This is a genomic window from Rhizobium sp. BK313 (assembly GCF_014193655.1).
Lineage (GTDB): Bacteria > Pseudomonadota > Alphaproteobacteria > Rhizobiales > Rhizobiaceae > Rhizobium.
The window spans coordinates 1-458353 of record NZ_JACHZQ010000005.1; the positions used below are offsets into that span (position 1 = coordinate 1).

At 60.6% G+C, this 458353-nt stretch carries 437 protein-coding genes, 3 tRNA genes, 2 pseudogenes, 1 riboswitch and 1 other annotated feature; of the genes and pseudogenes, 204 read left to right on the plus strand and 238 right to left on the minus strand.

The genetic code is table 11. The annotated features are described in order from the left end of the window. The first annotated feature begins 444 nt into the window (after window positions 1-444). Complete coding sequence (locus tag FHT86_RS23440; protein ID WP_133709252.1) at window positions 445-2394, plus strand: M23 family metallopeptidase; 1950 nt, start codon at window positions 445-447, stop codon at window positions 2392-2394. Between the two features lie 318 nt (window positions 2395-2712). Here the strand turns inward: FHT86_RS23440 and clpB are convergent, their stop codons facing one another. The 8 genes from clpB to FHT86_RS23480 form a co-directional block, all read right to left on the minus strand. Then, window positions 2713-5313 (minus strand): ATP-dependent chaperone ClpB, encoded by a 2601-nt coding sequence (gene clpB / locus FHT86_RS23445; protein WP_133709251.1) that lies wholly within the window; start codon window positions 5311-5313, stop codon window positions 2713-2715. A 268-nt stretch (window positions 5314-5581) separates the two neighbouring features. After that, window positions 5582-5959, minus strand: a complete 378-nt coding sequence (locus FHT86_RS23450) for an HIT family protein (RefSeq protein ID WP_208116673.1) — start codon at window positions 5957-5959, stop codon at window positions 5582-5584. A 212-nt stretch (window positions 5960-6171) separates the two neighbouring features. After that, on the minus strand, window positions 6172-6864 hold the full coding sequence (locus tag FHT86_RS23455; protein WP_133709250.1) for a DUF4167 domain-containing protein: 693 nt from the start codon (window positions 6862-6864) through the stop codon (window positions 6172-6174). 346 nt (window positions 6865-7210) lie between these two features. Beyond that, on the minus strand, window positions 7211-8086 hold the full coding sequence (gene prmC, locus FHT86_RS23460; RefSeq protein WP_133709249.1) for a peptide chain release factor N(5)-glutamine methyltransferase: 876 nt from the start codon (window positions 8084-8086) through the stop codon (window positions 7211-7213). Further along, window positions 8083-9162 (minus strand): peptide chain release factor 1, encoded by a 1080-nt coding sequence (gene prfA / locus FHT86_RS23465; RefSeq protein WP_133709248.1) that lies wholly within the window; start codon window positions 9160-9162, stop codon window positions 8083-8085. Before prfA ends, prmC begins: the two co-directional genes overlap by 4 nt. Before the next feature lie 32 nt (window positions 9163-9194). Continuing rightward, window positions 9195-11462 (minus strand): phosphoenolpyruvate--protein phosphotransferase, encoded by a 2268-nt coding sequence (ptsP, locus tag FHT86_RS23470; RefSeq protein WP_133709247.1) that lies wholly within the window; start codon window positions 11460-11462, stop codon window positions 9195-9197. Window positions 11463-11563: 101 nt separating this feature from the next. Further along, a complete protein-coding gene (locus tag FHT86_RS23475) occupies window positions 11564-12838 on the minus strand; it encodes an aspartate kinase (protein ID WP_133709246.1) in 1275 nt (424 codons plus the stop codon). Window positions 12839-13009: 171 nt separating this feature from the next. After that, complete coding sequence (locus tag FHT86_RS23480) at window positions 13010-13636, minus strand: hypothetical protein (RefSeq protein WP_246779637.1); 627 nt, start codon at window positions 13634-13636, stop codon at window positions 13010-13012. A 237-nt stretch (window positions 13637-13873) separates the two neighbouring features. On the opposite strand from FHT86_RS23480, the gene FHT86_RS23485 reads away from it, so the two are divergent. From FHT86_RS23485 to ubiG, 3 genes are all read left to right on the plus strand, one after another. Further along, a complete protein-coding gene (locus tag FHT86_RS23485; protein ID WP_133709245.1) occupies window positions 13874-14491 on the plus strand; it encodes a TetR/AcrR family transcriptional regulator in 618 nt (205 codons plus the stop codon). A gap of 81 nt (window positions 14492-14572) precedes the next feature. Continuing rightward, window positions 14573-15817, plus strand: coding sequence for a YbfB/YjiJ family MFS transporter (locus FHT86_RS23490; protein WP_183868892.1), 1245 nt, complete (start codon window positions 14573-14575; stop codon window positions 15815-15817). A gap of 303 nt (window positions 15818-16120) precedes the next feature. Next, window positions 16121-16867: a bifunctional 2-polyprenyl-6-hydroxyphenol methylase/3-demethylubiquinol 3-O-methyltransferase UbiG gene (gene ubiG / locus FHT86_RS23495; protein ID WP_133709243.1), complete on the plus strand. Its 747-nt coding sequence runs from the start codon at window positions 16121-16123 to the stop codon at window positions 16865-16867. 35 nt (window positions 16868-16902) lie between these two features. Here ubiG and FHT86_RS23500 read toward each other — a convergent pair whose 3' ends face one another. The 5 genes from FHT86_RS23500 to FHT86_RS23520 are packed head-to-tail and all read right to left on the minus strand — an operon-like array spanning window position 16903 to window position 19857. Next, entirely contained in the window at window positions 16903-17487 is a 585-nt protein-coding gene (locus FHT86_RS23500) for a DUF3291 domain-containing protein (RefSeq protein WP_133709242.1), read from the minus strand. Then, entirely contained in the window at window positions 17487-17915 is a 429-nt protein-coding gene (locus FHT86_RS23505; RefSeq protein WP_133709241.1) for a DUF1178 family protein, read from the minus strand. Before FHT86_RS23505 ends, FHT86_RS23500 begins: the two co-directional genes overlap by 1 nt. Further along, window positions 17912-18769: a carbon-nitrogen hydrolase family protein gene (locus FHT86_RS23510; RefSeq protein WP_133709240.1), complete on the minus strand. Its 858-nt coding sequence runs from the start codon at window positions 18767-18769 to the stop codon at window positions 17912-17914. The genes FHT86_RS23505 and FHT86_RS23510 overlap by 4 nt, the downstream gene beginning before the upstream one ends. Window positions 18770-18792: 23 nt before the next feature. Continuing rightward, window positions 18793-19050: a glutaredoxin 3 gene (gene grxC, locus FHT86_RS23515; RefSeq protein WP_133709239.1), complete on the minus strand. Its 258-nt coding sequence runs from the start codon at window positions 19048-19050 to the stop codon at window positions 18793-18795. Window positions 19051-19080: 30 nt separating this feature from the next. Next, window positions 19081-19857 (minus strand): ComF family protein, encoded by a 777-nt coding sequence (locus tag FHT86_RS23520; protein WP_133709290.1) that lies wholly within the window; start codon window positions 19855-19857, stop codon window positions 19081-19083. A gap of 97 nt (window positions 19858-19954) precedes the next feature. Here FHT86_RS23520 and FHT86_RS23525 point away from each other — a divergent pair, with 97 nt between their 5' ends. Then, window positions 19955-20839: a class I SAM-dependent methyltransferase gene (locus FHT86_RS23525; protein WP_133709238.1), complete on the plus strand. Its 885-nt coding sequence runs from the start codon at window positions 19955-19957 to the stop codon at window positions 20837-20839. A gap of 21 nt (window positions 20840-20860) precedes the next feature. On the opposite strand, the gene FHT86_RS23530 is transcribed toward FHT86_RS23525, so the two are convergent. Then, a complete protein-coding gene (locus FHT86_RS23530) occupies window positions 20861-21043 on the minus strand; it encodes a Flp family type IVb pilin (protein WP_133709237.1) in 183 nt (60 codons plus the stop codon). Between the two features lie 84 nt (window positions 21044-21127). Then, on the minus strand, window positions 21128-21442 hold the full coding sequence (locus tag FHT86_RS23535) for a hypothetical protein (protein WP_133709236.1): 315 nt from the start codon (window positions 21440-21442) through the stop codon (window positions 21128-21130). A gap of 387 nt (window positions 21443-21829) precedes the next feature. Between FHT86_RS23535 and FHT86_RS23540 the strand changes: the two genes are divergently transcribed. Next, on the plus strand, window positions 21830-22165 hold the full coding sequence (locus FHT86_RS23540) for a hypothetical protein (RefSeq protein ID WP_133709235.1): 336 nt from the start codon (window positions 21830-21832) through the stop codon (window positions 22163-22165). A gap of 50 nt (window positions 22166-22215) precedes the next feature. On the opposite strand, the gene mutT is transcribed toward FHT86_RS23540, so the two are convergent. The 4 genes from mutT to FHT86_RS23560 form a co-directional block, all read right to left on the minus strand. Further along, on the minus strand, window positions 22216-22629 hold the full coding sequence (gene mutT / locus FHT86_RS23545) for an 8-oxo-dGTP diphosphatase MutT (protein ID WP_133709234.1): 414 nt from the start codon (window positions 22627-22629) through the stop codon (window positions 22216-22218). Then, window positions 22626-23435 (minus strand): N-acetyltransferase, encoded by an 810-nt coding sequence (locus FHT86_RS23550; protein ID WP_166656876.1) that lies wholly within the window; start codon window positions 23433-23435, stop codon window positions 22626-22628. Before FHT86_RS23550 ends, mutT begins: the two co-directional genes overlap by 4 nt. After that, a complete protein-coding gene (argJ, locus tag FHT86_RS23555) occupies window positions 23416-24657 on the minus strand; it encodes a bifunctional glutamate N-acetyltransferase/amino-acid acetyltransferase ArgJ (RefSeq protein ID WP_133709233.1) in 1242 nt (413 codons plus the stop codon). The genes FHT86_RS23550 and argJ overlap by 20 nt, the downstream gene beginning before the upstream one ends. A 61-nt stretch (window positions 24658-24718) precedes the next feature. Further along, the gene (locus FHT86_RS23560) at window positions 24719-25621 is read right to left on the minus strand and encodes a peptidylprolyl isomerase (RefSeq protein WP_133709232.1); all 903 of its coding nucleotides are present in this window, start codon (window positions 25619-25621) and stop codon (window positions 24719-24721) included. A 245-nt stretch (window positions 25622-25866) separates the two neighbouring features. Between FHT86_RS23560 and secA the strand changes: the two genes are divergently transcribed. After that, the gene (gene secA / locus FHT86_RS23565; RefSeq protein WP_133709231.1) at window positions 25867-28587 is read left to right on the plus strand and encodes a preprotein translocase subunit SecA; all 2721 of its coding nucleotides are present in this window, start codon (window positions 25867-25869) and stop codon (window positions 28585-28587) included. Window positions 28588-28682: 95 nt separating this feature from the next. Here secA and FHT86_RS23570 read toward each other — a convergent pair whose 3' ends face one another. Next, complete coding sequence (locus FHT86_RS23570) at window positions 28683-29576, minus strand: LysR family transcriptional regulator (protein ID WP_133709230.1); 894 nt, start codon at window positions 29574-29576, stop codon at window positions 28683-28685. Between the two features lie 124 nt (window positions 29577-29700). On the opposite strand from FHT86_RS23570, the gene FHT86_RS23575 reads away from it, so the two are divergent. Next, on the plus strand, window positions 29701-29910 hold the full coding sequence (locus FHT86_RS23575) for a 4-oxalocrotonate tautomerase (protein ID WP_133709229.1): 210 nt from the start codon (window positions 29701-29703) through the stop codon (window positions 29908-29910). A gap of 238 nt (window positions 29911-30148) precedes the next feature. On the opposite strand, the gene FHT86_RS23580 is transcribed toward FHT86_RS23575, so the two are convergent. After that, the gene (locus FHT86_RS23580) at window positions 30149-30778 is read right to left on the minus strand and encodes a glutathione S-transferase family protein (RefSeq protein WP_133709228.1); all 630 of its coding nucleotides are present in this window, start codon (window positions 30776-30778) and stop codon (window positions 30149-30151) included. Between the two features lie 249 nt (window positions 30779-31027). On the opposite strand from FHT86_RS23580, the gene FHT86_RS23585 reads away from it, so the two are divergent. Together FHT86_RS23585 and FHT86_RS23590 are read left to right on the plus strand one after the other, a co-directional pair. Then, window positions 31028-32443 carry an oligosaccharide flippase family protein gene (locus FHT86_RS23585; RefSeq protein WP_133709227.1) on the plus strand — a complete coding sequence of 472 codons (1416 nt, stop codon included), beginning with the start codon at window positions 31028-31030 and terminating at the stop codon, window positions 32441-32443. A gap of 2 nt (window positions 32444-32445) precedes the next feature. Continuing rightward, window positions 32446-33717, plus strand: a complete 1272-nt coding sequence (locus FHT86_RS23590; RefSeq protein WP_133709226.1) for a GNAT family N-acetyltransferase — start codon at window positions 32446-32448, stop codon at window positions 33715-33717. On the opposite strand, the gene FHT86_RS23595 is transcribed toward FHT86_RS23590, so the two are convergent. Both FHT86_RS23595 and FHT86_RS23600 read right to left on the minus strand, forming a co-directional pair. Continuing rightward, a complete protein-coding gene (locus FHT86_RS23595; RefSeq protein WP_133709225.1) occupies window positions 33714-34556 on the minus strand; it encodes an LssY C-terminal domain-containing protein in 843 nt (280 codons plus the stop codon). The two genes, FHT86_RS23590 and FHT86_RS23595, sit on opposite strands and share 4 nt — an antisense overlap. Before the next feature lie 342 nt (window positions 34557-34898). Next, window positions 34899-36545 (minus strand): AMP-binding protein, encoded by a 1647-nt coding sequence (locus tag FHT86_RS23600; protein WP_133709224.1) that lies wholly within the window; start codon window positions 36543-36545, stop codon window positions 34899-34901. A 359-nt stretch (window positions 36546-36904) separates the two neighbouring features. Here FHT86_RS23600 and FHT86_RS23605 point away from each other — a divergent pair, with 359 nt between their 5' ends. From FHT86_RS23605 to FHT86_RS23615, 3 genes are all read left to right on the plus strand, one after another. Then, a complete protein-coding gene (locus FHT86_RS23605; RefSeq protein ID WP_133709223.1) occupies window positions 36905-37885 on the plus strand; it encodes an aldo/keto reductase in 981 nt (326 codons plus the stop codon). 191 nt (window positions 37886-38076) lie between these two features. Continuing rightward, window positions 38077-38132: a sequence feature (sul1 is cis-regulatory element that is thought to sense ions involved in sulfur or methionine metabolism; They are found in Alphaproteobacteria), on the plus strand. A 74-nt stretch (window positions 38133-38206) separates the two neighbouring features. Continuing rightward, window positions 38207-39658, plus strand: a complete 1452-nt coding sequence (locus FHT86_RS23610; protein ID WP_133709222.1) for a SulP family inorganic anion transporter — start codon at window positions 38207-38209, stop codon at window positions 39656-39658. Window positions 39659-39802: 144 nt separating this feature from the next. Continuing rightward, complete coding sequence (locus FHT86_RS23615; RefSeq protein ID WP_133709221.1) at window positions 39803-40597, plus strand: class I SAM-dependent methyltransferase; 795 nt, start codon at window positions 39803-39805, stop codon at window positions 40595-40597. A 21-nt stretch (window positions 40598-40618) separates the two neighbouring features. On the opposite strand, the gene FHT86_RS23620 is transcribed toward FHT86_RS23615, so the two are convergent. Then, on the minus strand, window positions 40619-41188 hold the full coding sequence (locus FHT86_RS23620) for a TetR/AcrR family transcriptional regulator (RefSeq protein ID WP_133709220.1): 570 nt from the start codon (window positions 41186-41188) through the stop codon (window positions 40619-40621). A gap of 262 nt (window positions 41189-41450) precedes the next feature. Here FHT86_RS23620 and FHT86_RS23625 point away from each other — a divergent pair, with 262 nt between their 5' ends. From FHT86_RS23625 to FHT86_RS23645, 5 genes are all read left to right on the plus strand, one after another. Continuing rightward, complete coding sequence (locus tag FHT86_RS23625) at window positions 41451-42749, plus strand: MFS transporter (protein ID WP_133709219.1); 1299 nt, start codon at window positions 41451-41453, stop codon at window positions 42747-42749. A gap of 139 nt (window positions 42750-42888) precedes the next feature. Continuing rightward, window positions 42889-42973 (plus strand) — tRNA-Leu (locus FHT86_RS23630). A gap of 171 nt (window positions 42974-43144) precedes the next feature. Continuing rightward, window positions 43145-43423 (plus strand): hypothetical protein, encoded by a 279-nt coding sequence (locus FHT86_RS23635; RefSeq protein ID WP_133709218.1) that lies wholly within the window; start codon window positions 43145-43147, stop codon window positions 43421-43423. A gap of 137 nt (window positions 43424-43560) precedes the next feature. Further along, window positions 43561-44154: a YqaA family protein gene (locus FHT86_RS23640; protein WP_133709217.1), complete on the plus strand. Its 594-nt coding sequence runs from the start codon at window positions 43561-43563 to the stop codon at window positions 44152-44154. 16 nt (window positions 44155-44170) lie between these two features. Beyond that, on the plus strand, window positions 44171-44683 hold the full coding sequence (locus tag FHT86_RS23645) for a disulfide bond formation protein B (RefSeq protein ID WP_133709216.1): 513 nt from the start codon (window positions 44171-44173) through the stop codon (window positions 44681-44683). Between the two features lie 36 nt (window positions 44684-44719). On the opposite strand, the gene FHT86_RS23650 is transcribed toward FHT86_RS23645, so the two are convergent. Together FHT86_RS23650 and FHT86_RS23655 are read right to left on the minus strand one after the other, a co-directional pair. Continuing rightward, on the minus strand, window positions 44720-45277 hold the full coding sequence (locus FHT86_RS23650) for an HNH endonuclease (protein ID WP_104824507.1): 558 nt from the start codon (window positions 45275-45277) through the stop codon (window positions 44720-44722). Between the two features lie 111 nt (window positions 45278-45388). Further along, window positions 45389-46078, minus strand: coding sequence for a DNA-3-methyladenine glycosylase family protein (locus tag FHT86_RS23655; protein ID WP_183868894.1), 690 nt, complete (start codon window positions 46076-46078; stop codon window positions 45389-45391). On the opposite strand from FHT86_RS23655, the gene gluQRS reads away from it, so the two are divergent. Further along, a complete protein-coding gene (gene gluQRS / locus FHT86_RS23660; protein WP_133709214.1) occupies window positions 46077-46958 on the plus strand; it encodes a tRNA glutamyl-Q(34) synthetase GluQRS in 882 nt (293 codons plus the stop codon). The genes FHT86_RS23655 and gluQRS overlap by 2 nt on opposite strands. On the opposite strand, the gene FHT86_RS23665 is transcribed toward gluQRS, so the two are convergent. After that, window positions 46923-47855, minus strand: a complete 933-nt coding sequence (locus FHT86_RS23665) for a YihY/virulence factor BrkB family protein (protein ID WP_133709213.1) — start codon at window positions 47853-47855, stop codon at window positions 46923-46925. The two genes, gluQRS and FHT86_RS23665, sit on opposite strands and share 36 nt — an antisense overlap. Window positions 47856-47953: 98 nt before the next feature. Here FHT86_RS23665 and FHT86_RS23670 point away from each other — a divergent pair, with 98 nt between their 5' ends. The 6 genes from FHT86_RS23670 to FHT86_RS23695 all read left to right on the plus strand — a co-directional run bounded on the left by FHT86_RS23670 (window position 47954) and on the right by FHT86_RS23695 (window position 52533). Next, window positions 47954-48787 carry an SDR family oxidoreductase gene (locus FHT86_RS23670; RefSeq protein WP_133709212.1) on the plus strand — a complete coding sequence of 278 codons (834 nt, stop codon included), beginning with the start codon at window positions 47954-47956 and terminating at the stop codon, window positions 48785-48787. A gap of 19 nt (window positions 48788-48806) precedes the next feature. Continuing rightward, window positions 48807-49010 (plus strand): twin transmembrane helix small protein, encoded by a 204-nt coding sequence (locus FHT86_RS23675; protein WP_133709211.1) that lies wholly within the window; start codon window positions 48807-48809, stop codon window positions 49008-49010. A 13-nt stretch (window positions 49011-49023) separates the two neighbouring features. Further along, on the plus strand, window positions 49024-49602 hold the full coding sequence (locus FHT86_RS23680) for a cob(I)yrinic acid a,c-diamide adenosyltransferase (protein ID WP_133709210.1): 579 nt from the start codon (window positions 49024-49026) through the stop codon (window positions 49600-49602). Window positions 49603-49802: 200 nt separating this feature from the next. After that, on the plus strand, window positions 49803-50552 hold the full coding sequence (locus FHT86_RS23685) for an electron transfer flavoprotein subunit beta/FixA family protein (RefSeq protein WP_133709209.1): 750 nt from the start codon (window positions 49803-49805) through the stop codon (window positions 50550-50552). 24 nt (window positions 50553-50576) lie between these two features. Further along, window positions 50577-51506, plus strand: a complete 930-nt coding sequence (locus FHT86_RS23690) for an electron transfer flavoprotein subunit alpha/FixB family protein (protein ID WP_133709208.1) — start codon at window positions 50577-50579, stop codon at window positions 51504-51506. Window positions 51507-51654: 148 nt separating this feature from the next. After that, window positions 51655-52533 (plus strand): 3-hydroxybutyryl-CoA dehydrogenase, encoded by an 879-nt coding sequence (locus tag FHT86_RS23695; RefSeq protein WP_133709207.1) that lies wholly within the window; start codon window positions 51655-51657, stop codon window positions 52531-52533. Here FHT86_RS23695 and tlpA read toward each other — a convergent pair whose 3' ends face one another. Continuing rightward, entirely contained in the window at window positions 52534-53211 is a 678-nt protein-coding gene (gene tlpA / locus FHT86_RS23700) for a thiol:disulfide interchange protein TlpA (protein WP_133709206.1), read from the minus strand. It abuts the gene before it with no gap. Between the two features lie 23 nt (window positions 53212-53234). On the opposite strand from tlpA, the gene argH reads away from it, so the two are divergent. From argH to FHT86_RS23720, 4 genes are all read left to right on the plus strand, one after another. After that, a complete protein-coding gene (gene argH / locus FHT86_RS23705; RefSeq protein WP_133709205.1) occupies window positions 53235-54635 on the plus strand; it encodes an argininosuccinate lyase in 1401 nt (466 codons plus the stop codon). Window positions 54636-54735: 100 nt separating this feature from the next. Beyond that, the gene (gene lptM / locus FHT86_RS23710) at window positions 54736-54930 is read left to right on the plus strand and encodes an LPS translocon maturation chaperone LptM (RefSeq protein ID WP_133709204.1); all 195 of its coding nucleotides are present in this window, start codon (window positions 54736-54738) and stop codon (window positions 54928-54930) included. 10 nt (window positions 54931-54940) lie between these two features. Beyond that, complete coding sequence (gene lysA, locus FHT86_RS23715) at window positions 54941-56212, plus strand: diaminopimelate decarboxylase (protein ID WP_133709203.1); 1272 nt, start codon at window positions 54941-54943, stop codon at window positions 56210-56212. Window positions 56213-56462: 250 nt separating this feature from the next. Then, a complete protein-coding gene (locus tag FHT86_RS23720; RefSeq protein WP_133709202.1) occupies window positions 56463-59243 on the plus strand; it encodes a TIGR02302 family protein in 2781 nt (926 codons plus the stop codon). 54 nt (window positions 59244-59297) lie between these two features. Here the strand turns inward: FHT86_RS23720 and FHT86_RS23725 are convergent, their stop codons facing one another. From FHT86_RS23725 to FHT86_RS23735, 3 genes are all read right to left on the minus strand, one after another. Continuing rightward, on the minus strand, window positions 59298-59657 hold the full coding sequence (locus tag FHT86_RS23725) for a response regulator (RefSeq protein WP_133709201.1): 360 nt from the start codon (window positions 59655-59657) through the stop codon (window positions 59298-59300). 186 nt (window positions 59658-59843) lie between these two features. Beyond that, complete coding sequence (gene hpt, locus FHT86_RS23730) at window positions 59844-60386, minus strand: hypoxanthine phosphoribosyltransferase (protein ID WP_133709200.1); 543 nt, start codon at window positions 60384-60386, stop codon at window positions 59844-59846. Window positions 60387-60472: 86 nt separating this feature from the next. Then, window positions 60473-61138: a hypothetical protein gene (locus FHT86_RS23735; RefSeq protein WP_133709199.1), complete on the minus strand. Its 666-nt coding sequence runs from the start codon at window positions 61136-61138 to the stop codon at window positions 60473-60475. 209 nt (window positions 61139-61347) lie between these two features. On the opposite strand from FHT86_RS23735, the gene ftsE reads away from it, so the two are divergent. The 4 genes from ftsE to FHT86_RS23755 all read left to right on the plus strand — a co-directional run bounded on the left by ftsE (window position 61348) and on the right by FHT86_RS23755 (window position 64737). After that, on the plus strand, window positions 61348-62007 hold the full coding sequence (gene ftsE, locus FHT86_RS23740) for a cell division ATP-binding protein FtsE (RefSeq protein ID WP_133709198.1): 660 nt from the start codon (window positions 61348-61350) through the stop codon (window positions 62005-62007). Window positions 62008-62098: 91 nt separating this feature from the next. Continuing rightward, the gene (locus FHT86_RS23745) at window positions 62099-63046 is read left to right on the plus strand and encodes an ABC transporter permease (protein ID WP_133709288.1); all 948 of its coding nucleotides are present in this window, start codon (window positions 62099-62101) and stop codon (window positions 63044-63046) included. Between the two features lie 75 nt (window positions 63047-63121). After that, window positions 63122-63838 carry a YdcF family protein gene (locus FHT86_RS23750; RefSeq protein WP_409527620.1) on the plus strand — a complete coding sequence of 239 codons (717 nt, stop codon included), beginning with the start codon at window positions 63122-63124 and terminating at the stop codon, window positions 63836-63838. Window positions 63839-63936: 98 nt separating this feature from the next. Further along, window positions 63937-64737 carry a 1-acyl-sn-glycerol-3-phosphate acyltransferase gene (locus FHT86_RS23755; RefSeq protein ID WP_133709196.1) on the plus strand — a complete coding sequence of 267 codons (801 nt, stop codon included), beginning with the start codon at window positions 63937-63939 and terminating at the stop codon, window positions 64735-64737. On the opposite strand, the gene FHT86_RS23760 is transcribed toward FHT86_RS23755, so the two are convergent. After that, window positions 64734-65267 carry a gamma-glutamylcyclotransferase gene (locus tag FHT86_RS23760; RefSeq protein ID WP_133709195.1) on the minus strand — a complete coding sequence of 178 codons (534 nt, stop codon included), beginning with the start codon at window positions 65265-65267 and terminating at the stop codon, window positions 64734-64736. The genes FHT86_RS23755 and FHT86_RS23760 overlap by 4 nt on opposite strands. A 51-nt stretch (window positions 65268-65318) precedes the next feature. Between FHT86_RS23760 and FHT86_RS23765 the strand changes: the two genes are divergently transcribed. After that, the gene (locus FHT86_RS23765) at window positions 65319-66332 is read left to right on the plus strand and encodes a DUF2125 domain-containing protein (protein ID WP_133709194.1); all 1014 of its coding nucleotides are present in this window, start codon (window positions 65319-65321) and stop codon (window positions 66330-66332) included. 20 nt (window positions 66333-66352) lie between these two features. On the opposite strand, the gene FHT86_RS23770 is transcribed toward FHT86_RS23765, so the two are convergent. The 4 genes from FHT86_RS23770 to FHT86_RS23785 form a co-directional block, all read right to left on the minus strand. Then, entirely contained in the window at window positions 66353-66769 is a 417-nt protein-coding gene (locus tag FHT86_RS23770; RefSeq protein ID WP_133709193.1) for a GNAT family N-acetyltransferase, read from the minus strand. A 26-nt stretch (window positions 66770-66795) separates the two neighbouring features. Then, window positions 66796-67725 (minus strand): prephenate/arogenate dehydrogenase family protein, encoded by a 930-nt coding sequence (locus FHT86_RS23775; RefSeq protein ID WP_133709192.1) that lies wholly within the window; start codon window positions 67723-67725, stop codon window positions 66796-66798. Beyond that, a complete protein-coding gene (gene hisC / locus FHT86_RS23780) occupies window positions 67722-68831 on the minus strand; it encodes a histidinol-phosphate transaminase (protein ID WP_133709191.1) in 1110 nt (369 codons plus the stop codon). Before hisC ends, FHT86_RS23775 begins: the two co-directional genes overlap by 4 nt. Window positions 68832-68933: 102 nt before the next feature. Next, window positions 68934-69713 (minus strand): class I SAM-dependent methyltransferase, encoded by a 780-nt coding sequence (locus FHT86_RS23785; RefSeq protein ID WP_133709190.1) that lies wholly within the window; start codon window positions 69711-69713, stop codon window positions 68934-68936. A 53-nt stretch (window positions 69714-69766) separates the two neighbouring features. Between FHT86_RS23785 and gloB the strand changes: the two genes are divergently transcribed. From gloB to FHT86_RS23800, 3 genes are all read left to right on the plus strand, one after another. Then, window positions 69767-70537, plus strand: coding sequence for a hydroxyacylglutathione hydrolase (gene gloB, locus FHT86_RS23790; RefSeq protein WP_133709189.1), 771 nt, complete (start codon window positions 69767-69769; stop codon window positions 70535-70537). Beyond that, window positions 70537-70962 (plus strand): cupin domain-containing protein, encoded by a 426-nt coding sequence (locus FHT86_RS23795; protein ID WP_133709188.1) that lies wholly within the window; start codon window positions 70537-70539, stop codon window positions 70960-70962. Before gloB ends, FHT86_RS23795 begins: the two co-directional genes overlap by 1 nt. 134 nt (window positions 70963-71096) lie before the next feature. Beyond that, window positions 71097-72254, plus strand: coding sequence for an esterase (locus FHT86_RS23800; RefSeq protein ID WP_133709187.1), 1158 nt, complete (start codon window positions 71097-71099; stop codon window positions 72252-72254). 24 nt (window positions 72255-72278) lie between these two features. Here the strand turns inward: FHT86_RS23800 and FHT86_RS23805 are convergent, their stop codons facing one another. Both FHT86_RS23805 and FHT86_RS23810 read right to left on the minus strand, forming a co-directional pair. Further along, window positions 72279-73193: a DMT family transporter gene (locus tag FHT86_RS23805; RefSeq protein ID WP_183868896.1), complete on the minus strand. Its 915-nt coding sequence runs from the start codon at window positions 73191-73193 to the stop codon at window positions 72279-72281. Window positions 73194-73242: 49 nt separating this feature from the next. Beyond that, entirely contained in the window at window positions 73243-74019 is a 777-nt protein-coding gene (locus FHT86_RS23810; protein WP_133709185.1) for a DUF3108 domain-containing protein, read from the minus strand. Between the two features lie 236 nt (window positions 74020-74255). Between FHT86_RS23810 and rpmB the strand changes: the two genes are divergently transcribed. Both rpmB and FHT86_RS23820 read left to right on the plus strand, forming a co-directional pair. After that, the gene (gene rpmB, locus FHT86_RS23815; protein WP_133709184.1) at window positions 74256-74561 is read left to right on the plus strand and encodes a 50S ribosomal protein L28; all 306 of its coding nucleotides are present in this window, start codon (window positions 74256-74258) and stop codon (window positions 74559-74561) included. Window positions 74562-74679: 118 nt separating this feature from the next. Continuing rightward, on the plus strand, window positions 74680-75315 hold the full coding sequence (locus FHT86_RS23820) for a queuosine precursor transporter (RefSeq protein ID WP_133709183.1): 636 nt from the start codon (window positions 74680-74682) through the stop codon (window positions 75313-75315). A 47-nt stretch (window positions 75316-75362) separates the two neighbouring features. Here FHT86_RS23820 and FHT86_RS23825 read toward each other — a convergent pair whose 3' ends face one another. The 4 genes from FHT86_RS23825 to FHT86_RS23840 form a co-directional block, all read right to left on the minus strand. Next, entirely contained in the window at window positions 75363-76379 is a 1017-nt protein-coding gene (locus tag FHT86_RS23825) for an esterase-like activity of phytase family protein (RefSeq protein ID WP_133709182.1), read from the minus strand. An 88-nt stretch (window positions 76380-76467) separates the two neighbouring features. Further along, entirely contained in the window at window positions 76468-78366 is a 1899-nt protein-coding gene (gene cobT, locus FHT86_RS23830; protein WP_133709181.1) for a cobaltochelatase subunit CobT, read from the minus strand. Window positions 78367-78384: 18 nt separating this feature from the next. Then, a complete protein-coding gene (gene cobS, locus FHT86_RS23835) occupies window positions 78385-79374 on the minus strand; it encodes a cobaltochelatase subunit CobS (protein ID WP_107109528.1) in 990 nt (329 codons plus the stop codon). A 309-nt stretch (window positions 79375-79683) separates the two neighbouring features. Beyond that, a complete protein-coding gene (locus FHT86_RS23840; RefSeq protein ID WP_133709180.1) occupies window positions 79684-80304 on the minus strand; it encodes a J domain-containing protein in 621 nt (206 codons plus the stop codon). Between the two features lie 106 nt (window positions 80305-80410). Here FHT86_RS23840 and FHT86_RS23845 point away from each other — a divergent pair, with 106 nt between their 5' ends. Then, window positions 80411-80698 carry a BolA family protein gene (locus tag FHT86_RS23845; protein WP_133709179.1) on the plus strand — a complete coding sequence of 96 codons (288 nt, stop codon included), beginning with the start codon at window positions 80411-80413 and terminating at the stop codon, window positions 80696-80698. A 4-nt stretch (window positions 80699-80702) separates the two neighbouring features. Here FHT86_RS23845 and FHT86_RS23850 read toward each other — a convergent pair whose 3' ends face one another. Genes FHT86_RS23850 through FHT86_RS23860 form a run of 3 tightly spaced genes read right to left on the minus strand, consistent with a single transcriptional unit; the run spans window position 80703 to window position 83730 of the window. Beyond that, on the minus strand, window positions 80703-82013 hold the full coding sequence (locus tag FHT86_RS23850) for an HlyC/CorC family transporter (RefSeq protein ID WP_133709178.1): 1311 nt from the start codon (window positions 82011-82013) through the stop codon (window positions 80703-80705). Beyond that, window positions 82013-83143, minus strand: a complete 1131-nt coding sequence (gene aroB / locus FHT86_RS23855) for a 3-dehydroquinate synthase (protein ID WP_133709177.1) — start codon at window positions 83141-83143, stop codon at window positions 82013-82015. Before aroB ends, FHT86_RS23850 begins: the two co-directional genes overlap by 1 nt. Beyond that, the gene (locus FHT86_RS23860) at window positions 83140-83730 is read right to left on the minus strand and encodes a shikimate kinase (protein ID WP_133709176.1); all 591 of its coding nucleotides are present in this window, start codon (window positions 83728-83730) and stop codon (window positions 83140-83142) included. Before FHT86_RS23860 ends, aroB begins: the two co-directional genes overlap by 4 nt. Before the next feature lie 160 nt (window positions 83731-83890). Here FHT86_RS23860 and FHT86_RS23865 point away from each other — a divergent pair, with 160 nt between their 5' ends. The 5 genes from FHT86_RS23865 (at window position 83891) to FHT86_RS38155 (ending at window position 87787) form a co-directional block, all read left to right on the plus strand. Further along, complete coding sequence (locus tag FHT86_RS23865; protein WP_166656875.1) at window positions 83891-84058, plus strand: hypothetical protein; 168 nt, start codon at window positions 83891-83893, stop codon at window positions 84056-84058. Window positions 84059-84072: 14 nt separating this feature from the next. Continuing rightward, complete coding sequence (xerD, locus tag FHT86_RS23870; RefSeq protein WP_133709287.1) at window positions 84073-85029, plus strand: site-specific tyrosine recombinase XerD; 957 nt, start codon at window positions 84073-84075, stop codon at window positions 85027-85029. A 63-nt stretch (window positions 85030-85092) separates the two neighbouring features. Further along, entirely contained in the window at window positions 85093-86046 is a 954-nt protein-coding gene (locus FHT86_RS23875; protein WP_133709175.1) for an acetyl-CoA carboxylase carboxyltransferase subunit alpha, read from the plus strand. A gap of 231 nt (window positions 86047-86277) precedes the next feature. Continuing rightward, window positions 86278-87561: a murein L,D-transpeptidase family protein gene (locus tag FHT86_RS38150; RefSeq protein ID WP_133709174.1), complete on the plus strand. Its 1284-nt coding sequence runs from the start codon at window positions 86278-86280 to the stop codon at window positions 87559-87561. Continuing rightward, window positions 87554-87787, plus strand: a complete 234-nt coding sequence (locus FHT86_RS38155; protein WP_133709173.1) for a sulfurtransferase TusA family protein — start codon at window positions 87554-87556, stop codon at window positions 87785-87787. The genes FHT86_RS38150 and FHT86_RS38155 overlap by 8 nt, the downstream gene beginning before the upstream one ends. Before the next feature lie 6 nt (window positions 87788-87793). Here FHT86_RS38155 and FHT86_RS23885 read toward each other — a convergent pair whose 3' ends face one another. Both FHT86_RS23885 and FHT86_RS23890 read right to left on the minus strand, forming a co-directional pair. Then, window positions 87794-88978 carry a GTP-binding protein gene (locus FHT86_RS23885; protein ID WP_133709172.1) on the minus strand — a complete coding sequence of 395 codons (1185 nt, stop codon included), beginning with the start codon at window positions 88976-88978 and terminating at the stop codon, window positions 87794-87796. 13 nt (window positions 88979-88991) lie between these two features. After that, window positions 88992-90158 (minus strand): D-alanyl-D-alanine carboxypeptidase family protein, encoded by a 1167-nt coding sequence (locus tag FHT86_RS23890; RefSeq protein WP_133709171.1) that lies wholly within the window; start codon window positions 90156-90158, stop codon window positions 88992-88994. 217 nt (window positions 90159-90375) lie between these two features. On the opposite strand from FHT86_RS23890, the gene FHT86_RS23895 reads away from it, so the two are divergent. The 4 genes from FHT86_RS23895 (at window position 90376) to FHT86_RS23910 (ending at window position 93077) form a co-directional block, all read left to right on the plus strand. Further along, window positions 90376-91536, plus strand: a complete 1161-nt coding sequence (locus FHT86_RS23895; protein WP_133709170.1) for a M20 aminoacylase family protein — start codon at window positions 90376-90378, stop codon at window positions 91534-91536. Window positions 91537-91655: 119 nt separating this feature from the next. Beyond that, window positions 91656-91732 (plus strand) — tRNA-Arg (locus FHT86_RS23900). Window positions 91733-91813: 81 nt separating this feature from the next. Beyond that, window positions 91814-92428 (plus strand): 3'-5' exonuclease, encoded by a 615-nt coding sequence (locus FHT86_RS23905; RefSeq protein WP_133709169.1) that lies wholly within the window; start codon window positions 91814-91816, stop codon window positions 92426-92428. Window positions 92429-92474: 46 nt separating this feature from the next. After that, a complete protein-coding gene (locus FHT86_RS23910; protein WP_133709286.1) occupies window positions 92475-93077 on the plus strand; it encodes a GNAT family N-acetyltransferase in 603 nt (200 codons plus the stop codon). Window positions 93078-93112: 35 nt separating this feature from the next. On the opposite strand, the gene FHT86_RS23915 is transcribed toward FHT86_RS23910, so the two are convergent. After that, window positions 93113-93379, minus strand: coding sequence for a BON domain-containing protein (locus tag FHT86_RS23915; RefSeq protein ID WP_133709168.1), 267 nt, complete (start codon window positions 93377-93379; stop codon window positions 93113-93115). Window positions 93380-93585: 206 nt separating this feature from the next. Here FHT86_RS23915 and dxr point away from each other — a divergent pair, with 206 nt between their 5' ends. Together dxr and FHT86_RS23925 are read left to right on the plus strand one after the other, a co-directional pair. Next, window positions 93586-94779, plus strand: a complete 1194-nt coding sequence (dxr, locus tag FHT86_RS23920; RefSeq protein ID WP_133709167.1) for a 1-deoxy-D-xylulose-5-phosphate reductoisomerase — start codon at window positions 93586-93588, stop codon at window positions 94777-94779. A gap of 136 nt (window positions 94780-94915) precedes the next feature. Continuing rightward, the gene (locus FHT86_RS23925) at window positions 94916-95830 is read left to right on the plus strand and encodes a pyridoxal-phosphate dependent enzyme (protein ID WP_133709166.1); all 915 of its coding nucleotides are present in this window, start codon (window positions 94916-94918) and stop codon (window positions 95828-95830) included. 29 nt (window positions 95831-95859) lie between these two features. On the opposite strand, the gene hemA is transcribed toward FHT86_RS23925, so the two are convergent. The 4 genes from hemA to FHT86_RS23945 form a co-directional block, all read right to left on the minus strand. Beyond that, entirely contained in the window at window positions 95860-97071 is a 1212-nt protein-coding gene (gene hemA / locus FHT86_RS23930) for a 5-aminolevulinate synthase (protein ID WP_133709285.1), read from the minus strand. A 218-nt stretch (window positions 97072-97289) separates the two neighbouring features. After that, complete coding sequence (locus tag FHT86_RS23935; RefSeq protein ID WP_133709165.1) at window positions 97290-98084, minus strand: FAD binding domain-containing protein; 795 nt, start codon at window positions 98082-98084, stop codon at window positions 97290-97292. A gap of 20 nt (window positions 98085-98104) precedes the next feature. Further along, the gene (locus FHT86_RS23940; protein WP_133709164.1) at window positions 98105-100450 is read right to left on the minus strand and encodes a xanthine dehydrogenase family protein molybdopterin-binding subunit; all 2346 of its coding nucleotides are present in this window, start codon (window positions 100448-100450) and stop codon (window positions 98105-98107) included. 83 nt (window positions 100451-100533) lie between these two features. Continuing rightward, window positions 100534-101022: a (2Fe-2S)-binding protein gene (locus FHT86_RS23945; RefSeq protein ID WP_133709163.1), complete on the minus strand. Its 489-nt coding sequence runs from the start codon at window positions 101020-101022 to the stop codon at window positions 100534-100536. A gap of 299 nt (window positions 101023-101321) precedes the next feature. Here FHT86_RS23945 and FHT86_RS23950 point away from each other — a divergent pair, with 299 nt between their 5' ends. The 3 genes from FHT86_RS23950 to FHT86_RS23960 all read left to right on the plus strand — a co-directional run bounded on the left by FHT86_RS23950 (window position 101322) and on the right by FHT86_RS23960 (window position 108159). Next, on the plus strand, window positions 101322-101618 hold the full coding sequence (locus tag FHT86_RS23950) for a YMGG-like glycine zipper-containing protein (RefSeq protein ID WP_133709162.1): 297 nt from the start codon (window positions 101322-101324) through the stop codon (window positions 101616-101618). Between the two features lie 419 nt (window positions 101619-102037). Further along, window positions 102038-103906, plus strand: coding sequence for an autotransporter assembly complex protein TamA (locus FHT86_RS23955; RefSeq protein WP_133709161.1), 1869 nt, complete (start codon window positions 102038-102040; stop codon window positions 103904-103906). A gap of 62 nt (window positions 103907-103968) precedes the next feature. Further along, window positions 103969-108159 carry a translocation/assembly module TamB domain-containing protein gene (locus FHT86_RS23960; RefSeq protein ID WP_133709160.1) on the plus strand — a complete coding sequence of 1397 codons (4191 nt, stop codon included), beginning with the start codon at window positions 103969-103971 and terminating at the stop codon, window positions 108157-108159. Between the two features lie 36 nt (window positions 108160-108195). Here the strand turns inward: FHT86_RS23960 and FHT86_RS23965 are convergent, their stop codons facing one another. Further along, a complete protein-coding gene (locus FHT86_RS23965; RefSeq protein ID WP_133709159.1) occupies window positions 108196-108624 on the minus strand; it encodes an Lrp/AsnC family transcriptional regulator in 429 nt (142 codons plus the stop codon). 137 nt (window positions 108625-108761) lie between these two features. Between FHT86_RS23965 and rocF the strand changes: the two genes are divergently transcribed. The 3 genes from rocF to FHT86_RS23980 all read left to right on the plus strand — a co-directional run bounded on the left by rocF (window position 108762) and on the right by FHT86_RS23980 (window position 111583). Continuing rightward, window positions 108762-109697: an arginase gene (rocF, locus tag FHT86_RS23970; RefSeq protein ID WP_133709158.1), complete on the plus strand. Its 936-nt coding sequence runs from the start codon at window positions 108762-108764 to the stop codon at window positions 109695-109697. A 72-nt stretch (window positions 109698-109769) separates the two neighbouring features. Then, complete coding sequence (gene rocD, locus FHT86_RS23975) at window positions 109770-110972, plus strand: ornithine--oxo-acid transaminase (protein WP_133709157.1); 1203 nt, start codon at window positions 109770-109772, stop codon at window positions 110970-110972. 134 nt (window positions 110973-111106) lie between these two features. Beyond that, on the plus strand, window positions 111107-111583 hold the full coding sequence (locus FHT86_RS23980) for a chemotaxis protein CheW (protein WP_133709156.1): 477 nt from the start codon (window positions 111107-111109) through the stop codon (window positions 111581-111583). 62 nt (window positions 111584-111645) lie between these two features. On the opposite strand, the gene FHT86_RS38495 is transcribed toward FHT86_RS23980, so the two are convergent. The 9 genes from FHT86_RS38495 to FHT86_RS24020 all read right to left on the minus strand — a co-directional run bounded on the left by FHT86_RS38495 (window position 111646) and on the right by FHT86_RS24020 (window position 120580). After that, window positions 111646-111774, minus strand: a complete 129-nt coding sequence (locus FHT86_RS38495) for a hypothetical protein (protein ID WP_281413721.1) — start codon at window positions 111772-111774, stop codon at window positions 111646-111648. A gap of 10 nt (window positions 111775-111784) precedes the next feature. Further along, window positions 111785-112042 carry a formate dehydrogenase subunit delta gene (locus FHT86_RS23985; protein ID WP_133709155.1) on the minus strand — a complete coding sequence of 86 codons (258 nt, stop codon included), beginning with the start codon at window positions 112040-112042 and terminating at the stop codon, window positions 111785-111787. Next, window positions 112032-112859 (minus strand): formate dehydrogenase accessory sulfurtransferase FdhD, encoded by an 828-nt coding sequence (gene fdhD, locus FHT86_RS23990; RefSeq protein WP_133709154.1) that lies wholly within the window; start codon window positions 112857-112859, stop codon window positions 112032-112034. The genes FHT86_RS23985 and fdhD overlap by 11 nt, the downstream gene beginning before the upstream one ends. Window positions 112860-112902: 43 nt before the next feature. Further along, window positions 112903-115782 carry a formate dehydrogenase subunit alpha gene (fdhF, locus tag FHT86_RS23995; protein WP_133709153.1) on the minus strand — a complete coding sequence of 960 codons (2880 nt, stop codon included), beginning with the start codon at window positions 115780-115782 and terminating at the stop codon, window positions 112903-112905. A 6-nt stretch (window positions 115783-115788) separates the two neighbouring features. Beyond that, on the minus strand, window positions 115789-117345 hold the full coding sequence (locus tag FHT86_RS24000; protein WP_133709152.1) for an NADH-quinone oxidoreductase subunit NuoF: 1557 nt from the start codon (window positions 117343-117345) through the stop codon (window positions 115789-115791). Beyond that, window positions 117342-117821, minus strand: coding sequence for a formate dehydrogenase subunit gamma (locus tag FHT86_RS24005; protein ID WP_133709151.1), 480 nt, complete (start codon window positions 117819-117821; stop codon window positions 117342-117344). The genes FHT86_RS24000 and FHT86_RS24005 overlap by 4 nt, the downstream gene beginning before the upstream one ends. 117 nt (window positions 117822-117938) lie before the next feature. Further along, window positions 117939-118835, minus strand: coding sequence for a LysR family transcriptional regulator (locus tag FHT86_RS24010; protein WP_133709150.1), 897 nt, complete (start codon window positions 118833-118835; stop codon window positions 117939-117941). Between the two features lie 138 nt (window positions 118836-118973). Next, window positions 118974-119417 (minus strand): SRPBCC family protein, encoded by a 444-nt coding sequence (locus FHT86_RS24015; protein ID WP_133709149.1) that lies wholly within the window; start codon window positions 119415-119417, stop codon window positions 118974-118976. 269 nt (window positions 119418-119686) lie between these two features. Beyond that, complete coding sequence (locus FHT86_RS24020) at window positions 119687-120580, minus strand: LysR family transcriptional regulator (RefSeq protein ID WP_133709148.1); 894 nt, start codon at window positions 120578-120580, stop codon at window positions 119687-119689. Window positions 120581-120770: 190 nt separating this feature from the next. Between FHT86_RS24020 and FHT86_RS24025 the strand changes: the two genes are divergently transcribed. Further along, on the plus strand, window positions 120771-122072 hold the full coding sequence (locus FHT86_RS24025) for an MFS transporter (RefSeq protein ID WP_133709284.1): 1302 nt from the start codon (window positions 120771-120773) through the stop codon (window positions 122070-122072). Between the two features lie 79 nt (window positions 122073-122151). On the opposite strand, the gene FHT86_RS24030 is transcribed toward FHT86_RS24025, so the two are convergent. The 3 genes from FHT86_RS24030 to FHT86_RS24040 all read right to left on the minus strand — a co-directional run bounded on the left by FHT86_RS24030 (window position 122152) and on the right by FHT86_RS24040 (window position 124083). After that, window positions 122152-122352, minus strand: a complete 201-nt coding sequence (locus FHT86_RS24030; protein ID WP_133709147.1) for a hypothetical protein — start codon at window positions 122350-122352, stop codon at window positions 122152-122154. Between the two features lie 232 nt (window positions 122353-122584). After that, entirely contained in the window at window positions 122585-123469 is an 885-nt protein-coding gene (locus FHT86_RS24035) for a GyrI-like domain-containing protein (protein ID WP_133709146.1), read from the minus strand. Window positions 123470-123621: 152 nt separating this feature from the next. After that, the gene (locus FHT86_RS24040) at window positions 123622-124083 is read right to left on the minus strand and encodes a MarR family winged helix-turn-helix transcriptional regulator (protein ID WP_133709145.1); all 462 of its coding nucleotides are present in this window, start codon (window positions 124081-124083) and stop codon (window positions 123622-123624) included. A gap of 127 nt (window positions 124084-124210) precedes the next feature. On the opposite strand from FHT86_RS24040, the gene FHT86_RS24045 reads away from it, so the two are divergent. Next, the gene (locus tag FHT86_RS24045) at window positions 124211-124588 is read left to right on the plus strand and encodes a nuclear transport factor 2 family protein (protein ID WP_133709144.1); all 378 of its coding nucleotides are present in this window, start codon (window positions 124211-124213) and stop codon (window positions 124586-124588) included. Between the two features lie 364 nt (window positions 124589-124952). Here the strand turns inward: FHT86_RS24045 and FHT86_RS24050 are convergent, their stop codons facing one another. From FHT86_RS24050 to FHT86_RS24060, 3 genes are all read right to left on the minus strand, one after another. Then, on the minus strand, window positions 124953-125270 hold the full coding sequence (locus tag FHT86_RS24050; protein ID WP_133709143.1) for a hypothetical protein: 318 nt from the start codon (window positions 125268-125270) through the stop codon (window positions 124953-124955). Between the two features lie 329 nt (window positions 125271-125599). Continuing rightward, a complete protein-coding gene (locus FHT86_RS24055) occupies window positions 125600-125938 on the minus strand; it encodes an ArsR/SmtB family transcription factor (RefSeq protein WP_133709142.1) in 339 nt (112 codons plus the stop codon). 102 nt (window positions 125939-126040) lie between these two features. Beyond that, window positions 126041-126811: an SDR family NAD(P)-dependent oxidoreductase gene (locus tag FHT86_RS24060; protein ID WP_133709141.1), complete on the minus strand. Its 771-nt coding sequence runs from the start codon at window positions 126809-126811 to the stop codon at window positions 126041-126043. A 98-nt stretch (window positions 126812-126909) separates the two neighbouring features. Between FHT86_RS24060 and FHT86_RS24065 the strand changes: the two genes are divergently transcribed. The 3 genes from FHT86_RS24065 (at window position 126910) to FHT86_RS24075 (ending at window position 130413) form a co-directional block, all read left to right on the plus strand. Further along, complete coding sequence (locus tag FHT86_RS24065; protein WP_133709140.1) at window positions 126910-127683, plus strand: DeoR/GlpR family DNA-binding transcription regulator; 774 nt, start codon at window positions 126910-126912, stop codon at window positions 127681-127683. A 118-nt stretch (window positions 127684-127801) separates the two neighbouring features. Further along, window positions 127802-129313 (plus strand): glycerol-3-phosphate dehydrogenase, encoded by a 1512-nt coding sequence (gene glpD / locus FHT86_RS24070; RefSeq protein ID WP_133709139.1) that lies wholly within the window; start codon window positions 127802-127804, stop codon window positions 129311-129313. 122 nt (window positions 129314-129435) lie between these two features. Then, window positions 129436-130413: a squalene cyclase gene (locus tag FHT86_RS24075; protein WP_133709138.1), complete on the plus strand. Its 978-nt coding sequence runs from the start codon at window positions 129436-129438 to the stop codon at window positions 130411-130413. Window positions 130414-130425: 12 nt separating this feature from the next. Here the strand turns inward: FHT86_RS24075 and soxR are convergent, their stop codons facing one another. Continuing rightward, window positions 130426-130884, minus strand: a complete 459-nt coding sequence (soxR, locus tag FHT86_RS24080) for a redox-sensitive transcriptional activator SoxR (RefSeq protein ID WP_133709137.1) — start codon at window positions 130882-130884, stop codon at window positions 130426-130428. Window positions 130885-130958: 74 nt separating this feature from the next. Here soxR and FHT86_RS24085 point away from each other — a divergent pair, with 74 nt between their 5' ends. The 6 genes from FHT86_RS24085 (at window position 130959) to FHT86_RS24110 (ending at window position 136364) form a co-directional block, all read left to right on the plus strand. Continuing rightward, window positions 130959-131534: an NADPH-dependent FMN reductase gene (locus tag FHT86_RS24085; RefSeq protein WP_133709136.1), complete on the plus strand. Its 576-nt coding sequence runs from the start codon at window positions 130959-130961 to the stop codon at window positions 131532-131534. A gap of 160 nt (window positions 131535-131694) precedes the next feature. Next, window positions 131695-131809: riboswitch (TPP riboswitch) on the plus strand. Continuing rightward, a complete protein-coding gene (locus FHT86_RS24090; protein ID WP_133709135.1) occupies window positions 131800-132408 on the plus strand; it encodes a YkoF family thiamine/hydroxymethylpyrimidine-binding protein in 609 nt (202 codons plus the stop codon). Its footprint overlaps the riboswitch before it by 10 nt. A 16-nt stretch (window positions 132409-132424) precedes the next feature. Next, complete coding sequence (locus tag FHT86_RS24095) at window positions 132425-133231, plus strand: ABC transporter permease (RefSeq protein ID WP_133709134.1); 807 nt, start codon at window positions 132425-132427, stop codon at window positions 133229-133231. Window positions 133232-133257: 26 nt separating this feature from the next. Continuing rightward, on the plus strand, window positions 133258-134013 hold the full coding sequence (locus FHT86_RS24100; RefSeq protein WP_183868915.1) for an ABC transporter ATP-binding protein: 756 nt from the start codon (window positions 133258-133260) through the stop codon (window positions 134011-134013). 12 nt (window positions 134014-134025) lie between these two features. Then, window positions 134026-135042 carry an ABC transporter substrate-binding protein gene (locus FHT86_RS24105; protein ID WP_183868901.1) on the plus strand — a complete coding sequence of 339 codons (1017 nt, stop codon included), beginning with the start codon at window positions 134026-134028 and terminating at the stop codon, window positions 135040-135042. A 71-nt stretch (window positions 135043-135113) separates the two neighbouring features. After that, the gene (locus FHT86_RS24110; protein WP_133709283.1) at window positions 135114-136364 is read left to right on the plus strand and encodes an acyltransferase; all 1251 of its coding nucleotides are present in this window, start codon (window positions 135114-135116) and stop codon (window positions 136362-136364) included. A 40-nt stretch (window positions 136365-136404) separates the two neighbouring features. Here FHT86_RS24110 and FHT86_RS24115 read toward each other — a convergent pair whose 3' ends face one another. Genes FHT86_RS24115 through FHT86_RS24125 form a run of 3 tightly spaced genes read right to left on the minus strand, consistent with a single transcriptional unit; the run spans window position 136405 to window position 140194 of the window. After that, a complete protein-coding gene (locus FHT86_RS24115) occupies window positions 136405-137526 on the minus strand; it encodes a mandelate racemase/muconate lactonizing enzyme family protein (protein WP_133709133.1) in 1122 nt (373 codons plus the stop codon). Window positions 137527-137547: 21 nt separating this feature from the next. After that, window positions 137548-139047, minus strand: a complete 1500-nt coding sequence (locus FHT86_RS24120; RefSeq protein ID WP_133709132.1) for an aldehyde dehydrogenase — start codon at window positions 139045-139047, stop codon at window positions 137548-137550. 1 nt (window position 139048) lies between these two features. Next, on the minus strand, window positions 139049-140194 hold the full coding sequence (locus FHT86_RS24125) for an iron-containing alcohol dehydrogenase (RefSeq protein WP_133709131.1): 1146 nt from the start codon (window positions 140192-140194) through the stop codon (window positions 139049-139051). 115 nt (window positions 140195-140309) lie between these two features. Between FHT86_RS24125 and FHT86_RS24130 the strand changes: the two genes are divergently transcribed. After that, the gene (locus FHT86_RS24130) at window positions 140310-141215 is read left to right on the plus strand and encodes a LysR substrate-binding domain-containing protein (RefSeq protein ID WP_133709130.1); all 906 of its coding nucleotides are present in this window, start codon (window positions 140310-140312) and stop codon (window positions 141213-141215) included. A gap of 75 nt (window positions 141216-141290) precedes the next feature. Here the strand turns inward: FHT86_RS24130 and FHT86_RS24135 are convergent, their stop codons facing one another. From FHT86_RS24135 to FHT86_RS24175, 9 genes are all read right to left on the minus strand, one after another. Next, window positions 141291-141698 carry a F0F1 ATP synthase subunit epsilon gene (locus FHT86_RS24135; protein ID WP_133709129.1) on the minus strand — a complete coding sequence of 136 codons (408 nt, stop codon included), beginning with the start codon at window positions 141696-141698 and terminating at the stop codon, window positions 141291-141293. A 75-nt stretch (window positions 141699-141773) separates the two neighbouring features. Further along, window positions 141774-143204, minus strand: a complete 1431-nt coding sequence (gene atpD / locus FHT86_RS24140; RefSeq protein ID WP_133709128.1) for a F0F1 ATP synthase subunit beta — start codon at window positions 143202-143204, stop codon at window positions 141774-141776. A gap of 23 nt (window positions 143205-143227) precedes the next feature. After that, window positions 143228-144112, minus strand: coding sequence for a F0F1 ATP synthase subunit gamma (locus FHT86_RS24145; protein ID WP_133709127.1), 885 nt, complete (start codon window positions 144110-144112; stop codon window positions 143228-143230). A gap of 29 nt (window positions 144113-144141) precedes the next feature. After that, window positions 144142-145671 carry a F0F1 ATP synthase subunit alpha gene (gene atpA / locus FHT86_RS24150; protein ID WP_133709126.1) on the minus strand — a complete coding sequence of 510 codons (1530 nt, stop codon included), beginning with the start codon at window positions 145669-145671 and terminating at the stop codon, window positions 144142-144144. Beyond that, window positions 145671-146237 carry a F0F1 ATP synthase subunit delta gene (locus tag FHT86_RS24155; RefSeq protein WP_133709125.1) on the minus strand — a complete coding sequence of 189 codons (567 nt, stop codon included), beginning with the start codon at window positions 146235-146237 and terminating at the stop codon, window positions 145671-145673. The genes atpA and FHT86_RS24155 overlap by 1 nt, the downstream gene beginning before the upstream one ends. A gap of 262 nt (window positions 146238-146499) precedes the next feature. After that, complete coding sequence (locus FHT86_RS24160; protein ID WP_133709124.1) at window positions 146500-146883, minus strand: DUF4345 family protein; 384 nt, start codon at window positions 146881-146883, stop codon at window positions 146500-146502. A gap of 99 nt (window positions 146884-146982) precedes the next feature. Further along, a complete protein-coding gene (locus tag FHT86_RS24165) occupies window positions 146983-149214 on the minus strand; it encodes a primosomal protein N' (RefSeq protein WP_133709123.1) in 2232 nt (743 codons plus the stop codon). 177 nt (window positions 149215-149391) lie between these two features. Then, window positions 149392-149835, minus strand: coding sequence for a GNAT family N-acetyltransferase (locus tag FHT86_RS24170; RefSeq protein WP_246779638.1), 444 nt, complete (start codon window positions 149833-149835; stop codon window positions 149392-149394). A gap of 27 nt (window positions 149836-149862) precedes the next feature. Further along, the gene (locus FHT86_RS24175; RefSeq protein WP_133709122.1) at window positions 149863-150819 is read right to left on the minus strand and encodes a GNAT family N-acetyltransferase; all 957 of its coding nucleotides are present in this window, start codon (window positions 150817-150819) and stop codon (window positions 149863-149865) included. 245 nt (window positions 150820-151064) lie between these two features. Between FHT86_RS24175 and FHT86_RS24180 the strand changes: the two genes are divergently transcribed. Then, the gene (locus FHT86_RS24180) at window positions 151065-152000 is read left to right on the plus strand and encodes a tyrosine recombinase XerC (RefSeq protein ID WP_133709121.1); all 936 of its coding nucleotides are present in this window, start codon (window positions 151065-151067) and stop codon (window positions 151998-152000) included. Window positions 152001-152130: 130 nt separating this feature from the next. Continuing rightward, on the plus strand, window positions 152131-153222 hold the full coding sequence (locus FHT86_RS24185) for a TraB/GumN family protein (RefSeq protein ID WP_133709120.1): 1092 nt from the start codon (window positions 152131-152133) through the stop codon (window positions 153220-153222). On the opposite strand, the gene FHT86_RS24190 is transcribed toward FHT86_RS24185, so the two are convergent. The 20 genes from FHT86_RS24190 to sdhC form a co-directional block, all read right to left on the minus strand. Further along, window positions 153200-153847 carry a DUF2867 domain-containing protein gene (locus tag FHT86_RS24190; protein ID WP_312862493.1) on the minus strand — a complete coding sequence of 216 codons (648 nt, stop codon included), beginning with the start codon at window positions 153845-153847 and terminating at the stop codon, window positions 153200-153202. The two genes, FHT86_RS24185 and FHT86_RS24190, sit on opposite strands and share 23 nt — an antisense overlap. A 23-nt stretch (window positions 153848-153870) precedes the next feature. Beyond that, a complete protein-coding gene (gene lpdA / locus FHT86_RS24195) occupies window positions 153871-155277 on the minus strand; it encodes a dihydrolipoyl dehydrogenase (RefSeq protein ID WP_133709119.1) in 1407 nt (468 codons plus the stop codon). 28 nt (window positions 155278-155305) lie between these two features. Beyond that, entirely contained in the window at window positions 155306-155944 is a 639-nt protein-coding gene (locus FHT86_RS24200) for a LysE family translocator (protein WP_133709118.1), read from the minus strand. Window positions 155945-155962: 18 nt separating this feature from the next. Continuing rightward, window positions 155963-156718 carry an SDR family oxidoreductase gene (locus tag FHT86_RS24205; protein WP_210297915.1) on the minus strand — a complete coding sequence of 252 codons (756 nt, stop codon included), beginning with the start codon at window positions 156716-156718 and terminating at the stop codon, window positions 155963-155965. After that, window positions 156715-157221, minus strand: a complete 507-nt coding sequence (locus FHT86_RS24210) for a hypothetical protein (protein ID WP_133709280.1) — start codon at window positions 157219-157221, stop codon at window positions 156715-156717. The genes FHT86_RS24205 and FHT86_RS24210 overlap by 4 nt, the downstream gene beginning before the upstream one ends. Window positions 157222-157241: 20 nt before the next feature. Next, window positions 157242-157991: a DUF4241 domain-containing protein gene (locus FHT86_RS24215; RefSeq protein ID WP_133709117.1), complete on the minus strand. Its 750-nt coding sequence runs from the start codon at window positions 157989-157991 to the stop codon at window positions 157242-157244. A 14-nt stretch (window positions 157992-158005) separates the two neighbouring features. After that, entirely contained in the window at window positions 158006-159226 is a 1221-nt protein-coding gene (gene odhB / locus FHT86_RS24220; protein WP_133709116.1) for a 2-oxoglutarate dehydrogenase complex dihydrolipoyllysine-residue succinyltransferase, read from the minus strand. 31 nt (window positions 159227-159257) lie between these two features. Further along, window positions 159258-159578 (minus strand): YciI family protein, encoded by a 321-nt coding sequence (locus FHT86_RS24225; protein ID WP_133709115.1) that lies wholly within the window; start codon window positions 159576-159578, stop codon window positions 159258-159260. Between the two features lie 72 nt (window positions 159579-159650). Continuing rightward, window positions 159651-162635: a 2-oxoglutarate dehydrogenase E1 component gene (locus FHT86_RS24230; protein ID WP_133709114.1), complete on the minus strand. Its 2985-nt coding sequence runs from the start codon at window positions 162633-162635 to the stop codon at window positions 159651-159653. 175 nt (window positions 162636-162810) lie between these two features. Further along, on the minus strand, window positions 162811-163713 hold the full coding sequence (gene sucD / locus FHT86_RS24235) for a succinate--CoA ligase subunit alpha (RefSeq protein WP_133709113.1): 903 nt from the start codon (window positions 163711-163713) through the stop codon (window positions 162811-162813). Window positions 163714-163725: 12 nt separating this feature from the next. Beyond that, window positions 163726-164217 (minus strand): DUF1579 family protein, encoded by a 492-nt coding sequence (locus tag FHT86_RS24240; protein ID WP_133709112.1) that lies wholly within the window; start codon window positions 164215-164217, stop codon window positions 163726-163728. Between the two features lie 5 nt (window positions 164218-164222). Then, window positions 164223-165416, minus strand: coding sequence for an ADP-forming succinate--CoA ligase subunit beta (sucC, locus tag FHT86_RS24245; protein WP_133709111.1), 1194 nt, complete (start codon window positions 165414-165416; stop codon window positions 164223-164225). A gap of 27 nt (window positions 165417-165443) precedes the next feature. Beyond that, window positions 165444-166406, minus strand: a complete 963-nt coding sequence (gene mdh / locus FHT86_RS24250) for a malate dehydrogenase (protein WP_133709110.1) — start codon at window positions 166404-166406, stop codon at window positions 165444-165446. 180 nt (window positions 166407-166586) lie between these two features. Then, window positions 166587-167750: a cell division protein ZapE gene (gene zapE / locus FHT86_RS24255; RefSeq protein WP_133709109.1), complete on the minus strand. Its 1164-nt coding sequence runs from the start codon at window positions 167748-167750 to the stop codon at window positions 166587-166589. Between the two features lie 62 nt (window positions 167751-167812). Then, window positions 167813-168328: a protease inhibitor Inh/omp19 family protein gene (locus FHT86_RS24260; RefSeq protein WP_133709108.1), complete on the minus strand. Its 516-nt coding sequence runs from the start codon at window positions 168326-168328 to the stop codon at window positions 167813-167815. Between the two features lie 141 nt (window positions 168329-168469). Then, window positions 168470-169276 (minus strand): DNA polymerase beta superfamily protein, encoded by an 807-nt coding sequence (locus FHT86_RS24265; RefSeq protein ID WP_133709107.1) that lies wholly within the window; start codon window positions 169274-169276, stop codon window positions 168470-168472. A 49-nt stretch (window positions 169277-169325) separates the two neighbouring features. Continuing rightward, window positions 169326-170105 (minus strand): succinate dehydrogenase iron-sulfur subunit, encoded by a 780-nt coding sequence (locus tag FHT86_RS24270; RefSeq protein ID WP_133709106.1) that lies wholly within the window; start codon window positions 170103-170105, stop codon window positions 169326-169328. A 17-nt stretch (window positions 170106-170122) separates the two neighbouring features. Beyond that, complete coding sequence (gene sdhA / locus FHT86_RS24275; RefSeq protein ID WP_133709105.1) at window positions 170123-171979, minus strand: succinate dehydrogenase flavoprotein subunit; 1857 nt, start codon at window positions 171977-171979, stop codon at window positions 170123-170125. Window positions 171980-171985: 6 nt separating this feature from the next. Next, window positions 171986-172366, minus strand: a complete 381-nt coding sequence (sdhD, locus tag FHT86_RS24280) for a succinate dehydrogenase, hydrophobic membrane anchor protein (protein ID WP_133709104.1) — start codon at window positions 172364-172366, stop codon at window positions 171986-171988. 86 nt (window positions 172367-172452) lie between these two features. Next, a complete protein-coding gene (gene sdhC, locus FHT86_RS24285) occupies window positions 172453-172851 on the minus strand; it encodes a succinate dehydrogenase, cytochrome b556 subunit (protein WP_133709103.1) in 399 nt (132 codons plus the stop codon). Window positions 172852-173160: 309 nt separating this feature from the next. On the opposite strand from sdhC, the gene FHT86_RS38160 reads away from it, so the two are divergent. Continuing rightward, window positions 173161-173739: a hypothetical protein gene (locus tag FHT86_RS38160; protein ID WP_246779639.1), complete on the plus strand. Its 579-nt coding sequence runs from the start codon at window positions 173161-173163 to the stop codon at window positions 173737-173739. 6 nt (window positions 173740-173745) lie between these two features. Here FHT86_RS38160 and FHT86_RS24295 read toward each other — a convergent pair whose 3' ends face one another. From FHT86_RS24295 to tsaD, 7 genes are read right to left on the minus strand one after another with little or no spacing between them, the layout of a single operon-like run. Beyond that, the gene (locus tag FHT86_RS24295; protein ID WP_133709102.1) at window positions 173746-174396 is read right to left on the minus strand and encodes a methyltransferase; all 651 of its coding nucleotides are present in this window, start codon (window positions 174394-174396) and stop codon (window positions 173746-173748) included. A gap of 19 nt (window positions 174397-174415) precedes the next feature. Beyond that, the gene (locus tag FHT86_RS24300; protein WP_133709101.1) at window positions 174416-174847 is read right to left on the minus strand and encodes an EVE domain-containing protein; all 432 of its coding nucleotides are present in this window, start codon (window positions 174845-174847) and stop codon (window positions 174416-174418) included. A 2-nt stretch (window positions 174848-174849) separates the two neighbouring features. Beyond that, window positions 174850-175143, minus strand: a complete 294-nt coding sequence (locus tag FHT86_RS24305) for a YciI-like protein (protein WP_133709100.1) — start codon at window positions 175141-175143, stop codon at window positions 174850-174852. Between the two features lie 54 nt (window positions 175144-175197). After that, the gene (locus FHT86_RS24310) at window positions 175198-175632 is read right to left on the minus strand and encodes a PIN domain-containing protein (RefSeq protein ID WP_133709099.1); all 435 of its coding nucleotides are present in this window, start codon (window positions 175630-175632) and stop codon (window positions 175198-175200) included. Further along, entirely contained in the window at window positions 175629-175928 is a 300-nt protein-coding gene (locus FHT86_RS24315) for a hypothetical protein (RefSeq protein ID WP_133709098.1), read from the minus strand. The genes FHT86_RS24310 and FHT86_RS24315 overlap by 4 nt, the downstream gene beginning before the upstream one ends. A 58-nt stretch (window positions 175929-175986) precedes the next feature. Further along, window positions 175987-176976: an NAD(P)H-dependent glycerol-3-phosphate dehydrogenase gene (locus tag FHT86_RS24320; RefSeq protein WP_133709097.1), complete on the minus strand. Its 990-nt coding sequence runs from the start codon at window positions 176974-176976 to the stop codon at window positions 175987-175989. Continuing rightward, a complete protein-coding gene (tsaD, locus tag FHT86_RS24325) occupies window positions 176973-178070 on the minus strand; it encodes a tRNA (adenosine(37)-N6)-threonylcarbamoyltransferase complex transferase subunit TsaD (RefSeq protein WP_133709096.1) in 1098 nt (365 codons plus the stop codon). The genes FHT86_RS24320 and tsaD overlap by 4 nt, the downstream gene beginning before the upstream one ends. Before the next feature lie 84 nt (window positions 178071-178154). On the opposite strand from tsaD, the gene hemC reads away from it, so the two are divergent. The 6 genes from hemC (at window position 178155) to FHT86_RS24355 (ending at window position 184005) form a co-directional block, all read left to right on the plus strand. After that, window positions 178155-179084 carry a hydroxymethylbilane synthase gene (gene hemC, locus FHT86_RS24330; protein WP_133709095.1) on the plus strand — a complete coding sequence of 310 codons (930 nt, stop codon included), beginning with the start codon at window positions 178155-178157 and terminating at the stop codon, window positions 179082-179084. Window positions 179085-179090: 6 nt separating this feature from the next. Further along, a complete protein-coding gene (locus FHT86_RS24335) occupies window positions 179091-179819 on the plus strand; it encodes a uroporphyrinogen-III synthase (RefSeq protein WP_133709094.1) in 729 nt (242 codons plus the stop codon). A 79-nt stretch (window positions 179820-179898) separates the two neighbouring features. Continuing rightward, on the plus strand, window positions 179899-181164 hold the full coding sequence (locus FHT86_RS24340; RefSeq protein ID WP_133709093.1) for a COG4223 family protein: 1266 nt from the start codon (window positions 179899-179901) through the stop codon (window positions 181162-181164). Between the two features lie 14 nt (window positions 181165-181178). Next, the gene (locus tag FHT86_RS24345; RefSeq protein ID WP_133709092.1) at window positions 181179-182783 is read left to right on the plus strand and encodes a heme biosynthesis protein HemY; all 1605 of its coding nucleotides are present in this window, start codon (window positions 181179-181181) and stop codon (window positions 182781-182783) included. Window positions 182784-182795: 12 nt separating this feature from the next. Beyond that, window positions 182796-183281, plus strand: coding sequence for a TerB family tellurite resistance protein (locus FHT86_RS24350; protein ID WP_133709091.1), 486 nt, complete (start codon window positions 182796-182798; stop codon window positions 183279-183281). Continuing rightward, window positions 183274-184005, plus strand: coding sequence for a glutamine amidotransferase (locus tag FHT86_RS24355; protein WP_133709278.1), 732 nt, complete (start codon window positions 183274-183276; stop codon window positions 184003-184005). Before FHT86_RS24350 ends, FHT86_RS24355 begins: the two co-directional genes overlap by 8 nt. Before the next feature lie 29 nt (window positions 184006-184034). On the opposite strand, the gene FHT86_RS24360 is transcribed toward FHT86_RS24355, so the two are convergent. The 3 genes from FHT86_RS24360 to FHT86_RS24370 are packed head-to-tail and all read right to left on the minus strand — an operon-like array spanning window position 184035 to window position 187450. Continuing rightward, window positions 184035-185135 carry an FUSC family protein gene (locus tag FHT86_RS24360; protein WP_133709090.1) on the minus strand — a complete coding sequence of 367 codons (1101 nt, stop codon included), beginning with the start codon at window positions 185133-185135 and terminating at the stop codon, window positions 184035-184037. Continuing rightward, window positions 185132-186145 (minus strand): biotin/lipoyl-binding protein, encoded by a 1014-nt coding sequence (locus tag FHT86_RS24365; RefSeq protein ID WP_133709089.1) that lies wholly within the window; start codon window positions 186143-186145, stop codon window positions 185132-185134. The genes FHT86_RS24360 and FHT86_RS24365 overlap by 4 nt, the downstream gene beginning before the upstream one ends. A 48-nt stretch (window positions 186146-186193) precedes the next feature. Continuing rightward, window positions 186194-187450, minus strand: coding sequence for an MFS transporter (locus tag FHT86_RS24370; RefSeq protein WP_133709088.1), 1257 nt, complete (start codon window positions 187448-187450; stop codon window positions 186194-186196). Window positions 187451-187564: 114 nt separating this feature from the next. Here FHT86_RS24370 and FHT86_RS24375 point away from each other — a divergent pair, with 114 nt between their 5' ends. Together FHT86_RS24375 and FHT86_RS24380 are read left to right on the plus strand one after the other, a co-directional pair. Beyond that, window positions 187565-187888: a YggT family protein gene (locus FHT86_RS24375; protein WP_133709087.1), complete on the plus strand. Its 324-nt coding sequence runs from the start codon at window positions 187565-187567 to the stop codon at window positions 187886-187888. Continuing rightward, window positions 187885-188199: a DUF167 domain-containing protein gene (locus FHT86_RS24380; protein WP_133709086.1), complete on the plus strand. Its 315-nt coding sequence runs from the start codon at window positions 187885-187887 to the stop codon at window positions 188197-188199. Before FHT86_RS24375 ends, FHT86_RS24380 begins: the two co-directional genes overlap by 4 nt. On the opposite strand, the gene ppa is transcribed toward FHT86_RS24380, so the two are convergent. From ppa to FHT86_RS24400, 4 genes are all read right to left on the minus strand, one after another. After that, complete coding sequence (gene ppa, locus FHT86_RS24385; RefSeq protein WP_133709085.1) at window positions 188200-188736, minus strand: inorganic diphosphatase; 537 nt, start codon at window positions 188734-188736, stop codon at window positions 188200-188202. A 124-nt stretch (window positions 188737-188860) separates the two neighbouring features. After that, window positions 188861-189367, minus strand: coding sequence for a GNAT family N-acetyltransferase (locus FHT86_RS24390; protein ID WP_133709084.1), 507 nt, complete (start codon window positions 189365-189367; stop codon window positions 188861-188863). 208 nt (window positions 189368-189575) lie between these two features. After that, window positions 189576-191402 carry a translational GTPase TypA gene (typA, locus tag FHT86_RS24395; RefSeq protein ID WP_133709083.1) on the minus strand — a complete coding sequence of 609 codons (1827 nt, stop codon included), beginning with the start codon at window positions 191400-191402 and terminating at the stop codon, window positions 189576-189578. Window positions 191403-191640: 238 nt separating this feature from the next. Further along, window positions 191641-192324: a glutathione S-transferase family protein gene (locus FHT86_RS24400; protein WP_183868917.1), complete on the minus strand. Its 684-nt coding sequence runs from the start codon at window positions 192322-192324 to the stop codon at window positions 191641-191643. 121 nt (window positions 192325-192445) lie between these two features. On the opposite strand from FHT86_RS24400, the gene FHT86_RS24405 reads away from it, so the two are divergent. After that, entirely contained in the window at window positions 192446-192910 is a 465-nt protein-coding gene (locus FHT86_RS24405) for a MarR family winged helix-turn-helix transcriptional regulator (protein WP_133709082.1), read from the plus strand. A gap of 98 nt (window positions 192911-193008) precedes the next feature. Here the strand turns inward: FHT86_RS24405 and FHT86_RS24410 are convergent, their stop codons facing one another. Beyond that, window positions 193009-195072: a M3 family metallopeptidase gene (locus FHT86_RS24410; RefSeq protein ID WP_133709081.1), complete on the minus strand. Its 2064-nt coding sequence runs from the start codon at window positions 195070-195072 to the stop codon at window positions 193009-193011. A 97-nt stretch (window positions 195073-195169) separates the two neighbouring features. Continuing rightward, entirely contained in the window at window positions 195170-195811 is a 642-nt protein-coding gene (locus FHT86_RS24415; RefSeq protein WP_133709080.1) for a LysE family translocator, read from the minus strand. 161 nt (window positions 195812-195972) lie between these two features. Between FHT86_RS24415 and FHT86_RS24420 the strand changes: the two genes are divergently transcribed. After that, window positions 195973-196455, plus strand: coding sequence for a MarR family winged helix-turn-helix transcriptional regulator (locus FHT86_RS24420; RefSeq protein WP_133709079.1), 483 nt, complete (start codon window positions 195973-195975; stop codon window positions 196453-196455). A 77-nt stretch (window positions 196456-196532) separates the two neighbouring features. Here the strand turns inward: FHT86_RS24420 and FHT86_RS24425 are convergent, their stop codons facing one another. Next, entirely contained in the window at window positions 196533-197756 is a 1224-nt protein-coding gene (locus FHT86_RS24425) for an argininosuccinate synthase (protein WP_133709078.1), read from the minus strand. 104 nt (window positions 197757-197860) lie between these two features. Between FHT86_RS24425 and FHT86_RS24430 the strand changes: the two genes are divergently transcribed. The 3 genes from FHT86_RS24430 to FHT86_RS24440 all read left to right on the plus strand — a co-directional run bounded on the left by FHT86_RS24430 (window position 197861) and on the right by FHT86_RS24440 (window position 199933). Continuing rightward, window positions 197861-198115, plus strand: coding sequence for a hypothetical protein (locus FHT86_RS24430; RefSeq protein WP_133709077.1), 255 nt, complete (start codon window positions 197861-197863; stop codon window positions 198113-198115). Window positions 198116-198368: 253 nt separating this feature from the next. Continuing rightward, the gene (locus FHT86_RS24435) at window positions 198369-199226 is read left to right on the plus strand and encodes an SDR family oxidoreductase (RefSeq protein WP_133709076.1); all 858 of its coding nucleotides are present in this window, start codon (window positions 198369-198371) and stop codon (window positions 199224-199226) included. Between the two features lie 65 nt (window positions 199227-199291). Then, complete coding sequence (locus tag FHT86_RS24440; RefSeq protein ID WP_133709075.1) at window positions 199292-199933, plus strand: LysE family translocator; 642 nt, start codon at window positions 199292-199294, stop codon at window positions 199931-199933. Here FHT86_RS24440 and FHT86_RS24445 read toward each other — a convergent pair. From FHT86_RS24445 to FHT86_RS24465, 5 genes are all read right to left on the minus strand, one after another. Beyond that, the gene (locus tag FHT86_RS24445) at window positions 199917-200345 is read right to left on the minus strand and encodes a hypothetical protein (protein ID WP_133709074.1); all 429 of its coding nucleotides are present in this window, start codon (window positions 200343-200345) and stop codon (window positions 199917-199919) included. The genes FHT86_RS24440 and FHT86_RS24445 overlap by 17 nt on opposite strands. Before the next feature lie 5 nt (window positions 200346-200350). Then, window positions 200351-201586, minus strand: a complete 1236-nt coding sequence (gene rlmN, locus FHT86_RS24450; protein WP_133709073.1) for a 23S rRNA (adenine(2503)-C(2))-methyltransferase RlmN — start codon at window positions 201584-201586, stop codon at window positions 200351-200353. Window positions 201587-201849: 263 nt separating this feature from the next. Then, window positions 201850-202410, minus strand: coding sequence for an invasion associated locus B family protein (locus FHT86_RS24455; RefSeq protein ID WP_133709072.1), 561 nt, complete (start codon window positions 202408-202410; stop codon window positions 201850-201852). 333 nt (window positions 202411-202743) lie between these two features. After that, window positions 202744-203133, minus strand: a complete 390-nt coding sequence (locus FHT86_RS24460; RefSeq protein ID WP_133709071.1) for a YkvA family protein — start codon at window positions 203131-203133, stop codon at window positions 202744-202746. A 65-nt stretch (window positions 203134-203198) separates the two neighbouring features. Then, the gene (locus FHT86_RS24465) at window positions 203199-203504 is read right to left on the minus strand and encodes a 4a-hydroxytetrahydrobiopterin dehydratase (protein ID WP_133709070.1); all 306 of its coding nucleotides are present in this window, start codon (window positions 203502-203504) and stop codon (window positions 203199-203201) included. 36 nt (window positions 203505-203540) lie between these two features. Between FHT86_RS24465 and FHT86_RS24470 the strand changes: the two genes are divergently transcribed. Then, window positions 203541-204023, plus strand: a complete 483-nt coding sequence (locus tag FHT86_RS24470) for a low molecular weight protein-tyrosine-phosphatase (protein WP_133709069.1) — start codon at window positions 203541-203543, stop codon at window positions 204021-204023. Here the strand turns inward: FHT86_RS24470 and thpR are convergent. Together thpR and FHT86_RS24480 are read right to left on the minus strand one after the other, a co-directional pair. After that, window positions 203954-204550, minus strand: coding sequence for an RNA 2',3'-cyclic phosphodiesterase (gene thpR / locus FHT86_RS24475; protein WP_133709068.1), 597 nt, complete (start codon window positions 204548-204550; stop codon window positions 203954-203956). The two genes, FHT86_RS24470 and thpR, sit on opposite strands and share 70 nt — an antisense overlap. A 68-nt stretch (window positions 204551-204618) precedes the next feature. Next, window positions 204619-205269: an arylesterase gene (locus FHT86_RS24480; RefSeq protein ID WP_133709067.1), complete on the minus strand. Its 651-nt coding sequence runs from the start codon at window positions 205267-205269 to the stop codon at window positions 204619-204621. A gap of 74 nt (window positions 205270-205343) precedes the next feature. On the opposite strand from FHT86_RS24480, the gene FHT86_RS24485 reads away from it, so the two are divergent. From FHT86_RS24485 to FHT86_RS24500, 4 genes are all read left to right on the plus strand, one after another. Then, the gene (locus FHT86_RS24485; RefSeq protein ID WP_133709066.1) at window positions 205344-206054 is read left to right on the plus strand and encodes an ABC transporter ATP-binding protein; all 711 of its coding nucleotides are present in this window, start codon (window positions 205344-205346) and stop codon (window positions 206052-206054) included. Continuing rightward, the gene (locus FHT86_RS24490) at window positions 206051-208597 is read left to right on the plus strand and encodes an ABC transporter permease (RefSeq protein WP_133709065.1); all 2547 of its coding nucleotides are present in this window, start codon (window positions 206051-206053) and stop codon (window positions 208595-208597) included. The genes FHT86_RS24485 and FHT86_RS24490 overlap by 4 nt, the downstream gene beginning before the upstream one ends. A 247-nt stretch (window positions 208598-208844) precedes the next feature. Next, a complete protein-coding gene (locus FHT86_RS24495; protein ID WP_133709064.1) occupies window positions 208845-209588 on the plus strand; it encodes a Bax inhibitor-1/YccA family protein in 744 nt (247 codons plus the stop codon). 121 nt (window positions 209589-209709) lie between these two features. Continuing rightward, window positions 209710-210267, plus strand: coding sequence for a GNAT family N-acetyltransferase (locus FHT86_RS24500; protein WP_133709063.1), 558 nt, complete (start codon window positions 209710-209712; stop codon window positions 210265-210267). A 15-nt stretch (window positions 210268-210282) separates the two neighbouring features. Here the strand turns inward: FHT86_RS24500 and FHT86_RS24505 are convergent, their stop codons facing one another. The 3 genes from FHT86_RS24505 to acnA all read right to left on the minus strand — a co-directional run bounded on the left by FHT86_RS24505 (window position 210283) and on the right by acnA (window position 214689). After that, window positions 210283-210684, minus strand: a complete 402-nt coding sequence (locus tag FHT86_RS24505; RefSeq protein WP_133709062.1) for a DUF2794 domain-containing protein — start codon at window positions 210682-210684, stop codon at window positions 210283-210285. A gap of 306 nt (window positions 210685-210990) precedes the next feature. Then, on the minus strand, window positions 210991-211734 hold the full coding sequence (locus tag FHT86_RS24510; RefSeq protein WP_133709061.1) for a DUF1223 domain-containing protein: 744 nt from the start codon (window positions 211732-211734) through the stop codon (window positions 210991-210993). 264 nt (window positions 211735-211998) lie between these two features. Next, window positions 211999-214689 (minus strand): aconitate hydratase AcnA, encoded by a 2691-nt coding sequence (gene acnA / locus FHT86_RS24515; protein WP_133709060.1) that lies wholly within the window; start codon window positions 214687-214689, stop codon window positions 211999-212001. A 274-nt stretch (window positions 214690-214963) separates the two neighbouring features. Here acnA and ccmA point away from each other — a divergent pair, with 274 nt between their 5' ends. The 5 genes from ccmA (at window position 214964) to FHT86_RS24540 (ending at window position 218073) form a co-directional block, all read left to right on the plus strand. Next, on the plus strand, window positions 214964-215611 hold the full coding sequence (gene ccmA / locus FHT86_RS24520; RefSeq protein WP_133709276.1) for a heme ABC exporter ATP-binding protein CcmA: 648 nt from the start codon (window positions 214964-214966) through the stop codon (window positions 215609-215611). 199 nt (window positions 215612-215810) lie between these two features. After that, complete coding sequence (gene ccmB, locus FHT86_RS24525) at window positions 215811-216470, plus strand: heme exporter protein CcmB (RefSeq protein ID WP_133709059.1); 660 nt, start codon at window positions 215811-215813, stop codon at window positions 216468-216470. 58 nt (window positions 216471-216528) lie between these two features. Continuing rightward, window positions 216529-217290 (plus strand): heme ABC transporter permease, encoded by a 762-nt coding sequence (locus tag FHT86_RS24530; protein WP_133709058.1) that lies wholly within the window; start codon window positions 216529-216531, stop codon window positions 217288-217290. A gap of 1 nt (window position 217291) precedes the next feature. Beyond that, complete coding sequence (gene ccmD / locus FHT86_RS24535) at window positions 217292-217465, plus strand: heme exporter protein CcmD (RefSeq protein ID WP_133709057.1); 174 nt, start codon at window positions 217292-217294, stop codon at window positions 217463-217465. Next, on the plus strand, window positions 217462-218073 hold the full coding sequence (locus tag FHT86_RS24540; protein ID WP_133709056.1) for a DsbE family thiol:disulfide interchange protein: 612 nt from the start codon (window positions 217462-217464) through the stop codon (window positions 218071-218073). Before ccmD ends, FHT86_RS24540 begins: the two co-directional genes overlap by 4 nt. Window positions 218074-218114: 41 nt before the next feature. Here the strand turns inward: FHT86_RS24540 and FHT86_RS24545 are convergent, their stop codons facing one another. From FHT86_RS24545 to dapF, 6 genes are all read right to left on the minus strand, one after another. Then, window positions 218115-218510, minus strand: coding sequence for a hypothetical protein (locus tag FHT86_RS24545; protein ID WP_133709055.1), 396 nt, complete (start codon window positions 218508-218510; stop codon window positions 218115-218117). Between the two features lie 126 nt (window positions 218511-218636). After that, window positions 218637-219227, minus strand: coding sequence for a DUF2585 domain-containing protein (locus FHT86_RS24550; RefSeq protein ID WP_166656873.1), 591 nt, complete (start codon window positions 219225-219227; stop codon window positions 218637-218639). Then, window positions 219227-219943, minus strand: coding sequence for a septation protein A (locus tag FHT86_RS24555; protein WP_133709053.1), 717 nt, complete (start codon window positions 219941-219943; stop codon window positions 219227-219229). Before FHT86_RS24555 ends, FHT86_RS24550 begins: the two co-directional genes overlap by 1 nt. Continuing rightward, complete coding sequence (gene ftsY, locus FHT86_RS24560; protein WP_133709052.1) at window positions 219940-221412, minus strand: signal recognition particle-docking protein FtsY; 1473 nt, start codon at window positions 221410-221412, stop codon at window positions 219940-219942. The genes FHT86_RS24555 and ftsY overlap by 4 nt, the downstream gene beginning before the upstream one ends. A 23-nt stretch (window positions 221413-221435) precedes the next feature. After that, window positions 221436-222710 (minus strand): tRNA (N(6)-L-threonylcarbamoyladenosine(37)-C(2))-methylthiotransferase MtaB, encoded by a 1275-nt coding sequence (mtaB, locus tag FHT86_RS24565; protein WP_133709051.1) that lies wholly within the window; start codon window positions 222708-222710, stop codon window positions 221436-221438. Beyond that, on the minus strand, window positions 222707-223612 hold the full coding sequence (dapF, locus tag FHT86_RS24570) for a diaminopimelate epimerase (protein ID WP_133709050.1): 906 nt from the start codon (window positions 223610-223612) through the stop codon (window positions 222707-222709). The genes mtaB and dapF overlap by 4 nt, the downstream gene beginning before the upstream one ends. A gap of 185 nt (window positions 223613-223797) precedes the next feature. On the opposite strand from dapF, the pseudogene FHT86_RS24575 reads away from it, so the two are divergent. Together FHT86_RS24575 and FHT86_RS24580 are read left to right on the plus strand one after the other, a co-directional pair. After that, window positions 223798-223929 (plus strand): annotated as a pseudogene (locus FHT86_RS24575) (DUF1214 domain-containing protein); the annotation flags it as partial. A 31-nt stretch (window positions 223930-223960) separates the two neighbouring features. Next, entirely contained in the window at window positions 223961-224992 is a 1032-nt protein-coding gene (locus FHT86_RS24580; RefSeq protein WP_133709049.1) for a DUF1254 domain-containing protein, read from the plus strand. A gap of 29 nt (window positions 224993-225021) precedes the next feature. Here FHT86_RS24580 and FHT86_RS24585 read toward each other — a convergent pair whose 3' ends face one another. After that, entirely contained in the window at window positions 225022-226041 is a 1020-nt protein-coding gene (locus tag FHT86_RS24585; protein WP_133709048.1) for an MBL fold metallo-hydrolase, read from the minus strand. A gap of 306 nt (window positions 226042-226347) precedes the next feature. On the opposite strand from FHT86_RS24585, the gene ffh reads away from it, so the two are divergent. From ffh to trmD, 5 genes are all read left to right on the plus strand, one after another. Next, on the plus strand, window positions 226348-227934 hold the full coding sequence (gene ffh, locus FHT86_RS24590; RefSeq protein WP_133709047.1) for a signal recognition particle protein: 1587 nt from the start codon (window positions 226348-226350) through the stop codon (window positions 227932-227934). A gap of 18 nt (window positions 227935-227952) precedes the next feature. Continuing rightward, window positions 227953-228261, plus strand: coding sequence for a chorismate mutase (locus tag FHT86_RS24595; protein WP_133709046.1), 309 nt, complete (start codon window positions 227953-227955; stop codon window positions 228259-228261). A 48-nt stretch (window positions 228262-228309) separates the two neighbouring features. Next, window positions 228310-228669: a 30S ribosomal protein S16 gene (rpsP, locus tag FHT86_RS24600; RefSeq protein ID WP_133709045.1), complete on the plus strand. Its 360-nt coding sequence runs from the start codon at window positions 228310-228312 to the stop codon at window positions 228667-228669. A gap of 122 nt (window positions 228670-228791) precedes the next feature. Continuing rightward, the gene (gene rimM, locus FHT86_RS24605) at window positions 228792-229364 is read left to right on the plus strand and encodes a ribosome maturation factor RimM (RefSeq protein WP_133709044.1); all 573 of its coding nucleotides are present in this window, start codon (window positions 228792-228794) and stop codon (window positions 229362-229364) included. Window positions 229365-229371: 7 nt separating this feature from the next. Then, on the plus strand, window positions 229372-230064 hold the full coding sequence (gene trmD, locus FHT86_RS24610; protein WP_133709043.1) for a tRNA (guanosine(37)-N1)-methyltransferase TrmD: 693 nt from the start codon (window positions 229372-229374) through the stop codon (window positions 230062-230064). Window positions 230065-230237: 173 nt separating this feature from the next. On the opposite strand, the gene FHT86_RS24615 is transcribed toward trmD, so the two are convergent. Beyond that, the gene (locus FHT86_RS24615; protein WP_133709042.1) at window positions 230238-230705 is read right to left on the minus strand and encodes an Lrp/AsnC family transcriptional regulator; all 468 of its coding nucleotides are present in this window, start codon (window positions 230703-230705) and stop codon (window positions 230238-230240) included. A 94-nt stretch (window positions 230706-230799) separates the two neighbouring features. Between FHT86_RS24615 and FHT86_RS24620 the strand changes: the two genes are divergently transcribed. The 6 genes from FHT86_RS24620 (at window position 230800) to leuC (ending at window position 236274) form a co-directional block, all read left to right on the plus strand. Continuing rightward, window positions 230800-231771, plus strand: a complete 972-nt coding sequence (locus tag FHT86_RS24620; protein WP_133709275.1) for a threonine/serine dehydratase — start codon at window positions 230800-230802, stop codon at window positions 231769-231771. Between the two features lie 411 nt (window positions 231772-232182). Further along, window positions 232183-232728 carry a 50S ribosomal protein L19 gene (gene rplS, locus FHT86_RS24625; RefSeq protein WP_133709041.1) on the plus strand — a complete coding sequence of 182 codons (546 nt, stop codon included), beginning with the start codon at window positions 232183-232185 and terminating at the stop codon, window positions 232726-232728. A 215-nt stretch (window positions 232729-232943) separates the two neighbouring features. Beyond that, window positions 232944-233741 (plus strand): basic amino acid ABC transporter substrate-binding protein, encoded by a 798-nt coding sequence (locus FHT86_RS24630; RefSeq protein ID WP_133709040.1) that lies wholly within the window; start codon window positions 232944-232946, stop codon window positions 233739-233741. A 34-nt stretch (window positions 233742-233775) separates the two neighbouring features. Further along, window positions 233776-234600: an amino acid ABC transporter permease gene (locus tag FHT86_RS24635; protein WP_133709039.1), complete on the plus strand. Its 825-nt coding sequence runs from the start codon at window positions 233776-233778 to the stop codon at window positions 234598-234600. Window positions 234601-234674: 74 nt separating this feature from the next. Further along, complete coding sequence (locus FHT86_RS38500) at window positions 234675-234797, plus strand: hypothetical protein (RefSeq protein WP_281413727.1); 123 nt, start codon at window positions 234675-234677, stop codon at window positions 234795-234797. Window positions 234798-234864: 67 nt separating this feature from the next. Next, window positions 234865-236274: a 3-isopropylmalate dehydratase large subunit gene (gene leuC / locus FHT86_RS24640; protein ID WP_133709038.1), complete on the plus strand. Its 1410-nt coding sequence runs from the start codon at window positions 234865-234867 to the stop codon at window positions 236272-236274. 96 nt (window positions 236275-236370) lie between these two features. Here the strand turns inward: leuC and FHT86_RS24645 are convergent, their stop codons facing one another. Next, window positions 236371-237273 carry an EamA family transporter gene (locus FHT86_RS24645; RefSeq protein ID WP_133709037.1) on the minus strand — a complete coding sequence of 301 codons (903 nt, stop codon included), beginning with the start codon at window positions 237271-237273 and terminating at the stop codon, window positions 236371-236373. Window positions 237274-237355: 82 nt separating this feature from the next. Here FHT86_RS24645 and FHT86_RS24650 point away from each other — a divergent pair, with 82 nt between their 5' ends. Next, window positions 237356-237892 carry a MarR family winged helix-turn-helix transcriptional regulator gene (locus FHT86_RS24650; RefSeq protein ID WP_133709274.1) on the plus strand — a complete coding sequence of 179 codons (537 nt, stop codon included), beginning with the start codon at window positions 237356-237358 and terminating at the stop codon, window positions 237890-237892. Window positions 237893-237928: 36 nt separating this feature from the next. On the opposite strand, the gene FHT86_RS24655 is transcribed toward FHT86_RS24650, so the two are convergent. Both FHT86_RS24655 and FHT86_RS24660 read right to left on the minus strand, forming a co-directional pair. Next, window positions 237929-238918 (minus strand): aldo/keto reductase, encoded by a 990-nt coding sequence (locus tag FHT86_RS24655; protein ID WP_133709036.1) that lies wholly within the window; start codon window positions 238916-238918, stop codon window positions 237929-237931. A 13-nt stretch (window positions 238919-238931) separates the two neighbouring features. Next, a complete protein-coding gene (locus tag FHT86_RS24660; protein ID WP_133709035.1) occupies window positions 238932-239327 on the minus strand; it encodes a cupin domain-containing protein in 396 nt (131 codons plus the stop codon). Window positions 239328-239451: 124 nt separating this feature from the next. On the opposite strand from FHT86_RS24660, the gene FHT86_RS24665 reads away from it, so the two are divergent. Beyond that, window positions 239452-240345, plus strand: a complete 894-nt coding sequence (locus FHT86_RS24665; RefSeq protein WP_133709034.1) for a LysR family transcriptional regulator — start codon at window positions 239452-239454, stop codon at window positions 240343-240345. Between the two features lie 141 nt (window positions 240346-240486). Here the strand turns inward: FHT86_RS24665 and FHT86_RS24670 are convergent, their stop codons facing one another. Continuing rightward, the gene (locus FHT86_RS24670) at window positions 240487-241317 is read right to left on the minus strand and encodes an aldo/keto reductase (RefSeq protein ID WP_133709033.1); all 831 of its coding nucleotides are present in this window, start codon (window positions 241315-241317) and stop codon (window positions 240487-240489) included. Window positions 241318-241470: 153 nt separating this feature from the next. Next, window positions 241471-242019: a L,D-transpeptidase gene (locus tag FHT86_RS24675; protein WP_133709032.1), complete on the minus strand. Its 549-nt coding sequence runs from the start codon at window positions 242017-242019 to the stop codon at window positions 241471-241473. A 148-nt stretch (window positions 242020-242167) separates the two neighbouring features. On the opposite strand from FHT86_RS24675, the gene FHT86_RS24680 reads away from it, so the two are divergent. Further along, window positions 242168-242851, plus strand: coding sequence for a response regulator transcription factor (locus FHT86_RS24680; RefSeq protein WP_133709031.1), 684 nt, complete (start codon window positions 242168-242170; stop codon window positions 242849-242851). Between the two features lie 8 nt (window positions 242852-242859). Next, window positions 242860-243315 carry a cyclic nucleotide-binding domain-containing protein gene (locus tag FHT86_RS24685; RefSeq protein WP_133709030.1) on the plus strand — a complete coding sequence of 152 codons (456 nt, stop codon included), beginning with the start codon at window positions 242860-242862 and terminating at the stop codon, window positions 243313-243315. 57 nt (window positions 243316-243372) lie between these two features. On the opposite strand, the gene FHT86_RS24690 is transcribed toward FHT86_RS24685, so the two are convergent. The 6 genes from FHT86_RS24690 to tesB all read right to left on the minus strand — a co-directional run bounded on the left by FHT86_RS24690 (window position 243373) and on the right by tesB (window position 251041). Then, window positions 243373-244176: an exodeoxyribonuclease III gene (locus FHT86_RS24690; protein WP_133709029.1), complete on the minus strand. Its 804-nt coding sequence runs from the start codon at window positions 244174-244176 to the stop codon at window positions 243373-243375. A gap of 205 nt (window positions 244177-244381) precedes the next feature. Further along, window positions 244382-245038 carry an outer-membrane lipoprotein carrier protein LolA gene (locus tag FHT86_RS24695; RefSeq protein WP_133709028.1) on the minus strand — a complete coding sequence of 219 codons (657 nt, stop codon included), beginning with the start codon at window positions 245036-245038 and terminating at the stop codon, window positions 244382-244384. 134 nt (window positions 245039-245172) lie between these two features. Next, window positions 245173-247842 (minus strand): DNA translocase FtsK, encoded by a 2670-nt coding sequence (locus FHT86_RS24700; protein WP_133709027.1) that lies wholly within the window; start codon window positions 247840-247842, stop codon window positions 245173-245175. Window positions 247843-248120: 278 nt separating this feature from the next. Then, complete coding sequence (locus FHT86_RS24705; protein ID WP_133709026.1) at window positions 248121-249563, minus strand: ammonium transporter; 1443 nt, start codon at window positions 249561-249563, stop codon at window positions 248121-248123. Window positions 249564-249591: 28 nt separating this feature from the next. Beyond that, window positions 249592-249942 (minus strand): P-II family nitrogen regulator, encoded by a 351-nt coding sequence (locus FHT86_RS24710; RefSeq protein WP_166656872.1) that lies wholly within the window; start codon window positions 249940-249942, stop codon window positions 249592-249594. 214 nt (window positions 249943-250156) lie between these two features. After that, complete coding sequence (tesB, locus tag FHT86_RS24715; protein ID WP_133709024.1) at window positions 250157-251041, minus strand: acyl-CoA thioesterase II; 885 nt, start codon at window positions 251039-251041, stop codon at window positions 250157-250159. A gap of 83 nt (window positions 251042-251124) precedes the next feature. Between tesB and FHT86_RS24720 the strand changes: the two genes are divergently transcribed. Next, window positions 251125-252339, plus strand: coding sequence for a ubiquinone biosynthesis hydroxylase (locus FHT86_RS24720; RefSeq protein WP_133709023.1), 1215 nt, complete (start codon window positions 251125-251127; stop codon window positions 252337-252339). A gap of 25 nt (window positions 252340-252364) precedes the next feature. On the opposite strand, the gene FHT86_RS24725 is transcribed toward FHT86_RS24720, so the two are convergent. The 4 genes from FHT86_RS24725 to FHT86_RS24740 all read right to left on the minus strand — a co-directional run bounded on the left by FHT86_RS24725 (window position 252365) and on the right by FHT86_RS24740 (window position 255111). After that, window positions 252365-252553: a Trm112 family protein gene (locus FHT86_RS24725; RefSeq protein ID WP_133709022.1), complete on the minus strand. Its 189-nt coding sequence runs from the start codon at window positions 252551-252553 to the stop codon at window positions 252365-252367. A 9-nt stretch (window positions 252554-252562) separates the two neighbouring features. After that, complete coding sequence (locus FHT86_RS24730) at window positions 252563-253222, minus strand: LON peptidase substrate-binding domain-containing protein (RefSeq protein ID WP_133709021.1); 660 nt, start codon at window positions 253220-253222, stop codon at window positions 252563-252565. 243 nt (window positions 253223-253465) lie between these two features. Next, on the minus strand, window positions 253466-254443 hold the full coding sequence (gene trxA / locus FHT86_RS24735) for a thioredoxin (protein ID WP_133709020.1): 978 nt from the start codon (window positions 254441-254443) through the stop codon (window positions 253466-253468). Window positions 254444-254601: 158 nt separating this feature from the next. Next, window positions 254602-255111, minus strand: coding sequence for a prolyl-tRNA synthetase associated domain-containing protein (locus tag FHT86_RS24740; protein WP_133709019.1), 510 nt, complete (start codon window positions 255109-255111; stop codon window positions 254602-254604). Window positions 255112-255354: 243 nt separating this feature from the next. On the opposite strand from FHT86_RS24740, the gene FHT86_RS24745 reads away from it, so the two are divergent. Together FHT86_RS24745 and FHT86_RS24750 are read left to right on the plus strand one after the other, a co-directional pair. After that, window positions 255355-255429, plus strand: a tRNA-Gly gene (locus FHT86_RS24745). A gap of 269 nt (window positions 255430-255698) precedes the next feature. Then, window positions 255699-256340 carry a DUF1007 family protein gene (locus FHT86_RS24750; RefSeq protein ID WP_133709018.1) on the plus strand — a complete coding sequence of 214 codons (642 nt, stop codon included), beginning with the start codon at window positions 255699-255701 and terminating at the stop codon, window positions 256338-256340. A 110-nt stretch (window positions 256341-256450) separates the two neighbouring features. Here FHT86_RS24750 and FHT86_RS24755 read toward each other — a convergent pair whose 3' ends face one another. Then, window positions 256451-256708 carry a DUF1344 domain-containing protein gene (locus tag FHT86_RS24755; RefSeq protein WP_166656871.1) on the minus strand — a complete coding sequence of 86 codons (258 nt, stop codon included), beginning with the start codon at window positions 256706-256708 and terminating at the stop codon, window positions 256451-256453. Between the two features lie 360 nt (window positions 256709-257068). Here FHT86_RS24755 and FHT86_RS24760 point away from each other — a divergent pair, with 360 nt between their 5' ends. The 5 genes from FHT86_RS24760 to FHT86_RS24780 all read left to right on the plus strand — a co-directional run bounded on the left by FHT86_RS24760 (window position 257069) and on the right by FHT86_RS24780 (window position 261333). Beyond that, window positions 257069-257326, plus strand: coding sequence for a hypothetical protein (locus tag FHT86_RS24760; protein ID WP_133709016.1), 258 nt, complete (start codon window positions 257069-257071; stop codon window positions 257324-257326). A 24-nt stretch (window positions 257327-257350) separates the two neighbouring features. After that, entirely contained in the window at window positions 257351-258154 is an 804-nt protein-coding gene (locus tag FHT86_RS24765) for a hypothetical protein (protein ID WP_133709015.1), read from the plus strand. Between the two features lie 146 nt (window positions 258155-258300). Then, complete coding sequence (locus FHT86_RS24770; protein WP_133709014.1) at window positions 258301-258978, plus strand: response regulator transcription factor; 678 nt, start codon at window positions 258301-258303, stop codon at window positions 258976-258978. Then, a complete protein-coding gene (locus FHT86_RS24775; protein ID WP_133709013.1) occupies window positions 258965-260326 on the plus strand; it encodes a sensor histidine kinase in 1362 nt (453 codons plus the stop codon). Before FHT86_RS24770 ends, FHT86_RS24775 begins: the two co-directional genes overlap by 14 nt. A gap of 164 nt (window positions 260327-260490) precedes the next feature. Next, window positions 260491-261333 carry a MipA/OmpV family protein gene (locus FHT86_RS24780; protein WP_312862499.1) on the plus strand — a complete coding sequence of 281 codons (843 nt, stop codon included), beginning with the start codon at window positions 260491-260493 and terminating at the stop codon, window positions 261331-261333. Here FHT86_RS24780 and FHT86_RS24785 read toward each other — a convergent pair. From FHT86_RS24785 to FHT86_RS24840, 12 genes are all read right to left on the minus strand, one after another. Next, window positions 261274-262614 carry an SAM-dependent methyltransferase gene (locus FHT86_RS24785; RefSeq protein ID WP_133709011.1) on the minus strand — a complete coding sequence of 447 codons (1341 nt, stop codon included), beginning with the start codon at window positions 262612-262614 and terminating at the stop codon, window positions 261274-261276. The genes FHT86_RS24780 and FHT86_RS24785 overlap by 60 nt on opposite strands. Further along, window positions 262614-263042 carry an EamA family transporter gene (locus FHT86_RS24790; protein ID WP_133709010.1) on the minus strand — a complete coding sequence of 143 codons (429 nt, stop codon included), beginning with the start codon at window positions 263040-263042 and terminating at the stop codon, window positions 262614-262616. Before FHT86_RS24790 ends, FHT86_RS24785 begins: the two co-directional genes overlap by 1 nt. Further along, on the minus strand, window positions 263039-264187 hold the full coding sequence (locus FHT86_RS24795) for a GNAT family N-acetyltransferase (RefSeq protein ID WP_133709009.1): 1149 nt from the start codon (window positions 264185-264187) through the stop codon (window positions 263039-263041). The genes FHT86_RS24790 and FHT86_RS24795 overlap by 4 nt, the downstream gene beginning before the upstream one ends. After that, a complete protein-coding gene (locus FHT86_RS24800; RefSeq protein WP_133709008.1) occupies window positions 264168-264983 on the minus strand; it encodes an alpha/beta hydrolase in 816 nt (271 codons plus the stop codon). The genes FHT86_RS24795 and FHT86_RS24800 overlap by 20 nt, the downstream gene beginning before the upstream one ends. Continuing rightward, entirely contained in the window at window positions 264973-265845 is an 873-nt protein-coding gene (locus tag FHT86_RS24805) for a fatty acid desaturase family protein (RefSeq protein WP_133709007.1), read from the minus strand. The genes FHT86_RS24800 and FHT86_RS24805 overlap by 11 nt, the downstream gene beginning before the upstream one ends. Continuing rightward, the gene (locus tag FHT86_RS24810) at window positions 265842-266195 is read right to left on the minus strand and encodes an EamA family transporter (RefSeq protein WP_133709006.1); all 354 of its coding nucleotides are present in this window, start codon (window positions 266193-266195) and stop codon (window positions 265842-265844) included. The genes FHT86_RS24805 and FHT86_RS24810 overlap by 4 nt, the downstream gene beginning before the upstream one ends. Continuing rightward, entirely contained in the window at window positions 266192-267145 is a 954-nt protein-coding gene (locus FHT86_RS24815; RefSeq protein WP_133709005.1) for an arginase, read from the minus strand. The genes FHT86_RS24810 and FHT86_RS24815 overlap by 4 nt, the downstream gene beginning before the upstream one ends. A 4-nt stretch (window positions 267146-267149) precedes the next feature. Next, window positions 267150-268571, minus strand: a complete 1422-nt coding sequence (locus FHT86_RS24820) for an aspartate aminotransferase family protein (RefSeq protein WP_133709004.1) — start codon at window positions 268569-268571, stop codon at window positions 267150-267152. Window positions 268572-268591: 20 nt separating this feature from the next. Beyond that, window positions 268592-269275, minus strand: coding sequence for an MtnX-like HAD-IB family phosphatase (locus FHT86_RS24825; RefSeq protein ID WP_133709003.1), 684 nt, complete (start codon window positions 269273-269275; stop codon window positions 268592-268594). 101 nt (window positions 269276-269376) lie between these two features. Beyond that, window positions 269377-270756 carry a sensor histidine kinase gene (locus FHT86_RS24830; RefSeq protein ID WP_133709002.1) on the minus strand — a complete coding sequence of 460 codons (1380 nt, stop codon included), beginning with the start codon at window positions 270754-270756 and terminating at the stop codon, window positions 269377-269379. Next, window positions 270753-271409 carry a response regulator transcription factor gene (locus tag FHT86_RS24835; RefSeq protein WP_133709001.1) on the minus strand — a complete coding sequence of 219 codons (657 nt, stop codon included), beginning with the start codon at window positions 271407-271409 and terminating at the stop codon, window positions 270753-270755. Before FHT86_RS24835 ends, FHT86_RS24830 begins: the two co-directional genes overlap by 4 nt. A 588-nt stretch (window positions 271410-271997) precedes the next feature. Beyond that, entirely contained in the window at window positions 271998-273419 is a 1422-nt protein-coding gene (locus FHT86_RS24840; protein WP_133709000.1) for a PLP-dependent aminotransferase family protein, read from the minus strand. Between the two features lie 106 nt (window positions 273420-273525). Between FHT86_RS24840 and FHT86_RS24845 the strand changes: the two genes are divergently transcribed. The 3 genes from FHT86_RS24845 to FHT86_RS24855 all read left to right on the plus strand — a co-directional run bounded on the left by FHT86_RS24845 (window position 273526) and on the right by FHT86_RS24855 (window position 275515). Next, the gene (locus FHT86_RS24845) at window positions 273526-274389 is read left to right on the plus strand and encodes a DMT family transporter (protein ID WP_133708999.1); all 864 of its coding nucleotides are present in this window, start codon (window positions 273526-273528) and stop codon (window positions 274387-274389) included. Window positions 274390-274476: 87 nt separating this feature from the next. Further along, window positions 274477-274941: a DUF1348 family protein gene (locus FHT86_RS24850; protein ID WP_133708998.1), complete on the plus strand. Its 465-nt coding sequence runs from the start codon at window positions 274477-274479 to the stop codon at window positions 274939-274941. A 10-nt stretch (window positions 274942-274951) separates the two neighbouring features. Continuing rightward, window positions 274952-275515 carry a TetR/AcrR family transcriptional regulator gene (locus tag FHT86_RS24855; RefSeq protein WP_133708997.1) on the plus strand — a complete coding sequence of 188 codons (564 nt, stop codon included), beginning with the start codon at window positions 274952-274954 and terminating at the stop codon, window positions 275513-275515. Window positions 275516-275590: 75 nt separating this feature from the next. Here the strand turns inward: FHT86_RS24855 and FHT86_RS24860 are convergent, their stop codons facing one another. Further along, entirely contained in the window at window positions 275591-276145 is a 555-nt protein-coding gene (locus tag FHT86_RS24860) for a hypothetical protein (protein ID WP_133708996.1), read from the minus strand. A gap of 123 nt (window positions 276146-276268) precedes the next feature. On the opposite strand from FHT86_RS24860, the gene FHT86_RS24865 reads away from it, so the two are divergent. Continuing rightward, window positions 276269-276901, plus strand: coding sequence for a TetR-like C-terminal domain-containing protein (locus tag FHT86_RS24865; RefSeq protein ID WP_133708995.1), 633 nt, complete (start codon window positions 276269-276271; stop codon window positions 276899-276901). Window positions 276902-276975: 74 nt separating this feature from the next. Here FHT86_RS24865 and FHT86_RS24870 read toward each other — a convergent pair whose 3' ends face one another. Then, a complete protein-coding gene (locus FHT86_RS24870) occupies window positions 276976-277893 on the minus strand; it encodes a LysR family transcriptional regulator (protein WP_133708994.1) in 918 nt (305 codons plus the stop codon). Between the two features lie 115 nt (window positions 277894-278008). Between FHT86_RS24870 and FHT86_RS24875 the strand changes: the two genes are divergently transcribed. Both FHT86_RS24875 and FHT86_RS24880 read left to right on the plus strand, forming a co-directional pair. Beyond that, on the plus strand, window positions 278009-278764 hold the full coding sequence (locus tag FHT86_RS24875) for an SDR family NAD(P)-dependent oxidoreductase (RefSeq protein WP_133708993.1): 756 nt from the start codon (window positions 278009-278011) through the stop codon (window positions 278762-278764). 157 nt (window positions 278765-278921) lie between these two features. Next, window positions 278922-280247, plus strand: coding sequence for a glucoamylase family protein (locus FHT86_RS24880; RefSeq protein ID WP_133708992.1), 1326 nt, complete (start codon window positions 278922-278924; stop codon window positions 280245-280247). Between the two features lie 6 nt (window positions 280248-280253). Here the strand turns inward: FHT86_RS24880 and FHT86_RS24885 are convergent, their stop codons facing one another. The 3 genes from FHT86_RS24885 to FHT86_RS24895 all read right to left on the minus strand — a co-directional run bounded on the left by FHT86_RS24885 (window position 280254) and on the right by FHT86_RS24895 (window position 284294). Further along, complete coding sequence (locus FHT86_RS24885; RefSeq protein ID WP_133708991.1) at window positions 280254-281243, minus strand: Ldh family oxidoreductase; 990 nt, start codon at window positions 281241-281243, stop codon at window positions 280254-280256. An 88-nt stretch (window positions 281244-281331) separates the two neighbouring features. After that, window positions 281332-282867: an aldehyde dehydrogenase family protein gene (locus tag FHT86_RS24890; RefSeq protein ID WP_133708990.1), complete on the minus strand. Its 1536-nt coding sequence runs from the start codon at window positions 282865-282867 to the stop codon at window positions 281332-281334. A 143-nt stretch (window positions 282868-283010) separates the two neighbouring features. Continuing rightward, window positions 283011-284294, minus strand: coding sequence for an FAD-binding oxidoreductase (locus tag FHT86_RS24895; RefSeq protein WP_133708989.1), 1284 nt, complete (start codon window positions 284292-284294; stop codon window positions 283011-283013). Between the two features lie 178 nt (window positions 284295-284472). Here FHT86_RS24895 and FHT86_RS24900 point away from each other — a divergent pair, with 178 nt between their 5' ends. Both FHT86_RS24900 and FHT86_RS24905 read left to right on the plus strand, forming a co-directional pair. Continuing rightward, on the plus strand, window positions 284473-284709 hold the full coding sequence (locus tag FHT86_RS24900; RefSeq protein WP_133708988.1) for an Lrp/AsnC ligand binding domain-containing protein: 237 nt from the start codon (window positions 284473-284475) through the stop codon (window positions 284707-284709). A gap of 217 nt (window positions 284710-284926) precedes the next feature. Continuing rightward, the gene (locus tag FHT86_RS24905) at window positions 284927-286129 is read left to right on the plus strand and encodes a glycosyltransferase family 4 protein (RefSeq protein ID WP_133708987.1); all 1203 of its coding nucleotides are present in this window, start codon (window positions 284927-284929) and stop codon (window positions 286127-286129) included. Here the strand turns inward: FHT86_RS24905 and FHT86_RS24910 are convergent. After that, window positions 286096-286950 carry a glycosyltransferase family 2 protein gene (locus tag FHT86_RS24910; RefSeq protein ID WP_133708986.1) on the minus strand — a complete coding sequence of 285 codons (855 nt, stop codon included), beginning with the start codon at window positions 286948-286950 and terminating at the stop codon, window positions 286096-286098. The two genes, FHT86_RS24905 and FHT86_RS24910, sit on opposite strands and share 34 nt — an antisense overlap. Before the next feature lie 187 nt (window positions 286951-287137). Between FHT86_RS24910 and FHT86_RS24915 the strand changes: the two genes are divergently transcribed. The 5 genes from FHT86_RS24915 (at window position 287138) to FHT86_RS24935 (ending at window position 294348) form a co-directional block, all read left to right on the plus strand. Next, window positions 287138-288652 carry a lipopolysaccharide biosynthesis protein gene (locus FHT86_RS24915; protein ID WP_133708985.1) on the plus strand — a complete coding sequence of 505 codons (1515 nt, stop codon included), beginning with the start codon at window positions 287138-287140 and terminating at the stop codon, window positions 288650-288652. A gap of 10 nt (window positions 288653-288662) precedes the next feature. Further along, on the plus strand, window positions 288663-290450 hold the full coding sequence (locus FHT86_RS24920; RefSeq protein ID WP_133708984.1) for an alpha/beta fold hydrolase: 1788 nt from the start codon (window positions 288663-288665) through the stop codon (window positions 290448-290450). A gap of 487 nt (window positions 290451-290937) precedes the next feature. Continuing rightward, entirely contained in the window at window positions 290938-292092 is a 1155-nt protein-coding gene (locus tag FHT86_RS24925) for a GNAT family N-acetyltransferase (RefSeq protein WP_166656870.1), read from the plus strand. A gap of 182 nt (window positions 292093-292274) precedes the next feature. After that, window positions 292275-292943 carry a response regulator gene (locus FHT86_RS24930; RefSeq protein ID WP_133708982.1) on the plus strand — a complete coding sequence of 223 codons (669 nt, stop codon included), beginning with the start codon at window positions 292275-292277 and terminating at the stop codon, window positions 292941-292943. Next, window positions 292933-294348, plus strand: a complete 1416-nt coding sequence (locus FHT86_RS24935) for a sensor histidine kinase (RefSeq protein WP_133708981.1) — start codon at window positions 292933-292935, stop codon at window positions 294346-294348. The genes FHT86_RS24930 and FHT86_RS24935 overlap by 11 nt, the downstream gene beginning before the upstream one ends. 40 nt (window positions 294349-294388) lie before the next feature. On the opposite strand, the gene FHT86_RS24940 is transcribed toward FHT86_RS24935, so the two are convergent. The 3 genes from FHT86_RS24940 to FHT86_RS24950 form a co-directional block, all read right to left on the minus strand. Continuing rightward, a complete protein-coding gene (locus FHT86_RS24940; protein ID WP_133708980.1) occupies window positions 294389-295102 on the minus strand; it encodes a DNA helicase in 714 nt (237 codons plus the stop codon). Between the two features lie 476 nt (window positions 295103-295578). Then, window positions 295579-296478 (minus strand): NmrA family NAD(P)-binding protein, encoded by a 900-nt coding sequence (locus tag FHT86_RS24945; RefSeq protein ID WP_312862501.1) that lies wholly within the window; start codon window positions 296476-296478, stop codon window positions 295579-295581. 18 nt (window positions 296479-296496) lie between these two features. Continuing rightward, the gene (locus tag FHT86_RS24950; RefSeq protein WP_133708979.1) at window positions 296497-296919 is read right to left on the minus strand and encodes a DoxX family protein; all 423 of its coding nucleotides are present in this window, start codon (window positions 296917-296919) and stop codon (window positions 296497-296499) included. Between the two features lie 118 nt (window positions 296920-297037). On the opposite strand from FHT86_RS24950, the gene FHT86_RS24955 reads away from it, so the two are divergent. Next, window positions 297038-297943: a LysR family transcriptional regulator gene (locus tag FHT86_RS24955; protein WP_133708978.1), complete on the plus strand. Its 906-nt coding sequence runs from the start codon at window positions 297038-297040 to the stop codon at window positions 297941-297943. 290 nt (window positions 297944-298233) lie between these two features. On the opposite strand, the gene FHT86_RS24960 is transcribed toward FHT86_RS24955, so the two are convergent. The 3 genes from FHT86_RS24960 to FHT86_RS24970 all read right to left on the minus strand — a co-directional run bounded on the left by FHT86_RS24960 (window position 298234) and on the right by FHT86_RS24970 (window position 301055). Beyond that, the gene (locus tag FHT86_RS24960; protein WP_133708977.1) at window positions 298234-299115 is read right to left on the minus strand and encodes an ABC transporter permease; all 882 of its coding nucleotides are present in this window, start codon (window positions 299113-299115) and stop codon (window positions 298234-298236) included. Window positions 299116-299128: 13 nt separating this feature from the next. After that, window positions 299129-299947: an ABC transporter ATP-binding protein gene (locus tag FHT86_RS24965; RefSeq protein WP_133708976.1), complete on the minus strand. Its 819-nt coding sequence runs from the start codon at window positions 299945-299947 to the stop codon at window positions 299129-299131. A gap of 94 nt (window positions 299948-300041) precedes the next feature. Beyond that, on the minus strand, window positions 300042-301055 hold the full coding sequence (locus tag FHT86_RS24970; RefSeq protein WP_133708975.1) for an ABC transporter substrate-binding protein: 1014 nt from the start codon (window positions 301053-301055) through the stop codon (window positions 300042-300044). A 1423-nt stretch (window positions 301056-302478) separates the two neighbouring features. Here FHT86_RS24970 and FHT86_RS24975 point away from each other — a divergent pair. From FHT86_RS24975 to FHT86_RS25000, 6 genes are all read left to right on the plus strand, one after another. Next, on the plus strand, window positions 302479-302937 hold the full coding sequence (locus tag FHT86_RS24975) for a helix-turn-helix domain-containing protein (RefSeq protein WP_133708973.1): 459 nt from the start codon (window positions 302479-302481) through the stop codon (window positions 302935-302937). Window positions 302938-303277: 340 nt separating this feature from the next. Continuing rightward, entirely contained in the window at window positions 303278-305245 is a 1968-nt protein-coding gene (locus tag FHT86_RS24980; protein WP_246779640.1) for a BTAD domain-containing putative transcriptional regulator, read from the plus strand. A gap of 27 nt (window positions 305246-305272) precedes the next feature. Then, on the plus strand, window positions 305273-305569 hold the full coding sequence (locus FHT86_RS24985; RefSeq protein WP_133708972.1) for a hypothetical protein: 297 nt from the start codon (window positions 305273-305275) through the stop codon (window positions 305567-305569). 20 nt (window positions 305570-305589) lie between these two features. Beyond that, window positions 305590-306843, plus strand: a complete 1254-nt coding sequence (locus FHT86_RS24990) for a YcaO-like family protein (RefSeq protein ID WP_133708971.1) — start codon at window positions 305590-305592, stop codon at window positions 306841-306843. Beyond that, entirely contained in the window at window positions 306840-307565 is a 726-nt protein-coding gene (locus tag FHT86_RS24995; RefSeq protein ID WP_133708970.1) for a TfuA-like protein, read from the plus strand. Before FHT86_RS24990 ends, FHT86_RS24995 begins: the two co-directional genes overlap by 4 nt. Window positions 307566-307697: 132 nt before the next feature. Continuing rightward, window positions 307698-307940, plus strand: a complete 243-nt coding sequence (locus FHT86_RS25000; protein ID WP_133708969.1) for a hypothetical protein — start codon at window positions 307698-307700, stop codon at window positions 307938-307940. A gap of 190 nt (window positions 307941-308130) precedes the next feature. Here the strand turns inward: FHT86_RS25000 and FHT86_RS25005 are convergent, their stop codons facing one another. Then, entirely contained in the window at window positions 308131-308814 is a 684-nt protein-coding gene (locus FHT86_RS25005) for a TetR/AcrR family transcriptional regulator (RefSeq protein WP_133708968.1), read from the minus strand. 83 nt (window positions 308815-308897) lie between these two features. Between FHT86_RS25005 and FHT86_RS25010 the strand changes: the two genes are divergently transcribed. From FHT86_RS25010 to FHT86_RS25020, 3 genes are read left to right on the plus strand one after another with little or no spacing between them, the layout of a single operon-like run. Continuing rightward, window positions 308898-310214, plus strand: a complete 1317-nt coding sequence (locus FHT86_RS25010) for an efflux RND transporter periplasmic adaptor subunit (protein ID WP_133708967.1) — start codon at window positions 308898-308900, stop codon at window positions 310212-310214. 9 nt (window positions 310215-310223) lie between these two features. After that, a complete protein-coding gene (locus FHT86_RS25015) occupies window positions 310224-313370 on the plus strand; it encodes an efflux RND transporter permease subunit (protein WP_133708966.1) in 3147 nt (1048 codons plus the stop codon). Between the two features lie 38 nt (window positions 313371-313408). Continuing rightward, the gene (locus FHT86_RS25020; RefSeq protein ID WP_133708965.1) at window positions 313409-314431 is read left to right on the plus strand and encodes a zinc-binding alcohol dehydrogenase family protein; all 1023 of its coding nucleotides are present in this window, start codon (window positions 313409-313411) and stop codon (window positions 314429-314431) included. 2 nt (window positions 314432-314433) lie between these two features. Here FHT86_RS25020 and FHT86_RS25025 read toward each other — a convergent pair whose 3' ends face one another. From FHT86_RS25025 to FHT86_RS25080, 12 genes are all read right to left on the minus strand, one after another. After that, a complete protein-coding gene (locus FHT86_RS25025; RefSeq protein WP_133708964.1) occupies window positions 314434-317541 on the minus strand; it encodes an efflux RND transporter permease subunit in 3108 nt (1035 codons plus the stop codon). Continuing rightward, on the minus strand, window positions 317538-320657 hold the full coding sequence (locus FHT86_RS25030; RefSeq protein ID WP_133708963.1) for an efflux RND transporter permease subunit: 3120 nt from the start codon (window positions 320655-320657) through the stop codon (window positions 317538-317540). The genes FHT86_RS25025 and FHT86_RS25030 overlap by 4 nt, the downstream gene beginning before the upstream one ends. Beyond that, a complete protein-coding gene (locus FHT86_RS25035; RefSeq protein ID WP_133708962.1) occupies window positions 320654-322156 on the minus strand; it encodes an efflux RND transporter periplasmic adaptor subunit in 1503 nt (500 codons plus the stop codon). The genes FHT86_RS25030 and FHT86_RS25035 overlap by 4 nt, the downstream gene beginning before the upstream one ends. Window positions 322157-322410: 254 nt before the next feature. Continuing rightward, window positions 322411-323397: an MDR family oxidoreductase gene (locus tag FHT86_RS25040; protein WP_133708961.1), complete on the minus strand. Its 987-nt coding sequence runs from the start codon at window positions 323395-323397 to the stop codon at window positions 322411-322413. Window positions 323398-323463: 66 nt separating this feature from the next. Continuing rightward, complete coding sequence (locus tag FHT86_RS25045) at window positions 323464-324501, minus strand: ABC transporter ATP-binding protein (RefSeq protein WP_133708960.1); 1038 nt, start codon at window positions 324499-324501, stop codon at window positions 323464-323466. After that, window positions 324498-325472 (minus strand): ABC transporter ATP-binding protein, encoded by a 975-nt coding sequence (locus FHT86_RS25050; RefSeq protein WP_409527622.1) that lies wholly within the window; start codon window positions 325470-325472, stop codon window positions 324498-324500. The genes FHT86_RS25045 and FHT86_RS25050 overlap by 4 nt, the downstream gene beginning before the upstream one ends. 65 nt (window positions 325473-325537) lie before the next feature. Continuing rightward, on the minus strand, window positions 325538-326437 hold the full coding sequence (locus tag FHT86_RS25055) for an ABC transporter permease (protein WP_208116672.1): 900 nt from the start codon (window positions 326435-326437) through the stop codon (window positions 325538-325540). Then, the gene (locus tag FHT86_RS25060; protein WP_133708958.1) at window positions 326437-327372 is read right to left on the minus strand and encodes an ABC transporter permease; all 936 of its coding nucleotides are present in this window, start codon (window positions 327370-327372) and stop codon (window positions 326437-326439) included. Before FHT86_RS25060 ends, FHT86_RS25055 begins: the two co-directional genes overlap by 1 nt. 25 nt (window positions 327373-327397) lie before the next feature. Continuing rightward, window positions 327398-329002 carry an ABC transporter substrate-binding protein gene (locus FHT86_RS25065; protein ID WP_133708957.1) on the minus strand — a complete coding sequence of 535 codons (1605 nt, stop codon included), beginning with the start codon at window positions 329000-329002 and terminating at the stop codon, window positions 327398-327400. 19 nt (window positions 329003-329021) lie between these two features. Further along, window positions 329022-330134, minus strand: a complete 1113-nt coding sequence (locus FHT86_RS25070; protein ID WP_133708956.1) for a mandelate racemase/muconate lactonizing enzyme family protein — start codon at window positions 330132-330134, stop codon at window positions 329022-329024. 403 nt (window positions 330135-330537) lie between these two features. After that, a complete protein-coding gene (locus FHT86_RS25075) occupies window positions 330538-331371 on the minus strand; it encodes a hypothetical protein (protein WP_133708955.1) in 834 nt (277 codons plus the stop codon). Between the two features lie 7 nt (window positions 331372-331378). Then, a complete protein-coding gene (locus FHT86_RS25080; RefSeq protein WP_133708954.1) occupies window positions 331379-333793 on the minus strand; it encodes a CaiB/BaiF CoA transferase family protein in 2415 nt (804 codons plus the stop codon). Window positions 333794-333966: 173 nt separating this feature from the next. On the opposite strand from FHT86_RS25080, the gene FHT86_RS25085 reads away from it, so the two are divergent. Further along, window positions 333967-335022, plus strand: coding sequence for a LacI family DNA-binding transcriptional regulator (locus tag FHT86_RS25085; protein WP_133708953.1), 1056 nt, complete (start codon window positions 333967-333969; stop codon window positions 335020-335022). 3 nt (window positions 335023-335025) lie between these two features. Here FHT86_RS25085 and FHT86_RS25090 read toward each other — a convergent pair. The 3 genes and pseudogenes from FHT86_RS25090 to FHT86_RS25100 all read right to left on the minus strand — a co-directional run. Next, window positions 335026-335313: pseudogene (locus tag FHT86_RS25090) on the minus strand (amidase family protein); the annotation flags it as partial. Between the two features lie 30 nt (window positions 335314-335343). Next, window positions 335344-336189 (minus strand): amidase family protein, encoded by an 846-nt coding sequence (locus FHT86_RS25095; RefSeq protein ID WP_133708951.1) that lies wholly within the window; start codon window positions 336187-336189, stop codon window positions 335344-335346. Window positions 336190-336289: 100 nt separating this feature from the next. Beyond that, a complete protein-coding gene (locus tag FHT86_RS25100; RefSeq protein ID WP_133708950.1) occupies window positions 336290-337387 on the minus strand; it encodes an RHE_PE00001 family protein in 1098 nt (365 codons plus the stop codon). A gap of 173 nt (window positions 337388-337560) precedes the next feature. Between FHT86_RS25100 and FHT86_RS25105 the strand changes: the two genes are divergently transcribed. Together FHT86_RS25105 and cueR are read left to right on the plus strand one after the other, a co-directional pair. Further along, window positions 337561-340065: a heavy metal translocating P-type ATPase gene (locus tag FHT86_RS25105; RefSeq protein ID WP_133708949.1), complete on the plus strand. Its 2505-nt coding sequence runs from the start codon at window positions 337561-337563 to the stop codon at window positions 340063-340065. 10 nt (window positions 340066-340075) lie between these two features. Then, window positions 340076-340462 (plus strand): Cu(I)-responsive transcriptional regulator, encoded by a 387-nt coding sequence (cueR, locus tag FHT86_RS25110; RefSeq protein WP_133708948.1) that lies wholly within the window; start codon window positions 340076-340078, stop codon window positions 340460-340462. Window positions 340463-340722: 260 nt separating this feature from the next. Here cueR and FHT86_RS25115 read toward each other — a convergent pair whose 3' ends face one another. Next, complete coding sequence (locus FHT86_RS25115) at window positions 340723-341913, minus strand: acetyl-CoA C-acyltransferase (protein ID WP_133708947.1); 1191 nt, start codon at window positions 341911-341913, stop codon at window positions 340723-340725. Between the two features lie 196 nt (window positions 341914-342109). Here FHT86_RS25115 and FHT86_RS25120 point away from each other — a divergent pair, with 196 nt between their 5' ends. Together FHT86_RS25120 and FHT86_RS25125 are read left to right on the plus strand one after the other, a co-directional pair. Further along, a complete protein-coding gene (locus FHT86_RS25120; protein WP_133708946.1) occupies window positions 342110-342340 on the plus strand; it encodes a type II toxin-antitoxin system VapB family antitoxin in 231 nt (76 codons plus the stop codon). Next, entirely contained in the window at window positions 342340-342735 is a 396-nt protein-coding gene (locus FHT86_RS25125; protein ID WP_133708945.1) for a type II toxin-antitoxin system VapC family toxin, read from the plus strand. The genes FHT86_RS25120 and FHT86_RS25125 overlap by 1 nt, the downstream gene beginning before the upstream one ends. Before the next feature lie 25 nt (window positions 342736-342760). Here the strand turns inward: FHT86_RS25125 and FHT86_RS25130 are convergent, their stop codons facing one another. The 7 genes from FHT86_RS25130 to hutI form a co-directional block, all read right to left on the minus strand. Continuing rightward, complete coding sequence (locus FHT86_RS25130; protein ID WP_133708944.1) at window positions 342761-343063, minus strand: hypothetical protein; 303 nt, start codon at window positions 343061-343063, stop codon at window positions 342761-342763. Window positions 343064-343165: 102 nt separating this feature from the next. Beyond that, on the minus strand, window positions 343166-344605 hold the full coding sequence (locus FHT86_RS25135) for an MFS transporter (protein WP_133708943.1): 1440 nt from the start codon (window positions 344603-344605) through the stop codon (window positions 343166-343168). Between the two features lie 232 nt (window positions 344606-344837). Beyond that, window positions 344838-345500 carry a sulfite oxidase-like oxidoreductase gene (locus FHT86_RS25140; RefSeq protein WP_133708942.1) on the minus strand — a complete coding sequence of 221 codons (663 nt, stop codon included), beginning with the start codon at window positions 345498-345500 and terminating at the stop codon, window positions 344838-344840. A gap of 122 nt (window positions 345501-345622) precedes the next feature. Then, window positions 345623-346186, minus strand: a complete 564-nt coding sequence (locus FHT86_RS25145; RefSeq protein ID WP_133708941.1) for a HutD family protein — start codon at window positions 346184-346186, stop codon at window positions 345623-345625. A gap of 1 nt (window position 346187) precedes the next feature. Beyond that, complete coding sequence (gene hutU / locus FHT86_RS25150; protein WP_133708940.1) at window positions 346188-347873, minus strand: urocanate hydratase; 1686 nt, start codon at window positions 347871-347873, stop codon at window positions 346188-346190. Window position 347874: 1 nt separating this feature from the next. Further along, window positions 347875-349410: a histidine ammonia-lyase gene (hutH, locus tag FHT86_RS25155; protein WP_133708939.1), complete on the minus strand. Its 1536-nt coding sequence runs from the start codon at window positions 349408-349410 to the stop codon at window positions 347875-347877. Continuing rightward, window positions 349407-350663: an imidazolonepropionase gene (hutI, locus tag FHT86_RS25160; RefSeq protein ID WP_133708938.1), complete on the minus strand. Its 1257-nt coding sequence runs from the start codon at window positions 350661-350663 to the stop codon at window positions 349407-349409. Before hutI ends, hutH begins: the two co-directional genes overlap by 4 nt. 101 nt (window positions 350664-350764) lie before the next feature. Here hutI and FHT86_RS25165 point away from each other — a divergent pair, with 101 nt between their 5' ends. Further along, on the plus strand, window positions 350765-352108 hold the full coding sequence (locus FHT86_RS25165) for a formimidoylglutamate deiminase (RefSeq protein WP_133708937.1): 1344 nt from the start codon (window positions 350765-350767) through the stop codon (window positions 352106-352108). Window positions 352109-352190: 82 nt separating this feature from the next. Continuing rightward, window positions 352191-352910: a histidine utilization repressor gene (gene hutC, locus FHT86_RS25170; RefSeq protein ID WP_133708936.1), complete on the plus strand. Its 720-nt coding sequence runs from the start codon at window positions 352191-352193 to the stop codon at window positions 352908-352910. Window positions 352911-352921: 11 nt separating this feature from the next. Here the strand turns inward: hutC and FHT86_RS25175 are convergent, their stop codons facing one another. Then, entirely contained in the window at window positions 352922-353074 is a 153-nt protein-coding gene (locus FHT86_RS25175; RefSeq protein WP_166656864.1) for a hypothetical protein, read from the minus strand. 244 nt (window positions 353075-353318) lie between these two features. Between FHT86_RS25175 and FHT86_RS25180 the strand changes: the two genes are divergently transcribed. The 5 genes from FHT86_RS25180 (at window position 353319) to FHT86_RS25200 (ending at window position 356933) form a co-directional block, all read left to right on the plus strand. Beyond that, window positions 353319-353903: a TetR/AcrR family transcriptional regulator gene (locus tag FHT86_RS25180; RefSeq protein WP_133708935.1), complete on the plus strand. Its 585-nt coding sequence runs from the start codon at window positions 353319-353321 to the stop codon at window positions 353901-353903. 205 nt (window positions 353904-354108) lie between these two features. Further along, window positions 354109-354732, plus strand: a complete 624-nt coding sequence (locus FHT86_RS25185; RefSeq protein ID WP_133708934.1) for a hypothetical protein — start codon at window positions 354109-354111, stop codon at window positions 354730-354732. Window positions 354733-354935: 203 nt separating this feature from the next. Further along, window positions 354936-355793 (plus strand): cytochrome b/b6 domain-containing protein, encoded by an 858-nt coding sequence (locus FHT86_RS25190; RefSeq protein ID WP_133708933.1) that lies wholly within the window; start codon window positions 354936-354938, stop codon window positions 355791-355793. Beyond that, window positions 355790-356566 (plus strand): molybdopterin-binding protein, encoded by a 777-nt coding sequence (locus tag FHT86_RS25195; protein ID WP_133708932.1) that lies wholly within the window; start codon window positions 355790-355792, stop codon window positions 356564-356566. The genes FHT86_RS25190 and FHT86_RS25195 overlap by 4 nt, the downstream gene beginning before the upstream one ends. A 112-nt stretch (window positions 356567-356678) precedes the next feature. Next, window positions 356679-356933, plus strand: coding sequence for a hypothetical protein (locus FHT86_RS25200; RefSeq protein WP_133708931.1), 255 nt, complete (start codon window positions 356679-356681; stop codon window positions 356931-356933). Between the two features lie 172 nt (window positions 356934-357105). Here FHT86_RS25200 and FHT86_RS38170 read toward each other — a convergent pair whose 3' ends face one another. The 4 genes from FHT86_RS38170 to FHT86_RS25215 form a co-directional block, all read right to left on the minus strand. Next, window positions 357106-357471, minus strand: a complete 366-nt coding sequence (locus FHT86_RS38170; protein WP_246779641.1) for a hypothetical protein — start codon at window positions 357469-357471, stop codon at window positions 357106-357108. 11 nt (window positions 357472-357482) lie between these two features. Then, the gene (locus FHT86_RS25205; RefSeq protein WP_246779642.1) at window positions 357483-358538 is read right to left on the minus strand and encodes a cation:proton antiporter; all 1056 of its coding nucleotides are present in this window, start codon (window positions 358536-358538) and stop codon (window positions 357483-357485) included. 161 nt (window positions 358539-358699) lie between these two features. Beyond that, a complete protein-coding gene (locus FHT86_RS25210; protein WP_133708930.1) occupies window positions 358700-361855 on the minus strand; it encodes an efflux RND transporter permease subunit in 3156 nt (1051 codons plus the stop codon). After that, window positions 361855-362925 (minus strand): efflux RND transporter periplasmic adaptor subunit, encoded by a 1071-nt coding sequence (locus FHT86_RS25215; RefSeq protein WP_246779659.1) that lies wholly within the window; start codon window positions 362923-362925, stop codon window positions 361855-361857. Before FHT86_RS25215 ends, FHT86_RS25210 begins: the two co-directional genes overlap by 1 nt. A gap of 300 nt (window positions 362926-363225) precedes the next feature. On the opposite strand from FHT86_RS25215, the gene FHT86_RS25220 reads away from it, so the two are divergent. Continuing rightward, window positions 363226-363846, plus strand: coding sequence for a TetR family transcriptional regulator (locus FHT86_RS25220; protein ID WP_133708928.1), 621 nt, complete (start codon window positions 363226-363228; stop codon window positions 363844-363846). Here the strand turns inward: FHT86_RS25220 and FHT86_RS25225 are convergent. Next, window positions 363843-364322: an Lrp/AsnC family transcriptional regulator gene (locus FHT86_RS25225; protein WP_133708927.1), complete on the minus strand. Its 480-nt coding sequence runs from the start codon at window positions 364320-364322 to the stop codon at window positions 363843-363845. The two genes, FHT86_RS25220 and FHT86_RS25225, sit on opposite strands and share 4 nt — an antisense overlap. A gap of 148 nt (window positions 364323-364470) precedes the next feature. Between FHT86_RS25225 and FHT86_RS25230 the strand changes: the two genes are divergently transcribed. Next, the gene (locus FHT86_RS25230; RefSeq protein ID WP_133708926.1) at window positions 364471-365223 is read left to right on the plus strand and encodes a tryptophan 2,3-dioxygenase family protein; all 753 of its coding nucleotides are present in this window, start codon (window positions 364471-364473) and stop codon (window positions 365221-365223) included. A gap of 20 nt (window positions 365224-365243) precedes the next feature. On the opposite strand, the gene mntR is transcribed toward FHT86_RS25230, so the two are convergent. Continuing rightward, on the minus strand, window positions 365244-365699 hold the full coding sequence (gene mntR / locus FHT86_RS25235) for a manganese-binding transcriptional regulator MntR (protein WP_133708925.1): 456 nt from the start codon (window positions 365697-365699) through the stop codon (window positions 365244-365246). A gap of 202 nt (window positions 365700-365901) precedes the next feature. Between mntR and FHT86_RS25240 the strand changes: the two genes are divergently transcribed. The 9 genes from FHT86_RS25240 to FHT86_RS25280 all read left to right on the plus strand — a co-directional run bounded on the left by FHT86_RS25240 (window position 365902) and on the right by FHT86_RS25280 (window position 377356). Continuing rightward, a complete protein-coding gene (locus FHT86_RS25240) occupies window positions 365902-367257 on the plus strand; it encodes an Nramp family divalent metal transporter (RefSeq protein WP_133708924.1) in 1356 nt (451 codons plus the stop codon). Window positions 367258-367389: 132 nt separating this feature from the next. Then, a complete protein-coding gene (locus tag FHT86_RS25245) occupies window positions 367390-369204 on the plus strand; it encodes a M23 family metallopeptidase (protein WP_133708923.1) in 1815 nt (604 codons plus the stop codon). 251 nt (window positions 369205-369455) lie between these two features. Further along, window positions 369456-370592: a transporter substrate-binding domain-containing protein gene (locus FHT86_RS25250; protein WP_133708922.1), complete on the plus strand. Its 1137-nt coding sequence runs from the start codon at window positions 369456-369458 to the stop codon at window positions 370590-370592. Further along, window positions 370589-371170, plus strand: a complete 582-nt coding sequence (locus FHT86_RS25255) for an ANTAR domain-containing response regulator (protein WP_133708921.1) — start codon at window positions 370589-370591, stop codon at window positions 371168-371170. The genes FHT86_RS25250 and FHT86_RS25255 overlap by 4 nt, the downstream gene beginning before the upstream one ends. Further along, window positions 371170-372018, plus strand: coding sequence for an ABC transporter permease (locus tag FHT86_RS25260; protein ID WP_133708920.1), 849 nt, complete (start codon window positions 371170-371172; stop codon window positions 372016-372018). The genes FHT86_RS25255 and FHT86_RS25260 overlap by 1 nt, the downstream gene beginning before the upstream one ends. Beyond that, on the plus strand, window positions 372019-372939 hold the full coding sequence (locus FHT86_RS25265; protein ID WP_133708919.1) for an ABC transporter permease: 921 nt from the start codon (window positions 372019-372021) through the stop codon (window positions 372937-372939). It abuts the gene before it with no gap. Between the two features lie 30 nt (window positions 372940-372969). Continuing rightward, window positions 372970-374604, plus strand: a complete 1635-nt coding sequence (locus FHT86_RS25270) for an ABC transporter substrate-binding protein (RefSeq protein ID WP_133708918.1) — start codon at window positions 372970-372972, stop codon at window positions 374602-374604. A 116-nt stretch (window positions 374605-374720) separates the two neighbouring features. After that, window positions 374721-375665 (plus strand): acetamidase/formamidase family protein, encoded by a 945-nt coding sequence (locus FHT86_RS25275; protein WP_133708917.1) that lies wholly within the window; start codon window positions 374721-374723, stop codon window positions 375663-375665. Next, window positions 375665-377356, plus strand: coding sequence for an ABC transporter ATP-binding protein (locus FHT86_RS25280; RefSeq protein WP_210297933.1), 1692 nt, complete (start codon window positions 375665-375667; stop codon window positions 377354-377356). The genes FHT86_RS25275 and FHT86_RS25280 overlap by 1 nt, the downstream gene beginning before the upstream one ends. Here the strand turns inward: FHT86_RS25280 and FHT86_RS25285 are convergent. The 7 genes from FHT86_RS25285 to FHT86_RS25315 all read right to left on the minus strand — a co-directional run bounded on the left by FHT86_RS25285 (window position 377353) and on the right by FHT86_RS25315 (window position 385419). After that, entirely contained in the window at window positions 377353-378276 is a 924-nt protein-coding gene (locus FHT86_RS25285) for an SMP-30/gluconolactonase/LRE family protein (RefSeq protein ID WP_133708915.1), read from the minus strand. The genes FHT86_RS25280 and FHT86_RS25285 overlap by 4 nt on opposite strands. A 155-nt stretch (window positions 378277-378431) precedes the next feature. Continuing rightward, window positions 378432-379946 carry a carboxypeptidase M32 gene (locus FHT86_RS25290; protein WP_133708914.1) on the minus strand — a complete coding sequence of 505 codons (1515 nt, stop codon included), beginning with the start codon at window positions 379944-379946 and terminating at the stop codon, window positions 378432-378434. Further along, window positions 379943-380974, minus strand: a complete 1032-nt coding sequence (locus FHT86_RS25295) for an ABC transporter ATP-binding protein (protein ID WP_133708913.1) — start codon at window positions 380972-380974, stop codon at window positions 379943-379945. The genes FHT86_RS25290 and FHT86_RS25295 overlap by 4 nt, the downstream gene beginning before the upstream one ends. After that, the gene (locus FHT86_RS25300) at window positions 380971-381975 is read right to left on the minus strand and encodes an ABC transporter ATP-binding protein (RefSeq protein ID WP_133708912.1); all 1005 of its coding nucleotides are present in this window, start codon (window positions 381973-381975) and stop codon (window positions 380971-380973) included. The genes FHT86_RS25295 and FHT86_RS25300 overlap by 4 nt, the downstream gene beginning before the upstream one ends. Next, window positions 381972-382829 (minus strand): ABC transporter permease, encoded by an 858-nt coding sequence (locus tag FHT86_RS25305; RefSeq protein ID WP_133708911.1) that lies wholly within the window; start codon window positions 382827-382829, stop codon window positions 381972-381974. The genes FHT86_RS25300 and FHT86_RS25305 overlap by 4 nt, the downstream gene beginning before the upstream one ends. Continuing rightward, entirely contained in the window at window positions 382826-383764 is a 939-nt protein-coding gene (locus tag FHT86_RS25310; protein WP_133708910.1) for an ABC transporter permease, read from the minus strand. The genes FHT86_RS25305 and FHT86_RS25310 overlap by 4 nt, the downstream gene beginning before the upstream one ends. 77 nt (window positions 383765-383841) lie before the next feature. Then, window positions 383842-385419 carry an ABC transporter substrate-binding protein gene (locus tag FHT86_RS25315; protein ID WP_133708909.1) on the minus strand — a complete coding sequence of 526 codons (1578 nt, stop codon included), beginning with the start codon at window positions 385417-385419 and terminating at the stop codon, window positions 383842-383844. Between the two features lie 241 nt (window positions 385420-385660). On the opposite strand from FHT86_RS25315, the gene FHT86_RS25320 reads away from it, so the two are divergent. The 5 genes from FHT86_RS25320 to FHT86_RS25340 all read left to right on the plus strand — a co-directional run bounded on the left by FHT86_RS25320 (window position 385661) and on the right by FHT86_RS25340 (window position 390644). Next, complete coding sequence (locus FHT86_RS25320) at window positions 385661-386707, plus strand: GntR family transcriptional regulator (protein WP_133708908.1); 1047 nt, start codon at window positions 385661-385663, stop codon at window positions 386705-386707. A gap of 91 nt (window positions 386708-386798) precedes the next feature. Then, window positions 386799-387500 carry a creatininase family protein gene (locus FHT86_RS25325; protein ID WP_133708907.1) on the plus strand — a complete coding sequence of 234 codons (702 nt, stop codon included), beginning with the start codon at window positions 386799-386801 and terminating at the stop codon, window positions 387498-387500. Next, window positions 387497-388516, plus strand: a complete 1020-nt coding sequence (locus tag FHT86_RS25330) for a ketopantoate reductase family protein (RefSeq protein ID WP_133708906.1) — start codon at window positions 387497-387499, stop codon at window positions 388514-388516. Before FHT86_RS25325 ends, FHT86_RS25330 begins: the two co-directional genes overlap by 4 nt. Further along, window positions 388513-389271 carry an SDR family NAD(P)-dependent oxidoreductase gene (locus FHT86_RS25335; RefSeq protein WP_133708905.1) on the plus strand — a complete coding sequence of 253 codons (759 nt, stop codon included), beginning with the start codon at window positions 388513-388515 and terminating at the stop codon, window positions 389269-389271. Before FHT86_RS25330 ends, FHT86_RS25335 begins: the two co-directional genes overlap by 4 nt. Next, entirely contained in the window at window positions 389268-390644 is a 1377-nt protein-coding gene (locus FHT86_RS25340; protein ID WP_133708904.1) for a dipeptidase, read from the plus strand. The genes FHT86_RS25335 and FHT86_RS25340 overlap by 4 nt, the downstream gene beginning before the upstream one ends. A gap of 66 nt (window positions 390645-390710) precedes the next feature. Here FHT86_RS25340 and FHT86_RS25345 read toward each other — a convergent pair whose 3' ends face one another. Then, window positions 390711-391706 carry a LacI family DNA-binding transcriptional regulator gene (locus tag FHT86_RS25345; RefSeq protein ID WP_133708903.1) on the minus strand — a complete coding sequence of 332 codons (996 nt, stop codon included), beginning with the start codon at window positions 391704-391706 and terminating at the stop codon, window positions 390711-390713. Window positions 391707-391889: 183 nt separating this feature from the next. Between FHT86_RS25345 and FHT86_RS25350 the strand changes: the two genes are divergently transcribed. The 7 genes from FHT86_RS25350 (at window position 391890) to FHT86_RS25380 (ending at window position 403158) form a co-directional block, all read left to right on the plus strand. Then, the gene (locus FHT86_RS25350) at window positions 391890-393815 is read left to right on the plus strand and encodes an ABC transporter substrate-binding protein (protein WP_133708902.1); all 1926 of its coding nucleotides are present in this window, start codon (window positions 391890-391892) and stop codon (window positions 393813-393815) included. 162 nt (window positions 393816-393977) lie between these two features. Then, window positions 393978-396086: an alpha-amylase family protein gene (locus FHT86_RS25355; RefSeq protein WP_133708901.1), complete on the plus strand. Its 2109-nt coding sequence runs from the start codon at window positions 393978-393980 to the stop codon at window positions 396084-396086. A gap of 106 nt (window positions 396087-396192) precedes the next feature. Further along, entirely contained in the window at window positions 396193-397179 is a 987-nt protein-coding gene (locus FHT86_RS25360) for an ABC transporter permease (protein WP_133708900.1), read from the plus strand. 12 nt (window positions 397180-397191) lie between these two features. Further along, window positions 397192-398397: an ABC transporter permease gene (locus FHT86_RS25365; protein ID WP_133708899.1), complete on the plus strand. Its 1206-nt coding sequence runs from the start codon at window positions 397192-397194 to the stop codon at window positions 398395-398397. A gap of 10 nt (window positions 398398-398407) precedes the next feature. Continuing rightward, entirely contained in the window at window positions 398408-400117 is a 1710-nt protein-coding gene (locus FHT86_RS25370) for an ABC transporter ATP-binding protein (protein ID WP_133708898.1), read from the plus strand. An 11-nt stretch (window positions 400118-400128) separates the two neighbouring features. Then, window positions 400129-400908 (plus strand): 2-oxo-tetronate isomerase, encoded by a 780-nt coding sequence (otnI, locus tag FHT86_RS25375; protein ID WP_133708897.1) that lies wholly within the window; start codon window positions 400129-400131, stop codon window positions 400906-400908. A 147-nt stretch (window positions 400909-401055) separates the two neighbouring features. Further along, window positions 401056-403158 carry a beta-galactosidase gene (locus tag FHT86_RS25380; protein WP_133708896.1) on the plus strand — a complete coding sequence of 701 codons (2103 nt, stop codon included), beginning with the start codon at window positions 401056-401058 and terminating at the stop codon, window positions 403156-403158. A gap of 68 nt (window positions 403159-403226) precedes the next feature. Here FHT86_RS25380 and FHT86_RS25385 read toward each other — a convergent pair whose 3' ends face one another. From FHT86_RS25385 to FHT86_RS25395, 3 genes are read right to left on the minus strand one after another with little or no spacing between them, the layout of a single operon-like run. Next, window positions 403227-405515: a xanthine dehydrogenase family protein molybdopterin-binding subunit gene (locus tag FHT86_RS25385; RefSeq protein WP_133708895.1), complete on the minus strand. Its 2289-nt coding sequence runs from the start codon at window positions 405513-405515 to the stop codon at window positions 403227-403229. Continuing rightward, entirely contained in the window at window positions 405512-406495 is a 984-nt protein-coding gene (locus FHT86_RS25390) for a xanthine dehydrogenase family protein subunit M (RefSeq protein ID WP_133708894.1), read from the minus strand. The genes FHT86_RS25385 and FHT86_RS25390 overlap by 4 nt, the downstream gene beginning before the upstream one ends. Continuing rightward, window positions 406492-406959, minus strand: a complete 468-nt coding sequence (locus FHT86_RS25395) for a (2Fe-2S)-binding protein (protein ID WP_133708893.1) — start codon at window positions 406957-406959, stop codon at window positions 406492-406494. Before FHT86_RS25395 ends, FHT86_RS25390 begins: the two co-directional genes overlap by 4 nt. A gap of 303 nt (window positions 406960-407262) precedes the next feature. Here FHT86_RS25395 and FHT86_RS25400 point away from each other — a divergent pair, with 303 nt between their 5' ends. Together FHT86_RS25400 and FHT86_RS25405 are read left to right on the plus strand one after the other, a co-directional pair. Continuing rightward, window positions 407263-407907: a TetR/AcrR family transcriptional regulator gene (locus FHT86_RS25400; protein WP_133708892.1), complete on the plus strand. Its 645-nt coding sequence runs from the start codon at window positions 407263-407265 to the stop codon at window positions 407905-407907. A 68-nt stretch (window positions 407908-407975) separates the two neighbouring features. Then, window positions 407976-408353, plus strand: coding sequence for a DUF427 domain-containing protein (locus FHT86_RS25405; RefSeq protein ID WP_133708891.1), 378 nt, complete (start codon window positions 407976-407978; stop codon window positions 408351-408353). Here the strand turns inward: FHT86_RS25405 and FHT86_RS25410 are convergent. The 4 genes from FHT86_RS25410 to FHT86_RS25425 all read right to left on the minus strand — a co-directional run bounded on the left by FHT86_RS25410 (window position 408350) and on the right by FHT86_RS25425 (window position 412605). Beyond that, window positions 408350-409420 (minus strand): ABC transporter ATP-binding protein, encoded by a 1071-nt coding sequence (locus FHT86_RS25410; protein ID WP_133708890.1) that lies wholly within the window; start codon window positions 409418-409420, stop codon window positions 408350-408352. The genes FHT86_RS25405 and FHT86_RS25410 overlap by 4 nt on opposite strands. Before the next feature lie 23 nt (window positions 409421-409443). Continuing rightward, on the minus strand, window positions 409444-410292 hold the full coding sequence (locus FHT86_RS25415; RefSeq protein ID WP_133708889.1) for a carbohydrate ABC transporter permease: 849 nt from the start codon (window positions 410290-410292) through the stop codon (window positions 409444-409446). Next, window positions 410285-411175, minus strand: coding sequence for a carbohydrate ABC transporter permease (locus FHT86_RS25420; protein ID WP_409527623.1), 891 nt, complete (start codon window positions 411173-411175; stop codon window positions 410285-410287). The genes FHT86_RS25415 and FHT86_RS25420 overlap by 8 nt, the downstream gene beginning before the upstream one ends. Before the next feature lie 119 nt (window positions 411176-411294). Next, complete coding sequence (locus FHT86_RS25425; protein ID WP_133708887.1) at window positions 411295-412605, minus strand: ABC transporter substrate-binding protein; 1311 nt, start codon at window positions 412603-412605, stop codon at window positions 411295-411297. A gap of 220 nt (window positions 412606-412825) precedes the next feature. Between FHT86_RS25425 and FHT86_RS25430 the strand changes: the two genes are divergently transcribed. Genes FHT86_RS25430 through FHT86_RS25440 form a run of 3 tightly spaced genes read left to right on the plus strand, consistent with a single transcriptional unit; the run spans window position 412826 to window position 415838 of the window. After that, window positions 412826-414031, plus strand: coding sequence for an ROK family transcriptional regulator (locus FHT86_RS25430; RefSeq protein WP_133708886.1), 1206 nt, complete (start codon window positions 412826-412828; stop codon window positions 414029-414031). A gap of 40 nt (window positions 414032-414071) precedes the next feature. Then, a complete protein-coding gene (locus FHT86_RS25435) occupies window positions 414072-415172 on the plus strand; it encodes a Gfo/Idh/MocA family protein (RefSeq protein ID WP_133708885.1) in 1101 nt (366 codons plus the stop codon). A gap of 24 nt (window positions 415173-415196) precedes the next feature. Then, window positions 415197-415838 (plus strand): ThuA domain-containing protein, encoded by a 642-nt coding sequence (locus FHT86_RS25440; protein WP_133708884.1) that lies wholly within the window; start codon window positions 415197-415199, stop codon window positions 415836-415838. A 112-nt stretch (window positions 415839-415950) separates the two neighbouring features. Here the strand turns inward: FHT86_RS25440 and FHT86_RS25445 are convergent, their stop codons facing one another. Further along, complete coding sequence (locus FHT86_RS25445; protein ID WP_133708883.1) at window positions 415951-416796, minus strand: oxidoreductase; 846 nt, start codon at window positions 416794-416796, stop codon at window positions 415951-415953. Between the two features lie 103 nt (window positions 416797-416899). On the opposite strand from FHT86_RS25445, the gene FHT86_RS25450 reads away from it, so the two are divergent. Together FHT86_RS25450 and FHT86_RS25455 are read left to right on the plus strand one after the other, a co-directional pair. Further along, entirely contained in the window at window positions 416900-417841 is a 942-nt protein-coding gene (locus FHT86_RS25450) for a LysR family transcriptional regulator (RefSeq protein WP_133708882.1), read from the plus strand. Between the two features lie 126 nt (window positions 417842-417967). Further along, window positions 417968-419011: a CorA family divalent cation transporter gene (locus FHT86_RS25455; protein WP_133708881.1), complete on the plus strand. Its 1044-nt coding sequence runs from the start codon at window positions 417968-417970 to the stop codon at window positions 419009-419011. A gap of 115 nt (window positions 419012-419126) precedes the next feature. Here the strand turns inward: FHT86_RS25455 and FHT86_RS25460 are convergent, their stop codons facing one another. From FHT86_RS25460 to FHT86_RS25500, 9 genes are all read right to left on the minus strand, one after another. Next, window positions 419127-420182, minus strand: a complete 1056-nt coding sequence (locus tag FHT86_RS25460) for an ABC transporter ATP-binding protein (RefSeq protein ID WP_133708880.1) — start codon at window positions 420180-420182, stop codon at window positions 419127-419129. A gap of 30 nt (window positions 420183-420212) precedes the next feature. Continuing rightward, entirely contained in the window at window positions 420213-421028 is an 816-nt protein-coding gene (locus FHT86_RS25465) for an aldo/keto reductase (protein WP_133708879.1), read from the minus strand. Between the two features lie 4 nt (window positions 421029-421032). Next, entirely contained in the window at window positions 421033-421863 is an 831-nt protein-coding gene (locus FHT86_RS25470; protein WP_133708878.1) for a carbohydrate ABC transporter permease, read from the minus strand. After that, window positions 421860-422717: a carbohydrate ABC transporter permease gene (locus tag FHT86_RS25475; protein ID WP_133708877.1), complete on the minus strand. Its 858-nt coding sequence runs from the start codon at window positions 422715-422717 to the stop codon at window positions 421860-421862. The genes FHT86_RS25470 and FHT86_RS25475 overlap by 4 nt, the downstream gene beginning before the upstream one ends. A 113-nt stretch (window positions 422718-422830) precedes the next feature. Beyond that, window positions 422831-424051, minus strand: coding sequence for a sugar ABC transporter substrate-binding protein (locus tag FHT86_RS25480; protein ID WP_133708876.1), 1221 nt, complete (start codon window positions 424049-424051; stop codon window positions 422831-422833). Window positions 424052-424116: 65 nt separating this feature from the next. After that, entirely contained in the window at window positions 424117-425238 is a 1122-nt protein-coding gene (locus tag FHT86_RS25485) for a mannonate dehydratase (RefSeq protein WP_133708875.1), read from the minus strand. A 115-nt stretch (window positions 425239-425353) separates the two neighbouring features. Further along, the gene (locus FHT86_RS25490; RefSeq protein ID WP_281413726.1) at window positions 425354-426592 is read right to left on the minus strand and encodes a mandelate racemase/muconate lactonizing enzyme family protein; all 1239 of its coding nucleotides are present in this window, start codon (window positions 426590-426592) and stop codon (window positions 425354-425356) included. Beyond that, window positions 426579-427016 (minus strand): VOC family protein, encoded by a 438-nt coding sequence (locus FHT86_RS25495; RefSeq protein ID WP_133708873.1) that lies wholly within the window; start codon window positions 427014-427016, stop codon window positions 426579-426581. Before FHT86_RS25495 ends, FHT86_RS25490 begins: the two co-directional genes overlap by 14 nt. Window positions 427017-427038: 22 nt before the next feature. Continuing rightward, a complete protein-coding gene (locus FHT86_RS25500) occupies window positions 427039-427734 on the minus strand; it encodes an RraA family protein (RefSeq protein WP_133708872.1) in 696 nt (231 codons plus the stop codon). A gap of 154 nt (window positions 427735-427888) precedes the next feature. On the opposite strand from FHT86_RS25500, the gene FHT86_RS25505 reads away from it, so the two are divergent. The 9 genes from FHT86_RS25505 (at window position 427889) to FHT86_RS25545 (ending at window position 437913) form a co-directional block, all read left to right on the plus strand. Further along, on the plus strand, window positions 427889-428674 hold the full coding sequence (locus FHT86_RS25505; RefSeq protein ID WP_133708871.1) for an IclR family transcriptional regulator: 786 nt from the start codon (window positions 427889-427891) through the stop codon (window positions 428672-428674). A 79-nt stretch (window positions 428675-428753) separates the two neighbouring features. Further along, window positions 428754-429950, plus strand: a complete 1197-nt coding sequence (locus FHT86_RS25510; RefSeq protein WP_133708870.1) for a mandelate racemase/muconate lactonizing enzyme family protein — start codon at window positions 428754-428756, stop codon at window positions 429948-429950. A gap of 672 nt (window positions 429951-430622) precedes the next feature. Beyond that, on the plus strand, window positions 430623-431705 hold the full coding sequence (locus FHT86_RS25515) for an ABC transporter ATP-binding protein (RefSeq protein ID WP_133708869.1): 1083 nt from the start codon (window positions 430623-430625) through the stop codon (window positions 431703-431705). A 15-nt stretch (window positions 431706-431720) separates the two neighbouring features. Beyond that, a complete protein-coding gene (locus tag FHT86_RS25520; RefSeq protein WP_133708868.1) occupies window positions 431721-432791 on the plus strand; it encodes an ABC transporter ATP-binding protein in 1071 nt (356 codons plus the stop codon). A gap of 2 nt (window positions 432792-432793) precedes the next feature. Then, window positions 432794-433666, plus strand: coding sequence for a carbohydrate ABC transporter permease (locus tag FHT86_RS25525; RefSeq protein ID WP_133708867.1), 873 nt, complete (start codon window positions 432794-432796; stop codon window positions 433664-433666). A gap of 47 nt (window positions 433667-433713) precedes the next feature. After that, window positions 433714-434586, plus strand: coding sequence for a carbohydrate ABC transporter permease (locus FHT86_RS25530; protein ID WP_246779662.1), 873 nt, complete (start codon window positions 433714-433716; stop codon window positions 434584-434586). Between the two features lie 12 nt (window positions 434587-434598). Beyond that, entirely contained in the window at window positions 434599-434886 is a 288-nt protein-coding gene (locus FHT86_RS25535) for a DUF2160 domain-containing protein (protein WP_133708865.1), read from the plus strand. 128 nt (window positions 434887-435014) lie between these two features. Further along, complete coding sequence (locus FHT86_RS25540) at window positions 435015-436745, plus strand: ABC transporter substrate-binding protein (protein ID WP_133708864.1); 1731 nt, start codon at window positions 435015-435017, stop codon at window positions 436743-436745. Window positions 436746-437052: 307 nt separating this feature from the next. Further along, complete coding sequence (locus tag FHT86_RS25545; RefSeq protein ID WP_133708863.1) at window positions 437053-437913, plus strand: 5'-nucleotidase, lipoprotein e(P4) family; 861 nt, start codon at window positions 437053-437055, stop codon at window positions 437911-437913. 78 nt (window positions 437914-437991) lie between these two features. Here the strand turns inward: FHT86_RS25545 and FHT86_RS25550 are convergent, their stop codons facing one another. After that, window positions 437992-439287, minus strand: coding sequence for an ABC transporter substrate-binding protein (locus FHT86_RS25550; RefSeq protein WP_133708862.1), 1296 nt, complete (start codon window positions 439285-439287; stop codon window positions 437992-437994). 161 nt (window positions 439288-439448) lie between these two features. Between FHT86_RS25550 and FHT86_RS25555 the strand changes: the two genes are divergently transcribed. The 4 genes from FHT86_RS25555 (at window position 439449) to FHT86_RS25570 (ending at window position 444081) form a co-directional block, all read left to right on the plus strand. Continuing rightward, window positions 439449-440471 (plus strand): LacI family DNA-binding transcriptional regulator, encoded by a 1023-nt coding sequence (locus tag FHT86_RS25555; RefSeq protein WP_133708861.1) that lies wholly within the window; start codon window positions 439449-439451, stop codon window positions 440469-440471. 42 nt (window positions 440472-440513) lie between these two features. Beyond that, a complete protein-coding gene (locus tag FHT86_RS25560; protein ID WP_133708860.1) occupies window positions 440514-442370 on the plus strand; it encodes a DUF2264 domain-containing protein in 1857 nt (618 codons plus the stop codon). Then, entirely contained in the window at window positions 442367-443392 is a 1026-nt protein-coding gene (locus FHT86_RS25565; protein WP_183868904.1) for a hydroxyacid dehydrogenase, read from the plus strand. The genes FHT86_RS25560 and FHT86_RS25565 overlap by 4 nt, the downstream gene beginning before the upstream one ends. 101 nt (window positions 443393-443493) lie before the next feature. Continuing rightward, window positions 443494-444081 (plus strand): hypothetical protein, encoded by a 588-nt coding sequence (locus FHT86_RS25570; protein WP_133708859.1) that lies wholly within the window; start codon window positions 443494-443496, stop codon window positions 444079-444081. A gap of 43 nt (window positions 444082-444124) precedes the next feature. Here the strand turns inward: FHT86_RS25570 and FHT86_RS25575 are convergent, their stop codons facing one another. The 4 genes from FHT86_RS25575 to FHT86_RS25590 all read right to left on the minus strand — a co-directional run bounded on the left by FHT86_RS25575 (window position 444125) and on the right by FHT86_RS25590 (window position 449181). Then, entirely contained in the window at window positions 444125-445387 is a 1263-nt protein-coding gene (locus tag FHT86_RS25575; protein ID WP_133708858.1) for a Gfo/Idh/MocA family protein, read from the minus strand. A 263-nt stretch (window positions 445388-445650) separates the two neighbouring features. Beyond that, the gene (locus tag FHT86_RS25580; RefSeq protein WP_133708857.1) at window positions 445651-447072 is read right to left on the minus strand and encodes a mandelate racemase; all 1422 of its coding nucleotides are present in this window, start codon (window positions 447070-447072) and stop codon (window positions 445651-445653) included. Window positions 447073-447194: 122 nt separating this feature from the next. Next, on the minus strand, window positions 447195-448340 hold the full coding sequence (locus FHT86_RS25585; protein WP_133708856.1) for a Gfo/Idh/MocA family protein: 1146 nt from the start codon (window positions 448338-448340) through the stop codon (window positions 447195-447197). Window positions 448341-448485: 145 nt separating this feature from the next. Beyond that, entirely contained in the window at window positions 448486-449181 is a 696-nt protein-coding gene (locus FHT86_RS25590; protein WP_133708855.1) for a TetR/AcrR family transcriptional regulator, read from the minus strand. Between the two features lie 182 nt (window positions 449182-449363). On the opposite strand from FHT86_RS25590, the gene FHT86_RS25595 reads away from it, so the two are divergent. The 6 genes from FHT86_RS25595 to FHT86_RS25620 all read left to right on the plus strand — a co-directional run bounded on the left by FHT86_RS25595 (window position 449364) and on the right by FHT86_RS25620 (window position 455801). Further along, on the plus strand, window positions 449364-450650 hold the full coding sequence (locus tag FHT86_RS25595; RefSeq protein ID WP_133708854.1) for an ABC transporter substrate-binding protein: 1287 nt from the start codon (window positions 449364-449366) through the stop codon (window positions 450648-450650). A 43-nt stretch (window positions 450651-450693) separates the two neighbouring features. Continuing rightward, on the plus strand, window positions 450694-451623 hold the full coding sequence (locus FHT86_RS25600; RefSeq protein WP_409527624.1) for a carbohydrate ABC transporter permease: 930 nt from the start codon (window positions 450694-450696) through the stop codon (window positions 451621-451623). After that, a complete protein-coding gene (locus FHT86_RS25605; protein ID WP_133708852.1) occupies window positions 451616-452500 on the plus strand; it encodes a carbohydrate ABC transporter permease in 885 nt (294 codons plus the stop codon). Before FHT86_RS25600 ends, FHT86_RS25605 begins: the two co-directional genes overlap by 8 nt. 73 nt (window positions 452501-452573) lie before the next feature. Next, the gene (locus tag FHT86_RS25610; protein WP_133708851.1) at window positions 452574-453599 is read left to right on the plus strand and encodes a Gfo/Idh/MocA family protein; all 1026 of its coding nucleotides are present in this window, start codon (window positions 452574-452576) and stop codon (window positions 453597-453599) included. A gap of 7 nt (window positions 453600-453606) precedes the next feature. Continuing rightward, the gene (locus tag FHT86_RS25615; protein ID WP_133708850.1) at window positions 453607-454677 is read left to right on the plus strand and encodes a Gfo/Idh/MocA family protein; all 1071 of its coding nucleotides are present in this window, start codon (window positions 453607-453609) and stop codon (window positions 454675-454677) included. Window positions 454678-454721: 44 nt separating this feature from the next. Next, a complete protein-coding gene (locus FHT86_RS25620) occupies window positions 454722-455801 on the plus strand; it encodes an ABC transporter ATP-binding protein (RefSeq protein WP_133709269.1) in 1080 nt (359 codons plus the stop codon). A 68-nt stretch (window positions 455802-455869) separates the two neighbouring features. On the opposite strand, the gene FHT86_RS25625 is transcribed toward FHT86_RS25620, so the two are convergent. Continuing rightward, on the minus strand, window positions 455870-458341 hold the full coding sequence (locus tag FHT86_RS25625) for a glycoside hydrolase family 2 protein (RefSeq protein ID WP_133708849.1): 2472 nt from the start codon (window positions 458339-458341) through the stop codon (window positions 455870-455872). Window positions 458342-458353 lie beyond the last annotated feature (12 nt).

The window sequence follows — 458353 nt, forward strand, 5'->3', positions numbered from 1 at the left end:
AGGAAACACTAGAGCGAAGGACTTCGTCGCCAGCAGCGCCGCCGCCCTCGTTCAGTGAGTGGGCTTATAATCCCACACCTTTCCTCCAGTCAACAGCCGATTTTGAAAAAAATCAAAAAACGGATAAATGATTGATTCTTATGAGATATTTGTGAAGGCCATTAAAAACCGGACAGACCAGGCACCGAAAATCCCCGATATCGCCATCCCCGCGTGCCGCCGCCTCCACGCTACACGCAGAAGGTCGTAAAATATGACGGCAACCGGCTATTGAACCGTGGTCCGTCGACACCAGATATCGCCGACCTCCACCGGAAACAGACCACTTATAGCACTCAGACACTTCACAAGCGAGATATGCTCGATTTGACTCCCTCGTCATAAATATGCACATCTTCGCCCCCAGCCATACGGCTCGCATAAAGGAACCGGATCTCGATTGGCATGATGACGGACAAAATGATGCTCCGATCGCTCGGCAACGAGCCGCCAATCTTGGCCGATGGCAGGCGAGCGCCGGACCGGCGCGAAGTTTCTTTACGTTGGCTTTCGGGCACGTTCCTCACCGGCATCACTTCCAGCATATTGATGGGCGTAGCGCTGTTTGCCGCCCTTGACGGACGCCAGCAACTCGCCATCCCTGCCGAAGCCTATGCAACGTCCGACAGCGGCAACCATGACAGCACAGAGGATCAGGTGACCCGCGGCGGCCGCCTGGTACCCACGGCGATCGCATCCAAGCCTTCCGACCGGAGTATCCTGGAAGTCTCGACCGTGGTGCGTGACGGCGACAAGGAAGTGGTGCGTCGGCAGCCCTTCGCGCATGTAAAGATCGCGCTCGCCACCAACCGTGTCGCCGCCGAGAGCTATCCCGCCTTCGATCCGCTGGCGATCTTCTCCGCCGATGAGAATATCCCGCCGGCGGCCAACCGCACGGGTGCGATCTATGGCTCCGACGTGGAATCCGAGGTCAGCCTGAAGACCGTGCCCTTTCCGGCCAAGGATGTGCCCTTTCCGCTTGCCGGCTCGATGTCACTCGATGAGGTCGAGGCGAATGTTCGCTCCAACGGCTCCGTGCTGATTGATGGCAATACCCAGCTTTCCGCGCTCTATTATGTCGATCCGCGCCGCTTTGCGACAGATGACACCGATGTCGACCTGACGGCGGGACTTGCCGCTCGCGTCGTTGAGGAGAACATGTCGGTATCCGCTCCCGAAGCGGTTACCTCGCAGACCCAGGAATTCGCCGACGACATCATTCCGGTGCGCGAAGATACACCGATCGAGACGGCGCTCACAAATGCTGGCTACCTCAAAGCGGATGCCGGTGACATTGCGGCCAAGATCGAGCCGCTGTTCGGTTCCTCTGATCTTTCCGCCGGTGACGTGTTGCGCATCGGCATCCTGCAGAAGGGCGAACAAGCAAAGATCATCCGCGCCAGCATCTATCGCGGCACCAAGCATGTGCTGACCGTCGCCGAGAATGATCGTGGCGATTTTGTCGCCGGCAGCGAGCCTCCGATGCTCGACGCCATCGCCACCGCCTTCGACAATGACGCACCTGCAGTCGCCGCCGGCCGTGACCTGCCGAGCGTCTATGACGGCATCTATCGTGCTGCCCTTTCCTATGGCATGACCAGGGAGATGGTGGCGCAGATCGTCAAGCTGCTCGCCAGCAACGTCGATTTCCAGGCGCAGTTGAAACCGACGGATTCACTCGAAGCCTTCTTCTCCGTCGCCGACGAAAACGGCCAGGCGACGGCCGATTCCGAACTGCTCTTCGTCAACGCCAAATTCGGCGACACGGTCACCCGCTTCTATCGTTTCGAAGATCCGGACGATCATTCGATCGATTACTTCGACGAGAACGGCAAGAGCATCCGTCAATTCCTGCTGCGCAATCCCGTCCCGACCGGTATCTTCAAATCCGGTTTCGGCATGCGCCGCCATCCGATCCTCGGGTTTGCGCGCATGCACACCGGCGTCGATTGGGCTGCGCCCCGCGGCACGCCGATCATTGCCGCCGGCAACGGCATCGTCGAAAAGGCCGGCTGGGATTCCGGCGGCTTCGGCAACCAAACATTGATTCGCCATGCCAACGGCTATGTCTCCTCCTACAACCATCAGAGCGCCATTGCCAAGGGCATCGTGCCGGGCGCGAAGGTGGTGCAGGGCCAGGTGATCGGCTTCATCGGCTCGACCGGTCTCGCAACCGGCCCACACCTGCACTATGAACTGATCGTCAACGGCACCAAGGTCGACCCCCTGCGCATCCGCTTGCCCGGCGGCAAGACCCTGGACGGCGATGCACTCGCCAAATTCGAGGACGAGCGCAAACGTATCGACACGCTCTTGAGCGACGAGAAATCGAAACAGGTCGCAAGCAAGGATTGATTTCCCGCCTTTCTCCGGCCATCGCCATGGCAACCGGGAATTTCAAGTGATATCGCGCCCCAGCAGAACAATGAACTCAGCAACCGCACCGTCTGCGGTCTTGTCAGCAGTATCGACGATGATCTGACGTCCATCCCAATTGCCCGGCAGACCGGCGAAGATAACTAGCAGATTCCCCGTCTCAGAACGTTTCCCCAAACTCCATGGCAACATCACAGAAGCGGAATGCCGCGGCAAGGTGATTGCGACACAGGTCCCGAAAACGAAATGGCGGCCCGAAAGCCGCCATCTCATGGGTTCATGTTGCGAAGCAATCGACTATGCCGCCTCGCTGACCGGCTGACGCGCGCGGAACAGCAGTCTGTCGGAGCCGCTGGTGACCTTGACCACCGATCCGTCCGGCACTTGACCCGACAGGATCTGTTCGGCAAGCGGGTCCTGGACATATTTCTGGATCACACGCTTCAACGGCCTTGCGCCGTAAACGGGATCGTAGCCCTTGTTGGCAAGCCAGTTGCGGGCATCGTCGTCAAGCTCGAGGATGATCTTGCGTTCGGACAACAAAGCCAGCAGCCGTTCCAGTTGGATATTGACGATCGCACCCATCTCCTCGCGCTTCAGGCGATGGAACAGGATGATCTCGTCGACGCGGTTCAGGAATTCCGGCCGGAAATGTGCCCGTACCACATCCATCACCTGCTCGCGCACCAGATCGCTGTCATCCCCTTCCTTCAATTGGGTCAGGTATTCGGCGCCGAGGTTCGATGTCATGATGATCATGGTATTGCGGAAGTCGACCGTGCGTCCCTGTCCGTCCGTCAAGCGCCCGTCGTCCAGAACCTGGAGCAGGACGTTGAAGACGTCGGGATGCGCCTTCTCGATCTCGTCGAACAAGACGACCTGATAGGGCCGGCGGCGGACGGATTCGGTCAGCGCGCCGCCTTCCTCGTAGCCGACATAGCCGGGAGGGGCACCGATCAGCCGGGCAACGGAATGCTTTTCCATATATTCCGACATGTCCATGCGCACCATCGCCGTCTCGTCATCGAAGAGGAAGCGGGCAAGCGCCTTGGTGAGCTCCGTCTTGCCGACGCCGGTCGGGCCGAGGAAGATGAACGAGCCGATCGGCCGGTTCGGATCCTGCAGTCCTGCACGCGAGCGACGAACGGCGCGCGATACCGCCTGGACGGCATCGCCCTGTCCGACGACCCATTTCGCCAGTTCGTCTTCCATTCGAAGCAGCTTATCCCGTTCGCCTTCCAGCATCTTGTCCACCGGAATCCCGGTCCAACGGGAGACGACATGGGCAATATTGTCGGCGGTGACGACTTCCTGCACCATGGAATCGCGACCGCCATCCTGCTGTTCGGCAGCCTGAAGCTCCTTTTCCAGGTTCGGGATCACGCCATAGGCAAGTTCGCCGGCGCGCTGGAATTCACCCTTGCGCTGGGCGATCGCCAACTCGTTGCGGGCTTCGTCGAGTTGCTTCTTCAGATCGGCAGCAAGACCGAGCTTCTGCTTCTCAGCCTGCCAGCGTGCGGTCAGCGCATCGGCTTCCTCTTCCAGCGCGGTAAGGTCGGTTTCCAGCCGCTTTAGCCGGTCGGCCGAGGACTGATCGGTTTCCTTCTTCAGCGCCTCGCGCTCGATCTTGAGCTGGATGATGCGGCGATCGAGTTCGTCGAGTTCTTCCGGTTTAGAATCCACCTGCATGCGTAGCCGGGCAGCGGCTTCGTCCATCAAGTCGATGGCCTTGTCCGGCAGGAAGCGATCGGTGATGTAACGGTTCGACAGGGTCGCGGCAGCCACCAGGGCGGCATCGGCGATGCGGACCTTGTGATGCTGCTCGTATTTTTCCTTCAGGCCACGCAGGATCGAGATCGTGTCCTCGACGGTCGGCTCTTCGACCATGACGGGCTGGAAACGGCGGGCAAGCGCCGGATCCTTCTCGACGTGCTTGCGGTATTCGTCGAGCGTAGTCGCGCCGACGCAATGCAGCTCGCCGCGGGCAAGCGCGGGCTTCAACAGGTTCGAGGCATCCATCGCGCCATCGGCCTTGCCGGCACCCACCAACGTATGCATCTCGTCGATGAAGAGGATGATCTCGCCGTTTTCCGACTGTACTTCGTTGAGCACGGCCTTCAGCCGCTCTTCGAACTCGCCGCGGAATTTCGCGCCGGCAATCAAGGCACCCATGTCGAGCGCCATGAGCTTCTTGTCCTTCAGCGATTCCGGCACGTCGCCATTGACGATGCGCAGCGCCAGACCTTCGACGATCGCCGTCTTGCCGACGCCGGGTTCGCCGATCAGCACCGGATTGTTCTTCGTGCGGCGGGACAGGACCTGGATGGTGCGGCGGATTTCGTCATCGCGGCCGATCACCGGATCGAGCCTGCCCTCGCGGGCCTCGGCGGTAAGGTCGCGGGCATACTTCTTCAAGGAGTCGAAGCCCTGTTCCGCATTGGCGGAGTCGGCGGTACGGCCTTTGCGGATATCGTTGATGACTTGATTGAGCCCGACGGGCGTAACGCCGGCCTTCTTCAGCGTGGCTGACGTCGATGCCGATGGCTCGATAGCCAAGGCCTGCAACAGGCGCTCGACAGTGACAAAACTATCACCGGCCTTCTTGGCAGCCTCTTCGGCCGTGGTGAACACCTTGGCGAGCGGCTGTGCGAGATAGACCTGGCCGTCGCCACCGGACACCTTTGGCAATTTGGCCAGTGCGGCGTCATTGGCAAGACGCGCGGCCTTGGCATCGCCGCCGGCACGTTCGATCAGCGACGCAGCCATGCCCTGGTCGTCGTCCAGAAGCACTTTCAGCACATGCTCGGGAGTGAATTGCTGATGACCCTGCGCCAGCGCATTGGTCTGCGCGGATTGCAAAAAGCCACGCACTCGCTCGGAGTATTTTTCAATATTCATATCGGACCTCCATGAATCGCCCTGCCCTGACTGGCGCAGACCGATGACTGAGATTGAGCCCCCTGAAAAGGCAGACCCCGCCCGCCGCCTATTGAGATTTGCGGCAAGGCAACTGGGGAGAATATGGGACCGATTTTGAAAAGTTTAAAGGGTGACGAGAGGGAAAAACCCAGTGCCAAACTCCATCCTAGTTTGACTGAGGAATCACCGTCCCAACCGCCTACGGCAGATTTGGCGCATCAACTCCTTGCGAAAGGCAAACGACGAATTAGCCACGGATGACCGCGCGTATCCCCTTGCCGGCATTGGGTTCGCCGGTAAAACGGGCAATGACGTGCAGATGAGCGTGAAAGACGTGTTGGCCGCCGGCTGCGCCAACATTCCAGCCAACGGTAAAGCCATCCGGATCGGCTGGCGCCAGATAGGCTTTTGCGGTCGCCAGCATTTCCTCCAGGTCCATCCATTCTTCGGACCTGATATCGAAAGGACTTTCCGCATGTCGACGGGGGATAATCATAGCGGCATGCGCCAGCGTCGGATCGATGCTGCCAAGCATGTAGAAGGAACGGTTCCCGCCCAATGGCTGATCGATAAGCAGCGCGTTTTCAAGGCAGAAACGGCAGCCGGCTTTACCGCTCGAAAGCATCAAATATCTCCGCGCAAAGCATCAAGTGGAATATGGAATTCGGCTTTAACCGCGATTGATGACATTGACGAGAAGCCTCTGCCTCCTCAGAGCGAGAAAAAATAAGGCAGCGGGAAAAGCAAAAACCGGAAGGGCGGCATTGAACATGCTGCCTTTCCGGTTTTTGAGCTGATCAAAAGTCAGCACCCTCTCCCGAAGGAGAAGTAAATCGCTTATTCCGAACCAGCTTCCACCAGAGCGGGAGCGTCGGTCGGAGCAGCCTCGCCCTGGCCTTCTCCATCGGCGCTGCGGCGCGGCTGGCGGCGGGGACGGTTGCCGGCGTTGCGGCGGCGGGGCTGACGTTCGGCGGAAGCAACGGCGGGCGTTTCTTCCTCGATCGCCACTTCGGCCGGAATGCCTTCGATCACCGGCTGGGGGCCAGTACCATCGATAGCCTCGGGCTCGGGTGCAGGGACGACGACCGGGGCCTGTGCCTGTGCACGCACCGGAGGGGGAGGGGGAGCCATCTGCGGCTGATCGTCCATCTCGTTCGCATCCATGTCATCCATGTCGCGATCGGCGTTGTCACGATCGTTGTAGTTATGATGCTCGTCGCGCTGGTAGCGTTCCTGCATCTGCGCCTGAGCACTGGCAATGATCCGATTGTAATGTTCAGCGTGCTGAAGATAGTTTTCCGCCATGACGCGGTCGCCGGAGCTTTGTGCATCACGGGCGAGAGCCGAATATTTCTCGGCAATATGCTGTGCGGTTCCGCGGATTTTCACATCGGGACCGGAGCTGTCGTAAGTCCTGGTCAGCGGGTTCGAGCCCTTGCGGTTGAAATTGTTGTTGTTATTTCCGCCGCCGCCGCCGTTATTGTTGTTACCACGCCCCCGACCGCGCTTGTTCTGCTGTCCTGGCCTCATAGATCCTTCACCTGAATTCTCTTAGTTGGGATGAAATTATGCACGGCACCTGCTGCCATGGCCGGATACTTCCAAGCCAAGGCCTGCGTACCGCAAGCAAACCGCGCCTTAAGCGCCTGTCTGCCGCTCGACTACGTCAGATTAACTGATCACGCATTGGGTTATCTTCAACCTTTGACACTCTTACCAGAGAGCGGATCCCCGAGGCTGTCCAAGACAGGTGAATCGTTTCACCTATTCCCAGCCGCCCAACGCGTGAGCGCAACCTATATCGCTTCCTCAGGAAATCCAAGCCTTTTCTTTGCGATAACAACAAGGTTCCATGAACCTGCAGCAAATTGTCGCGTCAATCATGATGTTTAAACACGAGAGTCCGGTCGTTATGGCCGTAATCCCGAACTGCTTCGATAAGGAAAAATCCTGCTCCTTCAAAAACCGAAGTCACCGTTTTGCGCTGATTGTAACCGATCTCCACCCCGACAATACCGTCTCGGTGTAGAAACCGCGCCGCATCCTTTGCGATTGCTCTGTATGCATCCAGCCCGTCAAGGCCACCGTCGAGAGCTGCCGGAGGATCGAAATTCTTTACTTCTGGAGCGAGAGTGGAAATGACACTGGACTCAATATAGGGCGGATTTGAGACAATCACGTGAAATCGACCGTGGATGGCTTCAAACCAACTTCCCTGCACGGTTTCAAACCGTGCCGCCAAGCCATTACGCACTGCATTCGCCTGCGCCGTTTCCAAAGCTTCGCTGGAAATATCGGAACCGACACCTGTCGCTTGCGGGCATTCGTGAAGTAACGCGAGACATATGGCCCCGGTTCCCGTTCCTAGATCCAGTATATGGATATTCCCATGTTCTTCTGCAAGGCGTCGCGCATACGGCAACGCGGTATCGACCAAGATTTCCGTATCGGGCCGCGGTTCCAGCGTTGCCGGCGACAGCTTCAACGGCAGGCCGTAGAACTCCCGCTCACCCAGGATACGGTGCACCGGCTCGTGGTTGAGGCGCCGCGCGATCGCCGCACGCGCTGTTTCCACGCGGTCCAGCGCCACCACATCAGCGCCTCGTGTGACCAGCTCCGTCGATGAAAGATCGAGAAGACCGCCGACGAGAATGCGGGCCTCCGTAGCGGGATCATCGAGGTCAGCCTCGATAAAGCGGGCACGCACCTCCTGGAAAAGTTCCGCGACGGTCGGCCCCTGCCCGCTGGTCATGCCTGTTCGCCAAGCTGGGCGAGTTGGCTCGCCTGATAATCCGCCAAAAGCGCATCGACCACTTCATCGATTTCGCCTTCCATCATCCTGTCGAGCTTGTAGAGCGTAAGGTTGATGCGGTGGTCGGTGACCCTGCCTTGCGGGAAATTGTAGGTGCGGATGCGCTCGGAACGGTCGCCGGAGCCGACCTGGCTCTTGCGATCGGCCGACCGTTCGCTGTCGGCGCGCTGGCGCTCCATGTCGAACAGGCGCGAGCGCAACACCTGCATCGCCTTGGCGCGATTTTGATGCTGCGATTTTTCCGAACTCGTCACCACGATCCCCGAGGGAAGATGGGTTATGCGCACCGCCGAGTCCGTGGTGTTGACGTGCTGGCCTCCGGCGCCGGAGGAGCGCATCGTATCGATGCGGATATCTTCGGGGCGGATTTCGATATCGATTTCCTCGGCTTCCGGCAGGACAGCGACCGTTGCCGCCGAGGTATGGATACGCCCGCCCGCCTCGGTCTCCGGCACGCGCTGCACGCGATGCACGCCGGATTCGAATTTCAGCCGCGAGAACACTCCCTTGCCGCTGATCGTCGCGATGATTTCCTTGTAGCCCCCGGCTTCGCCTTCGCTGGCCGACAGGATTTCGACCTTCCAGCCGTTGTTCGCCGCGAAACGCTCATACATGCGGAAGAGATCGCCCGCGAAGAGCGCAGCTTCCGAACCGCCGGTGCCGGCGCGAATTTCCAGGATCGCGCTCTTTTCGTCGGCGGCGTCCTTCGGCAGCAACAGGATCTGCATCTCCTGCTCCAGCGCCTCGATCCGCTCCTTGACCTCCGGCAACTCCATCTCGGCGAGATCGCGCATCTCACGGTCGACCGACTTGTCGATGAGCATGGCTTCCAGATCCGAAGCCTCGGCGATCGCCTTCTCGTAATCGCGGATCTTGGCGACGACCGGCTGCAGTTCGGAATATTCGGACGCAAGCTTCACATAGACATCCGCCGACGGCCCGGCCGACATACGCGCTTCGATCTCGCCGAAACGGCGTTCCAACTCGCGCATTTTTTCAATGGGAAGATTCGCCACCCCACACTCCGATTCTTCTTATTCGTTCTGTTCTACAATGGAATATTGTGGCTCTCGGCGAAGCGGACAAGGATGTCGCGCATCGACGTCGTCGGATGCGTGTCGTTCAGCGCCTCTTCCATGACCTCAGACAACGCCTGGAGATCGAGACCCAGCAGCATCGCCTTGACCGGACCGATGGCTGCCGGCGACATCGACACCGAGCGGAAGCCGACGCCGAGCAGCGCCATGGCCGAAATCGTCTTGCCGGCAAGTTCGCCGCAAAGCGTCACCGGCGTCTTGTTGCGCTCACCGGCGCGCACGATGTCCCGCAAGATGCGAAGGAACGGGCGACCGAGCGGATCGAAACGGTCCGACACGCGAGCATTGCCGCGATCGACCGCCATCGAGAACTGGAAGAGATCGTTGGAGCCGACCGAAACGAAATCGACAGCGGCCATCAGCTCGTCCAGTTGCCACAACAGCGCCGGCACCTCCAGCATCGCTCCGAACTGCAGCTTGCGCGGCAGGCTGTGCCCGAAGCGCGACAGATGCTGAACTTCCTTCTGCACGAGTTCGCGCACTGCTTCGATCTCGGAGACCTCCGTGACCATCGGCACCATCATTTTCAATTCGCCGTCTGCCGCTGCCTTCAGCATGGCGCGCAACTGCGTACGCAGCAGGCCGGGCCGATCGAGCGACAGGCGAATGGCGCGCCAACCGAGCGCCGGGTTCTCTTCCTCATGGGCGCGGAAATAGGGCACGACCTTGTCGCCGCCGATGTCGAGCGTCCTGAAGGTGACCACGCGGCCGCCCGCCTGCTTCATGACATTGCGGTAGAAGGCTTCCTGCTCCTCCGCCTTCGGCATGGTCGATGCGATCATGAATTGCAGCTCGGTACGGAACAGGCCGATGCCTTCCGCGCCGGATTCGGCAAGCTGCGGCAGATCGACCAGCAAGCCGGCATTCATCAGCAGAGAAATCCGCTGCCCATCCTTGGTGACCGGTTCGACCGAACGCAGCGCCCGGAACTGTTCCTGCCGGCGGGCGCGGAAGCGCACCTTTTCTTCATAGGAACGCTGGTGATCGGCCATCGGCCGCAGGTGTACATGACCCCCATCGCCGTCGATGATCACGGGATCGCCGTTTTCGGCAAGGGCCACAACTCCCGCCGCCTGGCCGACGACCGGAATGCCCATGGCGCGGGCGACGATGACGACGTGGCTGGTGACCGCACCCTCTTCCAGCACCAGGCCACGAATATTGGCGCGGGGGTAGTCGAGCAGCTCGGCAGCGCCCATGGCGCGCGCAAAGATGATCGCATCGTTCGGGAAACCCTCGGCGGTCGTGCGGCCGGAATAGCCGATCAATTGCCTGAGCAGCCGGTTTGCCAGATCCTCGAAATCATGCATGCGCTCGCGCAAATACGGATCGGTCAGGCGCATCATGCGCGCCTTGGTATCGCTCTGCACCTTCTCGACCGCGGCTTCCGCGGTCAGGCCGTTGCGGACAGCCTCTTCGAGCTTGCGCACCCAGCCCTGGTCATGGGCGAACATGCGGTAGGTCTCCAGGACCTCGCGATGCTCGCCTTCCATGGAGACGTCACGGCGCGACAGCATGTCGTCGATGGATATGCGCAGGGAACCAAGTGCATCCGCCAGTCGACGGATCTCTTTTTCGGTATCCTCGTTCAGGAGATTGGTGACGACGATGCGCGGCTCGTGCAGCACGACATAGCCGAGGCCGATGCCTTCATTATAGCTATCGCCGTCGATGGTGACCGAACGGGTGAGATCGAGCTCGAGACCCGGCTTGGTGATCTTCTTCAGCTCGCCGGTGGCGATCATCTCGGCCAATACCATCGCCGTCGTTTCGAGCGCCTCAAGCTCTTCCTCGCGATAGTTGCGGCTCGCCTTGTTCTGGACGACGAGAACGCCGAGCGAGCGGCCCGTGCGCAAGATCGGGACACCGAGGAAGGAGTGGTAGACCTCTTCACCGGTTTCCGGCAGGTAGCGGAAGGCGGGATGCGACTGCGCGTCGGAGAGATTGAGCGGCTGGGCGGAAGCTGCGATCGTGCCGACCAGGCCCTGGCCCATCTTCAGTTGCGACAGGTGGACGGCTTCTTTCTTAAGACCTTCGGTGGCGTAGAGCTCGAGCACGCCATCGGCGCGCAACACGTAGACCGAGCAGACTTCGGCGACCATATTGCTGGCAATCTGGCGGACGATCCGGTCAAGACGCTCTTGCGGCTCCAGCGGCTCCGCCATGAGTTCGCGCAGCCGCTTGAGCAGAACGCGTGGACCGCCGGATAGGTCTCTCATTGCGTCTCTAGCTCCCGAAATCAAGATATTATGCCAGTCTTGCCCACTTCAGGGCCGGCCGAAACTCCCCTCCGTCGCGGTCCGTCGTCAGCAGTCCTGAATCAACTCTTATCCAGACCGTAGCAGGAATGCAAAGTCCTGACTGCCAGTTCTGCATAAGGACCGTCGATAAGGATGGAAATCTTGATTTCCGACGTCGTAATAGCCTTGATGTTGATGCCTTTTTCGGCAAGTGCCCGGAAAGCAGTCGCAGCAACGCCAGCGTGCGAACGCATACCGATGCCGATGACGGAGACTTTGACGAGACCCGATTCGTTTTGGATGACGTCGTAGCCGATCTTTTCCTTGTTCTCGCCGAGAACGCGCAGCGCCTTTTCGACATCGCCCGAAGGAACCGTGAAGGTCATATCGGTCTTGGAACCGTCCTCAGAGATGTTCTGGACGATCATGTCGACGTTGATGTGGCTTTCGGCCAACGGCCCGAAGATCGCGGCGGAGACGCCCGGCCGGTCGGCGAGACGGCGCAGCGAGATCTGGGCTTCATCCTTGGCATAGGCAATGCCGGTGACTACTTCCTGTTCCACGATTTCTTCCTCGTCACAAATCAGCGTTCCGGGCGGGTTCAACAGATCGCCCATGCCCGGAGCATCGGGATCTTCGAAAGAGGAGCGCACGAAAGTGCGGACCTTAAAGACCATGGCCAACTCGACCGAGCGCACCTGCAGCACCTTGGCGCCGAGCGAGGCCATTTCCAGCATTTCTTCGAAGGCGATCTTCTTCAGACGCCGCGCCTTCGGTTCGATACGCGGATCGGTCGTGTAGACGCCGTCTACATCGGTATAGATATCGCAGCGATCAGCTTTCACCGCGGCGGCGATCGCCACCGCCGAGGTATCGGAACCACCGCGGCCGAGCGTCGAGACGCGGTTGTCGGGGCCAAGGCCCTGGAAGCCGGCGACGACGGCGACCTGGCCTTCCTTCATGCGGCGGATCATTTCGCTGCCGTCGATTTCGAGAATGCGTGCCGCGCCGTGGGCGTTGTCGGTCTTGATCTGGATCTGCCAGCCCTGCCAGGAGCGGGCATTGATGCCCATCGCCTGCAGCGCGATCGCCAGGAGCCCGGAGGTTACCTGCTCGCCGGAAGCGACGACGGCGTCATACTCGCGAGCGTCATAGATCGAATGATCGGCGCCGGCGACTTTCGGCATATTCTGTACCCAGCCGACCAGTTCGTTAGTCTTGCCGGACATGGCGGAAACGACGACTGCGACCTCATGGCCCGCGTCGACCTCACGTTTCACATGGCGGGCGACATTCTTGATACGGTCCAGATCCGCGACGGACGTCCCGCCGAATTTCATCACGATGCGTGCCATGTGCCTCTACCAGTACCAGCGCCGGGCGGCCGAAACGCTATGAGCCCGGCATGCAAAATCGCCCTTCCGGTGCGATACCCGGAAAAGCCTGATCTCAATGGGGGCGTCTCTTAGCGAGTTTGGCTGGCGGGTGCAATAGCGCGGGTCAGTTGGCTTTCGCGCCATCCACCCTCAATAATCCACCTTCAGGCTCGACCAGAGCCTGTCGAGGATTACACCTTCCTTGGCGATATTTTCCTTGTTGATGAAGGTGGCGACGAGAATGCCGCCGTCGGGACGGCCGATCGCGGCGATTTCGTAATCCATGACATCGTTGGCCGTTGCCGTCTCCGCTTTGACGCCCTTCAACACGTTGCCGGCGGCAAGCGTTCGCTGCGTGGTTTCCTTCGTCATCTTTGCGCCGCCGTCGAGGCTTTCCTGAACCATCTGCTGGAGGACGAAATCGGTGATGCTGGAAGGATTGAGGCCCTTGTATTGCTGCACGACGACTCCGGTGCCGATCGGTGTGATCAGGGCATATTGGGTGATGCCTTCGCTCAAATCACTTTTTGCGACGGTGAATTGGCCGTCATGGTCGAAGGAAAATTTGTCGCCGGCAAAGGTGACCGTATCGCTGCGCTGCAGTTCCACCGAAAGCTTGCGTCCGTCCTTGGTGGTCACATCCAGCGTATCGCCAGGATTGATGCCCACTTCAACGCCGTCGATCGTCAGACGAAATCCCTTGCCGTCACCGGCAAACGCAGAGCTCACCGCAAAGCCAGAAATGACAATTACAGCCGGATGAAAGAATGATCGCATGAAGGGCTTCCCGTGACCTGACGCGTCACAATAGCTTTGGATGTAAACGCACATTTGACAATCGTGATAATTGATCGGTCGCAGACCTCCCCGAATGTCAAGCAATTCGCTGTCACCCTCTTTTTGCGGGGCGTCAATCCCCTTGCCATTTTAGAGCAGTTGCTCTATATCGCGTTTTAGAGCGTACGCTCCACAACTAAAACACCGTCGACTTGGGCAGATTCAGCGAGAATTCCAATGGCAAGACCCCGGCAATTCGATGAGAACAGCGTTCTGGAAGCAGCGGGCGAGATATTCTGGTCGAGAGGCTATGAGGCGACCTCGACCCGCGATCTGACCGACCGCATGGGGCTGACGCATGCGAGCCTCTATAATGCTTTTGGTGACAAGCGTGGCCTCTATCTGAAGGCGCTCAAGCACTATCTCGATCGGAACCTACATAGCCGCATCGCGCGGATGGAGGCAACCTATTCGCCGGGCCTCACCATTGTCGGCTATTTCCAGGAGATCGTCGAACGTTCCCTGGCCGATGCCGAACATCGTGGCTGCTTACTGGTCAACACGGCCCTGGAGGCCCGCTCCGAAGATCCGGAGATACAGCGTGTCGTCGCCGATGAGACGGCCGAGATCGAAGCCTTTTTCCTTCGCTCGGTCACCGCCGCGCAGGCAAGCGGCGAAATCCCAGCAAACCAGCCGCCGGCGGATATCGCCAAATTGCTGCTCTCCGTGCAATTCGGTTTGCGCGTCCTTGTCCGCGTCCGCCCCGAACGCGAGTTGCTGGATGGTATCCTGCGGCCAGCAATGGCCATGCTGACCTTGCCGTGGCCACTGCCCGAAAGCAGGCCTGACGGATAAGTCTCCGTCATAAAACTCCCCCTCTTCAAGAAACACCAAACCGGAGACGGCAAGCCGCTCCGAACAGAGAAGCTTTTTGCCATGTCCGCTCCCTTACGCCATTCGAGCCGCTCTCACTCCGTTACCGAACCCGCGCCCCTTAACGCCGCTGCCTGGTACGCCACGACAGCCGGCCTCTGCGGCAGCCTCGTCACCATCGGTCTCGCCCGCTTCGCCTATACGCCGCTGATCCCACCGCTCATCGACGCACACTGGTTTTCTGCCAGCGATACGGTGACGTTGGGCGCTGCCAATTTTGCCGGATATCTCGCCGGGGCGCTGCTCGGTCGGCCATTGGCTGCTGGTCTCGGCAACCGTCAAGCGCTGCGCCTGCTGATGGTCGCCGCCACCGCCGCCTTCTTCGCCTGTGCCTTCCCTGTCTCCGTCACATGGTTCTTTGTCTGGCGCTTCCTTTCCGGTCTTGCCGGCGGCGCCATCATGGTGTTGGTCGCCACCAGCATCCTGCCACATATCCCCGTCGCCCGCCGCGGCTTCGTCAGCGGCATGATTTTCCTCGGCCTCGGTCTCGGCATCGCCGCCTCGGGAACCCTGGTACCGGCACTGCTGCGCCTTGGCCTTCGCGAAACCTGGATCGGCTTAGGGGTCTTGTCGCTCATCCTGACCGCCGTCAGTTGGTTTGGCTGGCCGGCAACCAATCCACCGTCGCCGGCGACACATGCTGCGACCCACCACCATCTCGCAGCCAAGAGCGAATGGTCGCTGCGCATCCTCTACGGCCAATATGCCGCCAATGCCCTTGGCCTCGTGCCTGCCATGGTGCTGCTGGTCGACTATGTCGCCCGTGGTCTCGGTCGTGGCGCCGACATCGGTGCAGCCTGCTGGGTGCTCTACGGCGTTGCCGCCATCACCGGTCCGGTTCTGGCCGGCTATGCTGCCGATCGCATCGGCTTTGCGTCCGCCTATCGCGGTGCGCTGCTGCTTCAGGCGGTCGCCGGCGCCATTCTGGCCACATCGGGCAATCCTTGGCTGGTCGCTTTTGCCACGGTACTGCTCGGCATCTTTACTCCGGGCATCGTGCCGTTGGTGCTCGGTCGCATTCAGGAAATCCTGCCGCACAGCCATATCGACCAGCGCGCCGCCTGGAGCCGGGCAACGACGGCTTTCGCTCTGTTCCAGGCGCTCGGCGGCTACGGCTATTCCTATCTCTTCATCCATACCGGTGAAAATTACGGCATCATCTTCCTTTGTGGTGCAGTGGCGCTTGTCCTGGCCTTGCTGGCTGATGTCTTCAACGGCGTAAAGCACAGTCGGAAACACCGGGCATGATGAAAAATTGAATCGCCCAATGCTGCTTCAGGCCAGTGTCAGATGTGGAAAGGCCTGGGCAACCCTGCATTCATCATCCTCATTGGCCTGCATGCTGCAGCTGCCCTCTGCCATCAGTTCCTTTTGAAAGATGGAACGCTGCGCCGGATGCTTGTTCCTGCGCGCTGAGGCATAGTCGCCGCAGGCAGTCGAGACAGCCGGACCCTTGACATCGGCTTCTGATCGTCCGACTTCACATCTACCAGGGTGTCACCCGTGCAATTGTTCAGGCGGGTGACGCGGCGTAGACCAAGGAGCGAGACCATGACGGAAGCGGCGAAAAGCACGATCGACCAGAGCGAAGTGGATCGCTTTTCTGCGATGGCGGCGGAATGGTGGAGCCCGACCGGCAAGTTCAAACCGCTGCACAAGTTTAATCCGGTGCGCCTGGCCTACATCCGCGACCACGCCTGCGAGAATTTCGGGCGAGATCCGAAGAGCGCACGGCCGCTGGAGGGCCTGCGCGTGCTCGATATCGGCTGCGGCGGCGGATTGCTGTCGGAGCCGGTGGCGCGCATGGGCGCCTCGGTCGTCGGCGCCGACCCCTCCGAAAAGAACATCGGCATCGCCTCGACGCATGCGAAAGCCTCCGGCGTTCCCGTCGATTATCGCGCCGTCACCGCCGAGCAGCTGGCGGAGGCCGGCGAGACTTTCGATATCGTGCTCAATATGGAAGTGGTCGAGCATGTTGCCGATGTCGAATTTTTCCTCTCGACCTGCGCCAAGATGGTGCGCCCCGGCGGTCTGATGTTCGTCGCCACCATCAATCGGACCATGAAAGCAGCGGCGCTGGCCATCTTCGCCGCCGAAAACGTCCTGCGCTGGCTGCCGCGCGGCACGCATCAATATGAGAAGCTTGTCCGCCCGGAAGAGATCGAAAAGCCGCTCGCCGCAAACGGACTCGACATCATTGCCCGCACTGGCGTCTTCTATTCGCCGCTGCAGGATCGATGGAACCTGTCGAAGGACATGGATGTCAACTATATGCTGCTGGCAAAGCGGGCGGAGTGAAATCACCCTGCCACGGGAGGCTAGGTATTTTTCCGCTAAGCTTTCAGCGTCAGGACATGCGCCAGCAGATCACTTTGCCTTTCGGCATTCAACGCTGTGATCTCCTTCACTCTGCTGCGGTCGATCGTCGCCGGGGCACCGTTGGCAACATAGGGCTGCTTAAACGAAAACGCCGCAGCACTCGGTCCCTCGTCGTGAAGCCGTTCCAGCCGCTCGACACCGTCTTTCCATTCCGGAATGATATTGGCATCCACCCACCAAAGCACCAGCGGCGGCCATAGCTGTTTCACGTTCCAGTACCGTGCATGCTTGAGCGCATCGGCATGAACGCCATTGTAGGAAAATGCCATCAGGGATTCGATATCGGTCCAAAGCGATAAGGAAGATGGCGCCGTCGCAAAACCGCTTCCTTCGATGAAGCGCGGGAAAACCTGCTTTCCCCAGCATGCCGGCCCCGGTTCGCCGTCGTAGCCGGAGCGGCCGACGAAGCCATGGGCTCGGGCGGCCGCCTCGAAATTTGCCGCTTCCCGCACACGAAATCCTTCGACCGCAGGGCTATCATAGGACGCGACATGCAGCCCGAAATTATACATGGCGAGATGTTTGCCGCCACGCGGCATCAGTTGATATCGTCCGGCAACACCGGGATGGCGGCGATCTCGATGCCTTCTTCGACCAGGGCCTGCGCCTCGTCCGGCGTCGCCTTGCCGATGATGCCCCGCGCGTCCGCCTCGCCGTAGTGGATCTTGCGGGCTTCTTCCGGGAATTTCGTGCCAACGTCCTCGGCGTTAGCCTTGATGGCGTCGACGGCCTCCTTCAGCTTGATCAAGGCTTCCTTGCGCGCAGTGTCCATGGCAAGCGTCTGCAATTCCTCCTTCTTGCGCGCGGTGGAAACCGACGGCGCCATCAGGAGTTTGGAGATCGCCCCCGAATTGCAGACGGGGCAGGTCAGGAAACCGCTTGCGACCTGTCGGTCGAAATCGGCGCTTTCCGAAAACCAGCCCTCGAACTCGTGGGCGTTGTCACATCTCAGCGAATAACGGATCAAGCAGCGACGCCTCCAGCCGCCGGCGTCGCGATCTTCTCCAGCGAAAACTCGCGCGCATTTTTAAGGTTGGGGATCTTGTCGTGAGCGGATTTGACTGCGGCGACATCGATCTCGGCGACGACAACCGCTTCGCCGGTGCCGCCGGCCGATGCGAGCACCCTGCCCCAGGGGTCGATAATCATCGAATGGCCGAAAGTCTCGCGGCCGTCCTCATGCAATCCAGCCTGAGCAGCGGCAATGACGAACATCCCGTTTTCAATGGCGCGGGCCCGGAGCAGGATTTCCCAATGTGCCTCGCCTGTCTGCCTGGTGAAGGCGGCCGGTACCGTCATCACCTCGGCGCCGGCAACGGCCTGCGCGCGGAATAGCTGCGGAAAGCGGACATCGTAGCAAATGGAGAAACCGAGCTCAGCAAAGGGCAGCGACACGATGCGCGCCTCGGAGCCGGGACGATAGACCGCGCTCTCGCGCCAGCTCTCGCCATTGTCGAGATCGACGTCGAACATGTGGATCTTGTCGTAGCGGCTGAGCAGCTTACCGTCCGGACCAAAGAGGAAGCCGCGATTGGCGATCTTGCCGTCGTCGAGCGCGATCGGTGTCGAGCCGACATGCAGATGGATGCCGAGCTCCTGGGCGAGCTCTGCGGCTGTCTTGACGATGATATCATTGGTCTCGTCTCGCAGGACGGCGCGCAGACCCGGCCGATCCTTCTGCACCGCTCCGGTCATTTCCGGTGTCTGCACATAAACTGCGCCTTGCGCCGCAGCCTCACGAACCAGCCGCACCATATCGGCAGCGTTCTTTACCGGATCGACACCGGAGCACATCTGGATGGCGGCGGCTTTGAAGGTCATCTTTCTCTCCCGTTTGATCCGGTTCAGGCGGCAAGCAGCGGATCGAGCTTGCCGGCCCGGTCAAGCGCATGAATATCATCGCATCCGCCGACATGCTCGCCATTGATGAAGATCTGCGGGAAGGTCGAATGGCCCTTCGCCTTCGAAATCATCTCCTGACGCAGCTCGGGCGAATAGGTAGCATTGTGTTCGACATATTCGACGCCCTTGGAGTCAAGCAGGGATTTCGCCCGGGCGCAATAGCCACAGAATTCACGCGTATAGATGACAACGGATGCCATGATCCACTCCGAAAAAAGACAGGTTTACTGTCATATAGGATCGCCGACAGCCCTTGCAAAGGTCAAAACCGTCACGTCAGCCGCGCCTGCTTTTTTCAACACCCGCGTCGCCGCAGCCACCGTAGCACCCGTCGTATAGACATCATCGATCAGGACGACACGACGGCCAAAAACATCGCCGGCGCGACCCTCGGCAATGGCGAAGGCACCACGCACATTGTCCTGGCGCGCCCTCGCCCCGAGACCGACCTGCTGGCTCGTCCGCTTCGTGCGCAACAGCGTCGCGGCGAGCAGCGGCTTGCCGGAAAGCCGTGCCAGATGACGAGCAAGTTCCGCCGCCTGATTGTATTTGCGCGAGAACAGCCGCGCCCGATGCAATGGCACCGGAATGATGGCATCACAGGCGGCGATCGCGCCGTCGCTGGCGCGCAGCATCCAGCCGGCCATCATCGGCGCCAGATCGGTGCGATCGCGATATTTCAATCCAAGCACCAGATCGCGGACGACGCCGTCGTGAATTGCCGCCGAGCGCAGCCGGTCGAACACGGGTGGATCGGCGATCGCCTCGGCGCTCAGGATCCCCGTTCCGAGATCATGGGAAAACGGACTGCCCAGCACCTCGCAATAGGGCCGCTCGATGAAACGGATGCCGGACCAGCAGGCAGGGCAAAGACTGCGATGTGCGCCCGTGGAAACGCCGCAGCCGGCGCAAGCCGGCGGATAGATGATATCGGCCAGCACCGACCACGGCTTTATCAAGCCGGTCCGCAGCATCGATGCCGTGATTTCGCGTCCCATCATCCCCATATGGTTGACACTAGCTTTTTCCTGGCGCCTTTGCGAAGGGAAAAACAGGCGCACGCAACGCCTCCGCCATAGACATTCATGACTGCAGGAATCCGCCATGGAAATCGTGTTCGACCAATCGCTGCTTGCCGCCCGCAGGCGCCGCGCGCTCGCTCAAGGAGATCAGAAAGCCGCTTTCCTTTTGGAGATCGCCGCCCGCGAGCTGGCCGAACGGCTCTCCGTCATCGAGCGGCATTTCGATGAGGCGGTCGAGCTGCATGGCGCGACCGGAATTGCCGCGCGCGAGGCGTTCGCGACCGGCAAGATCGGCCATATCAGACGCATCGAAAGCGAGCCTGGTTTTGCAGCACCGGGCGAAAGGCTAGTCAAAGCCCCATTGGAAGAGCTGCCGCTGGAAGCGGAGTCGGTCAATCTCGTGCTGTCGCCGCTCAGCCTGCATGTCACCAATGATACACCCGGCGTCTTCATCCAGGTGCGCCGCGCGCTGAAGGCCGATGGCCTGTTTCTGGCCGCGATCCCCGGCTCCGGCACCCTGCAGGAGCTGCGCGACGTGCTGCTAGCGACCGAGATCGAACTCACCGGCGGCGCCAGCCCACGCGTCATTCCCTTTGCCGATGTTCGTGATGTCGGCGGCCTGCTGCAGCGTGCGGGGTTCACCTTGCCGGTGATCGATGCCGAGACCTATACGGTGCGCTACGACAACCTTTTTGCGCTGATGCGCGACCTGCGTGCCATGGGCATGACCAATCCGCTGGCCGACCGCAGCCGCAAGCCGCTGACACGCACCTTCTTCCTGCGCGCCGCCGAACTCTATGCCGAACGTTATTCCGATCCCGACGGTAGAATAAGGGCGACCTTCTCGATCATCTACGCGTCCGGCTGGACGCCGCATGAAAGCCAGCAGAAGCCTTTGCGGCCAGGTTCGGCGAAGGCGCGGCTCGCCGATGCGCTGAAGGTCGAGGAGCACAAGCTGAAGCAATAGAGCTGAATTGGGCGAGCCACGCTAGTTCGTGGACGTAGCGGGTCCGTTGATCGCGTCGGAGACATGATTGAACACGCCCGACAGGCTGTCGCCGAAAGCACCGACACCGCTGATGATCGCGACCGAAAGAAGCGCGGCGATCAGGCCATACTCGATGACCGTACTGCCGGTCTTGTCATTGAAAAAACGCCGTACGGAACGCATACGCTTCAGGCTCCTAGAGCAATTCCCGGTAAAGTGCGAATCCGGCGCGTTCATGGCACCCGATAGGCTGTACTCGTATAACGATCAGCAGCCGCTGTCGGCGCCATAGCCCTGAATAATGCAAACTGAACCCGGCTCCTGCTGCAGCACGCTGCGGCGGATGGTGTAACGCTTGCCGTTTTCCGTCTGCGGGATGGAACCGGTGGTGATGTTGTCAAGATCCGGCGCACTGGCAAGCACGCGTGACCTGGACTTGTCGGAAAGCATTGGCGTCAGGATAAGCGAAAGCGCCACCGCCGCCGTTCCGAACAGCAAGGCGATATTCAACGCGCCCGTCTTGCGCGACGAGGAATATGACTGTTCTTTTTCTTGAACAGCTTTCCAGAAATCGTCGTCCATAATGTCAAGCCTTCTTTAACGCACACACCAACCGCTTGATTGAGATCATTCAATGCCAGAAGGTCATAAACGATCCCTTAATATCCACATGCAAATTAAAGAGACCTAAAGTTCTGGGACAGTGCCCGATTCGGGCTACCAGCCTGATTTAAAATGGCTAATTTTCGTTAACCATACTTGCTGTGTGGCGCCCTGGACGCACCGAACGGTATGCTAGAAATCCGCTAAACCATTCGCCCTGCTTTTAGGCATCCAATCCGATCGGCTGAGACAGCCATAAGAAGCAAGATTCTATAATGCACTGAAAAATTGAACTACTACCTCCACCCGTCTTGATAGGACGCATAAAATGGATATCATTACTATAAGTTGTGTGGAGCTAATATAATGGTAGGTTTACTCAAAGCCGCAGGTGGCTTGCTTATTGTCGTTGCGATCCTAGCTGCCGTCGCGATGTTTTTCATTGGAAATACAACCGGCCTTATCGCGGTGCTGCCCGGCGCCATTTCAGCCGCTTTTGGCGGCATCGTGACCATCGCCTTCGGATTAATGCTCGAATATCTGGAAACGATCAGCCGGCATTCAACGAGACAGACCGAGCTATTGACGGAGCTGCTACGCCAAGGCTCAAAGGAGGATTCATCTCATAAGGCTTCGAGTAAAGCTTCCAGGCCAAGTGTCGATCAGCTCGCCAAATCGAACTTCCGCTTTAAGGAAATCTAACAAAAGGCAATTCCGGCAAAGCTAAATGGGGGAAATGCTCGAAATGGCTCTCAGAGAAGGTCCTGCAAAAACGGGATCAGCGGCTCATCGGCGGGCGGCATCGGATAATCGCGTAGCGCCAGCGGCCGCACCCATTTGATTGCCTGGCCCTCGCGGCCATGCGGAATGCCCTCGTAGCGACGGCATACATAAAGGGGCATCAATAGATGGAAGGTTTCGTAGGTATGGCTGGCAAAGGTCAGCGGGGCGAGGCAAGCAATCTTCGTCTGGATGCCGAGCTCTTCCTGAAGCTCGCGCACCAGCGTTTCCTCCGGCGTCTCGCCAGGCTCGACCTTGCCGCCGGGGAACTCCCAGAGGCCGGCAAGCGATTTGCCTTCCGGCCGTTGCGCCAGCAGGATGCGGCCATCGGTGTCGATGAGCGCGCAGGCGGCGACGAGAATGATCTTGCGGCCGGTCTCGCTCATGCTTCCCCCGGAGAGCGCCAGTAGCAGTAACGATAGGCCTCGCGGAAACCGAAACGGGCATAGAGCGCCAGCGCCGGTTCATTGGACACGCCGACCTGAAGCCACGCAGTCCTGGCACTGCGCATACGAGCCCAGCGCAACGCAGAGGTCAGTATCTCAATCGCCAGGCCCTTGCGACGATGCTCCGCCGCGACCGAGACCGACATGATGCCGGCAAGATCGTTGTCCTGCACGCAGAGCGTCGTCGCCACCGGTCCGGCCTCATCGTTCTCAATGACGAAAAGACCCGATGGCGGCTTGATGCCGCTCACTACTTCGGCAAGCGCCGGCTTCAAGATCGGATCGGCCCCGTCCACCAGCAGGCTGGCGTCCACATAACGGCCGACATCATGGCTCGGCAGGTGATCCAGCGCATCCGGCAATTCGAGATCGATGAGATCGGCGGTCATGACGATGTTCTCATCGAACCGCGTCCAGCCCTGGCCCTTTAAAAGATTGATCAGCATCGGCGAGGCCAGCGGCGTCTCGCGCACCACCATCGGCCGGCCATAGGCTTCGAACTTGCGCTGCGCCTTTGTCAGCCGGATTTCCAAATCGCGATGGTCGGAGGGGTCGAGCGGTACGACACAGTTCAGCCGTTTCGACGGATGCCCCGCCGTCAACCGCACTTGCCAGCTGCCGTCATACTGCACGGATGAAGCAGGCCATGCCCGGAAGCCGACCGCTTCGAGTCTGCGCACCAAAGGCAGCTTGTTCATTGTGGACTGCACATGCATCGGCAGGGTATCAGCTCCGGTAGTCGCCATTGATGGCAACATATTCCTTGGTGAGATCGCAGGTCCAGACCGTCGCGCGGCCATTGCCGAGCCCGAGATCGACTTTCACAGGAATATCCTGCCGCTTCATCACGTTGGAGGCTGCTTCCTCGGAATAGGAGGCGTCACGTTCGCCATTGACGGCGACACGGACATCGCCGAACCAGATGGCGAGCTTGTCGCGGTCGGCCATTTCACCGGCCTTGCCGACAGCCATGACGACGCGGCCCCAATTGGCGTCCTCGCCGGCGGCGGCGGTCTTGACCAACGGCGAGTTGGCGATCGAGAGCGCAATGCGCTTGGCGGCCGCGTCATTCTCGGCGCCGGTCACGGTGATCTCCAGCATCTTGGTGGCGCCTTCCCCGTCGCGAACAACCTGGACGGCGAGATCCTTCAGGAGCTCGTTCAGCGCGGTGCGGAAAGCGGCAAGCTTCGGATCGTCGGCACGCTCGATACGAGCCTGGCCGTCAGCGGCGGCGGCACCGGTGGCAAACAGCATCAGCGTATCCGACGTCGAAGTGTCGCTGTCGACCGTCATCGAATTGAAGCTCGGACCGACACCTTCGGACAGCAGCGTCTGCAGGGCAGTGGAGGTGATATCCGCATCGGTGACCACGAAGGAGAGCATGGTGGCCATGTCAGGCGCGATCATGCCGGCACCCTTGGCGATACCGTTGATGGTTACCTTGACGCCGCCGATCTCGGCGCTGCGGGTCGCGACCTTGGGATAGGTATCCGTGGTCATGATCGCCTTGGCGGCCTCGAACCAAAAGTCGCTGGTCGCATCCTTTGCCATGGTGTCGAGAACGCCTGCGAACTTGGTCGCATCCAGCGGCTCGCCGATGACGCCAGTCGAGGCGAGGTAAACTTCGTTTTCGCCGCAGCCGACGGCAGCCGCGGCCGACTTGGCAGTGAGCTCGGTCGCCTGACGGCCCTTCAGGCCGGTGAAGGCATTGGCATTGCCGGAATTGACGACGACAGCCCGGGCGCTGCCATGCGGCAAGTTGAACCGGCAGAAATCGACGGGGGCCGATGGGCACTTCGAGCGGGTGAAGACACCCGCGACGGCGGCCGGCCTGTCGAAAACCATGAGCAGGACGTCGGTCCGGTTCTTGTATTTGATACCGGCGGATGCCGTGGTCATGCGCACGCCGCGCAAAGCCGGCATGGAAACGAAGGATTTGGGAGCGAGCGGAGAGACAGAACCGGACATGAGGCCACCTGATAGTGAAGGGCCCGGAAAAACCGGGCCCTGATGGTTTGACTGCTACTGCTTACTGCTGCGGCTGGGCGTCAGGTGCGACTGCGTCGCCGGCCGGTGCCTGATCCTGCTGCTTCTGCGCATCCTCATAGGCCTTGCTCAGCGCCGGGTCATTGATGACGACCTTCGACTCCTGCTTGGCCTTGTTCAGGAGATCAAGATACTTGTCGCGCATGACGAGCTGACGAACCTGATCCTTCACCTGGTCGAACGGCGGCGGCGGAGCGTCGCGCTTGTCTTCGACCTTGATGACGTGCCAGCCGAAATCGGACTTCACAGGAGTCTTGGTGTAGGTACCGACCGGCAGCGCGAAGGCTGCATCTTCGAATTCCTTGACCATGCGGCCGCGGGCGAAATAGCCGAGATCGCCGCCGTCGGCCTTGTTCGGGTCGGTCGACTTTTCCTTGGCGAGTTCAGCAAAATCCTTGCCGGCGTCGAGTTCCTTGATGACTTCCTTGGCTTCATCCTCGGTCTTTACCAGGATGTGGCGAGCATGGACTTCTTCCTGCTTCGGCAGGGCTGCGACTTCCTTGTCGTAGCGAGCCTTGACCTCATCGTCGGTGATCGCATCTGCAACATGCGCCTTGAAATAGGCGTTGTGCAGCTCGCGGTCGCGCAGGTAGGCCATGTGCGACTGGAAATCCGGCGTCTGGTCGAGCTTTTCGGCAGCCGCATCCTTGGCGAGAAGCTTGACGTCGATCGAAGCCGAAAGTGCTGCCACCTTCTTCTGGTCGTCGGAAAGCTGGCCGAGCTGCGGGTCGAGGTTGGCGATCGCGAGATCGAGCTCGGACTGGTGGATTTCGACATCGCCGACCTTGGCGACTACGGGGTCTTTGGCGTCAGCGGCAAAGACCGGCGCCTGCAAGGTGACGAATGTTGCGAACGCAACCGCAGCAAGTTTGTTGTAGCTCAACATAAAATAACCTTTCGGTGGTCTCGACCGGCTCGACAGCTGTGAATCCGGTAGGAAAAGCCTTCAGCAGGAGAATGTGGCCTTTCTGTATCGGCCAATTCCCGTTGACATCAATCGACCCCCCTCTTATCTGTCACGCAACCTCGCGTCCAGAACAGTTTCCGGGCGTTTTGTGCTAAACTCCCGATTTTTTCGGAGACGGACAAAGCAGAAAACGACAGGATGAAATCTCAGAAAGGACCAGTCATATGGTCAGCCTAGGTGGAATTGCCCGCAAGTTGTTTGGCTCGTCCAACGACCGTCGGATCAAGTCATTCCAACCGAATGTCGATGCGATCAACGCGCTCGAAGAACAGATGCGCGCTTTGTCTGACGAAGCCTTGGCCGCCAAGACGGTCGAGTTCCGCCAGCAACTCGCCGACGGCAAGACGCTAGACGATCTCCTTGTACCCGCCTTTGCCGTGGTGCGCGAGGCCTCGCGGCGGGTTCTCGGCATGCGACCTTTTGACGTACAGCTCATCGGCGGCATGATCCTGCATTCAAATGCCATCGCCGAGATGAAGACGGGTGAAGGCAAGACGCTGGTCGCGACCCTGCCGGTCTATCTGAACGCCCTTGCCGGCAAGGGCGTGCATGTCGTCACGGTCAACGACTACCTGGCGCAACGCGACAGCGCCAATATGGGCCGGATCTACGGCTTCCTCGGCATGCGCACCGGCGTCATCATCCACGGCCTGTCGGATGATGAACGCCGCGACGCCTATGCCTGCGACATCACCTACGGCACCAACAACGAACTCGGCTTCGACTACCTGCGCGACAATATGAAATATGAGCGCGGCCAGATGGCCCAGCGCGGTCATAATTTTGCGATCGTCGACGAAGTGGACTCGATCCTCATCGACGAAGCGCGCACGCCGCTGATTATTTCCGGGCCGCTCGACGACCGGTCCGATCTCTACACCACGATCGACGCCTTCATTCCGCGCCTGTCGAAAGAAGACTACGAGATCGATGAAAAGCAGCGCTCGGCCAACTTCTCCGAAGACGGCACCGAGAAGCTGGAAAACATGTTGAGCGAGGCCGGCCTGCTGAAGGGTGAATCGCTCTACGACGTCGAAAATGTCGCGATCGTTCACCACATCAACAACGCCCTGAAAGCCCACAAGCTTTTCCAGCGCGACAAGGACTATATCGTCCGCAATGACGAAGTCGTCATCATCGACGAATTCACCGGCCGCATGATGCCGGGCCGCCGCTATTCGGACGGCCAGCACCAGGCGCTGGAAGCCAAGGAACGGGTGCAGATCCAGCCGGAAAACCAGACGCTGGCGCAGATCACCTTCCAGAATTATTTCCGCATGTACGGCAAGCTCGCCGGCATGACCGGTACGGCATCGACGGAAGCGGAAGAATTCGGCAACATTTACGGCCTCGACGTGATTGAAGTGCCGACCAACCTGCCGATCCAGCGTATGGACGAAGACGACGAGGTCTACCGGACCCACGAAGAGAAGTTCAAGGCGATCATCGCCGAGATCCTGGACGCGCATAAACGCGGCCAGCCGGTTCTGGTCGGCACCACCTCGATCGAAAAGTCGGAACTTCTTGCTGGCCTCATGCGCAAGCAGGGCTTCAACGACTTCCAGGTCCTCAACGCCCGCTACCACGAGCAGGAAGCCTACATCGTCGCCCAGGCCGGCGTTCCCGGCGCAGTGACGATCGCCACCAACATGGCTGGCCGCGGCACCGACATTCAGCTTGGCGGCAACCTCGAAATGCGCGTCGAACGCGACCTGCACGAGATGGAGCCGGGCCCCGAGCGCGACGCGGCGATCGCCGCAATCGTCGAGGAGATCAAGGAACTCAAGCAGCGGTCGCTTGCCGCTGGCGGTCTCTACGTCATCGCCAGCGAGCGTCACGAAAGCCGCCGCATCGACAATCAGTTGCGTGGCCGTTCCGGCCGTCAGGGCGACCCTGGTCGCTCCAAATTCTACCTGTCGCTCCAGGACGACCTGATGCGCATCTTCGGCTCCGACCGCATGGACGGCATGCTGCAGAAGCTCGGCCTCAAGGAAGGCGAAGCCATCGTCCATCCTTGGATCAACAAGGCACTGGAACGCGCCCAGAAGAAGGTCGAAGCCCGCAACTTCGACATCCGCAAGAACGTCCTGAAGTATGACGACGTGCTGAACGATCAGCGCAAGGTCATCTTCGAGCAGCGCGTCGAACTGATGGATGCAACGGATCTTTCCGAAACCGTCGGCGACATGCGCCACGAGGTCATAGAAGATCTGGTTTCCAAGCATATCCCAGAGCGAGCCTATGCCGAGCAGTGGGATGCGGACGGCCTGAAAGCTGCCATCGCCAACTTCTTCGACATGGACATGCCCGTGCATGACTGGGTCAAGGAAGAAGGCATCGCCGAAGATGATATCCGCGCCCGCCTGACGGAAGCCGCCGATAAGGCCGCCACGGAAAAGGCCGAGCGTTTCGGCCCTGAGATCATGACCTATGTCGAGCGCTCCATCGTGCTGCAGACGCTGGACAATCTCTGGCGCGAGCACATCGTCAACCTCGACCATCTGCGCTCCGTCATCGGCTTCCGCGGTTATGCTCAGCGCGACCCGCTGCAGGAATACAAGGCCGAAGCCTTCGAACTTTTCCAGTCGCTTTTGAACAACCTGCGCCAGGCCGTCACCGGTCAGTTGTCGCGCGTCGAACTGGTGCAGCAGCCGGCCGAGCCGCAGCCGCTGCCGATGCAGGCGCGCCATATCGACGCCACGACCGGTGAAGACGAATTCGCACCGCTCAGCCTCGTCAACGAAACCGTCGTCGCCCCGGAAAATCGCGATCCGCAGAATCCGGCAACCTGGGGCCGCATCGGCCGCAACGAAACCTGCCCCTGCGGTTCCGGCAAGAAATACAAGCATTGCCATGGGGCGTTCGAGAGCAACGAGGTCGTTTGAGGCTTCGCAATCTTTCGGCAATGATCAAAATGCCGCCCTTGGGCGGCATTTTTTGTGCGCGATTTTGCCGGAGCCTACGGATATGCCGTGGATAGCTATTCAGCGGGTGTGCCAAAGCGTTTCAGCAAGAAATCGATCATGCTGCGCAGTTTCGCGGTGGGCCGACGGTCCAGTGCATATAGCAAGTACATCGGCGAGGCGACCGGCGTCCATTCGGGCAAAACCTGCACAAGGCGACCTCTGGCGAGATCATCGGCAAGCATGACTTCCGGCTGAAGGACGACACCCGCGCCATTTAGCGCCGCGACGCGCAACGCGTCGCCATTGTCAGCGGACAATCGTCCGCTCACATCCGACCGCCATTCGCCATCCGGACCGAACAAGTGCCACTGGTCCCGGTGGCGCCAATAGGAGAGGCCGAGGCAATCATGCGTGGACAAATCCTTTGGGTGTACCGGCGTACCCCGCCGCTCCAGATAGGCCGCAGACGCGGCCATTATCCTTCGATAGGGCTGTAGAGGGCGCGCTACCAGATCAACCTCGGCGACCTGACCTATCCGAATTGCGAGTTCGCATCCTTCTTGCGACAGGTCTGGCACTCCGTTGTCCAGCATGACGTCCACGCTAACGGCAGGATACATGACGAGATAGTCCGAAAGCGCCGGCATCAGGCGATGACTTCCGAACGTGACGGGGGAAACGATGCGCAGGAGGCCACGAGGCTCAGCCTGCAATTCGCTCGCGCTTGCGTCAGCCAGTTGCACGTCGGCCAACACTTGCTTGCAGCGCTCGTAATATAGGCGACCGATTTCTGTCAGCTGCTGACGCCGGGTGGTTCGGTGCAGCAGGCGAGCTCCCAAGCGCGCCTCTATTGCACGCACTTGCTTGCCCGCCATGGTCGGAGACACCCCGGCAGCGTCGGCTGCCGCACTAAAGCCGCCGTGTTCAACCACCCGCACGAACATGGCCATAGCGGATAATTTGTCCATATTATAAACCCAGAGGTTCTAAATGAATGAACATAGAGCACGTTTATCAAAGGGAAGCTAGCGGCCATAGTTCCTTTGCCTCAGCCATCTCAATTCGAGAAGGCAGTGAAACAGGAGCTTTCCAATGCCAACAATTCATCTCGAAATGCATCCGGGCCGAACGCTCGAGCAAAAGCGTGATTTCGTCCGCAAGGTCACTCAGGTTACCGCTGAGACGCTTGCTTGCCCGACGGATAGTGTGGACGTGTTGATCAGCGAAATTTCTCGCGAACACTGGGCCAAGGGCGGCCAGCTGGTATCGGATAAGGATACGCCTCAGAAAATCGCGCGATGACGCGATGATGGTCCGCAGCTGAATTTGACGGCCATCTCCGTCAACGCGAACCGGCTGCGGCCGCATTGCCATGGGGTTCGAGAGCAACGAGGTCGCTTAAGGTTTTGCCTCTTCCTATCGATCCACAAATGTCGCCTTCGGGCGGCATTTTCATTTGCGCAACTGTCGAACGACAATCAGGAAGACACGTCGCCTTACCTAAAATCCGACCAACCCGATCGAAGCAAGGTGGATCCGCTTAGGCGGCGGAATGCGGATCGTCGCTGTATGGATAGATGGGATAGCCGGAACCTATCGCATCCCGCACACGGTCAAACCAGGACAAGAGCGCCGGATAGTCAGCCAGAACGAAGCCGCAATCTTCCGCTCGGTGGCCGTAGGCGTAGACTGCAATGTCTGCGATCGAAAATTCTTTCCCGGCAAGAAACAGCGTATCTGTGAGGCTACGCTCCAGCGCGGCGAGGGTCCGGGCTGCGGCCGCGCGTTTGGCTGCTACCATCGCCTGATTGATTTCAAGGCGTCCTGTCAACGTCCAGAAACGCAGCGTACCGATGACCGGTTCAACATGGTATTGCTCGAAAAACAGCCACTGCATGACCTTGGCGCGTTGATAGCGGTCCGTCGGAAGAAACGGAGTGCCCTCGGCGAGATAGGTAAGAATGGCATTTGATTCCGCAATCGTCCGCCCATCCTCCAATTCAAGAACGGGAATGCTACCCGCCGGGTTAAGATCGAGAAAGGCGTCCGTGCGACTCTCTCCCTCGAAAATCGACACCAAACGGCTGCGGTATGGGATATTCAGCAGTCCGAACAGAACCCTGGCCTTCCAACCATTCTGCGACGGCAAATAATCGTGAAGCGTCAGCATGGCAGTTCTCCCAAATGATCGGTCAACTCTGCGCGCAGCCCAGCCAGATACCACCCGATTCCTGCGCGGAGACCATCGAGATGGCGAAACGTCGGGCAGTTGATCGCATTGCCTCTAAACGGTGCATTTGGTCAATACACCCACTTACATCCATGATGTTTTCCCGCACCCGCAGGAACTGATTCTTAACCCGCCTCTGCCAAGACTAACGTAAGGTTACGATCATGTTTTAAGTATTGCGTATCGATCATGGCGGTCTTTCAAACAGCAGAGAGAATGCTGCCGTCCGGGCTGCGGACTGCGCTATCGCCATATCTGCGCAAACTCGCCCCGCTATTCACCGGCAGTGACGAGAAGGCCGTCTCGCAGCGCATGGCGCTGATCGCCTTCGCCATCCGCATCGCTGGCGCCGCTCTCGCTTTCGTCTCGCAGATCGTACTTGCCCGCATGATGGGCCGGTTCGAATATGGTGTCTTCGTTTTCGTCTGGGTGCTGATGATCCTGTTCGGCAATCTCGCCTGCCTCGGCTTCCCGACAGCTATCATCCGTTTCTTGCCGCAATATGATGCAAGCGGCAATCATGACGCCATCCGTGGTGTGACCGCTACCGCCCGCCTCTTCGTTCTGGCCGTTGCCGGCGGGTTGGCGTTGATCGGAATGGCGGCGCTCTATGCCTTCAGCGGCATGGTCGAAAACTATTACATCATGCCGATCTTTCTTGGCCTGATCGCAGTACCGATGATCGCGCTCGGCGACGTGCTGGACGGCACGGCGCGCGCCAATCACTGGCCGGTCATGGCGCTGAGCCCGACCTTCCTCATCCGCCCGACGCTGATCCTGCTGTTCATGCTGGCCGCCATCCTTTTCGGCGCGGCTCATACTGCGGTGACGGCAATGGCGGCCGCACTTGCTGCCGCCTTCGTCACGGTGTTTTGCCAGTATCTCGCGGTCACCTTCCGCCTGCGCCGCCACTATCCCAACGGCCCGAAAACGATCGAGTTCAACGCCTGGTTTGCCGTCGCTTTCCCGGTCTTTCTGGCCGAAGGTGTCGGCTATCTCCTGACGAATTCCGATGTCGTCGTAGTGGGCATTTTCCTTGATCCCGCAGAGGTCGCCGTCTATTTCGCCGCTGCCAAGATCATGGCTCTGGTGCATTTCGTCTATTTCGCCGTCAAGGCCGCAATCGGCCCGCGGTTTGCCGCCATCATCGCCGAAAACGACCGGACCAAACTTGCAGCCTTCGCCACGGAGGCCGCGCGCTGGACCTTTTTCCCGGCCCTTGCCATCGGTCTTGTCGTGTTCGCGGCTGGGCAATTTCTGCTCTCGCTCTTCGGCGCAGCATTTACCGAAGGCGAGGTCGTCATTGCCATCCTGCTTGCCGGGGTTCTCGCCAAGGCTCTGGTTGGTCCAGCCGAGATTCTGCTGATGATGGCAGATCGGCAGATGCTCTGCGTCTATCTCTATGCCGCGGCACTCGTCGCCAATATCGGTCTTAACGTCGTGCTCATTCCACATTTTGGTATCGAAGGCGCGGCCATTGCCACCACCAGCGCCATGGTGATCGAGGCCGTGTTGTTGCATATCGCAGTCCGCAGTGCTCTCGGCATCGTACTCTTCGCCCTTATCCGTCGACCGACGACACCAGCAACGAACGGGGCACTCTGATCATGGCGCGCCCTCCCTTTACCGAAAGCACCGACAGCCAAGTGAACGCCCTGACGCACACGCTCGCAGCGCTGCATTTCGAACCGCCCAAGGCCGACGCCCGCGTCGAGGTTGGCCGGACAGGCCGCGAACTCTGCCTCTATCCCGGTAAGCTCGGCTACGAGCTGCAGGACGAGCTGGACTTTCTCTCCAATCGCGCAATGGAGCCGAACGTCTTCTTCTCCGGGCGTTTCCTGGCGCCTGCCATGCCGCGCCTGGAAGACCGGCAGATCCGCCTCGCGCTGATGCGCGACGACAACGGCGCCCGCAGCCGCATGCGCTTGCTGATGCCGTTTACAGTCGACAAGCCGGGCTTTGCGATTGGTCCCTCGATCATCCGCGTCTGGTCGAATTCCTTCGGCCCGCTCGGCACGCCGCTGGTGGACGCCGAGGAGGCCGGCGAGACGCTCGACAATCTCTTCGAGGCATTGACCCGGCGCGAACTGCAACTGCCGACGACACTGGTGCTGCCGGATATCAGATTGAACGGCCGTTTCGCCCAGATGGCAAAGGCTGTCGCCATCGGGCGCAACCTGCCCCTCACCGTCGCCAATCCCTATCGACGGCCGATGCTCGATAGCAGCGAGGACGCACTCGCCTATCTCAAGCGCACGATCTCGAACTCGCATCTGCGCGAAATGCGGCGCCAATGGCGTCTCTTGGAAAGTCATGGCGACGTCGTCTATACCGTCGCCCGCCAGCCTCGCGACATTCACCTACGCATGGAAGAATTCCTGGCATTGGAGGCGAGTGGCTGGAAGGGCAAGAAGCGCAGCGCTTTGGTCGCCGACCGCCACCATGCGGCCTTTGCCCGCGAAGCCGTTTCCAATCTCGCTGCGGTCGATGCCGTGCGCATCCACACCATCGACCTGAACGGCAGAGCAATCGCCTCAATGATCGTTCTGATGATGGGCGGCGAGGCCTATACCTGGAAGACTGCTTATAACGAGGATTACGCCCGCTTTTCGCCGGGTAAGCTGCTGATGGGCGAGCTGACGGAATGGCACCTCGACGACGCCAATATCGTCCGTTCCGATTCCTGCGCCGTGCCGGATCATCCGATCATGAGCCGCTTCTGGCAGGAGCGCGAGGACATGGGCACGCTGGTCATCGGCCTGACGCAGAATGGCGACCGCGACGCCCGACAGGTGGCAACGCAACTGCATATGTACCGCAGCACGCGCAACATGGCGAAGCTGCTGCGTGAGAAGATATTGTCGCTTACGAAGCGCTAGAGCGCATCAGCCGTTTCACCAACAGTCAAGCTGGCAAACGCGATCTCACCATCGGTAATGTAGTGGTTAACCTTTCCCGTCATCAAGCGTGAACCAGACTGGTGCCACGCGACTTCCCCGATTACGCACTTTGCTCTCAGCTCATTGACTATGTAGTCTCGCTCGGCATTCGTATCGGAATCGGTAGCATGTGTAACTTGGAACGTTAGCCAAGTTAGAGAAAGCCCGGTATCTCTCGTGCCCGCCCCAACCCATAGTACACGCTCTTCGGGCGATGGCCTGTCGGTGTTCAACCAGAAGCTCGCTGCGCTCATGTCGTCCTCGGAATGGGCGAGACCAAGGGCCCAGAAACGGATGTGATGGCGCTTGCGGGGGCTATCGTCGATGGGTTCTTGGAATCCTATGTCTTGCCTTCGCCCAAAAAGATAGAAAGTGCTGAAAGGTGCGGTGGGATAGGCAGAGTTCATCAGAAATGCTCGTATCATTCGCAACGTGCTTGCGATCCCCAAACGGTCGGACGTAGACCAGCCCGCCGTTGCAAAGGCATCCCGGAGTTGTTGAAGAGTGCCGACGAGGACGAAATTGACAGGATCGCCGGGCAAACCATCAGCCGCGATCGTGTATCTCGGGATAAGCCCCCGATGAAGAACCTTCAGGGACAATCGGACCACGTTCGGCAGGATGACGTAAGCAGCCAAGCCATATGTAAGGCACGCCGCAAGAACCCATGGAAGTCTGTGATCCGCAGTATCGAAAACGACGAAGACTATCAGCCAAACGCTAAGTACACCCAGACAAAAAACCAGGAACCTCTGGAAAAGGCGCATCAGCAACCTCACAACACTTTCTCCCGTCTAAAGCAATTCCAGGAAAAGTGCGAAGCGGTTTTCCGTCCGGAATTGCGTAAAAACAAAGGGATAGAGCAGGAATGCGATTCCGTGAAACGCTGAACCGCTCTAGCGTCTGATGAACTCGCCGTCGTCCTCGCTCTTCGTCACCGGGAATTTTACACTGAGAATATCCAAAAGGTAGCGCCGCCGCCCTAGTTGCGGGCAATTTTTCGGCGCTATCGAGTAAGCGCTCACCATACGTGCGGAGTCATGTGGCAGTTGCTCCATAATGCCGGACTTTTGCGCGACATGCATTGAGCTGCGCGTTTAAATGCCCATCCAAGGCATGCCCTAGCCTTTCGAATCCCGACCCTCGGCAATCGCACGCTCGCGCAGCAGGCGGCGAATGACCTTGCCGGAGGTCGTCAGCGGCAGCTCGTCGACAAACTCGATCTCGCGCGGATATTCATGCATGGAAAGCCGCGTCTTCACCCAGTCGCGGATTTCGGCGGCCAGTCCATCGTTCGGCTCACGGCCGGGAACGAGGACCACATAGGCCTTGACGATTTCGGTGCGCACCGCATCCGGCTTGCCAACGGCGGCCGCGAGTTGCACGGCCGGATGGCCGCCGAGGCAGTCCTCGATCTCGCTCGGACCGATACGATAGCCGGACGACGTGATGACATCGTCGTCGCGGCCGATGAAGGAAATATAGCCGTCCGCATCCTGCCGCCCGAGATCGCCGGTCAGCAGCCAGTCGCAGGCGAATTTCGCCTCCGTCGCCTTCTCATCTCGCCAATAGCCGAGAAACATCACCGGATCCGGTCGCTGAATGGCGATCTGCCCACTCTCGCCTACCGGCATCTCCCTGCCCTCCCCATCGACGATCGCGACGCGATGACCGGCCACCGGCTTGCCGGTCGCGCCAGCACGGCTGACGCCGAAGGCGGCGCTTGAGGACAGAACGAAATTGCATTCGGTCTGGCCGAAGAACTCGTTGACCGTGACCCCAAGGGCGGAACGCGCCCATTCATAGGTCTCGCGCCCGAGCGCCTCGCCGGCCGAGCCGATGGTGCGCAGTTTGAGATCATAGAGCGCTCTGGGATTGTTGATCGACTTCAACAGCCGCAGCGCCGTCGGCGGGATGAAGGCATTGCGCACTCCCATTTCGGCCATGATGCGGAAGGCCATATGCGCATCGAATTTCTGCGCCGGCGAGGAGACGACGGGCACGCCGAGCATCAGGCTCGGCAGCAGCGCATTCAGCAGCCCGCCAGCCCAGGCCCAATCCGACGGCGTCCAGAGCTTGTCCCCCGCCTGCGGAAAACCTTCATGGGCGAACTGCATGCCCGGAATGTGCCCCGGCAGAACGCGGTGGCCATGCAGCGCGCCCTTCGGCGGCCCGGTCGTGCCAGACGTGAAAATCATCAGCGCCGGATCGTCCGGTCCGGTATCGACCGCTTCGAAAAGCGGCGGATGAGCTGCGACGAGCTCGGCAAAACCCGCCACGCCCTCGTCGCCGCCATCGATGCTGATCACATGCGCCAGTTCCGGCAGGCGATCGCGGATCGGCCGTAGCCGTGTGAGACCAAATTGATTGGTAACGATCGCGGAGGTTCCCGAATTCGCCAGCCGATATTCCAGCGCTTCACCGCCGAACAGCAGCGCCAGCGGCAGCGCAATCGCTCCCATCTTGTAAATGGCCACATGCGCGATGACGGTCTCGAAACTTTGCGGCAAAAGCAACGCAACCCGATCGCCCGGTCGCACGCCGAGCGCCGTCAACGCATTGGCGAAGGCTGCGGAGCGATGGCGAAGCTCGCCATAGGTCATCCTCAGATGACTGCCGTCCGGACTGAAATGCTCGAGGCAGACCCGGTCCGGCTCCCGTTCAGCCCAATCGTCGCAAACCGCGCGTCCGATGTTGAATTTCGCCGGAATCTCCCAGCGAAAATCGCGGTATAGAGCCTCATAGGTGTCGCGCGGGGGTAGTTTCATACCAAATTCCAGGAAAAATGCTGCGGCGCAGCTAACACCGGTGGCGCCAAGGGTTCAAGGAAACAATTGTAGCAGTCGCCGCCCTGCACGCGGAAATCGCCGTCTTTAATTAGCGCCGCTTCAAAGCCTATTGCGAATTATTGAGCTAATCGGCGGAGCTTTGCTCCGCTAGTCTGCCCTCGATGACACATCCACTCTGCCTCCGATCCGGCGGCGGAGCGTTTCCTATCGGACCCGTAGAGCATCCCGCTTTCAGGTGGAACCATCTGCAAGCGGGATGCTCTATATTCAAAAGAGTAGAGCGACCTTTGTGCGTTCAAAGGAAGGCACAACGCTCTAGAACAGGATGGAGACTATCGATGGAATACACAAAGCTTGGAAAAACCGGCCTTGAAGTGTCCCGCATCTGCTTGGGCTGCATGACCTATGGCGACCCGAACAAGGGCACGCACGCCTGGTCGCTGAAGGAAGAAGACAGCCGCCCGCTGCTCAAGCAGGCGATCGAGGCCGGCATCAACTTCCTCGATACGGCGAACACCTATTCCAACGGATCGTCCGAGGAAATCGTTGGCCGCGCCATCAAGGATTTCGCCCGCCGCGAGGACATTGTGCTGGCGACAAAGGTGTTCAACCGCATGCGTCCCGGCCCGAACGGTGCCGGCCTGTCGCGCAAGGCGATCTTCGACGAAATCGACAACAGCCTGCGCCGCCTCGGCACCGACTACGTCGACCTCTATCAGATCCATCGCTGGGACTACACGACGCCGATCGAAGAAACCTTGGAAGCGCTGCATGATATCGTCAAGGCCGGCAAGGCCCGCTATATCGGCGCCTCCTCGATGTATTCATGGCAGTTCGCCAAGGCGATCTACACCTCGCGCCTCAACGGCTGGACCGAATTCGTCAGCATGCAGAACCACCTGAACCTGCTCTACCGCGAAGAAGAGCGCGAAATGCTGCCCTTCTGCGAAGACCAGAAGATCGCCGTCATTCCCTGGAGCCCGCTTGCCCGCGGCCGCCTTACCCGCGACTGGGACGAGGCCACGGCGCGCTCGGAAACCGACGAATTCGGCAAGACGCTTTACACCCAGGCGATCGAAGCCGACCGCAAGGTCGTCGAAGCAGTCGGCACTATCGCCAAGGCCCGCGGCGTGGCCCGCGCCCAGGTCGCTACCGCCTGGATCCTGCAGAAGAGCGCCGTTTCCGCCCCGATCATCGGCGCCTCCAAGTCTGGCCACATCGCCGACGCCGTCGCCTCGCTGTCGATCAAGCTGACACCGGAAGAGACCCAAGCGCTGGAATCACCTTATATCCCGCACGGAGTTGCCGGGTTTAAGTAAGCACTTAGTACTGGTCAGGCGCGCATGCCGTTGCGCAACTGAGCGCCTGACCTTTCTCCTCGGCTCCAAAGACTGTTCGACGCTTCAAGGGTATCAGGATGCTGCGAAGCAAGTAACGCGGTACGCCCTATCGCCACCTGCAAATTCCATGTTGCATTGCAATAAAGGCGCGGCATATAAGGACGCATTCGACTGGACCCGGTGAAATTCCGGGTGGCTATTCCGGCCGCCGATCCGCCGGACCACGCAAAACCTGCATGCCATACGCTCCCTTCCGCTCGACAGAGTGCGTTTTGCCATAGCTTTGCGAGACCTTAATAAATGCAATTTCAATCCATTCGCCGGGACTGGTCAGCCAATCCCATGCGCGAAATGCTCGCCGGAGCCGTCGCAACATTCGCCTTGATCCCGGAAGTCATCGCCTTCTCATTTGTAGCTGGGGTGGATCCGCAGGTCGGATTGTTCGCTTCCTTCGTGATCGGCATCGTGATCGCTTTCACAGGTGGCCGGTCAGCCATGATCTCGGCCGCCGCGGGGTCGGTTGCGTTGGTCGCTGCACCGCTGGTGCACACCCACGGATTGCCTTACCTCTTCGCTGCCGGCCTGCTGGCTGGCATGATCCAGATCCTCTTCGGACTGCTCCGCCTTGGCGTTCTGATGCGTTTCGTTTCGAAGTCCGTCCGCACCGGCTTCGTTAACGCGCTCGCGATCCTAATTTTCTGGGCGCAAATGCCGCATATCATCGGTGGCGACTGGATCGCGTATTCTGTTCTGGCGGCCGGACTGGCGATCATCTACGTCGCCCCTCGGATCACGACATCTATTCCTTCCCCCCTCATATGCATCCTGATTCTCACCACGGCGTCCGTAACGCTGCACCTTCCCGTTCAAACCGTCGCCGATCTCGGACAACTGCCTGATTCGCTCCCGATCTTTAGCTGGCCTGCCGTTCCGCTGACCCTTGAGACGTTGACAATTATCGCTGGTCCCGCTCTCGCCATCGCAATGGTCGGCCTGCTCGAATCCATGATGACCGCCAGCGTCGTAGACGATCTCACCGACACTCCGAGCTCGAAGAACAGGGAATGTACAGGCTTGGGCATCGCTAATGCCGCATCAAGCTTGTTCGGAGGCATTGCCGGCTGCGGGATGATCGGCCAGACTGTCAGCAACGTGAAATACGGTGGCCGGGGCCGCCTCTCCACCCTTTTTGCGGGCGCTTTCCTGCTGGTCCTAATGGTCCTGCTGAAACCATGGGTATCGCAGGTTCCGGTCGCCGCTCTGGTGGCGATCATGGTCATGGTGTCGATCGACACGTTCGACTGGTCGTCATTGCGGACGGTAGTTATTCATCCGAAAATGTCGAGCACGGTCATGGTTGCGACGGTTGTCGTCACAGTGTTCAGCTCCAACCTAGCCCTTGGGGTCACCGTCGGCGTCCTGCTCAGCGGCGTGTTTTTCACACTAAAGGTCGCTCGCCTGCTTCGGATAGACGTCGATTCCGACAAGGCAGCCGGACGTCAAATCTACCGCGTCTCCGGACAGGTGTTCTTCGCTTCCGCAGACGCATTTATCGAGTCGTTCGACATTCAGGATGCCCACGGAATGGCGGTCACGGTCGACGTGTCGCAAGCTCACTTTTGGGACATCACCGCGGTTGCGGCCCTCGACAAGATCGTTCAGCGGTTCAGGGCGCATGGCGTTGCGGTCGATGTGACAGGTCTCAATCAGGCGAGTACGAGGTTGATCGAACGACTCGCCACGACGGGGTGAGGTAGATTCCGCCACTGTGGCGTTGGGTCGCAGAGAATGTCGAAGCCTTTGAATCCGTTAGGAATCGCGCAAAGGATACTTCACGAACCGGTCACAGTTGAGTCTTAACAGATTGAGGCTCCCTATCCCCGAGGACAACGGCCCATGACCACCATCCCCTTCGAAGCGCGACGTTTCCAATCCACCGCTGCCTATTATCTGCGTTATCGCATCCCCTATCCGGACGCGCTTATCGATCGCGTCGCCGAACGAAGCGGCCTGAAGGCCGGGGATCATGTGCTTGACCTCGGCTGCGGCCCCGGCCAGCTCGGTATCGCCTTTGCGCGGCTTCAAGGCGCCGCCGTTACCGCCATGGACCCGGAGCCGGAAATGCTCGCCGCCGCCGAAGCCGGCGCCAAGGACGCCGGCGTCGACATCACCGTCCGCCAAGGTTCGTCCTATGATCTCGGTCCTGATATCGGCAAATTGCATCTCTGCATCATGGGCCGCTCGTTCCACTGGATGGATCGCCCCGCCACTCTCGCCGCTCTCGACGCTTTGATCGAGCCGGGCGGCGCTGTCGTGCTGTTCCATGACAAAAATGTGCTGGCCAGCCCGGATTGGCGCAGCATCGTCGAAAAGCTGGCGGAGACTTTTTCGCCGGAACGGCACGAAGAACGCCTGCTGCGCAAGAGCAAGGCCTGGGCGCCGCATGAGGCCATGCTGCTCGCCTCGCCCTTCCGCAATCTCGAGCGCATCGGCATCGTCAGGGAATATCAGAGGGATATCGAGGATATAGTCGGCCGGGTCTTCTCGATGTCCTCCACCTCGCCGCAGGCGCTCGGCGACAAGCTTGCAGATTTCGAGGCGGCATTGCGCGCCGAACTGCTGGAAGTCGCTCCCGACGGCAAGTTCACCGAGATCGTCGAATCCGCCGGCCTGCTTGCCTTCCGCGGCTGATCGAGCCGCCCGCCTCGTCTTTCAACGCGAAGCGAGCTCCTGCCGGGTCGCCGCCAGGAGCTCCTCGGAAAGAGCGGGCGTATCCAGGGCGCGGGCGAGAATGACCGCGCCGACCATGGTAGACAGATCGGCAAGCGCCTTGCGCCGCCGCTCCTCCTGAGTTTCCCCGGGCGTGATCTCTTCCAGGATTGCTGCCAGTCCCATCAGGCCGTTGGTGAAAGTGGACTGCATTTCAGGACCATAGCGGCTGACCTCCTGCGTCAGCGCCGCGAAGACACAGCCGGTACCATGCTCAACGACGTTACGGTGCGAGAGATAGTGCGCGAGCAGTGCGTCGCGCGGCGCCTCCGGCGCCCCTTCGACCACCTCCTGCCAGCGTTCCTGCGAGCGTGCCACCAGCGCCTTGCTGGCTTCGCAAGCCAACTCATCCTTCGATTCGAAATGGCCGTAGAAGCCGCCATGCGTCAGCCCCGCGGCCTTCATGATGTCGGCCACGCCTATGCCGTCAAAACCCTTTTCGCGAAAAAGCTCGCCCGCGACCGCGAGGATCTTCTCGCGGTTCTCGGCGAATTTTTCCCGGCTCACTCTCATCGATCGATCTCCGAACCTTACTGCGCCATGGATTCCCGTTTTCGGGCTTATGCGCAAGCCGTCAAAACGACCCTTGACAATTTATATGATAGCCATCATCAATAAGCAACAAATATGATAGCCATCATCTAAATCCCTATACAGCCACCTTGCACAATCGTTCAAGCCGGGAGAGGAACGTTGCGATACAGGCATCTTCAACAGTATCGCGCCCCAATCCGGCCGCAGCGCTGAAACTCGAACCCCCATCGGAACAATATCTATGGTCTCCACAGTCCTTGCTTCGACGCTTGCCCGGCGCAACATCCACTATGGATGGGTCGTCGTCGGCGCCACATTCCTGACCATGCTGGTCACCGCCGGCGCCATGGGCGCGCCCGGCGTGCTCATCAAGCCGCTGGAAGACGAGTTCGGCTGGAGCACTTCGTCCATCTCCTCCGCGCTTGCCGTTCGCCTCTTGCTGTTCGGCCTGATGGGACCCTTCGCCGCCGCTTTCATGAATTATTTCGGCGTCCGCAAGGTCATCGTCTTCGCGTTGATCACCATCGGCGTCGGGTTCATCGGCTCGCTGTTCATGACGCAAGTCTGGCAGTTGCTGCTCTTCTGGGGCATCATCGTCGGCTTCGGCACCGGCCTGACCGCCATGGTGCTCGCCGCTACAATATCGACACGCTGGTTCACCAAGCATCGCGGCCTCGTGGTCGGCATGCTCTCGGCAAGCTCAGCCACCGGCCAGCTCGTTTTTCTGCCGCTGATGGCGGAGCTGACGGAACGCTACGGCTGGCGCACCACCGTCATCTTCGTCTGCGGCATGATCGTCGTCGCCGCCTTGGTCGTGCTGCTGCTGATGCGCGATCGGCCGTCTGACGTCAACCTGCCGCTCGTCGGGGAAATCCACATAACCCCGCCGCCACCAGCCACCAAAAATCTGAAGGCCGCCCTGGCCTCGCCGATCGTCATTCTGAAGGAGGCATCCACGAGCTCCACCTTTTGGATCCTCTTCGCCACCTTCTTCATCTGCGGGCTGTCGACCAATGGCCTGATCCAGACGCATTTCGTCACACTCTGCGGCGATTTCGGTATCGTGCCGGTCGCAGCCGCGAGCGTGCTTGCCGTCATGGGCATCTTCGATTTCTTCGGCACGATCGGCTCGGGCTGGCTCTCCGACCGCTTCGACAATCGCTGGCTGCTCTTCTGGTATTACGGCCTGCGCGGCCTGTCGCTGATCTATCTGCCCTTCAGCAACTTCACCTTCTACGGCCTGTCGATCTTTGCCGTCTTCTACGGCCTCGACTGGATCGCCACCGTGCCGCCGACCGTCAAGATTGCCGCCGACCGTTTCGGCCGTGAAAGAGCCGGTCTGGTCTTCGGCTGGGTCTTCGCCGGCCATCAGCTCGGCGCCGCCACCGCCGCCTATGGCGCCGGCCTGTCGCGCACCGAGCTCAACACCTATCTGCCTGCCTTCTTCGTCGCCGGCGCTTTCTGCGTGCTCGCCGCAATCCTGGCGCTGACGATCAACCGGTCCAGTTCGACGGACAGGGCCCCGGCAATGGCGCACTGAAGCCAATCAAAAGCCCATGGCGTCAATTCGCCGCCATGGGCCAAAGCGCAACCCTGCGGAAACACTCGCAATAACTCATCCACCCGACTTGCGCGCGCGGGCGATCACATGTTAGACACCCGCCTCGTCAGGATCCGTTGCCCCATTGGCGGAATTGGTAGACGCGCTCGACTCAAAATCGAGTTTCGAAAGAAGTGCTGGTTCGACTCCGGCATGGGGCACCACCCGGCTTCCCCGCGAAGTCAGTAGCCGCTCCCCCGATAGAATTGCGCCACTATGCGATTTTAACGAAATCGCCCGCAGCTCCATCTCGAAAACTTATGTGCTTTCCGCTATCTCGGTGGGTGATATCAGTCGTTTCCCTCCGGGCAACGCTCAAGCCGGCACGAGAGAATATGAGTCGCGGCCTTCTCGTCCTTGTCCTGCAGTTCTTCGTCTGTATCGCCGTTTTCTCGATCGGCCTGTGGACCTTCGTGCGCCCAAGAAGCTTTCAGCAGTTCTTGAACCTCAATTTCGGTCTTCTTCCGGCAGCCGGAGCCGGTACTGCGCTGACGCCGATCCTGATCAGGCTCTCCTCGGTCTTTTTCCTCTGGTACGGCTATCAACTCGGCGAGGCGTTCAGCGCCGAAATCCTTTGGCTCATAGGGCTTGTCGGCCAACTGGTCGGACAGTGACGACCAGGCGAAGTCTCAGCGCCGAACACGACACTCTCACGAAAAATTTTGATTTTATGCCACTTCTGCGAGCCACCGACCATTTACAGCCATAATCCTCCCCCCTAAAGGTGTGCAACGCAGCAAAAGGGGGCAGAATGCTTCGTAGACTTTACGACTGGACCATGTCGCTGGCCGGCCGCAAATCAGCGGAAATTTGGTTGGCCGTTATCGCCTTCGTTGAAAGCTCGATCTTCCTCGTGCCCGCCGACGTCTTGTTCCTGCCGATGTCGCTCGCAAAGCCCGAACGCGCCTGGCGCTACGCGTTGACGGCGACCGTTGCCTCGGTACTCGGCGGCATTGCGGGCTGGGCGCTCGGCTATTACGCCTTCGAGGCAATCGCCAAGCCGATACTGGTATTCTACGGCAAGCTCGACGCCTTCAATCAGATGAGTGCCGGCGTCACTTACGAAACCATCGTCTTGCTGCTCGTCACCTCGGGCCTGGCGCATCTGCCGCCGATCAAGGTGGTGACGATCCTCTCCGGCGTTGCCCATGTGAATCTCGGCCTGTTCATCATCTCGGCCATCATCGCCCGCGGCGCCCGCTTCTTCGTGCTCGCATGGCTGCTGCGCCGCTATGGCGAGTCGATCCGGCATTTTATCGAGAAGCGCCTCAGCCAGATTGCAACGGCGGTGGCAGGTGTCCTTATTCTTCTCTATATCGCCTTCCATTATGTCCTGGCGCAGTGACCACGGAGCCCGCCGCATGTCCCAGACCCTAACCTCCTCTCGCGCCGGCCTAGGTTATTCCGCGCTGCTTGCGATCGGTATGATTATCGTCATCGGCTCGGCGCTCGGTTTCCAGTATATCGGCGGCTATATTCCCTGTGCGCTCTGCCTTGATCAGCGCCAGCCCTATTATTACGGCATTCCGGTCGCAATCGTCGCGGCCCTGACGGCGGTCGCAGGCATGCCCTCTTGGATCACCCGCACGCTGCTGGCCATCGCCGGCATCATGATGGTGGTCGGTGGCGGCATTGGTGTCTACCACGCCGGCGTCGAATGGCATTTCTGGGCCGGTCCGACCACGTGCTCCACCACGGCCAGCAGCATGACGCAGAACGCCGGCGACCTGCTGAACGAACTGAACACCATCAAGGGTCCGTCCTGCACGGATGCTGCGCTCCGCGTTCTCGGCATTTCGATGGCCGGATGGAACGTGGTCGCCAGCGTGATCCTCGCAGCGATTGCGTTTGTCGGCGTGAAGAAAGCTGGTTGAGGAATTCCTTCGCCCCCACGGGGAGAGGGTGAAGCCCTACGGCTGCAGTTCCGTATCCCAGTAGAGATAGTCGAGCCAGCTATCGTGCAGATAGTTCGGCGGGAACAGGCGGCCGTTGTTGTGCAGGTCCTGGACCGTCGGCTGATACGGCTTCTGCGCCGGGAACATGCCCGCCTGCTTCGGCAACTTGCTGCCCTTGCGCAGATTGCATGGTGAGCAGGCTGCGACCACGTTTTCCCAGGTCGTCTCGCCGCCATGGGCGCGCGGGATGACGTGGTCGAAGGTCAGGTCGTCATGAGCGCCGCAATACTGACATTCGAACCGGTCGCGAAGGAAGACGTTGAACCGGGTAAAGGCCGGATTGCGGGAGGGCTGAACGTAAGTCTTGAGACAGACGACACTCGGCAGCCGCATCGAGAAGCTGGGCGACGACACGGACTGATCGTATTCTGCGATGATATTCACACGGTCAAGGAAAACCGCCTTGATCGCGTCCTGCCAGGACCAGAGCGACAAGGGGTAATAACTCAGCGGCCGATAGTCAGCGTTCAGCACGAGCGCTGGCAAGGACTGCGGTGAGACTGCAATCGTCAAGGAACCCTCCTGATCGATTCGGCATCTGTATCTGTATATTAGGCCGGTTGTTACAGGATTGTGAAGTCCAATAAATTCAGTGCATAGCGGCGAATCTGCGAGACCCGCCGATCAATCGATAGGCAGCGCGTCACGCCGGGTTTTGACGGCGTAATAGGCCCAGAAGAGCCGGGCCGCGACGGAGCGCCAAGGCATCCAAACCGCCGCCTCCCTGGCCAAAGCCTTGGGCAAGGGCCTGACATCAAGCCCAAATGCCATGCCGAAGGCAGCCTGCAAAGCGACGTCGCCAACAGGGAACACATCTGCGTGACCGCCGCAGAACATCAGATAAACCTCCGCTGTCCACGGACCGATTCCCTTGATGGCGGTCAGCTCGGAAAGCGCCTTTTCCGGGCTCTCGGCGCTCAACGAATGAAGATCGAGGCCGCCGTCGACGACGGCATCGGCGACGCGAGACAGGGTTTCCGCCTTGATTCGCGACAGGCCGAAAGCGCGCCAGGCATCCGGTTCCAGCCCGGCATACGCCTCGGCCGTCACCCGGCCGGTCCTCGCCGTCATCCGCCCCCAGATCGCATCGGCACTTGCCCGGGACACGACCTGCGACACGATGATATGTGCAAGCCCCTCGAAGCCCGGTTCGCGCAGGCGGAGCGGCACGGGGCCGGCCTCGGAGACAATCTGCCGCAGGCGCGGATCGAGTTCGACCAGCGCTGCCAGCCCTTCCTGGATATCGTCTTCACCGCGAATGATGTGCATGGCTTCTCGTAGTCCAGGATTAGAATTCGTGGCAGAAGAAAGCATGAACGCGATTCCCCGTCAAAAGCCGATATTCCGTTTCGCGCCGAGCCCGAACGGGCCGTTGCATCTCGGACATGCGCTGTCGGCGATCCTCAACCACGACATGGCGAAACAGGCCGGCGGCCGTTTCCTCGTGCGTATCGAAGACATAGATCAAGCCCGTTGCACACCCGAATTCGAAGCGGGCATATTTGCCGATCTCGCCTGGCTGGGCCTCACCTGGGAAGAACCGGTGCGCCGGCAGTCCGACCATTTCCGCGCCTACCAAAGTGCTCTGCAGTCGCTCATCGAGCGCGACCTCGTCTATCCCGCCTTTCTGACGCGGGGCGAGGTGAAGGCGCGAGTCGCAACAGGCGAAACCAGCGACAGGCCCTGGCCGCGCGATCCGGACGGCACGCCGCTCTATCCGCCCGACGACCGCGCACGTAGCAACGAGGAGCGGAAGCGATTGCTGGACGCCGGCCTCAAACATGCCTGGCGGCTCGACATGGACAAGGCCATCGCCGAAGCCGGAGGGCCTCTCCATTGGCGCGAAACCGGCGATGGCGAGACGGGCGATATCCCTGCCGATCCCGCCGCGTGGGGTGATGTCGTGCTGTCACGCTCCGATGCGCCGTCGAGCTATCATCTGTCCGTGGTCGTTGACGATGCGGCGCAGCGCGTCACCCATGTAGTTCGCGGTCTGGACCTCTTTCACGCCACCTCGATCCACCGCCTGCTGCAGACCCTGCTCGATCTGCCGCAGCCCCTCTATCACCATCACCGGCTGATTCTCGGCGAAGACGGGAAAAAGCTTTCGAAGAGCCTGGGCGACACCGGCATTGCCGAATGGCGCCGACAGGGTTGGTCACCTGCGGAGCTTCGCCGCCGCATCGGCCTCTGATTGTTTGTCTGTTTCTTGTTTATCCGCTGCCGGACCGCTTGCTGCCTTGCCAAAGAGCATGCGCCGCACCTTGAACTTCATCAGCGCCGCGTTGATCTCCGCGCCCAGGATGAAGATCACCGCGAGCATGTAGAGGAAGACGAGCACAATCATTACCGAGGCAAGGCCGGCATAGGTGGCCGTGTAATTGGCGAAGGTCGCGAGGTAATAGGCGAAGATCAACGCGCCGAGCGACCAGAAGAGCAGTGTCAGAAGCACGCCGGGGATGACGTCGAACAGCCGTCGCCGACCGGCTGCCAGCCACAGATGCAGGATCAGCAGTCCGGCAAGCAGCAGGAAGATCGTGCCGTAGATGCGCCAACTGAAGACGACATCTAGAATATCGGCAAGTCGCGGCAGCCACTTCCGCGTATAATTCAGCACCAACGGCACGGCAACCAGCATGATGCTGAGAAGGGCAAAGATCAAAACCGCCATCAGCACATAACCGAGGCTCGCGAGGCGGTTGAAATACCAGGGTCGCGTTTCCGGCACTCGGTAGGCGCGGTTGAGTGAGATGCGCAGTGCCTCGACGCCGTTGGAAGCGAAATAGGCGGCGGCCAGGACAGAGACGGTCAACAGCCCGCCGCGCGGAATGGTCAGAACCTGCACCACCTGGTCCGCCAGCGGCTTGGCGATCGCTTCCGGCCAGGTATCGAAAATCAAGTGCACCGCCGTCGACGAAAACTGGCTGGCGCCGAGGAAGCTTGCGAGCGCCGTGCCGAAGATCAGAAACGGGAAGACAGCCAGCAGCGTCGAGAGCGCCACATGGCTTGCCATCGCGAAACCGTCGTCCTCGACGAAATGGAACACCGCGTCGTAGACGACCTTATAGAACGTACGAACGAATATCGGCATTCCATCTCCGCTTGAGCCCGGTTCTCGTCCGCCGGTTGTCGATTGTGTCGGGCCCATGAATATGGGAAACGACTCCCAGTTTGTACAGGAATCATTCCATGGCAGATCAACGCACAATCATCGTAACAGGTTGCTCTTCCGGCATCGGCGCTTTCTGCGCTCGTGCATTGAAGGCCGATGGCTGGCGCGTTTTCGCCACCGTGCGCAAGGAGGCGGACCGCGCTTCCCTCGAAGCCGATGGGATCGAAACACTGCTGATGGATTATGCCCAGCCGGAAACGATCTCGGCCTTGGTCGCGACCGTGCGCGAACGGACCGGTGACCGCGTCGACGCCCTGTTCAACAATGGCGCCTATGGCCAGCCGGGTGCGGTCGAGGACCTCTCAACGGATGTGCTCCGCGAACAGTTCGAGACGAATTTCTTCGGCTGGCATGAGCTGACGCGGCAGGTGATCCCGCTGATGCGCAGGCAGGGCCAGGGCCGCATCGTCAATGTATCCTCCATTCTCGGCCTGATCCCCTATCGCTTCCGCGGCGCCTACACGGCTTCGAAATTCGCACTGGAGGGCCTGATGATCACTCTCAGGATGGAACTGCAGGACAGCGGCATCCATGTCAGCCTGATCGAACCCGGCGCGATCGCCACGCGCTTCACTGCCAACGCGCTCGCCAAGATCGAGGAGCATATCGATCTCGAACATTCGGCCCATGCGGTCGAATACCGGCGGCAATTGACGCGGCTGAATGGCACAGGGCCGGTTAACAGGCACAAATTGGGACCCGAAGCGGTCTATGACGTGTTAAAATCCGCGTTGAACGCCAAAAGTCCGCGCCCGCATTATGTTGTGACCATGCCCGCAAAACAGGGCGTTCTTCTGAAAAGGCTGTTGCCGGCTAACCTTTTCTATCGTCTGATGCGCCGGTTGGATTGAAAGACGAAGGCCCGAAGCAATGTCTACCGTTACTTATATCGCCGCCATCATCGTCATGGGCCTGGTCGTGATCGTCCTCATCCGCGGCCTGTTCAACATGATGAAGGGCGACAACCCGAACCTGTCGAACCGCCTGATGCAGCTTCGCGTGCTGTTGCAGGCAATCGCTGTCGTTCTGATCATGCTGACGCTGTGGCTGACCGGCGGCGGCCGCCCGACCTGATTGCAGGATCAAGATGGTCAAGCTCAACAAGATCTACACCAAGACCGGCGATGACGGCACGACCGGCCTCGTCTCCGGCCCGCGTCGGCTGAAGCACGATCTGCGGGTGGAAGCCTATGGCACCATCGACGAAACCAACTCCGCCATCGGCGTCGCGAGGCTGCATGCCACGGGCATGCCCGAACTCGACGCCATGCTGATGCACATCCAGAACGACCTTTTCGACCTCGGCGCCGATCTCTCGACGCCGGAAACGGACGAGCCACTCTCTTACGAACCGCTGCGCATCATCGACAGCCAGGTCGAGCGCATCGAACATGATATCGACAGGCTCAATGCCGATCTCGAACCATTGAAATCCTTCGTTCTGCCCGCCGGCAGTTCCGCCTCAGCGCATCTCCATCTCGCCCGCACGATCGCACGACGCGCCGAGCGGCTGATGGTGGCTCTGTCACGCGGCAAGGGAGAGCGGGTGAGCCCGGCGGCACTGAGATACGTCAACCGTCTCTCGGATTTTCTGTTTGTCGCCGCGCGCCATGCCAATGATCGGGGGCGCGCCGATGTGCTCTGGGTTCCGGGGAAGAATCGATAGGTGAGTCAAACTATCTCTAGTGGCAGCCGATCATATTGACGTTAACGTAAACGTTATTTACAGCCCTAAAGCAATTTGCCTGTCTGCGGCATGGAAGCGTTGTAATTGGGAAAAAAACGCGTATCCATGTCGCCATTCGACAAACGGAGCGGCGCTGAACAGGCCATGTTCTTTGGGCGCAGTGTTGAAGGAAGGATTCCATGAAGATTCTCGTCCCCGTGAAGCGGGTTGTTGATTACAACGTCAAGATACGCGTGAAGCCGGATGGTTCGGGCGTTGAGCTTGCGAATGTGAAGATGTCGATGAACCCGTTCGACGAGATATCGGTTGAGGAAGCGCTTCGGCTGAAAGAGGCCGGCAAAGCCGAGGAAGTGGTGGTGGTCTCGATCGGTCCGGCCAAGGCCGAAGAGACGCTGCGCACCGCGCTCGCCATGGGCGCCGACCGCGCAATCCTCGTCGAGACCGACGATCAGGTCGAACCGCTGGCCGTGGCGAAGATCCTCAAGGGTGTCGCCGATGCCGAACAGCCGGGTCTGATCATCGTCGGCAAACAGGCGATCGACGACGACAGCAATCAGACCGGTCAGATGCTGGCCGCCCTTCTCGGCGCGGCGCAGGCGACCTTCGCCTCGAAGATCGAGATCGGCGACGGCAAGGCAACCGTGACCCGCGAAGTCGACGGCGGCCTGCAGACGATCGAGATCAAACTTCCGGCCGTGGTCACCACCGACCTTCGTCTCAACGAGCCGCGTTATGCCTCGCTGCCGAACATCATGAAGGCGAAGAAGAAGCCGCTCGACAAGAAGGCTCCGGCCGATTTCGGCGTCTCGACGACGCCGCGCCTAAAAGTGCTGAAGACGGAAGAGCCAGGCGGCCGCAAGGCGGGCGTCAAGGTCAAGTCGGTCGCCGAGCTTGTCGAAAAGCTCAAGACCGAAGCCGGCGTGCTCTAGGGACAGGAAAGGGACACAATCATCATGGCCATTCTTCTTCTGGCTGACCACGACAGCAACCACCTTTCCGACCAGACCGCCAAGACGTTGACGGCGGCCACGCAGATCGGCGGCGAGGTGCATGTTCTCGTTGCCGGCGCCGGCGCCAAGGCTGCAGCCGAGCAGGCCGCGAAACTCTCCGGCGTCTCCAAGGTGCTGGTTGCCGAGGATGCGAGCCTTGCCAACAACCTCGCCGAACCGCTTGCCGATCTGATCGTTTCGTTGGCCGGCGGCTACGACACCATCCTCACAGCCGCCACCTCGGTCGGTAAAAACGTCATGCCGCGCGTCGCAGCTTTGCTCGATGTTGCCCAGGTCTCGGAAATCATCGAGGTTGTCTCGCCAGACACCTTCAAGCGCCCGATCTATGCCGGCAACGCCATCCAGACGGTGCAGGCAACCGACGCCAAGAAGGTGGTCACCGTGCGCACCGCCTCCTTCGCCTCGGCTTCAGAAGGCGGCTCGGCTGCCGTCGAGGCGATCCCGGCGGTGGCCAACCCAGGTCTTTCGACCTTCGTCAGGGACGCGCTGTCGGCCTCCGACCGTCCGGAATTGACCTCGGCGAAGATCATCATCTCCGGCGGCCGCGCGCTCGGTTCGGCGGAAAAGTTCCGCGAGGTCATCCTGCCGGTGGCCGACAAGCTCGGCGCCGCCGTTGGCGCCTCACGCGCTGCCGTCGATGCCGGTTACGCGCCGAACGACTGGCAGGTGGGACAGACCGGCAAGGTCGTCGCCCCGCAACTCTACATCGCCTGCGGCATCTCCGGCGCCATCCAGCACCTCGCCGGCATGAAGGATAGCAAGGTCATCGTCGCGATCAACAAGGACGAAGAGGCTCCGATCTTCCAAATCGCCGACTACGGCCTCGTCGCCGACCTCTTCGAGGCGCTCCCAGAACTTGAAAAGGCGCTGTGATCGCGCTGTTTGATCTCTTTCGCAGTTGCGAAAGACTGGAAAATTGTCCTTTATGGGGCTATCAATCTTGCCGGGCTAGAAATAGTCCGGCAAATTTATGACGAAAAGCATGGCGCGCCACCAAGAGCGCGCCGCCGGGGAGTTGGCAATGAGTTCGCTGAAGACGATCGGTATTATCGGCGCGGGCCAGATGGGCTGCGGTATTGCCCATGTGTCCGCCGTGGCCGGTTACAAGGTTCACATTTACGATCTATCTCAGGATCGTATCGAGAGCGGCCTCGCCACCATCAATGGCAACCTTGCCCGCCACGTCTCTTCCGGCAAGATGAGCGACGAGGATCGCAAAGCGGCGCTGTCACGCATTACCGGTTCCTCCGATCTCAACGATCTCGCCCAGGTCGATCTTGCCATCGAGGCCGCGACCGAGGACGAAAGCGTCAAGCGCAAGATCTACGCCCAGGTCTGTCCTATCCTGAAGCCCGAGGCGATGCTCGCCACCAACACCTCATCGCTGTCGATCACGCGGCTCGCGTCCGCGACCGACCGCCCGGAGCGCTTCATGGGCATTCACTTCATGAACCCGGTGCCTGTGATGAAGCTGGTCGAACTGGTGCGCGGCATCGCCACCGAGGAGTCGACCTTCTCCGCCGCCAAGGAATACGTCACCTCGCTGGAAAAGACGATCACGGTGGCCGAAGACTTTCCGGCCTTCATCGTCAACCGCATCCTGCTGCCGATGATCAATGAGGCTATCTACACGCTCTATGAAGGCGTCGGAACAGTCGATGCCATCGACACCGCCATGCGGCTCGGCGCCAACCATCCGATGGGACCGCTGCAGCTTGCCGACTTCATCGGCCTCGATACGTGCCTGTCGATCATGCAAGTGCTGCATGACGGCCTGGCGGATTCGAAATACCGCCCCTGCCCGCTGCTGGTGAAATATGTCGAAGCCGGCTGGCTCGGTCGCAAATCCGGCCGCGGCTTCTATGACTATCGCGGCGAGACGCCTGTTCCGACACGGTGATCAGACGCCGGTTTTGGCGTCGACGGCAGCCTTGATCAGCTTTTTCGCGTCGTCGCTGTCCCATGCGGCCGGGCCATTCATGGCCGAGACAAGGCAACCCTTGTCGTCGATCAGCAGCGTCACTGGCAGTCCGAAGGCGAGGCCCTGTTTCTTCAGGGCGTTGAAGACGCCCATCGTGCTGTCACGATAGTAGCCGAGCTTGTCGATGCCGTAATCCGTGCGGAAAGCCTTCGGCTTTTCATCGTCGCCGGTGTCGATGTTGACGGCAACGACCTCGAACTTGTCGTTGCCCATGCTTTTCTCCAGCGCGTTCAGCGCCGGCATTTCCTCGCGGCAGGGCACACACCACGTTGCCCAGACATTCAGCAGCACGGTCTTGCCGGAAAAATTGCCGATTGATAGCGACTGGCCGTCCGGCCCCTTGAAGGCAACGTTCTGTAGCGAGATCGGCGTCTGCGGCGCAGCCATTGCCGCGACCTGACCCGTGGTAAAGGGCGTCAGAGCCGCAGCGCGATCCTTCGCCGTCTCGCACTGTCCAGACGATGCCAATTCACCGATGCCATTGCCATACCCCGCCTCCTTCACGTATACCGCTGCCGCACCGGCGACGACCCCGGCGACGGCGGCAAGCAGAACAAGTTTCACGGACGGCAGACCGAACGGCTTCTTTGCTGTCATTTCATTCTCCAGGTAGGCATCTCATGGCTGACGGCACGGACACCAAATCCTCCAACCAGATGTGGGGCGGACGTTTCGCCTCCGGCCCCGCGGCAATCATGGAGGAGATAAATGCATCGATCGGTTTCGACAAGAAGCTGTTTGCACAGGATATCCGCGGCTCCATCGCCCATGCCACCATGCTCGCCCATCAAGGCATCATTTCAACCGAGGATAAAGACAAGATCGTTCACGGGCTGAACACGATCCTGTCAGAGATCGAAGCCGGCAATTTCGAATTTTCCCGTCGCCTCGAAGACATCCACATGAACGTCGAAGCGCGGCTCGCAGCCCTGATCGGCGCTGCCGCCGGTAGGCTGCACACGGCCCGTTCGCGCAACGACCAGGTGGCACTGGATTTCCGCCTCTGGGTCAAGGAAGAGCTGCAGAAATGCGAGCAGGCGCTGACCGGTTTGATCGCCGCGTTCCTCGACCGCGCCGAAGAGCACGCCGAAACTGTCATGCCCGGCTTTACCCACCTGCAGACGGCACAGCCCGTCACCTTCGGCCATCATTGCATGGCCTATGTCGAAATGTTCGGCCGCGACCGTTCGCGTGTGCGCCACGCCATCGAGCATCTGGACGAATCGCCGATCGGTGCTGCCGCGCTTGCCGGCACCGGCTTCCCGATCGACCGTCACATGACGGCCAAGGCGCTCGGCTTCCGCGAGCCGACCCGCAATTCGATCGACACCGTCTCCGACCGCGATTTCGCCATCGAGTTTCTCTCTATCGCCGCCATCGCCGGCATGCACCTGTCGCGGCTTGCGGAAGAGATCGTCATCTGGTCGACGCCGCAGTTCGGCTTCGTGCGCCTCTCCGACGCCTTCTCGACTGGCTCCTCGATCATGCCGCAGAAGAAGAACCCGGATGCGGCCGAGCTGGTGCGCGCCAAGACAGGCCGCATCAACGGCTCGCTGGTGGCACTTCTGACCATCATGAAGGGCCTGCCGCTCGCCTATTCCAAGGACATGCAGGAAGACAAGGAACAGGTCTTCGACGCTGCCGAGAGCCTGGAACTGGCGATTGCCGCCATGACCGGCATGGTGCGCGACATGACGATCAATACTGCTCGCATGAAGGCCGCCGCCGGCTCCGGTTATTCGACAGCGACCGACCTTGCCGATTGGTTGGTGCGCGAAGCGGGCCTTCCCTTCCGCGACGCCCATCACGTCACCGGCCGCGCCGTGGCGCTTGCTGAGAGCAAATCCTGCGATCTCGCCGAACTGTCGCTCGATGAGCTGCAGGCGATTCATCCTGCGATCACCGCCAAGATTTTCGACGTTCTGACCGTCGAAGCTTCGGTCGCCAGCCGCAAGAGCTACGGCGGTACGGCGCCTTCGGAAGTGCGCAAGCAGATCGCCTTCTGGCGCGCCCGCAACTGAGCAAATCGCCGAAAACCACAACCTAACAATCAGGGTGCACAAGGCGCGGAAACTTCGCTATGAAGGACTGCTTCCGCGTTTGCCGCCCAAGAGGATTTCGATGCAGATCAACATGCCGCACATCATCCGCCTGACCGTCGTGCTTTCGGTCATCGGCCTTGCCGTCGTCGGATGTGGGCGCAAAGGCGATCTCGATCCGCCGAGTGCAGCAGCGACCAAAGGCGGCGACGTCTCGAAGCCGACAAAACAGCCGGGCACGGAAGACAAGAAGTTCTTCCTCGATCCACTTCTTTAAGGCCTCGACCGTGAACCATTTTCAGTACCGCGACGGCATTCTCTACGCCGAGAATGTTCCCGTTCCCGAGATCGCCAAGGCGGTCGGCACGCCATTTTACGTTTATTCGACAGCAACGCTCGAGCGCCACTACCGCGTCTTCTCCGAAGCCTTCGGCGATGTCGACGCTATGGTCTGCTATGCGATGAAGGCCAACTCCAATCAGGCGGTGCTGAAGACGCTCGGCCGGCTCGGCGCCGGTGTCGATGTCGTTTCCGTCGGCGAACTGCATCGCGCCCTGGCTGCCGGTATTCCGGCAAGCCGTATCATGTTCTCCGGTGTCGGCAAGACAGCGCAGGAAATGGATGCCGCACTCGAAGCCGGCATCTACTGTTTCAACGTCGAATCCGAGCCGGAACTGGAAGTGTTGAACCAGCGCGCCCTCCGCGCCGGCAAGATCGCTCCGGTCTCTTTCCGCATCAATCCCGACGTCGATGCCCGCACGCATGCGAAGATTTCGACCGGCAAGAAGGAAAACAAGTTCGGCATCTCGTGGGAGCGCGCCCGCGCCGTCTATGGCCGTGCCGCCAGTCTGCCGGGCATCAAGGTCACCGGCATCGACATGCATATCGGCAGCCAGATCACGGAGCTGCAGCCCTTCGAAGACGCCTTCAAGTTGCTGCGCGACCTCGTCGAGACACTGCGCGGCGACGGCCATGACATTCATCATGTCGATATCGGTGGCGGCCTCGGCATTCCCTACCGCGACGACAACAATCCGCCGCCGCTGCCGGACGCCTATGCCCACATCGTCAAGAACCAGTTGCGCGGCCTGAATTGCAAGATCGTCACCGAGCCAGGACGCCTGATTGTTGGCAATGCCGGCATCCTCGTGACCGAAGTAATTTATGTGAAAGACGGAGGCCATAAGACCTTCGTCGTTGTCGACGCCGCCATGAACGACCTGATCCGCCCGACGCTTTACGAGGCCTATCACGAAATTCGCGCAGTCGAGATCACCGCTGCCAATGCCCCGCGCATCAAGGCCGACGTCGTCGGCCCGGTCTGCGAGACCGGCGATTACTTGGCTCTCGACCGTGAAATGGCGATGCCGAAGCCCGGCGATCTGCTGGCTATCAGCTCCGGCGGCGCTTACGGTGCGGTACAGGCCGGCACTTATAATAGCCGGCTTCTGGTGCCCGAAGTGCTGGTCAAGGGCAGCGATTTCCACGTCATTCGCCCGCGCAAGACCTATGAAGAGCTGATCGGCCTCGATTCGATTCCGGCTTGGCTCGGCGCTTAATTTCGAAAATCGGACTGATTTTCGGATAGACTTTATCGGTCACGCCCAATCGAAGAGCTTGATCACGTTTCGGCGAAATCCGATGAAAAAGTGGCCTTTGCTGCCGCCTGCCCTCGTCTTCGCCACAAAGAATGTTATCTTCTTATGAAAGGCGTCTCGCCGGGCGCCGTGATTGCGGGCGTATGGGACGCCCTATCATTTCCAACGGGCAGATAGCCATCAACGTCAGATCGGGGAGAAAACCGGACCGATGACCAGCCCCAGCAACCCAAAGAAGGGCGCTTTCGCCACCCGTCCGGCGCTGGCGCGGCTGGTTGCGATAAAGCGCCTCTTTGCGCGGCTGGTATTGATCTCGGAACAGACCCTGCCCCTCTTGCTGCTGCCGCTTTCGATCCTGGCACTTTTCCTTTCGGCAGCCTGGTTTGGCATTTTCCGCATCGCGCCGGATGCACTGCGCCTTGTCCTGCTTGGCGTTTTCGCTATTGCCTTCGCCGTCTCCATCTTCCCTTTCCGCCGCCTGCGCTGGCCAACGGTCGGGCAAGCCGACCGGATGCTGGAGGAGCGCAACGGCCTCGCCCACCAGCCGGTCACGGTGCAGGAAGACGAGCCGGCTTTCGACACGCCGTTCGCCCGGGCGCTGTGGCGGGAGCACCAAACCCGCATGGCGGCGCGGATCGCGGCCCTGGACGCCGGCCTGCCGCGCCCTGACATCGCCCGTTACGATCGCTTCGCGTTGCGTACCATTCCAGCGCTGCTTCTGGTGACGGCTTTCAGCTTCTCCATGTCCAACAGCGGCGGCTCACTGACCGATGCCTTTACCGCTCCGGCCGTGACATCGAGCAATCCGGACCTGCGTGTCGACGCCTGGGTGACGCCTCCCTATTACACCGGCGAAGCGCCGGTCTACCTGACGGGCAGTGCTGCAAACACGGGCGACAGCGTCAACGTACCGCAATTTTCCGAGCTAACCGTGCGTGTCACCGGCGCCTCGACGGATGAAAAAGTACTGTTCCAGGCCGCCGGCAGCGACACGGGCGCCGAGATTCCCGAACAGGTGGCGGATGCCGGCAAGCAGCCGCCGGCAAACGGCAATGCCGCCACGCCTCCGGCCGTGCAGCCGGTCTCGGATACCGGCGCCGCTCCAGCTGGCGCCGACGCGATGATCGCCCGCACCCATGTGCTGAAGCTCGAAAAGGGCGGCAAACTGACCGTCAACGGCAAGACCTGGTCTTTCAAAGTGGTCGCCGACAAGCCACCGGAAATAGCTTTTGACGGCATTCCGCACGCAAACCCCAACGGCGCGCTCGAAATCGGCTTCAAAGTCAAGGACGACTACGGCATCGAGGAAGCCCACGCCGAAATCGTACCTGTCGATGCCGATCCCAAGGCGACGCCGCTTTACGGTCTGCCGGATTTCAAGCTGGAGATTTCGCGCCGCGACCGCCGCAACGGCAAAGGGCTGGCAAGCCATGACCTGACGCAGGACCCGCTTGCGGGCAAGCAGGTGCGCGTTACCCTCGTCGCGCGCGACGGCGCTGGCCAGACCGGCCGCAGCGCGCCCTATGAGATGACCCTGCCCTCGCGCAATTTCAGCGAGCCACTTGCAGCGGCCGTCGCCGAAGAACGTCAGGTTTTTGCGCTGGACACCCGCAAGATGCCGGAGGCGATCGAACTCAATCAATCGCTGACGATCCGGCCGGATGAAACGATCCCGGATCTCAGCAACTACCTGCTGCTCGAATCGGCGCTGACGCGCATGAAGCTCGCCAGCGGCGATGCCGCGCTGAAGGATACCGCCGACTACCTCTGGCAGATCGCGCTCGGCATGGAAGACGCGCAACTGACCGATGCGGAGAAGGCCCTGCGCGACGCGCAGCAGAAGCTCTCCGACGCCCTGCAGCGCAATGCGCCCGACGCCGAAATCAAGAAGCTGATGGACGAGCTGCGCAAGGCGATGAACGACTATATGAAAGAGCTCGCCGAGCGCATGAAGAACATGCCGGCGCAGCCGAATCAGAAGTCGGCCAATATTCTGCGCCAGCAGGATCTGCAGCGGATGATGGACCAGATCGAGAATCTGGCTCGCTCCGGCAACCGTCAGGCAGCGCAACAGATGCTGTCCGAGCTGCAGCAGATGATGAACAGCCTTCAGGCCGGAAGGCCGCAGCGCGGCCAGAACCAGCAGCAGGGTGAAGCAAACGACAAGATGCGCCAGCAGATGGACAAGCTCGGCCGCATCCTGCGCGACCAGCAGAAGCTGATGGAGCAGACTTTCAAGCTAGACCAGGCCATGCGCGACCGCATGCAGCGCGGCGATCCCAATGAGGACGGTGACGATGCACTGAACCAGCCGATGCCGGATCTGAACGATCCGTCGCAACCCGACATGGGGCAGCAGGATCAAGGCCAACAGAATCAGCAACAAGGTCAGAACCAGCAGGGCCAAAATCAGCAAGGCCAGCAACAGAGTCAGAAGCAGCAGGGTGACAATCAGACGGACAACATGACCGCCGATCAACTGCGCGATGCGCTGAAGCAATTGCGCAAGCAGCAGGATGAACTCGGCAAGCAGCTCGGCGAACTACAAAAAGACCTGGGCTCCATGGGCATGAAGCCGAACCAGAATTACGGCAAGGCCCAACAGGAAATGAAGGGCGCCTCCGGAAATCTCGGCCAGGGCAACGGCGAAGCCGCCGTGCAGGATCAGGGCCAAGCACTGGACGCCTTGCGCAAGGGCACGCGCGATATGATGAACCAGCTTATGGCGCAGATGCAACAGCAGCAGGGGCAAGGCCAGGGCCAGCAGCAGGGGCAAGTAGGCCAGGGTAACCAGAACGGCCGCGATCCGCTGGGACGCCAACGCAACGACGGCAATTTCTTTGATGATACAAACGAGAATAAAGTGCCGAGTATTATCACTGCGCAGCGGGCTCGCGAAATCCTCGATGCCATCCGCGAGCGGCTGAGCAACAATCCGTCCCTGTCCGAGGAACGACGCTATCTGGAGCGTCTGCTCGATATGGGGCAGTAGGTTGCTCTTCCACCTTCGCCCCGGCGGGGAGAAGGTATTCTCAGCATAGACCGGTCAAGCAGCCAGCGCGCGCGCAACCGCCTTGCGGATGTCCGGCAGCGCGAATGGCTTGGCGACGACATCAACGATCTTTTCCATGAGGTCGTCGGCGCGTTCGCGCTGCTCGGCGTAGCCGGTCATCAACAGGATCTTCATGCCGGGGCAGGTGGATGCCGCCTGATGTGCGAGTTCGATGCCGTCCATCACAGGCATGCGGATATCGGAGAGCAGCAGGTCAAAGCCGCCCTGCTTCAGCTTTTCCAGACCCTCGGCGCCATCGGCCGCCTCTTCGGTCTCGTGGCCGTCCAAGCGCAGGGCGCGGGCGACAAAGATGCGAAGAGAGTCCTCGTCTTCCGTGATCAGAATTTTTGCCATGGTCTATGCTCCGTGGTCCGTCATGTTCCGCGAACGAAATCACCAGAATTCCGTTTGCGATCGGTAAACGACGGCAGTGCGATCCGGCTCCGTGGTTAATGAGTCGTCATCGCTGGAGCGAATTGGGACAGCCTGGCAGAGCATCGGATTGTCCCAAAACGGGTTGCCACTTCTGACCCCGATACCTCAAGCGTCCCCGGTTACCACACCGACAAAGGGCAGCTCGCGGAAGGCATAGGCGACATCCATGCCGTAACCGACGACGAAATAGTCGGGGCACTCGAAGCCGACATAATCGGCCTCCAGCTCTTCCTGGCGCTTGACGCTCTTATCGAGAAGCACCGCGAGTGTGACGTGGCGGGCGCCGCGCTCGTAAAGCAATTCCTTGGCGAATCGCAGCGTGCGGCCGGATTCCAGAATGTCGTCGATCAGCAGTACGTCACGATCCCGTACATCGCTGTCGATGTCCTTGACGATGCGTACGCCCTGGGAGACCGTGCCCGCGCCGTAGCTCGACAAGGTGATGAACTCGACTTCCGGCGCCAGTCCCGTCTCATGCAGCGCGCGTAGCAGATCGGCGGCGAAGATGAACGAGCCCTTGAGAATAGCGATGACGAGGAGATCCTTCGTCGGCCCGCTGGCGATCTCCATCGCCATGGAGCGATTGCGCTCCGCGATCTGCTCGGCGGTGAAAAGCGGCTCGATATTCTTCCCGCGTACGACAGGCATTGATTGGCATGCTCCATGGCTGTTGCGGCACTTGTCCGCTGATCAAGCTTTAGCCCGTAGCACAATCATCAAGGTCGACACACCCCCTAGGGCATGAAGGAAAGGCGAACATCCGGCATTTTTCCACCGGGATGCTGCAATCGCGTCGAAAATCCGCGGCTCTCATGCGGTCCGATGCGGTTCACCGGCGGATTCACCACAACACTCGTCAGCAATTGAGTACCGGAGAAGATATCCGCGCGGACAGGCGGCACGGAGAGCGTGGCCCCGGTCTCATTCTCGATGATGCCGTTGACAGTGAGCACCCGCATGCCGTTCTCGTCGTGCGGTGTGAGCGTCACGTGCGAGAACTGTAGCGGCTCCGACGTCGCCTGTGCCGGGGTACCGGACAGCCCTGAAAAACCGCCGGCAAGGCCGAAGACCAGGACGGCGAGAGCAACGATGAGTGCCACGAAGCTGCGGCGCGAGGCCTGCTGCAGCCAGCGTTCGGCAACGCGCAGGCCCGTGAGCGCATGAAGGAGAGCGCCTTTGGGAGCCGGCCGCGACTGCTGTCCGGCGCGAGAAAGCCTGTCGCCGGTGTTGCTGGTCGAGGCGTTCTTGGTGCGGCCGGGGATGACCGTCACAAACTCGGCGTCGACAACATCCGGCTTCGGACCGAAGCGGCGCGATAGTCCCGAACCCAGTCCGCGTTCGGGCGGCAGCAGGTCATAGATCAATCCCGCCTGTTGTTGGCGGTGGCGAAAAGCGCCCATGACGACCTCCCTTTCCGGTGATCCACATGGTTTCCAGCCCACCTGAATTCTGGGCATTGAAACGAATCCTGCCCAGTCGTAAATTTTAATGGTTAATGCTTCGCAAAGATCGCCATGAATCGGGCGCCTTTCCAGCAAAATTTACCGTCTGTTAACGCCGTTGGTTAACAAGTCACCTGATTGAACACTGCGGAAGAGTGGACTGCCCGTTGATTCATTTTGAGAACGTCGGTTTGCGCTATGGTATGGGCCCGGAAATCCTCCGGGACCTGACCTTCGACATTCCGAAAAAATCGTTCCAGTTCCTGACTGGCCCCTCGGGCGCCGGCAAGACGACGTTGCTTCGGCTGCTTTTCATGTCGCTGCAGCCGACCCGTGGACTGATCCGCATGTTCGACCGCGAGATTTCTTCCATCCCACGCAACGAGCTGCCGCTCCTGCGCCGCCGCGTCGGCATCGTCTTCCAGGACTTTCGCCTGCTCGATCATCTAACGACCTATGAGAATGTCGCGCTCCCCTTGCGCGTGCGCGGCAAGGACGAAAACACCTATCGCACCGACGTTCTGGAACTGTTGAAGTGGGTCGGTCTCGGCGAACGCATCAATGTGTTGCCGCCGGTGCTGTCGGGCGGCGAGAAGCAGCGCGCCGCCATTGCCCGCGCGCTGATCGATCGCCCGGAGATCCTGCTAGCCGACGAGCCGACCGGCAATGTCGATCCACCCATGGCGCGACGACTGCTCAACCTGTTCCTTGAACTTAATCGCCTGGGCACGGCTGTCGTGATCGCCACGCACGACCTCACCCTCATGGATCAGATCGAGGCGCGGCGCATGATTTTATCGGGAGGGCATCTCGATATCTATGACTAAGCCCGCCCCCCGCAAGAAAGCCCCGAACGCGAGGGCAACCAACAACACGGAAAGGCCCGTCGCGCCGCCGCCGGAGAAGAGACGGCCGGAAATGCGCGTGCGCCCGACCGGCCCCATCGTGCCCTCCTCCAATATCCAAGGCAATGCGCTGATCGTCGTCATCGCCATCATGGCTTTCCTGGCCTGCCTGACGCTCGGCGCCGTCAGCATGGTGCGTTCGACAGCGGCAAGCTGGGAAAGCCAGATTTCCCGCGAGATCACCATCCAGATCAAGCCGGACGACAATCTCGACATGGACAAGGCGCTTGCCAGCGCCCGCGACATCGCGCTCAGTTTCGTCGGCACCAAAAGCGGCCAGATCGTCGACGAGGCGGCGACGGCTCGCCTGCTCGAACCCTGGCTCGGCGCCGGCCTCGACCTCAAGGAGCTGCCCGTTCCGCGCCTGGTGATCGTCACCATCGACGAGACGCATCCCCCCGATTTCGACGCGATGCGCAACCTCCTCAAGGATCAGATTCCGCAGGCAAGTCTGGATGACCACCGCACCTGGGTCGATCGGCTCGTCTCGATGGCGCACACCACCGTTCTCATCGGCACCGGCGTCCTGCTGCTGGTCTTTACCGCCATGGTGCTGACAGTGGTTTTCGCGACGCGCGGCGCGCTATCCGGCAACCGCCACATCGTCGAAGTGCTGCACTTCGTCGGCGCCGAGAGCACTTTCGTCGCCACGGAATTCCAGAAGCATTTCCTGAAGATCAGCCTGAAGGGCTCGGCCGCCGGCAGTGCGCTCGCTGCCCTGTTCTTCGCCAGCGCCGGCTTTCTGCAAAGCCGCACGATCGCAACGCCGCAGACCGATCAGGCGACGGCTCTGTTCGGCACATTCTCGGTCGGTGCGCTCGGCTATCTCGGCATTCTCGCCACCATGATCATCATCGCCCTGCTCACCACGATCACGGCGCGTTTCACCGTCATGCGCACCATCTACGAGATCGATTTGATCCGCTCCGACCCGGGGAGGACCGAAAGTGTGCAGAACTGACGCTACGGCAACGATTTTTTACGATCTGATGGCCCGTTCCTTGCCGCAATTTGCGGATAATAACGAATCATGAGCATGGACCTGACGACTCGCAAAACCGTGAGTTCGCAGACACTGAGGGAGCGATCCCGCAGCGACAGGCCTGTGCGGCGCAGTCTTTTCCGTCGCTTCCTGCGCTGGGGCGGCTTCGGCTTTATCATCCTCGTCGCCATCGTTTTCGGCGGCTTCCTGCATTTCGCCGATTCGATCACCACGCTGAGGCCACCACCGGAACCGAAGGCGGATGCTATCATCGTGCTCACCGGCGGCTATCAGCGCATCGACCAGGCCGTGGAACTGCTGCGCACCGGCGCCGGCAACCGGTTGTTGATCTCGGGCGCGCACCCGACCACCACGCCGTCACAAATCCGCAAGCTGACCCAAAGCCCCGTCAGCCTCTTCAATTGCTGCGTCGATATCGGTTATGACGCAATCGACACCATCGGCAACGCCCGTGAGGCGGCGAAATGGATCCACGCCAAGGGCTACAAGAGCATATTGGTGGTGACCAACAACTATCACATGCCACGCAGCCTGGCTGAGCTGAAATATGTCGATCCGGCCACGGATTTCATTCCCTATCCGGTGGTCAATTCCGATCTCAAGACCAAGAACTGGTTCACCGATCCCAATGCGCTGCGCACCATGGTCTCCGAGTATGCCAAGGTTCTTCTCGCCGGCGCCCGCAATCTCACGGGCCTGGGACGCCCGCTCGGCCTGCGCTCTCGCGAGCCGGGCGATGATCCGGGTTGAGATATCAGACGGCACGCGGACCGACTTTTTATTGACAGCGTAACCGTGTAGGCAAAGCTTCGGATGCCGGCGCAATCCGGCGTGTTGGGAAAGCCTTGATGATTACCTTGCGTTCGATCCTGTTCAATACGACCTTTTATGCCAACCTGATCATTCGCATGATCGTGCTCTCACCGATCTATTTCCTGATGCCGCGCAAAGCCGGCTATGCGATCCCCAAGGCCTGGGCGAAATCCAGCGTCTGGCTGATGAAGAAAATCGTCGGCACCACTTTCGAAATCGAGGGCCTGGAGAATATCCCCCCCGGCAGCTACATCTTTGCCCCGAAGCATCAATCCTTCTGGGATACGTTCGCGCTGCTGCCCTATCTCGATGATCCCGTCTACATCCTCAAGCGGGAGTTGATGTGGATTCCGCTGTTCGGCTGGTATGCGAAGAAACAGCGCATGATCCCGGTCGACCGCAGCGCTCGCGGCAAGGTCATGTTTGACGTGCTGAAGCGCACGCGGGAAGAGCTTTCCACCGGCCGCCAGTTGATCATCTATCCCGAGGGTACCCGCCGTCCGCCGGGCGCCGAGCCGGTCTACAAATACGGCATCGCCCGTATGTATCGCGATCTGAACATTCCGGTCGTTGCAGTAGCCATGCATCCCGGGCTATTCTGGCCGCGCCGCACCTTCCGTAAATATCCCGGCCATTTCAAAGTGCGCATCCTGCCGCCGATCCCGCCGGGCATGGATCCGGATGCCTTCTTCGCGCGATTGATGGAGGAAACGGAAAAGGCAAGCGACGAATTGCTGGTCGAAACCATCGCCAACAATCCGCATCTGCCTGTCCCGCCTACGGCGGCCCAGCGCTTGGCGGAGATCGCGAAGGCGAAGGTGGCGGCCGCGGTTTAAGAGGCTTCCCGCATCCGCTCGATCTCGCCCGCCACCAGCTCAAGCCATTGATCGCGAATGCCCATCTCGCGCAAATGCGCCAGCGTGTTGAAGACATAGGCATCGTTCGGTCCTGATTGGCCGACGGAGGATTCGACGATATGCGCAGCCTCCATGGCGTCGAGCGCTCCGGCATATTGCTGGTGGCTGCGGTCGACAATATAGGCAACAGCGGTCACCCGCCGGCCATCCGCGAGGCGAATCGGCAGCGTCTTTTCCAGATAGACGTTGGTGACCAGCTCTCGCTCGCGCAGATAGGCCAGCACCTCGTCCCGCTCGTCGGCGGATATGCTGAATGCCATGCCGCGGCAGGAGCCGCCGCGATCGAGGCCAAGCACCAAGCCGGGGCTTGCCTCCGTGCCGCGGTGAACCCAGGAATGGACGCAAAGGGAGCGGCGATAGCCGAAAATCAGCGCCTCTGCTTTTTCGACATAGCTAAACCCCGGATTCCACATAAGCGATCCGTAGCCAAACACCCAAAATTCGTCCATATCCAACGCCAAATCATTGTGAACACATCGGTTCAACCATTGGAGAACAACATGGCAGCGTCAAGCCAGAGCTTGGGGTCCGGCAGAGGCAAACGCATGTGGCTCATCGGGCTGGGCCTGATCGTGATCCTCGCCGGGCTTTACACCGGCGGTTGGTTTTATGCGACAACGACGGTGAAGGCGACCGTGCTGAAGGCGCTCGGCCAGCAGAACACCGCCGGTATCTCGGGCGAATGCACCGACATGGCCTTCAGCGGCTTTCCCTTCTCCATCGGCCTCTCCTGCGCCAAGGTGACGGTCGACGATCATGTGAAGGGCGTTTCCGCCTCTTTTGACAATCTCAATGCCTCAGCGCCTGTCTATCAGCCGAACCATATCGGATGGAACCTGAAGTCGCCGGCGGAATTCCGCACCGCCCAGGGCCTGACGGTGTCGGCCGAATGGACCGACCTACAATCGAACCTCGTCGCCAAGGGCCGCGGCATCGCGCAGAGTGAGACCGTCATCAATGGGCTGAAGGCCAGCATCCTCTCCTCCTTCACCGGCCAGAGCGCCGATGTGACCGCCGCTCGCACCGAGATGCGCGCGCGCCAGAACGGCGACGATCTGGAGCTTGCGATCGGCATCGAAAATGCCAATGCAGTAATCAAGGATTTTCCGCAGACGCTGCCGACGGCATCGACAAGTGCCGATATCACCTTGACCGGCAAGGCCGGCTTGCTCGACGGGAGTGACGGACACGGCCTTTATGGCGCGGCCGGCGTTCTCCGTCAGGTGGTGATCGATATCGGCGACGGCCGGGTCATGACCCTTTCCGGCCCCTTCAATTTCGACGATCAGGGCTTTTTGTCCGGCCAGTTCAAACTGGAGATCAATCAGATCGGGCCATGGGGCGACAGCCTGAAAGCAACGATCCCCGCGGCAAAAAACATGATCGAAACGGCCGCAAAGCTCCTGAAGTCGCTCGCGGCCGGCGGCGATAAAGTCTCCGTCGATCTCACCGCCGATCGTGGACGCCTATCCCTGAGCGGCTTCATCCCCCTCGGGAAAATTCCACCGATCTGAGCCACCGGAACCACACGGTTCTAGGCGATCGTCTTGAGGAAAAATACTTCGGGCGTCGGCTGAATGCTCAGGAAGTCGATTTTGCCGGCCTCGCAAAAACCGTTTCGCTTATGCCAGGCTTGGGGTTCGATCTCACCGAGCTCGCTCGATGTCATAAGCAGACGGGCCCTCTCACCGATCATGGCGTTTTCCCATTCGTGAAACAACGCGGTACCAACACCAGAACGCCGGTGCTCCGGCAGCACACGAATCATCTCCATGTAGGGAATCTTGCCCCAGAAACGGCTGAACCGAAGAAAACCGATCAGCTCGACGTTTAGTTCAGCAACCAGATACTCGCCGGACTCAATGGACTGCTTGATCCATTGCCGGCCTACGCAGTCGTCATGGCTGATAAGCCAGGGGAAGTCCTCGGAGCGTCCATGCCTGATGATCATGACCGCTCCTCTTTCTGCTTGAATACCTACTTCTTCACATCCAGTGCGTGGCGGCCAAAGTCCGGAGCGTCGACATCCTGGCCCGCTTCGACGATCGAGCGGCGGATGGCGCGGGTGCGGGTGAAGAGTTCGAAGATCTTGTCGCCCTCACCCCAGCGGATGGCCCGCTGCAAATAGGCAAGGTCTTCCGAGAAACGCGCCAGCATTTCCAGAATGGCATCGCGATTGTGCAGGCAGACGTCGCGCCACATGGTTGGGTCCGAAGCTGCGAGACGGGTGAAGTCGCGGAAGCCGGAGGCGGAATATTTGATCACTTCCGATTCCGTCACCGTCTCCAGATCATCAGCCGTGCCGACAATGTTGTAGGCGATGAGATGCGGCAGATGCGAGACAATCGCCAGCACCTTGTCGTGATGAGCGGCATCCATTTCGTCAACGCGCGAACCGAGGCTTTCCCAGAAATGGCGAAGCCTCTTGATTGCCTGTTCATCCGTGCCGGGGATCGGCGTGAAGATGCACCAGCGGCCCTCGAATAGCCCGGCAAAACCGGCGTCAGGCCCGGACTTTTCTGTGCCTGCAATGGGATGGCCGGGAATGAAATGCACGTTGTCGGGCATGTACGGCTGCATCTGTGCGATGACGGAAGCCTTGGTAGAGCCGACATCGGTGACGATGGCGCCGGGCTTCAGATGTGCGGAGATTTCCGCGGCAACACTTCCAGACGCACCAACGGGCACGGAGACGACGACGAGGTCGGCGTCCTTGACGGCGTCGGCTGACGACGGCGTATAGCGGTCGCCAAGCTTGAGCTCCTCGGCGCGCTTCAACGTTTCTGCGCTGCGCGTCGAGATCACCACGTCCTTGGCAAGGCCGAGCCGCTTGATATCATGGGCGATCGACGAACCGATCAGCCCGATGCCGATCAGCGCGATGCGGTCGAACTGAACACTGCTCATGCCTTGCGTCCCATAAATTCGGTCAGTGTGTCGATGACACCCAGATTGGCTTCTTCCGTACCGATGCTCATGCGCAGCGAATTCGGGAAGCCGTAAGCACGCACTGCGCGCAGGATATAGCCGCGGCTGGTCAGGAAATCGTCGGCATCGGCGGCGCGCTTGCCCTCGGTATCGGGGAAGTGGACGAGCACGAAGTTGGTGACCGAGGGCGTCACCTCGAGGCCGATCGATTCGAGAGCCTTCGTCACCTTCTCGATCCACAGCGTATTGTGCGCAACCGCATGTGCAATGAAGGCCTGGTCGCGCATCGCGGCGGCACCAGCGGCAATGGCGGCGCCATTCATGTTGAACGGCATGCGGACACGGCTCAGCGCATCGACGATATCGACCGGCCCGTACATCCAGCCGACACGCAGCGCTGCCAGCCCGTAGATCTTCGAGAAGGTGCGGGTCATGACGACATTGGGGTTGGCGGATACGAGTTCGAGGCCCGCCTCATAGTCGTTGCGGCGAACATATTCGGCATAGGCTGCGTCGAGCACGAGGATAACATGCTTCGGCAAGCCCGCCTGCAGACGGCGGATTTCGCTGACCGGCACATAGGTGCCTGTCGGATTGGCCGGATTGGCGATGAAGACGATCTTGGTCTTGTCGGTAACGGCGGCGAGGATCGCGTCGACATCGACGGTGCAATCCTTCTCCTTCACCGTGATCGGCGTCGCGCCGGCGCCCATGATCTGGATCTTGTAGATCAGGAAGCCATGCTCGGTGACGATGCCTTCATCGCCGGCGCCGAGATAGACATGGCAGAGCAGAGCGAGCAGCTCATCGGAGCCGTTGCCGCAGAGGATATTGGCGGTATTCAGGCCATGGACGTCGGCGATCGCCTGGCGCAGCTCCTTGGCCTGCCCGTCCGGATAGCGTTCCAAGTGCTCGCCAGCAGCGCGGAAGGCCTCCATGGCCTTAGGGCTCGCGCCGAACGGCGTCTCGTTCGAGGAGAGCTTGAACACCCGCGCCACACCCGGCGCATGTTCCTTGCCCGGCACATAGGCGGCGATATCGAGAATGCCGGGGCGCGGGACAGGCTTGCTCATTTCCATGCTCATGGGATCGACCTTGGGAAGGGCCGGAAAATTCCGGCTTTAGACACCCCGTGGCATTAATGCGGATTGATGAATTTGTCGAGAGTTTGCCGGCCGGCAACAAGATCATGCACCGTCGCGCGTCGTTGGTATGCCGCGCGGCGCCAGCACCGGCACGAAGACGCGGCGCGAGGCGCGGACGGCAACCGGCAGGCCCTGATAAAGCCGTTTCTGCGCCTCGACGATGATGACGCCGGAGAAAGCCGGCCAGAGAGTACGCCCGACCCGCTCGAAAGCACGTCTGAGACGCAAGACAGCGCGCAGCTTCGAGGGAGGAAAGAACAGCGCCTCGGCGGTCGCTCCCGGCGTGAAATTGGTCTCGCGCAGCAGCGAGGTGAGCTGCCCGCGCGAATAAGGCCGGCCGGAACCGAAGGGCGTGTGCTCCATGCGCGCCCACACACCTCTGCGGTTAGGCACGACGATGACAAGCCGGCCGCCAGGCGCCAGTACCCGCCAAAGCTCTTTCAGCGTCTCGCGCGGGCTCTCGGCGAATTCCAGCGAATGCACCATCAGCACCCGATCGATGGAGCTGTCCGGCAGCGGCAATTCCTCATCGAAGATCAGCGCTGTCGACGATACCGAATCCATCGGCCAATTCACGGCCCCCTGCCCCGCCGGCATGAAGGCGAAGGTGCGCTCGGTGTCGGCGCGAAAACGATCGAGATAGGGAACGGCATAGCCGAGGCCGACGAGACGCTCTTCCGGCAGCCGCGACCAGATCGAGGAAAGCGCCATGGCGATAGACTGCTCCGCCAAGCGACCGAGCTCGGAATGATAGAATTGGCGGAGATCGACGATATCGGCGTGCATCGCCATAAATGTTATCAGCCGCCCGTTGGACTTCAAGGCCGAACCGCCTACATTCCGATTCAACCGCATCGATGAGGACTATTTCGACCATGAAACCCTTGGAATTAGAGGTATTTATCTGCCGCTCCGACAATTTTGGCGTGCTCGTCCATGACTCCGAGAGCGGATATACGGCGTCGATCGACGCCCCCGAGGCCGGGCCGATTCTGGCGGCCGCCAAGCGTCGCGGCTGGACGATCACCCACATCCTCACCACCCATCATCATACCGACCATGTCGAGGCCAATCTGACGCTGAAAGAGCAATACGGCTGCGAGATCATCGGTCCGATCAACGAGGCCGTCGCCATTCCCGGCCTGGACCGCGCCTTCGGCGATGGCGACAGCTTCGAGTTCGGCAGTCACACCGTCAACGTCATCGAGACACCAGGCCATACGGCCGGCCATATCTGTTACCACTTCGTCGACGACAAGCTGCTTTTTGCCGCCGACACGCTCTTTGCGCTTGGCTGCGGCCGGCTGTTCGAACGGCCGGCGGCTGACATGTGGGCGTCGCTGCAGAAGCTTGCCGTGTTGCCGGACGAGACGGCCATCTATTTCGGCCATGAATATACGCTCTCCAACGCCCGCTTCGCGCTGACGATCGATCCCGACAATGAAAGGCTGAAAGCCCGCGCTGCGGATATCGAGGCGCTAAGGGCCGAAGGCAAATTCACGATCCCGACGACGCTCGCGCTGGAGAAGGAAACCAATCCCTTCCTGCGCGCCGCCGACCCGTCGATCCGCAGGCATCTGCTGATGGAAAGCCGCAGCAATGAGGAGGTCTTTGCCGAAATCCGCAAGCGCAAGGACAATTTCTGATGCAGCCGAAAGAGATCATCGAGGCGCTTTCCATGCAGCCGCATCCGGAAGGCGGTTGGTATGTGCAGACATTTCGCGACGAGCATGGCGGCGCACGCGGCCACTCGACCGCGATCTACTACCTGTTGCAAGCGGGCGAGCGCTCGCATTGGCACCGGGTGCGCGATGCCGCGGAGGTCTGGCACTATTATGCCGGTGCGCCGCTCGCGCTGCATCGCTCCGCCGACGGCAAAGTGAGCGAGACGATCGTCCTCGGCATCGACCTCGCAAAAGGCGAACGTCCGCAGGCGATCATCCCCGCAGACTGGTGGCAGGCCGCCGAAAGCCTCGGCGATTTCACGCTCGTCGGCTGCACGGTCGCGCCAGGTTTCGAATTTTCCAGCTTCGAAATGGCAGCCCCAGGCTGGAAGCCTGCTTCGGCCTGAACTTTTTACGATGGATTGATATCGCGTACGACCCAAGGTGGCTGCTTTGCACGCAGCCGTCTTGAAAAAGCTTCACGCTGCGTCAGCTTTACACGGGGAGAGAGAGAATTGATTCATTCGGAGGAGATTTTTTCGTGCGTTTGTTGTTTCCCTTGTTTGTTCTGGCGGGCTGCGTCATGAGCCTTCCCGCTGCTGCCCTTGACGCTCCCGCCGCGCCGCCGGCGGAGCGACCACTGAAGGAATTCGTCACCTCGGTCGAAAAGGACGGGTCGATCAGCTTCCGCCTTTACGCACCCTCGGCCAAAGCCGTTTCCGTCGTTCTCGGTTCGCACGATCCGATGGCGATGCAGCGCAGCGACGATGGCGTATGGAGCGCCAAATCCGAGCCGCTGAAGCCCAATCTCTACGAGTATTATTTCAACATCGACGGCTTTCGCAGCATCGATACCGGCACCAATGCACCCAAGCCGCAGAGGCAGGTCAACACCAGCCTCATTCTGGTGCCCGGCAGCATCCTGGACATCCGCAATGTTCCGCACGGCGACCTGCGACTGGTGACGCTGCATTCCAAGGCGCTCAATTCGGAGCGTCAGATGTATGTCTATACCCCGCCAGGCTATAGCGATGCGTCAAAGCCTCTGCCGGTCCTCTATCTCTATCACGGTTTTGGCGATACCGCCGGCTCCTGGGTGGAGCAGGGTCGAGCACCGCAAATCCTCGACAACCTTCTCGCCGAGAAAAAGATCGAGCCGATGATCGTCGTCATTCCGGACACTGAAACCGATGTTTCGGAAGCGATTGCGGAGAATTTCCCTGCCTCGGATCGCCGCAAGATGTTCTACCCCACAAACGCCGACGCAGCGGATCGGGAGCTTATCGAAGACCTCATTCCCTATATGCAGAAGCACTATCGAGTACGCAACAATGCCGACGGACGCGCGGTCGTAGGCCTGTCACAGGGCGGATACCAGGCACTCGTCTCCGGCCTCTCGCATCTCGGCACCTTTGGCTGGGTGGCGACTTTCAGCGGTGTCAGCACGACCACTGTACCGAACAAGGCGGTCGACGCCGCGCTGAACAATCCTGACAAGATCAACAAGGCATTGCGCAGCTTTACTGTCACGGTGGGAACGAAGGATCAGGTCGTCGGCAAGGATGTGGCCGGCCTCAAGGCAACACTGGACGACAAGAAGATCGTCCACGACTACCAAGACTATCCGGACCTCCAGCACGAGATGGATGTCTGGCGGCCGTCGCTGGTCGCATTTCTGGAGAAGGTCTTCAAGAAATAGCAAGCTGGTGGCGGCTTGGGTGCCTCAGCCGCCAAAAGCCTTTTCCGCCGCTTCCGCCTGCGCCGCTCCACCGCTGTTGCGGCGCAGGATCATCCGGTGCGCCGCCAACACGGCGCCACCGGTCACCAGAAGGCAGGCAATCGCAATACCCCAACTCGGCGCGGCAAAGCCGAAGAGGGTCAGGATCAGCGTCGAGAGCAGCGGAGCGGCATAGCTGGCCGCGCCGAGAATCTGGATATCGCCGTTCTTGACGCCGTAATCCCAGGCATAGAAGGCAGCCCCCACCGGAAAAAGACCAAGCCCGAGGACGGCGATCCATTGCGAAGCCGTTTCCGGCCAGATGGTATCCTCCAGCCCGAGATGGCAGACCAAGGAAAGCGCTGACGTCACCAGGCAAAAGATGGTGACTACGTCGGTCGACACTGCCTCGAACCGGCGCGTGATCAGCGAATAGCCGGACCACGTGAAGGCGCAGAGGAATGCCGCGCCATAGCCGATGGCATAGGCTCCCTCGAAGTGAAACCCGTTGCGCCCGACGATCAGCACCGTGCCGGCAAGCCCCATCAGCGCGCCGACGATGTGGTACCAGCGCAGCCGCTCGCCTGGTAGGAGCGCTGAACCGACGACGATCAACAACGGCCAGAGATAGGCGATCAACCCCGCCTCGACCGCCGGCGCATGGCGAAGCGCAGTGAAATAGAGGAAATGGTAACCGAACAGCCCGCCGACGCCCGTAATCCAGACCTTGGCCGGCTGGCGCAGCAACTGCAGGCGCTCCGGCCTCAGCGCGAAAACAACGATGCCGGGGACGCTGCCGATGGCGAAACAGATGGCGAGCAGTTGGAACGGTGGTATCTTGCCCGACGCCACCGTCAACAGCGCCAGAAACGACCACATCACGATGGCCGCAAACCCCGTTAATGTCGCACGAAACTTCAACTCCGCCCCCAGTCTGTCGCCGCGGGCCGCTTCTGGATCGAACGCCCGTTTAGCTGCCGTACTTCACGGCGGTGATCGTCACCGTCCCATACTGCGTCGGGATACGGACGTAGACAGGCGCATATACATTCATGGCATCGGCCTTGGCAAACCAGATCTCCATGCCGTCGCTCTTGGCGAGATAAAGGTAATCCTTGCGCGTTCCCTTGTAGCCGCTCTTCGGCATGAAACGGACGCCACAGGCAATCGTCTTGCCCTTGAAACCATTCGTCGAAAACGGATGTGATCCCTTCGGCGACAGTTTCAGATCCATGCGCATTTCGCCGTCGAAGACAGGCAAGGTCTGATTGCAGAGATTGAGATTCGCGGTAGCGGGAAAGATCATGCCGGAAATCGGGTCGAGCACCGAGTGTAGATCTCCGTCGCTGATCGGTATCCAGCTCTGCGGGCGCTTCGGCTCCGGCGTGATCGTATTCGACGTTACATTTCCATTGGTATAGGCGACATCATAGGTGCGTTCCTTTCGGCCGCTCTTGTAATAGAGTGTGTAGTGCGTCGCCTGCAGCTTGTTGTCGCCGACAATGCCGGTCACGTCGGTTTTCGCATCGATCGACGTCACAAGATCCGCGAGACCGGCCGACGTGATATCGCCCCGGATGGTAAACTGCTTGTCCCTGACCTCGGTCTTGAAATCCGCCCTCGCGATCGGAAAGCCGGCAAGCGACACGCGGTATTGGGTTTCATGCCGCAGCTCCTCGGCCGATACCGCGAGGGGCATCGAGGCCATCAGGACCGAAATGAAAAGCCAACTTCGAAAATGAACCATGACCAGAGCCTTCAACAAGAGCAGACAGCATATATAGGCGCTTTATGCGCTTGCTGCGACACTCAGAAAACAGCAGCTTTTTGACGGAATTGCGGGAAAGCTCAAGGTTTGGCTTGACGTAGCCGGCCGCTCTGACTATAGAACCGCAACTTTCCAATTATGGCCTGTTGGATTGCGCGCCGGGTGTTGCCCGGAATGACTTTCTGATGGCCAAGAAAAACAAAAGTAGGTGTTTCATGTCCCGCATGTGCGAATTGACCGGCAAGGCCGTCCTCGTGGGCAACAATGTCAGCCACGCCAACAACAAGACCAAGCGTCGGTTCCTGCCGAACCTCTGCCAGGTCACGCTGATCTCTGACGTTCTTGGCCAGCGTTATCGTCTGCGCGTTTCCGCTGCAGCACTCCGCTCGGTCGAGCATCGCGGCGGCCTGGACGCTTTCCTTATCAAGGCAAGCGAAAACGAACTCAGCATGCGCGCTCGCCTGCTGCGTCGTCAGATCGTCAAGAAGACCGCTGAAGCTGCCGTAGCTGCTGCTGCATAAGCAGTTCTAGCGCTTCGCGATATCATACGGGCTTAAAGGCTTGCACGGATCATCTCCGGACAAGCCTTTTTCCATGTCCGGCTTCCTCCAACTGGTGGCATCACCCAGGATAAAAAAAATGCTGAAGTCACGCTTTACCCTTATCTACGTTCTGCTGATGACGCTGGTCGTCGTCGCCTCCAATATCCTAGTGCAGTATCCGTTGCAGGCCGAGCTCGCCGGCATCAATCTTGCGGATATCCTGACCTGGGGCGCCTTCACCTATCCCGTCGCCTTCCTGATCACCGACCTGACCAATCGCCAGTTCGGTCCGAAGGCCGCGCGCAGGGTGGTGTTCGCCGGCTTCGTCGTCGGCGTTACACTGTCCTTCTTCACCGCTCAGCCGCGTATCGCGATCGCCTCCGGCTCGGCCTATCTCGCCGGTCAGCTTCTCGACATCTCCGTGTTCAACCGCTTGCGTCGCATGGCCTGGTGGCGCGCGCCGCTGTTCGGTTCGCTGATCGGCTCGATGTTGGACACGGTGATGTTCTTCTCCTTCGCCTTCGCGCCCTTCTTCGTCTTCTTCGGCCCGAACGATCCCTTCGCGATCGACTGGGCGCCGATCCTCGGTGTCTTCCAGACGTCGGCTCCGCGCTGGATTTCCTGGGCGATCGGCGATTTCGGGGTGAAGATGACCGTCGGCCTGGTCATGCTGCTGCCCTACGGCGCGCTGATGAACGTGCTGAAGCCGATGCAGCCTGTCCGAACTGCGTAAACGGTCACCGACGCAATTCCCTGAAAGCCCGCGTGTCGCGGGCTTTTTCATTTCTGGCTGACAAGATTCTCGTCCCTCAGCCGGAATTCCAGCATCAGGCTTCGCTGCAGGATCGAATGGTTGTCGTCGGAGACCATGATCAGATGGATCGTGCCATCGGCGGCGCGGAAAGCGTCCAGCCCTTCCATATTGTCAATCTGCAGATTGGAACCTGCCTGGAAGATGACGTTGCCGTCGACGACCGCGCCCGGCTTGATGTCGCCGCCGGCAATGCGACGGATACGCACGCCGATTCCATGCGCCAGATCGAAGCGCCGCTCCAGCAGAAGCAGATCGCCATCGGGTAGAAAAACGCCGTCGCTGGCGTCGAAATCATCATCATGGCGCACGGTGAAGCGGCCCTTCAGCGGTCCGTCCAGGATCGCCGCCAGCATGTTCCCTTGATCGTCCAGGCTGCGCTCAGCGACGATCACCGCCGCCCCTGCGAGGGGGCTCGATTGCGGCGCGATCATAAGGGCTTCCAGGCTGCGGTTGGCGCGCAACTGCCTCCTCGGGATCAGGATCGGAATGCTACCATCGGGCGGCGATGTCTCGAAACCGGGATCGGGATAGGCATCGACGCGGTGATTCTGCTCATAGCTGACAAGCACGTGGTTGCCCCGGAGCGCCAGCCCCTCAGCATCCATTGCGCCCTTGCCGGCATCCGTCTCGCCGAAACGATCGATCATTGGCATGATGCGGGCATCGGTGATGCCCTTAAGCCTGCCGTCCTCATCGCGCTCGATAGCCCCGGTCAGCCAGTGGCCGGTATCCAGGACCGAGATGAAGTGACGCTCATCCGGACGGAAGCGGATGGCGGAAAGGGCGCCGAGGAGCGCGTTGCTGGAACTGAGTTCGAGACCGCCGAGGAACTCGAGCGCACCGAACCGTGTCTGCTCGGAACCGGGCTTGAACGCCGAAATCGCCGTCCCATGGATTTCCGCCGGTCCGCCCTCCGACGTATTCATAGAGCCACAGCCGGCGAGCAGCATCACAAGCATGGTCGCGCGGCAAAGGCGTTTCATGGGCTCTCGCGGGGGGCCTTCAGGGTCGAGACGGCATATCGATGAAGCACCGGCCGAGCGGCCGATGCAGGTAGGAACTATAGGCTAATCAACTTGCGCGACGCATACGCGAGCGCGGCAGGCTTGCCTGATCCTCGAACAGCGATGCGAGCTGCTCGGTCATGGCACCCGCCAGCTCGTCGGCATCGACGATCGTCACGGCGCGACGATAGTAGCGCGTGACGTCATGGCCGATACCGATCGCCAGCAGCTCCACCGGCGAGCGTGTTTCGATCTGCTCGATCACCGCACGCAGGTGCCGCTCCAGGTAATTGCCCGGATTGACCGACAGCGTCGAATCGTCGACCGGCGCGCCGTCCGAGATCATCATCAGGATGCGCCGCTGCTCGCGGCGACCCAGCAGGCGGTTATGCGCCCAGATCAATGCCTCGCCGTCGATATTTTCCTTGAGCAGGCCTTCGCGCATCATCAGGCCGAGATTAGTTCGCGCCCGCCGGTAGGGCTCGTCGGCGGATTTGTAGATGATATGGCGGAGATCGTTGAGCCGGCCCGGCGTCTGCGGCTTGCCGCCGGCAAGCCATTTCTCACGTGCCTGTCCGCCCTTCCAGGCCTTGGTAGTGAAACCGAGGATCTCGACCTTGACTCCGCAGCGTTCCAGCGTGCGCGCCAGAATATCGGCACAGGTGGCGGCAACGGTGATCGGCCGGCCGCGCATGGAACCGGAATTGTCGATCAGCAGCGTCACGACCGTATCGCGGAACTGCGTGTCGCGCTCCATCTTGAAGGATAGCGCCTGCATCGGATCGATGATCAGGCGCGGCAGCCGTGCCGGATCGAGATAACCTTCCTCCAGATCGAAATCCCAGGCACGGTTCTGCTGCGCCATCAGCCGGCGCTGCAGACGGTTGGCAAGCCGCCCCACGGCACCTTGCAGGTGCGCCAGCTGCTTGTCGAGGAAGGCACGCAGGCGTTCGAGTTCCACCGCATCGCAGAGTTCCTGCGCTGTCGTCGTTTCGTCGAATTCCTCGGTGAAGACGTGATAATCGACCTTTTCGTTGAAGTCGGCGAAGGGCGTGTTCGGTCGGCGGGTCTCGCCCGGCGTCTCCGAATCCTCTTCACCCTCTTCGCTCATGTCGTCGTCGGAGATTTCGGCGCCGTCCATCTCGCCGTCGTCCATCTGCTCGTCGGAGGCTTCGCTGTCCTCGGCGGGCGCGGCGTCTGAACCGGCGTCGTCCTCGACTTCGTCTTGATCCTGCTCCTGACCGCTCGGCTGGTCCTCTTCGCTGGACTCCTCATTGGAATCCGGCTCCATCTCCTCGTCGCCGTATTCCTCGGCCATTTCCATGGCCGACAGCATATGGCGGACGACGCGGGCGAAGCTTTGCTGGTCGTTGATGGTGGAAAGCAGATTGTCGAGTTCGCCGCCGGTCTTGTCCTCGATGAAGGAACGCCAGAGGTCGAGCACCTTGCCAGCGCTGGCCGGCGGCTGCTGGCCGGTCAGCTTCTCGCGCACGATCATCGCCATGGCCTCGCCGATCGGCGCGTCCTCCTGCCGCTCGATGCCGGAGAAATTCGCCTTGGCGTATTTTTCGGCATTCATCGAGTTGAGGTTGGCGGCCATACCGCTCATGCGCAGCGCACCGATCGATTCCACGCGCGCCTGTTCGACAGCGTCGAAAATCGCACGCGCATCGGCGCCCTGCGGCGCCATGGTGGCGTGCACACGGGCGTCGTGGCAGGCGAGCCTGAGCGCCATCGAATCGCCGAGGCCGCGGGTCACGGCCAGCTCATGCGCCGTCGGCCGCTTCGAAAGCTCCGGCAGGCGAATGCGCTCGCCCGTCATCCCGGGGCGTTCGTTGGCGAAAGCCACCTCGACCTCGGCATCGCCGGCGATCGAACGCACGCAGCCGGTAATCGCCCGACGCAACGGCTCCATGTCCACCGGGGCGCCCGGCTTCGCTCTGGAATTGTCTCCGCGACCTGACATGACCTGATGGCTTCTCTCTTAGGCTTCGAGCACGATGTTGGCGGCGCTTTCCTTCAGCTCGACGCCGAAGGCGCGCTGATATTGCTCGGCGACCAGCGGCCGCTCCAGCTCATCGCACTTGTTGAGGAAGGTCACGCGGAAGGCAAAGGCGACATCGCCGAAGATTTCCGCATTTTCCGCCCAGGTGATGACCGTACGCGGGCTCATGACGGTGGAAAGATCGCCGTTCATGAAGGCCGCGCGGGTCAGATCGGCGACACGCACCATCTTGGACACGGTGTCGCGGCCTTTCTCCGTACGGAAAGACTTCACCTTCGCGAGCACGATGTCGACTTCGTTGTTGTGCGGCAGATAGTTCAGCGTCGTGACGATCGACCAGCGGTCCATCTGCGCCTGGTTTATCTGCTGCGTGCCATGGTAGAGGCCGGTCGTATCGCCAAGACCGATCGTGTTGGCAGTCGCGAACAGACGGAAGGCCGGGTGTGGACGGATGACGCGGCTCTGGTCGAGCAGCGTCAGGCGGCCCGAAGATTCCAGCACGCGCTGGATAACGAACATCACGTCCGGGCGACCGGCATCGTATTCGTCGAAGACGAGCGCGACATTGTGCTGGTAGGCCCAGGGCAGGATGCCATCCTTGAATTCGGTGATCTGCAGACCGTCCTTAACGACGATCGCATCCTTGCCGACGAGGTCAATACGGCTGACATGGCTGTCGAGGTTGATGCGCACGCAGGGCCAGTTGAGGCGGGCTGCGACCTGCTCGATATGCGAGGACTTGCCGGTGCCGTGATAGCCGGAGATCATCACACGACGATTGTGGGCAAAGCCGGCGAGGATGGCGAGCGTCGTCTCTCGGTCGAACAGATAGTCTGTGTCGAGGTCGGGCACATAGGCATCGCCCTTGCTGTACGCCGGAACGCGAATATCGGAATCGATGCCAAAGACTTCGCGGACCGAAACGGTGGTGTCGGGAAGCTCGGAAATATCAAGGTCAATCTTGCTCATCATGTCTCCAAGGCGGGCGACTGTCACCCAGCCATATCAATCTCAGCCATTTGTATCCGTGACGCCGCAGCTTGTTGCCCGCATCCGTCCGGTCGGAACAGCGGCGATACTTCTCCGGGACTGAAGCGAAACCTCGGTGCGATGAAATGACCGCTTGCGAGCATTCTTGAACAGAGTCCCGGACAAGAAACGCCGCGTCCGGAAAGTTGGCCGAGGTGCAGCCAGCCAAATGCGCACCTTGCCGCAGTCGCCTGCGGCCCCAGCCGATTTGGACCATACCTGATTGAAGACGGAGAGCAAGGACAGGAATTAACAAAAACCGTTCTGCTTCAACAATTGATAGGCCTGAATGACGGCGCGAAACCGTTCTTCCGAGCCGCGATCGCCGCCATTGGCATCAGGATGGTGCTTTTTTACCAATTCCTTGTAGCGGCTCTTGATCTCGGGGCCAGTGGCATTGGCGCCCAGCCCCATCGTGTCGAAGGCTTTCGCCTCGAGCGTCTTCAGCTTGCGCTCCTGCGGGAAACGCGGTCCGCGACCCTGGCCCTGCCCGTCCTTGACGAAACCGAAGGGATCGCGCACCCGGGCATAAGAACCGGAGCGGACGTCGGAATGCAGCGGGCTGTTGCGCGCCGCCTTGTTGACGCCGACGGTCCAGGTCGGGCGATGGCCGGTGATGGCCTCCTTCTGGTAACGCGCGATCTCACCGTCCGAGAGGCCGGAGAAATAATTGTAGCCCTTGTTGTATTCCTTGACGTGCTCGAAGCAGAACAAAAAGAACTGCCCTTCCGCATTGCGCCCGACCGGAGCGCGATGCGTACCCTTTTTGTCGCAGCCGTCCCATTGGCACGTCGGCGGGGCCTGTTCGGCCTCCGGCTCGCGTTTGCGGCGGGTTCGAATACGATCGAAATATTTTGAATCGAGTCTCATGGCACCCTAATTATGGGGCCTCAGCTACCCCACAACAAGAATTGACAAATAGGAATGTTGCAGGCTTTGTGGGAACCTTTTTCGCGAACAAGGTGATGGCGGGAATATGGAAACGACACTTCAATCCCGCATTGAAAAAAAACTCAATGACGCCTTCGCGCCCGAGCGTCTCGCCGTGATCAACGAAAGCCACATGCACGCCGGCCATCAGCCCGACATGACCGGAACGGGCGAGACTCATATAAGAGTTCGCATCGTCTCCGCCAAGTTCATCGGCATGACGCGTCTTGCCCGCCACAGGGCCATAACCGAGCTTTTGAAGCCGGAATTGGATACCGGGCTGCATGCCCTGGCCGTCGAGCCGGCAGCACCGGGCGAAGCGGTGCGGTGGTAACCAGCTATTCCGGCTTGCCTTCTTCCGTCTCCGCCGGCCTGATCCTGATTTTGGTGATGCGGTTCTTTTCCCGCTTCATGACGATGAAGCGCTTGCCGTAGAAGGTGAAGGCTTGGCGCTCTTCCGGAATGGTCATTGATTCGTGAATGACGAGGCCCGCGATCGTCGTCGCCTCCTCGTCCGGCAGATCCCAGTCGAGGGCGCGGTTCAAGTCGCGAATCGGTACAACGCCGTCGACAACGATCGAACCATCTGCCTCCTGCCGCACGCCCTGTATATCGAGATCGTGCTCGTCGGCAATATCGCCGACGATTTCCTCCAGAATGTCTTCAAGCGTGACGATGCCCTGCACTTCGCCATATTCGTCGACCACGACGGCGAAATGCTGCTTGCGGCGCAGGAAGGCATTGAGCTGATCTTCGAGATTGGTGCTGTCGGGCACGAACCAGGGCTTCTGCGCGATCTTGACGATATCCAGGTTTTCCGGCTCGACATTCCGCTCAGCCAGCGCCCTCAGGAGGTCTTTGGCGTGCACGACGCCGATGATGTTATCGATCGTACCGCGCCAAAGCGGCATGCGCGTATAGGGGCTGTCGAGAATGGCACGGACGACGACTTCTGGCGGGTCGTCGGCATTGATGGCGCGCATCGCCGTGCGGTGGACCATGATGTCGGAAAGCTCGAGCTCGCCGAGATCGAGCACGCCGCCCAGACGGTCGCGGTCGGCCTTGACCACCGAACCCTCGCGATGCAACAGATCCACGGCGCCGCGCAGCTCGTCATACGCCGACAGCATCGACACTTCCTTGGAGAGATTGATGCCGAAGACACCAAGAATCTGCCGGACAATGGCGTTGACGAAGCTCGATATCGGCCCGACGACGGCAACGAAGAGACGCACAGTGCCGGCAACGCTGAGAGCAAAACGATCCGGCGTCGAGATCGCCCAGCTTTTCGGCAGGACTTCCGCGAAGATGACGAGGATGACGGTCATAGCCACCGTCGCCAGCGCGACGCCGGAACTGCCGAACAGGCCGAGAAACAGGCTGGTCGCGATCGAGGACGACAGGATGTTGGCGAGGTTGTTGCCGATCAGCAGCGCGCCGATCAGCCGGTCACGGCGCTCGATAAGCTGCCGCACGATCCCCGCCTGCTTGTCGCCATTCGCCTCCAGCGTATGGATGCGGCTGCGCGAGGCCGCCGTCAGCGCCGTTTCCGAACCGGAGAAAAATGCCGAGAGCAGCACAAGCGCGATGATCGAGATGATCTCGGGCCAATATTCCCACAGAACAGCCAGCGTGCCTTGAACCGTCATTACGGATGTTTTTCCCTTAGGAAACTGAGAACTTCGGAGGCTGGAACGTCATCGGCGACGAAGGATTCGCCGATGCCGCGGGTAAGGATGAAAGTGAGCTTGCCGCTCTTGACCTTCTTGTCCTGCGCGATCGCGTCCATCAGCACCTCGGCCGGCGGCAGCTCGCCTGGAATATCGCCCATCCGCGTCGGCAGGCCGACCGCCTTTAGATGTGTCTCGACTCGCTTGGCATCATCCGGGCTCGCCAGATTGAGGCGCGAGGAAAACTCATGCGCCAGCGCCATGCCGATCGAAACACCCTCGCCATGCACCAGCCGCCGGCTGTCATACGCGGTGGCCGCCTCTAACGCATGACCAAAGGTATGGCCGAGATTAAGCAGCGCCCGCGGGCCGTTTTCACGTTCGTCGGCAACGACGACATCGGATTTCGCCTGGCAGCTCGCAGCAATCGCCTCGATGCGCGCAGCACCGCCGGAGAACACCTCCTTCCAATTGGCCTCCAGCCACGCGAAGAAGTCCGGCTTGTCGATCAGGCCGTATTTGGCAACCTCGGCATAGCCGGCGCGGAATTCGCGTTCGCTTAGCGTATTCAGCACGTCGGTATCGGCCAGCACGAGATCGGGCTGATGGAAGACGCCGATCAGGTTCTTGCCGTGATGGGTATTGATGCCGGTCTTGCCGCCGACGGACGAATCCACCTGCGACAACAGCGAGGTCGGTACCTGCACGAAACGGACACCACGGCGCACGATGCCGGCGGCAAAGCCGGCAAGATCGCCGATCACCCCGCCGCCGAGCGCGATGACGGCATCGTTGCGCTCGACGCGGGCGGTGAGCACGGCATCGCAGACAGCCATCAAATGCTCGAAGCTCTTGGTTTTCTCGCCGGGCGGCAGTACCAGCTTGGATGACTGAATACCGGCCTCTTGAAGGCTTGCGACCAGCGCATCGAGATAGAGCGGCGCTACGTTTTCGTCCGTAATGATAGCAGCTCTGCGACCTTTCAGCCTTGCTGAGATTTCTTTGCCGGCGCGCGCAATCAGGCCGGGGCCGATCAGAATGTCATAGGCGCGCTCGCCGAGGGGCACGCGGACAAGGCGCTCTGTCGACGCCGGTGTGATCGCATTCATGGTATCTTGCTCTCTTCTTTCCCCTCAGCGATGGCGGCAAGGACTTCTTTGACCATGACATCCTTACCCACATCGCGGGACAAAACCGTGAGATCGGCTTCCGCATAGATCGGATAGCGCGCATTCATCAGCTTTTCGAGGGTCTGTTTCGGATTCTCGGTTTTGAGCAGCGGCCGCGTATCACGCTTGTTGACACGCTCCCAGAGTACATCGAGATCGGCCTTCAGCCAGACCGACAGGCCGCTGCGTTTGACGTGCCGGCGCGTGCGGTCGTTGATAAAAGCGCCGCCGCCGGTGGAAACGACGCGCGGGCCGCCCTTAAGCAGCCGCTTGATCACCCGCGTTTCCAGCGCCCGGAACTCCTCTTCACCGTAAGCGTCGAACAGCTCGGTGATCGTCATGCGCGACACGCGCTCAATCTCGATATCAGTATCGACGAAGGGAATACCGAGCTGATTCGCGACCAACCGGCCGATCGAGGACTTTCCTGCCCCCATCAACCCGACGAGGACAAGATTGCGCGTACCTAACGCAGCGCGCGCTCTGTCTCTAAGGCTTTCTGCAAGGGTCAGCACTTGTTCGCTCATCAGCCCATTCACAATTTGTTTGGAAACGGTATCGTCAAATGCACCTGTAGCGTCAAGACGCCGCAACATAAACATGTCTGCAATATCCTTCGGCTAACGCTTGGCGGATATGATTACAGTATATCGCCGGACCAATGGTTGGGACGAGGAGAGTTTCTGAATGCCGACCCTGTTTCGCTTCCTTGTCATCTGTGCGGTGATCGCCGGATCGGTCTATGGAGCAATGTGGGCGCTGGTGCTCTTCGTCGATCCGCAGCCGCGCGATGTAACGATCCGCATCCCATCGGAACGCGTCAACCCGCCGTCTACCGGCTCGGTGAAGCCGTGAGCACGGGGATCGTCGTGAAGGATCTGAGCCGCGTCCATATGGAAGCCTTCCTTGAAATGATGAGCGCCGAACGCGGCGCGGCGGTCAACACGCTGCAGTCCTATGAGCGCGACCTCGACGATCTCCATTCCTTTTTGTCCGAGCGCAGTGTCCGCCTGACGGAGGCGGGATCGAACGATCTCGGCGCCTATCTCGCCTGCCTCTCGCGCCAGGGCTTCAAGCCGTCGTCGCAGGCACGCCGACTTTCGGCCATGCGCCAGTTCTACAAATTCCTCTATGCCGAGGGTCTGCGCACGGATGATCCCACCGGCATTCTCGACGCGCCGAAGAAGGGCCGCGCTTTGCCGAAGACCATGGGGGTGGACGAGGTGACGCGTCTTCTCGCCCAGGCAGAACAGGAAGCGGCCGTGGAAGGCCCCGATCAATTGCAGCACCTGCGCATGCTGGTGCTGCTGGAACTGCTCTATGCCACCGGTATGCGCGTCAGCGAACTCGTTTCGCTGCCGGCCAAAGTGCTGGATCAGGAAGGACGTTTCCTGATGATCCGCGGCAAAGGCAACAAGGAGCGGCTGGTGCCGCTGTCGCAGTCCGCCATCGCTGCGCTTAAGACATATGGTCGCCGTCAGGCACTGGACGCGACAAGCGCCAAGCAGCCGGCCCCGGAAAGCCCGTGGCTCTTTCCGGCAGCCTCCAAGCAGGGCTATCTGCCGCGGCAGGTCTTTGCGCGGGACCTGAAGGATCTCGCTATTCGTGCCGGGCTGACACCCTCACTGATCTCGCCGCATGTCATGCGCCACGCCTTCGCAAGCCACTTGCTCGCCAATGGCGCGGACTTGCGCGTGGTGCAGGAACTTCTCGGCCATTCCGACATTTCGACCACACAAATCTACACTCATGTGCTGGAAGAACGGCTTCACCAACTGGTGCAAACGCATCACCCCCTTGCCAAACAGGCTAAAAAACAGGAATAGGACCGGCACACAGGCTATACGTGCCGTCTCTCGTCACGGGCAAAAGGATCGGAAACGCACCTCATGCACAACTATCTCGACTTCGAAAAACCCATCTCGGATCTCGAAGGCAAGATTCACGAGTTGAAGAAACTGGCAAGCGAAGACGAGAGCATCGACACGTCAGACGAAGTCGGCCGGCTCGAAATCCGCGTCCGCGAGGCGATGGCCGACATCTATTCCAAGCTCAACGCCTGGCAGAAGACGCAGGTTGCCCGCCATCCGCAACGCCCGCATTTTGTCGACTACGCCGGAGCGTTGTTTACGGAATTCACGCCGCTGGCGGGCGACCGCAAGTTTTCTGAGGATGCCGCCATCCAGGCGGGCTTCGCCCGTTTCCGCGGCCAGCCGATCGCCATCATCGGCCAGGAAAAGGGTAACGACACCAAGACGCGCCTGAAGCACAATTTCGGCAGCGCCCGCCCCGAAGGCTACCGCAAGGCGATCCGCATGCTGGAAATGGCCGACCGCTTCGGATTGCCTGTAATCACTTTGGTCGACACGGCGGGCGCCTATCCCGGCGTCGGCGCCGAAGAACGCGGCCAGGCGGAAGCGATTGCCCGCTCGACGGAAATGTGCCTGGGCGTCAAGGTGCCGATCATCTCCGTCGTCATCGGCGAAGGCGGGTCGGGCGGCGCGATTGCGATCGCCACCGGCAACCGCGTCTATATGCTCGAACATTCGATCTACAGCGTGATTTCACCCGAAGGTGCCGCCTCGATCCTCTGGCGCGATTCCACCCGCGCTAAGGAAGCCGCCACCAACATGAAGATCACTGCCGACGACCTGAAGGGACTCGGCATCATCGACGGCATTATCCCCGAACCACTCGGCGGCGCGCATCGCGATCCGCAGACGGTGATCGCGGCAACCGGCGACGTGATTTCCAACGCGCTCGGCGAACTCTCCAGCCGTTCGGGCGAACAGTTGCGCGGCGACCGCCGTCAGAAATTCCTCAATATGGGTCGCAATCTCTAACTTAAGTTTGAGAAACGTGATCTCCCAAAACGGGAATGAGGCCAAATCTTGGCCACATTCTTGTTATCGAAACATTTATGGCAAAGAAAAGCTTGCGGGTGCGCCGCAGGCGCGTCATAGGCTGGTAAGGAATTCTCAAGTATAACCCGTCTATGAATCTGTTTCATGTTTCGATTGGGGGCGGCGAAACAGATCGTGCGGCCGCTCTTCGCATCTATGGGCTAAGTCAGAATGCGCATCCGTCACCTCGCCTATATATCCCTGATGGCGCTGGCTCTCGCTGGCTGCAACGACACGTTGGAATCCGCGTCGATCGATCTGTCGACGGTGAAAAACAAGGTCGAGCAGCCGCTTCCCAGCCATATCCTCGCCGACATGGCGAAGAAGGGTATGGACCGCAATTCGCCGATCATGATCCGCATCTTCAAGGAAGAAGGCGTGATGGAGATCGTCAAGGCGAACCAGAACAATCGCTTCGAGGTGATCGCCAGCTACAATATTTGCGCCTGGTCGGGCCGTCTCGGTCCGAAGGTGAAGGAAGGGGACCGGCAAGCGCCGGAAGGCTTCTACATGCTGACGCCGGCCAACCTCAATCCGAACTCCAAATATTATCTCGCCATCAACACCGGTTTTCCAAACCGCTATGACGCGGCCAATGGCCGCAGCGGCGCCAATCTGATGATCCACGGCGCCTGCTCGTCGTCGGGCTGCTATTCGATGACCGACCAGCAAGTGCTGGAAATCTATGCCTTCGCGCGTGACGCTTTCAAGGGCGGCCAGAAGGCGATCCAGCTTGAGGCCTTCCCCTTCCGCATGACGGCAGAAAACATGGTCAAGCATCGCCTCAGCCCGAATATCGAATTCTGGAAGATGCTGAAGGACGGCTACGACAATTTCGAAGTGACGAAGCGTCCGCCGGAAGTCGAGGTTTGCGAAAAGAAATACGTCTTCAACCAGCAGGCCAGCGGCCCCTTCAACGCCAGCAGCAAATGCCCTGTCATGACCACGCCGGCGGCCTTGCAGACCGCGCTGCTGACCTATGACAAGCAATACGACGCCGACTATGCCACCGCGATGAAGAAATACAGCGACATGGCCTGGTACGACCCGACCGAAGCCGAACGCAAGGCCATTGTCGCCAAGCAGCGCAAGGGCCATGACATCGCCTATGCTCCGACCGGCACCGCGCTTGCCGCCGGCAAAATGATGAAGGTGGCCGATCTGGAGTCGATGATGGCGAACCAGTCGGGGCAGCAGCTTGCCCGCGGCGCCACCGTCGCCAATCCGTCGACGGCTAGCATCCGCATGGCGACAGCCGCTCCGGGTCTCACTGGAAGGCAGGGCGCTCAACCCGCAGACATCGCCGTGGCAGCCAACATTCCGGCGAATGTGCCGGTCCCAACGGCAAACCCCATGGTCAATCCGCTCGCCTACGCACCTTCGCCCGTCGAAACCGCACAGACAGAGCCGGCCAAAAAACCGCCCTTCTGGAAGTTCTGGGCAAAGAGTGAATAGCCTGGACGATAAGGTTTACGATTTGCGCGGGCTGAAATGCCCGCTGCCTGTCCTGAAAACGGAAAAGCGCCTGCGCAGCATGCCGTCAGGGGCGATACTCACAGTCGAAACCAGCGATCCGCTGGCGATCATCGATGTTCCGCATTTCTGCAATGAAAATGGCCACACCCTGCTGTCGAGCGATAAGACCGACGGCGGCCACCGCTTTGCGATCCGCAAAGCATAGCTTTCTTCAGAGACGCATGCCGGGGATAGCCAGCGGATTGTCCTGAAGGGCCGCGCGATCCGGCGTGTCGATGCGCGGCTTGCTGAGGAACGCATCGAACAGGCCTTTCACGAAATCCTCGGTCAGATCCTTGGTGATGATCACCATGCGCGTACGCCGGTCGTCGGGATTAGGCCAGGCGGGCAGGCGGACGGGCGGATGGAAAATATTCTGCACGCCATGCAGTACGACCGGACGCTCCGGCCTGTCGGACGTGGCGACGATCGCCTTCATCCGCAGGAGCTTCTCGCCATGCGCGGAGCGCAGGAGGTCGATAAACATTTCCAGGGCGATCGGATCGATCGGCTGGTTCTCGATAATCGAGAAGGAGCGGATCGATTGGTCGTGACGGTTCACGTCATGGGCGTGCTGATGGCGGTGGCCATGATGATGATGGCCGTGGCGGTGGTGGCCATGCCCGTCATTGTGATGGTGGTGATCGTGCCCATGGTCGTGATGATGATCGTCATCCGCATCCAGCTCGTCCCGCAGCCAGCGGCCGACATCGGCAATCTTCGACGCCGGATCGTAGAGGCCGTTGACGAGAATGGCGGCACGGCCGGCCTCGTCGCTGTCGGCATTCATCATCTGCGCCCGCGGATTGAGCGCCCTCAGCCGGCTCTCCAACGTATCGACAGAGGCCGCACCTTCCAAGCCGGTCTTGGAGACGATCAGCCGGTCGGCGACCGCCACCTGCTTGCGTGCCTCTTCGTGATTGTCCAGCGTCTGCAACCCGTTGACCGCATCGACGACGGTGATCACGCCATCGAGGTCGAAATTGGTGGCGATAATCGGATTACCCATGATCGACTGCATCACCGGCGCCGGATCGGCAAGGCCGGTGGTCTCGATGACGACGCGCTTCAGCGGCCGGATGCGGCCGGTCTGCATGGCATCCATCAGGTTCGCCAGCGTATCCACCAGCTCACCGCGCACGGTGCAGCAGAGGCAGCCATCGGAGAGCTCGATGATGGAATCGCCGGAGCTCTCGACCAGCAGGTGGTCGATGCCGACATCGCCGAACTCGTTGATGATGACAGCCGCATCCCGCATCTCTGCATCCTTGAGGATGCGGTTTAGCAAGGTCGATTTGCCGGCTCCGAGAAAACCGGTCAGGATCGAAACTGGCACCCTCTGCTGCAGAATGCTCATGGTTCAGGTCCGATCAGAAAGTAGGACGCGGCGACGGGACGGGAACGCCGACGATATCGGTCGTGGCGACAATTTTACTGCCCTTCGCGGTCTTGTCGCCCTTCGCGGTCTTATCTTCCTTATCGCCTTTGCTGGCAGTTGCAACGTCCTGGCCGCCGATCAGGCCCGCATAGACGAAATTCGGATCGTGATCCATTTCATGGATATAGGGCGATTGAACCTTCGTGCGGCCCGTCGGGTCGCGCGTCTCGCTGCGAGCCTGCGCGCCCTTGGCGCTGCAGATGTCGGCGGTGATGTCGGCGACCTGATCCTGGCCCGGCCCATAGGGCTGCAGGCTTGCCAGAGTGTCTCGCCCAGAGAACTGGTTCTCGAAGCCCTTTTCCAGGAAATTGGCGGAATCATCGGCGCGTGCCGCAAGGCTGTCCGTGCCGAGAACAACGGAGACCAGCGTACGGCCGTTGCGGGTGGCCGAGGCGATCTGATTGAAACCGGAAGCGCAGATGAAGCCGGTCTTCATGCCGTCGGCGCCATCGAAGCGGCCGATGAGCATGTTGATGTTCGGCACCTGCTTGACGCCGTTGGTAAAGCCCTCCAGCGAGAAATAGCCGGCATATTGCGGGAACTCGCGGCGCAGCGCGACGCTGACGATCGCGAGGTCTCGCGCCGTCGTGTACTGACCCTTGCCCGGCAAGCCGTTGGGGTTGATGTAATGCGTGTCGCGCATGCCGAGGCGTGCTGCTTCGGCATTCATGCGCACGACGAAGCCCTGCTCGGAACCGCCGACCGTCTCGGCGATCGCCATGGCGAGGTCATTGGCGGATTTGACCAGCATCATCTTCAAGGCATTGTCGAGCGTCATCTTCTGGCCCGGCTTGAAATACATCTTCGCCGGCGGCTGCGAGGAGGAAAGCTTGGACATGACGACCGGCGTATCGAGCGTGATCTGGCCGGATTGGATGGCGCGGAAGGTGACATAGACCGTCATCAGCTTCGTCAGCGACGCCGGATACCACTTGCGGAAGGCTTCTTCATGATCGAGCACGCGCCCGGTGCTGACATCGACGAGGATATGCGGATTGGCTTCGGCCACATGCGCGGTCGACAGGAAAAGCATGGATGCGGCTGCGGCCATGGGAACAAGCCGCATGGCGGCATACAAACGATTCTGCTTCGTCGGCACGGTCTATCCTTCAGAAGTCCGGAATTTTCTCGAAAGCTCCGCCTATTTAACCTATATGGCTAGGAGAAGGCAAAGGCGATTGACGAGTTTATTACCAACGGATCACAGCCTTGTGATCACCCGCACCGCATCGAAAAGTGCGATGTGATGTCCAGGGTTGTGTGCCAGACTAAATTGCTAAACCCGAATCCGATATTGAGCAGCAGGAAAAATCAGCATGCCGATTTTGAACAGAGCCGCCGAACTCCAGGACGAAGTGACGGAATGGCGCCGCTATATCCACACAAGGCCTGAGCTGATGTATGCGGTGGAAAATACCGCCGCCTTCGTCGCCGAGAAGCTCAGGGCGTTTGGTGTCGACGAGGTCGTCACGGGCATCGGGCGCACCGGCGTCGTCGGCCTGATCCGTGGCAAGGGTGAAGGCCGCACTGTCGGCCTGCGCGCCGACATGGACGCCCTGCCGCTCACCGAAATCACCGGCAAGCCCTGGGCTTCCACCACGCCCGGCAAGATGCATGCCTGCGGCCATGACGGCCACACCGCCATGCTGCTGGGGGCTGCGAAATATCTCGCCGAGACCCGCAACTTCAACGGCAACATCGCCGTGATCTTCCAGCCGGCCGAAGAGGGTGGCGCCGGGGGCGATGCCATGGTCAAGGACGGCATGATGGAACGCTTCCGGATCGCCGAAGTCTACGGCATGCACAATCTGCCGGGCCTGCCGGTTGGCCAGTTCGCCATCCGCAAGGGCGCGATCATGGCCGCGACCGACGAGTTCACCGTTACGATCAAGGGGCGCGGCGGCCACGCCGCCATGCCGCACAAGACGATCGACCCGATCGCCATCGGTGCGCAAATCGTCACCAACCTGCAGCTGATCGCCTCGCGCAGCGCCAATCCGCTGAAATCGGTGGTCGTCTCGGTCACCAAGTTCAACGCCGGCAACGCATACAATGTCATTGCCAACGACGCCAGCTTCGCCGGCACCGTGCGCACGCTCGATCCGGAGATCCGCGACCTCGCCGAGCGGCGCTTCAGGCAGATCGTCAGCGGCATTGCCGCAAGCCACGACGCCGAAGCGGATATTCAATTTCACCGCAACTATCCGGTGACCGTCAACCATGCCGACGAGACGGAGCATGCCCTTGCCGCCGCGCGCGACATCGCCGGCACGAACAACGTTATCCCCGACGTCGATCCCATGATGGGCGGAGAGGATTTCTCCTACATGCTGAACGCCCGCCCCGGCGCCTTCATCTTCGTCGGCAACGGCGACACCGCCGGCCTGCACAACCCGGCCTACGACTTCAACGACGAAGCGATCGCCCACGGCATCTCCTACTGGGTCCGGCTGGCCGAGCAGCGCCTGGACGCCTGAGGCACCGCCACATTTCCGTGCGCCTAGTCATGGCGCACGGCACGGCGAAAGCAGATTGTCCTAGAGACGGGAAAAGGGCTTGGCTTCAGGCCCTTGCTTTTGTATGGATCAATTTAAGTGGTCCCGTAGCTCAGCAGGATAGAGCATCAGATTCCTAATCTGAGGGTCACGCGTTCGAATCGCGTCGGGATCACCAATACCACTTATCTTCTTCCTGAAACGATCACAGCAGCCTTTGCATCGATGCCCCGATCAAAGTTACAGACGAGTGTTGACCATGAAGACGGCAATCGTATTCGACTGCGAGTTTCTCTGCCTCGAAGGCTCCCAACGTAGGTTCTGGTGCGCGGCTCACGATCCCGATCCGGTTATCGCGCAAATCGGTGCCGTGAAGCTTGGGCTGGAGGGCGATTATCCTCTCCTGGATACATTCAAAGCCTACGTTCAGCCGATCGACCGATTTGGCGACCGATATGCACTTGATCCGTTCTTCACCAAACTGACCGGCATCACTGAAGAAAACATACAGGCCGAGGGGGTTGCGTTGCAGGACGCTCTTGCGGGCGTTGATCGCTTCTCGGACGGGGCGCGGTTCTGGTCGTGGGGCAAGGACGAACTGAACATGGTCGCGATCAGTTGCTATGTCGCTGGCATTGCGCCTTCCATCCCCGCCTACCGGTTCGACAATGCGGTCAAGCTGCTGATAGCGGCAGGGATGCCGATAGAGGATTTGGCGAGGACACCCAGCAACAAGCTCGCGGACTATTATGGTGTCGAGCATCCTCCCTTGCAGGGGCATGACGCATTGGATGACGCCCTCTCCGTGTCATATACGCTGCAATATTTGCTGAGGACCGGGAAGTTGCAGCCGGATGTCTTCGACCGAACCTGACCCTCATGCCGATACGAATCTCCACTTGGCTGGCGATGGGTCACAAATGGCAGAGCACCAAGCTCCAATTGCATCGATGACCGCCGTGGTCCTGGCTGAGCCAAGCTTGCTCAACTTGGCTGGCTTCGAAGAGGCGCTGGCAAGAGGATGGTCACCTGACCCCAGGCGCCAGCAGGACAAGGCCTATGTCGACGCCGAACTCGAGGGGCTCAGAAAAGACAAGGCAGGTTTTCTGACGCGATTCACATCCGGGGATGTCGTTGCCACGTCGGTGTCCAATCGCGAGCCTCAACGTCTTGTCCTCCGGCTATTCTGGATCTGGGACGGAGAATTCTGCGGTTACATCACACTTCGTCATCTGCCGGGAACAGTCCAGTTGCCACTTCATGTACCGGGTCATGTGGGCTACTCGATCGTCGCGTGGAAACAGCGCAAGGGATATGCCACGCAAGCGCTTCGGCTCTTGCTGCCAATTGCTGCGAAAGCGGGCTTTGAGAGGATAAACGTCATTTGCAACGAAGATAATCTTGCGTCGAGACGGGTTATCGAGACAGCAGGTGGCGTGCTCCACAGCACGGGTGCCGATCCATCGGATGCCCCGGATATGATCAAACTGTCCTTTTGGTTGGCAACGGCGGGCGACGCATAAATCTGTCTTCCATGCTCACCGTTTCCTCGTGCCCTTCACCCCACCAAAATCCTGTTCCTCACCAGTCTCACCCCCGGAATCGCCTCGGCCACGGCGGTCGCCCGGTCAATTTCCTGAGGTGTCGCCACCGTTCCATCCAGTCGGATTTCCTGGCCTGCGGCGGTCACCGTAACGTCGGAGGCGTCCAGACCGCCGGCGACGGCGAGCGCGTTTGCGACTGTCGATTCCAGCGCCGAACGCTTGACATTTTCGCTTTCTATATTTGGTTCGATGCCATGAAACGTTGCCGCTTTGAAAACCATCGCCCCCATCTCCCCGCACTTCTGCTGGACGGGGAAACGCGGTATCTGCGTATTGGTTCATAAGGCGCCTGTAAATTACTGTTAAAATCAGTAATTTCAGGAGTGGTAGACCGAAGGTAGCGGCTCGCCGCCATGGCTGCGGACTTGCCGCCTCTCGCGATCCCCTGTAGAGCCTTGGGCGACGACAGCAAGATGCGGATACTTGGATGACAACCGGGAGCAAGGCGCCGCGCCGCCTGACGATATTGGGTTCCACCGGCTCGATCGGCCAAAACACGCTCGACGTCGTTGCCCAATTGGGCGGGCGTGAAGCGTTCGATATCGCCGCAATCACCGGGCACGACAATATCGATCTCCTGGCAAGCCAGGCAAAGGCCTGCGGCGCCGCGCTTGCTGTCACCGCCAATGAAGATCGTTATCAGGCGCTCAAGGAAGCGCTTGCCGGCACCGGCATTGCCGCGGCCGCTGGCAGAAACGCCCTGATCGAAGCCGCCTCCATCCCTTCCGACTGGGTGATGGCGGCTATCGTCGGCACGGCGGGATTGGCGCCGACGTTGGAGGCTGCGCGCCGCGGCGCCGATATCGCGCTCGCCAACAAGGAATGCCTGGTTTCCGCCGGCGATCTCTTCGTCCATGCCGTCAGCGAAGGCGGCGGGCGGCTGATTCCGGTGGACAGCGAACACAGCGCGATTTTCCAGGCGCTGGAAGACGACCAGCAGCATGCGGTGGAGCGCATCATCCTGACGGCCTCGGGCGGCCCCTTCCGCACCTGGACGCGCGAGCAGATGGCCAATGTCACGGCTGCGACCGCACGGGCGCATCCGAACTGGTCCATGGGCCTGAAGATCTCCATCGGCAGCGCTTCGATGTTCAACAAAGCACTGGAGATGATCGAGGCCAAACATCTCTTCAACGTCCGTCCGGATCAGATCGAGGTTATCGTCCATCCGCAATCCGTGGTCCATTCGATGGTCGGCTATACGGACGGCTCGGTGCTGGCTCAGCTCGGCTGTCCGGACATGCGCACCGCCATCGGCTATGCGCTGACCTATCCGTCCCGGTCGAAGCTCAGTGTCGACCGGCTGGATTTTGCAAAACTGGCCCGCCTGGATTTCGAGGCGCCGGACGAGGTTCGTTTTCCCGCACTGCGCCTGGCGCGCACCGCGCTGGAACGCGGCGGGCTGCAGGGCGGCGTCATGAATGCCGCCGAAGAAATTGCCTTTCAAGCCTTCGTGGACGGACGTATCGGCTTTCTCGAAATGGCCGATATTGCCGAAGCGGTCATGGACCAGATGATCGGCAGCGGCAGCGCCGAAACGATGGATGCGGTCTTTGCCGCCGATCAAGAAGCCCGCAATCGGGCGGCCGTGCTCGTGAAGCAAAAGGAAAAAGCTGCGTAACCCGCCTGCGAAAAGGTGCAAAAGTCAGAGGTAGGTGACTGCGCTCACTGGCAGATCTGCGAATGTGTTTGTCACCGAGAGTCTTTCAACATATTCGGTGGACATCACCAACGTCGCGCTCTGGATAAGGCATTCTATGGCACTTCATCTTGAAACTCCGCTACTCGAATCCAGTCCCCTAAGCCTGGCGTCGGGGCGATCTGTCTGGTTGAAGATGGATGCGCTTCAGCCGCCCGGTTCGTTCAAAATCCGGGGCATAGGAGCAGTCTGCGAGCATCACGCCAAAAGCGGAAAGCGGCGTTTCATATCATCCTCAGGAGGCAATGCGGGCATTGCAGTGGCTTATGCCGGACGCCGTCTTTCGATCCCGGTGGCGGTCTTCGTTCCCGAGACAACAACGGAACGGGCAAAGTCGCTGATCCGCCGGGAGGGCGCCGAGGTCTTCGTCCATGGAGCGTCCTGGCAAGAGGCAAACGAGCACGCTCTTGAGGCGGTCGATGCGGAAACCGCGTTCATACACCCGTTTGATGATCCGCTTCTGTGGACAGGGCATGCGACGATCATCGATGAGGTTGTCAGAGCGGCCATCCCGTTCGACACGGTCGTTCTTTCGGTTGGCGGCGGAGGGCTTCTAGCCGGCGTTGCGGAAGGGCTGGCGCGCAATGGACTACAGGGTATTCCGATCATTGCAGCCGAAACCGAAGGTGCAGCATCCTTGGCAGCCTCCGTGAAGGCTGGCAAGCTCACCGAATTGCCCGCCATTACCAGCATTGCAACTTCGCTTGGCGCCCGAAAGGTCTGCCAGCGCGCCTTCGAGATCACACAGACCCGGCCGGTCGATTGTGTCGTCGTCGATGATCGAGTTGCCGTTGATGCATGCATGCGCTTCCTCGACGATCATCGAGTGGTCGTGGAGCCGGCTTGCGGCGCAGCATTGGCGGTCGCATATACACATGCCGATCGATTGGCACGTTATGAGCGAATCCTGATCGTCGTTTGCGGCGGGGCGACGGCTCCGGTCGCTCAGTTGCAAGCCTGGCAAGCATCCTGATCAGAGAGTCGTCACCGTAAGCGGCGGCTTTACGCCACCGCCCTTGCCAGCGCGCAGCGCGACCAGAGCGCATGCAGCGCGCCGACGAGATGCTCTATATCGGCATCGGAATGCAGCGGCGTCGGCGTGATGCGCAGACGTTCGGTCTTCTTCGGCACGGTCGGATAGTTGATCGGCTGGACGTAGACACCGCAATCGAGCAACAGATCCGAGATCCACTTGCACTTGGCGGCATCGCCGACCAAAACCGGCACCACATGGCTCGGGTTCGGCATATGCGGAATGCCAGAGGCGTCGAGCTGGGCGCGCAGCCTGCGGACCCGGTCCTGATGGCGGGCGCGTTCGAACTGGCTGACCTTCAGATGCCGGATCGAGGCGACGGCGCCTGCCGCCAATGCCGGCGGCAACGACGTCGTGAAAATGAAGCCGGATGCAAACGACCGGATGAAATCGCAAAGTGCCGCCGATGCGGCAATATAGCCGCCCATGACGCCGAAGGCCTTGCCGAGCGTGCCTTCGATGACCGTCAGCCGGTCCATCAGCCCTTCGCGCTCGGCAATGCCGCCGCCGCGCGGGCCGTACATGCCGACGGCATGCACTTCGTCGAGATAGGTCATAGCGCCATATTTGTCGGCGAGATCGCAGATCTCCTTGATCGGAGCGATGTCGCCGTCCATCGAATAGACGCTCTCGAAAGCGATGAGCTTCGGCGCCTTCGGATTGGCTGCCTTGAGCTTGGCTTCGAGATCATGCAGGTCGTTGTGCTTCCAGATGACCTTGTCGCACTTCGCGTAGCGAATTCCCTCGATCATCGACGCATGGTTCAGCGCATCCGAGAAAATGATCAGGCCGGGAATCTTTGCACCAAGCGTGCCGAGCGTCGCCCAGTTGGAGATATAGCCGGAGGTGAAGATCAGCGCCGATTCCTTGCCGTGCAGATCGGCAAGTTCCTGCTCCAGCAGAACGTGGTAGTGGTTGGTGCCAGAAATATTCCGGGTGCCTCCCGCACCCGCGCCACAGTGATCGATCGCCTCTTTCATCGCTTCGATTACTTTCGGATGCTGCCCCATGCCGAGATAGTCGTTCGAGCACCAGACCGTTACGTCCTTGGAGCCTTCGGGCGTATGCCAGGTCGCACGCGGAAAGCTGCCCCGCTGACGCTCGAGATCGGCGAACACGCGGTACCGGCCTTCCTGATGTAGACCGTCCAGTTCGCCCTTAAAAAATGCTTCGAAATCCATCATCTGCTCCAGAACCATGCGACCGTTTTTCATGATTGCCGGTCTGCACGTCAACCCCTCCGCATTGCTTTCACGCCCCGCTGCGGCAAATGGCCCATAATTTTGAACAATTCCAGACAAGAATAGCCAATCACCGAGAATTGACAACCGAGCCATGTCCAGAACGCACGAAACCGGAAGAACGGATAGGCCCGTCCTCCCGGCTTTCTATGAGAGATTTACGCCGCGGCCACAGCGCGCTTGGCCATGACCTTGATCAAATTGGCGCGGTATTCGGCCGTGGCATGCAGATCGGACATCAGCGCCGACGAATCGACAACTGCGGTGGCGAGCGCATCCGGCGACCAGTTCGCCGCAAGCGCCTGCTCCATGCCTGCATGACGGAACACGCCATCTGAACCCGCACCGGTGACCGCCACTCGGACACCACCCGTCCCCTGCGTGACGAAAACACCGGTCATGGCGTAGCGCGAGGCCGGGTTGGGGAATTTGGCGTAGCCGGCCTTTTCCGGCGCCTCGAAGGTGATGGCGGTGATCAACTCACCGTCTTCGAGCGCCGTCTCGAACAGGCCGGTGAAGAAATCATCGGCCGCGATCTGCCGCTTGTCGGTGACGATGGTAGCCCCCAAACCCAGCATGGCCGAAGGATAGTCCGCCGCCGGGTCGTTGTTGGCGACCGAGCCGCCGATCGTGCCCATATTGCGGACATGTGGATCGCCGATCATGCCGGCAAGATCCGAGAGCGCCGGACAGACGGCGCGGATCGCCGCCGAGGAGGCGACCTCCGCATGCGTCGTCGCAGCCCCGATCGTCACTCTGCGGCCGTCGACGCGGATACCCTTCAACGTCGGGATATGCCGGAGATCGACAAGATCGCTCGGCGAGGCCAGACGCTGCTTCATGGTGGCGATTAGCGTCATTCCACCTGAAACATATTTGCCCTCCGGCGCATCAGACAGAAGCTTGACGGCTTCGTCAACCGAGGAGGCACGGTGATAGTTGGTTGCATACATGGTCTTCTCCTCCTCTTGTCTCAGGCCACGGCCCGCGCCGCTTCCCACACCTTCAGCGGTGTGGCCGGCATGGTCAGGGTATTATTGCCGATCGCATCGGTGATGGCGTTAATCAGCGCCGGCGGCGAGCCGATGGCGCCCGCCTCGCCGCACCCCTTGACCCCCAGCGGATTGCCGGGGCAAGGCGTGTTTTGATGCGACAGATTGAAGGACGGCAGGTCGTCGGCGCGCGGCATGGCGTAATCCATGAAGCTCGCCGTCAGCAATTGGCCGCTGGCATCGTAGTGCACCCCCTCGAGCAGCGCCTGGCCGACCCCCTGCGCGATGCCGCCATGCACCTGACCTTCGACAATCATCGGATTGATGATATTGCCGAAATCGTCGGCCGCGACGAACTGGATGATCTCGGTCTTACCCGTCTCCGGATCGACCTCGACTTCGCAGATGTAGCAGCCGGCCGGGAAGGTGAAGTTGGACGGATCGTAGAAGGCGGTTTCCTTCAGGCCTGGCTCCATGCCGGAGGGCAGGTTATGCGCCGTATAGGCCGCCAGCGCCACCTGGAACCACGGCAGCGACTTGTCGGTACCAGCGACTTTCACCTCGCCGTTCTCGATGACGATATCGCTTTCATCGGCTTCCATGAGATGCGCGGCGACTTTTTTCGCCTTGGCCTCGACCTTGTCTAGCGCCTTCACCACGGCGGACATGCCGACGGCGCCGGAACGGGAACCATAAGTACCCATGCCCATCTGCACCTTGTCGGTGTCGCCATGAACGATCGACACACTGTCGATCGGCACGCCGAACCGGTCGGCGACGAGCTGCGCGAACGTCGTCTCATGACCTTGGCCATGGCTGTGCGAACCGGTGAGCACCTCGACGGTACCAACGGCATTCACCCGCACTTCCGCCGATTCCCATAGGCCGACACCGGCGCCGAGCGATCCGACCGCCTGAGACGGCGCAAGGCCGCAGGCCTCGATATAACAGCTCATGCCGATGCCACGCTTCATGCCGCGGGCTTCTGCCGCCGCTCTGCGGGCCGAAAACCCGTTCCAGTCGGCCTGCTGCATGGCAGCATCGAGAGATGCCTCGTAGTTGCCTGCGTCATAATTCATGATGACTGGCGTCTGATGGGGGAAGGAGCGAATGAAGTTGGTTCGCCTAAGTTCCGCCGGTGAAACGCCGAGCTCGCGTGCCGCAGTTTCTATCGTACGTTCCAGAAGATAGGTCGCTTCCGGACGCCCGGCGCCGCGATAGGCGTCGACCGGCACCGTATTGGTATAGACGGTGCGGACATTGGCGTGGATCGCTGGGATCGCATACTGGCCGGACAGCAATGTCGCATAGAGATAGGTCGGCACGCATGACGAGAAGAGCGACATGTAAGCGCCGAGATTGGCGATGGTATCGACCTTGAGCGCCGTGATGCGGTTCTGGGCATCGAAGGCCATCTTCACCTTCGAGACATGGTCGCGGCCATGGGCGTCGGTCAGGAATGCCTCGGTACGGTCGGCTGTCCACTTGACCGGCACACCGGTCTTCTTCGAGGCCCAAAGGCAGACGACCTCTTCCGGATAAATGTAGATCTTGGAGCCGAAGCCGCCGCCGACATCGGGGGCGATGACGCGTAGCTTGTTTTCCGGCGCGACATTATAGAAGGCGCTCATCACCAGCCGCGCCAGATGCGGGTTCTGGCTGGTGGTGTAGCAGGTGTAGTGTTCGTCCCCGGCATCATATATGCCGAGGGTCGCCCGCGGCTCCATGGCATTCGGCGACAGCCGGTTGTTATGGATTTCGACCTCCGTCACATGGGCGGCCTCTCCGATTGCCTTGTCGGTCGCAGCTGCGTCGCCGAGCTCCCAGTCGAAGATCAGATTATTTTCCGCTTCCGGATGAAGCTGTGGCGCACCGGGCTTCAACGCCGCGACCGCCTCGACAACAGCCGGAAGCTCTTCGTAATCCACCGCCACGGCTTCGGCGGCATCGCGGGCCTCCCCAAGTGAATCGGCAACGACGATCGCCACGGCATCGCCCACATACCGCGCCGTCTCGACAGCCAACGGCCGCCAGGCGCCCATTTTCATCGGTGAACCATCCTTGGAATGGATCATCCAGCCGCAGATCAGATTGCCGATGCCGTCGGCAAGCAATTGCTTACCGTCCAGCACGCCAATCACGCCCGGCATGGCGAGTGCCGCCGACGCGTCGATCCCGGCGATCTTCGCATGCGCATGCGGGCTGCGGACGAAATAGGCATATTTCATGCCCGGCACGACCATATCGTCGGTGTAGCGCCCCTTGCCCGTCAGAAATCGTTTGTCTTCCTTGCGCGCAACGCGCGCGCCAATGCCTTCAACGCCCATGACATCCTCCCATTGGGGTTCCGGGCCCGGCAATCCGCCAAGATAACAGTCGTTGGCGTTCGCCAGACAATCTCGGTGAAATCTTATTCAGCCGCCTGTTTAGCGGCGTGCATCTCAGCATTGGCAGAAAGAACTGCCTTGACGATATTATGGTAGCCGGTGCAGCGACAGATATTGCCGTCGAGCTCGGCCCGGACCGTCTTTTCGTCCAGCGCACCCCCGTGGCGACTGATCATGTCGACCGCCGTCATCACCATGCCGGGCGTGCAGAAGCCGCATTGCAGGCCGTGATGCTCCTTGAAAGCAGCCTGAACGGGATGCAATTCGCCATTGGCAGCGAGACCCTCGATGGTTGTAATATTTGAGCCGGACGCTTGCACGGCAAGGAGCGAACAGCTCTTGATCGATTTGCCATCCATGTGAATCACACAGGCGCCGCACTGGTTGGTGTCACAGCCGACATGGGTACCCGTCAGGCCAAGTTTTTCCCTGATAAAATGGACGAGCAGAGTGCGATCCTCGCACTCGCCGCTGACCGTCCGGCCGTTCACCGTCAAAGTCACTCTCGACATATTTTCCTCCTCGCCTCTCCTCCAGAGGCAACAGCCATCATTTGACTTTTTTGAAGTGCGATCAACCTCTACTTTAGGAAGGACGTGGATTTTTCTCTCCGCCTCGTTCCTTTTGTTTACCGAATGTAGATGCGGCTAGTTTAGCACCAAAAAAACCGCAAGTGCCCAATGGACAAACATATTTTGCACGATATTTCTTCGTAGCTGCAGGACTGCAAGGACAGCCCATCGTGGTGGAGCTGGAAAAATTGGGACGGCGTTTGCCGGGGTACCGGCTTAACTAACGTTGGAGAGAGTAAATGAAGAAAGCTCTTATGCTCGCATTGGTCGGCTTGTCTATCGCAAGCTGCACCCCGACTGAACAAGGCGCCGGCATCGGCGCTGCGTCCGGCGCCATCATCGGCGGCGCCGTCACCGGCAATGTCCGTGGTGCAGCCGTCGGCGCCGCGATTGGCGGTGTTTCGGGCGCGGTGATCGGCAGCGTGGCCGAACAGCCCGGCCAGTGCTACTACCGTGACCGCTATGGCCGTCGCTACATCGACGATTGCCCGCGCGGTGGTTATCGCCGCAGCAGCTATTACGGCGGCGGCTACTGATCGATCGCCGATTGAGATATGGAAGTCCCGGGCAGAAGTCCGGGACTTTTTGATTCCGGTCCTTACCTCCTCATCTGTGAGGAGTTGCAAATATGCCGCGACCAGCGAAAATGACGTCAGTTTCAACGCTGGATCGAAAGCCGCGATTGCAAAAACGACGACCATCACCCCTTCTGCATAAATTGCTGAAATGCCCTAAGTCCCGGATGAAAATCCGGGATTTTTCATTTCGGAAGCGGTCCTTTGCAGGTTTTTGACTCTAAAGTGGTACACGCGGGACGCTTTTGCCTCTATGGTGGCCGCGCGTTAACCCGGGGGAAACGCCAAACTGAGAAAGTTCTTATATAACCGTAAAGCGGCGCATGCATAAACGAACGGGCCCGAGGAAGAGTATTGCGTATCGGCGAGCAGGCACCGTAATGGCGGTCGCGGCAACGCTTGCGTTCGGCCCGCTCTATGCTGGAAACGCACTCGCTTTCAAGCTGTTCGGTATGACGCTCTGGGGCGAAGACGAGACGGCAGATCAGGTTTCGGATCCCGTTCACTACACCGTCGATTTCAAGACGGGCAATCTCGATAAGGATCTCAAAGAGGCTCTGACCGAAAGCTCGATGCTGGTCTCCGACAAGAAGAAACCCGTCTCCGGTGATCTCGGCGTCGTCATCAAGGCGCGCGATGATCGCGAACGGCTGATCGCCACGCTCTATGAAAAAGCCCGCTATGGCGGCGTGGTCACCATCACGGTCAATGGCACCAACATCGACGCGCTGCCGCCGAACCCCAGCTTCAGCCGTTCGAAGCCTGTGGCCGTGACCATCAGCGTCGACCCTGGCCCTGTCTTCAAACTCGGCAAGATCAGCCTGCTTGGGGATGCAAGCAGACTGGATGCCGCTCAATACGGGCTTGTGACCGGCGGCGATGCCGGCTCACTGACTATCCTGAAAGCTGGAGACAAGATCGTCGCCGACTTCAAGAACGAGGGGCATCCGCTCGCCAAGCTGACCAAGCGCGATGTCGTTGCCGACCATGAAACGAATGAGGTCGATGTGACGCTGACGGTAGACAGCGGACCGCTGGCGCCCTTCGGCAATGTCGGCGTCACCGGTCAGAAGTCGGTCGATCCGGATTTCATCAAGCGCTATGCCCGCATCAACGAGGGCAAGCCCTATTCACCGGACGAACTGAAGAAAGCCTCTGACCGCCTGCGCAAGCTTGGCGTCTTTTCCAGCGTCACCATCCGCGAAGCCGACAAGCTGGCGCCGGACGGCAGCATTCCCATGACCATCGAAGTATCGGAAGGCAAGCAGCGCTATTTCGGTTTCGGCGCGCAATATTCCACCATCGACGGTTTCGGTCTACAGGGCTATTGGGGCCATCGCAACCTGACCGGCCGGGCGGACTCGCTGCGCATCGAAGGATCGGTCGCCCGTCTCGGCGAAACGACCGATGTCGGCCAGCTCGACTATAGCGCCGGCATTACCTATGTCCGACCCGCCACCCTCTATCCTTCAGCAACCTTCACCACCGGCCTGAAGATGCAAAGCCTGCATCCGGATGCCTACGATGCCGATACCGTCACTGCGAGCGCCGGCCTTGCCTACGAGCTGTCCGATCAGGATACCGTCTCGGGCGGCGGCGAATTGACCTATGAGCAAGACAGCACCGACGCCTATGGCGATCAAAACTATCTAACGCTGGCGATCCCGCTCGAATATATCAGGGACACGCGCGACAACAAACTGGACCCGACCGAGGGCTACCGCGCATCGATCAGCGCCAAGCCAAGTTATGAAGCATTGGGCAGCTCGGTGTTCAGTTCCTTCGAAGGTTCGATTTCCGGCTATCAGGGCGTCGGCGCCAATAATAATGTCGTCTTCGCCGGCAAGCTTTCTCTCGGCTCGCTGATCGGCGCCAACAGTATCGCGGATATTCCGGCGACCCGGCGTTTCTATGCCGGCGGCGGCGGGTCGGTGCGCGGCTACGCCTATCAGGAAATCACGCCCTACGACTCCAACGGCAACGCACTCGGCGGCCGCTCCTATGCCACCGCCTCTCTTGAAGCCCGCGTCAAGATCACCGATACGATCGGCATCGTGCCTTTCGTCGACTTGGGCAGTGTCACCGGCAGCACTTTTCCTGACTTTTCCGATGTTCGCATTGGCGCGGGCGTCGGTGTGCGCTACGCTACACCCTTCGGCCCCATCAGGCTCGACGTTGCCGTCCCACTCAACAAATATCCAAACGGCACGGCATACGGTATCTATGCCGGCATCGGCCAAGCCTTCTGACAAGCCGTACAGTCGGAGACGGTTCAGCACGCGGTTACAAAATTGAGGTTACTGTCGCTCTCATGAGCACGTTGATTCGAATTCTCGGGAGATTGGTACGCCTCATCGCCTATGCGGTTGTGGCAATCCTCGCGCTTGCGATCGCCGTCGTGCTCATTGTCGGCTTCGTGCCCGCAGCGACCGGTTATGCCGTCAACCAGGTGGCGAGGCTCGTCTCGACGCCCGACCACACCATCACAATTACCCAGCCGTCGGGGCTCCTGACCGGCAGCCTTAGGGTCGGCTCGATCGCGGTTGCCGACACTAAGGGCACTTTCGCCAAGGTTCAGAACCTTGCCATCGACTGGTCGCCGACCTCGCTGCTGACGGGCACTTTCCATGCCGACCGCGTTGCCGCCAGCGCCGTGGATTTTCAACGCTTGCCGGTCACGACCGCGAAGGCGGCGCCGGAGCCGCAAGCAACTACGAACGAAAGCAAAGGCTTCTCGCTGCCCATCGCCGTCGATATCGCAGCCATTGCATTGCCCGATCTCCGCATCGGGCAAGCTGTGGCCGGCCAGGATTTCGCGCTTACCGCCAACGGCAGCGTCAAGGCGGACAGCAGCAGCATCGACCTCATCCTCAATGCCAATCGCCAGGATGTCCCCGACGCCAAGCTCTCCACCGACATTGCGTTCGCACCGGCAGAAAACCGGCTGAACCTCAGGGCCGAGATCGCCGAACCTCGTGATGGTATGCTCGCCGGGATGCTGCATCTGCCGGGCGGTCCGGCGATCAATATCAACCTCTCCGGCGAGGGCCCGTTGTCGAACTGGGCCGGCAAGTTGCAGGCCGCACTCGACGGCAAGCCGACGGTGTCGATAGATGGCCATCACGCCATTTCCGCCGACGGGCTGCACCATATCGACGTGAAGGGCGGCGGCGACGTCGATTCACTGCTGCCGCCGACCTTCCGCCCGCTCTTCGCCGGCCAGACGACGATTGACCTTTCCGCCACTTTCGATGGCAAGGGCAAGATCGATATCCAGACCGGCAATCTCGCAACCGGCAGCGTTGTCATCGCCGCCTCTGGCACGCTTGATCCCTCAGGCAATAACAGCCTCAACGCCAACCTGCTCGGCACATCGGGGCCAGTCGATTTCCGCTGGCCGATGGAAGACGGCGAGGTGCGGGCAATGATTTCGCGTGTCGATGTCGCGCTGACGGGCGCTGCGCAGTCCGTGAAGATCGACGCCAAGGCCTCGCTCGAAAGCGCCAGCACGCCGCAAGGCCAGATCGGCCAGGTGAACCTCAGTGCCAAGAGCGACGCCTTCAACCTGACCAATGGGTCCGGCCCCCTGCAGCTTCGCCTCGTTATCGGCCAGACCGCTTTCATCAGCCCCGATCTCAACCGCCTGATCCGTGCGCCGATCGCGCTGACGGCGCCGCTGCAGCTTTCGCCGGACACGATTGGCTTCAACAACACGACGCTGGAAAGCGCCAGCATCGGCGGCACAGTCAACGGCAAATATACGCTGTCGTCGAAGTCGCTGACCGGCAACTTCAAGATCTTCGCGCTGCCTGCCGTGCTGCCGGACGGCGTGTCGGACAAGTTCGAGGGAACGATTTCGCTCGAGGGTCAGGTTGCCGGTACCGTGCCGACGAAAATGAACCTCTCCAACCTGGCCCTGAAATCCAACATTGGCGAGATAAACGGCAATGCCGCGCTCGATGGCCAAACACTGACATCCGACATCACTGGCAAACTGCTCGATCTCTCCAAGCTTGTCCCGAATGCCGAGGGGCAGGCGGATATCGGCGTCAAGGCAAAGGGTCCGCTGACAGCGCTCGGCATCGAAGCGACGGTAAAGGCCGTCAACGTCAAGCTCGCCGGCCGCCTGCTGGACACGCTCGACGTTGCTCTGACCGGAACAGCGGATCCGAATGCGCCGCAGGCGAACGTGCAGGCAAATGGCGCAATCGACGGTAAACCGATCAGCATTACCGCCAATGCCACCTCCCAGAGCGGCCGTACCAGCATCCCTAAGCTCGCCGTCGAAGTCGGCCCCAACAAGCTACAGGGCAGGCTGGAGCTTTCGCCGAGTTTCGAACCATCAGGCACGTTGAACTTCGATCTTCCCGACCTCAGCCTGCTTGCCGCCCTGGCCGGCCAGAAAGCTGACGGCGATCTCAAGGGCTCGGTCGATCTCTCCAACGCCAATGGCAAGATCGGTCTGAAGGTCAACGCCAGCGGCAGCGGCATCCGCCGTGACGATCTCTCGATCAACAAGCCGGCCATCGCGCTGACCGTCGACGACCTCAAGGCCTTTTCCGCCAATGGCAGCATCCGCGCCGATGCCATTGCTTCCGGCGCCAACCGTATTGCCAATCTCGGGCTGACCTTCACGCAGCAGGGCAGCCGTACGGTTTTCGATCTCAAGTCGAACTATGACAACGCTCCGCTGACTGCCAATGGTAATGTCGAGACCGGCGGTGGCCAGACGGTCGTCAGCCTCGACAATTTCGCCGCCGCGCCGCGCACTATCCCGGTCAAACTGGCGTCGCCGACCAAGATCTCCATCAAGGATGGCACGGCATCGTTGAACGGCCTTACCATCCAGACCGGCGGCGGTTCTGTGATAGTCAACGGCACGGCTGGACAAGCGCTGAACATCACCGCGCAGATCGCCAACTTGCCCGCCAGCCTCGCCAATGTCTTCGTGCCGACTCTTGCGGCAGAAGGGGTGATCTCCGGTACGGTGACCGTGACCGGCAAGCCGGCTGCACCCGTCGTCGGCTTTCAGACCAATTGGTCAGGGGCGGCGACCAGCCAGACGAAATCGGCCGGGCTCGGCCCGCTCGGCATCAGGGCGAACGGCCAGTTCGCCAACAATACGGTCACCATCGACACCAGCCTCACCGGCCAGAATGGCTTGGCGCTCAACGGCGGCGGCACAGTTGCCGTAGCAGGCAGCAACGCCCTGGCGATGAAGTTCTCCGGCACTCTGCCCTTCGATGCGATGGCCGGACAGCTCGCCGCTCAGGGCCTCAGCATGACGGGCGCGGCGAGGATCGACATACAGATCGCCGGCACGACAGCAGCACCTTCCGTGAGAGGCACGATCTCCACCGACGGCGCCAAGCTCGTCGATGTCCGCCGCAACCTCACCCTTAACGGCCTGGCCGTCACTGTCACCCTCGACGGCAGGCAAGCGGTGATCTCGCGGCTCAACGGCAATCTCGCCAGCGGCGGTAGCGTATCGGCAAGCGGCACGATCGGTATCGCTCCGGGTAGTGGCTTTCCCGCCGATATCCAGTTGAGATTCAATAACGCCACCTATGTCGACGGCACGCTGGTGACCGCAACCATCAACGGCACAATCGGAATCAAAGGGCCGCTTTTGACCGCGCCGGTGCTCACAGGCAGTCTGAAGCTCAACAGAGCGTCCATCACAGTGCCGGAAAAACTGCCGGCCTCGCTCTCCGAGATCAACATCAGACACAGGAACGCACCTGCCGCCGTCAGCGCCCAGTTCAGGGACCAGAAGTCACAAGGCCCGAGAGATAAGTCCACCACCCTCGGCATCGACCTCCAACTCGACGCGCCTTCGCAGATCTTCGTCCGCGGCCGCGGCATCGACGCGGAACTCGGCGGCAGCATCACCATTCGCGGCACGGCGGCGAACCCCATCGTCTCCGGCGGTTTCACCATGAGGCGCGGGCGCCTGACCATCCTCAGCCGTCGCCTGGATTTCACCAATACCAGCAAGATCACTTTCGGCGGCGACCTGACGCCTGCCCTCGACATGGAAGCTACGTCGACCGTGAGCTCCACCACCATCACTGTCGACGTCACCGGTTTGGCCACCGACCCGCAGATCAGTTTCTCGTCCTCGCCTGCCCTGCCTCAGGACGAGGTTCTGGCACAACTGATCTTCGGACAATCGATGTCGAAGCTTTCAGCCCTGCAGATCGCCCAGCTCGCCGATGCTGCAAGCCAGCTCGCCGGCGGCCACTCAACCTCGTTGTTCGAGGGCCTGCGCAGCCATCTCGGTGTCGACGATCTCGACATAACGACAGACGCAAAAGGTCAGGCGCAGGTGGGCGCCGGCAAATATCTGAACAAGCGCACCTATATCGAGCTGCAGCAGGGCGCCGCCAACAACACCAAGGCGATCATCAATCTCGACGTCGGGCGCGGAGTAAAGCTGCGGGGAGCGGCCGGCTCGAATGGCGCGGGCGAAGCCGGCATCGTCTATGAGCGTGAGTATTGAGGCCTTCTTCGCCCCACCGGGAGACGGAGAAACGACCTAAAATCCCATCTTGCTCGTCTTCAGCAAAATATTAGACTCCGTCGTGTTGATGCCGTTGATCAGCCGGATGCGGCGCAGCGTTTCGTCGAAGGAGGCGAGGTCGCGGTCTTCCAGTTCAGCGATGAAATCCCATTTGCCGTTGGTGCTGTGCAACGCCCTTACCTGCGGCAGGCCGCGAAGCTGGTCGGCGACCTTGTCCGCCATCTTGCCGAGCACCTCGATCATGATGATGGCGCGCACGCCGGCGGCGCGGGTTTCATGGCCGGTTCTGATGGTGAAGGCGGTGATGGTGCCGCTATCGACCAGCCGTTCGATGCGCGCGGTCACGGTGGCGCGTGAGGCGCCGGTCGCTGCCGCCAGCGATGAGACGGAGGTACGGGCATTGTGGCGCAGCGCGCTCAGGAGGTCGCGATCGAGATCATCCATGGACTTGTCATTCTGCTAGATAGCACTATTCAATTTGTCGAAGACTACTCGATTTTCGACAATTTTCCATCTTTTTGCTGTCATCTCCCTCACTGATAATCGAGATCGACAGCCCCTAACTCTCTGGAGCGCCGCCGATGAACGTAGAATCCACATCCATCACACTGATCGGCGTTCCGCTTGAGGAAGGCTCCGGCCGCCGCGGCGCCGGCATGGGCCCAACAGCCCTGCGCATTGCCGGCATCGAGACGATGCTGACGGAGCTCAACCACCGCGTCACCGACGCCGGCGACCTGCGTCCGGCCCCGGCCGCCGATCTGCCGGACCATCCGAAGGCACATAATTTGAAGATCGTCGGCGCCTTCACCCGTGCTCTGGAAGCCAAGGTCTACGAAGTTGCCTCGTCGGGCGGTTTCCCGCTGATCCTCGGCGGCGATCACAGCCTCTCCATGGGCAGCGTCTCCGGCATGGCGCGCTATGCGGCTAGGGTTGGCCGGCCGCTGTTCGTGCTTTGGCTGGACGCGCATTCGGACTTCAATTCCCCGGCCACATCGCCCTCGGGCAATATTCATGGCATGCCCGTCGCCTTCTTCTGCGGCGAAGCGGAAATCGCAGATATCCTGCCGGCCAGCCGGCCACTGGTCGATCCGAAGAAGGTTTTCCAGGTTGGCATACGCTCCGTCGATCCGCACGAGCGCCAGGAAATCCGCGAGCACGGCGTCAACGTCTTCGACATGCGCTCGCTCGACGAACAAGGTGTGGCGGCGATCATGCGCCGGGTGCTCGACACGATCAGCGCCGCCAACGGCCTGCTGCATGTCAGTTTCGATGTCGATTTTCTCGATCCGGATATAGCGCCGGGTGTCGGAACGACCGTACCGGGCGGCGCGACCTTCCGCGAGGCCCATCTCATCATGGAAATGCTGTCCGACAGCGGCCTCGTTTCATCGCTCGATCTGGTCGAACTCAATCCGTTCCTCGACGATCGCGGCAAGAGCGCCCGCGTCCTGGTGGAAATGGCAGCAAGCCTGTTCGGGCGGCGCATTTTTGATCGCCCGACAAGGGCGGCCTAGGTTTTCAATCTGGCATGATCTTACCCAAAGCCATCTACACTTTGGGGAGTATTTACTCCGCGGGAGACTACCATGAGCGCATCTGCCGATCTTATCGCCACCGAACAGCGCCTCGGCGCCCACAATTACAAGCCGCTCGATGTCGTGCTGAACCGCGGCGAAGGCGTCTACGTCTGGGATACGGACGGCAAGCGCTACCTCGATTGCCTGTCGGCCTATTCGGCGGTCAACCAGGGTCACTGCCATCCGAAGATCCGCGAAGCGATGATCGAGCAGGCCGGAAAGCTGACGCTCACCTCCCGCGCTTTCCGCAACGACCAGCTCGCCTATCTCTATGAAGAGCTGGCGGCGCTGACCGGCTCGCACAAGATCCTGCCGATGAACTCCGGCGCAGAGGCCGTCGAAACCGCGATCAAGGCCGTGCGCAAATGGGGCTATGAGGTGAAAGGCGTTCCGGAAAACCAGGCGGAGATCATCGTCTTCTCGAACAATTTCCATGGCCGGACACTCAGCATCATCAGCTTTTCGACCGATCCGGATGCCCGCACCGGCTTCGGCCCATATACGCCAGGCTTCCGCACTGTTCCCTTCGGCGATGTCGATGCCTTTGCTGCCGCAATCAACGGAAATACCGTTGCCGCGCTGATCGAGCCGATCCAGGGCGAGGCCGGCGTCATCATTCCCGCGCCCGGCTACTTCACCCGCGTGCGCGAACTCTGCACCGTCAACAACGTCACCCTCATCCTCGATGAGATCCAGACCGGCCTGGGCCGCACCGGCAAGCTGCTCGCCGAAGAGCACGAGGGCATCGAGGCCGACGTGACGCTGATCGGCAAGGCTCTGTCGGGCGGCTTCTATCCGGTTTCCGCGGTGCTTTCCAATTCTGAAGTGCTCGGCGTCTTGAAGCCCGGCCAGCATGGCTCCACCTTCGGCGGCAATCCACTCGCCTGCGCCGTCGCTCGCGCCGCACTGCGCGTCCTGACCGAGGAAGGCATGATCGAGAACGCCGCTGTCATGGGCGATTATTTCCTTGAAGGCCTGCGCTCGATCCGCTCGAACATCGTCAAGGAGGTGCGCGGCCGCGGGCTGATGATGGCGGTGGAACTGGTGCCGGAGGCCGGCGGCGCGCGGCAATATTGCTACCAGCTCAAGGATCTCGGCCTGCTCGCCAAGGACACGCACGATCACACGATCCGTCTTGCGCCGCCATTGGTCATCACCCGCGATCAGGTCGATTGGGCGCTGGAACAGATCGACAAGGTACTGGCTAAATAAGCCAAACCTTTGGAAGTGGCCAAAGTATATCCTGTCGAAATCTCTTCTACAGGTTTAGGTTTGAGCAACATTCTTGCGTTATCGTCGTGATAACGCGTCAGTTTTGGCGCCGTGCTCCAATGGGAAGAATGTTCATGGCCACGATCAATTCCACCAGCTTCAGCGGCGACACTTTGGAGATCATTGCCTTCCGGCTTCATGATCAGGAGTTCTGCGTCAAGACCACCACGATCCGCGAAATTCGCGGCTGGGCGCCGTCCACGCCGATCCCGCATGCGCCGGCCGATGTCATCGGCGTCATGAACCTGCGCGGCTCAGTCATCCCAATCATCGACCTCGCCTACAAGCTTGGCATGAAGAGCACGGTCGCCAATGAACGCAGCGCCATCGTCGTCGCCGAAGTCCACAACATGGTCATCGGCATGCTGGTCGACCGCGTCTCCGATATCCTGACGATTTCCTCCAGCCAGGTCCAGCCAGTCCCCGAAGTCACTGCCTCCTTCGATCGCGCCTATTGCGAAGGCATCATCGCCACCGAAAGCGGCATGATCTGCTTCCTGAACCTCGCCAAGATGTTCAAGGAAAGCGAAGCGGAAGAACTCGCCGCCTAAGCGCCTGTTTTTCATTCCACCCTCCATAAATAAAACCGCCCGGTTTTCCAGGGCGGTTTTCTTCATGCAAGCAGCGTGCCGGGTTCAGCCGAATAGCGCATATTGATCCTCACCCAGACACCCCAGAGCAGCGGAATGCCGACGATTGCCCAGGCGATCAACGCATTGGCGATCAGACCCAGCGCCAACATTAAGGCCGGATCAGTCTTGTTTGACCGGCTCCGGTCTATGGATCAAGGGGGCTGCCTCCAGCACCAGAGGATTCAACCCACTGTCTCCCTGATCGATCATCTCGAAAAGCTGCCGCCGCATGCGCGGTTCCCAGAACTTATTGATATGCGTCGCAACGCCCTGCACCGCTTCGTTGGCCGGCTGCGTCTTGAAGAAGGTGGCGATCTGGTTCGCCATATAGACGAGCTTGGTCGCGGTTTTTCCATGAGGTGTGTCGTCAGGCGACATCGGCGATGCTCCCCGGGATAATGCGCTGCGGGTGGGTGAAAATCTCGAAATCGTCGCCGCGCACCAGTGCCACCAACGTCATGCCCGCCTCCTCGGCCGTACGGATAGCAAGTGCCGTCGGCGCGGAAATGGCGACGAGGACGGAGCTGCCCAATATCGCCGCCTTCTGCACCATCTCGACGGACAGCCGGCTGGTGACGGCAACGACGCCCTCAGAGCCCTTATGGCCGGAACGGATGACGGCGCCGCAGAGCTTGTCCAGCGCATTGTGCCGCCCGACATCTTCGCGCACCGCGATCAATCCCTCGGCCGGGATATAAAAGCCCGCCCCATGCACGGCGCGGGTCTCGCGGTTCAACAACTGCGCGTCGCTCAAAAGAGCGACTGCCTTGACGATATCTCCATGCGAGACCGTCAGCGAGACCGTCGAAACATCCGGCACCTTGCGCACCGCCTGCTCGATCGATTCGATGCCGCAGAGCCCACAGCCGACCGGTCCGGCCATATGCCGTCGCCGGACGCGCAGCGCATCGGCCGCGTCATCGACCAGGGTGATCTGCACGTCAATCCCCTGCTCGTCTTCAACCGGCTCGACCGCGGCAATCTGATCGATATCGGTAATGATGCCCTCGGTCAGACTGAATCCAACCGCAAAATCCTCAATGTCGGCCGGCGTTCCCATCATCACCGCATGCGAGGAGCCGCCATAGGAAAAAGCGATCGGCACCTCTTCCGGCACGATGCGCGATCCGGAGCGAACAACGCCGTTGCGACGCACAGTCTCGGGGGCGGTGGTGGTGGGAGGGAAACGGGTCATAGGCTGACGGGGCGTGTAGTACCCCCCTCTTTCGCTCTCGATCTCACTCCGCCGCCTCCAACTTCCCAGCAATCCGGCGAGACTGTCGCGCCTGTTCGTCGTAGTCGATCTGCCATTGCGACGGACCGTTGGAGGGCGAGACCTGTACGGCCGTCACCTTGTATTCCGGGCAATTAGTCGCCCAGTCGGAATAGTCCGTCGTGATGACGTTCGCTTGCGTATCGGGATGGTGGAAGGTCGTATAGACCACGCCGGGGGCCACGCGGTCAGTGATCAGCGCACGCAGCGTCGTATCGCCGGAGCGGCTGGCGAGCTTGATCCAATCTCCATCGCGGATGCCGCGCTGTTCGGCATCGTGCGGATGGATCTCCAGCCGGTCCTCGGCATGCCAGACGACATTCTCCGTGCGCCGTGTCTGCGCCCCGACATTGTACTGGCTGAGAATGCGTCCCGTCGTCAGCAGCAGCGGGAAGCGCGGTCCGGTGCGTTCATCAGTCGCGACGTACTCGGTGCGGATGAACTTGCCCTTGCCGCGCACGAAACCGTCGACATGCATGATCGGCGATCCCAGAGGCGTCTTTTCGTTGCAGGGCCACTGCACGGAACCCATCTTCTCGAGATAATCGTAGGAGACCAGCGCAAAGCTCGGCGTCGTCGCAGCGATCTCGTCCATGATCTCCGATGGGTGCTGATAATTCCAGGCAAGACCCATGGCCTGCGCCATCTTCTGCGTCACTTCCCAGTCGGCATAGCCGTTGCGTGGGCTCATCACCTTGCGCACGCGGTTGATGCGGCGCTCGGCATTGGTGAAGGTGCCGTCCTTTTCCAGGAAGGTCGAGCCCGGCAGGAAGACGTGGGCGTAGTTGGCCGTCTCGTTCAGGAAGAGATCATGGACGACGACGCATTCCATGGCGGCAAGGCCGGCCGCGACATGCTTGGTGTCCGGATCGGACTGCAGGATATCCTCGCCCTGGATGTAGATGCCCTTGAAGGTGCCATCGACGGCGGCATCCAGCATATTGGGGATGCGCAGGCCCGGCTCCTTGTCGAGCTTCACACCCCAGAGCTTCTCGAAGATATCGCGCGTCGCATCGTCGGAGATGTGGCGATAGCCCGGCAGCTCATGCGGGAAGGAGCCCATGTCGCAGGAACCCTGGACGTTGTTCTGGCCACGCAGCGGGTTCACGCCGACGCCCGGACGGCCGATATTGCCGGTCGCCATGGCAAGATTGGCGATGGCCATGACAGTCGTCGAGCCCTGGCTATGCTCGGTGACACCCAGGCCGTAATAGATCGCGCCATTGCCGCCCTTGGCATAGAGACGGGCCGCACCGCGAACGAGATCGGCGGGAACGCCAGTGAACTTTTCCGTCTCCTCCGGGCTATGCTGCGGCTCGGCAACGAAAGCTGCCCAGTCCTCGAATTCCGACCAGTCGCAGCGCTCGCGGATGAACTTCTCGTCGAACAGACCTTCCGTGACAATGACATGGGCAAGTGCCGTTAACACGGCGACATTGGTGCCTGGCTGCAGTGGCAGGTGGAAGCTTGCCTCCACATGCGGCGTACGAACCAGATCGATGCGGCGCGGATCGATGACGATAAGCTTCGCGCCTTGGCGCAGCCGCTTCTTCAGCCGCGAGGCGAACACCGGATGGCCGTCCGTCGGGTTGGCGCCGATGACGATGACGACGTCGGATTGTTCGACGCTGTCGAAATTCTGCGTGCCGGCCGAGGTGCCGAACGCCTGGCCAAGGCCATAGCCGGTCGGCGAATGGCAGACGCGGGCACAGGTATCGACATTGTTGTTGCCGAAGCCGGCGCGCACCAGCTTCTGCACCAGGAATGTCTCCTCGTTGGTGCAGCGCGACGAGGTGATACCGCCGACGGAATCGCGGCCATATTGATATTGGAGGCGCTTGAATTCGGTGGCGATATGCGCAAACGCCTCATCCCAGGTGACTTCGCGCCAGGGATCGCTGATCTTCTCACGGATCATCGGATTGAGGATGCGGTCTTTGTGAGTCGAGTAGCCATAGGCGAACCGGCCCTTGACGCAGGAATGGCCGCGATTGGCCTGGCCGTCCTTCCACGGCACCATGCGCACCAGTTCCTCGCCGCGCATCTCCGCCTTGAAGGAGCAACCGACGCCGCAATAGGCGCAGGTGGTGACGACCGAATGCTCCGGCTGACCGATCGATATCACCGATTTTTCGGTCAACGTCGCCGTCGGGCAGGCCTGCACGCAGGCGCCGCAGGAGACGCATTCCGAATCGATGAAACTCTCGTGCATGCCCGCGGAGACGCGCGAGCCAAAACCGCGGCCCTCGATGGTCAGCGCGAAGGTGCCCTGCACCTCCTCACAGGCATTCACGCAACGGGAGCAGACGATGCATTTGGACGGGTCATAGGTGAAATAGGGATTGGACTCGTCCTTCGGCATCCATTTCAGATTGATCTCGCCACTGTTGCGCGCCGTAACGTGATTGTCGCCGTCATAGCCGTAGCGGACGTCGCGCAGACCGACGGCGCCCGCCATGTCCTGCAATTCGCAATCGCCATTGGCGGCGCAGGTCAGGCAGTCGAGCGGATGGTCGGAGATATAGAGCTCCATCACGCCGCGGCGGATATCCTTCAACCGGCCGGTCTGTGTGTGCACCACCATGCCCGGCGCCACCGGCGTCGTGCAGGAGGCCGGCGTGCCTGCCCTTCCCTCGATCTCGACCAGACAGAGGCGGCAGGAGCCGAAGGCATCGATCATGTCGGTGGCGCAAAGCTTCGGTACCATGATCCCTGCTTCTCTCGACGCGCGCATGACCGAGGTGCCTTCCGGCACGGAGATCTGCTGCCCGTCAATGGTCAAGGTCACCATGGTTTCGGAGCGGGAGGCGGGCGTGCCGTAGTCGATTTCGGAAACAAGGGACATCTGGTCTTACTCCGCCGCTTCAATCAGGGGGACCGGAGAGAAATCCTCCGGGAAATGCGTCATCGCGCTCATGACCGGATAGGGCGTGAAACCGCCCAAAGCGCAGAGCGAGCCGAATTTCATCGTGTTGCAGAGATCGGCAAGCAGCGCCCGGTTCTTTTCCGGCTCGATGCCGCGTGCGATCTTGTCTGCCGTTTCGACGCCGCGGATCGAGCCAATACGGCAGGGCGTGCACTTGCCGCAGCTTTCCACCGCGCAGAATTCCATGGCGAAACGCGCCTGCTTCAACATGTCGGCGGTATCGTCGAAGACGACGATGCCGGCATGACCGATCAGCCCATCCTTCGCCGCAAAGGCTTCATAGTCGAAAGGCGTGTCGAAGAGCTCACGTGGGAAATAGGCTCCCAGCGGCCCGCCGACTTGCACGGCCTTCACCGGACGGCCGCTCCTCGTGCCGCCGCCGATCTTGTCGACGATATCGCCGAGCGACAGGCCGAAGGCCGTTTCATAGAGGCCGCCGTGTTTGACGTTGCCCGCGATCTGGAGGGGAATGGTGCCGCGCGAACGGCCCATGCCGAAATCGCGGTAGAAGGTCGCGCCCTTGTCCATGATCACGGGGACGGACGCGAGCGAAATGACGTTGTTGATGACGGTCGGACAGTTGAAGAGGCCCTTATGCGCCGGCAGCGGCGGCTTCGCACGCACGACGCCGCGCTTGCCTTCGAGGCTGTTGAGCAGCGCGGTTTCCTCACCGCAGACATAGGCGCCAGCACCGGTCCGCACTTCCATGTCGAAGGATTTGCCTGAGCCGAGAACGGAAGGGCCGAGAATGCCGGCCTTGCGTGCTATTTCGACCGCTTCCGTCATCACGGCGATCGCATGCGGATATTCCGAGCGCGTATAGACGAAGCCCTTGGTCGCGCCGGTTGCCAGACCGGCAATCGCCATGCCCTCGATCAAAACGAAGGGATCACCCTCCATGATCATGCGGTCGGCGAAGGTGCCGCTATCGCCCTCGTCGGCATTGCAGACGATGTATTTGCGCTCACCCGGCGCGTCAAGCACCGTCTTCCATTTGATGCCTGTCGGAAAGCCGGCGCCACCGCGACCGCGCAGGCCGGAGTCGGTAACTTCTTTCACGATGTCTGCCGCAGCCATATCGGCAGCGCGGCGCAGCCCCTTGAGACCGCCATGGGCTTCGTAGTCTTCCAGCGAAAGAGGATCGGTGATGCCGCAGCGGGCGAAGGTGAGACGGGTCTGTTCCTTGAGGAATGGGAGGTTTTCAACCTCCCCAAGACAGAGCGTATGATCGCCGCCGGTGATCAGCCCGGCATCGAATAGCATAGAAACGTCGTTAGCCTTCACCGGCCCGTAGCCAATACGCTTGCCGTCGACTTCGACCTCGACCAACGGCTCCAGCCAGAACATGCCGCGCGAGCCGTTGCGCACGATCTGCGCATCGAGGCCTCGGTTGGCGAGCTCCTGTGCGATAGCCTTGGCCACTTTCTCGGCGCCGAGAGAAAGAGCGGCTGCATCGCGGGGGATGTAAATCTTCACCGTCATCGGCGCGCCTCCATCACGAGCTCTTCGGCGGCCTCGTTGTCCAGACGGCCATGGAGCTCGCCGTCCAGCATCGCCGCTGGCGAGCAGGCGCAGAGGCCGAGGCAATAGACCGGCTCCAGCGTCACGCTGCCATCCGGTGTCGTCTGGTGGAAATCGATACCGAGCAGCTGCTTGATGCGATCCGCCAGCGCGTCGCCGCCCATCGACTGACAGGATTCGGCGCGACAGAGCTTCAGGACGTGGCGGCCGGCGGGATGATCGCGATAATCATGGTAGAAGGTCATGACGCCGTGCACTTCGGCGCGCGACAGGTTCAAGGCTTTGGCGATCAGTGGCAGCGTATCCTGCGGCACGTACCCGAATTCCTCCTGGATCCCATGCAGGATCGGCAGGAGCGGACCTTCCATGGACTTCATGCTGTCGATGATGACGCCGGCGCGGGCCGCGATCTCGCCCGAACCAAGATGCAAACTCATAAGCAGCCTCCCAGGCTTCTCCTCCGCAAACACGCGTCGATGCATGCTCACAGAGGAAAAATCGCAGGGAAGAACCGGGGGATCAATAAGGCAGTCCCGTCGCCCGATAGAAAATTTCTATCGACCCTTGCCGCCTTCCGCGAGCAATCGCGCTTCGTGCAACAAAGCCGATACAAGCGGCGTAAATGGTTCACGGTGCGTGGCCACCAGGCCGACGAGATGCTCGGCATCCGGCTCGGTGATCGGGATCTTGTGAATATCGGCGGGAAAGCCGAAGGAATCGGCGACATTCTTCGGCATGATGCTCGCCCAGCGCCCGGTCAGGACATGAGAGAACAACACGATCATCGAATTGGATTCTAGCGTCGGCTCCACCGTGGCGCCGGCTTCGGCGAGATGCCGGTTGATGATCCGGCGATTCTGCATGTCGGCGGTCAATAGACAAAGCCGAAGATCGCCTACTTCCTTCCAAGTCACACTAGTGCGTTCAGCCAGCGGACTGCCGGCCGCCGTGATCAGATGATAGCGCTCGGCATAAAGCGGTACGCTGGTGACACGGCCAAGCGGCTCGTTTTCCAGATAGGTGATGCCGGCATCGATCTCGAGATTTTCAAGCAGGCTCAGCACCTGCAGCGAATTGCGCGAGGTGATGGAGAAGGTGACGTCAGGATGCCGCTCCTGAAACGGCGCGGTGATCTTCGGTATCATGGCAAGCGCCGTCGGGATGGCGGCGATCCGGATATGCCCGGCAAGCCCCTTGCGCGCCGCCCGCATTTCCTCGCGCATGGTCCTGGTATCGCCGACGATGCGCCGCGCCCATTCCAGCACGCGCTGACCCTCCGGCGTCAGCCCCTGAAAGCGCGAGCCGCGACTGACGAGAATGACGCCGAGCTGATCCTCCAATTGCCTTATCGCTGCCGACAATGTCGGCTGCGTCACCCCGCATTCTTCGGCAGCACGGCCGAAATGCTTCTGGTTGGCAAGCGCGATGAAGAATTCCAGCTTGTCGATCATTCAACTCTCCCAAATGAGACAGTTAAATGGGCCGGGGCATGAGCGCAACATTGGAAAAACAGCACACCCATCCAACATCGGATCGCGAGTATCGTCAACGCGATCCGATCCCGACCGCCTTTGTTTAATCTTGATGCGCTATTCGTTGATCTCCGGCTCGACAAGCCTTGCCAAGTTTCGCAGCGACTCCTGCCATCCGAGATAGCAAGCCTCGGGTGGAATGACGTCCGGCACACCTGACTGCGTTATATACAGCTCGGTCCCCACGGAAACTTTCTTCAACGTCACAGTGACTTCCATTTCGCCAGGCAGGTTGGGGTCGTCGAACTTGTCCGTGTAACGTAGGCGTTCGCCTGGAACGAGTTCGACATATTCGCCACCAAAGGCGTGGCTTTTGCGCGTTGTAAAATTGCGGAAGGACATTCTGAACTTGCCGCCGACTGTCGCTTCCAAGTGATGCACTGTACAGGCAAAGCCGTTGGGGGGAAGCCACTTGGCGAGCGCGTCCGCTTCGACGAACGCGCGATATACCTTCTCTGGGCTGGTTGCCAGAACGCGGTGCAAGCGTATGGTGTTCGGCATAGTCGTGATCCTTTTGAATTGGCGGAATAGACAACTCTAAGGACGAAAGAGGCTTTGCCAAGCCGACACCGGTTCGATTAAAAATTTCCCGGACTTCCCGCCGCACGATTTTGACCGAGATCGAGCCTCGGCGGAAAATCATACTCATCCGCTCTGTGCCATACTCGGACGATATGGAAAGCGCCGTACCGCTCGATACGGCCAGCGTTCAGACAGCAGCGGATATCTTTTGGGAATCGCACGGGGTTTCCACCGTATAAGTGGTCGGTCTATGACTTGAATGCATCGAAGATCAATGCCCGCAGCCATCGATGCGCAGGGTCTGCGTCCATACGAGGATGCCACGTTTGCGCGATAACGAAGACAGGGGTGGCCACGGGCAGTTCAAACATTTCGATCTGCCGCACAGCACCCGCCTGGCAATACGAACGCGGTACCAAGCCAACAAGATCGGTTGCGGCCGCGACGGCCATAACTGCCGGATAGCTCGCCACCACGAGGTTGACTCTCCGCGAAAGACCAAGTTCGGCAAGAGCTTCATCGACGGGGCCCTTGAAATGTCCTCGCCTGGAGGAGATGACATGTCCGCACTCCGCGTATCGCTCGGGGGTTATATGCTCCGCCTTCAAAAGAGGATGCCCAGCCCGCGCCACGCCGACAAAGGAGTCTTCGAACAGTGTTTGGCCACGCAGCTCCGCGCCATCGCCGGAAATGACCCCAATGTCTAGGTCAATCGTCGCATCTCTCAGCGGCTGAATTTCCTTGTTTGGCTTGGGCGCGAAACGCAGCCGCACACCAGGCGCAGCGTTCGCGACGGCGACGCTTAGACGCGCAGCATGCAAAAGCACGAATGCTTCGTTGGCACGGATCGTGAAATCGCGCTGCAACTCGCGAATTTCCACCACTGCCGGTGGGCCTAGCACGGTCTGGACAGCCGCGGTCAGCAAACGCACTTGATCCCCTATCGCTTCCGCATGCGGTGTCGCAACCATCGCACGGCCGGCCGGAACCAGAATGGGATCGCTTAACGCAGTCCGTAGCCTCGACAGCGTCCGGCTCATGGCGGACGTACTTAGTCCGAGCTTTCGCGCAGCAGCCGATACGCTTTGCTCACGAAGCAAAGCGTCCAAGGCTACCAGCAGGTTCAAGTCTATATCGGGCATAGGTAGGGTTTAACGAAGCGAGGCGTTTAACGCAACGGTCAGTTTCCCATGTTGCGTCTGGTGCAAATCTTGGGTCCGAGATATCCATGGCGCAAACGAACGACCAAGGTGAGCCCCAATGTCCGTAACATCCCTCGCAGTCCCTGCCTCCGACGGCCTCCCCTATCCGCGACGATACCTGGCAGTCGGCGTGCTTCTTGTGACGCTCGTTCTTGTCGTGTTGGACGGCGCCATTGCCAATGTCGCGCTGCCATCGATCGCGGCCTCGCTTGGTGCCGACGCCAGCGACACTGTCTGGGTCGTATCCAGTTACCAGCTTGCTGTGCTTGTCGCTCTCCTGCCCTGCGGTGCGCTGGGTGAAATTCACGGGCCTCGACGTGTCTTCCTGATGGGCGTCGCTCTCTTCACGGCGGCTTCTGCCGCGTGTGCCTTCGCTGAAAATCTTCCCGTCCTGGTCGCGGCGCGATTTGCGCAGGGATTGGGCGCCGGCGCGATCATGGCACTGGGAATAATGAACCTGCGCTTTGCAGTGCCGCAGCGGCTGTTGGGGACCATCATCGGCATCAACGCAATGGTCATTGCGATTTCTTCGGCCGCAGGGCCAGGTGTTGCCGGGGCAATCCTCTCCGTCGCCAGTTGGCCTTGGTTGTTTGCCGTCAACATACCGCTTGGCGCAATCGTGCTGTTGTGTGGCGGTCTTCTCGGCCACTTGCAAGGTGTCAAGCGGCAACTGAACGCAGCGGCACTGCTGGCCAACACGCTGATGTTCATTTTGTTCTTCTCTGGCGCAGACCGGATAGCCAGTGCGCCGATCAGCGGCTCCGTTCTGATTGGCGCTTCTATTCTGTCCCTCCTCGCGCTGCTGCGGCTTGAACGCAAGAACACTGCGCCCATCGTCCCAACGGACCTTTTGGCCGATCCTGCCTTTCGGGTTGCCGTCATCGCGTCCATCGCGTGCTTTACGGGCCAGATGCTGGGCTATGTCGCGCTGCCGTTCTACCTTCAGCATACCCTGCACATGACCCCGGCTTTGGCGGGGCTTTACATGATGCCTTGGCCCGCCGCGGTGATTGTCGTGGCCCCGATTTCAGGACGGTTGGCCGGTCGCGTCAAGACGGCGTGGCTCTGCGCCTCCGGAGGCGCGCTGCTGGCCACAGGTCTCCTCATAGCGGGCCTATGCCCGTCCGATTCAAGAGGAATTGCATTTCTGGTCGGTACGGTTATCGCCGGTGTCGGGTTCGGTCTCTTCCAGACCCCTAATAACCGCGTTCTCCTTCTCACCGCACCGAAGGCGCGCAGCGGCGCAGCGGGAGCTATGCAAGGCACGGCACGCCTTCTTGGACAAACCTTTGGTGCCATTTCCATGTCGATCATTTTCGAAACCATGCCGGAGACAAGCGCGCCTAGCTTCGCGCTTGTTTTGGCCGGCATCTGCGCGGCGGTCTCTAGCTGCGTCAGCTTCAGCCGCGCGCGCTATGAGACGGTCGGATAAAGATCGTTGTATTCGTAGGTTCACGATCCAAGGACTGCTTCGGACCAAAAACCGGCGGCTGCGCCTCTCCGGAAACTCTTTAGAGACCCGCCTCGCTACCCGCAGATGGACGTTCAATGAGAACGCGAGGCATGAGCGCTATTGCACCCTCTTCGGCAGAGGCTGCATTTCTTGCGCGGGCCGTTTTTTCGAGAAGCTTGGCAAATTCGCTCAACGACACGCGGTCGGCACGGAGCATCTGCCGGATCATCGGATCTCGCAGAACTTCCGAAATCGTCATTTCACTATCCTGCACGGCCTATCCTCCTTTTATCTTATAAAGGAGTATTAGCGTACCTGCATAACACTGTCGTGTCGGGGAGTTGACGATACGATGATGAATTGAAGGCTAAAACGAGGCGTCGGAATATTCGGGTCTTATCTAGGCCGTGAACCCAGATAGACCGAGATTGGGTGGATCGCGGCCTGTCGGCTTCTTGCGATCGGAAGAGACAGGCCGCCGTCAGAGGGCGCTATTTCAGCGGCAAAAACAGTTCCACGACGACATCATGAACCGGCACGTTCGGGAAGAACGAAAAATGTCGCTGGCAATAGATCGGGAAGTCACGCGCTTCCTCGCCGCTGGCCGGAAGCCAATCCCGATAAAGGTAGAGTGCAGCGGGCTCCAGATTGTGGGTATCGTGAACGACGCGCAGAACCGCGCAGCGTCCGCCGGGGATCACCCCAGCCTTCATCACCTCGTCATCGACGTCGATCGGCCGGTCGGTTCCCACGCACAGGTCCATGCTGTAATCGGCCGGGACCGCGGGTGTCCTCTCCGAACGGAAGATGTTGAAGGTCGCACTCGTCTCGGGCGATAGGCCGGCGGCCTTGCGCCAGGCGATGAACCGCTCGATGGTGGCGCCGAGCGTCGCCCGGTCGCCCCGATGTTCCAGGATCGCCACCGGCGTCGGCGGCACATCGCGGATCGTCACGTCATCGCTTGCATAGGTAATCTGCATGAGTTTGCTCCTGGCGTTGTTGAGAGGCCCGAAGGCCGCAAGCCACGGCGCCCAGTCGGGCGACTTCCGGAACGACGAAGGTGATTGCCCGAACCGTTGCCGAAAGGCGCGGGCGAAAGCATCCGGTGCGTCGTAACCGGCATCCATCGCTATATCCGTGACGCTTTGGGCATCCCTGTCGGCCAGCCTGTATGAAGCGCGCTTCATGCGGGCGAGTTGGATATAGCGATGCACGGACAGACCGAAGGTCGCCGTGAACTGCCGGTGGAAATGATATTTCGAGTAGGCTGCGACGCTGCTCAGCGCATCCAGGTCCAGATCGTCATCCAGATGCCGGTCTATGTGATCCAGCACCCGCTGCATCCGGGCATGGTAGTTTTGAAGCGCCGCCTTCATCGTTCTGTCCTCCGTGGCCGCACCAGCTAAGCGCATGCAGACATGACGCGCTCGACCGATCTTGCGGTTTTCTCACGGGTCACAGAATGTCGCCAACGACACCTTTCGGCTCGAGACGGACATCGCCGCGGCATGCTTCGTCGTCACAAAACTCATGAACCGGGTAACGAAGACTCTGCACTCGCAATTTGATCCAGATTTTCGATCAGTCGCATAAGAAAATGGACAAGTTGTGCCGCTTCCGCATCCGTGAACCCGATCAATGCCTCCCTATTCCCTTGGAACAAGGTCTCAATTGCCTCAGGCATGCGTTCCTGTGCAGCCTTCGTAAGCACGATGCGGCTGCTTCGACCGTCAGCCGGGTCGCGTGTCCGCTGTATCGAGCCGTCCCTCTCCATGCGAGCGAGCATTTGCGCCATCGGCGGTTGCTCTACCCTGGCAAAGCGGGCGAGATCACGCTGCGTGCTTGCATTACCATTTTGCAGCGCGACCAGTACAGGCAAGTGGCCAACACCGAAGCCCAGCGGTTTAAGGCGTGACTCGCTAAGGCGGGCGAACCCCCGCGCCGCAAGACTGATGAGATGGCCCGGTGTAGAAAGCACGTCTTCGTCCATTCCGCTTACCCCTTGCCTGCGCTCGATTACAAGATATATATGCACGTATATATCTAGATGCATGGCATTAGACAATGTCGCTTCGATGCCGCCCAGCTAATCTTTCAGTCTATGTTGAGGAAACGATATGTCGGAAACTGACGTCGAAATGATCAAGCGCATCTATCACAGCTTCAACGCAAGAGACATCGACGATGTACTCGCCGTGCTTTCCGATGATGTTGCTTGGGCCAACGGTATGGAAGGTGGCCACGTTCATGGTCGTGAGGCTGTGCGAGACTATTGGACACGCCAGTGGGCTGTCGTTAGTCCACACGTTGAACCGGTGACATTTGAAAAAACGGAAGATGGTGCCGTAGCTGTCGAGGTGATCCAGTCAGTATTTGACCTCAATGGTCGGCCTCTAGACGGGCAAACCCATGGCCTGAAGGACAAGACCGTGACGCATATCTTCCGCATGGAAGGCGATAAGATTGTTCGCTTCGATATCCAGGATGCCCTGTAAGCATTGTCCTGAACTATGCCTGGATGGCCGCTCCTGGTGCAAAGTTACCGGCAGAAAATGTGGCGCAGACCAAACGATTGTCGCAAACGACACATCATCGTACAGCATCGCACGATTTGGCTGAGATCCGTCCGTCAAATCGGAAAAGGCCCGGATGAGGACACCGAGCCTTTCACGCGATCCAAATGTCGGATCTCTTCAGACGACAGGGAACATCTAGTCCCGTGCATTCTGCCGGCACACGCGGCGACTTCGAAAGCGAGAACGACAGGAACATTTACTCGTGCCGTGACAGGGCAAATGATCCGCCGATATCGTGTCGCTCGGGAAGTCCACTCAAGAACGTGTGCTTCGGCCAGTCACCTCAGTGGTGATTTTTATTCGGTCCTTTTCCAGTGACGGGGGTGCAGGTCCTGACCTTGCAGTTCGGATCGTCGCTGGTTGGAACGGTGGCACTTGCCATCGCCCCTTGCCCAGCGCATGTCATCGAATTCGAGACATACCGATTGTACATCATCAAATTTGGATAGAGGTGCGACGGATATTGCAGCACCACTGAGCCATGTTGGGCCATCTTGTCATGAACGGATGAACAGGTAAGCGATTGGGAGTCGTACCTGGGCATTGCCACCGCGTTTGTGGAAAACAGTCCAATTGCCGCGAGTAAAATGATCTTCTTCATGGGGTTTCCTTTATTCAGCCCTCCGACATCGCTGTCGAAGACACCCCACCATTAAGGCCTCCGTGACATTGCCTTTGTGACAGTAAGGCTTACTTACTATCTGTCCTCGTGAAATGACTGTTCGAATTTCAGAATAAACGCAAAGGGCAGTCGACGGCGGCATAATTGATGCAGCAAGTCGGCAGATGACGGCCCCGCCAGCCCGGTATGAGCTCGTGCCGTGATCCATAAAGTCGACAGGATATCCCTGACTGGCAAAGTCCCGGGCGAAACTGAGGTCCCGTTTGTAAAAGGATGTCAGCTACTGGCCAACACGCCGGCAAAGACGATCAGCAGCCAGCCTTGCAGAAGACCTCCTGCAACGAATTGACCACGCTGCAGATTTCGGAACTGGCGACGGCATAGTAGACGAGCCGGCCCTCACGACGCGTATCGACCAGCTTTTCCAGCCGCAACCGCGCCAGATGCTGGGAAACCACCGCTTGTTGCAGACCGAGAAGCCCCTCGATCTCCGTCACGGTCTTTTCGCGCTTGGCCAGCATGAAGAGAATGATCAGCCGCGTCTCGTGCGACAGAGCTTTCAACAAGATGCTAGCCCTTTGAGCCTTCGCAGTCAGTTCCTCAACATTATGCTCGGCAGCACCGCTAGGCGGTGGAGACAGCGACATATGATAGCCTCGGCGATAAACTCACATAGAGATATGCGTATAATATTATGAATCCAGAAGCTGGTTCAAAAAGTCGCAGAACACCAAAAAAGGTCCGATTTGTCAGCAGATAAGCTGTCCGCCGTTGATCTCGAGCACCTGTCCGGTGATGTAGCCGGAGAGCGTAGGCGCGGCGAGGAAGAGATACGCAGGCGCGCAATCTTCCGATGTGCCCAGACGCTGTAGCGGGATGGAGCGGCGAGTCTGTTCAAGCTTTTCCTTCGACGAGTAACGCTCGTGGAAATCGGTGGCGATAGTCCCGGGCGACACGCAATTCACCCGGATACCGTCCGGTGCCAGCTCGCGCGCCAAAGCCTTCGAATAGGTGGCGACGAAAGCTTTTGAGGCGGAATAGATCGCCGATCCCGGACTGCCGCCGGTCAAAGCCGAGATCGAAACCGTGTTGACGATCGCGGCCTGACCCGCCACCCGAAGCATAGGCAACAGCGCCCTCGTCACCTCGACGACGGAGGTCTGGTTGAGCTGGACGATCCGGTCATACTGCTCGTCGGTCAATTCGCCGGCCGGAAAGCGACCGAGCATGGTACCGGCATTGTTGACCAACACATCGATGCGGTCGAACACATCAGCGGCGGCGAGGGCAAAATCCCTCGTGCCGTTTTCGCTCGTGAAATCACCGGGAACGAGAAAGGCGCGGCGATCGAGCTCGGCCTCCATCAGAAAATCGGGCAGCTCGCGGCCGGCGTCGCGACCGACATGAACGAGAACGCGTGCGCTGCAATCGAGAAACTGCCGCGCCACCTCCAACCCGATGCCGCGGCTGGCGCCGGTGACCACGACATTGCGATTTTCGAATAGCTTCGGATGAAACACGATGACCTCCCCAAATCGCAGAATCCGCGCGCCGGCAATTGCGGAATTTTCACTTTATCATATGATGACGAAAAAACGAAAGAAAGGGAGCGTCGACAATGTTCCTATCCGGACGCCAGACGGAGATTCTGGAAATCGCCAAAGCTGAGGGGCGCGTGCTGGTGGAGGAACTGGCGCTTCGCTTTTCGGTAACGCCGCAAACCATCCGCAAGGACCTGAACGATCTCTGCGACGGTCGCGTTCTATCGCGCGTGCACGGAGGCGCGATCTTTCCGGGCGGTACGGAAAACGTCAAATACGAGGCGCGCCGCTCCATCGCCGCCCCCGAAAAGCAGGCGATCGGCCGCGCCGCCGCGGGCCTCATTCCCAATAATACCTCCCTTTTCATCAATATCGGCACGACGACAGAAGCCGTAGGCGAGGCTCTGCTTGGCCACCACGAACTGATGGTCATCACCAATAACATCAACGTTGCCAATAAGTTACGCATCTTCCCATCGATCGAGGTCGTCATCGCCGGCGGCGTCGTGCGCGGCTCGGACGGCGGCATCGTCGGAGAAGCAGCGGTCGATTTCATCAGGCAATTCAAAGTGGACTACGCGGTCATCGGCACCTCGGCCGTCGACGCCGATGGCGCGCTTCTGGATTTCGATTTCCGCGAAGTGAAAGTGGCGCAGGCAATCATTGCCAATGCTCGCCACGTCATCCTGGTGGCCGACAGCACCAAGTTCGAACGCACCGCCCCGGTGCGCATCGGCCATCTCTCGCAAGTCCATACATTCGTCACCGACGAGTGTCGCGTCGAGTCCGTTCGCGCCGCAGCGGCGGAACACGGCGTTCGTCTGGTGGAAACCTCGCGCCGGCAGAATTGATCATCTCATCGCTTTCGTCACGAAACGTTCGTTTGACATTCGTATTGATTTCGTTTTAGATGAATTAATTTTCGGATTTTCCATTTCCCCAAAATGGCAGACCTTTTCGGAGGGGCGCGTGAGCGAGCAGATTTACGACATTTTCGTTATCGGCGGCGGCATCAATGGCTGCGGCATCGCCCGTGACGCGACCGGACGCGGCTACAAGGTCGCGCTCGCGGAAATGAATGATTTCGCCTCCGGCACATCTTCCGGCGCTACCAAGCTCATCCATGGCGGCCTTCGCTATCTCGAACATTACGAATTCCGCCTCGTGCGCGAATCGCTGATGGAACGCGAAGTGCTCTGGGCGATGGCGCCGCACATCATCTGGCCGCTGCGTTTCGTCCTGCCTTATCACAAGGGCGGCATCCGCCCGGCCTGGCTCATACGCCTCGGCCTCCTGCTCTATGATCACCTCGGCGGCCGCAAGCTATTGCCCCCGACGGCGACGCTGAACATGAAAACCGATCCAGCGGGGAAACCGCTGAAGGCGCTGTTTACCAAGGCTTTCGAATATTCCGACGGCTGGGTGGACGACGCGCGCATGGTCGTGCTCAACGCCCGCGATGCGGCCGATCGCGGCGCCACCATCATGCCGCGGACCAAGGTGATTTCCGCGCGCCGCGAGGGCGCCATCTGGGCGATCGAAACACAGGACACCGTCACCGGCGAGAGGCGCGCCTTTCAGTCGCGTATGCTGGTCAATGCCGCTGGACCCTGGGTCGACCATGTTCTGTCCGACGCCTTCGGCAAGAACCAGGTGCACAATGTCCGCCTGGTGCAGGGCAGCCATATCATCGTCCGTAAGAAGTTCGACGACCCGCGCGCCTATTTCTTCCAGAATCCGGATAACCGCATCATCTTCGCCATCCCCTATGAGCAGGATTTCACCCTGATCGGCACGACTGACCGGGACTACAAGGACGACCCGAAGGATGTGAAGATTTCCGACGAGGAAACCACCTATCTCTGCAACGCTGCCAGCGAATATTTCAAGGAGCCGGTCCGGCGCGAGGATATCGTCTGGACCTATTCCGCCGTGCGTCCGCTCTATGATGACGGCGCCTCCAAGGCGCAGGAAGCGACGCGCGATTATGTGCTGAAGGTCGAAGGCATAGAGGGGCAGGCGCCGCTGCTCAATGTCTTTGGCGGCAAGCTCACCACCTATCGCCGGCTGAGCGAACATGCGCTGGAAAAGATCGGCGAGGTCATCGGCCTCAAGGGCACGCCGTGGACAGCCAAGAGCTCCCTCCCAGGCGGCGACTTCCCGGTTCGCGGCTATGAGGCGGAAGTCGCCAAGCTGAAGGCGCGTTATCCCTTCCTCGCCGATCCGCATGCCCGACGGCTAGTGCGCCGTTACGGCACTCGCGCCGCGACGATCCTCGGAGAGGCGAAAACCACGGCGGATCTCGGCCGCAGCTTCGGCAGCGATCTCTACGAGGCGGAAGTCCGCTATCTCATGGCACATGAATGGGCCTATACCGCCGCCGACGTCCTTTGGCGCCGTTCGAAGAAAGGTCTTTATCTCTCGAAAGACGAAGCCGCCGCGCTGGATGACTACATGGCCGGCACGCGGGTTCACGCTTGAGCAAGCGTTTCGGGAGCTTAGCACTACGGTTCGGATCCCCCGCGGGTGCATGACACTGGCGTGGTCCGACGGAAGCGTCTAAAAAGACAGCCATTAACCTGATCGCTCATAGGCTTGCCCGCATGACTGACTCTGGTGCGGTGATCAACTGGCTTCTCGACTCTGATCCATCGATCCGATGGCAGGTGATGCGCGACCTGCTCGACGCCCCGGAATCGGAGTGGATGGCGGAGCGGGCCAAAGTGGAAACCGAGGGCTGGGGAGCCAGACTTCTCTCTTGTCAGGACGCGGACGGGCAATGGGCAGGCGGCGCCTTCTTGCCGGGTGATTTCGACCCTCGCGAGTGGCAGGAACGCGGTCAGCCTTGGACGGCCACGACCTTCTCGTTGTCGCAGCTCCGAGAGTTTGGTCTCGATCCATTGTCGGATCGGGCAAAACGAACTGTCGAATTGATCGGCGCAAACTCACGGTGGGATGAAGGCGGCCAGCCCTACTGGGAGGGCGAAGTCGAAGAGTGCATCAACGGGCGAACCGTTGCCGATGGCGCCTATTTCGGGATCGACGTCTCGCCCATAGTTCGCAGGCTGGTAGGCGAACGCCTCGATGACGGCGGCTGGAACTGTGAGAGAGCCAATGGCTCGGTCCGTTCGTCCTTCGCCAGCACGATCAACGTGCTGGAGGGGCTCCTGGAATACGAGAGGGCCACCGGGGGCACGCCTGCATCCCGTGAGGCGCGCAGATCAGGCGAAGAATATCTCCTGGAGCGCAACCTCTTTCGCCGTCTCGGCACCGGTGAGCCTGCGGACGAGCGATTTCTGCGCTTCGTGCATCCCAACCGTTGGCGCTACGACATTTTGCGTGCGCTCGATTATTTCCGCTTCGCCGCAATATTGACCGGCGCTGATCCGGATCCGCGGCTCGGTGAGGCGATCGATCATGTTCGCTCCAGACGCCTCGAGGACGGCACGTGGCCGCTCGAATGGAACCCGACAGGACGAGTGTGGTTCGAGGTCGACGACGGGCAAGGCAAGCCCTCGCGCTGGGTCACATTGCGAGCGATGCGGGTGCTCAGATGGTGGGAGAGTGGTGCGTTCAAATGAACGCATGGCGCCCTAGGGATCGAGCAACCGCGGCCCCTGCCCCTCTTCTGCCAGCACATCCCAGGGATTACGCAGCGGACAGCTTTGGAGCGAGAGACAGCCACAGCCGATGCAGCCGTCGAGCTGATCACGCAGCCCCTGCAACCGCCTGATCCTGTTATCGAGATCATCCTTCCACTGCGCCGAAAGCGCCCGCCAATCGGCGCCCGTCGGCGTGCGGCCTTGCGGCAGCGTATCGAGTGCCGCTTGAATCTCGGCAAGCGGGATGCCGACACGCTGCGCCACCTTGATAACCGCCACCCGGCGCAGGATTTCCCGGGCGTAACGCCGCTGATTGCCGCGGCTACGGTGGCTCTCGATCAGCCCTTTCGCCTCATAGAAATGCAGCGCCGAAACCGCGACGCCGCTGCGCGCTGCCACCTCGCCCACGGTCAGCAATTTGGAAAATTGATCGGATTCGATTTTTCCCATGACGAGCCCTTGACCTCAACATTACTTGAGGTTCTATAGCTCCTGCTCCGAAGCGCGTAAAGCAGGAGCAACGCATGACAGAACCAACCCGGCTGGCAATTCTCTACGGCAGCACCCGCAAGGGCCGACTATGTGACCGCGTGGTCAATTGGGTCGCCCGCGAGCTGGCGAACTATCCGCTGATCGACATCGACATTATCGATCCGCTCGAATTCGGCCTGCCCGTCCTGCACGATAAGGAGCATCCGGCTGTTGCGGCCCTCGCCGAGCGGCTCTCCGAGGCTGATGCCTTCATCGTCGTCACGCCGGAATACAATCATAGCTTCACGGCCTCGCTGAAATTCGTGCTCGACCTTGTCTACGAGCCGTGGCAGGGCAAGCCGGTTGCCTTCGTCTCCTATGGCGGCATTTCCGGAGGGCTTCGCGCCGTCGAACAGTTGCGGCTGGTCTTTGCCGAATTACACACCGTCACGGTCCGCGACACCGTCAGCTTCGCCAACCCCTGGGGCCGGTTCGCCGAAGACGGCTCTCTCGAAAACCCGATCGAAGCGCGGCAATCGCTGGTGCGGATGATGGCGCGGTTGCATTGGTGGAGCGCGGCATTGAAGCCAGCCCGGGCAATGCAACCCTATCGCTCCCTCGCGGCCTAAGCGGCGTTCATCCACGATAACCAACGCCGATTCTCCGTTTCTGGCAGGTACGGAGGACCGCCCGGCGCCCGGGCTTGCATTGCAGGAGCCCGGGCGTCTTTGTGCAGCCGGCACCTGAATTTTTGTCGTTGCGTTGTCAAAAGACCGGTGTTAGCTTCCGCGCCATTCACAGGGGAGCTCCGAAAAGCCGGGGCTGAGATGTGAGGCGACATGCCTCCGGACCCTTCAAAGCTGATCTGGGTAATGCCAGCGGAGCGAGGTTAAAATGTTCTCAGGCGCGCAAGTATCTCTGTATCCTATGTCCGGCAATTTCGCCGGCATCATCCTCGGAGCCATCAAGGGGCTCGACCCCTACCGCGATGCGCTTCGCATCGAAACCGACGATATTTCCACCCTTCTGGTCGGCCCGCCCGATGTGCTGTTCGCAGCGATGCGAGACCTCTTCGTCTTTGCCGCACGATCCGGCGAACATTGCGTGCTCTCGGCCGCCGTCTCGCGCGGCTGCCCGGGCGAACCGGACGATCCGATCTGCGGCATCAATCTCGGGGAGGGTGTAAGAGCACCGCTTGCCGAGCGCATCGATGCGGCGCTCACCGCCGTTGCCACCACGCCGGTCACCGATCAGCCGTCCGCCGCGCAGTTCTCGCTCTATGTCATGGGCACCGGCGACCATATGGACGAGATCTATGGCTGCATCGACTTCCTGAAGCGGTCGGGCACATTCGACAAGGCCAAGAATTTCTCCACCAAGCTGCGGGGCGACGCCGGCGCGATCTTCGCCACCTTGCAGCAAGCCTTCGTCAATTTCGGCCCGCCCGAAGGCCACGTCACCCTGGACATTACAGTATCCGCAAACAGCCCGACCAAAGCCTGATCAGAGCTTATCGGTCATGTCACGACGTCCGTCCGCTTTTGCGCCATCCGCGCTTCCCACTGCCATTATCGGAGCCCTGCCGGCGATTGCCGCTGCCGTCGGTTTCCTCGCCCTTTGGGAACTCTACGCCGACTTCTCCGGCATCCGCCCGTCCATCCTGCCGGCGCCCTCGCGCGTCCTGGCGCAGGGCTGGATCAACCGGCAGGCGCTGATCGACAACACATGGCCGACGCTCAGCACCACGCTTGCGGGCTTCGGCTGCTCGCTCGCCGTCGCTTTCGTCTTCTCCGTGCTGATGGACTTCGCCCGGCCGGTGCGCCGCGCGCTGTTTCCGCTCTTCGTCATCAGCCAGACCTTGCCGCTGGTGGCAATCGCTCCGCTCGTCGTGCTCTGGTTCGGCTTCGGCCTGGTGCCGAAGATCCTGCTAGTCGCCCTCGTCACCTTCTTCCCGATGCTGGTGGCGCTGCTACAGGGCTATGAAGCGACCGACAAGGATATCCACGAGCTGCTGATCTCGATGAAGGCCTCGCGCTGGAGGATATTCTTCCTGGCCCGTTTGCCTTCGGCGCAACCCTATTTCTTCGCGGGCCTGAGGATTGCGATCACCTATGCCGTCGTCGGCGCCATCTTTGCCGAATATGCCGGCGCCGCCAAAGGGCTGGGCATCTACATTCTCAACGCCAAGAACAATTTTCGCCCCGATCTCGTGCTCGCCGCCGTCTTCGTCAGCGCCGGCCTGACGCTCGTACTGTTTGCGATCACAGTTCTGCTCGGCCATCTGGCGATGCCCTGGCGCCATACCGAAAGGCCGACATCGCCATGACCTTACGAGCAATGACCTTGCAGGCAATGACTACGCCCAGATTGGAATTCCGCGGGGTCTCCAAATCCTTCGGCGCAATGACCGTGCTGGACGACATCTCGCTCACCGTCAACGACGGCGAATTCGTCACCATCGTCGGCCCCTCCGGCGCCGGCAAATCCACCATCCTGCGACTCTTGACCGGCACTGAAAAGGCGGGCGGTGGTGACATCTTCTTCGATCGCAAACCGCTTTCAGAAAGTGCCGCCAGCTTCGCCTTCATGCCGCAGCGCGACGCATTGATGCCCTGGAGCAGAATCATCGACAATGCCACGCTCGGTCTTCGCGTCCAGGGCATGGACTGGAAGGCGGCGCAGGCCATCGTCAAACCATTGTTCGAGCCCTTCGGCCTTGCGGGTTTCGAAAATTATTATCCGGCTCAGCTTTCCGGGGGCATGCGTCAGCGCGTCGCCCTGCTGCGCACCGTCGTGCAGAAGCATGACATGCTCCTGCTCGACGAGCCCTTTGGCGCACTCGATGCGCTGACGCGCACGCAGATGCAGGAATGGCTGCAGACCATGTGGGCCGATCACCGCTGGACGGCGATGCTGATCACCCACGATGTCCGCGAGGCTGTTTTCCTCTCCGACCGCATCTATGTGCTCTCGCCCCGTCCGGCGCGGATCATCCGCGAAATCCGCGTGCCGCTGCCGCGCCCGCGAAAGCTCGCCGATCTTGCCGACGCCTCCGTCCGCGATATCGAAGCCGACATTCTCGAAACCCTGCTTCATCGACCCACTTAAAAGGAGATCGCCATGCCGCTTCTGACGCGCCGCCAGGCTCTTGCCCTGACGCTTGCCTCCGCCACCCTGCCGCTCGCCCGTACCGCATTTGCGGCTGCTGAACCGGCTCAGGTCAAGATAGCCCTCGACTGGACGCCGAATACCAATCACATCGGCCTCTTTGTCGCCCAGGCGAAAAACTTCTACAAGGATGCCGGGCTCGATGTGCAGATCCTGCCCTATACCGACACCGATGCCGGCACGCTGGTTGCCAATGGTGTCGCCGATTTCGGCATCACCGGGCCGATCGGGGTCTTCACCCAACGCGCGGCAGGCGCCGACATCAAGAGCGTTTATGCCATCGTGCAGACCGAGACCGGCCGCGTCATCTTCAACGACGGCCGTAAGGACATCCAGCGCCCGAAAGATCTCGACGGCAAGACCTATGGCGGTTTCGGCAGCGCCTGGGAAAACGCCCTGATCTCCGCCATCATCCGCAATGACGGCGGAGAGGGCAAAATCAACACGGTGACGCTCGGCACCTCTGCCTACGAGGCACTTGCCAACGGCTCGGTCGATTTTACGCTTGAGGTCTATACATGGGAGGGCATCGAGGCTCAGCTTGAGAAGAAGGCGCTGCGCCGCTTCCGCTATGCCGATTACGGCGTTCCGGACGAGCAGACGACGTTGATCGCCTCCAGTGACGCCTATATCGCTGAGAATCCCGAGGCAGCCAAAGCTTTCATCCAGGCGACCAAGCGCGGCTTCGACTACTCCATCGACCATCCTGACGAATCCGCAGATCTGTTGATCGCAGGCGCCAATGGTGCGCTCACCAACACCGATCTCGTCAAGGCGTCCCTGAAAGAGCTAATCGCCGGCCATTACCTCAAGACAACAGACGGCAAAAGCGGCGTCATCGATCCCGCCAAGACGCTGGCACTCGGCGATTTCCTGTTCGCCCACGGCATCCTGCTCGACGGCCAGGGCGTGATTCTGAAGGATAAGCCGGATTTCGGCACTTACTACACCAACGCGCTCTTTGGCTGAGCTCACCCATACTTGCCGACACCTTCGCGATGCCCTAACCAAGTGTCGAGGAAGGTGTCTGCGGGATGAGAATCGAGAAAGAGGCGCGGCTGGGAGGAGCGGATTTCATGCGCGCCGTCGCGTGCCTGATGGTGCTTGCCCATCATCTCGTGCTTCGAATGGATTTCAACAAAATCCCCCCGACATTGGACCTGACCTTCTTACTGGCCCGGTTTGGCAATCACGGCGTCTCGGTTTTCTTCGTTCTCAGCGGCTTTCTTCTCTCTCGTCCCTTCTGGCTGGCGCTGGATAGAGCCCAGCCCTTACCTTCATTGAAGATCTACGCCATGCGCCGCGCTGCGCGCATCCTGCCGGGCTTCTGGGTCGCCCTCACCGTCGGTTTCGTGATCAGCTTTACCGTCTATGGATTTCCGCTCGATGGAGAGCTGATCGGCCGCTATGTCGCCGGCTTCTTCCTGATGAGCCAATGGCATTGGCGCACCTTTTTCCCGGTGCAGGGTGACGGACCGTTATGGTCGATTCCCTTCGAGACAACCTGCTATGTCCTTTTGCCGATCGGCTTCCTGCTGCTGTTCCATGCGAAGCTGAGATTGCGCTCCGCTCTCGTCTGCCGCCTGCTATGGATCGGCATTATCGCGGCATCATTGCTCGGCCACTGGTTAGTAGTCACTTACCTCCCGACAGACAACGTCGGACGAGGATGGCAATATGGCTTTCAGGGGGGCGCCAAGGAATGGATGCCGCGCTATAATCCCATCGGCTTCTTCGCGGTATTCGCACTCGGGGTATTGGCGGCCGGAATCCAGACCATAATCCCGGCCCGGCGCTCGGCAATATGCGATATTATCGGAGCGCTCGCGATCATCATGGGCGCATGGCAGTTGCCACAGTCCATCGGTGGCCCAGGAGAAGGCTATGCCTGGCTTGGCATTCCCTATCAATTCCCGCTGTTTCCCTTGGCGGTCGCCATCGCCCTCTGTGCGCTTCCGCAGTCGGTTTTTCTGGGAAGAGTTCTCGATAACAGCCTCAGCCGCTATGTCGCCACCGTCTCCTTCGGCGTCTATATCTGGCAGGATATCGTGCTGACGCTGATGACGACGCTCTTACCCTGGACCTTCGGCACCGGCTCCGACGATGTTCTAGGGGGATGGATCACGTCCAGCCTCGTCGCGATCGTCATTATTTTCGCGATCGGCACCATCAGTTACTTTTTCCTGGAACGCCCCGTCATGCGTTGGGCCCGCAGCCGCGAGCAGGCGAGACGGATGCCGTCCACATCCGACAAAAAAGCCGTCCAACGGAAACCGTTGGGCGGCAGATAAGGCGGGAAACGAAACTCGACCAGGGAGGCCGAGCATCATGTCAGATGCGGGTGGCTTTCAGACGCTCTTCATCGAGAACAACGCCGAGGCCGGGAGATAGCCCCAAATCCAGCCAGCCCTCATCGTGCTTGAGCGGCATCGCCATCGGATAGTCACGACGGGCCTCGCTCCACTCCGGATTGTCATACGGATATTCGAGCCAAGGCGCATCGCCGACACCCGCGGTCAAATGCGCGTTCGCCAGCACACCGATACCGTTCGTCCATGAGTGCGGCGTAAATTGGACACCCGCCTCGCGCGCCTGGTAGACCAGCCGCCGGCAGCCGGTGATGCCGCCGACCAGCGCCACATCCGGCTGGATGACATCGAAGGCACGTTCTTCGATGATGTCCCGGAACTCGTAAAGTTCGCGCGTCATCTCGCCGCCAGCAATGCGCACCGAAGTTGCCTGCTTCAGCTCCTTCATGCCCTTGCGGTCGGAGCGGTGCAGCGGCTCCTCCATCCAGTAGATGCCGAGCCGCTCCAGTTCTTTCGCAACCGTCAGCGCATCCTTGAATGTCCAGGGCAATGTCGTATCCCAGGGCATGCGCCAACCCTGGTTACAGTCGACCATCAGCTCCAGCTTGCTGCCGACACGGGCACGGATCGCCTCCAGGGCCTTCACATCGTCCCGCCAACTGCTGCGCCCGCCTACAGATGAGGAGAAGCGGACCTTCATCGCCGGAAAGCCTTCCTCGAGATAGCGCTCCGCCTGTTCCGCCATCGCAGCCGGCTCCCGCAGCACGCCGGAGGAAGCATAGAGCCGCACACGGCTCGCGCGGCCACCGAGCATCCGCCAGACCGGTTCGCCGGTGATCTTGCCGGAGAGATCCCACAGCGCCAGGTCCATCGGCCAGCAGCGGCCATAGTGGAAGTTGATATGCGACAGGACTTCGTAGTGACGCTCCAGATGCCGCGGGTCCTGACCGATGAACAGGTCCTCATGACCTTCGAAGCCCTTCATCAGGTCGCCGGAGCCGATGCCCTCATGGCCCTCGTCGTCCCTGACACGGACGATCGTCGCATCGAAATGTCGGCGCGGCCGCCCATCCCAGCTCGCCTTGAACGGCGGATCGAGCGCCAGTCTGTGATGACTGATTTCGATGGAAACGATCTCGCTCATGGTCTTGCCTCCCCGCAAACCTCAGCCGAACTGCTGCCAGATGGTCTTGTAGTCGCAATATTTGTCGATCGCATGCACGGAGCGGTCGCGACCGAAACCGGATTGCTTGAAGCCGCCGAAAGGGGTGGCGAAATTCGACATGTCGTAAGTGTTGATCCACACCGTACCCGCATGGATCGCCTCGGAAAAGCGGTGCGCGCGGTCCATATCCTTGGTGAAGACCGCGCCGGCAAGGCCATAGATCGTATCGTTGGCGATCGTGAGCGCCTCCTCCTCGGTGTCGAAGGGAATTGCGGCGAGCACCGGTCCAAAAATCTCCTGCCGCGCAAGGCTCATATCGTTGGTCATATCGACGAAGACGCCGGGAGAGACATAGTAACCGCCGGTTTCACTCAGCACCCGTTCAGCACCAAAAGCGCGTCGAGCACCCTCCCTCTCGCCGGCAGCAATCATGGAAAGCACCTTGTTCATATGCTCTTCCTCGATCAGCGCGCCGATCTGCGCCGAGGGGTCGAGCGGATGCTTCAGCGCGATATCCGAGCGCGTCACCGCCTCGATCTTCTCGATCAGTCTGTCCTGCACCGAGCGCTGCACGATCAGCCGCGTCGAGGCATGGCAGGTCTCACCGGAATTGTAGAAGCAACCCCAGGCAGCCGCGCTTGCCGCAGCGTCGAGATCGGCGTCTTCGAAGACGACCAGCGGCGACTTGCCGCCGAGTTCGAGCGCCACGCGCTTGACGTTCGACTGTGCCGCATAGCCCATGATCAGCTTGCCGACCTCGGTCGAGCCGGTGAAGGCGATCATGTCGACATCCATATGCAGCGCCAGCCGCTTGCCGGTCTCCTCGCCATAGCCGGTGACAACATTGAGGACGCCGGCGGGCAGACCCGCTTCGAAAGCCAGTTCCGCAAGACGGATGGCCGAGAGCGATGATTGCTCGGCCGGCTTCAGCACCACGGAATTGCCGGCGGCAATCGCCGGGCCAAGCTTCCAGGCATCGATGATCATCGGATAGTTCCATGGTGTGATCGCACCGACGACGCCGATCGGCACCTTGCGCACCAGGGCGCGGGCATTCGGGCCGGTTGGAGCGATCTCGTCGTACATCTTGTCGATCATCTCGCCGTAGAACTGGATGCCGTCGGCGCAAAGGCGCACATCGACAGTGAGCGAGGCCATGATCGGCTTGCCGACATCCACCGTTTCCAGCATGGCGAGCTCTTCGCCATGGGCGCGGATGAGTTCGGCCCACTTCAGCATGATCCTCTTCTTTTCCAGCGGCTCCTTCCCACGCCAGACGCCGCTCTCAAATGCCGTGCGCGCGGCGGCCACCGCTGCATCGACGTCAGCCGCATTGCCGCGGGCCAAGTCCGCGCCTGGTCTGCCGTCCATTGGACGGATGCGGGTAAAGGTCGCGCCGGAAGAAGAGGCGCGATAGGCGCCATCGATGAAATGCCGCCCTTCGAGCTTGAGGCCGGACAGAACGCTTTCCCAATAGTCGCGCGTGTAATTCTTGGTCATCTCAGATTCCTTTCGGCAACGCCATGACGGCGGCGGCGAAGCGGTCGATATCGGCATCCGTCACATCGCGGATGGTCGAGCGCCGCATCGGCTGGTTTTCCGGAGCGCGCATTTCTCGTGCGAGATCGGTCGCCGCGAATGGCATGAACGCTGCCGGCAGGGCGCGGACGATACCGCAGCGGCCCATCCAGTCGGAGACGAAAGCAGGCAGTGCCTCAGCACTTTCGAGACCGCAAGCCTTCGCGGCAGCGGTGACATCGTTCGTATCCGCCTCGGCCAGCCAGGGTAGAGTCGCTTCAAAGCCAAGGGCGGTTGCGAGTCCATGGTGAACCGGCGCAAGACCCGCCAGCGCATGGCTGATATTGTGAGCAATCGCCGTGCCGCAATTGTCGATGGCAATGCCGGCGAGGCAGGAACCGAGGAGTACATCGCCCCGCGCCTCGATATTGTCGGGCTCCTTCACAGCCGTTTCCAATGCGCTGGTGATCAGCCGTAGCGCCTGATGCGCATAGAGCTGCGCGCCGCGGTGCGTGTTGCGGTTCGTCGCCGCCTCGAAGGCATGGATGAAAGCGTCGAGGCCGCACCAGGCGGTGAGATCGGCCGGCAGCGTGGTCGTCAGGGCCGGATCGAGGATGACGAGATCGGCCTTGGTTTCCGGCCCCCAGATCCAGAGTTTCTTGCCCTCCGGACCTGCAAAAATATTGGTGGCCGAAGTCTCCGAGCCGGTGCCGGCTGTCGTTGGCACCATGATCTTCTTCAGAGGATTCTTCGGGAGAGGATTGGCGGCCAGTGCATAAAACATCGGATCTTCGCCCGACGCTGCGCAACCGGCGACGATCTTGGCGATATCCAGCGCCGAGCCGCCGCCGACGCCGATCACCATATCCGCGCCCTTGGCCGCCTCTATCGCCGCGCGGATATGCGCGAGCTTCGGTTCGCCGGAGAAATCCGAGAAGATCTGCATGGCGAAGCCCGCTTCAGTCAGATCGGCCTTGATCTTATCCGCAAGACCGGATCGGGCCAAGAACGTATCGATCACCAAAAGAGCGGCGGAAACGCCATCGAAGGATTTGACGGCTGCGGCAAGGCCGGACAGCGCACCGCTGCCAAAGCGGATGTCTGGAATGGCAGAAATGGAAAAGGACACGAGATCACCTGGAAAAGCGCAGCAAATTCGATGCCATGATCCTGCATCACAATTTCAACTCTTCAAATCTGGCCATTTATCAGGAATATTGATGATCTGAAGTTATGGAGAGACAATGCTCGAAAAGATACCGCTGGAGGCCTTCCGCGTGTTCGACGCCGCTGCCCGCGCAATGAACTTTTCCCGCGCAGGCCGCGAACTGAACATCACCCAGGCCGCCGTCAGCCGGCGCATCAAGGGGCTGGAGGATCATCTGGGCGCTGCGCTCTTTACCCGGCGCGGTCGAAACTTGGCGCTGACGCCGGATGGCGAGCGGCTGTTCCAGCGCGTGCGGGCGACGCTCGAATATCTCGAAGAGAGCCTGGAACCTTTCCGCGCCGGCACGGGCGAGATCATTTCGATCGCCGCCAGCGGCTCGGTCTCGCATCTCTGGCTCGGGCAGCGGCTTAAGGATTTCGGCAAGGAGAGCCCCGGCATCTCCGTGCGCCTGCTGACAACGGACTCGCCCTCGGAGCTCGCGTCGGAGACCAACGACCTCGTCATTCTCTATTCCACCGGTGAACACCCGCGCTGGAACCTGACGCTCCTGATGAAGGAAGTGCTGGTGCCGATCGCCTCGCCGGATTATCTGGCCAGCCGCGCCTTGGAACCACAAGCGTTGACATCGGCTGATATCGCCGGGCTCGATCTGATCGACTACGAGCGTTTCAACGCCCATTGGATCAGCTTTCGCCAATGGTTCGGCCGCATCGGCAATCCACTGAAGGGCAAGCTGCCACGACCGCGGTTGTCCTTCTCCACCTATATCATGGCAGTCGAGGCCGCATTGCGCGGCGAAGGCATCGCACTTGGCAGTCTCGGGCTCATCGAGGAACACCTGCGCTCCGGCGCACTGATCACCATCGGCAACGACCGTGTCGAAAGCGGCTTCGGTTACTATCTCGGCGCGCCCCGCTTCCGTTCCCTCTCGCCGGAAGCGGGTCAGTTGCATCGGCATCTGCTGGGCGGCTATCAGGGTTGATACCGACCAAGCCGCGCAACAAAAAAGCGGCCCCAAAAGGCCGCTCTCATTCGAAACCCAAGACTAGATACCGGATCAATCTTGCCCGATTGCGCCGCGCAGACGCGTCATTTCCATGATGTAGTGTTCAAGACGCGACTTGTGCTCGTGATGTTCGACATCTTCGAGTTCTGCTTTGGCGATATCGATACGACGCGTCAATTCGTCCTGTCTAAGGTCTTCAACAGGAATTGCGGATTCCGCAAGCAGCGTGCAGCCGGTCGGCAGGATGTCGGCAAAACCGCCGAACACGACGTAGTCCTGCTTCTTGCCCGTGGCCATATGCACCTTGACGACGCCCGGCTTGATCGTAGTCATCGTCGGCGCATGATGGGCCATCACGGTCATTTCGCCTTCGCTGGCGGGAATGACGACATCGATGACGGATTCCGACAGAAGCAGACGCTCCGGAGACACCAGTTCGAAATTGAAATTGTCAGCCATGACCGGTCACTTCTCGATTGTCTTTATTTTAAGGCAACGGCGCACGAGATACCGCGCGCCGTTGGATTGGCCTTATCAGGCAGCCAGCTTCTTGGCCTTTTCCATCGCTTCTTCGATCGAGCCGACCATGTAGAAAGCAGCTTCCGGCAGGTGGTCGTATTCGCCGTTGACCAGGCCCTTGAAGCCCTTGATCGTGTCTTCGAGCGCAACGAGCTTGCCCGGCGAGCCGGTGAAGACTTCAGCGACGAAGAACGGCTGCGACAGGAAGCGCTCGATCTTGCGGGCACGGGCGACAGCCAGCTTGTCTTCTTCAGACAGTTCGTCCATGCCGAGGATGGCGATGATGTCCTGGAGAGCCTTGTAGCGCTGCAGGGTCGACTGGACCTTACGAGCGATTTCATAGTGCTCTTCGCCAACGACCAGCGGGTCGAGCATGCGCGACGTGGAGTCGAGCGGGTCGACGGCTGGATAGATGCCCTTTTCAGCGATCGAGCGCGACAGAACCGTCGTTGCGTCCAAGTGAGCGAACGAAGTAGCCGGTGCCGGGTCGGTCAAGTCGTCGGCCGGAACGTAAATGGCTTGAACCGAAGTGATCGAGCCCGTCGTCGTGGTGGTGATGCGTTCCTGCATCTGGCCCATGTCGGTGGCGAGCGTCGGCTGGTAGCCCACGGCCGAAGGAATACGACCGAGCAGAGCCGACACTTCCGAACCTGCCTGCGTGAAGCGGAAGATGTTGTCGACGAAGAACAGAACGTCCTGGCCTTCATCGCGGAAGTTTTCGGCAACGGTCAGACCGGTCAGAGCGACGCGAGCGCGGGCGCCTGGCGGTTCATTCATCTGACCGTAAACGAGAGCAGCCTTGGAGCCTTCGCCGCCGCCGTGCTTGTTGACGCCGGATTCGATCATTTCGTGGTAGAGGTCGTTGCCTTCGCGGGTACGTTCACCCACGCCAGCGAATACCGAGTAACCACCATGTGCCTTGGCGACGTTGTTGATCAGTTCCATGATGAGAACGGTCTTGCCGACGCCGGCGCCGCCGAATAGGCCGATCTTGCCGCCCTTGGCGTAAGGTGCGAGCAAATCGACGACCTTGATGCCGGTGACCAGGATCTGGCCTTCGGTGGACTGCTCGACGTAAGACGGAGCGTCCTGGTGGATCGAGCGCTTGTGGGCGGTCACCAGCGGACCGGCTTCATCGACCGGCTCGCCGATGACGTTCATGATACGGCCGAGCGTTTCGTGACCGACCGGAACCGAGATCGGCGCGCCGGTGTCGGAAACGGACTGACCGCGAACGAGACCTTCGGTGGAGTCCATGGCGATCGTGCGAACCGAGTTTTCGCCGAGGTGCTGTGCGACTTCCAGAACAAGGCGGTTGCCGTGGTTGTCGGTTTCGAGAGCATTCAGGATCTTCGGCAGATCGCCATCGAAAGAAACGTCCACGACGGCGCCGATAACCTGCGTAACCTTGCCGACCGAAACTGCGGCCATAGCTGCGTCAGCCATATTCTTACCCTCTTTCCCTAACCTCAGAGCGCTTCCGCGCCCGAAATGATTTCAATCAGTTCCTTGGTGATCTGCGCCTGACGCTGACGGTTGTAGTTCAGCGTCAGCTTGTTGATCATCTCACCAGCATTTCGCGTCGCATTGTCCATCGCGCTCATCTTCGCGCCCATCTCGCCGGCAACGTTCTCAAGGAGCGCGCGGAAGATCTGGACCGAGATATTACGCGGGATCAAGTCCGCGAGGATCGAAGCCGCATCCGGCTCGTATTCATAAACAGCGCCCTTGTGAGCGGCATCTTCTTCAACAACATCCGGAGCCGAAGCCGGAATGAGCTGCAACGCCGTCGGCACCTGGCTGATCACCGACTTGAACTCGGAGTAGAACAACGTGCAGACGTCGAACTCACCAGCCTCGAACATCTCGATGATGCGCTTGCCGATCTGATCGGCATTGTCGTAGCCGATCCGTTTGACGTCGCGCAGTTCCTTACGCTCGATGATCAGCGAGGCGAACTCACGACGCAGGATGTCATAACCCTTCTTGCCGACTGTGAAGATCTTCACGGTCTTGCCTTCGGCAAGCAGCTTGCGAACGTGGTCGCGGGCAAAACGCGCGATCTGCGAGTTGAAGCCACCACAAAGGCCGCGTTCCGCACTGCAGACAACGAGCAGATGAACGTCGCTCTTGCCGGTGCCGGTCATCAGCAGCGGGGCATCGTCAGCATCGCTGACGGCAGCCGTGATGTTTGCAAGAACAGCACCCATGCGCTGCGAGTAGGGCCGTGCAGCCTCAGCCGCCTCCTGGGCGCGCCGAAGCTTCGCCGCGGCGACCATTTTCATCGCCTTGGTGATCTTCTGCGTCGCCTTGACGGAGGCGATCCGGTTTTTCAGATCCTTAAGTGAAGGCATCCGGTATCCGTCCTAGAAGTGAGGCCCGATCAGGCGAAAGACTTGGCGTAGCTGTCGAGAGCAGCTGTGAGCTTGCCCTTGGTCGCGTCGCTGATGGCCTTTTCGGTGCGGATCGCGTCGAGGATGTCCTTGCCTTCCGACCGCAGGTAGGAAAGCAGCCCCTGCTCGAACTTGCCGATCTGCGGAACGGTGATCTTGTCGAGATAGCCGTTGACGCCAGCAAAGATCACAGCAACCTGCTCTTCCGTCTTCAACGGCGAGAACTGCGGCTGTTTCAGGAGCTCGGTCAGGCGAGCGCCACGATTCAGCAGACGCTGCGTTGCGGCATCGAGGTCCGAACCGAACTGAGCGAAGGCAGCCATTTCACGATACTGGGCGAGCTCGCCCTTGATCGAGCCGGCAACCTGCTTCATCGCCTTGATCTGTGCCGACGAGCCAACGCGAGAAACCGACAGACCGACGTTAACGGCTGGACGGATGCCCTGATAGAACAGGTCGGTTTCGAGGAAGATCTGGCCGTCGGTGATCGAGATCACGTTGGTCGGAATGAAGGCCGAAACGTCGTTGCCCTGGGTTTCGATGACCGGCAGAGCGGTCAGCGAGCCGGCGCCCTTTTCATCGTTCATCTTTGCAGCGCGCTCGAGCAGACGCGAATGCAGGTAGAAGACGTCGCCCGGATAGGCTTCGCGGCCCGGCGGGCGGCGCAGCAGCAGCGACATCTGACGGTATGAAACGGCCTGCTTCGACAAATCGTCATAGCCGATCAGGGCGTGCATGCCGTTGTCGCGGAAATATTCGCCCATAGCGCAGCCGGCGAATGGCGCCAGGTACTGCATGGGGGCCGGATCCGACGCCGTCGCAGCGACGATGATCGAGTACTTCAGCGCGCCGCGCTCTTCGAGCACCTTGACGAACTGAGCGACAGTCGAACGCTTTTGACCGATAGCAACGTAGACGCAGTACAGCTTCTCGCTCTCAGGGCCAGCATCGTGGATGGCCTTCTGGTTCAGGATCGTGTCGAGAAGGATTGCGGTCTTGCCGGTCTGGCGGTCGCCGATAACAAGTTCGCGCTGGCCGCGGCCAACCGGGATCAGCGCGTCGATGGCCTTGAGGCCGGTCGACATCGGCTCATGCACCGACTTGCGCGGAATAATGCCCGGAGCCTTGATGTCGACACGCGAACGGCGGGTCGCATGGATCGGGCCCTTGCCGTCGATCGGATTGCCGAGGGCGTCAACGACGCGGCCGAGCAGTTCCGGGCCAACCGGAACGTCAACGATCGCGCCTGTGCGCTTGACGGTGTCGCCTTCCTTGATGTCGCGGTCGGAGCCGAAGATAACCACGCCGACATTGTCGGATTCGAGGTTCAGGGCCATACCACGGATGCCGCCGGGGAATTCGACCATTTCGCCGGCCTGGACATTGTCCAGACCATAGACGCGGGCGATACCGTCACCGACGGAAAGAACCTGGCCGACTTCGGAGACTTCGGCTTCTTTGCCGAAATTTTTAATCTGATCTTTCAGAATTGCGGAAATTTCCGCGGCGCGGATATCCATCAGCCGACCTCTTTCAATGCAAGCTTAAGGGTAGAGAGTTTGGTACGAAGAGACGTATCAATCTGACGGGACCCGACCTTCACGATCAGACCACCAAGAATCGACGGATCGACCGTAACGGCAATCGCCACGTCCTTGCCGGTGACGCCCTTCAGCGCCGCCTTCAATTCGTCTTCCTGCGCCAGAGTCAGCGCATGCGCCGAAGTGACCTCGGCAGAAACTTCGCCGCGATGCTTCGCGGCAATGATACGGAAAGCCTTGATCATGCCCGGCAGCGCAAAAAGGCGCCGGTTGCCTGCCACGACCTTGAGGAAATTAGTGACGTAGTTGCCGAAGCCCGCCTTTGTCGCCAGCGCCTGGACGGCACCGACCTGCTCTTCTGCTGAAAAGACTGGGCTCAAGACGAAACGCTTCAAATCATCGCTGTCATCCAGCATGGCTTGGAACCGATCAAGATCGGCGGTCACTGTCGGGACAGCACCCTCCTCGAGGGCCAGTTCGAACAATGACGAGGCATATCGCTCTGCAACACCAGAAATATGCTGGGATGTGTCTGCCACGGGCACAAAATTCCCTGATTTCAACCCAAGAATTCGGCTTCCGAGAGACGGAAGTCACATGCTCTTGAATTCGTTTTGATTTCCCCCAGAAATCAGCAGGGGCTTCCCCCTACCTCATCCGAAATTCGGGGTTCGTCTAACATAGGATATTGAGACTCGCAACACGCGTATTCGCCGAATACGCTATTCGGGTGAATTTATGATGGCAAAAATTCAAAACCACGGGGATAGCGCAGGCAATGCTAGCTGATGCGAAAGCATTTTCGCTTCAAATGTAGCCCAATCCGTAAAGAAGCGGTAGAGCCGCCAGGGCCGCCTGAACAACCAGAAGTAACAGATTCAAGATCACGCTCCCCCGATCCGACATGATAGAAAGGATGCGGCCAAAGGCGGCAACAGCGAAGGACGCCCCAAGCGCCAGATAGATCATCGGCTGGGCCAGCAGAATAGCGACAAGCCCGAAACCGAGATAGAAGCCGCCCATCGAACGCCCCTCGGCATAGGCTTCCGGCCGCCCCTCGCGCACCTGCAGCTTGAGAAAACGATAGGCGTAGCCTGGAGCAAACATCATGATGAAGCCGATGAGCGCCGTAAACGCCGCCGAGCAATAGGCAAGCTGCTCGCCCAGGTCAGTCGGAAAATAAAGCTCCATCGGTCGTCCCCAAAATCGGCCCAAATCATCAAGAGGCTGACTTATGACATGAAGCGGCGGAACAGGGGAAGACGCTGGAAAGGCGTCGTTCTCGCGAAACTACAAGAAACTCTGTGGATCGATGTCCAATTGCACATGCACGGAGCCACGCTCCTTCGGTGCCTGCGCCAGCATAGCCTTGAGAAAACCCTGCATGTCGGAATTGCGCTTGCCGTGCACCAGCAGGCGGAAGCGATGGCGGCCGCGCACCAGGGCGAGCGGCGCTTCGGCGGGACCAAGGACGGAGATCCCCTGCACCTGTGGCGCGGCGCTCCGCATGCCGCGGGCGTGGGTCTCGGCATCCTGGCGGGTTTCGGCGGAAACGATGATCGATGCAAGCCTGCCGAAAGGCGGCAGTACCGCCCTCTCACGCTCGGAAATCTCGCGCTCGTAGAATGCGCTGGCATCGCCGGAAACGATCGCCTGCATGACCGGGTGCTGCGGCTGATAGGTCTGCAGCAACCCGTGGCTCTTGAGGCCGGTTCGCCCGGCGCGTCCCGTTACCTGCGACAGCAATTGGAACGTCCGCTCGGCAGCGCGCGGGTCGCCATTGGCAAGGCCGAGATCGGCGTCGACAATGCCAACCAGCGTCATCAGCGGGAAATTATGGCCCTTGGCGACGAGCTGCGTGCCGATGACGATATCCGCCTCTCCCTTGGCAATGGCCTCGAGTTCAAGCCGCAGCCGCTTGACGCCGCCCATGATGTCGGAGGAGAGCACGATCGTCCGCGCCTCGGGAAAATGCCGCTCGACTTCCTCGGCGATGCGCTCGACGCCCGGCCCACAAGCGACGAGATGGTCGAGCGTGCCGCATTCCGGGCAGGCCTCGGGCGTCCGCTCGGCGTAGCCGCATTGATGGCATTGGATCTGGCCACGGAAACGATGTTCCACCAACCAGCTCGAACATTGCGGGCACTGGAAGCGGTGGCCACAAACCCTGCAGAGCGTCAGCGGCGCATAGCCCCGCCTGTTGAGAAACAGCAGCGATTGCTGGCCCTTCTCCACCGTCTTGCCGATCGCCCGGATCAGCAGCGGCGACAGAAAGCCGCCACGCTCCGGTGCATGCCGGCGCATGTCGATCAGATGCAGATCCGGAAGAGCCGCATCGCCGAAGCGAGTCGGTAGGTGGATGGTGCTATAGCGCCCGCTCTGCCCATTCACCTGGCTCTCGACCGAGGGCGTGGCCGAGACCAGCACCACTGGAAAATCGCCGATCCGGCCGCGCACGACCGCCATGTCACGGGCATTGTAATAGACGCGATCCTCCTGCTTGTAGGCGGGATCATGTTCTTCGTCGACGATGATCAATCCCAAGTCTTCGAAGGGCAGGAACAGCGCAGAGCGTGCGCCTGCAACGACCCGAACTTCGCCGGTCACCGCCTGCCGCCAGACCTTTTCACGCATGCGCGGTGCCAGGTCCGAGTGCCACTCGGCCGGCTTGGCGCCAAAACGATCCTGGAAGCGCTCGAGAAAACTCGCCGTCAGCGCAATTTCCGGCAGCAGAATCAACACCTGCTTGCCGCGCTTCAGGGTCTCGGCGATCGCCTCGAAATAGACCTCGGTCTTGCCTGAGCCGGTGACGCCGTCGATTAGCGAAACGGAAAACTCCCCCTTGCGCACCTCGGCTAGGATCTCATCGGCCGCTTCGCGCTGCGGTCCTTCGAGCCGCGAGCCGATGTAGTCGGGATCGGGCGTGGCGACAACGGGCGGCGGCGGCAAGAACACCGTTTCGAAAATGCCTTGCGTGATCAGCCCGTCGATGACGCTCACCGAGACGCCGGCGGCATGTGCCAGCCCGCTGCGCGTCCAGGATAGGCCGTCGTTTGCCGCCTCCATCACCCGGGCTCGAGCCGGTGTCAGCCGTTCCGGCGCGCCGCCGACAAAACGAAGGCCCTCGACCATTGGTTCGGGATCGAAGGCAGCCGGCGCCCGCAACGCCATGCGGGCGACGAGACCGGGCGGCGACAGTGTATAGGCGGCCACCCAGTCGATGAAATCGCGCATCTCCCTGGTGAGCGGCGGGCAGTTGAAGACGTGGCTGATCGGCCGCAGCTTCTTCGGATCGACGCCACCCTCGTCGCCGCCGTCCCAAACGACGCCGATCACCTGCCTCGGCCCGAGCGGCACCTGCACGACCGAGCCGGGCTCGACCGCCATGCCTTCCGGCACCGCATAGGAATAGGGCTTCGGTGCCGGCATCGGCACCAGAACCGGGACCGTGCGGCTCATGGTCGAGTTTACGGGCGCGGCTTCGAAAAGCGCGCCAAACAGATCGGACGAATCTTTACTCATTGCGCCAGACCATGCCCCGAGCGGCGACAAAAGAAAACCCATGTTGCCATGTTGTTCTTATTCTTCACCTTCACCGCGGATGGAACGCAGGGAACGGTACTGGGTGTGCGGACATGGAGCGAAGCTGCATACTGAAGGCCTAATCTATTTTGTCAGGCAAGAGAACGGTGCGCGTGGTCAATCGAACCGAAGGAGATGCGAATAACCGTTGCCGAGGTGCGGCTGAAAGCCAAGCGCCTGCCAAAACGCCGATGCATCTTCGCTTCCCGAATGAACGGTGAGCAGCGTCGTCGCCTGTCGGGCCTGATCGATCAGAGCATCTGCCAGCATGCGGCCGATGCCCTGGCCCCGCACCGATGGGTGGACATAGAAGCGACGCATACGCAACGCGTCGGCAATCGTAGGCTCTGCTGAAAGGCCGCCAATGCCAACCGGCGCTTCACCCGCAAAAGCCATCAAGAGGCACTCGCCGTCGCGATCGAAGCGATTGCTTCCATCGAACCATTCGTCGATCAACCGATCGATAAAACGATAGCCTTCCCGCCGCGCCTCGATTGCAAGTGAATGTACGTGCGGTGGCAATGCACCGACGATAGGACGAATATCGACCTCAATTGCCAATGATGTGCCTCTCGACGAACGCAGTCGTCAAACGGAATGCTCCGCGACGGCAGCGGCCATATCCTGCGCCGCAGCCGGAGTGCTGACCGGCGTAAAAGTTGCGTTCCCGTCCGCCGCCAGATCGAACACCGTGTGCTTTTCCAGCGCCTTCGTCACTTCGTTGACGTCGCCGTCCAGTTGCTCGACCGGAATGAGATTGCCGATCAGGAAATCGAAGCGGTCACCGCGCTTGTTGAGGAGTTCGTGGAACACCGTCATGTCCCGCAGTTCCGTTGACCATTTGGCGAACCAGTAGAACAGCCCCGAATTGCGCGCCGTCAGATGCACCGGCAGGATCGGCAGATTGTATTTGCGCGCCAGTCCCACGGCTGACGTTTTCCAGGGCCGCTCGTTCAACTTGCCGTTTGCCCAATAGGCGATGCGGCCGGAAGGGAACAGCACGGTGACCTTTCCCTCGGCAACGGCCCGATTGGTGAGCTGCAGCGTTTCACGGGTCTTCAGCTTGCTCTTATATTCCTCGCGCCATTCGACAGGGATGATCATCTCAGCGAAACGAGGATTGACGCGGACGGCATCGCGATTGGCGAAAACCATCATGTCGGGCCGACGCGTCTTCAGGAGATCGAAAACCGCGACGCCATCGGCAATGCCGGTCGGATGGTTGCTGACGAGAATGAAGCCGCCGGAGGCCGGTATGCGCTCGGCATGCGTCACCCCGATATCGAGTTTCAACAGATCGCTCATATATTCGAAGCACTGGAAACCCGGCAGCTTGGCGACATCGTTGGCAAATTCGATCGCCTTGTTGTAGCGCAGCAGCGTGTAGAGAAAGGGCCTCATCAACGGCCAGAGCGGGTTGCGGACGATCTTCTGGCCGCGCTCGGCGATCAGCGTATCGACGATGTGTCCAGGCTGGCCCTGGGACACCAAAGCGATCGCTTCTGCAAGTTGCCCCAATGCAGTTATCGAACCGCGACGTGCCATGAAATGCCCTGGATGGTTGGGTTATACTCTATCGCAATCGAATATGATCGAAGCATGACAAGCGCCTCGCGTATAACCGCTTAAATCGAATTTGATTTAAGGAATGGCTTATACGCAGTTGAAAAAATACTACCGCGTTCGTCCGCACTCAAAGGAGAGGCACGGCGCAGTAGGAATGTTAGCGATTCCATAACCTTCCCTGCTTCAAAGTGGCAGAATGAATTTGAATTTCAAGGGGTTTTCCACTGAACGAGTTGCTGATTATCGCCGATCCCGGGCTGATGGCCGAGCGCAACCGTTGGCTGGATGCTCTCGGCCAAGAGCGGCGGCTTTCCGCCCACACGTTGAACGCCTATGAGCGCGACACACGGCAATTCCTGACGTTTCTGACCGGCCATCTCGGCGGTCCGGCGACGATCAAGGATATTCACGCGTTGCGCCCCGCCGACTTCCGCGGTTTTCTCGCCACTCGTCGCAAGGATGGCGCGGGTGCACGTTCGCTCGGGCGCAATCTCGCCGGCCTTCGTTCCCTGCTGCGTTACCTCGAAAAGAAGGGGCTGGTGAATGCGGCCGGCGCCGGCGCGGTGCGGTCGCCGAAACAGCCGAAATCGCTGCCGAAACCGCTGTCGGACACCCAGGCAATCACCGTCGTCAGCGATGAGGCGCAGATGCATGACGAACCCTGGATCGCCGCGCGCGACACGGCCGTGCTGACCTTGCTCTACGGCTGCGGCCTGCGCATCTCCGAAGCGCTGAATCTGACGCCGGAAGATGTGCGCCCCGGCGCGACGGCGCTGCGCATCACCGGCAAGGGCAACAAGACCCGGCTGGTGCCGCTGCTGCCGATCGTTCTCGAAGCGGTCGAAAAATACCGCGCACTCTGCCCCTATCATCTCGACGCGGGCACTCCCCTCTTTCGCGGCGCGCGTGGCGGCAAACTGCAGGCCGGCATCATCCAGCGCGGCATGCAGAAGCTGCGCAGCGCCTTCGGCCTGCCGGACACCGCTACGCCGCATGCGCTGCGCCATTCTTTCGCCACGCATCTGCTCGCAGGTGGTGGTGACTTGCGCACGATCCAGGAATTGCTCGGTCATGCCTCTCTTTCGACGACCCAGGTCTATACCGGCGTCGATTCATCGCGGCTGCTGGAGGTCTATGATCGGGCTCATCCGCGGGCGTAAGAAAATATTAACCCCTCGCGTTAAGGGAATATGCGTGTCCGAAGGGTAGTGCAGAAGCATGTATGGGCATGTCTCGCGAAAGCCACGTTCGCGCTTTAGGAGTCGTGCCCTCTGCCAGCGGAAGGTTTAGATGATTTCTGCCCTCGAACCTAAGACGATGCAGTCGATGAAACCGGCAATCGGCGACCTCCTCCTTTGGCTCGCCACAGCCTTTCCATTGATGCTGGCAGTTCTGTTGATCACAACCGTACTCAGCTTGCAGCCGGCGCATGCCGACGAGACGGCATCCGACAGCTGCGGCGGCAAAGATCTGATGGCTGAACTGCAGAAAAGCGATCCCGCGAAATATGCCTCCGTCCTCGCCGAGGGTGCCAAAGTAGCGAACGGCAAAAGCATCTTCTGGAAGATCGAAAAGCCCGGCCTGAAACCTTCCTGGCTGCTCGGCACCATGCATGTCAGCGACGCGCGCGTGCTGACCATGCCGAAGGGTGCAGCCGAAGCAAGTGCTGCCGCCGATACGATCGTCGTCGAATCCGATGAAATCCTTGACGACAAAAAGGCGGCGGCGGCTCTCTTCGTCAATCCGTCGCTGACCATGCTGACCGACGGCTCGACCATCAGCCAGCATCTGTCTCCCGAAGACAATGCCAAGCTGGAAGCGGGCCTAAAACAGCGCGGCGTGGCGCTCGCCGCCGTCTCCCATATGCAGCCCTGGTTGATTTCGAGTTCTTTCGAAATGACCGCCTGTGAAGTCCGCCGCAAGGCGACCGGGATGAAATTCCTCGATCAGAAGCTGGCCAGTGACGCCGCCGCTAAGGGCAAGCAGGTCAAGGGCCTGGAAACACTGGCCGAACAGGCCAAGGCCATGAGCGATCTGCCGATCGAACTGCATCTGAAATCGCTGATCCAGACGCTCGAACTCGGCGACAAGATCAATGACATCAACGAAACCATGACCGATCTCTATCTCGCCGGCAATATCGGTGCGATCATGCCGATGCTGAAGAATATCGTGCCGGACCAGAACTTGTCCGACGACGATACCGCCGCATTCGAACAGCGCATCATCCTCGATCGCAACAAGGTAATGGCGGAGCGCGCCGCGCCTATCCTTGCCCAGGGCAATGTGTTCATCGCCGTCGGCGCGCTGCATCTGGCGGGCGATCAGGGTCTCGTCGAATTGCTGCGCAAGCAGGGTTTCACGGTGACCGCTGCCGACTGAGTGCTCCCATTCGTTTGCCGAAGTCCGTCAGCATTGTCTTGACAATCAACCGATGGAACGGCGTGATCACAGCGATATAGATCCGGCCGAGCAAAATCTTCCGCTTCACGAGCGTTGTCGTATCGATGAGTTGACGCCCCTGACCATCATCCCGCACGTCGATCACGATACGAAAATCAAGGTGCTTGTCGTCGAAACCGAGAACAACTTGGTTCTCCGATTTGCTGACGATCGGAAAGAAGCCGATTGTATCCGACGTATGTGGGGAATGATGTCTCGTGGATTTCAGGCCGAAGACACCGACAATCGTATCACGCAGCCTTAACAGTGACCGCACCCAGAAAGGAAATTTGCCGAACATTGCGCGTGCTGCGACAACCGCCGTAAAATCCGATTGCTGTACCTGCAACTCGTAACAATCGGCCCAATCCGCGTCCGGCAACGCGGGATGCGGCATATGTGGTTCAATCATTATGGGCTTTGCCGACATTCTGTCGTCCGCTGTTTCATTCTCTGCAAAGTAGCATAACCAACGTGCTGCCAGACATACAAACAGCAGCTGCGGCAATTCGTTCACGACAACCGGCAAAAAGAAACGGCGGCCGTCATCACGGCCGCCGCTCACATCAAAAGTAACGTCTCTATACCTTACATATGGATCGGCTTGAAGAAGGTCGCGAGTGCCGCTTCCTTCACGGCTTCCGACATGGTCGGATGTGCATGGCAGGTACGGCCGAGATCTTCCGACGAGCCGCCGAATTCCATCAGCACGGCAATCTCGTGAATCATCTCGCCGGCGCCGAAGCCGACGATGTGGCCGCCGAGAACGCGGTCGGTGTCCTTGTCCGCCAGGATCTTGACAAAGCCATCCGTCGCCAGCATGGCGCGGGCGCGTCCGTTGGCGGTGAAGGGGAATTTGCCAACCTTGTAGGCGACACCCGCGGCCTTCAGTTCTTCCTCGGTCTTGCCGACGGAGGCGACTTCCGGCTGCGTATAGACCACGCTCGGAATGACGTCATAGTTCACATGGCCCGCCTGGCCGGCTAGGATTTCGGCGAGCGCCACGCCCTCGTCTTCCGCCTTGTGCGCCAGCATCGGACCCTTCACCACGTCGCCGATGGCATAGATGCCGGGAACATTGGTCTTGAAGTGGCCATCGATCTCGACGCGCCCCCGATTGTCGAGGACAACGCCAGCCTCTTCCAGGCCGAGACCGGCCGTGTAGGGCTTGCGGCCGGTGGACACCAGCACGACATCGGCATCGAGCACCACCTTGTCGCCGCCCTTGACCGGCTCGAAGGTAACCTTGGCACCGTTGCCGACCTTCTCGACGCTGGTGACCTTGGCACTGAGATGGAAGTTGATGCCCTGCTTGGCCAGCATGCGCTGGAACTGCTTGGAAACTTCGCCGTCCATGCCGCCGAGGATGGTGTCGAGATACTCGACCACGGTGACCTTGGCGCCGAGGCGCGACCAGACCGAGCCGAGTTCGAGACCGATGACGCCGCCGCCGACGACAATCATGTTTGCCGGCACCTTGTCGAGCGCGATACCGCCGGTGGACGAAATGATCACCTTCTCATCGATTTCGAGGGGCACACCCGGAATGCCGGCAACGTCGGAGCCAGTCGCGATGACGATGTTCTTGCCTTCGATCTCGGTCACCTTGCCATCTTCGGCTGTCACGGAGACCTTACCGGCAGCGACGATCTTGCCCGTGCCCTGGAAGGCATCGATCTTGTTCTTCTTGAAGAGGAAGGCAACGCCGTCGACGTTCGACTTCACCGTCGCATCCTTGTGCGCCATCATCTTCGAAAGGTTGAGCGTCGGCGCGGCGACTTCGACGCCGAGCGCATCCATGCCATGGCCGGCATGATGGAACATTTCGGAAGCATGCAGCAGCGCCTTGGAGGGGATGCAGCCGACGTTGAGGCAGGTGCCGCCAAAGGTGGCGCGCTTTTCGACGACTGCCACCTTGAGGCCGAGTTGTGCCGCCTTGATGGCGCAGACATAACCGCCGGGGCCGGTTCCGATAATGATCACATCGTAGGACATTGTTTAATTTCCTTGTTTTCTATCTCTGTTAGTCAGTCGCCCGCGCCAATGCGAGGCGGATGCCGAAGCCGACAAGAGCCGCTCCGGTGATGCGGTTGAACCATTTGCCGCTGGCGATGAAGCGATCGCGGACCGGCTTGACGGTGAAGAAAATGGAAACGCCGGCGAACCAGGCGACGAGCGCCGTCGCCATGCCGATGCCATAGCTGAACTGGATCAGCGCCGGTGTGTCGTGACGCACGAGCGTCGAAAACAGCGACAGGAAAAACAGCACCGGCTTCGGATTGAGCGCATTGGTGATGAAACCCGTCGCCAGGCAGCGCCAGATGGAAACCGGCTTGCGGTCCTCGTCGCTGATCTCGATCTCCTTCACCTTGAAGCCCGGCTCCCGGAAGGACTTGATGCCGAGATAGACGAGATAAAGGACGCCAGCCCATTTGATCAGGCTGAAGAGCATCAGTGATTTCGAGACGATGAGGCCAAGGCCGAGAATGGTGTAGCTGACGTGGAAGAGCAGCGAGAAGCCCATGCCGAGGCCGGTCATGACAGCCGCGCGGCGGCCATGCACAATGCTTTGGCGCAGGATGACGGCAAAATCAGCGCCCGGTGCGACGATGAAAATCGAAAACACCGCCATCAAGCCGAGGAATTCCAGAAGATATTGCATGATCTCCGCCTTTCCCGATCAACGGCCGCCGCTCACATCGAGGACGGCGCCCGTTATATAGGATGCCTGGGAGCCCAAGAGGTAGAGGATGGCATCAGCCACTTCTTCCGCCGTCCCCGCCCTCTTCATCGGCAGTTGCGGGGCGATTTCGCGCGCCCGGTCGGGCAGGCCTGCGGCCGCGTGGATGTCGGTATCGATAATGCCCGGCCGCACCGCGTTGACCCTTATGCCCTCGGCTGCCACCTCTCGCGCCAGACCGAGCGTGAACGTATCGATCGCGCCTTTGGACGCCGCATAGTCGACATATTGCCCGCCGCCGCCCAGAGTGGCTGCCACGGAGGAGACGTTGACGATCGCGCCGCCCTTGCCGCCATGGCAGGTCGACATGCGGCGAACAGCTTCCGCGGCCGCGAGCATCGAGCCGGTGATGTTGATGCGAAACATGCGGTCAAGCCGCTCCGGCGTCATCTCGTCCAGTCGCTGCACACGATCCACGATGCCCGCATTGTTGACGAGACCGTCCAGCCGGCCGAAATGTTGGTCGACGGTGGAAAAGATGGATCGGATTTCGTCGGCCGAACCAACATCGCCGGCGATGGCAATCGCCTCACCGCCGGCATCGCGGATCGCAGCGACGACCGTCTCCGCCGCCACCTTGTTCGAAGCGTAATTGACGGCCACGGCCCAGCCTTGTCGGGCAGCGGCGATCGAAACCGCCGCCCCGATACCACGGCTGCCGCCGGTGACGAGAAGAACAGGAGATTTGCCAATCATTCGCCGCATCCTTTCAAGGTTAAGACATCCCACGGAGCGACGGTTGCTTTGCCCTCGCCCCAGATAGAGGATTCACGGATCGAAGGCCCGAGTGCCGGTAGGAACAGCCGTGCCGCGGCCCCGGCACCCTCCGCCGGCAGGGCACTGATGTTGCCCGTCAGGTCGGAGGCATAGATCATGCCCTGCCACACGGTGCAGGCGCGGAGATCTGCGCCTGTCACATCGCCTTCCGGACAATTGAACATGATCATGCCATTAGCACGCAGTAGATCGTCCGAGCGCATCACCACGCCATCCGCCACGATCGGTGTGTTGCGCACGGCGAATTTGAACTTGTTGCTGGTGGCGGCCGCCTGGGAGCCGACTGGTTCGAAACGCAGCTCGTAGGCGTCGTCCATGTCGCCGTAAACAGCCTTTTCCTGCACGCATTCATCCGCCAGCGCCGGGGCGGGAATGGCCGTAAACGCCATCATCGCCCAGTGCACGGGGGTCAATCGTGCCATCGCCCGGTTCACCCGCATGATCACCCTCCCCCCGGCTCGTGCCGGCCATCTGCATTTTCGGTCACCCCGAAATCCGTGAACAGCACCAGCGGGCGATCATTCGCATCGAGACCCCAGAACACTGGATAGAAACCGTCCCCCCAACCGCTCCAGAAGATCGCGACATTGCCGCGTTTCCCGATCACCGGCCGATGCATGACATATTTATCGTCATTCACGTTGATTTCGGAAGCCAGCACATCGTCGTAATAGTTGATGTCCGAAGAGGACTTCTGCGTGCGGACCTGCTGCTCCCGCTCCTGAATCAGCGCATATGTATCCGCATCCATGTAGCAGCCGAGACCGGCGTCCACCGGATAGCCAAAGAACTCGTCGCCCTTCAGCGACTTGATATCCTGGTCGGGAATAAGCGCCAGCTCCCAGCGCACCGGCTTGCCCTCGGCAAAGCGCAGGCTGGCGGCGGCGATGCGGCCGAAGGCTTCATAAAGCGTCACGGGATAGTTGCCGGGCGGAACGGTCCTGACGAAAGCCCTGCGATCCGGCCCGACCAGAGGATCGCTGGCGACAATGCGACCGGACGTCAGTTCGACATCGCCCATGCGAAAGACGGTGATCGACCGAGCGGCGAGATCGGCGTCGCTCAGCGACGCCAGATCGAGATTACTGCTGAGCTTTGCAGCTTCGAAATCATCCGCGACAGCGGAGGATGGCATCCACGCGGCAACAGCGCAAAAGAGTCCGCGCATCGTCCGCATGGGCCATTTCGACATGAGCCAGCGCTCCCTTAGAGATCGAGAACCAGACGTTCCGGATCTTCCAGGCTTTCCTTGACACGCACGAGGAAGGTGACGGCTTCCTTGCCGTCGACCATACGGTGATCGTAGGAAAGCGCCAGATACATCATCGGGCGAATGACGACCTGGCCGCCGATGGCGACCGGGCGCTCCTGGATCTTGTGCATGCCGAGAATGCCCGACTGCGGCGCATTGAGAATCGGCGAGGACATCAGCGAACCGTAGACACCGCCATTGGTAATGGTGAAGGTGCCGCCCTGCATATCAGCCATTGACAGCGTACCGTCGCGGGCAGCCTTTGCCAGACGGCCAAGCTCCTTCTCGACCTCCGCGATCGACATCTGGTCTGCATCGCGAATGACGGGAACAACAAGGCCTTTGTCGGTGCCGACTGCCATGCCGATGTGGCAGTAGTTCTTGTAGACGATGTCGGTGCCGTCGATCTCGGCGTTGACCGCCGGGAGTTCCTTCAGCGCATGCGTGACGGCCTTGGTGAAGAAGCCCATGAAGCCGAGCTTCACACCATGCTTCTTCTCGAAGATGTCCTTGTACTTGTTGCGCAGGTCCATGACGGCCTTCATGTCCACCTCGTTATAGGTGGTGAGCATGGCCGCGGTATTCTGTGCATCCTTGAGGCGCTTGGCGATCGTCTGGCGCAGGCGGGTCATCTTGACGCGCTCTTCACGGCCGGCGTCTTCGACAGCGGTCGGGGCACGGACGGCAACCGGAGCAGCCGGTGCGGCGGCAGGCGCCGAAGCCGCCTTGGCAACAGCGGCAATGACATCGCCCTTCAGGACCTGGCCGCGCTTGCCGCTGCCGTCGACCTGATCGGCCGACAGGTTATTTTCTGCAAGCAGCTTGGCGGCAGCAGGCGCCGGCGGCATGGCGGAAGCGGGGGCGGCAACGGCTGGAGCTGCAACCGGGGCGGTAGCGGCAGGCGCCGCAGCCTGGGCCGGAGCGGCAGCAGCGCCGTTGCCGGCGGAGATCTGGCCGAGCAGCGCGCCGAGGCCAACGGTTTCGCCAGCCTGGGCGACGATTTCGCTAAGCGTACCAGCTGCGGGCGCGGGAACTTCGATCGTTACCTTGTCGGTTTCCAGCTCGAGAATCGGCTCGTCGGCCTTGATGGCATCGCCGACCTTCTTGAACCAGGTGCCGACGGTCGCCTCGCTGACGGACTCGCCGAGGGTAGGAACGCGGATTTCAGTGGCCATTGTTCAGATCCTGATTTTTCGTCGTTATACGTTAAGTAGATGATCCGGCAGCAGACGGCCGGAGAATGACAGATGGCATCGGCGAGATTTCGGTACGGAAGCCGAGCCCGGCAAGCAGGACGGGATCAGCATCGCAGAGCGCCTTCGCGGCGTCGGCATCTGCTGTCTCGATGATCGCCATGCCAAAGGCACCGTCGGCAGCGAAGACCGGGCCGACGACAATGGCCACCCCGGTTTGTGCATGTCCGTGCCAATAGGCAGCATGTTGTTGCATGACGGCCATCTCCTCCCCAGTGGCGTCATGTGGAAAGCTGGGACGCGGCGGCACAAGTTTCATATGAAAATAAGCCATCGTCCCGCCTCCCTATCGTCTTTGCTCGATGATCTTGTCAGAAAACCGCTTCGCACTTTTCTGGATCATGCTTCAACCGCCAAGCGCATCCTCAAGGAACGCGGCAAGCTGCGCCAGATGCTTGGACATCAGGCCCGTCGCCGGGGAGGCGGCGGCCGGACGGCCAGTGTAGCGAACGCGCTGGTACTTGGCATCGATATGGGCGAGCACCCATTCCAGATAGGGATCGATGAAGGACCATGCGCCCATGTTCTTGGGCTCTTCCTGGCACCAGACCATCTCCGCATTGCGGAAGCGGCTGAGCTCGTTGATGAGCGCCTTGGCCGGGAACGGATAGAGCTGTTCGATGCGCAGCAGATAGATGTCGTCGATGCCGCGCTTCTCGCGCTCTTCCAGCAGGTCGTAATAGACCTTGCCCGAGCAGATGACGACACGACGGATCTTGTTGTCCTTCTGCAGCTTGATCGGGCCGTCCTTGATGACTTCCGCATCGTCCCAGAGCAGACGGTGGAAGGAGGTTTCTCCCGCCATTTCCGCCAGGCTCGACACGGCGCGCTTGTGGCGCAGCAGCGACTTCGGCGTCATCAGGATCAGCGGCTTGCGGAAGTCACGCTTCAGCTGACGGCGCAGGATGTGGAAGTAGTTCGCCGGCGTCGTGACGTTGGCGACCTGCATGTTGTCTTCAGCACAGAGCTGCAGATAGCGTTCCAGACGGGCCGAGGAGTGTTCCGGGCCCTGACCTTCATAGCCATGCGGCAGCAGGCAGACGAGGCCGGACATGCGCAGCCACTTGCGTTCGCCCGACGAGATGAACTGGTCGAAGACGACCTGTGCGCCGTTTGCGAAGTCGCCGAACTGGGCTTCCCAGAGCGTCAGCGCATTTGGACGGGCGAGCGAATAACCGTATTCGAAGCCGAGAACCGCCTCTTCCGAGAGCATCGAGTTGATGACCTCGTAACGAGCCTGGGTCGGCGACAGGTTGGCGAGCGGGATGTAGCGCTCTTCGGTTTCCTGATCGTAGAGAACCGAGTGACGCTGCGAGAAGGTGCCGCGTTCGCAATCCTGGCCGGACAGACGGATCTTGTGGCCCTCGACGACGAGCGAGCCGAAAGCGAGCGCTTCCGCCATTGCCCAGTCGATGCCTTCGCCTGTCTGGACCATGCTGGCGCGGTTTTCCATGAAGCGCTGGATGGTACGATGCGCATGGAAACCGGTCGGGATTTCAGACAGCTTCCGGCCAATGTCCTTCAGCGTCTTCATCGGCACGGCCGTCTTGCCGCGGCGCTGCTCGTCGGCATTGTCAGCCGTGTGCAGGCCCGACCATTCGCCATCCAGCCAGTCGGCCTTGTTCGGCTTATAGGATTGGCCGGCCTCGAACTCCTGTTCGAGATGGGCACGCCAGTCGGCCTTCATCTTCTCGACTTCGCCCTCGCTCAACACTCCTTCGGCGACCAGCCGCTCGGAATAGAGCTGCAACACCGTCTTGTGGGCGCGGATGACCTTGTACATCTTCGGCTGCGTGAAGGACGGCTCATCGCCTTCATTGTGGCCGTAGCGGCGGTAGCAGAACAGGTCGAGGACGACGGGCTTGTGAAACTTCATGCGGAATTCGGTAGCGATCTTGGCCGCATAGACCACAGCTTCCGGATCGTCGCCGTTGACATGGAAGATCGGCGCTTCGATCATCTTGGCGACGTCGGACGGATAGGGCGACGAACGCGAGAAGGCCGGATTGGTGGTAAAGCCGATCTGGTTGTTGATGATGACGTGCATCGTGCCGGCGACCCGGTGGCCGCGCAGGCCCGACAGGCCAAGGATTTCAGCAACCACACCCTGGCCGGCGAAAGCGGCGTCGCCGTGGATCAGCAGCGGAACGACCTTGGAACGCTCGGAGAGCGGAATGACGTCGCCGTCCCAGACGGTAGCGCTCATATCCTGCTTGGCGCGGGCCTTGCCCATGACGACAGGGTTGACAATTTCCAGATGCGACGGATTAGCCGTCAGCGAAACGTGCACCTTGATGCCGTCGAAATCGCGGTCCGAGGAGGCGCCGAGATGGTACTTGACGTCGCCTGAACCTTCGACCTCGTCCGGCGCGTAGGAGCCGCCCTTGAACTCGTGGAAGATCGCCCGATGCGGCTTGGCCATGACCTGGGAGAGCACGTTGAGGCGGCCGCGATGGGCCATGCCGAACACTGCTTCCTTAAGGCCAAGCTGGCTACCGCTCTTGAGAATCTGTTCCAACGCCGGGATCAGCGATTCGCCGCCGTCAAGGCCGAAACGCTTGGTGCCCTTGAACTTGACGTCGAGGAACTGTTCGTAGCCTTCGGATTCGATCACCTTCTGCAGGATCGCCTTTTTGCGCTCCTGGCTGAAAGCAATACCCTTGTCGACACCCTCGATGCGTTCCTGAATCCATGCCTTTTCTTCCGGATTGGAAATATGCATGAACTCGACGCCGAGCGTCGAGCAATAGGTGCGCTCGAGGATTTCCATCATCTCGCGTATGCTGGCATATTCGAGGCCGAGCACGTTGTCGATGAAGATCTTGCGGTCGAGGTCGGCCTCGGTGAAGCCATAGGCTTCCGGCGACAACTCCTTGTAGTCTTCTACCGCGGCGGCGATACCGAGCGGATCAAGTTTGGCGTGAAGGTGGCCGCGCATGCGATAGGCGCGGATCATCATGATGGCGCGAACGGAATCGCGCGTCGCCTGCAGGATGTCGGAGGTATCGGTCGGCTTGCCCGCGGCTTCGGCCTTGGCCTTCACCTTGGTCTCGATGACCTTCTCGACGACGCCCCAGTTGCCATCGAGCGCCGAAACGAGTTCGCCGTTTGCCTGGATGGGCCAGTTCTTCCGCTGCCAGGATGCGCCCTTGGCCGCCTTCTTCACATCATCCGGACTGTCGTCCAGCGCCTTGAAGAACGACCGCCACTCGTCGGAGACCGACGAAGGGTCGTCCTCGTAGCGCGCATAAAGCTGCTCGATATAGGCAGCGTTGGCGCCATCCAGGAACGAGGTAATCTGAAACTGCTCGTTGGCTTCTTGCCTTGCCATGGTGATATGCGGACGCTCTCGTCCGCCTCCCGACTTGTTTGCTTTGCCGGCTTATGGATATCCGGCGACCATATTTCGTCTGCGATCCTCGGACCGCATATCTACTTCTAAGAATTCGAAAACCGGACGGGATATGCGGCTGCCGCTGCCCGTCCGGGTCTTGCTATAGGTAGGATCAGCCCTTCAGGACTTCCACCAGCGTCTTGCCGAGACGCGCCGGCGATGGCGACACGCGAATGCCTGCCGCTTCCATCGCTGCAATCTTGTCTTCCGCGCCGCCCTTGCCGCCGGAGATCACGGCGCCGGCATGACCCATGGTGCGGCCGGGAGGTGCCGTGCGGCCGGCGATGAAACCGACCATCGGCTTCTTGCGGCCCTTCTTGGCTTCGTCCTTGAGGAACTGTGCGGCTTCTTCTTCGGCCGAACCGCCGATTTCACCAATCATGATGATCGACTTGGTTTCGTCGTCGGCGAGGAACATTTCCAGGATGTCGATGAACTCGGTGCCCTTGACCGGGTCGCCGCCGATACCGACAGCCGTCGTCTGGCCGAGACCTTCGTTGGTGGTCTGGAACACGGCTTCGTAGGTCAGCGTGCCCGAACGCGAGAGAACGCCGACAGAGCCCTTCTTGAAGATGGAGCCCGGCATAATGCCGATCTTGCATTCGTTCGGCGTCAGAACACCCGGGCAGTTCGGTCCGATCAGGCGGGACTTCGACTTCTGAAGGCGATCCTTGACCTTGACCATGTCGGCAACCGGAATGCCTTCCGTGATGCAGACGATCAGCGGGATCTCGGCTTCGATCGCTTCGAGGATCGCAGCCGCAGCGCCTGCCGGCGGCACGTAGATGACCGAGGCGTTGGCGCCGGTCGCATCCTTGCCTTCAGCGACCGACTTGAAGATCGGCAGCTTTTCGCCCTTGGCGCCGGTCCAGGTTTCACCGCCCTTGGAGGGGTGGATACCGCCGACCATCTTCGTGCCGTGATAGGCAAGCGCCTGTTCAGTGTGGAAAGTACCGGTCTTGCCGGTCAGGCCCTGAACCAGAACCTTGGTGTCTTTGTTGATGAGAATAGACATGCGAGGCCTTTGTTACGAGAGGTTGGAAGACGCGGAGGCAACGCGACGATAGACGCCGCTGACGACCTCCTGCCATGTATCGCTGCCGGCGGGCGAGAAAGTGACGCCCATGCGGTAGCAGTCTTCATTTTCGAACTGGAAGAGAGTGCGTTGCGCACCGCGCGGCGAAACCTTGGTCAGGACAAGTTCGTCGTCGATCCACTCGCCGGAGGCAGGCGCGGCGGGCACGAAGCCCACCGTATCGAACTGATAGAGCTTGTAGGCCTGATCCGCAGCGTCGAAGCCGAGAATGTTCCGGGCTTCAAACGATGTGCTGCCGTCCCGCGTCTGCACGTAGCGCTGTTCGACGAAAACTCCGCCGAACAGACACTCGGCCGAGAGCCGCGCGGTTGCCGTTCCTTCCTTCGTCCAGGCCGAAGCCGCGACGAGCTCTTCCCCCTCCCAGGTGCCGGCAAAGGCACCGAGGCGAAGATGAGCAGCCGTTGGAGCGAAGGAAGTAGCCATCCCGATCAGCCCTTGACTGCCTTGACGATCTTCTGGGCGGCATCGTCCAGGTCATCAGCGGAGATGACATTGAGACCGGATTCGTTGATGATCTTCTTGCCAAGCTCGACGTTGGTACCTTCGAGGCGCACGACGAGCGGAACCTTCAGACCAACTTCCTTGACGGCTGCGAGCACGCCCTCGGCGATGACATCGCACTTCATGATGCCGCCGAAGATGTTGACCAGGATGCCTTCGACAGCCGGGTCGGCGGTGATGATCTTGAAGGCCGCAGTGACCTTTTCCTTGGACGCGCCGCCGCCGACATCGAGGAAGTTCGCAGGCTCGGCGCCGTAGAGCTTGATGATGTCCATGGTTGCCATGGCGAGGCCGGCGCCGTTGACCATGCAGCCGATGTTGCCGTCGAGGGCGACATAGGCGAGGTCATACTTGTGCGCTTCGATTTCCTTGGCGTCTTCTTCGGTCGTGTCGCGCAGCGCAACGATGTCCTCGTGGCGGAACAGCGCGTTGCCGTCGAAGGAGACCTTGGCGTCGAGGACACGAAGATGGCCGTTGGTCATGACGATCAGCGGGTTGACTTCGAGCAGGGCCATGTCCTTATCGACAAACGCCTTGTAGAGGATCGGGAAGAGCTTGGCGGCATCTTCGCGGGCAGCCCCTTCGAGCTTCAGCGCATCGGAAAGCGCAGCCGAGTTGGCAGCCGTAACACCCGTCGATGGGTCGATGTCGACGGTGATGATCTTTTCCGGCGTATCGTGAGCGACGGTCTCGATGTCCATGCCGCCTTCGGTCGAAACGACGAAGGCAACCTTGCCGACCGAGCGGTCGACCAGGATCGAGAGGTAGAGTTCACGGTCGATATCGGCGCCGTCTTCGATGTAGAGGCGGTTGACCTGCTTGCCAGCCGGACCAGTCTGCTTGGTCACCAGCGTGTGGCCGAGCATTTCCTTGGAGTTGGTCACTACGTCTTCGATCGACTTGGCAAGACGAACGCCGCCCTTCGCATCAGGGCCGAGTTCCTTGAACTTGCCCTTGCCGCGACCGCCGGCATGGATCTGGCTCTTGACGACGTAAAGCGGGCCAGGAAGCTGCTTTGCAGCGGCCTCGGCTTCGTCAGCGGTGAAGATGGCAACGCCGTCCGCGACCGGTGCACCATAGCTCTTCAGAAGAGCCTTGGCCTGATATTCATGAATGTTCATGGGCTTATCCCTGTTGGAAGGCGGAAATTACTTCAGCGACGGTGCAATCGTGGCGCAGGCTTCGCAGAGGCCAGCAACAGCTGCGACCGACTTGTCGAAGGCTTCCTTCTCGGCCTTGTTCAGGTCGATCTCGATAACGCGCTCGATGCCGCCGGCGCCGATGACCGTGGGAACGCCCACATACATGTCCTTAACGCCGTACTGGCCGGAAAGGTAGGCAGCGCAGGGCAGAACGCGCTTCTTGTCCTTGAGGTAGGATTCGGCCATTGCGATGGCGGAAGCGGCCGGAGCGTAGTAGGCCGAACCGGTCTTCAGGAGACCGACGATTTCGGCGCCGCCGTCACGGGTGCGCTGGATGATTTCTTCGAGGCGTTCCTTGGTGACCCAGCCCATGGTGATGAGGTCGGTCAGCGGAATGCCGGCAACGGTGGAGTAGCGAGCGAGCGGTACCATCGAGTCGCCGTGACCGCCGAGAACGAAAGCGGAGACGTCTTCGACGGAAACATTGAATTCCTTGGCAAGGAAGAGGCGGAAGCGCGACGAGTCGAGCACGCCGGCCATGCCGACGACCTTGTTGGTCGGCAGGCCCGAGAACTTCTGTAGCGCCCAGACCATGGCATCGAGCGGATTGGTGATGCAGATCACGAAAGCGTCCGGGGCATACTTCTTGATGCCCGCGCCGACCTGTTCCATGACCTTGAGGTTGATGCCGAGAAGATCGTCGCGGCTCATGCCCGGCTTGCGGGGAACACCGGCGGTGACGATGCAGACGTCAGCGCCTTCGATCGCGGAATAGTCGCTGGCGCCGGTGAGGTTGGCGTCGAAGCCTTCGACGGGCGAAGACTGGGCGATGTCGAGACCCTTGCCCTGGGGGATGCCGTCCGCGATGTCGAACAGGACGATGTCGCCCAGTTCTTTCAGGCCGGCGAGATGCGCCAGCGTGCCACCAATCATGCCAGAACCAATAAGTGCGATCTTGTTGCGCGCCATTTCGGTGTATCCTTTGCGATCAAAATCCGTGGCGGGACACCTTGCAAGGCATCCACCATTGCCGCCAATCGCATAGACCCAAAGGCCGAAATTGGCAATTGATTATTTTGAGATCAGGAATTTCAATCGGTTAGATCCATAATTTCTTACGTAAACGTAAGAAATTCTGTCACCGATTTGTTACTCGGCGGCGCGCTTTGCATGAGTCTGGGCGAGGTATTCCGCGCTTCGCATTTCGAAAAGCCGCGATGCCGTTCGATCGAATTCGAAGCCTTCCGTGCCACGTCTTTCGACCAGAAGATCCTCCGGCATCGCCTCCGCAGAAACATAAAGCCGGATGGCATGATCGTAAAGCGTGTCGATGAGGATGATGAAACGCTTGGTCTGGTTGCGTTTTTCCGGTCCGAGCTTCGGAACGCGGTCGAGAAAGATCGTGTCGAACCGATTTGCGATGGCCAGAAAATCGGCCGCACCCAGCGGCGCTTCGCAGAGATCGGCGAAGGAGAAGCGTGCCATGCGATCGACGGCGAGCGGCACATGGATGGAACGTCCCTTCATGGGAATGTCCAGCGGCTGAGCCTTGCGCCCGTGCAGCGCCTGCATCCAGGACGCATCCATCGCCATATCGGTGCGCTCGTTGATCGGTATCAGATAGACCGGCTGGCTGTTCAACTTCTCCAGGCGGTAGTCCGTCGGTGAATCCAGCGTGACGACATCGACATACCGCTGCATAAGATCGATGAAGGGCAGGAACAGGCCCCGATTGAGGCCGTCGCGATAGAGATTGTCAGGCTCGACATTGGATGTGGCGACCAGTACACAGCCCAACGAAAACAGCTCGGAAAACAGCCGCGACAAGATCATCGCATCGGCGATATCGGTTACGGAGAATTCATCGAAGCAAAGCAGCCCTGCCTGGCTATAGAGGTCGGCTGCGACCGGGGGCATCGGATCGGCCTGCTTGGTCTCGCCGTTCTTGAACTTCAGCCGGTGAGCGGCGATGCGGTTGTGCACGTCCGCCATAAACTCATGGAAATGCGCCCGGCGTTTCCTGCTGCAGGGCGCCATGGCGAAAAACATGTCCATCAGCATGGTCTTGCCGCGCCCGACGCTGCCATGGATATAAAGGCCACGGACGATCTCGGTCGGCTTCTTGCGCGCGGCAAACATCCAGCCGAGTGCGCTCGATTTGGTCGCCGGCCGCTTCCGCTTGAGATCGGCAAGCACGCGATCGAGGGATTTCGCCACATCCATCTGCGCCGAATCCACCTGAAGCGATCCGGAAGCCGTCAGCGCCTTAAGATGTTCGACGACGCTGATGGAATAGTCGGGCATGGGCTGCATGGGGAGATACCCGCCTGTGCAAGAGGGAAGCGGTCGGATGGCCCAACCGCTTCAAAAGAGCTTTATCGGCTGAGGCTGAGCGGCTGGCCGGACGCGGTGGAGCCGTCGAAGCGTGAATCGGCCGTCTTGTAGAGCGTGCCGATCTGGCTGCCATCACGGTTCTTGAGGATGACCTGCTTGCCGGAAACTTCCCACGAGCCCATGGTCGTCAGCTCGCCCGCACAACCGCGCGTGCCGCCGCGCGAGCCGCTGCCGAGATTGGTGAGTGTCAGGAACATGTCGCAGCTCGCTCCACCGTTGCTGACCTTCCAGCTACCGACCATCGATTCCTTGGTCACGTCTTGCGCCGAAGCGGCCATCGCCTGCTGTTGCTGCTGATTGCCCGCGTTCGGCGTGTTCGTCGGTGCCGCCGGAAATTGCGATGCGCCGGCAGTGGGCGGAAGCTGGCTGGATTGGACGGAGGGAACGGGCTGGGCCTGCAGTGGCGGGGGAGAATAGTCGTCGTTGTATGCTGTGCGCTGGCAACCGGCAAGCGACAGACCTATCGCCGCAGCCGTCACTGCATATCTCAATTGCATCATCATACTCCTAATTGTCCACCATCGATGTTTGCAAACTGGCGCTTAATTAAGTTGGAATTATCGTATTTCACTTTGGTTAATCAAGTCGCTACGGGCATAAATCGCTGGAGGCCATACCTCCGCAAGAATCCGGTAGTTTCAAGGCTTAACCCGGCAAACCTCATCCAGATAGAAATGATCGGCCAGCCTCTGCATGATTTTGTCGCGTTCCACGTCATGGCGGAGATTGCCTGAGAAATCGGAATAGCGTGCGAGCGAAGCTGATAAAAATTCCGTGAGTTCGGCCGGCGGCACGCCCTCGCCCATCTCGCGCGTCTCTTTCTTGAGAGCCACCATTTGCAGAATGGTTTCCCGTATGTTCCGGGCTATGTCGATACCTTCGAGGCATTCGAGCATGTTCATCGGCGGCAGCTTGGCGAAATTGGTCTGCCGCATCCATTCGAGTGCGATCGCCGGACGAATGGAATAAAGCAGCTTCTTTAAGCGAACTGTTTCGGATCCGTCGCTTGGCTGATGCCGTTTCATCAGGCCAATATAGTGCTGGGCAACCTTTTCGGGCACCATGATCGCATCCAGCAGTGCGGCGAGGCGATCGCGAAAGCCGGGTTCTTCCTCATAGATGATGGGGGATTTCAGCCATTCGACGAGAACGGCATTGCCCTTCAGCGCCAAAAGCAGCGCCTTACGCAAATCCCACCCGCCGGTGTCGATGTCACCGACGATCGGAAACTCGATCACGTCGCGATGCGAGAACAAAGTCAAATGATCCCGCTCCGGCCTGACATAGACGAAGCGGCAATCATAATCACTGTCGGGCGAGGCAAATCCCCAGGCGCGACTGCCGCTTTCGATGGCAAGACCGATACGAATACCCTCGGCTTTGACCGAAGCAAGCCGCAACCGAATTTCTGCGACCGCTTCCGGCGCGAAGCCTTCCATCGTCATGCAGCCATAGTCCTTCTCGCCCGCGGCACAGACGAACGGTCGCCGGCGGTTAGACCCGCCGTTCGACCATCATCTTCTTGATTTCAGCGATCGCCTTGGCCGGGTTCAAACCCTTGGGGCAGGTCTGGGCGCAGTTCATGATCGTGTGGCAGCGGTAGAGGCGGAATGGGTCCTCGAGATTGTCGAGACGCTCGCCTTTTGCCTCATCGCGGCTGTCGATCAGCCAACGATAGGCCTGCAGAAGAACGGCCGGACCGAGATAGCGGTCGCCGTTCCACCAATAGCTCGGACAGGAGGTTGAGCAGCAAGCGCAGAGGATGCATTCGTAGAGGCCGTCGAGCTTCTGGCGGTCCTCGTGGCTCTGCTTCCATTCCTTTGCCGGCGGCGGCGACACCGTCTTCAGCCAGGGCTCGATCGAGCGGTGCTGCGCGTAGAAATTCGTCAGGTCAGGTACGAGGTCTTTGACAACGGGCAAATGCGGCAGCGGGTAGATCTTCACTGTACCCTTGATCTCGTCCAGACCCTTGATGCAGGCGAGCGTATTGGTACCGTCGATGTTCATCGCGCAGGAGCCGCAGATGCCCTCGCGACAGGAACGGCGTAACGTCAGCGTCGGGTCGATCTTGTTCTTGATGTAGAGCAGACCGTCGAGCACCATCGGGCCGCAATCGTCGACATCAATGTAATAGGTGTCGATGCTCGGGTTCTGGCCGTCATCCGGGCTCCAGCGATAGACGCGGAATTCGCGCGTATTCTTCGCGCCTGCCGGCTTCGGCCAGACCTTGCCTTCACGCATCTGAGAGTTCTTGGGGAGAGCGAGTTCAACCATAGTCAGTTCCTCTCAGATCAATACACGCGTGCCTTCGGCTCGATCTTGTGCGGATCGATACCTTCGGCAATCAGTTCGGTATGAACGGGGCGATAGTCCAGCTTGACATCGCCGGCCTCATTGACCCACGCGAGCGTGTGCTTGCGCCAGTTTTCGTCGTCACGGCCGCCGAACTTGCCTTCCGTGTAGTCCTCGCGGGCATGTGAGCCGCGGCTCTCCTTGCGGGCTTCGGCGCCATAGATCGTCGTGATGGCGTTAGCCATCAGGTTGTGCAGTTCCAGCGTCTCGACAAGGTCGGAATTCCAGATCAGCGAACGGTCGGTGACCTTGATGTCGGGCAGCTCGTTCCAGATCGCCGAGAGGCGGCGGCAGCCGGATTCCAGCGATTCCTGCGTGCGGAACACCGCCGCGTCTTCCTGCATGGCGCGCTGCATCTTTTCGCGCAACACCGCCGTCGGCGTCGAGCCGCTGGCATGGCGCAGTCGGTCGAAGCGCTCCATGATCTTGTCGCAGGCGGCAACATTGACCGGCGGCACTGGGCTCGCCCGGTCAATGACCTCGCCGGCGCGAATGGCGGCGGCGCGGCCGAAGACCACAAGGTCGATCAGCGAGTTGGAACCGAGGCGATTGGCGCCGTGCACCGAGGCGCAACCGGCTTCGCCGACGGCCATCAGGCCCGGCAGAATACGCTCCGGATTGTTGCCGTCGGCGTTCAATACCTCGCCCCAATAGTTCGTCGGAATGCCGCCCATATTGTAGTGGACGGTCGGCAGAACCGGGATCGGCTCGCGTGTGACGTCGACGCCAGCAAAGATCTTGGCGCTCTCGGAGATGCCCGGCAACCGCTCGTGCAGCACAGCCGGATCGAGATGGTCGAGGTGCAGGAATATGTGGTCCTTGTTCTTGCCCACGCCGCGGCCTTCGCGGATTTCCAGTGTCATGCAGCGCGAAACGACGTCGCGCGAGGCAAGATCCTTGGCCGAAGGCGCGTAACGCTCCATGAAGCGCTCGCCCTCGGAGTTGACGAGATATCCGCCTTCGCCGCGCGCACCCTCGGTGATGAGACAGCCGGAGCCGTAAATCCCGGTCGGATGGAACTGCACGAACTCCATGTCCTGAAGCGGCAGCCCGGCACGGGCAACCATGCCACCACCGTCGCCGGTGCAGGTGTGGGCCGACGTCGCCGAGAAATAGGCGCGGCCGTAGCCGCCGGTCGCCAGCACCACCATCTTGGCGGCAAAGCGATGGATCGTGCCGTCATCCAGGCACCAGGCGACCACGCCAGTACAGCGGCTGCCGTCATCGGACATGATCAGGTCGAGCGCGAAATATTCGATGAAGAATTCGGCATTGTTGCGCAGCGACTGGCCATAGAGGGTATGCAGAATGGCGTGGCCGGTACGGTCGGCGGCAGCGCAGGTGCGCTGCACCGGCGGGCCTTCGCCGTAGTTCTGCATGTGGCCGCCGAACGGACGCTGGTAGATCTTGCCTTCTTCGTTGCGCGAGAACGGCACACCGTAATGCTCGAGCTCATAGACCGCCTTTGGCGCTTCCATGGTGAGATATTGCATGGCGTCGACGTCGCCGAGCCAGTCGGAGCCCTTGACGGTGTCATAGAGATGCCATTGCCAGCTATCCGGCGTCATGTTCTGCAACGAGGCGGCGATGCCGCCCTGGGCTGCGACCGTATGCGAGCGGGTCGGGAATACCTTGGTGATGCAGGCGGTGCGGAAGCCCTGCTCTGCCATGCCGAGCGTGGCGCGCAGGCCGGCGCCGCCGGCGCCGACGACGATCACATCATAGGAGTGATCAACATACTTGTAGGCTTTCCCATTTTGGGCAGGCCCATTCTGAGCGGATGAGTTCGGTGCCATCTGTAATTATCCTACGAACGCGATCTTCAGAATGGCGAAGAGACAGAGCCCCGCCACGATGACCGCGAAAAACGTGTTGAGCATGAGAAGGACGATCTTGCCGAATTCGCCGTGCACATAGTCCTCGATGATGACCTGCATGCCGAGCCTCATATGAATGACGCCGGAGATCACCATCAGGCCCATGATGACGGCAACGAACGGATTCGACAGCGCGCGCACGACATCCGCATAAGGAGCGCCGGCATAGATCATCAGGAAAATGACGAAGAAAATGATGAGCGGAACATTGGCGACGGCGGTCAGGCGCTGACGCCAGAAATGATCGGTGCCTTCCTTGGCGGAACCGAGGCCGCGGACTTTGCCCAAAGGGGTGCGCATATCCATGAGAAGTATCCTTTACAGCAATGATCTCGAACCGAAGGACCGCGAAGCGAAAAATGAGAAGCGGTTTTCGGACAAGATCATGCCAATCAAATCAGCCGGATGGCGATGCCGATGATCCAGACCATCGCGGTAAGACAGAGCGAACCGACGAGCGTCGCCTTGGCCATCCTGGTCGAGACGGCGGGGTCGAAGCCGTATCCGAGGTCCCAAACGAAATGGCGGAAGCCGCCGAGCATGTGGTGCAGCAGCGCCCAGGTATAGCCGAGCAGGACGAGCCGGCCGATGATCGAACCCATGATCCAGTTGACCAAGTCGAAATAGCCCTGACCGGTCGCCGCCGCGATCAGCCACCAGGCGACCAGCAGCGTGCCGAAATAGAGCGCGCCCCCGGTAATACGGTGAATGATCGACATGACCATGGTGGGAATAGGCTTGTAGATTTGCAAATGCGGCGACAGGGGCCGGTTTTGTGTGACGTTCGCCATCAGAACCTCGCGGCGTTACGATACGCTTCGATCCCGGATATTTCCGGGGCAACACACTTGGGGAAATCCTGTGTGCGTTGCATCAATTGCGACCATTAATCACGGAAAGGCATGTCGACAAGCACAATTGCTGTCTGCCTCGAATTTAATCGATTCGGGTCGTCAGACATCTTTAGCGAGTGCGCGGATACGACATTCTCCGATTGGCCGATCGATACGATTTTCCCGCCCACCGAGTGGACTTAACACCGTTCTTGCGGCACTCTGTTCTTCATATTTTATTAAGGATTTAGAGCGCGAGGCGAACCCATGGGACGGCATCTTTTCAAGGCAACAACGCTCGTTTTGGCGGCAGCCGCCGCTCTCTCGTCCGTTTCGGCCTCGGCGGGCGACAATCGCCATGGACACCGTCAGTTCCGCCATCCTGGCTCGGTTCCGCTGCATGAAATCTCCTGGACGCAACGCCATGCGCAACCGCATCCGGCCAGAATTGTCCCCATGGACCGGCGATCCCCGGCTCATATCGGTGCCTTTGCCGGCACGACGGCCGCCTTTTCGGGCGGCTATGGCCACGGACACCGGCCGTTCCGCTATCCTCGCCCGGTGCGGCTGGATGAAATCTCGTGGCCGCAGCGCTACACGCAGCCGCAACCGGCCAGAATTGTCCTCATGGACCGGCAATACGCGGCCGACGTCGGTACCTACGCCGGCACGGCGGATATCTATCAGGCCGATGGCGGCACTTATGTCGTCGGCTATGGCGGCTACGGATCCGATCAGTATCAGGGCAGACCCGTTACGCTAAGGCCGCGCGCGAAGGTCATCGACGTCAAACTTGCCCGCAATGCCTGTTCCTATGAAGCCGGCGTGTGTGTGATTCGCCCCTGACAGCCCTTAGCCGGCAAGAAATTGCCAGACCGTCGTCTTCTTCACTTCGCTGTCCTCCAGCGCTCGCGTCACCGGCACCTGATAGCTAGCACGGGCCTCCAAATGGTCCTTGGGCAGGTAGGCTCTGCCGGGATCGCCCACCAGAACGAGATGACCCTCTCCCACCAACTGCTGGAACCAGGGAATCAGGCGATCGGCGAAATCGCGATCGTAAAAGACATCGCCGGCGAGAACGACGTCGGCATTCGTCGTCTGGCCAATGAGATTGTCGCCGGTGAAGTCGAGCGTGACATCGTTCTCCGCAGCGTTCAGCCGTACCACCGTCTCCGCCCAGGGATCGATATCGGCGGCGAACACATGGCTTGCACCCGCGAGCTTGGCAGCAATCCCGACCAGGCCGGAGCCGCTGGCGAAATCCAAAACCCGTTTTCCGGCAACCGTGTCGGGATGATCGAGGACATAGCGCGCAAGTCCCTGTCCGCCGGCCCAGGCAAAAGCCCAGAAGGGCGGCGGCAGGCCGATCTCTTCGAGCTCCTCCTCGGTCTTCAGCCAGAGATCATGGGCTTCACTCGCCAGATGAAGCCGGATTTCCGGCACATGCGGCGGCGCCATGAGACTGGTGTTTGCACGGATGAAACTCTCCGGTTCGGTCTTCAAATCGTCCTCGAGTCAGGGGTCAGATGGGCGGATTGTCGAGTTCGCCCATGCGGCAGACTTCGAGCCATTCGTCATCGGTCACCGGTTGAACGGAAAGCCGCATCGAAGTGACGAGCGCCATCTGCGAAAGTTTCGGATTGGCCTTGATATCCTTCAGCGACACCGGCTTCGGCATATCGCGCACGGCGCGAATATCCACGCAGTCCCAGCGCGGATCGTCCTTGGCAGTCGAATCGGGATGCGACAGCGCGCAGACCTCGACGATACCGACGATCTCCAGACCGTCATTGGAATGGTAGAAGAAACCCTTGTCGCCGATCTGCATCGCCCGCATGTTATTGCGGGCGAGATAGTTGCGCACGCCAGTCCATTCCGTGCCCTTCTCGCCGGCTTTCTTCTGCGCCTCCCAGGACCACGAGGACGGCTCGGATTTGTACAGCCAATGCGCCATGCTTATGCCTCCGGATTGTTGAAGACCCAGTTGAATGGCTTGACCTCGACGCTCTCGAACAGGCCGGCCTTGGTGTAAGGATCGGAATCGGCAATCGCCTTAGCCGCTTCGATCGTTTCGGCGCTGACGATGACGAGGCTTCCATTGGGCTTGCCTTCGGCATCGAGGAAAGGACCCGCCATCTTCAGAGTACCCTCGGCATTGAGCCTGTTCAAATGCTCAAGATGGACAGGGCGGGTGTCCATGCGGACATTCAAGTGACCGGGCTTGTCCTTACAGACAAAAGCAAACAGCATGGTTTCATTCTCCTGTGGAAATCAGAATTGAGATATCATTGGCCTTCGGCGCAATTATCCAGTGCCCCTCCGGAGAGGATTGACGATATCCAGACCCCAAAAATCTCTTTCGTTGTCTGTTACCAAAACACAATCATTTACGACTGCAACCGAGGCTGCGATCATATCAAAGGGATCGCGTGGCCGACCCGCCGCTCTTCCTTCGGCCATAAGTGCTGCCCAGACCAACCCGGCACGCTCGTCAAAAGGAAGAATCCGGCCGGTAAACACTGCCTGTGGCCCCGCACGGCTTGAAAACCACGCTTCCAGCAAATTGCGTTTGCGTCCCGCCGGCATGATCAAAATACCGCGCTGAATCTCGGCAACTACAAGTGACGGAACAAACAAATCGCTATCTACCTGCTCCTCATACCATGCCAGAAGAGCAAGCGAGGGTTCAGGCTTAATCGCATTGCTGACGATATTGGTATCAAGCAAATAGCGCTTCACAGATCGATCTCTCGCGGCTGAGTTCGTGGCCGTTCGAGATCGAGTTCCGCGTCCTCAAGAGGAAAGCTCCGCAGTGCGGCGATGACGCCGCCCTTCTTTGGCGGATCACTCGATATCGTCTTGGCGACGACATCGCGAATGCGGGCCGATTCAGGACTGTCCTCCGCCAAACGTCGCGCCAGCGAGCGAATGAGAGCACGATCGCCATCAAGACCGAGCACCTCGAAACGGGCTAGACCACGTTCGCCAAGGCGAGAACGGTAATTCTGAATCGCGCGTTTTTGTGAGCTGCCCATCGCGGCCTCCAGTTATATCCAGTAATATATCCAGTGCGCCATTGATGTTCAAGCTTTCTTATTCCGTGGTGATCGGCCGCGTCATCAGTTGCTCGATAGCAGTCGGGATATCCAGCTTGCCGTCGATGATGGCCGAGACCGCTTCTGTGATCGGCATGTCGACACCGAGCCCCCTTGCTAGGCGCGCCGCGATGGAGGCGGCATAGGCGCCTTCGACGAGATCGCCATGCGATGGATCGGCCGTCTCGCCGCGGCCGAGCGCAATGCCGAAGCGCAGGTTGCGGGATTGGTGGCTGGTCGCGGTCAGCACGAGATCGCCTAGGCCGGAAAGCCCGCGCACCGTCTCTGCCTTGCCGCCCTTGGCAAAGACAAAGCGCGACATTTCCGCAAGGCCACGGCTGATCAGCGCCGCGCGCGCCGAATCGCCGATGCCGCGCCCTTCGACAATGCCGCAGGCAATCGCCAAAACATTCTTCAGCGCACCGCCAAGCTGCACGCCCACGCGATCGTCGGAAGCATAGAGACGGAATGTCGGCCCTGAAATCGCCTGCGCCAGCCGTTCCGCCACCGCCATATCCGCAGCCGCGATCGCCATGGCCGTCGGCAAGCCCTTGGCAATATCAGTGGCAAAGCCCGGCCCGGAGAGAACGGCGATGGCGTGGTGCGGCAATTCCCGCTCCAACATGTCGGTCAGCAGGTCGCCGGAGACCTTGTCGATGCCCTTGGCGCAGGTGACGACGATGGCATCCTGCGCCAGATAAGGCCCGTAATGACGTGCAGCATCCGCCTGGGCCTGCGACGGCATGGCGAAAAGCACGATGCCGGCATCCGAAATCGCGTCAGGCTCGGCGGAAAATTGCAGCGAGTCCGGCAGATCGATGCCCGGCAAGGCCGTGTCATGCATCCGGTCAGCCCTGAGATCTGCCATCAGCGCCGCCTTGCGCCCGACCAGCGTCACCTGGCTCTTTCCGGTCAGGGCGATGACGGCGGCGAGCGCCGTGCCGAAGGCGCCGGCGCCGACCACCGCGATCCGCTCATTGTCGCTCATGCCTTCGCTCCTCGTTTGCCGTGCCCCAAAAGAGTTTCCGCCTTCTGATCGAGCGGCCAGCGCGAGCGCGGCTGCACATCGAGGCCGTCGGGCGCTGCGCCTGTCGCCATGCGCTCCAGGCCCGCCCAGGCGATCATCACGGCGTTATCGGTACAGAGCCTGAGCGGCGGCGCGATGAACCGGAAACCATTGAGATCGCAGAGCTCTTGCAGCGTGCGACGCAGCTCGAGATTGGCAGCGACGCCGCCGGCAACAACCAACGCCGGCTTGTCCGCTGTCTTCGGAAAATCCCTTTTGAAACGCTGCAGGCCGCGCCCGATGCGGTCCTTCAATGTGCGCGAGATCGCCTTCTGGAAGGAAGCACAGATATCTGCGACATCCTGCTCGGTTACCGGCGCGATTGCCGTTGCCGCCTGTCGCACCGCAGTCTTGAGCCCGGAGAAGGAAAAGTCCAGACGGGTCTCGCCGACCAGCGGCCGCGGAAAATCAAATCGATCCGGATCGCCGTTCTTCGCAGCCGCTTCGACCGCCGGGCCGCCGGGATAAGGCAGTCCGAGCAGCTTCGCCGTCTTGTCGAAGGCTTCGCCCAACGCATCGTCGATGGTCGTGCCCCAGCGCTCGTATTCGCCGACGCCGCGCACCAAAATCAGTTGCGTATGGCCGCCGGAGACGAGCAGCATGAGATAAGGAAAGGTGAGCCCGTCCGTCAGCCTTGCCGTCAGTGCATGGCCCTCTAGATGGTTGATGGCGTAGAGCGGCTTGCCGGTCGCCCTCGATATGGCCTTGCCGGTCATCAGCCCGACGAGCAGGCCGCCGATCAGACCGGGGCCGGATGTGGCCGCAACGGCGTCGACATCGGACAGCGACACATTGGCGCGCTTGAGCGCCTCGTCGATCAGGGTATCCAGCGCCTCGACATGCGCCCGCGCAGCAATTTCCGGCACGACGCCGCCATAGGCGCTATGCTCGTCCAGTTGGCTCAAAACCACGTCGGAGGCAACCGTGGCGGTGCCGTCGTCCCGGCGCTCGACAATGGCCGCGGCGGTTTCGTCGCAACTTGTTTCGATGCCGAGAATGCGAAGAAAGGGCGCCATGGAAGCGGTTCGTTACCTGTTGGTCGATTGCGATGAAGCGGAAATATGGTTACGGGAACTGTCGGTAACAACGGATCAAAGCGGATGCAAACAAAACCTTTCCGGATCGGCACGCGCGGCAGCCCACTTGCGCTGGCGCAAGCGCATGAGGCCCGCGATCGCCTGATGGCGGCGCATGGCCTGCCCGAGGAAATGTTCGAGATCGTCGTTCTGACCACCAAGGGCGACCGCATCACCGATCGTTCATTGGCGGCGATCGGCGGCAAGGGCCTGTTCACCGAGGAGCTGGAACAGAAGCTGAGCTCGGGGGAACTCGATTTCGCCGTCCACTCTGCCAAGGACATGGCGACGAAGCTACCGGAAGGATTGGCTCTATCAGCCTACCTGCCTCGCGAGGATATCCGCGATTCCGTGATCGGTCGCACGGCGCCGAGGCTGATCGACCTGCCGCATGGCGCGACCGTCGGTTCTGCGTCGCTGCGTCGCCAGGCGCTCATTCGCCGCCTCCGTCCGGATATCAAAGTCATCACCTTTCGTGGCTCGGTCGAAACCCGGCTGCGCAAACTCGAAGAGGGCCAGGCCGACGCGACGCTATTGGCGCTTGCCGGCTTGAAGCGGCTCGGCAAGGTGGATGTGATCACCGACATTCTCGATCCGGACGAATTCCCACCGGCGCCGGCACAAGGGGCGATCTGCATCGAAAGCCGCATCAGCGACAACAGGATGAACGACCTGCTCTCCGCTATCAATGATGGACCGACCTTCGACACCGTTTCCTGCGAACGCGGCTTCCTGGCTGCACTCGATGGCTCCTGCCGCACGCCGATTGCCGGCTATGCCGTCTGCGAGGGTGATCACATCAGGTTCTTCGGCATGATCCTGACGCCCGATGGCCAGCAGGTGCACACCACCACTATCGAAGGCCATCGCCGGGACGCCGAGGCGCTCGGCACCAACGCCGGCCAGGCGATTCGTGCCGAGGCCGGCAGCACCTTCTTTGAAGATTGGACCTGACATCCGATGCGCGTCGTCGTCACCCGTCCTGAGCATTCGGGTGAACACACCGCCCAGCGGCTTGCGGAGATGGGGCATGAGGCGGTGCTTTTGCCGTTGTCGAAGCCTGTGCGCCATCCCGGCACAGCCCAGCAAGCCCTATCGAACACTCAGGGCGCTATTGCCGTCACCAGTGCCGAAGCGATCCGCACGATGGGTGCATTAGGCCAGCTCCTCGAGCCTCATCTCAGCCGCCCGCTTTTCGCAGTCGGCAAAGCGACCGCCGAGGAGGCCAGGGACCTTGGTTTCACCAGTGTTTTTGTATCAGAGGGCAGCGGCACCGAGCTCGCGGAACTGATTTCCCGCGAATGGACCGATATTCCTCAAGCCCCCTTGCTCTATCTTGCAGGCTCGCCGCGCGCCGCGGGTTTCGAGGCAAGATTGACGGGGCTGAATATCCCATTCCGGACGGTCGAATGCTACCGCATGCAGGATATCGTCATCGACGATGCAACCCTTCGCCGGCTCTTTCTCGATGCTTGCGCCGATGCCGTACTGCTCTATTCGCGTCAGACGGCGATACGATTCTTCAGCCTGCCCCTCCTGCAGCAACATCCGAGTTCCCTCGCCCGGATAAGATTCCTTTGCCTAAGCGAAGCGATTGCCCAGGCCGTCCCGACCTCCCTACATTCTCATGTGGATATCGCTAATATACCGGACGAAGACAGTCTTCTGGCGCTTCTGGCAGCGGAGTGACGCCGCAATTTTGATCTAAGCTCTTTCCATAATCGACTTGTCTGTCTAACTTCGCTGCAGCGCATGAAAAGAGGACCTCATGGTATCGGGAAACCCGCCAAACCATTCGAAGCCCAACGACGAGCCGATCACGATCGACCTGGAAGCTGAGGAAACTACTCAAGCCGCGGCCTCCGAAGAGATGACGGAGCGAAACCACAGCGAACCCGGCAGCTCCTCCGCCGATGAGGTGGAAATGCCGCTGGAAACCGAGAAGGAGACGCTGGGGGAAGAGGTCGATGAGCCCATCGCAGAAGCTCCGGCAGATAAGCCCAAAGCCGCGAGCGCGCAGGAACCTGAGCCCACCCGCGCCGAGCAAACCTCGGCTTCCCCGCGACAGCAAGGCGCAACATCGGGCCTGATCGCCGCGGGCATTGTCGGCGGCCTGATCTCCCTCATCTGCGTCGGCGCCATCCAATATGCGGGGCTCCTGCCCGGTGGCAGGCCTGCAAATGATAATTCTGCCGATATCGCTGCGCTCACAGCCGAAATCGACGGGTTGAAACAGACGGTTTCCAATCTCGCCGCCGCTCCCGCTGCAACACCTGATGCGACGCTTGCAGCCCGCGTCGCAGCACTCGAGACAGCGGCTGCCAATACCACGGCCGCAAGCGGATCGTCCGATGCAAGCAGCAGCGATGCCGACCAGAAGATTGCCGCGCTCGGCGCGGAAGTGGATCAATTGAAGGCGACCCTCGCTCAGGCGACGCAAAGCCAAGCCTCGTCCGACGCCGATGTCAGCAAACGTCTGGCGGACGCAGAGAAGAAGCTGAGCGGCCCGAGCCAGGAAAGCGCTGTCGCCCGGGCCATTGCGGCGGCGGCACTGAAGGCGGCGATCGATCGCGGTGGTCCCTTTCAGCCTGAGCTCGACACCTTCGCCAATGTTGCGCCCGATGACCCCGCAGTTACCGATCTGAAGGCCTTCGCCCAGACCGGCGTTCCCTCGCGCGCCGATCTCATTCGCCAGGTATCCGACGTTGCGACGGCGATCGTCAGTTCGACGCAGCAGGACGACCCCAACCAGAGCTGGAGCGACCGCTTGCTGACAAGCGCCAAATCTCTGGTGCAGGTGCGCCCGGTCGGCAACGTCTCTGGCGACAGTGTCGAGGCTATCACCGCCCGCTTCGAGGACAAGGTGAAGAACGGCGATCTGCCCGGCGCCGTCACCGAGTGGAATAGCCTGCCGGACGCCGCCAAGTCGGCTTCCGCCGCCTTCAAGCAATCGTTGGAAGCTCGTACCCGCGTCGAAGATCTGGTTGGTGCAGCGCTATCGAAGGCGATCGCCGACACCGGAAAACAGAGCTGAGGACGGGTGAAAGAATGACAAGACTGCTTATTTTCGCCGTTCTCGTCCTGGTACTCGGCTATGGCTTTTCCTGGCTGGCAGATCGTCCCGGCGATCTTTCGCTGGTTTGGGGCGGTGAACTCTATCAAACCAAGCTTATCGTCGCGGCCGGTATCCTGATTGCGCTCATCGCCGCCGTCATGGTGGTCTGGTGGTTCATCCGCTTGATCTGGACCTCGCCGCATTCCGTCACCCGCTATTTCCGCGCCCGCAAACGCGACCGCGGCTATCAGGCTCTGTCGACCGGACTGATCGCCGCCGGGGCCGGCAATGCGCTGCTCGCTCGCAAGATGGCGGCGCGGACGCGCGGCCTCATCCGCGCCGACCAGGAGCCGCTGATCAACCTGCTCGAAGCGCAGGCCGCGCTGATCGAGGGCAAACATGACGAGGCCCGGCAAAAATTCGAGTTAATGGCCAACGACCCGGAAACTCGCGAGCTCGGCCTGCGCGGCCTCTATCTCGAAGCCAAGCGCCTCGGCGCGCACGAAGCCGCGCGGCAATATGCCGAAAAGGCGGCCGACCAGGCCCCCTATCTCCCTTGGGCAGCGCAAGCGACGCTGGAATACCGCAGTCAGGCCGGTCATTGGGACGAAGCCATCAAGCTTCTAGACCAACAGAAGATCGCTCGTGTCATTGATAAGGATACCGCCAACCGCCAACGCGCCGTGCTGCTGACTGCGCGCGCCAACGACAAGCTCGAAAGCGATCCGGCCGGTGCCCGAGACGATGCGCTGGCCGCGCTGAAGCTGTCCTCCGATTTCGTGCCGGCAGCACTTACGGCCGCCAAGGCATTGTTTCGCGAAGACAAGGTCCGCAAGGCCGCATCCATTCTCGAACAGGTCTGGAAAGCAGAGCCGCATCCGGAGATCGGCAGGGCCTATGTCCGCGCCCGCAGCGGCGATTCCGTCGCCGATCGCCTGAAGCGTGCCGAGAGGCTGGAGGCGATCCGCCCGAACAATGTCGAAGCGCTGCTGATCACGGCAAAGGCGGCACTCGACGCCCGCGACTTCGCCAAGGCCCGCGCCAAGGCCGAGGCAGCGGCCCGCATCGACGCCCGCGAAGGCGCCTTCCTGCTGCTGGCCGATATCGAAGAGGCCGAGACCGGAGACCAGGGCCGCGTCCGCCATTGGATGGCGCAGGCACTACGCGCGCCGCGTGATCCGGCCTGGGTAGCCGATGGCTTCGTCTCCGACAAATGGCTGCCGCTGTCGCCCATCACCGGCAGGCTCGACGCCTTCGAATGGAAGGCGCCCTTCGGCCAACTCGAGGGGCCGGTGGAAGAGGGCACGGCCGTCTCGGTCGATGCCGCGCTGCGGTCGCTGCCCCCGGTGAGCGAGGCGGCTTCCCCAACCGCTGCGACAAAATCGGCTTCACCAACAGTTGCTTCGCCGGCTGCCGGTACCTCTGTTATAGAATTGGAACCGATCGCGACGAAGCCGGCGCCAGCCCCATCCGCCGCCAAATTCGAGCCGACAAAGGAGCCCGAACCAAGGCCCTTCTTCGGCGGTGCGCCCGATGATCCGGGCGTGAAAGATCCCAAGCTTGAACCGGAACCCAAGACACGGCTCAAGCTCTTCTAAGAATGGAATCGAATGTTTGAACGCTTTCAGGAATTCTTTCAGAATCTGACCAAGGACCACCCCAAATCCGGTTTTGCTCCCGACGATCCGCGCATCGCGGTTGCGGCGCTCTGTTTTCAGGTGATGGAGGCGGACGGCAAGATCGAGGAAAGCGAGAAGAAACGGCTTCGCAAGCTGCTGAAGAGCCAATACGGTCTCGACGGCCGCCAGCTTGACGCACTGATCGCCGCGGGCCAGGAGGCCGAGAGCGAGGCGGTCGATTATTATCGCTTCACCTCCGACCTGAAGCGTCACCTCAACAGCGAACAGCGCCTCGAGCTTCTCGGCATCCTCTGGGACATCGTCTATGCCGACGGCGAACGCAGCGAAATGGAGGACCATGCCATCTGGCGGATAGCCGATCTCATGGGCATTTCCGACCGCGAGCGCGTTATCAAACGCCAGGAGGCTGCTGCCCGCGCCCCTGGTCGTAAGATGGAGACCGGGGATGATGATTGAGGCGCCGAAAGGCCGCAAACATCATCCGATATTGATCGTCCTGCACGGGGAGCGCTCCAGCCCCGGCCGGGTCGGCCAGATGCTCTTGGACAAGGGCTACGATCTCGACATTCGCCGGCCGGTGCTCGGTGAGAGGCTGCCGACGACGATGGAGGGTCATGCCGGCGCGGTGATCTTTGGCGGACCCATGAGTGCCAATGATCCGGACGATTTCGTGAAGGCCGAGATCAATTGGCTCGACGTGCCGCTGAAGGAAAACCGCCCCTTCCTCGGCATCTGTCTCGGCGCGCAAATGCTCGCCCGCCACCTCGGCGCCAAGGTGAGGGCCCGCGACGACGGCAAAACCGAAATCGGCTGGTATCCGCTACAGCCGACCGAAAAGGGACGCCTTTTGATGCGCCGCTGGCCGCAAATGGTTTATCACTTCCACCGCGAAGGCTTCGACCTGCCGCGGGGTGCCGATCTGCTGGCGACCGGCGAGACCTATCCCAACCAGGCCTATCGCTATGGCGCCAACGCCTGGGGCTTGCAGTTCCACGCCGAACTCACCCGCGCCATGATGCAGCGCTGGGTCGTGCATGGCGAACACCGCTTCTGCATGCCGAACGCCCAGCAGGGCCGCGAACATCTGGAAGGCCGCATGATCTTCGACCCGGCGCTCAAAGCCTGGCTTTCCGAATTCCTCGACCTCGTTTTCGAGGGCAAGCAGGCGATGGCGGCGTAAGCTGCCCCACATTATGCTGTCCCTATGCGTCAGCCCTGCTTTTCTTCGCTCGCCGACTGGGCACCGATCGGCGGGCCGAGCAAAAGGTTGATAAGTACCAAAAGCCCTATGGCCCCAATCATACCGGCGATGCGGTTGAAGGCCGGTAGCAGACTGACCGCAGGACCCGTATCCTGCACAAGCGTCAGGATCAATGCGATAGCAGCCTGCGCACCGACGCCAGGGATGCCATGGCTCCCGTTCTGGATCTGCATGGCAAGCCAAGTACCTGCCATCAGCAGTAGAAGCCAGGGCACGAAAGATTGGCTGATCGGCAAGAATAGCACCATCGCGCCGAAACAGCCGCCCAATATACACCCGGCTACCCGGTGCAACATGCGCTGGGCTATCGCCGACTGATCCTTTTCCGAGATGCCGGTGAGGGTGGGGACGGCCATGACCGCGCCGATCGAAATCGCCATCTGACTGAGATTAGGCAATTCCAGTTGCCGCCAAACCAGAGGCACGGCGGCAACCGCCATTCCGGTCCGCACGGCATGTGACAGTACATGCCAGTTGCGACCCAACAAACTGTGCCAGCCGGGCGGCGGCGCCGCGGCTGCGCTTTCTGCCGGCGCCAACAGCCATGTCACAAGCAAGGCCGTGGCGGTGCCGAGCATGATCTCGGCGGCGCGATAGAAGGCGATGGAAAGGGCCATGGTCGGATCGTTCAGCGAACCGAGGGTGACCATCATGGCCGTGATCCCGCCGAGCAGCCAAGCATAGCCATGCGGGCTCAGCAACGCACCGAGGATGGCAAGCGTGCCGGCGGTAAAAAGAAGCAGCATCGTTGCCACCGGATCATAAACTGCCAAGGGTACAAGAGCGAAACTCGCGATCGCGCCGGCCAGCGTGCCGACGATTCTCATCCCGCCCTTTTGCCAGGATTGCGGATGGCTCGCCTGCACGCACATGAAGGCACTGATCCCGGCCCACCAGGGATTGTTGAGCCTCAGGATCAGCGCGAGGACGAGCGCGAGCCCAACCGCCAGTGCCGCGATATTGGCTTGCCGCAAGCGCGGACCGGAAAGGCTCAACTCCGCCAGCTCGCCGCGGACCGCACCGACGAGCTCTGCAAGAGCCTGCCTCATGGGAAGATCAGCGTGCTGGCATCCGATCCCATGTAAAGGGTCAGGTCGGATGGAGGATCGACCAGCTTCAGCGTTACCGGAAAGCGGCGCCGCAACCTGATCCAATCGGTGGTGGGGGCGACATAGGGCAGGAGTCCGTCCTGTTCGGGGCCTCTGCTGATGCCGCGCGACACACCCTCGATACGAGCGCGATAGAGACGCCACGGATGCGTGTCGAGCCGTACCCAGGCGGCGTTGCCGGGCTGCAAATTCCTGATGTAGTTCTCCTTATAGTTCGCGACGATGCGCCAGCCTGCCGCATCGACGATGCCGACGAGCGCCTTTCCGGCCGAGGCCGTATCGCCCACGCTCACGGAAAGATTGTTGACCGTACCGTCGACGGGTGCGCGTATCTCGGTTTGGCCAAGTTGCCATTCAGCCAAGGCGAGCGCGGCCTGAGCCTGCGCGACGATCGCCTCCTGACTAGCCGCCAACTGGGATGCCTTGTCGACCGCCTCGCGCGCCGCCGCCGCCTCAATGGTCGCCCGCTCCTTGGCGGAAACCGCATCGTCAGCAGTCAAGGCCACTTGCTTCTGGTCATCGCCGGCCTGTTGGAGTGCGGCCGTCGCAGCCGCCAGCCGATTCTGAGCGGCGGCAAGATCGTCGCTGACAAGCTTGTGGTTCGTATCCGCTTCCTGCACGGCTGCTTTGCGTTGATCAACGACGAGTTGGAAGGGCACCTTGTCGATCACCGCCAAAATATCGCCGCGCCGCACCTCTCGGTCGTTAGCGACATTGACGCTCACGATCACGCCCGTCACTTGCGGGGCGACCGCCACGAAACCCGTTGTGACATAGGCATCGTCCGTATAAGCGATAAACGACGTCAAAATCTCCCAGACCACCAATAGCGCCAGCAGGCTGGCTAGACCCACGGCAAGCCGGAACGCTCGCCGGCGCTCGGTCGGCGCCGCCGGTGGCGGAGCAGATGGTTCTGGCTCGATCGGTTCGTTGCTCGTCGTGTTGCTCATGGCGACAACATGCACGCGCGCTTACCATCATGACAAGAAAATTGTGGCTTACGCCACCTGCGGCTCGCCCTCGCGGTCCGGCGCGTTCAGATTGTCGATCCGACGCAATTGCGGGAAACCGCTTGCCCAGATGATCGCCACTGCCAACGTGCCGATGCCGCCGATGACGACGGCAGGGACGGCGCCGAAATAGTGCGCCATAGTGCCGGCGCGGAACTCGCCAAGTTCGTTCGACGCACCGACGAAGACCATATTCACGGCGTTGACGCGGCCGCGCACATGGTCCGGCGTCCAGAGCGTGATCAGAGTTTCGCGGACATAGACGGAAATCAGATCGGACGCGCCCATGATGGCGAGTGCCGCAATTGACAGCCACGGCGTATGCGAGATGCCGAAAATCAAAGTTCCCAGCCCAAACATCCCGACGCCGATGAACATGCAAATCCCAGCCCGATGCCGGATGGGATAGGTTGCCAGAAACAGGCCCATGGCAATGGCGCCGAAGCTCGGAGCAGCGCGCAGCAGGCCGAGACCCCAGGGACCCAGCGTCAAAATATCACGCGCGTAGACCGGCATCAGCGCCACCGCACCGCCGAGCAGCACGGCAAAGAGATCGAGCGAGACGGCACCGAGCACGACCTTTTCCGACCAGATAAAGCGAAAACCGGCGAGAATTTCGGTCAGGCTTCTCGATTCATGCGCGATACGCTGCTGCGGCTTCGGAATCAGGAACGTCAGCAGCGAACCGGCGGCAAAAAACAGAACAGCCACACTGTAGGAAACGCTCGCTCCGACACCGTAGAGCAAGCCGCCGGCGACGGGACCGAGAATGGCGGCCGCGTCCCAGGACATCGAATTCCAGGTGATCGCGTTCGACAGGTCCTTCGGCGGGATAAGATTCGGAGCGAGCGACTGCATCGCCGGCGTCATGAAAGCGCGCTCGACGCCGAAGACCGCAAGGATCATGAAGACCAGCAGCGGCGCGAAAGCGTTGGTAACGGTCAGGAACAACAGCGCGGCGGTGCAGAGCGTGCCGACAAAAATGCAGATCGCCGAGACCATGCGCCTGTTATAGCGGTCGGCAACCGTGCCGGTCACCAGGATCAAAAGCAGGGACGGGAGGAACTGCACGAGGCCGATCAGGCCGAGATAAATCGGATTGCCGGTATGATCATACATCTGCCAGCCGACGGAGACGCTGACGACCTGTGTGGCGAAAGCCGTCAGAAAACGGGCGAAGAAGAAATAGGTGTAGGCGATATGCCTGAACGCGGCAAATCGGTCTCCGCTGGCAACCAACGACATGAGGTGAGGCTTTCCGACCAGGGCAAATGCGCGGAACGCGCTTGCTCGGCCTGTTAAACATGATTCAGCGTGCTTCAAAGCATGGGACTTGCCCGTTAAGTCGCCAATGTCTACATGTCTGTCAACCGCGAAATGGAGACGGATATGCTTGCCTTATTTCAAACCATTGATCTGGCTTTGAATCTTTATACCTGGGTGCTGATCGCGAGTGCCATTTTCTCATGGCTCTATGCTTTCAATGTCATCAATTCGAGCAATCAGTTCGTCAACTCGGTTGGAAGTTTCCTCTATGCGGTCACGGAGCCTGCGCTCCGCCCGATCCGGCGCGTGTTGCCCGATCTTGGCGGCATCGACATTTCGCCCATCATTCTGCTGCTGATCATCTTCTTCTTCCGTTCCCTGATGTGGAACACGCTTTACCCGCTCTTTGGCCGGTGAGCGAGGCCTGGCAAGCTTTTGCCGACCACGTGAGACTATCCGTCCGGCTCACGCCCAATGGCGGGCGTGACGCCATTGAAGGCGTCGAGGCCGGCGCCGACGGCGAGCCCTATCTCAAAGCGCGTGTTTCCGCGGTGCCGGAAAAGGGCAAAGCCAACAAGGCGCTGATCGCGCTCATTGCCAAGAACCTCGGCATCGCCAAATCCGCGGTCAGCCTGATCTCCGGCGATACAGCGCGTAAAAAAATCCTCCGGATCGATGGCGACCCGGAGGATTTAATAGGCAAACTTAGGGCTCTGCTGAAAGTCTGATCAGACCTTCGCCTTCTTGGCGCGCTCGATAGCTTCAACAATGAGCTCACCAGCTTCCTTGGAGCCGCCCCAGCCATAGATTTTCACCCACTTGCCGGGTTCCAGATCCTTGTAGTGCTCGAAGAAGTGCTCGATCTGCTTCAGCGTGATCTCCGGCAGGTCAGTATGTTCCTTGACCTTCTCGTAGCGCAGCGTCAGCTTCGGCGAGGGAACGGCGATGATCTTTTCGTCCTTGCCGGAATTGTCCTCCATCTTCAGCACGCCGATCGGGCGGACATTGATGACGCAGCCCGGAACCAGCGGACGGGTGCTTGCGATGAGTACGTCGATCGGGTCGCCGTCTTCGGAGAGCGTGTGCGGGACGAAGCCATAATTGCCCGGATAGGTCATCGGCGTGTAGAGGAAACGGTCAACGACCAGCGTGCCGGCCTCCTTGTCCATTTCATACTTGATCGGATGACCGCCGACCGGAACTTCAACGATGACGTTGACGTCTTCGGGCGGGTTCTTGCCAATGGAAATCGCGTCGATGCGCATGCGTGTCCCCTAATAAGGATGGTTGCTGCAGCCAGATAATCGGAATCATGACGCAACGCAACAAGGCATTGGGACGATGCGGGATTTTAATCGATCAACGTGGCGAACGCCGCAGCGGGCGGCCTTAGGGCCAGACGAAGCCGATCTTTTTGAGCTGCTTGCGGTCGAAGGTCTCGATGCCCTCGCAGAAATCGGCGCCACCCTGACCGCGATAGAAGCGGTCGCCATTCTCGTTTTCCTCAAGGCACCAGACGACAAGTCCCTTGCAGCCGAGCGACTTCAGGAGCCGACGCGCCTCACCGAAGAGAAGCCGGCCAAGGCCAATGCCTTGATACTCCGGGCGAAGATAGAGTTCGTAGATCTCGCCTTCCTGCGGCAGCGCGCGGGCGCGGTTGAGGCCAAGCGTGGCGTAACCGGCGATCTCGCCGGCGACATCGAGAACCAGGAGCGTCGCCGGGCCACTGGTCGCCTTGCGCCACCAGGCTTCGCCACGGCGCTCGATCATCTGGCTAAGCGCACGATGCGGAATGATGCCAGTATAGGTGTACTGCCACGACTGGCGGTGCACCTCGGAAATGGCCCGGGCATCATGCGGTTCAGCCCGCCGAACATCAATCGACAACGTCTTCATAACGGCTACTCTGGTCCCGCCAGCGAAAACTAACCATCCACAAATCATGCGGATCAACGACTTGCCCACAGTCTTTATCCGTGGACGACTGCTGAAAATTAACGCCTTTTTAACCTTTGCTACAAGGGCTCAAAAATCGAACACACAAAATAAAACCCCGGCACAAGGCCGGGGTCAATTGATCAGAAAGCGGTACAGACTTGCCCTATTAGGCAGAGCGGGCCTTTTCGAAGCGCTTGCGCTCGTTCGGATCGAGGTACATCTTGCGCAGACGGATCGACTTCGGGGTCACTTCCATCAACTCGTCGTCCTGGATCCACGACAATGCGCGGTCGAGCGTCATGCGGATTGGCGGCGTCAGCTTCACAGCTTCGTCCTTGCCGGCGGCGCGGATGTTGGTCAGCTGCTTGCCCTTGAGCACGTTCACTTCGAGGTCGTTGTCTCTGGAGTGAATGCCGATGATCATGCCGGCATAGACCTTTTCACCCGGTTCGATGATCATCGGACCGCGGTCTTCCAGGTTGAACATCGCGTAGGCGACGGCTTCGCCGGAGGCATTGGCGAGAAGGACGCCGTTGACGCGACCGCCGATCGCGCCCTTGAAGGGCTGATAATCATGGAAGAGGCGGTTCATGATGGCGGTGCCACGCGTATCCGTCAGCAGTTCCGACTGATAGCCGATGAGACCACGGGTCGGCGCGAAGAATTTCAGGCGCAGGCGATTGCCGCCGGACGGACGAAGCTCGACCATTTCGGCCTTGCGCTCCGACATCTTCTGCACGACGACACCGGAATGCTCTTCGTCGACGTCGATGACGACTTCTTCGATCGGCTCCAGCATCTGGCCGGTCGCCTCGTCCTTGTGCATGACGACGCGCGGACGCGATACGGCAAGCTCGAAGCCTTCACGGCGCATGGTTTCGATCAAAACGGCGAGCTGCAATTCGCCACGGCCGGAGACGTAGAACGAATCCTTGCCTTCGGCTTCTTCGATCTTCAGCGCAACGTTGCCTTCGGCTTCCTTGAACAGGCGATCGCGAATGACGCGCGAGGTAACCTTGTCGCCTTCGGTCCCAGCCAGCGGGCTGTCGTTGACGATAAAGGACATGGTGACGGTCGGCGGATCGATCGGCTGGGCGTGCAGTGCCTCGGTGACGGACGGATCGCAGAATGTGTCGGCGACCGTACCCTTGGACAGGCCGGCGATGGCGACGATATCGCCTGCATGGGCTTCCTCGATGGGCGTACGCTCGATGCCCCGGAAGGCGAGAATCTTGGAAATGCGGCCGGTTTCGATCAGCTTGCCATCCTGGCCCAGAACCTTGACGGACTGGTTCGGCTTGATCGAGCCGGAATGAATACGGCCAGTGATGAGGCGGCCGAGGAACGGATTGGCTTCGAGAAGCGTGCCGATCATGCGGAACGCGCCGTCTTCTTCGCCGACACTCGGCTCCGGCACATGCTTCAGCACGAGATCGAGAAGCGGGCCAAGGCCATCCTCAACTGGGCCTTCCGGTGAATAGTTCATCCAGCCGGCGCGGCCCGAGCCGTAAAGGATCGGGAAATCGAGCTGCTCGTCGGTGGCGTCGAGCGCTGCGAAGAGATCAAAGACTTCGTTGATGACTTCTTCGTGGCGAGCGTCCGGACGATCGATCTTGTTGATCGCGACGATCGGGCGAAGGCCGACCTTCAGCGCCTTGCCGACCACGAACTTGGTCTGCGGCATCGGGCCTTCCGAGGAATCGACCAGCACGATGGCGCCATCGACCATCGAAAGGATGCGCTCGACTTCGCCGCCGAAGTCGGCGTGGCCGGGCGTATCGACGATGTTGACGCGAACGCCCTTCCAGACGACGGAGGTTGCCTTGGCAAGAATGGTGATACCGCGCTCTTTTTCCAGATCGTTGGAATCCATCATGCGCTCAACGGTGCGCTGGTTCTCGCGGAAGGAACCGGACTGCTTCAGAAGCTCGTCAACGAGGGTGGTTTTCCCATGGTCAACGTGCGCGATGATCGCGATGTTGCGAAGTGCCATATGTTGTATCTCTGAGGCTGGGGCGCTGTATGAAGTGAACACGCCAATTACATTTGGCGCGCTCATACCCTTTTTTTTGCATTTGCGAAAGGGGGGACGCGCGAAAGCGGCAGTAAGCTCGCCTTCACGCGCCACCGATACGTCAATTTCGCGGTAGCCGATAACAAAAGTCTCCGTTCTGCGATGTCGCCAATATCGGATGTACGCAGTCGCCTTAGTCGGGATTTCCGCGAATCCCTCAGGCAGCGCGCTTCAGCAACCAGGCATCACGATCCATCAGGAAGACTTTGAGGCGATGGGGATAGTCGTGCGTCACCGCATCTCGCACGCTTTGCCGTGAAGCCAATTCTGCACGCCATGCCCTGACACGCGGCAGCGCATCGAATATGCCGGTCGGTGTGATGGTATCGAAGACGTCAAAGTAACGGAAGATCGGTGCGAAGACCGCATCGACCAGGCTGAACACCCCGCCAGCGAAAAATGGTCCGTCGTTCAGTTCGGTCTCAACACGCCCGAACTTGTCGATCAGCGCCTTGCGCTTGGCCTCGTAGGTCCCTTCATCTGTGGCGGTCTCAAAACCCCACAAATCCGAAAGGATGGAAGAGCCGAACTCAATCCAACCGCGATGCCTGGCACGAGTCAGCGGATCGGCCGGATGGAGCCTGGCGCCCGATTGGGTTTCCTCAAGATATTCGCAGATTGCTGCGCTTTCGAACAACACCGTTTCTGCCCCGTCGCCCTGCCGCACGATCAGGAGCGGCACCTTGCCGAGCGGAGAAATGGTGAGAAACCAATCCGGCTTCGCCGACAGATCGACATAACGGAGCTCGAATGCCACGGCCTTTTCAGTAAGCACGATGACGGCCCGCTGAACGTAGGGGCAAAGGTAGTGGCTGACGAGGGTCAACTTTGCGTCGAACATGATCAAATCTCCTTTTGTCTGACACAGCGAATGGGGCAGGGACGTATCTGCATTCGAGATACATGCAATTGCATCTATATCCAGACTTGCCAGATTGGTCAATATAGATGTAATTGCATCCATGTCCGATTGTTCAGATGTCGAACCCCCAAAGCCCTCCCCCGCCATCACACGAGCATGGGTGCGCCTCATGCGTACTCAGCAGATCGTCCTGGCGGCGATCGAGCAGGACTTGAAAGCGGCCGACCTGCCGCCGCTCGGTTGGTATGACGTACTGCTGGAACTGGCACGGGCCGCGGGCGGCAGGCTGCGGCCCTACGAGATTGAAGAGCGCACGCTCCTAGCCCAACATAACCTGTCTCGCCTTCTCGACCGGATGGAAAAGGCTGGTTTTGTTCACCGCGAGGTATTTTCCGAGGACGGCCGAGGCCGCTGGGTGGTTATCACTGAGGCAGGGAGTGCCATGCGGAGCCACATGTGGACCGTCTATGCCTCGGCGCTTCAACGCCACCTGGGCGACAAGCTAGACGACGCCCAAGCCGATCAACTGGGCGAACTGTTAGCAGTGCTTTCGCGCAAATCCTGATTTACCAGGCAAAATCAATCCAAACCGGACGCTGCCGCACATCGGCCGCAAAAGTTGACCTTTCGCGACTGACTTTTGCGACATACCGAAAGCAAGAATCAGGCCGCCAGCCCCTTCTTCTTCAGCATCGCATCCGGGCTCGGCAGCTTGCCGCGGAAGGCCTTGTAGGCATCTTCCGGGTCGATCGAGCCGCCGACGGAATAGATGTTGGCCTTCAGTTTCGCAGCCGTCTCCGGATTGAACGCGTCGCCGGTTTCCTCGAAGGCGGAGAAGGCGTCCGCATCCAGCACCTCCGACCACATGTATGAATAATAGCCGGCCGAATAACCATCGCCGGAAAACACATGCTGGAAGTGCGGCGTGGCGTGGCGCATGACGATCGATTTCGGCATGCCGATCTCCGATAGTACCTCGACCTGCACCGCCATCGGGTCTTCAACGGGACCCCGGGTGTGGAACGCCATATCGACGAGCGCCGACGAGGTGAATTCCACGGTGTTGAAACCGGCATTGAAGGTGCGGGCGGCGAGAACCTTGTCGAGCAAAGCCTGCGGCATCGGCGCGCCGGTCTCGTAGTGCACCGCATATTCCTTCAGGATCGCCGGTACGGTCAGCCAATGTTCGTAGAGCTGCGATGGCAACTCGACGAAATCGCGGGAAACGCCGGTGCCGGAAACCGAGGGATAAGTGACGTTAGAAAGCATGCCGTGCAATGCATGGCCGAATTCGTGGAACAGCGTGCGGGCGTCGTCGAGCGACAGTAGCGCCGGCTTGCCTTCGGCCGGCTTGGCGAAATTGCAGACGTTATAGATGATCGGCAGTTCGCCGATATGGCCGTTCTTCAGCGGCAATTTATGCTGCGACTGAAACGAGCTCATCCAGGCGCCGGAGCGCTTCGAGCTGCGGGCGAAGTAGTCGCCGAGGAACAGCGCCACCAGCTTGTCCGAGCGATCGCGGATCTCGAATACGCGAACATCGGGGTGATAGGCGGAAACTCCCTTCTGCTCGACGGCGCGGATGCCGAAAAGACGTCCGGCGACGTCGAAGCAGGCCGCGATGATCTTTTCGAGCTGCAGATAGGGCTTAAGCTCCGTTTCCGAGAAATCGAACTTCCGCGTCCTGATCTTCTCGGCATAGTGCCGCCAATCCCAAGGCATGACCTCATGATTGCGGCCCTCCTCGGCAATCAGCGCCGCGATATCGCCCTCTTCCTCGCGTGCGCGTTCTACGGCTTTCGCCCAGACCGCTTTCAGGAGCTGGCTTACCGCCTCGGGCGTTTTCGCCATGGTGTTGTCGAGCTTGAGCTCGGCATAATTGCCATAGCCCAGTAGCTCGGCTTTCTCGGCCCTCAGCGCTAGCGTCTCTTTGATAATGTTGCGATTGTCGGTCTTGCCGCCATTCGCGCCGCGCGCCACCCAGGCCCTGAAGGCCCGTTCGCGGAGATCCCGACGCTCCGACGACGTCAGGAAGGGTTCGATGATCGAGCGCGAAAGTGTAACGGCATATTTGCCCTCTTCGCCGCGCTCGCGCGCCGCCGCAGCCATCGCATCCCTAAGAAAATCGGGAAGACCGGCAAGATCGGCTTCCTCGGAGAGGATCAGCGCCCAGCCCTTCTCGTCGGCAAGAACATTCTGCCCGAACTGCGCGCCGAGGCCCGCCAGTTTCTCGTTGATCTCGGCGAGTCGCTCCTGTTCCGCCTTCGGCAGCTTGGCGCCCGACTTCACGAAACCCTTCCAGTGCCGTTCCAGCACGCGGGTCTCTTCCAACGTCAGGCCGAGGTCTTCACGCGCCTCCCATAGCGCGTCGATGCGGGCGAAAAGCGCGGCATTCATGCCGATCTTCGAATAGTGCCGCGACATCTTCGGCGCAATCTCGCGCTCCAAGGCCTGGATCACCTCATTGGTATGCGCCCCGGCCCGGTTCCAGAACAAAGCGGAGACTCGCGACAGCGCGTCACCGGCGCTTTCGAGCGCGGTGACGGTATTGGCAAAGGTCGGCGCCTCGCCATTGTCGGCAATCGCATCGATCTCCGCATCGTGGGACGCAAGAGCTGCTTCAAAGGCAGGTGCAAAATCAGCGTCTTTCACAGCGTCGAAACGTGGCAGTCCTTGGTGTCCGGTCCATTCGACGAGCGCGGGGTTGACGGCAGTTTGGGAAGACATGCGAAGCGTCCTTTCGGCAGGCATCTGATCGAAGCACGATATAAGACCCTATCCGCCAAATTGGTATGGCGAGGGCAGAACAAATAACGAGGAATGGTCAGGCTTTACGCCAGCCGAGCAACCCGGGCGTCGCATGCCACAGCGCCTGCGCCGCAAAGCCCATGAACAGCACGCCGGAGCAGCGCACGATCAGCCGCTCGTGAGCGCGATAGAAACGCCGAACCGTGCCCGCGCCGATGATGCCGATCAGGATGATGTCGGCGCTAACGAAGCCGACAAAGGAAACGGTGAGCAGCAGCGGCAGCGCGCTGAACGTCAATGCGCCGGCCGAACCCGCCACCAGCGCCGTAAACGTTGCCAACGCCACGGGATACCCTTTTGGATTGGTGACGCCGAAGATCAGGCCACGGCGGAACGGACGGTCGACATTGAGCAGCGCCTTGCCGTCTCCTTTCGGCTTGGCGGTAACGGCGTTCCAGCCGATCCAGGCCAAGTAGAAGCCACAGAGCAATCCGAGCAGATCGAAGACGAAGGTGCCGATAGTTTTCGCACCAACGATTGCAACCAGAGCGAGCGACGACCAAATCAGGTCCCCGACGAGATGGCCGCTCATGAAGAAGGCGCCGGCCTTGCGCCCCTGCCCCGCCCCGATACCAAGCAGCGCCAGAAAAGCCGGGCCAGGAATAAGCACATAGAACAGCGCCGCCAGGAAGGCACCGACGATAAGTGATTGCGTCATATTGGAAGTTCCCTCTGGTAATCGTGACAGATTAACAACGCCCTGAATCCGGTCAAGCTAAACAAGTTGCTTGCAGAATGAAGAATCCGTTGTGTTCGAGGAGCGAAATCAATAAAGAATTTATCGGGGCCTAAAAAACAAGCGTAGGTAGGGAAGCGCTTATGAGCAGCAGGATAGATACGGATTCGCTTGCCTTTCTTGTGGCAGATTGTGCGCGGCTAATGCGAGCGGCTTTCGAGCGGCGCATTATGGCTGCGGGTCTCGGTCTGACAGCAGGTGAAGCGCGAACGCTGATCCAGGTTGCCGCCGTCAACGGCAGCCGTCAACTCGATATCGCCACTCGCATGGGGCTGGAGCCGATGACGGTTAGCGCCTTCCTCGACAAGTTGCAGGCGCGTGGCCTGATCGAGCGTCAGCCCGATCCACTCGACCGCCGCGCCAAGCGCATCGTTTTGTCGGAAGCGGCCAGCGCCAAGCTGAAGCAGATCGGTTGTGAGATCTACGCCGTAGAGCAGGATGCGATGCAGGGCTTCGATCATGGCCTGCAGGATGAACTGCATCATGCGCTCCGCGCTTTTCGCAGCAATCTGCAGAATGCGGAGCTGCCGGCGGAGATGGAGCGGGAATTGAGGGCCGCGGAATAAATCCGTCACCATCCCCATACAGGAAGAAAGACCCGCTTTCGCACAGGAAGCGGGTCCGCATTTTGTAGCAAATTTAATTATTTCGACAGATTGCGCTTGCCGAGCGTGCGCAGACGCAGCGCATTGAGCTTGATGAAGCCAGCCGCATCCTTCTGATCGTAGGCACCCTGATCGTCTTCGAAGGTTACCAGCTTGTCGGAATAGAGCGACTTCGGGCTTTCGCGGCCGATGACCATGACGTTGCCCTTGTAGAGCTTCAGCGTCACTTCGCCTTCGACATGCTCCTGGCTCTTGTCAATCAGCGCCTGCAGCATTTCGCGCTCCGGCGAGAACCAGAAGCCGTAGTAGATCAGCTCCGCATAACGCGGCATCAGCTCATCCTTGAGGTGAGCGGCGCCGCGATCGAGCGTGATGGACTCGATGGCACGGTGGGCTGCGAGCAGGATCGTGCCGCCGGGGGTCTCGTAAACGCCGCGCGACTTCATGCCGACGTAGCGGTTCTCTACGAGATCGAGGCGGCCGATGCCGTTGTCGCGGCCGTAATTGTTGAGCTCTGCGAGCAGCGTTGCCGGGCTCATGCGCTCGCCATTGACCGAAACGGCATCGCCCTTTTCGAAGCCGACCTTGATGACGGTTGCCTTGTCGGGCGCGGCCTCCGGCGAAATCGTGCGCATATGCACATATTCCGGAGCTTCCTGCGACGGATCCTCGAGGACCTTGCCTTCGGACGAGGAGTGCAGGAGGTTGGCATCGACTGAGAACGGCGCTTCGCCCTTCTTGTCCTTGGCAACCGGGATCTGGTGCTTTTCGGCGAATTCGAGCAGGTCGGTGCGGCTCTTGAACGACCAGTCGCGCCACGGTGCGATGATCTTGATATCCGGGTTCAGCGCATAGGCGGACAGTTCGAAGCGAACCTGATCGTTGCCCTTGCCGGTCGCACCATGCGCGATGGCATCGGCGCCGGTCTTCTTGGCGATCTCGATCAGGTGCTTGGAGATCAACGGACGGGCAATCGACGTGCCGAGCAGGTAGACGCCTTCGTAGACGGCATTGGCACGGAACATCGGGAAGACGAAATCGCGCACGAACTCCTCGCGCACGTCCTCGATATAGATCTCCTTGATGCCGAGCAATTCGGCCTTCTTACGCGCCGGCTCCAACTCTTCGCCCTGGCCGAGATCGGCGGTGAAGGTGACGACTTCAGCGCCCAGTTCGGTCTGCAGCCACTTCAGGATAATCGAGGTGTCGAGGCCGCCGGAATAGGCGAGAACGACTTTCTTCACGTCTTTATGTGATGCCATGATGATGAGGTCCGTTAGAGTGCGGGCTCGCGGAAAGTGCCGTAAACCCCGTATCGCGGCACTTTTAGCGAGATTATCGCGAGGCGCAAGGGAAAGTGCGACCGGTGGCGTCCGGCGATGATAGCCATCCGTCACTCGAAAAGATCGCGTTCATCGCGAAAGACGTCCATCATGAAATCGGCAACCGTCCTGATCGAAAGGTCCTTGCTGTCCTGTCGCCGCGTAACCAGCCAGAGTTCGCGAGGGCTTGGCGATCAGATCCCCATCCTGAGGACGCCCAAACTGCCATGGCGAGCAAGCGCGATGAAAATGCGAATATCCTCCCACTCGAGGCCTGTGCAAATTTGATCAGCCATTGAGAGAGATTAGCGAATTTTATCACAGGGTGCGACCGCCTAGTCTGCGTCGTGTGAAAACCCTCCGCTGCCTGTGCCACGCTCGGTGCTGCGTCCAGGCTGGCCGGGCTCGAACGGGGCAAGCCGACCCGGTTTCAATGGTAGGCCGGTTTCCAGATAAATTATATCCTTAGCGAGGCTCACGCCCGGTTTGACTTGGTTCCGGAAAGAGCCATATTCGGCCGCGATCGAACCATGCCTAGGGAGGGCTTCGCCCGTGACTGATATTCAAGAGATTTTCAAGAAGGCCAGTGTCGCCGTCATCACCGGCGGCGCGTCCGGCATCGGCTTTGCCGCCGCAAAGCATTTCGTCGGCCTCGGGATGAGCGTCGCTATCGCCGATCTCGGCGGGGAGCGGCTGGTAAGCGCTCGTGACGAGCTGATCGCACTTGCCGGCAGCGACGAACATGTCATGGCGATCGAGACCGATGTCTCCAAGAAGGAGCAGCTGGAAGCCCTGGAACGCGTCGTCCTCCAACGTTTTGGCCGCGTGCACGTGCTGATGAACAATGCCGGCATCGGCCCGGAAACCTCGATCTTCAGCCCACAGGCGGGTTGGGACGATATTCTCGGCGTCAATCTTCTCGGCGTCATCAACGGCACCCGGACGTTCGGCCCCGGCATGCTGGCCCATGGCAAGCCGGGCCTCATCATCAACACCGGCTCGAAGCAGGGCATCACAACCCCGCCAGGCAACCCGGCCTATAATGTATCCAAGGCCGGTGTGAAGGTCTTCACCGAGGCGCTGCAGCATGAGCTGCGCAACACCGAAGGTGGGAAAATCTCCGCCCATTTGCTCATCCCCGGTTTCGTCTTTACCGGCCTGACCAAAGGCGACCGCAGAGAAAAGCCGGCAGGAGCCTGGACGCCGGAGCAAACGGTTGAATTCATGATCCAGAGTCTGGCACGTGGCGATTTCTACGTCCTTTGCCCCGATAACGACGTTGCGAGGCCGATCGACGAACGCCGTATGCTCTGGGCCGCAGGCGATATCATCGAAAACCGCCCGCCGCTGTCACGCTGGCATCCGGACTACGCAGACAAGTTCAAGGCGTTCCTTGAAAAGAAGGATTGATTTGCAAATATCCGAAAGCCGGATAAGAAAACGCCGATACTCTTGTCCGGCTTTCGGAGCATGTCATGCACTTCATACCCAGCCTGCCGACCCTTCTCGCTTTTGCCGCCGCGAGCTTATTGCTGGCGGCAACCCCCGGGCCCGATATGACCCTGTCGATCAGCCGCGCATTGGCGCAGGGCAAGAAGGCAGCACTTTTCGTGGTCCTCGGCACCAGCCTCGGCATCGTCGTTCATACATTCCTGGTGGCTTTCGGCATTTCAGCATTGATTACTGCCTCGCCGCTTGCCTTCACCATCCTGAAAACCGGCGGCGCCGGCTATCTGCTGTGGCTGGCGATCCAGGCGATCCGCTTCGGCTCCAGCCTGTCGGTCAAGAAGGTCGACGAGGCCAGGGGCACACCGCTCGCCAACGTCTCGACCGGCTTCTGGGTCAATCTGCTGAACCCGAAGGTCATCATCTTCTTCATGACCTTCCTGCCGCAGTTCGTCACGGCGGGTGATCCGGCCGTCACACAGAAGCTTCTGTTCCTGGGCTTCTTCTTCATCTTGATCGGCATGCCGGTCAACACGATCGTCGTGCTCGCCGCTGACGGTCTGGCATCCTGGCTGCAGAAGAACCGCAGCGTCATGCGCGGCCTCGACTATGCCTTTGCCAGCGTCTTTTCAGTGTTCGCAGTGAAGATCTTTTTCACCCATTCCCGTTGAGGACGGGGCGGCGCCCGGCGAACCGGCCTGCGATCCACCAGTACACCGTGGCGCTTGCCGCTCCAAGAAAAGCAAAGCAAACAACGACGGTGATGAGGTTCAGAGTCTGCGGCCTGTCCAGACTGCCCGAGATGAGAACCGACGCCGCTGCCGACAGCAAGGCGCCATAGATGGCGTAACCGTACCAGCGGCGCATGCCGCGCCATTCGAAAATCGCAATGACGAAAAGCGACGGCAGGATGCTGACGATCATCGCAAGCTTGGTCAGCGCGACGGTGAGCGCGAACAATTCAGGCGCGGCCATCCCCGGCATCGTCCAGGCGGTAACGCAGGCCAGCACGAAGCCCATCAGAACACAGGCACCGAGATAGCCCCACAGGAGCCGCATCGGCCTGCGCAAACCGAGAATCATCGATCTCAATCCTCGCCATGGTTGGCGATCATCATGGCTTCGAAGGCCAGCCGTTCGGTTTTGCGCATGCGCTCCGATTCCGACTTCAACTGGCCGCAGGCAGCGAGAATGTCGCGGCCGCGCGGCGTGCGGATCGGCGAGGCGTAGCCGGCCGAATTGATGAAATCGGCAAACTTCTCGATCTGCTCCCAGTCGGAACACTGGTAGTTCGTGCCCGGCCAGGGATTGAAGGGGATCAGATTGATCTTGGCTGGAATGCCTTTCAGAAGCTGGATCAGCCCCTTGGCATCCTCGAGGCTGTCATTGACGCCCTTCAGCATCACATATTCGAAGGTGATGCGCCGCGCGTTCGAAAGGCCGGGATAGGCGCGGCAGGCGTCCATCAGCTCCTTCAGCGGATATTTCTTGTTGATCGGCACCAGCATGTCGCGCAGGTCATCACGGACTGCATGCAGCGAGATTGCCAGCATGACGCCGATCTCGTCACCGGTGCGGTAGATTTCCGGCACGACTCCGGAAGTGGAAAGCGTGATGCGGCGCTTGGAGAGCGACAGGCCATCCCCATCGGAGGCGATCAGCAGCGCCGTCTTGACGCTTTCGAAATTGTAGAGCGGTTCGCCCATGCCCATCATCACGATATTGCTGACCTTGCGGCCTTCCGCGGGCATGACCGTCCCTTGCGGTGCCTCACGGTCCGGAAAATCGCCGAGCCGGTCACGCGCCAGGAGCAATTGCGACAGGATCTCCTCCGCCGTCAGGTTACGAACGAGGCGCTGCGTACCGGTGTGACAGAAGGAACAGGTGAGCGAACAGCCGACCTGGCTGGAAATGCAGAGCGTGCCTCGGCCTTCTTCCGGAATATAGACGGCCTCGATCTCGACGGGACGCCCGGCGCCGCGCGGCGGGAAACGCAGCAGCCATTTGCGCGTGCCGTCGTTGGAAACCTGCTCCTCGACGATCTCCGGGCGGGCGATGGTGAAATGCGTCTTCAGCATTTCGCGCATGTCCTTGGAGACATTCGCCATGGCGTCGAAATCGGAGACGCCGCGCACGTAGATCCAATTCCAGAGCTGGCTGACGCGCATCTTGATCTGCTTGTCGGCGACACCCTTTTCCTTGAGTGCTGCCCCCATCTCTTCACGCGTCATGCCAATCAACGACGGTTTCGGCGAAAGCTCGACCGGCTGCGACACGGGCATCGGCTTCAGCTTGGGTGGAGTCATGACATCGATCGCGGACATAGGATCATTCCAATGGTTCATATCGGCGATGCCCCCAAAAGCTCGAAAGCTGTGGGCGCGGGCAAGGCACTGAGATCAGAAGGTTCATCTGGTGCGGGGCAAGGAAATTGCGAATACACCGCTCATGGGCGCGGCCTTTAGCACTAATTTCAGCCCGCGTCATCCCTCCTGAAAAAGCAAAGGGCCAGCCACCGGGCCGGCCTCATCGCTTCGGTCTCGATAGAGCCTGCGATCACTTTGACGTGATCGCGGGCGCTTCGATCTTATTTGCAGCTTTCGATCTGCTTCAGCGCGGCGGTAACGCCCTTCAGCGAGTAGGTGTAGGAGGTACCGGTGCCCTTCTTCGAGGTCGCGGTGACCTTCAACGAATGGCCGGACTTGAGCGCAGCGACCAGCGCCGGCTCCTGTGCCGCATTCTCGACCCAGGCGGCCTTGTCCTTGGTGAACATGACGAAGGTCTTGTTGTCGATGACGACGTCGACCTTGGAATTTTCCTTCAGCGGATACCCCATCATCGCCTGCGGCTCGTAGGAGATGTTCTGACCCGGACGCTGGGAAACGATGAAGAAATTGTCGCCATGATCGATACCTGTGGCCGGCAGCTTGGCCGTCGGCACGGAGAGAACGTAGCAGACCTTGCCGGCCCCGGACTGGTAGGAATAGGCGCCCCATGCGTCGAACTGCTGGATGCGCGTCGGGGCCACGGGTGCCGCCGCCTGCGCCTGTGTGGGGGTTGCCTGCTTCTTGATCTTGGTCTGCGCGGATGCGATGCCGGTGCCGGCCAGAACGAGCGAGAGGGCGATTGCGAAGCTTTTTACAAACATGGTTTCCTGCCGATTTCTTGCGGTCCAGAGCTCGAGGCGATTTGAGTAACGCACACCTATGCTCATGAGCTGCCCTATTTTGACTTTATTTAGGTTACCAAACCGTCAACGGAGCGGTGACTGCCCCTGGTCTGTGCCATTTCGATTCAAGTGCCACGCCAGGCCTGAAATGCATCAGGAGGAATTGGAAAACCCGGATGGCAAAACACCATCCTGCGGGATCGATTTAAGACAGAAAGATTCAGGCAAGAGTTTGACCTCTCTAAAATCAGGAGGACCTCATAAAGGTCTGGAAACCCGGCAAGAATCCCGTCGGCACCGATCTGACCGGGATCAAGCGGTTTTTGCGGCCTCGGGCTCGTTGGCCAAGGCTCGGTCGGCGGCGTCATAATGCTCCTGGCGGATATGGCCCCTGATCATGCTGAAGGCCAGCGTCAGCACTGCGACATCATCCGAAAAACCGATGACAGCGAAAAAATCCGGAATGATGTCCACTGGCATAACGAAGTAACCGAGCGCGGCCAGCAGAACGCCGCGAACCCGCGTCGGCGTCTGTGGATCGAGCGCGCAATAGAATGCTGCGACCACATCGCGGGAAAACGGGATATACCGCGCTGCCTTGCGCAAGGTCGGCCAGAACTTGCTGCGCACCGACTTCTCCTGCCGATCTTGGGTCTCTTCGTCACCAGGCATCAGGATTTCCCCATACTTGATGTCATCCATTCCATTCATCCCTATAGAAGCCCTGTCCTGGGCCGCATAAACATATGGTGATCGGCACCTGCGATTCAATCAACTCGCCGAGCCGCGGCCTTTTCCATCGCCTTGGCAAGTTTGATGTCCTGCTCCGTCAGGCCGTTGGCGTCATGCGTCGTCAGTTTCACGTCGACACGGGAATAGACGTTGAACCATTCGGGATGGTGATTGAACTTCTCCGCCGCCAAGGCCGCCTCGGTCATGAAACCGAAGGCTTCGACGAAATTGCGGAATTTGAAGCTCTTCGAAATCGAGAGGCGATCGGCCGCCAAAGTCCAGCCGCTAAGGCCAGCCACGTTTTCATCGATTGTCGCCGGTTCCAGCTTTTCGTATTTCATGACAAGATCACTCCTCTCAATCGGTTGAACGATACCATGGCCCACCACAGGATTCTTTTTGTTTGCGCCGGCAATATCTGCCGTTCACCGCTTGCCGAAGGCATTTTCCGGCATCTCGCGACCGAAGCGGGCCGCGGCTCCGAATTCGAGATCGATTCGGCCGGCACCGGCGGCTGGCATCAGGGCGAAAGGCCGGACCGTCGCTCAATAGCCGCGGCAGCAGGCCATGGCGTCGATATTTCCGGTCAACGTGCACGCCGCATCGAAGCCGCCGACTTCGATCGGTTCGACCTGATCCTGGCAATGGATCAAGACAATTTGAAGAATTTACGCAAAATCGCGCCTGCCGATGCGCTCGGCAAGCTCCACCTATTCAACGCCTTCACGCTTGGAAGCGTCAAAGACATTCCCGATCCCTACTATGGGGGCCACGAGGATTTCGAAGCGGCCTACACCATGCTCTTGGCCGGCTGCAACGCGCTGTTGCCCATCGCGGGAAAAGCACTGCGGGCCTCGTGAAGCGGGAAGACCTCTTCGGTGAGGTAGGGGCCGCCACCGACTGATTCGCGCGAGGACAGCAGCACGAAGCGCCCTACCGTGAACGGCGCGGTGTGGAAGTTGCCGCGGCCGGAGAGATAGTGCACGACGTCGTCGACACGCGAGGACTTCAGCCGCGCGAGCGTGACATGCGGCGTGAACTTGCGCGGATCCGGCGGCAAGCCGATGCGTTGGCAGATGCGCTCGATTTCGCCCTGCAGCGCGTACATATCGGGCGTTTGCGTGACACCGGCCCAGACCGAATGCGGCTTCTTCGAGCCGAAAGAGCCGATTCCTTCTAGCCGAAGCTGGAATTCCGGCCGATCGATGCGATCTAGTCGCTCGACGATTTCATCGGCGGTACGACCGTCGACATCGCCGATGAAACGCAAAGTGATGTGATAATTTTCGACGTCGATCCACCGGGCTCCGGGAAGACCGCCGCGCAACAACGAAAGGCTCATGGCCGCGTTGCGCGGAATTTCGAGGGCGGTAAAAAGTCTCGGCATAACGAGCACTCCCCGAATCTCTTGCAGATATCAGCAGGGAATCATGCAATTGCAGCCGGTGCAAGCTCCTATTTCGCGACTGCGACAATCGTCCCAATGAAACTCGTCGCTACGGGTTGGAAGCGTTGCACCATCACCTCGACACCCTGCGGGTTCGGATGCATGCCATCGTTTAATTGTAAGTCCGCATGCGTGGCGACGCCATCGAGAAAAAACGGATAGAGCGGGAGTTGATACTTGTCGGCGAGCCGCTTGTAGATCGGGTTGAACCTGGCTGCATAATCCGGTCCCATGTTCGGCGGCGCCAGCATGCCAGCGAGCAGGACGGGAATGTTGCGCGCCTTCAGCCGGCTGATGATTGTGTCGAGATTCTTTTCCGTCTGTTCGGGCGGAATGCCGCGCAATGCGTCGTTTGCGCCGAGCTCGAGGATCACGCCATCCGTTCCATCAGGCACCGACCAGTCGACGCGCGACAGGCCGCCGGAGCTGGTGTCGCCGGACACGCCGGCATCGGCGATCGCCACATCCAGCCCCTTGGCCTTCAGCGCCGCCTCCAGCTTGGCGGGAAATCCGTCGCCCGGCGGTAGCTGGTAGCCGGCCATCAGGCTGTCGCCGAGGCCGACCAATTGGATCGTTCGCGCATCGGCTGCACCCGCAGCGCCAAACAAAAGACCGAAAGCAATGACAGCGAAGTGAAACGCGGCAACTTTAAAACTCATGATCTGTTCCCTAAATTCGCCGTGAGGGCCAAATCGCGCCCGCCATGGTCTCTGATGTATATAGGGCGTTCGCATTGGCAAAAACCATCATCGAGCTGAAGAAGGCGGATTTGACGCTCGGCAACGCTGCCGCCTCCGTCCACGTGTTGAAAGGCATCGACCTCACCGTGGCAGAGGGCGAATCCGTCGGCATTGTCGGTCCCTCCGGCTCCGGCAAGTCGACGCTGCTGATGGTGCTCGCCGGCCTTGAAAAGCTCGACAGCGGCGAACTGTTGATCCGCGACACGCCGCTGCATAGCTTGAGCGAAGACCGCGTCGCCGATTTCCGCGGCCGCAATATCGGCATCGTCTTCCAGTCCTTCCATCTTATCGCCAATATGACGGCGCTGGAAAATGTCGCCGTGCCGCTGGAGCTCGCCAATGTTCGCGACGCCTTCGACATAGCCCGACGCGAATTGCAGGCCGTTGGCCTCGGCGAGCGGCTGAGCCACTATCCCGGGCAACTTTCGGGCGGCGAACAGCAACGCGTGGCGATCGCCCGCGCACTCGCCCCGTCGCCTGCCCTTTTGATCGCCGACGAGCCGACCGGCAATCTCGATACCGATACCGGCCGACAGATTGCCGACCTGCTTTTCGCCCAGCAGGCCGAGCGCGGCACGACGCTGCTGCTCGTCACCCATGACCCGGCGCTTGCCGCCCGATGCTCGCGCCAGATTCACGTTCGTTCTGGCGAAATCGAGGCCGACAGCGCCCCCGCGCGGACCAATCAGACGGCGATGGCATGACCGCGGCGGGGTCGCGTATTGCGCTTGCCTTTCGCCTTGCCCTGCGCGAATTGCGCGGCGGTCTAGGCGGCTTCTACATCTTTCTCGCCTGCATCGCTCTCGGCACCGGCGCGATCGCCGCCGTCAACTCCGTCTCGCGCTCGATCACCGACGCGATCTCGACACAGGGCCAGTCGCTGCTCGCCGGCGACGTCCGCTTCGAGCTCAACAATCGCGAGGCGACGCCGGACGAATTGACCTATCTCAACAGCCTCGGCCAGCTCTCCCAATCCACTGGCCTGCGCTCCATGGCCCGCCTGCCCGATGGCTCCGACCAGGCGCTGGTCGAGGTCAAGGCGGTCGACGGCGCCTACCCGCTCTACGGCACCTTCGAGGCCAATCCGGATCAGCCGCTATCAACGCTGCTTGCTGTCAAGGACGGGACCTATGGCGCGGTCGTTGCCCCCCTGCTGCTGGAGCGGCTGAACCTCAAAATCGGCAGCGAGCTGCTGCTCGGCAACACCAGGCTGCGAATCACCGGCACGGTGAAGACCGAGCCGGATTCGGTATCCGAAGGTTTCGGCTTCGCCCCGCGATTGCTCACCAGCCGTGACGCCTTGGTCGCCTCGGGCCTTATCACGACCGGAAGTCTCGTCGAACAGGTCTACAAGATCCGCATGGACGATCCTGCGAGCGGCGTGAGCAACATCGCTGCCCGCGCCACTACCGCCTTCCCGCAGGCCGGCTGGTCGATCCGCACCAGCAGCCGGGCGGCACCCGCGCTCGCCGATAATATTACCCGCTTCTCGCAATTCCTGACATTGGTCGGTCTGACCGCCCTGATTGTCGGCGGCGTCGGCGTCGCCAACGCCGTGCGCGCGTTCCTCGATTCCAAGCGTACCACCATCGCCACCTTCAAATGCCTGGGCGCGCCAGCCTTGGTCGTGGTGATGATCTATATGATTCAAATCGCCCTGATTGCGCTGGCCGGCATCGCCGTCGGTCTCGTCCTCGGTGCCATCGCACCGTTGCTCGCTTCGCAGTTCATGGCCGAATTCCTGCCGATCTCGACCGCGCCACGGCTTTACCCCGGCCCGCTGACGCTCGCAGCGCTCTTCGGCCTGCTGACCACGCTCGCTTTCGCGATCCTGCCGCTCGGCCATGCCCGCGAGGTGCCGGCAACAGCACTCTTCCGGGAGCAGGGTTTCGAGACCCGCCGCCTGCCGAGCTGGCCATACCTGCTCGCAGCCGGTCTGCTGATGGCAGCTCTAGCGGCACTCGCGATCTTTACCGCCTATGACCGCTTCATCGCCGTCGTCTTCGTCGTCTCCATAGCCGTAGCTTTCGTCGTGCTGCGTGCCGTCGCCGCCTTGCTGTCGTGGCTCGCCCGCCGCAGCCCGCGCGTGCACTCGCCGGCGCTGAGATTGGCGATCGGCAATATCCATCGACCGGGTTCGCTCACCGCCTCCGTCGTCCTCTCTCTCGGTCTCGGCCTGGCACTCCTGGTGACCTTAACGCTGATCGACGGCAATATGCGTCACGAGCTGACCGGGCGCATGAGCGAGCAGGCTCCGAACTTCTTCTTCGTCGATATCCAGGGCTCGGAACTCGACGGCTTCCGGAAGGTCGTGCAGGCCCAAGCGCCTGAGGGAAAGTTGGTCGAAGTGCCGATGCTGCGCGGCCGCATCGTCGCCTTCAATGGCGAAGACGTGATCAAGATGAAGGTGCCGCCGGCCGGCCAATGGGTGTTGCGCGGCGACCGCGGCATCACCTATGCCGAAACCATGCCCGAGAACGCCGCCCTGACGGAGGGGCAGTGGTGGGGTAAGGATTACAGCGGCGAGCCTCTGGTCTCCTTCTCCGACGAAGAAGGCAAGGCGCTCGGCCTGAAACTCGGCGACACCGTGACAGTCAACGTGCTCGGCCGCAACGTGACAGCCAAGATCGCAAGCTTCCGCAAGGTTCAATGGCAGTCGCTATCCATCAATTTCGTCATGATCTTTTCGCCCAACACCTTCAAGGGCGCACCGCATGCGTGGCTGGCGACCCTCACCGATCCCACCGCTACGTCGACGCAGGAAGCGGCGATCTTGAAGAACGTCACCAACACCTATCCGACGATCACCAGCGTCCGAGTCAAGGATGCGCTCGATATCGTCGACACGCTGGTCGGCCAGCTTGCCGCGGCTATCCGCGCCGCTGCGTCCGTCGCGCTCATCGCATCCGTGCTGGTGCTTGCGGGCGCACTCGCGGCTGGAAATCGCGCACGCACGCATGACGCGGTCGTGCTGAAAACGCTTGGCGCGACGCGGGCCATGCTGATCCGCGCCTTCAGCTACGAGTATCTGATCCTGGGTGCGGCGACCGCTGTCTTCGCACTGCTCGCCGGTTCCGTGGCCGCCTGGTACATCGTCAGCCGCATCATGCACCTGCCGTCGACCTTCCTTCCCGATGTTGCCTTTTCGACCCTCATCATCGCTCTGCTGCTGACGGTCGGCATCGGACTGATCGGCACCTGGCGCGTCCTCGGCCAGAAGGCAGCGCCTGTCCTGCGTGAACTCTGAGCGCATAACCCCGAAAATCGCGCGGATTTTCGCAAAGGCTTTTACGTCGCCAAGACGCCTCGAGCATTAACCGAGCACCGGGAAATTACCCGATATTACACCGATTTAACCCTGCCGCCGCCGCTTAGCCCTTGTGCACCCGGCTTGAAAGCCTCATATTCTCTACAGGCATGCTGGAGCTCCGCAGCGGCGCCCGGGACCAAAGCGCCCGACACCGTACTCACATCGGAGCTTAAAAGAGGAAAACATGGCTGACTTTCGCAACTACCAAAACCGGACGCCGCAGGCAGGCGTGCAGACCGGCGCGATGATCGATGAGGGCCTTCGAGCTTACATGCTCAAGGTCTACAACCTGATGGCGCTGGGTCTGGCGATCACGGGTTTGGCTGCCTATGGCGCCTTCTCGCTCGCATTCGCTGACGGACAGATTACGGCTTTCGGCCAGGCGATCTACCTGAGCCCGCTGAAGTGGGTCGTTATCTTCGCGCCGCTGGCGATGGTGTTCTTCCTGAGCTTCAGGATCAATCGCATGAGCGTGGCCGCCGCGACAACGACCTTCTGGGTCTATGCTGCGCTGGTGGGCCTGTCGCTGTCGTCGATCTTCATCATCTACACCGGCCAGAGCATCGTGCAGGCCTTCTTCGTGACCGCCGCGTCTTTCGGCGCGCTGTCGCTTTACGGTTACACGACGAAGCGTAGCCTTTCGGCTATGGGCTCGTTCATGATGATGGGTCTCTTCGGCCTGATCATTGCCATGCTCGTCAACATCTTCCTGCAGTCTTCTGCCGTACACTTCGCCATCAATATCCTTGGCGTTGTGATCTTCGCCGGCCTCACCGCCTGGGATACGCAGCGGATCAAGGAAATGTACTTTGAAGCCGACGACGTTGCCGTTGCTGGCCGCAAGGCGATCATGGGCGCGCTGACGCTCTACCTGGACTTCATCAACCTGTTCATGTTCCTGCTGCAGTTCATGGGCAACCGCAAATAACTGCTGCGACGTGAATGATCGTTCGAAAAGGCGGCTTCGGCCGCCTTTTCTGTTTGCCTTGGCGCTTCGCACACGGCTTTATATCTGCTTCTTGGAATCGCAGATCAGGCAATAAACACAAATGTCCTTCCGCCTTCGCAATGCCACTCCGGCCGACCTTCCCTTCATCACCGCCATCTATCGCGACTCCGTTCTGAATGGCACGGCAAGCTATGAGATCATACCGCCTGGCGAAGAGGAGATGGCAGGTCGCTTCCAGGCGATCCAGGATAAAGGCTATCCCTATATCGCTGCTGAAGATGAAGGCGGCGCCTTTCTGGGCTATGCCTATGCCTCGGCATTCCGCACGCGGCCGGCCTATCGCTGGATGGTGGAGGATTCGATCTATCTTGCGCCCGGGGCCCGCGGCCGCGGCCTCGGCAAGGCGCTGCTGGCAACCCTGGTGGAAACCTGCCAGACCCTCGGCTTCCGCCAGATGATCGCCGTTATCGGCGGCGCCCACCCGGCGTCCGTCGCCCTCCACAGCGCCGCCGGTTTTGTGGAGACCGGCCTGTTGAAGGGCACCGGTTACAAGCACGGCCGCTGGCTGGATACGATGCTGATGCAGAAAGCGCTCGGCGAAGGTGCGGAAAGTGACCCAGATCCCTCGATTTATCCGGGGACGTTGTTCAGCGAGTAGCGCAGCAGGAGGGGATCACTTCTCCACCAGCTTCAATTGCTTATCGAAAACCTTCAGCACTTGGCTCAGGTCGTGGCCGCGCTTCAGGATCATGCCGCTGGTATTGACCACGGAAAAAGCGCCCTGCTTGGCGGCCAGCTTGGGGTTTTTCTCGATGCGGAAGAGCGGCAATTCGCCCGAGCGCTTGAAGACCGAAAACACTGCCTTTTCCTTGAGATGGTCGATGGCGTAATCGCGCCATTCGCCCTCGCCGACCATGCGGCCGTAGATCCACAGGATCGCGTCCAGCTCCCTACGATGAAAGGTTACCGGCAGCGGATCCCTGCTCTGTTTGTATTCTCTGAGATCAACGACGACGGAAGAAGTGGTGTCGACGGAACGGCTTTCGCCGTGTCGCAAATCCGGCTGATCAGTCATCAATCCCCCAGGGGTTGTGTCATGACAAGAGGATGACAGTTTGCCTCAGCCACGCGAAATTGCAAGACCAAGGATCGCTCACAATTTTTTGCTTATGAAGTAAAGCGTCTTGTCAACGCCGCATTTTAGTCAAAACGACGCCCCATTTGGCGGAACTATAGGCACCGGTTTGGCGCCGCCGCGCCAAACGGCCCGGCCGGGGCGCATCGACCGAACCCCAGCCCCGAATGCGCCCTCGCCGGGCACCCCCTCTATTTGGCGAAAGCCGAAATGGAGATCTTTTCGGCGCTAGCCGAAAAGGCTTGATCAGCCATCCGTGCCGATCGTCAGTACGGTCGCCCCGATGATCGCCGCCGGGTCACCCGACGGCGTCGAGGACTGCAACAGTACCGCCAGGCCGCGCCGGCCGGCCTTGTCCATGACATTGGCAGGCAGCACGACATTCATTTCCTTACCATCCCACATGCCGACGGTTTCGACGTCCGAAACCGCATGCAGATAGGTGATCTGCTGGCCATTGTTTTCGCCCGCCTTCGGAGAAACCTGCTGTTCCTTGTCGAAATAAGCAACGACCACATTGGCCCGGCCCTGGCCGGCGCCGATCTTGATCTCCAACTCGTCACCCTTCATGGCAGCACTCACGGGGACCGTCAGGCCCTTGCCCTGGCGGCGGAAGTCGTCGAGCTTGAAGTTGATGGCGTCGAGATCAGCGCCGTTCAGATGATCGCGGCCGTTGATAATCGCCTGCGGCGTATAAACCCCACTGCGGCCGAGCGTACGGGCATAGGCATATTGCCGAGCCGTATTGTCCTTGGACGCCATCGTGTCGTTCCAGCCGAGATAGTTCCAATAATCGACGTGATAGGCGAGCGCGACGACGTCGCCCTGGCGGATCAGCTTCTCAAACGCAGCATCAGCCGGCGGACAGGAGGCGCAGCCCTGAGACGTGAAGAGCTCGACGACGCCCTTGATCTTGGCAAGCTCCTGCGCATGCAGCGAACTTGCCAGCGCGATGCCTGCTAGAAGTGGAACCAAAAACCGTAAGCGCATGCCGTTGTACCTCTTTCTCAGACCTTGAAAGCCATGTGCTGGCGCGACCCCCGAAACCGCTTCGCGCTTTTCGGGGTATCCGTAAGGCCCTCATCAAGCCTGATAAATCTGAAACAAGAGATAATCGCTAAGCACGATGACGCAAAGTCACGAAGGGGTGAGACGAAGGTCCGGAGACGGTAGCGTCGTACACATCGGCGTGAAAAACAAGACGCCGCCGGAGAGGTTTGCTCCGACGGCGTGTATAAGTGGTTTCAACGCCAATTAGGCCGCGAGATCGCGCAGAACCGTCTGCAGGATGCCGCCATTGTTGACGTAGGTAACCTCATCCAGCGTGTCGATGCGGCAGATGATCGGAATGTCCTTCACCGTGCCGTCGCCATAGGTAACCTTGGCGATCTTGCGCTCGCGCGGCTTGATGTTTTCCAGGCCCTCGATCGTCACGGTCTCGTCGCCCTTGAGGCCGAGGCTTGCCCAGGTGGTGCCGTCCTCGAAGACGAAGGGGATGACACCCATGCCGACCAGGTTCGAGCGATGGATGCGCTCGAAGGACTGGGCGACGACGGCGCGCACGCCGAGCAGGTTGGTGCCCTTGGCAGCCCAGTCGCGCGACGAGCCGTTGCCGTATTCGACACCGGCGAAGATCACGAGCGGAACGCCTTCGGCCTTGTACTGCATGGCCGCATCGTAGATCGACATCTCTTCCTTGGACGGATAGTGGAAGGTGTAGCCACCTTCCTTGCCGTTCGGGCCGAGCATGTGGTTGCGGATGCGGATATTGGCGAAGGTGCCGCGCATCATGACCTCATGATTGCCGCGGCGCGTGCCGTACTGGTTGAAGTCGGCAACGCCGACGCCATGGCCAATAAGGTAGGAGCCGGCCGGTGAGGCAGCCTTGATCGAACCGGCCGGAGAAATATGGTCGGTAGTGATCTTGTCGCCGAAGAGGCCGAGAACACGGGCACCCTTGATATCGGAAACGCCGGCGCCGGTCTTGCCCATGCCAACGAAGTAGGGCGGGTTCTGCACATAGGTCGAGTTGTCGTCCCAGGCATAGGTCTGGCCCGGAGGAACCTGCACGGCCTGCCAGTTGGCGTCGCCCTTGAAGACGTCGGCATACTTGGTTTCGTACAGCTCGCGCGTGACGTACTTCAGGATGAATTCCTGTACTTCCTGCGAGGTGGGCCAGATGTCCTTGAGGAAGACCGGCTTGCCGTTCTGGTCTTCGCCGATGGGCTCATTGGTCAGGTCCATCTGCACGGTGCCAGCGAGCGCGTAGGCCACGACGAGCGGCGGAGAGGCCAGGTAGTTCGCCTGGACGTCGGGCGAAATGCGGCCTTCGAAGTTACGGTTGCCGGACAGCACGCCCGATACGATCAGGCCCTTATCGTTGATCGTCTTCGAGATCGGGGCCGGAAGCGGACCGGAATTGCCGATGCAGGTGGTGCAGCCGAAGCCGACGAGGTTGAACCCGAGCTTGTCGAGATCGGCCTGCAGTCCCGACTTGGCCAGATATTCACCGACGACCTGCGATCCAGGCGCCAGCGAGGTCTTGACCCACGGCTTCGTCTTCAGGCCCTTGGCGACGGCATTGCGGGCGAGGAGGCCGGCCGCGATCAGTACCGACGGATTCGACGTATTGGTGCAGGAGGTGATGGCGGCAATCGCCACGTCACCATGACCGAGATCGAAATCCGTGCCTTCGACGGCATAGCGGTTCGAAAGCTGGCCCGGCTTCTTGTATTCGGTCTCCATCGAACCGGCGAAACCGGAAGCGATGTTTTCCAGTGCGATACGGCCTTCCGGGCGCTTCGGGCCGGCCATGGACGGCACGACGTCGCCGAGGTCGAGTTCCAGCGTGTCGGTGAAGACGAGATCGGCACCGTCATTGTCGCGCCACATGCCCTGAGCCTTGGAATAGGCTTCGACCAGCGCGATACGATCCTTCGCACGGCCCGACATGTTGAGATAGTTGAGCGTTTCCTTGTCGACCGGGAAGAAGCCGCAGGTCGCGCCATATTCCGGACCCATGTTGCCGATGGTGGCACGATCGGCGAGCGGCATGTTGTCGAGACCCGGGCCGAAGAATTCGACGAACTTGGAAACAACACCCTTCTTGCGCAGCATCTGAACGACGGTCAGCACCAGGTCGGTCGCGGTGACGCCTTCCTTGAGCTTGCCGGTCAGGCGGAAGCCAATGACCTCAGGCAGCAGCATGGAGACGGGCTGGCCGAGCATGGCGGCTTCAGCTTCGATACCGCCGACACCCCAGCCAAGAACGCCGAGGCCGTTGATCATCGTCGTATGCGAATCGGTACCGACGCAGGTGTCCGGATAGGCGATCGTCTCGCCGTCTTCTTCCTTCGTCCAGACGGTCTGGCCGAGATATTCGAGGTTGACCTGGTGACAGATGCCGGTGCCGGGGGGAACGACCCTGAAGTTCTGGAACGCCTGCTGGCCCCACTTCAGGAAGCGGTAGCGTTCGCCATTGCGCTGATATTCCAGCTCGACGTTGCGGGCGAATGCCTGCGGCGTGCCGAACTCATCGACGATGACCGAATGGTCGATGACGAGGTCCACGGGAACGAGCGGGTTGATCTTTTCCGGATCGCCGCCAAGCGCCACCATGGCATCACGCATAGCGGCAAGGTCGACCACGGCCGGGACGCCTGTGAAGTCCTGCATCAGCACGCGGGCGGGGCGATAGGCGATTTCGTTCTCGACGGTGCCCTTGTTGGTGAGCCATTCGGCGACCTGGGCGATATGTTCCTTGGTGACCGACTGCCCGTCTTCGAAGCGCAGAAGGTTTTCCAGAATGACCTTCATCGAATAGGGAAGGTTGGAAACACCGGGCAGACCATTGGCCTCAGCCTTTGGCAGGCTGAAATAGGTATAGTCTTTCCCGCCCACGGTCAGCGTGGAACGACAATTGAAACTGTCAAGAGATTTAGACACGAGAGACCCCGTTTCTGATAGCCAACACAGTCGTGCGAACGCCTATGCACTTAATGCACATCAGGATGCGGGTGCGGCCATTTCCGCTGTCCGCACGTAAGGCAGAAAACCTTATGTTCGGCGCAAGGATGAAATTCACGCCGACCGCTGGCGTGGTTGCGGGTCTTATAGATAATTTCGTAAAGACTTGCCAGAGTGGCCAAGCTCAAAATCGGACAATTTTTTGAGCCTGCGACAACGAGAACTGGACCGGAAACGGGGAAAGCCTGAGCTGATGCATCTAAGCGCTGAAAACCTGGCGGCAAGGCGGGGCGAAGACCTGATTTTCGCGAATGTTTCCTTTGACTTGAGCAATGGTGAGGCACTGATCCTGACTGGTCGCAACGGCTCGGGAAAATCAACACTTTTGCGTGTTGTCGCAGGCCTCCTCAGACAGGAAAAAGGCCGCGTCGTTTTCACCGATTCCAAGGGCGAATCGGACCGGGCGGCAGGCGAAATCAGCCACTACCTGGGCCACCGCAACGCGATGAAGTCAGAACTTACGGTTGCAGAGAACCTGATTTTCTGGAAAGAGTTTTTCGGAGACATGATGGGCGGCGCCGGTCTTGCGATCGAGGACGCGGCGGAAGCCGTCGGTCTTGCCGGCATCACCCACCTTCCCTTCGGGTACCTCTCCGCCGGCCAGCAACGCCGATTCGCATTTGCAAAACTGCTGGTCGCCTATCGTCCCGTCTGGATCCTCGATGAACCCACCGCAGCACTGGATGCAGCAGCAGACCGGCTGTTTGCGGATCTGATCTCGGCGCACCAGAAAGCGGGCGGCATCGTGTTGGCGGCGACACATCAGCCGCTCGGGCTCGCAAATGCGCGGGAAATGCGGATGACGGGATTTGCCGGAGTTGGTGAGGGGGTTTGGGGATGATATTACGTCCCTCATGGCCCCTCATCCGTCCTTTCCCGGCTTCGCTGCGCGCAACCGCTCATGTCCACCTTCTCCCCGTTTTACGGCGCGAAGGCGCTTGGTTGGCTCCGTCGTCCTCTCTCCCCGCCGGCGGGGAGAGAGCTAGGGTGAGGGGCAAAACCGCTCTCTCCATTGATAATGAAATCAAGGGGCTCGCCGCATGACCGCCCTCTTCCTCCGCGACTTAAGACTCTCGGTCCGCGCCGGCGGCGGTGCCCTCATCGGCATTCTCTTCTTTCTCACTGTCGTCGCCGTCATCCCCTTCGGCGTCGGCCCCGACCTTAAGCTGCTGTCTCGCATCGGCCCGGCCATCGTCTGGATCGGCGCACTGCTATCCGCCCTGCTCGGCCTCGACCGCCTGTTTCAGGCCGAACGCGACGACGGATCGCTCGATCTGCTGGTGATGCAGGAAACCCCACTGGTACTGACGGTGCTCACCAAATGCGCAGCACACTGGACAGCGACCGGCCTGCCGCTGGTGATTGCCTCGCCGCTGCTCGGCCTCTTTATGAATATGAACGAAGCGGCGATCGGTGCGACGGCCTTGACCCTGCTGGTCGGCTCGCCGGCGATCACTTTCATCGGTGCGGTGGGGGCGGCAGTCGCCGTGGCATTGCCACGTGGCGGATTGCTGGTGTCGATCCTGGTGCTGCCGCTGGCCATTCCCGTGCTGATCTTCGGCGTCAGCGCGACTTATGCCGTGGTCGAAGGTCCGCAGCCCTTCCTGCCGCCCTTCCTGATCCTGATTGCACTCACCTTGTTTTTCGCCGTGCTCGGCCCGGCAGCGGCCGCGCTCGCCTTGCGCAACACGACGGATTGATCGGCCTGAGACGATGGGATCGATTGCCGTAAAAGGGATATCGGGTTAAACAAGCCGCATGAGCGATATCAGCCCTGCGATCAGCCGATTTTCCGACCTCGCCAACCCGACCCGGTTCCTGGCGCTTTCGGCGCGTCTCATTCCCTGGCTGGCGGCGATCACGGCCGTGCTTTTCGCGATCGGCCTCTATCTCGCCTTCTCGACCGAGGGAGACTACCAGCAGGGCGATACTGTCCGCATCATGTATATCCATGTGCCGGCGGCATGGCTGTCGATGATGTGCTACACGATCATGAGCATGTCGGCGATCGGCACGCTCGTCTGGCGTCATCCGCTGGCCGATGTCGCCGCCAAGGCTGCTGCGCCCCTCGGCGCCGCCTTTACCCTTGTTGCCCTCGTCACCGGCTCGCTCTGGGGCAAGCCGATGTGGGGCACCTATTGGGTCTGGGACGCGAGGCTCACCTCGGTGTTCATCCTCTTCCTGATGTATCTCGGGCTGATCGCGCTGAACCGCGCCATGGACGATCCGTCCAAGGCAGCGCGTGTCACCGCCGTGCTGATCCTTGTCGGCTTCATCAACATTCCGATCATCAAGTTCTCGGTCGACTGGTGGAACACGCTGCACCAGTCGGAAAGCATCATGCGCCTCGACGGCCCGACCATCGATGCGCAATTCCTCTGGCCGCTTTTCACCATGGCGCTTGCCTTCACCCTGCTGTTCTTCACGCTGCATCTGATGGCGATCCGCAACGAGATCTGGCGTCGCCGCATCGCCGCGCAGCGCCGTCTCGCCGCCCGCATGGCCGCCCGAGAGGAATAGCATGACGCATCCCTTTTACGTCTACGGTTCCTATGGCTTTGCCGCCGCCATGATCATCGCCGTCATCGCCTGGACATGGATCGACGGCCGTCTGCGCCGCAAGGAAATCGCCGCGCTCGAAGCCTCAGGCATCCGCCGCCGGTCGCAGCGTCCCCCAGAAGGCAAAGCGAAATGAGCTTGGGTACCGAAGAAGGCAAAAAGCCGAAATCGGGTAGCACCAGTCGCTATCTGCTGGCGCTCATTCCGCTGATCGTCTTTGCCTGCATCGCGCTGGCCGTCGGCAAGGTAATGTACGACCAGGAAGTCCACGGGACCGATATTTCCGCCATTCCCTCGGCACTGATCGGCACGAAAGCCCCGACGCTGGCGCTGGCGCCGCTCGACGGCTCCAATCTGCCGGCGCTGACCGACAGTGCCATCAGGGGCAAGCTGACGCTCGTCAACGTCTTCGCGTCGTGGTGCCTGCCCTGCCGCGAAGAACATCCTGTCCTCAAGGAACTCGCCAAGGACGGCCGGCTGAACATCGTCGCGATCAATTACAAGGACACGGGTGAAAACGCCCTGCGTTTCCTCGGCGAACTCGGCAATCCCTACAACGCCATCGGCATCGATCCGAACGGTTCGGCCGCGATCGACTGGGGCGTCTACGGCATCCCTGAATCCTACCTCGTCGCCCCCGACGGCACGATCCTCTACAAGCAGGTCGGCCCTTTTACCGCCACCAGCCTCAAAGAGGGGCTGTATCCAGCCATAGCGAAGGCCCAGGGAAAGCCGATATCTTGAAACCGGGCGCCTGCTTCACTCTTCGCGGGATGATCCAAAAGCTATTTCTCGTCGCATGAGAAATTCAGCCCCGTGAACGTGCTCATGACATCCTCTGCCGGCACGTCCCTAAGCGTTGGATTGTGAATCAGGAAATCACAGAACATGGCGGTGATCTTTGCGGCATCAACTTGCGCCGGGATACAGATATCCACGCCGACGGACTCACCGAAATAAGCCCAGTTCGTCATCGCCCTGGCGTTGGGGATCGACTGGGCGATGCCGCGACGGGCGACAAAATCATCGCGATTCCACTTATCCAGCCAGCCGATGACGTAGCCGGAGACAAGCTGCCGGGAGGCGCCGCAATCGGCAGACAACTGGCTCACATCGGAAAAGCCGGCCGGCGCTTTGGATGCGATCACGGCCAACAAGGTTGCAACTGCTATACTCGACATCCGCCCCTCGCGAAATCGTCAGCGCTGCCAGTGGTCTACGGCAGCATCACGACGGCGAGGTTAGATGCAACTTTATGGCGATTTTCGGCAGGAATTGCGGGTAAAAATCATCAAATCCAGGGACAGTTAAAGGCCGCCCTGCCAGGTCTTGATCGCTTCTACCGGCCAGACCAGCATGATGACGTTCAGCGTGAGATTATCGCGGATGATCCAGCCGGTGAGCAGCTCGAAGAAAATGGCGATCGCGATGGTCAGCATGACCGGCGCGCGCGACGCGAACAGGAAGCCGACGACCATGAGCACCGCATCCATCGCGGAGTTGAGGATGCTGTCGCCGAAATAGTCGAGCGAGATCGTCGCCGTGCGATAGCGATTGATGATGATGGGTGAGTTCTCAAGCAGCTCCCAGCCGGATTCGATCAGCAGGGCGACGAACAGGCGCATCGAGAGCGGTTTGCGGCGCATGATCAGATGCGTCAGCCCGAAGAACAGGAAGCCATGGATGATGTGCGACGGCGTATACCAGTCGGAGATATGCTGCGAATTGCCGCTGGAATTGACGACGGGTTCGAAGAGCTTGACATAGCCGCAAGTGCAGATAGGCACCCGCCCCATCATATACTCAGCGACGATCTGGACGACCAGAACCACCGTGCAGGCAATGAACCAGAAGCTTTGCGGGCGATAGCGACTTTCGGCGTCTGCAAGCGCCGTCATTATTCGGTTTCCGCCGGCGGATTGATCGTGTGCTTCATGATCAACGGCATCTGCGACAACGTGAAGATGATGGTAATCGGCATCGTGCCCCAGACCTTGAAGAGCACCCAGAGATTATCCGCGGCCTTGACATCGGGCAGGTAATACCAATTCGACCCGCGCCAGACGACTTCGTTGAGTACGGCGAGAAACAGGAAGAAAATGCCCCAGCGAAGGGTGAGCTTGCGCCAGCCCTCCGCATCGAGCTGAAAAGCCGCGTTGAAGACGTAACCAAGCAGCGATCTGCCGAAAGCAAGCCCGCCGAGCAGCACCACACCGAACAGGGCGTTGATGATGGTCGGCTTCATCTTGATGAAAGTCTCGTTCTGCAGATAGATGCCGAGTGCGCCGAAGGTGACGACGACGATACCGGAGACGAAGGGCATCAACGGCAGATGGCCGAGCATGATCTTCGAGACGACGAGCGAGATCACCGTCGCCGTCATGAACAACGCCGTTGCAACGAAGAGCGGACCGCCGAGCGCCGATAGTGCCGGAAAATGCTGCACCAGCCAGTCGCCTCGGAGATTGCCGAAGAAGAAGATCATCAGCGGCCCGAGTTCCAAAACCAGCTTCAACAGCGGATGATGCTTGTCGGCAGCACTCGGGGTTAGGTCACTGTCGCTGGTCGTCATTGCTGGACTCTCATTGTCATCGAATTTGGTCTTGTCGTTCATTGACTAATTCCGGCGATGGCCTGGGCAAAATCCTCAGCCTCGAACGGCTCGAGATCGTCTACACCTTCGCCGACGCCGATGAAATAGACCGGCAGCTTGTGCTTGGCGGAGATGGCGACCAGAATGCCGCCCCTCGCCGTTCCGTCGAGCTTGGTCATGATCAGGCCGTTGACCCCTGCAACATTGCGGAAGATTTCCACCTGGTTCAGCGCATTCTGGCCGGTCGTCGCGTCCAGCGTCTGCAGGACGGTATGCGGCGCGTCCGGATCGAGCTTGCCGAGCACGCGGACGATCTTTTCCAGCTCCGCCATCAGCTCCGTTTTGTTCTGCAGCCGGCCGGCAGTGTCGATGATCAGCACGTCGCTCTTGCTGGCCTTGGCCTGCTGGAACGCGTCGAAGGCGAGGCCGGCGGCATCGGCGCCGAGCTTGGTGCCGATGAATTCCGACTTGGTGCGGTCGGCCCAGATCTTCAGCTGCTCGATGGCCGCGGCGCGGAAGGTATCGCCGGCGGCGACCATGACCTTCAGACCCGCACCGGACAATTTCGCCGCCAGCTTGCCGATCGTCGTCGTCTTGCCCGTACCGTTGACGCCGACGATGAGGATGACATGCGGCTTGTGGCTGAGATCGAGCTGCAATGGCTTGGCGACCGGCCTCAGCACCTTGGCGATTTCTTGCGCCATGATCCGGCTGACATCCTCGCCTGTCACATCCTTGCCGTAGCGCTCCGAGGCCAGCGTATCGGTGACCCGCATCGCCGTCTCGACGCCAAGATCGGCCTGGATCAACAGATCCTCCAGATCCTGCAGCGTCTGATCGTCCAGCTTGCGCTTGGTGAAAAGCGCCGTGATCTGGCCGGTGAGCTGCGACGAGGTGCGCGCAAGACCGGCACGTAGGCGCTGGAACCAGGTCTGCCTTTGTTTTGGGGCTTCGGGGGCAGGCTCGGGGAGCTTGGAGGCGGTGGCGAAGCCTTTGGGGAGGATTGGGGGCGCCGCATCGTCGATCTTCGACGAAAGTTCCGAATCTGCCGAGCCTTCGTCACCCCCCTCTGTCCTGTCGGACATCTCCCCCACAAGGGGGGAGATCGTTTCGATCGCGGTATCCTTTGAGGACACATCAACCTCAGCATTCTGGGCTTGCTCAGGTTCGGCAAATTTATTCTCGCTGACCGGCTTCCAAGCTGCTGACTCGGGCGAAACAGCTGTCTCTACGGACTCTTTGGCTTCTTGCTCGTGTTCATGCGGCGCAGCACTCTCCAAACGATCTCCCCCCTTGTGGGGGAGATGTCCCGAAGGGACAGAGGGGGGTTCCACAGGCTCGGCAAACTCGGACACCTCCGGAACCTCCGCAACAGGCGCTTCCAGCGGAGCAGCGGACTCCTCAACAGACCTAACCTCCTCCGGCGCCTGCTCTTCCACCGGCTTTTCGCGGCCGAAGGTGAAGACTTTTTTGATGAAACTGAGCGCCATGAAAATTCCGTGAGCGAGTAGGATCAGGCCGCGTCGGCGGCCGCAAGTTGCATGTCGAGATGCTTGCCATTGTGGCCGGTGATCGCCACCTGCACAAGGTCGCGCGGCCGAAGACCGGGCACTGCGACAAGCGTGAAGTTTTCCGTATGCGCCAGCCCGTTGTTCTCCACGAGCAGCCATTGCCGCGTGCCGACCATAGTGTCGAGATGGGACTGATGCAGCTTTTGTCCAGCCAGGCGCAGCCGTGCTGCTCGTTCCTTGATCACCGTCCGGTCGAGCTGCGGCATCCTCGCAGCCGGCGTGCCGGGACGCGGGCTGTATGGAAAGACATGCAGATGCGCGATGCCGGTCTCCTCCGCGAGGCTGACAGCGTTTTCGAACATCGCTTCCGTTTCGGTCGGAAAACCAGCGATCATATCGGCGCCAAAGCTCATCTCCGGCCGAAGACGACGAACGTCATCGATGAAACGAATGGCGTCGGCGCGTGAGTGCCGCCGTTTCATCCGCTTCAGGATCATGTCGTCGCCGTGTTGCAGCGACAGATGCAGATGCGGCATGAAGCGCGGCTCATCGGCGATCAGATCCATCAGATGCCCATCGGCCTCTATGCTGTCGATCGACGAGAGCCGCAACCGGCGGATCTCAGGGATCTGCTTCAGCAGCGTCTTCGCCAGAAGGCCGAGCGACGGCTGACCGGGCAGGTCGGCGCCGTAGCTGGTGGCATCGACGCCGGTCAACACGATCTCGCGGTAACCGCTTTCGACCAGATTGCGCGCCTGGCTCGCCACCGCGCCCATCGGCACGGAGCGGGAATTGCCGCGGCCATAGGGGATAATGCAGAAGGTGCAGCGATGGTCGCAGCCGTTCTGTACCTGGATGAAGGCGCGCACATGTCCATCGATATGCCTGATCATCTGCGGCGCGGTCGCGCGCACGCTCATGATATCATTTACGCGCATCTTCTCTTCGGCCGAGACGCCGAAATCCGGCAGCGAGCGATAGGAAGCGCTCGTCAGCTTCTCCTCGTTGCCGAGCACGGCGTCCACTTCGGCCATTTCGGCGAAAGCATGCTTTTCCGTCTGCGCGGCACAGCCGGTGACGATTATGCGGGCATGCGGATTGTCGCGCCGCGCGCGGCGGATTGCCTGGCGCGCCTGGCGCACGGCCTCGCCGGTGACTGCACAGGTATTGACCAGGATGGCATTGTTGAGCCCGGCTTTTTCTGCCTCGGCCCGCATCACTTCAGATTCATAGGTGTTGAGACGGCAGCCGAAGGTGATGACCTCGACCCCGCTCACCGCGCCTGAGCCCCCTGCTCCTGATCGCGCGTCCAATGACCCGTCGTGGGATCGACTACACCGGACCACTCCCATTCCGCTGGACCTTTCATGACGACGTGATCGTCGCTCTCCCGCCATTCGATAGTGAGTTGGCTCGGTGCCGGGGCGGAGGCGACGTCGATCGTCACCTTACGGCCGGTGCGGCCGGTGCGCGCCGCGCTGACGGCGGCCGAACAGGCGGCCGAACCGCAGGCAAGCGTCAGCCCCGCGCCGCGCTCCCAGGTGCGCGTGCGCACCGTAGTCGGCGAAAGCACCTGCGCCAATGTGATATTGGCGCGCTCGGGAAACATCGGATGATTTTCGAGCAGCGGCCCGAAGCGGGCGAGATCGTAGGACATCGGGTCCTTGTCGACCCAGAAGATCGCATGCGGATTGCCCATCGACATGGCCGAGGGCGAATGCAAGACGGGGTTGTCGATCGGCCCGATCTGCAGCTCGATGCGGCGCGTATCGGCGAATTCCTCGGCGAGCGGAATCTTGTCCCACGCGAAAACCGGCTTGCCCATGTCGACCGAAATCGTACCGTCCTCGTGCTCGACCGCATTCAGAATGCCGGCAACGGTCTGGAACGTGAACATCTTCTTGCCGGTCTCGGCCGCAAGCGCCTGCACCACGCAGCGCGTGCCGTTGCCGCAGGCCTGCGCCTTGGTGCCATCGGAATTGAGAATATCGATCCAGGCGTCGGTGCCTTGAGCCTTCGGATCGTGGATCGCCATGATCTGGTCGAACTGGGTGGCCGCATCGGCATTCAGCGCTATCGCCGCCGCCGCCGTCACCACGTCTTTCCGGCCGCGCATGTCGACAACCAGGATCTTGTTGCCAAGCCCGTTCATCCTTGCGAATTCGACCGTGTTGCTCATGATGGTATGTCCGTCAGTGTTTTCGAGCTGTATATGGCGGAATTGCGGGGGAATTACCAGTGGGTAAGCGCCCTCTCCTCGGGGTAGAGGGGTGGGCGAGCCGCCGCCGATACATTGTTACGTCGGCATTTACTGTAACGTACTTGGTTTCTCGACCCCCGCGCGCAAGACTTCATCAACTGAATCAGCATGAATCACCAGGCAAAGACGAGGAGGCCAACTGGTTGCCCGCTCCCAATGGGCCGTTCTTCGCTGCCATGCGCCTCTACTGGCCAAAACAAGAGGCACTTGAAGGCAAAGGAAAGCACCGCCGCTGAAACACGGAGCTGACACCGGGAGGAGAACGAGATGACCAACAAGCTTTTGACCGCGACCGCCTTTCTGGCCCTGGCCGCCATCAGCCATGCGGCGGCCCAATCCGCGAAGGGTGATACCATTCCCGTGACGCCCGACAATTTCACCCGCGCCGAATCCGATCTCTACTTCGGGAACATCGTGAAGGACGATGGTTTCGGAAAATTCAAACATCACCGCGAACTCAGCTCGATCGACCACCAGCTTGTCATCCGTACAAACCGCGACACGCTCTACTCGGCTGGGGTCTTCGATCTCGACGCGGGACCCGTGACGATCACGCTCCCCGATGCGGGCAAGCGTTTCATGTCCATGCAGGTGATCGACGAAGACCAATACACGGCGGAGGTCATCTATGGGTCGGGCAGTTACACCTTTTCGAAGGAAAAAATCGGAACTCGCTATGTGCTCGTGGGTGTGCGAACCTTAGTCGATCCGCAAGACGCCGATGATGTGAAGAAGGTGCATGACCTGCAGGATGCCATCAAGGTGGAACAGAAGGCGCCTGGAAGTTTCGATATCCCGAAATGGGATCAGGCAAGTCAGTCGAAGGTAAGGGCCGCTTTGCTCGAGCTCGCCTCGACACTCCCGGATACCAACCGCATGTTCGGCAGGAAAAATGAGGTCGATCCTGTTCGTCGTCTGATCGGCTCGGCGTCGGCCTGGGGCGGAAACCCGCAGAAGGATGCGATATATCTCAATATCACTCCGCAAAAGAACGACGGCAAGACAGTCTACAAGCTCGCCGTCGAGGATGTGCCGGTGGATGGGTTCTGGTCGATCAGCGTCTATAATGCCAAAGGCTACTACGAGCCGAACAAGCTGAATGCCTACACATTGAACAACGTCACCGCCAAACATGACGATGACGGAACGGTGCATGTCCAGTTCGGCGACTGCAATGGAAAGGTATCCAACTGCCTGCCTATAACGAAAGGGTGGAATTACATGGTGCGCCTCTACCGACCCCGCGCCAATATTCTCGATGGAACATGGACGTTCCCGCAGGCGATGCCGGAGGGATAGCCTCCCCTCATAACCAGACTTGCCGGCGCTCAGACAACAGGTACGTCGAAGACTTCCCCTGCCCGCAGCGGCCTGAAGCGATCCGGCTCCACCCCGTGCTCCCTAAGCGCCGCATCCAGCGCCTTGACCGGCGCATCGATCGCCTCGTCCGTGAGCTGAAAGGTCGCGAAATGGTGGCCGGCGACGTGAGCCGCGTTGCAGAGTTTCATGCCGTGAACCGCCTCCGCCGGATTCTGGTGTTGGCCTTTCATGAACCAGCGCGGTTCGTAGGCGCCGAAAGGCAGGATGGCGAGGCGGAAGCCGCCATGCTTTTGCCGCGCCGCCTCATAGTTGACGCCGCGATGAAAGCCGGTGTCACCGATATGGTAGATCTTGCCGGCGGGAGTCGTGATGACGAAGGCGGCCCAGAGCGCCATGCGGCGATCGCCGGCGCCGCGCGCCGACCAGTGATGACATGGCTCGGCGTCGACGGTCACCTTGTCCGTGATCGCGATGCGATCGCCCCAATCCATCGTCGTGATCCGGGCATCGGATACTGTGCGGCGGATAATGGCGTCGTTACCGAGCGGCGTAAGGATTTTCGGCGCGTGCGTCTCGTGCAGCCGTTTCAGCGTCGCGATATCGAGATGGTCGTAGTGATTGTGCGAGACTAGCACGAGATCGACCGGCGGCAGGTCCTCGAACCGGATGCCGGGCTGAACCGCCCGTTTCGGGCCGATGAAGGTGAACGGGCTGACACGCTCCGACCACACCGGATCAGTCAATATGTTGAGGCCCGCCACCTGGATCAGCATCGAGGCATGGCCGACCATGGTCACCCGCAACGCGTCGCCGAAAACGTGCCTGTCGGGCCTGGCCGGCGGAAACAGGCTGACGACCGGATTCGGCCAGCGCGTCCGCCCGCCCCCAAGTTTCCATCTCAGCAGGTCCCCGAACCCACCGGGTTCCACGCCGCCTGGATTGAAGAAGCGTAGCCCGTCGAAGTGATCGGAGATTGGGCCTTGATAGTAGGGGTTCGATGTCTTCCGGGAGCCGGATGTATCTGTCATGAATGCGCCGATGGATTTTCTGTCGGCTCAGATGTGAGCCAAACATCAAGCTTTTGAAAGCCTTTCCACCCTCTCGGCTTGACTTTCCCACTCGTTTCCTGTTTATCCCCGCCATCTGCGACGAGCACAAGCCTCCGAGCCACCGACCGGGACCCGTCAAGGTATAAAGAGATCCCGGAGGTCAACACCCGACAGCGCGATGCGCCCTCGGGTGCTTTTTGGCTTTGCGTCTTGTTTTCGTCATGGAAAAGCACGACGTTTTGGGCCTTACGAAACCAGCCCGAAACGTTACCCAAGGAAGAACCGATGTTTGAAAACCTCCAGGACCGTCTTGGTTCCATTCTGAATGGACTGACAGGCCGCGGCGCGCTTTCGGAAGCCGATGTTTCCGCTGCGCTGCGCGAGGTTCGCCGCGCGCTGTTGGAAGCCGACGTGGCGCTGGATGTCGTGCGTTCCTTCACGGATCGCATCCGCGAAAAGGCCGTCGGCGCCGAGATTCTGAAGTCGATCAAGCCCGGCCAGATGGTCGTCAAGATTGTCCATGACGAGCTCATCGAAATGCTCGGCGGCGAAGGCGTCGGTATCGACCTCAATGCACCGGCCCCTGTCGTCGTCATGATGGTCGGCCTGCAGGGTTCCGGCAAGACGACGACCACGGCGAAGATCGCGAGCCGCATGACGAGCCGCGACCGCAAGAAGGTCCTGATGGCCTCGCTCGACACGCGCCGGCCGGCAGCGCAGGAGCAGTTGCGCCAGCTCGGCGTCCAAACCGGCGTCGACACGCTGCCAATCATTGCCGGCCAGTCGCCCACCGATATCGCCGCCCGCGCCGTGCAGGCAGCAAGGCTCGGCGGCCATGACATCGTCATCCTCGATACTGCCGGCCGTACGCACATCGACGAGCCGCTCATGGTCGAGATGGCGGATATCAAGAAGAAGTCGAATCCGCACGAAATCCTGTTGGTCGCGGACTCGCTGACCGGTCAGGATGCCGTTAACCTCGCCCGCAATTTCGACGAGCGCGTCGGTATCACCGGCCTGGTGCTGACCCGTATGGACGGCGACGGCCGCGGCGGTGCTGCGCTTTCGATGCGCGCCGTCACCGGCAAGCCGATCAAACTGATCGGCGTCGGCGAAAAGATGGGCGAGCTGGAAGAATTCCATCCCCGCCGTATCGCCGACCGTATCCTCGGCATGGGCGACATCGTCTCGCTGGTGGAAAAAGCGGCTGAGAACATCGACGCCGAGAAGGCGGCCGCCATGGCCGCGAAGATGGCCAAGGGCAAGTTCGATTTGAACGACCTCGCCGACCAGCTCAAGCAGATGCAGAAGATGGGCGGCATGGGCGGCATCATGGGCATGATGCCCGGTATGGCCGGCATGAAGGACAAGATGGCAGCCGCCGGCCTCAACGACAAGCTTTTCGGCCGCCAGCTCGCCATCATCTCCTCGATGACCAAGGCCGAGCGCGCCAATCCTGATCTCCTCAAGCATTCCCGCAAGAAGCGCATCGCCGCCGGCTCCGGCACCGACGCCTCCGACATCAACAAGCTTCTGAAGATGCATCGCCAGATGGCCGACATGATGAAGATGATGGGCGGCAAGGGCAAAGGCGGCATGATGAAGCAGCTGATGGGCGGCCTTGCCGGCAAGATGGGCCTCGGCGGCGGCATGGGCGGCATGCCCGACCTATCGAACATCGACCCCAAACAGCTGGAAGCCCTGCAGAAGCAGGCGGAAGCCGCTGGCCTCGGTCGGCCGGGCGGCGGCATGCCAGGTGGCTTGTCGGGTCTCGGCGGCGGTGGTGGTGGTTTGCCCGGCCTGGGCGGCGCCAAGCTCCCCGGCCTCGGCGGTGGCTTCCCGGGACTGCCCGGTTTACCGAAGAAGAAGTGAGAAGGATCGCTAACCCCCATGATTGATCCAGACGTCAAAGCCCAATTGGGCAACTACCGCCAGTCGATCGACAATGTCGATGCTGCGCTCATCTACATGCTGGCCGAACGCTTCCGCTGTACCAAAGAGGTCGGCGTGCTGAAGGCCAAATACAATCTGCCGCCGGCCGATCCGGCGCGCGAGGAATTCCAGATCGAACGTCTGCGCCGCCTGGCAAACGACGCCAAGCTGGACCCGGATTTCGCCGAGAAGTTCCTGAACTTCGTCATCAAGGAAGTTATCCGGCATCATGAACAGATCGCTGCTGATCTCAGCAACAGCAAATGAACATACCGCCAAAACGAAGCGGTCAAGAAAAGCCTAAGGAGTAGAAACATGGCACTGAAAATTCGTCTCGCCCGCGGTGGCTCCAAGAAGCGCCCGTATTACCACGTTGTTGTAGCCGACGCCCGTTCGCCGCGCGATGGCCGCTTCCTGGAGAAGGTCGGTTCCTGGAACCCGATGCTTGCCAAGGACGACGCCAAGCGCATCGAACTCGATGCCGACCGCATCAAGCATTGGCTCGACAACGGCGCTCAGCCGACCGACCGCGTTCTGCGCTTCCTTGATGAAGCCGGCGTTGCCAAGCGCGAAGCCAAGAGCAACCCGGAAAAGGCAAAGCCGGGCAAGAAGGCCCAGGAACGCGCCGCTGAAAAGGCACAGAAGGCTGCTGACGCCGCCGCTGCTGCTGAATAATTGGCCGTAACGGCTATTTGAAACGGGTGGCATGGCGACATGCCGCCCGTTTTTTGTTCCCATCTGCGAGCGTTCATCTTATGAGAGAACGCAATCGATCCTCTGGCAGTCGGCACAGGACCATGACGAAACTTGAAAACCCGGTATTGATGGCCACCATCGGCGCCGCACAGGGCCTGAGAGGCGAAGTGCGCGCCCGCGCATTTACCTCCGATCCCACAGCGCTCGGCGACTACGGCCATCTGCACAGCCTCGACGGCCGCACCTTCGAGGTACTGGAAATCCGCGAAGCCAAGAACGTGGTGATCGTCCGCTTTCGCGGCATCAATGACCGCAATGCCGCCGAGGCACTGAATGGGCTGGAACTCTATATCGAGCGCAACAACCTGCCCGATGACGAGCTGGAGGACGATGAGTTCTTCTATGCCGATCTCGAAGGCCTGGAAGCGATCGACGACAAGGGCATCGGTTACGGCACCGTCAGTGGCATCTATGATTTCGGCGCCGGCGACCTCTTGGAGCTGAAAGGGCCTGGCAAGCGCCCAGTGCTTATCCCCTTTTCCGAAGCCGCCGTGCTGGAAATCGACCTTGAAGGCGGCAAGATCCTGATCGATCCGATGGCCGCTGGCTTGATCGACAGCCCCGACGATTTCTCCGGCAAGCCGCCGAAGCCTCCGGGCAAAGCGAAGAAGTGATCAGGCTATGAGTTTCCGGGCGACCATCCTGACGCTGTACCCCGAGATGTTTCCCGGTCATCTCGGCGTTTCGCTCGCCGGCAAGGCGATGGAACGCGGGCAATGGTCGCTGGACACCGTGCAGATCCGCGATTTCGCCACCGATAAGCACCGTACTGTGGACGATACGCCCGCCGGTGGCGGCGCCGGCATGGTGTTGAAGCCGGACGTACTTGCCCGCGCCATCGACCATGCCAGCGAAAATGACGACCGCCCGCGCCTGTTGATGAGCCCGCGCGGAAAGCCGCTGACACAGAAACGCGTTCGGGAACTTGCTGATGGCAACGGCGTCATCATCGTCTGCGGCCGTTTCGAAGGCGTCGACCAGCGGGTGATCGACGGACGCGATCTCGAAGAGGTCTCGATCGGCGACTACATCCTATCCGGCGGAGAGCCGGCGGCGCTGATCCTGCTCGACGCCATCGTCCGCATCCTGCCGGGCGTCATGGGCAACGATCTTTCGGGCCTGCACGAAAGTTTCGAGGGCGGCCTGCTGGAGCATCCGCAATACACCCGGCCGCAGGTCTGGGAAGGCCGCGAAATCCCTGCGGTACTGACCTCAGGCAATCATGGCGCCATCGCCAAATGGCAAAAGCAGGAAGCCGAGAAGCTGACGAAAGAACGCCGGCCGGATTTGCTCGAGAAGCCGCTTGCGAAGTAGCGGCGATAAACTGGACTGCTGATACGATGCCATTTGATGCCGCCGCGCTAGGCAGTAGCAAGTGGCCGCTTTGCGCCGCCATGAGCTGTCGTTCGGCACATCAAGAAACTCGGGTTTTCAAGTTAGTCGGTACCGGTGGGGCCTGTTCATCGGTGACGACGACTGGCGAGATCCTATTCATCTAACGAAAGAGCCATCCCATGCTTGATAGTTTTGAGCGCGATCAGGCTTTTGTACTTGCGAACAAGCTCTTGCTGATCTGTCATCATCCGCTCAATGAAGGCATTATATTCATCAATATCCCGCACCGTTACCAACAGGACTAGGTCAGTGTCGCCAGTGACGTACCAACATGACTGGACTTCCGGCGCTCGGATAAGCCAACGTTGGAAAGCTTCAAGATTATGGCGATACTCGTTTTGTATTTCGATCTCGACCAAAATTCTTAGGCTCCGACTGACAGCGGCAGGACTGACAACAGCGATGATCCGGTCGATCACGCCCTCGCGTTTAAGCTTGCTGACACGCCGCTCAACTGCAGAAGGCGAAAGGTTGACGGCTTGCGCGATGGCTTTCGCGGGCTGGTCAGCGTTGTGCTGCAGGATCAACAAAATTTCGCGATCTTTCTCATCCACGCGCATCTCCCTCGATTATATGGTTCCACATGCGGAAAAACAGCGCATCTACTGCGATAATCGATAATTTTCCGCGCAAATGAAATCTATCATCGCCTCCATGACAAAACAATCTCAACCGTCTTTTTTGAATATCGTAGATGCCAGAAGTCGGATCGATCCAATATTCCTAGACACAGCACTGCTCACGGACGCCACCCTCGGCCTGACACTCGCAGCCAAGGATGAAACGGATAATCCAATCCGTTGCTTCAAAGGCAGGGGTACCGGCTATTATCTGGCGTGCGCGAGCGCGGAGAGAGGACCACTGGTCACAGCGTCAGCAGGCAACTTTGGCCAAGGGCTCGCCTACGGCGCGGCAAAATTGGATCGTGAATTGACTGTATTCGCTAGCCTTTCCGCAAACCCGCTGAAGATCGAGGCTATGCGCATGCTCGGGGCGGAGGTCATTCTGTTTGGGGATGACTTCGACGCAGCGAAAGCAAGAGCCCGGGAATACGCCTCAGAAAGCCGGGCAACGTTCGTGGAGGATGGTGCAAGCGCCAGCATCGCAGAAGGTGCCGGAACGATCGCGGCCGAACTCAGCGAGGCATTCGGCAATATCGATGCGGTCTTTGTCCCTCTCGGAAATGGTGCGCTGGCGGCAGGGATCGGCTGCTGGTTCAAAACAACATCGCCCGCCACCAAAGTAATCGCTGTCGCCGCGAAAGGTGCTCCCTGCATGCAGCTTTCATGGCTGGCAGGCCAACCCGTTCCGACAGATAAGGCGACGACTATCGCGGATGGGATCGCTGTGCGCGATCCGGTTCCGGTTGCCGTCGATTGGCTGGCCACGACGATCGATGACGTCGTGCTTGTCGACGATGCTTGCATAGTCGATGCCATGCGGTTCGCGCATTCCAAGTGGAATCGGTTCGTTGAACCAGCAGGCGCTGCGGGGTTGGCTGGTGTTTTGGCGACGGCTGCGACCATGCAGGGGGCTAGGGTTGCAACGATACTGTGCGGAGGAAATCTTACGCCAGAGCAAATTGCCCAGTGGCTGCCAGAAGCCGATGCGGGATTTGTCCCGTAGAATATCGAATGGCCGCTTCGAGACCTACCAGCAAAGCGGCCAAGGCGTTTCTCCTGCATGCGCAGAATGCGTTGCTGGAATGGATAGTCGGCTGAGCCTTTTGACACCGACGCTCATCTTGCAGCCGACCTTCATCTCTTGGTATTCCAATTGCCTAGGCGCCCCCCGACACAGAAGAAGCCCTGAAATGCGGCGTTTAACGCACGAAATTCCCAGCCAAGGGGTGACAAACCCACAGCAATAGGATATGTGCGCGCCCGGCATGGGAAATTTCCCATCAACCACCAAAGAATAGCAGACGTATTCGCTCCTGCCTTCACGGGCATATATCCAAGGCGAGACCGCAAGGTCCGACCAAAGATAGATCGTTTAGGGCGCTCTGGCTGTTGAACCAACAAAGAGGTTGATAACATGAATATCATTCAGCAGTTGGAAGCCGAACAGGCTGCCAAGATCGAAGCCAAGCGCACGCTCCCGGAATTTTCGGCCGGCGACACCGTCCGCGTCAACGTGAAGGTCACGGAAGGCAACCGTACCCGCGTTCAGGCCTATGAAGGCGTCTGCATCGCCCGCTCCGGCGGCGGCCTGCAGGAAAACTTCACCGTTCGCAAGATCTCCTATGGCGAAGGCGTCGAGCGCGTATTCCCGGTTTATTCGCCGATGATCGAAAGCGTCGAAGTCGTTCGCCGCGGTAAGGTCCGTCGCGCCAAGCTCTACTACCTGCGCGACCTGCGCGGTAAGGCTGCCCGTATCGTCGAAAACACGGGCACCCGCGCCCGCAAGCTCAACGATTCCGAGCGCCAGGCTGTTGCCGATGAAAAGGCTCGCATCGAAGCTGAAAAGGTTGCCGCAGCCCAGGCTCTCGCAGCCGAAAAGGCAGCAGCCGAAGCCGCCGAAGCAAAGGCAGCAGCCGAAGCAGCCGCTGCTGCTGCAGCCGCGGAACCGGCAGCAGAATAAGCTTTCGATCCCATCGGATTGCAGAAATCAGGCGGCCTTCGGGTCGCCTTTTTTATTGCGAAGGAAAAAGAAGAGGGGCGCGAGAAGGAAATTTCTCCGCAGGTCATCAGCTTTGGAGCGGCATTTCTGTTTTTGTGGTCATGGTCATGGCAATAGCCTTGCAATCCGCTTTCTAAGTATGACAATTTTCCATTGCGCTATCTGGGGAGATTTCCATGGCATTCCGTCGTTCGTTCCTTCTGGGCCTTACTGCCCTCGTGCTTGCACCTTTCGCGTCCTTCGCCGCCGACCTGCCGAACTTGAACGGCAAGACCGTCGTCGTCGTCACCGAGAATGCCTATCCGCCGCTGCAATTCGTCGACCCCAAGTCCGGCAAGGCGATCGGCTGGGAATATGACGCGATGACCGAGATCGCCAAGCGGCTGAACTTCACCGTCCAGTACCAGAACACCAGCTGGGATGCGATGATCCAGGCGGTCTCCGACGGCCAGTACAACATCGGCATGACCGGCATCACCATCAAGGAAGACCGCAAGCAGAAGGTCGACTTCTCCGATCCCTACATGCGTTCGCAGCAGTTCATGCTCGTGCGCGGCGATGAAAACCGCTTCACCGACGCCAAGAGCTTCGCTGCCTTCAAGGAAGGCCTGATCGGTGCACAGCCGGGCACGACGCCTTTCTACACCGCCGTCTATGAAGTGCTTGACGGCAACGAGCAAAACCCGCGCATAAAGCTCTTCGAAACCTTCGGTGCTACCGTGCAGGCGCTGAAGACCGGCGATGTCGATGTGGTGCTGACAGACGGTACCGCCGGCAAGGGCTATGTCGACGCCTCGAACGGCGGATTGAAGCTGATCGGCGATCCGCTCGGCACCGAGGATTTCGGCTTCATCTTTCCGAAGGGCTCCGACCTCGTCGCTCCGGTCAATGCCGCCATCGCCAGCCTGAAGGCCGATGGTACCTTCGATGCGCTGAACAAGAAGTGGTTCCTCGACTACAAGATGGGCCAATGAGCCTTATGCCTCTGCAGCCGGGAATGCCGCTCTGATGGCGCAACAAGCGGGGTCGGGCGGGCACCATATCAAGGACGACTATCCCTGGTGGCTGGTCGTCCTCGTTTTGTTAGGGATCGCGATCGCGGTCGCCATTATCGTCAGCGACCTCTATACCCAGGTCTTCTTTACGGTCGTTCAGGGTGTCTACGTCACGGTGTTCGTGACGCTGGTCGCATTCGCGTTGGCGGTCATCCTCGGCCTCTGCATTGCGCTGCTCGGCCTCTCCGACAATATCGTGCTGCGCCAGATCGCGCGCTTCTACATCGAAGTCATTCGCGGCATCCCGATGCTGGTGCTGCTCTTCTACGTCGCATTCGTCGGAGCACCGGCGATCGTCGCACTCTATAACACCGTGACGGTGCCGCTCGTCGATGCCGGCTGGGCAAGACCGATGCTGGTGCGCGATCTCTCGTTGATGTGGCGAGCGATCATCGCCCTAATGATCGGTTATGCTTCCTTCATCGCCGAAATCTTTCGCGCCGGCATCCAGGCCGTCGACCACGGCCAGATCGAAGCGGCGAAGGCGCTCGGCCTGTCGCGCTATCGACGCTTCCGCCATGTGATCGCGCCGCAAGCGATCCGCGTCATTTTTCCGCCGCTCTCCAACGATTTCGTCTCGATGGTCAAGGATTCCTCGCTGGTTTCCGTTCTTGGAGTCGCTGATATCACGCAGATGGGCAAGGTCTATGCCTCAGGCTCGTTCCGCTTTTTTGAAACCTATTCGATCGTCACCTATATCTATCTCATTCTGACGGTTGGCCTGTCGCTGTTGCTGCGCCGGCTTGAGAAACGGATGCGCAAGGCACACGAGCGTTGAGGGACTAACATGCGGCAGAATGTGGCCAGTGGCCACCATTGCCGAAGGTTTCGAAAATTGATATGAGCATCGGCATGACAAGGATCATGAGCAAGGACGGAAAAGTCGTCACGGCTTTCGTGCTGCAGGACCATAAGCGCCTGCCGGCCCGTTTCTTTGCGATGATTTCGGGCGCGCTCAACAGCCGACTTCGCTGACCACTCCCGAGGCCGGCGGTCCCTCCGCCATCCCCTATTTCGACAATGCCAATATGGATCTATAGCCATGAGCGCTCCGCGTACCCTCTACGACAAAATCTGGGATGATCATCTCGTCGACAGCCAGGACGACGGCACCTGTCTTCTCTACATCGACCGTCACCTCGTTCATGAGGTGACGTCGCCGCAGGCCTTCGAAGGCCTGCGCATGACGGGCCGCAAGGTGCGCGCCCCGGAAAAGACGCTCGCCGTCGTCGACCACAATGTCCCGACCTCTCCTGATCGCCATCTCGGCATCAAGAACGAGGAAAGCCGCATCCAGGTCGAAGCGCTCGCGAACAACGCTGCTGAATTCGGCGTCGAATATTATTCGGCAAGCGACAAGCGCCAGGGCATCGTTCACATCATCGGCCCCGAGCAGGGCTTCACCCTGCCCGGCATGACGATCGTCTGCGGCGATAGCCACACCTCGACGCACGGCGCCTTCGGCTCGCTGGCACACGGCATCGGCACCTCCGAGGTCGAGCACGTCCTCGCGACCCAGACGCTGATCCAGAAAAAGGCGAAGAACATGCTGGTGCGTGTCGACGGCCAGCTGCCGGCAGGCGTCACGGCCAAGGATATCATCCTCGCCATCATCGGCGAGATCGGCACCGCCGGCGGCACCGGCTACGTCATCGAATATGCCGGCGAAGCCATTCGCGCGCTGTCGATGGAAGGCCGCATGACCATCTGCAACATGTCGATCGAAGGCGGCGCCCGCGCCGGCCTCATCGCCCCCGACGAAACGACTTTCGAATACATCAAGGGCAAGCCGCGCGCTCCCAAGGGCGAAGCCCTGGAGCAGGCGATCGCCTATTGGAAGACGCTGCAGACAGACGAAGGCGCGCATTACGACCGCGTCGTCGTGCTCGACGCCGCAGCGTTGCCACCGATCGTTTCCTGGGGTTCCTCGCCGGAAGACGTTGTCTCCGTGCAGGGCATCGTTCCCAACCCCGACGAGATCCAGGACGAAAACAAGCGCACCTCCAAGTGGCGCGCGCTCGACTATATGGGCTTGAAGCCAGGCACCAAGATGACCGACATCACGCTTGACCGCGTCTTCATCGGCTCCTGCACCAATGGCCGCATCGAGGACCTGCGCGCCGTCGCCAAGGTCGTCGAAGGCAAGAAGGTGGCATCCACCGTTGATGCGATGATCGTTCCGGGTTCCGGCCTTGTGAAGGAACAGGCGGAAGCCGAAGGTCTCGACAAGATCTTCAAGGCCGCTGGTTTCGACTGGCGTGAGCCGGGCTGTTCCATGTGCCTCGCCATGAACGACGACCGCCTGAAGCCGGGCGAACGCTGCGCCTCGACCTCGAACCGCAACTTCGAAGGCCGCCAGGGCTTCAAGGGTCGCACACACCTAGTGTCGCCCGCCATGGCAGCAGCCGCCGCGATCGCAGGGCACTTTGTCGATATTCGCGAATGGAACTGATTGATTTCAGGCAATAAAATGGAAAGGCGGCTGTTGGGCCGCCTTTTTTGTTTGTCTCGACGGATGGAGCATTTATCAGATCCCCATCCCAGTCCACTATCGTTTCAAGGCGATTGCCGGACGATCGGTGGGCGTTGATTTCCCGGCGGAAGGAAGCTGTTGCGCGCGCTGGCTCAGCCACACGCTGCCAAGCACGATGGCAATGCCCAGGAACTGTATCGGGCTGAGCTGCTGGTCCAGCACCCACCAGCCGAGGATCACGGCCGTCGTTGGGCTGAGGAAGCCTAGCGGCGAGACGACGGATGGCTCCAGACGCGACAGGCCGCGAAACCACAGAATATAGGTGAGCGCAGCTCCGATCAGGCCGAGATAGGCGAAACCCAAAAGATTGGCAGCGGTCGGAAACGGAAGCGGTGGCTCCATCATTATGGCGAAAGGCAGCAACAGCAAGCCTCCGGCCGTCAGTTGCCAGGCGGTGAAGGTGAGCGGCGAGACATCGGGCCGCCAGCGGCGGCTAAGCACGGTGCCGGCCGCCATGGAGACGGCGCCGCCGATACCCGCCGCAATGCCGACCGGATCAAGCTTTGCCTGCGGCGTCAAGATGAGGAGTGCGACGCCGACGATACCGGCAAGTGCCGCCATGATGGAAAGGCCGCGGATCCGCGAGCCAAGCAAGAGACGGGCCAGCATGATGACGATGAGCGGCTGGATCGCACCGACAGTGGCCGCCACCCCACCCGGCAGCCGGTATGCGGACATGAACAGCATCCACCAGAAAATGGAGAAATTCAGAGCGCCGAGGACGAGCGATCTCGACCACCAGATGCCGCGCGGCAATCGCCTGACGACGCCCAGCAGCAGCAGCCCCGCGGGCAGCGCACGCAACATGGCAACCGTCAGCGGATAGCCGGCCGGCAGGAGCTCGGTCGTCACCAGATAGGTGCTGCCCCAGATGGCCGGCGCGATTGCTGTCAGCAACAGGTCGAAATTGCGCCTCATGTCGCACCTTTGGAATTTATCTCGACCTCAAGATAACCGAGAATATCTTGACGTCAAGATTTTTCCATGGCGATGTCTCCGCATGGATCGCATCGACAAGATTCTCGCCCAATGGAACCGGGAGCGGCCCGATCTCAACGTCGGCCCGATGGGCTTGATCGGCCGCATCAGGAACCTTGCCCACCATCTCGGCCGCGAGATGGACAGGACTTTCGCGCAGTTCGGATTAAACGGCGCCACCTTCGACGTGCTGGCGACCCTGCGCCGCTCGGGAGCGCCCTATGCGCTTTCCCCCAGCGATCTGATGGCAGCCATGATGGTGGCCTCCGGCACTATGACCAATCGCATCGATCAACTGGAAAAGGCTGATCTTGTCACCCGCAGCGCCAATCCCGAGGACGGTCGTAGCTTCCTGGTGTCGCTGACCGAAAAGGGCTTCGCGCTAATCGACGCCGCGGTGGCCGCCCATGTCGAAACGCAGGCCCGTCTCGTCTCAGGTCTGTCGGAGGAGGAGAAAGCAACGTTGAACGCGTTGCTTGGCAAATATTTAGCGGGCTTCGAGATCCCTGCGACGGAGAAACCCGCCGCAGGAAAAGATGCTCTAGATTTAAATGACTAGAGCGACCTTTGTGCGTTCATAGGAACGCACGGCGCTCTACCGGTTGACCCTTGCTTGCAGGTGCGCCGGATAGCGGTCCCCTTGCACAGCGATCTGGGAAAGCGCGCCCTCGATATTGCGAAGATCATCGGCGGTGAGCACGACGTCTGCCCCTCCGATGTTCTCTTCAAGCCGGTGCATCTTGGTGGTGCCGGGGATCGGAACGATCCAGGGCTTTTGAGCGAGCAGCCAGGCAAGGGCGATCTGAGCCGAGGTCGCCCGCTTCTGCGCAGCGATTGCGCCAAGCAGATCGACGAGAGCCTGGTTGGCCTTTCGGGCTTCCGGGGTGAAGCGCGGGACGATGTTGCGGAAGTCCTTGCTGTCGAACGTGGTGTTCTCGCTGATTGCGCCGGTAAGGAAGCCTTTCCCTAGAGGGCTGAAAGGAACGAAGCCGATGCCAAGCTCTTCGAGGGTCGGCAGGATCTCCTGCTCAGGCTCCCGCCACCAGAGTGAGTATTCGCTCTGAAGGGCTGCGACCGGTTGGACCGCATGGGCACGCCGGATCGTCTGTGCACCGGCCTCCGACAATCCGAAATGCTTGACCTTGCCCTCCTGGATCAAATCCCTCACCGCACCGGCAACATCCTCGATCGGGACGTTCGGGTCTACGCGATGCTGATAGAACAGATCGATGACATCGGTCTTCAGGCGTTTCAAGGCGGCTTCGGCGACCTCGCGGATGTGCTCCGGGCGGCTGTTCATGCCGCTCTGGCCGCCGTTCGCATCGAATTCAAAGCCGAACTTCGTTGCGACCGCGACCTTTTCCCGAATGGGTGCCAGAGCTTCGCCGAGAAGTTCCTCATTCTTGTATGGGCCGTAGGCTTCGGCGGTATCGAAGAACGTAACGCCGCGCTCGAAGGCCGAACGGATCAGCTTGATTGCCTCCTGCGTGTCCGTTGCCGGGCCGTAGCCATAACTAAGGCCCATGCATCCGAGTCCAAGGGCGGAGACTTCGAGACCGCTGTTTCCAAGTTTACGCTTCTGCATGGTTCTTTCTCCCTCAAGCCTGATACTGCTCGTTGCTGACATGCTCCATCCAGTCGACAACCTTGCCGTCGTGATGTTCCTGGATGGCGATATGGGTCATGGCCGTAGTGGGCGAAGCACCGTGCCAATGTTTCTCACCCGGAGCGAACGAGACAACGTCCCCCGGCCGTATCTCTTCGATCGGACCGCCCTCGCGTTGCACCCGGCCCAGACCGGCCGTCACGATCAGGGTTTGACCGACAGGGTGGGTGTGCCACGCCGTGCGGGCGCCCGGCTCGAATGTGACGCTGGCACCGGCCGCGCGAGTGGAATTGTTGGCTTGAAACAGCGGGTCCACACGGACCGTTCCGGTAAACCAGTCGGCCGGTCCCTTGCCCGATGGCTGCGAACCGTTTCGTTTGATTTCCATGATCTTTGTCCTCTGCCCGAAAAACAGCACGATGAATTCGGCTGCTGATAACAGACATTTAGTGCGTGTGATTGGCTTCGATTAGATGGTAGAAGTGGCAAGCGCCTATGAGAAAGATTCATGAATGCCGCGTCAGCCTGTCAACGACCTCATCGCTTTCCTAGCCGTCGCGCGGGAAAAAAGCTTCACCAAAGCGGCCGCAAAACTCGGGGTTTCGCAGTCGGCGCTTAGCCATACTATCCGGGGGCTTGAGGCTCGTCTGGGTCTTAGGCTGCTGACGCGCACCACCCGTAGCGTCTCGCCGACCGAAGCCGGGGAGCGACTGCTTGTGACCATAGGCCCGCGGTTTGATGAGATCGAAAGTGAATTGGCCGCGCTTAGCGAATTTCGCGAGAAGCCGGCGGGCACCATTCGCATCAACGCCGGTGAACACGCGGCCGAAACTATCATTTGGCCGGCCCTGGAAACATTGCTGCCGCAATATCCGGACGTCCATGTGGAGATCATCGTCGACTATGGCCTGACCGATATTGTCGCTGAACGATACGACGCGGGCGTGCGGCTGGGTGAACAGGTGGCGAGAGACATGATCGCGGTTCGCATCGGTCCGGACATGCGCATGGCCGTCGTCGGGGCTCCCATGTATTTTGAGAATCGGCCGAAACCACAAACACCTCAGGATCTGACCGATCACAATTGCATAAACCTGCGCCTGCCGACCTATGGCGGCATCTACGCTTGGGAGTTCGAGAAGCAGGGGCGAGAGCTGAAGGTGCGGGTCGAGGGCCAACTCGTGTTCAACAACATTGCGCTCAGGCTGAACGCTGCGTTGACAGGTTTGGGACTGGCTTACCTACCAGAGGATGTCGCGCAGCCCTATCTTCGCGATGGGCGGCTCATCAGGGTTCTCGAGGATTGGTGTCCGCCATTTACCGGATATCATCTCTACTATCCGAGCAGACGGCAGGCCTCGCCGGCCTTCGCTCTGGTCGTGAATGCCCTTCGTCGCCGTGTTTGAAGAGATTTCAATTCTAAAACCGTTATTGCCGATGCATCTGCCCGGCCTGCGGCATGCTCGTCAATGCTAGAAAGGCCCGGAGCACCGGCTCCGAGCCTCAGAATGCCAGGCGGAGAAACAACTCTCCGCAAACACCAACCGTCAGAAGGTCGCCTTCACCGGGTCCGGCCCGATACGCCCGCTGGTGGAATCGAGCTTGGCAATTTCGGCGAGATCATCCGCATCGAGCTTGAAGTCGAACACGTTGAAGTTTTCTTCGATGCGGCTCGGCGTCACCGATTTCGGAATGACGATCAGGCCGTTGTCCATGTGCCAGCGAATGACAACCTGGGCCGGCGTGCGGCCATGCTTGGCGGCAACCTTGCCGATGACGGCATTGCCGAGAAGCTTGCCTTGGCCGAGCGGGCTCCAGGACTGCGTCTTGATGCCGAGCTTGTCGTGGACCTCGCGCAAGGCCTTCTGCTGGAAGGTCGGATGCAGCTCGATCTGGTTCAGCACCGGAGTGACGCCGGTTTCGCCGATGATGTGATCCAGATGTTCCTTGGCGAAGTTGGAGACGCCGATCGAGCGGGCGCGGCCCTCTTCCTTGATACGCAGGAAAGCCTTCCACGTGTCGAGATATCGGCCGCGATGCGGCGACGGCCAATGGATGAGGTAGAGGTCGACATAATCGGTGCCAAGCCGCTTCAGGCTTTCATCGAAGGCCTTCAGCGTCGAGTCGAAACCTTGGGCTTCGTTCCAGAGCTTTGTGGTCAGGAAGATATCCTTGCGGGCGACGCCGGACTGGCGCATGCCTTCGCCCACGCCGTCTTCATTGGCATAGATGGCAGCCGTGTCGACATGGCGATAGCCGGCCTTCAAAGCTGTGCTGACGGCCAACGGTGCGACGTTTTCCGGCGTCTGCCAGACACCGAGGCCGACCTGCGGAATGGAATTGCCGTCGTTGAAAGTGATTGTCGGTTGAGTGGTCACAATATGTCTCCAAAAGACTTGGGAGTGGATGGAGTGAAGGCGTGAATTGAACCCGGACGGGAACCCCGGATTTCCCTGCGCGCATCGCAGCCGCTGCGCCGGTCGGAAACCTATATAATATAGGATTACAGGATTATCACCCCACAGCACATATCAGATGACGCGAACTGTTGTTCCCCTGCGGAAAAAGCGGATGAGCCGCTGCATATCCTTGAGGCTGACGGCGACGCAGCCGGCGGTCGGCTCGTAGCCTGGCCTGATCAGATGAAAGAAGATCGCCGAGCCGCGATGGCGCCGGCGCGAGCGGATGTTCCAGTCGAGCACCAGGCAGATGTCATAGAGCCCGTCACGCCGCAGCATCTCCTCATGGCTTGGCTTGAACGGCGCTTTGACAAGGCGATTGTAATTGGCATCTTCCGGCTGATCGCACCAAAGCATGTCCCCGCGAATGCGCCGCATCGGCAAAGCTGTGCGCAGGAAGCGGACATGATCGCCCCGCGTGAAACCGTAAAGCAGCTTCATCGCCGCAATCGGCGTCGCGCCGTCCCCTTCGCGCTTCAGCACGCTGCGCCCGGATCGGCCGATCGCCGCCGGTATCGTCAGCGGCCCTACCTGCACCAGAGCACGCGTCGGCTTGCCCGGTGCCGGACGGACGACGATTGTAGAAACGGACCGCCTGCCGCCTGCCCTTGCTTTTTCCATTTTCCTCACATGTTTTTGCTTTGCGTGTGATTTCTTTTGAAATCATAGCAGTTTCAATTGGACGACCAAGCCTGAGCCGCCTCACGACTTGCTAAAAATGCAATTTGGCGTAGGACTTAGGAGGCAATAGAACGAGGACCGCAACGGCATGACCGCACGCACCATTTTGCTGGTGGATGATGACAACGACCTGCGTGAAATGCTGGTCGAACAACTGTCCCTCTACGAAGAGTTCACGGTTCTGCAGGAGGCGACCGCCGGCAAGGGCGTCCAGGCCGCCCGCGCCGCGCCCGTCGATCTGCTGATCATGGACGTGGGCCTGCCCGACATGGACGGCCGCGAAGCTGTGAAGCTGCTGCGCAAGAACGGCTTCAAGGCGCCGATCATCATGCTGACCGGCCATGACACCGATTCCGACACTATCCTTGGCCTCGAGGCCGGCGCCAACGATTATGTCACCAAGCCCTTCCGTTTTGCCGTGCTGCTCGCCCGCATCCGTGCGCAGTTGCGCCAGCACGAACAGAGCGAAGACGCGACCTTCACCGTCGGCCGCTATCTCTTCAAGCCGAGCCAGAAGCTGCTGACTACGGAAGACGGCCAGAAGATCCGCCTGACGGAGAAGGAAGCGGCGATCATCCGTTATCTCTATCGCGCCGACCAGAAAGTCGTCACCCGCGATATCCTTCTCGAAGAGGTCTGGGGTTACAATTCCGGCGTCACCACCCACACGCTGGAAACCCATGTCTATCGCCTGCGCCAGAAGATCGAGCGCGATCCTTCCAACGCCGAAATTCTGGTGACGGAAAACGGCGGCTACAAGATCATTCCATAGGCGATAAGATGGCGCTCAATGACGATATCCGCCTGCTGTCGCAACTGCCGCTGTTCCACGGCATGGGCGACGAGCCGTTGCGGCTGATCGCCTTCGGCGCCGATCGTCGTCATGTCGCGGCCGGCCTGACCCTCTTCCGGGAGAAATCGCCGGCCGAATGCGCCTATGTCGTCGCCCGCGGTAGTTTCGAGCTGAGCACCGTCGATGCTGCCGGACAACCTCATGTCGAAGCCACCGTGCAAGCGGGCACTATGCTCTCCGAGTTGGCACTGGTGACGCTGGTGGAGCGCAAATATACTGCGGTGGCGCTGGAGGACTCCGATGTCATCCGCATCACCCGTGCACTGTTCCTCCGGCTGATCGAGGAATATCCCGACGCCGGTCTGCTTATTCAAAACCGCGTTCGCGAAAATTTCGCCGTCCTCGCCAAGCAGGCCGCGGCATTGCTTCACCGGTTTTCGTGACGCACCGCTCCCAGTAACCTGGAGCGACGCTGGAATAAAACCTCACGCGAAATCGCCTTAGAGATTGAAATGCGCGGTCACCGGCACATGGTCGGACGGGCGATCCCAACCGCGCGCCGCCTTCAGGATGTCGATACGCTGCAAGAGCGGGCCGAGATCGGACGACGACCAGATATGGTCTAGACGACGGCCGCGATCGGCGGCTTCCCAATCCTTCGCGCGATAGCTCCACCACGTATAGAGCTTCTCGTTCTCTGGCACCTTCTGGCGCATCAGATCGAGCCAGGCGCCGCGTTTCATCACCTCGATCAACCCGTCGGTTTCGACCGGCGTGTGGCTGACGATCTTGAGCAACTGTTTGTGCGACCAGACGTCATGCTCAAACGGCGCAATGTTGAGATCGCCGACGAGGATTGCGGAGGTACTCGGCTCGGCATTCGCATGCAGCCGCTTCATCTCCTCGATGAAATCGAGCTTATGGCCGAACTTGGGATTGATCGTCCGATCCGGCTCGTCGCCGCCGGCCGGAACGTAGAAATTATGCAGCCGGATGCGCCGGCCGCCGCGCTGGAAGATCGCCGAGATATGGCGGGCATCGCCGACGTTGCAATAATCCTGCCGATGATCCTCGGCCAATGGAATACGCGAAGCGATGGCGACGCCATGATAGCCCTTCTGGCCATGGACGATGATGTGCTCATAGCCGAGTGCCCTCAGCGGCGACAGCGGGAAGAGCTCGTTCGGGACCTTGGTCTCCTGCAGGCAAAGAATATCGGGCCGGTGCTGCATCACGAATTGCTCGACGATCGGCATACGCAGCCGCACCGAGTTGATATTCCAAGTCGCAATCGAAAATCCCATGCCCAAACCCTTATCTCAATCCCGCTAGAGCATCCCGCTTTCGGGTGGCATCACCTGCAAGCGGATAAGATGCTCTAGATTCAAAAGATTAGAGCGACCTTTGTGCGTTCAAATGAACGCACGACGCTCTAGGGGTTTAGCCCGGCAAGAAGAGAAAAGGAAGATCATTCAACATCTTCGCACGATGTCGAAGCGGGAATGAGAACTACCGGTTCTGCGTGCCCGAATAATCGATCCGGAAGACGCTGTCGTCGAAGGAAAGATTGGTCTTCACATTATTGACGATGACATCGGTGGTCTTGCCCTGAGGGTCGATGACGGTCCATTGGCGCAGATCGTAAGTCTTGGAATCGAAGATCATGGCGATGGTCGAATCGCCGAAGACCGTGCGGTTGCCGAGGGTAATCTTGGTCAGATCCGACTGCGTTTGGACATTGCGCACCATGTCGGCGGAAAGGTCGATCCTGTTGGCAAGCAGCAGGCTGAGCGGCGTCTTCGAGAGCTGATACATATTGTTAGTGCGCGTCTGGTCGTTGATGACCTGGACGTTGTTACCGTCGCAGATGACACGCATGCGTGACGGCGGATCATAGTTGAAGCGCAGCTTGCCGGGACGCTGAATGTAAAAGCTACCGCTCAACTGGTCGCCGCGCGGCCCGATCTGCAGGAAGCCGCCCTTCATGGTCTTGATGGACGAGAAATGATCAGCAATTGCCTGTGCAATGTCGGGATTGAGAGCCGCAGCCTGCGCGAAGGCCGCGACGGGTACCACGCTTGCCGCGCCCGCCGCCACCACAGCGCCGAGGAAATGACGGCGAGTGAGGTTCAAGTGGATCAAGGGCTGCGCATCGGTCTTTTTCATCGAATTCTCCTTCATGCTTTGTCCATGGCGCGCAAAATCGGCGTCTTCATGGCGCGGCGGCCCATGCTCGGTCACGAGCCGCGATCAAATCTCCGAAAGCATATTCGGGACATGTGACACGGGCTCACAACCCGTTAGCGATCGAGAACATCCGCTTCTGTCGGCACGAGAATCTCGCGCTTGCCGGCATGGTTGGCCGGGCCGATCAGACCTTCCTGTTCCATACGCTCGATCAGCGACGCGGCGCGGTTATAGCCGATACCGAGCCGGCGCTGGATGTAGGAGGTCGATGCCTTGCCATCGCGCAGCACGATCGCCACCGCTTGGTCATACGGATCCTCAGAGTCGGAGAGGTTGGCCGTACCCGCCGGACCGTGACCATCGTCGTCGTCATCCTCGTCGGCGGTGATTGCATCGAGATATTGGGGCGAGCCCTGCGTTTTCAAGTAGGAGACGATGTCTTCCACTTCGCCATCGGCGACGAACGGACCGTGGACGCGCTGGATGCGTCCACCACCGGCCATGTAGAGCATATCGCCCATGCCAAGGAGCTGTTCTGCGCCCTGTTCGCCGAGGATTGTGCGGCTGTCGATCTTCGAGGTCACCTGGAAGGAAATGCGGGTCGGGAAGTTCGCCTTGATCGTGCCGGTGATGACGTCGACCGAGGGGCGCTGCGTCGCCATGATGACATGGATGCCGGCCGCGCGTGCCATCTGCGCCAGACGCTGTACGGCGCCTTCGATGTCCTTGCCGGCGACCATCATCAGGTCGGCCATTTCGTCGATGATGACGACGATGTAGGGCATGGGCTTCAGATCGAATTCCTCGGTCTCGTAGATCGCCTCGCCGGTCTGGCGGTCGAAGCCGGTCTGAACTGTACGGCTGATCGCCTCGCCCTTGGCGACGGCCTGCTCGACGCGGGTATTGAAGCCGTCGATGTTGCGCACGCCGATCTTCGACATCTTCTTGTAGCGCTCTTCCATCTCGCGGACGGTCCATTTGAGAGCGACCACAGCCTTCTTCGGATCGGTGACCACGGGCGAGAGGAGGTGCGGAATGCCATCATAGACGGAGAGTTCGAGCATCTTCGGATCGATCATGATCAGGCGGCACTGTTCCGGCGTCATCCGGTAGAGCAGTGACAGGATCATGGTGTTGATGGCGACCGATTTGCCCGAGCCCGTGGTGCCGGCAACGAGCAGATGCGGCATCTTGGCGAGATCGGCGATGACTGGCTCGCCTCCGATCGTCTTGCCAAGCGCCATAGCGAGCTTGGCCTTGGAGCTTTCGAAATCGCGGCTGGCAATGAGCTCGCGCAGATAGACGGTTTCACGCGTTGAATTCGGCAGTTCGATGCCGATGGCATTACGGCCGGGAACGACGGCAACGCGGGCAGCGATCGCGCTCATCGAGCGTGCGATATCGTCGGCAAGGCCGATCACGCGTGAGGACTTGATGCCCGGCGCGGGCTCCAGCTCGTACAGCGTCACGACCGGGCCGGGACGGACATGAATGATCTCGCCCTTGACTCCGAAATCCTCGAGTACGCCCTCGAGCATACGGGCATTCTGCTCCAACGCATCGGAAGACAGCGTTGCGTCTCGCACGATCGTCTTCGGCTCGGCGAGCAAATGCACGGCCGGAAGCTGGAAGCCATAGGGGCGAATGAAGGAGGTCTGCGCCTCACGCTCGGCACGTACGCCGGGCTTCGGCCGCTGAGCGGGGGGAACGACCCGGTGACCGGCATGACCGCCCGGAACCTTCGGCGAAGCGGCGCGTAGCGCCCATTCGTCCTCTTCGTCGTCTGGCAGGATGCCGGCCGGACGGGGCAGCTCGCGTTCATAAGTCGGATCGTCTTCCTCGTCCTCGTCATCGTCGCCGATATTCATGGACGGCGGGGAAACGACGCGGCGTGGCGCCGGGCCGTCCAGCGACGGCTCGACACGCTCGCCGCGGACAACAGGCGCCTTCGCGCGCACCGGCTCGTTCAGCGTACCAAACTCGTCGTCGTTGAAATCGTAGGGCGCATCGAAGGCATGATCGCGGCGCTTACGCGGACCCATGCCGAACAGGCGGCGAAGCCGCGCGTGCGTATTGTACCAGGCATGCATGAGGGCACCGAAGGCCAGGAAGCCGCCGCGGTCGTCATCCTCGTCGTCATCTCCGACGTTGCGGGCACGGCTCTGCGTGTTTTCGTATTCCTCTTCCTCATCCTCGTCTTCCGGCAGGCTGCGGCCGATAATGCCGGCGGCAAACAGCATGAGCCAGGCCGCGGGGATCGCGAGAACAGAGCCGAACACGGTAGCGAAGACGCCGCTCGGATAGGTGCCGATGAAAAGAGCGGGAAAGCGCAGAACGATGTCGCCGATGACACCGCCGATACCGTTCGGGATCGGCCAGGTCGGAGGGGCGGGGAAACACGCGATGGAACCGGCAGCGACGATGGAGCCGCCGACCCAGGCACCGAGACGAGCTGGCACGCGATGGACCCTGCGGTTGGAAATCAACGCGAAGGCCCAGGCGACAATCGGCAGCAGCGCGACGACGGAGGCGAGACCAAGCGCCTGCATCATGATGTCTGCAAAGGCAGCCCCCGGAAAGCCCAGTATGTTCGTTGGCGTGTTGCTGGTGGCGTAGGAATAGCTGGGGTCCATGACGTTCCATGTCGCCAGCGCTGCAACCGCGAGCGCCAGCAGGAACAGCAGCGCGAAGCCGCTGAGGCCCCTCAGCTGCCGCCAAACGACTCCCGAAAGCGAGAAGCGGTCGGGACGACCGCCCAACGCTGCCGAATTGCTTCTGCCCATAATATCCAGCCCGTTCGTTGTCGAAAGCACCAGCGAATCGGCGTCATGCCCGCTCACCCAGTACGTCAGCTCTACCTAATCAGAGGAGGGTTAATGGCATGTTAACCATGCGGGCTGCGCTGCGCGAATCAACGAATTTATGGGCGCGAGGCGGTCGCGCCCATAAAAAAGGCCCGAACCAAGGTCCGGGCCAAGAGCGGCTTATTTTCAACAAATAGGCCGCGACGGGATGTTCAGCGGCGCCAGGGGATTTTGTCCCGGCGCCGCAAGCTCCAGATTTAAGAAGCGTGGTAAGCGGCTTCGCCGTGGGAGGCGAGGTCGAGACCTTCGCGCTCGGCTTCGACGGGAACACGCAGGCCGACGATGATGTCGACGATCTTGTAGAGGATCGCCGAACCGATGCCGGACCACAGCAGCGTCGTCAGCACGCCCTTGAACTGGGCGAGCAACTGCGTTGCGGTGCCGGGATAGGTGGCTGCGAAGTCAGCCGTCGAATAGTCGACGATGCCTGCGCCGCCAAGCGCTGGGTTGACCAGGATGCCGGTTGCCAAAGCGCCGAAAATACCACCGACGCAGTGTACGCCGAAGACGTCAAGGCTGTCGTCGTAGTTGAACTTGTTCTTCACGACGTCGACGAAGAAGTAGCAGATCGGCGAAACCAGCAGGCCGAGGACGATGGAGCCCATCGGACCGGCAAAGCCGGCAGCCGGCGTGACGGCGACGAGACCGGCGACCGCGCCCGAAGCTGCACCGAGCATCGAAGCCTTGCCGCGAGTGAAGGTTTCAACGACGCACCACGAAAGAGCGGCGGCAGCGGTGGCGACGAAGGTGTTGATCATGGCGAGCGAAGCGTAGCTGTTGGCTTCGAGGTTAGACCCGGCATTGAAACCGAACCAGCCGACCCACAGCAGCGAAGCGCCGACCATGGTAAGCGTCATCGAATGCGGTGCCATGATCTCCTTCTTGTAGCCGGTGCGCTTGCCAAGCATGATCGCGCCGACCAGACCGGCGATACCGGCATTGATGTGAACGACCGTGCCGCCCGCGAAATCGATCGCGCCAAAGCCGAAGACCATGCCCGACGCAGCCGTGTAAGCGCTCGGACCACCCCAGAACCAGACCATATGAGCGATCGGGAAGTAGATGAACGTGACCCACAGGAAGACGAAGAGCATGACGGCCGAGAACTTGATACGCTCGGCGAAGGCACCGACGATCAGGCCCGGCGTGATGCAGGCAAAGGTCATCTGGAAGCAGACATAGGTGAGCTCGGGAATGCCGACACCCTTGGTAAAGGTTTCGACGAGATCCTTCGGATCGGTGCTGACGCCAGCAAGGAACGCCTTGGAGAAGCCGCCGACGAAGCTGTTCAGCGAGCCGCCGTCAGTGAAGGCAAGCGAGTAGCCGTAGACGCACCAGATGATCATGACCATCGCGGTGATCATGAAGACCTGCATGAGAACGGACAGCATGTTCTTGGCGCGGACGAGACCACCATAGAACAGCGCCAGGCCTGGAATGGTCATCAGGAGAACGAGGACCGTGGAAACCATCATCCAGGTGTTGTCACCCTTGTCCATCGTGATCGCCGGTGCTGCGGCAGCGGCTGCCGGGGCCGCGGCCGGCGCGGCTTGCTGCGCAAAGGCAATCGCCGGCGCGAGCAAGGCCGCAGACAGCGTGCCCACCCGTGCAAGAGTGGAGGAAAGCTTAGTAGATGTCATTGCAAATAACTCCCTGATCGGCCGTGTCTTACAGCGCTTCTGAATCGGTTTCGCCCGTACGGATGCGCACGGCATGGTCAATCGAATAGACGAAAATTTTGCCGTCGCCGATCTGACCGGTCTTGGCGGACGCTGCGATGGCTTCGACTGCCTTGTCGACGATTTCGGATGCGACCGCGACTTCGATTTTCAGCTTTGGCAGGAAGCTGACGGCATATTCGGTGCCGCGATAGATTTCGGTATGCCCCTTCTGGCGCCCGTAGCCCTTCACTTCGGTCACAGTCAGGCCCTGGATGCCGACAGCCGTGAGGGCCTCACGGACCTCATCGAGCTTGAACGGCTTGATAATGGCCATCACAATTTTCATCTGGTTTCCCATCCTTTGTTTACCCTCGGCGCGGAGCCGACTCTCCTTGCCGCTGACGAGTGTTTCAGCAGCGACCAGCCATACACATTCAAGGGGCGTGCCAGATTCATGACACACTTATAACTAATTGAATTTTAATGGATTTACTTGAGGCAGCTAATAAAGCGGCACGTCTTGGCGCGTCACACGCCCAAATTAATAGCAATTTTATAAATTTGCATATTATTTAATCATTTGCCTTTTTACGAATCAACCCCTCCTGCGCAACCGACGCAATCAGGACACCGGATCTCGTAAAAAGACTACCGCGAGCCAGGCCTCGCGCGCCTGAAGCGCTCGGACTGTCCTGAGTATAAAGCAGCCAGTCGTCGAGCTTGAAAGGCCGATGGAACCACATGGCATGGTCGAGGCTCGCGACCTGCAGACCCTGGTCGAAGATCGACGTGCCATGCGCATGCAACGCCGCATCGAGCAAGGTCATGTCCGAGAGATAGGCAAGCACGGCATTCTGATAGACACGGTCGCCCGGAACGGGGCCGGTCAGGCGGACCCAAATGTCTTGCCGCTGGCTGGGCCGCGAACGGGAGAAATAATGATCGAGCGACACCGGCCGGATTTCGATGGCCCGCTTCCGTTCCCAATAGCGGCGCACATTCTCCGGCGCGTTGGCGATATAGTGTTCCTTGATCTGCTGCTCGTCCATCAGCTCTTCCGGAGCCGGCACCTTCGGCATCTCGCCCTGGTGCTCGAAGCCGGGCTCATCGATCTGGAAGGAAGCCGTCAGGGCGAAGATCGCCTTGCCGTGCTGGATCGCCAGCACGCGGCGCGTATTGAAACTCGAGCCGTCGCGCAGACGGTCGACCTGATAGAGGATCGGCACCGACGGATCGCCTGGCAACATGAAATAAGCGTGCAACGAATGCACATGCCGCTCGCGTTCCACTGTGCGCTGCGCCGCCATCAGCGCCTGGCCGATCACCTGTCCGCCGAAGACGCGCTGCCAGCCGACCTGCGGGCTGTTGCCGCGAAACAAGTTCATCTCGATCGTTTCCAGATCCAGCGTGGCGAGCATGACTTGCATGGCGGTCAGTTTCTCGTTCTCGCGCGACATTTTGAATGGACTCCGACGGTAGGAACCACGAATGGGATGCTCTATATAGAACAGGAAATGACAGTAGGACACGGGGAAGCGCGATGTTGGACATGCTGGTAGTGGGTGGCGGTTATGTGGGTCTTGCCGCCGCGGTCGCCGTCAAGCAGGCCGCCCCCCATCTTGACGTCATGGTCATAGAGGCCGCTCCGGAAACCGCCTGGAAAAAAGACACGCGCGCTTCCGCGATCATCGCCGCCGCCTCGAAGATGCTGGAGGTCTTCGGCGTCTGGGACGAGATCAAGCCGGAGGCGGAGCCGATCACCCGTATGATCGTCACCGATTCGCGCACCGGCGATCCTGTGCGCCCCGTCTTCCTCACCTTCGACGGCGAAGTGGCTGATGGTCAGCCCTTCGCTCATATGGTCCCGAACCTTACCATGGTCGGCGCATTGCGCGGCGCTTGCGAACGCCTCGGCATCACAATTCGCCATGGTGTCAGCGCGACGGACTTCAAGACGGAGGACGCCAACGTCACGCTGACTCTCTCGGACGGCAGCATGCTGGAAGCGCGGCTGCTGGTCGCCTGCGACGGCGTGCGCTCCAAGCTCCGCGACATGGCGGGCATCAAGACCGTGAGCTGGGACTATGGCCAGTCCGGTATCGTCGTTACCGTCGAGCATGAGCGGCCGCACAATGGCTGCGCCGAGGAACATTTCCTGCCCTCCGGCCCCTTCGCCATCCTGCCACTGAAGAACAATCGCTCCTCGCTCGTCTGGACCGAGCGCAAGTCCGATGCCGACCGGCTCGTAGCCTCCGACGATCTGGTGTTCGAAGAGGAATTGGAGCGCCGTTTTGGCCATAAGCTCGGCGCACTTCACACGGTCGGGGACCGCCGCGCCTTCCCGCTCGGCCTGACGCTTGCCCGCGCCTTTGTCGCACCGCGCTTTGCCCTGGCCGGCGACGCGGCCCACGGCATCCATCCGATCTCTGGCCAGGGCCTCAATCTCGGCTTCAAGGATGTTGCGGCACTCGCCGAAACCGTGGTCGAAGCCGACCGCCTTGGGCTCGATATCGGCTCGATCAACATTCTCGAACGCTATCAAACCTGGCGGCGTTTCGACACCTTCCGCATGGGGGTGACCACCGACGTGCTGAACCGGCTGTTTTCCAATGACATCACGCCCGTGCGCGTCGCCCGCGATTTCGGTCTCGGTCTCGTCGACCGGCTGCCGAAACTCAAATCCTTCTTCATCGGCCAAGCTGCAGGCACGGCCGCCAGGGATAATCCACGGCTTCTTGCCGGCGAAGCGATCTGAATTAGCGGTATCGGGAAGGCCGGCCTCATTCTTCGATGCGCCGCGCCTCCGAGATCAGCATGATCGGAATGCCGTCGCGGATGGGATAAGCAAGCCGCGCCTTTTCTGACACCAGCTCATTCTTCTCGCGATCGTAAGTCAGACGCCCCTTGGTGAGGGGGCAGACGAGCAGATCGAGCAGTTTCGGGTCCACTTTGCTCACGGTAATGTCCATCGCGAACCCCTATTGCAGCACGGAATCGGTGTCGCCGAAGCGCGCAAGCACGATTTCGATGATGGCGATGAAGGTTTCCGCCCGGGTCTTCAGGTCTGGCGCTTCAAGGAGCGCCTGCTTTTCGGCCGGGTCGAAGGGCGCCATCATTGCCAGCGAATTGACCAGCGTCATGTTGCTGGCCCGTTCCACGCTCTCCCAATCCGCCTCCAGCTTGTTGGCATCGAGATAAGCCCGGAAAGCCGACAGGAGTGCTGAGCGATTGACGCCCTCCTCCTCGTCGCGCGACTTGAGGTCGGCGATGAACGGCGCAATACGGAAGCTGCGATAGGGCTGGTGCCCGGTAATCTCATCCATCAGCCGGAAGCGGCAGATGCCGGTCAGCGAGGTGATGTAACGGCCATCGCCCGTCTCGGCGAAGGACGTGATACGCCCGAGGCAGCCGACATGCGAAAGATGCGGCGTCTCCGGCGACTCGCCAAGCGCCGGCTGCACGACGCCGACCAGCCGGTTGCCAGCAATGGCAGCGTCAAACATGGCAAGGTATCGGGGCTCGAAAATGTTGAGCGGCAACTGCCCGGTGGGCAACAGCAGAGCTCCAGACAGAGGAAAAATGACCACCGAATCCGGCAGGTCGCCCGGCTTTAGATACCTTGCATTGCCAACTTGCATGATTTCCGTCCCGCTACATCACTGCGCCGCACATCTTGTGACGACACGCCAGAACGATATTCCCGCGGCGATTGTTCCGTCACGCCAGCGTCACAGAACAATGTGGCCCCCTCGCCCGAAAACACAAGAGAATTTCCCGGCGAAATGCGGAAGCATTCCGCTTTCCTACGGAATTGACCCAGCACCCGGACCCGGATCGAGTGGTCGGATCATTGTCCAGCCGACCGCCCCATCCTTTGGACCTTACGAGAACAGGATCGAGGAAAGCTTCCGGCGTGCCGAGATCGTCGCCGGGTCCTTCGGACCCCAAACCTCGAAGAATTGCAGCAATTGGCGGCGCGCACCATCGTCGTCGAAGGCGCGGTCGCGGCGCATAATCGTCAGCAGATGCTCGGCCGCCTCGTCGCGCTTGCCCTCGACATTGAGGATCTTGGCGAGTTTGACGCGCTCCTCGTGATTGTCGGGATCGAGCGCCAGCTCCTTCTCGATGGCGATGGGATCGCCGAGTTTGCGGGCTTCTTCTATCTGATCGAGCTTCTTCACCACGGCCTGAATGCCGGCATCGTTGGCAAGCGTTTCCGGAAGATCCGTCAGCGCCTCGCGCGCGCGCTGGCTCTGGCCAGCAGCGATCATGCATTCGGCCATGCCGGCAAGCGCCTTGGCGTTTTCCGGATCGGCCTGCAGCACCGCACCGAACAGCTCGGCCGCGCCATTGATATCGCCCCCTGCAAGAAGACCGGTTGCCTCTTCCAGAATCGCTTCGATCTCCGCCGCCTGATCGCCCGCACCGTCAGTCGGGCCACCGAGGCGATCGATGAACTGACGAACCTGGCTTTCAGGGATAGCGCCCATGAAACCATCGGCTGGACGGCCGTTGACGAAGGCGATAACAGCCGGAATCGACTGGATGCCGAGTTGACCGGGAATGGCTGGATGATCGTCAATATTCATCTTGACCAGCTTGACGCGGCCCTTGCCCTCGTTGACGACCTTTTCCAGAACCGGCGTCAGTTGCTTGCACGGACCGCACCAAGGCGCCCAGAAATCCACCAGCACCGGCTGGTTACGTGATTCCTCGATAACGTCCCGGGTGAAATTCGCCGTCGTGGTGTCCTTGATGGGCGAGGCGCCGCCGGATGACGCAGGTGCAGCACCGTATGATGCCGAGGCCGACATCTGGCCGCCGAAAGAAGCGTTATAGGGATTGTTTGAACCGCTCATGAGTATCTCCCGCTTACCGGCATTCTGGACCTTTAAAGCATGATTCCAAAAAGAACGAAGCGAATTTTGGATAAAATCACGCTCAATGAAATAGGTTGAGCGACAGGACAATTCGAAGACAAGTCATCTCGCTCTAATCGTAGCGCTAAAATCGTATGTCAGCCCGTCACTTTCAAGACTAACGGCGCATGACCTGTCGCTTCCATGAAGCGCAGGAGATCGCCGCTGGCAATCGAGGTCGTCGCATCATTCGACAACGGATGGCAATTGACGATGTCGTGTTCCATCAATTCGGCATCGAGGATGAACGTAACGTTCTTGCCGGTATCGTTGATCGCGCCGAACGCCGTCACCGAGCCCGGAATGACACCCAGGTATTCTAGCAGCTTTTCAGGTTTGCCAAAGGAGACTTTGCTGGCCGCGCCGATCAGTGTGTGCACCGTCTTCAAATCGACGGTCGCATTCTCTTCCACCGTCAGAAGGAAGAAATTATCCTTCTTGTCCTTCACGAACAGGTTCTTCGTATGCCCGCCGGGGATCTCATCGCGCAGCGACACCGATTCGGCGACAGTGAACACCGGCGCATGATCCTTGGTGCTGTGGGGAATGCCGAGCCCGTCCAGGAATCGGAAAAGATCGTCGCGGGTTTTCGGGCTGTTCTCGGTCATGGCGTCTCGCAATAGAAAATGACCCGCCCCTGATACGTCGCCCACAAATCCTTTGCAATCTTCCAGACGACAAAGCCAGGCGCCCTCGGGCTTTCCAGCGGACAGTACAAAAAATGCAGATTTTTCTTCCCGACCTCGTCATTTCCCTGTTGCATTTGAAAAATGGTTAGGCCATATAGCGCCCGTCGCCGCAAGACGACGCCCAGCGGTCCAACACACTACCCCGGACAGCTGCGGATATGAGCGGGTGTAGCTCAGGGGTAGAGCACAACCTTGCCAAGGTTGGGGTCGAGGGTTCGAATCCCTTCGCCCGCTCCAATTTTCTCAAGAATATTAGCTAGCAAAAACCATCCGATCCCGAAGGATGGTGGCGGCTTGCATATCCCCGATTTTCGCCAGGAGCTGCGTTCGACGACCATGATCGCGGCGCGAATGCCCTCTCCGGGAAGTTCGAGCCGGTTGGGCCAAATGCTGTGAAAGTTCGGACTGCAGCCACCGTGATCCGAACCTCCAGGGTCTCAAATCAGTCTCAATTGAAGCTCAGGCCTTGGTATCGGAGCCGCAGACGAATCACGTATAGAGGCTGAATGAAACGACAAACGATTTTGCCGATCGCGATACTGTCGCTCCTGCCTGCCCCCGCCTTCGCCCACCCGCATATATTCATCGACGCGAAGTTCGAGGTAGTTGCGGCACCGGATGGCTCCATCAGCGAGCTTCGCAACGTCTGGCGCTTCGATGAGGTCTTCTCCTCATCGGTGCTGTTGGATTTCGACAAGACCGGAAATCTGACACTCGACGCGAGCGAGCTCAAAGCGGTGGGTAAAACGGTCAGAAACTCCCTCGCACAGTACAATTACTATACGAACGTCACCAGCAACGGCAAAACGGTTGCGATGGCGAAGCCGGAGGCGATACAGGCGGACTATAAGGACAATGCCCTGATACTGACCTTTTCGCTGAAGCCGCAGCAGAAGACATTCCTCAAGGGAACGACGATTTTCGGGATTTACGATACGACGCTTTATACGGCGGTCGATTTCGCCGCCGACAGTGACATGGCCACCTCCGGCGAGACGTTTGCCCGCTGCAAGCGCAAGGTGGTGAGGCCCAATCCCGACGAAATCCTCGCGCAAAATCAGGCAACACTCACCAGCATGTTCTTCAACGACCCGATGGGAACGAATTATTCGCAGCTCGTGGCAACGAGGCTGGAAGTCCAGTGCTGAGATCGCCGTCGATCTGAGGAGCCGTCCCTCGCGCCGGAATGCGCTTACGGAAACATAGCCCCTCGACCCGTGTTGAGTTAAGGAGCTATGCGCACCCGAGCAGCCTATGCCTACATAACCGGACGGATACTTGATACCGTCGTTCTGCCGGCTTTCGTCGTTGAGTAGTTGACCCTGACCTTCTCACCGGCCTTGAAGCGTTCCACTTCAATCTTCTCCGGCAGCTTGAAAACCCTTCCGTTCATCAGCGTAATCGAATCGCCCTTTTTGTCGACGCTCTTGATCGTATCGGTAATTCCCTTTGCCAATGCTCCCGTCGACGAAGCGACCGCAAATATTGCCGCTGCGATGATGACCGATCTTTTCATCTTCTTGATCCTGTTCGAGTTGACTGTTTCACCGAGGACCTCACCGGTGCCAGAACGGCAAAGCCGACGCCCCATTGCGTTTGACCTCAGTAGGCATTCGCAGCGTTGGAGGCGACAGATCCAAGGTAAACAGGCAATTTTGCAGCGAGATTGCCTGGACTATACGGATACGTAACCTCGCCGGGCGGAGGCCGTTCAGCAACTTCCAATGGACTGGCGACCGACCAACCTTACGAAACCGTATCCTTGCGGCAAGGCCACTGTAGAGGCGCTGCGCTAGATCGCTTGTTCACCGGCAAGAGAGAGTTTCGCCGGTCGATCAATTGGCCTGCCAGCCTGTCAGAACACAAGGAATCTTCCATGAAAAAGATTATCGCCGTCACCATTCTCACCGCCGTCGCGAGCCTCGGGTTCGTCGCATCCCAAGCCCGCGCGGCCGCACCCTGCGAAGAAATGTTGAAGGATATGCGCGCTGCCAAGGCAACGGCCAAGCTCAGCGATGCCGACATGAAAAAGGTCAACGACCTCGAAGCCAAGGCCATCGAACGCTGCAATGCCGACGACGACACCCGCTCGGACAAGTTTCTGGCCGACGCCATGAAGATCATGGGCAAATAAACCCCAGCGAACTGGAGAAATCCTATGACACATATTCATACGGCCCCGGTTCGACAGAACCGGGTTCCCGAGGTCACTATCGATTTCTGGCTGATCAAGCTGATGGCCGTGACCATGGGTGAGACGGCTGCCGACTATCTTGCTGTTAATCTCGGTCTCGGCCTGACCGTCACCTCCCTGCTGATGACTGCAGTGCTGATTGTCGCCCTGGTGCTCCAGTTCGCGCAGAAGCGCTATGTTCCACCGTTCTACTGGGCGGCCGTCGTTCTGATCAGCATCGTTGGCACGCTGGTTTCCGACAATCTCGTCGATAACTTGGGGGTAACACTCCAGACCACCGCTATCGGTTTCACGATCGCGCTCGCCGTGACCCTTGCGGTCTGGTACGCGGTCGAGAGGACACTATCGATCCATTCCATCTTCACGACGCGCCGGGAAGCCTTCTATTGGTTGGCCATCCTGTTCACCTTCGCTCTCGGAACGGCCGTGGGCGACTTGGTGGCGGAAGTCTTCGCCCTCGGCTATCTCACCACCGGCGTTCTCTTCGGAGGCATCATCGCCGTGATTGCGGTCGCCTATTATGTCTTCAAATTGAACGCAATCCTGGCCTTCTGGCTCGCCTATATCCTGACGCGGCCGCTCGGCGCCTCTTTCGGCGATCTGCTGTCGCAGCCGCAGGAATATGGCGGCCTGGGTTTCGGCACGATCGTCACCAGCCTGCTCTTCCTCGCCGTGATCGTTTGCTTGGTCATCGATATGACCATCGTTCACAAACCTATGGCTCAAGAACCTATGGAGGCGGAACTCGAGGGTTCCCGGGAGATATGACCTGCCGCGCTTCAGGTTGGTGAAATGACTTTGCAGTATTCGATATTTTCGCGGTCGCCCGCTAGCGATGAGACATCGATGCAAGACGGATGGACTCACTTCGAAGCGGCATCATTGAACTGCCGACATGGGGAATGGATCGTTTCATGCGCATACTGCTCATAGAAGACGACACCAAAATTGGAGAATTCGTCTCTCGCGGCCTGCGGGAGGCAGGCCATGTCTGCGACATGCTGTCGGATGGGCAGGACGGACTTTTCCATGCCATCCGCGAGACCTATGACGTCTATGTCATCGACCGGATGTTGCCCGGTCTCGACGGCCTGTCGATCGTACGCTCGATGCGCGCGGCCGGCGTCAAGACGCCTGCGCTTTTTCTAAGCGCGATTGCAGGCATAGACGATCGGGTTGAAGGTCTCGAGGCGGGCGCCGACGACTATCTCGTCAAACCGTTCGCGTTCTCCGAACTTCTGGCGCGGGTCAACGCGCTCGCCCGGCGTCCGCCCGCCATTTCCGAGAAAACATTGTTGCAGGTCGCCGACCTGACGATGGACGTGATGAAACGCCGCGTCACCAGGGCCGGGGTCGAGATCGAACTGCAGCCGCGGGAATTCACGCTTCTGGAGGTGCTCGCGCGCAACGAAGGCCGGGTTGTCACCCGGACGATGCTTCTCGAGCGCGTATGGGATTTCCATTTCGATCCGAAGACCAGCGTGGTCGAAACGCATATCAGCAGGCTGCGCGGCAAGATCGACAAGCCCTTCGACGTGCCGCTCCTGCATACGATCAGAAACACCGGTTATTCGTTGCATGCGCCGCGATAGCATTCTGCGCAGCACATCGTTTCGACTGGCGCTGATCTTTTCGCTGATGTTCATCAGCGCCTTCATACTGACCGGCTTGATCGTCTATCAGCTTGTCAAATGGGAGTTTCAGCAGCGTCAGGACCAGACGATCCAGGAGACCTTTGCCGTGATTGCCGCGGCCTATGGCGATCAGGACATCAAGGATCTGCTCGATACGGTCCAGACCTACACCAGGGCAACCGGCGACCGCCAGCGCGTATTTTCGCTGGTCGATCCCTCGGGAAAGGTTCTCGCCGGCAACATCCCCGCTCTCAGATTTCCGGACGGCTGGAGCGATGCCGACGGTGACGAGATGCAATTGCCCGGCGACCAGCAATATCGGATTTTCTCCGGTACGGTCGACGGAAATCGCCTGACCGTCGGCCTCAGCCAGAGGGAAACCGAAAACATTGAAGCGATCATGCTGCAAAGCTTCGGCTGGGCCTCCATCATTGTCCTGCTGCTCGCAATTTTCGGCGGCGGATTGATTGCGCTACGCGTACAACGGCGTTTTGGCGCCGTTCGGAATACGATGGAACATGTGGCACGTGGAAACCTGGAGGCGCGCGTCCCCATCGTTGGGCGCGGCGATGACGTCGATTTATTGTCCCATGACATCAATGACGCCCTTGCCCGCCTCGCGGCGACCGTCGAAGGAATGCGGCAAGTCAGCACTGATATTGCCCATGACCTGAAATCCCCACTCAACCGCCTCAAGATGACCGTCGACGAGGCGCTCGCGAAACAGGAAACCGGCCTGTCAGTCGTTCAAGAACTTGAGGCAGCAAGTTCCGAGGCCGACCGAATCAACGAGACTTTCGAAGCATTGCTGCGGATTGCGCAGATCGAAGCGGGAGCCCGTAAATCCAGATTCGGCAAGGTCGACCTCGGCGATGTGCTACAATCGCTTGACGACATCTATTCCAGTGTCGCCGAGGACAACGGCCAACGGCTTAAAACCAGCCTTGACCAGCCCAACGAAACCATTTTGGGCGATCGAGAGCTTCTAACCCAGATGTATGCCAATCTGATCGAGAACGCCATTCGCCATTGTCCTGAAGGAACCGACATCGTGATCCGGAGTGAAGCAGATACCGAAACGATCACGACGAGCGTCGAAGACAACGGCCCCGGCATTCCGGAGCAGGAACACGGCAATATCTTCCGCCGCCTCTACAGGCTGGAAAAAAGCCGTACGTCCCCAGGCAGCGGCCTCGGTCTCAGCCTGGTAAAGGCCATCGCCGATCTCCATGGCGCCAGAATCCTGGTGGAGAACTCCCGGCCTGGCTTGCGGGTAAAGGTCATCTTTCCGAGGATCGTTCAATGAAGCTTCAAGGGTGCTGCAACGTATCTCCGGCGAAACGCCAGCCGAGCACAGCTATCGCCTCCCAAGTTTTTTCTGTTTTTGGAGCCGCAGGCCGTGCTAGTAATGCGGCCGGGGGCGAGCTGTCTGTAAATCGGTTTCGGCTATCAGGGATGGGTGTTGGCAGAGTGTTCAGCGTCAAAACATCTTTCTTCGCCAGGTTCTTGGCGCTTGCGGCAATGGTCCTGCCTGCAGCATCCATGATCACGGCGTTTTCGGCCTTGGCGCAGGAAGCGGCGAAATCTGCTTCAAACACCTGGGTCGTGACGCTTGGCGGCACCGTGGAATACGGGCCGTCCTACGAAGGCTCGAAGCATCTCTCCTTTAGCGGCATGCCATCTTTCGACTTCCATCGCCTTGGCGAAACTCCGGAATACAGTGCCCCGGACGACAATATCGACTACAGCCTGTTCGACGTTGGCGGCATCGAAGCCGGTCCGGTCGTCGGCCTGAGGGGCGGGCGCTCGGCATTTGACGATTCCGATCTGAACGGCCTGCACAGGGTTCATTGGAATTTCGACGCGGGCGCGTTCGCGCAATATTGGCCGATGGAAAATCAGTTGCGGCTGCGGGCGGAGATGCGCCAGGCTCTGTGGGGTGGCGATGGTCTCCTCGCCGACCTGTCACTCGACTGGTTCCAGCCCGTCGGAGACAGGTGGCTCTTGTCCGCGGGGCCGCGCATGTCGCTGGCAAACTCCACCTACATGCGCAACAATTTTGGAATCTCCGAGAGCGAGGCGGCGAAGAATGGTCATCTCGACGCCTTCGACGCCAACGGCGGCCTGAAATCCGTCGGCTTCACGGTGGCCGCGACATATACGATCTCGCCCGCCTGGAGCGTGCAGGTCTATAACAAATATAACCGGCTGGTGAGCGATGCCGCCGACAGCCCCATCACCTCACAGATCGGCTCACCCAACCAGAACATCATCGGCTTTACGCTCAACAGAACGTTCGATGTCCGATTTTGAAGCTCGGGACGCTTCGTTACGGGCGATGTAGTCGCGGGTGACCGGGACGACGTCGTTGCGCTTGCTCATCTGGATCTGGAAGACGACGAGGTCTTCGTAGCGGAACGCAGCTTCCGCTGTCGAAAGATAATATTCCCACATGCGGCAGAAACGCTCGTCATAGAGTTCCGCCACCTCCGCCCAGCGCGCCATGAAGCGCTCGCGCCAGCTGGCGAGCGTCCAGGCATAGTGCAGGCGCAGCACCTCGACATCGGTGATCGACAATCCCGCCGCCTCGATTTCCGGTACGATCTCCGAAAGTGCGGGAATATACCCGCCGGGGAAGATGTATTTGTCGAGCCAGGGCGTGGTGAAGCCGGGTGTTGCCGAACAGCCGATGGTGTGAAGCACCATGACGCCGTCATCCTCCAGCAGTTCCGCGCATTTGCGGAAGAAGGTTCGATAGGATGCCAAGCCGACATGCTCGAACATGCCGACCGAGACGATCCTGTCGAAATGGCCCGTCAGGCTGCGATAGTCCGTGAGCGCGAACTGAATCTCCGCCGGCGACCCGTCGAAGGTGCTCGGCACCCGTTTCGAGGCATACTCGTGCTGCTCCTCGGACAGAGTAACGCCGAGGACATAACCGCCCGGCGCCTGCTCGGCCAGATGCAGTGCAAGGCCGCCCCAGCCGCACCCGATATCGAGAATGCTGTTGTCCGGCTCGATCAGCAATTTGGCTGCAAGATGCCGCTTCTTCGCCAGTTGCGCCTCTTCGAGGGATTGGTCGGGATTCTCGAAGTAGGCACAGGAATATTGCCGGTCCGCATCCAGGAAAAGTTGGTACAGCCGGCCGTCGAGATCGTAATGATGCGCGACATTGGTCTTCGAGCGCCCCGGCAAATTGCGATGACGGAAAATCCGCAACTTTGTACGGATATGATCGATGACGCGGGCAATGAGTGGATGTGTGCTGTTCTGCGCCTCCCGCAGCATCATAGCGACGAAATCGTAGAGCGAGCCTTGCTCGACGAGGAAACGGCCATCCATGTAAAGTTCGCCGAGCCTCAGATCGGCGTCGACCAGGAAGGCCCATTGGGCGCGCGTATCAGTAAAGCGGACGTGAACCGGCTGACCGGTGCAATCGCCGAACGTTAGGACGCGACCGCTCGCAGTCGTCACCGTCAACGATCCCCGCGTCACGATATGCGACAGCGCGCGTTTCAGACTCCAGTCCGCAAAGCGGGACACAACGGCAACGCCTTTATCTTGGCGATGGTCTTCAGCTTGCAATCGGGACATTACCTATCCTCACCGCCGTTGGCGCGCAGCGAATTGCGCTTCGTGTCCCAACCACCCTGCTCGGATGCTTCGCCCGCAGCGCTTGCGATCAGCCAGACGCCCGCCAGGATCAACCCGCTGCCGATCACCTGCAGGCCGACGATCGGCTCGCCGAAGACGAACCAGCCGGTGGCGATGATCAGCACATAGCTGATGCCGGAAAGGGGAAAGGCCCGGCTCAGGTCAAGTTCGGCGAGCACATTCATCCAGATGAAGAAACAGCCGATCTCGACGGCGATCGCCGCCAGGATCCAATGCGACGCGAGTGCCTGCCACAGCCAGCCTGCTCCGGCAGCACCGTCCAATTGCGCGGCTCCGTGCTTGATGAAGAATTGGTACAACGTGTTCAACACCGGTACGGCGAGCCAGGATAAGCGCATCGACATCACTGGCCCGCCTCGTCTGTCGAAAACAGCGGGGAAACCAGCCGCAGTATTTTCTGAAGAACAGGATTGCGATGGCGGAAGAACATCGCGTTGGCAGTGAGCTTGCTGCCAAGCCGCACCTTGTTTTCATAGTAGGCCTGGCCGCTCTGATAACGACCAATGCCGTGTTCCAGGCAATAGCGCAGATTGGTGAACCAGCTCAGGAAATAAAGATTGTAGGGCCGCCCCTCCTCGCCATCCATGCAGAAGAATTTGTCGATGGCGACGCGTCCGTCATGGACGATCAGATTGGCGGCGAGCAGCCTGTCCTCTACGAAATAGAAGGCGCAGAAAGAACGACCGCGCATATGGGAAAGGATTCCCTCGAAGTAGTCGATGGTGAGCTCCTCGAACTGCCATTCGCTGCGATTGCGGGTATCGTGGTAGAGCGCCATGACCTCCGGCAGGAAATCGCCGAAATCCGTCCTTATCTCGACCCTGACCTGCGCGAAGGATTTCAATTTGCGGCGCATGTCCTTGCGGGTGCCGGAGGAAAGCCTGGCGAGATATTCGTCGATCGACTTGAAATCGATGTCGAGCCAGGCGGTCGGCAAGCCGCCAATCATGGCGTAGCGACGGGCCGAGAGCGGGCCATCGAGCGCGGCTGCAACAGGTTGGGGAATGTCCTTGAGGCCCATCAGCGCACAGTCTTCCGTCGCGGCAAGCTGCTCAAAGTATGACAGCAACTCGGCAAACAGCACTTCGCGGCGTTCTGGCGGCACATCGGGATGAAAGCCGACCGTGCCCGTTTCCGTGCAGGGCGAGCCGAGGCAGGCAAGCCGCAACGTCAAAAAACCTGGGAAACGCTGCCGCACGCGGCGCACCGCCTTTCGGAGCAGACCGTCTTCCAGAGTCGTGTCCAAGGCATACAGGCAGAGAAATGCCGGCATGACGGCACTGACCCGCCCGTCTTCGACGATGGTTATGTATCGCCATTCGAAACCGCCGATGCCGGCCTCCTCGATGGCCAGCAGGCAATCATAGTCCTCGACCTGGTCGTGAAAGCAGGCGTTCCAGGCATCGCGGCCGACGGCGCGGATGCTGAAATGCACCTCGGCGATTGGATCGAGTGCGGGCGGCGGCGAAGGGCTAGGCGAGAGCTGGAGCATGGCTCGCCTCAAAGAAATCCGCGGTGAAGTCCGCCACCTGCCGATGCTGACGGTCGACATGGATCATGTGGTAGCTGTCCTTGATCCATCGCAGTTCATGCGGACCACCTATATGGTCAGAAATGTAGCGCGCATGTTTCGGACTGCTGAGATCGTCGTCCTCGGCATGCAAAATCAGCGTCGGCGTCCTGATCTGCGGTAGCCTGCCCCTGAGGGCCTTGCCCAGCCGATGCATCTCGACGAGCCCTTTGCCGGGGAATTTATCGAGAATGCCCTCTCCGGCCATGCTTTCGATCAGTCGGCGCATCCGCTCGTCCTTGATCCCGAGGGACGCGGTCTCGCGAAAACTGAGGCGATCGAGGAAAGGAACGCGGGAAAGCCAGCCGATCTGCGACGATAGCAGCGGATAATAGAAGGGGACATCCCAGCCGTCATAATGAAAGCAGGGGGAATAGATGGCCACGGCACGGATCGTCTCCGGACGTCTTTCCGCCGCCAGCATCGAAAGCTTGCCGCCGACACAAATGCCGGCCGCAAAGACCTGCTGCGTTCTCGCCGCAAGGAATTCGGACGCCTGCACGACGCTTTCCAGCCAATCCTCCCATCGCGAACGCCGCAGCGTGCCCGCGTCGACGCCATGGCCGGCCAGCAGTGGCGCATAGACATTGTAGCCCTTGCGATTGAGATGGCGGGCGACCAGCTTCATCTCAGCCGGAGCGCCCGTCAGCCCGTGAATCAGCAGGACGCCTTTGTCATTCGAGCCCTCCAGAAAGAAGCTCAATCCATCAGCCTTCATGAGAAAGCTCCGCCTGCCTATTTTCCTTGGCCATGAAGCCAAGCGCGTGGCAGGTGCTGATGACGTGCGTACCAGCGTGTTCCTGCTCTTCCCTGATCTGTTCGTGCAGCGTGCGCAGTCTCGTCCAGTGGGTCCGCGGCCGGTAGTGGTGTTCGGCGTGATAGCCGTTGCCGAACCACAGCCAGTTGTAGAACGACTTGTGGCTGGAAACGCCCCATGCGATCGGCTCGTCCGGATCGCCATGCAGATGTTCGTAATAGCCATTGAGCGACGACAGGCAGTTGCCGAAATAATAGAAGGGCACGAAGAACAGCACGGCCTTCCAGTCGTAGATCAGCGCAATCGCGGCAAGGCCGAGGAAAAAGAAGAGCTCGAACCGGCCCCACTTCGCATCGAATGGGCGGGTACGGGCAATGGCCTTGTGAATGTCACCGAGACTATCGCGAAAGAAGCTCAAAAGCGTATAGGACCACACATTCTCCGGCTCGCCGTTGCGGCCGTGACGATAGATCGACAGCAGATCGATCGTATCGCCTTTTTCGTCCGGCCGGTCGCTGTTGCCGGAGTGATGGCGCATATGTACCCAATGATAGTAGGTCTGGGAGAAACCGATCGCGACCGATTCCAGCAGGCTGAACGCGTAGTTCATCCAGCGCGGCTTGAAATAGGGCGTATGGATGAAATTATGGGATATGCTGTTGATGTTCCACGAGATCGACACGGCGTACAGGCAGCCGAGAACAGCAGAGAGCCACAGCGGCCGGCTTTCGAAACCGACGATCAGATAGACGTCGAAAACGAGATGCGCTACAGCGGCCAGAACCGGTGCCGCATCCCATCTGGTATGAGCAAAGATTTTCATAGTCCGGTTACTCCCACACAAGCCACGCCGGCGGTCACGAGGAACACGCCCGTCGCGTGGCGGAGGTTGATGTTTTCCTTGAAGATGAGGGCGCCGGCGAAGACGATGACGACATAGCTCAACGCCATCAGCGGAAAGGCTATGGACAGAGGTACGTGCTCGAGCACGGCGGTCCAGGCCAGCAGCTCCACCGCCCAGAAAACAATGCCCAGCCATGTGACGGGCTTGGTCAGCGCCGAGAGCAACGCGTTTTCGCTTGCCGCCTGCTTGAAGCAGACCTCGCGCGCCGTTTCCGCCAGCACACAGAAGAGGATCAGCCCCAGCATGGGAAGGGTCAGGCTGCCGCTCATGCCATGTACTCCGCCAGGACCTCCAGCAACGCGTGATTTGCGGCGCTGTTGATGTTTCTGGTCGTTTCGGCCTTTGGCCGGACATGTGGCTGATCGACAAAAATCTCGGCCTTTTTCAAAAGCCGGGTTCGAAAATCGCCGGTATAGTTCGGCGCGGAGTAGTCACCGATGACATCGGCGCCGATAATGCGATGGCGGCTGCCAATCTCGCTGATCAGCGCCAGCAGATAGGGCAATCGCATGCGACCCTGGTCCCAGTTCGTCACGGCGTCGTCTGCGGCCAACACATCCTTGTCGATCGTCAGATAGACGGCCTCGGTGCGAATTCGGCTCAGCATCCGATCGATGAAATTTTCCTCGCCGATCTCCGAAATGGATTTCCAGTGCAACGCCCCTTTCTCCTGCCGGTAGCTGGCGCCGCTGCCATAATCGGCCAGCACACGGCTCGGCGGGTGTTCATAAGGGTAGAGTTCCAGCTTGCCTTCGCCGAGCCAATGCAGATTGGCGCCCTTGCGCTCGGGGCTACGAAGGTCGCTGCTGCACACGCCGATGGTGATAACCTTCTGGATATTGCGGTTGGCCAAGGCGCTGTTGACCCAGGATCCGCAATGCATGCCACCGTTGAAGGTGACCCAGTCCGGATGATTGTCGAAATGAATGAGCGTCGCCCCAACGGACTGCCGCTCCAGCGCCGCATCAAGAAGCAGCGCCGTCACATGATGAAAGTCGCCCGAACCCATGAAACAGAGCTGCGGATCCTTGCCGTTTGCGGGGGTATTCCTGACAATATCGCGGCCGAGTTCGGCAAGCGCCTTCTGCTTGCTCCAGAGCCGGACCACTTTGCCGGTTGCTTTGTCGACGTGCTCGCACGCGCCGGCAAATTGGCAGGCGCGCACGAAGTCTGGCTGCAACTCCAACGCATCATCGAGATGAAGAAGAAGGAGTTGCACTGTCTTATCTCCGGGCTGCGCGCGTGAGAAGCTGATCAAGCAGGGCGATCGCCAGGTCTATCTCCTCACGGGTAATGAGCAGGTTCGGCGCGAAGGTGATGACGTTCTTGTGGTAGCCGCCGACATCAAGCACGAGGCCGTACATTTTTGCGCCGACCTGCAGATCGCCCTTCATGCCCTCGTCGCAAAGCCAATCCATCGTGGCCTTGTCCGGCGTGTAGCTGTCGTCCTTGCAGATTTCCATCCGCAAGGCCAAGCCCAGCCCGTCGACCTCGCCGACGATGGCATGGCGCTTCTGCAATTGTTTCAGCCCATCGAGGAAATAGGCGCCCTTGGCCATGATGGCCGCGCCGAAATCCTCCTCTTCCAACATTTTCATCGTTTCGAGAGCCACGGCGGTCCCCATCGGATTGCTGGCGAAGGTGGAATGCGTAGAGCCGGGCGGGAAGATCGTCGGGTTGATCATCTCTTCCCTCGCCCAGACGCCTGAAAGCGGATTGAGCCCGTTGGTGATCGCCTTGCCGAAGACGAGAACATCGGGCGAGACGCCGAAATGTTCGATCGACCAGAGCTTGCCGGTGCGGTAGACGCCCATCTGAATTTCGTCGACGACGAGCAGGATGCCGTATTGGTCGAGCACCTTCTTGAGCTCGATGAAAAAGTTCATCGGCGGAATGACGTAGCCGCCCGTGCCCTGGATCGGCTCGATGTAGAAGGCGGCATATTCCGCCTTGCCCGCCTTGGGGTCCCACACGCCGTTATATTCGCTCTCGAACAGACGGGCGAACTTCTGGACGCAGTGGTGTCCGTATTCTTCCTTCGACATGCCCTTCGGGCCGCGGAAATGATAAGGGAATTCAACGAACTGCGCCCGCTCCCCGAAATGACCATAACGACGGCGATAGCGGTAGCTCGAGGTGATCGCCGAAGCGCCGAGGGTGCGGCCGTGATAACCGCCCTCGAAGGCGAACATCAGGCTCTTGCCGCCGGTATAGTTGCGCACCAGCTTCAGAGAATCCTCGACTGCCTGCGAGCCGCCGACATTGAAATGAACCCGTCCCTTGCGCCCGAACTTGCGCTCGGCGTCCTGGGCGATCATGGCCGCCAGTTCCACCTTTTCGCGGTGCAGGTATTGCGAGGCCACCTGCGGCAGCCGGTCGAGTTGCCGATGTGCGGCGGCGTTCAGGCGTTCGTTGCGATAGCCGAAATTGACGGCGGAATACCACATCTGCAGATCGAGAAACGGCGTGCCGGCCTGATCATAGACGTAGGAGCCTTCGCATTCCTCGAAGAATTTCGGTTTTGCCGTGTAGTGGACCGTATCGCCATGGGAGCAATAGGCCTCCTCAAGGATACGCAACTCCGCCTCAGATTTGACGGGCAATTGCATCTCGCCACTGAAGGCTTCGGCTACATTGGTTTTCATTAAATGCCTCTCGGTCTGGTTCATGCGGTCTTCGAATGCAGCAACGCGCGGTGTTCCCGCGTGACACTGGGAAGAATGGCTTTCATCTTTGGAAGTAGGTCGGTGAAATTTTCGAAGCCGACATACGGAATGCCGCGGTCGTCGCAATAATCGGCGAGCTTGGCTTTTGCGAAAACAAGGTCGACCTTGTCGGCAACACAGAAATCGCTTCGCCCATCACCGATGTAGATCTGCAGTTCGGCGCTTTTGACAACTCGGCATTTGCAGACGCCTGAACCGGACATGCAGCCGGTCGCCGTGGGCGACGGAAATAGAGAATACGACTCTCGGCCTTGAGCGAAGCGATAGGAGAGGACGTTGGCGACAATCCGCAAGTCGTCGATGCCCTGGCGTGCCAGGATATGACGAATGAAATAGTCGACACCGTCGCTGACGATCGTCACGGGTAGATCACTGAGACTGCAGTAGGACAGAAACTCCTTAAAGCCTGGGTCGATGGACACCGTGTTGAGGAGGGCGTCGAGATCTTTCCGGCTCGCCTGAATGAGGGCGATCTGCCGGCGCATGCACTCTCCCGAGCCGATAAACCCCTGTTTCCACTGCCGTTCTATGTCTTCCCATTCGGAACCGGCGAAGCGGGACAACACCATATCCGTCGCGTCTTCGATGGATATGGTTCCATCAAAATCGCAAAACACCTGCATGAAACACCTCTTCGCCTTATCCTTGAGTTGCGTCTAACAACCGTAGATGAGCCGGACGTGAGGGGAGGATGATGCGAAAATGAAAAATGCAGAGAAGTTGATTATCTGCTTTTGGGCAATCGCAGGTCGACACGCAGACCCGTGCCCCAGCGCGGCGTCGATAGCTGGATCGTCGCGGCGAGCCGTTCTGCCGTATCGGCAACAATCGCAAGACCGAGCCCCGCTCCCTCGGTATGAAGCGTATCGAGCCGATAGAACCGCTGAAAGACCGCCGCACGTTCATCGGGTGGGATACCAGGCCCGCTATCGCTGATCGATATCCGCCAAAGTTCGCTTTCGGATGTGACCGCCACTTCAATCCTGCCGGCGACAGGCGTGTATTTGATCGCGTTGTCCAATAAATTGCTGATCATCATGTGCAGCAATGAATCATCCGTTTTGACCTGCGCCGTTTCATCCCCTTCCAGCAGGACATCGAGCTGCCGGCTGGTGATGATGTTGCCGAATTCCGCAAGCACCGACGCCACCATGTGGTACAGCTGGACGGGGGTCGGATTGAGAGGATGATGGCTTACTCTGGCCAGTCGCAGCAATTGCTCGATCAGATGTATGGCGCGATTGTTGCTGGCCACGAGATTGGCGATGATCGTCTGCCGTTCCTGCTCGCTGTCGCTGTTGCCCAGCATCTGCAGCAACAGCTTCACGCTGGCTTGCGGGGTACGCAACTGATGTGCCGCAAGATCGGAGAAGCGTCGCTCGAGCGTCAGGGAGTGACCCAGTTTCTGCAGAAGCTGGTTGATCGAGCGGCCGAGCGGCAACAGGTCCCTCGGCAGACCTTCGACGGGGATGGCGGAGAGATCGTCGGGCGATCGGGTGCGGATCTGGCGCACCAGCCCGTGGATCGTGCGCAAGCCGCTGTTGATGCCGAGCCAGATGAGAAAGCCGATGACCGGCACGAGCACGAGCAGCGGAAAGAAGAGATTGAGCAGGATATTGGAGACCAGCGTTTGCCGCAGAGCGATCTTTTCGCCGATCTCCATTACGATGGTCGTGCTAGGTATCGGTAGCGAATAGACGCGCCAATCCTCTCCCTTGTAGGTGATCGTGGTGAAGCCCACCTTCTGCTGCGGCACGTCGGATAAAAACGCCGTGCTGCTGTAGAAGCGGATACGACCGTCCACCCAGGCGCGAAACATGTGAGCGTCGGCATAGTCGTCAGCGTCCTCATTGAAGGATAGCTGATTGTCCATGTTGAAGTCGATGTCGTCGATCTGCCGCGGAGAACGATCCGGCGCTCTTTCCAGAGGGCGACGCAGCAGGCTCCAGATAACGTTCGCATCGTCGATGAGCTGGGCGTCGTAAATATTATTGATCTCGCGCGTCGCGCTGTTGAACGCGAAGGCGCCGATCACCACGATCGTCACCACCACGACCGGCGCGATCCTGAAGAAGAGCTTGCGGGTTAGCGTTGAGTTATTCATCGCTCGATCATGTAGCCAACGCCGCGGATCGATTTGATGAAATCGGTTCCGAGCTTCTTGCGGAGATTGTAGATCGTCACTTCGATGGCGTTGCTCTCGACGGTGTTCTCGGCATCGTAAAGCGCATATTCGATATCGTTCTTGGTCACGTACCGGCCGCTGCGCTCCATCAGCAGCTTCAGCAGATGGAATTCCTTGGCCGTGGTATGAACCTGCGCATTGCCTTTGCGGGCGACCATCGCCGATGGATCGACCTCGACATCGCCGCATCGTATGAGGCTTTCGGTCCGCCCGTCGCGGCGACGGATCAGCGCTCGCAGGCGGGCAAGCAGCTCGTCGAGATCGAACGGCTTGACCAAATAGTCGTCGGCGCCCTCGTCGAGCCCTTCGACTTTCTGGCGTACGGCATCGAGCGCGGTCAGCAGCAGAACGGGCACGGAATTGCCTCTCTGCCGAATGCCTCTCAGCACCTCCATGCCGTTGAGCTGCGGCAGGTTGATATCGAGGATAACAGCCGCGAAATGCGAAAGCTGCGCGGCTTCAAGACCGGACTCGCCGTCGCGCATCCAATCGACGCCGTAAGCGTGCTTCTCCAAAGCTTTCTTGAGGGATGATCCGAGAATATTGTCGTCTTCAACAAGCAGAACACGCACGGTCGATCTCATTTCGCCGATAGGGATTGTGCAGCCGATGTGAACCGCAATTGGAGCGGCCTTAAGGCAGAGGTATAACGGAAGGCTTCAGTCCAACAAGAGCTGCAAGAGCGCATTCGAGCCGCTTGATAGCGGCCGATTCTCTTTCCCGTCTCTCTCCTGGCGGTTTGAGCATATCCAGAGACAGTTGGTTATATGCCTTATCTATGGATGGCGAACGGAGCTGAGGGATGCAGGGACTCGCTCTTGTCGTTCCGTCGCTTATCTCTATCGCCTTCGTCCTTCCCTCCACTGCCTTAGCCGCCAACACCGCCACTACCGGAAGCAGCAATTCAGCGCCATGCGCTAGAATGGTGGACAACATCAATGATGGGTTGAAGACATCGGCGGTCAGCGCTGCTGGCAGAAGGAAGGCGCGCGTTGGTGGCCGAAGGTCTTAAGCGCTGCAAGGCCGACGACTATTCCGGCGCCGACAGCTATTTCATCGAGGCCTTGAAGACGCTGCACAAGTAACCCGTCGGACACCGTCGCCGATGGGGACAAGGTCCATTGTCGATTGCAAACCGAACGCAAGGGTGCGGACGGAGGTTAGATGCTCGCGCCCAGTCTCCGCATCGACGCCGCCAGCACGTCAAAAATCCTCGTGTCCGTCGATTGCGCCACATTGAAGCGGAGAAAATTGCTCGCGGTATCCCTCTGGCTGAAGGCGTTGCCGGGCGCGAGGATGATACCTTCGGCGAGGCAGGCACGGGCGACTTCGGCCGCATCAAGGCCCTCCGGCAGCCGGCACCAAAGGAACATTCCTGCCTGTGGCCTCAGCCAGGGCGTGATGCCGATTGACTCCAATCGGGACATGGTTTCGCCCATGGCCTTGGCAAGCCGGACCTGCAGCGCCTCGATATGCTTGCGATAACCGCCGTCCTTCAGCGCCGAAAACAATAGTTCAGCCGTCAATTGGCCGCCGCTGAAGTTGGTGGCGATCTTCAGATCGACGAGGCCGTCGATCCAGTCCCGCCGCGCAGCGATGAAGCCGCAACGCACCGAGGCTGACAACGTCTTCGAAAAGCTGCCGATATGGATCACACGGTCGAGGCCGTCATAGGCGGCGAGCCGCGGCGCCGGCGTGGGTTCGAAATCGGCAAAAATGTCGTCTTCGACGATGATCAGTTTGGAAGCATCAGCCAGTTTCAACAGGCGATGCGCCGTCACTGGCGACAACACGGCGCCGGTCGGATTGTGAACGGCAGAATTGGTGATGTAGAGGCGCGGACCGTGTCTTTCGAGTGCCTGGCCGAACAGCTCGACATCAGGTCCCGTCGGCGTGAAGGGCACGCCGACAATATTGGCCCGGTGCGCCCGCAAGAGGGCATGGAAATTGAAATAACAGGGATCGTCGACCAGTACGGTATCGCCGGGTTCGAGCAGGAACCGGCAGAGAAGATCGATCGCCTGCGTGCCGGATTCCGTGAGCATGATCTGATCGGGCGATGCGGCGATGCCGTGCTCGCCCATCCGCCTTGCCAGAAGCTGCCGCAACGGCGGCAAACCTAACGGCGTTCCATAATTGGTGAGAATGCCGCTCCCGCCGGCCCGCGCTAGAGTTCGCATCGCACGACGCAGCGCCGCTTCCGGCATCCAGGAGGGCGGAAGCCAGCCGCAACCGGGTTTCAGCACGTCGTCGCCCACCTCCAGCGATTGCCGCGAAATCCAGAGCGGATCGACATCGCGCTCCAGCCTGGGGCCGATCTCGGATAAAGAAAGCGGCGCGAGCGGCCCGCAGACATAAAAGCCGGAACCGGGCCGCGAGCGGATCACGCCTTCGGCCGCAAGCCGCTCATAGGCCTCGACCACCGTGGAAACCGACACCTGCATCGTCCTGGCGAAGCTGCGCACCGACGGAAGCCGCGCCCCCGGTTCCAAGCTGCGCGCTGCGATGCGGTCCGCAATCGCCGCCATCACGCCCTCGATGCGCGTGCCGCTGATCCCCATTGTTGCGATCGTATCGCCCATCCGTACTGCACCTCATACCATAACAGTTTGCAAAAATTGTACTGCACCGTCTCTGGAATGACCAGCCGACTTCGCCGATACCGGCCAGCAAACTTGGAGCATGGACATGGACAAGACGACGGGTGGCTGGATTTACGGAATGATGGGCGTGCTGATCTTCAGCGGCTCGTTGCCGGCAACGCGGGTGGCGGTGATGGATTTCGATCCTGTCTTCCTCACGGTCGCCCGTGCCGCGATCGCCGGCATCCTGGCGCTGTGCCTGCTGCTCGCCTTTCAGGAGAAGCGACCCGTTCGCAGCGACGTCATTCCGCTTACCATCGTCGCGCTCGGTTGCGTCGTTGGCTTTCCGCTGCTGACGGCGCTGGCGCTCAAGCATGTCACCTCGGCCCATTCGATCGTCTTCATCGGATTGCTGCCGCTTGCCACAGCCATATTCGGAGTGCTGCGCGGCGGCGAACGGCCACGGCCGGCCTTCTGGATATTTTCCGCCATTGGCAGCGCCATCGTCTGCGGTTATGCGTTCGCACAGGGCATTTCCGCATCGCCGGTCGGCGATCTGCTGATGCTGGCGGCAATTCTCGTCTGTGGCCTCGGCTATGCCGAGGGGGCGGTGCTGTCGCGCCGGCTGGGCGGCTGGCAGGTCATTTCCTGGGCGCTGGTCCTGTCGCTGCCGGTGATGATCGCGCTTTGCCTCCTCACCATGCCGCAGGCGATCGGCGGCATCGGCGAGCCAGCCTGGATCGGTCTGATCTATGTCTCGCTCTTCAGCATGCTGATCGGCTTCATCTTCTGGTATCGCGGTCTGGCGCAGGGCGGCATCGCCGCGGTCGGGCAACTACAACTGCTGCAGCCTTTCTTCGGCCTCGCGCTCGCCGCGGCACTGCTGAAGGAGAGCGTCAGTTGGTCGATGCTTGCGGTGACCCTTGGCGTCGTCGCCTGCGTGGTGGGCGCAAAGAAATTTGCGCGATAGCGAGCCTCTCGGAAAAACGCATAGCGTCCTCTTGCCCTTCTAAACCGATCGGTCTATACAAATCCAATCAGTCTAAAGGAGCAAGTCATGGCCACCCCACTCGTACCGCCATTTACCCGCGAAACCGCTATCGCCAAAGTTCGTCTGGCAGAAGACGGCTGGAACAGCCGCGATCCGGAGCGCGTTTCGAAGGTCTATACCGAAGACAGTCAATGGCGGAACCGCGCCGAATTTCCGCGCGGCCGCAAGGAAATCGTCGAATTTCTCACCCGCAAATGGGCCAGGGAGCTGGACTACCGGTTGATCAAGGAGCTATGGGCCTTCGACGGCAACCGCATCGCCGTGCGTTTCGCCTATGAATGGCACGATGACAGCGGTCACTGGTTTCGTTCCTATGGCAATGAGAATTGGGAATTCGATGCCGACGGCCTGATGCAGCGCCGCTTTGCCTCGATCAACGACATGCCGATCAAGGAGCAGGACCGGAAATTCCATTGGCCGCTCGGCCGCCGCCCGGACGATCATCCGGGGTTGTCCGATCTCGGCCTCTAAGACAAAAACGATGCCGCGAACCATCTTCGAAAAATCGGACGCCATAACCCTCGTCGCCGAAGTCTTTCGCGAACTTGGCTACGAGGGCGCGTCGATGAGCAACATCACCGCGCGCACCAAATTGTCGAAGGGCAGCCTCTATCACTTCTTCCCTGGCGGTAAGGAGGAGATGGCGGCAGAGATCATGGCCAATATCGACGCTTGGTTTGTCGAGGAAATGTTCAAGCCGCTCGAAGAGGACGAACCGCGCGTCGCCATTGCTCGAATGTGGGAAACGTCAGACGCTTACTTCCGCTCGGGTCGACGCGTCTGCCTCATCGGCGCCTTCGCGCTCGACGAAACACGCGATCGTTTCCCATCGGCGATCCAGGGCTATTTCAAACGTTGGATCGAAGCGCTTGCCGGCGCGTTGACGAGAGCCGGCGTCGACGCGTCGGAGGCGCAAGAGCTCGCCGATGAGGCTGTTGTTGGCATCCAGGGTGCGCTGACCCTTGCCAGGGCGCTCGGAAACGATGAGATTTTTGGGCGGACGCTTCGAAGATTGAGGGAGCGGGTGGAAGCCGGGTTGACGTGAGTCATGCGCCCGAGCCCGGCTACAAACCAACAATTCGATGCTTCAAGCCCGCCAACGCAAAAACCCCGCGAGAGCCTAACGCTCCGCCGCTTGCTGGCGTACTCGCTCCGGATACCATCCCGTAAATCTGATCGCGCCAACAAGCGCCACGATAGTTGCGATTATCCCAACCTTCGCCGGCACGTCGGGCGCATAGAGCAAAAGAACATCGGCGGCGGCCATCACCGCGAAGGCAAGCGCCCAGACTGAGGTGATGACATAGTTTGTCCTAATGAAGACCTGGCTGTCCCATAATTCGCTTGCTACCTGCTCGCGGGCATATTGCAACGTGAACGGGCGGCGGATGGCGATGGAGATCAGGACGACGGCCAGTAGGCCGGTATCCACAGCCAGACGGACGGCAAAAATCGACCCCATGGGACCGCCGAGCAGAGCGTAGAGCGCAAGGCCGCTGAAAAGGATAGTCGTGCCGATCTCCAGAATTTTCGGCGCCTTGCCGAGAATGAACCAATCACGCAGCAAGAGAATGAACGAGACGAGCGCAGCCAGCAGCAACGCCTCGGTCGGGCCAACGAACCGGTCCACAATCGCAAAGACGATGAAAGGCAGAAATGCCAGGAGAAGACCCATGGGATTTTCGTTCGCTGAAGAGGTGGAGCGAAACGAAAAACTCGCCCACGTCAAATGTTGACGGTGACAATATCCAGCGTCACCCACTTGTCAACAGAAATGTTTCCATCGTAAATATTCGACATGGTTCATGAAGTTGCCGATGTTGTCTCCCGCCGCCCCTATCACCATGGTGACCTGAAAGCCGCCCTGCTTGCGGAGGCGGCGATAATTTTGGAAAAGGAGGGCATTCAAGCTCTGACGCTGCGCGCCGCGGCAAGAGCCGCCGGTGTCTCGCATGCCGCTCCCAAAAACCATTTCGGCGATCTGACCGGTCTGCTGAGCGAACTGGCGGCCCTCGGTTTTGTCCGCTTCGGCGCGGCACTTGCCGATGCGATGGCTGAAGCCGGAGACGATCCGCGTCAGCGGATCAAAGCGATGGGTCGCGGTTATGTCGGCTTTGCCGCCGCCCATCCCGGCCTCTTCGCCCTGATGTTCCGCAGTGAAGCGCTCGATCACGACCGGCCGGCGCTGCGCGATGCGGTCCTCAACGCCCGCCAGGCCCTTGCCGCCGCCGTCCGTGCCCGTACGCCCGACAAAACGATGGAGCCGCTGCAGATGGCCGCACAGGCGACAGCGCTCTGGTCACTGGTGCATGGCTTCGCCATGCTGCTGCTGGAGGGACGCCTGAACGGCATGATCAGACCGCTTCCAGGCAACGAGACAGCAGATACTTTGCTGGACGCGGTGCTGGCGGCCATCCATGTCGGCGATTGAGCCTCTTGGACGTCGCCGCTGAGGCCCGCGGCGGTTCCGGCGGTGCGTTGATGCCGAGCTCGGCGGCAGTCATATCACCGCGGCCATCTCCACGACGGCTGCGACAGACGTGTTGTCAGAAACTCCGCCAACGCCTCAATCTTGGCCGGGCGGGCGCGGGCGGATGGGGTCACCAGATAGAGGCCGCCGCTTTTGATCGACCAGTCAAGCAAAAGTGATTCCAGCCGACCATCTGCAAGATATTCCGCAGCGACGAATTCCGGCAGTTCGGCAATACCGAGACCGGAAAGCGCCATAGGGATCAGAGCATCGACATTGGTGACCCGGAGCTGTCCGCGCGGCGACACCGTCTCCTCTTCGCCGGCCCCATTGACGAGGCGCCAGACATCCTGGCGAGCGCGATAGGCATAGCCAAGACAATGGCGCTCATCGAGATCGTGCGGATGCGAAGGCCTGCCATGTCGGTCGATGTAATCGGGCGATGCGCAAACGAAACGGGCGACGGAAGCAATCTTGCGGGCCACCAGCGAGGAATCCGGCAGGACGGCTATCCTGAGCGCCGCGTCGAAGCCGTCCGCCACGAGGTCGACCACGGCATCGCTCAAATGCAGGTCGATCGAAACATCGGGATAGGCGCGGAAGAAATCCGGCAGGATTGGCGCAAGCCAGCGCAGCCCGAAGGACATCGGCACGGCAAGGCGGATCAAGCCACGCGGCATGCCCGCCATATCGCGCGCCTCATTCTCCGCTTTTTCCGCCTCGCAATAGATTTGGCTGGCGCTCGCGGCAAGCGTGCGGCCAGCATCCGTGAGGGAGAGCTGACGCGACGTGCGGTTCAGCAACCGGACGCCCAGGCTGTCCTCCAGCCGGCTGACGCCGCGCGACACAGTCGCGACGGAAACGTCCATGACCCGCGCCGCGCCCGCAAAGGATCGCTCCTCGGCCACTTTGGCGAACATCGCCATTCCTTCGAAATCCGGCAGCTTCGACATCGACAATTCTGCAATGATAGTTTTCGTTTCTTTCTATTTCGAAACGATGGTCGCGTCCATACCTGTTCGTCAGGCATTCCGCCCAAACCGAATGAACAGAGAAATGGAACGAGACATGACCCGCAAACTCGAAGGCAAGATCGCCGTCGTCACCGGCGCCACCACTGGCATCGGCCTCGCCATCGCCAAACAATTCGCCGAGGAAGGTGCTACCGTCGTCCTCACCGGCCGCCGCAAGCCGGAACTCGATGCCGCCGTTGCCGCCATTGGACCGCAAGCTTCCGGCATCCAGGCCGACTCTGCCAAGCTCGCCGATCTCGATAGTCTCTACGCCCAAGTGAGCGCCGAGAAGGGCCGGATCGACGTACTCGTTGCCAATGCCGGCGGTGGCTCGATGCTACCGCTCGGCGAAATCACCGAGGAGCAGTATGAGGACACCTTCAACCGCAACGTCAAGGGCGTGCTCTTTACCGTACAAAAGGCGCTGCCGCTGCTTGCCGACGGCGCATCCGTCATCGTCACCGGCTCGACCGCCGGCAGCACCGCGACGCCGGCCTTCAGCGTCTACGCCGCCTCGAAGGCCGCCAGCCGCAACCTCGTGCGCAACTGGATCCTCGACCTGAAGGACCGCAAGATCCGCGTCAACACGCTGAGTCCCGGTCCGACCAAGACGCCTGGTCTCGTCGACCTCGCTGGCCCCGATGCCGCCAACCAGCAAGGCCTGCTCGACTATCTCGCCTCGCTGGTGCCGCTCGGCCGCGTCGCCGAACCGGTTGAAATCGCCAAGGCCGCCGTCTTCCTCGCCTCCGACGATTCAAGCTTCATCACCGGCAGCGAACTTTTCGTCGACGGAGGCCAAGCCCAGGTCTGATACATCATTTTGGGAGCACCGACTGGTATATCCGGCCGGCGCTCCCATCTTAAACAATCGTCCACAAAAACGTGGCAGCATCAATCATCTTTGATTTGCAACTGTCCAAGCTCCTGTGCTCAGCAGAAAACGGGGGCGCCGAGGAGATGGATAGACCATGCTGCAACAGACCAACGAAACCGACGATGCGCTGATCGATCGACTGCAACGTTCGGCCTTCGACTATTTCATGCTTCACACCAATCCGGAAAACGGGCTGGTGGCGGACACCTCGATCAAGACGAGCCACTGCAGTATCGCCGCGGTCGGTTTCGCGCTGTCGAGCTATCCGGTCGCTGTCGAACGCGGCTGGATCAGCCGCGCAGACGCTGCACAGCGCGTGCTGACTGCGCTCAATTTCTTTGCCGAAAGCCAGCAGGGCGAAGAACGTGGCGCCACCGGTCATCGCGGCTTCTATTATCACTTCCTCTATATGGCGACCGGCAACCGCGCCTGGAACAGCGAGCTCTCGACCATCGATACCGGCCTGTTCCTGATCGGCGTGCTAACGGCGGCCGCCTATTTCAAGGGTTCCAGCCAGGACGAAAAGAATATCCGCGCGCAGGCGCAGTTTCTCTATGAGCGTTGCGATTGGCATTGGGCACTGAACAGGGGGCAGACGATCAGCATGGGCTGGAAGCCGAGCAGCGGATTCCTGCGCTGGCGCTATCAAGGCTACGACGAGGCGATCTTCCTTTACGTCCTGGCGCTCGCTTCACCTACGCATCCCGTTCCGTCATCGAGCTACGACGCCTTCGCCTCGACCTATACTTGGATGATGTTCAAGGACACGCCCTATCTCTACGCCGGGCCGCTGTTCATCCATCTCTTCTCCCATGCTTGGATCGATTTCCGTGACATCCGCGACCGGCATGTGGCCGACAAGGAAACCGATTATTTCCGCAACACTCAGACGGCGATTGCCGTTCAGCGCGACTACACCGACCGTAATCCCGGCCACTTCGTCGGCTATGCCAAGGACATCTGGGGTCTGTCGGCCTGTGACGGCCCCAATCCGACCGGCACCAAGCATAGCCGCCGTTACAGCCCGAAAGTACTTGGCTATGCCGCACGTGGCGCGCCGCTCGGTCCCGATGATGGCACCATCGCGCCTTGGGGGCCGCTCTCCTGCCTGCCGTTCGACCGGCAAGCCGCGCTCGACGGCACGAAAGCCCTGCTCGACGCCTATCCCAACCTGTTGCTGGACGGCCGCTTTCCCGGCGGCTTCAACCCCAGCGTCAAAGGCCCTGGCCCGGAAGGCTGGGTCGACGACCGCTCCGTCGCCATCGACCAGGGCCTACTCGTCATGATGATCGAAAACGAGCGTACCGGGCTGATCTGGAACCTGATGCGGCAATCACCAATCCTGCGCCGCGGCCTGGAACGCGCCGGCTTCACCGGCGGCTGGCTCGACAAAAAGCAGGCTGCACCGGCGATCGCCTGATCTTTCTCAAAGCTTCTCGATCGCCGCGATCACGTCGTCCTCAACGGAAATTCCGTTCGCCAGCGCCGCGCGGCGCGCCGTCTGGCCACGCCGGCCGGGCAGGCGGACATTGGGATCATTGGTGATTTCGCTCGCCAACAGGGCCAGCCGCGTTGCCGTGTCGGCGGCACTCATCGCAGCCGGATTGATGGCGATGATCGTTTGGCCGAGTGCGGGTGGCGGGCCTTGGTCGTCGAAGAGCGACGACGCTTCGAAAGCATAGTTGGCGCCGGTCAGACCGGCCGACAGGATTTCCACCATCATCGCCAGTGCCGCCCCCTTTGATTCACCGGCGGGGATCATTGTGCCGGCCAGCGCCTCCTCGGCATCGGTCGTTGGCTTGCCGTTGCGGTCGAAGGCCCAATCGGACGGGATCGGCGCGCCCTTCTGCCGGGCAGCCATGACCTTGCCGCGTGCGACTTTCGACAGCGCCAGATCGATGACGATGGGATCGGCATCCGGCAGTGGCGCCGCAAAGGCGATCGGGTTGGTGCCGAAGACCGGCTTCTTGCCGCCCCAGGGCGCCATCGCGGCCGGCGCATTGGCGACCATCAGCGCCACCAGCCCCTGATCGGCAAAGCGCTCGACGGTAAGGCCCATCACGCCGGCATGATGGGAGCGGTTGATGGCGGCGAGCGCAATCCCCTGCTCACGGGCAACGACGGAAAGCTCGGCAACGGCAAGATCGAGCGCCGGATAGGCATAGCCGTTGCCGGCATCGATGCGCAGCACGGCAGGATAGGGCCGGGTCAGCTGCGGTATGGCGAAACCATCGGTCTTGCCGATCTTTGCCTGCGCAGCATAGGCAGGCACACGACGCAGACCATGGCCGCCCTGCCCCGCAGCCTCCGCCGCGACGAGGGCGACGGCTACCGAACGAGCATTTTCCGGACTGACCCGATTGCGCCGCAACGCTTCCACGACCAGCGTTTCAGCCTCGGCGAGCGACAGATGCATGATGAAGAACCTTGAAATGAATAAGGAGGGCGAAGACGTTTCTACGCCCTCGCCCTCCTCATCGCAATGCAACAATTGTTCGCTTGCCTTACGCCACGTCGAACTTGACACCCTGCGCCAGTGGCAGCGTTCTGCCGTAGTTGATGGTGTTCGTCGCCCGCCGCATATAGGCCTTCCAGGCATCCGAACCGGACTCGCGGCCACCGCCGGTCTCCTTCTCGCCACCGAAGGCACCGCCGATTTCAGCGCCGGAGGGCCCGAGATTGACATTGGCGATGCCGCAATCCGAACCGCGCGCCGAGACGAAGGCTTCGGCCTCGCGCATATCATTGGTGAAGATCGACGACGACAGACCCTGCGGCACGGCGTTATGCAGCGCCAATACCTCGTCGAAATCGACGTACTTCATCACGTAGAGGATCGGCGCGAAGGTTTCTTGTTCGACTGGGCCGGTCTGTGTAGGCATCTCGACCAGGGCGGGACGGACGTAGAAGGCATCGGCCGAGCCGTTTTCGACGCGCTCGCCACCGGTAACCTTGCCGCCGGCCGACTGCGCTTGGCCGAGAGCCACCTGCATCTTGTCGAAGGCATGCTTGTCGATCAGCGGGCCGACGAGCGTACCCGTTTCCAGCGGATTGCCGATGGTGACCGAGCCATAGGCCTTCTGCAGGCGCGGCACGAGCTGATCGTAGACGCTTTCATGCACGAAGAGGCGGCGCAGCGTCGTGCAGCGCTGGCCGGCGGTACCCATGGCGGAAAAGGCGACGCCGCGCAGCGTCAAGTCGAGATCGGCCGTCGGGCATACGATCGCGGCGTTGTTGCCGCCGAGTTCGAGGATGGCGCGGGCGAAGCGATTGGCGAGGCGCGGTCCGACAGCGCGGCCCATAGCCGTCGAGCCGGTCGCCGAAACCAACGGAATTTTTGGATGATCGACCAGAATCTCGCCGACATCACGGCCGCCGATGATCAGGGTCGAGAGATTGACCGGCGCCTCGCCGCCCTCGGCGACATAGCGCTTCAGCGCTTTCTCGAACAGGGCCTGCACCGCAAGCGCCGTCAGCGGCGTCTTTTCCGATGGCTTCCAGACAGTGGAATTGCCGCAGACGATGGCAAGTGCTGCATTCCACGACCAGACGGCAACCGGGAAATTGAAGGCGGAGATGATGCCGATCGGCCCCAACGGATGCCAGCTTTCCATCATACGGTGTTCGGAGCGCTCAGTGGCGATGGTCAGGCCGTAGAGCTGGCGCGACAGGCCAACTGCGAAATCGCAGATGTCGATCATTTCCTGCACTTCGCCAAGACCTTCGGAGGTGATCTTGCCGACTTCGATGGAGACGAGGCGACCGAGCGCCGCCTTGCCGACGCGCAACTCTTCGCCGAGCAGGCGGATCAGCTCGCCGCGCTTCGGCGCCGGCACAGCGCGCCAGGAAAGAAACGCCTCATGCGCCTTGTCAATCGCTGTTTTCGCTTCAGCAGCCGAATGCTCCCTGAGCCGGCCGATCTCGGCGCCGGTCACGGGTGAGGTGACGGCAAGTGTTCCGCCCGTATAGCGATCGGCGGCAACGCCGAGTTCGGTCAGAATTGCCTTGGTCTCGGTGGCGAGATCGAGTGTGGCGGTCATGTCATCTTCCTCTTCTTGTTATGATGGTCCGGTTCCCGTCCCTAGCATCCCGCTTTCAGGTGGAATCACCTGCGAGCGGATAAGATGCTCCAGATTCAATAGACTAGAGCGACCTTTGTGCATGCAAATGAACGCACGGCACTCTAGACCCTTGCGCCGACAAAATGCGCAGCCTGGGCGCCGGCTTCGTACCACATTTCCTTCAGCGCCCGAAAGCCGGGCTCGCGGGGATCGGTTAGTGGTAGCGGCAAGTCGGCTTCGGAGACGTGGCCAAGAATATGGTCCGACACTATCTTCCCGAACACCGTTCCCGGCGCGATGCCACGGCCATTATAGCCCGAAAAGCCGATGACATTCGGCGCGAACCTGTGGAAGCGCGGCAAGGCATTGTCGGTCATGCCGATCTTGCCGTACCACTCATTTTCAAAGGCGATGTCTCCAAGCTGAGGAAACAGCTTCTTCAGCGAACGCCGCGCCCAGTTCTTGTGGACGGCGAGCCCGGTATTGCGCAATGCCCCAACGCTGCCGAAGACAAGGCGGCCGGCCTGGTCCATGCGGAAGGACGACAAGATTTCCTTCGTATCCCAAGCACCCTCCCGGCCGGGCAGGACCGACTTGCGAAGGTTGTCTCCAAGCGGCACGGTAGCGAAATTGAAATAGGGCAGATGCACCTGCTCATTGCGCACCTGCTCCCAAGGGCCGGTGCTATAGGCATCCGTCGCGACGACGATCCAATCCGCGCTGACACTGCCGCCCGACGTCCTGACGATCCATCGCCCACCATTTTTCTCCGTCGCCGTCACTTGGGCGCCGGTATGGATCATAACGCCGGCCTTGGCCGCAGCATGCGCCAGACCACGAACATAGGCCAGCGGCTGCAACGTGCCGGCGCGCATATCGAGCAGCGCCCCCGCGTAAGCAGAACTCCCCACCCGCCGCGCCGTTTCGCCAGCGTCGAGTATGGAGACGGGAGCGCCGCGTTTGCCCCATTGCTGGACCCGCTCCTCAATCTCCTTCAGCCCCTCAGAGCCAACGGCGCAATGCAGCGTACCGTTACGCTCCAGCTCACAGGCGATGCCATGCTTGTCGATCAGCGCCATCACCAGCTTCGGCGCATCGCCCAGGAGCCCCAGCAGCCGTTCGCCATGGACCGGACCGAGCACGCCGGGCAGGTCATCCGGCATGACCCACATGCCGGCATTGATCAGGCCGACATTGCGCCCCGCGCCACCAAAGCCGATTTCGTTGGCTTCCAGCAACACGACCCTGGTTCCGGCTTCGGCCAGGTGCAGCGCCGAGGACAGCCCGGTATAGCCGCCGCCGACCACCACCACATCAGCCGAAACATCGCCGGCAAGCGGCTCCGTCGCAGGCGGCGGCGGTGCGGTCTTCTCCCAGAGTCCGTGAGAGCGAGGGTCGTTCAGCATAGAGTCGATCCAATTGCCTAAAAGAATCCGGCCAATCTAGCGCCACCTCCTGACTTACGGAAGCGGCAACAGCGACATCCGGTGGACAGAGAAAAACTTGCATGGCCATGCCGCTTTCGACCATTATAGGGCGAAGCGCCGGCCGGCATCGCGGCCGCGACAGAGTCAGGACAATCTCATGAAGCCCATTTTCGTTCAGCTCCAATGCGCTCCCGGCAAGACCTATGAGGTCGCGGACGCCATCTACCAGACGGAGCTGGTCTCGGAGCTCTATTCCACCAGCGGCGATTACGACCTGCTGCTGAAGGTCTACATCAAGGACGAGCAGGATGTCGGCAAGTTCATCAACGACAACATCGCCAATATTCCGGGCATCGTCCGCTCGTTGACCACGCTGACGTTCAGGGCGTTTTGAGAGGTCGGGCTGGGTTGACGGGCTCACCGACCAGCCCAGCCGCCCTTGCCGAAGGCACGCACATTAACCCTCTTGCACGAAACCGCTTGGCCTCTCCTCCGCAATTAAGCTCTTTTTAACCGGCAAAATGGTCTGGTTTGAGCGCTGATCAACGGACGGCGCTTTCGTGCGCCTGATCGCCGCGGCTTAGCGCGGCCCAAAGATCGAGGGCGGATCGATGACATCGGTTATTTCGGATATTCAGGCACAGAAACCGGCGGGACCGCTGATCGTGCATGTTGTGCGCCAGTTCCTGCCCAACAAAGGCGGGCTGGAGGATGTGGTCGCCAATCTCTGCCGGCAGTTGATCGGCCGCGGCTATCGTGTTCGCGTCGTCACGTGCAACAGCTTGTTCTCCGATCCGACCCATGAACTTGCGCCGACCGAAACGATCGACGACATCGAGATCGTCCGCATCCCCTGGTCCGGCTCCAGCCGCTATCCATTGGCGCCGCAGGTGTTCAAGCATATCGCCGACGCCGACCTGATCCATGTCCACGCCGTCGACTTCTTCTTCGATGCGCTCGCCTGGGGTAAGCTGTTTCATGGCCGCCCGATGGTCGCCACCACCCATGGCGGCTTCTTCCACACGCCGAAATACGCGGCCATCAAAAAGCTGTGGTTCAACACAGCAACACGGCTTTCTGCTCTCGGCTATGCTGAACTGATCTGCTGCAGCCAGTCGGATGAACGACTGTTTTCCAGCATCGCCGCGCGCCGCACCCGCCTGATCGAGAACGGCGCCGATGTCGGCAAATTCGCCAATTGCGCGGCACTCGAAGCCCGCCGCCGCATCGTCACCATCGGCCGCTTCTCCGTCAACAAGCGGCTCGACCGCATGCTTGGCGTCATGAAGGTGCTCGCCGCCCGCCATCCGGAGTGGCATCTCGATATTATCGGTGCCGTTTCCGATCTCGACGAACCGACGCTGCAAAAAGAAATCGCCACCCGCGATTTGGGCCGCCATGTATCGCTGCATGTGTCGATCGACAATTGCGCCATCCGTAACATCATTGCCCGCGCCTCGCTTTTTGCTTCCGCCTCTGAATATGAGGGCTTTGGACTAGTGGCGATCGAGGCGATGAGCGCCGGCCTCCTGCCAGTGCTGCATAAGAACGACGCCTACAAGGCGCTCGCAGAAACCCATCCGACGCTGATGCTTTCCGATTTTTCCAATCCGAAAACCGCTGCCGACGCGCTGGCGGTTGCTTTCGCACGCCTCGAAGTCAAAGGGCTCAGCCTAAGGGAAGAGCTCGTTCGTGATGCCCGCGCCTATGCGTGGGATGAGGTCGCGCAGCGCTATGTCGATGTCTATGCGGAAGCAATGACACCAACAGGCGAACGGCATCACCCCCTGCGCCAACGCGGCCAGGTGGCATAACCTTCCAGAATACCCATGAGCCAGGCGCGCTTGTAGCGCGCCGTGTCAGCCTTGCATCGCACCACCGCCGCCAGCCAACTGGCGATAGGCCTGCACAGGCGATAGCCGACATAAGTAAGCGGAAAGCGCTGCTTGCGCATGAGCGCGCCGAAACCACGGCCATATTTGCGCGCCCGCTCGATCTGCCGCGGGCCGTATTCGCTGGTGACCTGATCATGGTGGACGATCAATTCTGGAAAAAACATCAGCCGCTTGCCTGCAGTCAGGGCACGCAGCAGAAAATCCGCTTCTTCGCCGCTTTGAAACGGCGAGTCCGAGCCGACCCCGAGATTCTCATCGAAGCCGCCAATGCCGGGCAACGCCGCGCGGCGGACGAAGATGCTATTGGAATTACCGCACTTCAGATAGTTCCATCGCGTCACCGCAAGTGGCGTTTCGCCCGTCGGGCTGACGGAGGCGACGCCGCCGGCATCGAGTGTACGGCCGGTGACGATGGCAAGCTCCGGATGATCGACAAACAGCCGTTCCGCCGTCTCCAGCGTATCGGGCTCATACCAGCAGTCATCATCGGGAAAGCAGACATAGTCGCCGATCGCCGCTGCCATGCCATTGTTGCGCGCCCGCGAAAGACCCTTGGCAGAGCGGATATGGCGGATCACGAAAAAGGGCGAAAAGCTTCCGATCAACTCCAGCAGCCGGTCGTCCGGATTCTGATCGACGAGGATCACCTCGAATTCCCTGTGGCGCTGGTTCATCAACGACAGAAACAACCGTTCCAACTGGTCGAAGCGGTCGATCGTACAGACGACGAGGCTGAACAAGGGAGACCCTCCGAGCAACTGCATGACAGCCAATATCAGAAGAATTGAATATTAGCTGAAGTAAAAACGAAATTTACATTAGGAATAAACGCTAAATATTAAGGCATATGAAATACAGCAGGCGCTATCTCCATGAAGAGCCGGGCATTTACGGCCACTTTCGGCGACTTGAGGAACGGTAATCTTCATGACGAAGAGCATCATGGCGAATTCGGCGTTGAACGCCGCGGCGGGACTGATCCTACTGGCGACCGGCTTTGCCTGTTCGATCATCGCCGCTCGTCTGCTTGGGCCGCAGGCCAACGGCATCATCGCCTTCTCGCTCTGGCTAACGACGACGGGGGCGCTCGTCGCCGAACTCGGCACCGGCGTGACGCTACTGCGCATCCTGCCTCAGTTGAAAATGCAGGGCTATTCGACGGAGGAACGGCGCGGCTTCGCGGCTTATTTGCTGCATCCGACGATCCTGTCGACGCTGATCCTGCTTGCCGGCTATACCGCCTATTATTGGGAAGCGGAGCGGCTGCATTGGGCAAACGATACATCCGCCATTATCGCCATCACCGGCGCGTTTTTCGTCCTGCAGTCGCTGGGTGCCTACAGCAAGAACTATCTGGTCGGCGAGCAACAGCTCGGCGCTTTCCTCCGCATGACCCTGACAAGCTCGGTGCTGCAGCTCGCCACCGTGCTCCTCGGCGCCATCTTCTTCGGCGTGAGCGGCGCACTTGCCGGCTATGCCATCGGTCAGCTCCCGATGTTCATCTCGACCCTGAGGATCGCAGTCGCGCGCCGGAACAGCTGTGGCGTCGGCCTTGGCTATCTCGTCAGTTCCTCGCTCATTCTCTCTGCCGAATTCATCAACAGCTCGATCTTCCTGAACCGCATCGAGCTGGTCTTCCTGCAGCACTATTGGGGCATCGAAGCTGTCGGCTTCTATGCCGTCGGCCTGTCGCTCGCCAATCTCGCACTGCAGCTTCCGGTGCAGTTGAGCGGCAGCCTGCTGCCCTACTATTCCGAACAGATGCATTCGCAGGCGTCGGGCAAACTCCCGGTCCATGTCTTCGAGGGCGTGGCGCGCAGCATTTCCTATATCACCCTGCCAATGAGCTTCGGCCTCGCGGCCATTGCCCCTGAACTGGTGGTAACGATCTTCGGCAAGCCTTTCGGTCCAAGCGGCAGCATGGTGGCGCTGCTGTCGCTGACGGCGGCTCCTTACGTCTTCATGCAGATCTGCACGCAATATCTCTATTCGATCGACCGCATGCGCGAGCGCACCATCATCGGCGGCGTCGCCAGCGCCATCATGGTCGTGGGTTGTTTGATTGCGGTGCCCTCTTATGGCGGCGAGGGTGCTGCCCTGGTGAGGCTGCTGGCCTTCACCGCAATGTGTCTGCTGATGGTCCGCCGCATGGAATTTGAAGGCTCGATGCACAGCATGTTCATCAGCCTTGCCAAAGTGACCGCCGCCTCCGCGCTCTGCGCCGCCGCAGCCTATGGCTTCGTTCACGTCCTGCCCGGTATTCCGGGCCTTGCCAGCGCCATTATTGCCGGCGTCCTGGTCTACGGATTGGCACTCCGGCTGCTGAATGCGGTACCAGCGGAGGATATCGCCGTCTTGCAACAAATTGCTGCGCGCCTGCCCCGGCGCGCCCATCCGATTGCCGTTCACGCGCTGGCATGGCTGGCGCCGCGCCGAATTTGAGGAGAATGCCATGGCTGCGTTGGGAGCCGCCGAGTACCAGGGTCCACTTCGGGAGATGACCGCTACAGCCATGCCGGTAACCTTTGCCGGCACTGTCGGTCTGTTCATGCCCGCCGCCGCGCCGACGAGACAGACGGCCGTATTGTTCCTCAGCCCCTGGGGTTTCGAGGAAATGTGCGTCCGCAAATTCTGGCGCATCCTCGCCGAGGATCTTGCCAAGGCCGGCATCGCCAGCCTGCGCTTCGACTATGCGGGCACAGGCGATGCGCTTGACATTGCCGATCCGGGCGAAGGACTGATGCTCTGGGAAGGTACGGCACTCTCCGCCGCCGCCATGCTGCGATCGCTTTCCGGCTGCGAGCGGCTGATTCTGGTGAGCCAGGGGCTCGGAAGTGTCGTCGCCCTTGATATCGCAGAGCGGCTCTCGGCCATCGACGGTATCGCCCTGCTCGCTCCGACCATCTCCGGCCGTGCCTATCTGCGCGAATTGACCGTGTGGTCGAAGATGATCGACGAGGGCATGGGGCTCACCGAAACGCAACGCCGGACCGAGGGCGTCACCATTGCCAGCCTGCAGATGCCGGACGTCATCGTCGCTGCAGTCAAGAAACTCAACCTGATGACGCTTGCCCAAGTCGGCGCGCCGGATTGCCTTGTCCTGAAGCGACCCGGCCGCCCTGTCGACGCCGATTTCGCTGCGCATCTCGAAACCCTCTGCCCGCGTGTCGAACGCGGCGCCTATGACGGCTATGACGAACTCGTGTCGAACCCGACCATCGCCACCATGCCGCTCGAGGCTGGTCGGAAAATTTTGGATTGGGCAAAGTCGATCACAACGGAGCCCGCGACGGCATCGCGCAAAATTCTCCGGGCGCCCCGCGCCGAAGCGCTGATCGGCGACGGTTTTCGCGAGACGCCACTGCGCTTCGGGGAGGATAATCGCCTCTTCGGCATTCTCTGCGAACCCTCTGGCGACCGCGCGGGTGCGACGGCATTGCTCCTGACCACGGCCTATGACCGCCATGCCGGCTGGGGCCGAATGTCGGTGACCATGGCGCGGGCACTCGCCCGCGACGGGATCCCTTCACTGCGTTTCGATACCGCCAACGTCGCCGACAGCCCGCCGCTTCCTGATATGCCGGACCAGGTGCTCTATTCCCGCGATCAGCCTCGAGATGTCAGCGCGGCGCTCGACATTCTGGAAGCCAAGAAACTGTTGCCGGCCTTTGCGGTCGGCCGTTGCAGCGGCGGCTATCTCGCCTTCCAGGCCGCCATTCGCGACAGCAGGTGCAGCGGCCTGATCACCGTCAATCCCTACGCTTTCTTCTGGGATGAAACCCAATCGGTAGACGAAGCTCTGCGCTTCGTGCCGCGTTCGCTTGAGACCTACCGCCAGAAATTCCTGCAGTTTGAGACGCTGAAGCGGCTCTACGGTGGCCAGATCGATGCCAAAAGCGCGGCACGCAATATTGTTACGGCGCTGGCGCGTCGCGCCGTCCGGCTCGGCCGCCCCCTGCTCGGTGTTCTCCCTTTCTTCGCCGGCGAGCACGAAACGGTCATCAACGGCTTTCGCTCGCTCACCAAACGCCAGGTCGATATTTCGTTGATCTACAGTGCTCACGACATCGGTCTGGATCATTTTCGCGAACATTTCGGCGAGGATGCCGCCGGCCTGAAGAATTTCCCCGACATCCGCCTCACTATCATTCCCGACGCCGACCACAATCTGACGCCGCCCTATGCGCGCAAAGTCTACCTGCGTGAAGTCAGGGAGATGGCATTGAGACTAGGGGAATGAAGGTTTCGCCCCTGGCGGGCGATAGAGCCCGTGCGATTCACCGTTAGTTTGGCAACGTTCCATCGAAGCCACCGAAATGAGCATCACCGTACCATCGGTGGATATCTTCGCGCGTCCTGCTTGTGCTCACCCCGGTGTTGCCACTCGAACACAAAACCGTGACCGATAAAATTGAAGTATCGAGGCCGCGCATCAGTTCAAACACGGAGCCGTGCAGTAATTTAAAAACATTTCATCAGGTACGTTTGAATAACCGTCCAAAATTGATCGTATATTTATTGAAATACCTGATAAACTGATAAAAGATATTCAAATTATATTAAAATTTTAAACACTTATTAACTATATAAGTAAGCTATGCTTACATGTTATGAGGCTCTAGTGTAACTTAAGACCAAGGAATTACTTTGATTACGTTAGAACCATAAAATTTAAAGCTCAAATGAGCAAATACGCAATATGGTTGCGTTCATTGACGGACCTAGAGATGACAGCACTTCCTACAGATGATTTTACAGATCAAAGCTGCTCCGTCATTACCGATATGGGTCAGATGGCTGAGCTGGAAAGCGAATGGAACGAACTGTGGCTTAAAGCCAAAGGTTCCTTCTATCAAAGCTATTCGGTCTCATACCATAGCTGGAACGAAATTTCCCGCCCAGCCGGACGTTCGCTCTTCTGCGTCATTGTTCGCGAAAAAGGCAAGCTGGTTCTTGTCTTTCCTTTAGTAAGATATCGCAACGGTCCGTGTTCGATGGTTCGCCCTCTCGGACCAGATGCCGCACAGACCACGGATGTGCTGGTCGATCCGCAATCGGATTACCGACGGAATATCAGGCTGGCATGGCGGACAATCGAACGATCTTCCAAAGTCGACATCATCCGCATGCCATTTGTTAAGGTTGGATCGATCCTTGATGAATTGATCAATGAAAGGCGAAACCTTGCGTGCGAGGCCGACATCGCGCCCTTTGCCGATTTGCAGGATCAGACGAGTTGGGATGCCTATGCCAAAATAATTGGTGCGAACTCCCGCCAGCAGCTTAATCGGAAGCGGAAAAGGCTTTCCGAACTCGGCAACTTCGAGTTTATCGAAGTCGATCCGGTTACCGGTCCAACCTATGCAATCGAACTCATGGAGTGGATGTTCGCGCAGAAGAAAATATGGTCCGAGCGGGTCGGCAAGCACGGCCCCTGGATAACCTCAAAAGACTATCAAAACTTCATGTTCAAGTGGATCACCGATTCCACCAATATCCAGAGGATGCGCATCTATGCCATCCTGATCGATAAAGTGCCGATCGCCATGAAACTGGCATCTTACAGCGTATCTCATCTGGATCTGATTATCGCCGCGTTCCATTCGGATCCGCAATACGCGAAATATTCGCCAGGATTTGTGCTGGACGAATTCTGGATGAAGATTGTATTTGAAAAGCGCCTGAACGTTGATTTTGGCGCGGGCAACGAGCCCTACAAGTTGTTTTGGTCGAGAAACGTCAAAAACGACCTCGCAAGCTATCATATCCCGCAAACGTTGATCGGAAACACGGCCACGCGATTGTGGCGCCTGAAGCGCGAAACGATCGCACACCTGGCCGAGCGTCGGAAGCGACAAACTGAGCTGGCAAATGCAGCTTAGTCGCTAGGCTCACCATCATTCTGCGAGATATCAGGGCGGCGGCGCCTTCCCCTGCCCTCTAAAATCCAGCCCCTAACCCAGCGGCCAAGTGCTGGTTCCGGCCTCCCGCCCGCGAGGGCAAAATAGACTTCAGACAACCCAAAACGCTCGCAATATCCGGCACTTGCTATATACTTGCCCCCATGAGGCTGCTGATCGTCGAAGACAACCGCGAACTGGCGTCCTGGCTCGGCAAGGCGCTGCGTCAGGCGCAATATGCCGTCGACATCGCCTATGACGGCGAGGATGCCGAGCACATGTTGAAAGTGGCGGGTTACGCGGTCGTCATCCTCGATCTGTCGCTGCCGAAAATCGATGGTTTGACGCTGCTGAAACGGTTGCGCCAGGGCGGCAACAAGGTGCCGGTCATCATCTTGACGGCCAATGCCAGCCTCGACGGACGGGTCGCCGGGCTCGATAGCGGTGCCGACGACTATCTCGCCAAACCCTTTGAAATCGCCGAGCTGGAAGCCCGCATCCGCGCTGTCGTCCGCCGCGGCCATGACCGCGCCGCGCCCGAAATCGCCGTCGGCGACCTGCTGTTCGACGGCGGCACGCGGCAGTTCTTTCTCGGCGGAGAAACCCTGGCACTGACGCCGCGCGAACATGCCGTGCTCGAACATCTCGTCATGAAGGTCGGCACGACGGTGACCAAGACCGCGCTTTCGGAAAGCGTTTTCGGCTTCGACGATCTTGCCGACACCAGCGCCATCGAAATCTACGTTCACCGTGTCCGCAAGAAACTCGAAGGCAGCGCCGTGCAGATCGCCACGCTGCGCGGCCTCGGTTATCTCCTTCGCCATGCGCAATGATGCAGTCCGCCCACACAAAGGACGCCTGCGCCGCGCCATCTCGGGGCTGACCGCCAGCCTGCGTGCGCAACTGTTTGCCTGGGTGGTGCTGACGCTGATCGGGGCGATCTGCATCAATCTCTACCTCAGTTTCCATTCGGCGAACGCCACCTCGGATCTCGTCACCGACCATACGCTGCTTGCCTCGGCCCGTGTTATCGCCGAAGCTGTCCATGTCGACGCCAATGGCACCGTTCAGGTCGACATTCCCCCCGCCGCACTCGAGATGTTCGATACCGGCTATGGCGATCGAGTCTTCTATCAGGTGGTGACCGCCTGGGGGAACCTGGTCGCCGGCTATCCCGATCTGCCGCAGCCGAAGAGACAGCAGATCGGCGAAGATACGGTATTTCGTGCCGATCAGGTGCGGGTAATGATGCTGAACCACCCGATCGTCGGCCTCGGCGAAGACAGCACGATTTCCGTCACCGTCGCGGTCACCCACAACAGCCAATACGCCATGCGCAGCAGGCTATGGCTGTCGGACTTCACCAAGCAGCTCGTGCTGGTGCTGCTCGCCGGTCTGGTGACCATTATCGGCCTGCAGCGCGGTCTGGCGCCGGTGCTGCGGCTGCGCGACGCCGTGCGCGAACGCGGCCGCCAGCGGCTCGATCCGCTGGAGCCTGACATGGTGCAGAGCGAGCTGCGCCCTCTGGTCCATGCCCTTAACGATCACATGGAGCGGGTGCAGAACCAGATGGCGGCGCAGCGCCGCTTCGTCTCCAACGCCGCGCATCAGCTACGCACACCGCTCGCCCTGATCTCGACGCAGGCGAGCGTGGCGGCGCGCGAGGACGACACCATCAGGCGCGACGAGGCGCTGACGGCGCTGCGCTCCAGCACGAAGCAGGTGACACGGCTGGCAAGCCAGCTTCTTACCCTGTCGCGGGCCGAACCCGGCAGTCGCCGGCCGCGCAGCGACACGATCGACCTCGTCGCCACAGCCCGGCAAGTCCTGGAGAACCTGGCGGAGGAAGCCCTGAGGCGCAATATCGATTTGGGATTGGAGGCCGATGGCGTGCCGGTCCACGTCGAAGGTGACGGCACCATGCTGCGCGAGATGCTGGTCAATCTCGTCGACAACGCCCTGCGTTATACCCCGGCGGACGGAAGGGTCACGGTCGGCGTTGCGCGAGAAGGCGACGAGGCCGTGCTATGGGTGGAGGACAACGGCCCAGGTATTCCGGAGGCCGAGCGGGCCCAAGTCTTCGAGCGTTTCTACCGGATTATCGGCACGGAGCCGGAGGGCAGCGGTCTCGGGCTCGCCATCGTCCGCGAAGTAGTCGACGGCGCCGGCGGTACTGTCACGCTCGGCGACGCGACCGGCGGCGGTCTGCTGGTGACCGTAAGGTTGCCGGCGGTTTGACCGATTCCAAACCGCCGGCAACCAGGAATCAGCCGGATCGTTATCCTGCCGCCCGAAGCTGGACCTCGCCCTTGTTCAGGAAAAATGTCTTGTCGAACAGCGCCAGATCCAGCGGATTGGGCAAGCGGACATCCTTCAGATCGGGATAGGCTTTTACCGACGGATCATAGGACCGATCGATCTGCGAGATGAAGACGAGGATCAAACCTCTTTCACGCGCGAAGGACCTCAACGCCCGAACCTGCACCATCAATTCCGGCTTTTGCCGGTTCTGGTCGAGTATCTGCAGATAGTCGATGACCACCAGCGTTCCCCTGGGCGCCGATGCCAGCCTCTCCATGATATAGTCGGCGCTGATCGCGTCGGAGCTGTCGAATTCGAACAGGCCTTCGAAATGCTCGAACTCCACGCCGATCGCCCGAAAGCGACCCTCAATGTCCCTCTCGGTATATTCCAGCGAAAAGAAGACGCCTCGATTGCCTGATCTCATCGCCTCGACGGTCAGCCTGAGGCTCATCAAGGTTTTGCCTTGCAGCGGGCGGCCGCCCACAAGTACCAGATCGCCGTGGTCCAACTGTGCGAAGATTTCACCGGCGGGCGTCGTCGCATCCGCTCTCGTCGCAAGCAAGCTCCAGCCGCGGAAGCCCTCTTCGGCGGCTATCCGGTCAAGCGCTTCGTGCAAGGGGATTTTCTGCTCGCGCGACAACAGTCGCGCCTTGCGTTTCAAACGATAAAGTGGGCTAGAAAGCCTCATGTAAAAACCTCCTATTGCGAGCAACGATCGCAATCCCTCCTTATGCTTGGCGCTCGAACAGTCGGTTCGATGATCGATCAGCCCCGCATGAATGATACTTTCCCAGACGGAGGGGGGAGGCATGGGCTTTGCCGAGATCAGACCATAAACTGATTCTCGCCCGGAGAAAATTGCGCGATTGGGCAGCAAGTGCCACCCAGTGGTTCGGCCGCATATGGATGGCAACTTTGCGCCAAAAGCAGACATGCGCTCCCCACGGAGCGGTGACCGATTTGGGCCGAGAGCAGTCGGGCCGCTATGAAATGAAAAGACGCGGATAGCGGACTTTTCCTAAGCCAAAAAGTCCGCTATTCGAAGATTCAGAAGATTGGGCTAGAGTAGACGGGCCCCGTGTCGACTTGAACTTTTGAGTGCTTCCCGCGACGCGTCCGACGCAGAAGCGGGTAGTCTCCGTCATGCCTGGATCCGTTCCCGACTTACGCCTTAGCGGCGTTCTGTACAGCCGCGAAGACATCGCGTGCGGACGTTGTACCCGCTACGTGCTCCGTACCCTCGACTCCGAGGGCCATCCATCCTGCATTCACGGCCTCAAACATTTCTTCGGCAGGTCCGGTGCGGTCCTTCGGGATGCCGAACTGCTCGAACGCTTCCGCCCACCCTGCACGCGGGACTGCAAAGGCTTTCACGTCGAGTTTCAGGACTTCACCCAATTGCGCCGCGACTTCATCCGCGCTGACCATCGAACCAAGCTCGATGACGCGCTGTCCTGACCAGGCTGGCCCGGTCAAAAGGGTTGCGACCTCCGCGCCGATGTCGTTCGTCGCGACCATGGTCGATTTCCGGTCTGTCGGATTATAGTAGACCGGTAGCATGCCACCTTGGGCGACGTGCAAGCCGTAAAGGAAGTTTTCGAAGAAGCCGCCTGCGCGCACAAAGGTGACCGGAGATGCCAGATTGCGAAAACCTTGCTCCAGAAGCGACAGCGCGGTGATCATCCCAAGCCCGCTGGTTCTGTTTGCACCCATCGACGAGAGCGCCACCACTCGCGGCGGCGCTGCCTTGGTGAGCGCTGCGACATAGTTCGCAATCACGCTCTTTGCTTCTTTGTAGTCAGGCGAAGGCGCCCATACAGAAGGCAACATAACAAACGCACCTTCAACGCCGTTGAGCGCCTGCTCGATGGCTGCCGAGTCATTCCAATCGCCGTCTACCAGCTCCACGCCTTGGGCCGCCCAACTAGCCGCCTTTTCGCGATTGCGGACGAGCGCGCGTACCTTATTGCCTTGTGCCAACAGATGTTGTGCCGTTGCACCACCGACTTTTCCGGTAATTCCCATTACTAAAAACATGCGTTTTCTCCTGATTTTTAGGGACACAATAATGCCCCTGTTGGTTCATTGGATGAGCGGCAAAATGGCCCGGATACGGGGATCGCGCAGATAGAGGCCGCCCCATGTCATCGCGCCCAGAAGCAGGGAAATAAGTTCCGGCGGCGATCCCAACTCACCGATGCGCACATGGGCGCAGATGGCACCTCCCAGAAAGCCAGTCACCAGGATCGCACCGAGGACAGTGGTGGCCGGAATGGCGTAAAGGATGGCGCAGGCGAGTATGATCGGGCCCACCACATGGGTCAGGCCCATCGCGAACCCGGTTTCCTGCAACATGCTCGCAATCTGTGCCGGTGCGAAAAGCTGAATAAAGCCATCCGCTACCAGAGCGATAACCACAATCGCGCTCATTATCCGGCCGGCCCAAAGGGCGCGATGCAAGGCTTTGGTTTCAGGCAACTGATGCAGGATCATAGTTTTGGACACTTGTCGTTCTCCGATGTGGTCATCTAATTTCGAAGGCTACTGTGTCTCTCAGATATGATAAATGCCTAGGGACCGAACTCACTGTTCTCTTTAATGTGAACAATACCGAGGCACGAAAATGCAGAATCTCGAACCCATCCTCATTTTTGTAACGGTAGCGGAAATGGGGAGCTTCACTCACGCAGCCGATAGCCTGGGCATCCAAAAGGGAAGGGCGTCAATGGCGATCCGGAAGCTGGAAGAAGATGTCGGTGTCAGGCTCCTGCACCGGACGACGCGCAGCGTGCAGTTGACGGAGGACGGGCGCGCATTTCATGCCCGTGCCCGCGATCTGCTTGCTGAAGTCGATGACCTACACTCGATGTTCGCAGGCGATCGCGTAGCACTTCGCGGGCGTTTACGGGTCGATCTTCCGACCGAGGTTGCGCGCACAACGATCGTGCCGGCCTTGCCGGATTTCATGGCGACTCACCCCGAGTTGGAGCTCGAGATGTCAAGTACGGATCGGCAAGTTGATCTGGTTCAAGAAGGGTTTGACTGCGTATTGCGCCTCGGTCCCATTAGGGACGAGACGCTGATTGCCCGCCCGCTAGGCCTGTTGCGTATGGTCAACGCTGCCAGTCCCGCCTATCTGGCGCGCTATGGCGTCCCTCTATCGCTAGAAGATCTCCAGCGCCAGGGGCATCGGACAATTCATTTTTCGACGATGCTGGGCGCAAGACCCTATGGATGGGAATATCCGGATGGCGACAGCTACGCGACGCTTCAGTTGCCAGGTGCGCTACACGTCAACAGCGCGCAGACCTACGACGCCGCTGCCCTCGCCGGCCTTGGCCTAATTCAGGCGCCACTCTTGGGAATTGGCCAATACTTTGAGAGTGGAGCGCTTGTGGAGATCATGCCCGATTTTCGTCGCCGGGCGATCGCCGTTTCCCTCGTTGTAGCACATCGGAGCAATCTGTCGCGCCGAGTCCGCGCATTCATGAAATGGATCGAAGATGTGCTGACGCCGTATCTGGAATAGATGGCCGCTTTCGGGACGACTCACTTTGCCCGAGAATGTCGAGGATGCAGGCGCAAAGCCGTCCTTTAATGGCTGGACTGTCAATGTCCGCTATGGGCCGCCGCCGTGAGAAGGCGTCTCCTTCACGCCAAGTTTTATCTTGGTGGCGGCTGTTACGGAATTCCGGATAAATGTTCCCGTAAGTGTCTTCGCATAGCCGTCGTCCACGATGGGGCAGCGCCTAGCTGACGGCAAAAAAAGAGGCCGGGTGGGGGGCCCGGCCTTGGGAGTTAACTGAATGCCTTGGCGGCTTATTGCACATCCATATGCTGCTGCGGACGCCATCTGGTGATACGATTTTCGACGAGCGTCATCACGTATTCGGCGCCAAGCGTCACCAGCATCACCAGGATGATCGCGGCATAGAGGCCGGCAGCGTCGTAGGTGCCCTTGGCGATCGAGATGAGGTAGCCGATACCGGCGAGAGAGCCGACGAATTCGCCGACAATCGCACCGATGATGGCGAACGAGAAGGAGATGTGCAGGCTCGCAAAAATCCAGCTCATCGCCGACGGCAGGATCACGTTGCGAGTGACTTTCCAGTTCGAGGCGCCGAGGATGCGGGCATTGGCGATCATGTTGCGGTCGGCCTCACGCACACCTTGGAAGGCGTTGGCGAAGACGACGAAGAACACCATGATGAAGGCGAGCGCTACCTTGGAGGCAAGCCCGAGGCCCATGATCATGACGAAGATCGGCGCCAGAACGACACGCGGGATCGAGTTGATCGCCTTGATGTAGATCGACAGAATGTCGGAAAGCAGCTTGTTGCGGCCGAGCGCCACGCCGACCAGCACACCGGTGACCGAGCCGATGACAAAGCCAATCAGCGCTTCTTCCATGGTGACGCCGAGGTGGTACCAAAGCGATCCGCTTTCGGTGCCTTCAGTGATCCATTCATAGAGCCTAAGGCCAATGCCGGTCGGGCTGGAATAGAAGAACGGGTCGATCCAGTGCAGGTCCGAGGAAAGCTGCCACAGGCCAAGGATCGCCACGAGGATCGCGACCTGCCAGAAAAGGACGACGTATTTGCGGCGCTTGATCGCTTTCAGCGCCGCGGCTTCGATTTCCGCGTCCGAGGTGCCGGTGCGGAAGATCGGGGCATTGCCTGCCTCAAGGGCTGTATTTGCCATGATCAATCCTCCCTTATGCCGCTTCGGCGGCGCGGCGATAGCTGGTTTCGACCTCTTCGCGGAGGTCGTCCCAGATCGTCTTGCAGTAGTCGATGAAGTTCTGCTCGTAGCGGATCTCCGAGACGACGCGCGGACGCGGCAGGTCGATCGTATAGACCGACTTCACCGTCGCTGGCCCAGCCGTAAGCACATAGACCTTGTCGGCGAGCGCCACGGCCTCTTCGAGGTCGTGCGTGACGAAAACCACCGAAGCCTGGCGTTCGGCCCAGAGCTTCAGGAGCTCCTCATGCATCACCGTGCGGGTCTGCACGTCGAGCGCCGAGAACGGTTCATCCATCAGCAGGATTTCGGGCTCATTTATGAAGGTTTGCGCCAGCGACACGCGCTTGCGCATGCCACCCGAGAGCTGATGCGGATAGTGATGCAGGAATTTCGTGAGGCCGACGCGAGCGAGCCAGTCCTTGGCGCTCTTCTCCGCCTCCGCCGCCGATTTGCCGCGAAACAACGGGCCGGACATGACATTGTCGATGACGTTCTTCCAGGGAAAAAGCGCATCCGTCTGGAAGACGAAGCCGACGCGTGGATCAATGCCGTTGACGGGACCACCCATGAGGCGGACTTCGCCGGCACTCGGCTTGGCAAGACCGGTAACGAGATTGAGGGTGGTCGACTTGCCGCAGCCGGTCGGGCCGACGACGGCGACGAATTCGCCCCGCTCGACGGTCATGTTGAAATCGCGCAGCGCCGTCAACGATTTGCCGGTCGGGGATACGAAACGGCGGCTGACATTGATGAGCTCGATCGCCGGCGTCCGGCGTCCATCCTGTTGCATGGTGCTGATCCTGACGCGTGCCTTTGGGCGTGCACGCAAAGCCCGAGATCGGATGCCGCCTCCGGTTGCGACCAGAGGCGGCGCGATGAAGCGCTTACTTGACGTTCTTGACGAATTCCGTCGTGTAGGTCTTCGACAGGTCGATCGTCTTGCCCTTGACGTTCTTGGAGAACTCGGAGAGCACGGCAAGTACGGTCTTCGGTCCATCTTCCGGCATCACGCCGTCGGCCGTGAACATCTCCTTGCCCGCGTCCAGAGCCTTGATGTAGCCGTCCTTGTCGCCGACGTAGAAATCCTTCGGCATCTTGTCGGCGATCTCGGCAGCGGAATGGGTGTTGATGAAGCGCAACGTCTTGACGAAGGCGTTTGCGAGTTTCTGCACGTCTTCCTTATGGGCGTCGACCCAGGCAGCGTCCATATAGAGCGACGCTGCCGGATAGGTGCCGCCAAGCGCGGCCTCGGTGCCCTTCAAGGTCCGCAAATCGACAAGAATGGAAGCTTCACCCGTCTTCAGCATGCGCGAGATGGTTGGTTCGGTGGTCATACCGGCCTGAATGGCATCCTGCTGCATGGCAGCGATGAAGGTCTGGCCGGCCCCGACCGGAACCGGGGTGACATCAGCCGGCGACAGGCCAGCCTTGGACGCCATGTAGAGTGTCAGGAAATTGGTGGACGAACCGAGGCCGGTCACGCCGACGCTCTTGCCCTTCAAATCGGCGAACGACTTGATTTCCGGATGCTTGGTCGACACCAGTTCGACTTCGCCCGGCGCCTGGCTGAATTGCACGACGGATTCGATGAACTTGCCCTTGGCCTGCAGGTCGACGCAGTGATCATAGAAACCGACAACGCCCTGGACAGCGCCGGCGAGGAGCTGGTTTTCGGCATCGACGCCGGCGGATTCATTCAGAAGCTCGACATCGAGACCTTCGTCCTTGAAGTAGCCGAGAGATTCCGCGAGTTTGGCCGGCAGATAGATCTGCTTTTCGTAACCCCCCACCATGATGGAGATCTTGTCGGCAGCATGTGCCGCCGTGGCGCCGAGCGAGGCGGCGGTCATGACGAGAGAAAGGGCTACGGTATGAAAAAGCGTGCGCGATGAACGCATGAATGTCTCCTCCTGTTAGGATGCCTGCGTCACCTTATCGCCGCACGGCATTTGCTTCCTCCACGAAGCTGAGCAAGCCTAGCGTGGGCAACCTTTCAGTCAGCTTTCAGTGGGAATCGCACAAGACGACATTGCGATTTTATTTCACCGCCGCCAACGGCCAGCGCTTGATCGTCACTACGAGCCAAGAGTTTAAATATTCTCGCGCGTAAAGTATTTTACAATGCCTGTGCGAGTTGCATCATCGGCAATTAAAGCAACGGTTTGTGGACGGCAGCGGAGTTCTGGTTGATCGTCGTGCCGCCGTGCTTGGACGGCCGGGGCTCGCTGACCCCCCTGCTGTGTAGGCATGGCGGGCCCCGCAAAAAGCAAAAATGAGAAGAAAAAAAGGACCCGCTGTTCTTGGTGCAGCGGGCCTAAGACTCCAGCAACTTGTCCGGGCGCGGGCACGACCGGACGATTGGCATTAAGACCACCTAATATAACAGGGTCAAGACGCGATTCCGACCAATTTTGGTTAGGTCTAATCAACCAGGAATAGAATTGGCGTCTGCGTATTGCGCTAGGTCGTTGATTTCATAATAAGAAATATAACCGCACCCCTCTCGAAAAGAATGGTGTTCCGGTTAAAAAAATTTTGCCTTCAGCCAGCCTCGGCTCCTCCTGATAATGATCAATTTCATTGTCCACATCCTTGAAAAGTCTAACGTTACGTTAATTTAAGAGAAAATTAATATATAGAGCGCCGAAGGCAACAGGCTAATGCGATAGTCGTGAGGAAAGAGTCCACGCGTGCTAAGCCGGCTAACGTGCACGTAAAATGCTGATATGCCATAGAGGTTTCCAACAGCAGCCTTCGGCATTTGCGGGGATCGGACTCGTGACTGGGGGATCAGCCATTTCGAGCGAGGGTCGCAGCATGAAAACCATAGCCGCACTCCTGTTTTTGTCGGCGATCGTAACCGCCGGTCCGGCGTTGGCGATCTCCCGCTACAATACACTCGGCCTAAGCTGCGCATCCGTGCAGCAGATAATTTCGAGGGAGCGCGCTGTGCTGCTGCGTTATCCTTCGAGAAGCGGCAATGCGGTCCTGTATGACCGCTATGTGGCCGGCGGCGGGCAATGTGGATCCGGCAACTATGCGGCTACCACCAGCGTGCCCACCAGGGATAATCCGATGTGTCCTGTGTACAATTGCAGATCGTCGTCAGTCTTTAATCCACATTGACGCGAAGCTTCTTTTCTGCCGTTTATACCCCTGGCATTTGAGGGAAAAACTTGGCTGCCAAGACTTTTGGTTGAAATTTACCAACATTTAATACACACTGAACGGGCAGATTGGGGACAAGTTCCTTGCCTCCTCCCCGGGCATCTGTAAGGAGGCGCCCGCTGGGTACCCCCGTTCGAATGAGGAGATTGCGCAGTGAGTGCAAAAGTACCAAATCCGATTGACGCCTATGTTGGCTCACGCGTGCGCATGCGCCGGCTTATGCTGGGTATGAGCCAGGAACGCCTCGCCGAACAGATCGGCGTCACCTTTCAGCAGGTGCAAAAATACGAAAAAGGCACCAATCGCATCGGCGCCAGCCGATTGCAGGCGATCGCAGGAGTTTTGGCGGTTCCGGTCGCTTTCTTCTTCCAGCAAGACAATACCCAGCCGCTGACGACGGAAGGTTTGGGCGCAATCAGCGGCCTTGAGGACCTGTCCGAATTTCTGACATCCAAGGAAGGTCTCAGCCTCAACAAGGCCTTCATGAAGATCAACGACCCCAACGTTCGCCAATCCGTACTGACGCTCATCAAATCGCTGGCCAACGCCTCCGAGCCGGCGGCCACGCATGCGCCGCCTGCTGCTGAAGTACCTTTCGGCCTCAGAAACTGATCTCCACGCCTCGCCCTATTAGAATGGGTGAGGCGCGGATCACGATCGAATGATAGGTTGCCCCCACATCGACGATCGCCGCATCTACAATCGCAGAAGACGCTAGAGTACCACGCGTTCTTTTGAACGCATAAGGCGATTCTGGCTTTTTTGAATCCAGAGCAACCTGTCCCTCAGCGGGTGTTCCCACCCTCAAAGCGGGATGTTCTAGCGATTGCGATAGGATACCAGTCATCGTAGTATAAAATTCTTGATCGTAAATGACACCTGTGATCACAAATGACACGGGTGATCGCAAGCGACACCGGAAATCGCGGTTCCGATACCGGGAAGCTGCTGAATGCAGTGGGGATGCATGGATTTCAGGCTGCTGACATTCGGAGACCTGCGTCTCGTGGACGGAAAAGGCTCGATAGTGCCTTTTCCCGAAAAGGGCCTGCTGTCGATCTGCTTCCTGCTGACGAGCTCCTCGACGCAAAAGGCCCGTGCGGAGCTTGCGGAATTTCTTTGGGGCGATATCCCCTTGGACAAGGCGCTGGCCAATCTGCGGCAGACGCTGTCGCGCGTCAAAAACCGGCAGGACGAACTCGGAATCGAGCTGCTGCTGATCGATCAGGCGACCGTAAGCGTAAATGTCCGGGCATTCACCAACGATCTCGCGCTCCTGACCGCAGTTTCGCAAACCAACCCTCACACCGCGCTGGAAGAATTGCTGCAACTTGGCCGATGGGATTTTCTCGCCCGCACCGAAGTCATCGGCGGCTCGGGCCGCATGTGGCTGCGCACGCAGCGGGATCGCATCAAGACACAGATGCTGACGACGCTCCGCGATGCTATTTCCGCCATGAGCGAAGGTGCGGACGCGACCGTCATCAAAGAGGCGGCGCTGCGGTTGTTCGAGGCGCACCCTGAAGATGAGACGGTCTACCAGATACTGGGGGAGACCTATGCCGGCGAACCTCAGCTCGAAAGCGCCCGCCACATTTTCGAGAGCCGCAGAAAATATCGTTGGGGCGAATTGCCGGTCGACCCAGACCCGCAGACGCTCAGCGTCGCCCGACGGCTGTTCGAACGCCAGCGCAGCGTTGCGCCGCAGCTTCGGGAGCAAGCGACACCGCAGTTGGAAATCGTTCCGCCGGTGCCGCGCGGGCCGCCTAAGCTCGTGCTGCTGCCGCCGGTGAACCTGGCTAGCAGTCATCAGACGGCTGTCTTCCTCTCCTCGGCGCTGCTCGAAGACATCACAGTCGGCCTTTGCGTGTTGAAGACAGTAACGATGGTGGCGCACTACACGGCGGAAAAAATTGCGCTCCACCTCGATCGAGATGCAATGCTGGAAAGGTATGCTATCAATTACGTACTCGACACCAGACTCAACTTCGATGGTAGCATCTACTGGCTTTTCGCCCAGCTAATTTACGCCGGCAATGACGAAGTCATCTGGGCGGAGCGTTTCAGCATGGAGGCCCAGAATCTGCCGCGCCAGCACCGTGAGATCGCCCAGCGCATCGTCGCGTCCGTTGCCAGCTATATCGAGCGCAACGAATTTTCCCGCGACTACTTTGAGCGGAATCCGGAAGCCTATCGTCAATATCTGCTCGGCCAGCGTCATCTAAAGCGTCTCGATCTGCCGGACATCCGCCGGGCCCGCAAGGCGTTCCAGACGGCGCTGAAGGAGAACCCCTATTTCTCGCCTGCACTGAGCGGCGTCGCGCGCACCTATCATCTCGAATGGCTGGTGACGGCGCAGGGCGACGCAAGGCTGTTGAAGCTGGCGGAGGAAGAGGCCGGCAAAGCAATTGCCACCGGCCAGGACATCGTGGGAGGCTATCATCAGTTCGGCGTCGCCAAGCTCTACCAGGGAGCCTTTGACGAAAGTATCGAGGCATTCGAGCTTGCCGAGACCATCAGTCCGCACTATGCCGACGTCATCGCCGACTATGCCGACACGCTGATGCACGCGTCGAAACCAGGCGAGGCCCTGGAAAAGGTCGAGCGCGCCATCAAGCTCAACCCGCTGAGCCCGGACCTCTATTTCTGGACTGCAGCGAGCGCCAACTACTCTCTTCAACGTTATGAGGATGCCAGCGCCTATATCGAGCGTATGGCCGATCCTTCTCAGGCTGCGCGACTTGCTGCCGCAAGTGCAGCCATGGCGGGCGACACGCGCAAGGCCAAGGCATTGGTGCGCAAAGTCAAAGAGACCTATCCTGATTTTAAGATCGATACTTGGCTTTCCATTGTTCCCCTCCGGGAGCAATGGCAGAAGGACCAATATCGCGAGGGGCTGCGACGAGCAGGTTTTGACTGAGACATTTAACCAACGGGGGAATTGGGCATGACAAATTTCGTAGTCATAGGCATTCCAGGCAATCCACAGCTCTACCTCGCCGACCTTGGCGCAGGTACCGTATCTTCGCTCGCTGTGCCGGCAGGTAGCAATCTCGGCATCGCCGACCAGTTGCGCAATGCCGGCGCGGTCATCACCAAGGGCGTCAACCTTGCCGTTACTGTTGGCAGTTCAGCAGATGCCGCCAACGGTAGGCTCGATGATGCGGCAAGCATCAGGTTGGACGACGGCCCCGCAAGCGCCAGACTCGACGAAGCTCCGGCGGGCGGTCGGCTCGACGAGTGACACCAGGCCTCGTGGCGGCGATGACTTCAGATCCATCCCTGGCCGAATTCCTCACCCGGAATTCAGGCCAGAAGGAGTTTGTCGCCACCTCATCACCTTATTCGGACCGCGCCTGCTCCGCCGAGGAGACGTTTCGGCGGATCGAGCCTTGTCTTGCCGCTCACGGCATCACCCGCCTCGGCCGCCTGACAGGGCTCGACAAGGTCGGCATTCCCGTCTGGCAGGCGGTCAGTCCGAACGCACGCTCGATCGTCATCAACAATGGCAAGGGCATCACTGATCTCGATGCAAAGGTCTCTGCGGCCATGGAGGCGCTGGAGCGGACCGTTGCCGGCGCGCCCGCCGTCAAAACTGTAACCGCCACTCGTCGGCAATTGATGGCCGAAGGACATCACGCCGATCCGCTGCCCTCGCTGATTGCCAAGGGGCAGGCCGATATTGCCGATGACGAGGACGTCGCCTGGGTGGAAGGTTATGATCTTATCGCCGGCAGAAAAGCCTGGATTCCCTTCGGCGCCGTGACGCTCGACCGCACCATCCGCAATCCGCGCTTCTGGCAATCCTCCGATGGCCTCGCTTCTGGTAACGTGCTGGCCGAAGCCATCCTGCACGGCCTGCTTGAACGCATCGAACGTGACGCCGAAGTCCTTTGGGATATTTCCGAGCCGAAGTTGCGCATGGGCGCCTGCATCGATCCTGCATCGCTTGCAGATCCTATGCTGGACGAACTCGTCGCGAAGATCTCGGCTGCCGGCCTGACGTTGCGGCTCTTCGATATCACCAGCAATATCGGCATACCCGTCATCGTGGCCCTCCTCGGTCCCGAAGACTTCGCGCGGGCGCGGTATATCCGCTACCTCGATGTGACCATTGGCAGCGGCGCGCACCCATCGCTGGTGCGAGCGGCGATCCGCGCCGTGACGGAAGCAGCGCAATCGCGCCTGACCTTCATCAGCGGCGCCCGCGACGATATCCGTCCGGAGAATTTTACGCGCGAATTGCCGGACAACATCCGCCGCTGCTTCGATGCCACTCCGAAAACCATCGTCAAATCGAATGCGATCCTGCCGGATGGCGCCGAGGCGCTGCTGCAAATGACCATCGACCGTTTGCACCCGGTCGGCATCACTTCGGCCATTGCGCTTTCCCTTGGCGACGCCTCGCTCCCCTTTGCCGTCGCCAAGCTCGTGGTGCCGCAACTCGAAAATCCGGCTGGGGACCGCAAGCGCCGCTTCGGCTATCGCGCCATCTCGAAAACGTTGCAGTTGCTATGAAGATCCTGTTTGTCGGCCCCACCCTTCCCGATGCCGCCGAGATCGCCGATCCCGATATTGCCCTGCGCCCGCCGGCGCGACAGGGCGATATCGTCGAAGCCCTCGAGAATGGCGCGAACGTCATCGGCCTGATCGACGGACTTTTCGAGAATGTCGCGCCCGTCTGGCACAAGGAAATCCTCTTTGCGCTGTCGAAGGGCGTCCGCGTCTACGGCGCGGCCAGCATGGGCGCGCTGCGCGCCGCCGAATGTGCCGCTTTCGGCATGGTCGGTATCGGGCGCATTTATGAGGCCTATGCCTCCGGTACGGTTGCAGACGATTCAGCCGTGGCGCAGATCCATGGCCCGGCTGAACTCGGATACCTTCCGCTCAGTGAACCGTTGGTCAATGTGCAGGCAACCTTGCGCGCCCTGGCCGAAGCCGGGGCGATTAGTGAAGCGGAGCAAACTGCACTACGGGCACGTTCCGAAGCTATGTTCTTCAAATCACTCACCTATCGCTCCCTGGCGGACACTGCAGATCTGCCGGATCCAGCGCGGAGGCGAGCAATTTCAGATTTTCTGCGCGCCAATGCAATCAACCAGAAACGCATCGATGCTCTGGAATTGCTTCACGCGATTGTCGACTGCCCAAACGAGCGGCAGCAACCGCCGCGCGATTGGACCTTCAAAGCCAATAGTTTGTGGCATTTCGCCTTCCACCGCCTTGAAATTGCATCGTAAAATCTGTTCGCAATCTCACCTCGTGTCACGCTGTATGTCACGCGCCAATCTGTGCGACATGCGCTAAAGTCTTCTCATGTTCCTGGCGATGAGTATCTCGTTCGCCAAGAACTGAGGGCAAAGGGGCATGAAATGACGGCAATACTTCCTATCGAAATGGCAAGCCAGGATTCGGAGTCGCTAAAAGAACTGGCGTCGATTGCACGGTTGATCACCTATGCGCGCCAGAGCGCCAAGAGCTTGAACGCCGAATTCCCGGTCTGGTGCCTGGATCTCGCACTCGGCGCCGTATTGCAGGAAATGTACGCAAACGGCCTGCAGATGCCGCTTTTCGAAGAGGGCGCAGACAAGGTAAATATGGCCGTCGCACATTAAGCACATTTTTTCAGATTCTGGCGGGGGGCCGGAGAAAGATGCCGGTGTGGTTCTTTGAGCCATGCCGGCATTGATCTTTTGGCCTGAGCATGATCCCGAAAAGTCCGCAGCGGTTTTCGGATGAGATTATGCTCCAGAGCGTGAAGATGATTAGAAGATAAGTCATCACGCCAAGAAATGACTGAAAAGCCTATCGGGCCTTCCGATGCGCCTGCACACCCGCCACAAAGATTGCGATGCATTGACGCAGGTGTTGCAGACGGGTTTCTCGATTGGGCCAGTCGTTCGGCTTGCCGGGGTGCGAGATCATCGCGCCGAAGATCATGTTCATCAGCATACGCGCACCGCTTGCTGCATCAGCAATTGCGATCAGACCACGTTGCTGCTGCAGGCTCAGCCAGTCCGTCAGCATTTGCCTGGACTGCTCGACCCCGTGCGTGCGCAACAGCGCCGCAATCTCTGGAAATTGCTGCGCTTCACTCATGATGAGATGAATGAAGGCCTCGCGGTCCCGCTCGGCCGCTTCATCGATATTGATCATGAAAATCTTTTCCAGCGCCTCGTCGAGCGGCAGATTTTCCTTGGGATCGCGCGGCAAGGCCAGCATCGAAGCGCGATGCTTGGCGATGATCGCCATGAAAAGTTCAGTCTTGCTCGAAAATAGTCGATAGAGGGTCTGTTTGGAAATCCTGCACCGTGCGGCGACGAGATCCATGGTCGTACCGCCGTAGCCGAGCTCATGAAACGTCGCGCGAGCCTCCGTCAGGATCTCCGCCCGCTTTGCATCGTCACTCGCTTTTTTCGGACGGCCTCGTGGGCGGCGAGCGGCAGCTTCATCCGCGTCCCTTCCTCTTGCCTCTGTCCGCGCTTCCATCTTAACCTCAAAAAAGCCAAATGAGATTGACATTTATAACGGTACAAATATTTTCCGTACTACTTGGTACTGTAATTAAGACAATGGGAAATAGCAACGTGGGAAAGTTCGCCTCTTCTACCCCTGATCTCGTACGTCCGGCGACATTCAAACGCCTCCCAGCCCTGCGGATGTCATTGGTCGCCGCAGGGGTCGCCACCACGTTGCTGCTAGCCGGCTGCAATGAACAGAAGGCTGCTCAAAGCAACGCGCCTGCCGTCAAGACCGAAGTCAGCGCCATGACGCTGCATCCGCAATCGGTTGCGATCACCGCGGAGCTGCCCGGCCGCACCAGCGCCTACCTCGTCGCCGAAGTGAGGCCGCAGGTCGGCGGCATCATTCGCAGCCGTAATTTCAAGGAAGGCAGCGAAGTCAACGCCGGTGACGTGCTCTACGAAATCGACCCGGCTTCCTATCAGGCCGCCTATGACAGCGCCGCGGCCGCCTTGCAGAAGGCGCAGGGCGCGGTGCCGAGCGCGCAGGCCAAGCTCGACCGCTACAAGGGCTTGAGCGCGCAGAATGTCGTCAGCCAGCAGGATTTCGACGATGCGCAGGCAAGCCTCGTCCAGGCGCAGGCCGATGTCGCCTCCGCCAAGGCTGCGCTCGAAGCCGCACGCATCAACCTCGACTACACCAAGATGCGTGCGCCGATCGGCGGCCGCGTCGACGCCTCGACGGTAACCGTCGGCGCTCTCGTCACCGCCGACCAGACAACGACGCTGACCACCATCCGCCAGCTCGATCCGATCAATGTCGACGTCACGCAGTCGAGCACCAACCTGCTCGAATTCCGCCGTGCCATCGCGGAAGGCCGGCTGAAGACCAGCGGCGAAAACGTCTCCGTTCACCTGACGCTGGAAGACGGTTCCGAATATAAGGAAACCGGCAAGCTCGAATTTTCGGAGGCCTCCGTTGCCGAGACCGTCGGGACGATCACCGTGCGCGCCGTCTTCCCCAATCCGGAACGCGTGCTGCTGCCCGGCATGTATGTTCGCGCCAGCATCGAGGAAGGTGTCGCGGAAAACAGCTTCCTTGTGCCGCAGCGAGCGGTCACGCGCAACACAAAGGGCGAGCCGGTCGCGATGTTCGTCGCCGCCGACAACAAGGTGCAGCAGCGGGTGCTGAAGGTGCAGAGAAGCATCGGCAACAGTTGGCTGGTCAACGAAGGCATGAAGGATGGTGACCGCGTAATCGTCGAAGGCGGCCAGCGCGTCCGTGACGGCCAGGATGTCAACGTTGCCGCGGTGACGATCGACGATGCGACCGGCGAGCTGAAGCAAGCGGCCGCCGATAGCAAGCCCGCCGAACAGGCCGAGCTGGAAAAGAACGATAGCAAAGCCGCCTCCGGCGCCCAGAAGTGAGGTGGTTTGATGTCTCGTTTCTTTATTGACCGGCCGATCTTTGCCTGGGTCATCGCCATCATCATCATGCTGGCGGGTGCGCTGTCGATCTTCACGCTGTCGATCTCGCAATATCCGCAGATCGCGCCGACGACCGTGCGCATCACCGCAACCTATTCAGGCGCTGACGCCCAGACGGTCGAAAACTCGGTGACCAAGGTCATCGAGCAGGGCATGACCGGCATCGACAATCTCGACTACATGGCCTCCACGTCGACTTCGACGGGCCAGGCCTCGATTTCGCTGACCTTCACCAACAAGGCCAATCCGGACGTCGCCCAGATGCAGGTGCAGAACAAACTGCAGCTCGTCACCGCGCAATTGCCGCAGTCCGTCCAGAATACCGGCATCACAGTATCGAAATCGACCTCGAACTTCCTGATGGTCATCGGCTTCGTCTCGACCGACGGCAAGCTCAGTTCCAACGACCTTGCCGACTACGTCAACAGCACCCTGAACGACACGCTGAAGCGCGTCGAGGGCGTCGGTGACACGCAGCTTTTCGGCGCCGGTTACGCCATGCGCATCTGGATCGATCCGGACAAGCTCGCGAAATACCAGTTGATGACTTCCGATGTCGTCTCGGCAATCGAAGCACAGAACACGCAGGTTTCTACCGGCCAGCTCGGCGCACTGCCACAATTGCGGGGCCAGCAATTGAACGCCACAGTGACGGCCAAAAGCCGCCTGCAGACGCCTGAGCAATTCAACAACATCATCCTGAAGAGCCAGTCCGACGGTTCGCTGGTACGCCTCAACGACGTAGCGCGCGTCGAACTGGGCGCGGACAGCTACACCAGCTCGAGCGCCTTCAACAATCAGCCGTCGGCCGGTCTCGCGGTCATGCTTGCCTCCGGCGCTAACGCTATCAATACGGCCGAAGCCGTGCAGTCGACGATCAACAACCTGAAGCAGACGCTGCCGCCGAATGTCGAAGTCGTTTATCCCTATGACACGACGCCCTTCGTCAAGTTGTCGATCGAGGATGTGGTCAAGACGCTGTTCGAAGCCATCGTGCTCGTCTTCATCGTCATGTTCGTCTTCCTGCAGAACATCCGCGCCACCTTGATCCCGACACTTGCCGTTCCGATCGTTCTGCTCGGGACATTCGGCGTGCTCTCGGCCTTCGGATATTCCATTAATACGCTGACTATGTTCGGCATGGTGCTGGCGATCGGCCTGTTGGTGGACGACGCGATCGTCGTGGTCGAAAATGTCGAGCGCGTGATGGAGGAGGAGGGCCTGTCGCCGCGCGAGGCGACGATAAAGTCGATGCAGGAAATCACCGGCGCCTTGATTGGCATCGCCACCGTCCTGTCCGCCGTGTTCATCCCGATGGCCTTCTTCTCCGGCTCGGTCGGCGTCATCTACCGCCAGTTCTCGGTGACGATCGTCTCGGCGATGATTCTGTCGGTCATTGTCGCGCTCGTCCTGACGCCGGCGCTTTGCGCCACCATCCTCAAGAAACCAAAGCACGGCTCCAAGGAGCGGGGCGTCTTCGGCTGGTTCAACCGTAATTTCGACCGCGGCGTCCGCGGATATCAGCGTAGTGTGGGCGGCATCATCAAGTGGTCGCCCTTCTTCCTCGTCCTGTTCTTGATGATCGCTGGCGCCGTCGGCTATCTGTTCAACCACCTTTCCAGCTCGTTCCTGCCGGACGAAGACCAGGGCATCCTGATCACCAGCGTGCAACTCCCGCCAGGCGCAACCGACTACCGCACCAAAGATGTGCTGGCGCAGGTCAGGCAATACTATCTCGAAAAGGAAAAGCCTTATGTCGACGCTGTCTTCACCGTCGCCGGTTTTGGCTTTAGCGGACAGGGGCAAAACGTCGGCCTGGCCTTCATCAAGCTGAAGGACTTCGCGGAACGTCAGACAAAGGAAAGCAAGGCGCAGGCGATTGCCGGACGCGCCATGGGCGCCTTCTCGAAGATCAAGGACGGCAGTGTCTTCGCGCTGGCGCCTCCGGCGATCCCGGGCTTCGGCAGCTCCTCAGGCTTCGATTTCTTCATCAAGGACATCAACGGCGCGGGGCATGAACAGCTCATCGCCGCCCGCAACCAGTTGCTGGGTGCCGCCGCGAAAAACCCCAAGCTGTTCGGCACGCGCCCCAACGGCCAGGAAGATACGCCGCAATATTCGATTGTGATTGACCAGGAAAAGGCAAGCGCCCTCAACATCAACCTCTCCGATATCGACTCCACGCTGTCGACGGCCTGGGGCGGCACCTATGTCAACGACTTCATCGACCGAGGTCGCGTCAAGAAGGTCTATGTGCAGGCCGACGCCAAGTTCCGTATGCAGCCGGAGGATTTCGATCGCTGGTACGTGCGCAATTCCGATGGCGCCATGGTGCCGTTCTCCGCTTTTGCCTCCGGCAAATGGACCTATGGTTCGCCGCGCCTGGAACGCTACAACGGCTCGTCGGCGGTCGAAATCCAGGGTGCCGCTGCGCCCGGCGTCTCCTCCGGCGATGCCATGAACCAGATCGACCAGATCATGGCGAGCTTGCCCCCGGGCTTCAGCCATGAATGGACGAGCCTCTCGGCCCAGGAAAAGCTCTCCGGCAACCAGGCGAGCCAGCTCTACGCCATCTCCATCCTGGTCGTCTTCCTGGCACTGGCCGCGCTTTATGAGAGCTGGTCGATCCCGCTCGCCGTCATGCTGTCGGTCCCGATCGGCATCTTCGGGGCGCTGCTGGCGGCCACCATCTTCGGCCAGTCGAACGACGTCTATTTCAAGGTCGGTCTGCTCACCACCATTGGTCTGGCCGCCAAAAACGCCATCCTGATCGTTGAATTCGCCATCGAACAGCAGAACAGCGGCAAAGACCTGATTCCAGCGACGCTGGAAGCAGCCCGCCAGCGCCTGCGGCCGATCCTGATGACCTCGCTCGCCTTCATCCTCGGCGTCATGCCGCTGGCAGTCGCGAACGGCGCGGGCTCCGGCAGCCAGAACTCGATCGGTATCGGCGTTATGGGCGGCATGATCTCGGCCACCGTGCTTGGTATCTTCTTCATCCCCCTTCTTTTCGTCTCCGTCCGCCGCATCTTCAAGGGTGGAAAGCGGCCGGCAAGTTCAACGGCGCCGGAGGCGACTTCAGACGCGGCGCAATAGAAAGCGTCACTTTCACGCTCTCATAGGAGGAGACTGGTGTGATCAAGGCCCTAATGATCGAGGCGGAAAACGTCACGCGCTTCCACGACATCGCGGAAGCCCCGCTGGGCGCCGGCCAGGTCCGCGTCGGCGTCCGGCACATTGGCCTCTGCGGCAGCGATCTCAACACCTTCAAAGGCCTCAACCCGCTGGTGAAGCTGCCGCGCATTCCCGGCCATGAAATCGGCGGCGAGATCATTGCCGTCGGCCCCGGTGTCGATACCGCCTATGCGCCCGGCCGCCGCGTCATCGTCCTGCCCTATACCAATTGTGGCACCTGCACATCCTGCCGCAAGGGCCGGCTCAATGCTTGCCGCTACAACAAGACACTCGGCGTGCAACAGGACGGCGGACTGGCCGAGGAGATCGTGCTGCCGGCCGAAAAACTGATCCTCAACGATGCACTGCCGCCGCGCCATCTGGCCCTGGTCGAGCCGCTATCGGTCGGCTTTCACGCCGTCGAACGCGGCCGGGTCGCGAAAGGCGACCGCGTCGCCGTGCTAGGCTGCGGCATGATCGGCATGGGCGTCGTGATCGCCGCCGTCGCCCGCGGCGCCGAGGTCATCGCCGTCGATCTCAGCGAGGAAAAACGCGCGCTCGCCCGGCAATTCGGCGCCGTCGAGGCGATCGACGCGGGCAACCAAGATGTTGTCGCCAGAGTAAGCGAACTGACGGGCGATGACGGAGTCGATATCGCTTTCGAGGCGGTCGGCCTGCCTGCGACCTTCACGCAAGCCATTGATCTTGCCTGCTTCGGCGGCCGCGTCGTCTATGTCGGCTATTCCAAGGCGCCGGTCACCTACCAGACGCAGTTCTTTAACCTGAAGGAACTCGACATCATGGGCTCCCGCAACGCCCTGATGCGCGATTTTCAGAACGTCATCAGCCATCTCGAGGAGATCGGCGATAAGGCCGACGCACTGATCTCGAAGGTTTTTCCTTTTGAAGAGGCGGAAAAAGCCCTGCCCTACTGGGACAGTCATCGCAACGCGCTGAAGATTGTGATTGAGCGCGGCGCCTGACGTTACGTTGGCGTCGAGGACATCGGCATCTCTACATGTTGCTTCGTCGACCACCTGCTGTGCAGCTTGGCCAGCATCAGGTAGATGATCGGTGTCGTGTAGAGCGTCAGGACCTGCGAGACGATCAGGCCGCCGACGATGGTAATGCCCAGGGGGCGGCGGAGTTCTGCACCGGGGCCGGTGGCAATGATCAGCGGGATGGCACCCATCAGGGCGGCGAGCGTGGTCATCAGGATCGGACGGAAGCGTTTCAGGCAGGCTTCATAGATCGCCTCTTCCGAGGGTAGGCCGAGCTTGCGTTCACGCTGCAACGCGAAATCCACCATCATGATGCCGTTCTTCTTGACGATGCCGATCAACAGGATGATGCCGATGAAGGCGATGATCGTCAGTTCCGTGCCGCTGATGACCAGCGCCAGCAGCGCGCCGAGGCCGGCTGATGGCAGTGTCGAGATGATCGTCAGCGGATGCGCCAGGCTCTCATAGAGAATGCCGAGGACGATATAGACCGTCAGCAGCGCCGCCAGAAGCAACAACGGCTGGCTGCTCGAGGATTGCGTCACGCTGGCCGCATCGCCGGCGAAATCCGCATGCAGCGAATCCGGCAGATGCATCTGGAGTACCGCCTGCTGAATGGCATCGTTTGCTGCCTCCAGCACGGTGTTGAGCGCCAGATTGTAGGATATGGTCACGGAGGGATATTGCCCCTGGTGATTGACCACCAGCGGCGCCAGCGTCCGGTCGACCGACGCCACGGCACTCAGCGGAATCTGGATGCCGCCCGACGCCGGCACATAGAGCTTGGAGATATCGTTGGGATCTCGGGCATAGCTGGGATCGGCCTCCAGCACGACGCGATATTGATTGCGCTGGGTATAGATGGTCGAGACTTGCCGCTGGGCGAAAGCATTGTTCAGCGCAGCGTCGATCGACTGGATGCTGACGCCGAGCCGAGAGGCTTCACTCCGGTTGATATTGACCGTCGCCTGCAGGCCGTTCGGCTGCCGGTCGGTGGCGACATCAGTCAGTTCCGGCAGAGCCTGCAGGCGTTCGAGCACCTTCGGCGCCCATTCCACCAGCTCGTCGTAATTCGCACCCCAGAGCGTGAACTGATATTGCGATTGAGACTGACGCGCGCCGGCGCGGATGTCGCCCGGCGAAAACAGGAAGGTGCTGAGACCGGGAATGGCCATCAGCTGTTTGCGCAGCCGGTCGATCACCTCGGCGGTCGGGACGCGCTCCGATGCGGGTTTCAGCGAAATGAACAATTGCCCGCGATTGACCGAGCTTGAAAAGCCGCCGCCACCCACGGACGAGCCGACGCCGGAGACGGCCGGATCCCGGGCGACGATATCGGCCGCCTGCTGCTGCAGCTTGACCATGGCCGGATAGGAGATATCGGTCGCCGCCTGCGTACCGCCCTGCACGAAGCCGGTATCGTCCTGCGGAATGAAACCCTTCGGCACCTTCACATAAAGATAGGCGGACATGACGACGCAAGCGAGGATGACGAGGACGGAGAGCACACGATGATGCAGCACCGCCTTCAGAGTCCGGCCATAGAAGTTGGTGATCGCACTCAGCGTCCCTTCGATGACCCGGCCAAACGGGCCCGGCCGAGCCTCCAGGTCGTGCGCCCGCAGCCGATGGCCGCAGATCATCGGCGTCAGCGTCAGCGACACCAGTGTCGAGACGACGATGGTGAAGCCGAGCGTCAGAGAGAAGGTCTGGAAGAACCGTCCGACGATGCCGCCCATGAAGAAGAGAGGAATGAAGGCCGCGAGCAGCGACAGGCTGATCGAAACGACGGTGAAACCGATTTGCTTCGCACCCTCGAGCGCCGCCTTCATAGGCTTCATCCCTGTCTCGAGATTGGCGTAGATATTCTCGATCATCACGATAGCGTCGTCGACGACGAAACCGACGGAGACCGCCAACGCCATCAGCGACAGATTGTCGATCGACAGCCCGAAGAGCCACATGGCAGCAAAGGTGCCGCACAACGACAACGGCACGGTGACGCCGGCTGCGAAGGTCGTCGTGGCGCGCCGCAGAAAGATGAAAACCACGGCCATGACCAGGCAAATGGTGGCAAGCAGCGTCCATTGCATGTCGGTGACGCTGGCATGGATCGTCGTGGTGCGGTCGGAGAGAACCGCGATGCGGACACCGGACGGGATCAGGCGCTGCAACTCGGGGATCAGCGCCTTGACGCCATCGACGGTCGCAATGACGTTGGCGTCCGCTTCCTTGGTGATGTTGAGCAGCACGGCCGGTTTGCCGTCGTACCAGGCATCCGAGCGGCTGTTGCGCACACCGGGCTCGACGCTGGCGATATCGGAAAGGTGCACGGCCGTGCCGTCACCGCTTTGCACGATGATCCGGCCATAATCCTCCGGGGTCCGTAGCTGACCATTCATGGAAATGGAGAAGGCTGCACTGCTGCCGTCGATCGAGCCGACGGGGCCAAGCACATTGGCATTGACGATCGCCGTACGGACACTGTCCAGCGACAGACCCATGGCGGAAAGGCGGTCGGGATCGAGCCTGACACGCACGGCCGGCTGGTCGGCCCCGCTGACGGTAACGCCGCCGACACCATCCACCTGTGAGATGCGCTGCACCACCACCGTATCCGCAGCATCGTAGATGGCGCTCGGCGCCACATTGTCCGATGTCAGCGCCAGGATCAGGACGGGCGCCGCAGCCGGATTGATCTTGCGGAACGAGGGCAATGTCGGCAGATCGCCGGGCAAGTCGGTCGCCGCCGCGTTCAGCGCTGCCTGTACATCCTGCGCCGCACCGTCGACGCTGCGCGACAGATCGAATTGCGCGACGATGCTGCTCGATCCGAGCGAGCTGACCGAGGTCAACTGCGTGATGCCGGCGATGGTACCGAGATGCCGCTCAAGGGGCGCTGCGACGCTCGCCGCCATGCTGGCAGGGTCGGCACCCGGTCGGCTGGCGGAGACGACGATCGTCGGCAGATCAACGGTCGGCAGGCTTGCCACCGGCAGAAAGCGATAGGAAACGATACCGAGGATCATCAGCCCGATCGCCAGAAGCGTCGTCCCGACAGGACGTTTGATGAACGGCTCGGAGAGGTTCATGTCCCGCCACCTACAACTTCGTCCAGTTCCGGAGCCGGCGCGCCGGTCGGTCGTCCGACGACACGGGCGCGCAGGCTTTCAAAGGCAAGATAGATCACTGGGGTCGTATAAAGCGTCAGAAGCTGGGACAGCACCAGGCCGCCGATGATGGTGATGCCGAGCGGGATTCGCAGCTCCGCTCCGGTGCCTTGTGCCAGCGCCAGTGGCAGCGCACCGAAGAGTGCGGCAAGCGTCGTCATCATGATCGGACGGAAACGCAGGATCGAGGCTTTCAGGATCGCTTCGCGCGGCGCCAGTCCCTCCTTGCGTTCGGCCTCCAGCGCGAAGTCGATCATCATGATCGCATTTTTCTTGACGATACCCATCAGCAGAACGATGCCGATCAAGGCGATGATCGACAGGTCCTGCCCGAACAGCATCAGCGCCAGCAGCGCACCGACGCCCGCCGATGGCAGGGTCGACAGAATCGTCACGGGATGCACGGCGCTTTCGTAAAGCAGGCCAAGGACAATATAGATCGTCACGACAGCCGCCAGGATGAGCCAGGGCTCGCCCGCAAGCGACGAGGCGAACTCCTCGGCATCGCCGGAATAATTGCGCTGAATCGAACTTGGCATGCCGATATCGCGCTCCGCCGCCTGGATCTCGGTGACGGCTTCACTAAGCGACGCGCCCTTGGCAAGATCGAAACTGAGGGTCACGGCCGGGAACTGTTCGTCATGGCTGATGACCAACGGCGCTGTCGCGAACGAGGCCGTCGTAAAGGCATTGAGTGGCACCTGGGTGTCGCTGGCGCCGGCGACATAGAGCTTGTCGAGCGATTTCGGGTCCGACTGATATTGGGGAGCCGCCTCGAGGATGACGCGGTACTGATTGGCCTGACCGTAGATCGTGGCGATCTGGCGTTGCCCGAAAGCATCGTTCAGCGTGTCGCTGACGGCCTGCATCGACACGCCGAGGCGCGAGGCAGTTTCACGGTCGACATTGACGAAGATGCGGCCGCCACCCATTTCGACTTCCGAAGCGACATCGATCAGCTTCGGGCTCTGCTGTAGCCGCTGTGCCAATTTCTCGGCCCAGTCCACCACGGTCGCCGTATCGGTACCGGTCAGCGTATATTGATAGGGCGCGCGGCTGGCGCGCGTGCTGATCGAGATGCCGCGCACGCTCTGGAAGGTGACGTGGATGCCGGGCAGATCGGCCACTTCGCCACGCATGCGGTCGATGATTTCAGCCGCCGAAGCCGCGCGCTCGCTTCTCGGCCTCAATATCAGGCTGAGATTAGCGGTATTGAGCGTCAGGTTGCTGGCGCTGGTGCCGATGACCGAGACGATACCTTTTACGTCCGGATCTTTGCGCAGCCGGTCCGCCACAGTCTCCTGCGTTTGCTTCATCGCTTCGAAGGAAGTGGTGGGCTCGGTCTCGACCACCGCGGTGATCAGGCCGGTGTCCTGCGCCGGCAGGAAGCCTTTGGGAATGACGATGTAAAGAGCGATCGTAGCGGCAAGTGTCACCACCGTGACCAGCAACATCAAAGCGCTCCGGTCCACCACCCAGACGAGGCTGCGGCGATAGCCCTCGATCAGCCACCCCATGCCGCGATCGGTGCCCGCCAACAAACCGCCGCGATGCTCTTTCGGCTTGCGCAGGATGCGGGCGCACATCATCGGCGTCAAAGTCAGCGAGATCACCGCCGATACCACCACGGCGATGGTCAGCGTCAACGCAAACTCGCGGAACATGCGCCCGACGATGCCGGTCATGAACAGCAGGGGGATGAAGACAGCGATCAGCGAGAAGGTTAGCGAGATGATGGTGAAGCCGATTTCGCCGGCACCCTTCAGAGCCGCCTGCATCGGACTCTCGCCTTCCTCGATGTGGCGGGCGATGTTCTCGATCATCACGATGGCATCGTCGACGACGAAGCCAGTACCGATCGTGAGCGCCATGAGCGACAGATTGTCGAGACTGAAACCGGCGAACCACATGACGCCGAAGGTCGCAATCAGCGACAACGGCAGCGCCACGGCGGCGATGAACGTCGCCGTTACCGTTCGCAGGAACAGCAGAACGACGAGGATGACAAGACCGATACTGACGACGAGCGTCCATTGCACGTCATGGATCGAGGCGCGGATCGTCTCGGTGCGGTCGTTTACGATGTCGAGGGAGATACCGGCCGGCAGCGCCTGCTTCAACCGCGGAAGCTGATTCAGCACGCTCTCGACCGTCTGGATGACGTTCGCCCCCGGCTGGCGCATGATGTCGAGGATGACGGCGGGCTGGCCCTGGTACCAGGCGCCGACGCGGTTGTTCTCCAGCCCTTCGACGACGGTGGCGACATCCTTCAACTGCACCGGCGCATTGTTGCGATAGGCGACGATGACGGATTTGTAGATGTTGGGATCGACAATCTGGTCATTGGCGGCGAGCGTGAAGCTCTGCTGCGTGCCGTCCAGCGCCCCCTTGGCGCCGGCAACGCTGGCATTGGTGATCGCCGTGCGCAGATCCTCCAGCGCCAGACCATAGGAGGCAAGCCGCGGCAGGTCGGCCTGGATGCGGATAGCGGGCTTGACGCCGCCCTGGATGTTGACATCGCCGACGCCTGAGACTTCGCTGAGCCGCTGCGCCATCATCGTATCGGCGAAATCGCTGAGTTCCCGGATCGAATAGCTATTGGAGCGCAGCGCCAGCGTAACGATCGGCGTATCGGCAGGGTTCACCTTCGAGTAGGTCGGCGGATAGGGCAGCGTGCGCGGCAGAGTCGAGCCGGCGGCGTTGATTGCCGCCTGCACGTCCTGGGCCGCGCCATCGATATCGCGGCCGAGATCGAATTGCAGGGTGATCTGGCTGATGCCGAAGGCGCTCGATGAGGTCATCGACGCCAGCGACGGGATCTGACCGAGCGGCCGCTCCAGCGGCGCTGTCACCAATGCCGCCATCGTATCGGGATCGGCGCCCGGCAATTGGGTCGTCACTTGGATCGTCGGAAAATCCACCTGCGGCAGCGGCGCGACCGGTAGGAAAAGAAACCCGAGAATGCCGCCCAACAGAATGGCCACCCCGAGAAGCGAGGTGGCGACCGGCCTGGAGATGAAGAGCGACGAGACGTTCATTGCTGTTGCGTGGGCGTAGCTGATGAATTGGTGGAAGCGGCATCGCCGCCGCCCGTATTGCCATCGGCACCGTTGCCGGCAGTACCATCTGCGTTCTGTCTGCGGTGACCGCCGTTGCCGCCCCCCTGGCCGTTATGCTTGCGGTGCGGCCGTTGGCCATCATTGGCCACGTTGCCGTCCGTTTGCGCCTGGTTGTTTTGAACTGCGTTTTCGGCAACCGGCTGCCCCTCGGTCTCAGGCTTCGTCGTAGCCGGCGCTGCCGCTCCGGTCCCGGCGGAAATCTGCACTTTCGAACCATCCTGCAGACGGGCAAAGCCCGTCGTCACCACCTTGTCGCCGGGTGCGACGCCATCGGCGATGACGGCCTGCACGTCATCTTGCTGGCGCACCGTCACCGCCTTCATGGCAACTGTCTGATCCTGCCGGATGATGTAAACGAAGGTGCCGTTCGGTCCGCGCTGCACGGCGGCGGTCGGAATGACCGTTACGCCCCTCAGCGTCTCGACCAGCAGGCGGGCGTTGACGAAAGCGCCCGGCCACAGCGCCAGCTTGTCGTTCGGGAAATTGGCCTTCAGCTTCACCGTGCCTGTGGTTGGGTCGACCTGATTGTCGACCACCGCCAGCGTGCCGTTGTCGATCACCGTCTGACCGTCGCTCGCCATCGCCTGGACGGAAAGTGTTCCCGTCGCACTTGCCGCGTTGACTCGGGCTAGCTGCTGCTGCGGAATGGAGAACAGGACGGAGATCGGCTTGATCTGCGATAGCGTCACAATGCCGGTCGCATCCGACGAGCTGACGAGATTGCCGACGTCGACATTGCGGATGCCTGTACGCCCGTCGATCGGCGCCGTGATCGTCGTATAATCGAGCGTCGCCTGCGCGCTTTCGATGGCTGCCTGGTCGGACTGGATCTGCGCCGTATATTGCGCAACCAAGGAAATCTGGGTGTCGACCTGCTGCTGCGTGCCCGAAGCGCTCTGCACCATGCGCTGAAAACGATCGAGATCGCGTTTCGCGCCGGCCAACAACGCCTCGTCCTGCGCCTTCTTACCGATGGCCTGGTCGAGCTGGGCCTTATAGACGGCGTCGTCGATGCGGGCGATGACGTCGCCCTTCTTGATGTCCTGGCCTTCCTCGAAACCGATTTCGACGACCTTGCCATTGACCTGAGCGCGCACCGTCACCGTGTTCAGTGCCTTCACGGAGCCGACGCCGTCGATATAGACGGGCACATCGGAGGATTTTGCGTCTGCTGCCAACACCGGAACGGGGCCGTTGAATTGCGAAAGGCCGCCGCGCCGCCGTCCGCCGCCTTGGCCTGAACCCTGCCCTTGATTGCCACGGCGTTCGCCCTGAGCCTGTTCGCCAGGCGCAGCCGCGCTCTGATAGCCAAGCAGGCGCTCGGCGCTGCCAAGCCAGCGATCACGTGTCACATAGGCGCCATAGGCCACGGCGCCAATCACCGCTAGCGACACCAGGACCCGAAATGTCCGAGCCATCAATACACCTTCCTTCACAGCCCCGGCTTCAATGCTCTGCCGGTGCGATATTGGCGCGACTTTAACTTGCAGAGCGTCGCTTAGGAATTTGGTATGGCCATTAAATTTTGTCCATTTTTGTGCGGCTTAGCGCAACAAACTGTTACATTGGACAAAAACTAGGGTTGTGGTTGCAATTGAATAATCGGCAACGCACGCCCTCGCTGTCCTGCGAGAATGGCGGGCCAGCAAATCGCGTGAACGGCCTGGGAGGATCACATCCGCACGACCAGACGGCCGCGAACTTGCCCTGCCAGAATAGCCTTTGCGGCCTCCGGCAAGTCGTCGAGCGTGATTTCCTGGACGAAACCATCATAGGCCGAAAAATCGAACAACTCGGCGATACGCGCCCAGGCAGCGACACGCCGCTCATAGGGCTGCATGACGCTGTCGATGCCGAGAAGCGCCACACCGCGCAGGATGAAAGGCAGGACATTGGTCTCAAAGGTCACGCCACCGGCATTGCCGATGGCGGCGACGGCGCCGTGATATCTGACCTGCTTCAGAAGCTTGCCGAGCATGGCCCCGCCCACCGCTTCGACGACTGCAGCCCAACGGGCGCTCTCGAGCGGCTTGTCGGCTGCTGCGAAGAACTCTTCGCGACTGATGATCGTCTTTGCCCCGAGAGCCTTCAGCCCATCCGACAATTGCGGGCGGCCGGAGATTGCCGCGACCTCATAACCGAGCTTCGAAAGCAGGTGGATCGCCACCGTACCGACACCGCCGCCTGCGCCGGTAACCAGCACTTCGCCGTCGCCGGGTTTCAGGCCGTTGGCTTCCAGCCGATCGATCGCCAGCATCGCCGTCAGGCCGGCGGTTCCCATGACCATGGCATCGCGTGTGGAAAGCCCTTCGGCAAGCGGCACCAGCCAGTCGGCATTGACCCTGGCCTTCTCGGAATAGCCGCCCCAATGGCTCTCGCCGACGCGCCAACCGGTCAGCACGACCTTCTGCCCCGCAACATAGCGCGGATCGGCGCTTTCAATCACCGTCCCGGAAAAATCGACGCCGGCAACATGCGGATAGGTCCGCACCAGACCGCCGGCACCCGTCAGGCACAGGCCATCTTTGTAATTGACGTCGGCCCATTCCACCGCGACCGTGACATTGCCCTCAGGCAATCGGTCATCGTCCAACGTCTGCACAGACGAGGAGATGGCGCCCGCAGCATCGCGCTCGGTAACAAGAGCCTTGAAATTCATCGGGCGGTCCTTGTGTTCATACACATCAAGTTAGGGCGGAACGACGACAAATCATCCCACCCCGTCTCAAACGATCGCCGGGGCGGCAGTCCGCGGCGCAACCGGGATCGGATTGGGCTTTGCGAAGTGGCAGGCGGCGAAATGGCCGGGCACGGTCTCGGCCAGGGGCGGCCGTTCGGTCCTGCAGATCGCTTCGGCAATCGGGCAGCGCGTGTGAAAGCTGCAGCCGGGCGGGACGTTGGCCGGGCTCGGCACGTCGCCCTTCAGAACGATGCGCGTCTTCGGCGCATCCGGATCGGGCTCCGGCACGGCCGAGAGCAGCGCCTGCGTATAGGGATGGCTCGGCCGGTCGTATACACGATCCTTCGGCCCGATCTCGACGATGCGGCCGAGATACATCACCGCCACGCGGTCGGCGATGTGGCGCACGACCGATAGGTCATGGGCGATGAACAGATAGGAGAACTTGTGCTGCTCCTGCAGGTCCTGCATCAGGTTGACGACCTGTGCCTGGACCGAGACGTCGAGTGCGGAGACCGGCTCGTCGGCGACGATGAATTTCGGATTGACCGAGATCGCCCGCGCGATGCCTATGCGCTGGCGCTGGCCGCCGGAGAACTGCCGGGGGTAGCGATCCATGAAAGTCGGCGATAGCCCAACCTGGGTCAAAAGTTCCGCCACGCGATCACGGGCCTGTTGTCGCGACTTCACCAGGCCGAACACTTCCAACGGCTCGGCAACGATCTGGGCGATGGAGCGGCGTGGGCTGAGCGACCCGTAAGGGTCTTGAAAGATCATCTGCATCTTCTCGCGCATCGCCCGCATTTCGCCGCGGCTGAAGCGGGTGAGATCGACACCGTCCATCAACACTTGGCCCTCGGTCGGCTCGATCAGCCTCAGAAGCAGCCGCCCGAGCGTGGACTTGCCGCAGCCGGATTCGCCAACCAGAGCCAGAGTCTCGGCGCGCTTCACGGTAAAGGAGACGCCATCGACGGCGCGCACGCCGGAAGGCGTCTTGCCGAGCGTCAACCCGCCGGCATCGGAAAAGGTCTTGCCCAGATCCCTGACGGTGATCAGGTCGTCTTGCGTATTCGTCTCGTTCATGATGTCGCTCCCGCGCTGACCCAGCAGGCTGCCTTCTGGCCGGTAGCCAGGGTGAACATCGGCGGCATCATCTCAGCGCATTTGCCGATCCGGTCCGTGCAGCGGGCATAGAAGGGACAGCCCTGCTTGACTGTGCCGGCAAGCGGGACTGACCCCGGGATCTGATAGAGCCGCTTGCGGTCGTCCTTCAGCTTCGGCACGGATTGCAAAAGACCGCGTGTATAGGGATGGCCGGGACTGCGGAAGATGGTGCGTACGTCGCCATCCTCCACCACACGGCCAGCATACATGACGATCACCCGCTCGGCGATATCGGCGACGACGCCGAGATCGTGCGAGATCAGCAGCACGGCGGTGTTCAGCTCCCGCCGCACCTGCTTCATCAGTTCCAGCACCTGCGCCTGGATGGTGACGTCGAGCGCCGTGGTCGGTTCGTCGGCGATCAGGAGTTTCGGATTGCAGGCGACCGCCATGGCGATCATTACGCGCTGGCGCATGCCGCCCGAGAACTGGTGCGGATAGGCCCCGATGCGCTTTTCCGGATCGGGCATGCCGACAAGCTTCAAAAGCTCGATGATCCGGGCACGCCGCTCCTCGCGGCTCGATTTTTCATGCAGCTTGATCGCTTCGCCGATCTGGTCGCCGATGGTCATGACCGGATTGAGCGAGCTCATTGGTTCCTGGAAGATCATCGCAATATCACGGCCGCGGATCTCCGGCATTTTCGAGCGCGGCAATTCCAGAAGATTGACGCCTTCCAGCTCGACCCGACCTTCCGCGATGCGGCCGGGCGGCATAGGGATCAGGCCCATGGTGGCGAGCGAGGTTATCGACTTGCCGGAGCCGGATTCGCCGACGATGCCGACCGCACCGCCGGCGGCGATCTCGAAGCTGACGCCGTTGACGACGCGGATGGGCCGGTCCTTGGGACCGAACTCGACCGAAAGGTTATCCACCTTGAGGAGGGGCACCTGCTGGCCGGATCGGGATTGAGACTGGGATTGGCTCTGGCTCTGCTTGAACGATGTTGCCGCAATCATGATGTGGTCTCCGGATCGAGCAGGTCGCGCACCGCGTCACCGGCAAGGTTGAACGAGAGCACCACGCAGGTAATGGCGAAGCCGGCGGCGATGATCGGCCATGGTGAACCGAAAAGATTATTCAGGCCGTCACGGATGATGTTGCCCCAACTCGGGTTCGGCGGACGCGTGCCGATGCCGAGAAAGCTGAGTGACGCCTCCAGACGAATGGCGGAGGCAACCCAGACGGTCATCAACACCACGATGGGAGCGGCAATATTCGGAATGATATGGCGGAAGATGATGACCGGCGTGCTGAGCCCGATGGCCACTGAGGCTTCGACATAGGGCTCCTGCTTGACTGCCAGTGTCGAGGCGCGGGCGACGCGGGCAAAACCCGGGACGAAGGCGACGGTGATGACCGCGACGATGTTCCAAAAGGCACCGCCAAGCACTGCGGCGATCATGATCGCCAGGAGCAGTTCCGGAAAGGAGAGCAGCAGGTCGATGACGCGGCTGATCAAGCGATCGACGATGCCGCCAAAATAGCCGGCGACGACGCCGAGCGCCGTGCCGCAAATGGCGGCGAGCGCAGGCGAGATCAGGCCAAACAGCAGCGAGTTGCGCGAGCCGTAGATCATGCGCGACAGCACGTCGCGGCCGAACTGGTCAGTGCCGAGCCAGTGCGCTGCCGATGGCGGCTTGTTGACCGCAAGAATGCTCTGCGCCAGCGGATCATAGGGAGCAAGCAGCGGCGCGAAAACGGCGATCAGGACGAAGATCAGCACGATAGTGAAGGCGAAGATGGTGGACGGACGGCCGAATATCACTTGGCGAAGCAGGGTGCCGAAACCCGGCGCGGGCGCCATATGCGGCGTATCGGCCTGCGACCCGATGGGAGCGGTGATCGTGTTCATTATTTCACCCGAATGCGAGGATCGATGACGATGTAGAGCAGGTCCATCACCAGATTGATCAGCACGACGACCATGGCAAAGACGATGACGCCTCCCTGGATCACGCCATAGTCGCGCTCGGTGATCGCCTGGATCAGAAGCCTGCCGATACCCGGCCGGTTGAAGACCAGCTCGACGGCCACCGATCCGGAGAAAGTGGCGAGCAGGCTGAGCCCCATGCCCGTCGTCAGCGGCAGAAGCGCGTTGCGCAGTCCATGACGATAGATGACGCGAGGCTCGCGCGCGCCCTTGGCGCGGGCCGTCCGGACATAATCCTTACCGAGCACTTCCAGGAGCGACGTGCGCGTCAGCCGGCCGATGAAGGCGGCCTTGACCATCGCCAAGGTCAGGGCCGGCAGGAAAACGTGATACATGCGATCGGCAAAACCGTTACCCGCCCCGTTGATCGGGAACCAGCGCAGATTGAGCGCGAAGATGATCAGGAGCAGTGCCCCGAGATAGAAATCCGGCACGGCATAGCCGAACAGCGAGAAAGCGCGCACGCCGTTGTCGGGCAGTTTGTCGCGATTGGTCGCAGCAAGCACACCAAGCGGCACGCCGGCACCAAAACCCATGATCGTGGCAACAACCGTCAGCTCGATCGTATAGGGCAGATTACGCCCGATGAGATCGAGTACCGAGGCGCCGTTCATGTAGGAGGTGCCGAGATTGAAGGTCACAACCCCGTAGAGGAAATTGATGTACTGGTGCCAGAGGGGCACATCGAGGCCCATCTTGGCGCGGAACTGAGCGAGCTGCTCTGGGAGAGCGGCGTCCCCCAGAGCAGCGATCGCCGGATCGCCGGGCAGAATGCGCATCGCTATGAAGACGAGCGTCAACACCAGCCAGATCGTCGGTATGGCGTCCACGAGCCTTAGGAATAGATATCTGCCCATTGCATCTTTACCTGTATGAAGAGCGTTACGCAGTCTTGGTGGCGCGATGGAAGCGCCAGCGGGCGTAACCGCTCTTGACCTCGTAGCCGAGATTGACGCGGGCGTTGCGCGCCACGGTGAAGGACAATGTCGACATGCCGATCAACGGCAGATCGCGCAACACCTGCAATTCGATCTGCTTGCAATAATCGACGTAGGTCTTGAAGTCGGTCGACTGCAGCGCCTTGTCGAGCAGGCCATCGATACCGGGCATGGCGACCCCGTAATGGCTGTAGTTGATGCCGCCACTACCGTCGGCCTTGACTTCGGACTTCGTCGAAAGCTGCTGGAAATAAAGCTGCGTCGGGATCGGCGGATAGCTCGCCGAATGCAGGGCGAGGGTGTTCTTATCCATGTGGTTGTCGGCATGATAGGCAGTGTGATCGCCGATATGCAGGTTCATGCGCATACCGACGGCGCGCAACTGTTCCTGCACGATCAGCATGATGGAGGAATAGTCCTCGCGCTGGCTGCAATTGCTGTCGAAATCGAAGCCGTTCGGGAAACCGGCTTCGGCAAGCAGTGCCTTCGCCTTGTCCGGATCGTAGTTGTATTGCAGTTCGGGCGGCAGGTCTTGGGTCTTGAAACCGGCCGGGAAGAAATCCGGCTGCAGGCCGGCCATGAAACCGCCCATCGGCTTCAGCGCGTCGGCAACCGCGTGACGGTCGACGGCATACATGATCGCCTGACGTACCTTGAGGTTATCGAAGGGCTTGCGGTTGAGGTTGACGTGGAGCGTGTTGAACGAGCCCGGCGCCGTCATGTCGAACTTCAGCGTCGAGTCGCGCTGCAGCATGGAGTCGACCCAGCCCGGCGCACGTACGGCTTCGATCATGTCGACGTCACCCGACAGCAGCGCCAAGGTGCGCGCCGTGGTGTCGGCGATATAGACGCATTCGACGCTGGCGATCTTCGCCTTGTTCTTCGGGTCCCAATAACCCTCGTGGCGCTTCATCCCGACGCCCCACTGATTATCAAAGCGGGTGAGTTCATACGGGCCGGTACCGACGGCGTCGGTGGCGAATTTTTCGGCGCCGATCTTGTCGAAGGCCTTCTTCGAGACGATCGAAGTGTTGTTGCAGAAAATCGACGTCCCAAGCAGGTTGACGTCGGGCGTCTTCAACTGAATATCGACCTCATAAGGACCCTTGGCGACAACGTCGGCGATATTGGCCAAAATCGTCGTATTGGTGCCGTCCTTGATCGCGCGCTTGAAGGAGAAGACCACGTCGTCAGAGGTCATCTCGCCATAGCCCTTGTGGAACTGCACACCCTGGCGCAGCTTGAACGTCCAGGTCTTGGCGTCCGTCGACGTCGCCCATTCGGTGGCAAGCGTCGGGATATACTGATCCGGCGTTGTGGCGAACGTGCCGTCATCCGGGCGGACGAGCTGTTCGTACATCTGCTCGGTCGCCCAATTGTCGCCGCCCTGCGTCGTCTGATTGGGATCGCTGGTGCGCGGGCCGCTGGCGGCAATGCCGATGCGGATCACATCGGAAGCGCTCTGCGCGCGGGCCGAATTGAAGCCGACCATGCTCAGCGCCGCCGAAGCCGCCGCCAGCTCAAGGAATTCACGTCTTCTCAGGCTCATAAACTATCCTCCCAGGATATTAGCTGCGACGCTTGTTCAGCTCGGCGTCGTTGATCGAAAGGCCCAGCCCCGGACCCGAAGGCACCAGGAACTTTCCGTTCTGCGGCTTCGGCAGATTGTCGAAGGCGACATGCATGCGCGTCGACGGATCGGCGAATTCGGCCGGCTTGGTCAGATGCATGATGGCGGAAAGAACATGCAGGTTGGCGACATGGCCGATGGTCGGCTGCGTCTGGTGCGGCACCAGTTCGACGCCATGGGCATGGCAGATCGCCATGCACTGCATCAGGCCGGTGATGCCGCCCATCTTGATGACGTCTGGCTGCACCATGCGCACGCCGGCATTGATCATGTCGACAAGGGCTTGCGTCGTATAGGTCTGCTCGCCGGCCGAAACGGTGATGCTAAGGCGCTGGGCGATCTCGCCCATGGCGCGGACGTTGTAATGCTGCACCGGCTCCTCGAACCAGATGTAGCCTTCATCCTCCAGCACTCGGCCGACACGCATCGCCGTGCCGACGGAGTAGAGATTGCTGGCATCGAAAGCGAGCGGGAAGCCGTCGCCAACCAGCTTGCGCACTGCCTTGATCTTGGCGATGTCGCCGGGCACGTCGACGTCCTGGCGCGACCGGTCACCATCCTGGCGGAATTTTATCAGCGCCGGCGTCTCCGATTTGAAGCGCTCTTCCACTGCGCGCAACGTCTCGTCGAGGGTGCGGAAGGCATTGTTGCCGACGGAGGAATAGAAGGGGATTTCCTTGCGCCAGGCGCCGCCAAGCAACTGATAGATCGGCAGATTGAAGAACTTGCCCTTGATATCCCAGAGTGCGATGTCGAGCGCGGCAAGCGCACCGGTGACCGCGCCTTCCGGCCCGAGCTTGATATATTTGTGCATCAACCGATCGAAGATGATGGTATGGTCGAGCGCATCGAGGCCGACCAGGGACTCGGCGAAATCCCTGACGACGCCGAGCGAATGCTCGCCGCCCATCATCGGTGAAGCTTCGCCATGGCCGACGATGCCGTCTGTCGTGGTGACGCGGATGAAGGCCGTACGGCGGCCCGGCGGCTCGTTAGGCTCCCAGCTAACCTGGAAAGCCTCGACGGATTTGATGGTTGTAGAAGTCGGCACGCCCAAAATCCTTGTTGCAAACGAAATGTTGAAATGACAGTCCGGCCCGTGACCGGAAATGCGCTCTGAGCTGGCGATACGTGCGAACGATCAATGTCAGCACCGGCCACCCCACGGGGAGGGCACGCGTCGCCGTTCAGCCCAGACAGGCTGCCGTGCTCAGAAAATCCTCGATAGCCTCCTGCGATCCTCACTATGCCTGCCGCGTTCATCCGGCAGTCTCTCTCCTACGGAGCGCACCATTACGCATTTTGCATCCGTATGCAACATCGCAAAACGGGCAAATTCGGAAAAACTATGCTGATTGGTAGGATGAATAGGCTAACATGCGCCCGTAAAGCCGCAAACCCGCCTTCGTTGGCATGTTGCGGCAACACAGATATTCCCTCTTGGAAAAAGCAATTCACGCGTAAGCGTAGATCGAGGTCCGAAGGAACCGGGCGACAGGTACGCCATCGGCCATCATGAACTCCTCGCTCTCGAAATAATATTTGCCCTTGTGGAGCGAAGCATCGGTTATGCGCCCGACCGTGGTCAGGCGCTGGCCGGGACGAACAAGCCCGAAATGCTGCGCCTCGGCACTGGTCAAAACCACCGGCGCCGGAAAGGCGAAGCTGTTGTTCGTGTCGCCCATGGCGAGCCGCATCAGGCAGCCGGAATGTACGAAACCGGGATCGCTATAGAGTGGATGCCGCTCACCGAAAGCCGAAAGAGATTTGCGGAATTCAGCTTCGGTCAACCCACTGTCGGCCGTCGTCACCGGCATGCCCGGCTGCAATTCACCAGCCGCAACGCGCGGCGGCATCTCTGGCCGCGGCAATATCGCGAAACCTGAAATATCCGGCACAACAGGTTGCGCATCCGGCAGCCCGACCCAGCCGGACGCAACCTCTTCGCCCTCCTCATTGACGGCGCTGATCCCGGCCCGGCGCATCTCGGGGCTGCCCACGAGTTCGGCGGCCTTGATGGTCAGTACATCGCCATTATAGACCGGGCGGCGAAAGCGGGCGCCCATGCCGCCGCGCTCCGCCCAGACCTGCCCCCAGGCTTCGATCGCCACGCGGCTGATGTGGCCGTAAACGAACGCGCCGGGCACCAAAGCTGCCTTGTAGCCTCGGGCACGGGCGACGTCGTCGTCATGGATCGATCCCCTGTAGCGGGGATCGTCGTCGAGCTGGACGTGGACGGTCAAACCGCGCGGGAAAAGAGCTTTATCGGCAGAAAAGGAGGAAGGCATATCGGGCTCACCCATCGGCAAATGGCACGGTCGCCGTCGCGGCGCTGGCCTGGAGTTGATCGATCTCTTCGGCTGACAGAGCCAGAATGTCCCGGAGCACGCGCATATTGTCGCCGCCGAATAGCGGGGCCGCGCTGCGCTGCGTGCCGGGCGTGCGGCTCAGGTGGATCGGCAGGCCGGGATGCGGATGTCGCCCGGCGTCAGGATGATCCAGCTCGGTAAAGAAGCCGCGAAGGGCGAGGTAGTCGCTGCCTGCGAGATCGGCAGCGGTTGCGACCGGGGCAGCGGCAATACCGGCCTCCTGCAGCCGCCGCGCCACCTCATGCTTACTGCGGCCATGCGTCCAATCCGCGATAGTCCCGGTCAACAGATCCTCATTGGCACGCCGCGCCGCCAGCGTCGCAAAGCGGCTGTCTTCGGCCAGGTCGGGTCTTTCCATCACCCTACAAAGCGCCCGCCATTGCGTCTCGTCTTCCGCCGCGATCACCACCCACTGGTCCTCGCCGGCAGCCGGAAACGCATCATGCGGAGCCATATGGGCGACGTGATTGCCATCGGGCGCCGGATCGAGGCCGGTCTCGGTCGCAAGCAGCAGCTCCGCGCCGATGAGCTGCATCGCCGCCTCCACCTGCGGCACCTCGATATATTGCCCCTTGCCGGTCCGCCGCCGGTAGTGCAGCGCCGTCAGGATGGCGGCTGCGGCATTGAAGCCACCTATCGGATCGAGATAGGAAGGACCGGTATTCTCCGGCTGGCCATTGCGATAGCCCATCATCGCCGACATGCCGGTCGCCATCTCCATGGTAGGGCCGAGCGCGGCATAGCCGGACATCGGTCCTTGCCGCCCAAAAGCCGGCAGTTCCGCGACGATGATGTCGGGCTTGATCCTGGTGAGATTGTCGTAATCGAGCCCGAGCTTGGCAAGCGTCCCCGGCCGGAAATTACAGATCAGCACATCGGCCATCGCCACCAGCCGCTTCAATGTCTGCCGCCCCTCCTCCGTCTTCAGATTGAGAATGCAGGAGAGCTTGTTGACGTTCTGCGAGTTGAACAGGAAGGATCGATCGAAGAACCGCTCGCCGGGCTTTCCACCCGGAAAATTGACCGGATTGGGCTTCTCCTTGTTCAATCGCCAGGAATTGACCCGGTTCGGCGACTCTACATGGATCGATTCGGCACCGAAATAACCAAGCACTCGCCCTGCCATCGGCCCGGCCCAGGCCGTGGTGATCTCGATGACGCGGATGCCTTGCAGGGGGAGAGGCGGAACAGCCGTCCCTCGCCCACCCTTATCCAGAGCCCGGAGCGCAGCAATCTCCAAAGGACGAGGATGGCCCATAAAGTCACCAAGACTAGAATCCCCTTCATCCAGATCGGGCGCACCCGCCCGCACCCGGCGCGCAGTCTCGCTCATGCGAAATGGCGGTCCGAGGATGACCCGGCCATCGACACTTTCCCAATAGTTGCGGCTGTTGAGATGGGCACTGCCAAATTGTTCGGACGGACGATAGGCTTTGGCGGCGATCACCTGCGCCTGCTGAAGCCGCTCCACCAGGCCTTCGGCAGCAAGATCCGCGACCTTCTCCTGGATGATGGCGAACATCGCTTCCCAGTTTCGCCGGCGGATGGCCGGATCGGCAAAGCGCGGATCTCGCTCCATTTCCGGCAGATCGAGGGCCGTGCACACCGCATGCCAGCGGTGATTATAGATCCAGATGCACACCCAGCCGTCACGGCATTTCACCTGGCCTGCCGGGATGGTCTGATCGTTGCGGCGATGGATCGAGCCATTGTAGATGTGCCGGAGCACATAGGGAAAACACATGGCAGCGGCCGTTTCCCCGGTATCGACGCTGACCGCTTGCCCCTTGCCATCGGCGGCGCGTGCAGAAAGCGCCGCCATGATGCCGATATAGGCCGCAATGCCGGCAGCAAACGAAGCGCGGTCGCCGACGCCGTATAGTGGCTCGCGCCCGAATTCGCCGTTGTTGTTCATCATGCCCGATAGCGCCTGCAGCACGATTTCCGGTGCCTTCCAATCCTTCAGCGGCCCATCCTTGCCGAAGGGGCTGACGGTGACGACGACACATTGCGGATTGATCTTCTCCACCTCGGCGGCATCGAAATCCTCGGGCAGGATGGCGACGTCGGCGCTTGCGAGCAGCGCGTCCAGCCGGGCGCGCCCCGCGTTGCTTTCGCGGTCGAGGCTGACGGAACGCTTGCCTGTGTTGAGATGCCAAAAGCGCAGCGAAAGTCCCCGATCCTTCACGGAGAAGGGCGGCATACGCCGGATCGGTGAACCGGCCTCAGGCTCCACCAGGATCACCTCCGCGCCGAAGTCGGCAAGCAGCCGCGCGCAATACTGACCGCCCAAATTATCCGAGAAATCGACGACCTTGAGATCGTCCAATGCACCAGGCATTCGAATTGCCTCCACCCATCATCGTATCATTCAGCGTCCGATCTCCTCCCGAACGCCAGCGCACACTAATATGACTTGCATACGCATGCAATATGAACTTCAATTTGAATGAAACGATTGAATGAAATCGATCGGAACGGTATTGACCGTGCAGCGGCTGTTGAAACCGCGAGATGAGCAATTCGGGGACGCAGATGGCGCGTGGCGTTGTATCGTCAGATGGAAAGAGAAAGCCGATCACCGCGCGCGAGCTGGCGCGCATGATCGGGGTCAGCCAGTCGGCGGTCTCGCGCGCCTTCACGCCGGGCGCAAGCATTGCACCCGAGCTGCGCGAAAAAATCCTGAAATTCGCCGACGAGCAGGATTACCATCCGAACGCGATTGCCAGCATGCTGTCGAAAAGCCGCACCAACATCGTCGGCATTGTCGTTTCCGACATGAGCAACCCCTTCTATCCCGCGCTCATCCAGAAGCTGTCGCAGGGCCTGCAACGCATCGGCCTGCAGAGCCTGCTGTTCAACATCACCAAGGGCTCGAACATCGAAGAGCAGCTCTCGGCGCTGAGACGCTACAATGTCGATGCCGTCATCGTCATTTCGGCGACGATGCTTTCGGGGGCGACCCTGCATTGGGCGACCGAGGGCCGTGCCGCGATCCTGATCAACCGCGTCGTCGAGGACGCCGATATCAACTGCGTCTGCTGCGACAACGTCGAGGGTGCGCGCGCCATTGCCGATCATTTCCACGCGCTTGGCCGCCGCCGCGTCGCCTATGTCTCCGGTCTCAGCCATACCACCACCAATCTGGAGCGGCAGAACGCCTTCATCACCCGCGTCGCCGAACTCGGCATGACGCTGACCGGCCGTGTCGATGGCGGAGAATACAGCTACGAGGCCGGCCGTCGCGCGGCACTCGAAATCGCCTCCAAGGGCAATACCGATGCGATCTTCTTCGCCAACGACATTCTCGCGGTCGGCGGCATCGATGCGCTGCGCGAGGATAGCGGCAAGCGTGTGCCCGAGGACATTTCCGTCGCCGGCTTCGACGACATCCCCATGGCGGCCTGGCCGCATTATGCGCTGACGACGTTTCGCCAGCCGCTCGACGAGATCGTCACGGTGGTCGTCGGCATGCTGGAGGATGGCTCCTGCCAGCCGGGGCAGCCGTCCAGTGTTAAGCGGATATCGGGCGGGCTGATCGTCAGACAGTCGACGGGGCCGCTGGCATAGACCTCACAGCCCTTCCACCAGTTCCAGCAACACGCCGTCACTGCCGCGGCGGCCGATGACCGACAGCCCTACCGGTCCGCCGTCCATCTTCCCAGCCGGCATGGAAATCTGCGGCAGGCTGGCGTGGCCGGCGATGGAGAGGAGGCCAAGAGCCTGCTGCCGGTAGATCTCGAATATTTCTCGGGATGAATCCCTGCGCGGAGCAGGGCCTGGGGCTGTCGGGATGATCATCACCAAGCCGTCGGCAAGTGCTGCGTCCATCGTCCGGGCAATTTCACGCCGCGTCGTATCGACCCTGGCAAAGGTCTCGTCGCTGACGGATCACGCCGCGGCGAAACGCGAGGCGATATCCGGACCAAGTTCGGCATCATGCGCCTCGACCCAGCCACCCAACACCTTCCATGCATCATAGCCCTGCCAGAAGCGATAGACCTCGGACCGTTCTTCCGGCCCGACGATCGGCAGCGGATCGGTAGCGGTTTTGCCGAACCGCGCCGCGATCCTTTCCGCCATCGGCCGCAGCAAAGCGGCAAGTGCCGGATCGACGCCCGTCCAGATATCGGAAGGTAGCCAGGCCGCCGAAAAATCCGACCCGCCGGCAATACCGAGCGTACGACCGACACGAGCCAATGTTCGGGCATCGCGGGCAAACCAGCCGAGAGTATCGAAACCCGGCCCGAGCGGCACCACGCCACTCATATCGATCGCCCCATGACTGGGCCGCATGCCGAAAATACCGTTGAAGGAGGCCGGCAGCCGCACCGAGCCGCCAGTATCCGTTCCCAGCGCGAAATCTACCAGGCCGGCACCAACAGCCGAAGCGGAGCCGGAGGAGGAACCTCCGGGTATACGGTCGGGCGCAGCGCTATTCAGCGGCGTGCCGTAGTGTGCGTTGGTGCCCATCAGGCTATACGCAAATTCATCCATATGTGTCTTGCCGGCAAGTACGGCCCCCTCGGCCAGCAGCCGGGCGACAACAGGCGCATGCGCCGCCGCTGGGCCATGCGCGCGCCGCCAAACCGGATTGCCATTGCCGGTGATCCGTCCTTCGACATCGATATTGTCCTTGGCGGCAAAGGTCAGCCCAGCCAGCGAGCCACTATCCACGGTACGAACCGGCTGCGCGAAAAGCTCGATGAAGGCATTGGCGGTATCGATCAGAGGCATGGGTGCATTTCCGTAAAGGTGGGGATTTCAGGCTAGCCGCATTCAGCCATGCGCACAACGACGGCGCGACCCTCAGATGTGCAATCCAGGCCTCACTGCACTAAAGGATACCCCAACCGCGATAGCGCCCGCGTCCGGTCATCTCGCGTAAGCCGAGTTCAGCCACCAGATTGAGTGCACCGCGGGAGGTGACGCCGACATGGCGGGCAACCATGTTGGCGGAGACGATAGGCCGGGAAAGCACAATCTCGATGACGCCGGGCAAGCTGCTGTTCGACCGCCGATCCTTCAGCCGGCGCTCCATCTGTATCCTGGCGAGCGACAGGCGATCGAGTTCCTTCAGGCCCGCCTCGGCCGATAGTGCCATGGCTTCAAGAAAAGCGATCAGCCGCGTGGTGCGGTCCGGCCCGCGGCGGCGCTCATGCCGCACGGACTTCAGGCCGGTATTGAGGCAGAAAAGGTGGGACGTGACCTTGCCGCGGCTGCGCAGATAGGCGCTGACGAGCAGGCTGCCCAGCCAATGCTGCCGCCGTAGCGGCTCGATCCGTTCCCATGCATCGAACAGCACGGCAGCGCCCAAAGCCGGCGGCAGGAGATCCGCCTGATGGATGGCGGCGCGCCAGTTCTCCAGCCGCTCGTTTTCGTCCCAATCCTCATCTCGGATCAGGCCGAGCGGATCGTCCGTGTTTACGGCCTTGACTTCGGGAATCTTTCCATCCAGCACCTGGCCGGAGCGGGCGATAACAGCGTCGATCTCGGCAAAATCCATACCGAAGTCATCGTCATCGTCCTCTTCTGTTTCCGCCATCTCGATAGACATGGGGCGCGGCGTGGCGGTTTCCTCGGCATCACCGATATCGCCGCGCAGGGCGGCGAGGCCGGCCGCTCCCAGCCCCCAGTCCGGCTCGGCGTTCCATAGCCGTCGCCGGGCGCGCAGCACGGCGTGGGCGATGGTCAGCTCATGCGTCGGCGCGCGGGCATCGACATGCGCATCATGCAGCACCAGATCTTCCACATGCACCAGCTCGCCGCCGACCCAGAGCGCGCCGACCGCATCGAAAAAATGACCACGCTCACGAAAACCATCGCCAACGACATGTCGCAAAACCCGCTCATCCAGCCGCGCCAGCATATCCTCGGCCCTGGTCATCGCGGGGAGAAGCGTCGTCAGCGGTAGGGTGGCAAGATCATATCGCATTGGAATTACATGATTGATTCGATCTTGCGGAAGTTAACATCACTGACGGCATCGGGATAGAAAGCGGCCTCTTTCAACTGTGGACGGCCCTCACGATTTTTCCTCTTGACCTTCCAGCGACGGGAAGGTTCATAAGATTACCCGATGCTCGCTTCCGGGCGCAGGAGTTCTCTATGGCATTGCACGAAGAACACGATCACAGCCATCATGGCCATGACCACCACCATCATCGCGGCGCGCCGCAGGACGCGATTACCCGCGATCCCGTTTGCGGCATGACGGTAGACCCCAACGCCGGCAAACCGTCGTTGGACTATCGCGGCCGTACTTTCCATTTCTGCAGCGAGGGTTGCCGCAACAAATTCGAAGCAACGCCTGAAAATTATCTGACGGCCAAGGACCCGATCTGCGGCATGGATGTCGATCGCGCCACTGCGCGGCATTTCCTGAAGCATGAGGGCGAGAAATTCTATTTCTGCTCTACGGGTTGCAAGGCAAAGTTCGAGGCCGATCCCACAGCCTATCTCAACGGCGACAGGCCAACGCCGACGCCGATGCCGAAGGGCACACTCTATACCTGCCCGATGCACCCCGAGGTCGTCAGCGACCATCCCGGCGATTGCCCCAAATGCGGTATGGCTTTGGAGCCGATGGGCGTGCCGGCCGTCGATGAGGGCCCGAACCCGGAGCTTGTCGATTTTATCAGGCGCCTCTGGGTGAGCGCCGCGCTGTCGCTGCCGCTCTTGATCCTTGCCATGGCTCCGATGTTCGGCCTCACCCTGCGCGACCGGATCGGCGAGCCCGCCGCCACATGGATAGAGCTCGTTCTCGCGACACCGGTCGTGCTCTGGGCCGCCGTGCCATTCTTCCGCCGTGCGTGGAATTCGTTTGTCAACCGCAGCCCCAACATGTGGACGTTGATCGGCCTCGGCGTCGGCACGGCCTATCTCTACAGCCTCGTTGCGACGCTGGCGCCCGGCATTTTCCCGATGAGCTTTCGCGGCCACGGGGAGACCGTACCCGTCTATTTCGAGGCGGCTTCGGTCATCGTCGCACTGGTCTTCGTCGGCCAGGTGCTGGAGCTGAAGGCACGCGAGCGCACCGGTTCGGCGATCCGCGCGCTGCTTGATCTCGCGCCCAAGACTGCCCGCCGCATCGGCACTGACGGCAGCGAGACCGATGTGCCTATCGATCATATCCAGGCTGGCGACCGACTGCGCGTGCGGCCGGGCGAGCGCGTGCCGGTGGACGGCTCCGTTGTCGACGGACAGTCGACCATCGACGAATCAATGATAACTGGCGAGCCGCTGCCGGTTGAAAAGACCGAGGGCGATGCGCTGACGGGCGGCACGATCAACAAGAACGGCACCCTGATCATGATCGCCGAAAAGGTCGGTGCGGAAACAACGCTGTCGCGCATCGTCGAGCTGGTCGCCAAGGCGCAGCGGTCTCGTGCGCCGATCCAGACGATGGTCGATCGTGTTTCGGCCGTCTTTGTGCCCGCCGTCGTGGTCGCCGCCGCCATCGCCTTTGCGGTCTGGGCCTTTGTCGGGCCGGAACCAAAGCTGGCACATGCGCTGCTCGCCGCTGTTGCTGTCCTGATTATCGCCTGCCCCTGCGCATTGGGGCTTGCGACGCCGATGTCGATCATGATCGCCACCGGCCGGGGAGCGCAGGAGGGCGTACTGGTGCGCGACGCCGAGGCGTTGGAGCGCTTCGCCAAAGTCGACACGCTGATTGTCGACAAGACCGGTACATTGACCGAGGGCAAACCGAACCTGACCGATATCGTCCCTGCCTCCGGTGTAGACGGGATCCGCCTGCTGTCGCTTGCCGCCAGCCTGGAACGCGGCTCTGAACATCCGTTGGCGGAGGCGATCGTCGCCGGCGCACAGGAACGCGGCGCGAGCCTTGTCGATGTATCCGGCTTCGCGGCAAGGACCGGCAAGGGCGTAGAGGGCAGCGCCGGCGATACGGCGATCGCCCTCGGCAATGCCGCGATGATGGCCGATCTCGGCGTCGCGACCGATGCGCTGCAAGCAGAGACCGAGCGTCTGCGCGGTGAAGGCAAGACCGTGATGTTCGTCGCCTTCGATGGCCGATTGGCCGGCCTCGTTGCCGTCGCCGACCGAATCAAGCCGACGACATCCGCAGCCATCAAGGCACTGCACGACAGCGGCCTGAAAATCATCATGGCCACCGGCGACAACGCCCAGACCGCCAAAGCCGTCGCCGCGCATCTCGGCATCGACGAAGTGCGGGCCGATATGTTGCCGGAAGGCAAGAAGGCGTTGATCGACGAGCTTCGGGCCAAGGGTAACGTCGTTGCCATGGCCGGTGACGGCGTCAACGATGCGCCGGCGCTCGCTGCAGCCGACGTCGGCATCGCCATGGGCACCGGCGCCGATGTTGCGATGGAAAGCGCCGGGATCACCCTGGTGAAGGGCGATCTCAACGGCATCGTCCGGGCGCGGCATCTTTCGGAAGCGACGATCCGCAACATCAAACAAAACCTGGCGTTCGCCTTCGGCTACAACGCTCTCGGGGTGCCGCTTGCCGCGGGTGTGCTCTACCCAGTCTTCGGCCTTTTGCTGTCGCCGATGATCGCGGCGGCCGCCATGAGCCTGTCCTCGGTCTCGGTCATCGCCAACGCGCTGCGGCTGAGACTGGCAAAATAGGAGAGTTCAGATGAATATCGGCGAAGCATCGGGCCGCTCCGGCCTGCCGGCCAAGACGATCCGCTATTACGAGGACATTGGCCTGATCCGCCCCGATCGTAGCGACAACGGCTACCGCGACTACAGCTCCGACGACGTGCACAAGCTACGCTTCCTGCATCGCTCCCGCAGCCTTGGCTTCTCCGTCGACGAGTGTCGGCAACTGCTGGCCCTTTACGAGGACAAAAGCCGCGCCAGCGCCGACGTCAAGGAGATCGCCACGTCGAAGCTCACCGAGATCGACCGCAAGATCCGCGAACTGACCGAGCTGCGCCGCACCCTGGAGCATCTGGTGCATGCCTGTCATGGAAACGAGCGGCCGGACTGCCCGATCTTGGAGGAATTGTCGGAGGGGTGAGGTTGCTGTTTCGGCAGGTCAGGCGAACGCGATAATGCCGGAAAAATGTGCCTGGCCCCTCACCCCCGCCCTCTCCCCGCAAGCGGGGCGAGGGAGCTTAAATTACCCCTGCTGGCCCCTCGGGCAGAGTGAAGAGGCTCATTATATTGCGCAGTCGTCCCTTCTCCCCGCATGAGCGGGGAGAAGGCTAGGATCAGGGGCCATGCTTCGCAGGCGCGGCATCGGCAGACGCACCTGACTTGCTCCCCTCATCGACCCAATCAATTCATCCGTTCCACCGCGATCGCAGTTGCCTCGCCGCCGCCGATGCAGAGTGCTGCAATGCCGCGCGTCGCGCCCTGACGCTCCAGCGCATGCAGCAACGTCACGATCAGCCGTGCGCCGGTGGCGCCAATCGGGTGGCCCAGCGCGCAGGCGCCGCCGTTGACGTTGAGGCGGTCACGGTCGATGCCAAGGTCCTTAGCGGCGGCCATGGCGACAACCGCGAAGGCTTCGTTGATCTCAAACAGATCGACATCGCCAACCTTCCAGCCGGTCTTGTCCAATACCTTGCGGATCGCCGGGATCGGCGCGGTCGTGTACCAGGCTGGTTCCTGGCTATGGGTGGCATGCGCCTTGATCTCGGCGAGGATCGGCAGTCCTTCGCGTTCGGCGATCGAACGCCGCGTCAGAACCAGGGCGGCCGCGCCGTCCGCATTGGCCGAAGCGCTCGCCGCGGTGATCGTGCCGTCCTTGCGGAACGCCGGCTTCAGCGTCGGAATCTTTTCCGGCGAGACCTTCTGCGGATGCTCGTCTTTGGCGATCGTCACCGGGCCGCCCTTGGCAGCGACGGAAATCGGCGTGATCTCCGCCTCGAAGGCCCCAGTCTCGATCGCCTTGCGGGCACGGGTCAGCGTCTCGACGGCATAGGCATCCTGATCGTCGCGGCTGAACTGATAGGCTTCGACCGCCATCTCGCCGAAATCGCCCATCGAACGGCCTTTTTCATAGGCGTCTTCCAGCCCGTCGAGCATCATGTGGTCGAAGATGCGATCGTGGCCCATCCGGTAGCCGCCCCGTGCCTTGGCAAGCAAGTATGGCGCGTTCGACATCGACTCCATGCCGCCGGAGACGGCGATCGAGGCGGAACCGGCAAGGATCAGGTCATGCGCCAGCATGGTCGCCTTCATGCCCGACCCGCAGACCTTGTTGATCGTCGTGGCGCCGACCGCATCCGGCAATCCTGCCCCTCGCGCCGCCTGTCGCGCCGGTGCCTGGCCCTGCCCCGCCGGCAAGACGCAGCCAAACAGCACCTCATCAACCTTCTCCGCGGATAACCCGGCACGCTCTAAAGCGGCGCGGATGACGCGGGATCCGAGTTCCGGCGCCTGCAATGGCGACAGTTCGCCTTGGAAACGGCCAAGCGGCGTGCGCGTAGCGGAGACGATAACGACAGGATCGGTGACGGACATGATGGCTCCTCGCAGTCTGCAAGTTAAGTGATCGGAGCTATTGCTAGCACGTTAGATGATGTTCGTCATGTAAATATGTCGAAAACATTTCTTCGGGCAAAACCTGTCCGCTATTGCCAATCCAAAATGGTCGGGACGATTGTTCTCTTCGCCGCCATGCACTAAGGATATCCTCAATATAAGAAATGGATATCCGATGCCACTTTACATCAAAGACGATGCCATCGACCGATTGGCCCGGCGCTATCAGGCGCTGACGAAAGCATCCACCAAAACCGAGGCCGTGCGGCTGGCATTGCAAAAAGCCCTGGACGAGGAGCTTACCAAGCCGTCGCTTGCCGATGTTGCCGTCGCCTTCTGCCGCAATCTGAAGCGGAAGTCAGCCTCTAAGGAGACGGTAACCACACTCCCGGGAGAGGACGCCTGATGTTCGTCGATGCCTCGGTGCTTTCCGCAATGATGACCGATGAGGAAGAGGCCCGCAACTTCGCCGCGCGCATGCAGGCTGAAACGACGCGAATGACGTCGCCGTTGGCGGCTGCCCAAGCGGCGATCGAAGTCGCAGCCCGTCTCGGCTTGCCGGCCGCCGACGCCGGTGATGCGGTTCGAACTTTTCTGGAGCTGATGAATGTTCAGCTTCTGGCAATTCCCCCGCGCGCCGCATTTCTGGCGATCGAAACCCATGGGCGTTACGGCGAGGGTCGCCATCCGGCGGCTCTCAGCCTCAACGACTGCATGACCTATGCCTGCGCCCGCTATTACCGCCAAGCCCTACTCTTCAAAAGTGAAGGCTTCGCTCAAACCGATATCGAAACGGCCTAAGTCGCCTGTGATAACGGTGTCCCGGTTATGGGCAGCCCGACAGGGGCAGGTTGTAGGTATTTGAACGGCTTTCCATCGTGTTCGGCCTGGCATCGCATTGCAACCGACTGATGAAATCGTCCTTACGGCCCGGGCCGACGACGGATGGGTCCATATTGATCGTTCCATCCGGAAGGATAGCGTCCTTGGAGTGGTCGATATTGCCAATGTCGGCCTGGATTGCCTGCGCGTCGAAGTTCGTTGTGCGATGTTTGTTAGCTGGGCCAGCCATAGCGGCGCTGGAGACGCCAATGACGAGGGCCGAGATGGCAAGGGTCTTGAGCAGCATGGCACTGCCTCCTATGGAGTTGAAACCCATCTTATATAAGAATCGCAAAGGTAGTTTACACCATCGCGTGGCCGGACGTCACGCTGGTTTGATGGACTTGCATCACATCTTCACGCGATGCCGCGACACTTCCGCGCCGGCATCGTGCGGCAGGCTGACGAAGCGCAGCGCGGAGACGGCCCCGATCAGGCCGACAACGAGGAAAGCCCAGTGGAAATCGACGAGAGAAAGGCTCTCGCCGCCATGAATCGTGCGGGAGAGATTGAGAACCGCGGCGGCGACGGCAACGCCGAGTAGCAGTGACACTTGCTGCAGCATACTCGATAGAGTCGAGGCAGAGCTGCGCTGTGCGGCGTGAATATCAGCAAAGCCGAGCGTATTCAGCGCGGTGAAGTTCATCGACCGCGAAAGGCCGGCAATAAATAGCAGGCAATAGATCAGCAGATCCGGCGTCGCCGGGGACAGAAACGCGCATGCGCCGATGCTGGCCGATGAAATGAGGCCATTAAAGACGAGCACGTTGCGGAAGCCGAAGGCTTTCAGCATCTGCGTCGTGATCGCCTTCATGCCGAGATTGCCGGCGAAGTAGAACAGCAGATAGGTGCCGGCGTTGATCGCCGTGCGGCCGAAGCCGACCTGGAAGAGCAGCGGGATCAGGAAGGGCGTGGCGTTGATCGCGACCCGGCTCGCCGTACCGGCCGAAAGCGTCGACATGGCGAAGGTCTGTATCTTGAAGGCGGAGAGATCGAGCAGCGGCGCGTCGACCCTCATGAAACGCCTGGTGGCGATGATGGAAAAGACAGCGCCGGCGGCTATCAGGCCGACACTGACCGCAAGACCGGTGGTACCCTGAACGACGAATTCGAGACCGGCGAGCAGGAAAGTCAGCCCCGCCGCCGATTGAAGGAAGCCGATGAAATCGAGCGGCGCGACCTTCTCCTCCCGCTGATCCGGCACGAATCGCAGGACCAGGCCGAGGCCGATGATGCCGATCGGAATATTGATCAGGAAATTCCAGTGCCAGCTCAGATAGGTGGTGATGTAGCTGCCGAGCACGGGGCCGATGACCGGCGCGGTCAGGGCGGGCCACGTGATCATCGACATGGCATGTACGAGATCGGATTTGCGGGCGTTTTTCAGCACGATGATGCGGCCGACCGGCGTCATCAGCGCACTGCCGATGCCCTGGACGGCACGGGCAATGACAAACGCCATGAGATTGCCGGAGAGGCCGCAAAACAGCGAGGCGACGGTGAAGATGGTGATCGATGCCAAGAATACCCGCCGGGCGCCGTAACGATCGCCTGCCCAACCCGCCAGCGGCACGAAGGCCGCCATGGTCAGCAGGTAGACGGTGATGCCGATGCTCATCGACACCGGCTCGACGCCGAAAGTCATTGCCATCTGCGGCAACGAGGTCGTGACGATCGTGCCGTCCAGGATCTGCATGAAGAAGGCAACGGCGACGACGAAGGCGATGATGCGGGATTGCCGGCCGAAACTTTCTTCGGAAGGCTGCTCTGTGGTCTGAACGGCGGTCATGACATGGGATTTCAGGGAATGGCGTTACGGATCGCCGGACTTATCCGACATCAATCATATGATCAATGCATACGCCCATTGCCACTGGTTGCAAAGCCGCAATCGAACATTGCGCTATCAAAAATCGGCAGCCCGCGGAAGGAGTACAGTCCCGATGATCGGTCCTGGGAGACTCTGCCTCATTTAGCAGCCCTCCCGCCCGCAGCACCCATTTGCGGAAATGGCCGGAGCCTCAGTCGTCGGAATAGCGCTGCTCGCGCCAGGGATCGCCGAACATATGATAACCGTTCTCCTCCCAGAAACCGGCTTTGTCGGCGGCCATCAGCTCGATGCGGGTCAGCCACTTGGCGCTCTTCCAGAAATAAAGATGCGGCACGACAAGACGCATCGGCCCGCCATGGTCGCGCGTCAAAGGCTGGCCTTCCCAGGCGGTGGCGAGGATCGCGTCTTCGGCTGCGAAATCGGCGAGCGGTAGATTGGTCGTGTAACCGTCATAGCTCGTCAGCATGACATAGTGCGCCTCGGCCTTCGGCATTGCGAGGTCCAGCAGGTCGCGCGTCGAGACACCTTCCCACCGGTTGTCGTAACGCGACCAGGTGGTGACGCAGTGGATATCGCTGACTTTGGTGCTCTGTTCAATCGCCTGGAAGGCGCCCCAATCGAGGCTCAGCGGCGTCTCCACCAAACCGCGCACATCGAGCCGCCAGCTCGAAAGCGGAACCTGCGGCTGCTGGCCGAGATCGAGCACCGGCCAGTTCTTTACGAGATGCTGCCCGGGCGGCAAACGCTCGGTTTCCGGCCGGCTGATCCGCCCGGTCAGAAACTTGCCCTCGGCTGCCCAGCGGCGCTTCGAGGTGGTGAGCTTGCTGTCGGCGGGGGTCTGATCGTCGCTCATACGGGCATCCTCTTTGCTCTGCGGCAATAGGATATGCGGGGCCTGCGAGTGTCAAGCAGAGGGTGGAGAGAAGGACGGATCGTCATAAAAGCAGAGGGCGCAGACAGAGAGGCGGAGCCTCGCTACGCCGCCTGAATTTCGATCACAAACAGCTGTGCCGCCCCTGAAGCTGAATGCCGCTTTCCAGCCGCCGCCTCGATAAGCAGACAATCGCCCGCCGAAAGCTTCTGATCTCCAATATCGATTTGGCCACGATGGCAAAGAACCAACGCCACCTCGCCATGGAACACCAGCTCACCAAGGCCAGCAACGCCGACGCGTCTTACCGAATGTTCCAGCTTCCCGCGTCGCGTCATAACGTTGAGATCTGTGATCGTCCCGTCGATCAAAGTGGCCGAGGTCGGCGCATCTGCCGCAAAGGGTAGTGGATCGCTTGCCTGTGTCAGACGCTTCGGCTCGTGCCCCTCGATGAAGAGGGCCATGCCCTCTCCCTCGAGAATGGATAGCGTACGATCAATGCCCGGAAAGACCGAGAACGGACCATCCGTGGCAACCGTCGCCATGCTGACGCGCCAGTCGAAGCCGGCAAGCCCGGCGCCGTCGGGCGAAACGGCGATTTCCACTGTTTCGCCGCCGCCGTTTTTCCAGGGCATGCGCTTGTAATCACTGGCGCGCAGAAGTTTCATTTCAGTTCCCCAGGATGCCCGGCAGGCGCAACCCCTGCTCCTTGGCGCAATCGATGGCGATCTCGTAACCGGCATCGGCATGGCGCATGACGCCGGTGGCCGGATCGTTCCAGAGAACACGCTCCAGGCGCCTTGCTGCATCATCCGTGCCGTCGGCGCAGATGACCATGCCGGAATGCTGGCTGAAGCCCATGCCGACGCCGCCGCCGTGATGCAGGGATACCCAGGTGGCGCCGGATGCGGTGTTGAGCAGCGCGTTCAACAGCGGCCAGTCGGACACGGCATCCGAGCCGTCCTTCATCGCTTCCGTTTCGCGGTTCGGCGAAGCGACCGAGCCAGAGTCCAGATGGTCGCGGCCGATGACGACAGGCGCCTTCAGCTCACCGTTCTTGACCATTTCGTTGAAAGCAAGACCGAGACGATGGCGATCACCCAGACCGACCCAGCAGATGCGTGCCGGCAGACCCTGGAAGGCGATGCGCTCGCGTGCCATGTCCAACCAGTTGTGCAGGTGCTTGTTGTCGGGCAGCAGCTCCTTCACCTTGGCGTCGGTCTTGTAGATATCCTCCGGATCGCCCGAGAGCGCGGCCCAGCGGAACGGGCCGATGCCGCGGCAGAAGAGCGGACGGATGTAGGCTGGCACGAAGCCCGGGAAGGCGAAGGCGTTTTCGAAGCCTTCGTCCTTGGCGACCTGGCGGATATTGTTGCCGTAGTCGAGTGTCGGCACGCCTGCATTCCAGAAGTCGACCATGGCTTCGACATGCACCTTCATCGAGGCGCGGGCAGCGGCGATGACAGCCTTCGGGTCGCTCTCGCGCTTCGCCTTCGCTTCGGCCACGGTCCAGCCGAGCGGCAGGTAGCCGTTCAATGGATCATGCGCCGAGGTCTGGTCGGTGACGATATCGGGACGCGGGCCGCCCGCCTGCATGCGCTTCACCAGTTCCGGGAAGATTTCGGCGGCGTTGCCGAGCAGGCCGACCGATTTTGCCTCGCCGGCTTTCGTCCACTTGTCGATCAGCGCAAGCGCTTCGTCGAGCGTCTTCGCCTTTTCGTCGACATAGCGGGTGCGCAGGCGGAAATCGATGCGGGTCTCGTCGCATTCGACGGCAAGGCAGCAGGCGCCGGCCATGACGGCCGCCAGAGGCTGTGCGCCGCCCATGCCACCGAGGCCGCCGGTTAGGATCCACTTGCCCTTGAGGTTCCCACCGTAATGCTGGCGGCCAGCTTCGACGAAGGTCTCGTAGGTGCCCTGCACGATGCCCTGCGTGCCGATATAGATCCACGAGCCGGCCGTCATCTGGCCGTACATGGCAAGACCCTTCTTATCCAGCTCGTTGAAATGATCCCAAGTTGCCCAATGCGGCACAAGGTTGGAATTGGCGATCAGGACACGCGGGGCGTCCTTGTGAGTGCGGAAAACACCCACCGGCTTACCGGATTGCACCAGCAGCGTCTCTTCCTCGGTCAAGGTCTTCAGCGTCGCGGCAATGCGGTCAAAGTCGTCCCACGTACGGGCGGCGCGGCCAATGCCGCCGTAGACGACCAGCTCGTTCGGATTTTCCGCAACGTCGGGATCGAGATTGTTCATCAACATGCGGAGCGGTGCTTCGGTCATCCAGCTCTTGGCGTTGAGTTCCGGGCCGCGGGGCGCACGGATTTCACGGATATTATGGCGTGGGTTGGTCATGTCATATCTCCAGAGAGGGCAGGATGCCGGCGGACACGGATGCATTGAGCGCGCCGGAGGCGACGAGGTCGCTCGCGGCCTTGAGGTCGTTTGCCATGTAGCGATCTTCATCGAGTGCCGGCACGACAGCGCGGATGGTGGCAATGGTGAGCGTCAGTTCGGGGCTTGTCGTCAGCGGCGCGCGCAGCTCGACGCCTTGTGCCGCCGTCAACGCCTCGATGCCGATGATGCCGAAGAGATTGTCGGTCATCGGCAGCAGTCGGCGGGCGCCATGGCAGGCCATGGACACATGGTCTTCCTGATTGGCTGACGTCGGCGTCGAATCGACGGACGCCGGATGCGACATCTGTTTGTTTTCCGACATCAACGCTGCGGAGGTGACTTCAGCAATCATCAGTCCGGAGTTGAGACCAGGCTTCTTGGCGAGGAAAGCCGGCAGGCCGTAACTCAGCGCCGGATCGACCAGTAGCGCGATGCGGCGCTGCGAGATCGCGCCGATCTCGCAGACGGCGATGGCGATCTGATCGGCGGCAAAAGCCACCGGCTCGGCATGAAAATTGCCGCCGGACACGACGGAATTGTCGGAAAGGACAAGCGGATTGTCGGTGACCGCGTTCGCTTCGATTTCCAGCGTGCGGCCAACCGAACGCAAGAGATCGAGGCAGGCGCCGTCGACCTGCGGCTGGCAACGAATGCAATAAGGGTCCTGGACGCGCTCGTCACCTTCGATATGGCTCTCGCGGATAACGGAACCGGTGAGCAGATGGCGCAGCGCGGCGGCTGTGTCGATTTGACCCTTATGGCCGCGCAGCGCGTGGATATCGGGATGGAACGGCGCTGATGACCCCATCGCGGCGTCGGTCGACATGGCCCCGGTGATCAATGCAGCCTGCGCGGCGCGATGGGCGCGGAAAAGGCCGGCCAGCGCAAGCGCTGTCGAGACCTGTGTGCCGTTGATCAACGCCAGCCCTTCCTTGGCGGCAAGCACGACGGGCGTCAGTCCGGCCTTTTTCAGCGCTGCAGCGCCATCCAGCCGTTCGCCGGCATAAAAGGCTTCGCCATGGCCCATCATCACGGCCGTCATATGCGCGAGCGGTGCGAGATCGCCGGAGGCGCCGACGGACCCCTTTTCGGGGATGACTGGCACGACGCCCTTCGCAAGCATCGCCTCGATCAGCCGCACCAGTTCCAGACGCACGCCGGAAGCACCGCGGCCGAGCGAGATCAGCTTGAGCGACATGATCAGGCGGACGACGTTCTCCGGCAGCGGCTGGCCGACGCCGCAGCAATGCGAGAGGATGAGATTGCGCTGCAGGGTTGCGACATCTGCGCTGTCGATCTTGATGGAGGCCAGTTTGCCGAAGCCGGTATTGATGCCATAGACCGGCGCGTTGCCGGCGGCGATCTCGGCAATACGGGCAGCGGCTTTGGCAATGCCGGCATCGAAGGAGGCATCAAGCTTGGCAGGCTCGCCGGCCCAATAGATTGCTGCCAGTTGTTTCAGCGAGACGGAGCCCGGATGGAGAGTGACGGTCATCGATCGAATCTTTCTCCCTTGAAGATGCGGGCATGGAGCGGATTGAAGCCGATGCGATAGACGAGCTCGGCAGGACTTTCGATATCCCAAATGGCGAAATCGGCCGACTTGCCGGTCTCCAGCGTGCCGGTCCTGGAAAGCAGGCCGAGCGCGCGGGCACCCTCGCGGGTAGCGCCCGCGATGCACTCCTCGACCGTCAGGCCGAAAAGGGTTGCCGCCATGTTCATTGTCAGCAGCATCGAGGTCAACGGCGAGGTGCCGGGATTGCAATCGGTGGCGATGGCGATCGCAACACCTGCCTCGCGCAACGCCTTGACCGGCGGCTTCTGCTTCTCATGGATCGCATAGAAGGCACCGGGCAGGAGGACCGCGACCGTGCCGGCCGCTGCCATCGCTTTCACGCCATCCTCATCGAGATATTCGAGATGGTCGGCGGAGAGAGCACCATAGGAGGCGGCAAGTTTGGCACCGCTGAGATTGGAGAGTTGCTCGGCATGCAGTTTCACGGGAATGCCGAGCGACTTGGCCAGATCGAAGACACGGGCGATCTCGGCGGGCGAAAAGGCGATGCCCTCGCAAAAGCCGTCGACGGCATCGACGAGGCCCTTTGCATGCGCCTCCTCCAGACCGGGCAGAACGACCTCCGCGATGTAATCGCCATTGCGGCCTTTGTACTCCGCCGGCGTCGCATGCGCCGCGAGATAGGAGGTGACGACACGGACCGGACGGGCATCTTCCAGCGCACGGGCAGCCTGCAACATCTTCAGTTCGGATTCGATGCTGAGGCCATAGCCGGACTTCACCTCGATCGTGGTGACCCCTTCGGCAAGCAGTGTATCAAGGCGCGGCAGGGCTGTGGCGATGAGGTCATTGACGGATAGCGCGCGGGTCGCGTTGACCGAGGAGACGATGCCGCCGCCGGCGCGGGCGATCTCTTCGTAACTCGCGCCTTCCAACCGCATTTCGAATTCGCGGGCGCGATTGCCACCGTGAACGATGTGCGTGTGACAATCGACAAGACCGGGCGTGACCCAGCGACCTCCAAGATCGATGGTTTCGGCGTCGCCGATCTCGGGCACATCGCTTTCGCTACCTGCGAAAACGATGTCGCCGTCCCGGCTCAGGATCGCACCGTTCTCGACAATGCCGAGCCCAGGCCTACCCTCTTTCAATGTCGCCAGACGGGCATTGCGCCAAAGGCGGCTTTTGCCTTCGGACCGCATGCTATCCTTGGAAGAATTGTTCCCACTCATCAGCTTTACGCCTTTCCTTATGGGCTCATAATGTATATACATAATAAAAAGGCTGACAAGAGGGATTTTGGACTCGGCATCCAAAAGGAAAGGGTTGGACCATGGCGAAACTTCATGCGCGTTCGGCACTGCTTCGGGATGGTTGGCGGGAGAATATCCGGCTAACCCTGGCAGATGGTCGCATTACCGGTATCGAGACCGATGTTGCGGCAGAGGCCGGCGACGAGCGGCACGACATTCTGGTGCCTGCGATGCCGAATTTACACAGCCATGCCTTTCAACGCGCCATGGCCGGCCTTGCCGAAGTCCGGGGGCCAGCGAACGACAGCTTCTGGAGCTGGCGGACCGTCATGTACAAGTTCGCGCTGTCGATGACCCCCGATCATGTCGAGGCGGTGGCCGCGCAGCTCTATATGGAAATGCTGGAAGCCGGGTTTTCTCGTGTCGGCGAGTTCCATTATCTGCACCACGACAAGGACGGCAGCCCCTATGCCAATATCGCCGAGCTGGCCGAGCGCATCGGCGCGGCAAGCGCCGAGACCGGCATCGGTTTGACACTTCTTCCGGTCTTCTACGCCCATTCCGGCTTTGGCGGTGCGGCCCCCATCGACGGCCAGCGGCGCTTCATCAATTCACTCGATCGCTTCGAATCGCTGATGGCCGGCTGCCGAACGGTAACAAGCCGCCTGCACGGCGCAGAACTCGGCCTTGCCCCACATAGCTTGCGGGCAGTGACGCCCGACGAGTTGGCAAAACTCGTACCGCTCGCCGGCAACGGGCCGATCCATATCCATGTCGCCGAGCAAACGAAGGAAGTCGAGGATTGTGTCGCCTGGTCCGGCGCACGACCGGTCGAATGGCTGCTCGATCACGCCCCCGTCGACGCACGCTGGTGCCTGATCCATGCGACCCACATGACCGACGACGAAACCCGGCGGATGGCCAAAAGCGGTGCTATTGCCGGCCTCTGCCCGGTGACGGAAGCCAATCTCGGCGACGGTACTTTTTCCGCACCGCTTTTCCTGGAGGAAGGCGGCCACTATGGCATCGGCTCGGACTCCAACATCCTGATCTCCGTTCCGGAAGAGCTGCGGCATCTCGAATATTCGCAGCGCCTGGCGCTGAGGGCCCGCAATGTCGTCGCCACACCGGGCGGCTCCACGGCGCGTGCGTTGTTCGATCATGCGCTTGCCGGCGGCGGCGCGGCATTGAAGGCGCCGGCCGGGCTCGCCATCGGCCATTACGCCGATATGGTTTCACTCGATATCAGCGGCGTTCCCTATCTCTCGGGCGACCAGATCCTCGATCAGTGGATATTTGCCGGCGGCGTTGCTGTCGATAGCGTCTGGACGCAGGGCCGCAAACAGGTCGAAGGCGGCCGGCACAACAGGCGGGAAACAATCTCCGCACGATTCCGCGCTGCAATGACCGAACTAATCGGTTGAAAAAGAGCTTTTCCTCACGGCATACTGAATCCTGAATGATAAAGCGGCGAAATCCAGGTCTCATGAGGAAACGGTCGGCGGCATGACCACAGGCAAAGAGGCGACCTTGCATCAGCGTATCCTGAGCGATATCGAGAGCCGGATCGTTTCCGGCGATTGGCCGCCCGGCCATCGCATTCCCTTCGAGCTTGCCCTTGCGGAACAATATGATTGTTCGCGCATGACGGTGAACAAGGTGCTGACGCAGCTTGCCCGCGCCGGGTTGATCGAGCGGCGCAAGCGTTCAGGGAGTTTCGTCACCCAGCCGCAAGCACAGTCGGCGGTGCTGGAAATCCACGACATCAAATCAGAAATCCTCTCGCTGAACCTGCCCTACTCCCATAGGATCGTGAAGCGTGCCAAGCGCAAGGGCCGCCCCGAAGACGGGCGGCGACTGCAATTTGCCGGCGCGGTTTCAGTGCTGGAAATCACCTGCATTCACTACGCCGGCCGCCGGCCCTTCTGTCTGGAGGACCGCGTCATCAATCTCGACGCTGTGCCGGAGGCGGACCAAGTCGATTTCGACGAATTGCCGCCGGGACCGTGGCTGATCAATCAGGTACCGTGGAGCACGGCCGAACACCAGATTCGCGCCATTCCTGCGGAGGGCGAAGCGGCTGCGAGCCTCGATATCGCCAAAGGCACCGCCTGCCTCGTCATCGAGCGGCGCACCTGGAGTGGCCTCGGACCGATTACCCACGTCCGTCTCACCTATCCCGGTGACCGTCATACGTTGGTGGCGCGCTTCACGCCGTCGAGCTGAAACCTGCTACACTACTGGCGCTGCACGGGTTCGGTCTGCATTGGGATGAGGTTGTCCGATTGATGGATTGGGTGCACAGGATTGACCAGCAGGATGCTGAGAGCAATCAGCACTAGCGCCAGAATAAGGGTAAGGCCGATCAAAAGTGGACGAATCGCGATCATTTCGGTCCTCCAACCTTCCGAGTTCGACGCCATACAGATACAGCAAGGGAATTTTGAGGCAACCAGCCTTTAAGGGCTGAAACGTAGCGTCAGGATTGAAAGTTTCAACCACAATCCCGGATTTGTCGGCTTCTGAGGGTGGAAAACGGCCGATTCAAACCAGGCCGAATTGGCGGGATATTGCCGATGTCGCGGCCCGCTGTACAGACTTGACAGACACCCTACCAATAGGTAGGCAAAACAGATGAGTAATATTTCGACAAAAGCAGACGAAATCGTCCAATCGGCCCGAGGCCTGATCATCGCGGGCGGCTACAACAGCTTCAGCTTCGCCGATATTTCGGCGCAGGTAGGGATTCGTAAGGCCAGCATTCATCACCATTTTCCGACCAAGGCCGATCTCGTCAGGATCGTCGTGGCGCGTTATCGGCAAGAGGCGCGGCAGGGCCTCGCCGGAGCCGATGCCAATATTGCCGATCCCGTTGCCCGGCTTCGAGCCTATACGGGCTTCTGGGAAACCTGCATCAGAGACAACTCCGCCCCTTTCTGCATCTGCGCCATGTTGGCCGCCGAATTGCCGGTGTTGCCGGCCGATGTTGCCGTCGAAGTGCGCGGGCATTTCCGCGATCTGTCCGGCTGGCTTGCGGCCGTGATGGAAAAAGGCGCGGCCGAAGGCCGTCTCGTTTTGCCACGTCCGGCTGCTGAGGAAGCTCTCTCCTTCATGGCGACCGTGCATGGCGCCATGCTCTCGGCGCGGGCCTATGGCGACCCTGTGGTCTTTGCCACCATTGTCGAGCCGCTGTTCGACCGGCTGGGCCTTCGCCATTGAAATCAATCCGTTTTCGTGATCCGGACGGGTAACGCCACTCTCACGCTTGTTTGATTGGCGGAGCTACCGAGTGGTAGATAGGATTGGCCCGTTGCAGTCGAGTTGCCGGTTCCCGCCGATGCTCACGCAAGGAAATTTGGTTGGTTGGCCTCGGCCGCCATGTCGAAAACCTACCGATTAGTAGGTATCTCAAGGGAGACTATCCATGGACCGCAAGAATCTGACGAAGGGCGTATTGGCGCTGGCCGCCGGCGCTGTCGTAACGCTCGCTGCGCTGCAGGGCGCCAATGCAGCCGATCGCGTCCGCGTGCGTGGCACGATCGAAAGCCTCGATGGCGATACCCTCAAGGTCAAGTCCCGGGACGGCAAGGACATCACCGTGATGCTGAAATCCGGCTGGGCCGTCACCGGCGTAACCAAGGCTTCGGCCGCCGATATCAAGCCTGGCGATTTTGTCGGCATTGCCAACGAGCCAACCGATAGCGGCGTCGCAGGCGCTATTGAAGTCGTAATCTTTCCGGCCTCGATGAAGGGCACCGGCGAAGGCGACCGCCCCTGGGATTCAAAGCCGAACAGCTCGATGACCAACGCCACGGTTGCCAGTGCCGTCAAGTCGGTCAATGGCCCGACGCTGACGCTGACCTACAAGGGCGGCGAGAAGAAGATCAACATTCCGGAAGGCACGCCGGTCGTAACCTTCGCCTCGGCGACCAAGGATGACCTGAAGGCCGGCGCTGGCGTCTTCATCACCGGTGAAACCGCCGGCGATGGCATGGTTTCCACAGACCGCGTCGCCGTCGGCGTCAACGGCACCGTTCCGCCGATGTGATCTTTCCCGTCAGATGTGATCTTTCCCGTCAGGGAAAAGCTTGCAGGCCATTCGACACCCGCCCCCCGTCGAGGCCTGCCGCGCGGCGCTCCTTTTTTCAGCCCCCCTCGCTGACGGAGCGCCGCCACCTTTTCTGGTCTTTTTCGTGGTATGATCCAACCAGCTATCCCGGATTCATCGAAGATTTTAAGAGGAGCCTAGCCATGGCCGACATCGATGCGACCGGTGCGCCGCCCGTGCGCCCTCGTACGATCTATATCCGCCGGCATTCGATCGTCACGCGCCTCACTCATTGGCTGAACGTATTGTGTCTCTCGCTGCTTCTGATGAGCGGCATGCAGATTTTCAACGCCCACCCCTCGCTCTATTGGGGACAATATGGCGGTGACGGCGATCCGTCCTGGCTGGCAATATCGGCCACCGATGGCGATACCCAGCCTTACGGAAATTTTCGGGTCGGCAGCCTGACGATCCCGACGACAGGCCTGCTCGGCGCCTCGAAAGAAGACGGCCAATGGGCCGAACGCGCCTTCCCGGCCTGGGCGACAATCCCGAGCTATCAGGACCTGGCCGCCGGCCGGCGCTGGCACTTCTTCTTTGCCTGGCTTTTCGTCTTCAACGGGCTGATCTATTTGCTTTATGGCTTCATTGCCGGCCATTTCCGTCGTGACCTGGCACCGACCGGGGCCGAGATATCGCCGCATAATATCTGGCACGAGATCATCGAACATGCGCGCCTGCGCTTTCCGAAGGGCGAAAAGGCGAAGCGATACAACGCGCTGCAAAAGCTGACCTATCTGATTGTCATCTTCATCTTGTTGCCGTTGATGTTGGCGACCGGCCTCACCATGTCGCCCGGCATCGACGCCGGCTATCCGTTCCTGCTGGATTTCTTCGGCGGACGGCAGACAGCGCGCGGCATTCATTTCATCACCGCCTGGACGATCGTGCTTTTCGTGCTCGTGCATGTGGCAATGGTCATTTTGTCCGGGCTCTGGAACAACATGCGTTCGATGGTGACCGGCCGTTACGCCATTCGCACTGAAGGAGAGGACGCATGAGCAAGATCGTCTCCCGCCGCCGCTTTCTCATCGGTTCCGCCGCCGCCCTAGGCGCAGTGGGCCTCACCGGCTGCGACGACGTCACTCAAAACCAGAGCGTCCAGAAAGTGCTGGCGCTGGCGGAAGGCTTGACGATGCGCACGCAGCGCCTGCTCGTCTCGCCGCAGGCGCTCGCCCGCGAATATACCGATAAGGACATCTCGCCGAACTTCCACCCGAACGGCACCACCGATCCCGGCAGCGAGGAATATGCCGAGATGGTAGCGAACCGCTTTGCCAACTGGAAACTGAAGGTTGACGGCATGGTCAATCAGCCGATGGAATTTTCGCTCGAGGATCTGAAGAAACTGCCGTCGCGCACGCAGATAACGCGCCACGACTGTGTCGAGGGTTGGAGTGCTATCGGAAAATGGACGGGCGTGCCCCTCGGTCTCATCCTGCAAAGCGCGGGCCTGAAGCCGGGAGCGCGATATGCGGTGTTTTATTGTGCCGACGAATTGGAACAGACGCTGGACGGCAGTGGCCGTTATTATGAAAGCATCGACCTGATCGACGCCTTTCATCCGCAGACCATCCTCGCTTATTCGATGAACGGCAAGGATCTGGAAGTCGCACATGGCGCGCCGCTGCGTCTGCGCGTCGAGCGCCATCTCGGCTACAAGCACGCCAAATACGTGATGCGTATCGAGATTCGCGACAAATTCAACGATCTCTGGGGTGGCAATGGCGGCTTCTGGGAAGATCGCGGCTACGAATGGTACGCCGGCATTTAATGCCCATTCCTTTAGAATGGTCTAATTGTCGCAGGTACCCTCAAAAAAGGAACGCCCGCAGGCATGGCACGTTTGCTCACCGGGCGATTATGCCCTTTCGGAGGAAATGCACATGCTGAGATCGATTTTGATCGCGGCCGTGGTTGCGGTTGCGGGTACGATGCCGGCCTATGCCGCAGGCATGGCCAAATGTGATGACGCTTCCATCATGGCCTTGCAGACCAAGGTGGATGCAATGACCGATCAGACGAAAAAGACAGCCGCCACCAAACAGGTAGCCATGGCGAAGGATGCCATGAAGGCGCACAAGATGAAAACTTGTGTGACGCATATGGAAAACGCCGAGAAGGGCATGACCAAGATGTAATGGCGCACCCTGGCTTTGGTGGAATCAGAGGATGAGGTCCGGGCTTCCGGGCCTCGTTTTTTTTGGAAGAGTTCCGCGCTGGTCGCATCAAATTGCCCGTCGCCGAGCTAGGGGCGCCCGACACTGTAGTCGAGCCACTGGGTCGATTGTTCGGGCTATGCCCGACCGCGTCTCACCCCTCCACAATCTCGAATTGGCCCGGAGGCGAGGCTCCGAGTTCTGCCCAGTCGAGTTCTTCCTCAAGCACATGAAATACGTCGTCGTCGATGGCGCCGCTGCGGCGCATGGCGGCGAGTTTGGTGCGTTTGGCCTTGATTATCAGCCGCTTGATGGTGTCAATCTCGCTGGCCTCGCGCGGATGCAGACCTTGAATCGCCAGTTCCCTATCACCGCGATAGAGGACACGCAGCGTCGCGGCACCCTTGCTGTCCTGCATCGGCTCAAGTTCGTGCAGCGCGGTATCGATCAGCGCGAGGCGAGCGCCGTCGATATCGTGCTTTAACGATTCGTCCCGCTCGAATTTCAACAGGCGGATCAACGGCCCGAGCGTCAGACCTTGCACGACCAGAGTGCCGAGCACGACGCTAAGCGCAGCGGCGGGGCGGTGAAAATGCCGGCGGCGTGGAGATAGTGGAGTAAACGGTTGGAAAACAACAACCAGGCCATGCGGACAAGGACGACTGTGAGGAAAACCAAGCCGGCGAAGACGATGGCGGAGCTGAGATCGTGCTGATAGAGCTGCAGGACGGTGGTGCGTGCCTGCATACCCATCAGCAGGAAGGCAAGCACGTTCAGCATGAAAATGGTCGCTTCCCAGATGGAATAGGAATGCAGCCGGTTGCGCGCCGATTGCCGTTCCGGCATCTCGCGGGCAATCACCATGGCATAGGCGACCATGGTGAGAACCGCGGAGAGATGCAGCCGCTCGGCAATCACCCAGACACCGAAAGTGGCGACGAATTCGAACAGCGAACCGCCGAGCGTGCCGGCAAGGCGCGGCCCGATTCGCATATAGACATAGCCAAGCAAGATGCCGAGAAGGATGCCGCCAGGCGCGGCAAGCGCCAGCCGAGGAACGAGTTCGACAGCCGAAATCGCCCCGGAAGCGGCGGCCACAGCGGCGCCGAAGATCAACAGCGCTACCGCGTCGTTGAGCAAGCTTTCGCCCTTCAACACCGTAAACGTGCGCCGCGGCAGGTTGAAGCGACCAAGCATGGCGGTGGCAGCCGCCGCATCCGGCGGCGCGACGATGGCGCCGAGCGCGATGGCCGCGGCAACCGGCAGGCCGGCATAGGCAACGCCGACCCAGGCGACCGCGGCAGTCGTCAAAACGACCGCAATACCGGCCAGCGAGATCAGCGGTATCCAATTCTGCTTCAACGTCCGCGGCGGCAGGTCATAGGCAGCATCGAACAAAGCGGGCGCGATGAACAGCGCCAACGCCAACGCCGGATCGATGGAGATGGCCGGCGCCCAAGGCAGCATGGCGACCAGCACGCCGGCGATCGCCAGCATGGTCGGATAGGGAATACCTAACCGCCGCGACGGCTGAAGCGCGATCAGCGCCACCAGCATCAGTGTCAGCATGCTCTCGAAAAAAGCCATGAAACAGAACCCCGCGTTTTCATCATCATGGCGGGAAATTTCTGTTGGGCAAGAGAGGATCAGCAGGCGAGTCCCTGCCGAACGACCTTTGATTTACATAATAAAATGGCGCCAGAAGGCGCCATTTTCAAAGTCGATGTTCGATTGGCGGGACTTGGTCCCTACTCCGCCGCCTCGGCATGGCGATGGCTGACCTCTTCATCCTCGTCATCCTCATCCGGCTTCGGCTGCTTCCAGGCGATTAGACGGTAGAACATCGGAATGAAGAAGGTGGCGATGAAGGTCGCCGCCAGCATGCCGCCAATGACGCCGGTGCCGATGGCGTGGCGGCTCGCGGAACCTGCGCCGGTGCTGATCGCCAGCGGAACGACGCCGAGGATGAAGGCAAGAGAGGTCATGACAATCGGACGGAAGCGCAGGCGCGCCGCTTCGAGCGCCGCCTCGCCGGCGCTCATACCGTCCTTTCGTTTCAGAACCGCGAACTCGACGATCAGGATGGCGTTCTTCGCCGCCAGACCGATGAGCGTCACCATGCCGATCTGAAAATAGACGTCGTTGGTGAGTCCGCGCAGATAGGTGGCGAGCAGCGCGCCGAACAGCGCGAAGGGGATCGCGGTGATGACGGCAAGCGGCAGGCTCCACTTTTCGTACTGCGCGGCAAGGATCAGGAACACCATGATGATGCCGAAGATCATCGCCTGCGTGCCGGCGCCGCCGGTTTCCAGCTCCTGATAGGCCGAGCCCGTCCAGGCGATCTGGAACCCCTCGGGCAGTGTCTGCGCCGCCACTTCCTGCATCGCCTTGATCGCATCGCCCGAGGTGTAGCCGGGTGCCGGATTGCCGGTGATCTTGGCAGCGTTGAAGGCATTGTAGCGTTCGAGCTGATCCGGCCCGATGACGCGCGTCACCTTGATGAGCGTGTCGAGTGGGATCATCTTGCCGCTGTCGGAGCGGACGAAGACCTGGCGCAGGTCGTCGGGCGACTCACGGAACGGTGCCTCCGACTGCAGGTTGACCTGATAGTTGCGGCCGTAGAGCGTGAAGTCGTTGACATAGAGGCTGCCGAAGGTCGCCTGCATGGCGTCGAAAACCGAGTTGATCGGCACGCCCAAGGCCTTGGCCTTCTCGCGGTCGAGATCGGCGCGGAACTGCGGTACGTTGGTGTCGAGCGTGGTGCGCACCGCCGTCAGCTCGGGCCGTTTGGAAGCGGCCGCTACCAGCTTGTTCGTCTGTTCGGCCAGCCCCTGAACGCTCTTGCCGGTGCGGTCCTGGACATAGACTTCGAAACCGCCTGTGGTCGAGAGGCCCTGGATCGGCGGCGGGTTGAAGGCGAGCACCATGGCGTCCTTGATGCCCATGTTGGCGCCGATCAGAGGACCGGCGAGATTGCGGGCGTCCAATGCGGGCGTGGTGCGCTGGCTCCAATCCTTCAGCGTCACGAAAGCGACGCCAGCGCTACTCTTCAGGCCGCCCGAAAGCAGATCGAAACCGGAGACGGCGAAGACGTCGTCGACCCCTGGGATCTTCTTGGTGTTGATCAGCGCCTGATCCATCACCGCTTGCGTGCGCGGCAGGGACGCTGCCGGCGGCAGGATGGCGAGTTCGAACAGCACGCCCTGATCTTCATCCGGTACCAGCGATCCAGGCAGCGTATAGAAGAGATAGCCGGTCGCTCCGAGCAGGCCGGCGACGAGCACGCAGCCAAGCAGGGCGCGCTTCAGGAAAAAGGCGACACCCGCCGTATAGCCTCGCGTCAGCCGGTCGAAAGCGCGATTGAAGATGCGGAACGGCAACACCGGCTCATGATGACCGGGCTTCAGGATCAGCGCGCAGAGCGCCGGCGTCAGCGTCAGTGCCACAATACCAGATAGAATGACCGAGATCGCGATGGTGACGGCGAACTGCTTGTACATCTGGCCAGCCAGGCCGCCCATGAAGGAGACCGGGATAAACACCGCGCAAAGCACCAGCACAATGGCGATGACCGGGCCGGTCACTTCGCCCATTGCCTTGATCGCCGCTTTTTTGGGCGACAATTTTTCGGTCGACATCAGGCGCTCGACGTTTTCGAGCACGACGATCGCATCGTCCACCACGATGCCGATGGCTAGCACCAGGCCGAACAGCGTCAACAGGTTGATCGAGAATCCCAGCGCATACATGCCGGCAAAGGTGCCCACGATCGAGATCGGCACGGCGATGACGGGAATGAGCGTCGCCCGCCAGTTCTGCAGGAAGACGAAGACGACTATCACGACGAGCAGGATCGCTTCGATGAAGGTGTGGATCACCTCCTCGATCGACACCTGGATGAACTTGGTCGTGTCGTACGGGATCTGGTAGGAGATGCCCTGCGGGAAGGACTTCTGCAGCTCGTCGAGACGCGCGCGCAGAGCCGACATCGTATTCAACGCGTTGGCGCCCGGCTGCAGATAAACGGCGATGGGGATTGCCGGCGTGCCGTTCAGACTGCTCTGGATAGAGTAGCTCTTGGTGCCGAGCTCGATGCGCGCCACGTCCTTCAGCCTCAGCGTCGCAGCATTGGCGTCCGAACGCAGGATGATATCCCCGAAGGCATCGACATCCGGCAGGCGTCCTTGCGTCGTCACGGTATAGGTGAAGGGCTGGGCATTGTTGTCGGGCTGATCGCCGAAAGTGCCGGCGGCAAACTGTGAGTTCTGCTCCTGGATGGCGGTCGCGACATCGCTCGGCGTCAGATTATATTGCGCCAGCTTGTCCGGCCTCAGCCAGATACGCATGGAGTAATCAATATCGCCGAGTAGGTTGACGTCACCGACGCCGGGAATGCGCTTGAGATCGTCGATGACGTTGAGCAGCGCGTAGTTGCCGACGAAGGCGCGATCGTAGCGGCTGTCGGTGGAATACATCGCCACGAAGCCGAGGATCGAGGTCGAGCGCTTGGTGACGACGACGCCGAGACGGGTCACGTCCTGTGGCAGCGTCGAAACGGCGCGCTGCACGCGATTGTTGACGTTGATTGCCGCCTGGTCCGGATCGGTACCGAGCGCGAAGGTCACGGTGATCTGCATCGCGCCGCTGTTGGAGTTCGTCGACTGCATGTAGAGCATGTTTTCGACGCCGTTGATCTGCTGTTCCAACGGTGCGGCGACGGTCTGGGCCACCGTCTCGGCACTGGCGCCGGGATAGGTGGCGGTGACGACCACCTGCGGCGGCGTCAGCTCGGGATATTGCGCGATCGGCAGGATGCGCAGGCAGACGACACCAGCAAGCACGATGATGATCGAGATCACCGCCGCGAAGACGGGGCGATCGATGAAGAATCTGTTGCCCAACATCAGTTTTGCGCCACCTTGTTCGCATCAGCAGGCGTTGCAGCTTCGGCGGCCTGCACCGGTGAGCCGGGGCGCACCTTGATGATGCCTTCCGTGATCAGCTTGTCGCCGGCACTAAGGCCGGACAGCACCAGCCAGTTGCTGCCGACCTTCTGGCCGAGCGTCACCGGATTGACACGCGCTTTGCCGTCCTTGTCGATCGTATAGACGAACTGGCCCTGCGGGCTCTGCATTAGCGCCACTTCCGGAATGGTAATCGCGTTGTCGAGCGAGACACCGGTGACGGTAGCGCGCACGAACTGGCCGGGCAGCAGCCGGCGAATGGGGTTGTCGACCACGGCGCGGGCCTGCAGCGTGCCCGTCGAAACATCGATGGTGGACGAAGTGAAGTCCACAACGCCGTCATGGTCATAGGTCGTGCCGTCGCCGAAGGAGATCTTCACGCCGAGATTCGGCGCTTGTCCCTTGGCCTTCTTGAGATCGATCAGCCGGCGCACTTCGGCGGCCTCCGTATCCGAGAAGGAGAAGTTGACATAGACAGGATCAAGCTGAGTGATGCTCGTCAGCAGGCCGGTATCGCCCGTCGTGCCGATCAGGCTGCCTTCGGAGACCTGCTCCAGACTGGTGATACCGCCGACAGGAGCAGTGACCTTCGTGTAGTCGAGATTGAGTTGCGCCGTCTGCACCTGCGCCTGCGCCGCCGCGACTGCGGCTTCTGCCAACTGGCGCGTGGACGTCGCATCGTCTCGCGCCTTCTGCGTGACGGCATTCTGATCGAAGAGGTTGATGTTGCGCTTTTCCTCACGCTGCGCCTGGGTCAATTGGGCCTGGGCCTGCTGCAACTGGGCCTGGGCCTGGGCAAGGGCAGCCTCGTAGGGGGCGGGGTCGATCAGGAAAAGCACATCGCCGGCTTTGACTTCGGCGCCTTCGACGAAGTTCCTTTTCAACAGGATACCACCGACCCGGGCACGCACGTCGACTTGCCTATAGGCCGAGATGCGCGCAGCATATTCGTAGGTGAGCGGCACCGTCTGAGGCTTGACCTCGACCACGGTCACCTGCGGCGGCGGCATCTGCCCGGCCTGCTGAGCTTGCGAGGAAAGCGCGCCGAGAAAGAGGAGCCCGACCGCAATGAGGCTGCTGCGCAAGAAGAAGGAGGAATGCGCCGTCATGGAAGTCACCGCGAGTTTTTAGATTTTCTATTGCGGCGCAACATACAAACATGCATGAATGATTGTAAATATCAAATTGACGTGACCTTTTGCGTGATCGCGAAAACTGCGCAGCGGTTTTTAGCGAATATCACGCAAAATCAATTATCTGGGGCGAGATGAAATAATTTCTCGCCTCCGGGAAAAATCGGGGGAGACAGCATGCGCAGGACCAAGGAAGATGCAGCCAAGACCAGAGAGGAGGTTTTGGCGGCCGCCGCCGAGGTTTTTTATGAAAACGGCGTCAGCGGCTCCAGCCTCGACAAAATCGCCAGGCGTGCCGGCGTGACGCGCGGCGCCATCTACTGGCACTTCAAGGATAAAGCCGAGGTGCTGACGGCGCTCCACAGCGAAATCCGCCTGCCGCAGGAGGCGATCGTTGACCACGCGCTGGAACATGGCCATGACGATCCGCTCGGCCTGATCGAGCAGGCTTCGATCGAGGTGCTTCATATCCTGGCGAATGACGAGCAACAGCAGCGCATCTTCGCCATCATGATTCTCGGCTGCGAATTCACCGAGGATCCCTCCGAGACTGCCCAGCGTATCATCACCGCCAATGCCGAAATGTACGAAAAGCTGCAGAAGCTGATCGACATGGCCGATCGGCAAGGCAAGCTCGCTTCTGCCTGGACCGTCGATACCGCCGCCCGCGCCTTCCAATGCTCCATGAACGGCCTCTTTGCGGAATGGCTCCGCTCGGGCAAGTCGTTTCCCGTGGTCGATGTCGGCGAGAAGCTGGTGTCCAGCGTGATCGGGTCGATGCGGCGAAGCGCAAACTAGCGGCCGCCGCCCCCTATATGCCGCGACGCGTCAGCAAGCGAGATGTCCGACTTGATCTCGCGCGTCGACATCGATGTCATTGTATGTCGCACGCCGGGCAGCCGGTTCAGTTCCTGGCGCAACAGTCGGTCAAGCGCGGCCATGTCGGCGGCGAGTATGTGCAGGAGATAGTCGGCCTCCCCGGTCGTCGCGTGGCAGCGCCAGATCAGCGGATGGCGACGCACCGCCGCCTCGAACGATTCGAAGAGCTCGACATCGATCGACACCTGCACGAAGGCTTCCAGACCGAAGCCGAGCTGCGCCGGATCGAGGATCGTCCGGTAACCTCTGATCACACCGGCGTCTTCCAGCGCCTTAACGCGCTTCCAGCACGGCGTCTTGCTGAGACCGACGAGATCGGCAAGCGCGGCAAAGGAGATGCGCGCGTCGGCCTCCAGGGCGGCGACAATCTTGTGGTCGAGCGCGTCCAAGTCCATCGTTCTCTCCATTGCCCTCTTTGAAGCCGATCGTGCTCCCGATTCTCGATTTTGGATGACAATTAGGAACAATGTTCAAGCGGAAATTTCGTATCCTTGCAGCAGGCAAACATGCTTTGCGGCCAAAGGCCGGATAAAGGGAACGAAAATGCATAAAGAAGAGTACTACGCGCGCATCGAGGCGCCTGATATGCGCGACTACGGCGTTTACCTGCAATGTGACAAGCTGCTCGCCTGCCAGAAGCCATTGGGCGAGATGGTCAACGGCGACGAACTGCAATTCCAGATCGTCCATCAGGTTGAAGAGCTCTGGATGAAGCTCATCGCTTATACGCTGGTCGATGTGATCGCCTTTATCGAAGAGAGCAATACACATCGCGTCGTGACGCTGATGGGGCGCGTGCATCGGCTGATGCGGATGATGACGGCGCAGCTCGACCTGCTCGAAACCATGTCGCCCAAGGAATATCAGCAGATCCGCCTGCAGCTCGGCAATGGCAGCGGCCAGGAATCACCCGGCTTCAAGTTCCTGCTGCGTATGCCGCCGGATCTTTGGCGGGCCTTCAAGGCTCACTACCTCGACGCAGAGGGACTGACGGTCGAGGATGTCTATGACGGCAAATACGATCACGGCGACAGCTATGTCGTTGCTGAGGCCTTGGTGGAGTTCGACGAACTCTTCCAGAAATTCCGCGCCAACCATATCTATCTGATCCAGCGATCGATCGGGCTCGGCTCGAAATCCCTCAAGGGCCGGCCGGTCGACCTGCTGCAATCTGGCGCCCGCCATCGTTTCTTTCCCGATCTCTGGGATATCCGCGCAGACATGACCGACCGCTGGGGCAGCCAATATGGCGTGGTGCGCGATTCCATTTCCAAACACGACGACGCCGCGGAATAGAATTCGCGGGCCCCTCCAGATCAGCCGTCGCGCTGCATCGTGCGACGGAACGCTTTCAGTGTCTCGGCGCTGACATGGTGTTCGATACCCTCGGCGTCGATCCGCGCCGTTTCAGCGCTGACGCCAAGCCAGCGTAGGAACGCTTCGACCGTCTGGTGACGAGCGCGGATGTCTTGGGCGATCTTGTTGCCTGCATCCGTCAGGAAAACCCCGCGATAAGGCCGCCGCGACACGAGCCCGTCGTCGCAGAGCCGCGCCAGCATCTTGGCGACGGTCGGCTGCGACACGCCGAGCCTTGCGGCGATATCCACCTGCCGCGCCTCATTGCCGTCATCGATGAGATCAGCGATCAGCTCGACATAATCCTCCACCAGAGCACCACGGGTGGCTTCTCGTGTATGCCGAAAACCTTCCGAATGCGTCTCGGCATCCGGCAGCGGTTCATCTCGATGGATCGAGGGTCTTCTTTTTGGCAATGCGTTCGATTCCCTAAAGGCGCGGATAAACTGACTTTTATCTTTATAGCACCGGCTTCAATCTTGAAAGCGGATGATGATTTTCATGGCAACGCTGTCATCGCCATCACAACGCCGCAACTATAAAATATAGCCTATTGCATAATGTTGATATCCATCATATCTCTTTACCCATATCGTAATTCATCTCTCGGAGCCCCGGATGACGCAGATTCAGGAAGCAGCCGCACCGCGTGCATGGAAATTTGCCCGGCCGGATGAGGATGCGCGGCCGAGTCTTCCGGAAGTCCACGCCACGGTTCATGTTCCGCATGCCGGCACCTGGTTCCGGCGGCTGATCGCCTTTCTCGGGCCAGGCTATATGGTCTCCGTTGGCTATATGGACCCCGGCAACTGGGCGACCGATCTCGCCGGCGGTGCGCAATTCGGCTATACGCTACTAGCTGTCATCATGCTGTCGAACCTGATGGCGATCCTGCTGCAGGCGCTTGCTGCCCGGCTCGGCATCGTTACAGGCCGGGATCTGGCGCAGGCCTGTCGCGACCATTATTCCAGGCCGGTCAATCTGGCCCTGTGGTTTGCCTGCGAGCTCGCCATTATCGCCTGCGATCTCGCCGAGGTCATCGGTACGGCGATTGCGTTGCAATTGCTCTTTGGCATCCCGTTGATCGGCGGCGCGCTGATCACCGCACTTGACGCCTTCCTGCTGCTGCTCCTGATGAACAAGGGCTTCCGCTTCCTTGAAGCCTTCGTCATCGCGCTCCTGATCGTCATCGCCACCTGTTTCGCTATCCAGATCGCTGCCGCAGCTCCTCCGGTCGCCGCCATCCTCAACGGTTTCATCCCGTCGCCCGAGATCGTTACCAATCATGAGATGCTCTACATCGCCATGGGCATCATCGGCGCGACCGTCATGCCGCATAACCTCTACCTTCATTCATCGATCGTGCAGACCCGCGCCTATAAGCGCACCGACGAGGGCCGCCGCGATGCGATAAAATGGGCGACGACCGACAGCACGATTGCCTTAATGTTGGCGCTTTTCGTCAACGCGTCGATCCTGATCGTCGCAGCCGTGGCCTTCCACAACAGCGGCCACGCCGATGTCGCAGAAATCGGCCAAGCCTTCGAATTGCTTTCGCCACTGCTCGGCCTCGGTATCGCCTCGACGCTGTTTGCCGTGGCGCTGCTTGCCTCCGGCCTCAATTCCACCGTGACGGCGACGCTCGCCGGCCAGATCGTCATGGAGGGTTTTCTCCGCCTGCGCATTCCACACTGGGCAAGGCGGCTTCTGACGCGTGGCCTCGCAATTATTCCGGTTGTTTTTGTTACTGCATTTTATGGTGAAAAAGGTACTGCGGATTTGCTCGTTCTGAGCCAGGTCATCCTGTCCATGCAACTGCCCTTCGCGGTCATCCCGCTGGTCCAATTCGTCACGGATCGCAGGAAAATGGGCAGATTCGTCATTCCGAGGAGCGTTGCCGTCCTCTCCTGGCTGGTCGCGGGGATCATTCTGGCACTGAATTTCAAGCTGCTTTACGACACCATCTTCGGTTGACGAATCGCTCGTAAAGCGCGAATCTGCACGCGCGGAAGATCACGGTAATTAACAGATCTGTAATATTTGCCCCGATTTTGCCATGATTTGCCCTAGTTTGGGCCCACCGCAGTCTGCAGGGTTCCTCAATTCATGGCCGAAAGTCCATTGCGCGTCCAATTTCCTGCAGAGGCTGCGATTCAGGCGCGGCCGCATCACGAATTTCATATTCCCTTTCTGCCTCGTTCTGCTCATCTTCGTCATCTGATCGCCATCGGCCTCGCCGGCACCGCCTCCTTCGGCCTACTCGCCACCATTCTCTATCCGCTCCTTGCCCGCCACACGATCGAGCAGGCCGTGCCGATGCACTCAGCCCAGCTCATCCGCTCACAGCCAGCGTTGCCCAAGGCTAACCGGCTTGCCACGAAACAGCGTTTTGACGGCGCCCGCTTTGCGCAGGTGGCGGAAAAGACCTCGAGCGGCGAAACCCGCATCTTCACCTATCATCGCACGACGCTGGTCTTCAAACCCGAGGATACCGAGCCTTCCGGCGGCGATGCCACGGCCATCAATGCGGCCTATGACGGCGATGCGCAGTCGGAGGCCGCTCTGTTCTCGCCGCCGTCGCTCGCAGATATTCGCCAGGGCATTTATCCGCACGCCAATCGCTATGACGCAGTCCGGCGTTCGCGCTTCCCCGTCCGCGGCGTGCCATTGAATGTCAGCGTGTCGAAAGCGACCACGGGCGAGCCCGGCCGCGAGTTCAAGAGGCTGGTTTCCATGCCAAAGGACCGGCAGGACCTGCAGGATATTCTCGCCTCTGCCGGACTCGACGAAGACGCCGGCGACGAGCTGCAGCGGGCCTTGGAAACCGATACGGTTTCGCCCGGCGACAGCCTGGAACTGCTGCTGGAGAAAAAGACCGCGGACGCGCAGCCGAAACTGATCATGGCGCGCCTCAGCGGCGGGAAAACACCGGAGCGCATCGTCGCTCGCGACGATGCCGACGGCTTCGTGCCGCTCACCGACGACCGGCTGTTTGCGACGCTCTACAGCGAGAGCCAGGCCGACGCGCCGTCCTCCACGGAAGTGGCCGCCGTCGACCTCAAAGGCATCGACAGCGCCGATCAATCGACGATCAGCGCCAAACTCGAAAAAGCCGGTCTTTCCGACGAAAGCGCCGCCCAGCTCATCAAGCTTGCCAAGGCCAACGGCGTTTCATTGACCGGCGCCGACGATGCGCCCGACAGCGTCGATCTGCTGTTCCGCAAGGCAGATAACGGTAAAAGCGAACTGATGTTCATCGAATTCCACACCGATGGGGACACGCATCGCTTTTATCTGCACAAAGAGGGCGGTGAAGGCCCTTCGGAATTCTATGACGAGGGCGGCCACTCCGTCGCCAAGGTGTTGACTCACCGTCCCGTACCGAACGGCAAGCTCGGCGACGGGTTCGCCTGGCGCATCCATCCGATCCTCGGCGTTCGGAAATTCCATAACGGCGTCGATTTCCGCGCGCCGATGGGCAGCCCCATCATGGCTGCGGGCGATGGCATCGTCGAAAAGATTTCCTGGGAAACGGGCTACGGCAAATATGTCCGCATTCGCCATGACGGCGGCTACGAGACCACCTATGCCCATATTTCCTCGACGCCATCGGACTTGCACGTCGGTGAGCGCGTTACCCAGGGCCAGGTCATCGCCTATGTCGGTTCCACCGGCTATTCCACCGGTCCGCATCTCTATTACGAACTGCGCGTCAACGGCCGCTACGAGAACCCGCTGACCGCTCAGTTGCCGGCGGGCACCAACCTCACCGGCAAATCGCTGGACAGCCTGCGCTCACAAGTCAGCCACGTCGACAACATCATGAGCTATCTCGACGTACCGCCGCAAGGAGAGGCCCACCCCTTCTCCGCTTTCGACCAAGGACCCGAGCGAGGCCCGGGCCGCTTCGGCGGACCGTGATCAACAGTCGTTATGTTCTAGCCGCGTAAATGTGCCGGACTGTCTTTACACGTTCGGCTGCTGAGGTATTGAATGGCGATCGCCAATAAGGCTTGACAAAGCCAAGTTGCCTGTATTTTACTCAAGCCTGCGGATTAGGCAGAACTTATCTGCAATCACATGACTTTGATAGTCGCCGGGCAGTTTTGCCCCATGACGCCCCATCGCCGATGGGACCAGCGTCGTGGGGTTTTTCGTTTTTTGGCTGAGAGATGAACGACGCGCTGAAGATCGGTATCCTCTTTTCGACCACCGGGCCTTATGGCTCCATGGGCCGCGATGCGCGCGCCGGCGCGGAATTCGCCATCGAGGAGTTCGCGGCCGGCGGTGGGCGGCCAATCGAGCCGGTCTTTGTCGATCCGCACGCGGATATCGCAGCCTATCTCGAAGGCGCAAAACATATGCTGCGCAATACGGGCTGCCGCCACATTATCGGTACGATCACCTCGGCGGCACGCAAGGAAGTCATTCCGCTCGTTGAAAAGCATGACGGCCTTCTCTGGTATATGTGCCCCTATGAGGGCTTCGAGGCCAACGAGAATGTCATCTATGTCGGCGGCTGCCCCAACCAGCATCTGCTGCCGCTCTTCGAGCACCTGATCCCGCGCTTCGGCAAGCGGCCCTATCTCGTCGGCGCCAACTATGTCTGGGGCTGGGAGATGAACCGGCTTGCCCGTGAACTCATCACCAATGCCGGCGGCGAAGTACTCGGCGAACGCTACCTGCCGCTCGAGGAAACCGCCGTCGAACGCATCGTCGCCGATATCGAGAACCGCCGTCCGAGCTTCATCCTCAACAATCTCATCGGCCCGTCGAGCTATGCTTTCCTGGAAGCGATCAAGACACTCGGCGACCGCGATCCCACCTTCCGGCCGGAAAACTGCCCTGTCGTGAGCTGCGACCTGATGGAATGCGAGCTGGAAGACATCGCGGCCGGCGCGGCCGTCGGCCAGCTCTGCGCCGCCTCCTATTTCGACACGATCGGCACATCAGACAATCTCGCTTTCAAGGCGCGCCTGGCGAAGCACTATGGCGCGGACCGCCGCGTCTCCAGCGTCTTCGCCGGCGCCTATACCGCCGTCAAACTCTGCATCGAGGCTATCCTGGCCGCCGGCAGCGATGAGCCGCAGGCGGTGCGCCGCCAGCTTCACGCCGCGTCCTGGCCGACGCTGCTCGGACCGCTGGCGATCGATCCCGAGACCAACCACGCCGCCCTTCCCTTCCATCTCGGCCGCATCAACAGCGAAAACGGCTTCGACGTCATCGCCTCGCGCCCCGCGCTCGCCGCCGATCCCTATCTTACCGGCCGCCGTGTTCTAAAGTCGCCGAAGCTCAGGGTGGTGTCATGAAAAACACGCCGAACTTCACCGGCTGGCACGTCGCGATCCTGCACCGGGAAGACAGCAATACCGAACGCCTGACCCGTCAGCTGAAGCTGCTCGGCCTGCGCACGTCCCTGCGTTGGGAGCCGATCGGCGCGCATGAACTGCCTGACATGGTCATCGTCGACGCCGACCAGGGCTGGGACGATCTTCTCCCCTGGAGTGGCGGCAATCCGCCGCTTCCGGTCGTCGCCCTGCTCGGCTCCGAAGCGCCGGGCCGCATCGCCTGGGCCCTGGAGCAGGGAGCGGGCGCGATCATCGCCAAGCCAGTCGCCACCTCTGCCGTCTATCCCGCTCTCGTGATGGCCGTGTCGATTCATGAGGAGCGCAGGGCCATTGCCGAAAAGCTGCAATATCTGGAAGAGCGTGTGCGGCTGCGCCCTCTCGTCCATGCCGCCGTCCAAAAGCTGATGGCAGCGCATGATGTCGATGAGGAACGCGCCTACGCCATTCTGCGCAATTGCGCCATGCGCCGACGCCTGCCGATGGAGCAGCTTTCCGCTTTCATTGTCGGCGGTGCCGAACCCTTGCCGGAGGCAAGCTGATGCATGTGATCAAGGCTATGCTGCGTCAGCCTGCGGCGCTGTTCGGGCTTGTCGTCGTCGTCCTTGTCGTGATCATGGCGATCGCCGCGCCCTGGATCGCTCCCTTCAGCCCCGATGACCAGATGTTCGACGGCCTGTCGATCGAGGGCGCGCCGCTGCCGCCGGATGGCCATTTCCTGCTCGGCACAGATACGCTCGGCCGCGACCTATTCTCCCGACTTCTCTTCGGCGCCCGGACATCCTTGGTCATCGGCCTTGTCGCCAACGGCGTCGCCGTGGCGATCGGCCTTTTCGTCGGCATCGTCGCCGGCTATCTGCGCGGCACCATCGGCAATCTGATGATGCGCTTCACCGACCTGATGATGGCTTTCCCGGCGTTGCTGCTCGCCATCGTGCTGGCCGCCCTGCTGAAACCGAGCCTGTGGATCGTTGCCATGGTGATCGCGCTGGTCAACTGGGTACAGGTCGCCCGCATCGTCTATACCGAGACGCGCGGCCTGGTGGAGCGCGACTTCATCATGGCGGAACGCTCGCTCGGCGCCGGCCATTTCCGAATCCTCGTCCGGCATATCCTGCCGCATCTCATGCCGACGGCGATCGTCTGGGGCACGCTCGGCATCGCCACCACCGTGCTGCTCGAAGCAACCCTGTCCTTTCTCGGCATCGGCGTACAGCCACCGCAACCGTCCTGGGGCAATATCATCTTCGAAAGCCAAAGCTATTTCCAGGATGCGCCCTGGCTCGTCTTCATTCCCGGTGCGGTCATTCTATTGACGGCGCTCTCCTTCAATCTCGTCGGGGATGCCCTGCGCGACATTCTCGACCCGACACAGCGGGGGAAAGGCTGAATGCTGTTCCTCATCCTGCATCGTCTGGTGCAGACCGTACTCATCCTCCTGGGCGTTGCGGCGATCACCTTCCTGTTGCTCTATGCCCTACCGGCCGATCCCGCCGTATTGATCGCCGGCCGCAGTGCCACACCGCAAATGGTCGCCAGCATCCGCCACGAACTCGGCCTCGACCAACCGCTAATCATGCAGTTCCTCCATTATCTCGACGCGCTGCTGCATGGCGATCTCGGCCGCTCCTACACGCAGAAGACTGCCGTTCTGCCGTTGATCCAGGCGCGCCTGCCGGCGACGATCATCCTGATGGCAGCCGGAATCGTCGTGGAGGTCGTCCTCGGCCTCACCTTCGGCATCATCGCCGCCGTCAAGCGCGGCGGTCTCGTCGACCGTACGGTGATGATGCTTTCCTTCATCGGCGTCTCCTCGCCGCAGTTCGTGGTCGCCCTGCTGCTGCTTTACGTCTTCGCCGCCACGCTCGGCTGGTTCCCGATGTCGGGCTTCGGCACCGCGCGCCATGTCGTGCTGCCGGCATTGACGCTCGGCGTGCTCGGCGCCGGCTGGTATGCCCGCATGGTGCGCTCGGCGATGATCGACGTGTTGAACCATGATTATGTCCGGACCGCCCGCGCCAAGGGCCTGTCTTCGGCGCGCATCATCTTCCGCCATGTGCTGCCCAACGCCATCCTACCGATCATCGCCATGATCGGAATCGATATCGGCCAGTTCATGAGCGGCGTGGTGGTGGTCGAGGCGGTCTATGGCTGGCCGGGCATCGGCCAGCTCGCCTGGCAGGCGATCCAGCAGGTGGACATCCCGATCATCATGGGGGTCACACTCACCTCGGCGCTCGCCATCGTCCTCGGCAATCTCGTCGCCGACTTCATTGCCCCCTTCATCGACCCGCGCATCCGCGCGCAATAACCAAGCAAAACCAACAGAGGAGTTCTTTTGATGACCAAGACTTTCCTGCGGCGGGCGGCTTTGGCCGCCATGCTCGCCACCAGCTCTCTCGTTCCCGCGATTGCGGCCCATGCCGCCGACACGCCGAACAAGGGCGGCACCATCACCGTCACCTACAAGGACGACATCGCCACTCTCGACCCGGCGATCGGCTACGACTGGCAGAACTGGTCGATGATCAACGCGGTGTTCTCGCGCCTGGTCGACTACACGCCCGGCACCACTGAGCTGAAGCCGTCGCTCGCTGAAAGCTACGATGTCTCGCCGGACGGCAAGACCTATACGTTCAAGCTGCACACCGGCGTCAAGTTCACCAATGGCCGTGAAGTCACCGCCGCCGACGTGAAATATTCGATCGAACGCGCCGTCAATCCGAAGACCCAGAGCCCCGGCGCCGGCTTCTTCCACTCGATCGTCGGCGCCGACGCCATGACGGCGGGTACCGCGCAGGCGCTCGACGGCATCAAGGTCGTCGACGACCACACCGTCCAGTTCACCCTCGTCCAGCCTGACGCGACCTTCCTCAACGTGCTGGCGCTCAACTTCGCCTCGGTCGTGCCGAAGGAAGCTGTCGAAGCTGCAGGCGGTGATTTCGGCAAGAAGCCGGTTGGCTCCGGTGCCTTCATCCTGAAGGAATGGACGGTCGGCCAGCGCTTGGTTTTCGCAAGGAACCCCGATTACTTCATCAAGGACCGCCCGCATATCGACGGCTATACCGTTGAAATCGGCCAGGAGCCGCTGGTGGCGCTACTGCGCCTGCAGAAGGGCGAAGTGGACATTGCCGGCGACGGCATTCCGCCTGCCAAGTTCCTGGAGATGCAGAAGTCGCCGGACTTCAAGGGCATGATCGTCGATCGCCAGCAGCTCGAAACCAGTTATGTGACGCTCAACACCCAGGTAGCGCCGTTCGATAACGTCAAGGTACGCCAGGCCGTTAACATGGCAATCAACAAGGATCGCATCGTCCGCATCATCAACGGCCGCGCGACACCGGCAACGCAGGTGCTGCCGCCGATGATGGCCGGCTATGACAAAGACTATAAGGGCTATGCATTCGATGTTGCCAAGGCCAAGGCGCTGCTCGCCGAAGCCGGTCTGAAGGACGGTTTCTCGACAACGCTTTACACCTCCAACACCGACCCGCAGCCGCGCATCGCCCAGGCGATCCAGCAGGATCTGGCAGCTATCGGCGTCAAGGTCGAACTGAAGGCACTCGCCAATCCGAACGTGATCGCCGCTGGCGGCACGAAGGGTGAAGCGCCGATGGTCTGGTCGGGCGGTCTCGGCTGGATCGCCGACTTCCCGGATCCCTCCGATTTCTACGGACCGATCCTCTCGTGCGGCAGCGCCGTTGCAGGCGGCTGGAACTGGTCGTGGTACTGCAACCAGGCAATGGAGCCTCGCGCCCAGGCCGCCGACGCCATGCCGGTGCCGGCAAAGGCCGCCGAGCGTGCTGAAACCTGGAAGAAGATATTCACGGAAATCCAGGAAAAGGACGCACCGTGGATCCCGGTCTTCAACGAGCGTCGCGTTGTCGCGAAGTCGAAGCGCATGGGCGGTCCGGACGAAATCTACATCGATCCGACCCGCGTCATCGACTACGAAGCCGTCTACATCAAGAAATAAGCGGACAGGCCCGCAGATTTCCCCGGCCAAAGCATGATCCCAAAAAGTGCGCAGCGGTTTTTGGATAAGATCATGCCAAAAGGGCCGGGGAAGTCCAATCATGGGAGAGACAGACCATGTGCATCGTTTGCACCCACACCATTCACCGCGCCCAGCATCATTTTGGCTGGAACCGCGATTTCGAGCCGGCGCTTGTCGCCAAGTCCGGCGAGACCATCCATTTCGAATGCCTCGATTCCTCCGGCGGACAGCTCGGCAAGGATGCGACGCTGCAGTCGCTCAGCAATCTCGATTTCGGCAGGATCAATCCCGTTTCCGGTCCCGTCTATGTCGAAGGCGCCCAGCCGGGTGATGCGCTGAAGGTGACAATCCGCCGCTTCGTGCCGTCGGGCCACGGCTGGACCGCCAATATTCCGGGCTTCGGCCTGCTCGCCGACCAGTTCAAAGACCCGGCGCTGCATATCTGGTCCTATGACGCGAGCAGCATGGCGCCGGCGCTTTACGGCCCCGGCGGCCGTGTGCCGCTGAAACCGTTTGCGGGCACGATCGGCCTGGCGCCCGCCGAACCCGGCCTGCACTCCGTCGTGCCGCCACGCCGCGTCGGCGGCAACATGGACATCCGCGACCTCACTGCCGGCGTCACGCTCTATCTGCCCGTCGAAGTCGAAGGCGCTCTGTTCTCGATCGGCGATACCCACGCCGCCCAGGGTGACGGCGAGGTCTGCGGCACGGCCATCGAAAGCCAGATGGAAGTCGAGGCGACTCTGGAGCTCGTCAAGGACGCGCGCCTGAAGAGCCCACGCTTCACCACCACCGAGCCCGTCACCCGCCATCTCGACGGCGCCGGCTACGAAGTCACCACCGGTATCGGTCCCGACCTGATGACCGGCGCCCGCGAAGCCTTGATGCGGATGATCGACCTTCTCGGTGAAGAACACGGCATGAGCGCCACCGATGCCTATCTGCTCTGCTCGGTCTGCGGCGATCTCCGGATCAGCGAAATCGTCGACGCCCCGAACTGGGTCGTCTCCTTCTACTTCCCGAGGATCGTATTCGCGTGATGCAATCTGCCCCTGCCGCCCCGCCGGTGCTTTCGGTTCGAAATCTTTCCGTCGATGCCCGCACGCCCGAAGGGCGGCGGCGGGTACTCGACGACATCGGCTTCGAGCTGACCGCCGGCGAGACGCTTTGCATCGCCGGCGAGTCCGGCTCGGGAAAGTCCGTGACTTCACTTGCGATCATGGGGCTTTTGCCAAAAGCGTCGTTGCAGGTGGCCTCTGGCTCCATTCTGCTTGGTGACCGCGATCTCGTGAAGCTCTCCAACAAGGCGATGCGCAGCGTGCGCGGCGGCGACATCGCCATGGTCTTTCAGGAACCGATGACCTCACTCAATCCGGTGATGTCGATCGGCGCCCAGCTCACCGAAGCGATCCGCGAACATCAGGGCAGCGAGGGCAACGCCGCCGTGGCGATTGCAAGGCAGATGCTGGAGGCGGTGCAGATCACTGAGCCGGGCCGGCGCCTTTCGCAATATCCGCACGAACTTTCCGGCGGCATGCGCCAGCGCGTGATGATCGCCATGGCGCTCTCCTGCCGGCCGAAAGTGCTGATCGCCGACGAGCCGACGACGGCGCTCGACGTGACGGTGCAGGCACAGATCCTCAAACTGATGCGCGAGCTGAAACAAGAATTCGGCACCTCGATCATCCTCATCACCCACGACATGGGCGTCGTCGCGGAAATGGCCGATCGCGTCGTTATCATGCAGAGCGGCAGGATCGTCGAAGAGGGCGGCGCGCTGTCGATCTTCGGCCATCCCCGCGAAGCTTATACGCAGCAATTGCTCGCAGCCGTGCCCCGGCTCGGCGCCCATGCCGGCACTGACGGACCGCCGCGCGTGACGTCGCATAGGGTGGAGACACTGCGACCGGATCGCACGCCGGTACTCAACGTCCGCAAACTCAATGTCACATACGGCAGCCAGGGTAGATGGTTTCTGAAGGACAAGACACCGGCCCCGGCGGTGGACGACGTTTCCTTCGATATCCTTCCCGGCGAAACACTCGGCCTCGTCGGCGAAAGCGGCTCGGGCAAATCGACGACCGGCAAGGCTGTGCTCGGGCTGATCCCCTTTGTCGGCGACGTCACGATCGACGGCCGCGCGATTGGCGGCCTCAGTCATCACGAGATGCAGCCGGTGCGCCGTTCGGCGCAGATGATCTTTCAGGATCCCTACGCCTCGCTCGATCCGCGTATGGCGGTGGGGACGGCGATCGCCGAACCCATGGTCATCCACGGCATCAGCAACAGGTCCGAACGGCAGGACCGCGTGGCGGCCCTTCTTTCCCGCGTCGGCCTGACGCCGGATGCGGCGACACGGTATCCGCATGAGTTTTCCGGCGGTCAGCGCCAGCGCATCTGCATCGCCCGAGCTCTGGCGCTGGAGCCGAAACTGATCGTCGCCGACGAAAGCGTGGCCGCTCTCGACGTTTCAGTGCGCGCCCGCGTCCTCGACCTGCTGTTGGAATTGCAGGAAACGATGGGCCTTGCCTACCTCTTCATCTCGCACGATATGGCCGTGGTCGAGCGCATGTCGCATAAGGTCGCGGTCATGCGCTACGGCAAGATCGTTGAGGCCGGCACGCGCCGCGAGGTCTTCGAGCACCCGCGCGATCCCTACACGCAGGCGCTGATGGCCGCCGTGCCGATCCCCGATCCGCGAGCGCACCGCAAGACGGCACTGAAAGCTTAATCCAGACGATTAGCCGGCTCAGCAGGGCCGCTGTTCACGTAGATCGCGTAGAGCGAGGTCGTGGCGGTGATATAGAGTCGATTGCGCTTCGGCCCGCCGAAGCAGACATTCGAGATGACTTCGGGAACCAGAATGCGGCCGATCAACGTCCCATCCGGCGCGTAAACACGCACGGAATCGCCGCTCGAAGCGAAAATATTGCCGTGCCGATCGACGCGGAAACCGTCGAACGCGCCGACCTCGCAGGTGGCAAAGACCCGGCCCTCACCGAGGCTGCGCTTGTCCGCATTCACCGAATAGGCCGTGATCGTCGGCGGCAAGCCCTGTACATGCGAGCCACCGGTGTCGGAGACATAAAGCACGCTTTCATCAGGCGAAAAGGCGAGACCGTTCGGCTTGACGCGGTCGCTGGCGACCAGCGTCACCGCTCCGTCAGCCGGATCGATGCGGTAGACATCCGATGCATTGATTTCGGACGGTGCGGCAAATCCCTCGTAATCACTGTCGATCCCATAGGTCGGATCGGTGAACCAGATTGAGCCATCCGACTTCACCACGACATCATTCGGCGAATTCAGCCGTTTGCCATCGAAATGCTCGGCGAGCGGCCGCCAGCGGCCATCGTGATCGAGCCGGCTCACGCGGCGGCGGCCATGCTCGCAGGCGACGATACGGCCTTCGAGATCAAGCGTATGGCCATTGTGATAGCCAACGGGGCTCTCGAAGACACCAGCCGCGCCCGTCACCTCGTCATAACGCAGGATGCGGTCGTTCGGGATATCGGACCACACGACATGGCGCGCGGCCGGCACGTACACCGGCCCCTCGGTCCAACGTCCGCCGGTCCAAAGCTGCTCCAATTTCGCAGAACCGTTGATCAGCGCCTTGAAGCGCAGGTCGAGAATTTCATACTGGCTCATAATGCTCCGCCCTGTTCCTCACAGCCAGCCAACCTCCGACCGGCTCCCATAGTCGGAGGCCACTCTAGAGACAGCAGTCATCGGCTGTCAAAAACAAGGTGAACACATGACGCGCTTTTTACCGGCGTCATTCCGTCGCTGAGGCTACACAAGACTTAAGCCGTCAGCTCGGCCACCTTCTTCGTCAGATCGGCGATATAGGCATCCGCCGAGAGATTGGAGCCGGTGGCGCCGATCAGGATTTCGCTCGGGCTCTTCGAGCGGCCATGCCGGTGAACATTGTCGTTCAGCCAGCTCTTCAGGGGCGTATAGCTGCCTTCATCGAGACCCTTTTCGACCGAGGCATCCTTGCGGGCGGCTGCGAAGAACTGCGACGACATGATGTTGCCGATCGTATAGGTCGGGAAGGAGCCGACCATGCCGGACGACCAATGCACGTCCTGCAGCACACCCAGCGTGTCGTTCGGCACATGGAGACCGAGATAGGACTTGATCTTGTCGCGCCAGATTGCCGGCAGATCGGCAACGCGGATTTCTCCGGCGATCAGCCCCGCTTCGATCTCGGAGCGCAGCATGATGTGGAAATCATAGGTCAGCTCATCGGCCTCGACGCGAATGAAACTCGGCCTTGCGGCATTCACCGCCCGCCAGAAGTCGTCGACGGAAACATCCTCGAGCTGGCTGGGGAAGGTCGCCTTCAGCTCGGCAAAATGCAGGTCCCAGAAGCGGCGTGAGCGACCGACGCGATTTTCCCAGAGGCGCGATTGCGATTCATGCGTGCCGAAGCTGGCGCCGCCGACCGCATAGAGATTGATGAAATCGGTGGTGAAGGTCGAGCGCGAGAACTCCTCGGCGATCCCTTGCTCGTAAATCCCGTGACCCGCCTCGTGCCAGACGGCAAAAAGGCCGCCCGGCAGCCAGGTCTCGCGGAAACGGCCGGTGATGCGCACATCGGACCGCGTGAAGGAAATCTCGAAGGGATGCACGGTGTCATCCAATCGCCCGCGGCCGAAATCATAGCCGAACCGGGTCGAAACGGCGCTGGAAAAGGCCCGCTGGCGATCGACAGCATAGGCGCGCTCGAGAATGTCGCTGCGCACCGGCGCCTGCTTGGCCGCTGCCAGCAGCGGGATCAGCGCATCCCTGAGATCGCCATAGAGACCGCGCAGCCGCGACCATGTCATGCCCGGCTCATAGGTGGAAACCAGGGCATCATAAGGGTGTTCGTCATAGCCGATGGCGCCGGCGATCTCGCGCTGCATCTCCATCGTCTGTTCGAGCAGCGGCGCAAAACCCGCGAAATCGTCGGCGGCGCGCGCCTTGGCCCAGGCAGCCTGAGCGCGGGTCTTGAGATCAGCGGCGGCACCGACCAGATGAGCAGGAATGCGCGCCAGCGTCGCGATCGCAGCCGATGCCTGCTCCACCGCGATCTTACGGACATCACTATCAGGAACATTGCCAAGCTCGGTGCGGGCACCCTCGATCGCCCGCTGCACCTCGTCGCCGGTCGCAAGATCGCGCGCCAGGCCGACCAGCGTCGCGATCTGCTTCCCGCGCGCCTCGACGCCGCCTGGCGGCATCATGGTTCGCGAATCCCAGGTCAGCAGGTTCACCGCACAAAGAATATCGTTGATTTTGGCGATTTCCGTTTCGAAGGTCGCGAAGCTCATGAGGGAATGCCTTCCAGTGGGATAGCGACGTCGTGTGCGCCGAACTCAGTCAGGTGACAGGCGGCGCGCTGGCCGCCACCACGCGGGGTCAACACCGGCCTTTCGACCCGGCAGCGCTCGAAGACATAGGGACAGCGGCTGGCAAAAGGACAGCCCGGCGGCACGTTCAGCGGACTGGGCAATTCGCCGCGCGCCGCAACCACCTTGCTGCGGCGCGACGGATCGAGCTCGGGCGCCGCATCGAGCAGCGCCTTGGAATAGGGATGGCGCGGTGTGGTGAACAAGGCCTCGGCGGGGCTGAGCTCGACAACCTGCCCGAGATACATCACCGCCACCCGGTGCGAGATATGGCGCACGAGACGCAGATCATGCGCCACGAAAATCACCGTCAGATGCAGCCGCTCCTGCAATTGCAGGAGCAGATTGACCACCTGCGCCTGCACCGAAACGTCGAGCGCCGACACAAGCTCATCGGCAACGATGACGTCGGGCTCGACAGCAAGCGCCCGGGCAATGCCGATGCGCTGGCGCTGGCCGCCTGAAAACTCATGCGGATAACGACCCGCAGCATCCTGTGGCAGGCGCACGAGTTCCAGGAGCTCGGCGATGCGGCCGGGAATATCGGCGGAAGGTCGCATCTTGTGGACGCTCAGCGCTTCGCCGATGATCTGCTTCACCGTCATGCGTGGATTGAGCGAGCTGTAGGGGTCCTGAAAGATCATCTGGACACGGCGGTTGAAGCCGCGCCGATCGCCTGCCTTGAGATGCGAGATGTCCTTGCCTTCGAAACGAACAGCACCTTCATCCGGATCGAGCAGTCGCACGAGGCAGCGTGCAAGGGTGGACTTGCCGCAACCGGATTCGCCAACGATGCCAAGCGTTTCGCCGCGATACACTTCGAGACTGACGTTGTTCAACGCATGCACCGCAAGCGGCGGCTTGCCGGCGATGCGACGCATCAACGAATGTGGCCCGGCAAAGCGCTTGGTGACGCCGTCGACGGAAATGATCGGGACAGACGTATTCATAGGATGGCCTCCATCGCCGCGACATCGTCCTGATGGAAGCAGGCGGCCATGCGGCCTTCGGCAACCGCGATGAGCGGCGGCCTCGCATTGAGACATTCCGCCGTCGCAAACTGACAGCGTGGATGAAAGGCACAGCCGGCCGGCAGCGCCGTCAGGCTCGGAGGCGTACCATCGATCGAATAGAGCATGGTGCGCGGCGCTCCGCCGCTGGGTACCGAGCCGAGCAGACCGCGCGTATAGGGATGGCGCGGATGAGCAAAGACATCGGCGACCGTGCCCGTCTCGACGATGCGCCCGGCATACATCACCGCCATGCGATCGCAGGTCGCCGCGACCACGCCAAGATCGTGGGTGACGAGCACGACGCTCATGCCGAAATTGTCGCGGAGCTCCAGAAGCAGCTTCAGGATCTGGTCCTGGATCGTCACGTCGAGTGCCGTCGTCGGCTCGTCGGCAAGCAGGAGTTTCGGCGAACAGGCAAGCGCGATGGCGATCATGGCCCGCTGTCGCATGCCGCCGGAGAATTGATGCGGATATTCGTCGAGCCGCCGTTCGGCGGCGGGAATGCCGACGATGTTCATCAGCTCCAGGGCGCGAGCCCGCCGCTCCCGGCGGTTCAGCGTGGTATGCGCGATGAGGTTTTCCTCGATCTGCAGGCCGACCGGCAACACCGGATTGAGCGCCGTCATCGGTTCCTGGAAAATCATCGCAATCTCGCTACCTCGGATGCGCCGAAGCTCTTCATCCGGCATGGCAACGAGATCGCGACCGCGCCACTCGACACGGCCGCTCACGTGTCCTGGCTCGCGGATCAATCTCATGATCGAGCGCAGCGTGACGCTCTTGCCCGACCCGGATTCGCCGACAAGCCCGACTACCTCGCCCGGCGCAACGTCGAAATCGACATCGGCGGCGGCGATCGCCAGACCGCGCGGCGTATCGAAAGTCGTGGTGAGCCCACGGACGACCAGGCCTGCATTTTCGCTTGCTGCCATCGTCATCGGCGCACCCTCAACAGTTCCGCCAGGCCGTCGCCCATCAGGCTGAAGCCAAGGCCGGTCAACACGATCGCGACGCCCGGGAAGACCGAGATCCACCAGGCGGTGTTCATGTAGTTCTTGCCGTCGGCGATCTGCACGCCCCATTCGGACGCCGGCGGCTGCGCGCCGAGGCCGAGATAGCCGAGACTGGAACCGAGCAGGATGGCGAGCGCCATGTCGGTCATCCAGTAGACGATGGCGGGCGTGATGGCATTCGGCAGCAGATGACGGAAGATAATGCGGGATGGCGTATAACCCATGACGCGGCCGGCATCGGCATAATCGAGCCGCTTCTGCACTTTGATTTCAGCCGCCACTAGGCGTCCATAGAACACCCAGCCGACGACGCCAACCGCGATATACATGTTGCCGAGACCGGGGCCGAGCACCGAGACGACGGCAATCACTAGCACCAGGAAGGGGAAGGTCAGCACCGCATCGACGACACGCCCGAAGATCGCCTCGGCGATACCGCCGAGATAGCCGACGATTGCCCCGACCAGCGTGCCGAAGATGAAGGGTCCCACCGTGGAGAAAACCGCGATCTGCATGTCGATTGTATAGGCATGAATGACCCGCGAAAGAACATCGCGGCCGAAGCTGTCGGTGCCGAAGGGATGCGCCCAGGTCGGCCCTTTCAGCAGCGCATTGTAGTCGAAGGTCGTTGGATCATAGGGCGCAAACAACGACGGGAAAAAGGCGAGTGCCAGGCTGAGAATTAGAATGACTCCGCCAGAGATCAGCGTGCGCGGCAACGCCCGAGCGCGAGTGCGCGATGTCTTCGGGGTGGCGGTTTCGGTCGTGAGGGCGCTCATCGGGCGATCCTCGGATCGAGCCAGGCTTGGACGATGTCGGTGACGAGGAAGGTCAGCGACACCAGGATGGCGAGCGCGATGGTCAATCCCTGCAGGACGGGATAATCGCGGCCGTAGATGCTGTCGATCATCAGCCGGCCGGCGCCGGGTACGGCGAAGACGGTTTCTGTGATGACGCCGCCGCCGAGCAGCGAACCGATCTGCAGGCCGAAAAGGGTAATGGTCGAGATCAGCGCATTGCGCAGCACATGCCGGAACAGGATGATGCGCGTGCGCAGGCCCTTGGCGCGGGCGAAATCGACATATTCGGCATTGATGACGCCGATGATGGCGGCGCGCAGATTGCGCATCAGGATCGCCGCCAGGCTGACGGCCAGCGTCAATGCCGGCAGGAACAGGTGGTAGAGCTTCGAGCCGAAGGTATCGCCATAGCCGCCGACCGGGAACCACTTCAGGTGCGCGGCAAACAAGGTCAGCAGCAGGATGCCGATATAGAAGACCGGCATCGACAGCCCGACCTGGAAAACGCCGCGAATGGCCGCATCCGATGTCTGCTCGCGCTTCAGCGCAGCGACAAAGGCAAGGGGCACGGCGAGCACCAGCGCGATGACGGCCGCCATGCTAATCAGCATCAGCGTCACCGGCAGGCGCTGCAGGATCAGTGTCATGACGGGCAGCTTGAGCGTGATCGAATTACCGAGATCGCCGGTGAAAACGCGTTCGACGAAGTAGAAGAACTGCACGATGATCGGTCTGTCGAGACCGAGGCTGGCGTTAATGCGTATCACGTCGGCATCAAGAGCGCGGTCGCCGAGCATGGCGCTGGCAGGATCGCCGGGCAGGAGCCGGATCAGGACAAAGGTGATGACCAGGATGAACACCACGGTCGGGATCATCTGGAGAATGCGACGGACTACATAACTGAAAAGTGGCAAATCGCCGCTCCCGCATTTCCGGTAAAACGAATATCGGCGCGGCAAGCCTCAGCTCACCGCGCCGACCATATCGAACCTTACTTGGCGAGCCAGGTCTTGGTGAAGATATTGTTGCCGAGAGGGATCTGCAGGAAGCCGTTCACCTTCTTGTTCAGAGCCACCGGATAGGGCGTCTCGTAGAGCGGCACGATCGGTCCGTCGGCATTGTAGATCTCCTGGATGCGCGCATATTGCTCGGCGCGCTTCTTCGCATCGATCTCCTTCTGCGAAGCCTCGAACAGTTTGTCGGCCTCGTCGTTCTTCCAGCCGGAATGCAACGCCTGGATATTCGGCGAATAGACATAGTAGGAGGTGATCTCATTCGGATCGGCAATATCGTCCGTCCACGCGGATTCGCGCATGGTAAAGGTGCCGTCGCGATATTGCTGGGTACGGCTGGCATTGTCGACCTGCTGCAGGTCGAGCTTGATGCCGAGCGGAGCCCACATCTGCTGCAGCGCCGTGGCGATGCCGATTTCGTCCTGGTTGCCAGCAAGAACGAGCAGGCTGGTCGAGAAACCCTTCTCGAAGCCGGCTTCCTTCATCAGCGCCTTGGCCTTGTCGAGATCGTAGGGATAGAGCGGCTTGTCGCCGGAATGCAGCGGCGTCGCCGACGACATGAACGAGGTCATCTGCGTGCCAACACCATGGGTAACGATCTGGATGATCGCTTCCTTGTTGACGGCGTAGTTCATCGCCTGACGCACCTTGGAGTTGGACAGCGGATTGTCCTTGCCGCCAATCTGCGGACGAACGTTCATCCCGATCATTTGCACGCGCGTCGAGGGATAGAGCTCCATATTGAGATTGTCGGCCGCCTTCAGCTCATCGACACGCGAATACGGAATGAATTCCGCGCCGTCGAGTTCGCCGGAATTGAGCTTCAGGATGCGGGTGGCGTCGTCAGGAATAACCTGGAAATCGATGCTATCGAGATATGGCAGCGGCTTGCCGTCTTCACCAACGCCCCAATAATAGGGGTTGCGCACCAGCTTCATGTCGGAACCGCGGTCCCAGGATTTCAGAATAAAAGGACCGGAGCCGATCGGGTGTTCGCCGAAGCTCTTGGCCTTGTCGGCATCGGTCGTGCCGGCCGAAGCCTCGAACGCCTTTTCCGGCAGGATCGCCGTGTTGAACACGGTCAACGCCGCCAGGATCGCCGGATCGGTGTGCTTCAGCTTGATAACGACGGTCTTGTCACCCTGCGTCGTGACATCGTCGACCGAGCTGATGAGGAAGTTCCAGATACCATTCTTGGGATCGGCGGCGCGCTTCAGCGACCAGGCGACGTCTTCCGGCGTGATTGGCGAGCCATCGGAAAACTTGATGCCGTCGCGCAGCGTCAGCGTCACGCTCAAACCGTCATCAGCTATTTTCCAGGCGGTGGCGAGACCGGCTTGCACGCCCTTGCCATCGTCGGTCGGCAGCAGTAGCGTGTCGTAGAGGTTGGACAGGACCCAGATGTCGACGTTGGCGTCGTTCAGCACCGGATCGAGAAACAGGCTGTCGGCATAGCGACCATAGGTCAGAGTGCCGCCGCGCTCGACGGCGAATGCTGAGAGGCTGGTGCTAAACAGAAGCGCGGCCGCAAGTGCCGCCTTGGCGATCGTTTTCATTGCATTCCCCTTGTTCTTATGAACGCATTAAGTGTTATTGTTAGCTATAACGATTTCATGCGTTCTTTTAGGTGTCAACAGCTTTTTCAAACGCCTAAAATGCGAAACCGACCGGGAAGATCCCGCTTGGAAAGCTGCTTCATACCCCCCGGGATCACGCCTCAGAGCGGTTGACAGGCTCCACCTGCCGCGTCAGGATAACTGTCACAACAGATTATAACAGCTAACTCGAACGGCATTCATGGAGTTCTTCATCGATCGCGAGCTGCCTGTGCCGTTGCGCACGCAGCTCCACGGCCTCATCGAATACGGCATTGCCTGCGGTGAACTCACCCCCGGCGAGACGTTGCCGTCGGTGCGCGAGCTGGCGGAAAAAATCGGTGTCGCGCCCATGACCGTAAGCCAGGTCTATGCTGATCTCAAGGCTGCAGGCCTGATCGATGCACGACCGGGCTCCGGCACCTTCGTCACCGACAGTCTGCAGGCCCGTCTGGCCGGCCGTGCCGACGCCAGCGGATTGCATCGTCATATCGACCAGATGATCGACGAGGCTCGCACGCTCGGCATCCGTTCGGCCGAACTCGTCTCGCTCGTCAGCGCCCGGGTCTTCTATCGCGACAGCATCGGCCCGCGGCTGCGTATCGTCATGGTCGGCCTTTTTCCCGATGCGACGGCAAGCTATGCCCGCTTCATTGCAGCCCGCCTTGGCCGCGGCGTCACCGTCGAGCCGCTGACGATCGCAGCCATCGAGCGCCAGAAGGATGCCAAGGCGCGGGCCAACTCCGCCGATCTCGCCATCACCTTTGCCAACCGACACCGCGAAGTGGCGATGCTGTTGCCGAACACCAAGGTCGTGACCGTCAGCTTCACGCCGGCGGAAGAGACGCGCAGGGCGCTGGCTTCGCTCGATTCGCTGGCCTCCATCGCCGTGATTTCGCGTTTTCCGGATTTCCTGCCCATCATGAAAAGCGGCGTGCAGCGCTTCGCGCCGCATATCAGCGAGATTTCCGCCGGCACACTTGAAACGCCGGGGCTCGACGCCCTGATCGCCCGCGCCAGCGTCGTCATCTATGCCTCGGGCGCGGAGGGCGTCATCGCCCATCTGCCGCCGGGCATGCCGGCTATCGAATACCGCCACGCGCCCGATGTCGCCGATATCGAACGTGTCGTCGTCCCCATCCTCCGCGCCGCCGGCATTCAGCCGCAGCCGGCCGATACGCCCGCCCAAAAACGAGCGTCCGATACTGCTGCGCCGCCTATCCGTACGGACGTCGAAGAGACGCAGTAACATTTTGAAGCAGCACAAATATCCCTCCGAAAGTTGGATGATTTCCGGGGTTGTGCTTTAGCGAACTAAAATGGGAACAGGAGAAGACATTATGAGAGTTTCCGAATCCAACTGGCAGCAGATCGAAGCCTATTTGAAGAATGACGACCGTGCGATCCTGCCGCTCGGCAGCACCGAGCAGCACGCACAGCTTTCGCTTTCGGTCGATTCCATTCTCTCGGAGCGCGTCGCCGTCGAGGCCGCCGAGCCGCTCGGCATTCCGGTTTTCCCCGTCGTCGCCTATGGCATCACGCCCTATTTCCTCGCCTATCCCGGCACGATCAGCCTGCGCCAGGAAACCTATATCCGCATCGTCAGGGATATTCTCGACGGCCTGCGTTTGCAGGGCTTCCGCCGCATCCTGATCGTCAACGGCCATGGCGGCAACCAGCCGGCCGGCAGTCTCGCCGTCGAATGGATGGCTGACAATCCGGATACGTCAGTCAAGTTCCACAACTGGTGGAACGCGCCGCAGACCTTCGCGAAGGTACAGGAGATCGATACCGTTGCCTCGCACGCGTCCTGGATGGAGAACTTCCCCTGGACGCGCCTGCCCGGTACCATTTTCCCGACGCAGCAGAAGCCGATGGTCGATCTCGCGCGCATGCGGGCCATGTCACCCGCCGGCGTCAAGACCCTTCTCGGCGACGGCAACTTCGGTGGCTATTACGAGCGGCCGGACGACGAAATGCAGGCCATCTGGGACGTCGCCGTCAAGGAAACCCGCGCTCTGCTCGAAGGAGCATGGGCATGACAACACCGATCCTGATCTGGGGCGCCGGGGCCATCGGCGGTACCCTTGGCGCGTCCTTCATCCGCGCCGGACATGAAGTGATCTTCGTCGACAATGCTGCCGACCATGTGGCGGCAATCAACGCCAAAGGTTTGCGGATAGATGGTCCGATCTATCAGGACATCGTCAAAGCCAAGGCCTATCTGCCGGAGGAACTGGAAGGCACGTACGACCGCATCTTCCTCTGCGTCAAAGCGCATCATACCGCGGCCGCGGCCAAGGCGCTCAAGCCGCATCTCGCCGCTGACGGCTACATCGTCTCGGCCCAGAACGGCCTCAACGAGAACGTCATCGCCGACATTATCGGCAAGGAGCATGTCATCGGCTGCTTCGTCAATTTCGGCGCTGACTATCTGGAGCCGGGCGTCGTGCACTATAGCGGTCACGGCGCGGTCGTCGTCGGCGAACTCGACGGCAAGACGACGCCACGCATCGAGGCAATCTATGCGCTGATGCTTCAATTCGAGCCGAACGCGATCCTGACCAGCAATATCTGGGGCTATCTCTGGGGCAAACTGATCTATGGCGCGCTGCTGTTCGGCACGGCGCTGACCAATGACAGCATCGCCGATGTGTTCGCCAACCCGGCATACCGACCGGTGCTGACCCGGCTCGCGCACGAGGTCGGCAAGGTGGCCGAGGCCCAGAACATCGTCACCGAGGCTTTCAACGGTTTCGATCCGAGAGCCTTTGCGCCCTCCGCCCCGGCAGCAGAGACGGCGCGCTCCTTCGACGAGATGGTGGTGCATAACCGCAAGTCGGCAAAATCCCATTCCGGCATCTGGCGCGATCTCGCTATCCGCAAGCGCAAGACGGAAGTCGATGCGCAAGTCTTGCCGGTGGTCGAAATCGGCCAGTCGCTCGGCGTTCCCACGCCTTTGGCGGCCAAGATCGTGACCATGATCCATGAGATCGAGGACGGCAAGCGGCCGCTCGATCTCGCCAATCTCGACGACCTCGCGAGGGCTGCGGCATGAATATCACCTTCGACGGCAAGACCGTCATCGTCACCGGCGCTGCCCACGGTTTCGGCCGCACCATTGCACAAGGCTTCGCTGCCCGCGGCGCAACCGTCCACATCTGCGACGTCAACGAAGCCGGCCTTGAGGAAACGCTGAAACTCTGCGGCGGCAAGGCTTCAGCACACATTCTCGACGTCGGCAATCGCACGGCCGTGCAGGAAGCCGTCGCCAAGATCGCGGCGGTCTCCCAGACGATCGACATTCTCGTCAACAATGCCGGTGGTGTGCGCGGCCAGGTCGGTCGTCCCATAGAGGAGATTTCGGAAGCCGATTGGCAGACGATCTTCGACGTCAATCTTTCCGGCGCCTTTTTCATGTCGCAGGCGGTGGCGCCGACCATGAAAGCGCAGAAATCCGGCCGCATCATCAATATCTCCAGCGGCGCCGGTCTCGGCATTTCGCTGACCGGCATCCAGGCCTATGCCAGCGCCAAGGCCGGCCAGATCGGTCTGACGCGGCAGCTCGCCCATGAGCTGGGCCCCTGGAATATCACCGTCAATAATGTCGCCCCCGGCTTCGTCCGCTCCAACCCAACGACGGAACGGCAGTGGGAGGCGATGGGCGAAGAAGGCCAGGCCAAGCTTCTTCAGAACATTGCCCTCAAACGGCTCGGCAAGCCCGAGGATATCGCCGCGATGGTGATGTTCTTCGCGTCCGAGTTTGCGGGCTGGGTCTCCGGCCAGGTGATCAGCGTGGATGGCGGTAAATGAGCGGCGTCGAAACCTATCTCGATGAACACTTCAGCGAGGCGCTTGAAGATCTCAAGGCCTTCTGCCGCATCCCGAGCGTCAGCACCGATCCGGCCTATGCCGAAGGCATCGCCAAGGCGGCGGCTTTCGTCGCCGACCGATTGACGCGGGCAGGCTTCACCAATGTCGAACAGCTCGCAACCGGCGGCCACCCGGCTGTCTTCGGCGAGATCATCAGCGATCCCAAGCTACCGACCTTTCTGGTTTACGGCCATTACGACGTGCAGCCGCCGGACCCGTTCGACAAATGGAAGACGCCGCCTTTCGAGCCGGGCGAGCGCGATGGTCGGCTCTACGCCCGCGGCGTTTCCGACGACAAGGGGCCGCTCTTGATCCCGATCCTCGTCGCCGAAGCCTATATGCGCGCCGAGGGCCGCCTGCCGGTCAATCTCAAGGTGCTGATCGAAGGCGAGGAGGAATCCGGCAGCCCGCATTTCGAAGGCACGCTGCAGACCTATCGCGATCGCCTCGGCTGCGATCTGGTGATATCGGCCGATGGTGCAATGTGGCGTCCCGACCGCCCGTCGATGACGGTTGCAAGCCGCGGCCTCGTTGCTTTCGAAGTGACGGTGACCGGAGCCTCCAAGGATCTGCATTCCGGCCGCCACGGCGGCAGCGCCCCCAATCCGATCAGCGCGCTCTCCAAGCTCATCGCGTCGCTGCATGGTGAGGATGGACGCGTTGCTGTCGAAGGATATCTCGACGGCACCAGCCCGCCGGATGCCCGCATCATCGCGGCGATCGAAGCGGCGAACTTCGATGCAGACGCCTATTATCGCGAAATCGGCTCGCCGAAGCCGGACGCGATCGCAACCGGCCGCGAGCTGCTGATCCGGCAGTGGCTGGAGCCGACGCTGGAATTCAACGGCATTTCGGGCGGTTATCAGGGCAAAGGCACAAAGACGGTCATCCCGACAGAAGCAAGTGTCAAGATCACCTGCCGCCTGATCGCCGGCCAGAAGCCCGACCATATCGTCGACGTGGTGACCCGGCATCTGAAGGCTCGGCTGCCCGCCGGCTTCGCGCTCGACATCCATCGCCACGGACCCGGCAGCGAAGCCTTCTTCATCGATCCCGACCTGCCGGCCCTGAAAGTGGCGGAAGAGGTGCTCGCGGAATTGCTCGGCCAACCGCCGCTGCGAGTCGCCATGGGCGCTACGATCCCGATCGGCGCTTCTTTCCGCAAGCATCTCGGCACCGAGGCGTTCTTCTTCTCCTTCTCCACGTCGGACGAAGACTATCACGCCCCGAACGAGTTCTTCCGCCTCGCCAACTTCCGCATCGGTCTGACCGCCTGGGCAAAGCTGCTGCGGCAATTGGCACGGGCGACCTAAGCAATCCCGGGAAAATGTGGAGCAGTTTTCCGTCCGGAATTGCAAAGCAAGCAAATGGACAGCTCGCTACTCCGCCTTGCGCGGCCCGGCGGAGCGGCGCTCGATGATGCGGGACGCGATCTGCACGCGTCTCGCAGGGCCATCGGGCAGTTTGGGCGAGCGGATGCGCTCCAGCAGCAATTGTAGGCCGACAACGCCGATCTCCTGGCCCTCGACCCGCACCGTCGTCAATTGCGGCGATATCTGCGTCGCCGGCGAGAAATCGCCGAAACCGATGACCGAAATCTCATCGGGAATCCGGTAGCCCAGGCCAAGCAGTTCCGACACGACGGTCAAGGCCAGCCCGTCATGGGCGCAGAAGAAAGCCGTCGGATGTATTCCTCCCGCCTTCAGTGCTTTGAAGGCATCGACAAAGCCGCCCTGCTCCTCGAATTCCATTACATGCAGCGTCACGTCATCGCGTTTTTCCATGATCTCGCGTGCGCCGTAGAACCGCTCCAGCCGGCCGCGATAGCCGGGCGTGCCATAGACATAGGCGATGGTACGGTGGCCGAGCTCGATCAGGTAGCGAGCAACGGCCTGTCCGGCTTCGTGGTCCGTGCCGGTTACCTGATCGGCCTGCTCCAGCGCGTCCACCCAGCCGAGCCTGACGACGGGAACACCGGATGCGTTCGCCGCCTCGATCGAGGCGCGTTCGTGCGCGCCGACGAGCAGCAACCCGGCGCTCATGCGCGCCAGCTCCGCCACCTGCGCGGGATTGTGTGTCCAGCGGATGCGGATCGGCAGATCCAGGCGGTGCGCTTCGCGCTGCACGCCGTTCTGTAACTGCATGTGCAGCTCGCTGTTGATCACATCGAGATCGTGGAAGATCAGGGAAATCTCCTGCTGATCCGGCTGCGACGGCGGCTTGATGTAACCTAACCGATGCGCCGCCTCTTTGATGCGTTCGCGCGTTTCCTCACTGACGCCGCTCTTGCCGGCAAGCGAGCGCGAGACGGCGTATTTCGACAGCCCGACCTCATTGGCGATCTGCTGCAACGTAATCCGGTCTCTGACCGCCATTTTCCACGCCCCTCAGCGGATTTTCCCCGTCAGTTACCTTGGGCAGAATCCGATCCGATATAAAATTAGCCTCTCCCTTCAACATAACGCTTTACCTAACAATAGCCAAAATATATTTCTCCGGTATCCAAACCCGATAGGTAAAAAACAACAATAACGGGATTGGCTCTCTCGGAGGAGACATTGATGAAGATGAGACGTCGGGCCTTTTTGGCCGGGACTTCGGCCGTCCTCATTTTGCCGGCCCTGCCTACATTCGCCGCTGGCTACCAAGAGGCGGATGTTCTGAAACAGAAAGTCGCAAGCGGCGCCCTGCCGTTGCTCAAAGATCGCCTTCCCGAAAATCCCCTTGTCATCAAGCCGGTCGAAGCCGTCGGCAAATATGGCGGCGACTGGAACATGGCGCTGGTCGGCGGCGGCTCGCTGTCGATGCTGTTCCGCTATCAAGCCTATGAGCCGCTGCTGCGCTATACGCCGGATTGGTCGGGCGTGACGCCGAATGTTGCGGAATTCTTCCAGGGCGATGCCGATTCCAAGGTCTATACCATCCGCCTGCGCAAGGGCATGAAATGGTCCGACGGCCAGCCCTATACGACCGCGGACATCAAATTCTGGTACGACACGGTGCTGACGGACGATCGCGTCGCCTTCGTCGGCCAGGCGCATTGGAAATCCGGCGGCAAGCCCGCCAAGCTCGAGATCGTCGACGAGCAGACCTTCAAGGTCACATTCGATCAGCCGAATGGCCTCTTCCCCCTGCAGGTCGCCTGGGCCAACAATGATCAGACGACGCGCTGCCCGAAACATTATCTCGAGCAGTTCCACATCGACTACAATCCCAAGGCCAATGAACTTGCCAAGCAGCGCGGTTTCGAAAGCTGGATCGCCTCCTTCCAGAGCGCCGCCGGCTTCCAGGACGACAATTCCTTCTTCCTGAACTCGTCGAAGAAACCCTGCCTGAACGCCTGGATGTTCACCATCGCACCCGGCGAAAATACCGAGCGGGCCGTGGCCGAACGCAATCCCTATTATTGGAAGGTCGATACGGCAGGCAATCAACTGCCCTATCTCGACCGCATCCTCTATCAGATGGTCGCCGATCCGCAGGTGCTTCTGTTGAAGACCATGCAGGGCGAGATCGACCTGATGGATCAATATATCGCCACGCCCAACAACAAGTCCGTGCTTTACGACGCGCGCGAACAGGGCGGCTACGACTTCTACACGCTGACCTCCACCGAAGCCAACGTGATGAACTTCATCCTCAACCTCAATCACAATGACGAGACCAAGCGGGCGCTTTTCCAGAATCGCGATTTCCGCGCAGCGCTCTCGACGGCGATCGATCGTCAGACGCTGATCGACGCCGTCCTCGTCGGCCAAGGCGCGCCCGCGCAGCCTTCGATCAAGAAGGAAGATCCGCTCTATAACGAGCAACTGGCGACGCAGTTCACTGCCTATGATGTCGACAAGGCCAATGCCATGCTCGACAAGATCGTGCCGAAGAAGGACGACCAGAATTTCCGCCTCGACGACAAGGGCCGACGCCTGACCATCGTCTTCGAGCTGGATCAGGCGCGCGCCATCTTCCTCGATCTCTTCCAGTTGATCATCCCGATGTTCCAAGCAGTCGGCATCGACGCGCAAATGCGCACCATGGATCGTTCGCTTTGGGAAACCCGTGTGCGCCAGGGCCGCGATTTCGATGCCACCGCCCATCAATTCGGCGCCAACGGCGGCATCGCCGCCATGCTCGACCCGCGCTACTACGTACCGACGGACAGCAACGCCATGTACGCACCGGGCTGGCAGCTCTGGTATCTCGACCGCGACAATGCCAATGCCGTCGAGCCGCCGGAAGCGACCAAGAAGCAATACGAACTCTACGACAAACTGAAGTCGACTTCCGACGCCGCCGGCCAGAATGCGATCATGAAAGACATCCTGCAATCGGCTGCAGACGCCTTCTACGTCTTCGGCATATCGCTGCCGCCGGACGGCTACGGCATCGTCAAGAACAACATGAAGAACGTCACCAAGACCATGCCGAATTCGTTCGGTTGGCCGACGCCTGCTCCCACCATGCCGGAGCAATATTTCAAGGCCTGATACCGCTCAGGTTCCTCCCAGCGGTCGAAGCGCCGGTCCTCGTGGCCGGCGCGGCGGCTCCCTTTTGCCTAGAGCAAGCTCTAGGCGTTTGATGTCGCATGATCTTGTCCGAAAACCGCTTCACACTTTTCGGGATCATGCCTAGCGAACTGGATAAAACCGATGCTCGACGCCAGGAAACAGAATACCGATACGCTGAGAACGACGGACTGGTTCAAGACCGCGACCCGCTGGACGCAGTTGACGCTTGCCGAGGACGATCCGGAGAAATTCGATCCTGCCTTCTGGGTCGATGTCTTCAAGCGCACGAAATCCAACGCCGTCTGCCTCAGCGCCGGCGGTTATATCGCATACTATCCAAGCGACGTGCCCTATCACTATGTCAGCAAGTTCCTCGGCGACAAGGATGTCTTCGGCGCGCTGGTCGATGCCGCCCGCAAGCTCGACATGCACGTCATGGCCCGCGTCGATCCGCATGCGATCCATGACGATGCTGCCAAGGCGCATCCGGAATGGGTGATGATCGACGCCGACGGCAAGCCGCGCCGTCACTGGGCTTATCCGGATGTCTGGGTCACCAACGCCTATGGCGACTACAACACCGTCTTCATGCCCGAAGTGGTGAAGGAAATCGTCCGCAAATACGATATAGACGCCGTCTTCGCCAACCGCTGGCAAGGTCATGGTGTCGACTATAGCGAAGACAGTGCCCGCCGCTTCAAGGACATGTTCGGCCATGCCCTGCCGCGCGCTGCCGACGCCGAAGATCCGGCCTGGCAGGCCTGGCTGCAATGGCGCCGCCGGGTGCTGACCGACATGATCGCCCAATGGGACGACGCCGTGAAGGCGATCCGTCCGCATGCGAGCTTCATTCCCAATATGGGCGGCGCGTCGCTGATGGAATTTGATCTCTCGGTCATATCGAAGCACTGCCCCTTTCTCGTCGTCGACCATCAGGGCCGCCGCGGGGTGGAACTCGGCTGGTCGGCGGGGCGCAACGGCAAACGCATCCGCGCCACCTTCCCCGACCGCCCGGTCGTGCTGATCACCTCGATCGGCCCCGAGGAGGAGTATCGCTGGAAGGATGCCGTCACATCCGGTGAAGAGATGCAGCTCTGGATCAATGACGGCACGGCGCACGGCCTCTATGCTTGGTTCACCAAATTCAACGGGGTCGTCCCCGACAAGCGCTGGGTCGAGCCGGTGGCCGATGCCTTTGCCTTGCAGGCTGCTGTCGAGCCAGTCATCGAAAGCATGCATCCAACCGCGGAAATCGCCGTCATCGACCCCTCGACGACCCTGCGCCACTGGGCACCCGAGGAACGATCGAAGGCGGAGAAACACGATCTCGGCTTTTATCATGCCCTGGTCGAAGCCAAGCTGCCATTCGAGCTTCTCTCCGACCAGGTTCTGACGGAGGAAAACCTCGACCGCTTCAAGCTGATCATTCTCGCCAATGCCTCCTGCCTCTCGGATGCACAGAACGAAGCGATCCGCGTCTATATCAAACGCGGCGGCAGCATCATCGCGGCGCACGAGACGTCGCTGCGCGACGAACTCGGCAAGAAGCGCGGGGATTTCGGTCTCGCGGATGTCTTCGGCGCCAAGTTCATCTCCGGCCCGCGCGGCATCGTCAAGAACACCTATGTGGCGCTCGCCGGTGAGCATCCCCTCAATGCCGGCTATGAAGGTGCCGCCCGCATCATGGGTGGCACGCATCTGATCGCCGTCGAACCCACCGACAAGGCCGAAGTTCCATTCCTCTACGTGCCGGATTTCCCGGATCTGCCGATGGAGGAAGTCTATCCCCGCGAGGAGCCGCGGGGGGCCGCTGTGATCGCTCGCGTGACCGGTCATGGCGGCCGCTCGGTCTACGTTCCCTGGAACATCGGCGAGATATTCTGGGAAGTCATGGCCGTCGACCATGCGCGGCTGATTGCCAATGCCGTACGTTGGGCACTCGGCAAAACGCCGCGCGTCGCCGTCGAAGGTCCTGGCGTCATCGATCTGGCGCTGCGCGAAAACGTCGACGGTGTTGCGCTGTCGCTCTTCAACCTCACCAACCCGATGATGATGAAAGGGCCGATCCGCGACAATTTCCCGCTGGCAAGCCAGACAGTTTCACTCGAAATTCCCAGGGGTAAATCGGTGGCGAAAGCCTGGCTGGTGGTTGCCGACCGCGCCGCCGCCTTCAGCATCAAGGATGGCCGCGCCGTGGTGGACGTGCCCGGCATCGACCGGCTGGAGGTCGTGCATCTGACCTGGAAATGAGGTTTGGGACATAAATTCGAGACTTTGCCTTCGGCCTGCAAGGCCGGGGCAAGCGGTGATCCGACGAAGCGCCGGGGAGGGCGCTTTCAACGGGAGGAGCAGGCCGATGCTCGGCTATATCGTCAAGCGCATTCTCTACATGATACCGACCTTGATCGGCATGTCGCTGATCTCGTTCCTGATCATCCAACTGCCGCCCGGCGATTACCTGACCTCGATGCTCGCCACCATGAGCGACAGCGGCCAGACCGTCGATCCTGCGCAAATCGAGCGATTGAAGCAGATCTACGGCTTCGACGATCCCTTCTACATTCAATACCTGAAATGGATCTGGGGTATCGTCAGCCGCGGTGACTTCGGCTGGTCCTTCGAATGGAACCAGCCTGTCGCCGGCCTGATCTGGGCACGCATGGGCTCGACGCTGGTGATTTCGCTCCTCAGCCTGCTCTTCGTCTGGGTCGTATCGCTGCCGATCGGTATCTATTCCGCCGTGCGCCGTCATTCGATCAGCGATCACGTCTTCACCTTCCTCGGTTTTATCGGCCTCGCCGTGCCTAACTTTATCCTGGCGCTGACGCTGATGTATGTCGCCTACAAATATCTCGGCCAGAGCGTCGGCGGCCTGAGCTCGCCGGAATATGCCGACGCGCCCTGGAGTTTCGCCAAGGCCGGCGATTTCCTCGCCCATCTCTGGATCCCGATCATCATCATCGGCGCCTCGGGAACCGCGGCCTTGATCCGAATCCTGCGTGCCAACCTGACCGACGAACTGCACAAGCCCTATGTCATCACCGCCCGCGCCAAAGGGCTGCCGGAATACAAGGTCATCCTCAAATATCCGGTGCGCATCGCCCTCAACCCCTTCGTCTCGGCGATCGGTTGGGTGCTACCGCATCTCGTCTCCGGCGTGACGATCACAGCCATCGTGCTGAACCTGCCGACTGCCGGCCCCCTGCTCTTTCGGGCGCTGGTGTCGCAGGACATGTATCTGGCGGGCAGCTTCATCCTGCTGCTCAGCGCGCTGACGCTCGTCGGCATGCTGGTCTCCGACTTGCTGCTTGCGCTGCTCGACCCGCGCATCCGGTTCAATTGAGGAGCGGCGGTCATGGGTAAGCAAGAGACATTCGGAAGCAAGACAGGCGGAGCCAAAGTCGGGCCGGTCCTCGTTCTCGCCGATGGGCCATCGATCAGTCCGCTCCGGCAGGACAAGACGGTCTCGACGGCCGCCGTTGGTCCCTGGCGGCTGATCGCCGGCAAGTTCTTCCGCCAGAAGGTCGCCGTCACTGCCGGGATCATTATCCTGATCCTCTATCTCATCGGCCTGTTCGCCGAATTCCTGGCCCCCGCCCTGCCCGACACATCGCGGCCGCAATATACCTACGCCCCGCCGCAGGGCCTAAGTTTCTTTACAGCTAAGCCGGATGGCAGCTCGGAGTTCAATTTTCACGTCAAGGGCTACACCATCGCCATCGACAAGGTGGCGCTGCGCCGCACCTTCGTGGTCGACGATAAGAAGGTCGTGCCCGTCGGCTTCTTCGTCAAAGGTCCGGCCTATAAACTCTGGGGCCTGATCCCGATGAACCGACATCTGATCGGCCCGATCAATCCCAACGACCCGATGTATCTGCTCGGTGCCGACAGGCTCGGCCGCGACGTCTTCTCGCGGCTCATCTACGGCACGCGCGTCTCCATGTCGATCGGCCTCGTCGGCGTCGCCGTCTCGCTCATCCTCGGTGTGGTGCTGGGCTCGATCTCCGGTTTCTACGGCGGTTGGGTGGATACCCTGATCCAGCGCGTCATCGAAGTGGTCAGCGCCATGCCGACCATTCCGCTCTGGCTCGGCCTTGCCGCAGCCATCCCGCTCACATGGTCGCCGGTGACGGTCTATTTCGTCATCACCTTGATCGTCTCGCTGCTCGGCTGGACAAGCTTGGCCCGCGAGGTCCGCGGCCGCTTTCTGGCGCTTCGCAGCGAGGATTTCGTCACAGCCGCCCGCCTTGACGGATCGAGCGAGGCGCGGCTGATCTTCCGCCACATCCTGCCCTCGCTGACGAGCCACATCCTCGCGGTCGTGACGCTCGCCGTGCCGACGATGATCGTTGCCGAAACCTCACTCTCCTTCCTCGGCATCGGCCTGAAGCCGCCGGTCGTCAGTTGGGGCGTGCTGCTGCAGGATGCCCAGAATATCCGTACGGTCGCCACCGCGCCGTGGCTGCTGATCTGGCCTGCTTTGGCTGTCGTCGTCGCCGTGCTGTCCTTCAACTTCTTCGGCGACGGCCTGCGCGATGCGGCCGATCCCTACGACAACTGAGGAGGAGACCATGGCGACGCTTGCCGACGATGTCGTGCTTTCCGTTGAAAACCTGTCGATCGATTTTCGACTGCGTACCCATATTCTGCACGCGGTCGAAAAGGTCAGCTTCGAGCTGAAACGCGGCCAGACGCTCTGCCTGGTCGGCGAAAGCGGCTCGGGCAAGAGCGTGACGGCGCGTTCGCTGCTGCGCATCGTCGACAGGCCCGGCGAAATCGTCGGCGGACAGATCCTGTTGCGCAACGGCGCCGAGATCACCGACGTCACCGCGCTCAACCCGTCGAGCCGCCCGATGCGCGCCATTCGCGGCCGCCGCATCGGCCTGGTCTTCCAGGAGCCGATGAGCTCGCTTTCGCCGGTGCATACGATCGGCTCGCAGATCGTCGAAGCGGTCCGCCTGCACAGCGATCTCGACAAGTGCGCCGCCATGCAGAAGACGATCGAGCTGCTTGCCCAGGTGGAAATTCCCGACCCCCAGAAGATGGCCGATCGCTATACGTTCGAATTCTCCGGCGGCATGCGCCAGCGTGCCATGATCGCCATGGCCTTGGCCGGCAATCCCGATATCCTCATAGCCGACGAGCCAACGACGGCACTCGATGTCACGACGCAGGCGGAAATCCTTGACCTGATCAAGCGCCTGCAGGTCAGCCGCGGCATGGCGATGCTGCTGATCACCCACGACATGGGCGTGGTGGCGGAGGTGGCCGACGAGGTCGCCGTCATGCGCTTCGGCAGGATCGTCGAACGCGGACCGGTCGATGCGATCTATCATGCGGCAAAGCATCCCTACACCAAGCAACTGCTCGCTTCGACCTTGAAGCTGACGCACCATCAGGAAGGCAAGGTCCCCGCCATCGCCAAGGCGGCGGAGAACCCGCAGCCGATCCTTTCCGTGCACAAGCTCTCGAAAGTCTATGGCTGGGCGGGGCGCAACTCGAAGCCGCTGCGCGCCGTCGATGACGCCAGTTTCGACCTCTATCCCGGCGAAAACCTCGGCATCGTCGGCGAAAGCGGCTCCGGCAAGACGACGCTCGGCCGGCTGATCCTGCGCACGGTTGAACCCACCTCCGGCTCGGTCACCTTTCGCGGCAATGAGGGCCGGGAGATCGACGTCACCAAACTCGGCAAGCGCGACCTTCGGCATTTTCACCGCGAGGTTCGCCTTGTTTTCCAGGACCCCTTCGCCTCGCTCAATCCGCGCCTGACGGTGAAGGAGGTGATCGGCGATCCCCTGGTCGTCAACGGCCTGGCCAAGGGCAAAGCGCTGGAGGCGCGCGTAGCCGAGCTGATGAAACTAGTCGGCCTCGATCCGATGATGATGGAGCGCTATCCGCACGCCTTTTCGGGTGGCCAGCGCCAACGCATCGGCATCGCCCGCGCACTCGCGCTCGACCCGAAGATCATCATCGCTGACGAAGCGACTTCGGCGCTCGATGTCTCGATCCGCAGCCAGATCCTCGACCTGCTGCTCGATATCCGCCAGCGACTGAACCTCAGCTTCCTGTTCATTTCGCACGATATTTCGGTGATCCGCTATTTCTGCGACCGGGTGGCCGTCATGCATCGCGGCAAGATCGTCGAGATTGGCGAGGCAGAACAGATTTGCACTGCGCCGAACGAGGCCTATACCAAGAGCCTTATCTCCGCCGTTCCCAACCCCGATCCGCGCGACAAGCGCATGCTGCACCGGCAGCGCTTCAACGCACCCGCTCTTTAAGGACAAAATACGTGCCGAAATTTTCCGCCAACCTCTCCTTTCTCTATCAGGACCTGCCGTTTCTGGATCGTTTTGCTGCTGCCGCGAAGGATGGCTTTATGGGCCTCGAATATTTGGGACCCTATGCCGAACCGAAGGAAAAGGTAGCCGATGCCTTGAAGGCCAACGGCCTGACACAAGTGCTCTTCAACCTGCCATCGGGCAATTGGACCGGCGGCGAGCGCGGTATCGCCTGCCTGCCGGACCGCGTGCAGGAATTCCGCGATGGAGTGGCCGCCGCGCTCGATTATGCGGCGGCACTTGGCTGCAAGCGGCTGAACGTCATCTCCGGCCTCGTCCCCGAAGGCGCCAATCCCGAAACGTTGGAACGCGTACTGGTCGACAATCTCCGCTATGCCGCGCCGCGGATGGCCGATGCCGGCATCAAACTCTTGATCGAGCCGATCAATCTCCGCGACATGCCAGGCTTCCTGCTGTCGACCACCGATCATGCCGAGCGCATCCTCGAGAAGGTCGGCTCCGACAATCTCTATATCCAGTATGATTTCTATCACATGCAGATCACGCAGGGCGATCTGATCCGGACCTTCGAACGATTGAAGGATCGCATCGCCCATGTGCAGATCGCCGACAATCCGGGCCGCAATGAACCGGGCACGGGCGAGATCAACTACGGCTTCATCCTCAATGAGCTCGACCGCCTCGGTTACGACGGCTGGGTCGGCTGCGAATACAAACCCAAGGCCGGCACTACGGAAGGTCTCGGCTGGATGAAACCCTACCGGACGTGAGGATCCCACGATGATCAAGGAGACGCCGCTCTAGCCCGGAACTCCCTTAAGGAAACGACGACCCCCAAGACCGACTGACACTGAACCGAAGCCAATCTTCGGGCGGCGAAGCTTTGCCCGACAGAACGATTGAAGAAGGACCCGACCATGCTCAAACACGATATTCAACTGCCCTACGGCGCCGTTTATTTCCGCAAATCCAATCCGCCGCAGGCCGATTGGGAACGCGACTACAAGGTCGCCGGCGAGGACGGACTCAACATCTTCCGGCACTGGTTCATGTGGAGCGCGATCGAGGTGGCGCCCGGCGTCTACGATTGGGCAGAATACGACCGCCAACTCGATCTCGCCGCGCAGAATGGCATAAAGACCATTATCGCCGAACTCATCCATGCCGTCCCGGACTGGGCGGTGCGCAAATACAAGCATGCCCTGCAGGTCAACGCAGATGGCTCCAAGCTCGGCTCCTATATGGGCGTCTCGGCCGCGACCGGCGGCTTTTCCAACAATGGCGGCGGCGCCGGCGCGCTGACGCTGAGCTGCCCGGAAGTGAAGGAAGCCGCCGGCCGCTTCCTGACCGCGCTCGCCACCCGCTACAAAGACCACCCCGCGATCTACGGCTACGACGTCTGGAACGAATGCAACTATTCGGCGGATGTCGACTACAGCGACTACGCCAAGGCTGCCTTCCGCAAATGGCTGGAGAAGAAATACGGCGACTTGAAAATGCTGGCGCTCGCCTGGCATCGCTATAGCTACGCCGAATGGGACGACGTCGAACCGCCGGTTCACATGGCGCCTTATCCGGAATGCATCGACTGGCTGAAATTCAAGCGCGACAATTTCTATGACCAGATGCAGTGGCGCATCGACACCATCCGCGCAGTCGACCCGAAGAACGTCATCGCCGCGCACGGCATTTCCGGGGCCATCCCGATCATGGCCTCCAACGGCTGCGACGACTGGCTGGCCGCCTCCAAGGTCGAGGTCTATGGCTTCACCTGGGTTCAGGCCCGCAAGGGCAGCGAAGCCTGGAAGAACTGGTACGGCGTCGACATCAACCGCGCCGCCGCCCGCGGCAAGCCCTTCTGGCATGCCGAGCGCCAGGGCGGGCCGCTATGGCTGCAGCCGCAGGTGATCGGTCGCGACAAGGAAGACGGCCGCGTAGTCGATCCCGAGGATATCCGCCTCTGGAGCATGACCTCCCTTGCCGGCGGCGCTCGCGGCATCCTCAATCTGCGCTGGCGGCCGCTGCTCGATGGACCGCTCTTTGGCGCCTTCGGTTCCTACGCCATGGACGGCTCGCGCACACCGCGCTCCGATATGGCAAGCGCCATGGCGAAATGGGCGAATGAACCGGCGCAGGCCGCCCTTTGGGAGGCGAAACCTGTGCGTGGCGAGATCGGCATTCTCGTCGTGCCGGAAGCGCAGGAATTCGAATATCTGTTGAGCTACGACCGCAAGGAAAAGCCCTATCCGGAAGCCATGTGGGGCGCCTACCGCGCCTTCCTCGAAAATGGCGTTCAGCCGGACTGGGTGCACATCGATGATATCGACGCCTATGACCTGCTCTATTTCCCCTATCCGATCATGTTCACCGCCGAGCAAGCGGCGCGGCTGACTGCCTGGATCGAAAGGGGCGGTACGCTGATATCGGAGGCCTGCCCCGGATATTTCGGCGATCGCGGCCATGTCGGCACCGTGCAGCCGAACATGGGCCTCGACAGGGTATTCGGCGCGCTGGAAGACGAAGTCGAGTTCATGCCCGACATCGGCGACCGTATCCATTTCAAGCTGGATGGCGCAGCCGTCGACGGCGGCGGCCTGCTGCAGTCCTATAGGCTCGCCGGCGGCACGGCTCGCGGCAATTTCGACGACGGACGCCTAGCCGTGGTCGAACACCGCTTCGGCAAGGGCCGCACATTGCTGATCGGCACCAATCCTTCCGTCGCCTACTATCGCACTGAAGGTCGCGCGAACGGCGCCTTCTTCGCCGCACTCTTTCGCTGGAGCGGCAAAGAGCGGCACGTAACGCTCTCCAATGCCACTTTGTTTGCACGCATCCACAAAGGGGAAAAGGGGAGCTTCCTCTGGCTGGTCAATCCGACCCGCACCGCGCAGACGACGGAAGTCGAACTCGCCGTTGGAACGCTTGGCTTTGGTAAGGCTGTCTGGCCAGTCGGTGCGGCGCATGGCGGCGGCCGCGTAGAAGTTCCGGCGCGTGACGTGCTGATCCTGCCGTTGGGGTGATTGGTCAATTGGGGGATGGCCAGGCGAGTGCGATTGCGTCGCACTTATGGGCCTGACCATCCTCAAAATTACAGCAGCTTCTCCAGCGTAATCGGCAGTTCGCGTATCCGCTTGCCCGTCGCATGGTAAACCGCATTGGCAATCGCCGGCGCAACGCCAACGATCGCCAGCTCGCCGACCGCCTTGCCGCCGAGCACAGAAGCATGCGGATCGGGGATGCCGACGGAGATCACTTCGATGTCGGGAATATCGGCATTGGTCGGCACGAGGTAGTCGCCGAGATTGTTGTTGATGACGCGGGCGTAGCGCTCATCGACGATGCCCTCTTCGAGCAGCGCCTGGCCGATGCCCATGATGATGCCGCCCTTCCACTGGCTTTCGGCAAGCTTCGGATTGTAGAGCCGGCCGGAATCGAGCGCCGAGACGACGCGTGAGACGCGCACGGTGCCGAAATCCTCATCGACGCGGACTTCGATGAAGTGCGCGCACCAGCTATGCAGCGAATATTCGCCGTCCGTCGGCGACAGCATGGTCGCGACGGTCGAGAAGTTGCGGTAGTGATCCGCTTTGCTCTGCTTGTCTTCCGGCAGGGTGTTGCGCAGCACCTCGATCTTGTCGCGGCCGATTTGCCGCAGCAGTTCGGCAATAGCGATGCCATCGCCGCCGTCACGCGGCGGCAGAATGCGGCCTTCCGAAACGGTCAGCGTATTGGCCTGCAGATCTCGGAGCGGCGAATTGGGATCGTTAATTGCCAAGCCCACCAGCTCGTCGCGGGCAGCGATCGCCGCCTTGTAGACGGCACCGGTCATCAGATTGGCAAGCTGCGAACCGCCGGCGACGGGCGCGCGTGGCAACGCGGAATCGCCAAGCTTGACTCGGATCTGCTCGACCGGAATGCCGAGCGTTTCCGCCGCCGTCTGCGCCAGGATCGTATAGGTCCCCTGGCCCATGTCGATGCCACTGCTCGCCACTTCCGCCGATCCGTCGGCGAGGATACGCACCAGCGCTTCGCCCGGCGTGCGGCGCACCGGATAGGTGCCGGCACCCACACCCCAGCCAATCAGATGTTTGCCGTCACGCATGGAGCGTGGCGCATGGGAACGCTTCGCCCAGCCGAAAGCCTTCGCGCCAGCATCGAAAGCCTCGCGCAACTGCCTTGTCGACCAGGGCTTATCTGCCTCCTGATCTCGCTCGGCATAGTTCCTCAGCCGGATTTCCAGCGGGTCCATCCCGAGTTTATAGGCAAGCTCGTCCATGGCGCTTTCAATGCCCCAAGCGCTCGGATTTTCGCCCGGAGCCCGCAGCGCCCCTGGCGTCACCGTATTCACTCGCACGACATTCTGCCGCGACAACAGATTGGGCGTCGCATACATGATCGCCGTCACGACACCGAGAGGCTCGACCGCCATGCCATCCATCGAGGTTTCGTTGGCGCTGTTATGGACGATGGACAGCAGCTTGCCATCCTCGGTCGCACCGAGCGCGATCGTCTGGCGTGTGCCCGGCCGGCCGCCGAAAGAGGTGAAGGTCTGCGGCCGGGTGATGACCAACTTCACAGGGCGGCCAACCATTTTCGCCGCCATGACGCCGATCGCACCATGCGGAAGTGCAAATGCTTTCGAGCCGAAGCCGCCACCGATGTAGGGCGAGATCATCCGCACATTCTCGAAGGAAATGCCGAACCATTCGGCATAGGTGCGCGCCATGCCGTCGATCCACTGGCTCGGCTCCCAAAGGATGAGCTTGTCGCCGTCCCACTTGGCGATCAGCCCATGCGGCTCGATCGGCACGTTGTATTCGCGCGGCGTCTTGTATTCGGCCTCGAACTTGACCGGCGCTGCGGCCAAAGCTGCCGCAGCATCGCCCCATTCCTTGGTCATCGGATCGAGCGGCAAGCCTTCGCCGCCCTTGCTATCCTCAAGACTGAAGATCGCCGGCGTTTCTTCATAGGTGACTTTGATCAACGCTGCGGCAGCCGTCGCCTGTTCGAAGGTCTCGGCAACAACGGCGGCGACATGCTGGCCGCTGAAGGCAATCTCGCGCAGCAACGGCCGATAAGGACCTTCCGGGCCGGGCGTATCCATCCAAGTGGTTGCCGAATTCAGCGCCATCTGATTGTCCGGCGTCAGCACCAGCAGAACGCCTGGTGCCCTTTCTGCAGCCGAAGTGTCGATGCCGGTGACACGGCCGGCGGCGATCGTGCTTTGCACCATCACCGCATGGGTCAGCCCCTCGAGATCATGCTCGACCGCATAGTCGGCCTCACCTTTGATCTTCGCGGTCCCATCCAGACGGGACAATCGTCCTCCGAGCGCGCCGTCGGCAGCGCCATACTTTCTGGTCTCCATGATGGTCATGCCAACGCCCCCATCATCAGGATGGCACGCTCGACGACACGCGGCGCAAGCGCGATCTTGTAATGATTGGCGCCGAGATCGACAGCGCCTTCGACGGAGAGCAGGCTGGCGCGCTTCACCGCCGCCGCATCAAGCACTTGGCCCTTCAACGCTTCTTCGACTGCGCGGGCACGCCACGGCTTGGTGGCGACACCGCCAAGTGCGACCCTGATATCGCGGATCGTCCTGCCGTCCGCCTCCAGTTCCAGTCCGACGGCGGCGCTCGCCGCTGCGAACTCGTAGGATTGACGGTCGCGGACCTTGAGATAGGTCGAACGGCGAGCGGCGGCGGATGCCGGAATGGTGATCGCCGTAATCATCTCGCCCGGCTCGATCGCATGTTCCCGCTCGGGCGTCGTTCCCGGCAAGATGAAGAAATCATCGATCGCGACCTGGCGGCTGCCGAGATGCACGACAGCATCGAAAGCCACTAGAGCGACAGCGAGATCGCCGGGATTGGTGGCGATACAGGCCTCGCTCGTGCCGAGAACGGCATGATTGCGCGTGACGCCGCCAATTGCCGAACAGCCGGAACCGGGCGCGCGCTTGTTGCAGGCGGGAAAGGTCGCCGGATCGCGGAAATAGGGACAGCGCGTGCGCTGCATCAGATTGCCGCCGATCGTCGCCATGTTGCGGATCTGCGCCGAGGCCGCAAGCGACAGCGCCTCGGAAACGGCCGGGAATTGCGCCTTGATATTGGCGTCGTCGGCGACACGGCTCATTTTCGCCAGCGCGCCGATCGTAACTCCTTGATCAGTAAGAGTGATCGCATCGAAACCGGCAAGGTGGCTGATATCCACGACTGTCTCGGGCTCGGCAACGCCGCATTTGGCGAGATCGAGTAGCGTCGTGCCGCCGGCAAGCAGCATGGTGGCGGAAGAGGCCGCAGCTTTCCGGGCTTCATCGATCGAGCCGGCGCGGAGGTAGGAAAACTCTTTCATCGGGCAGCCTCCGCCGCTTCGCGCACGGCCGCGACGATATGCGGATAGGCACCGCACCGACAGAGATTGCCGGCCATATATTCGCGGATTTCATCGTCGGAGCCGGCATGGCCCTCGCGGATGCAGGCGACCGCCGACATGATCTGTCCCGGTGTGCAATAACCGCATTGGAAGGCGTCATGCTCCAGGAAAGCCGCCTGCACCGGATGCAGATCACCGCTTTCTGCCGCCAGCCCTTCGATCGTCGTGACTTTGCGGCCCTCGACCTGGGCGGCCAGCGTCAGGCAGGAGAGCACGCGTTCACCGTCGACATGGACGGTGCAGGCACCACATTGGCCCTGGTCGCAGCCCTTCTTGGTGCCGGTCAGACAGAGATGCTCGCGAAGGGCATCGAGAAGCGTGACACGCGGATCGAGCGAAAGCTCGTGCTCGTGTCCGTTGATATCGAGATGGACGGTAGTCATCAGGTCACTCCCTATTCGGGTCATCACTTTGCAATCATAAGATTCTGCCAGTCATGACATCCGTTCTTGACGTCAGCCTGACCGGCGCCAGGTAATCAGGATACAGCGCTTTCGCCGGCGGGTGCGGCGTGTGGTAGGACGCCTGGGTGAGACCGCGCTTTTACCGTCGTTGATGCTCCGATCAGACAGCAATGGCGTCTTGGCCCTTTATGCGATAACAATCCTCTGGTACTCCAAATTAAACGGAGGCGCCTCCGTTTATTATCCTAGAGACTTGTTCGATATCGTCAAGTCGCAATCCGCATGGAGCGAAAATTGGCTTCCAGGCCGTCGTCAGAGCTGAAGGACGAAACGCCGCTAGGCGCGAAAACCCTACGCGCGGATGCACGGCGCAATCGTGACAAGCTTATCGAAGTCGCCGCTGAAGCCTTCGCCAATCACGGCACCGCCGCTTCGCTCGAAGACATTGCGCGGCGTGCCGGCGTCGGCGTCGGCACGCTCTATCGCCATTTCCCGACCCGCGAACACCTGGTCGAAGTCGTCTATCGTCACGAGGTCGAGGCGCTCTGCAATGCAGCCGAAGAGCTTTCACATGAGCGTACGCCGGATCAGGCGCTGGAAGAATGGATGCACCGCTTCGTCGGCTACATCGCCACCAAGCGCGGCATGGCCGATAGCCTACGCATCCTGCTCAACAGCAATTCCCAACTCTTCGCCGACAGCTACGGCATGGTGCCGATCGCGCTCAGGGGCCTGATCGAACGGGCAGTGGCCGACGGCTCGATCCGTGCCGACGTCGACAGCACCGATGTGCTGCATGCGCTGTCGGGCACATATTCCATGCCGAATTCACCGGAATGGCGCGACCGCTCCCGCCGCCTCGTCCGCCTGCTGATGGACGGCCTGCGCTGGGGCGCACCGAAAACGCAGGTGCCGCAGGGGACCTGATAATCGGCAGGATGCTTCCTATATCCTTTCAGCAAGCACCCCAATTCCCGCAATCATGGAGCAATCCCATGTCCGAAAAGCTGGTCAAGATTCCCGGCCCCGATCACCCCATAACGATCGAGAACAAGCAGGCCCATATCACCGTTTCGGTCGCCGGCAAGGTCATCGCCGATACGCGTGAAGCGCTGTCCCTGAAGGAAGCTTCCTATCCCGCGGTCATTTACGTGCCGCGCAAGGATGTCGACATGTCCGCTCTCAAGAAAACCGACCACGCCACCTACTGCCCCTATAAGGGCGATTGCTCCTACTACAGCATCCCCGTTGGTGGGGAGCGCTCGGTGAATGCGATCTGGACCTACGAAAATCCCTATGCCTCCGTTAGCCAGATCAAGGATTACATGGCTTTCTACCCTGACCGGATCGACGCCATGAAAATTGACGCTTAAAGAGCCAACCCGCTTCCGCTATCGAAAACATAGACCTGATCGGCATTAACGGTGACCTTCAATTGCTCGCCGTAGCGAACCGGGGCTTCACCGTCGACGACAGCCGTCACCTGTTCGCCGGCAAGCTCGAAGAGCACGTGGGTCTGCGCGCCCGTTGGTTCGACCAGCATCGTCTGGCCGGTGAGCGGCGAGCCGTTGCCCGTCAAACTAAGATGTTCGGGCCGAAGGCCGATCTTCACGCTCTGGCCGGACCTGACCTTGCGCGCGCTGGCAATACGCACCTGCGTGCCATCCTTCAGCCGCACAGACGGTGAGCCGTCAACGCCGTCCACCACGCCGTCAAGAAAATTCATGGCCGGCGAGCCGATAAACCCGGCGACGAAGAGATTGGCCGGCTGGCGGTAAAGCTCGATCGGCGTGCCCTGTTGCTCGATTTTCCCCTGGTTCAGCACGACGATGCGGTCGGCGAGCGTCATCGCTTCGATCTGATCGTGGGTGACGTAAATCGAGGTCGTCTGCACCTTCTGATGCAGCGCCTTGATCTCGGAGCGCATCTGCACGCGCAGTTTGGCGTCGAGGTTCGACAAGGGCTCATCGAACAGGAAGACGGCGGGGTTGCGCACGACGGCGCGGCCCATGGCGACACGCTGGCGCTGGCCGCCGGAGAGCTGCGCCGGCTTGCGGTCGAGCAGCTTGGTGAGGTCGAGCATGCGCGCGGCCTCGTTGACCCGCTGCTCGATCACTTGCTTGGTCTCGCCCGACAGCTTCAGATTGAAGCCCATGTTCTGCGCGACCGTCATATGCGGATAGAGCGCGTAGGACTGGAAGACCATGGCGATGTTGCGTTCGCGCGGGGTCAGCTCGTTGACGACCTGGCCCCCGATCGACACATCGCCGTCGGTGATTTCCTCGAGGCCGGCAATCATGCGCAGCAGGGTCGACTTCCCGCAGCCGGATGGCCCGACGAGGGCGATGAACTCGCCATCGCCGATTGCCAGCGAGACATCGTGGATGACCGGCAGCGCGCCATAGGCTTTGTGAATGTTGTGCAGTTCGACGGATGCCATGCTTTTTTTTGCTCCGGTAGGGCTCAGGATTTCACGGCACCAGCGGTGAGACCCGCGATGATGTGCTTCTGCGCCAGGAAGAAAACGATGATGGTCGGCATTATGGTCAGCGTGATGAAAGCCAGCACCAGTTCCCATTCTGTGCCGAATTCACCGCTATAGACCATCATGCCGAGCGGCCAGGGATAAATCGAGTCCGAATTCAGCATGATCAGCGGCAGGATGTAGCTGTTCCAACTGCCGACGAAGGAGATGATGCTGACGGTGGCGACGATCGGCCGGGAGAGCGGCAGCGAGATGTGCCAGAAGAAGCGGATATAGCCGCAACCGTCGACGAAAGCCGCCTGAAACAATTCTTCCGGAAGGTTGCGAAAATAGTTTCTGAACAGAAGAATGCTCATGCCGAGGCCGAAGGCCACCTGCGGCAGCACCACGCCCCAATAGGTGTTGAGCAGGCCGAGATCGCGGATGCGGATAAACAGCGGCAGGATCGCGGTGGCCGCCGGGAACATCAAGCCGATCAGGAAATAATTCAGCAGGAAGTTCGAGCCGAAGAACTTCACATGTGCGAAGGCGAAGGCTGCCATGGCCGAGACGGTGACCGTCAAGAACACGGTAAGGACGGCGATGATCAGTGAGTTCATCATCTGCCGCCAGTACCGGTCGCCGAAGAGGATGCCGGAATAGTTCTCGAAATGCCACTCGGCCGGCAGGCCGAAGGGATTGGTTCTGAGATCGCCCAACGACTTGAAACCGCCGAGCGCCGTTGTCAACAGCGGGATCAGCACGATGGCGGCGATGATGGTCAATGACACGTAGAGATAGATCTTCGTGCCGGTGCTCAGTCGAACGGATGAGGCCATATCAGTCATTGCGCATAAATATCCGTTTGTAGCCGAAGGCGAGGGTGACGCAGATGACGAACAGCACCACGCCGACGGCGCTGCCGAGGCCAACCTGCATGCGGGTGACGCCGAAATTGTAGAGGAAGGTCACCATCGTCTGCGTCGAGTTGAATGGTCCGCCACCCGTGAGCGGCATGATCAGATCGAAAAGCTGCAGCGAGCCGACGACCGCGAAGAAGACGGACAGGCGTAATGTTGAGCCAAGCAACGGCAGGGTGACGTATCGGAATTTCTGCCAGCCGGTGGCGCCGTCGATTTCGGCGGCTTCGAGCACGCTCTTGTCGAGGGATTGCAGGCCGGCGATGAACAGCATCATGTGGAAGCCGAAATATTTCCACACGATCACCGCCAGCACCGCGTACATCGCCAGATCCTTGTCGGCGAGCACGTAGGGCGTAGCGACGCCGAGAAAATGCGAAATCGCGGCAAACAGGCCGTAGTCGCCGTCATAGACGAAGCGCCAGATCAGGCCCGCGGCCACTTCTGCCAGCACATAGGGAAGGAAGAAGATCAACCGATAGAGCACGACGCCGCGAATGCGGTTCGCCAGCATCGTCGCGAGCCAGATGGCAAGCGGTACCTGAATGGCGATCGAGACCAGGATGATCAGCGCATTGTTCTTGAGCGAGGTCAGGAAGGCGCCGTTCTTGAACAGAACCTCGAAGTTGCGCAGCCCGATGAATTCCGTCGGCGGGCCGTAGCCGTTCCATTTGTAAAGACTATACCAGGCGGCTTCTCCCATCGGCAGGATGACGAAGATGGTAAAAAGCAGAAGCGCTGGCGGAAGGAACAGCAGGATGACGGGCATGCGGCCGCGCGCAGCGGGGCTCTTGCGTCGCGTCGTTGACATTGATTGTGCGGCGGGCCGGATAACGGTCGTTGCGCTGATGTTCGTCATGAACGATCCTGATACTCAGAATGCTGGAAAGAATGGCGCCGACGGCAAGACCCGCCGGCGCCCGCTGTTTGTTAGAGCTGATCCTGCTCGAAGGCGTCCTGGACCTGCTGTGCGCCGTCCTTCGGGGTCATCTGGCCTGAGACGATGCCGACCGAGATGTCGTTGACGACACGGCCGACGGAAGGGCCGAGATCCTGGTCGAAGAAGTTCTGGTGCCAGGTCGAATGGGCCAGTTGCTCGGCCGATTCGTGCATCAGCTCGCTCTTGACGCCGTCTTCCGAACCGATCGTCACCGGAATGATCATACCGGCTTGCGCCATGATGCGTTCATTGTCCGGATTGGTCAGATAGGCGAGGAAGTCGAGCGCTTCCGGCGGAGCCTTCTTGGTCACGGCCCAGCCGTTCAGGCCGCCGAGCGTATCGGTCGCGAGACCCGCGCCGCCGGTGACGGCCGGGAAGGCGAAGTGGCCGATATTGTCGTCAGCCAGCCCCTTGCCGTCGCCGGCATTGGTGCGCTGGTTGGCGGCGGTGTTTTCGAAGCCGAGGATCATCGCGGCCTTGCCGTCACCGAAGACGCCGAGCGCCTGTGGCCAGGTGGTGCCGAGATAGCCGGGCTGGAACGGATCGAGCTTGCCGAGATCCGCGAGCTGTTCGCCCGCCTTGATGATCGCCGGATCGTTGAAGCCGTTGCCTTGGCCGTTCTTGGCAGCGGTAAAGACCTGCTGGCCGCCGTCGCGCATCACCAGATAGCTCCAGTAGAAGTGGATCGGCCACTTCTCGCCGCCGCCGCCGGCGATCGGCACGATGCCGGCAGCCTTGATCTTCTTGACGGCTGCCAGATAATCGTCCCAGGTCTTGATGGCTGTCGCATCGACGCCGGCCTTGGCGAAGAGCGCCTTGTTGTAGAAGAAGGAAACGGTGCCGAGCTTGAATGGTACCGCGCTGATCTTGTTGTCGAAGGTCAGGCCTTTGATGGCAGCCGGATTATAGGTCTTCAGCCAGGCGCCGCCATTGGCGTTCATCGCGGTGGTCAGATCCATCAGCGTGCCGGTTTCTTCCTGCTGCTTCAGCACACCGCCGCCCCAGCTATAGAAGAAATCCGGTGCGTCGTTCGATTGCAGCAGCGTCGGCAGTTTGGCCTTGAAGGCCTCGTTTGCCAGGAACTGCATTTCGATCTTTACGCCCGGGTGCTTGGCTTCGTACTGATCGGCGATCTTCCGCCAGATGGCGATGTAATTCGGATCGAGCTCCAGATGCAGCCACTTGACGACCGTATCTGCGGCCGCGCTCGTAGCGCCGGCAAGGATCGCAAGCCCCGTGGCAGCAGCAATGGCGGCGATACGCGCACCGCGAAGGGCTTTCGCCCCACGTTCATACAGCATGATTTTATCCTCCCAAGGGAACAAGAGCCTCAGATAATTTTTCCCTTATGCGGATTAATTCAACGGAGCTTTGCTGAAATGTCAACCACCGTTCCTAAAATTTCGGCAGCGCCGCCGGGAAACGGCTTGACATAAGGCATCAACCATAGCCTATTTAATTCGCATCCCGTCAAAAATATCAGGCCGTCGCCGAGCGGAATACTCAATCGGCAACATTCTCATGAAAACAGCAGACCCGGAGCTTATGCGGGCGATAAACCGCTTCAACGTGCTGGATACGATCCGGCGGGCGGGGTCGATCGCACGCATCGAAATCAGCGAACGTACCCAGCTTTCGACCACCACGGTATCGGCGATCACTGCTTCGTTACTGGATGACGGCCTGATCCTGGCGCGTACCGAAGGCGACCTGCGTGAAGCAGCGGCCCGTGGCCGGCCGCGCGTCATGCTGGAGCTCAATCCGGACGCTGCCCGCGTCGTCGGCGCGAAGATCGCCGCCAATCGCATGGTCTTCGTCGTCGCCGATTTCCGCGGCGAAGTGCTGTCGACGCTGACGCTCGCCCTTCGCGTCGACCGGCAACCGATCAGCGTCATCGCCGACTTGATTGAGGATGGCGTTCGCCGCTGCGTGGTCGATGCCGATCTGGCGCTCGATGAAATTGATTCGGTCTGTCTCGGCCTGCCGGGCGTCATCGAACACCGCACCGGCCATGTACGCACCAGCCCGATCTTCCGCGAAAGCGGCGTCGATTTTGCTAAAGAGATGTCCGAGCGGCTGGGCGTCACCGCCATCGTCGAGAGCGATGCGCATGCCATCACGCTGGCGCATCACTGGTTCGGCGAAGCGAGAGATCTCGACGATATGGTGCTGGTGTCGCTGGAACAGACGCTCGGCCTCGGCGTGCTGCATGGCGGCCAACTGTTCCGCGGCGCCGGCGGCTTGAGCCACAATCTCGGCGACCTCGCGCTCGGTATCGGGGCGCAGGGCACGATCAGGCTTGCGAGCCTGGCGGGCGAAAGCGCCATTCTCGGCGACCAGCCGAGCGGCGGCCGCTTTGCCGAGGCCATCCGCCTCGGCCGCGGTATGGCGCATGCGAAGACATTGATTGCAGCCGAGGACAACACGCTGATCAGCGCGGCGATCCGGGCCGGCGAAGCCTGCGGCATGGCGCTTGCCAATATCGTCACCTTGTTCGCGCCACCACGCGTTATCCTCGTCGGATCGAGCCTGGCGCTTGGCCAGCCCTTCCTCGACAGCCTCCGGGAGGCCTATTCCCTGGCGATCCCACCATCGATCAAGGGCGTGACCGAACTCGTCTTCGACCAGTCGACGGACGAAACCTGGGCGCAGGGTGCGGCCGTGGTCGCACTGCGCGAACTCTATGAATCTCCTTGGGGAACGACAGGGCCGGCACCGGCACTTTGACCCGCAAGGTATGCACAGACACTTCATTTGGAGAAAGTTTATGGAAAAGGTCGGCATTGGCATCATTGGTTGCGGAAACATTTCCGGCGCCTATCTCACTGCGATGAAATCGTTCCCCATTCTCGACATCAAGGGGGTCGCCGACCTCAATCGCGAACTCGCTGAAGCCAAGGCCGCCGAATTCGGCCTTAAGGCCGTCGACGTAGCCGCGCTCTTCGCCGACCCGACGATCGAGATCATCGTCAACCTGACCATCCCGAAGGCGCATGTCGCCGTCGGCCTGCAGGCGCTCGATGCCGGCAAGCACACCTATTCGGAAAAGCCGCTCGGCATCAACTTCGCCGAAGGCAAGAAACTCGCCGACGCAGCAGCGGCCAAAGGTCTGCGCATCGGCGCTGCCCCCGACACCTTTCTCGGCGGCGGCCATCAGACGGCACGCGCCGTCATCGATGAAGGCGCGATCGGCATTCCTGTCGGCGGCACCGCCACCTTCATGTGCCCGGGCCATGAGCGCTGGCACCCGAATCCGGCTTTCTATTACGAAGTCGGCGGCGGCCCGATGCTCGACATGGGTCCCTACTACATCACCGACCTCGTCAACCTGCTCGGTCCGGTTTCCCAGGTCGCCGGCTTTGCCGTGACCCCGCGCAAGGAACGCATCATCACCAGCGAGCCACGCAACGGCGAGCACATCCCGGTGCATGTCCCGACCCACGTCGCCGGCGTGATGGCCTTTGCCAACGGCGCCGTGGTACAGATCGGCATGAGCTTCGACGTCGCCGGCCACAAGCATGTGCCACTCGAAGTCTACGGCACCGAGGGCACGCTGATCGTCCCCGATCCGAACCGCTTTGCCGGCCCGGTCGAATACCTCAAGAAGGGTGGCCAGTTCGAGGAACGCGAAGTCACCGCGCCTTATGCCGACGGCAACTACCGCTCGCTCGGCGTTGCCGACCTGGCGCATGCCATTCGCTCCAACCGGCCGCACCGCGCCAATGGCAGCCTGGCATTGCATGTGCTCGAAGTCATGGAAGCTTTCCAGACCGCATCCGATACCGGCCGCACGGTCGCCATCACCACACAAACCGAACGTCCGGCCCCGCTTTCCGAATCCCTCGTGGACGGCAAGATCGGCCGCTAATTGAGCTAGTTCAGGAGAACCATCATGCGTGAAGCACTTATCGTCTGGGGCGGCTGGAGCGGCCACGAACCGCAGGAATGCGCCCATATCATCCGCGACATGCTGCAGGAGGACGGCTTCAAGGTCTACCTCGAAAACAGCACGGAAGCCTTCGCCGACCCGTCGATCCATGACTTGAGCCTGATCGTGCCGATCGTCACCATGTCGAAGATCGAGAAGGAAGAGGTGAAGAACCTCGCCGCTGCCATCGAAAGCGGCGTCGGCATCGCCGGCTATCATGGCGGCGCGGGCGACTCGTTCCGTGAAAGCGTCGAATACCAGTTCATCATCGGCGGCCAGTGGGTTGCCCATCCCGGCAATATCATCGACTACACGGTCAACATCACCAAGTCGGACGATCCGATCATGGAAGGGATCACCGATTTTCCTTACACGTCCGAGCAGTACTACATGCATGTCGATCCGTCGAACGAAGTGCTGGCAACCACGACCTTCACCGGCGATCATGCCTATTGGATCGACGGCGTCGTCATGCCGGTCGTCTGGAAGCGCAAATACGGCAAGGGCCGCGTCTTCTATTCCTCGCTCGGCCATCAGGCCAAGGAATTCAACGTGCCGCAGATGAAAACCATCTTCCGCCGCGGCGCCAGCTGGGCAGCACGGTAACGCCCGCCCCATCTTTCCGAAGAGGTTTGCTCTCTTCCTGGTCTTCTCCCCGCGCGCGGGGAGAAGACGTCACTCTTCGACGGGCTCAGGAAGCCCTCGCGGGTTTCAAACTTCAGTCTCCGGCGTCGAGCCGCGTGTTCGAACCGACATCCTTCCAAATTTCCAGATCGTCGAGCAGCCGCTGCGCATGTTGGCGGACGGCGTCGATTGCGTCATCGCCCAATTGAAGCCTCAGCGGCATGTTCTCGCTCGCCAGTGCAATGTCGATCGCGGCGGCGGCTTTCAAAGGATCTCCGGCCTGGGTTCCGTCCATATCGCGCATTACCTTTCGGACTCCAGCGAGCGCTTCCCGATAGGCGTCATGACTTGGCATGAAACGCTCACCTTGGCTGACAAGCGATGTTCTGAAGGCGCCGGGCTCGACGATGAGCACCCTGATCCCGAACGAAGCGACTTCCTGGGCGAGCGCTTCCGAATAGCCTTCCAAGGCAAATTTTGTCGCGGAATAGGCTCCGACGCCCGCGAAGGACATCTGGCCTCCCATGCTGGAAATATTGACAATCGCGCCTCTTGCCTTTTCCCGCATGTGTGGCAGCACTGCGCGAGTGACAGCCATGGCACCGAAGAAATTTGTCTCCATCAGCGCGCGGATTTCTGTCTCGGGCGTTTCCTCCAGCGCTCCGACAATTGCATAGCCTGCGTTGTTAATGAGGACGTCTATGCCGCCGAACTTCGCAATGGCGGCCGTAACCGCCTGCTCTGCGGCGCCGGTCCGGGTCACATCGAGTTCGGCCACCAAAAGCCGGCGGTCACCTTCGGCCTGCAGCGACTGAAGTTTTTCCGTCGCTCTCGCGGTGGCAACGACATTATAGCCTTTCGAGAGCGCATATTGAGCATATGCGAGGCCAAATCCGGACGAAGCGCCGGTGATGAACCATGTGGGAGTTGACGTGGACATAGCGGTGATTTCCCAAGCGGCTGATGTTGATAGCCACTATATCCGCGCCTGATAGATTGATAATATGGTTCTATCCGCACTCCTTATGCGATAGAATTCATGAATGGACCGCGATCTCCTTGCTCATTTGCCGGTATTTCTTGCGGTGGCACGCCAGGGCAGTTTCGCCGGTGCGGCTGCGGAGCTTAGCTTAAGCCCCTCCGCCGTGAGCCACGCGATCCGCATGGTCGAGTCGCGGCTTGGCGCGACATTGTTCGCTCGCACCACCCGGAGCGTCGCGTTGACGGAAGCCGGAAACCATCTTCTGGGCATAATCGGGCCTGGGTTCTCTCAGATCGAAGACGGGCTTGATCAATTTCGCGCAAACACTGGCAATGTAACGGGTGTGCTGCGTCTCAACGTCCCTCGGACGGCGTTGGCGTTGGCAATCACACCGGTTATCATCGAACTCTCGCAGCGCTTCCCCCAGCTGACGGTGGAAATCGCCATCGACGATGCATCGGTTGATATCATCGCCCGCGGTTTCGACGCCGGAGTACGGCTGGGAGAAATGATCGCGCAGGATATGGTCGCCACGCGTTTGACCGCTCCCTTCAAGATGATCCTGGTCGCGGCGCCGGATTATTTGGCCCGAAAAGGCGAGCCGCGAGCCATATCGGAACTCGCAAATCACAACTGCATCGGGTTTCGGCAAATCACTGCGGGCAGCCTCTACGACTGGGAACTAAACGACGGTGGCACTATGGTCTCTGTCGCCGTCAGGGGAAGCTCGATCGTTACCGATGCCACCTATGCCAAGGAACTTGCCCTGGCGGGCGTCGGCATCACCTATCTCATGGAACCCCTGGCGAGAGCGGAAATCGAAAGTGGAATATTGACGCAGCTACTGCCTGAAACTGCAATCGAAGAGCCTGGTTTGTTTCTATATTATCCAAAGCGCGCCGCCACCGCACCCAAGCTCCGCGCATTTATCGACGTGGCCAAATACATACTGAAGTTTCGTTCCGGTGACCGCACATCGTCCGCGAACCCTTCAACTCGGTAGGGGAAGATACATGTCACCGCTGCGCCAACCGGGCCGCGCTTGCGACTTTAGCCCGAACTGATAAAATGACGCCGCCATGCCACAAACTCTTGTGCTGGCTGCGTTTTTCGCTGCCATGGAGGCTGAATGGATCAGGGCACAACGGAAACATCGAACACCCCGACAGTCAGCTATGGCGCCGAGCCCGGATTGCGTTTCGCCTCCCTGCTCGACGGACATGGCGGCTGTAAGCAGCTTTGCATGGATGAGGTCTGTGCCTGGAAGCCCGGAGAAGGCGTGACATGGCTGCATCTCGAGCGCGACCATCCTGCTACGGCCGACTGGGTCACCCACAAAAGCGGATTCGACCCCTTCGTAATCGAAGCGCTGTTGGAAGAGGATTCGCGCCCTCGTGTCGAACCTGTGGGCGATGGGCTGCTGATCATCCTGCGCGGCGTCTGCGCCACGTCGCCCGATGGCGTGACGCAGAAACCTGCCGACATCGACCTTGTACCCCTGCATCTCTGGGTCGATGGCGACCGTATCGTCTCGCTCCGCGACAGCGGCCACTACATCACGGCGCTGCGCGATATCCGCCTGTCGCTGGAGAAGAAAAAGGGGCCGCAGCGCACCGGTGACCTGCTCGCCCTGATCGGCGACAAGCTGGTGCGCGACCTCGAGCCCGTGCTCGACGCAATGGACGAAGAGGTGGACGATCTTGACGAGCTGATCTTTCATGGCGAAGCCGGCCAGGTGCGCGAACGTCTGAAGCTGCTGCGCCGGCGAGCCGTGCAGCTTCGCAGGTATCTGGCGCCGCAACGCGATGCACTGAACCGCATCGAGCATGACGATGCGCCCTGGCTTGCCGAACGCGACAAGCTGCGCATGCGCGAGGTCATCGACAAGCTGATGCGTTACATCGAGTATCTCGATGCCATCCGCGACCGCACCAGCATCCTGCATGACGACTTGTCGACCGTCATCAGCGAGCGCATTGCCCGCAATTCCAACCGCCTCGCCGCCCTTGCCGCCCTGCTTCTGCCGCCGAGTGTCGTGGCCGGCCTCTTCGGCATGAATGTCGGCGGCATTCCCGGCGTCAACGACACCTGGGCCTTTATCGTTATCGTCGCCTTCGTCACAGTCACGTCGATCGCCACCCTCTGGGTGCTGAAGCGCATCAACTGGCTTTAGAGCAATACCAGAAAAGTGGCGACAGATTTTGCCTTGCCGGTAGCCGGTGTCGGTTTGGCGGCGATTGCCTGCTGCTGTTGATCGGCATTGCCGGCGAGTAGCAGGCGTTCGCCAGTTAGCCCTCCAGCCGCTTACCCGTTTCGGTGTCGAATAGGTGAATCTGGTGGGTCTCGACACCGATCTTCAGGATCTCTCCCGGAGCGTTGAGAATACGCTCGCGGAAGACGCCGATCAGGTCGTGACCGCCGAGCCGCATGGCCACCTGGGTTTCCGAGCCCATCGGCTCGACAGTGACGATCTCGGCGGGAAGTCCTTGCGGGTCCAATCTCAAATGCTCCGGGCGGATGCCGAGCGTGATCGGCTGATCGCCACGCGCGGCCGCGCCATTGACGGCGAGCCGCATCCCGCTTTCCGTGACGAAGCTACCGCCGTCCAGTCGTCCCTTGAGGATGTTCATGCTCGGCGAGCCGATGAAGCCGGCGACAAAAAGATTGGCGGGGTGGTCATAGAGTTCGAGCGGCGAGCCGATCTGCTCGACGATGCCGCCATGCATGACGACGATGCGGTCGGCCATGGTCATGGCTTCGATCTGGTCATGGGTGACGTAGATCGTCGTGGTCTTCAGCCGCTGATGATTCTGCTTGATCTCCGAGCGCATCTGCACGCGCAGCTTCGCATCCAGGTTCGACAGAGGCTCGTCGAAGAGGAAGACCTTGGGATTGCGCACCATGGCGCGGCCCATGGCGACGCGTTGGCGCTGGCCGCCGGAAAGATGGCGGGGATAACGCTGCAAATAGGGCTCGAGGCTGAGCATGCGCGCCGCTTCCGCCACCCGCTTGGCGATCTCCGGCTTGGGCGCACCGGCAAGCCGGAGCGAAAAGCCCATATTGGCCTCGACCGTCATATGCGGATAAAGCGCGTAGGACTGGAAGACCATGGCGATGTCGCGCTCCTTGGGAGCGACGTTGTTGACGACCTTGCCGTCGATGGCGATCTCACCGCCGCTGATGGCTTCGAGGCCGGCGATCATACGCAGCAGCGTGGACTTGCCGCAGCCTGAAGGGCCGACCAGCACGGTAAACTCGCCATCCGCTATATCGACGGAAACGCCGTGCAAAACTTCCAGCGCACCGTAGCTCTTACGTACCTCTGCAATTTTCACTGAGCCCAAGGGTCTAACTCCGCATATCGAGGAAAGGGGTCAATCGTCCCAGCGGGGCGACTTTTCGGGATTGATGCGGCGATAACCGCGGTTGAGCGCTCGGATCTCGTTCATCTCCGCTTCGTTGAGCGAGATGCCGAGAGCTGCATAGTTGCCGCGCAGATTTGCCTCGCTGGAGGAAGATGGGATGACAACATGTCCTTCGGCCATCAGGAAGGCCAGCGCGACCGCCGATGCCGAAACGCTGTGGGCGGCGCCGATTTTTGAAAGCACCGCATCGCCGCGGATTTCGCCCTTGGCCAGCGGCTGATAGGCCGTGAGCGTCAGTCCGATGCTGCGGGCATAGGCGATGAGCTTCGGCGCCTGCAGATAGGGATGGATCTCCACCTGGTTGGTGGCGATGGCATCCGGGCCGAGCAAGTTGCGGGTTCGCTCAAGCAGGGCGATCGGAAAGTTGGAGACGCCGATCAGCCGGGCATAGCCCTTCTGCTGGGCTTCGCCGAGCGCCAGCACGTAATCCTCGAAGGGCACTGCATCCTTGTGCGACGGCCAGTGGATCAACAGCAGGTCGACCTGATCGACACCGATCGTATCGAGACTGGCGCGAACGGATGGCAGGAACTGAGCCTTGTCGAGCCTCGTGTCGGCGACCTTGGTGGTGATGAAAAAATCGCCGCGCGGCAGGCCGGATCCCCGCACCGCCTTGCCGACGGAATCCTCGCTATTGTAGCTCTGCGCCGTGTCGAGGTGCCGATAACCGATCGCGATAGCCTCCGAAATGGCCGCCACGCCGTCATCACCGATGCGGCCGCCGGTGCCGAGGCCCAGTTTCGGAATGGTCTTGTCTGTCGTCATAATCCTATCCCTTGGTTGCGCCGGCGGTCAGCCCGCCAACAAAGAGGTTTTGGAAAAACAGGAAGAGCAGCGCGATCGGTACCGTCATTACCATCGAGGCGGCCATCACCCCGCCCCAGTCGGTGTTGAATTCGGTCGAGAATTCGGCAAGGCCGATCGGCAACGTCTTCACGGAACTGTCTGTGGCAAAGCAGAGCGCGAAGATGAATTCGTTCCAGGTGGTGACGAAGGCATAGACGAGCACCGCCACCAGCCCCGGCGTCGACAGCGGCAAAGTGATGCGGAAGAGGATGCCGAGGCGCGAGGCGCCATCGACGATCGCCGCTTCTTCCAGCTCGATCGGGATCGCCTTGAAATAACTGGTCAGCATCCAGACGCTGAGTGGCAGGGTGATGATCATGTAGACGAGGATCAGGCCCCAGTAGGTATTGACCAGATGCAGATAGCGCAGCGTGATAAATAGCGGCACGATGATCGCCGCCGTGGGCAGCAATTGCCCGACCAGCACGAAGGTCTGGAAGAACGGCTTTCCCTTGAAATCGAAACGGGCGAACCCGTATGAGGCGAAGACGGCAAGGATCAGCGCCAGCACCGTCGAGCCGACGGAGATGATGACGCTGTTCATGAAATAGCGTGGAATGTTGGAGTTGAAGATCACTGTAATGTAGTTGCCGATCGTCGGCGCATCGGGCAGCCAATGCGGCGGCACGGTATAGAGCTCCGGCAGGGCCTTGATCGACGACAGCGCCATCCAGGCGAAGGGGAAGAGGCACACCAGCACAAGCACAATCGATGAGACGGCGATGATAATGGTCGCAAGGACGCTTCTGTTCATCGCGCTTCCCTCGCCGATATCGCCTGCATTTTCAGATAGATCGCAACGATGATAGCCGCCGCGACAAAGAAGATTACCGACAGTGCGGCCGCCTGATTGAACTGAAAGCTCTCGAAAGCGAGCTTGAAGATCTGGATCGGCGTGATCAGCGTCCGGTTGGCCGGGCCGCCGCCGGTGATGGCATAAATGATGGTGATGGAATTCAGCCCCCAGATCACCAGCAGCAGCGTGACCGCCGTGATCACCGGCCGGACCTGCGGCAGCGTTACGAAGCGGACCTCCTGCCAGAAATTGGCGCCGTCGAGTTTGGCCGCCTCATAGAGATCGGCGGGAATGGCTTGCAGACCGGCCAGCACCATGATGGCGACAAAGGGGAAAAGCTTCCAAACGTTGATGGCGATCAGCACTGGCATCACCGTATCGCGATTGGTAAGCCAGCTAATGGGGGCGGGAATGACGCCCGAGCCGGTCAGCATATAGTTGATGATGCCGAACTCGGTATGGAACATCCACGCCCAGGTGGTGGCTGCGACGATGCCGGGCACGACCCACGGGATGAGGGTAATGGAGCGCAGCAGGCTGCGGCCGGTGAATTCCAGATTGAGCAGGATTGCCGCCGCCGTGCCGAGCACCACTTGGAAGACGATCGAACCGCCGACGAAATAGATGAGATTGATAAAAGCCTGCGTCGTGACCGCGGGCCGAAGCACATTGGCATAATTCTTGATCGTCAGGACCCCGCGGGCATCGGTGGCGCTGAGATAGCCGGTATAGACCACCGGATAGGCGATCAGCATCGCCAGCACGATCATAGCCGGCAGAATGAAAAGAAGTCCCGTCGACTGGCGGCCCATGGGTCAGCCTTTCTGGTAAATGATTGCCCGAAATCCGGAGTCATCAGAGGTTTGGCGAGCGCGTCCCGGGGCGGACGACCGCCGCCCCGGATATCGCATTATTTGCCAAACGCTCAGCTATCCAGCAGCGCCTGGATTTCGTCATTGGCCTGGTCCATCGAAGCCTTCGGGTCCTGGTCGCCCGAAAGGACCCGCTGGATGCCGTCGAACAGTGCCTGGCTGATCTGCACCCAATGCGGCGTGTTCGGAGACGGCCGGCCGTAGGGCAGGATCGCCGCGAACTGCTTCAACATCGGATCCTGGAAGCGCGGCAGGTTGAGCGCCGAGACGCGAGCCGGGAAGGTGTCGGTGAAGAAGCCTTGGTTGTCCGACGTGTTCAGGAATTGCAGGAACTTCTTGGCGTCATCCGGATTCTTGGCGTCCTTCGGGATGACAAAGCTCCAGCCTCCGATGACGCCGGCCGTCTGCTTGCCCTCGGGATGCGGCGTCGCCATAGCGCCAAGGTTGATCTTGGCGTTTGCCTGACGGATGGGCGCAACATCGTACTGGCCGGTCTGATACATCGATACCTTGCCGGCGATGAAGAGCTGACGGTTGGCGATCCCATCGTTCTGCAGCGTTGAGTCCGGCGAATATTTGTTCCTGTAGAAGTCGGTGTAGAACTTCACCGCCGCCACGGCTTCCGGCGAGTTGACCACGGCGGTCTTGCCGTCATCGCTGATGATGTTGCCGCCGTTCATCCAGATCAGCGGCAGCAGGCGGGTGATGGTATTGCCGACCTCACCGCCGCCGGTGATCGCCATGCCGAATTTGCCGCCGGTCGTCATTTTCTTGGCGGCGTCGGCCCACTGATCCCAGGTCTGCGGCGGATTGGCCGGATCGAGCCCGGCAGCCTTGAAGTCATCGAGATTATACATCACGCCGACGCATTCGATGCGATAGGGGATGCCATAGAGCTTGCCGTCATAGGTGTCGTAGTTAATGGCGGCCTTGTTGTAATCGTCCTTGTCCTGAATGACGTCATCGAGCGGCAACACGAGATCCGACTGCGCATAACCCTGCACCCAGGGATGCTGCACTTCGATGACGTCAGGTGCGGCGCCCGACTGCAGCGCGGTCAGGATCCGCTGCGGCAGGCCGTTGGAAGTGGTGATCTCCAGCTTGATGGTAATGCCGGGATTGGCCTTCTGGAAATCGGCGGCCAGCTTTTCGGCGCGCGGCTGACCCCAGTTGGGCGTCCACCAGACGACTTCGCCGGCCATGGCAACGCTGCTCAAAAGCGACGCTGCCGAAAACGCGACAGCCGCGAAGGCCGCCATTCTGTATTTGCTCATCGTCTCCTCCTTTATAGACGGCACGATCGCCGCCGTTTTTCCTCCGGCCGGTCATGGGCTTTGCTCTATGAAGCAGCCTTCTCCCCTTCGAACGACGCCACCTCCTGCGACCGGGCCGGGCCGAGCGCATCGGCGTTCATCGTCAAGGCCTTCATGAAGCCAACCGTATAGGCGTGGCCCGCATGCCAGGGCGCGGGGCAATCCAGCGCCGGCACATGGTCGGGCACCATGACCCCCTCAAACCCCTCGTCGCGCAGCACGCGGACGATCTCGGCCATGTCGACGTCCCCATCATCGACAAAGGTCTCGACATAGTGGGGAACCTTGCCGCGCACGTTGCGGAAATGAACGTAAGCAATGGCACCCGCGCGAGCGAAATGCCGGGTCGTCCTGTAGATGTCGCCCTCGATCATTTCAGCGAGCGAGCCTATGCAGAATTCGAGGGCATTGGCCGGGCTCGGCGCAAGCGCCAGAAGCCGCTCATATTTGGCATGGCTGTTGACGAGACGCGCCGTGCCGCGCAACCGCTCCACCGGTGGATCGTCGGGATGGGCCGCAAGCCGCACATTCGCTTTCTCGGCGACCGGCACCAATTCCTTCAGGAACCAGGCGAAACGCGCCCAAAGCTCCGGCTCGCTGACCGTTACCGCCGCCGCACCGGGGACCGCCGGGCGATAGCGCATATTCATGATCGTGCCGTCCGGAAGCGGGCTTTGCACATCGAACTCATCCGCATCGAAGACTGCGGTCACGGCGCGGCCGCGGGCGATGCGCTTCTGCTGCCAGCCCCAGACACCGGCGAGCGAAAAATTATAGCCGATGACGGGAATACCGGCCCGGCCGGCATCGCGCACCAACTGCTTCAACCCATCCATCTGTTCGAATTTCTTCGGACCGTCCAGCAGGATATCCGACCAGAAATTCGGTGAAATATTCTCCATCGCTGCGATCCTGAGACCGTGGCGAGCGCACATCGCGACAATGTCGGCCATGCGCTCATAGCTCCATAGCGGCGCATCGATGCACTCGCCATTGATTGGCCCGACGCCCTCGCGATAGGGATCGCCTTCTGAATTGCGCGCATAATCAGTTAGATGTACCACAACGTCGTTAACCCCGAGCTGGGCAGCATAGCGCGCACCCTCCTCGCTCAACCGATCACCGCTGAGTGTCAAACCTACCCTCACCACGTCCTCCCAAGACGATGCTGGTATTCCCGATCAATTAGTTCAAATTTGAAACTCGTCAATTCTTTAGTAAACTTGCGACAAGAGCGTTTCACTGTCAATTCCCTGACGCGACTCACTTTTTCGGCGCATTCGAAAGCGTCGCAGCGCCGGTCGCGACACCGCTGGTGTTCATGCTGCCGTCGAAGAGCGGCACGTTGTATGGCGCGTAGGGATAACGCGCGCAGGCTTCCTCGATCAGCTCGATGCCGAGACCGGGTGCAGTCGGCGCGAGAATGGCGCCATCCTCGAATTGCAGCGTCTCGTTGACCAGTTCCTTGCGCCAGGGCACATCGACCGACACCGTCTCGAAGATCGAGAAATTCGGCACCGCCACCGACATATGCAGAGTCATGGCATTCATCACCGGACCGACCGGATTGTGCGGCGCGACCGGGATCAGGTGATGATGCGCCATATGCGAGATGCGCTTGGTCTCGCCCATGCCCCCGGCGTGCGAAACATCCGGCTGCAGAATGTCGACGGCCTTCTTGTTCAGTGCCTCCAGGAATTTGCCCGGCTCGAACCAGCGCTCGCCGGCGGCGATCGGCACGGGGCTGTGGGCACGGACATCGACCAGCGCATCGATGCTTTCCGGCGGCGTCGGCTCCTCGATCCATCTGAGATCGTAGGGCGCCAACTCCCGGCACATGGCGATCGCGGTGGGCACATTGAGCCGACCGTGCACGTCGAGCATCAGGTCGACCTCGGGGCCGACGGCATCACGAACGGCTGCGACGATATCGATGGTCTGGCGGCGCTGTTTGCGGTCCATTTCGAGGTCGGCGACATCGAACGGGTCCCATTTCAGCGCCCTGTAGCCCATAGCGACCGCCTTGCGGGCATTCTCGGCATATTGATCCGGCGTCGTCGCACCGAAAAACCAATGATTGGCGTAGCATTGCACCCGGTCGCGATACTTGCCGCCGAGAAGCTCGAACACCGGCACGCCGAGCGCCTTGCCCTTGATGTCGAGCAGTGCAGCCTCGATGGCGCCGAGCGCCGTGCGGAAGACGGCACCCGTGCGCCAGTAGGAATCGCGGTGCAGCTGCTCGATGATCGCGTCGACGGCGAAAGGGTCGCGGCCAATCAGGACGCGCTCAAGCTCCTCCAACGCCGAGACGACCGTCTTGGTCCTCCATTCCAGCGTGGCTTCGCCCACACCCTCATAGCCTTCATCGGTATAGAGTTTGACGAAAACGAAATTGGTGCGCGAGACGTTGGCGACAAAGACCTTCTGGGCCGTGATTTTCATGGTTTCCTCCCGGCCGCGGACTGTAACCGACGGCCCTCCTCGCGACTTACTTCGCCGCAGCCCTCAACCGTTCGATCGCCTGGAACTGCAGGCTATCATCAGCCATCTGCATCAGTTCGATGCGATGCCCGTCCGGGTCCTCGATCCAGGTCTGCCAATTATTATCGGCCGCTTTGATGACAGGACGGATGCGCTCGATGCCGAGCGCGTCCAACTCGGCCACAGCCTTCTGGATATCCGGAACAGCAAGGCAGATATGGTTGAAGCCGACGGCCTCACGCTCGGCGGCGCGATCACCCTCTCCCTCCGGAAAGACTTCGAGATACTGATCATCGGTGATGCGCAGATAGACGAGCCAAAGCCGACCGTCCTTGTCGAGCCGCATCATCTCGGAGAAACCGAGCTTGTTGACATAGAAATCGAGCGAAGCGTCGATATCCTTCACGCGGATGGCGACATGGGCAATCGAAGAAACCGTGAGCATGTTTGAAAATTCCTGATCGAATTCAGAGACGGCCATATTTGGCATAGACATCGGCGACATCGCCGCCGGCGCGGATTTCATTACGGGAGCGGTTTTCGATGGTGATCATCTCTTCGGCACGCTGGAGCACGGCATCGACCTTGTCGGCCGGAATGACGACCACGCCGTCCATGTCGCCAAACAGCCAGTCGCCGGGATCGACGCGGATCTGCGCCGTCAGCGTGCCGGTCACCGCGATCGGCACTTCGATGCCGCTGATGCGGGTGCGCTTGCGCGACTCGATCGGCGAGAGGTAGCGGGTAAAGACCGGCCAATCCTCCATATTGATGAGGATGTTGCCGTCGCGAATGCCGCCGTCGACCACGATGCCGGTGGCGCCGCGGCTCTTTGAACCCGTGCTCATCAGCTCGCCCCAGTGGCCGGAGTGACGCTCGCCGGCAGCCGCAATCAGCACGACGCAACCCGGATACATCTTGCGGAAGAAGGTGAAGGTCTTGACCTCTTCGATGTCATATTCCTCGTCGGTGCGTACATCGGCACTGACCTTCACGGTGAAAGCCGGGCCAGCGATGCGCATCGAGCGGTCGAGCGCGCGGATGCCGAGATCAATGCACTGATTGGGCAGGCCCATCTCGTCCAAGATGTCGTAGACGGCCGCGGTATAAAGCTTTTTGAAGCGCGCGGCTTTGTCGGCAATATCAGCCGTATCTCTTTGCATCGTGATTTTCCTCCTCACACGGAACGGACTCTGACGGCGCCGCTCCCAGACAAAACGATCAGTTCGCCTTATCCATATTTGAACTTCCTCTGTTCAATAATGCATGGTAATGGGAGGACCAAAGAAATGTCAACGCCTCCGAGACCAAGTTTGAATGATTGATGATACGAATGAAACGGCAGCGGCGAAGCATACGATTCCGGTCATCGACCGCATGATGGATGTGCTCGGCCAGCTCGAACGGCGATCGAATGGCGCCACGATCCGCGAGCTGACGGCACACCTCTCCCTGCCGCGTACGACGATCTACCGCATCCTCAATACGCTGCAGGGCCATGACATGGTGCGCCGTGACGACAATGGCAGCTACACGCTCGGCCGGCGACTGCTGACCCTTGCCTCTCATGTCGTCGCCCGCGTCAGCGACATCGACATTGCCGCCATCGGCCAGCCTTTTCTCGACCGGCTTTCGGCCGAACTCGGCGAAGGCAGCAAGCTTTCGGTGATCGACCAGGACGGCATATTGGTGGTGGCAGCCTCGCAGGGGCGGCGCGAATATGCGCTCACGGTCGCACCTGGCCAGCGCATGCCGATCCATGCCGGTGCGGCCAGCAAACTACTGTTGGCGCACCTGCCGCCGGACGAGTTGGCCGTCTGGCTGGCCAAGCCGCTGATCGGCTATACGCCGAAATCGATCACCGATCCCAAGAGGCTGGCGAGCGAGCTTGTGCGCATCAAACGTCTCGGCTGGGCGCAGGATCGCGGCGAGAACGCCCCCAGCATCCACGCCTTCGCCGCCCCGGTCTTCGCCAAGACGGGACGATTGGCGGCGGCGATCAGCGTGCCGTTCCTGGCGGGTGCCGAACCGAGCCGTATGGAGGAAATCCGGTTAGCCGCCATCGACGCGGCGCGGGCGATGAGCGAGGCCATGCCGGTCTAAAGCTATCGGCGCATGATCCCAAAAAGTGTGAAGCGGTTTTTTGGATCAGATCATGCGCCAAGAGGAAACAGGAGGAGCAATGAAGATTGTCGACGTCAAATGCGCCATCATCGGCAAGAGCCCGATCGTGCGGATCGTCACCGATGACGGCATTTCCGGCTATGGCCAGGCCGAGACCTGGAAGCCCTATCTGAAACCGCACATCCTCGCCTTCCGCGATGCGCTGATGGGCGAGGACCCGACCAATGTCGAGCGCTGCATGCTGAAGATTCGCCAACGTGGCGGCTTCAAGCCCTGGGGTTCGGCCGTCAGTGTCATCGAAATGGCGCTCTGGGATATCGCCGGCAAGGCGGCTGGCGTCGCCGTCCACAAGCTGCTCGGCGGCAGGGTGCGCGACCGTGTCCGCGTCTACAACGGCTCCATTCGCTTTCCGCTCGCCGGCCACCGCCCGGAGGACCTTGCCGACGATCTCAAGAAGATGATGGCCCTGCCTGAGGGTTTCACCATCATCAAGCAGCCGATCGGCTTTCATTCGCCGATGAAACGCGAGATTCCGAACTTTTACTACGGCGAACCGAACGCCAGCCCCTTCCACGGTGCGCTCGATCGTGGCCCGATCACCGAAAAAGGATTGCGCCATTTCGTCGATTGCGTCGCCGCTATGAAAGAGGTCGCCGGCGACACGATCGGTCTGGCTCTCGACTGCGGCCCTGGCTGGATGCTATCAGACGCCATCCGGCTGGCCCGCATGCTGGAGCCTTACAATCTGCTCTGGATCGAAGACCTCCTGACCGGCGACTACACGCCCTGGGTCAATGCGGGGGTCTACCGCGAACTGACCCGCGTCAGTACCACGCCGATCCATACCGGCGAGCAGATTTATCTGCGCCAGAACTTCAAGGAGCTGATCGAAACCCAGGCCGTCAACGTGCTTGGCCCCGATCCGGCCGATGTCGGCGGCATCGCCGAGCTCAAATGGATCGCCGAATATGCCGACCTGCATTCGATCCTTTTCGCTCCGCACGGCACCGCCAACGGCCTGCTCGGATTGGCGGCGTTGATCCAGGTTTCGGCCACGCTTCCCGCCAACTTCATCGCTTTCGAATACACGACCGGCGATCCCGACTGGTGGTACGACATCGTCGAAGGACTGCCGGAGGTGATCGTCAAGAACGGCTTCATCGATGTCATCGACCGTCCCGGCATGGGCGTCGATCTCATCCCGGAAAAGGCCAAGCGCTATCTCGCCGAGGATGACCGCGACTTTTTCGCCTGATTTTTCGACCCTGTTCACAAAGGGAAAGCCGAGCGCGCGGTGCAAAACCGCCGTCTCGGCTTTCTACGTTCAAAGGCGGATTTTCGGCCAATTTCAATCCTGATCAATCGCTTACCGGCTGCGTCATTGCTTCCGAAAATATGTGCCTCAAGATGAGTTTCGGTTGGAAACCGAGACCCACCCAATTTTCGTTTGACATTCCTTTGGCTTCATTTATCGTCATTCTAGTTTCGGTTTTCGCGTGAGGGGTAGAAATCGAAACGGGGGAGGTACAATTGTCCAAAGGTCTAATCGACGGCATAGATGTCATCGATTGCGGTGTGAGCCGCAGTTCCATGGAGCGCACCGGCTGCATCCTTGCAAAGGGAAGGCACGCTTCCACTTTACGCGCTCCAAACCATATCAGCCATGGCTTGTTCCATCGCGAATCCTTCACATCCAGATTGAAGCAACCCACTTCCTCACGACCATACCGCCGCTGCGAGTTTATCGAAGTGACGCGGCATTAGGCGCCCATGCCCGAGCCGGCTTCGGCATCGGGCATCGTTCAGTGAAGACATAACGATCGCGGCAGGGTCATATCCTCCGGATCGCTGCCCAATGGGTACAAACGGGCCTCGCGGCCGGCAGTCCGTCGCAGCGTCACTATACGACGCATGGAAGGAGCATATCGTGCTTGAACTCAGAAACGTGTCGAAGTCTGTCAGCGGCGAAACGCATATCGCCGAAACGAACCTGACGCTGCAGCGCGGCACGCTGAATGTCCTCCTCGGACCGACGCTTTCGGGCAAGACGTCGCTGATGCGGCTTATGGCAGGGCTGGACAAGCCGACTTCGGGCACGATTCATGTCGACGGCGTCGACGTAACGGGCGTACCCGTGCAGCGCCGCAACGTCGCCATGGTCTACCAGCAATTCATCAACTACCCCGCCATGACCGTCTACGACAATATCGCCTCGCCGATGCGCCTCAACGGTGCCGATGCGGCGACGATCGACCGCGAAGTGAAGAAAGCGGCCGATCTCCTGCGGCTCGGTCCCTTCCTCGACCGCCTGCCGCTTAGCCTTTCCGGTGGCCAGCAGCAGCGCACAGCGCTTGCCCGCGCCATCGTCAAGAATGCCGGCTTGGTGCTGCTCGACGAGCCGCTCGCCAATCTCGACTATAAGCTGCGCGAAGAACTGCGCGCCGAACTGCCGAAAATCTTTGCCGAATCCGGCGCTATCTACGTCTACGCCACGACCGAACCGTCGGAAGCACTGCTTTTGGGCGGCAATACCGCAACCCTGTCGAAGGGCCGGATCACGCAATTCGGACCGACGATCGATGTTTTCCACAGGCCGAAGGACCTGATCACTGCCGTCACCTTCGCCGATCCGCCGCTGAACACGATCTCGCTCGACAAGCGCGGCAACCTCTTCGTGCTGAATGGCAATATGCGTCTGCCCGTGCCGCAAGGCCTCGAAGCCCAGCCGGACGGCCCCTACACAATCGCCTTCCAGCCGCACCATCTAGCGCTGAAACCACAGACATCCGAGGCCGTCGCGGCGCCGGCAAGGGTGATGGTGACCGAGATCACCGGTTCGGAAAGCTTCATCCACATCGATTTCGCCGATCGGCGCTGGGTCATGCTGATCCAGGGCGTCGAGGACATCGATGTTGACGACTCGATCGATGTCTACATCGACCCGCGCCACATCATGGTGTTCGACACCAACGGCGCCGCCGTCACACCCGCCCTGCAACGGGCCGCCTGAGGAGAGACACGGCCAATGGCACGCATCGACCTGGACCATATAAGACACGCCTACAACGATCACCCCAAATCCGATGCCGACTATGCGCTGAAGGAAGTCCATCACAGTTGGGAGGACGGCAGCGCCTATGCGCTGCTCGGGCCATCCGGCTGCGGCAAGACCACTCTGCTCAATATCGTTTCCGGTCTCGTGCGCGCCTCGGAAGGCCGCATCCTCTTCGACGGCAAGGACGTGACCAGACTGTCGACGCAGGAGCGCAACATCGCCCAGGTCTTCCAGTTTCCGGTCGTCTACGACACGATGACGGTCTATGAAAACCTCGCTTTTCCCCTGCGCAACCGGCACGTTCCGGAAGCCGACGTGAAGCGCAAGGTCGATGAAATCATTGAGATGATCGGCCTCTCCGACAGTGCCCATCGCAAGGCGCGGGGATTGACGGCCGATGCCAAGCAGAAAATCTCTCTCGGCCGTGGCCTGGTGCGCTCCGATGTCAGCGCCATCCTGTTCGACGAACCGCTGACGGTCATCGACCCGCATATGAAATGGGTGCTGCGCTCGCAGTTGAAGCAGCTCCACCGCCGGTTCGGCTTCACCATGGTCTACGTCACCCACGACCAGACCGAGGCGCTGACCTTCGCCGACAAGGTGGTGGTGATGTACAACGGCGAGGTGGTGCAGATCGGCACGCCGAACGACCTGTTCGAGCGGCCGCGCCACACCTTCGTCGGCTATTTCATCGGCTCACCGGGCATGAACGTCATGCCGGTCGAAATCGATGGCCGCAATGCGCGGCTCGGCGACCGCACCATCATCCTCCCCGGTGCCCCTATCGAGCGGCGCGAAGGCCGGTCGGAACTCGGTATACGACCGGAATTTGTCCGCCTCGGCCGCGAAGGAATCCCAGCCACGGTCACCCAGGTCGAAGATCTCGGCCGCCGCAAGGTGGTACGCGCCAAGCTGGACGGCCAGGATATCGTTGCAATCATCGGCGAGGATCAGACCGTCCCGGCCGAACCGCACATCGCCTTCGATCCCGCCGGTATCAATATCTACGCGAACTCCTGGCGCGTCGAGATGGGAGCCTGATGATGGACAAGACCTGGAACAACAAAGCCTGGTTCATGCTCATCCCCGTCTTGCTGCTGGTCGGCTTCTCGGCCGTCATTCCGCTGATGACGGTGGTGAACTATTCGGTGCAGGATACTTTCGGCAACAACGTCTTCTTCTGGGCGGGGACACAGTGGTTCGAGGAGATTCTTCATTCCAGCCGCTTCTGGGACGCCATGTTCCGCAACCTGATCTTTTCCTTCATCATCCTGGCGATCGAGATCCCGCTCGGCATCTTCATCGCCCTCAACATGCCGAAGAAGGGTATCGGCGTGCCGGTGTGCCTGGTGCTGATGGCCCTGCCGCTGCTTATCCCGTGGAATGTGGTGGGGACGATCTGGCAAGTGTTCGGCCGCAGCGATATCGGGCTGATGGGCTATGTCCTCGTCGGCCTCGGCATCGACTACAATTACGTATCCGACCCGGCAGATGCCTGGATGACGATCATCATCATGGATGTCTGGCACTGGACCAGTCTCGTCGTGCTGCTCTGCTATGCCGGCCTCGCTTCCATTCCCGACGCCTTCTATCAGGCCGCCAAGATCGATGGCGCCTCGCGCTGGTCCGTTTTCCGCTACATCCAGCTCCCGAAGATGAACAGGGTGCTTTTGATCGCCGTGCTCCTGCGTTTCATGGACAGTTTCATGATCTATACCGAACCTTTCGTCGTTACCGGCGGCGGCCCCGGCAACTCGACGACCTTCCTGTCGATCGATCTCGTCAAGATAGCTCTCGGCCAGTTCGATCTCGGCCCGGCGGCGGCAATGTCGCTCATCTACTTCCTGATCGTGCTTCTGCTGTCCTGGATCTTCTACACCGTCATGACCAATTATGATGCGGGAGCGACGCGATGAGCGGCAAACCTCTTTCGACCTCCGCAGGCGATACCGCCATGAACAAGATGGCGGCTTCCAGCCCGGTCGCCGGCGTTACCGCCACGACCGGCACACAGCCGATGCGCCGGCATGGCGAGGAAGGGCGCTGGTCCTGGCTGGTGCCGACGCTCTACATTATCTTCCTGCTCTTGCCGATCTACTGGCTCGTCAACATGAGCTTCAAGACCAATGAGGAGATCGTCAGCGGATTGACGTTCTATCCGCACGAGCCAACGCTGCGCAATTACGCCATCATCTTCACCGATCCGTCCTGGTACAAGGGCTATATCAACTCGATCACCTACGTTGTCATGAACATGGTGATCTCGGTTGCCTGCGCCCTTCCAGCAGCCTACGCCTTCTCGCGGTACCGCTTCCTCGGCGACAAGCATGTCTTCTTCTGGCTGTTGACAAACCGCATGGCGCCGCCGGCTGTCTTCGCGCTGCCCTTCTTCCAGCTCTATTCGGCCTTCGGCCTGATCGACACTCACATTGCGGTGGCGCTGGCACATTGCCTGTTCAACGTGCCGCTGGCCGTCTGGATTCTCGAAGGGTTTATGTCCGGCGTGCCGAAGGAGATCGACGAAACGGCCTATATCGACGGCTATTCGTTTCCCCGCTTCTTCATCAAGATCTTCATTCCGTTGATCGCAAGCGGCATCGGCGTCGCCGCCTTCTTCTGCTTCATGTTCTCCTGGGTCGAACTCCTGATCGCCCGCACCCTGACGACAACAGACGCCAAGCCGATCGCCGCCATCATGACGCGCACGGTCTCGGCCGCCGGCATGGACTGGGGCCTGCTTGCGGCGGCAGGCGTACTGACGCTGATCCCCGGAGCGCTCGTCATCTATTTCGTCCGCAACTACATCGCCAAGGGCTTCGCACTCGGCCGCGTCTAAGAGGAACCCGCCATGAATACCGATTTTTCCTGGATGGCCTGGACGTTGCCGACGGTGCTGTTCTTCGTGACGATCCTGGTAATTCTGATCGGCATGGCGGTCTGGGAATATTTTTCGCCCGGTGGCCATCCCCGCGTCGGCATCCTGCATTTCGAAACGACGCGCGGCGATCGGCTGTTCGTCTCGCTCCTCGGCGCCGCTTTCATTCATATCGCTTGGTTGGGTCTGGGAGGGCCCAGCCTTTGGTGGGCTCTTGCCATTTCCGTGGTTTACGCCATCGGCGTTTTCCGCCTGGTCTAGCATGGTTTCAAAGAGTTACCGCGTCCTTTGCCCATCGATAGGCAAGCGGCGCAGTAAGACAAGTCGATACAGATGGCCGGGGGGTCTGGCCGTCTGACAATGCACTCGCAACCTGTAGGGAGGAATATATGCGACGGCATCTCTTAACAACAACGGCAGTCGTGCTGCTGGCTCTGGCCGGGTCGGCCCACGCCGGCATGAACGAAGCCAAGGCATTCCTGGACAAGGAGATCGGCGATCTCTCGACACTCTCGCGCGCCGACCAGGAAAAGGAAATGCAATGGTTCGTCGATGCGGCCAAGCCCTTCCAGGGCATGGAGATCAAGGTGGTCTCGGAAACCTTGACGACGCACCAATATGAATCACAGGTTCTGGCGCCGGCCTTCACCGCCATCACCGGCATCAAGGTCACCCACGACGTCATCCAGGAAGGCGACGTCGTCGAAAAAATCCAGACACAGATGCAGACCGGCCAGAACCTCTATGACGGCTGGGTCAATGATTCGGACCTGATCGGCACCCATTGGCGCTACAAACAGGTGCGCAACCTGACCGACTGGATGGCCAATGAAGGCAAGGACGTTACCAATCCCGACCTGGACATCGCCGACTTCATCGGCACCAGCTTCACCACCGCTCCGGACAAGAAGCTCTATCAGCTTCCCGACCAACAGTTCGCCAACCTTTATTGGTTCCGCTACGACTGGTTCAACGACGAGAAGAACAAGGCCGATTTCAAGGCCAAATACGGCTACGATCTCGGCGTGCCGGTCAATTGGTCGGCCTATGAGGATATCGCCGAGTTCTTCACCGGCCGCGATGTCAACGGCAAGAAGGTCTTCGGCCATATGGATTACGGCAAGAAAGACCCGTCGCTCGGCTGGCGCTTCACCGACGCCTGGCTTTCCATGGCCGGCAACGGCGACAAGGGCCTGCCGAACGGTCTGCCGGTCGACGAATGGGGTATCAAGGTCGACGCCAACTCCCGCCCGGTCGGCTCTTGCGTCGCGCGCGGCGGCGACACCAACGGCCCGGCAGCCGTCTACTCCCTCCAGAAATATCTCGATTGGCTGAAGGCCTATGCACCGCCGGAAGCGCAAGGCATGACTTTCTCGGAATCCGGTCCGGTTCCGGCGCAGGGCAATGTCGCCCAACAGATCTTCTGGTACACGGCTTTCACCGCCAACATGGTCACGCCGGGCTTGCCGGTCATGAACGAGGACGGCACGCCGAAGTGGCGCATGGCGCCCTCGCCGCATGGCGTCTACTGGAAGGACGGCATGAAGCTCGGCTATCAGGACGTCGGTTCCTGGACGCTGATGAAATCCACTCCCGATGACCGCGCCAAGGCCGCCTGGCTTTATGCGCAGTTCGTGACTTCAAAGACGGTGGATGTGAAGAAGAGCCATGTCGGCCTCACCTTCATCCGCGAATCCACCATTCGCGACAAGAGCTTCACCAAGCGTGCGCCGGAACTCGGTGGCCTCATCGAGTTCTATCGCTCGCCCGCACGCGTCCAGTGGTCGCCCACCGGCACTAACGTTCCGGACTATCCGAAGCTGGCGCAGCTCTGGTGGCAGGCGATCGGCGACGCCGCATCCGGCGCGAAGGATGCGCAGGGCGCCATGGATGCCCTATGCGCCGATCAGGAGCGGGTCCTGCAGCGCCTGGAACGCGCCGGCGTTCAGGGCGACATCGGTCCGAAGCTCGCCGAGGAGCATGATCTCGCCTACTGGAACGCCGATGCCGTCAAGAACGGCCATCTCGCTCCACAGTTGAAGGTCGCAAACGAGAAGGAAAAGCCGGTTACCATCAACTACGATGAACTGGTCAAGAGCTGGGCGGACGCGAAGAAATAGGCCGCGGCCATGACGAGATGCGGATGCCGGAGCCTGAAAGGGCTCCGGCATTTTTTTGTCGCGAATGGCTTGGCAAACCTGCATTTCGAGGCACATCTCAACGGCATGGAGCCCACCATTGACTTCGCCGTTGGCGGGTTTGGAACCAAAAGCAGAAAATCGGCAAAAGAAGCCGTCACGCAACTGTCATACACTTGACACATTTCACTCGAGCGCAAACTATCCTTATCCGGATCATGATATCAGCGCGCAGCTGAAGCCGTTGATATGATTCATGGATTTTCTGTGATTTCATAAGGAGAACAGCGTGAGAAACGGATATTTAGGGCGCCGGGCGCTCGTCACCGCCATCGGCCTCGCCGCCGCCCTGCCGGCTTTGGCCGCCGATCTGCCAACAGCCATGCCCGACGACAATCTCAACGCGGTTCTCTGGGATCAAACCTCGGTCGAAGCCAAGGCCAATGCGCTGGGCGCCTATGCGCTCGCCCACTACCGGCTCGACGAGGCGCTGGCGGACAAGAGCTGGACGGCAGCGCCGGCCGAACAGACAGGAGCCTTTCAGGACCTGCCGCCCGCCATTATCCTCGATGTCGACGATACCGTCCTGAACACCTCGCCCTACCAGGCATGGAACGTGATCAACAGCACCAGCTTTACGCCGGACAGCTGGAACAAATACGTCAACGCCGAGCGGGACGTTGCGATCCCGGGTGCCGTCGAGTTCACCCAATATGCCGCTTCGAAAGGCGTGAAGGTGTTCTATGTCACCAACCGCACAGCCGACGAAGAGAAGCCGACCGTCGAGGAAATGAAACGCTTCGGCTTTCCGATGGGCGACAACGTCGACACCTTCCTCAGTGCCAAGGAGCAACCGGACTGGGGCTCGGCCAAGGGCACACGCCGCGCCTTCATCGCCAAGAACTACCGCATTCTCCTGATGTTCGGCGATAATCTCGGTGACTTCACCGACGACTACAAGGGCACAGTCGAGGAACGCGACAAGGTCTTCGAGGCTGACGCCGCCCATTTCGGCCATGACTGGATCGCCATCGCCAATCCGACCTACGGCTCGTTCGAAAGTGCGCCCTATCACAGCGACTACAAGCTTTCGCCGGAACAGCAGCGCCAGATGAAACACGATGCGCTGAAGCCGTGGGACGGGAAATAAGCGCTCTTCGACGAATGCATATCAGGTGAGTTCCGGCAAAGCCGAGCTCACCTGATCATCACCATAGCCAGCTATCAATTACCCCTTCTTCAACTTTGCCTTCCCCTCGTCCACCAGCTTCTGCGCTGCTTCCGCAACCGTGATCTTGCCGAAAGCGAGCTGATCTGCAACCGGGCGCATGACGTTCTGGTCGAATTCGGTCGAACCGAGCGGCGCCGGCGCCGGATAGGTGCCAACCTGATCTTTCAAGAGATCGACATACTTCACCGTCTGCTGCTCGGTCGGATTGAGCGTCGGCAGGATGGCGGCGCGTACTGCAGGTGACATCGGCACGCCACGTTCGACGCCAAGAATTTTGCCGGCATCGATATCATTGACGAAGAAGTCGATGAATTTCGCGGCCGCTTCACCATTCTTGGTGGTGGCGCCTACGCTCCAGATCAGAGCCGGGCGATAGTAATGGCCCGAGGGGCCGTCTTTCTTTTCACGCGGCAGAAGCGTGATAGCGAGCTTGCTCTTGACCACGAGCTGGTAGCCGACGAGCTGGTTGGAGTAGGCCATGCCCATGGCCGATTTGCCGAGCGCCAGGCAGTTGCTCTCGATGACATTCTGGTCGAGCGTCTGCACGTCCGCCGAGACGGTGCCGCCGCGCTGACGCAGATCTTCCCAATAGGTGTACCATTCCTTGGCGTCATCTACGCCAAAACCGAGACCGCCCTCATCCGTGTAGAGGCTCTTGCCGCGCTGGCGCAGCCAGGCATCGAAGACGTAGTTGTAGCGCGCGCCGTAAGGGCCGCCCCAATAGCTGCGCTTGCCGGATGCCTTGGTCATTTCCACGGCAAGGTCGGCATATTCAGCCCAGGTCGTCGTCGGACTAGGCGGCGTCAAGCCGGCCTTCTTGAATGCGTCCTCATCATAGAACAGCGCGAAGGAATTAAGCCCGAGGCCGATGCCATAGAGCTTGTTGTCGACCGTCGTCAGCTTCAGCACGTCCTTGCCGAAACTGTCCACCTTCAGCGTCGAGGGCACGAACTGGTCAAGGGCCAGGCAGGCGCCACGCTTCGAATAGTCCGATATTGTGCTCGGCTCGAGCTGGAAGACATCGGAAATGTCCTGGCTGGCCATCGCCGTCGCGAGTTTGGTCCAATAGCCGTCGCCGCTGATGCTTTCGCCAACAACGGAGATATCGGCATTCTTGGTGTGAAACAGCTCGGCGACAGCGACCGTACGCTTGTTGCGATCGGCCGAACCCCACCACATCGCCCGCAATTGCGTCGAGTCGGCGAAAGCAGGCAGAGATCCGCCTGCACCAAAAGCGAGGCCCGCGGCGGCTCCGGCAGTTCCAATCATAAATGAACGGCGATTCATGCGCATGAGATTCCTCCTTCTCTTGCGATGCCTATAGCGTGCTATCCGCGACGATCTCCCGACGCCTCCTGCGGATAAGTTCGATGCGAAGATATGCAATTCTATTGCAGAACGCAATAAACAATCTTTTTCTTGCAAATTTGCATGATTTGCAGAAGTATTGCGACATGAGTGAAGTTCGATCCAAACGTGTCAGGCAAGCCGATATCGCCAGCAGGGCCGGCGTCTCCGTGTCAACGGTGTCGCGGGTGCTGACCAACGAGCCTGGGATCAGCGATACGATCCGCCAACAGATCTTCAAAGTGGCGAGCGATCTCGGCTACCCCTTGAAACAGGCAGCAGAAGCCGTACCCGCCGCGCTGGCGTTGATCGCCAGCGACAGCGTCACGGGCGGCCTGAGCGTCTTCTATGAGGGCATTGTCGAGGGCCTGCGTGCCGGCGCGGCGGAACGTGGCATGCCTTTCGACATACGCCTCGTCCGTGAAGCAAGGACAGCGCCCGATCATATCAAGGAATATCTCCAGACGGCCGGCGCCGAGGGTCTATTTCTCGTCGGTATCGATCCATCCGACGAGCTGCGCATCTGGCTGGAGGACAGCGGCACGCCGGTCGTGCTCGTCAACGGCACCGATTCGAGACTGCGCTTCGATGGCGTCTCCCCCTCGAATTTCTTTGGCGCCTATGCGGCGACGCGCCGGCTGATCGAAGCCGGCCATCGCCGCATCCTGCATCTGACCGGTTCGCATCGCCAGACGATCCTCGAGCGCACCCGTGGTTTTGAAGCAGCGATTGCTTCTATCGAAGGTGGCGAAGGTCGGCTCGTGCCGTTGACGTTCCAGGGGAGCGCCAGCGCGGAAGCCCATGCCGCTACCATCGCCGCCCTTGCTGATGATCGCGGTTTTACCGCGGCCTTCTGCATGAACGATTTCGTCGCGGTTGGCGTGCTCGAAGCGGTACTCGAAGCCGGTCTGCGCGTGCCGGACGATTTCGCTGTTATCGGCTTCGACGACCTGCCGTGTGCGCTGATGACCAATCCACGCCTAGCCACCATGCGCGTCGACCGCGACGCGATCGGGCGCGAAGCCATCGGCCTGATGACCGCCCGTTTTCGCGACCGCGAGGCGCCCGCGCGCCAAGTTTGCCATGCCGTCATTCCCGTCCCCGGCGGTACCATCCCGCCCGAAACCTGAGCCCGCGTCTTTAGCGGCGACGACCGAAAAAGAGCCAGACCGATGATCTACGACCCCGCCAGCACCAACCCGCTCGCCGGCAATCCGTTGGAAAACCGCGCCGATATGCGCCGCGCGTTGATCGACCTGTTCTATCCGCTTCTGCCTTACTTCTCGAAAGGCAATGCCCGCGTTCGCATCGATGCTGCGGGCGCGCATTTCGACCGCGCTGCCGCCGATCTCGAGGGTTTCGCCCGTCCACTCTGGGGCCTCGCACCGCTCTGTGCCGGCGGCGATGATTTTGCCCATTGGGACCGCTATGCCGAAGGGATCGCCAATGGCGTCGATCCCAGCCATCCGGAATATTGGGGCACCGTCAACAGCCGCGATCAGCGCATGGTCGAACTTGCCGCCCTGGGCTTTGCGCTTGCTCTGGTACCCGAAAAGATCTGGGAACCGCTCGACAGCAGAGCCCGCAGCAATCTGATCACTTATCTCAAGCATGCCCGCACCTTCGACTATGCCGACAACAATTGGAAATTCTTCCGCGTCCTCGTGGATATCGCCCTCGACCGGCTGGGTGCCGAGTTCGATCGCAGCCTGACGGAGGACTATCTCAGGGAATTGGACGGGCTCTATATCGCCGATGGCTGGTACCGCGATGGCAATGTCAGGCGTATCGATCATTACATTCCCTTCGCGATGCATTTCTACGGCCTGATCTATTCCAAGCTTGTCGACGACGACCGCGCCAAGCGCTACCGCGAGCGCGCAGCTCTGTTCGCCAGGGATTTCCGCCACTGGTTCGCGCCTGATGGCGCCACCGTGCCTTTCGGCCGCAGCCTGACCTACCGCTTCGCCTGCGCCGGCTTCTGGTCGGCGCTCGCCTTTGCCGATGTCGAAGCGCTGCCCTGGGGCGAAATCAAGGGGCTCTGCCTGCGGCACCTGCGCTGGTGGGCCGATAAGCCGATCACCAATCGCGACGGCACCCTGCCAATCGGCTACGGCTATCCCAACCTGCTGATGTCGGAAAACTACAATTCCTCAGGCTCCCCCTACTGGGCCTTCAAGGCCTTCCTGCCGCTAGCGCTCTCCGCGACGCATCCCTTTTGGACCGCCGAGGAAAAGCCGTATGTTGCCGAACCGGCGGTCGTGCCGCTCAAGCACCCCGGCATGGTGATGATGCATAGCAAAGCGGATGTCGTGGCGCTGTCTTCCGGCCAGGAAAACTTGCAGATGCGCTTTGGGCCGGAGAAATATGCCAAATTCGCCTATTCCGCCCGCTACGGTTTCAGCGTCGAAAGCGACGAACGCGCTTTTGGCGGCGGCGCCTTCGACAGCATGCTCGCCTTCAGCGACGACGGCCTGCATTACCGCGTCCGTGAAGCCAACGAGGAGGCGAAGCTCGCCGGCGACACGCTTTACGCCAAGTGGTCGCCCTGGTCCGATGTCACAGTCGAAACTTGGCTTATCCCCGCGGCGCCTTGGCATGTCCGCCTGCACAAGATCGTCACGCCGCGACCACTGCAGACCGCTGAAGGCGGTTTTGCCATTGCCCGGCGAGATTTGGAGGCCGATACGCTCTCCTCACAGAAAGGCGCGGCCTATGTTGTCGGCGAGGCGGATTTCAGCGGCATTCTCGATCTCGGCTCGACTGTACCCCGTGACGGCCTGGCACAGAAAGCGCCGCCGAACACCAATCTGATCGTCGCCAAAACGTTGGTACCGCAACTGCGCGGCACAATCCCGGCCGGCGAAACCATTCTTGTTTCCGCCGTCCTCGCCGAGCGCGACCCCGCCGCCGTCTCCGGCGCCTGGACAAAGCCACCGGGAAAACCCGATCTCGATGCCTTGCGCGCGCTGATCGTCGAAAAGGGCGTCACCGTCAGTGCCATCAAGGCGCCGGGACGGCTGGCATGATCCAATCTGCCCCAGGCCGCCCCACCATCGCCTTCGCCATGCAGTCCGCACGCACGCAGCATGTCCTGACGCCTGAGTTGATACAGCGCCTCGATACGGTCGGCCGCGTGCTCGACGCCGTGCCGATGGAACGTTTTGACGACGAAAGAGCGCGAAAGCTACTTGGCGAGACGGAGATCCTGATCACCTCCTGGGGCTCGCCACATATCGACGCTGCCGTGTTGGCGCAGGCACCGCATCTGAAGCTGCTGGCGCATGCCGCCGGAACCGTAAAGGGTCTGATCGAGGATAGCCTGTTCGACAAAAACATATTGGTAAGCCATGCAGCGCAGGCCAATGCCCTGCCCGTCGCCGAATTTACCCTTGCCGCCATCATCTTCGCCGGCAAGCAGGTCTTCCGCTTCCGCGACGTCTATGTTGCCGACCGTCATCGCGGACGCACGCAGCCGATGCAGAGCGAAGCCACGGGCAACTACGGCCGAACGGTCGGCATCATCGGCGCATCGCGCATCGGCCGGCGGGTGATCGAATTGCTCGCGCCATTCGACTACAAGATCCTGCTTTGCGATCCGATGGTCGATGAGGCCGAGGCACGGCGTCTCGGCGCCGAGAAAACTGAACTCGACGCCTTGATGGCGCGCTCCGACATCGTCTCGCTGCACGCCCCTTCACTGCCCGAGACGCGGCGTATGATCGGCGCCCGCAACCTATCGCTGATGAAACAGGGCGCGACCTTCATCAACACCGCGCGCGGCGCGCTGGTGGATGAGGCAGCTCTGCTCGCGACGCTGAAAACCGGTCGCATCGACGCGATCATCGACGTCACCGATCCCGAAATCCCGGAGGCAAGTTCCGCCTTCTATGACCTCCCGAATGTCTTCCTGACGCCGCATATCGCCGGTGCCATCGGCCTCGAACGCACTCGCCTCGGCGAGATGGCGGTGGAGGAAGTCATCCGCTTCGTCGAGAGCAAGCCCTTGATCTACGGAATCCGTCGCGACGACCTGGCGCGCATGGCGTAAAGCCTCGGAATCATCACCAAACCGCCCCATTTCGGCACGCGCGGAAAACCCGTTTTTAATCATTCTGGGCTAGCAATCTCTTCAGCAAAGAGGTTCTAGTCATGCGTACCCGTATCGTATCTATCGCTGCGTTGTTGTTGCTTGGAGTATTGGCGGGCTGTGCCACGGCTCCATCCCATACCCGCAATGTCTGCGCGATCTTCGATCAGCGCGACGGCTGGTTCAACAATTGGCAGCGCGCCGCTGAACGCACGGAGCGGGAGTACGGCGTGCCAGTGCCGATCCTGATGGCGACGATCTATGCCGAATCCGGCTTCCAGCCGCGCGCCCGGCCGCCGCGCACGAAGCTGCTCGGCTTCATTCCCTGGACACGGCCTTCCACCGCCTATGGCTATTCGCAAGCGCTCGACGGTGCCTGGGATCACTATCAACGCGATACGGGCCGTTGGGGTGCGCGCCGCACCGACTTCTCCGACGCGATCGAATTCATCGGCTGGTATCACGCCCAAAGCCATGAGCGTAACGGCATCGCATTGAACGATCCCTATAATCTTTACCTGGCTTATTATGTCGGTTGGAAGGGCTATGAGCGGGGAAGCTGGCGCGGCAATGCCGATCTGCAGCGCACAGCGCAAAAGGTCGCCAGCATGTCGACGCTCTATGCCTCGCAGCTGCGCAATTGCGATTGAGGCGGCGCTCGAGGTCTGGCGCTAAAGTAAAGACAGAGCCGCTCTAGGGTCGGGCCTCGAGCAGGTTGAGCCCATCGTCCTTGCCCCATATGTCGGCGATCGACACCTGATGGCCTGTCCGGCTGCTTTCCAATGCCGCGATGCCGCAGAGAACCGAGAGCGCGCCTGCGCGTGAGCCCGCGCGCTGTCTCAGCTCGTCATTCGGCCCGGAACGCAGCAGCATGTTGCGCAACCGATCGTCGCCGCCATAGTGACCGCCCGAGGAGTAGGGTACCCAGATGCGCTCGACATCGCCGAAATTCTTCATGACGACGATCTCGTCGGCCGGCGGCGTCGTCCAATGCTGCTTTTCGTATTGTCGCAGCTCGATGCGGCCCTTGTGCCCGTTGAAAGCGATATGGTGACCTTCGATCGGCATGTAGGTGTTCAGCGAATAGGAGACGTTGACGCCGTTGCGATAGCGGATCGAGGCGACCATCGTGTCGGGAATGTCGATGTCCTCGCGGAAGACGCAGGCGTCGCGGACGTAGCCGTCGACCTTGGACGGATCCTCGTAGAGGCTTTCGAGCAGCGGCGTGGCGCTGATATCGAGATAATAATCACACTCGTCCTTGTACCGACAGGTGCGACAGCGCTCGCCGCGGAAAGGGCCTTTGCGGCCATAGTGCTTGAGATCGGCAAAGGCAGATACCGTTTCCGGATCGGAATCGAGATACCAGTTCAGAAGATCGAAATGGTGTGTCGCCTTGTGGACGAAGAGACTGCCGGAATTTTCGACGAAAGCGTGCCAGCGACGGAAATAGTCGGCGCCGTGACTGGTATCCAGATACCAATGAAAATCAACTGACGTGACATCGCCAATGACGCCGGAGTTGATGAGCTCCTTGATCTTCGCCGCCGTCGGAGCGAAGCGATAGTTGAAGGAGACGTCGACCCGCTTGCCGGTGCGCGCTTCGGCATTGAGGATGCGTTTGATCTTGCCGACTGTCGTCGTCATCGGCTTTTCACTGATGACATTGGCGCCAGCTTCCAGCGCCTTGACGATCAGGTCGTCATGGGTGGAATCGCGGGTGCATACGATGACAAGGTCGGGCTTTTCGACCCGCAGCAGCTCGTCGAAATCCGTATAGACGGGCACCGAAGCGCCGATATAGTCCAGCGCGCGCTTGGCCCGCATCGCGTTGAGATCGCAGACAGCGACGAGCTCGACCTCATCGCTCCAGCGCTCGACCAAATCCTTGCCCCACATGGTGGCGCCGCGATTGCCCGTGCCGACCAGGGCGTAGCGTTTCTTCAATGACGGCATGTTTTTCCTCCAGAGTCCGCAACGGCGATGGTCAGGTTAGTCCGGCTCGGCCGCACCTTCTTGCCTGGCCCCTCACCCCAACCCTCTCCCCGCAAACCGGGGCGAGGGAGTTTATCATGCATGATGTTGCCTCGGTCCTACTGGTTGGGCCGATCGGCTTGCTCCGTAGTCCCCTCTCCTCGCACGCGCGGGGAGAGGGCTAGGGTGAGGGGCCATGTGCGACAGTACGTCAAAGACAAACGCGCCCGACCTTAACCAGAATCCTATTTCGGCGACGTCTCCATGGCGCTCCAATCCGGCTCGACGGACGAACCGAGGCCGATCGCGCCGACGACAGAACCGATGGCAATCCTCCCAGCCTCGATCTTCAGCCGCGTCCGCCCATCGCGAACGGCATAGAGGTCGGAATGAGCCCGTGCGAAAGCAGCCTGCTCAGCCTCGGGTGCACCGGCCATGCCGTCGACATAGTGGTGACCGTTGCGCTCGATATGGGTCATTCCGATCAGCGAAGCGAGCGCCAGATCCTCTTGCACGGCGAGGCCGCCCTGCGTCGTCAGGTCTTCCGCCGACATGAAATAGGCCGTGCCGTCATCGGCGCTCCACTTTGCGACGCGCGCGCGGTTCAGCAGCGAGCGATAGAAGCCCTTGCAGGACTTAGAGGAGATCCCGGTATAGCCAAGCCGTCTGGCAGTGACGAAGGCGTCGATATCGGCATCGGATTCATCGATCTCGACCGGCTTGAAGGCTGCAAGTGCCCTCACCGGCTTCTCGAAAGCATGGGCACGGGCAATCGGCTGCTCGACAAACAGGATCGAAGCCGCAAAGCGAGCCAGCCGCGGCTCAGCCTGGATGCGCGTCAGCAGATCGGCGGCGGCTTCGGCGGAGGTAAATTGCTCGTTGCCGTCGAGCGTCACGGAATAGGTCGGCATCTTGGCATCGATCACCGCAGCAATGCGGCAGAGCCGGTCGATATCGGCATCGGGAACACCAGACACCTTCACCTTGAAGAAGGTCAGGCCATAGGCGTCGATCGCCTCTTCGAAACTTTCCGGCAGGCCGTCATTCAGACGGTCGGCGGCCGGGATATCGCCCGCCTGGATAGCATCGACCAGACCGACCGTATGCCGCGCGGCGAGGCTTCCGGCCGGTGCCAAGCTCGATAGGAAACCGGACAGATCGAAACCTGCCAGGTCAGGCGCCGTCGATGCGTCGATGCCGGGCCGATTGGCCCTAATCGCCTGCGCGACCGTCAGCCCTTCCAGCCGACAGAGCGCGTCGAGGACCGCCCGATTGGCAAGCGCTAAGCCGAAAGACGCCACCAGCCCATTCAACGTCTCCGCGGCGGCCCGCGCATGATGGGCCGCTTCGACGGCGGCATGCAGCGAAAAAGCCGTGCCCAATCCCGCACATTTCAAGGCGTCCAGCGCCAGCGCCAGCGAGCGGCGGAGCTGGTTTTCATTATCGGCATTGGAGAGCTCGGGCGATTTATCGAACCATTTCGGCACCATCAGTTCGGCAGCCATGCCGCTCGCCGAACTACCGCGAGCGTCTTCGATGCGGACACGCAGAAAAATCTGCCGCGCCTCCCGCAGTGTGGCCGCCCCGAAGCGGAACGGAAGCCGCAATTGCACCGGACGTTCGAAGGTCTCGGCCTCGACAAGCCTGATTTTCAGGGGTTCGGTCATGGTCTCAAGGTCTCCTGCCGATGGTCGGGCCAAGCACGAAAGTGCGGCAGCGGAAGATTTGCCTGTCTATCTCGAAGCCCCGTATCACAAGACGAGCCCTTGCGGGAAAAGACAACCATCCCTCAAATCTCCAGCGGCTCGACATCCAGCCAGCGGCGCTCGGCCCAGCTCTTCAAACCGAGAGAAGCGAGTTGGACGCCCTTGGCGCCTTCTGTCAGCGTGTAGCGCCAGGGCGCGTCTTCGAGCACATGGCGCAGGAACATTTCCCACTGGATCTTGAAGCCGTTGTCGTAGACCTGATTGTTCGGCACTTCATCCCAGGTGTTGTAGAAATCGATCGTCTGCGGCTGGTCCGGATTCCAGACCGGCTTCGGCGTGTTGACACGATGCTGCGTCCAGCAACGCGTCAGTCCCGCCACCGCCGAGCCATGCGTGCCGTCCACTTGGAAGGTGACGAGATCATCGCGACGAACGCGGACGGCCCAGGAGGAATTGATGTGGGCGATGATACCGCCTTCAAGTTCGAACGTGGCGTAGGCCGCATCGTCGGCGTCCGCAACATAGCGGCGGCCGGCCTCGTCGACGCGCTCGGGGATGTGGGTAGCGCCCAGACAACTGATCGCCTTCACCGGCCCGAACAGATTGTCGAGCACATAGCGCCAGTGGCAGAGCATGTCGAGGATGATGCCGCCGCCATCTTTCTTGCGATAGTTCCACGACGGCCGCTGCGCCGTCTGCCAGTCGCCTTCGAATACCCAGTAGCCGAATTCGCCGCGAACGGAGAGGATCTTTCCGAAAAAACCGCTGTCGCGCAGCATAGCGATCTTGCGAAGGCCCGGCAGAAACAGCTTGTCCTGCACGACGCCGTTTTTCAGGCCGGAAGCCTTGGCCTTGCGGGCGAGCGCTATCGCCGCGTCGAGGTCGTCGGAGATCGGTTTTTCGCAATAGATGTGCTTGCCGGCATCCAGCGCCTTCGAAATCAGCTCGGCGCGCATCTGCGTGGTCGCCGCGTCGAAAAAGATCGCATCGTCGGGATCCGCAAGCGCGCCCTCAAGATCGGTGGTCCAGCGCTCGATGCCGTATTTGCGGGCAAGCTCCTCCAGTCGCGCAGCATTGCGGCCGACGAGAACCGGATCGGGCATGACGCGTTCGCCGTTCGACAACAACACGCCGCCTTCGGCACGAAGCGCCACGATCGAGCGAATGAGGTGCTGGTTCAGCCCCATACGTCCGGTGACGCCGTGCATGATGATACCAACGCGCTTCATGATCCCTCCTGAAATGTTTGACCCGACTCCCTCCAGAGTCAGGAAAAGCAACGGCTTGGCTGATCAGCCAAGGTAACTATATAGTTACACGATCGCGCGTTATCCCCGGATTTGTCAATCGCCTTTCGAAAATTTCTGACAGTCATCAGGCCCTGATAGAGGCGAGGGTCACCGAAACGATGTGCTCGCCCCAGGCCTTCAACTCTGCCGGCGCCGTCAGCCTGCGGGCGAAAATCGTCGACAGCGTATGACGATTGGACAGGTAGAAGAAACCGAGCGCCGCAATGGTGAGGTAAACGGACACCGGGTCGATGGCCGGCCGGAAGATGCCGGCTGCTTCACCTCGTCGCAGTACGTCGGCAAGCTCGCCGATGAAGTGCGAGTGCATCGCCAAAATCTTGTCGGAGCGCTTCAGATAGCGCGCTTCATGCAGATTTTCGGTCACGAGCAGGCTCAAAAATTCCGGATGATCAAGAAAGTGATGCCAAGTGAAGAGCGCAAGCTCCCGCATCCCTTCCTCAGGATTACGGTGCGTAAGATCGAGATTTTTCTCCGCACTGCGGATCGCCGCGTAGGTCGCTTCCAGCACGGCAACATAGAGCCCCTCCTTGTCGCCGAAATAGTGATAGAGCATGCGCTTGTTGGTCTGCGCCCTCGCCGCGATCGCATCCACTCTGGCACCGCCGAAACCATGTGCGGCAAATTCCTCGGTCGCCGCATCCAGGATCATCGCATGTGTGCGCTGCGGATTGCGCGACACCCTCTGCGGCCTCGTTTCCTCATCCCCGTAAGCGCCCGCTTTCGCTGATTTTTCAGTTCCTTGCGTTGCTCTGTTTACCATGGACAATCCTCCTCCCCGATCTATCTCTTTCGCAACAGACGCCTCCAGCCTCAGCGCAGGTCGTTTTGATTGTGACACGATTGGCGCTTGACAGCGCTCGAGTTTCTATCCAACTTGTAACCAAATAGTTATATCATGCAAAGCAGTTCGTAAATCACCGGTTAACTGGGGAGGAGACCAGGATGACTTTGACGATCGATCGCCGGCAGTTGCTTGCCGGCATGGCAGCCACTGTTGCTTTCGGCGGTATCGGACTTGCTCGCGCCAATGCGGCAACCTCGATGCGCTTTCTGTGGTGGGGTTCGAAGGAGCGAACCGACCGCACGCTGGCCGCCATCAAAGCCTATCAGGGCAAGAATGCCGATGTTTCCATCGCAGGAGAGTCATTCGGCTGGGATAATTACTGGACTCGTCTGGCCACCCAGACCGCCGGCGGCAATGCGCCCGACCTGATCCAGATGGATTATCGCTACATCTTCGAATATGCACGCCGCGGCACGCTGCTCGACTTCACGCCCTATATGGGCAAGGGTCTGGCGATCGACGATTTCGGCGCACCCAACATCGACTCCGGCAAAGTCGACGGCAAGCTTTACGGCGTCAATCTCGGCGTCAATTCCAGCATGGCAGCCGTTAACACCGTGGCCTGGGCGGAAGCGGGCGTCGAGCCGATGCATGATGGCATGACCTGGGATCAATTTGCTGAAGCATGCGCCAAGGTAACGGCTGCCGGCAAGCGGCGCGGCTTCTACGGCTCCCAGGACGCGAGCGGCGTCGAACCCTCTTTCGAATGTTGGCTGCGCCAGCGCGGCAAGGCACTTTACACCAGCGACGGCAAGCTTGCCTTCGAGGCCAAGGACGCCGCGGACTGGTTTACCTTCTGGGGCCATATGCGTGACATCAAAGCCTGCGTGCCGGCCGATGTCCAGGCGCTTGATCAGCTAACGATCGAGACGAACATGATTGCGCTACGCAAGGCGGCCGTTTGTTTTGCCCATTCCAACCAGTTCATCGCCATCCAAGGCCTCGGCAAGGAAAAGCTCGACATCTTCGCCTACCCGAACCCCGGCCCCAACGGCAAACCCGGCCAATATCTGAAACCGTCGATGCTGATGTCGGTTTCTGCAACATCGGCCAACAAGGACGCCGCGGTCGCCTTCGTCAACTATCTGGTGGAAGACCCCGACGGCACCAAGGCACTTGGCGTCGAGCGCGGCGTTCCCGCTTCGGCCAAGATCCGCGAACTGCTGACGCCCGATCTCGATGCGGCGAGCAAGCAAGTCGTCGACTACATCGGCCGCCTGACGCCACAGGTCGGAGCACTGCCGCCGTCTCCGCCGAACGGCGCCGGCGAAAATGCATTCCTGCTGAAGAAAATCGCCGAGGAAGTGGCCTTCGGCAAAACCAGCGCGCAGGACGCTGGAACGAAGTTCGTTGAACAGGCGGCGGCAAACGTAACGCGAGGCTGATACCGTGGGCACAAACCGCAACAGCGTTGCCGGTGGCTTGGCCATTGGCGCGAACGCGCCAGTGCGCGTCGAAACTTATCAGAAGGCACCGGGCGTGTTTGCGCGCAATGCGCCGGGCTATCTGTTTCTCCTGCCCTGGTTCATCGGCTTCTTCGGCCTGACCCTCGGGCCGGCGGTCGTGTCGCTGTATCTGTCTTTCACCGACTATAACCTGCTGCAGGCGCCGCATCTGGTCGGACTGGAGAATTATGCGCGCATCGCCACCGGCGACGACAAGTTCATCTCGTCGATGAAGGTGACTTTGTTTTACGTCGTGTGTTCCGTGCCGCTGAAACTTGCCTTCGCGCTGTTGGTGGCGCTGTTGCTCAACCGTGGCATTCGTGGCCTGCCGGTCTATCGCGCCATCTTCTATCTGCCGTCGCTCCTCGGCTCCAGCGTCGCCATCGCAGTACTCTGGCGGCAGATTTTCGACGGCGACGGCGTCGTCAACACGCTGTTGTGGTACGTGCTCGGCATCAATGGTCCGAGTTGGATTTCCAACCCGAACTACTCGCTCTACACCCTCATCATTCTCGCCATCTGGCAGTTCGGCTCGCCGATGATCATCTTCCTTGCGGGCCTCCGGCAGATCCCAACCGATCTCTATGAGGCCGCCAGCCTCGACGGCGCATCCAAGGCGCGGATTTTCTTCAAGATCACCCTGCCGCTGCTGACACCGGTCATCTTCTTCAACGCTGTCGTGCAGACCATCGACGCCTTCAAGGCCTTCACGCCGGCCTATGTCATCTCGTCAGGCACCGGCGGGCCGATCGACTCCACCTTGTTCTACACGCTCTACCTCTACCAGGAAGCCTTCGGCTATTTCCGCATGGGATATGCCGCAGCCCTTGCCTGGGTCCTGGTGATCATCATCGCGATCTTCACCGCCTTCTCTTTCCTCTCCGCTCGTTATTGGGTCCACTACGATGACTGACGCGAAGCTCACCCACTTTCCTGACGATCTGAACCCGCCGCGCGGGCGTCCTTGGTTCCTGTCGGTCCTCATCCACGTCGCGCTGGTCGGTGCATCGATCGTGATGCTCTACCCGTTGCTCTGGATGCTGTCCGGCTCGATCAAAGACCAGAATGAAATCTTCGGCACCGCATCGCTGATCCCGTCGCAGTTCGACTTCAGCTCCTATGCGCGCGGCTGGTTCGGCGGGCAGGTGACCTTCGGCTCGTTCGTGTGGAACTCCGTCGTCATCGCCGTCCTTTCTGTCATCGGCAATGTCATCTCCTGCTCGCTTGCGGCCTATGCCTTCGCGCGGCTGAATTTCTGGGGCAAGAATTTCTGGTTCGCGCTGATGCTCGGCACGCTGATGCTGCCCTATCACGTTACCCTGATCCCGCAATACATCCTGTTCCTGAAGCTCGGCTGGGTGAAAACCATGCTGCCGCTGGTCGTACCGAAATTCCTTGCGGTCGACGCCTTCTTCATCTTCCTGATGGTGCAGTTCTTCCGCGGCATTCCGCGCGAGCTGGACGAGGCGGCGATGATGGATGGCTGCAGCCCCTGGCGTATCTACTGGCGCATCATGCTGCCGCTGTCGCTGCCGGTTCTCGCGACCGCCGCCATCTTCTCCTTCATCTGGACCTGGGACGATTTCTTCGGCCCGTTGATCTATCTCTCCGACATCAACACCTACACGGTGCAGCTCGGCCTGCGCTCCTTCGTCGACTCGACCGGAAGCTCCGACTGGAGCAGCCTGTTCGCCATGTCGAGCATCTCGCTGATCCCCGTATTTCTGATCTTCCTGTTCTTCCAGAGGCTGCTGATCGACGGGATCGCGACCGCCGGCCTCAAGCGCTGATACGAACCTTACGGTCCCGAATGCCCAAGGTTTGGGACCGTAACCAAAGAAACCCACTGAAAGGAAATGTCGCATGAGCGCGCTGCGCTTTGCCGCCATCGGCCTCAATCACGATCACATCTACGGCCAGGTCAACGTCATGCTGCGGGCAGGCGCCGAGCTGGTCGCCTTCCACGCCGTCGAGGACGAGCTTGCGGCCGTCTTTTCCGGACGCTTCCCACAGGCAAGACGCGTTGCAGACAAGCGCGAAATCCTCGAGGACAGCTCGATCGACCTGATCGTCAGTGCGGCGATCTCCAGCGAGCGGTCGGGCGTCGCAATCGATGCCATGCGCCATGGCAAGGATGTGATGCTCGACAAGCCCGGCATGGTGACGCTGGATCAGCTCGCCGAGGTGCGCAGGGTACAGGCCGAAACCAAGCGTATCGTCTCCATTCTCTATTCCGAACATTTCGAGACCGCCTCGACCGTCAAGGCCGGCGAACTGGTCAAGGCCGGCGCCATTGGCAAGGTCATCCACACGACCGGTCTCGGGCCGCACCGGCTGCGCAAGCCGACGCGGCCGGAGTGGTTCTTCGACCGCAAGCGCTATGGCGGCATCATTACCGATATCGCCTCGCATCAATGCGAGCAGTTCCTCTTCTTCGCCGGCTCGCTGGAAGCCGAGGTTCTGTCCGCGACCGTCTCGAACCGCGCCAATTCCGACACGCCCGGCCTGCAGGATTACGGCGATTTCCACCTGCGCACGCCTGACGTCACCGGCTATGTCCGCGTCGACTGGTTCACGCCCGACGGGCTTCCCACCTGGGGTGATGGCCGCCTCTTCATTGTCGGCACCGAGGGCACCATCGAGCTGCGCAAATATATCGACGTCGCCGGCCGCCCCGGCACCGATCATTTGTTCCTGACCGACCGCAAGGGCATGCAGCATATCGACTGCAGCGGTCTAGAGCTGCCTTATGGCCGGCAACTGGCCGCCGATATCAGGGACCGCACCGAAACCGCGATGGGACAGGATCATTGCTTCAAGGCCATGGAGCTGGCGCTAAAGGCGCAGGCTATCGCCGAGGCGACATCGCTCAACAGCATACAAAGGTAATTTGCACATGTCCGACGTTAAGAAAGTTGCGGTCATCGGTCTCGGCATCGGCCGCTCTCATATTGTCGAGGGCTATCTGCCGCATCCCGACCGCTTCGAAGTCGCCGTGCTCTGCGATCTCAACGAAGAGCGCCTGAACGCCATTGGCGACGAGTTCGGCATCACGAGGCGCATCAAGGATTTCGTCGAAGTGCTGAACATGCCGGATATCGACATTATCGATATCTGCACGCCGCCCGGATCGCATTTCGAGCTGATCCTGCAGGCGCTTGCCGCCGGCAAGCATGTGGTCTGCGAAAAGCCGCTGGTCGGCTCGCTCGCCGATATCGACGCCATCATCGCAGCGGAAAAGACGGCGAAAGGCAGACTGATGCCGATCTTCCAATACCGCTATGGCGACGGCATCCAGAAGGCCAAGCGCATCATCGACGCCGGCATCGCCGGCAAGCCCTATGTCGCCACTTCCGAAACCCATTGGGTCCGTACCGGAGAATACTATGCCGTTCCCTGGCGCGGCAAATGGGCGACAGAACTCGGCGGCGTGCTGATGACTCATTCGATCCATCTGCATGACATGCTGACCTATCTGATGGGGCCGATCGCTGGCCTCTTCGGCCGCGTCGCCACCCGCGTCAACGATATTGAAGTCGAGGATTGCGCCAGCGCGAGTCTGCTTATGGCCAACGGCGCGCTTGCGACGATCAGCGCGACGCTTGGTTCGCAGGAACAGATCAGCCGACTGCGCCTCGCTTTTGAAAACGTTCTGATCGAGAGCAACCACGAACCCTACAGCCCCGGCCAGGACCCGTGGAAAATCGTGCCCGCCAATGATGAAGTGGCGGCGAAGATCGATGCATTGCTTGCCGATTGGACCCCCGTGCCGATCCGTTTCAACACGCAGATGAAGCTCTTCCATGAAGCTCTGGTTTCCGGCGGACCACTGCCGGTGACCACGGTCGACGCCCGTCAGGCGCTGGAGCTGGTGACCGCGTTCTACGAATCGTCGGAAACCCGTACCGAGGTCCGCTTTCCGGTCGGCCCGGAGAGTACGAAATACAAGAGCTGGAGGCCGGCATGACTACGGCCCTGCGAGCCATCAGGACGAACAAGGAGGAAGCGCCCATGGCGACAAGTGTCTCGCTGCAGAAGGTTATCAAGCGTTATGGCGAGCTCGAGGTCGTCCACGGCATCGACCTGGAAATCGAGCCCGGTGAATTCGCCGTTTTCGTCGGTCCGTCCGGCTGCGGCAAGTCCACACTGCTGCGCATGATCGCCGGGCTGGAGCCGATTTCCGGCGGCACGCTCTATCTCGACGGCAGCCGCATGAACGACGTCCCCGCCTCCAAGCGCGGCATCGCCATGGTGTTCCAGTCCTATGCGCTTTATCCGCACATGTCGGTCTACAAGAACCTCGCCTTCGGCCTGGAAACGGCGGGCATGAAGAAACAGGAGATCCAGCCGCGCGTCGAAAAGGCTGCAGAAATCCTACAGATCAAGCAGCTCCTGCAGCGCAAGCCGAAGCAGCTCTCCGGCGGCCAGCGCCAGCGCGTCGCCATCGGCCGCGCCATTGTGCGCGAACCGAAGATCTTCCTCTTCGACGAGCCGCTGTCCAATCTCGACGCCGAACTGCGCGTGCAAATGCGCGTCGAGATCGCCCGCCTGCACCAGCGGCTCGGCAATACCATGATCTACGTCACCCACGACCAGACGGAAGCCATGACCATGGCCGACAAGATCGTGGTGCTGAATGGCGGCAACATCGAACAGGTCGGCGCTCCGCTCGATCTCTACAACAAACCGCGGAACAAATTCGTTGCCGGCTTCATCGGCTCGCCGAAGATGAATTTCCTGGAGGCAAAGATCGTTGCCTCGGACGACGGCTCCGCCGTCATCGACCTCAACGGCCAGACCGTTCGCCTGCCGCGCCGGCTGGGGGGCATCAAGCCCGGAGAATCTGTCACGCTCGGCGCCCGGCCTGAACATCTGAACGTCGGCGATCGCGGCCTGGCGCTCGGCAGCGCCCGCGTCGATCTGGTCGAACATCTCGGCGGCCAGACGATCCTCTACGCTTCCCTCCAGGGGGGCCAGTCATTGACGGTTGCGCTGGAAGACCAGCAGCCGATCCGCGCCGGCGAAACGGTGAATATCCATATCGATCCCGAGCGCTGCCATCTGTTCGGGCCAGATGGAAAGACTCTGTAAGGGAAGCTAATGGCGCGCAGGGTTATCTCGTCCACCAAGGGCGAGATGGGTTCCGCATTTGCCGCGCCTTAAACCTCGACTATTCGCCGGCTACCCAGGGTTCTGATCTGACCGGTAGGAACAGTCTCTGTCGAAGTTCCAGCTCTCGGATGAAGCCTCAACCGCCGGGTTACGCCCGGCGGCAAGTGGAACCAGTCATCCTCCGCCCGATAGGCTTCGAAATCGATCTGTACCGATTGCGCCAGCCGGTCGCCACGCAGATCGAGGAACCAGTGATCATCCTGCTGCGAAACGGATGCCACGATTTCGGACTCGTGGAAGGCTTTCGTCCTGCCCAAGGGAAAATCGAAGGCCTCGGCAATCAACCTCCCGGTATCGCGCGCCGTCAACTGCGCCACCGTCACGTCATGCGACGGCGGCCCGAAACGGAAGGCATAGGTCGTGTCGAAGAAGGCGCCGAAGAGATCGGTGCAGGCGATCTTGCGTTTGGCGCGGGCTTCGATCGACAGTTCCTGTTTGCCGCTCACCACAGTCTGCCGGCCGTCTCGCAAGCAGACCACATCGAGATCAAGATCAACGACAACATCGCCCTCGTTGATGACGTGCACATTGAGGCCGTTGGTACCTTCGTCGGTCAGCAATACCTGTATCGGCCGAAAGGCACGACGGAGCGCATACCATATGGCTTTCGGCTCGCCGGTCGAATCGATCACGCCCCAGCCGGGGCCGGGCAGCAGATCCTGCAGCGTCCAGACGAGGGCACCATTGCAGCCGGAGCCCTGCCGCCGCCATTCGGCATAGGCCTCTTCCGCGACTTCGCCGGTGACAGCCCGCGACAAAGCCAAATAGAGATCGGGGTCCTCCCGCCGCAGCCGGTTCGGCTCGAAGCCGTAGAGCTCGCTCAAATAGTGATCGCGCACATCCTCGAAATCCCAGGAAGCCCCGCGGTCGCGCGGCACACGCTCCTTCCATAGCGGGCTATGGACCGCCGGGACCGGAAGATGCCGCGCCAGCGTCCGGGCCTGCGGCACATGTGCGAAAGCCAGGCTTTCCGCTGCGAAGCGGACATCGGCGCGACGCGCATCGTCGAGCGGCCGCATATAGGCCCCGACGCCATAGTAGTGCGTCACACCTGCATTTGGGGAAAACGGCATGGCGCCGCCTGAGGGAGAATTGACGACATAGGGAACGTCGGGCCGCAGGGACTTGACGACCGCCGGGATGACCTCCTCCACGATCGGGCTCGCCCAAAACCGCTCCGGCAGTCCCAGCATCGCCGCCTGTTGATGCATCTCGCTGCCGCCGCAAAGCACGGCGAGCGACGGCGACAGGCGCGTGCCGGAAAGAAACTGCGCCGCTTCCGCCTCGACATGGGCAGTAAAAGCCTTGTCGTTCTTCGGATAATCGAAATTGGCGAACATGAAATCCTGCCAAACCAGCAGGCCGAGTTCGTCGCAGAGCCGGAAGAATTCCCGGGTCTCATAGGCCATGGTGCCGCCGATGCGGACCATGTTCATGCCGGCCTCCGCCGCCAGCCGCAGCCAGGGATCGTAGTCTTCGCGGCCACCGGGCAGACGGGCGATATCCGCCGTCGTCCAAACGGCGCCGCGGCAGAAGATGCGCTCGCCATTGACAACAAGCGCAAAATCTCGGCCGTCCGCGCCACGATCGACTATCAGCCGGCGGAAACCGGTACGCCCGAGCGGATGCTCGACACCATCGATGATCAGCGCGACATCATGAAGATAGGGCGTTCCATGGGTATGCGGCCACCAAGGCGTCACGCCGGGGATTTTCAGGATCGCCGTGCAATGCCCGCTATTGTCTTTCTCGAAAGCCTGTTCGACGTCGCCGCAGCGAAGCGCGATCTCACCGACCTGCCCCTCGACAACGAGCGAGGCATAAAGCCGGCCCTCGCCGTCCGCCAGCAGATCCGGACGCAGAGAAAGGTCGCGAATGACGGGACTATGCGGGCGCAACAGCGAAATCGGCCGCCAGGGACCGACAGCTTGGATTTCCGGGCACCATCCGGGCATATGGCCGAGCAGGGTCGTGCGCACCAGGCGCAACCCCTGCGGCGTGATCATCTGCGGCCGCCAGCGGGCCCTAGGGCCGGGTTCGGCAAGCCGCGGTTCCAGGGCGCGAAAACACAGTGCCAACTCATCGCCGCCAAGCAGGTCAACGGCGACTTCGTGCGACTCGAACATGCTTTCGGAGACGAGGATTTTTCTGCCGTTCAGAAAGACTTCGCAGAGCGTCGCCAGTCCCCCGAGCCGCAGAACCGCATTACCGGCGTCGGCATCGACCAATCGGCAAAGATACCAGGCATCCCTGTCATTCAGCGGATGGGGGTGCTCCCGATTGAAGAGCCCGGCCCTTTCCAGCGCCTCGGCCACGGTACCCGGCACCGGCGCCGGGATGAGCCCAGCCGAAAGCGGCACGTCCGAAGGCGAGGCGCAGGCGACCGCATCCGTCAGAACCAGATTCCACCCTTCGCTCAGCAGCGTCTCGCCGCTGATATCAGCCAAACGCCCTTGCATTGGATCCCTCAG

Coding starts and splice junctions, on each gene's coding strand:
- FHT86_RS23440 (WP_133709252.1), top strand. CDS start 445: ATGATGACGGACAAAATGATGCTCCGATCGCTCGGCAACGAGCCGCCA.
- clpB (WP_133709251.1), bottom strand. CDS start 5,313: ATGAATATTGAAAAATACTCCGAGCGAGTGCGTGGCTTTTTGCAATCC.
- FHT86_RS23450 (WP_208116673.1), bottom strand. CDS start 5,959: ATGCTTTCGAGCGGTAAAGCCGGCTGCCGTTTCTGCCTTGAAAACGCG.
- FHT86_RS23455 (WP_133709250.1), bottom strand. CDS start 6,864: ATGAGGCCAGGACAGCAGAACAAGCGCGGTCGGGGGCGTGGTAACAAC.
- prmC (WP_133709249.1), bottom strand. CDS start 8,086: ATGACCAGCGGGCAGGGGCCGACCGTCGCGGAACTTTTCCAGGAGGTG.
- ptsP (WP_133709247.1), bottom strand. CDS start 11,462: ATGAGAGACCTATCCGGCGGTCCACGCGTTCTGCTCAAGCGGCTGCGC.
- FHT86_RS23475 (WP_133709246.1), bottom strand. CDS start 12,838: ATGGCACGCATCGTGATGAAATTCGGCGGGACGTCCGTCGCGGATCTG.
- FHT86_RS23480 (WP_246779637.1), bottom strand. CDS start 13,636: ATGCGATCATTCTTTCATCCGGCTGTAATTGTCATTTCTGGCTTTGCG.
- FHT86_RS23485 (WP_133709245.1), top strand. CDS start 13,874: ATGGCAAGACCCCGGCAATTCGATGAGAACAGCGTTCTGGAAGCAGCG.
- FHT86_RS23490 (WP_183868892.1), top strand. CDS start 14,573: ATGTCCGCTCCCTTACGCCATTCGAGCCGCTCTCACTCCGTTACCGAA.
- ubiG (WP_133709243.1), top strand. CDS start 16,121: ATGACGGAAGCGGCGAAAAGCACGATCGACCAGAGCGAAGTGGATCGC.
- FHT86_RS23500 (WP_133709242.1), bottom strand. CDS start 17,487: ATGCCGCGTGGCGGCAAACATCTCGCCATGTATAATTTCGGGCTGCAT.
- FHT86_RS23510 (WP_133709240.1), bottom strand. CDS start 18,769: ATGACCTTCAAAGCCGCCGCCATCCAGATGTGCTCCGGTGTCGATCCG.
- grxC (WP_133709239.1), bottom strand. CDS start 19,050: ATGGCATCCGTTGTCATCTATACGCGTGAATTCTGTGGCTATTGCGCC.
- FHT86_RS23520 (WP_133709290.1), bottom strand. CDS start 19,857: ATGGGGATGATGGGACGCGAAATCACGGCATCGATGCTGCGGACCGGC.
- FHT86_RS23525 (WP_133709238.1), top strand. CDS start 19,955: ATGGAAATCGTGTTCGACCAATCGCTGCTTGCCGCCCGCAGGCGCCGC.
- FHT86_RS23530 (WP_133709237.1), bottom strand. CDS start 21,043: ATGCGTTCCGTACGGCGTTTTTTCAATGACAAGACCGGCAGTACGGTC.
- FHT86_RS23535 (WP_133709236.1), bottom strand. CDS start 21,442: ATGGACGACGATTTCTGGAAAGCTGTTCAAGAAAAAGAACAGTCATAT.
- FHT86_RS23540 (WP_133709235.1), top strand. CDS start 21,830: ATGGTAGGTTTACTCAAAGCCGCAGGTGGCTTGCTTATTGTCGTTGCG.
- mutT (WP_133709234.1), bottom strand. CDS start 22,629: ATGAGCGAGACCGGCCGCAAGATCATTCTCGTCGCCGCCTGCGCGCTC.
- FHT86_RS23550 (WP_166656876.1), bottom strand. CDS start 23,435: ATGGCGACTACCGGAGCTGATACCCTGCCGATGCATGTGCAGTCCACA.
- argJ (WP_133709233.1), bottom strand. CDS start 24,657: ATGTCCGGTTCTGTCTCTCCGCTCGCTCCCAAATCCTTCGTTTCCATG.
- FHT86_RS23560 (WP_133709232.1), bottom strand. CDS start 25,621: ATGTTGAGCTACAACAAACTTGCTGCGGTTGCGTTCGCAACATTCGTC.
- secA (WP_133709231.1), top strand. CDS start 25,867: ATGGTCAGCCTAGGTGGAATTGCCCGCAAGTTGTTTGGCTCGTCCAAC.
- FHT86_RS23570 (WP_133709230.1), bottom strand. CDS start 29,576: ATGGACAAATTATCCGCTATGGCCATGTTCGTGCGGGTGGTTGAACAC.
- FHT86_RS23575 (WP_133709229.1), top strand. CDS start 29,701: ATGCCAACAATTCATCTCGAAATGCATCCGGGCCGAACGCTCGAGCAA.
- FHT86_RS23580 (WP_133709228.1), bottom strand. CDS start 30,778: ATGCTGACGCTTCACGATTATTTGCCGTCGCAGAATGGTTGGAAGGCC.
- FHT86_RS23585 (WP_133709227.1), top strand. CDS start 31,028: ATGGCGGTCTTTCAAACAGCAGAGAGAATGCTGCCGTCCGGGCTGCGG.
- FHT86_RS23590 (WP_133709226.1), top strand. CDS start 32,446: ATGGCGCGCCCTCCCTTTACCGAAAGCACCGACAGCCAAGTGAACGCC.
- FHT86_RS23600 (WP_133709224.1), bottom strand. CDS start 36,545: ATGAAACTACCCCCGCGCGACACCTATGAGGCTCTATACCGCGATTTT.
- FHT86_RS23605 (WP_133709223.1), top strand. CDS start 36,905: ATGGAATACACAAAGCTTGGAAAAACCGGCCTTGAAGTGTCCCGCATC.
- FHT86_RS23610 (WP_133709222.1), top strand. CDS start 38,207: ATGCAATTTCAATCCATTCGCCGGGACTGGTCAGCCAATCCCATGCGC.
- FHT86_RS23615 (WP_133709221.1), top strand. CDS start 39,803: ATGACCACCATCCCCTTCGAAGCGCGACGTTTCCAATCCACCGCTGCC.
- FHT86_RS23620 (WP_133709220.1), bottom strand. CDS start 41,188: ATGAGAGTGAGCCGGGAAAAATTCGCCGAGAACCGCGAGAAGATCCTC.
- FHT86_RS23625 (WP_133709219.1), top strand. CDS start 41,451: ATGGTCTCCACAGTCCTTGCTTCGACGCTTGCCCGGCGCAACATCCAC.
- FHT86_RS23635 (WP_133709218.1), top strand. CDS start 43,145: ATGAGTCGCGGCCTTCTCGTCCTTGTCCTGCAGTTCTTCGTCTGTATC.
- FHT86_RS23640 (WP_133709217.1), top strand. CDS start 43,561: ATGCTTCGTAGACTTTACGACTGGACCATGTCGCTGGCCGGCCGCAAA.
- FHT86_RS23645 (WP_133709216.1), top strand. CDS start 44,171: ATGTCCCAGACCCTAACCTCCTCTCGCGCCGGCCTAGGTTATTCCGCG.
- gluQRS (WP_133709214.1), top strand. CDS start 46,077: ATGAACGCGATTCCCCGTCAAAAGCCGATATTCCGTTTCGCGCCGAGC.
- FHT86_RS23655 (WP_183868894.1), bottom strand. CDS start 46,078: ATGCTTTCTTCTGCCACGAATTCTAATCCTGGACTACGAGAAGCCATG.
- FHT86_RS23665 (WP_133709213.1), bottom strand. CDS start 47,855: ATGCCGATATTCGTTCGTACGTTCTATAAGGTCGTCTACGACGCGGTG.
- FHT86_RS23670 (WP_133709212.1), top strand. CDS start 47,954: ATGGCAGATCAACGCACAATCATCGTAACAGGTTGCTCTTCCGGCATC.
- FHT86_RS23675 (WP_133709211.1), top strand. CDS start 48,807: ATGTCTACCGTTACTTATATCGCCGCCATCATCGTCATGGGCCTGGTC.
- FHT86_RS23680 (WP_133709210.1), top strand. CDS start 49,024: ATGGTCAAGCTCAACAAGATCTACACCAAGACCGGCGATGACGGCACG.
- FHT86_RS23685 (WP_133709209.1), top strand. CDS start 49,803: ATGAAGATTCTCGTCCCCGTGAAGCGGGTTGTTGATTACAACGTCAAG.
- FHT86_RS23690 (WP_133709208.1), top strand. CDS start 50,577: ATGGCCATTCTTCTTCTGGCTGACCACGACAGCAACCACCTTTCCGAC.
- FHT86_RS23695 (WP_133709207.1), top strand. CDS start 51,655: ATGAGTTCGCTGAAGACGATCGGTATTATCGGCGCGGGCCAGATGGGC.
- tlpA (WP_133709206.1), bottom strand. CDS start 53,211: ATGACAGCAAAGAAGCCGTTCGGTCTGCCGTCCGTGAAACTTGTTCTG.
- argH (WP_133709205.1), top strand. CDS start 53,235: ATGGCTGACGGCACGGACACCAAATCCTCCAACCAGATGTGGGGCGGA.
- lptM (WP_133709204.1), top strand. CDS start 54,736: ATGCAGATCAACATGCCGCACATCATCCGCCTGACCGTCGTGCTTTCG.
- FHT86_RS23720 (WP_133709202.1), top strand. CDS start 56,463: ATGACCAGCCCCAGCAACCCAAAGAAGGGCGCTTTCGCCACCCGTCCG.
- FHT86_RS23725 (WP_133709201.1), bottom strand. CDS start 59,657: ATGGCAAAAATTCTGATCACGGAAGACGAGGACTCTCTTCGCATCTTT.
- hpt (WP_133709200.1), bottom strand. CDS start 60,386: ATGCCTGTCGTACGCGGGAAGAATATCGAGCCGCTTTTCACCGCCGAG.
- FHT86_RS23735 (WP_133709199.1), bottom strand. CDS start 61,138: ATGGGCGCTTTTCGCCACCGCCAACAACAGGCGGGATTGATCTATGAC.
- FHT86_RS23745 (WP_133709288.1), top strand. CDS start 62,099: ATGCGCGTGCGCCCGACCGGCCCCATCGTGCCCTCCTCCAATATCCAA.
- FHT86_RS23750 (WP_409527620.1), top strand. CDS start 63,122: ATGGACCTGACGACTCGCAAAACCGTGAGTTCGCAGACACTGAGGGAG.
- FHT86_RS23755 (WP_133709196.1), top strand. CDS start 63,937: ATGATTACCTTGCGTTCGATCCTGTTCAATACGACCTTTTATGCCAAC.
- FHT86_RS23760 (WP_133709195.1), bottom strand. CDS start 65,267: ATGGACGAATTTTGGGTGTTTGGCTACGGATCGCTTATGTGGAATCCG.
- FHT86_RS23765 (WP_133709194.1), top strand. CDS start 65,319: ATGGCAGCGTCAAGCCAGAGCTTGGGGTCCGGCAGAGGCAAACGCATG.
- FHT86_RS23770 (WP_133709193.1), bottom strand. CDS start 66,769: ATGATCATCAGGCATGGACGCTCCGAGGACTTCCCCTGGCTTATCAGC.
- FHT86_RS23775 (WP_133709192.1), bottom strand. CDS start 67,725: ATGAGCAGTGTTCAGTTCGACCGCATCGCGCTGATCGGCATCGGGCTG.
- hisC (WP_133709191.1), bottom strand. CDS start 68,831: ATGAGCATGGAAATGAGCAAGCCTGTCCCGCGCCCCGGCATTCTCGAT.
- gloB (WP_133709189.1), top strand. CDS start 69,767: ATGAAACCCTTGGAATTAGAGGTATTTATCTGCCGCTCCGACAATTTT.
- FHT86_RS23795 (WP_133709188.1), top strand. CDS start 70,537: ATGCAGCCGAAAGAGATCATCGAGGCGCTTTCCATGCAGCCGCATCCG.
- FHT86_RS23810 (WP_133709185.1), bottom strand. CDS start 74,019: ATGGTTCATTTTCGAAGTTGGCTTTTCATTTCGGTCCTGATGGCCTCG.
- rpmB (WP_133709184.1), top strand. CDS start 74,256: ATGTCCCGCATGTGCGAATTGACCGGCAAGGCCGTCCTCGTGGGCAAC.
- FHT86_RS23820 (WP_133709183.1), top strand. CDS start 74,680: ATGCTGAAGTCACGCTTTACCCTTATCTACGTTCTGCTGATGACGCTG.
- FHT86_RS23825 (WP_133709182.1), bottom strand. CDS start 76,379: ATGAAACGCCTTTGCCGCGCGACCATGCTTGTGATGCTGCTCGCCGGC.
- cobT (WP_133709181.1), bottom strand. CDS start 78,366: ATGTCAGGTCGCGGAGACAATTCCAGAGCGAAGCCGGGCGCCCCGGTG.
- cobS (WP_107109528.1), bottom strand. CDS start 79,374: ATGAGCAAGATTGACCTTGATATTTCCGAGCTTCCCGACACCACCGTT.
- FHT86_RS23840 (WP_133709180.1), bottom strand. CDS start 80,304: ATGAGACTCGATTCAAAATATTTCGATCGTATTCGAACCCGCCGCAAA.
- FHT86_RS23845 (WP_133709179.1), top strand. CDS start 80,411: ATGGAAACGACACTTCAATCCCGCATTGAAAAAAAACTCAATGACGCC.
- FHT86_RS23850 (WP_133709178.1), bottom strand. CDS start 82,013: ATGACGGTTCAAGGCACGCTGGCTGTTCTGTGGGAATATTGGCCCGAG.
- aroB (WP_133709177.1), bottom strand. CDS start 83,143: ATGAATGCGATCACACCGGCGTCGACAGAGCGCCTTGTCCGCGTGCCC.
- FHT86_RS23860 (WP_133709176.1), bottom strand. CDS start 83,730: ATGAGCGAACAAGTGCTGACCCTTGCAGAAAGCCTTAGAGACAGAGCG.
- FHT86_RS23865 (WP_166656875.1), top strand. CDS start 83,891: ATGCCGACCCTGTTTCGCTTCCTTGTCATCTGTGCGGTGATCGCCGGA.
- FHT86_RS23875 (WP_133709175.1), top strand. CDS start 85,093: ATGCACAACTATCTCGACTTCGAAAAACCCATCTCGGATCTCGAAGGC.
- FHT86_RS38150 (WP_133709174.1), top strand. CDS start 86,278: ATGCGCATCCGTCACCTCGCCTATATATCCCTGATGGCGCTGGCTCTC.
- FHT86_RS23885 (WP_133709172.1), bottom strand. CDS start 88,978: ATGAGCATTCTGCAGCAGAGGGTGCCAGTTTCGATCCTGACCGGTTTT.
- FHT86_RS23895 (WP_133709170.1), top strand. CDS start 90,376: ATGCCGATTTTGAACAGAGCCGCCGAACTCCAGGACGAAGTGACGGAA.
- FHT86_RS23905 (WP_133709169.1), top strand. CDS start 91,814: ATGAAGACGGCAATCGTATTCGACTGCGAGTTTCTCTGCCTCGAAGGC.
- FHT86_RS23910 (WP_133709286.1), top strand. CDS start 92,475: ATGGCAGAGCACCAAGCTCCAATTGCATCGATGACCGCCGTGGTCCTG.
- FHT86_RS23915 (WP_133709168.1), bottom strand. CDS start 93,379: ATGGTTTTCAAAGCGGCAACGTTTCATGGCATCGAACCAAATATAGAA.
- dxr (WP_133709167.1), top strand. CDS start 93,586: ATGACAACCGGGAGCAAGGCGCCGCGCCGCCTGACGATATTGGGTTCC.
- FHT86_RS23925 (WP_133709166.1), top strand. CDS start 94,916: ATGGCACTTCATCTTGAAACTCCGCTACTCGAATCCAGTCCCCTAAGC.
- hemA (WP_133709285.1), bottom strand. CDS start 97,071: ATGGATTTCGAAGCATTTTTTAAGGGCGAACTGGACGGTCTACATCAG.
- FHT86_RS23935 (WP_133709165.1), bottom strand. CDS start 98,084: ATGTATGCAACCAACTATCACCGTGCCTCCTCGGTTGACGAAGCCGTC.
- FHT86_RS23940 (WP_133709164.1), bottom strand. CDS start 100,450: ATGGGCGTTGAAGGCATTGGCGCGCGCGTTGCGCGCAAGGAAGACAAA.
- FHT86_RS23945 (WP_133709163.1), bottom strand. CDS start 101,022: ATGTCGAGAGTGACTTTGACGGTGAACGGCCGGACGGTCAGCGGCGAG.
- FHT86_RS23950 (WP_133709162.1), top strand. CDS start 101,322: ATGAAGAAAGCTCTTATGCTCGCATTGGTCGGCTTGTCTATCGCAAGC.
- FHT86_RS23955 (WP_133709161.1), top strand. CDS start 102,038: ATGGCGGTCGCGGCAACGCTTGCGTTCGGCCCGCTCTATGCTGGAAAC.
- FHT86_RS23960 (WP_133709160.1), top strand. CDS start 103,969: ATGAGCACGTTGATTCGAATTCTCGGGAGATTGGTACGCCTCATCGCC.
- FHT86_RS23965 (WP_133709159.1), bottom strand. CDS start 108,624: ATGGATGATCTCGATCGCGACCTCCTGAGCGCGCTGCGCCACAATGCC.
- rocF (WP_133709158.1), top strand. CDS start 108,762: ATGAACGTAGAATCCACATCCATCACACTGATCGGCGTTCCGCTTGAG.
- rocD (WP_133709157.1), top strand. CDS start 109,770: ATGAGCGCATCTGCCGATCTTATCGCCACCGAACAGCGCCTCGGCGCC.
- FHT86_RS23980 (WP_133709156.1), top strand. CDS start 111,107: ATGGCCACGATCAATTCCACCAGCTTCAGCGGCGACACTTTGGAGATC.
- FHT86_RS38495 (WP_281413721.1), bottom strand. CDS start 111,774: ATGTTGGCGCTGGGTCTGATCGCCAATGCGTTGATCGCCTGGGCAATC.
- FHT86_RS23985 (WP_133709155.1), bottom strand. CDS start 112,042: ATGTCGCCTGACGACACACCTCATGGAAAAACCGCGACCAAGCTCGTC.
- fdhD (WP_133709154.1), bottom strand. CDS start 112,859: ATGACCCGTTTCCCTCCCACCACCACCGCCCCCGAGACTGTGCGTCGC.
- fdhF (WP_133709153.1), bottom strand. CDS start 115,782: ATGTCCCTTGTTTCCGAAATCGACTACGGCACGCCCGCCTCCCGCTCC.
- FHT86_RS24000 (WP_133709152.1), bottom strand. CDS start 117,345: ATGACGGTGAAGATTTACATCCCCCGCGATGCAGCCGCTCTTTCTCTC.
- FHT86_RS24005 (WP_133709151.1), bottom strand. CDS start 117,821: ATGAGTTTGCATCTTGGTTCGGGCGAGATCGCGGCCCGCGCCGGCGTC.
- FHT86_RS24010 (WP_133709150.1), bottom strand. CDS start 118,835: ATGATCGACAAGCTGGAATTCTTCATCGCGCTTGCCAACCAGAAGCAT.
- FHT86_RS24015 (WP_133709149.1), bottom strand. CDS start 119,417: ATGCCGAACACCATACGCTTGCACCGCGTTCTGGCAACCAGCCCAGAG.
- FHT86_RS24020 (WP_133709148.1), bottom strand. CDS start 120,580: ATGCCCGATATAGACTTGAACCTGCTGGTAGCCTTGGACGCTTTGCTT.
- FHT86_RS24030 (WP_133709147.1), bottom strand. CDS start 122,352: ATGACGATTTCGGAAGTTCTGCGAGATCCGATGATCCGGCAGATGCTC.
- FHT86_RS24035 (WP_133709146.1), bottom strand. CDS start 123,469: ATGAAGGCGGCGCTTCAAAACTACCATGCCCGGATGCAGCGGGTGCTG.
- FHT86_RS24040 (WP_133709145.1), bottom strand. CDS start 124,083: ATGGACGAAGACGTGCTTTCTACACCGGGCCATCTCATCAGTCTTGCG.
- FHT86_RS24045 (WP_133709144.1), top strand. CDS start 124,211: ATGTCGGAAACTGACGTCGAAATGATCAAGCGCATCTATCACAGCTTC.
- FHT86_RS24050 (WP_133709143.1), bottom strand. CDS start 125,270: ATGAAGAAGATCATTTTACTCGCGGCAATTGGACTGTTTTCCACAAAC.
- FHT86_RS24055 (WP_133709142.1), bottom strand. CDS start 125,938: ATGTCGCTGTCTCCACCGCCTAGCGGTGCTGCCGAGCATAATGTTGAG.
- FHT86_RS24065 (WP_133709140.1), top strand. CDS start 126,910: ATGTTCCTATCCGGACGCCAGACGGAGATTCTGGAAATCGCCAAAGCT.
- FHT86_RS24075 (WP_133709138.1), top strand. CDS start 129,436: ATGACTGACTCTGGTGCGGTGATCAACTGGCTTCTCGACTCTGATCCA.
- soxR (WP_133709137.1), bottom strand. CDS start 130,884: ATGGGAAAAATCGAATCCGATCAATTTTCCAAATTGCTGACCGTGGGC.
- FHT86_RS24085 (WP_133709136.1), top strand. CDS start 130,959: ATGACAGAACCAACCCGGCTGGCAATTCTCTACGGCAGCACCCGCAAG.
- FHT86_RS24090 (WP_133709135.1), top strand. CDS start 131,800: ATGTTCTCAGGCGCGCAAGTATCTCTGTATCCTATGTCCGGCAATTTC.
- FHT86_RS24095 (WP_133709134.1), top strand. CDS start 132,425: ATGTCACGACGTCCGTCCGCTTTTGCGCCATCCGCGCTTCCCACTGCC.
- FHT86_RS24100 (WP_183868915.1), top strand. CDS start 133,258: ATGACTACGCCCAGATTGGAATTCCGCGGGGTCTCCAAATCCTTCGGC.
- FHT86_RS24105 (WP_183868901.1), top strand. CDS start 134,026: ATGCCGCTTCTGACGCGCCGCCAGGCTCTTGCCCTGACGCTTGCCTCC.
- FHT86_RS24115 (WP_133709133.1), bottom strand. CDS start 137,526: ATGAGCGAGATCGTTTCCATCGAAATCAGTCATCACAGACTGGCGCTC.
- FHT86_RS24120 (WP_133709132.1), bottom strand. CDS start 139,047: ATGACCAAGAATTACACGCGCGACTATTGGGAAAGCGTTCTGTCCGGC.
- FHT86_RS24130 (WP_133709130.1), top strand. CDS start 140,310: ATGCTCGAAAAGATACCGCTGGAGGCCTTCCGCGTGTTCGACGCCGCT.
- FHT86_RS24135 (WP_133709129.1), bottom strand. CDS start 141,698: ATGGCTGACAATTTCAATTTCGAACTGGTGTCTCCGGAGCGTCTGCTT.
- atpD (WP_133709128.1), bottom strand. CDS start 143,204: ATGGCTGACGCAGCTATGGCCGCAGTTTCGGTCGGCAAGGTTACGCAG.
- FHT86_RS24145 (WP_133709127.1), bottom strand. CDS start 144,112: ATGCCTTCACTTAAGGATCTGAAAAACCGGATCGCCTCCGTCAAGGCG.
- atpA (WP_133709126.1), bottom strand. CDS start 145,671: ATGGATATCCGCGCCGCGGAAATTTCCGCAATTCTGAAAGATCAGATT.
- FHT86_RS24160 (WP_133709124.1), bottom strand. CDS start 146,883: ATGGAGCTTTATTTTCCGACTGACCTGGGCGAGCAGCTTGCCTATTGC.
- FHT86_RS24165 (WP_133709123.1), bottom strand. CDS start 149,214: ATGAGTAAAGATTCGTCCGATCTGTTTGGCGCGCTTTTCGAAGCCGCG.
- FHT86_RS24175 (WP_133709122.1), bottom strand. CDS start 150,819: ATGGCACGTCGCGGTTCGATAACTGCATTGGGGCAACTTGCAGAAGCG.
- FHT86_RS24185 (WP_133709120.1), top strand. CDS start 152,131: ATGATTTCTGCCCTCGAACCTAAGACGATGCAGTCGATGAAACCGGCA.
- lpdA (WP_133709119.1), bottom strand. CDS start 155,277: ATGTCCTACGATGTGATCATTATCGGAACCGGCCCCGGCGGTTATGTC.
- FHT86_RS24200 (WP_133709118.1), bottom strand. CDS start 155,944: ATGCAATATCTTCTGGAATTCCTCGGCTTGATGGCGGTGTTTTCGATT.
- FHT86_RS24205 (WP_210297915.1), bottom strand. CDS start 156,718: ATGATTGGCAAATCTCCTGTTCTTCTCGTCACCGGCGGCAGCCGTGGT.
- FHT86_RS24210 (WP_133709280.1), bottom strand. CDS start 157,221: ATGGCACGATTGACCCCCGTGCACTGGGCGATGATGGCGTTTACGGCC.
- FHT86_RS24215 (WP_133709117.1), bottom strand. CDS start 157,991: ATGTCGAAATGGCCCATGCGGACGATGCGCGGACTCTTTTGCGCTGTT.
- odhB (WP_133709116.1), bottom strand. CDS start 159,226: ATGGCCACTGAAATCCGCGTTCCTACCCTCGGCGAGTCCGTCAGCGAG.
- FHT86_RS24225 (WP_133709115.1), bottom strand. CDS start 159,578: ATGGCTTATTTTCATATGAAACTTGTGCCGCCGCGTCCCAGCTTTCCA.
- FHT86_RS24230 (WP_133709114.1), bottom strand. CDS start 162,635: ATGGCAAGGCAAGAAGCCAACGAGCAGTTTCAGATTACCTCGTTCCTG.
- sucD (WP_133709113.1), bottom strand. CDS start 163,713: ATGTCTATTCTCATCAACAAAGACACCAAGGTTCTGGTTCAGGGCCTG.
- FHT86_RS24240 (WP_133709112.1), bottom strand. CDS start 164,217: ATGGCTACTTCCTTCGCTCCAACGGCTGCTCATCTTCGCCTCGGTGCC.
- sucC (WP_133709111.1), bottom strand. CDS start 165,416: ATGAACATTCATGAATATCAGGCCAAGGCTCTTCTGAAGAGCTATGGT.
- mdh (WP_133709110.1), bottom strand. CDS start 166,406: ATGGCGCGCAACAAGATCGCACTTATTGGTTCTGGCATGATTGGTGGC.
- zapE (WP_133709109.1), bottom strand. CDS start 167,750: ATGCAGCCCATGCCCGACTATTCCATCAGCGTCGTCGAACATCTTAAG.
- FHT86_RS24260 (WP_133709108.1), bottom strand. CDS start 168,328: ATGCAATTGAGATATGCAGTGACGGCTGCGGCGATAGGTCTGTCGCTT.
- FHT86_RS24265 (WP_133709107.1), bottom strand. CDS start 169,276: ATGACGATGGAAGGCTTCGCGCCGGAAGCGGTCGCAGAAATTCGGTTG.
- FHT86_RS24270 (WP_133709106.1), bottom strand. CDS start 170,105: ATGGTTGAACTCGCTCTCCCCAAGAACTCTCAGATGCGTGAAGGCAAG.
- sdhA (WP_133709105.1), bottom strand. CDS start 171,979: ATGGCACCGAACTCATCCGCTCAGAATGGGCCTGCCCAAAATGGGAAA.
- sdhD (WP_133709104.1), bottom strand. CDS start 172,366: ATGGATATGCGCACCCCTTTGGGCAAAGTCCGCGGCCTCGGTTCCGCC.
- sdhC (WP_133709103.1), bottom strand. CDS start 172,851: ATGGCGAACGTCACACAAAACCGGCCCCTGTCGCCGCATTTGCAAATC.
- FHT86_RS38160 (WP_246779639.1), top strand. CDS start 173,161: ATGGGACGGCATCTTTTCAAGGCAACAACGCTCGTTTTGGCGGCAGCC.
- FHT86_RS24300 (WP_133709101.1), bottom strand. CDS start 174,847: ATGGCGCATTGGCTGTACAAATCCGAGCCGTCCTCGTGGTCCTGGGAG.
- FHT86_RS24305 (WP_133709100.1), bottom strand. CDS start 175,143: ATGCTGTTTGCTTTTGTCTGTAAGGACAAGCCCGGTCACTTGAATGTC.
- FHT86_RS24315 (WP_133709098.1), bottom strand. CDS start 175,928: ATGGGCAGCTCACAAAAACGCGCGATTCAGAATTACCGTTCTCGCCTT.
- FHT86_RS24320 (WP_133709097.1), bottom strand. CDS start 176,976: ATGAGCGACAATGAGCGGATCGCGGTGGTCGGCGCCGGCGCCTTCGGC.
- tsaD (WP_133709096.1), bottom strand. CDS start 178,070: ATGGCGCCCTTTCTTCGCATTCTCGGCATCGAAACAAGTTGCGACGAA.
- hemC (WP_133709095.1), top strand. CDS start 178,155: ATGCAAACAAAACCTTTCCGGATCGGCACGCGCGGCAGCCCACTTGCG.
- FHT86_RS24335 (WP_133709094.1), top strand. CDS start 179,091: ATGCGCGTCGTCGTCACCCGTCCTGAGCATTCGGGTGAACACACCGCC.
- FHT86_RS24340 (WP_133709093.1), top strand. CDS start 179,899: ATGGTATCGGGAAACCCGCCAAACCATTCGAAGCCCAACGACGAGCCG.
- FHT86_RS24345 (WP_133709092.1), top strand. CDS start 181,179: ATGACAAGACTGCTTATTTTCGCCGTTCTCGTCCTGGTACTCGGCTAT.
- FHT86_RS24350 (WP_133709091.1), top strand. CDS start 182,796: ATGTTTGAACGCTTTCAGGAATTCTTTCAGAATCTGACCAAGGACCAC.
- FHT86_RS24355 (WP_133709278.1), top strand. CDS start 183,274: ATGATTGAGGCGCCGAAAGGCCGCAAACATCATCCGATATTGATCGTC.
- FHT86_RS24360 (WP_133709090.1), bottom strand. CDS start 185,135: ATGAGGCAGGCTCTTGCAGAGCTCGTCGGTGCGGTCCGCGGCGAGCTG.
- FHT86_RS24365 (WP_133709089.1), bottom strand. CDS start 186,145: ATGAGCAACACGACGAGCAACGAACCGATCGAGCCAGAACCATCTGCT.
- FHT86_RS24370 (WP_133709088.1), bottom strand. CDS start 187,450: ATGTCGTTGGTTGCCAGCGGAGACCGATTTGCCGCGTTCAGGCATATC.
- FHT86_RS24375 (WP_133709087.1), top strand. CDS start 187,565: ATGTCTGTCAACCGCGAAATGGAGACGGATATGCTTGCCTTATTTCAA.
- ppa (WP_133709085.1), bottom strand. CDS start 188,736: ATGCGCATCGACGCGATTTCCATTGGCAAGAACCCGCCCGAAGACGTC.
- FHT86_RS24390 (WP_133709084.1), bottom strand. CDS start 189,367: ATGAAGACGTTGTCGATTGATGTTCGGCGGGCTGAACCGCATGATGCC.
- typA (WP_133709083.1), bottom strand. CDS start 191,402: ATGGCACTTCGCAACATCGCGATCATCGCGCACGTTGACCATGGGAAA.
- FHT86_RS24400 (WP_183868917.1), bottom strand. CDS start 192,324: ATGTTCGACGCAAAGTTGACCCTCGTCAGCCACTACCTTTGCCCCTAC.
- FHT86_RS24405 (WP_133709082.1), top strand. CDS start 192,446: ATGTCCGATTGTTCAGATGTCGAACCCCCAAAGCCCTCCCCCGCCATC.
- FHT86_RS24410 (WP_133709081.1), bottom strand. CDS start 195,072: ATGTCTTCCCAAACTGCCGTCAACCCCGCGCTCGTCGAATGGACCGGA.
- FHT86_RS24415 (WP_133709080.1), bottom strand. CDS start 195,811: ATGACGCAATCACTTATCGTCGGTGCCTTCCTGGCGGCGCTGTTCTAT.
- FHT86_RS24420 (WP_133709079.1), top strand. CDS start 195,973: ATGAGCAGCAGGATAGATACGGATTCGCTTGCCTTTCTTGTGGCAGAT.
- FHT86_RS24425 (WP_133709078.1), bottom strand. CDS start 197,756: ATGGCATCACATAAAGACGTGAAGAAAGTCGTTCTCGCCTATTCCGGC.
- FHT86_RS24440 (WP_133709075.1), top strand. CDS start 199,292: ATGCACTTCATACCCAGCCTGCCGACCCTTCTCGCTTTTGCCGCCGCG.
- FHT86_RS24445 (WP_133709074.1), bottom strand. CDS start 200,345: ATGATTCTCGGTTTGCGCAGGCCGATGCGGCTCCTGTGGGGCTATCTC.
- rlmN (WP_133709073.1), bottom strand. CDS start 201,586: ATGTCCGCGATCGATGTCATGACTCCACCCAAGCTGAAGCCGATGCCC.
- FHT86_RS24455 (WP_133709072.1), bottom strand. CDS start 202,410: ATGTTTGTAAAAAGCTTCGCAATCGCCCTCTCGCTCGTTCTGGCCGGC.
- FHT86_RS24460 (WP_133709071.1), bottom strand. CDS start 203,133: ATGGATGACATCAAGTATGGGGAAATCCTGATGCCTGGTGACGAAGAG.
- FHT86_RS24465 (WP_133709070.1), bottom strand. CDS start 203,504: ATGAAATACGAAAAGCTGGAACCGGCGACAATCGATGAAAACGTGGCT.
- FHT86_RS24470 (WP_133709069.1), top strand. CDS start 203,541: ATGGCCCACCACAGGATTCTTTTTGTTTGCGCCGGCAATATCTGCCGT.
- thpR (WP_133709068.1), bottom strand. CDS start 204,550: ATGCCGAGACTTTTTACCGCCCTCGAAATTCCGCGCAACGCGGCCATG.
- FHT86_RS24480 (WP_133709067.1), bottom strand. CDS start 205,269: ATGAGTTTTAAAGTTGCCGCGTTTCACTTCGCTGTCATTGCTTTCGGT.
- FHT86_RS24490 (WP_133709065.1), top strand. CDS start 206,051: ATGACCGCGGCGGGGTCGCGTATTGCGCTTGCCTTTCGCCTTGCCCTG.
- FHT86_RS24495 (WP_133709064.1), top strand. CDS start 208,845: ATGGCTGACTTTCGCAACTACCAAAACCGGACGCCGCAGGCAGGCGTG.
- FHT86_RS24500 (WP_133709063.1), top strand. CDS start 209,710: ATGTCCTTCCGCCTTCGCAATGCCACTCCGGCCGACCTTCCCTTCATC.
- FHT86_RS24505 (WP_133709062.1), bottom strand. CDS start 210,684: ATGACTGATCAGCCGGATTTGCGACACGGCGAAAGCCGTTCCGTCGAC.
- FHT86_RS24510 (WP_133709061.1), bottom strand. CDS start 211,734: ATGCGCTTACGGTTTTTGGTTCCACTTCTAGCAGGCATCGCGCTGGCA.
- ccmA (WP_133709276.1), top strand. CDS start 214,964: ATGCATCTAAGCGCTGAAAACCTGGCGGCAAGGCGGGGCGAAGACCTG.
- ccmB (WP_133709059.1), top strand. CDS start 215,811: ATGACCGCCCTCTTCCTCCGCGACTTAAGACTCTCGGTCCGCGCCGGC.
- FHT86_RS24530 (WP_133709058.1), top strand. CDS start 216,529: ATGAGCGATATCAGCCCTGCGATCAGCCGATTTTCCGACCTCGCCAAC.
- ccmD (WP_133709057.1), top strand. CDS start 217,292: ATGACGCATCCCTTTTACGTCTACGGTTCCTATGGCTTTGCCGCCGCC.
- FHT86_RS24540 (WP_133709056.1), top strand. CDS start 217,462: ATGAGCTTGGGTACCGAAGAAGGCAAAAAGCCGAAATCGGGTAGCACC.
- FHT86_RS24545 (WP_133709055.1), bottom strand. CDS start 218,510: ATGTCGAGTATAGCAGTTGCAACCTTGTTGGCCGTGATCGCATCCAAA.
- FHT86_RS24550 (WP_166656873.1), bottom strand. CDS start 219,227: ATGACGGCGCTTGCAGACGCCGAAAGTCGCTATCGCCCGCAAAGCTTC.
- FHT86_RS24555 (WP_133709053.1), bottom strand. CDS start 219,943: ATGAACGACAAGACCAAATTCGATGACAATGAGAGTCCAGCAATGACG.
- ftsY (WP_133709052.1), bottom strand. CDS start 221,412: ATGGCGCTCAGTTTCATCAAAAAAGTCTTCACCTTCGGCCGCGAAAAG.
- dapF (WP_133709050.1), bottom strand. CDS start 223,612: ATGAGCAACACGGTCGAATTCGCAAGGATGAACGGGCTTGGCAACAAG.
- FHT86_RS24580 (WP_133709049.1), top strand. CDS start 223,961: ATGACCAACAAGCTTTTGACCGCGACCGCCTTTCTGGCCCTGGCCGCC.
- FHT86_RS24585 (WP_133709048.1), bottom strand. CDS start 226,041: ATGACAGATACATCCGGCTCCCGGAAGACATCGAACCCCTACTATCAA.
- ffh (WP_133709047.1), top strand. CDS start 226,348: ATGTTTGAAAACCTCCAGGACCGTCTTGGTTCCATTCTGAATGGACTG.
- FHT86_RS24595 (WP_133709046.1), top strand. CDS start 227,953: ATGATTGATCCAGACGTCAAAGCCCAATTGGGCAACTACCGCCAGTCG.
- rpsP (WP_133709045.1), top strand. CDS start 228,310: ATGGCACTGAAAATTCGTCTCGCCCGCGGTGGCTCCAAGAAGCGCCCG.
- rimM (WP_133709044.1), top strand. CDS start 228,792: ATGACGAAACTTGAAAACCCGGTATTGATGGCCACCATCGGCGCCGCA.
- trmD (WP_133709043.1), top strand. CDS start 229,372: ATGAGTTTCCGGGCGACCATCCTGACGCTGTACCCCGAGATGTTTCCC.
- FHT86_RS24615 (WP_133709042.1), bottom strand. CDS start 230,705: ATGCGCGTGGATGAGAAAGATCGCGAAATTTTGTTGATCCTGCAGCAC.
- FHT86_RS24620 (WP_133709275.1), top strand. CDS start 230,800: ATGACAAAACAATCTCAACCGTCTTTTTTGAATATCGTAGATGCCAGA.
- rplS (WP_133709041.1), top strand. CDS start 232,183: ATGAATATCATTCAGCAGTTGGAAGCCGAACAGGCTGCCAAGATCGAA.
- FHT86_RS24630 (WP_133709040.1), top strand. CDS start 232,944: ATGGCATTCCGTCGTTCGTTCCTTCTGGGCCTTACTGCCCTCGTGCTT.
- FHT86_RS24635 (WP_133709039.1), top strand. CDS start 233,776: ATGGCGCAACAAGCGGGGTCGGGCGGGCACCATATCAAGGACGACTAT.
- FHT86_RS38500 (WP_281413727.1), top strand. CDS start 234,675: ATGACAAGGATCATGAGCAAGGACGGAAAAGTCGTCACGGCTTTCGTG.
- leuC (WP_133709038.1), top strand. CDS start 234,865: ATGAGCGCTCCGCGTACCCTCTACGACAAAATCTGGGATGATCATCTC.
- FHT86_RS24645 (WP_133709037.1), bottom strand. CDS start 237,273: ATGAGGCGCAATTTCGACCTGTTGCTGACAGCAATCGCGCCGGCCATC.
- FHT86_RS24650 (WP_133709274.1), top strand. CDS start 237,356: ATGGATCGCATCGACAAGATTCTCGCCCAATGGAACCGGGAGCGGCCC.
- FHT86_RS24655 (WP_133709036.1), bottom strand. CDS start 238,918: ATGCAGAAGCGTAAACTTGGAAACAGCGGTCTCGAAGTCTCCGCCCTT.
- FHT86_RS24660 (WP_133709035.1), bottom strand. CDS start 239,327: ATGGAAATCAAACGAAACGGTTCGCAGCCATCGGGCAAGGGACCGGCC.
- FHT86_RS24665 (WP_133709034.1), top strand. CDS start 239,452: ATGCCGCGTCAGCCTGTCAACGACCTCATCGCTTTCCTAGCCGTCGCG.
- FHT86_RS24675 (WP_133709032.1), bottom strand. CDS start 242,019: ATGGAAAAAGCAAGGGCAGGCGGCAGGCGGTCCGTTTCTACAATCGTC.
- FHT86_RS24680 (WP_133709031.1), top strand. CDS start 242,168: ATGACCGCACGCACCATTTTGCTGGTGGATGATGACAACGACCTGCGT.
- FHT86_RS24685 (WP_133709030.1), top strand. CDS start 242,860: ATGGCGCTCAATGACGATATCCGCCTGCTGTCGCAACTGCCGCTGTTC.
- FHT86_RS24690 (WP_133709029.1), bottom strand. CDS start 244,176: ATGGGATTTTCGATTGCGACTTGGAATATCAACTCGGTGCGGCTGCGT.
- FHT86_RS24695 (WP_133709028.1), bottom strand. CDS start 245,038: ATGAAAAAGACCGATGCGCAGCCCTTGATCCACTTGAACCTCACTCGC.
- FHT86_RS24700 (WP_133709027.1), bottom strand. CDS start 247,842: ATGGGCAGAAGCAATTCGGCAGCGTTGGGCGGTCGTCCCGACCGCTTC.
- FHT86_RS24705 (WP_133709026.1), bottom strand. CDS start 249,563: ATGACATCTACTAAGCTTTCCTCCACTCTTGCACGGGTGGGCACGCTG.
- FHT86_RS24710 (WP_166656872.1), bottom strand. CDS start 249,942: ATGGGAAACCAGATGAAAATTGTGATGGCCATTATCAAGCCGTTCAAG.
- tesB (WP_133709024.1), bottom strand. CDS start 251,041: ATGTCGCGCGAGAACGAGAAACTGACCGCCATGCAAGTCATGCTCGCC.
- FHT86_RS24720 (WP_133709023.1), top strand. CDS start 251,125: ATGTTGGACATGCTGGTAGTGGGTGGCGGTTATGTGGGTCTTGCCGCC.
- FHT86_RS24725 (WP_133709022.1), bottom strand. CDS start 252,553: ATGGACATTACCGTGAGCAAAGTGGACCCGAAACTGCTCGATCTGCTC.
- FHT86_RS24730 (WP_133709021.1), bottom strand. CDS start 253,222: ATGCAAGTTGGCAATGCAAGGTATCTAAAGCCGGGCGACCTGCCGGAT.
- trxA (WP_133709020.1), bottom strand. CDS start 254,443: ATGAGCGGTTCAAACAATCCCTATAACGCTTCTTTCGGCGGCCAGATG.
- FHT86_RS24740 (WP_133709019.1), bottom strand. CDS start 255,111: ATGACCGAGAACAGCCCGAAAACCCGCGACGATCTTTTCCGATTCCTG.
- FHT86_RS24750 (WP_133709018.1), top strand. CDS start 255,699: ATGAAACGACAAACGATTTTGCCGATCGCGATACTGTCGCTCCTGCCT.
- FHT86_RS24755 (WP_166656871.1), bottom strand. CDS start 256,708: ATGAAAAGATCGGTCATCATCGCAGCGGCAATATTTGCGGTCGCTTCG.
- FHT86_RS24760 (WP_133709016.1), top strand. CDS start 257,069: ATGAAAAAGATTATCGCCGTCACCATTCTCACCGCCGTCGCGAGCCTC.
- FHT86_RS24765 (WP_133709015.1), top strand. CDS start 257,351: ATGACACATATTCATACGGCCCCGGTTCGACAGAACCGGGTTCCCGAG.
- FHT86_RS24770 (WP_133709014.1), top strand. CDS start 258,301: ATGCGCATACTGCTCATAGAAGACGACACCAAAATTGGAGAATTCGTC.
- FHT86_RS24775 (WP_133709013.1), top strand. CDS start 258,965: ATGCGCCGCGATAGCATTCTGCGCAGCACATCGTTTCGACTGGCGCTG.
- FHT86_RS24785 (WP_133709011.1), bottom strand. CDS start 262,614: ATGTCCCGATTGCAAGCTGAAGACCATCGCCAAGATAAAGGCGTTGCC.
- FHT86_RS24795 (WP_133709009.1), bottom strand. CDS start 264,187: ATGCTCCAGCTCTCGCCTAGCCCTTCGCCGCCGCCCGCACTCGATCCA.
- FHT86_RS24800 (WP_133709008.1), bottom strand. CDS start 264,983: ATGAAGGCTGATGGATTGAGCTTCTTTCTGGAGGGCTCGAATGACAAA.
- FHT86_RS24805 (WP_133709007.1), bottom strand. CDS start 265,845: ATGAAAATCTTTGCTCATACCAGATGGGATGCGGCACCGGTTCTGGCC.
- FHT86_RS24810 (WP_133709006.1), bottom strand. CDS start 266,195: ATGAGCGGCAGCCTGACCCTTCCCATGCTGGGGCTGATCCTCTTCTGT.
- FHT86_RS24820 (WP_133709004.1), bottom strand. CDS start 268,571: ATGAAAACCAATGTAGCCGAAGCCTTCAGTGGCGAGATGCAATTGCCC.
- FHT86_RS24825 (WP_133709003.1), bottom strand. CDS start 269,275: ATGCAGGTGTTTTGCGATTTTGATGGAACCATATCCATCGAAGACGCG.
- FHT86_RS24830 (WP_133709002.1), bottom strand. CDS start 270,756: ATGAATAACTCAACGCTAACCCGCAAGCTCTTCTTCAGGATCGCGCCG.
- FHT86_RS24840 (WP_133709000.1), bottom strand. CDS start 273,419: ATGGGCGATACGATCGCAACAATGGGGATCAGCGGCACGCGCATCGAG.
- FHT86_RS24845 (WP_133708999.1), top strand. CDS start 273,526: ATGGACAAGACGACGGGTGGCTGGATTTACGGAATGATGGGCGTGCTG.
- FHT86_RS24850 (WP_133708998.1), top strand. CDS start 274,477: ATGGCCACCCCACTCGTACCGCCATTTACCCGCGAAACCGCTATCGCC.
- FHT86_RS24855 (WP_133708997.1), top strand. CDS start 274,952: ATGCCGCGAACCATCTTCGAAAAATCGGACGCCATAACCCTCGTCGCC.
- FHT86_RS24860 (WP_133708996.1), bottom strand. CDS start 276,145: ATGGGTCTTCTCCTGGCATTTCTGCCTTTCATCGTCTTTGCGATTGTG.
- FHT86_RS24865 (WP_133708995.1), top strand. CDS start 276,269: ATGGTTCATGAAGTTGCCGATGTTGTCTCCCGCCGCCCCTATCACCAT.
- FHT86_RS24870 (WP_133708994.1), bottom strand. CDS start 277,893: ATGTCGAAGCTGCCGGATTTCGAAGGAATGGCGATGTTCGCCAAAGTG.
- FHT86_RS24875 (WP_133708993.1), top strand. CDS start 278,009: ATGACCCGCAAACTCGAAGGCAAGATCGCCGTCGTCACCGGCGCCACC.
- FHT86_RS24880 (WP_133708992.1), top strand. CDS start 278,922: ATGCTGCAACAGACCAACGAAACCGACGATGCGCTGATCGATCGACTG.
- FHT86_RS24885 (WP_133708991.1), bottom strand. CDS start 281,243: ATGCATCTGTCGCTCGCCGAGGCTGAAACGCTGGTCGTGGAAGCGTTG.
- FHT86_RS24890 (WP_133708990.1), bottom strand. CDS start 282,867: ATGACCGCCACACTCGATCTCGCCACCGAGACCAAGGCAATTCTGACC.
- FHT86_RS24895 (WP_133708989.1), bottom strand. CDS start 284,294: ATGCTGAACGACCCTCGCTCTCACGGACTCTGGGAGAAGACCGCACCG.
- FHT86_RS24900 (WP_133708988.1), top strand. CDS start 284,473: ATGAAGCCCATTTTCGTTCAGCTCCAATGCGCTCCCGGCAAGACCTAT.
- FHT86_RS24905 (WP_133708987.1), top strand. CDS start 284,927: ATGACATCGGTTATTTCGGATATTCAGGCACAGAAACCGGCGGGACCG.
- FHT86_RS24915 (WP_133708985.1), top strand. CDS start 287,138: ATGACGAAGAGCATCATGGCGAATTCGGCGTTGAACGCCGCGGCGGGA.
- FHT86_RS24920 (WP_133708984.1), top strand. CDS start 288,663: ATGGCTGCGTTGGGAGCCGCCGAGTACCAGGGTCCACTTCGGGAGATG.
- FHT86_RS24925 (WP_166656870.1), top strand. CDS start 290,938: ATGACAGCACTTCCTACAGATGATTTTACAGATCAAAGCTGCTCCGTC.
- FHT86_RS24930 (WP_133708982.1), top strand. CDS start 292,275: ATGAGGCTGCTGATCGTCGAAGACAACCGCGAACTGGCGTCCTGGCTC.
- FHT86_RS24935 (WP_133708981.1), top strand. CDS start 292,933: ATGCGCAATGATGCAGTCCGCCCACACAAAGGACGCCTGCGCCGCGCC.
- FHT86_RS24940 (WP_133708980.1), bottom strand. CDS start 295,102: ATGAGGCTTTCTAGCCCACTTTATCGTTTGAAACGCAAGGCGCGACTG.
- FHT86_RS24955 (WP_133708978.1), top strand. CDS start 297,038: ATGCAGAATCTCGAACCCATCCTCATTTTTGTAACGGTAGCGGAAATG.
- FHT86_RS24960 (WP_133708977.1), bottom strand. CDS start 299,115: ATGGCAAATACAGCCCTTGAGGCAGGCAATGCCCCGATCTTCCGCACC.
- FHT86_RS24965 (WP_133708976.1), bottom strand. CDS start 299,947: ATGCAACAGGATGGACGCCGGACGCCGGCGATCGAGCTCATCAATGTC.
- FHT86_RS24970 (WP_133708975.1), bottom strand. CDS start 301,055: ATGCGTTCATCGCGCACGCTTTTTCATACCGTAGCCCTTTCTCTCGTC.
- FHT86_RS24980 (WP_246779640.1), top strand. CDS start 303,278: ATGCAGTGGGGATGCATGGATTTCAGGCTGCTGACATTCGGAGACCTG.
- FHT86_RS24985 (WP_133708972.1), top strand. CDS start 305,273: ATGACAAATTTCGTAGTCATAGGCATTCCAGGCAATCCACAGCTCTAC.
- FHT86_RS24990 (WP_133708971.1), top strand. CDS start 305,590: ATGACTTCAGATCCATCCCTGGCCGAATTCCTCACCCGGAATTCAGGC.
- FHT86_RS24995 (WP_133708970.1), top strand. CDS start 306,840: ATGAAGATCCTGTTTGTCGGCCCCACCCTTCCCGATGCCGCCGAGATC.
- FHT86_RS25000 (WP_133708969.1), top strand. CDS start 307,698: ATGACGGCAATACTTCCTATCGAAATGGCAAGCCAGGATTCGGAGTCG.
- FHT86_RS25005 (WP_133708968.1), bottom strand. CDS start 308,814: ATGGAAGCGCGGACAGAGGCAAGAGGAAGGGACGCGGATGAAGCTGCC.
- FHT86_RS25010 (WP_133708967.1), top strand. CDS start 308,898: ATGGGAAATAGCAACGTGGGAAAGTTCGCCTCTTCTACCCCTGATCTC.
- FHT86_RS25015 (WP_133708966.1), top strand. CDS start 310,224: ATGTCTCGTTTCTTTATTGACCGGCCGATCTTTGCCTGGGTCATCGCC.
- FHT86_RS25025 (WP_133708964.1), bottom strand. CDS start 317,541: ATGAACCTCTCCGAGCCGTTCATCAAACGTCCTGTCGGGACGACGCTT.
- FHT86_RS25030 (WP_133708963.1), bottom strand. CDS start 320,657: ATGAACGTCTCGTCGCTCTTCATCTCCAGGCCGGTCGCCACCTCGCTT.
- FHT86_RS25035 (WP_133708962.1), bottom strand. CDS start 322,156: ATGGCTCGGACATTTCGGGTCCTGGTGTCGCTAGCGGTGATTGGCGCC.
- FHT86_RS25040 (WP_133708961.1), bottom strand. CDS start 323,397: ATGAATTTCAAGGCTCTTGTTACCGAGCGCGATGCTGCGGGCGCCATC.
- FHT86_RS25045 (WP_133708960.1), bottom strand. CDS start 324,501: ATGAACGAGACGAATACGCAAGACGACCTGATCACCGTCAGGGATCTG.
- FHT86_RS25055 (WP_208116672.1), bottom strand. CDS start 326,437: ATGAACACGATCACCGCTCCCATCGGGTCGCAGGCCGATACGCCGCAT.
- FHT86_RS25060 (WP_133708958.1), bottom strand. CDS start 327,372: ATGGGCAGATATCTATTCCTAAGGCTCGTGGACGCCATACCGACGATC.
- FHT86_RS25065 (WP_133708957.1), bottom strand. CDS start 329,002: ATGAGCCTGAGAAGACGTGAATTCCTTGAGCTGGCGGCGGCTTCGGCG.
- FHT86_RS25075 (WP_133708955.1), bottom strand. CDS start 331,371: ATGCCTTCCTCCTTTTCTGCCGATAAAGCTCTTTTCCCGCGCGGTTTG.
- FHT86_RS25080 (WP_133708954.1), bottom strand. CDS start 333,793: ATGCCTGGTGCATTGGACGATCTCAAGGTCGTCGATTTCTCGGATAAT.
- FHT86_RS25085 (WP_133708953.1), top strand. CDS start 333,967: ATGAGCAATTCGGGGACGCAGATGGCGCGTGGCGTTGTATCGTCAGAT.
- FHT86_RS25095 (WP_133708951.1), bottom strand. CDS start 336,189: ATGCCTCTGATCGATACCGCCAATGCCTTCATCGAGCTTTTCGCGCAG.
- FHT86_RS25100 (WP_133708950.1), bottom strand. CDS start 337,387: ATGCGATATGATCTTGCCACCCTACCGCTGACGACGCTTCTCCCCGCG.
- FHT86_RS25105 (WP_133708949.1), top strand. CDS start 337,561: ATGGCATTGCACGAAGAACACGATCACAGCCATCATGGCCATGACCAC.
- cueR (WP_133708948.1), top strand. CDS start 340,076: ATGAATATCGGCGAAGCATCGGGCCGCTCCGGCCTGCCGGCCAAGACG.
- FHT86_RS25115 (WP_133708947.1), bottom strand. CDS start 341,913: ATGTCCGTCACCGATCCTGTCGTTATCGTCTCCGCTACGCGCACGCCG.
- FHT86_RS25120 (WP_133708946.1), top strand. CDS start 342,110: ATGCCACTTTACATCAAAGACGATGCCATCGACCGATTGGCCCGGCGC.
- FHT86_RS25125 (WP_133708945.1), top strand. CDS start 342,340: ATGTTCGTCGATGCCTCGGTGCTTTCCGCAATGATGACCGATGAGGAA.
- FHT86_RS25130 (WP_133708944.1), bottom strand. CDS start 343,063: ATGCTGCTCAAGACCCTTGCCATCTCGGCCCTCGTCATTGGCGTCTCC.
- FHT86_RS25135 (WP_133708943.1), bottom strand. CDS start 344,605: ATGACCGCCGTTCAGACCACAGAGCAGCCTTCCGAAGAAAGTTTCGGC.
- FHT86_RS25140 (WP_133708942.1), bottom strand. CDS start 345,500: ATGAGCGACGATCAGACCCCCGCCGACAGCAAGCTCACCACCTCGAAG.
- FHT86_RS25145 (WP_133708941.1), bottom strand. CDS start 346,186: ATGAAACTTCTGCGCGCCAGTGATTACAAGCGCATGCCCTGGAAAAAC.
- hutU (WP_133708940.1), bottom strand. CDS start 347,873: ATGACCAACCCACGCCATAATATCCGTGAAATCCGTGCGCCCCGCGGC.
- hutH (WP_133708939.1), bottom strand. CDS start 349,410: ATGACCGTCACTCTCCATCCGGGCTCCGTCTCGCTGAAACAACTGGCA.
- hutI (WP_133708938.1), bottom strand. CDS start 350,663: ATGAGTGGGAACAATTCTTCCAAGGATAGCATGCGGTCCGAAGGCAAA.
- FHT86_RS25165 (WP_133708937.1), top strand. CDS start 350,765: ATGGCGAAACTTCATGCGCGTTCGGCACTGCTTCGGGATGGTTGGCGG.
- hutC (WP_133708936.1), top strand. CDS start 352,191: ATGACCACAGGCAAAGAGGCGACCTTGCATCAGCGTATCCTGAGCGAT.
- FHT86_RS25175 (WP_166656864.1), bottom strand. CDS start 353,074: ATGATCGCGATTCGTCCACTTTTGATCGGCCTTACCCTTATTCTGGCG.
- FHT86_RS25180 (WP_133708935.1), top strand. CDS start 353,319: ATGAGTAATATTTCGACAAAAGCAGACGAAATCGTCCAATCGGCCCGA.
- FHT86_RS25185 (WP_133708934.1), top strand. CDS start 354,109: ATGGACCGCAAGAATCTGACGAAGGGCGTATTGGCGCTGGCCGCCGGC.
- FHT86_RS25190 (WP_133708933.1), top strand. CDS start 354,936: ATGGCCGACATCGATGCGACCGGTGCGCCGCCCGTGCGCCCTCGTACG.
- FHT86_RS25195 (WP_133708932.1), top strand. CDS start 355,790: ATGAGCAAGATCGTCTCCCGCCGCCGCTTTCTCATCGGTTCCGCCGCC.
- FHT86_RS25200 (WP_133708931.1), top strand. CDS start 356,679: ATGCTGAGATCGATTTTGATCGCGGCCGTGGTTGCGGTTGCGGGTACG.
- FHT86_RS25205 (WP_246779642.1), bottom strand. CDS start 358,538: ATGGCTTTTTTCGAGAGCATGCTGACACTGATGCTGGTGGCGCTGATC.
- FHT86_RS25210 (WP_133708930.1), bottom strand. CDS start 361,855: ATGTTGGGCAACAGATTCTTCATCGATCGCCCCGTCTTCGCGGCGGTG.
- FHT86_RS25215 (WP_246779659.1), bottom strand. CDS start 362,925: ATGCCGCCGCCGCAGGTGACCGTGGTCGAGGTCAAGCCTCAGACGGTG.
- FHT86_RS25220 (WP_133708928.1), top strand. CDS start 363,226: ATGCGCAGGACCAAGGAAGATGCAGCCAAGACCAGAGAGGAGGTTTTG.
- FHT86_RS25225 (WP_133708927.1), bottom strand. CDS start 364,322: ATGGACTTGGACGCGCTCGACCACAAGATTGTCGCCGCCCTGGAGGCC.
- FHT86_RS25230 (WP_133708926.1), top strand. CDS start 364,471: ATGCATAAAGAAGAGTACTACGCGCGCATCGAGGCGCCTGATATGCGC.
- FHT86_RS25240 (WP_133708924.1), top strand. CDS start 365,902: ATGACGCAGATTCAGGAAGCAGCCGCACCGCGTGCATGGAAATTTGCC.
- FHT86_RS25245 (WP_133708923.1), top strand. CDS start 367,390: ATGGCCGAAAGTCCATTGCGCGTCCAATTTCCTGCAGAGGCTGCGATT.
- FHT86_RS25250 (WP_133708922.1), top strand. CDS start 369,456: ATGAACGACGCGCTGAAGATCGGTATCCTCTTTTCGACCACCGGGCCT.
- FHT86_RS25255 (WP_133708921.1), top strand. CDS start 370,589: ATGAAAAACACGCCGAACTTCACCGGCTGGCACGTCGCGATCCTGCAC.
- FHT86_RS25260 (WP_133708920.1), top strand. CDS start 371,170: ATGCATGTGATCAAGGCTATGCTGCGTCAGCCTGCGGCGCTGTTCGGG.
- FHT86_RS25265 (WP_133708919.1), top strand. CDS start 372,019: ATGCTGTTCCTCATCCTGCATCGTCTGGTGCAGACCGTACTCATCCTC.
- FHT86_RS25270 (WP_133708918.1), top strand. CDS start 372,970: ATGACCAAGACTTTCCTGCGGCGGGCGGCTTTGGCCGCCATGCTCGCC.
- FHT86_RS25275 (WP_133708917.1), top strand. CDS start 374,721: ATGTGCATCGTTTGCACCCACACCATTCACCGCGCCCAGCATCATTTT.
- FHT86_RS25280 (WP_210297933.1), top strand. CDS start 375,665: ATGCAATCTGCCCCTGCCGCCCCGCCGGTGCTTTCGGTTCGAAATCTT.
- FHT86_RS25285 (WP_133708915.1), bottom strand. CDS start 378,276: ATGAGCCAGTATGAAATTCTCGACCTGCGCTTCAAGGCGCTGATCAAC.
- FHT86_RS25290 (WP_133708914.1), bottom strand. CDS start 379,946: ATGAGCTTCGCGACCTTCGAAACGGAAATCGCCAAAATCAACGATATT.
- FHT86_RS25295 (WP_133708913.1), bottom strand. CDS start 380,974: ATGAATACGTCTGTCCCGATCATTTCCGTCGACGGCGTCACCAAGCGC.
- FHT86_RS25300 (WP_133708912.1), bottom strand. CDS start 381,975: ATGACGATGGCAGCAAGCGAAAATGCAGGCCTGGTCGTCCGTGGGCTC.
- FHT86_RS25305 (WP_133708911.1), bottom strand. CDS start 382,829: ATGAGCGCCCTCACGACCGAAACCGCCACCCCGAAGACATCGCGCACT.
- FHT86_RS25315 (WP_133708909.1), bottom strand. CDS start 385,419: ATGAAAACGATCGCCAAGGCGGCACTTGCGGCCGCGCTTCTGTTTAGC.
- FHT86_RS25320 (WP_133708908.1), top strand. CDS start 385,661: ATGGAGTTCTTCATCGATCGCGAGCTGCCTGTGCCGTTGCGCACGCAG.
- FHT86_RS25325 (WP_133708907.1), top strand. CDS start 386,799: ATGAGAGTTTCCGAATCCAACTGGCAGCAGATCGAAGCCTATTTGAAG.
- FHT86_RS25330 (WP_133708906.1), top strand. CDS start 387,497: ATGACAACACCGATCCTGATCTGGGGCGCCGGGGCCATCGGCGGTACC.
- FHT86_RS25335 (WP_133708905.1), top strand. CDS start 388,513: ATGAATATCACCTTCGACGGCAAGACCGTCATCGTCACCGGCGCTGCC.
- FHT86_RS25340 (WP_133708904.1), top strand. CDS start 389,268: ATGAGCGGCGTCGAAACCTATCTCGATGAACACTTCAGCGAGGCGCTT.
- FHT86_RS25345 (WP_133708903.1), bottom strand. CDS start 391,706: ATGGCGGTCAGAGACCGGATTACGTTGCAGCAGATCGCCAATGAGGTC.
- FHT86_RS25355 (WP_133708901.1), top strand. CDS start 393,978: ATGCTCGACGCCAGGAAACAGAATACCGATACGCTGAGAACGACGGAC.
- FHT86_RS25360 (WP_133708900.1), top strand. CDS start 396,193: ATGCTCGGCTATATCGTCAAGCGCATTCTCTACATGATACCGACCTTG.
- FHT86_RS25365 (WP_133708899.1), top strand. CDS start 397,192: ATGGGTAAGCAAGAGACATTCGGAAGCAAGACAGGCGGAGCCAAAGTC.
- FHT86_RS25370 (WP_133708898.1), top strand. CDS start 398,408: ATGGCGACGCTTGCCGACGATGTCGTGCTTTCCGTTGAAAACCTGTCG.
- FHT86_RS25380 (WP_133708896.1), top strand. CDS start 401,056: ATGCTCAAACACGATATTCAACTGCCCTACGGCGCCGTTTATTTCCGC.
- FHT86_RS25385 (WP_133708895.1), bottom strand. CDS start 405,515: ATGACCATCATGGAGACCAGAAAGTATGGCGCTGCCGACGGCGCGCTC.
- FHT86_RS25390 (WP_133708894.1), bottom strand. CDS start 406,495: ATGAAAGAGTTTTCCTACCTCCGCGCCGGCTCGATCGATGAAGCCCGG.
- FHT86_RS25395 (WP_133708893.1), bottom strand. CDS start 406,959: ATGACTACCGTCCATCTCGATATCAACGGACACGAGCACGAGCTTTCG.
- FHT86_RS25400 (WP_133708892.1), top strand. CDS start 407,263: ATGGAGCGAAAATTGGCTTCCAGGCCGTCGTCAGAGCTGAAGGACGAA.
- FHT86_RS25405 (WP_133708891.1), top strand. CDS start 407,976: ATGTCCGAAAAGCTGGTCAAGATTCCCGGCCCCGATCACCCCATAACG.
- FHT86_RS25410 (WP_133708890.1), bottom strand. CDS start 409,420: ATGGCATCCGTCGAACTGCACAACATTCACAAAGCCTATGGCGCGCTG.
- FHT86_RS25415 (WP_133708889.1), bottom strand. CDS start 410,292: ATGACTGATATGGCCTCATCCGTTCGACTGAGCACCGGCACGAAGATC.
- FHT86_RS25420 (WP_409527623.1), bottom strand. CDS start 411,175: ATGTCAACGACGCGACGCAAGAGCCCCGCTGCGCGCGGCCGCATGCCC.
- FHT86_RS25425 (WP_133708887.1), bottom strand. CDS start 412,605: ATGCTGTATGAACGTGGGGCGAAAGCCCTTCGCGGTGCGCGTATCGCC.
- FHT86_RS25430 (WP_133708886.1), top strand. CDS start 412,826: ATGAAAACAGCAGACCCGGAGCTTATGCGGGCGATAAACCGCTTCAAC.
- FHT86_RS25435 (WP_133708885.1), top strand. CDS start 414,072: ATGGAAAAGGTCGGCATTGGCATCATTGGTTGCGGAAACATTTCCGGC.
- FHT86_RS25440 (WP_133708884.1), top strand. CDS start 415,197: ATGCGTGAAGCACTTATCGTCTGGGGCGGCTGGAGCGGCCACGAACCG.
- FHT86_RS25445 (WP_133708883.1), bottom strand. CDS start 416,796: ATGTCCACGTCAACTCCCACATGGTTCATCACCGGCGCTTCGTCCGGA.
- FHT86_RS25450 (WP_133708882.1), top strand. CDS start 416,900: ATGGACCGCGATCTCCTTGCTCATTTGCCGGTATTTCTTGCGGTGGCA.
- FHT86_RS25455 (WP_133708881.1), top strand. CDS start 417,968: ATGGATCAGGGCACAACGGAAACATCGAACACCCCGACAGTCAGCTAT.
- FHT86_RS25465 (WP_133708879.1), bottom strand. CDS start 421,028: ATGACGACAGACAAGACCATTCCGAAACTGGGCCTCGGCACCGGCGGC.
- FHT86_RS25470 (WP_133708878.1), bottom strand. CDS start 421,863: ATGAACAGAAGCGTCCTTGCGACCATTATCATCGCCGTCTCATCGATT.
- FHT86_RS25475 (WP_133708877.1), bottom strand. CDS start 422,717: ATGGGCCGCCAGTCGACGGGACTTCTTTTCATTCTGCCGGCTATGATC.
- FHT86_RS25480 (WP_133708876.1), bottom strand. CDS start 424,051: ATGAGCAAATACAGAATGGCGGCCTTCGCGGCTGTCGCGTTTTCGGCA.
- FHT86_RS25495 (WP_133708873.1), bottom strand. CDS start 427,016: ATGCTCACGGTTTCTTCGATTGCCCATGTCGCCATCCGCGTGAAGGAT.
- FHT86_RS25500 (WP_133708872.1), bottom strand. CDS start 427,734: ATGCAAAGAGATACGGCTGATATTGCCGACAAAGCCGCGCGCTTCAAA.
- FHT86_RS25505 (WP_133708871.1), top strand. CDS start 427,889: ATGATTGATGATACGAATGAAACGGCAGCGGCGAAGCATACGATTCCG.
- FHT86_RS25510 (WP_133708870.1), top strand. CDS start 428,754: ATGAAGATTGTCGACGTCAAATGCGCCATCATCGGCAAGAGCCCGATC.
- FHT86_RS25520 (WP_133708868.1), top strand. CDS start 431,721: ATGGCACGCATCGACCTGGACCATATAAGACACGCCTACAACGATCAC.
- FHT86_RS25525 (WP_133708867.1), top strand. CDS start 432,794: ATGGACAAGACCTGGAACAACAAAGCCTGGTTCATGCTCATCCCCGTC.
- FHT86_RS25530 (WP_246779662.1), top strand. CDS start 433,714: ATGGCGGCTTCCAGCCCGGTCGCCGGCGTTACCGCCACGACCGGCACA.
- FHT86_RS25535 (WP_133708865.1), top strand. CDS start 434,599: ATGAATACCGATTTTTCCTGGATGGCCTGGACGTTGCCGACGGTGCTG.
- FHT86_RS25540 (WP_133708864.1), top strand. CDS start 435,015: ATGCGACGGCATCTCTTAACAACAACGGCAGTCGTGCTGCTGGCTCTG.
- FHT86_RS25550 (WP_133708862.1), bottom strand. CDS start 439,287: ATGCGCATGAATCGCCGTTCATTTATGATTGGAACTGCCGGAGCCGCC.
- FHT86_RS25555 (WP_133708861.1), top strand. CDS start 439,449: ATGAGTGAAGTTCGATCCAAACGTGTCAGGCAAGCCGATATCGCCAGC.
- FHT86_RS25560 (WP_133708860.1), top strand. CDS start 440,514: ATGATCTACGACCCCGCCAGCACCAACCCGCTCGCCGGCAATCCGTTG.
- FHT86_RS25565 (WP_183868904.1), top strand. CDS start 442,367: ATGATCCAATCTGCCCCAGGCCGCCCCACCATCGCCTTCGCCATGCAG.
- FHT86_RS25570 (WP_133708859.1), top strand. CDS start 443,494: ATGCGTACCCGTATCGTATCTATCGCTGCGTTGTTGTTGCTTGGAGTA.
- FHT86_RS25575 (WP_133708858.1), bottom strand. CDS start 445,387: ATGCCGTCATTGAAGAAACGCTACGCCCTGGTCGGCACGGGCAATCGC.
- FHT86_RS25580 (WP_133708857.1), bottom strand. CDS start 447,072: ATGACCGAACCCCTGAAAATCAGGCTTGTCGAGGCCGAGACCTTCGAA.
- FHT86_RS25585 (WP_133708856.1), bottom strand. CDS start 448,340: ATGAAGCGCGTTGGTATCATCATGCACGGCGTCACCGGACGTATGGGG.
- FHT86_RS25590 (WP_133708855.1), bottom strand. CDS start 449,181: ATGGTAAACAGAGCAACGCAAGGAACTGAAAAATCAGCGAAAGCGGGC.
- FHT86_RS25595 (WP_133708854.1), top strand. CDS start 449,364: ATGACTTTGACGATCGATCGCCGGCAGTTGCTTGCCGGCATGGCAGCC.
- FHT86_RS25605 (WP_133708852.1), top strand. CDS start 451,616: ATGACTGACGCGAAGCTCACCCACTTTCCTGACGATCTGAACCCGCCG.
- FHT86_RS25610 (WP_133708851.1), top strand. CDS start 452,574: ATGAGCGCGCTGCGCTTTGCCGCCATCGGCCTCAATCACGATCACATC.
- FHT86_RS25615 (WP_133708850.1), top strand. CDS start 453,607: ATGTCCGACGTTAAGAAAGTTGCGGTCATCGGTCTCGGCATCGGCCGC.
- FHT86_RS25620 (WP_133709269.1), top strand. CDS start 454,722: ATGGCGACAAGTGTCTCGCTGCAGAAGGTTATCAAGCGTTATGGCGAG.
- FHT86_RS25625 (WP_133708849.1), bottom strand. CDS start 458,341: ATGCAAGGGCGTTTGGCTGATATCAGCGGCGAGACGCTGCTGAGCGAA.